This window comes from Enterobacter sp. 18A13 (genome assembly GCF_007035975.1).
Taxonomy (GTDB): Bacteria; Pseudomonadota; Gammaproteobacteria; order Enterobacterales; family Enterobacteriaceae; genus Enterobacter; species Enterobacter vonholyi.
Genome location: NZ_AP019634.1, coordinates 1 through 461,373, shown reverse-complemented (window position 1 = coordinate 461,373; position 461,373 = coordinate 1). Strand labels below are relative to the sequence as shown.

The window sequence follows — 461,373 nt, the reverse complement described above, 5'->3', positions numbered from 1 at the left end:
GGTTCTCTTCCAGATATTTCACACCTTCGGCGGCCATCTCTTCAAAGCGTGCGCGACGCACGGCGTCAGCACGCTCGTGGATTTCACGCAGCGCACGGTGCACAACGTCAACCGGAACGGCAGGCTGTTTGCCTTCCAGTGCGTCAGCGATACCCGCCACCAGCGCTTCTGGTAACAGACCTTCCAGGCCGGATTCGCTCAGCTGCTGTCCTACCTGCAAGCCGATACCGTAACTTGCCTGCGCTTCGATAGTGTCAAAAGTCGGGGTGGTCATGGGTTTTCCTTCCATCACATTTAAAGTAGCGGGCAGCATATCAGCCATGCCCTTATGGGTAAAACTTTGTCTGAAGTTAAGGTGACAAACCGCGACGAAACAGAAACAATAGAGATAACCAGGATTAATCCCGAACTGATGTCACGGATGTCGGGTTTGCTACGCCGTTCAGGCAGTTAGCAAACTATACTTCGGAACACAGGATAAAAAAGACGCGGAGCAGGAGGAGTGCCATGCCCGGGCGATTTGAACTGAAACCTACCCTGGCGAAAATCTGGCAGGCGCCGGACAATTTTCGCATCATGGACCCGCTGCCTCCTCTGCATCGCAGAGGGATTATCATTGGCGCGCTGATGGTGATCGTGGGCTTCCTGCTTCCTTCCGGGAGCGATGATGTCGATACCGTACCCGTTACCCGGAATGCCCAACTGGACATTCAGTCGCAGACGCGACCGCAGCCTGACGCACAGCCGATGCAAACGCAGCTTGTCACCCCGTCTAACGATCCGGGTCAGGTTGCACCGGTTGAGCCAGAGCCCATTCAGGATGAACAACCACAGGATCAAGCCGCCGCCCCGTCTCAGCCTCAGACGCAACAGCCTACCGGCATTGAGCAACAGTGGCGTTCCTATCGCGTGGAGCCGGGAAAAACCCTGGCACAGCTGTTCCGCGACCATAACCTGCCGCCAACCGACGTGTATGCCATGGCGAAGGTGGAAGGTGCAGGTAAGCCGCTCAGTAACCTGCAGAATGGACAGATGGTGCAGGTTCGTCAGAATGCCAGCGGTGTGGTGACAGGATTAACGATTGATACAGGAAACGGACAACAGGTACTGTTTACCCGCCAGCCAGACGGCAGTTTTATCAGGGCGCGTTAAGGGCCCGGAGCTGTAAAAAGCAAAACGCCGGCACAAGGCCGGCGTTTCAACGTGAGCAGAGTAAAAAATTACTCAGCTACAACGTTAACAACCAGTTTAGCGAACACTTCGCTGTGAACCTGGAAGTCAACTTCGTGCTCACCAGTGGTACGCAGAACGCCGTTCGGCAGACGAACTTCGCTCTTAGCCACTTTAACGCCTGCAGCAGTTACTGCATCAGCGATATCGCGGGTACCGATGGAACCGAACAGTTTACCTTCGTCGCCTGATTTAGACGCGATGGTAACGGTGCCCAGTGCGTTGATTGCTTCAGCGCGAGCGTTAGCAGCCGCCAGAACGTCAGCCAGTTTGGCTTCCAGTTCAGCGCGACGTGCTTCGAAAAACTCTACGTTTTTCTTGGTAGCTGGAACAGCTTTACCCTGTGGAACCAGGAAGTTACGTGCGTAACCCGCTTTAACGTTAACCTGATCACCCAGGCTGCCCAGGTTTGCTACTTTATCAAGCAGAATAACTTGCATTACCTTATCCTCTTAAAGTCGTATTAATGGACCGTGCCCGATTACTGATGACGATCAGTGTACGGCAGCAGGGACAGGTAGCGAGCGCGTTTGATAGCGCGAGCCAGCTGACGCTGGTATTTTGCACGAGTACCGGTGATACGGCTTGGGACAATCTTACCGCTTTCGGTGATGTAGTTTTTCAGCGTTGCGATATCTTTATAGTCGATCTCTTGAACGCCTTCCGCGGTGAAACGGCAGAACTTGCGACGACGGAAATAACGTGCCATATGGCTAGTCTCCAGAATCTATCAAATCAATCTGCTCGGCATGCAGAACCATTTTGCTCAGGCCGTTCTTTGCCTTGTGGCAAGAGATGAACCCCTGAACGATTACTGCGCTACCGACCGTTAAACTGTGAGTAATGGCCTGGTTTTCGTGTCCGCTAATAATAACGGGCATTTGGCACCACGCCTGCCGGTGAAACCCGGCTTCCTCTTGCACAGAACGATGCTCAAGCACGAACTGGCAATGCGGAATTCCTGATGGACTGACCTTTCGAAGGGGAGCCCTGCATACGATGCCGGACAACGCCAGACGGTTGGTCATCAGAAATTACTCTTCAGAATCCCCAGCATCAGAATCATCTGCGGTTTCGTTTGCGAAATCATCGCGACGCTCACGGCGCTCGTCTTTCGCTTTAACCATCGGAGATGCTTCGGTAACTGCGTTTTTGGTACGCATAACCATGCTGCGGATAACGGCATCGTTGAAGCGGAAGGTAGTTTCCAGCTCATCGATAACTTCCTGCGGCGCTTCAACGTTCATCAGAACGTAGTGTGCTTTGTGCAGTTTGTTGATCGGGTAAGCCAGCTGACGGCGGCCCCAGTCTTCCAGACGGTGGATCGTACCTTCTGCACCAGTGATGGCAGCAGAGTAACGCTCGATCATACCCGGAACCTGTTCGCTCTGGTCAGGATGGACCATAAAAACGATTTCGTAATGACGCATCGAATTGCTCCTTACGGATTATTCAGCCTCCTGTCTGGGTCAGCCGAGGCCCGGGGAGGCAAGGAACGTGTTAAAGGTCGGCTGAAAAATTGACGCGTCATAATACTTGCGCGCCCCTGGAAACTCAAGCTGATTGCACAAATAATTCGCACAAAGCGCGAAGCGGGTCTAAGTAGGTGATTTAAAATTGGTCACACCCGGAAGCGTTGTTTTTTTGAACAACTGCATCAGAAATGGTCACGCATCCCCGCCGGATGAGTGATTACACTTTAATCAGAGATCGCCTGAATTAAAGAAGGAGCATCCCCCCTCTCGCAGCACGTAGTCGTGGAGCGCATATCATGAATAAAATCGCATTAGCCATAATGGCGGCGCTTTTGCTCAGTGCAAACGCGATGGCAGCCATCAAGATAGACAGCCGACAGGCCAGAAACATGGATGATGTGCAAAGCTTGGGCGTAATTTACATCAATCATAATTTCGCCACGGAAAGTGAAGCAGATCAGGCCCTAAACGAAGAAACCGATGCGCAGGGCGCAACCTATTACCACGTGATGTTAACCCGTGAGCCCGGCAGCAACGGCAACATGCACGCCAGTGCAGATATTTACCGATAACGCTTTAACGCTAGCACCAGGAAAGCCAACAACGAGAACATAGCCATAGTTGACGTTGCCCCCTGCCCGGGGGCTTTTTTTTGAGAAAGGCTCCGGAATACCATCGGTAAAAGACCCCCTGAGATCCTCCAGAAACTGGAAGATCGGGAGTTAAGGTGCTGCACATTTAAAGGTACTGGCGGAAAAATGCCACCGTGGCGTCCAGCGCCGTTGGCGTGATGCGGTGGCGGACGCCAGGTTCCCACAGGCAGGTCAGATTACCGTCCAGTCCTTCATTTATTAACGCCTGCTGCAGACGGAAGGTTCCCTCGGGCGGGACCACATCATCCGCATCACCGTGCCATAGCAGCAGTGGGCGATCGGCCACGCGCGGCAATGACTGGGTCACATCCCACTCTGCAAGCGACACGGTGATTTCCGCTGAATCCTGAGGGGGAAAGAGCGTCTTCGCCAGCGACGTAAAATAACCCGAGCCCATCAGGCAGGCGACCGACTTCACTTCCGGATGATGCGTCATAATCCCCAGCGCCGTCATACCGCCCATCGACGCGCCGGCGACAGCCAGACGATTGTCTGCAACCAGGCCGGACTCATAAAGCGCATCGCGCACCCCGGCAAACTCGGTCAGACTCCCGTGCAGAATGTGCCAGAACTGCCCAAGCCGCGCCTGTTCATTGCCCTTAAAGCGGGCGCCGTGGTCAGGCGCATCCGGCATCACCACGCGAAAACCCGCCTGCGCCAGCGCAACCGCAAAATAACTGTAAACCAGCTTCGATGAGGTGAACCCGTGATAAAAAACCACAACAGGCAGCGGTTTATCACGTTTACCCGCAGGCATCGCGTGTAAAATTTCATGGTCGCCGAGGTGGCGTATTTCAATTTCAATCATTGTCGACCCTGTGCGAATGTATGATTCATAATGTTGAGAACTGGGTTACGCTTTCACGTCATTTTCATTCGAAATTTACGTCCCAGATAACACTTCGGGAACATTCCCCCAAAACTAAATTCACAGACAACTACACTATGGCTATCAGGAAACGAGATATGGTTATGCGCAGGTTTGCTGCTTTAGTGCTGGTGTTTCTGCTTAGTGGCTGTAGCGCGCTGCAGGGAACGCCGCAACCCGCTCCACCGGTCGCCGATCATCCACAGGAGATTCGTCGTAATCAGACGGAAGGATTACAACGAATGGGCACGATTTCCGCGCTGGTACGCGGCTCCCCCGATGACGCAGAAGCGGCAATAAAAGCACAGGCCGTCGCCGCCAAAGCAGATTATTACGTCATCATTATGATCGACGAAACCATCATAACGGGACAGTGGTATTCACAGGCCATTTTGTACCGTAAATAATGGTTTTCCTTTGAACGAGATTTACACTGCTTTGCGTCCATAGACATTTTCCTGTCCACAATAAACTCCATGCCCGCGTCAATGGAAGGGAGTTTATTCGCGAAGGATTGCCCGGCGGATACCGGAGATATGTGAAATGGAGCTGACGATGAAACGAACTCTTGCTTTGACCTCTCTGTTGCTCTCAGCAGGCCTGGTGAGCACCACCGCGCAGTCAGCAGAATTCGCCAGTGCTGACTGTGTGACTGGCCTGAATGAAATTGGCCAGATCTCCGTGAATAATATCTCGGGGAGCCCGCAGGACGTTGAACGCGTTGTGGCATTAAAGGCCGATGAGCAGGGTGCTTCATGGTATCGCATCATCCAGATGCAGGAAGATCACCACATCGACCACTGGCGAGTACAGGCCATTCTTTACGTGTAATATCCCTCCTGATAAAAGCCACTTATTTTTAGTGGCTTTTCGTTTTTGCAAATCTTTTATCTTATGAAAAACCAATCAATAACAAGAAAATAACATTTTGTTACATTAATTCAGTAAACGTAATCCCCGCTCTGCCGTTGAAGAACCATACCTTTTCAATGATGAGCAATTTATGATCAACGTTTTTCGCCGTGCAGGCCTGGGGGCAAAGCTGTCGCTGCTTACGGGCATCAGTGTCGCCACGCTGTTTCTGCTTTTCACTTTTCTGCTCAGTCAAAAAGCCAGCCAGCAGCTTGAAGCCCTCGCCGTCGAAGATCTGCATAATCAGTCCACAGGCATGGTCGACATGGTGCAGATGTTTAATACCAGCCTGAGCGAAGAAGTCGAAAGCTACACCAAACTGTTTACGACATTTCTGCCCCAGCCTTTTAGCGTCGATACTCAGCAGCCCCGGACCATTAACGGGCTCACCGTTCCCCTACTGAAAGGGGGAGAAGCTGAACTCCATGAAAATACCTCTTTTTCCGATGATTTTCTGAGCCGTACGGGAGCAATCTCCACGCTGTTTGTACGCAGCGGTAACGACTTTGTTCGCGTCGCCACCTCCCTGCGCAAAGAGAACGGCGAGCGGGCGATGGGCACCTTGCTGGATACCGCCAGCCCGGCCTTTGCCGCAGTCAACAGAGGGGAAGTCTACCGTGGCCTGGCGCTGCTGTTTGGCAAACGCTATATCACCCAGTATCAGCCGGTTAAAAACGCCGAAGGCCAGGTCATTGCGATCGTCTTTGTTGGCGTGGACATTACGCATTCCTGGAACGTCATGCGCGAGAAAATCCTCACCCGTCGCCTGGGCGAGAGCGGCCACTTCTTCGTGCTGGATCGCAGCAACGGCAAAACGCGCGGGCAATACCTGTTCCATGCCGGTGAAGAGGGACAGCTGCCAAAGTGGGACGGCGCGACGCAGCAACAGCTTTTGAGTGACAAGCCCGGCACGCTGGAACGCGTAAGCGACGACGGCCGCACGCTGAAAATGGCCTATACCCCGCTGCCAGGCTGGAACTGGACTATCGTCGGCGAAGTGGATAAATCGGTGCTGCTCTCAAGCGTTACCGCCATGCGCGATCGCTTCCTGCTGGCCGGCGTGGTCTTATCCATCCTGTTTGCTGGCCTGTTCGTGATTCTTATTCGCCGCGTGCTGACCCGACCGCTGCGCAAAGTGATCCATCTTGCCCGGCAATATGCCGCAGGGGATCTCCGTTCCAGCCTGCCCGTGACGCGCCAGGACGAAGTCGGCCAGCTGATCGACGCCATCAACGGCATCGGCGGCGGCCTGCAAAAAATTGTCCTGCAGGTCCGCGAGGCCGCTGGCGAGATCCATTTGGGCACCAACGCGCTGGCCGCCGACACCGGCGAGATTTCAGAGCAGATCAACAAGCAGGCGAGCAGCGTGGAAGAGACCTCCGCCAGCATGGAGCAGCTGGCCGCCACCGTGCAGCAAAATGCCGCCAACATGGAGCAAACGCAGCAGCTGGTCGGTGAAACCTCGCTCGCGGTCCATCAGGGCGGTGAGACGGTCACCCACGCGGTGTCGACCATGGACGATATTCGCGAAGCGTCAAAACGCATCGAAGACATCACGCGCGTGATCGAATCCATCGCTTTCCAGACCAATATTCTGGCGCTGAATGCGGCAGTGGAAGCGGCCCGCGCGGGCGAGCACGGAAAAGGGTTTGCGGTAGTCGCGCAGGAAGTTCGCGCCCTGGCGGGACGCAGCGCTAACGCGGTGAAGGAGATTGAACAGCTGATTGGCGATACGCTCAGAAAAGTGAGTGAGGGCCATGCGCTGTCTGAAAAGACCCGCCTGGCGATGGATGACATCATCATTCACATCGATAACATCAGCCAGCTGGTCACCGAGATTAATCATGCCTCACGCGAGCAGTCCGCAGGGATTGGCCAGGTTAATCTCGCCATGACCCACATTGGCGAAGCGTCGCATATCAATGCGGATCGCATCTCACGCAGCGAACAAACGGCTCAAACGCTGCGCGAGAAGGGATCACATCTGGCCCAGCTGGTGAGTCTGTTCCAGCTAAAAGGCTAGCCAACTCTGCCCGTCGCACGCAGCAGCAGGTCGCTTTGCACCTGCTCGCTCATCAGCGTGCCGCCACGGGTATCGAGCATCATGCGGCACCACGCCTGCGCCACCGGAGGCGACGCGTGCCGCAGCATTTCGCTCCCGGCACCCAGCAGGAAAAGCTGCTGCGCGATCTCCCGCCCCTGCGCCTCCTGCGGTTTACGCAGTTTTTGCTGAAGCTGTCGCCAGCTGCGGTCGAAGTGTCTGTCCTGCCCTTTTACCTGTGCAAACTCATCGGCAAGCAGATCGTGAATCCCCGGCTGCTTCGCCAGCACGCGCAGCACGTCCAGGCACATGATGTTGCCGGACCCTTCCCAGATGCTGTTCACCGGCATCTCGCGATACAGGCGGGGAAGTTCGCTCTCCTCGCAGTACCCGACTCCGCCCAGCACTTCCATCGCTTCAGCGACAAACGGGATGCCCGCTTTGCACACGCTAAACTTCGCGGCCGGGGTAAACAGCCGCGCCCATGCCGCCTCCTGCGGATCCGTGCGTTTATCCCACGCCCGCGCCAGGCGAAACAGCAGCGCCGTTTGCCCCTCCAGCACCAGCGCCATCCGGCTTAGCACTTCGCGCATGAGCGGCTGATCGATAAGATTTTTGCCGAAGGTCTGGCGCTGATGCGCATGGTACAGCGCCACGGACAGCGCCCGACGCATCAGTCCGTGGCTGCCCAGCGCGCAGTCAAAGCGCGTCAGACCGCCCATTTTGAGGATCTGCCGTACCCCTTCGCCCTCTTCCCCCAGAAGCCAGCCGGAGGCATCGAGGAACTCCGCCTCGCTGCTGGCGTTGGAGCGGTTCCCGAGCTTGTCCTTGAGGCGCTCGAGCCGGACGGCGTTGCGCTGTCCGTCAGGCAAAAAGCGCGGCACAAAAAAGCAGGACAGCCCGCCCTTCGCCTGGGCCAGCACCAGATGCGCATCGCTTTGCGGGACGGAGAAAAACCATTTATGCCCCACCAGCCTGTAGCTGCCGTCGCTGCATTTTTCCGCTTTGGTGGTGTTGCTCAGCACGTCCGAGCCGCCCTGCTTTTCCGTCATCCCCATACCAATCAGCAGGCCGCGCTTTTGCGCGCCGGGGGCCAGATGCGGATCGTAGCGATCGCTGAGCAGCGGCGTCAGCCAGTCGTGAAATATTTTGGGAAGCGCCTGCTGCAGGAGCGGCGTGGCGGCAAACGTCATGGTGACCGGACAAAGCGTGCCCGCTTCCACCTGAGCATGAAGCACAAAGCGTGCGGCCCGCGCGACAAACGTCCCTTTACGCGCCTCCTCTTCCCACGCCAGGTTATGCACCCGATTGGCACACAGCCCCTGCATCAGCAGGTGCCACGCCGGGTGAAAGCGAACGTCATCCAGGCGCTCTCCGGTGGCGTCATAGCGAAGCAACTCCGGCGGATTCACGTTCGCCAGCCTGCCCAGCTCCAGCGACTCTGCGGTACCTAACTGCTGCCCGATGCTGGCGAGCAGCTCAACATCCCACTCGGCCCCCTCGCGCGAAACTGCGTCACGCAGCGCGCAGTCCGAAAGGAAAAGGTTGCTGTTGGAAAGCGGTGCGGGTTGATTGAAAACGGTATGGGTCTGCCAGTGCATACTGTCTCCCTCCTTCAGTGGCAATGACGATAAGTATGGACAGACCGCGCACACGCTGCATGGGAGGGGAGTCACACGTTCACGATCCCGCTGATATCATTCGTGAAATAGCTCACAGAACATAAGAATAAACTATTTCATGACTTCGCTTTTGTTGAATAATTTATTCTTACCCTTTTCAATGAGGATCGTTATGCAACCGGATGCGCACAAGCGAGCATTAATTGCCGGCTCCATTGGTAACTTTATCGAGTGGTATGAGTTTGCGGTCTACGGTTTTCTGGCGACCGTCATTGCGAAGAACTTCTTCCAGCTTGAAGGGGAAGCTGGGCTTACCAGCCTGATCCTCACCTACGCCTCATTCGCCATCGCCTTCTTCTTCCGTCCGCTGGGTGCGGTGGTGTTTGGCCGCATCGGCGACCGAATTGGCCGAAAGCCGACGCTCATTATTGTGCTGGTACTCATGACGCTGGCCACCGCCGCCATCGGCATTGTGCCGGTCTATGCCAGCATCGGCATTGCCGCACCGCTGATCGTTACGCTGCTTCGCATCCTGCAGGGACTGTTCGCCGGCGGCGAGTACGGCGGTGCGGTCTCGCTGATGACGGAGTTCGCCCCGCGCGGCAGGCGCGGCCTCTATGGCGCGTGGCAGTCCTTTACCGTGGCGCTGGGGCTGCTGGCGGGCGCAGGCATCGTGGCGCTGCTCTCCGCCCTCCTCACGCCTGAAGCCCTGCACGACTGGGGCTGGCGCATTCCTTTCTTCCTGGCGCTGCCCATGGGTGTTGTTGCGCTGTGGCTTCGCGTCAGCATGGAGGAGACGCCCAGCTTTGTGCAGCAGCAGGACAAACCGGCTGTCGCTCAGGCGGATATTGCCGCTACGCTCAGGGCCATCGTGATGGGGATTGGGCGCGTAATGGTCTGGTCTGCGGCGGGTTACACTTACCTGGTGATTATGCCGACCTATCTCCAGTCGGCGCTACACACCGGGTTTAACCAGGCGCTGCTGATCGCGGTGATTTCGAACGTTGGGTTTGCGCTGACCATCATTCCGTCGGGGATCCTGAGCGATAGGATCGGGCGTCGCACGGTGATGATTATCGCCACCGCGCTGCTGCTGATCCTCGCCCTGCCGCTGCTGAAACTTCTGCAGGCGGAGTCCAGCACGCTGGCGGTGAAGGCTGTTGTGGTGTTGATTGCGGGCGGTCTGGTGGGCATGCTGGCGGGGCCGGGCCCGGCGATGCTCTCTGAGATGTTCCCGACGCGCGTGCGCTATACCGGGCTGGGGCTGGCCTACTCGTTATCGAACGCGATTTTCTCGGGATGCGCAGGGTTAATCATTACCGGGCTGATTAAGCAGACGGGTAACCTGGATATTCCGGCGTATTACGTGATGGCAACGGCGGTGGTGAGTATTTTCGCGCTGATGACTCTGAGGAAGGATGACCATTTGCGGTCGTTAGAGGAGTGAGGTTGTTTTGCCGGGTGGCGGCTTCGCCTTACCCGGCCTACAAAACCGTAGGCCCGGTAAGCGAAGCGCCACCGGGCGAAAATCAGCTACGCTGACGCACCGCTTCAAACAGGCAAATACCCGTCGCAACAGACACGTTCAGGGAGGACACGCTGCCCGCCATCGGGATGCTGATCAGCTCATCGCAGTGCTCGCGGGTCAGACGACGCATGCCTTCACCTTCCGCCCCCATCACCAGCGCCAGACGGCCGGTCATTTTGCTCTGGTACAGAGTATGATCCGCTTCACCGGCAGTCCCGACGATCCAGATGTTCTCTTCCTGCAGCAGACGCATGGTGCGCGCCAGGTTGGTCACGCGGATCAGCGGAACGTTTTCCGCCGCGCCGCAGGCCACCTTCTTCGCCGTCGCGTTCAGCTGCGCGGAGCGATCTTTCGGTACGATCACCGCATGCACGCCCGCTGCATCGGCGCTGCGCAGACACGCGCCGAGGTTGTGCGGATCGGTTACGCCATCGAGGATCAGGAAGAATGGGTTATCCAGCTCAGCGATCAGATCCGGCAGATCGTTTTCCTGATACTGACGGCCCGGCTTCACGCGGGCAATGATCCCCTGGTGAACCGCGCCTTCACTTTTTTCATCCAGGAACTGGCGGTTCGCCAGCTGGATCACCACGCCCTGCGCTTCCAGGGCGTGGATCAGCGGCATCAGACGTTTATCTTCACGCCCTTTCAGAATAAACACTTCCTGAAAACGCTCCGGTGCGCGCTCGAGAAGGGCCTGCACCGCGTGGATGCCGTAAATCATTTCACTCATTGATGGTTCTCGTAATAAGTATTTCCCCTCCCCCCGTTGGGGAGAGGGTCAGGATGAGGGGAGATTTTACTCCGCCTGCTTTTTCTTGGCCGCGCGCTTCGCTTTGGTGGCGGCCGCTATTTTCTGTGTCTTCGCGGAAGGTTTCTTCGCTGAACGGGCTTCTTTCTTCGCCGCCTTCGGCTTCTGCTTCTTCTCACCGCGGAACGCGCTGTCCGGCTCGAAGTTCACCTTCTTACCGGCCTGACGGCGCTTGCCGCTCGTTTTGCCGTTTCCGCCTTTTTTCGCTCTTTCGCGTTCGGTTTTACCGACGTTACGCGGGGCGCGCTCGCTGGAGATCAGGCTGAAGTCGATTTTACGGTCGTCCATATTCACGGCCTCAACCTTCACTTCCACACGGTCGCCCAGACGATAGGTCTGGCCGCCAGATTCGCCAATCAGACGCTGGCCGACCTGGTCGAAGCGGTAGTAGTCATTATCCAGGCTGGAGACGTGCACCAGACCGTCGATGAACAGCTCGTCCAGACGAACGAAGAAGCCAAAGCCGGTCACGCTGGCAATCACACCTTTGAAGACGTTACCGACCTGGTCCAGCATAAAGTCACACTTCAGCCAGTCCGCCACGTCGCGGGTGGCTTCATCGGCACGGCGTTCGGTCATGGAGCAGTGCTGACCCAGCTGCAGCATCTCTTCCATCGAATAGTGGTAGCCACCGGTTTCGGTGGTGTTCCCTTTATGTCCCTGCTCCTGCGCCAGCAGATACTTGATCGCACGGTGCAGGGAGAGGTCAGGATAACGACGGATCGGCGACGTAAAGTGGGCGTAAGACTGCAGCGCCAGGCCGAAGTGTCCGCGGTTTTCCGGATCGTAAATCGCCTGCTTCATTGAGCGCAGCAGCATCGTCTGCAGCATTTCTGCATCAGGACGATCGCTAATGGATTCCAGCAGCTCGGCGTAATCGCGCGGCTCTGGCTTGCCGCCGCCCGGCAGCTCCAGGCCCAGTTCAGCCAGCACGGAGCGGAACGCGGTGATGGCTTCCGTCGACGGTTTATCGTGGATACGGAACAGCGCAGGCTCTTTGGCTTTCTCAACGAAGCGTGCCGCCGAGATATTCGCCAGAATCATACATTCTTCGATCAGCTTGTGCGCATCATTACGCTGGGTCTGTTCGATACGCTCAATGCGGCGCTCGGCGTTGAAGATAAATTTCGCTTCTTCACTCTCAAACGAGATCCCGCCGCGCTCTTCGCGCGCCTGATCCAGCGTTTTGTAGAGGTTATGCAGCTCTTCGATGTGTTTGACCAGCGGCGCGTACTGTTCGCGCAGATCCTGGTCGCCCTGCAGCATATGCCAGACCTTGGTATAGGTCAGACGCGCGTGCGAGCTCATCACCGCTTCGTAGAACTTGTAGCCGGTTAAGCGCCCTTTGGTGGAGATGGTCATCTCGCAAACCATACAGAGGCGATCAACCTGCGGGTTCAGGGAACACAGGCCGTTAGAGAGCACTTCCGGCAGCATCGGCACGACCTGGGACGGGAAGTAGACCGAGGTACCGCGGCTGCGCGCTTCGTTATCCAGCGGAGTGTGCGGACGAACATAGTAGCTTACGTCTGCAATAGCGACCCACAGACGCCAGCCGCCGCCGCGTTTTTTCTCGCAGTAGACGGCGTCATCGAAGTCACGGGCGTCTTCACCGTCGATCGTAACCAGCGGCAGGGAGCGGAGATCCACGCGGCCCACTTTGGATTCTTCCGGCACTTCTTCACGCAGGCTTTCGATCTGCTCTTCAACCGCTTTCGGCCAGATGTACGGAATTTCGTGGGTGCGCAGCGCCATATCAACGGCCATGCCGGTGCCCATATTATCGCCCAGCACTTCGACGATTTTACCTACCGCTTTGGTGCGACGGGTTGGGCGCTGGGTAAGTTCCACCACCACCACAAAGCCCATGCGGGCGCCCATCACTTCTTCAGGTGGGATCAGGATGTCGAAGCTCAGACGGCTGTCGTCCGGCACCACGAACCCAACGCCCGCGTCGGTAAAGTAGCGGCCGACAATCTGGCTGGTTTTTGGCACCAGAACGCGCACGACGCGCGCTTCTCGGCGACCTTTACGGTCGGCGCCCAGCGGCTGTGCCAGGATCTGGTCGCCGTGGATGCACATTTTCATCTGTTCAGATGAGAGATACAGATCGTCTTTACGGCCTTCCACGCGCAGGAAGCCGAAGCCATCGCGGTGACCAATGACGGTCCCTTTCAGCAGATCGAGGCGTTCCGGCAGCGCGTAGCACTGGCGGCGGGTAAAGACCAGTTGCCCGTCGCGCTCCATCGCGCGCAGGCGGCGGCGAAGGGCTTCAATCTGCTCTTCACCTTCAATATTTAATTCAACGGCAAGTTCTTCACGATTGGCGGGTTTTTCGCGTTTTGTTAAGTGTTCAATGATGAACTCGCGGCTGGGGATAGGATTCGCGTATTTTTCGGCTTCGCGTTCCTGGAAAGGATCGTGTGACATGTCGGTTCCTCCGTTGTCAGCTCCGGTGGAAATTTTCTTCATTCCACCAGCAATAATTTATAAAGCGGTTGATTCTCTTCAACCAAATCGGCCAGCGTGTAGTTATCCAGTTCCATGAGAAAACTTTGCACGGCCTTAGAAAGCGCCTGTTTCAGGCGGCAAGCGGGCGTGATGTGGCAGAACTCGCTGCTGCAGTTCACCAGAGACAGCGGCTCCAGTTCACGTACCACATCGCCAACACGAATACTCTGTGCCGGTTTACCGAGACGGATCCCACCATTCTTCCCGCGGACGGCAGCAACGTATCCGGCACGACTAAGTTGATTGATTATTTTGACCATATGATTACGGGATACGCCGTAGACCTCTGTCACTTCAGAGATACTGGTCATCTTCCCCTCGGGTAACGACGCCATGTAAATCAGCGCACGTAAGCCGTAATCGGTGAAACTTGTTAACTGCACATCAACCTCAGGAAAAAGGGAAATCGCGGACAAACCGCAGAGATATTCATTAATGATGATAAACCAGCCAGATAGTTAGCGGCTAATTTATTTGACAGACGGGGCGAAAAAGCGGAGATCCAGGAGCGGTCGCCGGATGGCGCTACACTTATCCGGCCTACGGGTCTCCCCGCAGGCCAGCAGTCACGAAGATTATGCGTCGAACGGGTCGCGCAGGATCATCGTTTCAGTACGATCCGGGCCGGTAGAAATAATATCGATCGGCACTTCGGTCAGTTCTTCAATGCGCTTGATGTAATCCAGCGCCGCCTGCGGCAGGCCGCTACGCTCTTTCACACCGAAGGTGGTCTCAGACCAGCCCGGCATGGTTTCGTAGATTGGCTCAATGCCTTCCCAGTCGTCAGCAGCCAGCGGAGTGGTGGTCACTTCGCGGCCATCTGGCATACGGTAGCCGACGCAGATTTTCACTTCTTTCAGGCCGTCCAGTACGTCCAGCTTGGTCAGGCAGAAGCCAGACAGGGAGTTGATCTGCACAGCACGACGCACGGCAACCGCATCCAGCCAGCCGGTACGACGACGACGACCGGTGGTCGCGCCAAACTCGTTACCCTGCTTGCACAGGAACTCGCCGGTTTCATCAAACAGTTCGGTCGGGAATGGACCCGCACCCACGCGAGTGGAGTACGCTTTGATGATGCCCAGGACGTAATCCACATAACGTGGACCCAGGCCAGAGCCGGTCGCCACGCCACCCGCGGTGGTGTTAGAGGAGGTGACGTACGGATAGGTACCGTGGTCGATGTCCAGCAGCGTACCCTGCGCACCTTCGAACATGACGAAATCGCCACGCTTGCGCGCCTGGTCCAGCAGATCGGACACATCAACAACCATACCGGTCAGAATGTCTGCAATCGCCATGACGTCATCCAGCACTTTCTGGTAGTCAACAGCGTCAGCTTTATAGAAGTTCACCAGCTGGAAGTTGTGATATTCCATCACTTCTTTCAGTTTTTCAGCGAAGGTCGCTTTGTCGAAGAGATCGCCCACGCGCAGACCGCGGCGTGCAACTTTATCTTCGTAAGCCGGGCCGATACCACGACCGGTGGTGCCGATCGCTTTCGCGCCACGCGCTTTCTCACGCGCTACGTCCAGCGCCACGTGATAATCCAGGATCAGCGGGCAGGCTTCGGAGAGCAGCAGACGCTCACGAACAGGGATACCACGGTCTTCCAGACCTTTCATCTCTTTCATCAGCGCCGCTGGAGACAGCACAACGCCGTTACCGATGATGCTGGTGACGTTTTCGCGAAGAATGCCTGATGGAATAAGATGGAGGACGGTTTTTTCACCGTTGATTACGAGAGTATGGCCTGCGTTGTGACCGCCCTGGTAGCGCACAACATATTTAGCCCGTTCAGTCAGAAGATCAACAATCTTCCCTTTACCTTCGTCACCCCATTGGGTGCCCAGTACGACGACGTTGTTACCCATTTTTTTCAAAATCACCGTTTGCTTAAAAATGGATTCTACCATCGCTTTTTCAGATATACAGCACTTTTTGACCTCAAAATACGCCGATTGCGCCTACTTTTTGATCAGCCAATCGTTTTCCTCAACATGTAGTAGATCACGATGCCCGCAACCACAAGACCGCCGCCAAAACGACGTAAAATATTATCCGGCAGTTGGCTCATGGTGGCGATCATTCGACGCCAGGCGCGTGGATAGAGCATCGGTCCCAGGCCTTCAAGCACCAGGACCAGGGCCAGCGCGAGCCAGATCGTTGAATTCATTTTTGTTCCTTATAAAAGAAAACCACCGCTCCGTTGAGAGCGGTGGTTTGAATACTCAAACGAGCCTGAGTTTATCGCGTTGCGTTAGTCGGCGTCTTCATATAACGGAAGAAATCGCTGTCCGGGCTAAGCACCATCACATCCTGGCTGCTCTGGAAGCTATTCTCGTAGGCACGCAGGCTACGGATAAAGGCATAGAAGTCAGGATCCTGGCTGAAGGCATCAGCAAACAGCTTCGCGGCTTCCGCATCACCTTCACCGCGCAGGATACGGCCCTGGCGCTCAGATTCCGCCAGCGTCTTGGTGACTTCGTAGTCTGCTGCAGCACGCAGCTTCTCAGCCTCTTCCTGGCCCTGTGAACGGTGACGACGGGCTACCGCTTCACGCTCGGCGCGCATACGGTTGTAAATCGCCTCGGACACTTCCACCGGCAGGTTGATCTGCTTGATACGCACGTCAACGACTTCGATACCCAGTGCAGCCATACTGTTCGGATTGATCACCGGCACTTTACCGTTGGTTTCCGCCTGAACACGTTCAGCCGCTTTGGCAATCGCATCGTCTGCTGCCGGCGTTGAAACTTCATCTTCAGTGCCCGCTGTGCCGGAGTTTAGCGCATCGCGAACTTCCAGGGTCAGACGACCACGGGAGTCGGTCACGATGTCTTTCACATCCAGACGACCAATCTCAGAACGCAGACGGTCAGAGAACTTACGTTTCAGCAGCACTTCTGCCTGAGAAACGTCACCGCCGCCCGTTGCCAGGAAGTAACGGCTGAAATCGCTGATGCGCCATTTGATATAGGAATCAACGATCAGGTCTTTCTTCTCTTTGGTCACAAACCGATCTGCCTGGTTATCCATGGTCTGGATACGCGCATCAAGCGTTTTTACGGACTGAATGAACGGCACCTTGAAGTGCAGACCCGGCTCGTAAATCACCGGGCGTTTGTCGCCATCACGCACGACGCTGCTGAACTGGAACTTGATCCCACGCTCGCCCTCTTTCACCACAAAGATCGAGGTATAAAGCACGACCAGTACGATGACGATGATCGCAATAACTGACTTACGCATCCTTATTCCCCCTGACGCTGGTAGTCGTTACGCTGCGCGTTAGCACGGCGTTGGTCCATAATGTCACCATCGTTCGAAGAAGGCGTTGTGTTCGTGCTGGCGCTGCCTGTTGAGGCTGGCGGCAGACGCAGCAGGTTGTTCGCTCCGCTGGTATCTTTTGCTGCCGGTGCAGAACTGCCCTTCAGCATCTGATCCAGCGGCAGCACCATCAGGTTTCCGCCTTTACTATCGTTAACCAACACTTTGCGGGTGTGGCTCAGCACTTTTTCCATGGTCTCGATATAGAGACGCTCACGGGTAATTTCCGGCGCCGCTTTGTATTCAGGCAGGATCTTCGCAAAGCGAGCCACTTCACCCTGAGCTTCCAGGATGGTCTGGGTCTTATACGCGCGCGCTTCTTCCAGAATACGCTGCGCCTGACCGTTAGCGCGTGGCTGAACTTCGTTGGTGTACGCTTCTGCTTCACGGATGTATTGCTGTTCGTTTTCACGGGCAGCAATCGCATCGTCAAATGCGGCTTTCACCTCTTCCGGCGGACGCGCAGCCTGGAAGTTGACGTCCAGCAGGGTGATACCCATGTTGTACGGACGAATGGTCTCTTCCAGCTCGCGCTGGGTATCGCTACGAATAACGGTACGACCTTCGGTCAGGATACGGTCCATGGTGTATTTTCCGATGACACCACGCAGGGCGCTGTCAGTCGCCTGACGCAGGCTGTCATCGGCGCTGGTCACGCTAAACAGGTAACGCTCAGGATCGGTCACGCGGTACTGCACGTTCATCTCAACGCGCACCACGTTTTCGTCAGAGGTCAGCATCACGCCGGAGGCGGCCAGTTCACGGACAGATTCCACGTTTACCGCGGTCACGTCGTCAATGAAGGTTGGCTTCCAGTTCAGACCCGGCTCAACCAGATGGCTGAACTTACCGAAACGGGTGACTACGCCGCGTTCTGCTTCTTTAATGGTGTAGAACCCGCTGGCTGCCCAGATGATGACTACCGCAGCGGCCACGATGCCCACTACGCGGCCCCCCATTGGCGGGCGCGTACTCTGAGTGGAATTGCCACCCGAGCCAGAACCTTTTCCTCCGCCAAGGCCACCAAGCTTCTTGCTCAGTTTGCGGAAGATATCATCCAGATCCGGCGGCCCCTGCTCGCGACCACCTTTGTTGCCATTTCCCTCAGAGTTGCCGCCAGGTTTGCTGCTTCCCCACGGGTCGCGGTCTTGTCCGTTATTACCGGGCTGATTCCACGCCATGTATATGCTCCATATTTGTTATGCAAGGGCGAATTATTCAGGCATCCCCTTTCTGATCAGACTATATAGTCGACCAGCGCAGGTTCTTGTTTACAGAGGCGACGCCAGTCAACGATCGGCATACGCACCTGCATCCCCACGCTGCCGTCATCCTCCATCCACTCTTTTTCTATCGCCTGAAGCTGATAAAACCGGCTGCGCAGCCTGCCTTCCTGTGGCGGCAGTCGCAGCGTGTGCTGAGCTACCTCACCGGAAAGACGTTCTGTCAAAGCCTGGAAAAGCAGTGGCACACCAATACCGGTCTGGGCAGAAAGCCAGACCCGAATTGGTTTGTTTTCTTCATCTCTGTCGATACGCGGTTCGAAATCGTCCAGCACATCGATCTTGTTCATGACCAACAGCGTTGGGATCTCGTGAGCATCGATTTCTTCGAGCACCACATTCACCGCGTCAATGTTCTCCTGCACGCGCACGTCTGCTGCATCAATCACGTGCAGCAGCAGAGTCGCCTGTCGCGTCTCCTGCAGGGTGGCTTTAAACGCCGCCACAAGGTCATGCGGCAGGTGGCGAATAAAACCTACGGTATCCGCCAGCACCGTTTCACCGACGTCTGCAACGTCAATACGGCGCAGCGTAGGGTCCAGGGTCGCAAACAGCTGGTCTGCGGCATACACCTGGGCCTCAGTTATCTGGTTAAACAGGGTGGATTTACCGGCGTTGGTATAGCCCACCAGCGACACCGTCGGGATGTCGGCTTTGGTGCGCGCCCGACGCCCCTGTTCACGCTGTTTCTCTACACGTTCCAGACGTGAGAGGATCTGGGTAATTCGGCCACGCAGTAAACGACGGTCGGTTTCGAGCTGGGTTTCACCCGGACCGCGCAAACCAATCCCGCCTTTTTGTCTTTCAAGGTGTGTCCAGCCACGCACCAGACGCGTTGCCAGATGGCGCAGCTGCGCCAGCTCAACCTGCAGTTTCCCTTCATGGGTACGTGCACGCTGAGCAAAAATATCTAAAATCAAACCCGTGCGATCGATAACACGGCATTCGCAAAGGGCTTCCAGGTTGCGCTCCTGGGCTGGAGACAGCGCATGATCAAACAACACGACTGACGCGCCGGTTGCTTTTACGGCATCCGCAATTTCGACTGCTTTACCTTCACCAACAAAATACTTTGGGTGCGGCGCTTTACGGCTACCGGTAATCACCTGCATTGCTTCGACACCGGCGGAAGAGACCAGAGATTCAAACTCCTGGAGGTCTTCCATATCTTTGTCTTGCGAAAAATAGATGTGTACCAGCACCGCCTGCTCACCGGCATCATAACGGTCAAACAAGCGTAAACCTCTCTAAAAAGATCAGCGGGGAACGCAGGATCCCTGGCTCCCCGTGTGGATAACAGTGCGAAACCTTATTCGGTCTCGTCGCTGTCCTGCGCCGGCGTTGAAGAACCCTGCGCGCTGCTGCCATGATGGTAGTTACTACCAGTGCCGCCGCCAGCGTTATTGCTGTGATGAGATACCGGACGGGACGGAACAACAGTAGAAATAGCGTGCTTGTAGACCATCTGACTGACCGTGTTTTTCAACAGAATCACAAACTGATCGAAAGACTCAATCTGACCTTGCAGCTTAATACCATTCACCAAATAAATAGAAACTGGAACACGTTCCCGACGCAATGCGTTCAGGAACGGATCTTGTAAAGATTGCCCCTTAGCCATTCTATCTTTTCCTTATATGCTTGTTTTGTACTTAGAACCTTGCGATTCTGAAAAATTGCGCACGATACGCCTCAATTGTACACATTCAGTGAGCGATATCACCAACAACCTCAATCACTTCGTTTAACGCCTGTTGCGGTTTTTCACTGTCTAACCAGTGAACACCCTCCCAACCGCGCAACCAGGTGATCTGGCGCTTCGCTAACTGTCTCGTGGCGCAAACACCTCTATAAACCATTTCATCGTATGAAATCTCACTTTCAAGATACGACCACATCTGGCGGTATCCCACACAACGAATGGAAGGCATGTCCGTATGCAAATCTCCACGGGCAAAAAGCGCCCGCACTTCTGCTTCAAAATCTGAAGCTAACATCTGATGAAAACGCTGCTCAATCCGCTGATGGAGCAGTTCACGGCTCGCCGGGGCGATGGCGAACTGATGCACCTGATACGGCAGAGCGTCTCCTGACGTTTGCGTCAGTTCCGTTAAAGTTTTACCCGAAATGAAAAAAACTTCCAGTGCCCGGGAAAGCCTTTGCGGATCATTTGGATGGATCCGCGCTGCAGCAACCGGGTCAATCTCCGCCAGTTGCTGATGCAAAACGTCCCAACCCTGCTCTGCCGCCTGCTGCTCAATTTTTGCTCTTATTTCCGGATCCGCGGATGGCAGAGGTGACAACCCCTCCAGCAGCGCCTTGAAGTAGAGCATGGTTCCGCCAACCAACAGCGGTATACGCCCCGCCGCCGTTATCTCTGCCATCTCGGCTAAGGCATCCCGGCGAAAATCCGCTGCGGAGTAAGCCTGAGCCGGGTCGAGTATATCCAGCAAACGGTGCGGTGCCGCGCGCAGTTCTTCTGCGTCAGGCTTCGCCGTGCCGATATCCATCCCTCGGTAGATAAGGGCGGAGTCGACGCTAATCAACTCTACAGGCAAAACTTTACGCAACTCAATGGCTAGCGCCGTTTTGCCGGAGGCCGTTGGGCCCATTAAAAAAATTGCCTTAGGCAGGCTCGCCTTACTTGCGTCAATCATGTTTCAGGGCGTTCATCGCCGTTTGTAAATCAACAGGTTGTAATAACCCACCCGGCGGCGCTTTCACCAGATGCGGACAGAGGCGTTCAACCTCCGCCAGCACGCTGATGGCCTGTGCCATGCTCCACGGCGCGTGTTCGCTTGCCAGATGGCGGGCGATCCACTGCGCGGTGTTGGCGGCATCAAACGATGTTTGCTGCGCCAGGTAGCCTATCAGTTCAGGAATCAAGTTTTGTAAATTTTGTTGGCGTAAGGGTAAAGGCACTGCACGAATTGTCACATGTTGTGGTTCGAGCACAGTTTCAATACCCATCTGCGCCAGCTGCGGCTCTGCACGCTGCAATACCCTTGTTTCATCAGGGGATATTTTCAGGCGAACCGGAATCAAGAGCGGCTGCGCACAGGCTGCATTTTCGCCGGGCGTGAGCTGCACCTGCTTAAGCCAGCGTTCGGCGACCGGCAGTGCCATAAGCATCAGTTTGCCGTCACGCTCAAGCAATGCCATGTCGGGCGCGATAATCGTCAGCACCCGGCCAAAACTTTGGCTATGCCCGTCCAGAGAAGGCTGAGCGGCAGGAATGTACTCTTTACGCTCCACGGCTGGCGTTTCCAGCAATTTGCGGTACAACGCTCCCTGCTGCTTCTGATAACCAGGCTGGGCATTCGGGTAGTTCGCGCCCGTTGGACGCGGTGCGCTCCCTGCCGGGGAGAAACGCGGGGTCTCCGGTTCACGCGCGACGGCAGGCTCCGCAAAATGGTTGCGCCCTGCCGCCACACGGTTTTCGGGCAGCGGACGCGGTACAGGAGCGTCGTTCTCCAGCGGCAGCGTTGGCTCTGCCTGCTGCTGCAACACGGTGGCCACGCCCTGATAAATGAAGTCGTGAACCAGACGCGACTGGTGGAACCGCACCTCATGCTTGGCAGGATGAACGTTCACATCCACCTGATGCGGGTCGATGTCCAGATAAAGGACGAAAGCAGGTTGCTGATCGGCCCCAAGCTTGTCTTCGCATGCCTGGCGAATCGCGTGATTGATAAGACGATCGCGCATCATGCGGCCGTTGACGTAGCAATACTGAATTTCCGAGAACGCAGCACTGCTCGCGTTTGGATCGGCAACCCAGCCGCGTAAAGCCAGATCGCCGTGCTGCCATTCTATAGCCAGCGCCTGTTCCAGAAACGGCGTCCCGCAGATAGCGCCCAGGCGACGCTCTTTCTGTCCGCCTTCCGCCACCGCGCGGTACTGGCGCATCACCTTGCCGTTGTGGCTGAGGTTGATGGTGACATCGAAGCGGGCCAGCGCGATACGGCGAATGATCTCGTCAATATGGCCGAACTCGGTCTTCTCGGTACGCATAAACTTGCGTCGGGCGGGAGTGTTGTAGAAGAGATCTAATACTTCAAGCGTCGTCCCGACAGGATGCGCCGCCGGTTTGACCGTCACATCCATGTCGCGCCCTTCGGCGTAAGCCTGCCAGGCTTCCTGCTGTTCAGCGGTACGGGAGGTCAGCGTTAAACGCGAAACCGAGCTGATACTGGCCAGCGCTTCTCCGCGAAAACCGAGGCTAATAATCGCTTCCAGATCGTCCAGAGAGGCGATTTTACTGGTGGCGTGACGAGCCAGCGCCAGCGACAGCTCCTCTTTTTTAATGCCACAGCCGTTGTCCCGAATGCGGATAAGCTTCGCGCCACCGCGTTCGATATCAATATCGATGCGGGTTGCGCCCGCATCAAGGCTGTTTTCCACCAGCTCCTTCACCACCGACGCAGGGCGTTCCACCACCTCACCGGCGGCGATTTGGTTCGCGAGCTGCGGCGGTAGAACCTGAATCGGCATGAATTCTCCTTAGTTGGTCGCGGTCATCTCACCCGGCAGCGCTGCGCTGGCCGTCTGGGCAGCGCCGCTCTGCGGCGCAGACTGCAGAGGATGCGCCTCAAAATATTTGCGTAAACCGTTATAAATCGCTTCGGCAATTTGCTGCTGGTAACTGTCGCTTCCCAACAGACGCTCTTCACCGTTGTTACTGATAAAGCCCGTCTCTACAAGGATGGACGGAATATCCGGCGAGCGCAGAACGCCGAGGCTGGCATGTTCCGGACGACGCTTATGCAGCACGCCAACGCTTTGCAGCTGGTTCAATACGTTAGTGGCGACATCATACCCGACGCGCTGAGAATGACCGAACTGTAAATCCAGCACCGCCTGGCTGAGGTACGGATCGGACTGGCTGTTCGCCAGCACGTCGCCCGCACCGCCTAGCAGTTCAGACTGCTTTTCATGCTCTTCCAGCCAGTTGGCCATTTCGCTGTTAGCGCGACGGTTCGACAGCACCCAAACCGAGGCGCCGGTGGCGCTACGATTCGGTGCGGCGTCCGCATGAATGGAGACCAGGAAGTTTGCGTTTTGCTTACGCGCCACATCCGAGCGCCCCATTACGGAGATAAAGTAATCCCCGTCGCGGGTCAACACGCCTTTAAACATAGGGTCGTCATTAAGTAGCGAACGCAGTTTACGCGCGATAGCGATAGTTACGTTTTTCTCTCGCGTGCCGCCAGGACCAATCGCCCCGGGATCTTCCCCGCCGTGACCCGCATCAATGGCGATAATCACTTTGTCACCGCTGACCGTCGCGCGTCGCGCGCTGGCCGCCGGACGCGTCACCGTATCACTGCTGGTTGCCGCAGTGATGCGATCGTTCTGCGATTTAAACGGATTACGCGCAGGTTCAGCAGGACGCGGCGTATACACCGGTTCTTCCACCCGCTTCGCTACGACCGGCGGCGGCGGCGGTGCGTCGGCATTGATGGTAAAGACCACCGTATAGTTCGCCCCGTTTTGCTGCTTCACCGCCTTCGTTTTGCCCTTTTCGGTCAGATCGACCACCAGGCGTAACGACTGGCTATCCTGCGGCGTACCCGAACGGATACTTTTCACCAGGTTGTTGCCGCTAAACCGCAGCGGTAATCCCTGGATCACGCCTGTCTGCTTGATATCCAGCGCCACGCTGTGGCTGTCTGGCTGTGAAAACGCATACTCAGGATCGCCCATAAAGCTGAACGTGATTCGAGCCTGGCTTTCGCCGTTAGATACCTGAATATCTGAGAGGTTTGCCGCCCCGGCCTGCGCGCACAGCAGCACGGTGGCAGCCAACACCCAACCTTTAACGCGATTTATCATCCCGTCATCCCTACGCTTAACCGGCCAGACGCGCCAGTAAGGAACTGCCTGATGAGGAAACAGCACTGATGCGTGCCTCACGCCCTTGAGCCTGGTAATTTAAGTGAATTTCGACATCCGGGTCAGGCAGCACACCCGCACCTTGTTGCGGCCACTCCACCAGGCAAATGGCGTCGTTGGCAAAATAATCACGGATCCCCATAAATTCCAGCTCCTCAGGATCCGCAAGGCGGTATAAATCGAAGTGGTACACCATGAGATTTTCAAGGGTGTACGGTTCTACCAGCGTGTAGGTTGGGCTTTTCACATTCCCGTTATGCCCTAACGCCTGCAAAAAACCCCGGCTGAAGGTGGTTTTACCCGCACCTAAATCACCATACAGATAAATGACGGTTGCCCCCTGACAGGCCTGCGCCACGCGCTTGCCGAGTTCTAAAGTGGCTTGTTCATCAGGTAAAGGAATCGCTCGATTAGTCATTTTCTACGTCAATCACATCCGGGTTAACAACACGCCGCAGCGTGCAAAAAAGATCCGTGGCCAGCATACCGCGTGTACCGTAACGCGCAGCCAGTTTATCCGCCGCGACACCGTGGGCCACGCAGCCCGCACAGGCTGCATCATAAAGGGGAAGTTTCTGTCCAAGCAATGCGCCAATGATGCCGGAAAGCACATCGCCCATTCCGCCGCTCGCCATGCCCGCATTTCCGGCATCAATAATGCCCAGCATCTCATCACTGGCAACAATGGTTCCTGCCCCTTTTAAAACAGCAACACCTCCGTAACGTTTTACCAGACGCTGAGCAGAAAGTAAGCGATCGTTTTCAATTTCTGCCACGCTGCAGTTAAGCAGGCGCGCGGCTTCGCCGGGGTGTGGTGTCAGAATGCGATTGTGACGCTTATCCGGGTTTATTGCCAGAAGGTTAAGCGCGTCGGCATCCCACAGCATCGGTTTACGAAAATTCTCGACCTTTTGCAGGGCCTGTTTACCCCATGACTGCTGCCCAAGCCCGGGGCCAATCACCACCACATCCGCCCATTCCAGGCATTCTTCAAGCGCCTGGGGCGTAAGCTCATGGACCATCAGTTCCGGCCGAGCGGTGATTATGGGCGCAATATTCTCAATGCGAGTGAGCACTCGCACTAATCCGGCACCGCTGCGCAGAGCCGCTTCACCCGTCATACGAATCGCACCAGCCGTACCGTGGTCTCCTCCCACAATCACCAGCCTGCCGTGATCGCCCTTATGGGACGTTGGTCGGCGCGGCGGGAGCCACGCTGCAAGCTGCGACGCATCAAAACGCGCCAGGTGCGTTTCCTGCCCGGACAGCCAGCTCTCCAGCCCCAGCGCATGGTGGTGCAAAACGCCAACGACGTCTCGTGCTTTACCGGTCAGTAGCCCCGGCTTGAGGGCGATGAAGGTCACCGTATGTGCAGCCTCAATGACCGCTCCCGGCGTCGCGCCGGTTTGTGCAATCAGGCCAGAGGGAATATCCAGGGCGACTACCGGCGCGGAATGTCTGTTAGCGTGTTCAATAAGCGCGGCAATATTTTCGCGCGGCGCGCTATGCAGCCCGGTGCCCAGAAGACCATCAACAATCAGATCCACCTCTTCCGGCCAGACGATATCAGGCGCATGAATTACACCGCCTGCGTTAAGCCATGCCTCCCGCGCCGCGCCAGCCTCTTCCGGCAGCGGTTTATCACTTTCGAGAGCCAGCAAGGTCACGCGGATACCGGCCACAACCGCCAAACGGGCGACGACGTAGCCGTCACCGCCGTTATTGCCGTGCCCGCACAGAATCAGCCAGTGAGCAGCCTGCGGGTACGCGCTGCGGGCAACGTTAAACGCCGCCTCACCCGCACGTAGCATCAGTTCATAGAGGGTAATCCCGAGGCTGTCTGCGGCCTCTTTTTCGGCACGCCGGAGGTCATCCGCATGCCAGATGGAATGTGGTATACTTGCGGGGTTTTTCTTCACCGTATGGTCCGTCATGTCACAGCCCCTCGATTTCAATGAATTAGCGCAAAAAATAAAACAGTGGGGTGCTGAGCTTGGCTTCCAGAAGGTGGGCATTACCGATACCGACCTTTCCGCCAGCGAGCCGAAACTGCAGGCCTGGCTGGACAAACAATACCACGGCGAAATGGAATGGATGGCGCGTCATGGCATGATGCGCGCCCGTCCTCACGAGCTTTTGCCGGGCACATTACGCGTCATCAGCGTGCGCATGAACTATCTACCCGCCAACGCGGCCTTTGCGCGCACGCTAAAAAATCCCTCTTTGGGTTACGTCAGCCGGTACGCTTTGGGTCGTGATTACCATAAGCTCTTGCGTAACCGCTTAAAAAAACTCGGGGAAACCATTCAGCAGCACTGTGTTTCGCTGAATTTTAGACCCTTTGTCGATTCTGCGCCTATTCTTGAGCGCCCGATCGCCGAAAAAGCCGGGCTTGGATGGACAGGTAAGCACTCACTTATCCTCAGCCGTGACGCCGGATCGTTCTTCTTCCTGGGCGAACTGCTGATTGATTTACCGCTGCCGGTAGACGGCCCGGTCGAAGAAGGCTGCGGGCGCTGCGTGGCCTGCATGACCATCTGCCCGACGGGTGCTATCGTCGAGCCTTACACTGTTGATGCACGCCGCTGCATCTCCTACCTCACTATCGAGCTGGAAGGGGCCATTCCAGAGGAATTCCGGCCACTTATTGGCAACCGCATCTACGGTTGCGACGACTGCCAGCTGATCTGCCCGTGGAACCGCTATTCACAGCTCACGGACGAAGAGGATTTCAGCCCGCGTAAGGCGCTGCATGCGCCGCAGCTCATTGAGCTGTTCGCCTGGAGCGAAGCATGGTTCCTGAAAGTGACGGAGGGTTCGGCCATTCGCCGTATTGGTCATTTGCGCTGGCTGCGTAATGTTGCCGTCGCGCTGGGGAATGCCCCGTGGGAGGAAGCGAATATACGGGCGCTTGAAAGCCGTCGAGGTGAGCACCCACTTCTTGATGAGCACATCGAGTGGGCGATTGCGCAGCAAATTGAGAAACGTAATGCCTGCGTTGTCGAGGTGCAGCTGCCGAAGAAACAGCGTCTGGTGAGGGTGATTGAAAAAGGGCTTCCGCGGGATGCCTGAACTATTCACAGCCTGTGAATAAAATTACAAACTCAAGCGCCATCTGGGCTGGAGAAGAGGTCAAGTGATCTCAATAACATTTTGAAATCAAATTTTATGTTTTAAATACAGCGCGTTATGGAGATATTATTCACCCTGCTAAGTTTTAACCCTGTTTCGGTTAAGCGCAGTTTCTGTGGATAACTCTGTTCACAAGATTATTTCAGAGACAATAGAAAACGTCCCCAGCGACGCTTTTCGCTGTGGATATTTTAGAGATGAAGAAGAATTTGGAGCGGGAAACGAGACTCGAACTCGCGACCCCGACCTTGGCAAGGTCGTGCTCTACCAACTGAGCTATTCCCGCTTGGGCAGTCTGTGCTGTGAAAGCACTTTTCAAATTTTGGAGCGGGAAACGAGACTCGAACTCGCGACCCCGACCTTGGCAAGGTCGTGCTCTACCAACTGAGCTATTCCCGCAAATCTGCACTGCTTTTGTTGCTGTCGTAACGTGTAATTCTCTGTCGTTACGGGAGGCGCATTATACGAGAAATCCTTTTAGCTGCAACCCCCCTTAAAGCGATTTTTTCGAAATTAAGTTCAAATGCTTATTAAATCGGCAAGCTGAACAATTTAACGACAAAAACCCGGCCACGCAAGGCGCCGGATCGCAAAATCACAGCTTAATAAAGTTTTCACGGTAGTAAGAAAGCTCCGCCACGGACTCTCGGATATCGTCCATTGCCTGGTGCGTCCCCTGCTTTTTAAAGCCGTCGAGGATTTCAGGCTTCCAGCGACGCGCCAGCTCTTTCAAAGTGCTGACATCCAGATAACGGTAGTGGAAGTAAGATTCCAGCTCCGGCATGTACTTAAACAGGAAACGGCGATCCTGGCCGATGCTATTGCCGCAGATAGGGGATTTGCCTGCCGGAACCCACTGTTTCAGGAACTCAAGCGTCGCCAGCTCCGCCTCACGGTCGCCGAACGTGCTCGCCTTCACGCGCTCCACCAGGCCACTGCCGGTGTGGGTACGCACGTTCCATTCATCCATCAAAGCCAGCTGGTCGTCGGACTGATGCACCGCAATCGTTGGCCCTTCAGCCAGGATATTCAGGTTGGCGTCCGTCACCAGAGTTGCAATTTCAATGATGCGATCGCGCTCGGGATCCAGCCCGGTCATTTCGAGATCGATCCAAATCAGGTTGTTTTCATCCGCGCTCATGTTATTTTCCACCCTTCTCGCATAACCGGCAGTAGCAGGTTAACTAGTATTAATTAGAGTGTATCATAGAGGTTTTGCCCCTTACGGGCGACCAGGAGCCAGCGCGATTGAGTAAAAATAAACTCTCCAAAGGGCAGCAGCGCCGCGTAAACGCCAACCACCAGCGCCGTCTTAAAACCACTTCGGAGAAGCCGGATTATGACGACAACCTGTTTGGTGAAGCGACAGAAGGCGTAGTCATCAGCCGTTTCGGTATGCATGCCGATGTCGAATCCGCCGACGGTGACATTCACCGTTGCAATATCCGCCGGACCATTCGTTCCCTGGTGACCGGCGATCGCGTGGTCTGGCGTCCGGGTAAAGAGGCAGCTGAAGGTGTCACGGTTAAGGGCATCGTTGAAGCCGTGCATGAACGCACGTCGGTGCTCACCCGCCCGGATTTCTACGATGGCGTAAAACCAATTGCCGCCAACATTAACCAGATCGTCATTGTTTCGGCGATTTTACCCGAACTTTCGCTCAACATTATCGACCGATACCTTGTCGCCTGCGAAACGCTGCAGGTTGAACCGATCATCGTGTTGAATAAAATCGATCTGCTGGATGACGACGGCATGGCCTTCGTGAATGAGCAGATGGATATCTACCGTAAGATCGGGTATCGCGTGCTGATGGTCTCCAGCCATACCAAAGATGGCCTTAAGCCGTTAGAAGAGGCGCTGACCGACCGTATCAGCATCTTTGCGGGCCAGTCCGGCGTAGGTAAATCGAGCCTGCTGAACAACCTGCTTGGCCTCCAGCAAGAGATCCTGACCAACGATGTGTCCAACGTCTCTGGACTGGGCCAGCACACCACCACCGCCTCGCGTCTGTATCATTTCCCGCACGGCGGCGACGTGATCGACTCCCCGGGCGTGCGTGAGTTCGGTTTGTGGCACCTTGAGCCGGAACAAATCTTTAACGGATTTGTCGAATTCCATGATTATTTAGGCGCTTGTAAATACCGCGATTGTAAACACGATAACGACCCTGGCTGCGCTATCCGTGAAGCGGTTGAGAAAGGCGAGATCGCGGAAACCCGCTTCGAGAATTACCACCGTATTCTTGAGAGCATGGAAGACGTAAAAACGCGTAAAAACTTTTCTGATTCTGATAACTGACAACTAAGCTAAGCATCGCTAAAATCGTCCCCCTTTTTCAGGTTCCGGCGGCTTAACGCCGGATCAGGAACGACAAAACAATGGCCTGGAGGCTACCTTGTTAAACGCATTTAAACTTTCGCTTCAATACATTCTGCCAAAACTGTGGCTCACTCGCCTGGCGGGCTGGGGCGCAAGCAAACGCGCGGGCTGGCTGACCAAACTGGTCATCGACCTTTTCGTAAAATATTACAAGGTCGATATGAAAGAGGCGCAAAAGCCGGATACCGCCAGCTACCGCACCTTCAACGAGTTCTTCGTGCGCCCGCTGCGTGACGAAGTGCGCCCGCTGAACACCGACCCTAACGTCCTGGTGATGCCCGCAGACGGCGTCATTAGCCAGTTGGGTAACATCGAAGACGACAAAATCCTGCAGGCGAAGGGCCATAACTACAGTCTGGAAGCGCTGCTGGCAGGTAACTACCTGATGGCGGATCTGTTCCGCAACGGTACGTTTGCCACCACCTATCTGTCACCGCGCGACTATCACCGCGTGCACATGCCGTGTAACGGTATCCTGCGTGAAATGATTTATGTCCCGGGCGACCTTTTCTCCGTCAACCACCTGACCGCGCAGAACGTGCCGAACCTGTTTGCCCGTAACGAGCGCGTCATCTGTCTGTTCGATACTGAATTTGGCCCTATGGCACAGATTCTGGTGGGTGCAACCATCGTAGGCAGCATTGAAACCGTCTGGGCCGGCACCATCACCCCACCGCGCGAAGGCGTGATCAAACGCTGGACCTGGCCTGCCGGTGAAGCGGAAGGCTCTGTGGCCCTGCTCAAAGGTCAGGAGATGGGTCGCTTTAAGCTGGGCTCCACCGTGATCAACCTGTTTGCACCTGGCAAAGTGAAACTGGCTGAACAGCTCGAAAGCCTGTCGGTCACCAAGCTGGGTCAGCCGCTGGCGGTCTCAACCGAAACCTTCGTGACGCCGGAAGCAGAACCAGCACCGCTGTCACAGGAAGAGATTAACGCCGAGCACGACGCCAGCCCGCTGGTTGACGACAAAAAAGACGAAGGCTAACAATAGAAGGATCGCTGACGTGCGCCCGATTATCGTTCTACTGATGGCCTGGTGCCTCAGCATGGGGGCGTACGCAGCGACAGCCCCCGACGCCAAACAGATAACCCAGGAACTGGAGCAGGCAAAAGCGGCCAAACCCGCTCAGCCAGAGACCGTCGAGTCGCTCCAGGCTGCCCTGAACGCGCTTGAGGAGCGGAAAGGCTCTCTTGAGCGCGCTCAGCAGTATCAGCAGGTTATCGACAACTTCCCCAAACTCTCGCAGACGCTGCGCGCGCAGCTCAATAATCTGCGTGACGAACCGCGCGATGTTCCCGCAGGGATGACCTCCGACGCGCTGAACCAGGAGATCCTGCAGGTCAGCAGCCAGCTTCTGGAAAAGAGCCGCCTTGCTCAGCAGGAGCAGGAGCGCGCGCGCGAAATTGCCGACTCCCTCAGCCAGCTTCCGCAGCAGCAAACCGACGCCCGTCGCCAGCTAAATGAAGTTGAGCGCCGCGTGGGCACGCAAAGCGGCAATACGCCACAGGCTCAGGCCCAAAATCTGGGCCTGCAGGCAGAATCTGCTCGCCTGAAGGCCCTTGTCGATGAGCTTGAGCTGGCGCAGCTTTCCGCCAATAACCGCCAGGAGCTGTCGCGGATGCGCTCTGAACTCGCTCAGAAGCAGAGCGAGCAACTGGATGCGTATCTCCAGGCCCTGCGCAATCAGCTCAACAGTCAGCGTCAACGCGAGGCGGAGCGCGCGCTGGAAAGTACCGAACTGCTGGCAGAAAACAGCGATAACTTGCCTGCCGGAATCGTCGAACAGTTTAAGGTCAACCGCGAGCTTTCTGCCGCGCTGAATCAGCAGGCGCAGCGTATGGATCTGGTTGCCTCGCAGCAGCGTCAGGCCACCAATCAAACCCTTCAGGTTCGCCAGGCGCTCAACACCCTGCGCGAGCAGTCCCAGTGGCTCGGGTCATCAAACCTGCTGGGTGAAGCGCTACGTGCCCAGGTCGCGCGCCTGCCGGAAATGCCGAAGCCGCAACAGCTGGATACCGAGATGGCCCAGCTGCGCGTTCAGCGACTGCACTTTGAAGATCTCCTTAATAAACAGCCGCAAATCCGCCAGATCCGTCAGGCTGACGGACAGCCCCTGACCAGCGAGCAAAACCGTATTCTGGAAGCCCAGCTGCGTACCCAGCGTGAACTGCTGAACTCTTTGCTCCAGGGTGGGGATACGCTGATTCTGGAGCTGACCAAGCTAAAAGTCTCCAATAGCCAGCTGGAAGATGCGCTGAAAGAGGTGAACGAGGCGACGCACCGTTATCTCTTCTGGACGTCCGACGTGCGTCCGATGACCTTCTCGTGGCCGATTGAAATTGTCCAGGACCTGCGCCGCCTGATTTCGCTGGACACCTTCAGCCAGCTGGGACAGGCCAGCGTGATGATGTTCACCAGCAAAGAGACCATTTTCCCGCTGCTGGGGGCGTTGATTCTGGTGGGCTTCAGCATTTACTCGCGCAGACATTTCACTCGCTTCCTGGAGCGTTCCAGCTCCAGGGTCGGGAAAGTCACCCAGGATCACTTCTGGCTAACGTTGCGCACCGTATTCTGGTCGATTCTTGTCGCCTCCCCGCTGCCGGTGCTGTGGATGACGCTGGGGTATGGCCTGCGGGAAGCCTGGCCCTATCCGCTCGCGGTCGCGATTGGCGATGGCGTCACCGCCACGGTGCCGCTGCTGTGGGTAGTCATGATTTGCGCCACCTTCGCGCGCCCCAATGGCCTGTTTATCACCCACTTTGGCTGGCCGCGTAATCGCGTTGCGCGCGCCATGCGTTACTACCTGATGAGCATCGGGCTGATTGTGCCGCTGATTATGGCGCTGATCATGTTCGACAATCTCAACGATCGGGAATTCTCAGGCTCGCTGGGCCGTCTCTGCTTTATGCTGATATGCGGGGCGCTGGCCATCGTCACGCTCAGCCTGAAACGCGCGGGTATTCCGCTCTATCTCGATAAATCCGGCAGCGGCGAAAACATGTTCAACCGGCTGCTCTGGAACCTGCTGCTTAGCGCGCCGCTGTTTGCGATGCTGGCGGCCGCGGTGGGCTATCTGGCAACCGCGCAGGCGCTGCTGGCAAGGCTGGAAACCTCGGTGGCCATCTGGTTCCTGCTGCTGGTGGTGTACCACGTGATCCGCCGCTGGATGCTGATCCAGCGCCGCCGTCTGGCCTTTGACCGAGCCAAGCATCGCCGGGCAGAGATCCTCGCCCAGCGCGCGCGAGGTGAGGAAGAGCCAAACCACGTCAACAGTACGGAAGGCACGACGGAGGCGGACGAGGTCGAACTGGATCTGGATGCCATCAGCACCCAGTCCCTGCGTCTGGTTCGTTCCATACTGATGCTGATTGCCCTCCTGTCGGTGATCTTCCTGTGGTCAGAGATCCACTCCGCATTCGGCTTCCTGGAGAACATCTCTCTCTGGGACGTGACGTCCACGGTGCAGGGTGTTGAAAGCCTGGAGCCGATCACCTTAGGGGCGGTGCTGATTGCCATTCTGGTGCTGATCATTACCACGCAGCTGGTGCGCAACTTCCCGGCGCTGCTGGAGCTGGCGCTGCTGCAGCATCTGGATTTAACGCCGGGGACGGGTTATGCGATTACGACCATAACCAAATATCTGATCATGCTGTTTGGCGGACTGGTTGGCTTCTCGATGATCGGTATTGAGTGGTCGAAGCTGCAGTGGCTGGTGGCGGCCCTTGGTGTAGGGTTAGGTTTTGGTTTACAGGAGATTTTCGCCAACTTCATCTCTGGCCTGATCATTCTGTTCGAAAAACCGATCCGTATTGGCGATACCGTCACGATCCGCGATCTGACCGGCAGCATCACGAAGATCAACACACGTGCGACAACGATCAGCGACTGGGATCGCAAAGAGATCATCGTACCGAATAAGGCGTTTATTACCGAGCAGTTCATCAACTGGTCGCTGTCAGACTCCGTTACCCGTGTGGTGCTGACGGTACCGGCGCCGTCGGACGCCAACAGCGAAGAGGTCACCCAGATCCTCTACACAGCCGCAGAGCGCTGCTCGCTGGTGATCGATAACCCGGCACCGGAAGTGTTCCTGGTGGATTTACAGCAGGGGATCCAGATTTTCGAGCTGCGTATCTACGCCGCCGAAATGGGCCACCGTATGCCGCTGCGCCATGAGATCCACCAGCTGATTCTGGCAGGCTTCCGCGAGCACGGTATTGATATGCCGTTCCCACCGTTCCAGATGCGTCTGGAAAGCCTGGACGGGCGTAAAACGGGAAGAACGTTGACGTCAGCGGCGCGTACGCGCCCGGCGGGGAGTTTGTAAGATAAGCAGGGCGACCCTCTCCCACGGGAGAGGGTTAACTGCCGTCAGGCGCGATCTACGGTAAACGCAATCACATCGCCAAGCTGCTCTGCGCCCAGGGCCAGCATCACCAGACGATCCACACCCAGCGCCACGCCGGAGCAATCCGGCAGACCCGCTTTTAAGGCTTCAAGCAAATTAACATCAATAGGCTGCTGCGGCAGACCGCGCGCGGCGCGCTTGCGGTTATCCTGCTCGAAGCGCTGCTGCTGCTCGCGGGCATCAGTCAGTTCGTGGAAGCCGTTCGCCAGTTCGATGCCTTTGTAATAGACCTCAAAACGCTCTGCGACACGATGATCTTCGGTACTGATCTGCGCCAGTGAAGCCTGGCTTGCCGGGAAGTGATAGACAAACGTCGGACGGTCTTTGCCAATCTGCGGTTCTACGCCGAAGGTGAACAGCAGCTGCAGCAGCGTGTCGCGATCATCTTCGTTATCCGCCACGTTGCTCAGATCCAGCTTTGCCGCTACTTCACGCAGCTGGGTTTTATCCGCCGACAGCGGATCGATTTCCAGATGGCGTTGGAAAGCCTGCTGATAGGAGAGCGTTTCGGCTTCTGAACAGTCCAGCACCTGCTGGAGCAGATCGTCCACCTCATTCATCAGGCGGTACATATCATAATGCGGGCGGTACCACTCCAGCATGGTGAATTCCGGGTTGTGGTGACGACCCATCTCTTCATTACGGAAACTGCGGCACAGCTGATAGACCGGACCACACCCCGCCGCCAGCAGGCGTTTCATGTGATATTCCGGGCTGGTCATCAGGTACAAATTCATCCCCTGAGAGTGGCCGGGGCCAACAAAACGGGTTTCAAACGGGACCAGATGAATATCCGTTACCGTTGCCTGACTCATGCACGGCGTTTCCACCTCAAGGACTCCGCGGTCGGCAAAGAAACGGCGGATCTCCGCCATAATTGCAGCGCGTTTTAACAGATTAGGGATGGATGCGCTCGGCTGCCAGGTGGCCGTTTCGCTCATGAGTTGTTCTCCGATTTCAGACAAGGGCACGAAGTCTACTCGTTAGCAGGGGCAGAGACAAATTTTGCGCAGTAAAAAAGCGCATTTCATTTAGGTGAACTTTTTCGTGACGTATTTCATCAATCTTCATGATAAATCGCCGTACAGAACAGCAAAAAAATCGAACACGTCAAATTTCCCTGACATCTACACGGTTATACTGTTTTACCCATAAAGGAGCAGTGGAAACGCTTTCGCAATCGTCCTTTTGGACGGGTGAACTACCTTTAGTTTGTCGCGTTGCGAAATAACAAAAATCTGGAGGAATGTCGTGCAAACTTTTCAAGCCGATCTTGCCGTAATAGGCGCTGGCGGGGCTGGATTACGTGCTGCGATTGCTGCAGCACAAGCTAATCCCAACGCTAAAATCGCATTGATTTCAAAAGTCTATCCAATGCGTAGCCACACTGTGGCAGCAGAAGGAGGATCCGCCGCCGTTGCGCAGGATCATGACAGCTTTGAATACCATTTCCACGACACGGTTGCAGGGGGCGACTGGCTTTGCGAACAGGATGTCGTTGACTACTTTGTGCATCATTGTCCAACGGAAATGACCCAGCTTGAACAGTGGGGATGTCCGTGGAGCCGCCGTCCGGACGGCAGCGTCAACGTTCGCCGCTTTGGCGGAATGAAGATTGAACGCACCTGGTTCGCCGCTGATAAAACCGGCTTCCACATGCTGCACACCCTGTTCCAGACCTCCCTTCAGTTCCCACAAATTCAGCGCTTCGATGAACATTTCGTCCTCGACATTCTGGTTGATGACGGACACGCGCGCGGCCTGGTGGCGATGAATATGATGGAAGGCACGCTTGTCCAGATCCGCGCCAACGCGGTAGTGATGGCGACGGGCGGTGCGGGTCGCGTTTATCGTTATAACACCAACGGCGGCATCGTCACCGGTGACGGCATGGGCATGGCGCTCAGCCATGGCGTACCCCTGCGCGATATGGAGTTCGTCCAGTATCACCCAACCGGCCTGCCAGGCTCCGGCATTCTGATGACGGAAGGCTGCCGCGGTGAAGGCGGTATTCTGGTCAACAAAAACGGCTACCGCTATCTGCAGGATTACGGCATGGGCCCGGAAACCCCGCTCGGCGAGCCGAAGAACAAATACATGGAACTTGGCCCGCGCGACAAAGTCTCTCAGGCCTTCTGGCACGAGTGGCGCAAAGGCAACACTATCTCCACGCCGCGCGGCGACGTCGTTCACCTCGACCTGCGTCATCTGGGCGAGAAGAAGCTGCTGGAACGTCTTCCGTTCATCTGCGAACTGGCAAAAGCCTACGTTGGCGTCGACCCGGTGAAAGAGCCGATTCCGGTACGTCCAACGGCGCACTACACCATGGGCGGGATCGAAACCGACCAGCAGTGCGAAACCCGAATTAAAGGCCTGTTCGCCGTCGGCGAGTGTTCCTCTGTGGGCCTGCACGGCGCCAACCGTCTTGGGTCTAACTCGCTGGCAGAGCTGGTCGTCTTTGGCCGCATGGCGGGCGAGCGCGCGATGGAGCGGGCGGCTACCGCAGGCGAAGCCAACGGTGCCGCACTGGATGCGCAGGTTACAGACGTTGAAAAACGCCTGAAAGATCTGGTGAACCAGGAGGGTAACGAGAACTGGTCTAAGATCCGCGACGAGATGGGCCTGTCGATGGAAGAAGGCTGCGGTATCTACCGTACGCCAGAGCTGATGCAAAAAACCGTCGACAAGCTGGCGGAACTGCAGGAGCGCTTCAAGCGCGTGCGCATCACCGATACCTCCAGCGTATTCAACACCGACCTGCTCTACACTATCGAGCTGGGCCACGGTCTGAACGTAGCGGAATGTATGGCGCACTCTGCGCTGGCGCGTAAAGAGTCGCGTGGAGCCCACCAGCGTCTGGACGAAGGCTGCACCGAACGTGACGACGTCAATTTCCTGAAACACACTCTCGCCTGGCGCGATGCGGATGGCACCACACGTCTGGACTACAGCGACGTGAAAATCACCACGCTGCCGCCGGCTAAGCGCGTGTACGGTGCAGAAGCAGAAGCCGCCGAGAAGAAGGAGAAGGCGAATGGCTGAGATGCAAAAAATGAAGGTTGAAGTGGTGCGCTACAATCCGGAAGTGGACGCCGCACCGCACAGCGCTTTCTATGAAGTCCCTTATGATGAGCAAACCTCCCTGCTGGATGCGCTCGGCTATATCAAAGACAACCTGGCGCCAGACCTGAGCTACCGCTGGTCCTGCCGCATGGCAATCTGCGGATCCTGCGGCATGATGGTCAACAAAGTGCCGAAGCTGGCCTGTAAGACCTTCCTGCGCGAATACACCAAGGGCATTAAGGTCGAAGCGCTGGGCAACTTCCCGATTGAACGCGATCTGGTGGTCGATATGACCCACTTTATCGAAAGCCTGGAAGCCATTAAGCCATACATCATTGGTAACCCGCGCACGCCGGATCAGGGGCCAAACACCCAGACGCCGGCGCAGATGGCGAAATACCATCAGTTCTCAGGCTGCATCAACTGCGGTCTTTGCTACGCCGCCTGTCCACAGTTTGGCCTGAACAAGGAGTTCATCGGCCCGGCCGCCATTACCCTGGCGCACCGCTATAACGAGGACAGCCGCGATCACGGTAAAAAAGAACGTATGGCGCAGCTCAATAGCCAGAACGGCGTCTGGAGCTGTACCTTTGTGGGTTATTGCTCCGAAGTCTGTCCGAAGCACGTCGACCCGGCCGCCGCAATTCAGCAGGGTAAAGTGGAAAGCTCGAAAGACTTTCTTATCGCTACCCTGAAACCACGCTAAGGAGTGCATGATGACGACTAAACGCAAAGCCTACGTGCGGCCTGTGCCGTCAACCTGGTGGAAAAATCTGCCGTTTTATCGCTTCTACATGCTGCGTGAAGGCACGGCGGTACCGGCGGTCTGGTTCAGCCTTGAGCTGATGTACGGCGTTTTTGCCCTCAAGCATGGCCCGGAAGCCTGGGCCAGCTTCGTCGGTTTCCTGCAAAACCCGATCATTGTTGTTCTGAACCTGATCGTGCTCGCGGCCGCGCTGCTTCATACCAAAACCTGGTTTGAGCTGGCGCCAAAAGCGGCGAACATCATCGTAAAAGACGAGAAAATGGGGCCAGAGCCGGTGATTAAAGGGCTCTGGGCAGTGACGATTCTGGTCACTGTGGTCATTCTGTTTGTCGCACTGTACTGGTAAGGAGACTACTGTGATCAATCCAAATCCAAAACGTTCTGACGAGCCGGTCTTCTGGGGTCTGTTTGGCGCAGGCGGCATGTGGAGTGCCATCATCGCCCCCGTCATCATACTGCTGGTCGGCATTATGCTACCGCTGGGGCTCTTCCCGGGAGATGCGCTGGGCTACGAACGCGTACTGGCGTTCGCGAGCAGCTTTATCGGCCGCGTGTTCATCTTCCTGATGATCGTCCTGCCGCTGTGGTGTGGCCTGCACCGTATTCACCATGCGATGCATGACCTGAAAATCCATGTCCCGAGCGGGAAATGGGTTTTCTACGGTCTGGCAACCATCCTGACCGTAGTAACGCTGATTGCCGTGGTCACCATCTGACGCTTCAGGCCCGCCATCAGGCGGGCCTTTTATTTCTGCATCTTCCCCACCAGCCACTGGGCAAACTCGCGCATTGCGGGCGTTTCTGCCCGTGACTGCAGCCTCGTGAGCCAGTAGCTGCCGAGGTCAATCTGCGTTGCAAATGGCTGCACGATGCGCTCGCTGTTCAGCAGATGGGTGAACATATCGACAGGGGCAATCGCGATGCCCGTACCTGCCTGCGCGGCTTCCAGCATGGTGATGGACGAATCAAATACCATTACCCGGTGCGTCGGTGAAGGCGGATTTTCACCCGCAGCCTGCATCCAGGCTGTCCACTCGTCGCGCCGGTAAGAGCGCAGGAGGGTAAACTTCAGGATATCGGCAGGGGTGTGCAACGCGGCAGCAATGTCAGGTGTGCAAAGCGGCGCAAGCGGTGCGGGGCAAAGAAACGTCGCTTCCGTGCCGTGCCACGCCCCGCCGCCATAACGAATGGCGTAATCAAGTCCTTCAGCCGCCGGATCGACACGGTTGTTATGGGTGGAAAGCTGAAGATCAATATGCGGATAGCAGCGGCGGAAGTCCGCGAGCTGCGAGAATAACACCCCCGTCGCAAATGTCCCGACCACGCCAATTTTGAGCTTCTCCTGCGCGCGCTGGCTGGCAAAGCGATCCAGCATTCCGGCGATACGATCGAACGAGTCATTCAGCACCGGCAGCAAATTCTCGCCTTCGGTAGTCAACATCAGCCCTCGCGAAACGCGAACGAAAAGCTGGCAGTTAAGGTGCTGCTCCAGCGTCTTGACGTGCTGGCTAATCGCGGAATGGGTGACATTCAGCTCAATAGCGGCATGCGTAAAACTGAGGTGCCTGGCGGCTGCTTCAAACGCCCGCAGGGAGTTCAGAGGAAGATAGCTGCGCGTCATGGTCTCGTCCGTTAGAAAAATTAACAGCTAATGCTAAATTTAACCGTTTGTCAGCCATAGTCAAATCCAACAGACTACAGCGGTCTGACGGGCCCGGACACTCCCTTGAACTGCTATTACGGAAGATAACTGATGATGACAAAATCCCTAAGCTGTGCCCTGCTGCTCAGCGTTGCCAGCTCTGCATTCGCCGCACCGATGTCCGAAAAACAGCTGGCTGAGGTGGTGGAACGTACCGTTACGCCGCTGATGAAAGCGCAGGCCATTCCGGGCATGGCGGTGGCGGTGATTTATCAGGGTCAGCCGCACTACTTTACCTTCGGTAAAGCCGATGTTGCGGCAAACAAACCCGTCACCCCACAAACCTTGTTCGAACTGGGTTCTATAAGTAAAACCTTCACCGGCGTACTGGGTGGCGATGCCATTGCTCGCGGTGAAATATCGCTCGGCGATCCGGTGACAAAATACTGGCCTGAACTGACGGGCAAGCAGTGGCAGGGCATTCACATGCTGGAGCTGGCAACCTATACCGCAGGCGGTCTGCCGTTACAGGTACCGGATGAGGTCACGGATAACGCCTCTCTGCTGCGCTTTTATCAAAACTGGCAGCCGCAGTGGAAGCCGGGCACCACGCGTCTTTACGCCAATGCCAGCATCGGTCTTTTTGGCGCGCTGGCGGTTAAACCTTCCGGCATGAGCTATGAGCAGGCCATGACGACGCGAATCTTTAAGCCGCTCAATCTGAACCATACCTGGATTAACGTTCCGAAAACGGAAGAGGCGCATTACGCCTGGGGATACCGCGACGGTAAAGCGGTCCACGTTTCGCCAGGAATGCTGGATGCAGAAGCCTATGGCGTAAAAACCAACGTGCAGGATATGGCAAGCTGGGTGATGGTCAACATGAAGCCGGACTCGCTTCAGGATAGTTCACTCAGGAAAGGCATTGCCCTGGCGCAGTCTCGCTACTGGCGCGTGGGGGCCATGTATCAAGGGTTAGGTTGGGAAATGCTTAACTGGCCGGTCGATGCCAAAACCGTGGTTGAAGGCAGCGACAATAAGGTGGCGCTGGCACCGCTGCCTGCGAGAGAAGTGAATCCACCGGCACCGCTGGTCAACGCGTCCTGGGTCCATAAAACAGGCTCAACCGGCGGGTTTGGCAGCTACGTGGCATTTATTCCTGAAAAACAGCTCGGCATTGTGATGCTGGCGAATAAAAGCTATCCGAACCCTGCCCGCGTTGAGGCGGCATACCGTATCCTCGACGCGCTGCAGTAAAACATTGCCGGGTGGCGCTGCGCTTACCCGGCGAAACACACCGCACAAAAACCACATTTTCCTTGCCGTCATCTACACTTAACAAAAAACAGTAAGGAAACTCCTATGCGCATTCTGCCTGTTATCGCCGCGGTGACAGCCGCGTTTTTAGTGGTTGCCTGCAGTTCCCCTACCCCACCGCCTGGCGTTACCGTCGTCACGCCTTTTGATGCACAACGCTTCCTTGGAACATGGTATGAAATCGCGCGCCTCGACCATCGGTTTGAGCAGGGCTTAGAGAAGGTCACTGCAAATTACAGCCCGATGGATGATGGCGGTATTCAGGTGATCAACCGGGGCTATAATCCCGATCGGGAGATGTGGCAGCAGTCGATTGGGAAAGCGTACTTCACGGGCGACCCGCGACGGGCCGCGCTAAAAGTCTCTTTCTTTGGCCCGTTTTATGGTGGCTATAACGTGATCGCGCTCGACAGAGAGTACCGTCACGCGCTGGTCTGCGGGCCGGATCGCGACTATCTGTGGATACTTTCCCGCACGCCAACTATTTCGTCAGAAATGAAACAGCAGATGCTGGACGTCGCGACCCGGCAAGGGTTTGATGTGTCAAAACTGATCTGGGTAAAACAACCCCATTAATGGGTGCTGAGCTTAAGCCCAATGATCCCCGCTACAATCAAGGCGAGGCTGGCGATACGCGCCAGACTCGCTGACTCTCCCAGTAGCAGAATGCCGGTGATGGCGGCCCCCACCGCACCAATGCCCGTCCAGACGGCATAAGCCGTTCCCACAGGTAGCGAGCGCATCGCCCAGGATAACAGGACAATACTCACGATCATCGCGGTTACGGTAATAACGCTGGGCGTCAGGCGGGTAAATCCGTGGGTGTACTTGAGACCAATCGCCCAAACCACTTCGAGCAGACCGGCAATAAAAAGAATGATCCAGGACATTTCAGGCTCCTTAACTTAATAGAAGTTGGGGCCGTCCCCGGTGAAAGAAACGCTTACGGGTCGTCCCGTAAGGCAGAGATTACGCCCCATATTTTGGTTAGCGTGCTATTTTTTTTCAATCTTTTTTTGCTGAACACGTTAAGGCAAGAAATAGCCGCAGTATGGCGCGTAGTTCCGGCATTTAGCACTCATCCGACTTCTCTATGATGATGTGCTTTCTGATGGCAGGAAGCCAAACCACTAGCCGACTGCGAATAAAATATGTTCAAAATTCTCTTGATTGACCGTTGTCACTTTACCCGCACGGGGTTTGAAGCATGGCTCAATCATTCCGGTTTGTTCCCGGGACACTACGTTGTGACCGGGCTGAATAATCTGTTCCTTGCCAGGGAGCACATTCTGCAATGGAAACCCACGCTGGTTATCGCCGATTTGTACGGCTTCAGGCAGGATATTCATCATTTTCAGCAGCTCTCGTCTTTGCTCAACGCCAGTGAACGCTTACCGTTTATTTTGCTGCAATCGGGAGAGGACAACGGCATGACAGACTGGCTCGGACACTTCCCGGTGTGGTCGTCGCTGTTGAAAAACGCCAGTCTCGAAGAAGTGGCAACGACTATAAATGATGCATTAACCTCGCGCTCATGCGCTGAAAGGCCCACGGCAGCCGCCCCCTTGCTGACCCGGCAGGAAGAGAAAGTGCTTACATTATGGATGGACGGCGCGAGCAATCAAAAGATTGCTGCCCACCTGAGTATCAACGGAAAAACGGTCTATACCTATAAACGCAATATCCGCATGAAATTGCATATGGATACGCGTTTTTCTCCGTTCTTATCCCTGCAGGAATCAAAAAGCTGACGGTACGAAACGGCTGGTCTCGTACCGTGGGTTAATTACTGCTGAGCTTTAGTTGCCGCACCAGAGATTGCGCTACCACCTTCAGAAATATCCTGACCAACGCCACGCGTGGTATTACAGGCTGTTAATACTGAAGAAAGTACCAGGACTGAAAAGATCGCTGCAATTGTCTTCTTAACCATAATATCTTCCTTTTATAGCCAAAGTTGTTTTGTGTATAGCAACTTAAGGATAGACAAGATCCCGCCGGATGACGGAAAAGGAAGCATTTTTAGGAAAATTAGACGAACTTAGCTGGCGGCGTGAGAAATGATATGACCGAGATCCTGGATATCTTGTCCCATTCCACGGGTGGTGTTACAGCCGGAAAGCAATGCACTGGAAAGCGCTAACAGAAGCAGAATTTTAACGGTACGTTTCATCATCCCTGCCTGCAAAAATCAGGCGCAGCGGGCGCTGCGCCTTCAATCATGACGTAAATTACTTCACGCGGGACACGTATTCGCCGGAGCGGGTATCCACTTTGATCACTTCGCCAGTCTGTACGAACAGTGGAACTTTAACCACTGCGCCGGTAGACAGTTTGGCTGGTTTACCGCCGGTACCTGCGGTATCACCTTTCAGACCTGGATCGGTTTCAACGATTTCCAGTTCTACGAAGTTTGGTGGGGTCACAGCGATAGGCTGACCGTTCCACAGGGTTACGATGCACTCAGCCTGGTCCAGCAGCCATTTAGCGCTATCACCTACCGCTTTCTCATCAGCAGACAGCTGTTCGAAAGTGGAGTTGTTCATGAAATGCCAGAACTCGCCATCGTTGTACAGATAGGTCAGGTTCATATCAACAACATCAGCGCCTTCAGCGGAGTCAGTAGACTTGAAGGTTTTCTCAACACGGGTACCGGTCAGCAGACGGCGCAGCTTAACGCGTGCGAATGCCTGGCCTTTACCTGGTTTAACGAATTCGCTGGCTTCAACCGCGTACGGTTCGCCGTCCATCATGATTTTAAGACCAGCACGAAAATCGTTGCTATAGTACGTTGCCATAAGGCCCTCTAAATTTGTTAACTGGTAGCTAAGCCACAAAATGGCGCATATTGTAACCCTAAACACCCCGTCCAGAGAAGATTGGTTATCGCAACTTGCCGATGTAATCACCAGTCCTGATGAATTGCTGCGTCTTTTAGACCTCGATCAGCACCCAGAGTTGCTTGCTGGCCGCGAGGCAAAGCGCCTTTTCGCCCTGCGCGTTCCCCGTGCGTTTGTGGCGCGGATGGAGAAAGGCAACCCCGACGATCCGCTATTAAAACAAACGCTTACTTCGCAGGATGAGTTTATCACCGCGCCGGGATACAGCACCGATCCGCTGGAAGAGCAGAACAGCGTGGTGCCTGGTTTACTGCACAAATATCTCAACCGTGCCCTGCTGCTGGTAAAGGGCGGCTGCGCGGTAAATTGTCGTTATTGCTTCCGTCGGCACTTCCCATATGCCGAAAACCAGGGCAATAAACGCAACTGGCAGGTCGCGCTGGACTATATTGCCGCCCACTCAGAGCTGGATGAGATTATTTTTTCCGGAGGCGATCCGCTGATGGCAAAAGATCACGAGCTGGACTGGCTGCTGACACAGCTGGAAGCCATCCCGCACATTAAACGTCTGCGCATTCATAGCCGTTTGCCGATTGTTATTCCCGCGCGGATCACCGACGGACTGGTGTCACGCCTGGAGCAGTCAAGATTGCAGGTGCTGCTGGTGAACCATATCAACCACGGGAACGAAATTGACGATGATTTTCGCGCGGCGATGGCGCGTCTGCGTAAAGCGGGCGTAACGCTGCTGAACCAGAGCGTGCTGCTGCGCGGCGTGAATGACAGCGCCCGCGTGCTGGCTGACCTGAGCAATGCCCTGTTTGATGCGGGCGTGATGCCCTATTACCTGCACGTGCTGGATCGCGTTCAGGGCGCGGCCCATTTCATGGTAACGGATGAAGAAGCCCGGCAGATTATGCGCGAACTGTTAACGCTAGTTTCAGGCTATATGGTGCCGAAGCTGGCACGGGAGATTGGCGGAGAGCCGAGCAAGACGCCGCTGGATTTGCAGCTGCGACAGCACTAGTTTCCCCTCACCCTAACCCTCTCCCACAGGGAGAGGGGAAAAGGCAATCAGTTCGTGCACTTGTAGACCTGGCCGTTCATCTGGCTGGCGGTCGGCACGAAGCTGGACAGCATACTCTGCGTTGGGCTGCTCACGCCGTAAATGACGTTACCGCCCATTGCCGCAGCCTGGTTACGCAGGGCATTCGCCGCACCGCGCATCGAGCCACCTTCTTCGCCATGCTGACCTGACATCCAGTTGCTTTGCTCACCGGTTGCCGTGCCTAACAGCTGGCATTCACTGCCAGGCTTATCTTCCACAAAGCGAACGCCCTGGCCCGCTGCCGACAGCTCATTGCTGGAGCTACAACCCGCCAGCAGCAATGCTGCCCCTACAATCCCTGCACAGACTTTTACGCGCATGTTATTCCTCGTTTTCAATAAGCTGGACAGTAGTTGTCCGTGTGTAAATCTTATACCTAAAAGATGACCAAAAGAAAAACCCCCGAGCATTTCTGCCCGGGGGTTTTTCACATTCTACGACGTAGAGCGCACGATTACATCATGCCGCCCATACCGCCCATGCCGCCCATACCAGCAGCACCTAAATCAGGCGCATCGCCTTTAGGCAGGTCGGTCACCATGCACTCGGTGGTAATCATCAGACCAGCAACAGAGGCCGCATACTGCAGAGCAGAACGGGTCACTTTAGTTGGATCCAAGATACCGAAGTCGATCATGTTGCCGTATTCTTCAGTTGCTGCGTTGTAACCGTAGTTACCTTCGCCCGCTTTCACGTTGTTCGCAACCACAGATGGCTCTTCACCGGCGTTAGAAACGATCTGACGCAGAGGGGCTTCCATTGCGCGCAGCGCAACTTTGATACCTACGTTCTGGTCTTCGTTCTGAGCGGTCAGGCCAGCCAGTTTAGCGGCAACACGCACCAGCGCGACACCACCACCAGCAACCACGCCTTCTTCTACCGCAGCACGGGTCGCGTGCAGAGCATCGTCAACGCGTGCTTTTTTCTCTTTCATTTCAACTTCGGTAGCAGCACCGACTTTGATTACCGCAACGCCGCCTGCCAGTTTCGCTACGCGCTCCTGCAGTTTTTCACGGTCGTAATCAGAAGTCGCTTCTTCGATCTGCTTACGGATCTGACCAACGCGGCCCTGAATAGCGGCTTCTTCACCCACGCCATCGATGATGGTGGTGGTGTCTTTGTTGATCACAACGCGTTTCGCCTGGCCCAGGTCTTCCAGGGTCGCTTTTTCCAGCTCCATACCGATCTCTTCAGAGATCACGGTACCGCCAGTCAGGGTAGCGATATCCTGCAGCATCGCTTTACGGCGATCGCCGAAGCCAGGTGCTTTAACCGCAGCCACTTTCACGATACCGCGCATGGTGTTAACCACCAGGGTCGCCAGCGCTTCGCCTTCAACGTCTTCAGCGATGATAACCAGAGGCTTGCCTGCTTTCGCAACGGCTTCCAGTACTGGCAGCATTTCGCGGATGTTGGAGATTTTCTTATCAGCCAGCAGGATGAACGGGCTTTCCAGCTCAACAGCGCCAGTTTCTGGCTTGTTGATGAAGTATGGGGACAGGTAACCGCGGTCGAACTGCATACCTTCTACCACGTCCAGTTCGTCTTCCAGACCGGTACCGTCTTCAACGGTGATTACGCCTTCTTTACCGACTTTGTCCATCGCTTCAGCGATCAGTTTACCTACGGTTTCGTCGGAGTTAGCGGAGATAGTACCAACCTGAGCAATGGCTTTAGAGTCAGAGCACGGCACGGACAGCGCCTTCAGTTCTTCAACAGCGGAGGCGACAGCTTTGTCGATACCACGTTTCAGATCCATTGGGTTCATGCCCGCAGCAACGGCTTTCAGACCTTCGGTGATGATCGCCTGCGCCAGAACGGTCGCGGTGGTGGTACCGTCACCTGCAGCGTCGTTCGCTTTAGAGGCAACTTCTTTCACCATCTGAGCACCCATGTTTTCGAACTTGTCTTCCAGCTCGATTTCACGTGCTACAGAAACACCATCTTTGGTGATGGTTGGCGCGCCGAAGGATTTATCCAGCACTACGTTGCGGCCTTTCGGGCCCAGAGTCACTTTAACTGCATCTGCCAGTACGTTTACGCCGCGGAGCATTTTTACACGAGCGTCGTTACCGAATTTTACGTCTTTAGCTGCCATGTTCTTATTTCCTCAAATTCTCGTGCGTAAATTACGCTTCAACAATTGCCAGAATGTCGCTCTCGGACATGATCAACACTTCTTCATTGTCGATCTTCTCGGATTTCACGCCGTAGCCATCGTTGAAAATTACGATGTCACCAACTTTAACGTCCAGCGGCTGCACAGTTCCGTTTTCCAGGATGCGGCCCTTACCGACAGCGATGATTTCGCCACGCGTTGATTTGGCTGCTGCAGAACCGGTCAGAACGATGCCGCCAGCAGACTTGGTTTCAACTTCTTTACGTTTGACGATCACACGATCATGTAACGGACGAATACTCATTGATAGCTCTCCTTTGAGAAAGTCATTATCAGTTATGGATGACGCCGGCCCGCATGCGGTTTTCCGACTAGTGCCCTGAGAGATGGGGATAGCTTTTTCCCCCTTCAAGGGGGAGTTGAAAAAAAAATTTGCGAAAGTGTTACCATCGCCTCTCTTTTGGTACTGGCAGGGCGATGTCAATGAGTGGACTCAAGCAGGAGTTGGGACTGGCGCAGGGCGTCGGACTGCTCTCAACCTCCTTGTTAGGTACGGGCGTGTTTGCCGTACCCGCACTGGCGGCGCTGGTGGCTGGAAATAACAGCCTGTGGGCGTGGCCGGCGCTGATTGTATTGGTTTTCCCGATAGCCATTGTGTTTGCCATCCTGGGGCGGCATTTCCCCAGCGCGGGCGGCGTGGCGCACTTTGTCGGACTGGCCTTTGGCCCGCGGCTGCAGCGTGTAACCGGCTGGCTGTTTCTCTCCGTCATTCCGGTTGGCCTTCCTGCGGCGTTGCATATTGCGACCGGATTTGGTCAGGCGCTGTTTGGCTGGCATAACGAGCAGTTATTGCTGGCCGAGCTGGGTACGCTGGCAATCGTATGGTGGGTGGGCTCTCGCGGCGCCAGCTCGAGCGCCAACCTGCAGACGCTGGTTGCGGTGCTGATTGTCGCGCTCGTTGTCGCTATCTGGTGGGCGGGCGATATCACCATCAAGGAAATTCCCTTCCCTGCGCTGACAGACGTCGACCATTCACAGCTTTTCGCCGCGCTCTCCGTCATGTTCTGGTGTTTTGTCGGCCTGGAAGCCTTTGCCCATCTGGCGTCTGAATTTAAGCAGCCTGAACGTGATTTCCCCCGCGCCCTGATGATAGGCCTGCTGCTGGCTGGCACGGTCTATTGGGCGTGTACCGTGCTGGTCTTACACTTCCACGCGTTCGGAGCGGATCTCGCCGCCGCGGCATCGCTGCCGGGTATCGTGGTTGATCTGTTTGGCGTGAAGGCGCTGTGGATAGCCTGCGTCATCGGCTATCTGGCCTGTTTTGCCAGCCTCAACATTTATATCCAGAGCTTTGCCCGTCTGGTGTGGTCGCAGGCGCTCGACAAACCTGAGAATCTCCTCGCGCGCCTGTCTAAACGCCAGCTTCCGCTGAATGCCCTGAATGCCGTACTGGGCTGCTGCGTGGTGAGCACGCTCTGTATTTACGCACTGAAGATTAATCTGGACGCGCTGATCGTCTACGCCAACGGCATTTTCATCATGATCTACCTGTTGTGCATGCTGGCGGGATGCCGTTTGCTAAAAGGTCGCTATAAAGCTCTGGCGGTCGTCGGGGGTGTGCTTTGCCTGCTGCTGCTGGCGATGGTGGGCTGGAAGAGTTTGTACGCAATTGTCATGCTGGCAGGGCTGTGGGTGTTTTTGCCGAGGCGCGGTGCGCTCCCGGAGGCCCGGTAAGCGAAGCGCCACCGGGCAAAAACATTACCGATCGTCTTTATGGTCTAAACGGTCGTGCTGTTCATCCTTACGCTGATACTCCCCTTCGAAGGTATCGCCCGGTCCGGTGCTAAATCCGCCCCCCGGCATTCGGCTAAAGCGCAGATGCGGCAGCAGCTTCATGGTCAGGTGTTTTTGCACCGGCGGCAGAAGCAGCAGCAGGCCGAGGAAGTCAGTGAAGAACCCCGGCAGGATCAGCAGCAGCCCCGCAATAATCAACGACACGCTTTTGATCATCTCTTCCGCCGGGCTTTCCCCTGCGGCCATCTTCTGCTGCATTATCAGGAAATTTTTGAAACCCTGATTACGCACCAGCGACATGCCGATGACGGAGGTGAAAATCACGAGAATCAGCGTCAGCAGGACGCCCAGCACATGGGCAACCTGAATAAAAATGGAAATCTCAATGTAAACATAGAGGAAGAAAGCAATAAACGGTATCCAGCGCACTGGCATCTCCTGTATGGCAAGGGCCATCGGCCCCTGTCTGAATGTGTTCGCGACGCGCGTTTGTATGAAATGGTGACGGTTAGCGAAAATTCAATCAGTTTGCACGGATATTTTTTTTGGAAATTTTAAAGCGGTGACCCATTTCACAGATTAATAATTATCATGGAATCGGCTCGATAATAAGTGATCCAGCTTACGGCAATTCGCTATCATCAGCATATGATCTCGAGCATCTGGCTGATTGAGGGAATAATCGTCGGCCAGAAAATATTCAAAACCACATAAATACTGTGTGTTTAGTACAATCCATCGGCAGCTTGAAAAGAAGGTTCACATGTTAAACAACATTCGTATCGAAGAAGACTTGTTGGGTACCAGGGAAGTTCCAGCGGATGCCTACTACGGTGTCCACACTCTGAGAGCGATTGAAAACTTCTACATCAGCAACAGCAAAATCAGCGACATCCCTGAGTTTGTCCGTGGCATGGTGATGGTGAAGAAAGCCGCAGCACTGGCCAACAAAGAGCTGCAAACCATTCCTAAAAGCGCGGCAAATGCGATTATCGCAGCCTGCGATGAAGTGCTGAACAACGGCAAATGCATGGACCAGTTCCCGGTTGACGTCTATCAGGGCGGCGCGGGCACCTCCGTCAACATGAATACTAACGAAGTACTGGCAAACATTGGCCTGGAGCTGATGGGTCACCAGAAAGGTGAATACCAGTACCTGAACCCGAACGACCACGTCAACAAATGCCAGTCCACCAACGACGCCTACCCAACCGGCTTCCGAATTGCGGTGTATGCCTCCGTGGTGAAACTGGTGGATGCGATTAACCAGCTGGGCGATGGCTTCCAGCGTAAAGCGGTTGAGTTCCAGGACATTCTGAAAATGGGTCGTACCCAGCTGCAGGATGCGGTGCCGATGACCCTCGGTCAGGAATTCCACGCGTTTAACGTACTGCTGAACGAAGAGACCAAAAACCTGCTGCGTACCTCCGAGCTGCTGCTGGAAGTGAACCTGGGCGCCACCGCTATCGGTACGCGTCTGAACACCCCGGATGGCTATCAGCAACTGGCGGTACAGAAGCTGGCTGAAGTGTCCAACCTGCCGGTTGTGCCTGCAGAAGACCTGATTGAAGCGACCTCCGACTGCGGCGCCTACGTCATGGTACACAGCGCGCTGAAACGTCTGGCGGTGAAACTGTCCAAAATCTGTAACGACCTGCGCCTGCTCTCTTCCGGTCCGCGCGCTGGCCTGAATGAAATCAACCTGCCAGAACTGCAGGCGGGTTCATCCATCATGCCGGCCAAAGTGAACCCGGTCGTGCCAGAAGTGGTGAATCAGGTTTGCTTTAAAGTCATCGGTAACGATACGACCGTGACCATGGCCTCTGAAGCGGGTCAGCTGCAGCTGAACGTGATGGAGCCGGTAATTGGCCAGGCGATGTTTGAATCTATCCACATTCTGACCAACGCCTGCTACAACCTGCTGGAAAAATGCATTAACGGCATCACGGCGAATAAAGAAGTTTGTGAAGGTTATGTCTATAACTCCATCGGGATCGTCACCTACCTCAACCCGTTCATCGGCCACCACAACGGCGACATCGTCGGTAAGATTTGTGCCGAAACCGGTAAGAGCGTGCGTGAAGTGGTGCTGGAGCGCGGGCTGTTGACCGAAGCCGAGCTGGACGATATCTTCTCGGCCCAAAACCTGATGCACCCGGCATATAAAGCGAAACGATATACCGATGAAAGCGAACAGTAACCGTTCAGGCTAGGCTTCTTAAGGCACGTCACTTGTGACGTGCCTTTTTTCTTTTTAGGTGTTACCAAAATACAACAATTCAATATCAACTTGTTAATAAGCAAGGCAGGTCCTTATGTTTGGAGCAGAACTCGTCATCGTCTTGTTGGCGATTTATTTGGGAGCACGACTCGGGGGTATCGGCATCGGTTTTGCCGGCGGTCTTGGAGTGCTCGTTCTTACCCTTATCTTTCAGATTAAACCCGGCGCTATACCGTTCGACGTTATCGAAATCATCATGGCTGTTATTGCCGCTATTGCCGCCATGCAGGTGGCAGGCGGTATGGACTACCTGGTAAGCCTGGCGGAGCGTATGCTACGCCGCCATCCAAAATACATTACCTTCCTTGCTCCGCTGGTGACATGGTTTATGACCATTCTCGCCGGTACTGGCCACACCGCTTTCTCCACGTTACCGGTGATTACCGAAGTGGCGAAAGAACAGGGTATTCGTCCGTCGCGTCCGCTCTCCATTGCGGTCGTCGCGTCCCAGATCGCCATTACCGCCTCACCGATTTCCGCGGCGGTGGTCTTCTTCGCCGGTATCCTTGAGCCAATGGGCGTGAGCTACCTGACGCTGCTGGCGATCTGTATTCCGGTCACGCTGATTGCGGTGATGATTACCGCCGTGCTGTGTAACTTCCTCGGCGCCGAGTTGAAAGACGATCCGGTCTATCAGGAACGCCTTGCCAAGGGTGAAGTGAGCCTGCGCGGCAGTCAGGTCTTCGAACTGAAGCCACACGCGAAACGCTCCGTGCTGCTGTTCCTGATTGGTATCGTTGCCGTCATGTTCTACGCGACCGCCATCAGCGATACCGTAGGTCTGATCCAGAACCCGGTTCTGCCGCGTAACGAAGCGATTGTCGTGTTTATGCTGACCATCGCCACGCTGATTAGCATCACCTGTAAAATTGATACCAGCGAAGTGCTGAACGCCAGCACCTTTAAATCCGGTATGAGCGCCTGCGTGTGCGTGCTGGGTGTGGCGTGGCTCGGTGATACTTTCGTGAAAGCGCACATCAGCGACATTCAGACCGTGGCCGGGGACCTGCTGCACAACTATCCATGGCTGCTGGCGGTCGTGCTGTTCTTTGCTGCGACCCTGCTTTACTCTCAGGCCGCGACCACCAAAGCGCTGATGCCTGCGGCACTTATGCTGGGCGTAACGCCGTTGACCGCCATCGCCTCGTTTGCTGCCGTCTCCGCCCTGTTCGTGCTGCCTACCTACCCAACCCTGCTGGCGGCGGTAGAGATGGATGACACCGGCTCAACCCGTATCGGTAAGTATGTGTTTAACCATGCGTTCCTGATCCCGGGCGTTGTCGCCATTTCACTTTGCGTGATCCTCGGCTTTATCATCGGTGGCGTGGTGCTGTAAACCGCTCCCGGTTGTAAAAATAGTTAAAATCGGGCCGCTCTGCGGCCCGTTTCATTAATGACCAACCGCCTTGCGTGATATAGTTAAACCTTTCGTGATGAGGAGGTCGACTTGTGAACACGCCTGATGCTGTTGTCGTACTTTGTACCGCCCCTGATGAAGCCTCTGCCCAGGATCTCGCCGCTAAAGTGCTGGCCGAAAAACTGGCAGCCTGCGTTACGCTTCTCCCCGGTGCCACCTCTCTTTACTATTGGGAAGGTAAGCTGGAGCAAGAGTACGAGGTCCAGATGTTGCTCAAAACCAATCTGGCAAATCAGCAGGCACTCCTGGACTGCCTCAAATCTCATCATCCTTACCAAACCCCAGAACTGCTGGTGGTGCCAGTGGTTCATGGCGATAACGACTATCTCTCATGGCTCAACGCTTCCTTACGCTGATCCTGCTGCTGTGCAGCACATCAGTATTTGCCGGGTTATTTGACGCGCCCGGCCGTTCGAACTTCATTCCTGCCGACCAGGCGTTTGTTTTCGATTTTCAGCAAAACCAGCATGACCTTACGCTCAACTGGCAGGTGAAAGAGGGCTATTACCTCTATCGCAAGCAGGTGAGCATTACGCCTGCTCAGGCCAGCGTGGCCGCATTACAGATGCCCGCTGGCGAGTGGCATGAAGATGAGTTTTACGGCAAAAGCGAGATCTATCGCCAGCGCCTGATCGTGCCTGTTACGGTGAATCAGGCGGATAAAGGCGCGACGCTGACGGTGACCTATCAGGGGTGCGCGGATGCCGGATTCTGCTATCCGCCGGAAACGAAGGTTGTTCCGCTCAGCGAAGTGAAAGCGGCTGCTGCCGTTTCCCCTCTCCCCTCGGACGAGAAGAGCGAAGACCACGCAGACCTTCCATTCTCGGCGCTCTGGGCCTTCCTGATTGGGATTGGCATTGCCTTTACACCCTGCGTGCTGCCCATGTATCCGCTCATCTCTGGCATCGTGCTGGGCGGCAAACAGCGCCTTTCCACAGCCCGCGCGCTGCTGCTGGCCTTAATTTACGTGCAGGGTATGGCATTGACCTACACGGCCCTTGGACTTGTGGTTGCCGCTGCCGGGTTACAGTTCCAGGCCACACTGCAGCATCCTTATGTGCTGATTGGCCTGTCGGCGATATTTATCCTGCTGGCGCTGTCGATGTTTGGCCTGTTCACGCTGCAGTTGCCCTCCTCGCTGCAAACCCGCTTAACGCTGATGAGTAATCGCCAGCAGGGTGGTTCGGCAGGCGGCGTGTTCGCAATGGGTGCCATTGCCGGGCTGGTTTGTTCCCCTTGCACCACCGCGCCGCTTAGCGCCATCCTGCTCTATATCGCCCAGAGCGGAAACATGTGGCTCGGCGGCGGAACGTTGTACCTGTATGCCCTGGGCATGGGTCTGCCGCTGATTCTGGTCACGGTTTTCGGCAATCGACTGCTGCCGAAGAGCGGCCCGTGGATGGAAACGGTGAAAACCGCATTTGGCTTTGTCATTCTGGCGCTGCCGGTGTTCCTGCTGGAGCGTATCATCGGTGACGTCTGGGGTATGCGCCTGTGGGCAATGCTCGGGGTAGCGTTCTTTACCTGGGCGTTTATCGTCAGCCTGGGGGGGAAAAAAGCGTGGATGCGTCTGGTACAAATCCTGCTGCTGGCTGCCGCGCTGGTAAGCGTGCGTCCTCTTCAGGACTGGGCGTTCGGCTCGCCGGTCGGCCAGACGCAGGCGCATTTGAACTTCATCCAGATTAAGAACGTTGATGAGCTCAACAGCGCGCTCTTACAGGCAAAAGGCAAACCGGTGATGCTCGATCTCTATGCCGACTGGTGCGTCGCCTGCAAAGAGTTTGAAAAATACACCTTTAGCGATCCACAGGTGCAAAATGCCCTGAAAGAGACTGTTCTGCTCCAGGCAAACGTGACAGCCAACAATGCACAGGATAAGGCTCTGCTGAAGCAGCTTAATGTCCTCGGACTGCCAACCATTCTTTTCTTCAATCAACAGGGCGAGGAGCAGCCAGAAAAGCGTGTAACCGGGTTTATGGATGCAGCGGCATTTAGCGCGCATTTGCGCAATCGCCAACCGTAAACAACACTTTAAACGGGACAAACCGTTGGGAATAGCGGAGGAGATAACCGTGCAACGTGAAGACGTACTGGGACAAGCCCTGCAATTACTTGAGATTCAAGGGATCGCCAGCACCACGCTTGAGATGGTAGCCGACCGTATCGATTACCCCCTGGATGAACTTAAGCGCTTCTGGCCGGATAAAGAAGCGCTACTCTATGATGCCCTGCGCTATCTCAGCCAGCAGGTTGATATCTGGCGCAGGCAGCTTATGCTGAATGAAGAACTGACTGCGGAGCAGAAGCTGCTGGCGCGCTATACCGCCCTGACGGAATGTGTCAGCAACAACCGGTACCCGGGTTGTCTGTTTATCGCCGCCTGCACTTATTTTCCCGACCCTGGGCATCCTATCCACCAGTTAGCAGATCAGCAAAAACGGGCGGCTCATGACTTCACCCATGAGCTGTTGACCACCCTGGAAGTCGACGATCCGGCGATGGTGGCGAAGCAGATGGAACTGGTGCTGGAAGGTTGCCTCAGCCGCATGCTGATAAACCGTAGCCAGGCCGATGTGGATACAGCGCACCGCCTGGCGGAAGATATTCTGCGATTTGCTCAGTGCCGTATGGGCGGGGCGCTGACCTAAGCCAGCATGCCAGCCCAGGCAGAGACGATAAGACACAGCGCCATCAGGCGTTGAAACCGCACCATCGCTACGGTGGTGCGAAAAATTCGGTTCACCGCTTTACCCAGCCACGCCCAGCACATCAAACAGGCTATTGAGATCAGCAGAAACCATAGCGCCATTAGCGAAATATCCCGCAATGCATGATCGCCAGCAGGCGCAAACAGACTGACGACGGCCAGCGCCATCATCCAGGTTTTAGGGTTCACGATCTGCAGCAGTGCAGCCGCCTTAGCGGTAAATTGGATATGGTTCTCAGCGCTGAGACGAGCGGCCGGGGCGCGAAACAGCTGCCAGCTCATCCAGCTTAGCCACAGCACGCCTGTCCAGCTCATGAGCTGACGTATTAGAGGATACTGACGCAGCACTTCCCCTGCGCCGGCGCCTGATATCAGCACAATCGCACTGGCCGCGATACACCCGCCCAGAATAGCTGGTACGGTATTTTTAACGCCAAAGCGCTGGCTGTTCGTCAGCACCAGAATATTGGTTGGCCCCGGCGTAATGGAGGCGACAAAGGCGAACAACAGAAAGGGTATCAAACTCACAGGTGACTCCTTTTTATTAGAGCCATGAATGTGCCGCTATTTTTTGGAAACGTCTGGAAGGTTTGTGCACAACCGGCGGTAGTGTGCAGGAGAGATACGGTAAGCCCGCTGAAACCAGCGCCCCAGATGGCTTTGATCGGCAAATCCCACTGCCGCAGCCACATCAACAGGCTGGTCGCCACACGCAAGCAGCTGTCGGGCCTTTGCCAGACGCAGTTGAATAAGCCATGCGTGAGGCGCCAGGTTGAACTCGCGCTTAAAACAGCGCGTCAGGGTGAAGCGATCGGTGCCCGTCTCGCGCGCAAGATCTGACAGCCCCACGTTCTCATCGATATGGGCATAGAGATAGTCGCGCGCACGGTACGCCACGGCAGCACTTTGTAACTGCGACGGCAGCTTTTTACGCCAGTGGCAATGGGCGGTGATCCGGGAGAGCAGATTATCCATTGCGCTCTGCTGAACGATCTTCAACTCATTATTATGCAGGGTGGAAAATGTCTCGCCGATAGCGCGCACCAGCTGCGGCTCCCGCGTCAACGTTTGGGCAAAGTGGAGTGAATAACTCCCGGGAGTAGATTCGTAAAGCCCCTGTAGCGCACGGATAAGCCAGCGCTCATCAAGATAGAAGGTCAGATAGGTAAAACCACCCTCTACAGGCGCATCTCCGTCGTGGATTTCACCAGGCTCGAGGAGGAAAGCGTCGCCCCGCTGGCTGCGATGACGCTCACGGCGGCAGTGAAACTGCTGCGTGCCGGAGAGGGTTATCCCTACAAGGTAGCTATCGTGCCAGTGCGGATCAAATGCATGCCCTTCGAAATGCGCTTTAATCGTCTCAATACCCGTATCTGCATGCTGACGCAGTTCAAGCCAGTCATTCACCATTACTGCCCTCCTCTTACTATCAGCATTGCCGTATTACACTGGTTCTGTCTGGAAGATTTGTGCATTTTCGCGGCGAAAGCGGACAGATTGCCGTAAACTTAAGCAGTTGAACAGCTTTTCCCGAAATAATGTTGACGATAGCGCGTGATTGCGGTTTAATGCGCTCCGTTGCCCGGATAGCTCAGTCGGTAGAGCAGGGGATTGAAAATCCCCGTGTCCTTGGTTCGATTCCGAGTCCGGGCACCACTATTTAAAGAACCCAGCCTATGGCTGGGTTTTTGCTTTTCTGCGTTTATAAATCCTTTCTTTGTATTCTTGTTTCTCTTTGTCGTGGGATCGTGCGGTCTGTATTGCCAATTTGCAGCTTTGCCTTATCGGGCCTACTAAACCCGTAGATCCGGCAAGCGCAGCGACACCGGTTTTTTCTGAGCACAAAGCAAAAAACCCCGCACCTTTCGGTACGGGGTTCTTCTATTTTGATGCCTGGCAGTTCCCTACTCTCACATGGGGAGACCCCACACTACCATCGGCGCTACGGCGTTTCACTTCTGAGTTCGGCATGGGGTCAGGTGGGACCACCGCGCTAAAGCCGCCAGGCAAATTCTGTTAAATCTGTATCAGGCTGAAATTGATTGTTCTGTCTCTTCGCCAAAACACCTTCGGCGTTGTAAGGTTAAGCCTCACGGTTCATTAGTATCGGTTAGCTCAACGCATCGCTGCGCTTACACACCCGACCTATCAACGTCGTCGTCTTCAACGTTCCTTCAGGAGACTTAAAGTCTCAGGGAGAACTCATCTCGGGGCAAGTTTCGTGCTTAGATGCTTTCAGCACTTATCTTTTCCGCATTTAGCTACCGGGCAGTGCCATTGGCATGACAACCCGAACACCAGTGATGCGTCCACTCCGGTCCTCTCGTACTAGGAGCAGCCCCCCTCAATTCTCCAGCGCCCACGGCAGATAGGGACCGAACTGTCTCACGACGTTCTAAACCCAGCTCGCGTACCACTTTAAATGGCGAACAGCCATACCCTTGGGACCTACTTCAGCCCCAGGATGTGATGAGCCGACATCGAGGTGCCAAACACCGCCGTCGATATGAACTCTTGGGCGGTATCAGCCTGTTATCCCCGGAGTACCTTTTATCCGTTGAGCGATGGCCCTTCCATTCAGAACCACCGGATCACTATGACCTGCTTTCGCACCTGCTCGAGCCGTCACTCTCGCAGTCAAGCTAGCTTATGCCATTGCACTAACCTCCTGATGTCCGACCAGGATTAGCTAACCTTCGTGCTCCTCCGTTACTCTTTGGGAGGAGACCGCCCCAGTCAAACTACCCACCAGACACTGTCCGCAACCCGGATTACGGGTCTACGTTAGAACACCAGCCATTAAAGGGTGGTATTTCAAGGACGGCTCCACGCAGACTGGCGTCCACGCTTCAAAGCCTCCCACCTATCCTACACATCAAGGACCAGTGTTCAGTGTCAAGCTATAGTAAAGGTTCACGGGGTCTTTCCGTCTTGCCGCGGGTACACTGCATCTTCACAGCGAGTTCAATTTCACTGAGTCTCGGGTGGAGACAGCCTGGCCATCATTACGCCATTCGTGCAGGTCGGAACTTACCCGACAAGGAATTTCGCTACCTTAGGACCGTTATAGTTACGGCCGCCGTTTACCGGGGCTTCGATCAAGAGCTTCGCGTTGCCGCTAACCCCATCAATTAACCTTCCGGCACCGGGCAGGCGTCACACCGTATACGTCCACTTTCGTGTTTGCACAGTGCTGTGTTTTTAATAAACAGTTGCAGCCAGCTGGTATCTTCGACTGATTTCAGCTCCACCCGCAGGGGCTTCACCTACATATCAGCGTGCCTTCTCCCGAAGTTACGGCACCATTTTGCCTAGTTCCTTCACCCGAGTTCTCTCAAGCGCCTTGGTATTCTCTACCTGACCACCTGTGTCGGTTTGGGGTACGATTTGATGTTACCTGATGCTTAGAGGCTTTTCCTGGAAGCAGGGCATTTGTTACTTCAGCACCGTAGTGCCTCGTCATCACACCTCAGCGTTAATAAGGTACCGGATTTACCTGGAACCTCCGCCTACATGCTTAAACCGGGACAACCGTCGCCCGGCTAACATAGCCTTCTCCGTCCCCCCTTCGCAGTAACACCAAGTACAGGAATATTAACCTGTTTCCCATCGACTACGCCTTTCGGCCTCGCCTTAGGGGTCGACTCACCCTGCCCCGATTAACGTTGGACAGGAACCCTTGGTCTTCCGGCGAGCGGGCTTTTCACCCGCTTTATCGTTACTTATGTCAGCATTCGCACTTCTGATACCTCCAGCAACCCTCACAGGCCACCTTCAACGGCTTACAGAACGCTCCCCTACCCAACAACGCATAAGCGTCGCTGCCGCAGCTTCGGTGCATGGTTTAGCCCCGTTACATCTTCCGCGCAGGCCGACTCGACCAGTGAGCTATTACGCTTTCTTTAAATGATGGCTGCTTCTAAGCCAACATCCTGGCTGTCTGTGCCTTCCCACATCGTTTCCCACTTAACCATGACTTTGGGACCTTAGCTGGCGGTCTGGGTTGTTTCCCTCTTCACGACGGACGTTAGCACCCGCCGTGTGTCTCCCGTGATAACATTCTTCGGTATTCGTAGTTTGCATCGGGTTGGTAAGCCGGGATGGCCCCCTAGCCGAAACAGTGCTCTACCCCCGAAGATGAATTCACGAGGCGCTACCTAAATAGCTTTCGGGGAGAACCAGCTATCTCCCGGTTTGATTGGCCTTTCACCCCCAGCCACAAGTCATCCGCTAATTTTTCAACATTAGTCGGTTCGGTCCTCCAGTTAGTGTTACCCAACCTTCAACCTGCCCATGGCTAGATCACCGGGTTTCGGGTCTATACCCTGCAACTTAACGCCCAGTTAAGACTCGGTTTCCCTTCGGCTCCCCTATACGGTTAACCTTGCTACAGAATATAAGTCGCTGACCCATTATACAAAAGGTACGCAGTCACACCACGAAGGTGCTCCCACTGCTTGTACGTACACGGTTTCAGGTTCTTTTTCACTCCCCTCGCCGGGGTTCTTTTCGCCTTTCCCTCACGGTACTGGTTCACTATCGGTCAGTCAGGAGTATTTAGCCTTGGAGGATGGTCCCCCCATATTCAGACAGGATACCACGTGTCCCGCCCTACTCTTCGAGTTCACAGCCTGTGTGCTTTCGTGTACGGGACTGTCACCCTGTACCGTGCGACTTTCCAGACGCTTCCACTAACACACAAGCTGATTCAGACTCTGGGCTGCTCCCCGTTCGCTCGCCGCTACTGGGGGAATCTCGGTTGATTTCTTTTCCTCGGGGTACTTAGATGTTTCAGTTCCCCCGGTTCGCCTCGTTAACCTATGTATTCAGTTAACGATAGTGTGACGAATCACACTGGGTTTCCCCATTCGGACATCGCCGGGTCAAAGGTTCATATCACCTCGCCGGCGCTTTTCGCAGATTAGCACGTCCTTCATCGCCTCTGACTGCCAGGGCATCCACCGTGTACGCTTAGTCGCTTAACCTCACAACCCGAAGATGTTTCACTTCATGATTGCGAAAATTTGAGAGACTCGAACACACCATTAAAGATGTGTCGTTTCAATTTTCAGCTTGATCCAGATTTTTAAAGAGCAAAACTTCGCAGTGAACCTTTTCAGGTTCACTCTGAAGTTTTCTTGTGTTTGCAGTAAAAGATGGTGGAGCTATGCGGGATCGAACCGCAGACCTCCTGCGTGCAAAGCAGGCGCTCTCCCAGCTGAGCTATAGCCCCATCGTTTTGCAATCTCTGTACCGGTAATTTTTCCTGAGACAAGGCGTGGTAACGCGAAGCATACATCAGTATGTGAGCGTTGCCGCAACGCAGTATCAGGGAAAATTTGGTAGGCCTGAGTGGACTTGAACCACCGACCTCACCCTTATCAGGGGTGCGCTCTAACCACCTGAGCTACAAGCCTGCAGAGATTTTTACTGCTGTTTTTCATCAGACAATCTGTGTGAGCACTACAAAGGCAGGTTCTTTAAGGTAAGGAGGTGATCCAACCGCAGGTTCCCCTACGGTTACCTTGTTACGACTTCACCCCAGTCATGAATCACAAAGTGGTAAGCGCCCTCCCGAAGGTTAAGCTACCTACTTCTTTTGCAACCCACTCCCATGGTGTGACGGGCGGTGTGTACAAGGCCCGGGAACGTATTCACCGTAGCATTCTGATCTACGATTACTAGCGATTCCGACTTCATGGAGTCGAGTTGCAGACTCCAATCCGGACTACGACGCACTTTATGAGGTCCGCTTGCTCTCGCGAGGTCGCTTCTCTTTGTATGCGCCATTGTAGCACGTGTGTAGCCCTACTCGTAAGGGCCATGATGACTTGACGTCATCCCCACCTTCCTCCAGTTTATCACTGGCAGTCTCCTTTGAGTTCCCGGCCGGACCGCTGGCAACAAAGGATAAGGGTTGCGCTCGTTGCGGGACTTAACCCAACATTTCACAACACGAGCTGACGACAGCCATGCAGCACCTGTCTCAGAGTTCCCGAAGGCACCAATCCATCTCTGGAAAGTTCTCTGGATGTCAAGAGTAGGTAAGGTTCTTCGCGTTGCATCGAATTAAACCACATGCTCCACCGCTTGTGCGGGCCCCCGTCAATTCATTTGAGTTTTAACCTTGCGGCCGTACTCCCCAGGCGGTCGACTTAACGCGTTAGCTCCGGAAGCCACGCCTCAAGGGCACAACCTCCAAGTCGACATCGTTTACGGCGTGGACTACCAGGGTATCTAATCCTGTTTGCTCCCCACGCTTTCGCACCTGAGCGTCAGTCTTTGTCCAGGGGGCCGCCTTCGCCACCGGTATTCCTCCAGATCTCTACGCATTTCACCGCTACACCTGGAATTCTACCCCCCTCTACAAGACTCTAGCCTGCCAGTTTCGAATGCAGTTCCCAGGTTGAGCCCGGGGATTTCACATCCGACTTGACAGACCGCCTGCGTGCGCTTTACGCCCAGTAATTCCGATTAACGCTTGCACCCTCCGTATTACCGCGGCTGCTGGCACGGAGTTAGCCGGTGCTTCTTCTGCGGGTAACGTCAATCGCTGAGGTTATTAACCTCAACGCCTTCCTCCCCGCTGAAAGTACTTTACAACCCGAAGGCCTTCTTCATACACGCGGCATGGCTGCATCAGGCTTGCGCCCATTGTGCAATATTCCCCACTGCTGCCTCCCGTAGGAGTCTGGACCGTGTCTCAGTTCCAGTGTGGCTGGTCATCCTCTCAGACCAGCTAGGGATCGTCGCCTAGGTGAGCCATTACCCCACCTACTAGCTAATCCCATCTGGGCACATCTGATGGCAAGAGGCCCGAAGGTCCCCCTCTTTGGTCTTGCGACGTTATGCGGTATTAGCTACCGTTTCCAGTAGTTATCCCCCTCCATCAGGCAGTTTCCCAGACATTACTCACCCGTCCGCCGCTCGTCACCCAGGAGCAAGCTCCCTGTGTTACCGCTCGACTTGCATGTGTTAGGCCTGCCGCCAGCGTTCAATCTGAGCCATGATCAAACTCTTCAATTTAAGTTTGATGCTCGTGAATTAAACTTCGTAATGAATTACGCATGTTCACTCAGAGACTTGGTATTCATTTTTCGTCTTGCGACGTTAAGAATCCATGTCACTTTGAGTGCCCACACAGATTGTCTGATAAATTGTTAAAGAGCAGTGCAACGCGGCTTTCGCTCACCGTTGCGAGGTGGCGTATATTACGCTTTCCTCTTTCAGAGTCAACCCGTTATTTCAGGATTTTTTCTCTTCAACCGACCGGGCTGTTTGTGAAGTGATTCACATCCGCCGTGTCGATGGAGGCGCATTATAGGGAGTTCCCGAACGACCGCAACCGAAAAGTTGCAAAAAAATGACTGACTGCTGCATTCCCCAGCAAAACCCCGCCTTATACCCTTTTATGCACAAAGTTATCCACAATCATGCACGGTTCCCGACGCGATCCCACGAATTGAGCGGTAAGATCAACTATACTAGCGGCAAATACTCTCCTCTGTGCAGGCCGCATCATGAGCACACAACGCCTCACCCGTGACTGGCGTCTCCCTACCGCTGGGTTGATGCTTCTGGTAATTCTCTTTGCCGGTTTTACCCTGCATACGCACTGGAACGCCTTTATCCAGTGGTGTCTTGCCACACAAATTACCCTGCACCGTTATCTGGTGATGTATCTGCTGCAGCTTAATAATCACCAGTACAGCGGAGGATTATGGCTGTTAACGGGGGCTTTCCTTTATGGTGTCCTTCACGCCATCGGACCCGGGCACGGAAAATTCATTGTGACAACCTATCTGACTACCAATAAGGAAAGCGAGCTGGCCACCCGGGTCGTTCCCTTCCTGGGCAGCCTGATGCAGGGCGTCAGCGCCATTCTGTTTGTCTTTATTCTGGCGGTAGGATTTAACCTCGCCTCAGGGGATATTAGTACCAGCCGCTGGTATGTGGAGAAGATCAGCGCAGTGCTTATTGGCGCATTCGGCGCATTTGTCATTTACCAGGCGCTGAAAAGTCTGCGTCCGCGCAGAATGTCTGTCTCTGCCATTAAGCCACTTCATCAGCACGGCGAACACTGTGGCTGCGGCCATCACGGCGTAGGTACAGACCTGACGCAGGGCGACTGGAAAACCCGTCTGGGCGTGATTCTGGCGATTGGCGCACGCCCGTGCAGCGGGGCGATCATGATTCTGATGTTTTCGAACGCGCTGGGCATTGTCACCTGGGGGGTGGCCGCAGTCATGACCATGTCTCTGGGAACCGCCCTCTCTATTGTGGGGCTGTCCCTTGCTGTAAGGTACGCCCGCGAACGCACGGTGACCTGGTTCGGAGAAAGCGCCTCATTAAGATGGCTGGTACCGGCAGTCAAAATAGCCGGAGGGATAGTCCTGATCCTATTCGCGACAGTGCTGTTCCTGACGGTGATCCCCATCAGTGCCAATGGCGACTACATCGCCGCCGGATGCTAATAAAAGAAAACCCGCCGTTGGCGGGTTTCTTTATTACTCGTTGATGCGTGGATGCTGATCCACCAGTCGGGAGCGTTTTTTCTGCAGCTCTTCAATCTCGGCGTCAATATCCTCAATCTTCTGCTCTACATTATCGTAGTGCTCACGCAGGATCTCTTTCGCTTCCTGGATATCCGATGCCGCAGGCGTTGCGCCTTTCAGAGGACGATTTGCCGTCTCCTTCATGGTAATACCGGTAATCAAACCAATCACCGCGATCACCATCAGGTAATAAGCAGGCATCATCAGGTTCTGTGTGCTCTCCACCAGCGAGGCGGCAAGCGTTGGGGTCAGACCGGCAATCAGCACCGAGATGTTAAAGGCTGCGGCCAGCGCGCTGTAGCGAATGTGGGTCGGGAACATTGCGGGCAGCGTTGAGGCCATCACCCCGATAAAGCAGTTAAGGATCACCGCCAGCATCAGCAGACCGGCAAAAATCAGCCCCAGCACATCACTGTTAATAAGAATAAATGCCGGGATTGCCAGAGCAAACAGCGCAACGCTTCCCAGAATAATGAACGGTCGACGACCAAAACGGTCACTCAACAGGCCCATAATCGGCTGCACAAACAGCATACCCACCATGATGGCGATAATAATCAGCACACCGTGATCTTCCGAATAGTGCAGGTTATGCGACAGATAGCTCGGCATGTAGGTCAACAGCATGTAGTAGGTCACGTTGGTCGAAATCACCAGACCAATACAGGTCAGCAGGCTGCGCCAGTGCTTAGTGGCAATCTCTTTGAACGATACCTTAGGACCATCCTGCAGCCCTTCGCGGTCACCCTGCTCCAGTTTATCGACGTGCTGCTGGAAGGCAGGCGTCTCTTCCAGCGCATGACGCAGGTAGAGGCCAATAATCCCCAGCGGCAATGCCAGGAAGAACGGAATACGCCAGCCCCAGTCGAGGAAGTTATCTTCACCCACCACGGTTGAAATCAACACCACGACGCCCGCCCCCAGGACAAACCCGGCAATCGAGCCGAAGTCCAGCCAGCTTCCCATAAAACCGCGCTTACGGTCCGGGGAATACTCGGCAACGAAGATCGAGGCACCGGTATATTCACCGCCTACGGAGAAGCCCTGGGCCATCTTACAAATCAGCAGGAGAATGGGTGCCCAAATGCCGATGGTGGCGTAAGACGGTATAAGGCCGATACAGAATGTACTGATCGACATAATAACGATGGTGATAGCAAGGATCTTCTGGCGACCATATTTATCGCCGAGCATACCGAAGAACAGACCACCCAGCGGGCGAATCAGGAAGGGAACGGAGAACGTACCCAGTGCGGCAATCATCTGCAGGCTGGGATCGGCCCCGGGGAAAAACACTTTACCTAACGCATAGGCCACAAAACCGTAGACACCAAAATCGAACCATTCCATCGCATTACCGAGCGAGGCTGCGGTAATCGCTTTACGCAGCTTTGCGTCATCAATAATGGTGACGTCGCGAAGCGTGATGGGTTTAATCTTTTTCCTTCTCAGCATAGCTATCCTCGTTGACTCGGCCCTGTCTGTTTCACAGTCCAGTATGCGTTCTGTGAACCATGGGATCCGCTCCATGCGAATCGCCTTATTCAAGCGTAGCAGGTTTACTTACATTGACGTTTTACATCGATACAACCGAACCTGTTGACGCCTGCCTGGGCAGTTAATGACCTTTTTACCCTACCAGCGTTTATATTTGTGATCAACTTCACATATATTTTTGCGTCTGGTCAACTCAGTCCAATTTTTGTCAAGGAATGCCAATAAGCACTTCCTTACCCTCCCCAAAAGAACATCCTCACGCGCGTTTTTATTTCTTTCGTAACAGAAAAACAAACCACGTTAATTCACATCAACTTTACATAAATTTTCATCAACAGGATCCGGCCTCAAGCTTTACATTGAATATGTGACAAAGATAACTAAAACGATGTTTTATTTTCATTGAATCAATATTCCAATGATCGCATGATAAATCCGAATACAACGTTTTATGTGTTTTCAAAAGAGGCTAATCGCGAGCACACATTTAATTATGTTGCTGGGCCATCGAAAAAAGACGGCAAGCAATAAGAGCAATCAATTGAATTTATTGACTAATTTTTAACACCTATCCCCCGTGCTGCGGGATCCGATGTGAGGTTTGTCTATGAAGATTAAAGCCACGATAGAACGCATTCCTGGCGGTATGATGCTGGTTCCGCTGGTGCTGGGCGCGATCCTGAATACCCTTGCTCCCAATACCGGAGCTTATTTTGGCGGTTTCACTAAAGGCATGATAACGGGCACGGTTCCGATTCTTGCCGTCTGGTTTTTTTGTATCGGCGCGTCCATTAATTTGCGGGCAACGGGTACCGTATTACGGAAATCCGGAACGCTGGTGATAACCAAAATAGCGGTAGCCTGGGCGGCGGCAATGATATGCGCAATGTTCATTCCGGAGAATGGAATTCAGACCGGGTTCTTCGCGGGATTAACGGTCCTGGCAATTGTCTCGGCGATGGACATGACCAACGGCGGATTATACGCCAGCCTGATGAACCAGTACGGAACGAAAGAAGAGTCCGGCGCATTTGTGTTGATGTCACTGGAGTCCGGCCCATTAATGACGATGCTGATCCTGGGGTCTGCTGGCCTGGCCTCGTTTGAACCCCACCACTTTGTCGGCGCGATCCTGCCCTTCCTGGTCGGTTTCGCCCTTGGCAATCTCGATCGCGATCTGCGTGATTTCTTCAGCAAAGCCACGCCGGTGCTGATCCCTTTCTTCGGTTTCGCACTGGGGAACACCATCAACCTGAAGGTCATTCTCGATACAGGCCTGCTGGGGATTGTGCTGGGTGTCGCCGTGATCGTCATCACCGGCATTCCGCTGATTATTGCTGACCGCGTAATCGGAGGAGGAAACGGCACGGCGGGCGTCGCCGCCTCTTCAGCCGCAGGTGCTGCTGTCGCAAACCCGATGATTATTGCTCAGATTAACCCGGCCTTCGAACCGGTCGCTGCTTCAGCGACAGCACTGGTTGCCGCGAGCGTGATTGTCACCGCGATTCTGGTGCCCATCATCACGGCGCTGTATGCGAAGCGCTACGGGAATATGCATGAGACCCAGCCTGAACCGGAGCCAATAGAAGCGAATCATTAACACACCGCACCAGATCATCCCCTCTCCCCTTGGGGAGAGGATCGGGGTGATAAGGGATTCATCCAAAAATTTCTTCCACCATCCCGTCCACCAGCCGTTTTGCCGAACAAAGCCTCGGCATGCCCAGCGCGACGGTCTGCCAGTTTTGCGTCACTGACCAGCTCACCGGATGTTGATCCGCCTGACACCAGTCCCCCAGCCAGCCCAGCATATCTTTATGATCGATTAAGCCCGGAGAGGCCGGCGTTGTAAGCCACTGGTGATAGAAATGGCGGGTCGTGGGTGACGCATTGATACCCTGCGCCAGATAGTTAGCCGCCATGCTGCGCAGGTTATCCTTAAGCATTGCCGCCACATCTTCATTCGCGAGGCGGCATGCGTCACCAAATGCCCCCCAGCGCAGCTCTTCGAGGACGATAAAACAGCGCCCGGCCAGCGACCAGCCATCATAATGTCCGGCCCGCCAGCGGGTAAAAATCTGCTCGCTGTGCTCGCCCGCCTGCACCGTCAGCCCGCGCTGGGTTAGCGCCTTCTCTTTCCAGGCGGCGCGTTGGGTAAAATGAGAAGAGAGTTCAGCGTACTGCTGCATCAGTCCGGGGGACTGCTGGGCGCGCGGGTGCGTCTGCTGGCGCAAAGCAATCAGTTTCTCTGCCATCAGCGTCAGCGCGAGATGACCCGGGTCAAGCATGCCGGCCAGTTTTTCCGCCAGCCCCAGGCGCAGCGCCGCATTTTCATTGAGCATACCCGCCATCGCCCAGGGGCGTAGCCGGGTATGCGTCATGATTTCCTGAGTCAAACGCTCACGAAACTGAAGCTGTTGAGGTCCCAGGTGAGGATGACGCGCCGCGTCCACTCCCTGAACCAGATCGACCATAAATTTTGGATTAATACACTCCAGCGTTCGCCCGGGGCCATCCAGTAGTGGTGTTGTCATGGTTGCTCTGCCGCGAATAGAGTTTGAATATCATCGCGTAACAGTCGGGTATCTTCCTGTATCCACGTCGCAGTAGTAATACTTTGCTTCAACAACTGGCAGAGCGCTCGGGTTGAATGCTCATTCTGTTGACGCACTGCGAGGCTATCACGCAAGCTTTCCTGTAACCCGGTCAGGCACAACGAAAATTCTGCAAAGAACGTTGCCATTCCTGCCGTAACAGAGACATCGACCTGCGCGGACAAAGCTTTACGTATTTGTTCACAAAACTGATCAATATGTTGCTTAAATTTGTCATGTAGCTGCGCAATGTCGATAACATAGCGCGTGCGCGTTTCCACATACTCATCCCAGCCCCAGCCCGGATTATTGAGCCAACGAGAGACCGTTTCACGCATGCTGCTCCCACCGGAGGGAGGGGCGGCCTGGCTGTCGTCCTGTGCAATCGCATCGTTGAACAGCGCTCGCGTATTGAAGTTAAGCTGGCTTGCCTGAAACGCGGGGAAACTTATCCGCGCCCGAAAACCCGCATGGCTCAGATGCTCTTTAATACGCGTTTCGATGGGGCGCATGGCTTCGTTCAGGGAACGCGCCAGCGTAGATTCAAGCTGGTCGAAGCGTAACGCCAGCTCCCGGCAAATCTTCGTCTGTGCATCCAGCATCACCAGCTCGCAGGAGGAGCGGATTTTACTCAGCGCGATCTGCGCCTGCCCTTCATCTTCCAGAACCAGCTGTTTCAGCTCGTGCGCCTCGTCACCGCGAAGGTTCTGCCGATCGATACCTGCCAAATCAAGAATATGCTGAGCGCTGAACACCTCACCAATCGCCTGGTGAAGCGCAGTTTTTTGGGCTCCCATAAAGTCCGTAGTGGCGTTCAGAGCCTCTTCAACCTCATGTTTCACCTCATCGCTCACCACGCTCTGACGCGTCTGCAGAAGCGCCATGTCCTCTTCCAGACGTGCGATGTTCAGTTCCAGCGCCTCAAAGGCAACCGTCAGCCCCTGATAGCGGAAGTCGAGGTACTCCCGGGCATTTTGTGCATAGTTGAGCAGTTTATGCGAAGCAGAACGCAGCGCGTAAAGTGAAGCATTGGCATAGGCGGCGTAAATCAGTTTGCGTATCGGTTGTTCGAATAGCGAATCTTCCCAGAGCAAATCGGCAGAATGACGAATATGGTCGATATCGTCCAGGTCCGCCGTACGCCAGCGACGTCCAAGCGCAGCTTCAGCAAAATCCTGCACCCAGGGTTGCTCCTGATGATCCGGCAGTTGTCCGTGGGTACTCATCTCGTAGCGAGCGCGGTTCGCCAGATAGGCCCACATGGACGAAACGGGGTAGATCTGGCCAGGCGAAATATTGCCTTTCATTAAGGTGCCGGAGATCATCGCCCGGATCTGCTCTTCATCGTCGCTATTGCGATCTTTCTGATCGAATTTATTGACCAGCGCATACAGCGGCACGGATTTTCCCGCCGCAGAAATGGCCTGGCGGACTTCTTCATCAGAGATGGATTTAAGCTGGGTATAATCCATCACGGCCAGCACCGCCGACGCGCGGGACAACTGCTCGCTGAGCATTTTTTGCAGGTGCGGCTGTCCGGCCTCATTCGGCCCGGGCGTATCGAGCAGCGTCAGCTGTCCGAGGTGAGCATCCAGACCCGCAAGATGCACGAACTCCACTTCAATTACCGGGATATGTTCGATAGCCGCATACTCAGAGAACGGAAACTCTACACCTAATGCCTGGGAAAGCCTCACCAGGTCGTTGAGACTTTTCAGACAGTGAAATATCGGCTGTGCGCCCAGGTGATGCTTCTCAAACGCTTCCCCTTTTTCAATGCGCTCCAGCAGCGTATTCATGTCTTTATCAATTTCCAGACGCTGAGCCAGCTTCCCGCGGTCGTAATCGCATAGCTTTTTCTGGAGCAGTTGGATCAATTCATCAATGGGCGAGGCATGCGAGAAATGCAGCACCGGCTCCTTCTGACCCGGCGTGTGGCGAATCAGAGTAGGAAGTGCCGTCATCGGACGATTGCGATTCGGCAACACTTCGGTCCCCACAATCGCATTAATGGTGGTTGATTTTCCCGCCTTCATGGTGCCCACAATGGCCAGGACCATTTCCAGCCGGGTTATTTTTCGTAATTCATTATTCAGCATCGCCTGCTGCGCTTCGACGCCGCGCGCGCTAAAATGCAAAGGTAAAACGTTGTTCTTTTCACCCGTAATAGCAGCCGCGGTGCTCTCCAGCATCGCAGTCGGCATTGATTTCAACGTATCAAGGTTTTGCAGGGCGAGCTGTAGCAAACGCTCAGCTTCCTGGCTTAATTCAAAAATGGTCTGTGTGTGCATGATAAAAGCCTTTCCTTAACGCAAATTTATTACTTTTATTAAGCCACTGGTATTAATTATGTTGTTCAGGCTTATATGATTACGTGTGGAAAACATGTTCGCCGAAATATAACTGATTGATGATAATCAGAAATAATTCACTATCCTTGCATGGCGTGTATAGCTTCCCTCCTGGCCTGACAGCCAAAAGAAAAAAAGCGTAGCCCATTTTTAAGAAACTTCAGGATATATCATCATTATTTCCCCCCTAAAAAGAGAGGTAATACCCCACTGCCATAAGATATGTAGAGCAGCGAAGTCCAGAGATAAATAACAATGTGTCGCTTCACCTTATCCGAAATGAAGGAACGTAGCAATTTGCCGCAATAAAATATTCGATATATTTAGCGTCATTTCTTCCCACCGTGTTAATGAGGTAAGCATCGCTTAACTGACTGACAGGAAGTGTCACTCCCGATACGTTTTTTGCATTTTTTTAATTCACAATGTCACCGACAAACGTGTGGATTTGCGCTATACTTGCCGCCTTTTTCGGCACGCTGCCGTCATTTAGCTGGCACTTTCCAGCGCGTTTACACTTTTTGAGGATACCGATATGTCACTCCCACACTGCCCAAAATGCAATTCTGAATACACCTATGAAGATAATGGCATGTTCATCTGCCCGGAATGCGCTCATGAATGGAATGATGCCGAACCATCAAACGATGCTGATGCACTTGTCGTCAAAGATGCGAACGGCAATCTGCTGGCGGACGGCGACAGCGTCACCGTGATTAAAGATCTGAAAGTGAAAGGCAGCTCTTCCATGCTGAAGATCGGCACCAAAGTGAAGAATATCCGTCTGGTTGAAGGCGATCATAATATCGACTGCAAAATTGACGGCTTCGGTCCGATGAAGCTGAAATCAGAGTTTGTGAAAAAGAACTGATTTACCCGCCCGGTGGCGCTTCGCTTACCGGGCTTTCGGGCACTACACTTAACGGGCTTATCTTACGTGAGGTAAAGATTATGCCGTTAAGTCCCTACATCTCTTTTGCCGGCAACTGCGCTGAGGCCACCGTCTTTTACCAGCAAGCCGTCGGCGCAGAACTTCTCTATAAAATCACCTTCGGTGAAATGCCAAAAAGCGATAACAGCGAAGAAGGCTGTCCGTCCGGTATGCAATTTCCGGATTCGGCTATCGCCCACTCCAACGTCCGCATTGCGGGCAGCGATATCATGATGAGCGACGGGATGCCGCCCGGCAGCAACGCGCAGTACGCGGGTTTTACGCTGGTGCTTGACACCCAGGACGTCCACGAAGGCAAACGCTGGTTCGACAACCTTGCCGCGGGCGGGAACATCGACATGGCCTGGCAGGAAACCTTCTGGGCACATGGTTTTGGTAGAGTCACCGATAAGTACGGCGTGCCGTGGATGATTAACGTCGTTAAGCAACAAACGTCGTAGGCAGGACACGCGCAGCGCAGCCAGCAAAAGCGCGCGGTGGCGCTGCGCTTACCGGGCCTACAGTAACTGTCATCGCTTTCACTTCAACTCTTCAAACTCCCGCAACCTGCACTTAACCCAAATGTCATATTGATGCGCCAGCATGAGGCCACATTTATCGTGAGGCCCAGCACATGCAAACCGTCATCCGCGTCGAGAAACTGAGCAAGACCTTCAATCACAACAAGGCTCTGCATGCCGTTGATCTGACCGTCCGGCAGGGCGACATGGTGGCGCTTCTCGGGCCTTCTGGCTCGGGTAAATCTACCCTTCTGCGCCATTTGAGCGGGCTTATCACCGGCGATAAAACGCCGGAAAGCCACGTCGAGCTGCTGGGTAATACCGTACAGCGCGCCGGGCGTCTGGCGAGCGATATCCGCAAGAGCCGCGCCCAGACGGGCTACATCTTCCAGCAGTTCAACCTGGTAAACCGCCTGACGGTGCTGGAGAACGTGCTGATTGGCGCGCTCGGCAGCACCCCGTTCTGGCGCACCTGTCTGCGCTGGTTCTCCCCTTCCCAGAAGCAGGAAGCCTTACAGGCGCTGACCCGCGTCGGTATGGCGCATTTCGCCCACCAGCGCGTCTCCACCCTGTCCGGCGGGCAGCAGCAGCGCGTGGCGATTGCGCGCGCGCTGATGCAGAAAGCGCAAATCATTCTTGCTGACGAACCCATCGCCTCGCTGGACCCGGAGTCCGCCCGCATCGTGATGGAGACCCTGCGCGACATTAACCAGAACGACGGCATTACCGTGGTGGTCACGCTCCATCAGGTGGATTACGCCCTGCGCTACTGCGAACGCATCGTCGCCCTGCGTCAGGGGCACGTGTTCTTTGATGGCGCGAGCCATCAGTTTGATAACGAACGTTTTGACCATCTCTACCGCAGCATTAACCGCGTCGAAGAAAACGCGCAGGCTGCTTAAATAAACCCGATCCGAGGAAAGTACATGAGCTACAAAGCCGTTGCCGCGCTGGCCTTTACCAGCATGTTCAGCCTCAGCACCCTGTTAAGCCCGGCGTATGCGGAAGAGCAGGAAAAAGCGCTGAACTTTGGCATTATTTCGACGGAATCACAGCAGAACCTGAAACCTCAGTGGGAACCGTTCCTGAAAGATATGGAAACCAAACTGGGGATCAAAGTGAACGCCTTCTTCGCCCCGGACTACGCGGGCATCATCCAGGGGATGCGCTTTAATAAAGTGGACATCGCCTGGTACGGCAACCTCTCCGCCATGGAAGCGGTGGACCGCGCGAACGGCCAGGTCTTTGCCCAGACCGTCGCGGCAGATGGCTCCCCGGGCTACTGGAGCGTGCTGATCGTCAACAAAGACAGCCCGATCAACAACCTCAACGACATGCTCGCCAAACGCAAAGAGCTGACCTTCGGCAACGGCGATCCGAACTCTACCTCGGGTTACCTTGTCCCTGGCTACTACGTCTTCGCCAAAAACAACGCCTCCGCCAGCGACTTTAAGCGCACGGTAAACGCCAGCCATGAAACCAACGCTCTGGCCGTGGCCAACAAGCAGGTGGACGTTGCCACCAACAACACCGAGAACCTCGACAAGCTGAAAACCTCAGCGCCGGACAAGCTTAAAGAGATCAAGGTTATCTGGAAATCGCCGCTGATCCCGGGCGACCCAATCGTGTGGCGTAAAAACCTGTCCGAAAGCACCAAGGACAAGGTGTACGACTTCTTTATGACCTATGGCAAAACGCCGGAAGAGAAAGCGGTTCTCGAACGTCTGGGCTGGGCACCGTTCCGCCCGTCAAGCGACCTGCAGCTGGTTCCGATTCGCCAGCTGGCGCTGTTTAAAGAGATGCAGGGCGTCAAGGACAGCAAGGGACTGAAGGACGAGGAAAAGACCAGCAAAGTGGCCGAGATTCAGGCCCAGCTTGAAGACCTCGACCGCCTGACCGCCGCGCTCGGCGCGATGACCAGCGTGAATAAAGCGGTGCAGTAACTTTCTCCCCTCTCCCTTGAGGGAGAGGGAGAACAGATTAAGGAGCCAACATGCAAACCATCACTCTCCCGCCGCCAAAGCGCGGCTGGTTCTCGCTCATAAGCTGGGCCATCCTGCTGGCGGTGCTGGTTATCTCCTGGAAGGGCGCGGAAATGGATCCGCTGCTGCTCTTCAAAGACGCGGGCAATATGGCGACCTTCGCCGCCGACTTCTTCCCGCCGGACTTCAGCCAGTGGCAGGACTACCTCAGTGAAATGGCGGTCACCCTGCAAATCGCCGTCTGGGGCACCGCGCTTGCCGTCATTCTCTCCGTTCCGTTTGGCCTGATGAGCGCTGAAAACATCGTGCCGTGGTGGATATACCAGCCCATGCGCCGCCTGATGGACGCCTGTCGCGCCATCAACGAAATGGTCTTTTCGATGCTGTTCGTGGTCGCCGTTGGCCTGGGTCCGTTCGCGGGCGTGATGGCGCTGTTCATCCACACCACCGGCGTGCTCTCCAAGCTGCTCTCGGAAGCGGTCGAAGCCATCGAACCCGGCCCGGTGGAAGGCATCCGCGCCACGGGTGCCAATAAAATCGAAGAGATCCTCTACGGCGTTCTGCCTCAGGTGATGCCGCTACTGATCTCCTACTCGCTGTACCGCTTCGAGTCCAACGTTCGCTCCGCCACCGTGGTCGGTATGGTGGGCGCAGGCGGGATTGGCGTCACCCTGTGGGAAGCGATTCGCGGTTTCCAGTTCCAGCAAACCTGCGCCCTGATGGTGCTCATCATCGTCACCGTCAGCCTGCTGGATTTCCTCTCTCAACGTTTGCGTAAGCACTTCATCTGAGAAGCGAGGCTTTGTTTTCTATGCACTTATCCAGACATCCGACCAGTTACCCCACCCGATGGCAAGAGATCGCGGCAAAGCTCGAAGTGGAGCTGCGCACGCACTACCGCTGCGGGGACTACCTCCCTGCCGAGCAGCAGCTTGCTGACCGCTATGAAGTGAACCGCCACACCCTGCGTCGCGCCATTGACCAGCTGGTCGAGCGCGGCTGGGTGCAGCGCCGTCAGGGCGTGGGCGTGCTGGTGCTGATGCGCCCGTTCGACTACCCGCTGAACGCCCAGGCGCGCTTTAGCCAGAACCTGCTGGATCAGGGCAGCCATCCGACCAGCGAAAAGCTGCTCTCGGTATTAAGACCGGCCTCCAGCCACGTGGCGGACGCGCTGGGCATTAAGGAGGGCGACAACGTCATCCACCTGCGCACGCTGCGCCGCGTCAACGGCGTGGCGGTGTGCCAGATCGATCACTACTTCGCGGACCTCACCCTCTGGCCGGTGCTGCAGAATTTCTCCAGCGGATCGCTGCATGATTTTCTCCAGAATGCAACAGGCATCGCGCTGAAACGCACCCAGACGCGCATCAGCGCCCGCCGCGCGCAGGCGAAAGAGAGCAAAGTACTCGAAATTCCCAATATGGCCCCGCTGCTCTGCGTGCGCACCCTCAACCACCGTGACGGCGAGATCGACGCGACGGAATACTCCGTCAGCCTGACCCGCGCCGACATGATCGAATTCACCATGGAGCACTGAATGCACTTCGACACCGCCACCCGACAACGCTGGATGCGCGTGCTGGCCCACAGCCAGCCTGCTGCGCTGGCTGCCCGCATGAACGCGCTCAGCCTGACGCCAGACTACGACACCCTTCGCGCACCGGAGATCGGCCTCGTTCAGATCCAGGCGCGCATGGGCGGCACCGGAGAACGCTTTTTCGCCGGAGATGCCACCCTCACCCGCGCAGCGATCCGCCTGCACAGCGGCACGCTGGGCTACGGCTACGTGCTGGGGCGTGATAAAGCGCACGCCGAGCGCTGCGCGGTCATCGACGCGCTTTTACAGGAACAACCCCATTTCCAGACGCTGATGGAAACCCTTATTTCCCCGCTGGAGGCCGACCGCGCCGCACGTCTTGCCGCGCGTCAGGCCGAAGTGAATACCAGCCGGGTCGACTTCTTTACGCTCGTTCGCGGAGACAACGCATGACGCTTCAACCCGCTTTTACCCTGGCCGTCCAGGATGCCCAACACAGTTTTCGTCGCCTGCTGAAAGCCATGAGCGAGCCGGGCGTGATTGTCTCGCTGCACCAGCTCTCTCAGGGCTGGCTGCCGCTGAACCTGGCGACCACCAGCGTGCTGCTGACCCTGGCCGACAACGATACCCCGGTATGGCTTTCGGGCGCCCTGTCTAACGATATCGCCAGCCAGAACCTGCGTTTTCACACCGGCGCCCCGCTGGTTGAACAGCCGCAGCAGGCAATCTTTGCCGTGGCCGACGAACAAATCAGCCATGAACAGCTGAATGCCCTGAGCGAAGGCTCCGCCGTCGCCCCGGAAACCAGCGCCACGCTGATTTTGCAGGTCACCAGCCTGAGCGGTGGCCGCATGCTGCGCCTGACGGGGGCAGGCATCGCCGATGAGCGCATGGTTGCGCCGCAGCTGCCGGAGTGCATCATTCACGAGCTGACCGAGCGCCCGCACCCGTTCCCGCTGGGCATTGACCTGATCCTGACCTGCGGTGAGCGCCTGCTGGCCATCCCGCGGACCACCCACGTGGAGGTGTGCTGATGTACGTTGCCGTCAAAGGGGGCGAGAAGGCTATCGCCGCCGCCCATGCGCTGCAGGCGCACAGACGACGGGGTGATGAACAGCTCCCTGAGCTAAGCGTCGCCCAGATTGAACAGCAGCTCAATCTCGCCGTCGACCGGGTGATGACCGAAGGCGGCATCGCTGACCGCGAGCTGGCGGCGCTGGCCCTGAAGCAGGCCAGCGGCGATAACGTGGAAGCGATCTTCCTGCTGCGCGCTTACCGCACTACGCTTGCCAAACTGGCGGTGAGCGAGCCGGTCAATACCGCGGAGATGCGCCTGGAGCGCCGCATTTCTGCCGTTTATAAAGACATCCCCGGCGGCCAGCTGCTTGGCCCCACGTACGACTACACCCACCGCCTGCTGGATTTTACCCTGCTGGCGAACGGCGAAGCGCCGACGCTCAGCACCTCCGATGCCGAACAGGAACCGTCTCCGCACGTCTTCAGCCTGCTGGCAAAACAGGGCCTGGCGAAGGCGGAAGAAGATTCTGGCGCGCAGCCGGATGACATCACCCGCACGCCGCCGGTTTACCCGTGCTCGCGCTCGTCCCGCCTGCAGCAGCTGATGCGCGGCGACGAAGGCTATCTGCTGGCGCTAGCCTACTCCACCCAGCGCGGCTACGGGCGCAACCACCCGTTTGCCGCCGAAATTCGCAGCGGCTATATCGACGTCGAAATCGTGCCGGAAGAGCTGGGTTTCGCGGTGAACGTCGGCGAACTGCTGATGACCGAGTGTGAAATGGTCAACGGTTTCGTCGCCCCGGAAGACGAAGACCCGCACTTTACCCGCGGCTACGGGCTGGTATTCGGCCTCGGCGAGCGCAAGGCCATGGCCATGGCGCTGGTCGACCGCGCCCTGCAGGCACCTGACTACGGCGAGCACGTTGCAGGCCCGGCGCAGGACGAAGAGTTCGTGCTGGCCCACGCGGACAACGTTGAGGCCGCCGGTTTTGTCTCGCACCTCAAGCTGCCGCACTACGTCGATTTCCAGGCCGAACTGGAACTGCTGAAACGCCTGCAACGGGAGCGCAAACATGGCTAACTTAAGCGGCTACAACTTTGCCTATCTGGATGAGCAAACCAAACGCATGATCCGCCGAGCGATACTTAAAGCGGTGGCGATTCCGGGCTATCAGGTGCCCTTCGGCGGCCGCGAAATGCCGATGCCCTACGGCTGGGGCACGGGCGGCATCCAGATTACCGCCAGCGTGATCGGAGAGGCGGACGTGCTGAAGGTCATCGACCAGGGCGCCGACGACACCACCAACGCCGTGTCGATCCGCAGCTTCTTTCAGCGGGTAACGGGCGTCGCGACCACCGAAAAAACCGAAGACGCGACGCTGATCCAGACCCGCCACCGCATTCCGGAAACCCCGCTGACTGAAGATCAGATTCTGATTTTCCAGGTGCCGATTCCGGAGCCGCTGCGCTTTATCGAGCCGCGCGAAACGGAAACCCGCACCATGCACGCGCTGGAAGAGTACGGTGTCATGCAGGTGAAGCTGTATGAGGATATCGCCCGCTTCGGCCATATCGCCACCACCTACGCCTACCCGGTGAAGGTCAACGGGCGCTACGTCATGGACCCGTCGCCAATCCCAAAATTCGATAACCCGAAGATGGACATGATGCCGGCCCTGCAGCTTTTCGGCGCCGGGCGCGAAAAACGCATCTACGCCGTTCCACCTTACACCCGCGTGGAAAGCCTGGATTTCGACGATCACCCGTTTACGGTGCAGGAGTGGGACGAGCCGTGCGCCATCTGCGGATCCAAACACAGCTATCTGGATGAAGTGGTGCTGGATGACACTGGCAAACGGATGTTTGTCTGCTCCGACACCGATTTTTGCCGCCAACAGAGCGAGGCGAACGGCCAATGAAACCGCTGCTTTCGGTTAATAACCTGACCCACCTGTATGCTCCGGGCAAAGGCTTTAGCGACGTGTCGTTCGAGCTGTGGCCGGGTGAGGTGCTGGGGATCGTCGGCGAGTCCGGCTCCGGCAAAACCACCCTGTTGAAGTCCATCTCCGCGCGCCTTACGCCGCAACACGGCGAGATACTCTATCAGGGACACTCCCTCTATGGCATGAGCGAGGCCGAGCGCCGCCGCCTGCTGCGCACGGAGTGGGGCGTGGTGCATCAGCACCCGATGGACGGCCTGCGCCGTCAGGTCTCTGCGGGGGGCAATATTGGCGAACGCCTGATGGCCACCGGCGCGCGCCACTACGGCAATATCCGCGCCACCGCCCAGCACTGGCTTGAAGAGGTGGAAATCCCCGCCTCGCGCATCGACGACCTGCCGACGACCTTCTCCGGTGGGATGCAGCAGCGCCTCCAGATCGCCCGCAACCTGGTCACCCATCCGAAGCTGGTGTTTATGGATGAACCCACCGGCGGGCTGGACGTCTCGGTGCAGGCGCGCCTGCTCGACCTGCTGCGCGGCCTGGTGGTGGAACTGAACCTTGCGGTGGTGATTGTCACCCACGATTTAGGTGTTGCGCGCCTGCTGGCGGACCGTCTGCTGGTGATGAAGCAGGGTCAGGTGGTGGAAAGTGGGTTAACTGACCGCGTGCTCGACGATCCCCACCATCCCTATACCCAGCTGCTGGTGTCATCCGTGTTGCAGAACTAAGAGGCCAACATGATCCACGTACAAAACGTAAGTAAGACCTTTGTGCTCCACCAGCAAAACGGCGTGCGCCTGTCAGTGCTGCAAAATGCCTCTCTGGAGGTTAATCGCGGCGAATGCGTGGTGCTGCACGGCCACTCCGGCAGCGGAAAATCGACCCTGCTGCGCTCCCTGTACGCCAACTATCTGCCCGACGAAGGCCATATTCATATTCGCCACGGCGAAGAATGGGTCGACCTGGTTCAGGCCCCCGCGCGTAAGGTGCTGGAGGTGCGCCGCTCAACGATCGGCTGGGTGAGCCAGTTTCTGCGGGTGATCCCGCGGATCTCCGCCCTGGACGTGGTCATGCAGCCGCTGCTGGATCTTGGCGTGCCGCGCGAAACCTGTGCCGCCAAAGCCGCCAGCCTGCTGACGCGCCTCAACGTGCCCGAGCGCCTGTGGCACCTTGCCCCGTCGACCTTTTCCGGCGGCGAGCAGCAGCGCGTCAATATCGCCCGCGGCTTTATTGTCGACTACCCGATTTTACTTCTGGATGAACCCACCGCCTCGCTCGACGCTAAAAACAGCGCGGCCGTGGTGGAACTGATCGAGCAGGCCAAAGCGCGCGGGGCGGCGATCGTCGGGATCTTCCACGATGAGAGCGTTCGCACCCGCGTCGCGGACAGAATGCACCCGATGGGGACAAACGTATGATTATCAATAACGTCAAGCTGGTGCTGGATAATGAGGTGGTTGACGGCTCGATTGAGATCCAGGACGGAACAATCCGCGCGTTTGCTGAAACCCAGAGCCGCTCGCCCGAGGCGATGGACGGTGAAGGCGGCTGGCTGCTGCCGGGGCTGATTGAACTGCATACCGATAATCTGGACAAGTTCTTCACGCCACGGCCGAAGGTGGACTGGCCCGCGCATTCTGCGATGAGCAGCCACGACGCGCTGATGGTCGCCAGCGGCATCACCACCGTACTGGACGCGGTGGCGATTGGCGACGTGCGCGACGGCGGGGACCGTCTGGAGAACCTGGAGAAGATGATCAACGCCGTGGAAGAGACGCAAAAGCGGGGCCTCAACCGCGCCGAGCACCGCCTGCACCTGCGCTGCGAGCTGCCGCACCACACCACCCTGCCGCTGTTTGAGAAGCTGGTAGGCCGCGAGCCGGTCTCGCTGGTCTCCCTGATGGACCACTCGCCGGGGCAGCGCCAGTTCGCCAACATTGAAAAGTATCGCGAATACTATCAGGGCAAATATTCTCTCAGCGATGCGGAGATGGCGCGTTACGAAGAAGAGCAGCTGGCGCTTGCGGCACGGTGGTCGCAACCTAACCGTCTCAGGATTGCGGCGATGTGCCGGGACCGCAATATCGCGCTGGCCAGCCATGACGATGCCACGCACGATCACGTGCTCGAATCCCACCAGCTTGGCAGCGTGATCGCCGAATTTCCCACCACGTTCGAGGCGGCTGAAGCCTCCCGCAAGCACGGCATGAACGTGCTGATGGGCGCACCGAACATCGTGCGCGGCGGTTCACACTCCGGCAACGTCGCGGCAAGCAAGCTCGCGTCCCTTGGCCTGCTGGATATCCTCTCGTCCGACTACTACCCCGCCAGCCTGCTCGACGCGGCGTTCCGGGTGGCCGACGACGAGGGCAATCGCTTTACGCTGCCGCAGGCGATTCGCCTGGTGACGAAAAACCCGGCCTCGGCGCTTAATCTGCAGGATCGCGGCGAGATAGCCGAAGGCAAGCGGGCGGATCTGGTCCTGGCCCACCGCAAGGGCGAGCACGTTCATATCGACCACGTCTGGGGTCAGGGAAAGAGGGTGTTCTGATGGGAAGACTTATCTGGCTAATGGGGCCGTCCGGCTCCGGTAAGGACAGCCTGCTGTCCGCCTTACGGCAGCAGGAGCATCCCCAGCTGCTGGTGGCGCACCGTTACATTACCCGGGCGGCCAATGCGGGGAGTGAAAACCATATCGCCCTGAGCGAGCAGGAGTTTTTTACCCGTGCCGGGCAAAATCTGCTGGCGCTGAGCTGGCACGCCAATGGCTATTACTACGGAATCGGCATCGAGACCGATCTGTGGCTGCATGCGGGGTTCGACGTGCTGGTCAACGGCTCGCGGGCGCATCTTTCGCAGGCGCGCGCCCGCTATGGGGCAGCCCTGCTGCCGGTCTGCCTGCAGGTTTCACCGGAGGTTCTGCGCAGCCGGTTGCAGAGACGGGGTCGTGAATCCGCCCGCGAGATCGACCAGCGGCTGGAACGTGCGGCGCGCTACACCCCGTCCGAGTGCCATATCCTTAATAACGACGGAAGTTTGCTACAGTCAGTCGAGACCTTTTTATCGCTTATCCGTCAGAAGGAGAAACAGCATGCCTGACTGCAGGCTTCGTCCCGCCACCGCCGACGATACGCAAATCGTCTATGCGTTAATCTGCGAATTGAAACAGGCGGAATTCGATCGCCAGGCGTTTCACGCGGGCTATCTTGCCAATCTGCAGGATCACAATATGCGCTACCAGCTTGCCGAGCTGGACGGGCAGGTCATCGGCATGATCGGCCTGCACCTGCAGTTTCACCTCCATCACGCGCGCTGGATCGGCGAGATCCAGGAGCTGGTGGTGATGCCGCAGGCGCGCGGGCTAAAGGTGGGCAGCCAGCTGCTGGCCTGGGCGGAAGGGGTGGCACGAGAGGCGGGCGCGGAGCTGACCGAGCTCTCCACCAGCGTGAAGCGCACCGACGCCCACCGTTTTTACGTCCGTGAAGGATATACGCAGAGCCATTTCCGATTCACCAAACCGCTGTAGAGGTGCGTTATGAGTCTGACGATCGCGTTAACAGGAACCGGAAGCGCCCAGCTCGTACCGGTCTTTGGCTGCGACTGCGCGGCGTGCCGCCGGGCGCGCCTGCAGGAGACCTATCGCCGTCGCCCCTGTAGCGCGGTGGTCAAATTCAACGATGCGGTGACCCTGCTGGACGCGGGTATTCCGCACCTGATGGACGACTGGGCTGCAGGCAGCTTTAAGCAGTTTTTGCTGACCCATTACCATATGGATCACGTTCAGGGGCTGTTCCCCCTGCGCTGGGGCGTGGGCGCGACGATCCCCGTTTACGGTCCGCCGGATGAAGCGGGCTGTGACGACCTGTTTAAACATCCGGGGATTCTGGATTTCAGCCATACGGTCGAACCGTTTGTGATGTTTGAACTTCAGGGAATGCGGGTTACGCCGCTGCCGCTCAACCATTCGAAACTGACCTTCGGGTATTTGCTGGAGTCGGCCCACAGCCGCGTAGCCTGGCTTTCCGATACCGCCGGGCTGCCGGAAAAAACGGTGAAGTTCCTGCTCAACAATCAGCCGCAGGCGATGATTATCGACTGCAGCCATGCACCGCGCGACGAAACGCCGCGAAACCATTGCGATTTAAATACCGTAATTGCGCTAAACGAGGTGATTGGCTGTCCGCAGGTGATCCTGACCCACATCAGCCATCAGTTTGACGTGTGGATGATGGATAACCCGCTGCCCGACGGCATTGAAGCAGGGTATGACGGGATGGTGCTGGTCCTGGATTAGTTTTCTCCCTCTCCCGTGGGAGAGGGTTGGGGTGAGGGCAAGAGGCCGCACTTAGCCTCGATCGTAATCGTCTTCCAACCTGCGCTCGTCCTCTTCCAGACGACGTCTGTCGTCATCCAGCTGGCGCTGGCGCTCGTCTAAACGGCAGCGCCTGTCTTCGAGCTGCCGACGACGATCGTCGTACTGTCGACTGTCGATTTGACGGCTGCGGTCATAACGATCGTCGTCGTCATTGCTGCGGCTGCTGCTGGGGTTGTAGGCATCGTTGATCGCCTGCTGAATGTTGCCAATAGCATCATCAACAATGTCGGCATGAGCCAGTTGGCTGGTGAGAGACAGCAGACCAAATAACAGAGCAGTTGAGTAACGTTTCATAAGGCCAGACTCGCAGGTGAACTGGCTTTACGATAATCAACGGCAGGAAACGGGGGTAGCGGAGGAATCTCAAATTACCATTACCTTACGCAGCGCCTGCGCCAGCTGCACCCGCGTAAACGGCTTACGCAGTAACGGAACGTCCGGCAGCTGAGGATTATGCGCAGGCCGTAAATCCTGGCCGCTGATCAGCAGCACCGGAAGCTGCGGATAGTGGCTGCGCACATGGCTAATCACCTCGGCTCCGCTCAGGCTTCCCGGCAACATCAGGTCGCTGATAAACATGCCAATATCCGGCGACGCCGCCAGCATGTTCAGCGCCTGCTCGCCGTTTTCCGCTTCGAGCGTCAGATAGCCAAGCTGGTGCAGCTGCTCGCACAGGGTCTGACGGACATCCGCCTCATCTTCCAGCACCAGCACCAGCCGCTCGCTATCGACGGAGGCGGTGGCAGATAATGCTTCATCAACTGCAGCAGCGGGCAGCGTCGAGCGCGGGAGGTGAAGCCGCACGGTCGTTCCCTGCCCCGGCGCGCTCTCGATCTCCACGCGACCGCCGGACTGGCGGACAAAGCCGTAGACCATCGACAGGCCTAATCCGCTTCCGCTCCCGGTCTGCTTGGTGGTGAAGAACGGCTCAAAGACCTGGGATTTCACCTCCTGCGACATGCCGCTGCCGCGGTCAATGACCTCCAGCGCCACCATATCCTGCCTGCGCCCGTCGCTGCGGGTGACGCGCTGATTCCAGGTCCGAATTTTAATCACTCCGCTTTGCCCTTCCATCGCATCGCGCGCGTTCATCACCAGGTTGATGATGGCGTTTTCCAGCTGGCTGACGTCTATCCAGGCGGGCCATGCAGGGGATTGCGCTTCAATCTCCAGGGTCAGGGTAGCAGGCAGGGAGTGGCGCAGCAGTTCCCGGAGGTTCTCCAGCAGCGGCAGCATCTCTACAGCATGCGGGGTCAGGGATTGCTTGCGGGAAAACGCCAGCAGTCGCTGGGTCAGCAAGGCGCCACGCTCGGCCGCCTTTAGCGCCCGGGTAATGCGCGGCGCGTCTTTTGATTCAGGGTCGGTGAGCTCAAGACTGCCGATGATCACCGCCAGCAGGTTATTAAAATCATGCGCCAGCCCGCCCGTCAGCTGTCCGACGGCCTTCATCTTCTGGCTGTGCAGGAGCGCCTCTTCAAGCCCCTGACGCTCAATGCGGTCGATCTCCATCTGCGTTGTTTTTTCTTTCAGCAGACGCGTGGTGTGTTCAAGCGAGGCGGTGTTGCGGGCAAAAACGTTGAACGCGCGCGCCAGCTCGCCCAGCTCATCGCGCCGCTGCAGGGCGGGAACGGAGACATCCTGTTCGCCGTGAGCAAGACGCGACATCGCCCGGGAAATGGCCGTCAGGTTTGAGGCCAGATGGCGGTAGATATACCAGCAGGCACACCCGGTGATGATCAACGCCAGCACGGCGAAGATGCTGATAAACACGCTGATGGATTGCAGTTCGTGATGGCTCTGGGCGGTGCGAAGCCGGGAGGCCTGCGCCACCTGCTCCACGTACTGATTGATGTCGCTGTTGAGGATTGCCACCAGCGCCTTGATGTGGAACATATACCAGCTTATCGCCAGATCGCTCTCCTCCAGCTGCTTCGACAGCGGGCCTAGCTTACCTAGCTCGGCATTAAAATCAGGCAGAACTTCCTTCACAACCGGCTGTGCGGCACTCCGGAGCAGCGTTGCGGCAACTGCGTCCAGCTGCTGAACGGTCGCGCGCGGCGAAGGGGTGTCAATGGCGGCGGCGATCAGCCGGTCCATCTCCATCAGTTGCTGCGCATTCGGTACGTTGCTGTCATAACGGCTGTTGATGTCCTGCAGATGGCGCAGGTAGCTCTGGCTTTGATACAGCGAGCTCAGCAGCGCGTTACGCTCCAGATGGCGTCGCTGTCCTCGCTCCAGCATCTCCGTCACGCTCTGCTGTAACTCATTGCTTCGTTGAATAATACGCGCCACCAGGGCCGGCTCCTGCTGCGCCAGCGGCGCCTCCGCAAGCTGCTCCAGCGAATGGCGCAGGGCCATTTGCGTCTGCTTCAGGCGCTCGGCTTCCCCTTTGTACTCGAGCGCCCCCACCACCTGCGAGAGCCGCACCGCCGCCGTCGCCACGTTGGCGGTATCGCGGGCCAGGTTCATGCTGCCGGTCATATCGTCCAGCGTTTGCTGCTGCACCTGCTCCTGGATTTGACTGGCGTGACGGAAGCCGAGCACCGCCACGCCGCTCACCATCAGCGTCACGGCGACCACCAGCAGATTGAAAATCAGCAGGCGACCGCGGGCGCTGGCGAAGAACGGGGGGCGGCGTGATGGCATGGATTGAGGCTCCTTTGCGGTTTGCTACCCTCACCCTGCCCCTCTCCCACAGGGAGAGGGAAAAGGAAAATGTGATGGCGATTAGCTATTCATAACTATGACAAATATGAACAGCTTCTGACATTTTGCATTTACGCACCTGTGATGAAGTGCAGAAATCGGCATTCACAGGAGATCCGCCATGAGCAGAACCCCGGTATTAGAGATGCGCAGCATTGCCAAAACGTTTGGCAGTTTCCACGCGCTCAAGGGCGTGGATTTGACGGTGTTTTCCGGTGAGATCCACGCCCTGATGGGCGAAAACGGCGCGGGAAAAAGCACGCTGATGAAAATCCTCGCGGGGGCCTATACCGCGACCGGCGGCGAGATCCTGATCGACGGCAAGCCGTTTCACATTAAAGGGCCGAAAGATGCGCTGGCCGCAGGCATCACTCTGATTTATCAGGAGATGCAGCTCGCGCCCAATCTGACCGTAGCCGAAAATATCTTCCTCGGCAGCGAGCTGTCGCGCGGCGGGCTGGTCCAGCGCAAGGAGATGGCAGCCCAGGCGCAGGCGGTGATTGACCGCCTCGGCGCACAGTTCAGCGCCACCGATCGGGTGATGAAGCTGACCATTGCCGAACAGCAGCAGGTGGAAATTGCCCGCGCGCTGCACCGCAACAGCCGTATTCTGGTGATGGATGAACCCACCGCCGCCCTCTCCTCACGGGAAACGCATCGCCTGTTTGAACTGATTTTGCGCCTGCGCGATGAAGGGATGGCGATCATCTATATCAGCCACCGCATGGCGGAGGTCTATGAACTCTCTGACCGCGTCAGCGTTCTGCGCGACGGGCAGTACGTCGGCAGCCTGACGCGCGACAAGCTGAACGCGTCGGAACTGGTGAAGATGATGGTGGGCCGCCCGCTAAGCGACCTGTTCAACAAGGAGCGTGATATTCCCCTCGGCAGCCCGCGTCTCAACGTCCACCACCTCACCGACGGTAAAAAAGTACAGCCGTGCAGCCTGCAGGTGCGTTCCGGCGAAATCGTCGGGCTGGCGGGCCTGGTGGGGGCCGGACGTTCCGAGCTGGCGCAGCTCATCTTCGGCGTGCGTAAAGCCACCGGCGGCATGATTGAGGTCGACGGCGAGCCGGTAGTGATCCACTCCCCGCGCGCGGCCATCGAAAACGGCATCGGTTTTCTCACCGAGAACCGCAAGGAGCAGGGGCTGTTTCTGGAGCTGGCGGCGCAGGAGAACATCACTATGGCGACGCTGGAGCGCGACGCGACCTTCGGTATGTTAAACCGCAAAAAAGCCCAGTCGATTTCCGATGACGCCATCGCCCTGCTCAACATCCGCGTGCCCCATTCGCAGGTGCGCGCGGGCGGGCTGTCCGGCGGAAATCAGCAGAAGCTGCTCATCTCCCGCTGGGTGGCGATTGGCCCACGCATTCTGATTCTGGACGAACCCACGCGCGGCGTGGACGTCGGGGCGAAAAGCGAGATCTACCGCATCATGAACCAGATGGCGCGCAAAGGGGTGGCGATTTTGATGATCTCCAGCGAGCTGCCGGAAGTGGTGGGGATGAGCGACCGTGTTTACGTGATGCGGGAAGGCAGCATCGCGGGCGAGCTTCACGGGCGCGACATCTCTCAGGAAAACATCATGACGCTGGCAACCGGCGTAAACGACACTCATCATCAGGCGGTGTAACCATGACACATTCAACCAGTCCGCAGCAGGTGGCGAAATCCGCCTCCGCCAAAAAAATGCTGATGAGCGATCTGATGCAAACGGTCGGTATCCTGCCGATTCTTATCCTGATTGTGGCGGTATTTGGCTTTATCGCCCCGAACTTCTTTACCGAGAGCAACCTGCTCAACATCACCCGTCAGGCGTCGATCAACATCGTGCTCGCGGCGGGAATGACCTTCATTATCCTGACCGGCGGGATTGACCTCTCGGTGGGGTCGATTCTCGGCACCACGGCGGTGGCGGCGATGGTGGTGTCGCTCATTCCCGAATTCGCCGGGCTGTCCATTCCGGCCGCGCTAATGCTCGGCATGGTGCTGGGCCTGTTCAACGGCGCGCTGGTGGCCTTTGCCGGGCTGCCGCCCTTTATCGTCACGCTCGGCACCTACACGGCGCTGCGCGGCGCGGCCTATCTGCTGGCCGACGGTACGACGGTCATTAACTCCAACATCAACTTCGAGTGGATCGGCAATAACTACCTCGGCCCGATCCCCTGGCTGGTGGTGATCGCCCTGGCGGTAATTGCGGTGTGCTGGTTCATCCTGCGACGCACCACGCTCGGCGTTCACATCTACGCCGTGGGCGGCAACATGCAGGCGGCGCGCTTAACGGGCATCAAGGTCTGGCTGGTGCTGCTGTTTGTCTACGGCATGAGCGGCCTGCTCTCCGGCCTCGGCGGCGTCATGAGCGCCTCACGCCTGTACAGCGCTAACGGCAACCTCGGCACGGGTTACGAGCTGGATGCAATTGCAGCGGTGATCCTCGGCGGCACCAGCTTTGTCGGCGGGATCGGCACGATCACCGGCACGCTGGTCGGCGCATTGATCATCGCCACCCTCAATAACGGCATGACGCTGATGGGCGTCTCCTACTTCTGGCAGCTGGTGATCAAAGGGGCGGTGATCATCATTGCGGTGCTGATCGACAAATACCGTACCCGACATCATCAAAGTGCATAACAACAATACCCTACGAGTGAGGAAGACAAGATGCGTTTGAAACCGTTAGTAACCGCGCTCTGTGCTGGCGCGCTGCTTGCCGCAACGCCGTTTGCGCAGGCGAAAGATCTGAAGTCCATTGGCGTGACGGTGGGTGACCTGGCTAACCCGTTCTTCGTGCAGATCACCAAAGGTGCCGAGCTGGAAGCGCGCAAGCTGGCGGGGGATAACGTCAAGGTGACGCTGGTCTCCAGCGGGTACGATCTGGGCCAGCAGGTGGCGCAGATCGACAACTTCATCGCCGCGAAGGTGGACATGATCATCCTCAATGCCGCGGACTCCAAAGGGATCGGCCCGGCGGTGAAGCGCGCGAAGGACGCCGGGATCGTGGTCGTGGCGGTTGACGTCGCGGCGGAAGGGGCTGATGCCACCATCACCTCCGATAACACCCAGGCGGGTGAGATGGCCTGTAAGTACATTACTGACCGCCTGAAAGGGAAAGGCAACGTGGTGATCATCAACGGACCGCCGGTCTCAGCGGTGCAAAACCGCGTGGAAGGGTGCCAGACGGAGTTCAAAAAACATCCGGATATCAAGGTGCTCTCGGATAACCAGAACGCCAAAGGCAGTCGTGAAGGCGGCCTGGAAGTCATGACCTCCCTGCTGGCGGCCAATCCGAAGATCGACGGCGTGTTTGCGATTAACGATCCGACCGCGATCGGCGCCGATCTGGCCGCGAAGCAGGCGCAGCGCAATGAGTTCTTTATTGTCGGCGTGGATGGCAGCCCGGATGGTGAGGAAGCGCTGAAGCGCGAAAACTCCCTGTTTGTCGCGACCCCGGCGCAAGATCCGCAGGTTATGGCAGCAAAAGCGGTGGAGATCGGCTATGACATTCTTCAGGGCAAACCTGCGCCGAAAGCGCCCGTGCTGATCCCGGTGACGATGATCGATAAAAAGAACGTCGGCACGTATAAGGGGTGGACGGTTAAATGATCCTTTTCCCTCTCCCACAGGGAGAGGGAACTGTTTTCAAGGAGTCCCCATGAAACGCTCCGACATCAATGAAATTCTCGGCCACACGCGACAGTTCTTTTCCATGCACGACGTGCATCTCCCGCCTTTTGCCAGCTTTCCGCCAACAAAATGGCAGCAGCTTGACCAGACCGCGTGGCAGGAAGTGTTCGATCTCAGGCTCGGCTGGGACGTGACGGCGTTCGGCGGCAACAGCTTTGCCGCAGAGGGCCTGACGCTGTTTACCCTGCGCAACGGCTCGCCCAACGGCGTACCTTATGAAAAATGCTATGCCGAAAAAATCATGCACGTGCGCGACGGCCAGGTGACGCCGATGCATTTTCACTGGCGTAAGCGAGAAGACATTATCAACCGGGGCGGCGGGAACCTGATTTTAGAATTGTGGAATGCCGGGGCGCATGAAGAGACGGAAAACACCGACGTGACGGTCACCGTCGACGGCTGCCGTCAGACCCACGCGCCCGGCAGCCAGCTACGCCTCACACCAGGGGAAAGCATCTGCCTGACGCCCGGTCTTTACCACAGTTTCTGGGGCGAACGCGGCTTCGGTGACGTGCTGGTCGGGGAAGTGTCCTCGGTCAATGACGATGAACACGACAACCACTTTTTGCAGCCCGTTGCCCGCTATAACAACATCGAAGAAGACGAACCGGCGCTGCTGGTGCTGTGCAACGAGTACAACCTGTTTCGGATATAAGGGGTAAATAATGCCATTAATTTCTCTTGCCGACGGTCTTGCGCACGCCAGACAGCACCGCTACGCGCTGGGCGCGTTTAACGTGCTCGACTCCCACTTCCTGCGCGCGCTGTTCGCCGCCGCAAAACAGGAACGCTCGCCGTTTATCATCAACATCGCCGAAGTGCATTTTAAGTACGTGTCGCTGGATTCTCTTGTCGAAGCGGTTAAGTTCGAAGCCGCCCGTCACGATATTCCCGTGGTGCTCAACCTCGACCACGGCCTGCATTTTGACGCCGTCGTGCGCGCCCTGCGCTTAGGGTTCAGCTCGGTGATGTTCGACGGCTCTACGCTGAGCTACGAGGAAAACATCCGCCAGACGCGGGAAGTGGTGAAAATGTGCCACGCGGTCGGCGTGTCGGTGGAGGCGGAGCTGGGCGCGGTCGGTGGCGATGAAGGCGGCTCGCTTTACGGACATGCGGATGAAGCCTTCTTCACCGATCCGCAGCTGGCGCGCGAATTTGTTGATTCAACCGGCATCGACGCGCTGGCCGTCGCCATCGGCAACGCGCACGGCAAGTATAAAGGCGAGCCGAAGCTCGATTTCCCGCGCCTGGACGCCATTCGCCAGCAGACGGGGCTGCCGCTGGTTTTACACGGCGGCTCCGGGATTAGCGATGCTGACTTCCGCCGCGCCATCGAGCTGGGCATTCATAAAATCAATTTCTATACCGGGATGTCGCAGGCCGCGCTCGCCGCCGTGGAGCAGCGCATGGCTAACCGCCAGCCGCTGTACGACGAGTTTGCCGAGCTGCTGCTGGGGATAGAAGAGGCGATTACGGATACGGTCGCCGAACAGATGCGCATCTTCGGCAGCGCGGGGCAGGCATAATGGAACGTAAAGGCATCATCGCCGCAGGCAATATGCTGGTGGACCACGTCCACCAGATCGTGCAGTGGCCAGAGCGCGGCTGGCTGGCGGAAATCACCCACAGCGAACGCTCAACCGGCGGCGCGCCGCTCAACGTCCTGCTGACGCTGGCGAAAATGCACGTTGGCCTGCCGCTGCAGGCGGTGGGGCTGATTGGCGAAGACGGCGACGGGGACTACATTCTGGCAATGCTCGACCAGTACCACGTCAACCGCCAGCGCGTTCAGCGCACCACATTTGCGCCAACCTCCATGTCGCAGGTGATGACCGATCCCAGCGGACAGCGCACCTTTTTCCACTCGCCGGGGGCCAACCGCCTGCTGGATCTACCCGCCTTCGATCGCTTAGACGGATCGATGAAGATCTTCCATCTCGGCTATCTCCTGCTGCTCGACAGCCTGGATATGCCCGATGACGAATTCGGCACCCGCAGCGCGCGGCTGCTGGCACAAATGCGTGACCAGGGGTATGAAACCTCGCTCGACCTGGTTTCCCGCAAGGGCGACCCGCGCTATCAGCCGCTGGTGCTCCCTGCCCTGCGCCATCTCGACTATCTGGTCATTAACGAGCTGGAGGCCGGTGAGTTTAGCGGCCTGACAATGCGTGACGAAAACGACGCCCCGCACGTTGCCCATATCGCCGACGCCGCGGCGCAGCTGCTGGCGGCCGGGGTACGCCAGCGGGTGGTGATCCACTGTCCGGAAGGAGCATGGGGAGAAGCACATGGTGAAGAGGGTCGCTGGATCCCGTCATGGATGCTGGAGCAGGAAGAGATTATCGGCAGCGTCGGCGCGGGCGATGCCTTTTGCGCAGGCTTTTTATACGGCTGCCATGAATCGCTGCCGCTAACAGAGAGTATTTATCTGGCACACGCCTGCGCGCGAGCAAGCCTGCTGGCCGCCAATGCGATTGATGGCGCAAAAACGCTGGCCGAGCTGCAGGCGTTTATTCGCGAGAGTGTTTAATTTAACAATAATTGCGATTTTTCATTACAGATCTATGAATTTTACATCTCCGAACTACACTCTCTCCATCTGGCATATTCGGCGTGGGCAGCACTTTGTCCGCACGCTTTTCCGAAATGAGATAGAAAGAGGACAAGGGAAAAATGTTCGCAGCCATCATCATCGGTATTTTCATTATCAGCGTTATTTATGCGCATTCACGCGGCAAAGAAAAACAGACGCTTTCTCGTCAGCTCTTCGACCATTCGACGTTCATGGCGCCCATCAATATGTTTATGACGGCTTTTTCTTCCCTGCCCGCCAGGCAGCCTTTCTTTAAAACAGAGCGCTTCCCGGAATTAAATAAGCTGACGGAAAACTGGCTGATTATTCGCGAAGAGGCGCTGCGTTTGCAGCACCATATTAAGGCGGCGGAAAATAATAACGACGCTGGCTTTAACACCTTTTTTAAACGCGGCTGGAAACGGTTTTACCTGAAATGGTATGCCGATGCCCATCCCTCCGCGCAGTCTTTATGCCCGGTGACGACCCGGCTGGTGAGTGAAATCCCCTCGGTGAAGGCGGCCATGTTTGCCGAGCTGCCGGCGGGTGCAAAGCTTGGCAAGCATCGTGATCCCTATGCGGGCTCGGTTCGTTACCATCTGGGGTTATTCACACCGAATGACGACCGATGCTTTATTGAAGTCGACGGGCAGCGCCACAGCTGGCGGGATGGTGAAGCCGTTATTTTTGATGAGACCTACGTCCACTGGGCAGAGAATAAATCGGATCAAACGCGCATTATTCTCTTCTGCGATATTGAGCGTCCGATGAAATGGCGCTGGGCGCAGGCGGTTAACCATTGGGTGGGGACCACGCTGATGTCTGCAGCCAGCTCACCGAATGACGAAAATGACAGCACCGGCGGCATAAACCGCATTTTTAAATACGTTCATGCGGGCCGCGAGCGGGGGCAGCGTCTGAAAAAAAGAAACCGTAAGGCTTATTACGCCCTCAAGTATCTGTGCATCATCGCAATTTTTGCCGCCATCATTGTTCCGGCAATAACGTAAGCCTTATGCCGCCTGCTCGGGCCGGCTCACGTCGGTGGCAAACACGTAACCCAACCCGCGGATGGTTTTGATGAGCGCAGGCTGATGCGGGTTAGCCTCTATTTTCCGGCGCAGGCGCATGATCAGCACGTCAATCGTGCGGTCGAACACGTCGGCGCTTTCGCTGTGGGTCAGCTCAAGCAGCCTGTCACGGCTTAGCACCCGACGGGCATTCTGCGTGAGCGCCAGCAGCAGGCCATACTCGCCCTGGGTTAAGGGGACGGGATTACGCTGCGGATCGCTCAGCTCGCAGCGGGTGGTATCAAGCGTCCATCCGTTAAACGCAATGCCCGCAACGGGCGCTGCGGAGGGTTCCGCAGCCAGCACGCCCGTACGGCGCAGTACCGCTTTTACGCGGGCGACCACCACGCGCGGGTTGAACGGCTTGCCAATATAATCGTCGGCCCCCATCTCCAGCCCCACCACCACGTCTGACTCGCTGCCCAGGCCGGTTAACATCACAACCGGTAGCGCCGGACGCTGCTTTTGCAGCTGCAGCAGAACCTGCAGTCCATTAATATCCGGCAGCATCATATCCAGCAGTACCAGCGCGATATTTGGCTCCTGTTGCACCTGCCGCAGTGCATCCTGGCCGTTATGGCAGACAAGCACGCTAAAGACGTGCTCGCTCAGCACATCCTGAAGCAGTTCGCAGACTGCCGTATCGTCATCAACCACCAGAATCGCCGGTTTCATCGTATGCTTCCGTCAGGGGATTATGTTAAGTCTGAACTATTCTGCCGTCGGCTCCAGTCAAAAGGTTTTTTCAGTGACGGAAATTCAACCCATGTCACATCCGCCGCCCCGTCGACACGTCAATTTTGACGATTGACTGCTTTTTGTCAGGGTTTTCACCCCGGATGGGCCGTAAAGTCAGGGGATACCCATACAAAAAACATGGCATAGAAGCTGCATAGTGGGTGCGAACGATTCGATTAACTGGAGCAGACTGATGAAAAAAGTCGTCACGGTTTGCCCTTATTGTGCCTCAGGTTGCAAGATCCACCTGGTGGTCGATAACGGCAAAATCGTCCGGGCGGAGGCCGCACAGGGGAAAACCAATCAGGGCACGCTGTGCCTGAAAGGTTACTACGGCTGGGATTTTATTAACGATACCCAAATCCTTACCCCGCGCCTGAAAACCCCTATGATCCGCCGCGAGCGCGGCGGCAAGCTGGAAGCCGTCTCCTGGAACGAGGCGCTGGATTACGTCGCCGCGCGCCTGAGCGCCATCAAGGCCAAGTATGGCCCGGATGCCATCCAGACTACCGGCTCTTCCCGCGGGACGGGAAATGAAACCAACTATGTGATGCAAAAATTCGCGCGCGCCGTTATTGGTACTAATAACGTCGACTGCTGCGCTCGCGTCTGACACGGCCCATCGGTTGCAGGTCTGCACCAGTCGGTCGGTAACGGCGCAATGAGTAACGCCATCAACGAGATAGATAATACCGATCTCGTCTTCATCTTTGGTTATAACCCGGCGGATTCTCACCCTATCGTCGCGAACCACGTTATTCGCGCTAAACAGAATGGGGCGAAAATCATCGTCTGCGATCCGCGCAAAATTGAAACCGCGCGCATTGCGGATATGCACATTGCATTGAAAAACGGCTCAAACATCGCGCTGTTGAACGCAATGGGGCACGTCATTATTGAGGAGAACCTGTACGACCAGGCGTTTGTCGCGACCCGTACAGAAGGCTTTGAAGAGTATAAGAAAATAGTCGAGGGCTATACGCCTGAATCCGTCGAAGCGATAACCGGTGTCAGCGCGCAGGAGATTCGTCAGGCGGCCAGAATGTATGCCGGGGCAAAAACCGCCGCCATTCTCTGGGGTATGGGCGTAACCCAGTTCTACCAGGGCGTGGAAACCGTGCGCTCGCTCACCAGCCTCGCGATGCTGACCGGTAATCTGGGTAAAGCCCACGTTGGCGTGAACCCGGTGCGTGGTCAGAATAACGTGCAGGGCGCCTGCGATATGGGCGCGCTGCCGGATACTTATCCGGGCTACCAGTACGTGAAGTTTCCGGAAAACCGCGCCAAGTTCGCGAAGGCCTGGGGCGTGGAAAGCCTGCCGGAACACACCGGGTATCGCATCAGCGAGCTGCCGCACCGCGCGGCGCATGGCGAAGTGCGTGCGGCCTACATCATGGGTGAAGATCCGCTTCAGACCGACGCCGAGCTTTCTGCAGTGCGTAAAGGGTTTGAGGATCTGGAGCTGGTGATTGTCCAGGATATCTTCATGACCAAAACTGCGGCGGCGGCGGATGTGATTTTACCGTCGACCTCCTGGGGCGAGCATGAAGGCGTCTATACGGCGGCGGACCGCGGCTTCCAGCGCTTCTTTAAGGCGGTCGAGACGAAGTGGGATCTGAAAACGGACTGGCAGATCATCAGCGAAATCGCCACCCGCATGGGCTACCCGATGCACTACAACAACACCCAGGAGATCTGGGACGAGTTGCGCAGCCTGTGTCCGGACTTCTACGGCGCCACCTATGAAAAAATGGGTGAGCTGGGGTACATCCAGTGGCCGTGCAGGGATGAGTCAGAGGCCGATCAAGGCACGTCCTATCTCTTTAAGGAGAAATTCGACACCCCGAACGGGCTGGCGCAGTTCTTCACCTGCGACTGGGTCGCGCCGATCGATAAACTCACCGACGAGTATCCGATGGTGCTCTCCACCGTACGTGAAGTGGGCCATTACTCCTGCCGCTCAATGACCGGTAACTGCGCCGCGCTGGCCGCGCTGGCGGACGAACCGGGCTATGCGCAAATCAACACCGCAGATGCTGAACGCCTTGGTATTGAGGACGAAGCCCTGGTGTGGGTGAACTCGCGCAAAGGGCGGATCATCACCCGCGCGCAGGTCAGCGATCGCCCGAACAAAGGGGCGGTCTATATGACCTACCAGTGGTGGATTGGTGCCTGCAACGAGCTGGTGACGGAGAACTTAAGCCCGATAACCAAAACGCCGGAGTATAAATACTGCGCCGTTAACGTTGAGCCGATTGCGGATCAGCACGCGGCGGAACAATACGTGATAGAGGAATATAACAAGCTAAAAGCCCGACTGCGCGAAAGCGCAATGGGTTAAAGCCGTTAATTGAACGTTGAATAAAGGGAGTGATATATTCACTCCCTTTTTATTTCCAATTAATTCATAAGAAATAGAAATTATTATTCTGTAAAGCGGCTCGCAGAAATAATGTAATTTACGCAGAATAAAATTACATCTTTGCATTTTAATTCAGAGAGATAAGATATGCGGCGGGTGCTTAAGACTTTCTGTCTTGAGCATTGTTGAGGGACAGAAAGTGGAAAGCCCCGGGAAATTTTCATTTACCCGAGGCTACTCCCTCAACTCCCAACAGGTTGAGAGTAGCCTCTTATTCTTTTTTTGACAAGGAGTAAAAGGCATGACGCCATTAAAAACTGCGTTAGGCATCGTCTTTATTGTTTGCCTGACGATAGTGATTTTTACCTTTATTACTCGCGGTAAGCTCTGCGAGTTCTCAATAAAGAGTGAGCATCAGGAGGTGGCGGCAAAATTAGCCTGCAACGCAGGCTAATCTCTACGGGCGGAACAACGGTTCCGCCCGGCTTGTAGGATGCTGGGGTCTTAATGCACCCGTTTTTTTCTTTTGCGCCCGCGATTATACTGCGCGGCGTGTACCCAGATGATAAGAGTCCATGAAAGCCATTTTTCTGTTGTTATTGTTTTTAACGTCCTTTGCCCGCGCGGATGAGATAGGCAGCCAGTATCGGAAACAGGCGGAAGCCGGCGATGCCCGCGCCCAGTATTATCTTGCCGATACGTACTTCAGCTCCGGCGACAGCAAGCAGGCCGCGCTGTGGGCCGAGAAAGCCGCGAAAGGCGGCGATGTCGACGCCATGGGGTTGCTCTCGCAAATCCTCTTTACGCAAGGTGATTACGCACAGGCCAAAGCCCTGGCCCAACAGGCAAACATTGCTGGCAGCAAACGCGGTGCGATCATGCTGGCGCGCATTCTGGTGAATACTCAGGCGGGGAAAACTGACTATCCCCAGGCCATCAGACTGCTGCAAACGGCGACCGAAGATATCGACAGCGACTCTGCGGTCGATGCCCAACTGCTCCTGGGTCTGATTTATGCCAACGGCGTCGAGGTAGCGCAGGATGACGTGCAGGCCGCCTCGTGGTTCAAGCGGAGTTCAGCCCTTTCGCGTACCGGCTATGCCGAGTATTGGGCTGGGATGCTGTTCAGGCAGGGTGAGAAAGGCTTTATCACGCCCAATAAACAGAAAGCACTGTACTGGTTGAACCTGAGCTGTACGGAAGGGTTTGATACGGGGTGCGAAGAGTTTGATGCGTTGAGCGGGGAATAAAATCCCCTCACCCTAACCCTCTCCCCAAAGGGGAGAGGGAAGACAACGTTACATTACTGGTCAGCAGTCTTATCAAAACGACCCAGCACCTCGCGTTCATACGCCAGCGCCTTTTTACGATCGAATTTGTGTTCCCATTTGGCTATAACCAGCACCGCCAGCGCATTACCCACCACGTTCAGTGCCGTACGCGCCATGTCGAGGATACGGTCCACACCGGCGATAAAGGCCAGACCTTCCAGCGGAATGCCTACGCTGCCCAGCGTCGCCAGCAGCACCACGAACGAAACGCCCGGTACGCCTGCGATACCTTTAGACGTCACCATCAGCGTCAGTACCAGGACGATCTCCTGCCACAGCGACAGGTCAATGCCGTACAGCTGGGCAATAAAGATAGCGGCGATACTCTGGTACAGCGTGGAACCATCCAGGTTAAAGGAGTAACCGGTTGGTACCACGAAGCTGGTAATAGAGGCAGGCGCGCCGTAGGCTTCCATCTTCTCAATAATACGCGGCAGTACGCTCTCAGAGCTTGCCGTGGAGTAGGCCAGAATCAGCTCATCTTTCAGGATACGGATCAGAATCCAGATGCTCAGCCCGCACAGACGCGCCACGATGCCCAGCACCACCAGTGCGAAGAACAGGATGGCGAAGTGCACCAGGATCACCAGCTTCGCCAGCGGCCACAGGGAGGCAAAACCGAAGTTCGCCACGGTGACGGCGATAAGCGCAAACACCCCTACCGGCGCGTAACGCATCACCATGTGGGTCACTTTAAACATGGTCTCGGAGATAGAGCGGAACACGGTCACCAGCGGTTCACGGTGCGTCGCGGGCAGAGAAGAGAGCCCCAGACCAAACAGTACCGAGAAGAAGATGATCGGCAGCATTTCGCCCTTCGCCATCGACGCCACGATGTTGGTCGGCACCAGCGACAGGATTGTGCCCATCAGGCCATGCGCATGGCTCTGCACGTCAGCGGTCGTACTTTGGTATTTCGAAATATCCACCGTTGCCAGCTGCGACATATCGATCCCGGAACCCGGCTGGAACACGTTCGCCAAAGTGATACCAAGAATGATCGCAACCGTAGTGATCACTTCGAAATAGATAATGGTTTTTGCACCAATACGACCTAACTGCTTCGCATCGCCGACGCCCGCAATACCGACCACCAGCGTCGAGATCACAATCGGAACCACAATCATCTTGATCAGATGAATGAAGATATCCCCTGCCGGTGAGAGCAGGTTCGCAATCAGCCATTCGCGGCTGTCGCTGTGATAGTGAAGGTAACTGCCCAGCAAGATGCCCAGCACAAGGGCGATTAAGATCTGCCAGGCAAGGCTGACTTTAACGTTTTTCATAGAAACTGACTTCCTCAATGAAGCGCCTTATTCACTCAAACTGCATGAATATGGAGACATACTGAAAGGGTATGAATTGTGTTGCGTTGGTTTATGGGATTTTTTAACGCGGCGTATGAGTATCATTTGCGCGACCTGTTGCGCAAGCCTTAAAGAACGACGCGTTTCACTCACAAAAGCGACGATGACGGCAGTTTGTTCTAATTCTGATAAATAACCTTTTGTTATAAAAACGCTTTTTTAAACATAAATGTGAATAATCGTCAGCATAAATTATTTTCCTTCAAAGATTCATTCGCTCAATTTTCATACTCTTCAAACAATGCGTGATCTGTAGCCCAAATAATAAACAAAGCTTGTAAAGCCCCTACAATTAACGTTTTTGCGACATATTATTAACATCTTACAAGGAGAAAAAAAGCCATGAGCCAAATACACAAACATGACATTCCCGCAAATATTGCGGACCGTTGCCTGATCACCCCGGAGCAGTACCACGAGAAATATCAGCAATCTATCACCGCCCCGGACACCTTCTGGGGTGAGCAGGGTCATATCCTTGACTGGATCAAACCTTACCAGAAGGTGAAGAACACCTCCTTTGCGCCCGGCAATGTCTCCATTAAATGGTATGAAGATGGCACCCTGAACCTGGCGGCGAACTGCCTTGATCGTCACCTTGCCGAGCGCGGAAACGAGACGGCGATTATCTGGGAAGGCGATGATGCCTCCCAGAGCAAACACATTACCTATAAAGAACTGCACCGCGACGTGTGCCGCTTCGCCAACGTCCTGCTGGAAAAAGGCATTAAAAAAGGCGATGTGGTCGCTATCTATATGCCGATGGTGCCGGAAGCGGCGGTAGCCATGCTGGCCTGCGCGCGTATTGGTGCGATCCACTCCGTTATCTTTGGCGGTTTCTCACCAGAAGCGGTTGCGGGCCGTATTGTCGATTCCAGTTCAAAACTGGTGATCACCGCCGATGAAGGCGTGCGCGCCGGACGCGGAATCCCCCTGAAGAAAAACGTCGACGAAGCGCTGAAAAACCCGAACGTCAAAACGGTCAGCAACGTCATCGTCCTTAAGCGTACCGGCGGCAAAATCGACTGGAACGAGGGGCGTGACCTGTGGTGGAGCGACCTGATTGAAAAGGCGAGCGACCAGCATCAGCCCGAAGAGATGAACGCAGAAGATCCGCTCTTCATTCTTTACACCTCCGGCTCGACCGGTAAGCCGAAAGGCGTGCTGCACACCACCGGCGGCTATCTGGTCTACGCGGCCACCACCTTCAAATACGTCTTTGATTACCATCCGGGCGACATCTACTGGTGTACAGCCGACGTGGGCTGGGTTACCGGACACAGCTACCTGCTGTACGGCCCGCTGGCCTGTGGCGCAACGACGCTGATGTTTGAGGGCGTACCGAACTGGCCGACTCCGGCGCGGATGTGTCAGGTGGTCGACAAGCATCAGGTCAATATTCTCTACACCGCGCCAACGGCGATCCGCGCATTAATGGCGGAAGGCGATAAAGCCATCGAAGGCACTGACCGCTCTTCATTGCGCATCCTCGGTTCCGTGGGTGAGCCCATCAACCCGGAAGCCTGGGAGTGGTACTGGAAGAAAATCGGCAACGAGAAATGCCCGGTCATGGACACCTGGTGGCAGACCGAAACCGGCGGCTTTATGATCACCCCAATGCCGGGCGCCACGCAGCTGAAAGCAGGCTCGGCAACCCGTCCGTTCTTCGGCGTGCAGCCTGCGCTGGTGGATAACGAAGGCAACCCTCTGGAAGGCGCCACCGAAGGCAACCTGGTGATCACGGACTCGTGGCCGGGTCAGGCGCGTACCCTGTTCGGCGATCACGATCGCTTCGAGCAGACCTACTTCTCGACCTTTAAAAACATGTACTTCAGCGGCGACGGCGCGCGCCGTGATGAAGATGGCTATTACTGGATTACCGGACGCGTGGACGACGTGCTGAACGTCTCCGGCCACCGTCTGGGCACCGCGGAGATTGAATCTGCGCTGGTGTCGCATCCGAAGATTGCCGAAGCGGCTGTTGTGGGCATTCCGCACAACATTAAAGGCCAGGCGATTTACGCGTACGTCACCCTGAACCACGGGGAAGAGCCGTCGCCAGAGCTGTATACCGAAGTGCGCAACTGGGTGCGTAAAGAGATTGGCCCGCTGGCCACGCCGGACGTGTTGCACTGGACCGACTCTCTGCCGAAAACCCGCTCCGGCAAAATTATGCGTCGTATCTTGCGCAAAATCGCGGCAGGGGACACCAGCAACCTCGGTGATACCTCAACGCTCGCGGATCCTGGCGTGGTGGAAAAACTGCTCGAAGAGAAGCAGGCCATCGCAATGCCTTCCTAGTGTTTTCTCCCTCTCCCCTCACCCTCTCCCCATAGGGGAGAGGGGATAAAAACAAACCAACCTTACCTTTGGAGACTCTGTGATGAATGACCATATTTGTCAGCAGATAGAGAATAGTGCGCACTACAGGGAGCTCGTCGATAAGCGGCAACGGTTTGCCTTCACCCTTTCCATCATCATGCTGATTATCTATGTCGGCTTTATTCTGCTGATTGCCTTTGCGCCGCACTGGCTGGGCACCCCGTTACACGAGGGCACCAGCGTGACGCGCGGTATCCCCATTGGCATTGGCGTGATCGTGATTTCATTTGTGCTGACCGGCGTCTACGTCTGGCGCGCGAACGGTGAATTCGATCGTCTTAATAAAGCGGTACTGCAAGAGGTAAAAGCATCATGAAGCGAGTCCTGACGGCGCTAGCCGCCACACTTCCCTTTGCCGCCCACGCGGCGGATGCCATTACCGGCGAGGTACAGCGCCAGCCAACCAACTGGCAGGCGATTGTGATGTTCCTGATTTTCGTGGTGCTGACGCTGTACATCACCTACTGGGCGTCGAAACGCGTGCGCTCCCGTAACGATTACTACACCGCAGGCGGCAATATTACCGGCTTCCAGAACGGGCTGGCGATTGCGGGTGACTTTATGTCCGCCGCCTCGTTCCTCGGGATCTCCGCGCTGGTGTACACCTCCGGCTATGACGGCCTGATCTACTCTCTCGGCTTCCTCGTCGGCTGGCCGATCATTCTGTTCCTGATTGCCGAGCGCCTGCGCAATCTGGGCCGCTATACCTTCGCCGACGTGGCCTCGTATCGCCTGAAGCAGGGGCCGATTCGCACCCTCTCCGCCTGCGGCTCGCTGGTGGTGGTGGCGCTGTACCTGATTGCGCAGATGGTCGGCGCGGGTAAATTGATCGAACTGCTGTTCGGCCTGAACTACCACATCGCGGTAGTGCTGGTGGGCGTGCTGATGGTGATGTACGTTCTGTTCGGCGGCATGCTCGCCACCACCTGGGTGCAGATCATCAAAGCCGTTCTGCTGCTGTTCGGCGCCAGCTTTATGGCCTTTATGGTGATGAAGCACGTTGGCTTCAGCTTCAATAACCTGTTCACCGAAGCGATGGCGGTCCACCCGAAAGGGGAAGCCATCATGAGCCCGGGCGGGCTGGTGAAAGACCCGATATCGGCCCTGTCGCTCGGTCTGGGCCTGATGTTTGGCACGGCGGGTCTGCCGCATATCCTGATGCGCTTCTTCACCGTGAGCGATGCGCGTGAAGCGCGCAAGAGCGTCTTCTACGCTACCGGCTTCATGGGTTACTTCTATATCCTGACCTTTATCATCGGCTTTGGCGCGATCATGCTGGTGGGGGCGAACCCGGCGTTTAAAGACGCGGCGGGCGCGCTGATTGGCGGTAACAACATGGCGGCGGTGCATCTGGCGGACGCGGTGGGCGGCAACCTGTTCCTCGGCTTTATCTCCGCCGTGGCCTTCGCCACCATTCTTGCGGTAGTTGCGGGTTTAACGCTGGCCGGCGCGTCGGCGGTTTCGCATGACCTCTACGCCAACGTCTTCCGCAAAGGCGCAAGCGAGCGCGATGAGCTGAAGGTCTCGAAAATTACCGTGCTGGTGCTGGGCGTCGTGGCGATTCTGTTGGGCATTCTGTTCGAGAAGCAAAACATCGCCTTTATGGTGGGGCTAGCCTTCTCGATTGCGGCCAGCTGTAACTTCCCGATCATCCTGCTCTCCATGTACTGGTCAAAACTGACCACCCGTGGGGCGATGATTGGCGGCTGGCTGGGGCTGCTGACGGCGGTGATCCTGATGATTCTGGGACCAACCATTTGGGTGCAGATCCTCGGTCACGCAAGCGCCATCTTCCCGTATGAATACCCGGCGCTGTTCTCTATTGCCGTGGCGTTTATCGGTATCTGGGTCTTCTCGTCCACCGACAATTCGCCGGAGGGTAACCTGGAGCGTGAGAAATTCCGCGCCCAGTTTATCCGTTCACAAACCGGTCTCGGCGTTGAGCAGGGCCGCGCGCACTAAGCCTTTCTCCCCGGTCATTCTGGCCGGGGAGCTTAAAACATCACCCACGCCACCAGCGGCGCAACCAGCACCATTACCACGCCCGACAGCATCATGACCAGGCTCGCGACAACGCCCTCCTGCTGGCCCAGCTCATAGGAACGTGCCGTGCCCGCGCCGTGCGACGCCGCGCCAAACCCCGCGCCTTTGGCCATCCCTTCCCGAATAGAAAGCCGCAGAAAGAGCATATCGCCCACCGCCATCCCAAAGACGCCCGTCACCACCACAAACAGCGCCACCAGGTCCGGCTGTCCGCCGAGGGGTTTAGCCGCCGCCAGCGCGAACGGCGTGGTCACCGAGCGTACGGCCAGGCTGCGCTGAATTTCGTCGGGCAGCGTAAACAGCCGCGCCAGCCAGACGGAGCTACAGACCGCGACCACCGTGGCGGTAATCACGCCTGCGCTGAGCGACATCCAGTGGCGTTTGATAATCGCCAGGTTGTCGTAAACGGGCACGGCAAAGGCGATGGTCGCCGGGCCGAGCAGCCACAGCAGCCAGTGGGATTCACCAATATAGTTTTGCCAGGAGATATGGCCGAAGACCAGCATCAGCACCAGCAGGATCGGCGTGAAGACCAGCGGCATCAGCGGCAGGGCATGAAAACGGCGATACAGCCGCTTGTTGGCAAAGTAGATCCCGAGCGTCGCAATCAGGCACAGGACGCTTATCTGAAAGTTAGTCATGTTTGTGCCTGCTGATTTCAAACCGGTAGACTTTATCCACGACCCAGGCGGTCGCCCCCAGCACCATCAGCGTACTCAGCGCGATGACCGCAAAGATTCGCCAGCCGTCCACCATCAGCAGCTGCGCATAGTTCACCACCGCCACCACGGCAGGGACAAAGAACAGCAGCATCTCCGCCAGCAGCCAGCGCGCCCCGGCGCGCACCCAGTTAAGGGGGATCACGCGACAGAGGATGAGCGTCAGCATCAGCAGCATCCCCACCAGGTTGGCAGGCAGCGGCAGGTGGAGCCAGCCGACAAGATATTCGGCGAAAACAAACAGTCCCGCGTAGAGCAGTACCTGAACCGGGACCTGGAGTCGTTGTACAACGGCAGGCGTAACACGGCTTAACGCCACGGCCATGGGGGTTTTCCTCAAAAATGAGACGAGGCGCCAGTATAGTGAGCGCACGGTGTGGACTGAAATGAATTAAAATCATCACAGGTATAGTTTCGAGGAATAATCATGGACATAAGAACGCTGCGCTATTTTGTCGAAGTGGTTCGCCAGCAAAGTTTTACTCGCGCAGCGGAGAAGTTGTTTGTTACCCAGCCCACCATCAGCAAGATGCTGAAAAACCTCGAAGATGAACTGAACTGTACCCTGCTGATCCGCGACGGGCGCAAGCTGCTGCTGACCGACACCGGACGCGTGGTGTTCGAGCGCGGGCTGGCTATTCTGGCGGAGTTCCGCCAGCTGAAAGCAGAGCTGGACGATATTAATCATCTGACCAAAGGGGTGCTTCGCCTCGGCATTCCACCGATGGTGGGGATGATGATGGCCGGGCCGATTAGCCTGTTTCGCCAGCGCTATCCCGGCGTAGAGCTGAAGATTTCGGAGTTTGGTGGGTTAACCGTCCAGCAGGCCGTCACTAACGGCGAGCTCGACGTTGCCATGACTGCCCTCCCCGTTGAGGAAGAGAGCGGCCTTGCGACGCTTCCGCTCTTTAGCCACCCGCTGTGCGTGCTGGTGCCCCGCTCCGGCGACTGGCTAAAGAGGGAGTCGGTGAAGCCTGAACTGCTCGGCGAGCACCCTCTGCTGATCTACAACGAAGACTTCGCCCTCAGCCGCCAGCTTATGACGCTGTTTAACCAGCATAACGTCAAGCCACGCATTGCGGTACGCAGCGGACAGTGGGATTTCCTGGCGGCGATGGTGCAGGCCGGCGTGGGGATTGCCATTCTGCCGCAGCCGATTTGCGAGCGTCTGGATAAAAACACGCTGCGCTGGATCCCACTGGAGAGCGATCTGCACTGGCAACTGGGCATGATCTGGCGTGAAGGGGTCTATTTGTCGCAGAGCGCGCAGGCGTGGCTGCAGTGTTGTGAGGGGTTTTGGGTGCCCACACCCTAACCCCTGGGCTCGATCGGTTCCCTCTCCCCTAAGGGGAGAGGGCCAGGGTGAGGGGCACAAACAGCGCTACTGATTCTCTATCAACAGCGCTTCCAGCAGGTCCAGATCGTGCAGCAGCTTTTGCAGCGTCTCGTTGCTGATCTGGCGCGTGGCGCGCAGGTGGTACAGTTCGGCACGCTCTGAGCGCAGCGCTGCCAGACGGAACCGGCGTTCCAGGTTCTCCTCCTGCAGCGAGCTTTCCACATCGTTACGCCCGTCCGCGCGGCGGCGAAGGTTACCAATTACGCGGGAACTCACTTCCGTCAGCAGCTGATTATCGATGTTCTCTTCCGCATCCGCGGCCAGACGCTCTTCCATTTTCTGGATGGCGACAATCGCCACTTCGGCGGTGGCGGCACGCGCAATGCGCTCTTCCTTGTGCTGCTGGGTCGAATCGCCGACATCAATATGCTGCAGCAGGATCGGCAGCATAATCACGCCGACAAACAGTGAGAAGAGAATCACGCCCGCCGCCAGGAAGACCAGCTCGTAGCGCGCCGGGAAGACATCGCCTGTCGGCAGCAGCAGCGGAATGGAGAGCACACCGGCAAGGGTGATCGCCCCGCGTACGCCCGCAAAAGAGGCAATCAGCAGTTCACGCGTTGTCCACGAGCCGAACTCCATCGGTTTTTTCTTCAGGAAGCGGACGCTGAAGTTTTTCATCGTCCACAGCCAGCCGAAACGAACCAGCATCAGCGCCAGGTAGATCAGCACGATGTCGGTAAACAGCATCCAGACCTCAACGTTCGGGTCGGCCTCCGCCGCCACCAGCGAGGACTCCATAATGCCAGGCAGCTGCAGGCCCAGGAGCAGGAACACCATGCCGTTAAAGACAAACTCCAGCATGGCCCAGGTGCTGTTTGCACGCAGGCGCATGGCCAGCGGCGCGCGGCGCATTACGCCGGAACGGGTAATGGTCATCCCTGCCGCAACCGCTGCCAGAATGCCCGACACGCCGATATGTTCGGCAATCAGATAAGAGGCAAACGGCAGCAGGAACAGCAGTACGATCTGCGTAGCGGGTTCATCGCCGCCCCAGCGGCTGAGGAAGCGCAGCGAGCGGCCGTACAGCCAGCTCACCACGAAGCCTGCGAGAATACCGCCAATCGCCACCTTGAAGAATTCCAGCGTTGCGCCGCCGACGGTAAAGACCATCGTACCCATCGCTACGGCCACGGCAAACTTCAGGGCGACCAGGCCGGAGGCGTCGTTCATCAGCGCCTCACCCTGTAAAATCCCCATGATTTTCTTCGGAATACGGCCTTCACCCACAATGCCGGACAGCGCCACGGCATCGGTTGGCGACAGCACGGCGGCCAGCGCAAAAGCCGGTATTAACGGAATGCCCGGCACCGTCCAGTAGATCAGGAAACCAATCCCGACGACGGTGACCACCACCAGCGCAAGCGCCAGGCCGAAGATCTCTCGCCCGTGCTCAAGGAATTCGCGCGTGGGCGTTTTCCAGCCATCGGCAAACAGCAGTGGCGGAATAAACAGCACGAGGAACAGTTCGGGGTCAAATTCCACGTGCAGGCCAAACGTCGGCCACGCCAGCAGCGCGCCGATGGCAATTTGCATTAATGGCAGGGGGACCTGAAAGGGCAGTACGCGTGTAACCACCCCGGATAGCGAGACCACAAGGGTCATGATGAGTATTGTGAAGAAGATTTCCATGCGTTCCCTGTTTGCTGTGTTGCTTATGTACTCCGGAAGGCGTCGTGCCTTTTATTCTATCTTCCCCAGAGTAACGCAAAAGGCAACAGGATGAGTCCTGAAAATAAAAACGGGCGGCCTGAGCCACCCGTTTTCGCATCAAAGGACAACTTAGATTGCCCAGCCGCCCGCGTAGAACGCCACCAGCGCAACGGCGATAACAACGGTGCCAACGTTCAGCTTGCGCCATTCACCGGAGACTAGACGACCGATCACCAGCGACGCGAAGCCGATCATAATGCCGGTCACGATGTTACAGGTCAGTACGATGAAGACCGCAGTAATCAGGCCAGACATCGCGTCCACAAAATCCGCAAAGTCGATTTTCGCCACGTTGCTCAGCATCAGCAGGCCAACGTACATCAGCGCTGGCGCGGTCGCGTACGCCGGAACCAGGTACGAGAGTGGAGAGAGAAACAGGATCAGCATGAACAGCACGCCGACGGTGATCGCCGTCAGGCCAGTTTTACCGCCTGCCGCCGTACCCGCCGCGGACTCGATGTATACCGCCGCAGGCGCCGCACCCACCAGACCAGAGAAGACGCTGCTCAGGGAGTCAGTGGTCAGCGCTTTGCCGCCGTCAATAATCTGACCGTCTTTATCCAGCAGGTTCGCCTGACCGGCCACCGCACGAATAGTACCGGTCGCGTCAAACACGGCGGTCATCACCAGCGCCAGCACGCTTGGGAGGATCACCGGGTTCAGCGCGCCAACGATATCCAGGCTGCCAATCAGGGAGTTGCCTTTGTCATCGCTCAGCGACGGCATGGCGAAAATGCCGGAGAAGTGGACGTTCGGATCGAAAATCAGGCCCACAATCGACACGCCGATAATGGTCAGCAGGATGCCGCCCGGGACTTTCAGTTTTTCCAGACCGATAATCACCGCCAGGCCGATCAGCGACATGATCACCGGGAAGCTGGCGAAATGGCCGAGCGCCACCGGCAGGCCGTCCAGCGGGTTCTTGATGACCAGACCGACGCCGTTGGCGGCGATCAGCAGCAGGAACAGGCCGATGCCGATGCCGGTACCGTGCGCCACGCCCTGCGGCAGGTTGCGCAAGATCCAGCTACGGATGCCGGTCGCTGAAATAATGGTAAACAGCACACCCATCAGGAACACGGCGCCCAGCGCAACCGGTACGCTGATGTGCTGACCCAGCACCAGGCTGAACGCGGTAAACGCGGTCAGGGAGATGGCGCAACCAATCGCCAGCGGCAGGTTCGCCCACAGGCCCATCACGATAGAGCCCACGCCGGCCACAAGACAGGTCGCTACAAAGACAGCCGCTGGCGGGAAGCCCGCTTTGCCCAGCATGCCCGGCACAACGATGACGGAATAAACCATCGCCAGAAACGTTGTCAAACCAGCAACGATTTCCTGACGCACGGTGCTGCCGCGGGCCGAAATTTTAAACATGGCGTCAAGTGAACCGCCAGTACGCGCAGATGGCGTAGACATAGAAAACATCCCCTGAGAGTTTTTTAGGAAGTCCGTAAGCGAGGTGGAGACGCCACTGCCAGCTAAACGTCAAATCCTTGTGTTGCGTTTGCGACGAAAGGGCGTCACAAAAAAAGCAAACGTTTAGCTCCGCGCTTACAAACGGGTGGTCAAATTAAGGCAAACGATTATCCAGCCTAATCCCCGCCCTTTTCAACTGAACTTTATCGTTTTTCGCTAAAATTCACTTATGACGCTGAAGAAATAAACAGAGGATGCGCAAACGTTATCGTCAATGCGCAATTTGTTTACATTTAATCCTCACCCGGGATGGATAACGGCCCCCCTTGCTCCAGAGTTCTTTGCCAGCCAGGGCTGTTCTCAACCTTACTTTTCCATGCCTGAATATGCGGCAGGTTGTTAATACCGCCGCGCGCCAGCAGGGCAAAAATCGGAAAGCTCATCTGGATGTCGGCCATGCTGAGCGTATCCCCGGCAAACCAGCTGTTTTTAGCCAGATGTGATTCAATAAAGCGCGCATGGGTTTCCAGCTGGCGGTTGAGGTACGCTTTCTGCACCCCCTGCCCCAGCGCTTTCCCCAGGGTTCGGATACCAAACGGCACCGGCGGTTTTCCGAGGCTGCTGAAGACCAGCTTCATTAACAACAGCGGCATCAGCGATCCTTCCGCGTAGTGCAGCCAGAAGCGGTACTGCACCTTATGCGCCGGATCTAAAGGCTTAAGCCGCGACTCGGGATCGTAAGTTTCCTGCAGGTACTCCAGAATGGCGCCAGACTCCGCAAGGATCAGCCCGTTATCTTCGATAACCGGTGATTTACCCAACGGATGTACCTTTTTGAGAGCCTCCGGCGCCAGCATGTTTTTTTGGCGCTGATAGTGAACGATCTCATAAGGCAGGCCGAGTTCTTCCAGCGCCCAGATCGCGCGGTGCGAGCGCGACTGGTTAAGGTGGTGTACCGTGAGCATGGCTTTCTCCTGTTATTCATACTTTTTAACTATAGAAAATTGAACAACACCGCGAAAAAAATTCGGCTAAAAACCGGTCAGCGACGCTGGCGAAAAAACGGGTCTTGCATAGAATTAAAGTGTCAGCACAATCCGGAACCTCCCCAACCAGCTCGACACTGAGGGGTGCTGACGTCGGGGGAAACCCTCCCGTGAACCAGCGGGATAGAGTGAAAGACAAAGACCGGGAAAAACTAAAGCGCCCTTATGTGGCGCTTTAGTTCTTTATGTGCTTTTTGCCGCGCAATCTCAATCCTCTTCCAGCAGCCGCGCCCCCGTCCCCTGCTCGCCCAGTTTGTCGCCGGGGTTACGCAGCGGGCAGTCGCTGCGCGACAGGCAGCCGCAGCCGATGCAGCCATCCAGTTCGTCACGCAGCGCGACCAGCGTATGAATACGCCTGTCCAGCTCTTCACGCCACTGGGACGACAGCTCTTTCCACTCTTTGGGGCTCAGCGTATGCCCTTCCGGCAGTACCCCAAAGGCCTCACCGATCGTGGCCAGGGGAATTCCGATTCGTTGCGCAATTTTGATTATCGCCACGTAGCGGAGCACGTCGCGAGTATAGCGACGCTGGTTACCCCCGTTACGGATGCTCTTGATTAAACCTTTGCTTTCATAGAAGTGGAGCGCCGATACCGCAACGCCGCTTCGCTTCGCCACTTCACCGGGAGTTAAAAGCACTTTAATTCGCGGCAATCTCTTTTCCATAAAACCTCTTTACCTCAAGTTAACTTGAGGAATTATACTCCCCCGCAGAGAAAACGACGAATTAACCGAGATAGTTGTATCTACAGAGGGGCAACCTTATGTCGCATCAGCAGATTATTCAGACGCTTATTGAATGGATTGATGACCATATCGACCAACCGTTGAACATTGATGTGGTCGCGAAAAAGTCGGGCTATTCGAAATGGTATTTACAGAGAATGTTCCGCACGGTCATGCATCAGACGCTGGGTGAGTACATTCGCCAGCGCAGACTTCTGCTGGCAGCGCAGGCGCTACGCTCAACGCAGCGGCCCATTTTTGATATCGCGATGGACCTTGGCTATGTGTCGCAACAAACCTTTTCCCGCGTGTTTCGCCGCGAGTTTGACCGTACGCCGAGCGACTATCGCCACCAGTTGAATTAATCACTCTCAGTGCAAAGGCTGCTGCTGCCAGGTCATAAATTCCTGGGGCGGCATCGCTTTCGCGAAGTGCCATCCCTGACAAAACTGGACGCCGCGCTTCAACAGCCAGCTCACCTGCTCTGCCGTCTCTACCCCTTCCGCAATGGTTTTCAGGCGCAGGCTCTGCGCCATCTCGATAATATGCTCGGCGATCAGGTGGCTGGTACTGTTGGTCGTTAAGGTATCGATAAACGATTTATCGATCTTCAGGATATCCACGTTCAGCGAGTAGAGGTTGTGCAGGTTCGAGTAGCCGGTACCGAAGTCATCGATCGCGACTTCATAACCCGCCTGACGGAAAGCCTGAATCACCGGCGTGGTTTTTGGCACATCGATAAAACCACGTTCCGTCACTTCAATTTTGATTTGCTGCGCGCGGACGGCGTAGTGGCGAGCCTTGTCGGAAATCATGGCGATCAGCCGCGAGGAGTGGAAATCCGTGGCCGACAGGTTAATCGAAATATAGAGATGCGGATGCTCCGCCAGGAAATGGCCCAGATCGTTGAACACCTCCTCAACGACATAGTCCGTAATCCGCTCGCTCATTCCCTCATTTTCCGCCAGCGGAATAAACTCAGCCGGGCTCATCACCTGCCCGTTAAAACCCGGCCAGCGTAACAACGCTTCCGCACCGACACACTGGTTGTTCTTGATATCAATAATCGGCTGATAGTGGACGCAAAGCTGTCGCTTGTTCAGCGCCCGGTGCAGTAAGCGCCCCGGCGAATTAAGCTCACGATGGGTACGGGACCATACCAGCAAAATAATAATGCTGCAGATCATGCCCAGCGGTAGCGTCAACGTCGCCTGGTGATAAAGCGTTTCATAAAAGCGTTTATTCGATGTCGACACAATGGCCGCAATAGGTCTTTTGGGGGACGTTACGATCGTATAAAAGCGGTTATCTTTTTGAAATACCGATTCCTTATCTCGAATCATCGAATTTAATAAAGAAACATTGGCTTTCTGGCTAACCGAAAAGAAAGCATTGGTTACCGTGTCGTACACACCCCACGAGAGAGAATGATCCGCTGACATGACTTCGCTGTATGAAAGCGGATTGACGACCACCACATAATTTCCGCGCTGCATATATGTCATTTTATAGCCAGTATAAAATGGGGTATCGCGATAATAATAGATAGCGACGTCAGGTTTACGCGTGTAATTAGCGACAGGAATGGCGTAGGGATGATCCGGTGTAAAAACGGTCGAACAAAGAAAATTCTGACCTTCAGCGTAAATTAAATCGGCGACAAACAGGCGGCCACGAACAACGTTCAGCATATATTGACGGTGTCCCGGCGTGCAAAGCTCACCCTGATATTTTTCAGCCTCGTCCCGGGCCAGCTCAACCTGTTGAATAACCAGCTCTGTTTTGTCTAAAGCCAGTTCAGCAAATGTGCGTAGCTGTGCGCTTGTTTCAGACACGGCGCGTAGCTGGGCAAACCATAGGGCAAGCATCACCGGCAGCATAACTACCATGATGATCCCTACCACCCTGAGCATTTTGCGCCGCGCGCTACGATTCATTTCCCGCCCTATATCCCTGCATGTTGTACGCCTGTAGTAATGAAGGCCGGATGCTTTGTTAAACAGGTGATTACGTTGCATGAATCATGCAAAGTTAGCAACTGACTTTTAGTATTAAAAATCTTAAATTTCGTTATGACGATAATATTTTCCCGTAAGTTAAACTGTAAGTATTCGTTCCGTTTCAATTAAGGGAAATAATTATCCAGCCCGCCGGGGCCGACGGAAAGATAACACAACAGACGATCGTTGATTAAGCCAAACGTCTAACAGCATGAAAAAAGTACAACATCGTCATGACGTTTTATGCTATTTGCTCCAGGTACTGTGTTTGTTGATTTATAAATAATCGGTCTTTACCACACTATTTTCAGTAATGGCGGAGAATAACGCCCCTGTTATAAAAACCGAATTTGCGGTATCCCCACTTGCCCGACTGGCGTTTCCGGCACGTTGTGGGTTCATCTCCTCATGCGCCGAGGCTGGTCCTGCCTACAGAATCGCTTTTCCTGGGGAATAAAATCCTCTTTTTTGATCGCACAGGCACTGGCGAATAAATCATCAATTGTGATATAGTTCACACATATTTTGTAACGAGAAACACTGTTTCATGCAGTTCGTCTGATTTGTAGAGGATGGGTTTTATGGCAACCATTACTACCAGCATGGTTCTCATGCGCTGGCCTTTGTTAAGTGCGGTACTGATGTTTTTAGCCAGCACGCTGAACATTCAGTTTCGTAAATCTGACTATGCGGGTCTTGCTGTCATCAGCACCCTGCTGGGGCTGGGTGCGGCCTGCTGGTTTGCAACGGGTCTGCTTGGTATCACCCTGTTGGATATCGCTGCCGTCTGGGAAAACATTAAAGTGGTGATGGTTGAGGCGATGAGCCACACGCCGCCAGACTGGCCGATGGTGATTACCTGATCCCTTACGGAATAAAAAAACCCAGACGATGGTCTGGGTTTTTTGTTTTTAGCACGCGGAAATCAGAACGGAATGTCGTCGTCGAAATCCATTGGCGGTTCGTTAGACGGCGCCGGAGCAGACTGCTGCTGCGGACGAGACTGTGCGCCGCCGCTGAACTGGTTGCCACCCTGCGGCTGCTGAGGCTGACCCCAACCGCCCTGCTGCTGGCTCTGACCGCCACCTGCAGGTGCGCCACCGCCCTGACGGCCACCCAGCATCTGCATGGTGCCGCCCACGTTGACCACTACTTCAGTCGTGTACTTCTCAGCACCGGACTGATCGGTCCATTTGCGGGTACGCAGCTGGCCTTCGATATAGACCTGAGAACCTTTACGCAGATATTCTCCGGCCACTTCGGCCAGTTTGCCAAACAGCACAACACGGTGCCATTCGGTCTGCTCTTTCATCTCACCGGTCGCTTTATCACGCCAGGATTCGGAAGTAGCCAGCGTAATGTTGGCAACTGCGCCACCACTCGGCATGTAGCGTACTTCCGGGTCCTGGCCCAGATTACCGACGAGAATCACCTTGTTTACGCCTCTGCTGGCCATGTTCGTGTCTCCTGAATACGTTTCTTAATAGTGTAAACGCGCGAGTGTACCATTTCCATGCTGCACTTTGATAGTTGCGTAGCACGTTCCAGAGTTCTCCCGCAACTCAACATTGTTACACAGCGAATCAGAAAATGCATTCCAATACTGTATATTCAAACAGGTCAAATTGTGTCATAATTAGCCGTTTCTGACAGCCGTTTGTCCTTCAAACAAACCAGGCAATCCGTGTTCCAACCGGGAAAGGTGAATGGATAAGATCGAAGTTCGGGGCGCCCGCACCCACAATCTCAAGAATATCAACCTGATAATCCCTCGCGACAAACTCATTGTCGTGACCGGGCTTTCGGGGTCTGGCAAATCCTCACTGGCTTTCGACACTCTGTATGCCGAAGGACAGCGTCGTTACGTTGAATCGCTCTCGGCGTACGCTCGTCAGTTCCTGTCGCTGATGGAAAAACCGGATGTCGACCATATTGAAGGGTTGTCACCTGCTATCTCTATTGAGCAGAAGTCCACGTCGCATAACCCGCGCTCAACGGTCGGTACCATTACCGAAATTCATGACTACCTGCGTCTGCTGTATGCCCGCGTGGGCGAGCCGCGCTGCCCGGACCACGACGTCCCGCTGGCGGCGCAAACCGTGAGCCAGATGGTCGATAACGTGCTGTCGCAGCCGGAAGGCAAACGCCTGATGCTCCTTGCGCCAATCATCAAAGAGCGTAAGGGCGAACACACCAAAACGCTGGAAAATCTGGCAAGCCAGGGCTATATCCGCGCCCGTATCGACGGCGAAGTGTGTGACCTGTCCGATCCACCAAAGCTGGAGCTGCAGAAGAAGCACACCATCGAAGTGGTGATTGACCGCTTTAAGGTGCGCGACGATCTCGCCACGCGCCTGGCGGAATCCTTTGAAACGGCGCTGGAACTCTCTGGCGGCACGGCCGTGGTCTCCGACATGGACGATCCAGAAGCGGAAGAGCTGCTCTTCTCCGCCAACTTTGCCTGCCCGATTTGCGGCTACAGCATGCGCGAGCTGGAACCGCGCCTGTTCTCCTTTAACAACCCGGCGGGCGCGTGCCCGACGTGTGACGGCCTGGGCGTGCAGCAGTATTTCGATCCGGATCGCGTGATCCAGAACCCGGAGCTGTCGCTGGCGGGCGGGGCCATTCGCGGCTGGGACAAGCGTAACTTCTACTACTTCCAGATGCTGAAATCGCTGGCAGAACACTACAAGTTCGACGTTGAAGCGCCGTGGGCCAGCCTGAGCCCGAACGTGCACAAAGTGATCCTGTTCGGTTCCGGTAAAGAGCACATCGAGTTCAAATACATGAACGATCGCGGCGATACCTCCGTGCGTCGCCACCCGTTCGAAGGGGTGCTGCACAACATGGAGCGCCGCTACAAAGAGACTGAATCCAGCGCGGTGCGCGAGGAGCTGGCGAAGTTCATCAGCAACCGCTCCTGTGCCACCTGTGAAGGAACGCGCCTGCGCCGCGAAGCGCGCCACGTGTTTGTGGAAAACACAGCGCTGCCGACCATCTCAGACATGAGCATCGGCCACGCGATGGACTTCTTCAATAACCTGAAGCTCTCCGGCCAGCGCGCGAAAATAGCCGAAAAAGTGCTGAAAGAGATTGGCGATCGCCTGAAATTCCTGGTGAACGTCGGCCTGAACTACCTGACGTTATCCCGCTCGGCAGAAACGCTCTCCGGCGGTGAAGCGCAGCGTATACGTCTGGCGAGCCAGATTGGCGCGGGTCTGGTAGGCGTGATGTACGTACTGGATGAGCCGTCCATCGGCTTGCACCAGCGCGACAACGAGCGTCTGCTCGGCACGCTGGTCCACCTGCGCAATCTCGGCAACACGGTAATCGTGGTCGAGCACGATGAAGATGCGATCCGCGCGGCTGATCACGTGATCGATATTGGTCCGGGCGCAGGCGTACACGGCGGGCAGGTGGTTGCAGAAGGGACGCTGAAGGACATCATGGCGGTGCCCGAATCGCTGACCGGCCAGTACATGAGCGGCAAGCGTAAGATTGAGGTGCCAAAACAGCGCGTAGCGGCAGATCCAGAAAAAGTGCTGAAGCTGACCGGCGCGCGCGGCAACAACCTCAAAGACGTCACCCTGACGCTGCCTGTTGGCCTGTTTACCTGTATCACCGGCGTATCCGGTTCCGGTAAATCGACGCTGATCAACGATACGCTGTTCCCGATTGCGCAGACGGCGCTGAACGGCGCGACGCTGGCCGAGCCGGCGCCGTACCGTGACATCCAGGGGCTGGAGCATTTCGATAAAGTTATCGACATTGACCAGAGCCCGATTGGCCGTACCCCGCGCTCTAACCCGGCAACCTATACCGGCGTCTTCACGCCCGTACGTGAACTGTTTGCCGGTGTGCCGGAAGCACGCTCCCGCGGCTATACGCCAGGACGTTTCAGCTTTAACGTACGCGGTGGCCGCTGCGAAGCGTGCCAGGGCGACGGTGTGATCAAGGTTGAGATGCACTTCCTGCCGGATATCTACGTGCCGTGCGACCAGTGCAAAGGCAAGCGCTATAACCGAGAAACGCTGGAGATTAAGTACAAAGGCAAGACCATCCACGAAGTGCTGGACATGACCATCGAAGAGGCGCGCGAATTCTTTGATGCCGTTCCTGCGCTGGCGCGTAAGCTGCAGACGCTGATGGACGTGGGCCTGACCTACATTCGTCTGGGGCAGTCAGCAACCACGCTGTCCGGCGGCGAAGCGCAGCGCGTGAAGCTGGCGCGCGAGCTGTCAAAACGCGGCACCGGTCAGACGCTCTACATTCTGGACGAGCCGACCACCGGCCTGCACTTTGCCGATATCCAGCAGCTGCTCGACGTGCTGCATCAGCTGCGCGATCAGGGCAACACTATCGTGGTCATCGAACATAACCTGGACGTGATTAAAACCGCAGACTGGATTGTCGATCTCGGCCCGGAAGGCGGCAGCGGCGGCGGTGAAATCCTCGTCTCAGGTACGCCAGAGACGGTTGCAGAGTGCGAAGCCTCGCACACCGCGCGCTTCCTTAAACCGTTGCTGTAATTGTCACACGGAGAGCTGCTGTCGGGTCGTTTCCGGCAGCAGCTCAACCGCCTGCTGATAGGACGCGTCCACCAGGTAGTAAATTTGCGAGCCTGGAATCGATCCATCCAGATAGACGGTGCTCCAGTGCGCCTTATTGAGGTGCTTGCTCGGCCTCACGTCATCATGCTGTTGACGTAGCAAATCCGCCAGTTCAGGGCTGGTTTTCAGCGACGCCGCCGGACGGCCTTCCACCTCTTTCACCATCGCGAACAGCACATCCCCCACCTTAACCTGCGTGGCTTTCCAGTCGCTATGGACGCTCTGCTCCGCGCCGGGCTTGCTCATGCAGTACTGAAGTATCTCCGAAATTGTCATCTTTATTCCCCTTGTAGCGTGGCGATAATTTTACGCGAACCACCGTGAATGCGATGCTCTCCCAGCCAGATCCCCTGCCACGTTCCCAACAGCAGCCGCCCGTTGTGAACCGGCAGCATAAGCGATACGCCCAACAGGGAGGATTTAATATGCGAAGGCATATCGTCTGCCCCCTCATAGTCATGCTCATAAGGAGCGTTGTCCGGGACGCTCTTCAGAAAATGGTGCTCCATGTCTGACCGGACGGTGGGATCGCAATTTTCATTAAGCGTGAGAGAGGCAGACGTGTGCTGAAGGAGCAGATGCAGCAAACCCGTTTTGACCCGCGGCAGGTCGCGGATTTGCCCGATGACTTCGTCCGTCACCAGATGAAATCCGCGTGGTTTAGCGCTTAAGGTCAGGGTCTGTTGATACCACATGTGCTGCTCCGTAATGAAAGATGAATCTTTCTAAGTGTGCAGCAAGAAGGCGAAAGGTAAAACCCGCAGCGACGAGATTTGCTTAAAAAAGAGTCAAACTCGTCGCCTGCGGTTTAATACTCAGAGTTCACAATGACCTCTTCGCCAAACTTTCCGGCCATCGGCAGCGGTCGATAGGTCGAGTTAGAGGCACGCAATACCCTGATCCCTCTGGCACCCACGTCATGCGCGGCGGTGATGTCGTTATCCGAATCGCCGTAGAATACTTTGATATTTTTCTTTTCCAGCCACTGGGTTTTGGTGTTTTGCCCTTCTTTGTCACCGGCAAAAATCACCGGATTCATGCTGGCTACCGGGATCTGAAAATCATCCTGCAGGGTTTTGGAGACGGTTTCCGTTTTGGTCTGACTGCGGCCGGTCACAAAGTAAATGCTGTCCCCGCGCTTCACGTGCATGGCAATAAGCGCACGGGCAACCTCTTTCGGGATGCTGAATTCGTCCCAGCCGTTATTCATTTTTTCCCAGAATTCCGGGTTCTTCAGATACGCTTCGCTGTCGGGCGAATACATTTTTTTTCCGCGCCAGAAGCCCGGGCTGGAGAAGAGAACGGTATCGTCAATGTCAAAACCCACGGCCATTGGCGCACGGCCCATCAGGCTGTTTTCGATTTGAGCCACGGAAACCCAGTGAATGGGCGCCTGCTCGGCAAGCATGGCGGCAGTGGTACCGGTGTAAAGCGGCGTCGGGGCAGAAGCTCGCGCGACGACGGCGCTATTAAGCGAGAACAATAAGCAGGCGGCGCTGAGCGCCAGTGTGATCTTGCGCATTTTTTCCCCTGAAAATTCAGTTTGTTATCGTTTTAATTTGAGCGAACGGTCAAAAAACTATCCGACCATAACCCCAGCGGGAGGTGAAGGGAAGGAGTTTTTACTTATGAAGATGAATAAAAAGAAGACGATCACAAAGCGCAGATGTGACGTGTAGGCCCGGTAAGCGAAGCGCCACCGGGCAAGATTCTTGTACGGCCTGATGTCCTCACCCCAACCCTCTCCCACAGGGAGAGGGGGAAATGAATAGTGAGTACTTACATTACAGCGGCAAACGCCTGCGCCACGCGATGAACGTTGCTGGAATTCAGACCCGCCACGCACATACGGCCGCTGGCAATGAGATAAACGCCGAACTCTTCGCGCAGGCGATCGACCTGCGCCGCGCTCAGTCCGGTATAGCTGAACATCCCGCGCTGCTTGAGCAGATAGTCGAAGTTATGTCCCGGCACCGCCTCTTTCAGGACGTTAACCAGTTCCTGACGCATCGACAGAATGCGCTTACGCATCGCTTCCACTTCGCCAAGCCAGGACGCTTTCAGCTGCTCGTCACCGAGAACCGTCGCCACCACCTGCGCACCAAAGTTTGGCGGGCTGGAGTAGATACGGCGTACCGTCGCTTTCAGCTGGCCGAGCACGCGGCTGGCTGCTTCGGCATCCTCACAGACTACGGACAGACCGCCAACGCGTTCACCGTACAGGGAGAAGATTTTAGAGAAGGAGTTACTAACCAGAGCAGGCAGCCCGGCGCTGGCTACGGCGCGGATGGCGTAAGCATCTTCTTCCATGCCCGCGCCAAAGCCCTGGTAGGCAATGTCGAGGAACGGGATCAGGTCACGGGCCTTCAGTACCTCAATCACCGTATCCCACTGGGCGTTAGTGAGATCTGCACCGGTCGGGTTATGGCAGCATGGGTGCAGCAGCACAATACTGCGCGCCGGCAGCGTGTTCAGTTTTTCCAGCAGCGCTTCAACGCGCACGCCGTTAGTTTTGCTGTCGAACCACGGATAGGTCTCGACCTTGAAGCCTGCGCCCTCGAAAATCGCAACGTGGTTTTCCCACGTCGGGTCACTGACCCACACGCCTGAATCCGGGAAGTATTTTTTCAGGAAGTCTGCACCCACTTTCAGCGCACCCGAGCCGCCCAGCGTCTGGATGGTCGCCACGCGTTTTTGCGCGAGCACCGCGTGATCGGCGCCGAACAGCAGCGGTGCAATGGTGTTGCGATAAGCGTTTAGCCCTTCCATTGGCAGATAAAGAGAAGCGCCGTGTGGAACAGCGTTCAGACGCGCTTCGGCTTCGGCAACGGCTTTTAATTGAGGAATGATGCTATCCTCGTTGTAATACAGACCGATGCTGAGGTTCACTTTGTCGCTGCGAGGATCTTCTTTGAAACGCTCCATTAAGGAGAGGATAGGGTCGCCGGCATAGGCGTCAACTTTCTGAAACACGCGATGGTTCTCCGGAATTGGATGAGGCAGGGATTTCAACAATAAACCGGAATATCACGCAACACCACCCCTTAGGATTATCCTGCGATCGGCATAGGTTTTTTGCGTCCTTTAGCCATGACATTTACCCAATATTTTCCCCTTCTCGCTTTCCGTAATGTGACTCCTGCGCAACCGCGCATTCACTGATTCAAGGAGTTCACATCATGGATTCACAATTTATTGGTTCAGTTATTAACGCCCTGCCGCTGGAGCATATGATCGGCGGTCCGCTGCAGGCGATGATCAAAGCACAGGTTCAGGCGAGCAAGTCCTATACCGACTTCCTGCTCTCTGTCTGCATTAAAGACGGCAAAGCCGTCGCGATCGAGTTCGACTACGACGAAACCGTGGTAGACGAACAAGGCGTGAACAAAGGCAGCGTGACCCGCAAGATGAGCATTCCGCTGCTGGCGGCGATCACGCACCCTATCATCTGTATCGAAGACGGCACCATCGACTTTGAGCTGGAAGTGAGCCAGAGCGAAGCCAGTTCCAGCAGTACCGAAGCGGAGGCCTCCGTGGAAGCGTCCGTCGGCTGGGGTGTCTTTAAAGCCAAAATGACCGGCAAAGTCTCCCATAAATCGGAGCAGACCCGTTCGACCGATACACGCGCGAAATATTCCATTCATACCCAGATTAAACGCCAGGAACCACCTGAAGCTCTGCAGCGCGTGATTGACTACCTGACCAACGCCAAAACCAAGCCTGTCGCCGCGCAATAATCTTCCACGCCGCGATATACGTGCGATTCCGTAACGCAGGGGCTACCCGGGTAGCCCTTTTTCCAGGAGCGAAATATGTCTTTTAAAAAATGGCTGCGCGGCGGCAAGGATGAAGAGCCGGAAAACAGGATGGGCAAAGAGGATGAAGGCACGCCGCCTGTACAGGAAAACACGCCCCCTACGCCGCCAGCCGATATTCCCGGCGTGCCGATCTCGCTTGAAGATATTACGCGCGGGATGCAGTACGCGGCCACGGCGGCCAACGAACTGATTGCTCAGCAGTATATGAAAGCGCTGGATCCCTTTTTCGAACCTGCTGAGGACGGTTCGTTGGTTCCACGCACGGTCCAGCTGGCACTGGATGAAAAGCACTACTTTGACCTGCCCTTGGTCGCACTTTCAACGCCGCGCGGGCTGATGCTGGAGAAAATGAAGGTCAACCTGACGATCCGTACGGAAGGCATGCAGGCACCTTCCCGCCAGTCCGGTGAAAACGAATTTGGTCGCTTTCACGTCAGCCTTTCGCCTTCCAGCGATAACAAAGGCGGGCGTGACAGCCGCCACGTCGATGTGGAGATGCAGTTTACCGCGCTTGAGCCACCGGAAAGCGTTATGCGCTTGATTGACGAATACACCAACAAGGTGATTCCCCGTCCGAAAGCAGAGGAGACTCCGTAATGCACACACAACCAGAACGTACAGGTGACAAGGGTATTCAGCTGATTTGCCAGTTTGAAGGACTGAAGCTGGAGCGTTATCGCGATGCCGTAGGTTTATGGACCATCGGCTATGGCCATTTGATCCTCAAAGAGGAGATGGAAAAGCTCACCAAAATTACTACCGGCGAAGCCAAAGAACTGCTGCGCAAAGATCTGAAACGCACCGAGGACGGCGTAAAAAAGCTGCTGAACCAGCCAGCAACGCAGGCGCAATTCGACGCGCTGGTTTCCTTCGCCTTCAACCTCGGCGTTGGCAATTTAAAGAAATCAACGCTGCTCAAAAAATTCAACGCGGGCGATGCTCAGGGCGCCGCACTGCAGTTCAAAAGCTGGAATAAGGCAGGCGGGAAGGTATTGGCTGGTCTGACGCGTCGCCGCGAGGCGGAAATGAAGTTATTTCTCAGTTAACTCGACAGGAAAAACACATGAAATCATTATCCATAGTGCAAATGGCCGTTCTTTCTGCTTCCTTATTCGCCGTTTTACAGGCTACTGCCGCCATGCCAACCTGCGAAGATGAAATAAAGGAAGTTAACGCCTTTTTATCTTCTCAGGGTGTACCGCCCGTCAATAATGTGACCGAGCTGGCGACAACCCTTCGCCATATAAAAAATTTTGGCCGCCTGCCCGACCGCTATATCACGTCTGAAGAAGCCAAACGCCTCGGCTGGTCGGGAAGTGAAAGCGAATCACTTTGGGGGCTGAAACTCACTCATCAAAAATGGATCGGAGGCGACAAATACAGCCATAGCGCTCTTCCTGCCGGTCAGTCCTGGCTTAGCGCGGATGTGGATGTCGTAAAGGGGTATCGCTCTCCTGAACGTTTGATTTACAGCCTGTCAGGGCAACAGCGCTTTATCACTACCGATAAGTATCAGCATATTGTTGAGCTGGATCCCTGCCAATAATAAGCGTCCGTTACGATAATAAATCCCCTTTTTCGAGGGGGTTTATCCTTGCAGAGGATGAATGTATGTCTGACATCTATCTCCCGACCCTCATCAGCGAAGCCTTGCTGGCATTTTCAGGCTTATTTGGCGGCGTCAGTATTTCGTTTTTCTGGCAACCGCAGCGGCTGCATCAGCACAGCCGATTTATGGCAGGCATTATTTTTGGCGGAATCAGCATGGGTGCGGCCGTCGCATTAGGTGGCTTATCAGCCCGCTGGTTAAAGATAGACCTTAACCAGGCCGATATCACGCTTGGTTTAGGTTATATCCTCGGGGCAATGAGTAATGGTCTGATCGTCTGGCTGGCAAACTTTTTCCGCCGGCACGAACAGCGCGATATTTTTGATGTCGCCAGCGTCATCAAAAGCAAAGTCAGGCACGAGTCACTTTCTCCGCCTGATTTAACCCATAACAAGCCTGATGGAGAGTAAATGCTTAACATAATGAATGGCTGGGTTCTTCCCTTTATTATCCTCGTCGACCTTGTCACCTCGCTGCTCATTTTGTTTGCAGCCTATAGTCGAAGAGTCCATGCTCTGCCGGTAATGTGTAAAGTCGGCTTAGCTGCCCTCGCCTTTGGCTTTTTTGGTGAGAGCAGTTTAAACATGAAATTTATCCTTACTGGGGCTGATATACTGAGTGACAGTTTTCCCTTCTGGCTATTGCAGGACTTTGGAACTCTGGTGGTCGTGATATACTATTTCAAATCTCAGTATCATTAAAAAAAGCGCGACAGTATTCTGCCTGTCGCGCTTTTCACTAAACATAGTTTGATACCAATCCTGCGTCTTACAAAAACGGCCTAATTGCCCATATATTTAAAATAGAGCATTGCAGCCTGTGTTCGATTGTTGACCTGCAATCGGTGAAAAATGGATTCCAGATGTACTTTGACCGTACCAGCACTGATATTCAGTTGTCTGCTGATCTGCTTATTTGTTCCTCCATTCGCCAGCAGCTTGAGCACTTCCTTCTGCCGACGACTCAGAGTATGAATCGGTAAACCGCCGATGGGTTGTTCTCGCTGAATCACGGCCTGCTCCGGAAAGCAGACCACACCCGAGGAAACCATGCTAAGTATCTGGCTGATTTTCTCGGCGGGAAGATCCTTAGTAAAAATGCCCTTAATGCTTTGACGAATGTAGAAGTTGAATATCTTATCCGTCGTTTTTCGTAACATTACCACGATCGGTAGCTCAGGCCAGTTTGACATCAAATTTGTGATAAAATCACGGCATTTCATTTCACCATCCAGCAAAATAATGCTGACTGGCATAGAGGTTAAAATTGCGTGTGCATCTTCAAAGTTGTTCGCTGAAAAAACAGTGCATTCCGGCATTACGCGTTCCAGCTCTGTTTTCATACCGTGAATGAAGATCGGTAATTCATCGATCATTAATATGTTCATTGTAGCATAACCCCGTGTGAAATCTATTTTCTTAGATTATTCAACTAACTTATTCCGAAATTAAGTATGCGTGCTATTGCAGAACTGTAAAAACAGCATTCGGCATAAGGCAAATGTCATATGCCTAAGCAAAACGTTAAGCAGTGCTACACATTAAACATAGCCATATTTAATTAAGAACGAACTTATCGCTATCAAAAATACCCTGGGCTTAATAGCATATTTCTCGAAATATTGCCGACACGTATTATTTAACCGCACGCGTGCCATCCACCTACATATTAATATTTCAATGAGGTCATTTATGACAATACTAACAGTGTATTTCTGTGGTACTGGTTCTAATAAGTTTGATGAGTCTCATGCTAATTACTGGAACGGCGAGCTCATTTCTTCTCTGGCCGCCAATAACAAGGGTAAAGAGTTCGCCGAATGGGTCATTCTTGATGGCCCGGGAAGCGGTAATCTTCAAAGCGATGAACTTTGGGTCAAAAGCGGAGAATATTCTCAGCTTCGGGCCCAGCTTCTGGGCAGCGGCTGGAATGAGAATGTTCAGCACGCGATCAATATTATTAAAGGGCACGTTGACTGGCAGCGAGAAAAGCTCACAAAAGAGAACTATGAGCAGCTCAAAAAGGCGGGCGTGCCGATTCAGGACGTTGAGGTTACCGGATCGTTTTGGTGGCGCAAGTATGATTATGGTGACCGTAAAGTGACCCAGCAGGCGCTGCAGCAGCAAATTATTAAAACCTTCCGTCAGGGCCAGATTCTGCCCACTCAGGTGAACCTTGTGGGATGGAGCCGGGGCGGAATTAGCTGCCATATGCTTGCGAATGCGATGCTGGCCGATCCCCTTTTGACGACTATTCCGGTGAATACTTTTGCTGTCGATCCGGTTCCGGGAATGGGTAATTTCCAGCCGGAAAAAGTCACTCTGGGCAGCAACGTGAAGGAGTATGTGGCTTTCTATGCCCGACACGAGCGTTCAAAAGGTTTCTCGTGCGTCATTCCACAGACCGATAGCACGACAAAGGTACATATTTATCCTATGTCTGGTCGTCATGCTACGCTGGTGGGAAATGCGTCGGCTAATGGGAATAGCGGGGAAAAAGTGGTACATGAACCGGGCACGATCGTGCGTCATTTTGCCGAAGTTTGCCTGCAAAGATGGGGGGTCACGCTGGATAAAAAGCTCAATCTTGATGGTGTGCAGCTGCTGGAATTGCATCAGGTCATTCAGCGTAACGCTCCGCTGTTCGCCGAAATGCAGAAAACGGTGTACACCATTTCGGAAAACGATGGGGGAGAACGCTATGTCTCACTGGGCAACACAGGAAAACGCTTCTCATCCATCCAGGGCGCGCGCTTCAGTCCAGAGTCAGGGCTGGCGTCAGATTATTTAACGAATCAGGCGATTTATAACGTGTTGAAATAAGCGTTACTTGTCCAACGGCAGCGTATGCCGTTGGACTGTTATGTACACGTTTCAGTCGACGTACTTCATCGCCACCCGAGACGTCAGGCGGGTAATAAGTTCGTAAACACTCACTTTAGTGATTTCAGCAATACGTTCAACGGGTAAACCTTCCCCCCACATCACCACATCGTCGCCGGGTTTATCCTGCGCTTCTGGCCCCAGATCGACGCAAATCATGTCCATCGCCACGCGACCAACGATCTTCACCTCGCGACCGTTGACGAGAACCGGCGTACCCGACGGCGCGGCACGGGGATAACCGTCGCCATAGCCCATCGCCACCACGCCAAGGCGGGTATCACGCTCGCTGGTCCAGGTACCGCCGTAGCCCACCGGCTCACCCGCTTTATGGTCACGCACGGCAATCAGGTTAGAGACCAGCGACATGACCGGCTGGAAGCCAAAATCCGGCCCCCAGGGCTTGTTCTCCAGCGGTGATACGCCGTAAAGAATGATGCCCGGTCGCGCCCAGTCGAAGTGCGACTGCGGCCACAGCAGGATCCCGCCGGAAGCTGCGATCGAGCGCATCCCCGGCTTGCCTTCGCAGAAGGTATTAAAGATATCCAGCTGCCGCTCGGTTGCACCGCACTCGGGCTCATCGGCACGGGCGAAGTGGCTGACAATATTCACCGGCTGGCGCACGTTTTTGCACCGGCATAGACGCTGGTAAAACGCTTCCGCGCTTTCCGGACGCACGCCCAGACGGTGCATGCCCGTGTCTAGCTTCATCCAGACGGTCACCGGCTCGCTCAGCTCGGCGGTTTCAAGTGCGGCCAGCTGTTCTTCATTGTGTACCGCCGTGTGCAGATGCTGGTCAGCAATGGTTGGCAGATCGCTGGCTTCGAAAAAACCTTCGAGGAGAAGAATCGGTTGGGTAATCCCCCCCGCGCGCAGGCGGAGGGCTTCTTCAAGACGGGCGACGCCAAAGGCATCGGCATCGGGGAGCGTTCGCGCGGTCTCAAGAAGACCGTGTCCGTAAGCGTTCGCTTTCACGACTGCAACGAGCTTGCTGGCAGGCGCCAGTTGACGCAGACGTTGCAGGTTGTGTCGCAGAGCGCGGCGGTTAATAACAACAGTTGCCGCTTGCATTTGAATTCCTTAGAAATTACTCATCATCATATTGAGGACCGGCATAGTTGTCGAAACGCGACCACTGTCCGTTAAAGGTCAGACGCACCGTTCCGATTGGGCCGTTACGTTGTTTACCAATAATAATTTCGGCGATCCCTTTCAGGTCGCTGTTCTCGTGATAAACCTCATCACGGTAGATAAACATGATTAAGTCGGCATCCTGCTCGATGGAGCCGGATTCACGCAGGTCGGAGTTGACCGGGCGCTTGTCGGCGCGTTGTTCCAGGGAGCGGTTCAGCTGCGACAGCGCGACCACCGGCACGTGCAGCTCTTTGGCTAACGCCTTGAGCGAGCGGGAAATCTCCGCAATCTCCAGCGTACGGTTGTCTGAAAGCGACGGAACGCGCATCAGCTGAAGGTAGTCGATCATGATGAGGCCGATGCCGCCGTGTTCACGGGCGATACGGCGCGCGCGGGAGCGCACTTCCGTCGGCGTCAGGCCGGAAGAGTCATCGATATAGATGTTACGTTTTTCCAGCAGAATGCCCATGGTGCCGGAGATGCGCGCCCAGTCCTCATCGTCAAGCTGGCCGGTACGAATGCGGGTCTGATCCACACGCGACAGCGACGCCAGAGAACGCATCATAATCTGCTCGGAGGGCATCTCAAGACTGAAGATAAGCACCGGCTTATCCTGCAACATCGCCGCATTTTCGACGAGGTTCATCGCAAAAGTGGTTTTACCCATCGACGGACGCGCGGCGACGATAATCAAATCCGACGGCTGAAGGCCGGCGGTTTTCTTGTTCAAATCATCATAGCCGGTATTCACTCCGGTGACGCCATCGTGCGGCTGCTGGAACAGCTGTTCGATACGGGCGACGGTGGCGTCGAGCACATCGGCGATATTTTTTGGGCCTTCGTCTTTGTTGGCGCGGCTTTCGGCGATTTTGAAGACGCGGGACTCGGCAAGGTCGAGCAGGTCTTCACTGGTGCGACCCTGCGGATCAAAACCCGCTTCGGCGATCTCGTTCGCCACCGAGATCATCTCGCGGACGACGGCACGTTCGCGCACGATATCGGCATAAGCGCTGATGTTCGCCGCACTAGGCGTGTTTTTTGACAGTTCTGCCAGATAGGCAAACCCACCGCAGCTGTCGAGCTGACCAAGACGCTCCAGTGATTCTGCGAGCGTGATCAGATCAATCGGGCTGCCCGACTCCTGCAGACGCGCCATTTCAGTAAAGATGTGGCGGTGCGGGCGGGTGTAGAAATCTTCCGCCACGACGCGCTCGGCGACGTCGTCCCAGCGCTCGTTATCCAGCATTAAACCGCCCAACACCGACTGTTCCGCTTCAATCGAGTGCGGCGGGACCTTTAACCCTGCGACCTGGAAATCACGCTCGCGAGGTTCAGTCTGTTTGTTGAAGGGTTTGTTTCCTGCCATAGTGAATGGAGTTACCGAGATAAAGAGTGGGTCGAAAGATTACCATATTTTTCTTATGGAGGGAGCATGGCAACGCGCATTGAATTCCAGAAACACGGTGGGCCAGACGTACTCAAAGCGGTGGAGTTCACCCCCACCGCGCCTGGCGAAAACGAAGTGCAGGTTGAAAACAAAGCCATAGGCATAAACTACATCGACACCTATATTCGCGGCGGGCTCTACCCGCCTCCGTCAATGCCGAGCGGCCTCGGCACCGAGGCAGCCGGCGTCGTCGTCAAAGTGGGCAGCGCGGTTAAGCATATTAAAGAGGGCGACCGCGTGGTATATGCGCAGTCTGCGCTGGGCGCTTACAGCTCCGTCCACAACGTTCCGGCGGATAAAGCCGCCCTGCTGCCTAACGCTATCTCCTTCGAACAGGCGGCGGCCTCGTTCCTGAAAGGCTTAACCGTTTACTACCTGCTGCGTAAAACCTATGAAATTAAACCCGACGAGCAGTTCCTGTTTCATGCCGCGGCGGGCGGCGTCGGGCTCATCGCCTGTCAGTGGGCAAAAGCCCTGGGCGCAAAACTGATCGGCACCGTGGGCAATGCCCAAAAAGCGCAGCGCGCGCTGCAGGCGGGCGCCTGGCAGGTGATTAACTATCGTGAAGAGAGCATTGTCGAACGGCTGAAGGAGATCACCAGCGGCAAAAAGGTGCGCGTCGTGTATGACTCGGTTGGGAAAGACACCTGGGAAGCGTCGCTGGACTGTCTGCAGCGTCGTGGGCTGATGGTGAGCTTCGGCAATGCGTCAGGCGCTGTCACCGGCGTGAATCTCGGTATTCTGAATCAGAAAGGTTCGCTATACGTCACGCGCCCTTCCCTGCAGGGCTACATCACCAACCGGGAAGAACTTGAGGAAGCCAGCAACGAGCTGTTCTCGCTGATCGCCAGCGGTGTCATCAAAGTGGACGTGGCAGATGCGCAGAAATTCGCGCTGACCGATGCGCAGCGCGCGCATGAGGTGCTGGAGAGCCGGGCGACGCAGGGGTCGAGCCTGTTGATTCCCTGAGCCCCAAAAAGAAATTGGGCTTCCCGTGGGAAGCCCTTTCTTTTTTTAGTTCGGCTGTATGTAGGGTACAGCACGATGAATTCTTTAACGGCAGTCATAGTGACAGATTCGATAAGTAAATCCTATTCTGTTCTAAGCCATGCTGCCGGAAAAGTTACAACTATGTGACGAACCCCTCAATACCTTAGTAACGGAAGCGGTTATTGCGCTGATAACCGGGCACTTTTGGCGATTTAATCGACCGAATCACCCACACCACAGCAACGGCCAGCAGTAACCACGGCAGCAGTTTGATCGTCAGCGCAAACAGTCCGCCAATAAACATGACCACCGTCGCCACCACGATAGCCGCCAGAATGCCGAGCAACGAAACGCCTGTCGCTAACAGCATGACAAAAAAGCCAATCACAAAAAGTAGTTCCAGCATGGTGCTCTCCCACGAGTTCCCGAGTAATGCATTAAGCATTACAAGATCCATGCCAAAGCTAACGTTTTGTTCTTAAAGCAAAACGCCCCGCGAGAACTCGCAGGGCGTGGTGAATTTGACGAACTTTTAGCGAAAGTTATCGCTTGTCTGCCACCAGTCGCAGCGCATGTTCCAGCACCTCAATATCGGCTCCGGCTTTATGCGCATTCTCGCTCAGGTAGCGGCGCCACTGACGCGCGCCCGGTATACCCTGGAACAGACCCAGCATATGGCGGGTGATATGGCCGAGATACGTACCGTTGCTCAGCTCGCGCTCAATATAAGGATACATCGCCCGCACGACGGCAACCGGATCGGTGTCTGCGCCTTCAATGCCAAAGATTTCGCGATCGACCGTCGCCAGAATGCCTGGGTTCTGGTACGCCTCGCGGCCGACCATCACGCCATCCATATGCGCCAGATGCGCTTTGGCCTCTTCCAGCGACTTAATGCCGCCGTTGATCGACATCGTCAGGTGCGGGAAGTCACGCTTCAGTTGATACACGCGCGGGTAGTCCAGCGGCGGGATCTCACGGTTCTCTTTCGGGCTCAGGCCGGAGAGCCAGGCTTTTCGCGCGTGGATGATGAACATCTCGCATTCGCCCTTTCCGGAGACCGTATCGATGAAGTTGCACAGGAATTCGTAGCTGTCCTGGTCGTCAATCCCGATACGGGTTTTGACCGTCACCGGAATGGAAACGACGTCGCGCATCGCCTTGATACAGTCCGCTACCAGCTGCGCGTTCCCCATCAGGCAGGCACCGAACATACCGTTTTGCACACGGTCGGACGGGCAGCCAACGTTCAGGTTGATCTCGTCGTAGCCGCGCGCTTCCGCCAGCTTCGCACACTGCGCCAGCGCGGCCGGATCGCTGCCGCCCAGCTGCAGGGCAACCGGATGCTCTTCCTCACTGTAGGCCAGATAGTCGCCCTTCCCGTGAATAATTGCGCCCGTGGTCACCATTTCGGTGTACAGCAGCGTATGGCGGGAGAGCTGGCGCAGGAAATAGCGGCAGTGTCTGTCCGTCCAGTCGAGCATCGGCGCAATGGAGAAACGGTGTGCGGGGAAAGCGGTCTGTGATTCTGACGACATGGCGAAGTTTTAAGCATCTGGTGGAAAAGGGGCGCTACTATAGCACAAAGAAAAGCCGGAGGCGCAGCGCCTCCGGTTGACTTTAGAACGTCATGCTCAGCTGAGCCCCTGCGCCCCAGGTTTCATCTTCACCGTACAGGCCCATCAGGTCAACATGCACGGTGCTAAACGGCGCGAAACCGACACCGCCGGTAAAGACATTGCTGTCGTTACCCTTCACGTCTGCACGATAACCCGCACGGACCGCCAGCCAGCTCAGCGGCGTCACCTCGGCACCGACACCCACGTACTGCGACGTATCTTCGCTCTTGAAGCCTTTGGTTTCGGTCAGATCGCCATCGGCGGTCAGCGTCACCAGGTCGTTGTGCCAGGCGGCACCGGCGGTTACCAGCGGGCGGATCTGATAGGTGTCTTTATAGCTCACCACTTCTCCCGTACGGCCATTGCGGATACGGATATCTTTGGTGTCGATATCGCGCGACATCAGGTTTTGTCCGCTCACGCCAACGGTCCAGTGTTCGCCGAAATCGGCCGCAATACCGGCATCCACGTTGAAGCCCGTATCGTCAGTACGGTAGCGGCTGTCGTTCCACTTGTTACTGTCGTAATCGTAGATTGACGTGGTGTAGTTATAGACCCAGGTTTTTTGCAGCTTTGGCGTCACGCCCACGGAAACAGGGACGCCGCCGAGGTCAAACTGGCGGGCAACGGCAACACCATAGTCGGAGACAATCGCTGCCCGGCCAGACGCGGTTGAGTTGAGGTTTTTAGTGATCTGATCCGTGCCGTTCAGCGCAGCGTCCAGGGCAACACCGGCAGCCACCACATTACTGCGTTGAATACCGCGCAGATAATCAATATCCTGCTGATCGATAGACGAGCTCACCCGGCCATGGGCATAGCCTTTCGCCATGAAGGCTACCGAAAGGACATCGTTAGGGATACTCACCGCAAGCCCTGCACCAGCCGTTGCGCGTGCGGTTTTGCCTTTGAGATAGTCCAGCTCATCGGCCAGATCTTTGGCCGCGCCCTGGAATTGATTAATGGAACCTAATGGATTGGTGATAATTTCTCTTGGCGTGAGATTATCAACCACATCCTTGTAGTGATTGATTTTGTCGTTGATGGTATCAATCTCGTCCTGAAGATTGTCCTCATCCGTTACCTGTACGCCAACGGACGGCAAAATGACCGTCACATCATCGTCAGGTTTTGCCTTTGCCAGCAGCGCGGGGTTGATTAATGCCCCACTGCCATAGCTCCCGGAGGCAACGCCAGTGCCACCCATTGCGTCGCTTCGTGATTCTGTCCAGGTATTGGCTGCTCCCGCCTGATTTGCCATAAACAAGGAAACAGCGATACTAACCACCGAAAATTTAAAATTTTTTTTCACAGTATGCCCGTTATAGTCTGTTATGAAATAACCCCTGTCTGTTATCACCCAAACAGGAACGAACTATTGCTGTGAATAAGTAGTAAAAGACCCGCTATTTCTATCCCTAAGTAAAACTCCCTTACGGCCTGTTATATTTTGTGACGGCCCTCAATATTTATAGAAGAGGAAATTATTTTTTCCCAGGTTTTCCATCATGCGGTCCAAAAAACTGGGGCGGGTGGTCTACCCAGCGATCCTCTCGGGTAGCGGCATAAACCGGGTTAAGCGGATAGTATATGCGGTTATGCTTCTTGTTGGCCTCGCCAACGACCAGGAGCCGAACCTCGTCGTCCGTGTTGTTGATAAAGGTATGACAGATGCCGGTACCGGCGGGAAAACCTACGCTGTCGCCAGGCTCCAGCTTCCACAAGTAGCCATTAATCCAGGCGTCAGGGTGGCCTTCAAGCACGTAAATAAACTCTTCTTCGTCGCTCTCCGCATGCGGATAGGACGTCCTGCGCCCAGGCGGCAGGCGCTCATGATGGATACCAATACGCCCGAGCCCAAGCTTTCGAGCCAACGGGGCGCCGATAGAAAAAAGCTCATCGCTATCTGGATAGGTCGAATCATCCGCGACTTCTACGTCGCGCCAGTGCCGAATACAGTCAGGTTTTTTCATTGTTTATTTCCCGGTTTGTAATGGGTCAGGTATAGCACAGACTGGTGGATCTCGGCGTTTTTACCAGAACATGATAAAGTGAGGGTTTTCCGTCCTATAACATCCGGGGTGCTACATGGATAAGTCCACAAAAGAGCTGTTAGCGCAGGCCGAAAAGCTGTGTGCGCAACGCAATGTGCGCCTGACTCCGCAGCGCCTTGAAGTATTACGCCTGATGAGCCTGCAGCAGGGTGCCATCAGCGCCTACGATCTGCTCGACCTGCTCCGCGAAAGCGAGCCGCAGGCAAAGCCGCCGACGGTCTATCGCGCTCTGGATTTCCTGCTTGAACAAGGGTTCGTGCACAAGGTGGAATCCACCAACAGCTATGTGCTGTGCCATCTGTTCGATCAGCCCACCCACACATCGGCTATGTTTATCTGTGACCGCTGCGGCGTGGTGAAAGAAGAGGCTGCGGAAGGCGTGGAAGACATTATGCATACGCTGGCAGCGAAAATGGGGTTTGCCCTGCGTCATAACGTGATTGAGGCGCACGGGCTCTGTTCCGCGTGCGTGGAGGTGGAAGCCTGTCGCCATCAGGACGCGTGTCAGCACGACCACTCTATCCTGGTGAAGAAAAAGCCGCGTTAGCGGCAAAAGAAAAGGCGGCCTGGAGCCGCCCTGTGGGTTATTCAGCGTTACCAGCGGTAGTCGTTACGGGTTTCCCAGTCTTTGACTTCGTTTTCCGCCTGATCTTTCGCGTAGCCGTAACGTTCCTGAATTTTACCGACAAGCTGATCGCGTTTACCTTCAATGACGGTCATATCGTCATCAGTCAGCTTACCCCACTTTTCTTTCGCTTTACCTTTGAACTGCTTCCAGTTGCCGCCGATTTCGTCTTTATTCATCATCGTGTCCTCTTAGTTAAGCGTCGGGTCGTAACGTCCGTTACGTTCTTTTCTGCTGGACGTGATAATTATTGTAGTTAAGGATTCCGTAGTTAATTTCATATTCGGAATCTTTAACCGTCACGATATATCGTGGCGCGAAGAGAACCAGGTATCGTTTTGCCAGTGGCGGTGCCAGATAAACGCCAGCGATAACCCGCGCAGCGAGAGGAAGACGGCCAGGGCCAGCCACAAACCGTGATTACCCAGCCAGGGAAGCGTTAGCAGCGTCAGACCAAACCCTGCCGCCGCGACCGCCATGCTGTTGCGCATTTCCGCTCCGCGCGTCGCACCAATAAACATGCCGTCCAGCAGATAACACCAGACGCCGACCACCGGTAAGATGACTTGCCAGAGGAGATAGTGACTCGCCAACTCGCGCAGAGCAGGTATAGACGTCAGCAATGCAACGATCTGCTCACCAAAGCAGGCGTAAACCAGACCAAAGGCCAGCGCCACCAGTCCCGACTGACGGCAGGCTGCCCGCCAGACATCCCGAAGCTGCCCGCTTTCTCGCGCACCGTACGCCTGCCCGGAATGCGCTTCAACCGCGTAGGCAAATCCGTCCAGCGCATAGGCGGTAAAGGTCAGAAGCGTCATCAATATCGCGTTGACCGCCACGATTTCTGGCCCCAGTCGAGCCCCGAAAACCGTCAGCGCGCCGAAGCAGAGCTGAAGAAGCAGCGAGCGCAGCATGATGTCACGGTTGAGGGCCAGCAGCTTACGGATATTGCCGCGCCATGCGGTTTTGAGCAGCGCCAGTGAGATCCCGCGCATCGACAGCACGCGCCAGACCATCCACAAGCCAATGATAAAGGTCCCGTATTCGGCAATCGCCGTCGCTAGCGCCGCGCCCCGCACGTTCATATGCAGGCCCATCACCAGCCAGATATCCAGCACAATGTTGAGAAGGTTGCCCACCACCAGCAAAATCACTGGCGCCCGGGCATACTGAACGCCCAGTAGCCACCCCAGCAGAACCAGGTTAGCCAGCGACGCTGGCGCGCTGAGCCACCGGATTTCAAGGAAACGTCGCGCCTGATCCAGTACCGCCTCGCTGCCGCCAACGATATGAAGCGCAAGATCGATCAGGGGTGTCCGCAATACAACGATTAATGCACCCGCGCCAAGCGCGAGTATCAGCGGCTGCACCAGCGCGCGCGCCAGACGCAGCGGATCTTTCGCACCATAAGCCTGTGCGGTAAGACCGGTGGTGCTCATGCGTAAAAAGAGCAACAGCATAAACAGGAAGCTGGTTGCCGTCGCGCCAATCGCCACGCCGCCAAGATAAACTGATGAATCAAGATGGCCTATAACGGCAGTATCAACCAGTCCCAGTAAAGGCACGGTAATATTGGAGAAAATCATCGGCAGGGCAAGACGCCACAATGCCTTATCTGATGCCGTCAGTAGTGACATGCGAAATACCGGGAAAGGTAGATGAACAGGCTACAGCGGAAGCGTAGCCTGTCAGGAAGAGATTACAGCCATTCACCGTTACGAATCACGCCTACTGCCAGACCTTCGATAGAGAAGTTCTGTTCGCGGAGATCGACCACAATTGGGGTGAACTCGTTGTTTTCAGGCAGCAACTGAACGGTGTTACCCTGTTTTTTCAGACGTTTGACGGTGACTTCATCGTCAATGCGCGCGACAACCACCTGGCCGTTACGCACATCCTGCGTTTTATGTACCGCAAGCAGATCGCCGTCAAGAATACCGATGTCTTTCATCGACATGCCGCTAACGCGCAGCAGAAAATCAGCGCTCGGCTTGAACATGGCTGGATCGACCTGGTAATGACCTTCAATATGCTGCTGTGCCAGTAAAGGCTCACCGGCAGCAACACGACCTACCAGCGGAATGCCCGTCTCTTCTTCTACTAGCAGTCGGATACCGCGTGACGCGCCTGATACAATCTCAATCACGCCTTTACGCGCCAGCGCTTTCAGGTGTTCTTCGGCAGCATTCGGAGAACGGAAACCCAGACGCTGCGCGATTTCCGCACGCGTAGGTGGCATACCCGTCTGGCCGATATGATCCCGGATGAGATCAAACACCTCTTGCTGCCTGGTCGTTAACGCTTTCATTCCGCCCCCTGGGTGTATATACAGTTATGCTGTGAGTATATACAGTCAAAGGCGATTTTGGAACCAAAAACTGCACAAAAAACCAGGGACTTAATTATTCCTCGAGGCTCATCGGAAATGTGACCAAAGCAGCGTGACCCAGGTGATAACGGCAGTGATAATCGCCAGTAACACGGCAGCAGATCCCATGTCTTTTGCGCGGCCAGAAAGCTCATGGAAATCGGAACCGATGCGATCCACAACGGCCTCAATAGCGCTATTAAGAATTTCCACTATCATCACCAGAAGTACGGAACCGATAAGAAGTACGCGGGTAATAGCATCAACATCAAGGAAACAGGCGACGATCACCGCGATGATAGCGGCGACGCCCTCCTGGCGAAACGCGGCCTCGTTGGCCCATGCGGCACGGAAACCTTTCCATGAATAGCCGGCGGCTTTGATGATACGTGTTAACCCAGTGGTATTATTGGCCATTAAAAGAACCTTTTTTAAAAAAGAGCGTCAGTAACAGGAGCCGTAGCGCGTTTCGCTACAGCCTGAAGTATGACGGGTAACAACAGAAATTTTGCGCGCTTTCTGTTATCCTTGCGCCGCAATTGCATTATTAACCAGAGGCTTTACATCGTTTATGTCCGGCTGGCCACGAATTTACTACAAATTACTTAATTTACCATTAAGCATCCTGGTAAAAAGCAAGTCTATCCCAGCAGAACCCGCGCTGGAACTGGGGCTCGATACGTCGCGTCCCATTATGTACGTTTTGCCTTATAACTCGAAGGCTGACTTACTGACGCTTCGCGCCCAGTGTCTGGCGCATGACTTACCAGATCCGCTTGAACCGCTGGAAGTTGACGGTACGCTGCTGCCGCGCTACGTGTTCATCCACGGCGGGCCGCGCGTGTTTACCTATTACACGCCGAAAGAAGAGTCCATCAAGCTGTTCCATGACTATCTCGACCTGCACCGCAGCAACCCCGATCTGGATGTGCAGATGGTGCCGGTATCGGTGATGTTTGGTCGTCGTCCGGGCCGCGAAAAAGGTGAAGAGAACCCGCCGCTGCGCATGCTTAACGGCATCCAGAAGTTCTTTGCGGTCTCCTGGCTGGGACGCGACAGCTTTGTACGTTTCTCCCCTTCCGTTTCGCTGCGTCGCATGGCGGACGAGCACGGCACCGACAAGATCATCGCGCAAAAACTGGCGCGCGTAGCGCGTATGCACTTCGCTCGTCAGCGCCTCGCTGCCGTAGGGCCACGCCTCCCGGCGCGTCAGGATCTGTTCAACAAGCTGCTGGCTTCCAAAGCGATTGCCCGCGCCGTTGAAGATGAAGCGCGCAGCAAGAAAATTTCGCATGAGAAAGCTCAGCAGAACGCCATTGCGCTGATGGAAGAGATTGCAGCGAACTTCTCTTACGAGATGATTCGCCTTTCCGATCGTATCCTCGGCTTTACGTGGAACCGCCTCTATCAGGGCATCAACGTCCATAACGCCGAGCGCGTGCGTCAGCTGGCGCATGATGGCCATGAGATTGTCTATGTCCCCTGCCACCGCAGCCACATGGACTACCTGCTCCTTTCCTACGTGCTCTATCATCAGGGGCTGGTACCGCCGCACATTGCTGCCGGTATCAACCTGAATTTCTGGCCAGCAGGTCCGATTTTCCGCCGCCTGGGCGCGTTCTTTATTCGTCGTACCTTCAAGGGTAACAAGCTCTACTCCACCGTGTTCCGCGAGTATCTGGGCGAGCTGTTCAGCCGCGGCTATTCCGTGGAGTACTTCGTGGAGGGCGGGCGTTCCCGTACCGGTCGTCTGCTCGATCCGAAGACCGGCACGCTGTCGATGACCATCCAGGCCATGCTGCGCGGAGGTACCCGTCCGATCACGCTGGTGCCTATCTACATCGGCTACGAGCACGTGATGGAAGTGGGCACGTACGCGAAAGAGCTGCGTGGCGCGACCAAAGAGAAAGAGAGCCTGCCGCAGATGCTGCGCGGCTTGAGCAAGTTGCGCAATCTTGGTCAGGGCTACGTGAACTTCGGCGAGCCGATGCCGCTGATGACGTACCTGAACCATCACGTTCCGGAGTGGCGCGAGTCCATCGATCCTATCGAAGCGGTGCGTCCGGCCTGGCTGACGCCAACGGTTAACGGCATCGCGTCCGAGCTGATGGTGCGCATTAACAACGCCGGTGCGGCTAACGCCATGAACCTGTGCTGTACGGCGCTTCTGGCTTCGCGCCAGCGCTCGCTGACCCGTGAACAGCTCACAGAGCAGCTGGATTGCTATCTGGATATGATGCGTAACGTGCCGTATTCGGTTGATTCGACCGTACCTTCTGCGACCGCCAGTGAGCTTATCGATCACGCGCTTCAGATGAACAAGTTTGAAGTCGAAAAGGACACGATCGGCGACATCATCATTCTGCCGCGCGAGCAGGCGGTGCTGATGACCTACTACCGCAACAACATCACGCATATGCTGATGCTGCCGTCGCTCATGGCCGCCATTATTACCCAGCATCGTCATATCTCCCGTCAGGAGCTATTGCGCCATCTTGAGACCATCTATCCGATGCTGAAAGCGGAGCTGTTCCTGCGCTGGAGTAAGGATGAGCTGGCGACAGAACTGGATAAGATGACGGAAGAGATGCGTCGCCAGGGGCTGATCGCCGTTTCAAACGACGAGCTGCACATCAATCCGTCACGCTCCCGTACCCTGCAGCTGCTGGCGGCCGGTGCGCGTGAAACGCTGCAGCGCTACGCCATTACGTTCTGGCTGCTGAGTGCGAACCCGTCCATCAACCGCGGTACGCTGGAGAAAGAAAGCCGGACGCTGGCCCAGCGCCTGTCCGTTCTGCACGGCATTAACGCCCCTGAATTCTTCGACAAAGCAGTCTTTAGTTCTCTGGTACTGACGCTGCGTGATGAAGGCTTCATCAGCGATACAGGCGATGCCGAGCCGGAAGAGACGCTGAAGGTTTACCAGATGCTCGCAGAGCTGATTACCTCGGACGTGCGCTTGACGATTGAGAGCGCCACGCAGGGCGAGTGATGTTAAAAAGCCGGGTGATGGTTTCACCTGACCCGGCCTGACGTTCTGCATAATAAAAGGCCCGGTAAGCGTTAACGCTACCGGGCCTTTTTTTCTGCCTTGTTAAATCATTGCATTTAGCTGAGCAGCGTAAAGGCAATCATCCCGACAATCGCACCCGTCGTGCCGAGTATGGTTTCCATCAGCGTCCAGGTTTTCAGGGTTTGCGCTTCGGTGGCGCCGGTAAACTTACCGAACAGCCAGAAGCCGGCGTCGTTAACGTGAGAGACCACAATCGAACCGCCCGCGATACAGATAGAGAGCGCGGCCATCTGGGCACCGGAGTAGTTCAGCTGTTCAATCACCGGCATCACCAGACCCACGGCGGTTAAACACGCCACGGTGGCGGAACCCTGAATGATACGAACCGCCGCAGCCAACACAAAACAGGTTACCGCAATCGGCAGGCCCATCCCGGTCAGCGCTTCACCCAGAGCCGGGCCCACGCCGGAATCCACCAGCACCTGCTTGAACACGCCGCCGGCACCGATCACCAGCAGGATAATGCCTGCAGGCTGCAGCGCCGCACCGCAGATCTCCATCACCCGATCTTTTGGCATCCCCTGACGCATCGCCAGGCCGTAAATCGCCACCAGGCACGCCACCAGAATCGCCGTGAACGGGTGACCGATGAACTCAAACCATTCGTAGGCAGTGGACCCCACCGGCACAAAGCGCGCGGCGATGGTTTTTAGACCCACCAGCACCAGCGGCAGCAGGATCAGCGACAGGCTGAAGCCGAAGGACGGCATTTTGCCCTCGCCCAGGTGCGGCTCGGTGACGTCATCCGGAATATGCAGCTCAACGTAACGGCTGATGAAGTTGCCCCACAGCGGACCGGCGATAATCATCCCCGGGATTGCCGCGCACAGGCCAATCAGGATCATCCAGCCAAAGTCGGCGTGCATCTGGGAGGCAAGCAGCATCGGCGCAGGCCCCGGCAGCAGAAACGCCGCAGCCGCCGCCACCCCCGCAAACAGCGGAATGACCAGCTTCACGAGGTTAGTACCAGTATGGCGCGCCATGGAGAATGCGACGCTTATCAGCAGCACAACGGCCACTTCGAAGAACAGCGGCAGCGCGCAAATCAGCCCTGCCAGGCCAATCGCGTAGTGCGCACGGCTGTGGCCAAAGGATTTCAGCATCTTCACTGCAATCTGGTCGACCGCGCCCGTCTCGTGCAAAATCTTGCCAAACATCGCGCCCAGCGCGACCACAATCGCCAGGAAGCCCAGCGTACCGCCCATCCCTTTTTCCATCGTCGCGGCGATCTTGTCGAGCGGCATACCGGAAAAGAGACCAGCACCAATAGAAACCACCATCAAAGCAACAAAGGCGTGCATGCGCGCCTTCATCACTAAAAACAGCAGCAGCAATACCGAACCCACTGCTGTCAAAACTAGCGTTAATGTACTCAAAACTTACTGCCTTTTATTAATGACCTCGATGGTGCTGGCAACAACACCCTCCAGTGACTGATCGATATCAACCACTAAGACGTCTTTTTCGTCTTCACCCGGCTCCTGCAGCGCTTCAAACTGCGTCACCAGCATCTGGGTTTTGAAGAAGTGACCTTTACGCGCCTTCAGGCGGCTTTCAATCACTTCGAAATCCCCTTTCAGGTAGATGAAAGAGAGATTCGGGTTGCCGTCACGCAGCAGGTCGCGGTAGGTTTTTTTCAGCGCGGAGCAGACGATCAGGGAGACTTTATTGGTACGCTGCATCGCGAACGCGGCGTCATTCAGCGCCTGCAACCACGGTTTGCGGTCGTCATCGTTCAGCGGCTCGCCGGAGGCCATTTTCATGATGTTGCTGCGCGGATGGAGGAAGTCGCCATCAAGAAACGCAGCCTGGAGTTGATGCGCCACTTCGCTGGCCACGGCTGATTTCCCGCTACCGGAAACGCCCATCAGGACGTAGACGTGGTGATCGTGATTAGTCGTGCTCAAAGGGTGTCCCTCAGTCAATTGTTACGGGTAACAGTTATCGGTAACATTGTCCTGCTGGGGCAAAAGAGAAGCAATATCCAAACGTGCGCGAAGTGAATAAGTGTGAGCTACTTCAAATTTGTCAGTTCAAATAGATCCACCCGGTGACAAGGTGAAACCTAAATCTAACATTTTCGGGGTCACCGTCTCGCCACGAATGCGCGCCAGCAGGCGTTCTGCGCCAATGCGGCCCATACGTTCACGCGGGGTCAGGACGCTCGCCAGACGCGGCTCCATCACCTGGCCAATGTCGTGGCCGTGGAAACCGGCGATCGCCATATCATCAGGGATCTTCAGCCCCAGACGCTGACACTCAAATGCTGCGCCGACCGCAAGGTCATCGTTGGTACAGAAAATACCGTCCAGTTGCGGATACTCACGTCGTGCCTGACGCATCAGCTCAATACCCGACGTATAGGAAGAGGACTGCTCCACCATCACGCTGTAGGGGGTTAAGTTCGCGTCAAGCATCGCCTGCTCGTATCCCTTCTGTTTGATGATAGTACGTTCATCAAGACGCGCACCCAGATAGGCGATATGACGGTGCCCGCGGGCGATAATGGCCGCCGTCATCTGACGCGCCGCTTCGAAGTTATCAAACCCCACGGCGATGTCGAGGCACGGCGACTGGCTGTCCATCAGCTCCACGACCGGAATACCGGCCACTTCAATCATTTTGAGCGTGCGGGCAGTGTGGGTACGTTCGGTTAAAATCAGGCCGTCAATGTTCCAGGAAAGCATCGATTCCAGACGTTCCTCTTCGAGTTCCGGCTTGTACCCGTAGTGGGCGAGCATGGTCTGGTAGCCAAACGCATCGGTGACGCTTTCGATTCCACGTAATACTTCGGCAAATACCTGGTTGGTCAGAGAAGGAAGCAGGACGCCCACCGCGCGGCTGGTCGCATTGGAGAGGATATCGGGCGCGCGGTTGGGGATATAACCCAGTTCATCAAGGGCAGCGGCAATCTTACCACGTAACGCTACGGAAACCTGTTCCGGGTTACGTAAAAAACGGCTGACCGTCATTTTGGTCACACCGACGCGATCGGCGACATCCTGAAGTACGGGGCGTTTCTTTTTCATCGTCCTGAGAAATCTTGAAGTGAGAGATTTGCTCAGTTTACCACGGACAAAGCCCATCCTTCCCCTGTCAAAGGGAAGGATGGGGATTTATTTATGTTTTATTACACCGGCGGCAGGTCAAACAGCAGAATTTCGCTTTCGCTGTCGGCGTGCACGGAGATCGCCTGCTCGTCCCAGATGGCCAGACCATCGGCGGTTGTCGCTTTGGTCCCGTTGATGGACACGTCACCTTTCACCACCTGGATCCAGACGCGGCGGTTAGCGGCAATCTGATGCACGGACTGTTCATCTTTCGCCAGCGCCCAGCGGTACAGCTCCATATCCTGATGCACTTTCAGGGAACCTTCACGCGCATCCGGGGACAGCACCAGCTGTTTGCCTTGTTTCGCGTCGAAGCGGCGCTGCTCGTAGCGCGGCGTGATGCCGGTCTCTTCTGGAATGATCCAGATTTGATACAGGTGCAGTTTTTCCGTTTTGCTCGGGTTGTACTCGGAGTGACGCACCCCGGTACCCGCGCTCATAATCTGGAACTCGCCCGCCGGAACCTGCTCTTTGTTGCCCATGCTGTCCTGGTGCTCAACCGCGCCTTCCAGCACATAGGTAAGGATTTCCATGTCTTTGTGCGGGTGGGTACCGAAGCCCTGGCCTGCATCAATCACGTCGTCGTTAATCACGCGCAGCGCGGAGAAGCCCATGAAGTTCGGGTCGTAGTAGTCGGCAAACGAGAATGAATGCCATGAGTCCAGCCAGCCATGATTCGCGTGACCACGTTCGTTTGCTTTGCGTAAGTAGATCATTGTTTTCACCCTCAGTTCGTTTCGATGGAGTAAGTGTGGACGCAAACGGCCTGGGATCATAGAGGGTGAAAATTGACTCCTCTGTTCAAAAATTGTGAACAAGTTCAGAGGAGCCGTTTTTGCTTATTTCGCGAGGGTTATCGTGGCAGGAGAAGCCTGTTCGAAGGCCCGCTCAAGGATTTCGAGGTTGATCAGAACGTCAGATTCCTTGACGTAATTCGCCGTGCCGTTTGTGAGGGTCTCAAACAGCGCATCGTAGACGCGGCCATAGTCGCCGGTTTCCGGCTTCAGCGTTTCTTTGACCGTCATGCCCTCGTCGTTCACATACTCCAGCACGCCCACGGAATCGTCTGCGGCAAATCCCGGCTCGCCCGGCATGATATTGGCCTTCAGGCTGGTCTCCTGCTGGTCAATGCCGTACTTAATGAACGAACCCCGGGTACCGTGAACGATAAATTTCGGGTAGTCGATCTTCACCAGGTGGCTGGTTTTGACGATGGCCTTCAGGTCGCCGTAGAACAGCTGGGCTTCGAAGGTATCGTCCGGGTTGGCTTTGTTGCGCAGGCTGCGAATGTCATACGCCACGTGGTCCGGGCGGCCAAACAGGGAGATGATCTGGTCCATGGTGTGCACGCCCAGACCATAGAACGAACCATCCTGAGGCAGTCCGGGCTGCGTTTCCGCCACCGGACGGTAGTAATCGAAGTGACTTTCGATTTCCACGATGTTGCCGAGCTTGCCGCTTTCAATCGCTTTTTTCGCCGTCAGGAAGCAGCTGTCAAAGCGACGGTTCTGATACGGCGTGACGGTCAGGCCTTTGCTTTTCGCCAGCGCGAACAGCTCTTTCGCTTCGGCAATAGTCGGGGTGAACGGCTTTTCTACCAGCACGTTTTTACCCGCATTGAGCGCGCGTTTGGCATAGTCAAAATGGCTGTCGGCGTGGGTGCAGACAATCACCAGCTTCACCTGCGGGTCGTTAAGCACCTCATCGAGATCGCTGGTGAAGTGGATGCGGGAGTACTGCGGAGACTGCTCTTCCGGCTTCGCGCGGCGGCGGTAGATATGGGCCACATGCCAGGTATCTTTACGGTTGAGGACATACGGCAGGTGGTAGCGGGTGGTGCTTTTACCAAATCCAATAAATGCGCAATGTAGTGTCATGGCTCAGTCCTTTTGGAAGGTTACTGAGTCTAACCATAACAAAAAAAAAGCCAGCTAAAAGCTGGCTAAAGTAATACTGGAAGCAATGTGAGCAATGTCGTGCTTTCAGGTTCCCGTAGCGGTCTTCCTGAATGCAGAGCAATAATAATCATTCTCATTCGCACTTGTCCAATACTTTTTGCAAAAAATAGCGGTTGACTCAAATTTTAAAGTCATTGATGTTGGAAGGGACTTTTAACTGACTGAGGAACAAGGAATGAGTGAGATAGTGATACGCCATATCGAACCCAGCGATGCAGAAGCTTTACGTGACATCATGTCGCATCCTGATGTGTATCACGACACGCTACAACTCCCTCATCCTTCTATGGAAATGTGGCACGAACGCGTTGCGACAAAACCAGGCCGGCGCCATCTCGTTGCCTGTCTGGACCAGCGCGTTATTGGACATATGGCGCTGGACGTAATGGAAAACCCGCGTCGCAGCCATGTTGCCACATTCGGCATCAGCGTGGCTGCGGATATGCAGGGACGCGGCGTAGGCCGCAGGCTCATGAGCGAGATGATCAACCTGTGTGACAACTGGTTGCGCATTGAACGTATCGAACTGACGGTCTTTGCCGATAACCCCGCGGCAGTTGCCCTCTATAAAAATTTTGGTTTTGAAATCGAAGGGACCGGCAAGAAATTTGCCCTGCGCAACGGCGAGTATGTGGATGCGTATTATATGGCGAGAATGAAGTAGTGATTTGCCGGGTGGCGGCTTCGCCTTACCCGGACTACGTTCGTGCAGTTGTAGGCCCGGTAAGCGCAGCGCCACCGGGCAATACATCAATACCCCGCCGTCAAATCATCCACCGAACGCGGATCTGATGCGCCAAACAGCGCTCCGTCCGGCCCTACCATAATGCTCTGGGTGCTGCCCATCGCCTCTTTCACCGCCACCTTCTGCCCACGCTGCTCCAGCAGTTTAATGGTGTCCGGGCTAAAGCCCTTCTCGACGCGCAGCTCGTCCGGCAGCCACTGATGATGGAAGCGCGGGGCGTTGGTGGCTTCGGCGACGTTCATCCCAAAGTCGATGCTGTTCACCACCATCTGCAATACTGTGGTGATAATTCGGCTGCCGCCCGGGCTGCCGGTTACCAGCCAGGTTTTGCCCTCTTTCACCACGATTGTGGGCGACATGGACGACAGCGGACGTTTCTTCGGTCCTACCGCATTCGCATCGCCGCCGACCAGCCCGTAGACGTTCGGCACGCCCGGCTTGGCGGAGAAGTCATCCATCTCGTTGTTCAGCAGAATGCCGCTGTTGCCCGCCACAATCCCGGTGCCAAACGTGGTGTTGAGCGTATAGGTCACCGCCACCGCGTTACCGTCTTTATCCACCACCGAGAAGTGGGTGGTCTGGTTGCTTTCATACGGCGCCAGCTTGCCGGGGCGGATCTCGCTCGACGGCTTAGCCTTGTTGATGTCGATCTGATCGGCAATGGATTTGGCGTACGCCTTGTTGGTCAGCGCCTGCCACGGCACCTTCACGAAGTCCGGATCGCCGAGATATTCCGAGCGGTCGGCGTAGGCGCGTTTTTCCGCTTCCGCCATTATTTGCATGGCATCCGCGCTGCCAAAGCCGAACTTGTGCATATCGAAGTTTTCAAGAATGTTGAGGATCTGCACGATGTGAATGCCCCCGGAAGACGGCGGCGGCATGGAGAACACCTCGTAGCCGCGGTAGGTGCCGCTAATCGGCTCGCGCTCCACCGCCCTGTAGTCCGCCAGATCCGCTTTGGTGATGAGCCCGCCGTTCTTCTGCATCTCTTCCGCAATCTGGTCGGCAATCGCCCCTTTGTAGAAGGCGTCCGGACCGTGCTCCGCAATCAGCTCCAGGCTTTTAGCGAGGTTTTTTTGCACCAGCTTATCGCCCTTCTTCAGCGGTTCACCGTCTTTCCAGAAGATGGCCTTGCTGTTTTCGTGATTCGGAATGACTTCGCTACCGTAAGTTTTGAGGTCGTCTGCCAGCGCGTCATTCACCACAAAGCCCTCCCGCGCCAGCTTGATGGCAGGCTGAACCACCTTGTTCAGCGGCATCGTGCCGTATTTTTCCAGCGCCAGCGAGAAGCCCGCAACGGTGCCCGGCGTGCCGGACGCGAGATGCGAGGTCAGGGATTTTTTACTGTCCGGGTTGCCCTGGTCATCGAGGAACATGTCCCGTGACGCCTGAGAAGGCGCCATTTCACGGAAGTCGATGGCGGTGGTTTTCCCGTCTTTGGTGCGCAGCATCATAAAGCCGCCGCCGCCCAGGTTCCCCGCCTGCGGGTGCGTCACCGCCAGCGCATAGCCGACGGCGACCGCCGCATCCACCGCGTTACCGCCCTGCCTGAGAATATCGACACCCACGCGGGTCGCCAGCGCATCCACCGACGCCACCATGCCGTGGGTTGCCCGCACGGGATGAAAGACATCTTCCTCCACGCCGTAAGAGACCGGAGGCGCCGCGGGCGGGTTGGCCGCCACGCTAAATGTACCGCCTGCCATAAGCGCGGCGAGGGCGACCCAGCGCAAAAACGTTGGTTTCATCATTATTGTTCTCCAGGTGAAGGGATCCATATTCCCCGCTTAAGCCTGGTTCACAACTCCTAAAAAATCATCGTCATGGTGAAATCAGGGTAAACTTAAGAGAGACCTCAAAAGGAGGAAATGACAATGAAACGCTTATTGATTCTTACGGCGCTGATCCCCTTTGCCGCGCTCGCACAGCCACTCAACACCATGAATAACCCGAACCAGCAGGGTTACGTCATCCCGAGCCAGCAGCGTATGCAGACCGAGATGATGAACCAGCAACAGCAGCAAAAAGGGATGCTTAACCAGCAGTTGAGAACGCAGACCCAGATGCAGCAGCAGAGCCTGCAAAATCAGATGAACGCCAACACCCAGCGGGTGCAGCAGGGTCAGGTGCGCGAGCAGCCGCTGCCGAACAGAAACGGCGGAATGTTAGGCGGGATGACCTCGTCAGGCAGCGGACAGCAGCATATGCTGCCGCCGCAGTCGAATGGCAGTATGCTTAATCCGCAGAACTAAAGTCCGGGCCGATCAGGTCGATTGCATCGGTACAGATGCTGTCCACGCCCCAGCGCAGCAGTTCGGCTGCACGCTGGGGTTTGTTAACGGTGTAAACCAGAATATGCAGTCCCGCATCTTTCAGCATCTTCACCCGCGCCTCATCCAGCAGCTTGTGATTAAGATGAATAGAGACACACGCTAAGCGCGTCGTCAGCTCGCGCCAGTCTTCGCGCCACTCGTCCAACAATAGCCCGCGCGGCAGCTCCGGCGCGGCAGCCTGCGCCGCCTCCAGCGCGTCAATTTCAAACGAGGAGAGCAGCGGCGCGGTCATCCCTTCCCACAGCTCGCGCGCGGCAAGGGCAATCACTTTGCCCGTCAGCGGCCCGGTGCCGGTGGTCGGTTTGATTTCGATATTGGCCATCATGCCGTGCTGGCGACAGCGATCGGCTACTTCCGTCAGCAGCGGCAGCGGTTCGCCTTTGAATTCGCCGCTGTACCAGCATCCGGCGTCGACTTTCAGCAGATCGCGCCACGGCAGCTCGCCCGCCACGCCCCAGCCGTTGCTGGTGCGTTCGAGGTTATCGTCATGCAGCAGGAAAATTTCGCCGTCTTTCGACAGCTTGGCGTCGAACTCGATCATCGTGTGACCGTAGCGAGCGCCGACGTCAATCGCCGCCAGCGTGTTTTCCGGCGCCAGCTTACCGCCGCCGCGGTGGGCGACGACGTGGGGATAAGGCCAGTTGCTCATACTCGTTGTCCTGTTTCACCGTCAAAAAGGTGCAGATGATTTTCCGGCAGGTGCAGCCACAGCGTGCTGCCTGCTTTAGGGCGCTCCTGATGCGCCAGACGCACCACCATCTTTTGCTCGCCCCAGCGCCCGTGCGCCAGGTTATCTGCACCTAGCATCTCCAGCGTGTCCATCACCAGCGGCACGCCGCCTTCCGCCTGAGAGGTTAAACCGATATGTTCCGGGCGGATACCGAGCGTCATCTTACGCCCGGCGTAGCCACGATAGTACCAGTTGATCGGCAATGCCATCCCGCTTTCCAGCTCAAAGTGCGTGCCCGTGCTGCTGATGCGCCCTTCGAGCAGGTTCATCGCCGGGCTGCCGATAAAGCTCGCCACAAAGCGGGTGGCCGGTTTCTCGTAGACTTCCACGGGGGTACCAATCTGCTCGGCAACGCCTTTGTTCATCACCATCACGCGCTGGGCGAGGGTCATGGCTTCGACCTGATCGTGGGTAACGTACAGCGAGGTGGTTTTCAGACGACGGTGCAATTGCTGCAGCTCAAGACGCATCTGCACGCGCAGCTTGGCATCGAGGTTAGAGAGCGGCTCGTCGAACAGGAATACCGCCGGATCGCGCACGATGGCGCGCCCCATCGCTACGCGCTGGCGCTGGCCGCCTGAGAGCTCGCGCGGGCGGCGCTTGAGCAGGCCGTCCAGCTCCAGAATGCGGGCGGCTTCTTTCACGCGCTCCTCGATATGGCCTTTGCCCATGCCGCGGATTTTCAGCCCCCAGGCCATGTTCTCCTCCACGCTCATGTGCGGGTAGAGAGCGTAGTTCTGGAAGACCATCGCGATACCTCTGTCTTTCGGCTCCATCTCGGTGACGCGCTGGCGGTCAATCCAGATGTCCCCGGACGTCACGCGCTCCAGCCCCGCCACCATGCGCAGCAGGGTGGATTTGCCACAGCCGGACGGGCCGACCATCACGATAAACTCCCCGTCTGCCACGTCGAGCGTGAGCGGCTGAATGACCTGGGTTTTACCGTCCCAGCTTTTGGTAACTGCCTGAAGTTTTAAACCTGCCATCTTATTTCTCGCTATCGACCAGGCCGCGGACAAACGCGCGCTGCATGGCTAAAACAATGACTACGGGTGGGATAAGGGTGAGCAGCATCGCCGCCATCACCTGGTTCCAGAGGGTGGTGCCTTCACCGGTGGCAATCATGCCTTTGATGCCCGCCACGGCGGTGCCGAGGTTGACGTCCTGAATAATCAGCAGCGGCCACAGGTACTGGTTCCAGCCGTAGATAAAGGTGATCACAAACAGCGCCGCAAGGTTGGTTTTCGACAGCGGCAGCACGATGTCGCGGAAGAAGCGCATCGGCGAGGCGCCGTCGATGCGCGCGGCTTCAATCAGCTCGTCCGGCAGGGTCATAAAGAACTGGCGGAACAGGAAGGTGGCGGTTGCCGAGGCCATCAGCGGCAGGGTTAAGCCCGCGTAGCTATCGAGCATCTTCAGGTTGGCGATCACTTCCACCGTCGGGAAGATACGTACCTCTACCGGCAGCATCAGGGTGATGAAAATCATCCAGAAAAACAGGTTACGCAGCGGAAAGCGGAACCAGACGATGGCGAAGGCCGAGAGCATCGACACCGTAATTTTGCCGACCGTAATGCCGAACGCCATGATGAAGCTGTTGAGCATCATCAGCCAGAACGGCGCGCTGTTGGCGCCCACGCCCTGGGTCCAGATGGTCTTCATGTTATCGAAGAGGTGGCCGCCGGGGATCAGCGTCATCGGCGTATCGAACACCGCTTTGGTGTCCAGCGTGGCGGCGACAAAGGCCACGTACAGCGGGAAGAGGATGACGATGATCCCTAAAATCAGCATGGTATGGCTGAAAATCGTCAGCCCGCGACGGTTCTCAATCATTGATAGCGCACCTTACTTTCGACATAGCGGAACTGCACCACCGTGAGGATGATGACGAGGAACATCAGCACAACCGACTGCGCGGCAGAGGCGGAGAGATCCAGCCCGGCGAAGCCTTCGCGATAGATTTTGTAAATCAGCGTGGTGGTCGCCTGCACCGGGCCGCCTGCGGTGGCCGCATCGATTACCGGGAAGGTGTCGAAGAAGGCGTAAACGAGGTTAACCACCAGCAGGAAGAAGCTTACCGGGGCGATCAGCGGCAGCGACAGCCTGAAGAAGCGACGAATCGGCCCTGCGCCGTCAATCGCGGCGGCTTCCACCAGCGAACGCGGAATGGACTGCAGCGCGGCAAAGAAGAACAGGAAGTTATAGCTAATCTGCTTCCACACCGAGGCGAACACCACCAGGAACATGGCCTGGCCGCTGTTCTGGGCGTGGTTCCAGTCGTAGCCGAACTCTGCCAGGAAATGGGTAATCAACCCTCGCCCCGGGTTAAACAGGAAAATCCACAGTACGGCAGCGACGGCGGGCGCCACGGCGTATGGCAGCAGCATCAGGGTCTGATAAATACGACTTCCGCGCACCACGTAGTCCACCAGCGCGGCGAAAAACAGCGAGGCAACAAGGCCGCTGACGGTGACCAGCGCGCTGAACTTCATCGTCGTCCAGAAGGACTCCAGGTAGTAGCTGTCATTGAACAGCGCGGTAAAGTTGTCCAGCCCGACAAACTGGCTGGAAAGCCCAAACGGATCGACGCTTTGTACCGAGTACCACAGCGCTTCGCCCGCAGGCCAGATAAAGAAGATAACGGTGATGACCAGCTGAGGCGCGACCAGCAGGTACGGCAGCCAGCGGGAACGGAACACCGGACGGGATGATGACATAGGTTAGCTCTGTAGGTATTCACCCCTCACCCTAGCCCTCTCCCCAGAAGGGAGAGGGGACTGCACGGAGCCGTCTTTTCTCCCTCGCCCCTTTGGGGAGAGGGCCGGGGTGAGGGGCAGGTTTGAATTACGATTTCGTCGACTGCTCAAAGCGGCGCAGCAGCTGATTCCCGCGCTCTACCGCGGAATCCAGCGCCTGCTGTGGCGTTTTCTTCCCGGTCCAGACGCTTTCCAGCTCTTCATCCACAATGGTGCGGATCTGCGGCATGTTGCCCAGGCGCAGGCCTTTGGTGAACGGCAACGGCGGCTTGTTCAGCATCTGGCGCGTCGCGATGTCCGCCCCTGGGTTCTTGCTGTAGAAGCCCTGCTCGCGGGTCAGGTCATACGCGGCTTTGGTGATCGGCAGGTAGCCGGTCTTCTGGTGCCATTCGGCGGCGTTTTCCGGCTTCGCCAGGAAGTCGAGGAACTCGGCCACGCCTTTATAGGTGCCCTTGTCTTTACCCTGCATCACCCACAGGCTCGCCCCGCCGATGATGGCGTTCTGCGGCGCGCCCTTCACGTCAGCGTCATACGGCATCATGCCCACGCCGTAGTTAAATTTGGCGTAGTGGCGGATATCCGCCAGAGAGCCGGACGAGGCGGTGGTAATGGCGCAGTCGCCGTTGTAGAACTTCTCGGTGGATTCGTCTTTACGCCCGAAGTAGCTGAAGTCGCCCTTCTTGTTCAGATCGGCAAGCAGCGCAATGTGCTTCACCTGCTCCGGCTTGTTGAACTCCAGTACCGCATCGGTGCCGTCGAAGCCGTTGTTTTTGGTCGCAACCGGCAGGCCGTGCCAGGCGCTGAAGTTTTCAATCTGGATCCAGCCCTGCCAGCCGCTGGCGTAGCCGCACTTCATTCCCGCCGCTTTCAGCTTCGCGGTGTATTCGGCCAGGTCCTGCCAGGTTTTTGGCGGCTGCTCCGGGTCTAAACCGGCTTTTTTGAATGCGTCTTTGTTGTAGTACAGCACCGGCGTAGAGCTGTTAAACGGCTGGGACAGCAGATGGCCGGTTTTGGAATCGGTGTAGTAACCCGCTACGGTCGGTACAAACTGGGATTCATCGAAGTTGATACCCGCTTCTTTGAATACTTCATAGACCGGCTTGATGGCTTTGGAGGCCATCATCGTAGCGGTGCCCACTTCATAAACCTGTAACAGTGCAGGCGCGTTGCCTGTACGGAAGGCGGCGATGCCCGCGCTCAGGCTCTGCTCGTAGTTGCCTTTGTACACCGGCACAATTTTGTAATCCGGGTGGGTGTCGTTGAAACGCTGCGCCAGGGAGTCAACTTCTTTACCCAACTCCCCTTCCATGGAATGCCAGAACGGAATGGTCGTCACAGCCATTGCGTTCGTCGCAAAAGCCAGACCCAGTGCCAGACCCAAAGCTGTGTGTCGTAACGATGTCATTGTCATCTCTCTTATTGTGCCGGATGCGCGATATCACGCGTTTTATGCTCGCGAGGTAACATGACATGCTCGAATGACAGAAAAATAACTGTTTGTTTACAGATAAGTGACAGTAAAGGGTCAGGGGGATGATGGTTATGTGAAGGGGGTTGGATGGTTGGGTGCGGTCTGGTGCCCTCACCCCGGCCCTCTCCCACAGGGAGAGGGAGAAAACACTAAAAAAGGCAACTTGCGTTGCCTTTTTGCTTTTACCTATCCGCCCAGATACGCGCTCCGCACCGCTTCGTTCGCCAGCAGCGCGTCGCCGGTGTCTTCCAGCACCACGCGGCCGTTCTCCAGCACGTAGCCACGGTCGGCGAGCTTCAGCGCCTGGTTGGCGTTCTGCTCGACGAGGAAGATGGTCATCCCCTCTTTGCGCAGCTGCTCGATGGTGTCGAATATCTGCTGGATGATGATTGGCGCCAGGCCGAGCGACGGCTCATCCAGCAGCAGCAGGCGTGGCTGGCTCATCAGCGCGCGGCCGATCGCCAGCATCTGCTGCTCACCGCCGGACATGGTGCCCGCACGCTGAATGCGGCGCTCCCACAGGCGCGGGAAGAGTTCGTACACCCACTTGATGCGGGTCTGGTATTCATCGCGGTGGGCGAAGAACCCGCCCATCGCCAGGTTCTCTTCCACCGTCATACGCGAGAACACGCGGCGCCCTTCCGGAACAATCGCCACCGCCTCGCGCATGATTCTGGCGGTCTGCCAGTCGGTAATGTCTTTGCCATCAAACACAATCCGCCCGCTGGTGGCGCGCGGGTCGCCGCACAGGGTGCCGAGCAGCGTGGTTTTGCCCGCGCCGTTGGCGCCAATCAGGGTCACGATTTCACCCTGATTGATATGCAGGCTGACGTCGTGCAGCGCCTGGATCTTGCCATAGTGCGCGTTGACCTTGTCGAACGTTAACATCGCTTTTTCCATCTTATGCCTCACCCAGGTATGCGCGGATCACGTCCGGGTTGTTGCGGATCTCTTCCGGCGTGCCGTTTGCCAGCGGCGTACCCTGGTTAACCACGTAGATACGGTCGGAAATGCCCATTACCAGCTTCATGTCGTGCTCAATCAGCAGAATGGTGGTGTCGTGGTGATCGCGCAGCTCAGCAATCAGCTCGTCCAGCTCTTTGGTCTCTTTCGGGTTGAGGCCCGCCGCCGGTTCGTCGAGCATCAGGATTTCCGGCTGGGTGACCATGCAGCGCACAATCTCCAGACGACGCTGGTCGCCGTAGGCCAGATTGCTCGCCTGGCGGTTAGCGTGCTGCAGCAGGCCAATTCGGTCGAGCCAGGTGGCGGCGCGATCGAGCGCTTCATCCTGGGCGCGGCGGAAGGCCGGGGTTTTCAGCAGACCGGAGAACAGCCCGGTTTTCAGCTGCTGATGCTGCGCAACCAGCAGGTTCTCAATCACCGTCATCTCGCGGAACAGACGCACGTGCTGGAAGGTACGCACCACGCCCATGCGGGCAATCTGCTGGCCCGGCAGCCCTTCAAGGTGCTTGTCGCGCAGCATGATGGTGCCGCCCGTCGGCTTGTAGAAGCCGGTCAGGCAGTTAAAGACCGTGGTTTTCCCCGCGCCGTTCGGGCCAATCAGGGAGACAATCTCTTTCTTGTGCAGATCCAGTGACACATTGTTGACCGCCAGCAGGCCGCCAAAACGCATCATCAGACCGTTAACGGATAATAATGGCTGACTCATGCCTGCTCTCCTTTCGCTTGCCCGTTCTTCAGCTTCAGCTGTGGACGGGTCATCGGCAGCAAGCCCTGCGGACGCCAGATCATCATCAGCACCATCAAACCACCCAGCATTAACATGCTGTATTCGTTAAAGTCGCGCATCAGCTCGCGCGAAACCACCAGCAGGATGGCCGCGAGGATAACGGCGAACTGCGAGCCCATCCCGCCGAGCACCACAATCGCCAGCACAAAAGCGGATTCGGCAAAGGTGAACGATTCCGGGCTGACGAAGCCCTGACGCGCGGCAAACAGCGTCCCGGCGAAACCGGCAAACGCGGCGCTGATGGTGAACGCGGTCAGCTTGATGCGGGTCGGGTTCAGGCCCAGGGAGCGGCAGGCGATCTCATCTTCACGCAGCGCTTCCCACGCGCGGCCCAGCGGCATGCGCAGCAGGCGGTTAATCACGAACAGGGTGATCACCACCAGCAGCAGCGCCACCAGATAGAGCCAGATCACGCGGTCGGACGGGTCATACTTCACGCCGAAGAAGTTACTGAAGGTATCCCAGCCGCCTTCGCGGGCGGTACGGCTGAACTCCAGACCGAAGAAGGTCGGTTTCGGGATCTGGCTGATGCCGTTCGGGCCGCCGGTCACTTCGGTGTTGTTCAGCAGCAGGATACGGACGATTTCACCGAAGCCTAAGGTCACGATCGCCAGGTAGTCACCGCGCAGGCGCAGCACCGGGAAGCCAAGCAGGAAACCGGCTGCGGCGGAGACCAGCCCCGCCAGCGGCAGACAGGTCCAGAAGCCGAGGCCGTAATAGTGGTTCAGCAGCGCGAAGGTGTAGGCGCCGATGGCGTAGAAGCCGCCGTAGCCAAGCACCAGCAGGCCAGATAGCCCCACCACCACATTCAGACCAAGACCAAGAATCACGTAGATCATGGTCAGGGTAGCGATATCTACGGTTCCACGAGAGACCACAAACGGCCACGCCACGGCGGCCACCAGCAGCGCCACGAGGAACAGCTTCTGCTTAACGGTTGACCCGTCGATGGCCGGCAGAACGAATTTCGGCCCGGAGACGTTTTTCAGCGACTTCTGGAACAGCGGACGCAGCAGCTGGAACAGGAACACCACGGCAGTGCCGATAAATACCCACTGCCAGCGGATGTCGGGGGCGGCGTCTACCACCAGCTTCGTCCCGTCCAGACCTAACTGGACGCCCATAAAGACGCCCGCCAGCACGAAGAACATGGCGGCAGAGAGCAGCGCCATTGCAAAATGCATCGGTTTCATACTTTCTCTACCTCCGGACGGCCCAGAATACCGGTAGGCATCACCAGCAGAACCAGAATCAGCAGGGCAAACGACACCACATCTTTATACTCAGTGCTCAGATACGCCGAGGAGAGCGCTTCCGCCACACCCAGGATCAGGCCGCCGATCATCGCCCCCGGAATACTGCCGATACCGCCCAGAACCGCCGCGGTAAACGCTTTCATCCCGGCCATAAAGCCGATGTACGGGTTGATCACGCCGTAGAACTGGCCGAGCAGCACGCCTGCGACGGCCGCCATCGCGGCGCCAATCACGAAGGTCAGGGCAATCACGCGGTCGGTGTTGATGCCGAGCAGGCTCGCCATCTTCAGGTCTTCTGCGCAGGCGCGGCAGGCGCGTCCCATCCGCGAGTAGCGGATGAACAGCGTCAGGGCCAGCATCGCAATAAAGGTCACGACCCAGATAACCAGCTGCATGGTGGTGATTGAGGCCGAGAAGTTTTCACTGGCCCCCACAATCCACTGGCCGTTAAACAGGCTTGGCAGCGCCACGTCGCGCGAGCCTTCGGTCAGGCTGACGTAGTTTTGCAGGAAGATCGACATCCCGATCGCGGAAATCAACGCAATCAGACGCTTGGAGCTGCGCACCGGCCGGTAGGCCACGCGCTCGATGCTCCAGCCGTAGGTGCTGGCAATCACAATCGCGCCAACAAACCCGGCGGCGACCAGCAGCCAGCTGCTGTCGATGCCCATCATCATCAGCGCGGCGATGATCATAAAGGAGACATAGCTACCGATCATGTAGACCTCGCCGTGGGCGAAGTTGATCATGCCGATAATGCCGTAAACCATCGTATAGCCGATGGCGATCAGCGCGTAGGTGCTTCCCAGCGTAACGCCGTTAAACATCTGCTGCAGGAAATAGAGAAACTGCTCGGACATATGCAAACCTTTTTATACCCGCCCGTCAGTCCGGGCGGTGGGATAATTATTTGGCGGCCGAAGATGAACCGTCGGCGTGCCACTTAAAGACACCAAACTCAAATCCCTTCAGATCGCCTTTCTCATCCCAGTTCAGCGGCCCAATCACGGTGTTCGCCCCGTGTGCTTTTAAATCTTTCACCAGATCCAGCGGTTCTTTGCTGCCGGAGCGTTCCAGCGCGGTGGCCAGAGACTGTACGGCGGCGTAGGTGATCCAGACGTACGGACCACTCGGATCTTTCTTCTGCGCCTTGAGCGCATCCACGATAGCCTTGTTGGCCGGATCCTGGTCATAGCGTTTTGGCATCGTCACCAGCATGCCTTCAGCAGAATCCCCGGCGATGTTTGACAGAGAGGCATTGCCCACGCCCTCTGGCCCCATAAACTGGGTCTTCAGACCGGTGGCGCGCGCCTGACGCAGCATCTGGCCCATCTCCGGGTAGTAGCCGCCGTAGTAAACGAAGTCGATATTCTCTTTTTGCAGGCGGGCGATCAGCGCGGAAAAGTCTTTCTCACCGGCGGTAATCCCGTCGAAAAAGACGATGTTTGCGCCGCCTTTTTTCAGGCCGTCCTGAACGGAGCGCGCCAGGCCTTCGCCGTACTGCTGCTTGTCATGAATAATGGCGATACGCTGCGGCTTGACGGTTTCAAGGATGTATTTGGCGGCGGTTGGCCCCTGAGAGGAGTCCAGCCCCGCGGTACGCATGATGTGCTGGTATCCGCGCTGGGTCAGCTCAGGGTTAGTGGCGCCAGGGGTGATCATCAGAATGCCTTCGTCTTCGTAGATGTCAGAAGCGGGCTGGGTGGACGACGAGCACAGGTGGCCGATAACATACTGGATGCCGTCGTTAACGATTTTGTTGGCGACCGCGACGGCCTGTTTCGGATCGCAGGCGTCGTCATATTCTACGCCCACCAGCTTGTCGCCTTTGATGCCGCCCTTAGCGTTGATGTCTTTGATGGCCTGGCGCGCACCGTTGAACTCCATATCACCCCACTGGGCAACAGGGCCGGACATCGCGCCCACTACCGCAACTTTAATGTCCTCCGCCATGGCGGCATGCGAGATCGACAGTGCGACCATCCCCGCGATTAACGTCTTCGCGTTCCTTTTCATCTCTGAATCCCCATTCGTGATGTCGTGTTTATATTTTGTTTTATTATGGTTAAAAAGCATTCTGTACTTTTAATGAACAACGCTATTTTTACCAGTGCCTTTAATGGTTTAGCGCAGGTTTTTGTCAAAAACCAGACTAAAATCTCTATTTTTCAGGCGATTAAGCAAAGATAATATTCTGAAATCAGGCAGAGATAAACAAATAAAAGTGCAGTTTGCAGCATAAAATAACGGTACAAAGCGCCGAATAAATCACTACCACTCAGGTTAAAATTCTGCTTATTTTTCGATCCATGTGTTTTCAAACTGCCCATCGCGTTGCCAAAAAACTAATCACCTGGTTAATGAGAATAAAAAGAGGAAGCCGCTGAGTGAATAAATTGAGTACACTGCCTCTACTCAATTTGATTTGGACAAGTAGCTAATGAAACTGACTATCGTGCGTCTGGTGACCTTTAGCGACCAGGATCATATCGACCTGGGCAAGATCTGGCCGGAATATTCCCCTTCGTCGCTGCGCGTTGATGAGACCCACCGCATTTATGCCGCGCGTTTTAACGAGCGCCTGCTGGCTGCGGTTCGCGTCACCCTGAGCGGTACAGAAGGAGCGCTGGACTCACTGCGCGTTCGTGACGTCACCCGTCGTCGCGGCGTGGGACAGTATTTAATTGAAGAAGTGATCCGCGAAAACCCAAGCGTGACCTCATGGTGGATGGCCGACGTGGGCGTGGAAGACCGCGGCGTGATGGCAGCGTTTATGCAGGCGTTAGGCTTTACGGCGCAGGAGAGCGGGTGGGAGAAGCGCTAAAAGAAAGCCGGGTGGCGGCTGCGCCTTACCCGGCCTACATTCTCCACTGTATTTTCCCAAGCATTTCGTGTTGCAGGAAGGCGGCAAGTTATGAAATCCCCGGGAGCTTACATAAGTAAGTGACCGGGGTTGAATAACGCAGCCAACGCACCTGCGGCGCGAAAGGAGACGGGAAAATTATTTTGCGTCTGTCGCCGTGCCATTGGCATGCCAGTCAAACACGCCGAACTCGAAGCCCTTCAGGTCGCCCTTCTCGTCCCAGGAGAGTGGCCCCATAACGGTCTGAACCGTATTCGCTTTCAGCCAGGTGGCAATTTCAGCCGGATCGGCTGACTGGTTCAGACCTGCCTGCAGAGACTGCAGCGCCGCGTAGGTGGTCCAGACGAACGCGCCGCTTGGATCCTGTTTCTTCGCCTTGATGGCATCTACGATAGGTTTGTTCGCAGGGACCTGGTCGTAGTTCTTCGGTTTGGTCACCAGCAGACCTTCGGCTGATTCACCCGCAATGTTAGACAGAGAAACGTTCGCCACGCCTTCCGGGCCCATAAACTGGGTTTTCAGGCCCGCAGCGCGCGCCTGACGCAGGATCTGGCCCATTTCCGGATGGTAGCCGCCGTAGTATACGAAGTCGATATTCTCTTTCTTCAGACGCGCCACCAGGGTGGAGAAGTCTTTCTCACCGGCGGTGATCCCGTCGAAGAACACCACGTCGGCATTGGCTTTCTTGAGGTTGTCCTGCACTGAACGCGCCAGACCTTCACCGTACTGCTGCTTGTCATGAACGATAGCAATGCGCTTCGGCTTCACTTTTTCAACGATGTATTTCGCCGCGGTTGGGCCCTGGTCTGAGTCCAGGCCGGTGGTGCGCAGGGTCAGCTTGTAGCCACGCGCAGTCAGCTCCGGTGCGGTCGCTGCCGGAGTGATCATCAGAATACCTTCGTCTTCGTAGATGTCAGACGCGGGCTGAGTAGAGGAAGAGCACAGGTGACCGATAACGTATTTGATCCCGTCGTTCACCACTTTGTTCGCGACCGCGACCGCTTGTTTCGGGTCACAGGCATCATCATATTTTACGATCTGCAGTTTTTCGCCTTTGATACCGCCCTTAGCATTAATGTCTGCAACCGCCTGTTCAGCGCCGGTAAATTCCTGGTCGCCGTACTGTGCTACCGGACCGGACATCGCGCCAACCACAGCCACCTTGATGTCTGCCTGTGCCATGGTGCTGAATGCCAACGCGATACATCCTGCCAGTAACGCTTTACCCTTCATGTTCATCCTGAGATTCCCCATTATTATGGTTATTACGATTGTTGTGATGTTGTTGTGCAGCGCTTTATGTCAGTTATAGGTGTGCTGTCCGCGCTTTTTCAGCATACTCTGCTAAAACATACCCGATTTTTATGATTTTGGAATAGCTAATTTGAAATGAATATATGATAAGCCCGGCAGGATTTACCGCCGGGCTTGCGGCTTTAACGTGTCAGCGACGCGGAGATTATATCCAGCGCTTTCCGGAACTGCGCTTCAGGGATAGTCAGCGGATAGAGGAAACGAATGACGTTGCCGTAGACGCCGCAGCTCAGCAGAAGCAGCCCTTGGTTCAACGCACGTTCCTGCACCTGGCGGGTAAATTCCGGAGAAGGCTGGCCCGTTTGCGGGTCGTTAAACTCTACCGCCACCATCGAGCCCTGCCCGCGAATGTCAGCGATATACGGGCAGTGTTCCTTGGCTTTGTTGAGCACTTCCACCAGGTGATGGCCGAGATGCGCCGAGCGCGTGCAGAGATCTTCCTCGTCAATCACGTCCAGCACCGCGTGCGCTGCGGCAATCGCCAGCGGATTACCCGCGTAGGTGCCGCCCAGCCCGCCCGGCGCAGGCGCGTCCATCACGTCGGCACGGCCCGATACCGCCGAGAGCGGCATCCCGCCCGCCAGGCTTTTTGCCATGGTGATCAGGTCCGGCTTCACGCAGTGGTGTTCCATCGAGAAAAGCTTGCCGGTGCGGGCGAAGCCGCTTTGCACCTCGTCGGCAATCAGCAAAATACCGTGGGTATCGCACAGGGCGCGAAGAGCCTGCATAAAATCAGCAGGCGCAATGTTGAAGCCGCCCTCCCCCTGAACCGGTTCGAGAATAATCGCCGCGACCTGGTCAGGAGCAATATCCGCTTTAAAGATACGTTCCAGGCTTTTTAACGCCTCAGCGGTGCTGACGCCGTGTAGGTCATTCGGATACTGCGCGTGGTAAACCGAGCCGGGGAAGGGTCCGAAGCCGATCTTGTACGGCGCAACTTTGCCGGTCAGCGCCATAGTCATAAAGGTGCGGCCGTGGAACGCGCCGCCGAAGGTGATAAGGCCAGGACGTTTGGTATAGGCGCGCGCAATTTTGACCGCGTTTTCGACCGCCTCAGCCCCCGTGGAGAAGAACGCCGTTTTGGCAGGACCTTCTACGGGCACGCGTGCGTTGATACGCTCGGCAAGCGCCACGTAGCCTTCGTACGGCACAATCTGGTAGGCCGTGTGGGTAAACGCGTGAAGTTGTTTTTCGATGGCGGAAATGACTTTGGGATGCCGATGGCCGGTATTCAGCACCGCGATCCCGGCGGCGAAGTCGATATACTCATTGCCTTCCACGTCCCACACCGTGGCGTTTTCGGCTTTACCGGCATAGAAGTTACACATCACGCCGATGCCGCGCGGCGTCGCCTGTAAACGCCGGTCGTTCAGTTCGTTGTTTTTCACCCTGTCCCCCTGAGAAAGTCGCCTGCTTAGCGCATCAGTAAGTGTTTGCCAGGGGGAGGGAATTCGCCAGAGCGGGCGCTAAAAAAACAAAACCCCCAGACTCTCATCCAGGGGTTCTCGGTGTACTTCGCAGAAATTACGCTTCGATAGCGGCGCGAAGTTTTTTCATGGCGTTCTTTTCAAGCTGACGCACACGTTCTGCAGAGACGCCGTAGCGGTCGGCCAGCTCCTGCAGCGTGGACTTGTTGTCTTCGTCCAGCCAGCGGGCGCGGATAATATCCTGGCTACGTTCGTCGAGGCCTTCCATCGCATGGGTCAGCTTGTTCGCGGCCTGATCTTCCCAGTTGTCCTCTTCGATGCCGTCAGCAAAGTTAGAGGTTTTATCCTGCAGATACAGAACCGGTGCCATCGGCTGGCTGTCGGATGCGTCGTCGTCGGAGGACATATCAAAGGTCATGTCCTGCGCGGCCATACGGGATTCCATCTCACGCACGTCTTTGCTGGTTACGCCCAGCTCGCGCGCCACCATTTCCACTTCATCCTGGTTGAACCAGCCCAGACGCTGCTTGGTTTTACGCAGGTTAAAGAACAGTTTGCGTTGCGCTTTTGTCGTGGCGACTTTCACGATACGCCAGTTGCGCAGCACGTATTCATGAATTTCTGCCTTGATCCAGTGTACGGCGAAGGAGACGAGTCGCACACCCACTTCCGGGTTGAAGCGACGCACAGCCTTCATCAGGCCGATGTTACCTTCCTGAATCAAGTCCGCCTGCGGCAGGCCATAGCCCGCATAATTACGAGCAATGTGAACAACAAAGCGCAGGTGAGACAGGATCAGCTTTTTCGCTGCTTCCAGATCGCCCTGGTAATGCAGCTTTTCAGCAAGCTCCTTTTCTTCCTCGGCCGTTAACATCGGCCAGGTGTTCGCAGCCCGGATATAAGATTCCAGGTTACCAACAGGGGCTAAAGCTAAAGTTTGCATTTCTTTGGTCATTCATTCCTCTCAGTATTTCTTCTGGTCCAGGCTGTCCCCGTCAGGCAACAACCATGCCAAAGCGTTTGAGCAACGAGATTAGCATTCACTCTTTTATCAGACAGTGATTTTATCCACAAGTTCCAGGTGCAACGGTGAATAAATTACGCACAAAATGTGACATGGAGATGATAACAGGGGAAGAGACAACAGGGACGCTTTCCCTGCAGAGCGAACATCTCGGTGCAGGGAAAGATTATATCACGCTTTTATTAGTCGGGAGTAAAGTGACGTAAATGTTGAACGGTTGCCAGCCACGCTGCCACCCACCCAATCATCGAACACACCAGCAGCAGTAACAGGCACTCATCGAACCCTAAGCCACTGATATCAAACTTCGTTCCGAAAACCTGCGCCACTTCAGTCACGGCAGACGAAAGCCGCATCACCAAAATTTCTGACAATATCAGTGAAAGAAATGCGCCGGAAAAACCGAGCAGTGCGCCACCGTAAAGGAACGGTCGGAGGATGAAGCCATCCGTCGCACCAATCAGTTTCTGCACGTTGATGGTATCGCGACGGGCAAAGATGCTCAGGCGCACGCTGTTGCCGATGACGAGGAAGACCGCCGCCACCATCAACACGCCAATCATCGCCGCGACGCGGCCTACCAGCCCGGTGAGAGCAGAAAGGCGCGCAAACCAGCTGTCATCCATGCGCACTTCATCAATGCCCTTAATGCGCGTGATGCGATCGCGCAGGGTGTTAAGCGAATCGGTCCCCTGGAAATCCAGCTTAGGGATCACCACCGCCACGGCGGGCAGCGGGTTCTCTTCGAGCATATCCAGCGCGCCGCCAAATCCAGACCAGTTACGAAACTCGCCCAGCGCGTCTTCACGTGAGAGATAGTTGACCTTCTCTACGCCCTGCTCGGCCTGAATTTGCCCAACCACCTGGGCCGCCGCGTTATCGTCGAGCGCTTTATCCAGATAGACCGTGATCTGCGGGGACGGATAATACTGGGAGGCCGCCTGGTTGACGTTTTTATAGACCATATAGCAGACGCTTGGAAGCGTGAGGGAGATGGCGATCACCATCACCGTCAGGAACGTCGCCAGCGGTTTGCTTTTCAGGTCCTGCAGCGCGCCGTGGAACGCGTAGCGCACCTGCTCGTTAAACACGTTGGTTTTACGGGAGGCCGGTTTTGGCGCGGCCTTCTGGCGCTTCGGCGCATTACGATTGCCGTCACCCCCGCCCTGCGGCTTACGGAAACGGTCAAACCGGTTCCCGAACTGCCGAATCTGGTTTATTGCATCACGCTTATTCACCGTGGCCTCCGTGCAAATGACCGTCGCTCAGGGTCAGCATGCGGTACGAACGACGGGAAATCAGCCCGATGTCGTGCGTTGCCATCAATACGGTAACCCCTACGCGGTTAAATTCCTCAAACAGACGCAAAATCCCTTCTGACAGAGCATCGTCCAGGTTACCGGTCGGTTCATCCGCCAGCAGCACCGCAGGCTTGTTCACCACCGCGCGGGCGATACCCACGCGCTGCTGTTCACCGCCGGAGAGCTGGATCGGGAAGTTCTTCGCTTTGTCCAGTAGCCCGACCTTATCCAGCGCCGCAGAGACGCGGCGGCGGATATCGTCATAGCTGGCGCCGGCAATAATCAGCGGAATGGCCACGTTATCGAAAACGGTGCGATCCATCAGCAGGTGGTGATCCTGGAAAATCATGCCGATCTGGCGACGCAGGAACGGCACCTCACGGTTTTTCAGGCGGCTGATCTCATGGCCGCTGAAAAAGATCTTCCCGGCGCTTGGCCGCTCGATCCCACAGATAAGCTTGAGCAGGGTACTTTTCCCCGCGCCGGAATGGCCGGTCAGGAATGCCATCTCGCCCGGCTGCAGGTGGAATGTGACCCCCTGCAGCGCTTGTCTCCCACCGAGATAGGCCTTGCTGACGTGTTCAAAGCGAATCATTGTTAGTCCTCTCGGGCAAATAATGCCTCAATAAAGTCGTCCGCCTTAAACGGACGTAAATCCTCAATACGCTCGCCCACACCGATGTAACGGATAGGAATGCCGAACTGGTCAGCCACGGAGAAAATCACCCCGCCTTTCGCGGTGCCGTCCAGTTTGGTCAGCGTGATCCCCGTCAGTCCTACCGCTTCATGGAACAGTTTTGCCTGGCTGATGGCGTTCTGTCCGGTGCTGGCATCAATGGTCAGCATAATTTCATGCGGTGCGTCTTCGTCCAGCTTCTTCATGACGCGAACGATTTTCTTCAATTCTTCCATCAGGTGCGATTTGTTCTGCAAACGCCCTGCGGTATCGGCAATCAGCACGTCCACGTTGCGCGCCTTCGCCGCCTGGATGGCGTCAAAGATCACGGACGCGGAATCCGCGCCGGTATGCTGGGCAATCACCGGAATGTTGTTGCGCTGGCCCCACACCTGCAGCTGCTCAACCGCCGCTGCACGGAAGGTATCGCCCGCCGCCAGCATCACCGATTTGCCCTGCTGCTCGAACTGGCGCGCCAGCTTGCCGATGGTGGTAGTTTTACCCACGCCGTTCACGCCGACCATCAGAATAACAAATGGCGTTTTGCCTTCAATATTAAGCGGTTCATCAACTTTTGCGAGAATTTCACCCATCTCGTCTTTCAGCAGACCGTACAGCGCTTCGGCGTCGCGCAGCTGTTTGCGGCTCGCCCCTTCGGTCAGATTGGCGATGATCTTACGGGTAGTTTCTACCCCAACGTCAGCAATCAGCAGTTGTTCTTCCAGCTCTTCAAACAGATCGTCGTCGATCTTCTTGCCGCGGAACAGACTGATAAATCCGGAACCTAAGTTTTCTTTGGTTTTAAGCAGGCTGCGCTTCAGGCGCGCGAAGAAACCTTCTTTGGTCGGTTTTTCCTGCTCCTGAACGATCTCGTCTTCGGCCTGCTCTTCTACCGGCACAACGATGACCGCTTCTTCAGCTGCCTCCGCCGCCAGCGCCTGGGCTTCCAGCTCGTCGTCGGTCAGCTCCGGCTCGAGCGCCGCTTCTTCTTCCACCGCCTCAACGATTTCAACGGTTTCCGCTTCGGCCTGCCACTCTTCGGCAGACACCGCTTCGTCTTTGACCTCTTCCGGCAGCGGCAGCTCTTCATGCTCGATAACGGCCTGTGGCGCTTCGGTAACGGCTTCGACGATAATCGGTTCTGGCTTCTCGTTCTCCTGAACCTGTTCAGTGACTTCAATCACCTCTTGTGCAAAGGATTCAATTTCTTCTTTGCTGGGCGCCGTTTCTTCCGCTTCGACAACCGCGGCGGTTTCTACAGGCGTTTCAGGCTGCGACTGCTCTTCAACGGCTTGTTGCTCTTCGGTTTTCTGTTCTGTTTCTTGCTCTTTTTCACCGAAGCCCAGCCAGGAAAAGAAGCCACGTTTTTTTTGTTTTGCCATCTGCGACTACACTCCTCGCGGCGCTATATACATGGAAGCTAAAAAAATGATGAAATAGTCTAACACTTTACTTAATTGACATCACCGCCCGCAATCGCAGGCCAATTGTTAACAGAGCTTTCCTGAGATGAAGAAACCCAACCGCGCCCCGGCCGGTCAAATTCGTATTATCGGCGGTCAGTGGCGAGGCCGGAAATTACCGGTGCCGGACAGCCCCGGTTTACGCCCAACTACCGACCGCGTGCGCGAGACGCTGTTTAACTGGCTGGCTCCGTCTATGGTAGACGCCCACTGTCTGGACTGCTTCGCCGGAAGCGGCGCCCTCGGGCTGGAAGCGCTGTCGCGCTATGCCGCCAGCGCCACGCTGCTGGAGATGGAGCGCGGCGTTGCGCAGACGCTGCAGCAAAATCTGGCGACGCTGAAGGCGAGCAACGCCAAAGTGGTGAACACCAACACGCTGAGCTTCCTCGCGCAAAAGGGCACGCCGCATAACGTGGTGTTTGTCGACCCGCCGTTCCGCAAGGGGCTGCTGGAGGAGACGTTATCCCTGCTGGAGCAAAACGGCTGGCTGGCGAATGACGCGCTAATTTATGTTGAAAGCGAAGTGGAAAACGGTTTACCGCCGGTTCCCGCCCACTGGGATCTGCACCGTGAAAAAGTGGCAGGTCAGGTTGCTTATCGTCTTTATCACCGTCAGGCACAAGGAGGATCCGATGCCGGTACTGATTAACCTGGGACGCTTGCTGATGCTGGGCGTCTGGGCGTTCTTGATTCTGAATCTGGTGCACCCGTTCCCGCGCCCGATGAACATTTTCGTTAACGTGGCGCTGATTTTCACGTCGTTTATGCACGCCCTGCAGATGGTGATGCTGAAAAACGGCCTGCCGAAAGACGGCCCGCAGATGACGGGCTGGCAGCAGCTGCGCGTCTTTATTTTCGGCGTGTTTGAACTGCTGGTGTGGATGAAGGAGTTTAAGGCGCAGGTGAAGAAGTAAGGTGCGGCCTGATGCCCTCACCCTAACCCTCTCCCACAGGGAGAGGGAAACGATCGCGCATTACTCAGCCCTAAAATCTTCAAACCGCGACCCTTTGTAACTCAGCGTTCCTTTCTCTTCCACCGTCAGCTGGTGGTACTGTTGCGCCTCCAGGCGGAAGGTCATCTCAAGGCCGCCCGTTTCCGGCTTAAAGCTCGCTTCATAGCGCATGCTGGTTCCTGCAGGCGTCACCTGCTGCTGGCGCGAGCGGCGGTCGTTGAGCGGCTTCTCACGCTTGTTCGTCACCACCACGCGCTTTTGCATCAGCGGTGCGGCATCGTTATCCGCCTTCTCGCGGCGCTGCTGCACGAAACGAAACGAGGCGGCAATGACGATAATCGCCACCACGATAATGAAAAAAAGCGGCATCTTGCTCATTGAAAAATCCCATCAGATTATGCGGAATTCAGGATACCTTGCCTTCCCCACCATTGCCAAACGCCCGCCCGCGTCACTACACTGGATCAGAAACTGATTATTCAGGCTTAACAGATACAGGGAGTTAATATGCTTTGGTCATTTATCGCTGTCTGTTTTTCCGCATGGCTTTATGTCGATGCGTCGTACCGTGGTCCCACCTGGCAGCGCTGGTTGTTTAAACCGGTCACGCTGCTGCTCCTGCTGCTGCTGGCCTGGCAAGCGCCAATGTTTAATGCCGTCAGCTATCTGGTGCTCGCCGGGCTGTGCGCCTCTCTGATTGGCGATGCCCTGACCCTGCTGCCGCGCCAGCGCCTGCTGTATGCCGTAGGGGCATTTTTCCTGTCGCATCTGCTGTATACCATCTACTTCGCCAGCCAGATGACGCTCTCTTTCTTCTGGCCGCTGCCGCTGGTCCTGCTGGTGATTGGCGCCCTGCTGATCGCGGTGATCTGGTCGCGTCTGGAAGAGATGCGTTTGCCGGTTTGTACATTTATCGCCATGACGCTGGTAATGGTATGGCTGGCAGGTGAACTGTGGTTCTTCCGTCCGACCGCTCCGGCGATGTCAGCGTTCTTCGGCGCCGCACTGCTGCTGATCGGTAACGTCGTCTGGCTGGGCAGCCACTATCGCCGCCGCTTCCGGGCGGATAACGCGATTGCCGCCGCCTGTTACTTTGCCGGGCATTTCCTGATTGTGCGTTCGCTGTATATCTAAATAGCGCTTGACTCTGGAGTCGACTCCAGAGTGTATGCTGCGGTTAATGAGAAAATTATCATTGCCGGAGACTGCCATGTCGACTCCAGAAATACCTAAAAAAGTTCCTCAATTCTCGGCACTTAAGCTCAGCCCGGTTCCGTCGAAAGACGACTGCTGCTGCGAAGGCGCGTGCGAAACGCAAACTCAACCCCTTCCTGAAAGCGGCAACTGCTACAGCTGGGTCGTCAACGGCATGGACTGCGCCGCCTGCGTGCGCAAAGTGGAAAACGCCGTCAAACAGGTGCCGGGCGTGAGTCACGTTCAGGTGCTGTTCGCCACCGAAAAGCTGCTGGTTAGCGCCGATAACGACGTCAGCAAGCAGGTTGAAGCCGCCGTCAGCAAGGCAGGTTATACCCTGCGCAGCGAAACGGCGCCCGTTGAAAAAGTCTCCTCCCTGAAAGAAAATCTGCCGCTCATTACCCTCATCATCATGATGTCCCTGAGCTGGGGTCTGGAGCAGATTAACCACCCGTTCGGCAATCTGGCGTTTATCGCCACCACCCTGGTCGGTCTGTTCCCGATTGCCCGTCAGGCGCTGCGCCTGATGAAAAGCGGCAGCTGGTTTGCCATCGAAACGCTGATGAGCGTGGCGGCCATCGGCGCGCTGTTCATTGGCGCGACGGCAGAAGCGGCGATGGTGCTGCTGCTGTTCTTAATCGGCGAACGTCTTGAGGGCTGGGCGGCGAGCCGGGCGCGTAAAGGGGTCAGCGCGCTGATGGCGCTGAAGCCGGAAACCGCCACGCGCGTGGTAAACGGTACGCGTGAAACGGTCGCCATCACTACGCTGCGTCCGGGCGACGTGATAGAAGTCGCGGCAGGCGGACGCCTGCCTGCAGACGGCGCGCTGCTTACCGCCACCGCAAGCTTTGATGAAAGCGCCCTGACCGGCGAGTCCATTCCGGTTGAACGTGAGGAGGGTGAAAAAGTGCCTGCAGGCGCCACCAGCGTCGATCGTCTGGTGCAGCTTAAGGTTCTTTCCGAGCCAGGCGACAGCGCCATCGACCGTATCCTGAAGCTGATTGAAGAGGCTGAGGAGCGCCGCGCGCCGGTCGAACGCTTTATCGACCGCTTCAGCCGGATCTACACGCCCGCCATTATGCTGGTGGCTCTGCTGGTTACCGTCGTCCCACCGCTGTTCTTTGGCGCGCCGTGGGAGGGCTGGATTTATAAAGGGCTGACGCTGCTTCTGATCGGCTGCCCATGCGCGCTGGTGATTTCCACCCCGGCGGCGATTACGTCCGGTCTGGCGGCTGCGGCACGTCGCGGGGCGCTGATTAAGGGCGGCGCGGCGCTGGAGCAGCTCAGCCAGGTCCAGCATATCGCTTTTGATAAAACCGGTACGCTGACCGTGGGCAAGCCGCAGGTGACCGGCGTGTATCCGCAGGATATCAGTGAGGATGAACTGCTGGCCCTGGCCGCCGCCGTTGAACAGGGCTCCACCCATCCGCTGGCGCAGGCGATTGTGCGTGAAGCGCAGTCGCGCGGACTAAACATACCTCCGGCAACCGCCCAGCGGGCGCTGGTAGGGTCAGGGATTGAGGCCACCGTTGACGGTAAAAAGGTGCTGATTGTCGCGGCGGGTAAGTCTTCTACTCGAGAGGTGGAGACGTTAGAACAGACCGGACAGACTGTCGTGACCGTCATGCAGGACGGCACCGCAAAAGGGATGCTGGCGCTACGCGACACCCTGCGCGATGACGCAAAAGAGGCCGTGGCGGCGCTGCATCAGCTGGGCGTGAAGGGCGTGATTCTCACCGGTGATAACCCTCGCGCGGCGGCAGCGATTGCCGGTGAGCTGGGGCTGGCGTTTAAAGCCGGATTGCTGCCTGCGGATAAGGTCAGCGCGGTGACGGAGCTGAACGCTCAGGCTCCGCTGGCGATGGTCGGTGACGGGATCAACGATGCCCCGGCGATGAAAGCGTCCACCATTGGTATTGCGATGGGTAGCGGTACTGACGTGGCGCTGGAGACCGCCGACGCGGCGCTGACCCACAACCGCCTGACCGGGCTGGCCCAGATGATCGATCTTGCGCGCGCGACGCGGGCCAATATCCGTCAGAACATCGGCATCGCGCTCGGGCTGAAGGGGATTTTCCTGGTGACGACCCTGCTCGGCATGACCGGACTGTGGCTGGCGGTGCTGGCGGATACCGGGGCAACGGTGCTGGTGACGGCGAACGCGCTTCGGCTGCTGCGTCGCCGGTAAAAAAACGCCCGGTGGCGCTAACGCTACCGGGCCTACATTTCCTGCCAGATCGTGGATCGGGTAAGACGAAGCCGCCACCCGACTTTTTTATAAGAAATAGCTCATCGCCAGGCCTAAAAACAGCACCAGACCGACGTAGTTATTGTTCATAAACGCCTTGAAGCAGGCATCACGTTCACGCTTCGCAATCAGCTTCTGCTGATAAGCAAACAGCAGCCCCGCCACCAGCACGGACCAGTAAAACTCCCAGTTCAGCCCGTTCAGGCGGCCAATCGCCACCATCAGCGCCAATACCGCGACCTGCAGGATACCGATAATCAGCTTGTCGTGACGACCAAAGAGGATGGCGGTGGATTTGATGCCGATTTTCAGGTCATCGTCGCGGTCTACCATTGCATATTGCGTGTCGTAAGCCACCGCCCAGAGAATGTTCGCCAGGAACATCAGCCAGCAGCTGAGCGGTAAGGACTCACTAACCGCCGCAAACGCCATCGGAATCGACCAGCCAAACGCCGCGCCCAACACCACCTGAGGCAGGTGGGTATAGCGCTTCATAAACGGATAAACCCAGGCCAGGGCCAGCGCCGCAATGGAAAGCAGAATGGTCATGGTGTTCAGGGTTAACACCAGCAGGAAAGAGAGCAGCACCAGAACAATAAACAGCACGCGGGCTTCTTTCCCGGTGACCTGCCCGCTGGGTAACGGACGACCGGCAGTACGCTTAACATGACCGTCGAATTTACGATCGGCATAGTCATTCACCACGCAGCCCGCCGCGCGCATCAGCCAGACGCCGGCAACGAACACGCCCAGGATCCACAGCGGCGGCACGCCCGGCGTGGCAAGCCACAGCGCCCAGAGGGTCGGCCACAGCAGCAGCAACGCGCCAATGGGTTTATCGGTACGCATTAAGCGGTGATACGCCAACAGCTTATTCTGCGTCAGGCTCCACTCCATTTTTTCTTCCTCTTAGTACAACGGTGATGCCGGTAAAAAAAGCTCCGTCAGTATTAACGGTTTACCGCTCAGGCGAAGGCGGGAACGACGCCCCCACAGTTCAGCATCACGACCAATCTCAATAAAATCCCGGGTAAGCTCAGACGAGGTGAAAAGGTAACGCCCCAGAGGCGTTTTCCCCAGACGTTGCAGTGCCAGTTCTGGCCCGGAAAGGGTGGACTCGGGCACTACCGTCCGTCCGGCAAGCCACGGCTCGCCATCGGCACAGAGCAAAATTTCGCGCAGCCAGTAACGTGGCTCGTGCGGCAGCAGCGGCAGCTCGTTGGCGATCTCATCGCCAGAGACAAACCCTTCCTGAATCAGGGTCACCGTGACCGTTTTACCCTGTTGCTCAAAACGTTTCGTCATGGAATCTTCCAGCAGCAACCAGTCCAGCTGCTGCGGATCAAGCGCAGGTATTTGGTCGAAATAGCGCAGCGCACGCAGTTGCGTTAGCGCAGGGTGTGACATGCCAGACTCTCCGATACATAACGTAATGGCATTGTATCGCAGAAACACGGATTGAGGGGGGCCAAACGTTATTTAACGATCACGATCGCAACATGGGCGCAACAGCCTGGCCGATACGAAAAAAAGTGCGCCCACTCAGGCGCACCAAACTACTAACAAATCAGCACTGTGGGGAAACGGTTACCCCTTGCCTTTTACACTGCTGATAAAGGTGGAACGGGCAGTGGTTGAACCTAAACGTTCGGCTTCATCAAGCAGCTTCAGCGCTTTATCGACATCGCCGCGCTTCACCGCCTGCTTAATGGCGTTGTTGAAGTACTCTTCGGTGTCGTTCAGTACCGGCTCGGCTTTCTTCGCCGGGGCAGGCGCTGCAGTCGCTACCGGTGCGGCTGCCGTGGCAGCGGGTGCGGTATAGGCAGGTGCAGGTGCCGCAGTGTTGCCAACGGTGACAGCAGCAGGGCCAGAGGATCCGAATAACGGCCCGACCAGAATACTGGAGCTGGTGTTTGTTTGAACTTTGAGTTTTAGCGTACCGTTCGTCACGTGGCGTGCGACCGGATCAGGAATATCAGGAATAGCGTTACCCGCCCCCTGAGCATAGGATTTTGCCGGATCAATCATTTTGGTGGTGCGCTGCAGATCTTCGGGCGTAGTAAACGCGAGGATATAAATCTTTTGCTGGCCTAAAGCGGGTGTCAGTTTCAGTATGCCCTCAAGGCGGTCAGCCGACATGACGCCGGGTTTCTGATAGGTAAAATAACTGCTTGGGAAAAAAGCTGAAGGCGACATGTTTTGATCAAGCACTAACACGTTTGGTGCAAATACAGAGGGTGTTTTGTCGGCTTCACTGACAAGCGTTAACGTTAACTCACCCACATTTGCAGGGACACTCCATGCAGCAACCGGTCCTGAAATTCCCGGTACATTCAGGGTCTGTCCTGTATTCCCCAACTCGATGGTCTGGGTTTGTGCCACATTCACGGGCACCCAGTTCAGACTTTGCAGTGTGGCAGAGGGGATCGCAGGCGCAGCAGTCGTGTTCTGCGGAACGATATTGACATCAGCCAAGCTCACTGCTGGTAATGCAGCAAACATGCCCGCCGTCAGACAGAGTGCTAAGAGACTTTTTTTCATCGTTATGACCTCATTATTCGAAAGCATGGTAGCCAGGCAATAGCGCATACTTTCCGAGAAATGCGTTATGAGTTAGAGGGGCCTAAGCCCCTCTTTTAAATACATTAACGTCTAAAATTACCACCAGATTTCCATCTGAGCACCGAAGGTCCACTCATCGCTGTCACCACGGCTGGTCGTACCGAACGGAGTTACAGTGCTGTTGCTTGCAGCAGTGGAAGAGAAGTTACCCTCAGAGTCGGTCTTCACGTAACCCCATTTCTCATCCCACTTGGCGTAGGTAGCGAACACGCGAATCGCTGGACGGGACCAGATGCTGTCACCCGCCTGCCACTGTTGTGCCAGAGTGATTTTGTATTGGTCGTTACGATCGCCGGTTTGCTGAGATTTGACGTTGTCATATCCCACTTCCAGCAAGGTGCTCATGATAGGCGTCCATTTGTACATTGGACGCACGCCCACGGTGTACCAGGTGGTACCTTGATTGTTGTCACGATCGATATCCTGATACATACCGACGTACATCAGGTCCCATTTATCCGCCAGCGTGATCGCACCGTGGTCGAGGATACGGATCAGGCTGCCGTCATTATCAACAGCACCCCCACGCGCCTGACCTTTACCCTGAGAAATCATGGAGTCGGTGGCGTACTGCACCACAAACTTGTTGAAGCCTTTCATCATGCTCTGGGTGTGTTCTGCAGTGAACATCCAGCCATCTTTCGATGCACCAGGCTGCAGGTAGTAATCGTCAGGAATGTTGGTATGGCCGTAGTCAACACCCAGTTCCAGAGTACCGCCCGGGTTAATTTCCATACCGGCTAAACGCGCATCAAACACGTCGTTTGGCACTTTGTTGTTATAGGTACGCAGACCGGTATTCGGATCGCGATCGCCAAAAGCCGAGGAGCCGCCGGATTCAGAAGAACGAGTTGCTGCGAGAGAGAGTTTACCTATACCGACATCAACGTTTTCCAGACCTGCACCAGGACCAGAAATATCCCAGTAGTAGAAGTCGATCATGTGAACGTCATGACGTTGATAGAAACGCTTACCTGCCCAAATATTTGCCCCTGGCAGTGAATCAATCAGGTTTTTACCTACGACGTTAAACTCACGCACTGCTGGCGTGTTACTGTCTTCCCAGTCGTTAAGCTGAGCAGTTTTATAGGCGATGTTGGAATCGAAATAGAAGCTCTTGTCCGCTTCTTTCCACACTTCCTGGCCTAATTTAACTTCCGCATAGGTTTCACACTCGTTACCAAGACGATATTTAGAATCCGCACCGGTGGTCTGGAAACATTGTTGTTCACCACCACTCCCGGTCCAGCCGATGCCAGAACGAGCATAACCTTTAAAATCTACAGCACCCGCCTGGGCAGACAGGATGCCTGCCGCAATGGCGATTGCCAGAGGGACTTGTTTGCGCAGAGTAATCATCATTCTATCTCCTGAGATCATTGCTTTTCTTTGAACACTTCACCTGTCGGTTTCGTGTCTTCTTTTGGGATTGCTTAAACGCCTGGCTCTTTATGCAACCGACGACATGCAGTGCCATCCTCACGGAACAGATGGCAACGCTCTGGCGGCAAGCCGATAGCGAATGTGGCACCCTCTTCTACCAACACCACGTCATTCTGGCGGTAGACCAGGTTCTGACGGATGGCGGGGATCTGGATATGAATCTGTGTTTCGTGACCAAGCTGTTCGACGACCTGAACGTCACCTTCCAGGGTCACATCAGCGATGTGGCTCGGCAGCAGATGCTCAGGGCGAATACCGAGGGACATGTTTGCCCCGACCTGTACGTTGGCGCTGTCGACCGGCAGCCAGACCTGCTGGCGGTTTGGCAGCTCCACCTGTACCTGTTCAATGGCTGTCGCGGTCACTTTGACGGGCAGGAAGTTCATCTTTGGCGAGCCAATGAAGCCCGCAACAAAGCGGTCTGCCGGGTAGTGATACAGCTCCAGCGGTTTACCCACCTGCGCCACGCGACCGGCATCCAGCACCACGATTTTGTCGGCGAGGGTCATCGCTTCGACCTGATCGTGGGTGACGTAAATCATCGTGCGGCCAAGACGCTTGTGCAGACGGGAGATTTCGATACGCATCTGGACGCGCAGGGCGGCATCCAGGTTGGAAAGCGGTTCGTCGAGCAGGAAGACGCGCGGCTCGGCGACCAGGGTACGGCCAATCGCCACGCGCTGACGCTGACCGCCGGAAAGCGCTTTCGGCTTACGCTCCAGCAGGTGCGCCAGCTGTAATACTTCAGCTACCTGCGTCACGCGCTGGTTAATGACCTCTTTCTTCGCGCCGGCCAGCTTCAGGCCAAAGGACATGTTCTCGGCAACGGAAAGATGGGGATAGAGTGCATAAGACTGGAACACCATGCCTACGCCACGTTCGGCAGGCGGGATGTCATTCATTCGGGTATCACCAATCAGCAGGTCGCCGCTGGTGATGGTTTCAAGACCGGCAATCATACGCAGCAGAGTAGATTTACCACAGCCTGATGGGCCAACAAACACCACGAATTCGCCTTCGTTGATGTCCAGATTGATGTCTTTCGACACCACAACGTCACCCCAGGCTTTCGTTACATTACGCAGCTGTACGCTCGCCATGCCCTTCTCCCTTCGTTACAACCTGTCACCGACAGAAACATTCAAGATAAGTTCACTATGGGGTATCCATTACTTTCCCGAATCCTCCACCCCCCGCCTTTTTTATGGGGGAGGAGGCGGGAGGATGAGAGAGCAGGCTCTGCGACCGCCGTGGGAGGGCTGAGGCAAAATTCGTGAAGCCGCCTGCAAAATTCGGTGGGTTTTTATGTGCGCCAGCACTCATAACTTAAATTTATGCAACGGAGATCACACAAACGGGGGGTGGGGCGTAGGGGTTGGGAGGATGGAAAGAGGATGTCAAATAAGGAGACTGAGACACGTTGAACCACTGAAGTCATACCACGAGACATCACCAAAAAGGATGGCAGCTATGAATATCAAGACTGGCGCACGCGTTTTCGCATTGTCCGCCCTCGCAGCAATGATGATTTCCGCACCGGCGCTCGCCAAAATTGAAGAAGGCAAACTGGTTATCTGGATTAACGGCGACAAAGGCTATAACGGCCTGGCCGAAGTGGGCAAAAAATTCGAGAAAGACACCGGCATCAAAGTTACCGTAGAACACCCGGACAAACTGGAAGAGAAATTCCCGCAGGTTGCGGCAACCGGCGACGGCCCGGACATCATCTTCTGGGCGCATGACCGTTTCGGTGGTTACGCGCAGTCTGGCCTGCTGGCTGAAGTCACCCCGGACAAAGCTTTCCAGGACAAGCTGTTCCCGTTCACCTGGGACGCTGTTCGCTATAACGGCAAGCTGATCGCTTATCCTGTCGCGGTTGAAGCCCTGTCTCTGATTTATAACAAAGACCTGGTGCCTAACCCACCGAAAACCTGGGAAGAGATCCCGAAACTGGATAAAGAGCTGAAGGCGAAAGGTAAATCTGCCCTGATGTTCAACCTGCAAGAGCCGTACTTCACCTGGCCGCTGATTGCTGCCGACGGCGGTTACGCGTTCAAGTTTGAAAACGGCAAATACGACGTAAAAGACGTGGGCGTCGACAGCGCAGGTGCGAAAGCGGGCCTGACCTTCCTGGTTGACCTGATCAAGAACAAACAGATGAACGCGGATACCGATTACTCCATCGCGGAAGCGGCGTTCAACAAAGGCGAAACCGCGATGACCATCAACGGTCCGTGGGCCTGGACCAACATCGATAAGAGCAAAATCAACTACGGCGTGACGCTGCTGCCAACCTTCAAAGGCAAGCCGTCTAAACCGTTCGTTGGCGTGCTGAGCGCGGGTATCAACGCCGCCAGCCCGAACAAAGAGCTGGCGAAAGAGTTCCTGGAAAACTACCTGCTGACCGATCAGGGTCTGGATGAAGTGAACAAGGACAAACCGCTGGGCGCCGTTGCGCTGAAATCCTTCCAGGATCAGCTGGCGAAAGACCCACGTATCGCGGCTACCATGGATAACGCCCAGAAAGGCGAAATCATGCCGAACATCCCGCAGATGGCTGCGTTCTGGTACGCCACCCGTACCGCGGTCATCAACGCTGCAAGCGGTCGCCAGACCGTTGATGCCGCGCTGAAAGATGCTCAGGGTCGTATTACTAAGTAATGACGTAGTCCCCTCTTCCTTTGGGAGAGGGTTAGGGTGAGGGTTGTCGCTATTCGCACGCCCTCACCCCGGCCCTCTCCCCCAGGAGAGGGAGAAAAGATCAAACGTTGTAGAGGAAAAACCCCATGGATGTCATTAAAAAGAAACGCTGGTGGCAAAGCGACGCGCTGAAGTGGTCAGCGATAGGTCTGCTGTGTCTGCTGGTGGGTTACCTTGTTGTTTTAATGTACGTACAAGGGGAATATCTGTTCGCCATCATGACGCTGATTTTAAGCTCTGCTGGCCTGTATATTTTCGCCAACCGTAAAGCCTATGCCTGGCGTTATGTCTACCCGGGCGTGGCCGGGATGGGGCTGTTTGTCCTGTTCCCGCTGATTTGCACCATCGCCATTGCGTTTACCAACTACAGCAGCACCAACCAGCTTGCGCAGGAACGCGCCCAGCAGGTCCTGCTGGATCGCTCATATCAGGCAGGCAAGACCTTTAACTTCGGCCTCTATCCTGCGGGGAACGAGTGGAAGTTAGCGCTTACTGACGAAGCAAGCGGCAAATACTACGTTTCCGACGCGTTCAAATTTGGCGGCGAGCAGAAGCTGGCCTTAAAAGAGGCCGAGGCCCTGCCGGAAGGTGAACGTGCCAACCTGCGCGTCATTACCCAGAACCGCCAGGCGCTGACCCAGCTCACCGCCGTGCTGCCAGATGAAAGCAAAGTGACCATGAGCTCGCTGCGCCAGTTCTCAGGCACCCAACCGCTCTATACCCTGGCGGATGACGGCACGCTGACCAACAACCAGAGCGGCGTGAAGTACCGTCCGAATAACGACATTGGTTTCTATCAGTCCATTACTGCCGACGGCAAATGGGGTGATGACAAGCTCAGCCCGGGCTACACAGTCACCATCGGCTGGGACAACTTTACCCGCGTGTTTACCGACGAAGGCATTCAGAAACCCTTCTTCGCCATCTTTGTCTGGACGGTGGTCTTCTCGGTGCTGACGGTGATACTGACCGTTGCCGTGGGCATGGTTCTGGCCTGTCTGGTCCAGTGGGAATCCCTGAAGGGCAAAGCAATCTACCGCGTGCTGCTGATTCTGCCGTATGCCGTGCCGTCGTTTATCTCGATTCTGATTTTCAAAGGGCTGTTTAACCAGAGCTTCGGTGAAATCAACATGATGCTGAGCGCCCTGTTCGGCATCAAACCGGCCTGGTTCAGCGACCCAACCACCGCCCGCTCGATGATCATCATCGTGAATACCTGGCTGGGTTATCCGTACATGATGATCCTGTGCATGGGGCTGCTGAAGGCCATCCCGGATGACCTGTACGAAGCTTCGGCGATGGACGGTGCGGGTCCGTTCCAGAACTTCTTTAAGATTACGCTGCCGCTGCTCATCAAGCCGCTCACCCCGCTGATGATTGCCAGCTTCGCCTTTAACTTTAACAACTTCGTGCTGATTCAGCTGTTGACCAACGGCGGCCCGGACCGCCTCGGCACTACGACGCCGGCAGGCTATACCGACCTGCTCGTGAGCTACACCTACCGTATCGCCTTCGAAGGCGGCGGCGGCCAGGACTTCGGTCTGGCGGCAGCGATTGCCACCCTGATCTTCCTGCTGGTAGGCGCACTGGCGATTGTGAACCTGAAAGCTACACGTATGAAATTTGACTAAGGAGGGCATCGATCATGGCAATGGTACAACCCAAATCTCAGAAGTTGCGCCTCCTGGCGACGCACTTAGGCCTGCTGATTTTCATCGCGGCGATCATGTTCCCGCTGCTGATGGTTATCGCCATCTCCCTGCGTTCGGGTAACTTCGCGACAGGAAGCCTGATCCCGGACGAAATCTCCTGGGAGCACTGGAAGCTCGCGCTGGGCTTTAGCGTGGAACACGCGGATGGCCGCGTCACGCCGCCGCCGTTCCCGGTGCTGCTGTGGCTGTGGAACTCGGTGAAAATCGCAGGCATTACCGCCATTGGTATCGTGGCACTTTCCACCACCTGCGCCTACGCCTTTGCCCGTATGCGTTTCCCGGGCAAAGCGACGCTGCTGAAAGGGATGCTGATTTTCCAGATGTTCCCGGCGGTGCTGTCGCTGGTGGCGCTGTATGCCCTGTTTGACCGCCTGGGCCAGTACGTCCCGTTTATCGGCCTGAACACCCACGGCGGCGTGATCTTCGCCTACCTTGGCGGTATCGCACTGCATGTGTGGACCATTAAAGGCTATTTCGAAACTATCGACGGCTCGCTGGAAGAAGCCGCCGCGCTGGATGGGGCTACCCCGTGGCAGGCGTTCCGCCTGGTGCTGCTGCCGCTGTCGGTGCCGATTCTGGCGGTGGTGTTTATCCTGTCGTTTATCGCTGCGATCACTGAAGTACCGGTTGCCTCACTGTTACTGCGTGATGTGAACAGCTACACCCTGGCCGTGGGTATGCAGCAATACCTCAACCCGCAAAACTACCTGTGGGGCGACTTTGCCGCGGCGGCCGTACTCTCTGCCATCCCGATTACCGTGGTGTTCCTGCTGGCGCAGCGCTGGCTGGTGAACGGCCTGACGGCGGGCGGTGTGAAAGGTTAAGTTTCATTTTGTTATGCCACTGCAACCCTCAACTTTAGACGTATTGTATTGACCCAACTTGTGACTGTTGTTAGGCGCTCTTCGGAGCGCCATTTTTTTATTCCCGTTTCAGCCGCTTCGAATTGCACAGCCAGAGGGTGATCACCAGCAGCAGGATCGCCGCCGAGTAGATCAGCACGTCGAGCGGGGATTTATGATCGACGATGATCAGCCGCACAATGGCGGTGATCCCAATGTAGACAAAATAACGTAGTGGGAAGTGAAAGCCGGACTGAAAATACTTCACAATCAGGGCGATAAATTCAAAGTAGAGAAAGTAGACCACCAGGCCTTCCACCAGCGCATATTTGCTGGTTTGTTCAGGGGCAAACAGCACATCCGCCAGATGCACCGTCTCTTTACCCAAAAAGACGACCAGTATCAGGCCAAGGCTCAACAGACCGAGGTTCAGCACGGTCTGGAGGATAGTTGAGATAAACTCAACGCGCGGGCGAGTCAGGGATGTCATACAGCACCTCATTCTCCAGGGCGAGGTTTCTGTATAACGCAAAAATGTGACGGAGATCTATATTTTTTGTTTATGTTTAGCGCACCGGAGAGGATTCCCCTCACCCCGGCCCTCTCCCCAAAGGGGCGAGGGGGAAAAGACAGAACCGAGCGATCCCCTCTCCCCTTTGGGGAGAGGGTTAGGGTGAGGGGCATCAGCGGAAGTTAATGTTCTTATCGCTGGTCATGTCGTACAGCTGGAACTTACGTCCAAGCTGCTGGCCGCCGTCGCGCGTCAGCGGCGTCCAGCCAACCGCTGCGCGGCTGCGGGTTGGGCCTGACGAGAAGAGATCCAGCGGAATCGACACATAGACTCCCTTGGTGAAGTCCCCTTCCCCGTATTCGTCCGGCGAGACGTTCGTAATGGTGGCGTAGCCGCCCACCACGACGCCGCTATCGAAGTGTTTGGAGATGTCCAGCGTACCGCCCTTATCGCCCGCCAGGTACTGGCCTACGCTGGCTTTCACCAGCACGTCAGGCGCGAACGACGGCGTCCAGTAGGCGGTCAGGTGACCGGTTTTGACGCTGTAGTCGGTGAACTTCATCATGTCCTGCGCGCTGCGCCAGTCACGCTGTTTAACATAGTTAGCATCAATCCCGAACGCCCAGTTGCTGTCGACAGGACGATAAAGCACTTCCGCCCCCGCGCCGCCGTACATGGTTTCCAGATACCCGCCGTACACCTGGCCGTAGAAGCCGTTGCCGAAGTACTGGAAGTAGTTGGCCTGCAGGTTGTTCACGTAAGCATCGTTCTGCACGTACTCACGCACGCGGGTACGCACGCGCGGCAGCGACGAGTCTTTTGGCGGGTTGGTGTAGTTGAACTTGTCATAGTTATTGGCGATGTTGCCGAACAGGCTGCCGGTGGTCAGCAGATGGTCGGTCAGCCACAGATCCGCCGTCGCCATGACGCCCAGCTGATACATGTAGAAGTTTTCCGGCCCACCGACGGACTGGTTCAGCACCGGATCGATATGGAAATCGAAGCGCGACCTGTCGATATACCAGCCCTGCTCTGTGGTTTCTGGGACGATCGGCTCAACGCGTTTTTGCACCAGCTCGGTTTCATGTCCCAGCGGCTCGCCTTCGAGGTGGCGCTTAAGGCTGGCAACATCCGTTTCCGTCGTCACCTGCGGCAGGTTGAGACGATTCTCGGTCACGCGGATCGTGCGGATCCCCTCTGGCAGATCGTTCATGATGATCCGGTTGGCGCGCTCGATCCCTTCCCGCGAGTCGCGGTATTTCACCTGCTCGCCGGTGACGTAAAGCGTATCGCCTTTCACCTGAATTTTCGGATCCGCCAGGCCGGCATTGTATTTCAGCAGCGTCAGCTGGTTTGCCACCACTGAGTGCTGCAGAATCGCATCCTGCGGTTCCGGCTGGTATGCAGGCCGCGCGTTGTCGTTGTAGTGCGGCCGCATGTCGTTAAAGTTGGTGCGCAGCGTGAAGCCGAACATCACCGTATTGCCGCGCTCGTAGCTGAGGTTAACGTCGGCCCAGTCGGTGACGCGATAAATTGCGCCGACGTTAAACTTGCTCTTCTGCTCAATCTTCCCGGCGAAGTCCTGCGAGTAATCATTCCCCTCGTACTCCAGCTTCAGGCGTAACGGCTGCCATGGGGTTTGATACTCCACACCGCCAAACAGCGATGCTGGACCGTGGAACATCTGATCCCCGTTGATGGAGCCCGCTTTCTTATAGCTGTTATCGCGGTAGCAGTATTTATCGCTGTAGGAGCAAAACGGGTTTTTCACGTTTCCGCTGGTGCCGAGATAGCCCCATCCCAGGCCAAGCGAGAAGTCGAACGGCCCCCAGGCCTTGCTGGCCACGATGTATTCCGCATCAAACAGGCCGGTACCGCCGATATCTTTGGCGCCCACGGAGACCTGCGGCATCCAGTAGCTCTCTTCCCACAGGCGCAGCTTGACGTCGAAGGCTTTATCTTTGTAGGTCTGATCGCCTGAGAACGCCTCGACGCTGCTGTATTGTTTCGTCCGCACGTCGGTATAGCGCAGCGTGGTTTCAAGCCACGGGAACAGCTGCACTGACCCCGAGTAGTAGCGATACTGGTCGTTATCACGGTAGTTAAGGCTAATTTCCCCTTCGCGCGCCATACGCGCGGTGGGCGTTTGCAGTAAACCGACGCCGCCGAAGTCTGACTGAGACGGGCCAATGGGTGCCGGATACGTTTCTGCATGGCAGGCGGCACTCACGCAGAGCGCCAGCATGCTGTAGAGATAGGTTCTTTTCATTATTCCGGTATCCGCTGAATCAGGGAGTGAAGGATATCGGCGTTAAGCCCGTCATACGCCTTCGTCCAGAAATGGTCGGCAAAACCGACAAAAATAATGCTGCCCGGCATGGGTTCGATATGACGTTTATTCCAGTAAGCAACGGGGGCTTTTTGCGTGTGGCCGTCGGGGTAAATCACCCAGGCGTAGCTGTTATCCGCGCCGCTCAGCCGACTCTGCTCGTCGAGATAACTCGCCACGTCACGACCGGGGGTAAAGGGCTTGTTACCCGGGCTGCCGATCAGCCCCATCACGGTCACCGTCGTCGGCTTCGCCGGAAGCCAGAGCGTATAGTCCCCTTCCAGGGTCGGGTTGCCGTTTTCCGTGACGCGCACGTCATCCGGGTCAAGATTGACGTTCTGTCGGCCCGTCACCTTCAGCGCCTGCAGCTGCTGGCGAACGCTATTAATCGCCGCCGCGTCGTCGCCGTCTTCCTGCTCCGCTAATCCCGTTAGCCTGGCAAGGAGCGCCTTGTGCTGCTGTTCCGCTTCAGCGGTCTTCTGCCGTTCAGCGATGACCGCGCCTGGCCACCAGCTGTTGGCGAGCCTTGGCTGTCCGACGAGATCGAGAAGATGCTCGGCGTGGGTTAAGGTTTTGGGTTTTTCACTGTCCGGCGTGTAGACCTTCACAGTCCCGGCGGACCATGCCAGCGGCGCGGCAAAACTGGCGATAAGCGCAGCGTGGATGAGCATTTTCATGATTTCGCCGCCTTGATCAGGGTGGTTTTGACCGGAAAGAATCCGGCACCAAGATACTGTAATGACTGGCGGATCTGCCCTTCCTCGTCAATCCAGAAGCGGTTGTGCCAGGTGGCCTGGTAGGTGATGACCTCTTCATCCAGCACGCGAACCTGCGTTTCGTCGCTGCCGACCTTCACGCTGTCGGTGCCGTCCCAGCGGAAGGTCGAGCGTGCCGTGGCGTAACGCACCTGCTTGTGTTCAGTCCAGCCCATCGTGCGCGTCCAGCCTGCGCCGTCGACGATCTGGTTCGGCTTGATCAGCGGGTCGTCGGCGAGATTATTCACCTCCAGCAGGTTGTCGCCGCCCAGCAGGGTTTTCACGATACGGCCATGCTGCGTCACGATGGTGGCCTGATCCTGCGTCACCCATTTCTGCTGCCCGTTTTCATCGAAAGCGAGCACCACAAAAAGCTGCGGGCCATCGTTAAGCTGCATGTACTGACTGGCATAAGGCATGTTCTGAAGTTCGTCATCGGTCAGATGCACGCCCGGCGTGCCGAACATGCTTTCCCACAGTGAATTTCCCAGCCCTTTAGTGGTGGCCGAGCACGCCTGCAGCAGCAGGCAAATCAGAATGATTGCAGGTCGCTTCACGACTCTTCTCCGAAGGGGCGAAATAACCACACCGAAGTGTGGTTATGATTAAAACACCCGCTATTACTGGGTGCTGGTTGTCGTGGTGGTCGTGGTTCCGGTGTTGGAGCCATCACCGCCACCGGTTGCCGCCAGCGCGACACCCACGGCTGAACTTACGGTGCTGGCGCTGGCTGCGGTAGAACTTCCCGCAGACGCAGACGTCGCAGCCGACCCTGCCGCTTCCCCGACCTGAACCGGAGCTGCATAAACAGATGTCGCCGCAAGCGCAGATATGGCAAAAATGCCATACAGTACTTTCTTCATAACAATTTCCCTTCAATGAATGAATGGAGATTTGCCCGAAAAGAATTTCAGGCGGAATCGAGTATACACAACTCATGCCGTGGGTTTGCCGTAAGGGGAAATAGGGAGCGGGTTTTCGGAATAATGGTTAAAATGGAAATGAAGGACAAATCCAAAAAATACAAAAGAAATACAAAACAAATACTTATAATATATTTACATTATCTGATTTCTGCGTATTTTCTTAAAATAAACCGCAGCAATTAACGGGTTAAGCGTCTTTTTCGGATTAAACTCAGATCCAGAATTTGAGTTAACTAACAGACATCAGGAATTATCCGATAAAAAAATGCCGGCATTAAGCCGGCACGTTTTCATGTCGTTTTAATTACGCACGCCATGCTTTATAACGGTTGATCAAACCATTTGTCGAGCTATCATGGCTGGTAATCGCTTTATCGTCACCCAGCTCTGGCAGAATACGGTTTGCCAGCTGTTTGCCCAGCTCAACGCCCCACTGGTCAAAGGTGAAGATGTTCAGGATCGCGCCCTGCGTGAAGATTTTGTGCTCGTACAGGGCAATCAGCGCGCCCAGGCTGAACGGCGTGATTTCGCGCAGCAGGATGGAGTTGGTTGGACGGTTGCCTTCAAACACTTTGAACGGTACCACGTGCTCCAGCGTGGCAGGATCTTTACCCTGGTCACGGTATTCCTGCTCAACCACCTCGCGGGATTTACCGAACGCCAGCGCTTCGGTCTGGGCGAAGAAGTTGGACAGCAGCTTCGGATGGTGGTCGGACAGCGGGTTATGGGTGATAGCCGGAGCGATGAAATCGCACGGTACCATTTTGGTGCCCTGGTGAATCAGCTGGTAGAAAGCATGCTGACCGTTAGTGCCCGGCTCGCCCCAGATAATTGGGCCAGTCTGGTAGTCCACCGCGTTGCCGTTACGGTCAACGTACTTACCGTTGGATTCCATGTTGCCCTGCTGGAAGTAAGCCGCAAAGCGGTGCATATACTGGTCGTACGGCAGGATCGCTTCGGTTTCAGCGCCGAAGAAGTTGTTGTACCAGATCCCGATCAGCGCCAGCAGTACCGGCAGGTTTTTCTCAGGCGCGGTAGTGGAGAAGTGTTTGTCCATCGCGTGCGCGCCGGAGAGCAGCTCGACGAAGTTGTCGAAGCCCACGGACAGGATGATGGACAGGCCAATCGCAGACCACAGGGAGTAGCGGCCACCAACCCAGTCCCAGAACTCGAACATGTTCGCGGTGTCGATACCGAACTCGCTGACGGCTTTACCGTTGGTAGAAAGCGCCGCGAAGTGTTTCGCCACGTGCTTGTTGTCGCCAGCGGTTTTCAGGAACCAGTCGCGCGCGCTGTGGGCGTTGGTCATGGTTTCCTGAGTGGTGAAGGTTTTGGACGCAACCAGGAACAGGGTAGTTTCCGGGTTCACGTTCTTCAGCACTTCGGCGATGTGGGTACCATCGACGTTAGACACAAAGTGCATATTGAGGTGGTTTTTATACGGACGCAGCGCTTCGGTCACCATGAACGGGCCGAGGTCAGAACCGCCGATACCGATGTTAACCACGTCGGTGATCGGTTTGCCGGTGTAGCCTTTCCAGCTACCGGAGATAATCGCTTCGGAGAACGCTTTCATCTTTTCCAGCACCGCGTTCACTTCCGGCATGACGTCTTTGCCGTCAACGATGATTGGCGTATTGCTACGGTTACGCAGGGCCACGTGCAGCACGGCACGGTCTTCGGTGCGGTTGATCTTCTCGCCGGAGAACATGGATTTGATGGCGTCTGCAAGCTCAGTCTCTTTCGCCAGATCCTGCAGTTTTGCCAGCGTCTCTTCGGTAATGCGGTTTTTGGAGAAATCCACCAGCATCAGGTCGTCGAAGGTCGCGGAGAACTTGTTGAAACGATCGGCATCTTTCGCGAAAAGATCCGCGATGGTGACGTCTTTCATTTCATCATAATGTTTCTGGAGTGCCTGCCAGGCAGCGGTCTGCGTTGGGTTGATGTTTTTCATTAGCAATACTCTTCTGATTTGAGAATTGTGACTGCGGTCGATTGTAGCGCCTGCAAATAAAAATTGTGATGGTTTTTATGCCATTGCCCTGGCCTGCATCAAACACAGGTGAAAAGACCCGAAAAGTATAGCTGCTGAAGCGCCCTCCCGGAGCGGAGAAATGTCGGTCAAAATGCCCTAAAACGGAGCATAAAATCTGGCCCTGTTATAAGTCCTGTTTCTCAGGGGTACCCCCCCATAAAAAATCCGCATAATCCCAGCATTGACAGGACCTCCCCCGCATTTTATTTATAGGGCCGTATTTTGCGCCTGCACCTGTTTTCGTTTCACTCTTGTGCCAAGGTCGCTTATTCATTCCCTGACACGAGGTTGTTATGACGAGTTTTGTGGTCGCCAAGTTTGGCGGCACCAGTGTGGCCGATTACGATGCCATGAACCGCAGCGCCGATGTGGTGCTGGCCGATCCGAATACCCGCCTGGTGGTGCTGTCTGCATCAGCCGGCGTGACGAACCTGCTGGTTTCTCTGTCTGAAGGACTGGAAGCGACAGAACGTTTCGTGAAGCTGGATGCACTGCGCAAAATTCAGTTCGACATTCTTGAACGTCTGCAGAACCCTAACGTCATCCGCGAGGAAGTGGAACGTCTGCTGGAAAATATCACCACCCTGGCAGAAGCGGCTTCTCTGGCAACCTCCACCGCCCTGACCGACGAGCTGGTCAGCCACGGTGAGCTGATGTCCACCCTGCTGTTTGTTGAAATCATGCGCGAGCGTAACGTTCAGGCGCAGTGGTTTGACGTGCGTAAAGTGATGCGCACCAGCGACCGCTTTGGCCGCGCCGAGCCAGACGTTGAAGCACTGGCCGAGCTGACCAATCAGCAGTTGGCCCCGCGTCTGGCAGACGGCATCGTGATCACCCAGGGCTTTATCGGCAGTGAAGCGAAGGGCCGCACCACCACGCTTGGCCGTGGCGGCAGCGACTACACCGCCGCGCTGCTGGGCGAGGCCCTGCATGCCACGCGCGTGGATATCTGGACTGACGTTCCGGGTATTTACACCACCGACCCGCGCGTCGTTTCTGCGGCGAAACGTATTGATGTGATCGCGTTTGAAGAAGCGGCGGAAATGGCCACCTTCGGCGCGAAAGTGCTGCACCCGGCCACGCTGCTGCCAGCCGTACGCAGCGATATTCCGGTCTTTGTCGGCTCCAGTAAAGATCCGAAAGCGGGCGGGACGCTGGTCTGCAAGAAAACGGAAAACCCGCCGCTGTTCCGCGCCCTGGCCCTGCGCCGTCGCCAGACGCTGGTCACCCTGCACAGCCACAATATGCTGCACTCCCGCGGTTTCCTGGCGGAAGTGTTTGGCATTCTGGCACGCCACAACATCTCCGTGGATCTGATCACCACCTCGGAAGTGAGCATTGCGCTGACGCTGGACACCACCGGTTCAACCTCAACGGGTGACACCCTGCTGACGCAGTCGCTGCTGATTGAGCTGTCTGAGCTGTGCCGCGTGGAAGTGGAAGAAGACCTGGCGCTGGTTGCCATCATTGGCAACAAGCTGTCGCGCGCCTGCGGCGTGGGCAAAGAGGTATTTGGCGTGCTCGACCCGTTCAACATCCGCATGATTTGCTACGGTGCGTCCAGCTATAACCTCTGCTTCCTGGTGCCAGCCGATCAGGCCGAGCAGGTCGTGCAGAAACTTCATCAGAATTTGTTTGAATAAGCGCAAGAGTGGCCCGGGCGTTTTCACTACCGGGCCATTCTTTAGCTTTTCATTACTGTTCTCATCAGCAGCGAATCCAGATCTTTTAAATTTCCTTCTCTGCTGTCGGGTAGTACCGGCGGCACTTCTCCTCTCACCAGCTCACTTTGCAAAAAAGCGTGGAGTAAGGGCCGTTTAGGACCATATTCCGCTTCACCTGCGCGCTGTTTTATTTCCAGCAATGCATCGATTTCCGCACGTAACGGCGCACACAGTTCGCTCCCGGCAAGCAGTTCGGCAAAACGCATCGGTGGAACGCCTTTCCCCGCTTCTACCCACCGCGCCGCCAGCAAAGGTCGCAGAACATAAAAGTACTTTTTCAGCCGAACCGTTTCCCCCTGTAAATATCCACGGAAGTTTTTTCGGGCCATTGAGTAATAATGCCAGCGGGCGCGCAATGGCGAAAACCACGCAGGTATCAGCGCACGCAACTCGGCCACTACCGTCTCATCCTCCTGATAAACAACAGGGGAATCCAGCCACTCGATAAGCGTCGGGTTTGCCCCCTTCAGCAGGCCCAGTGCCTTGCGCCATTCCCAGCCACAAACGTCCAGTTCATCATCTATCGGCAGCTCGATCACATCCCGCTGGGATTCGACGCGCAGATACCATTCTGGGTGGTGAACGTACAAAAACCGCACATCATAATCGCTATCCGGTGAGGCAAATCCCCATCCCCGGCTGCCCGATTCACAGGCGTAGAGCACGCGCACGTTATAGCGCTGCTCTATATCGCGAAGTTGCGCGCAGACACGTGCGCGCATCGCGCTATCAACATCGTTGTTGCTCATTTTTTTATCCTTTTACACACACTACCTGACGCAGGGTGTGAACGATCTCCACCAGCGACGATTGCGCGGCCATCACGGCGTCAATGTCTTTATAGGCCATCGGCGTTTCATCGATCACCTCATTGTCTTTGCGACACTCTACGTGAGAGGTCGCCTGAATATGGTCGCTAAGGGTATAGCGTTTTTTTGCCGCCGTTCGGCTCATCACTCGCCCGGCGCCGTGGCTGCAGGAACAGAAGCTTTGCTCGTTGCCGAGGCCACGCACGATGAAGCTCTTTGCGCCCATTGAGCCCGGAATAATCCCCATCTGCCCTTTCTGCGCCGACACCGCACCTTTGCGCGTGATCAGTACCTCTTCCCCAAAGTGATGCTCTTTCTGCACATAGTTGTGATGGCAGTTAACCGCCTCCTGCTGCGTAATAAAGGGCTTTGTCACTTCGCGAGAGAGCGCCGCCAGCACGCGCGACATCATCACTTCCCGATTGTGGCGGGCAAAATCCTGCGCCCACTCCACCGCCTCAATGTAGTCCTCATAGTGACGACTCCCCTCCTGAAAATAGGCCAGATTTTTATCCGGCAGATGTCCCAGGTGATGCTGCATATCCTGCTGTGCCAGGGCGATAAACAAATTACCGATGGCGTTTCCTACGCCGCGCGAGCCGCTGTGCAACATCACCCAGACGCGCTGCTGCTCATCGAGGCAAATTTCAATAAAGTGGTTTCCGGTACCCAGCGTGCCCAGATGCTGGTAGTTGTTGGTTTTCCGCAACTGCGGGTATTTATCCGTGAGTTGTTTAAAACGTGGGGCCAACACCAACCAGCGATCGTCCACTTCTTTCGGTGGCGTTTCCCACGCGCCTTTATCCCGTCGAGAACGCGTATTGGTTCTCCCATGCGGTACTGCCTGTTCAATGGCGCTACGTAAACCGCTGAGATTATCCGGCAAATCACCGGCCACCAGCGACGTGCGAACGGCAATCATCCCGCAGCCAATATCCACGCCAACCGCCGCAGGAATAATTGCCCCTTTGGTCGGAATCACGCTGCCGATGGTTGAGCCTTTACCGAGATGAACGTCGGGCATCACCGCAAGGTGTTTGAAAATAAACGGCATCTTTGCAGTATTCAGTAACTGCGCCTGTGCCTCTGGCTCCACGGGAACGCCGTGAGTCCACATTTTGATCGGGGCGCCGTTTGACGCCGTCAGTAATTCAAAATCATTCTGTTGCATTGCGTTATCCTTTCAGGTTAACAAGGCCGTGTAATACCTGGTCCAGGCCACCAAATACTGAAATTTTGTCGATACGCTCCGCGACCCTTTCCAGGGTTTCCAGCTCTTTTAAACGCAGCGCCACCGGGTTGTTCTCCATCACCTTTGCGGTGTTTAACAGCGATCGTGTCGCCGCCGTTTCTTCACGTCGGCGAATAACATTCGCCTGGGCCGATTTTTCGGCCTCTACCAGACGGGATAAAATTGTTTTCATATCACCAGGTAAAACAATATCTTTTACCCCAAGCGACGCAATTTCCATTCCAAAGGATGACAGGCGGCCTTGCACCTGTTTGCTGACCACCTCATCAATGATCTGCTTATCTTCCAGTAACTCATCGAGCGTGCGGGTGCCGACCGCCTCACGCAGTGCGAACTGGAGTTCGCGGTACAAATGTTCCAGCGGTTTCGTAAGCTGTCCGCAGGCCTGCAGCACGTCGCTGTAGCGCCAGTTAGCCGCCAGGTTCAGGCGCAGGTTAACTTTGTCCTTCGTCAGGATCTCCTGCCCGCTCACTTCCACCACCTGAAGGCGCGTATCCACTACCTCTGCCTCAACCAGATGGTTAATTTTCCAGTAAGCCGTCAGTCCCGGCGGTAACAGTGCCTGAATTTCTCCGTCGATTTTCACCACCCCGACGTGCCAGGCAGGTACCTGTACGACCAGCATCGCGTCGCGCCCCTTTAGCGCGCCATTACGACGCGGTTGCAGAGCAGCATTCATCACGTCCACCGGCACCCGCACGTCGCGGGTATCGATTCTTTGCAGGCTCAACGCCGCATCCTGCTGCCAGTACAGACGACGAGTCGAAGGCGGCACAATTTCCTGCAATACGCCGTTGTTCGATAACACCCCGATTTCATCTGCAGTAAGGTCAACCGCCAGGCAGTAACGTACCACCCAGTCAGGCTGAAAGCGGCGCAGATAATCCGCCAGCGCACCCGGCACCTCGCTGCCATCCTGGCTCACCACCAGCACGTCGTCAGTATTGAACCAACCCAGACGGTGTTCACCCGCCTCCAGTACCCGGTAATAATCGCCAGCTTTTGCTACCAGTCCTAACTGACCTTTTTTTATCGTGATTTTTTTAGCCATTTTATATTCCTTAAAGTCAGGCGCGGGTGCAGGCACGAAATCACAGGGGAATGCCTTTTCGCCTGCGATCCGGCGCCATTACCGGCGACCTTCATTGGGATTACTGACTGCGCAATACCCGTTTTTACTTTGATGTTTACAACCAGTTTTCATTGGGAGAATGAATCGGGAATCGAACCCTTCTATCTGTCATTGGTTGACGGAACGCCCCCGGAAAACAGCCTTGCCGTTCCTGGTGCGCCGACGGGGCCTTAACCCCAGTGTGCTCAACGTCGTGACGTTATCTTTATTGCCAGAAGCGTGCCAAAAACAAAAATCGCTGTTTTATTTTTTTATTTTATTGATAATTAATGATTTTTATTTATCGCGCTTTTCATGCATTGCCGTTCGGCTCAACATTTCTTATCCTGCTATATCGACAATTATCTTTCTGGATAAACATGAAGAAGCGGAAGGTGGTGATCGGGGTGCTTGGCACCGTGATGGATAAACGGGGAAAGCGGGCTAATCGCTTTCGCAAATGGCGACCGACCGTCGGGCTGTGCCAACAGCCGGATTTCCCGGTCGACAGGCTGGAGCTGCTACATCAACCGCGAGATCTCGGCATGGCTCAGCAACTGGCGGAAGATATTGTGCTGGTTTCCCCCCACACCGAGGTGCGTCCCAGCACGGTAATCATTGAAGACCCGTGGGATTTCGAAGAGGTTTATGCCGCGTTTCTCGATTTCGCCACCCAGTACACTTTTGATACCGATCGCGAAGAGTATTTCGTCCACATCACCACCGGCACGCATGTGGCGCAGATCTGCTGGTTCCTGCTGACGGAAGCCCGCTATCTTCCCGCCAGCCTTTTGCAGACTGGCCCTGCCAGAAAAGAAGCCTCTGCTGAGGAGACTGCAGCCGGAACTTACTCAATTATCGACCTGGATTTAAGCCGCTACACGACCCTTACCAACCGTTTTCAGCGCGAGCAGCAGCAGTCAATCTCATTTCTGAAAGCGGGTATTGAGACGCGAAATGCCACCTTTAACAGTCTGATCGACAAGATTGAACGCGTGGCGCTACGTTCAACAGCCCCGATCCTGCTGACCGGCCCCACCGGCGCGGGCAAGTCGTTCCTCGCGAACCGCATTTATCAGCTTAAGCAGTCACGCCATCAGGTTTCCGGCAAACTGGTTTCCGTCAACTGCGCGACCCTGCGCGGTGATAACGCCATGTCCACGCTGTTCGGCCATGTGAAAGGGGCCTTTACCGGCGCACTGTCGGCGCGCAGCGGCCTGCTGCGTGAAGCCGATGGCGGTGTCCTTTTCCTCGACGAGATTGCCGAACTAGGCCTGGATGAACAGGCGATGCTGCTCAAAGCCATTGAAGAGAAAACTTTTTTCCCGTTTGGCTCCGATAAAGAAGTTCACAGCGATTTTCAACTTATCGCCGGAACCCACCGTGATATGCGCCAGTGGGTGGCAGAAGGACGTTTTCGTGAAGATCTCTATGCCCGTATTAATATGTGGAGCTTTGCATTACCCGGCCTTGCCCAACGGAAAGAAGACATCACGCCGAATGTTGACTACGAACTTCAACGTTTCTCTCGCGCAAGCCAGACGCAAATCCGCTTCGATAAAGAGGCACGCGAAGGCTATCTGGCCTTTGCCTGTTCCAGCAGAGCGCTGTGGCGGGGCAACTTTCGCGAACTGAGCGCCAGCGTCGCACGCATGGCGACGCTGGCGGAACGAGGGCGTATTACTCAGGATCTGGTGCTGGAGGAGATCTCACGTCTTCAGACCGACTGGCAAACTGACGTGACGCAGCCTGCAACTGACATGGAGATTGACCTCTTTGACCAGCGGCAACTGGAAACGGTGCTGGAGGTATGTCGCCGCAGCGCATCGTTGTCTGAAGCCGGACGTGAGCTGTTTGCCGTTTCACGGCTCAAAAAAGCCAATCCTAACGACGCCGACCGACTGCGTAAATATCTGGCTCGCTTTAGTCTGAGCTGGGAAAGCATCCGGTCATAATTCATTTGAATATTACTTCCTTACGCGATAAACAATAACTATAGCCGGGCTCGATCCCGGCTTTTTATAACAAACACACGCAACATTCATCGCAAGGAAATCATTATGTTATCCGCTATTACGCGGCTGTTCCCGTTATGGGCGCTGCTGCTCTCCGTACTCGCGTATTACACGCCCACCACGTTCACCGGTATTGGTCCGTGGGTCGCCACGCTGCTGATGCTGATCATGTTCGGTATGGGTGTGCATCTGAAAGTAGACGATTTTAAGCGCGTGCTGTCTCGCCCTGCGCCCGTCGCGGCAGGGATATTTCTGCACTACCTGGTGATGCCGCTCGCGGCGTGGCTGCTGGCGATGGCTTTTAAGATGCCGCCCGATCTCTCCGCCGGGATGGTGCTGGTGGGCAGCGTGGCCAGCGGCACGGCGTCCAACGTCATGATCTATCTGGCGAAAGGCGACGTGGCGCTCTCCGTCACTATCTCGTCCGTCTCCACGCTGGTGGGCGTGATTGCCACGCCGCTGTTAACCCGCCTGTACGTGGATGCGCATATTCAGGTGGACGTGATGGGGATGCTGCTGAGCATTCTGCAAATCGTGGTGATCCCGATTGCGCTTGGGCTGGTCATTCACCACCTGTTCCCTCGCGTGGTGAAGGCCGTTGAGCCGTATCTGCCCGCGTTTTCGATGATCTGCATTCTGGCCATCATCAGCGCCGTGGTGGCGGGCTCCGCCTCGCACATTGCTTCCGTAGGCTTTGTGGTGATCGTCGCGGTTGTGCTGCATAACACCATCGGCCTGCTGGGCGGCTACTGGGGCGGGAAACTGTTTGGCTTCGACGAATCGACCTGCCGCACGCTGGCAATCGAGGTAGGGATGCAGAACTCCGGCCTGGCGGCGGCGCTCGGTAAAATCTACTTCTCGCCGCTGGCGGCCCTGCCGGGTGCGCTGTTCTCCGTCTGGCACAATCTCTCCGGCTCTCTGCTGGCGGGCTACTGGTCCGGCAAACCGATTGATGAACAAACGAAAAAAGATGCGGTGAAGCAGGGTTAATTTACGCTGCTTGCTTTACACTGAAGCCTCCACATCAGGAGGCTTCAGCAATGGCTACACCACGTTTGACCCAGAAAGACATGACGGAAGCCGAGCAGCGCGAGCTGAAAACGCTTCTCGACCGCGCTCGTATCGCACATGGCCGCACGCTGACGAACGCCGAAACCAATCAGGTGAAAAAAGAGTACATCGATAAGCTGATGGCGCAACGTGACGCCGCGGCGAAAAAGGCCCGCAAGCTGAAAAAAGAGCAGGCTTATAAACCTGATGCAGAAGCGACCTTTTCCTGGTCCGCCACCACATCAACCCGTGGAAGGCGCTAATCAGCGCCCTTTCTTTTTACGCCCCGGCTGGGTAAAGCGTTTTCCGTTGCCCGGCTTGCCTCGCCCTTTCTCTTCCGCCTGCGGCGCCTTCACGACCGGGCGCTTAATCGCCTGAGCTTTCGGTTTTGCTTTGGCCTTCGGCTTCGCTTCGGACGAGGAGTTCTCGATAAGCTTGAACAGCTCGATCAGCTCGTCGTCCGTTAAGTCGCGCCACTCACCCAGCGGGATGCCGGACAGGCTAACGTTCATGATGCGCGTGCGCTCCAGCTTCGTCACTTCATAACCGAAGTACTCGCACATGCGGCGGATCTGGCGGTTTAAGCCCTGCACCAGGGTAATGCGGAACGCGAACGGCGCTTCTTTCTTCACCTTACACTTTTTCGTGACGGTACCGAGGATCGGCACACCGGCGCCCATGCCGCGAATAAAGTCGTCCGTGACCGGCTTATTCACCGTCACAATGTACTCTTTTTCGTGATCGTTACCGGCACGCAGGATCTTGTTGACCAGATCGCCGTGGTTGGTGAGGAAAATCAGCCCCTGAGAGTCTTTATCCAGACGGCCGATCGGGAAGATACGGCTGCTGTGGTTCACGAAATCAACGATGTTGTCCCGCTCGCCGTCTTCCGTGGTGCTGACAATCCCAACCGGTTTGTTCAACGCGATAAACACCAGGTCTTCAGCATCACGCGGTTCGATGACCTGACCATTCACTTTAACCACATCGCCAGGGACCACCTGGTCGCCGATGGTGGCGCGTTTGCCGTTAAGAAACACGTTACCTTGTTCAATGTAACGGTCAGCCTCGCGACGTGAGCAGATTCCGCTCTCGCTAATGTATTTGTTTAATCGGGTTGATTGAGTTGGCAGCATAGTTTCTCCTGTGAAGGGCGAAATATACCTTACCTTGCGGCTGACAAAAAAGTGTTAGTAACCGTTGATCAAAAAATCGAGTGCATCCCGCAATGAAGCACTGTTTTGCGTAAGATCGGCGACACGCTCGCCTAACTCTTTTGGCGATATGCCTGCCTATTGATCCATCAGAATGACCTCTGAAAGTCACTAAAGGAGCCGTTTTCATCAACCCACTGGTTAATGGCCTCGATAGAAACTTTATTTTCTGCTAACCACTCTGCGCGCTGATGCGCACGAAACTGCTCCTGCAGTGCAGCCATGAGTAGTGCGCATGAGCCCCCCATCGGAATGCGCATGAATTGGCGAAGTGTAGTGTGTAAATGGCGCATGATAAGGTGTCACGCCTCGCAAAAAAGTTTTGCGAGGCGCTTTCAGAGATTAATACTCATCCCGCTCGTCATCTTCATCCGGCTGTTCCATCACGCTGTAGGCCACCGCGCAGAACAACGAGTTGAGACGCTTCATATCCCCCAGCAGCCCCAGATGAAGCGAGCTGGTTTCGATGCTCTGCACGTTCTGCTGGTGAAGACGCTCAACGTGGGCGTGCGAATAGCGGCGGTTCAGGATACGGAAACGATGCTTGTTGCGGCGCAGGCGGCGCGCGCTCGGCACGTCGCTGGAAAAGAAGACCAGCATCGCCAGCTTGAGGTTGCTGACCAGCTGTTCGTGCAGCGCTTCAAGCTCTTTTAAGCCTTCAACGGAGAACGCCCGGCGTGCGGCCAGCGATTTATCGGCTATCTCGCTGCCCATGCGCTCAACAATATCGGAGGCCTGCTCAAGGTTAAGCGACATCTCAATGATTTCCGCCCAGCGGCGGGACTCCTCTTCCGCCAGTTCGTCCTGCGGCATGCGCGCCAGGTAAAGCTTAATGGCGGTATAGAGCACGTTGATATCGTCCGCCAGTCTGCGCAGCTCTTTCTCCTCTCGCGGCTCGCCGTGCATCACCTTTTGCAGGCCTTCGAGCATGGTTTCCATCGCGTCGCCCATGCGCAGCGTCTCGCGCGCGGCATTCGCCAGCGCCAGTGCCGGGGTATCCAGCGCGGACGTATCCAGGTGCTTCGGCTTCAGGCGCGCATCCAGCTCCGGTTCGTCCTGAATGAGACGTTCGCAGAAGCGGGCCATCGGCCCGGCAAAAGGCACCATCGCCAGGCAGCGCACCAGGTTGTAGAACACGTGGAAGTAGATCACCAGCTCCGCCTTCGGCAGCGGGAGGTTGTCCATCAGGTTCGCCAGCGGATGGATAAAGGGCAGGATAATCAGGCTGCCCACCAGCTTAAACAGCAGGCTACCGAGCGCCACGCGGCGGGCGGCAGCGTTGGCCGCGCTGTTATTGAGCATCGCCAGCAGGCCAGAGCCGAGGTTGGCACCTATCACCAGACACAGCGCCACCGGGAAGGAGATCGCCCCGGCGGCAGTAAGCGTGGCCGTCAGCAGCACGGCGGCCAGGCTGGAGTAGCTGACGATGGCAAACACCGCGCCAATCAGCGCGTCGAGCATGATGTCCCCGGTCAGGGAAGCGAAGATGACCTGAACGCCGTTGGCCTCGGTAATAGGGGTGACCGCCTGCACAATCAGCTCCAGCGCCAGCAGAATCAGCCCCAGGCCAATGCCCACGCGTCCAAGCTGGCCGGCGCGCGTCTGTTTGCGGCCGAGGAAGAAGATGACGCCGACAAAAATCAGCAGCGGCGACAGCCAGGAGAGATCGAAGGTCAGGATACGCGCCATCAGCGCGGTCCCCACGTCGGCCCCCAGCACAATGACCAGCGCCGGAGCCAGCGCCACCAGATCCTGCGCCACAAAGGAGGTGACAAGCAGGGTTGTGGCGTTACTGCTCTGCACCAGTGCCGTTACGCCAATACCCGCGCAGAAGGCGAGCGGCTTCTTCTCAACGCTGCTGCTGAGAACGGTACGCAAGCGCGCGCCAAAGACGCGCATCACGCCGGTACGAACGATATGGGTGCCCCATACGAGCAGTGCGACTGCAGAAAGCAGGTGTAACAAGGTCAGCACGAAAGGTTTTCCTCCTTATCGTTATTCGTTTTCCATAGGTTCAGTATAAGGGTTTAAGCGTAAGAAAGAGACAAGGCACCCTTGAGGTGCCCTGTTTGTTGTAAGGAAAAATGACGTTAGTCTGCGTCGTAGCCTAAATTGGGTGCCAGCCAGCGCTCGACTTCTGATACGCTCATGCCTTTGCGCAGGGCGTAATCTTCAATCTGATCGCGCTGCAGCTGCGCCACGGCAAAGTACTTGCTGTCCGGGTGGCTGAAGTACCAGCCGGAGACGGACGCACCCGGCCACATGGCGAACGACTCGGTGAGCTTCATTCCGGTATGGGCTTCGACGTCCAGCAGTTGCCAGATAGTGCCCTTTTCGGTGTGTTCCGGACAGGCCGGATATCCCGGTGCCGGACGAATACCCTGGTAGTTTTCGCGGATCAGCTCCTCGTTGCTGAGGTTTTCGTTCGCCGCGTAGCCCCAGTGCACCTTGCGCACGCGCTCGTGCAGGTACTCGGCGAAGGCTTCCGCCAGGCGGTCGGCTATCGCTTTCACCATGATTTTATTGTAATCGTCGTGCTGCGCTTCGAATGCGTCCGCCAGCGCATCTTCTTCCAGACCGCCGGTCACCGCAAAGGCGCCGATATAGTCGGCTTTACCGCTCAGCTTCGGCGCGACAAAATCGGCCAGGCAGTAGTTGGCAAAGCCCACTTTCTCGGTTTGCTGACGCAGATGGCGGCTGACCGCCAGCACGTGGGTGCGGGTTTCATCGCGATAAATTTCGATGTCGTCTCCCACGCGGTTGGCCGGGAGCAGCCCCACCACGCCGCGCGGATTGAGGGTTTTCTCAGCACTCAGCGTGTCGAGCATATCGTTGGCATCTTTAAACAGGCGTTTCGCTTCTTCACCTACGACCTCATCTTCCAGGATGCGCGGATATTTGCCCGCCAGCGACCAGGTCATAAAGAACGGCGTCCAGTCGATGTAGTTGCGCAGCGTTTCTATGCTGGCGCTGACCTCCTGAACGCCCAGTCGATGCGCGACCGGCGGCGTATAGCTCGACCAGTCAAACGCCAGATCGTTATCGCGCGCCGCCTGGAGTGAAACTGGCGGGGTGCGCGGTTTCTTGCGCCCGTGCTGGATGCGAACGGTTTCGTACTCTTTGCGGGTGCGCTCAACAAACTCGTCGCGCTGGGTGTCAGAGAGCAGTGCGGAGACCACGCCCACCGTGCGCGAGGCGTTTTGCACGTACACCGTCGGGCCGCTGTAGTTCTGCTCGATTTTCACCGCCGTGTGCGCTTTGGAGGTGGTCGCCCCACCAATCAGCAGAGGAATGGTGAAGCCCTGGCGCTCCATCTCCTTCGCCACGTTAACCATCTCGTCCAGCGACGGGGTGATCAGCCCGGAGAGGCCAATCAGGTCGGCATTCACTTCGCGCGCGGTCTTGAGGATTTTATCCGCCGGGACCATGACGCCAAGGTCGATAATCTCGTAGTTATTGCACTGCAGCACCACACCGACAATGTTCTTGCCGATGTCGTGCACGTCGCCCTTGACGGTGGCAATGACCATTTTGCCGTTGCTGGAGCCTTTCTCTTTGCTGGCCTCGATAAACGGCTCCAGGTACGCCACGGCCTGCTTCATCACGCGGGCAGATTTCACCACCTGCGGCAGGAACATTTTGCCCTCACCGAACAGATCGCCTACCACGTTCATGCCGTCCATCAGCGGCCCTTCGATCACCTCGATCGGGCGGGCTGACTGCTGACGCGCCTCTTCGGTATCCTGCTCGATAAACTCGGTGATGCCTTTTACCAGCGAATATTCCAGACGCTTTTTCACGTCCCAGGCGCGCCACTCGGCCTGCTGAACGTTGGCAGATTCATCCGATTTGCTGCCGCGGTATTTTTCCGCCAGGTCCAGCATGCGCTCGGTGGCGTCGTCGCGACGGTTAAGAATTACGTCTTCTACCGCGTCGCGCAGCTCTGCGGGCAGGTCGTCGTAAATCGCCAGCTGGCCGGCGTTGACGATCCCCATGTCCATCCCGTTACGGATGGCGTAGTAGAGGAACACGGCGTGGATCGCTTCGCGCACCGGGTCGTTACCGCGGAACGAGAACGACACGTTCGACACGCCGCCGGAGATCAGCGCATGCGGCAGCTCGCGCTTAATGTCCTCGCACGCGCCGATAAAGTCCTGGGCGTAGTTATTGTGCTCTTCGATACCGGTCGCCACGGCGAAGATGTTCGGGTCAAAGATGATGTCTTCCGGCGGGAAGCCCACCTCTTCGGTCAGTATTTTGTACGCGCGGCGGCAAATCTCAATTTTACGCGCGCGGGTATCGGCCTGGCCCACTTCGTCAAAGGCCATCACCACCACGGCGGCACCGTAGCGGCGCACCATTTTCGCGTGGTGGATAAAGATCTCCACGCCCTCTTTCATCGAGATGGAGTTGACGATGCCTTTACCCTGAATGCACTTCAGCCCCTTCTCGATCACGTCCCATTTGGAGGAGTCGATCATGATCGGCACGCGGGCGATGTCCGGCTCACCGGCAATCAGGTTGAGGAAACGCACCATCGCCGCTTCGGCGTCGAGCATCCCCTCATCCATGTTGATATCAATAATCTGCGCGCCGTTTTCCACCTGCTGACGCGCGACGTCCAGCGCTTCGCTGTACTTCTCTTCTTTGATCAGGCGTTTGAACTTCGCGGAACCGGTAACGTTCGTACGCTCGCCCACGTTCACAAACAGGCTGTCTTCGCCGATGGTCAACGGCTCAAGGCCGGAGAGACGACAGGCAACCGGAAGCTCGGGCAGCTTGCGCGGCGGCAGCCCCGCCACGGCGTTGCTCATAGCAGCGATATGTTCAGGCGTGGTGCCGCAGCAGCCGCCGACGATGTTCAGAAACCCAGACTCGGCCCACTCGCGGATTTGCGCCGCCATGGTATCGGCATCAAGATCGTATTCGCCGAAGGCGTTCGGCAGACCGGCGTTCGGGTGGGCGGTGACGTAGCATTCCGCAATGCGCGAAAGCTCCTGCACGTACTGGCGCAGTTCATCCGGCCCCAGCGCGCAGTTCAGGCCGAAGGAGAGCGCGTCGGCGTGACGCAGGGAGTTATAAAACGCTTCGGTGGTCTGGCCGGACAGAGTGCGCCCGGAAGCGTCGGTGATGGTACCGGAAATCATGATCGGCAGGTCAACGCCCAGCGCCTCAAACTCCTCTTTTACCGCGTAAATCGCGGCCTTGGCGTTGAGGGTGTCGAATACCGTTTCAATCAGGATCAGATCGGAACCGCCTTCCACCAGCGCTTTGGTCGATTCACGGTAGGCAGCAACCAGCTGGTCAAAGGTGATATTACGAAACGCCGGGTCGTTGACGTCCGGTGAAATCGACGCGGTGCGGTTGGTTGGGCCAAGCACCCCGGCAACGTAGCGAGGCTTGTCCGGCGTGCGGGCCGTCCACTCGTCGGCGCAGGCGCGCGCCAGCTTCGCGGCTTCCAGGTTGATTTCCGCCGACAGGGATTCCATCTGGTAATCCGCCATGGCGATGGTTGTCGAGTTAAAGGTGTTGGTTTCAACGATATCCGCACCCGCTTCGAAGTAGGCGTTGTGGATATCCTTAATGACGGACGGCTTGCTGAGCACCAGCAGGTCGTTGTTCCCTTTCAGGTCGCAGGGCCAGTCGGCAAAGCGTTCGCCGCGGAAATCGCCTTCACTCAGACGATACCCCTGGATCATGGTGCCCATGCCGCCGTCCAGCACCAGAATTCGTTCATTTAACTGCGCACGCAGTTGCTCTACTTTGCTGCTCACACTTGCTCCCGACAACGCTCAACAAGGCCAAAAGGCTGCGTTCCATACTGGCACAATCTCGCAGGGTGGAAAAGCCGCTCAGCGGTAACATGAGACATGTTCACCATCACTCCTCCGATCAGTCAGGAGAACGGTTGCAAATTCACCAAATAAAACGAAAATGATTTCCACGATACAGAAAAAGGAGATCGTCATGGTCGCGACCGTTCCCGCTAAACGCGGCAGAAAACCTGCTGCTGCCACCACCGCACAACAGGTCGGACAGGTTCAATCGCTCACGCGCGGTTTGAAGCTGCTGGAGTGGATAGCCGAGTCGCACAGCAGCGTGGCCCTGACGGAGCTTGCCCAGCAGGCTGGCCTGCCGAACTCCACGACGCACCGTCTTCTGACCACCATGCAGCAGCTGGGCTTTGTCCGCCAGGTGGGCGAGCTGGGGCACTGGGCGGTGGGCGCGCATGCATTTATTGTTGGCAGCAGCTTCCTGCAGAGCCGCAACCTGCTGGCGATTGTTCACCCGATTCTGCGCAAGTTGATGGAGGACTCCGGCGAGACCGTAAACCTGGCGGTGCTGGACCAGAGCGACCATCAGGCGATTATCATCGACCAGGTGCAGTGCACGCAGCTGATGCGCATGTCCGCGCCGATTGGCGGCAAGCTGCCGATGCACGCCTCCGGCGCGGGAAAGGCATTTCTCTCGCAGCTGAGCGAGGAGCAGGTGACGGGGCTGCTGCACCGTAAAGGGCTGCACGCCTATACCCACGCCACGCTGGTGTCACCCGTCCATCTGAAAGAAGATCTGGCCCTGACCCGCAAGCGCGGCTATTCGTTTGACGACGAGGAGCACGCCCTCGGCCTGCGCTGTATCGCAGCCTGTATTTTTGACGAGCACCGCGAGCCGTTTGCCGCCATCTCCATCTCCGGACCGATTTCGCGCATGACCGATGACCGGGTTACCGAGCTGGGCGCGCTGGTAATTAAGGCGGCGAAAGAGGTGACGCTGGCGTACGGTGGGATTCGTTAAGCATGCATTGCCGGGTGGCGGCTTCGCCATACCCGGCCTACATGATGCCCTCTGAAAACCTGATGCAAAACCGCTGCTTGCGCCGATATGCATACACATCTTCCACGTGCCCATTTTTGATCCGCGTTTGCAGCCCGCGCCAGTAGCTGGCGCGGAACAGATCGTCATGCATCTCTTCGAATAGCGGCCCGATGCGCGGGTCGGCGCACAGCCAGTGGCGAAACTCTTCGGGAAAAACATCGCCCGGCGAGACGCTGTACCACGGCTCGCTGGAAAGCTCATCTTCCGGGTAGCGGGGCGGTGGGATATCGCGGAAATTCACTTCAGTCATGTAGCAAATTTCGTCGTAATCGTAGAACACCACCCGCCCGTGACGGGTAACGCCGAAGTTTTTGAACAGCATATCGCCCGGGAAGATATTGGCGGCGGCAAGCTGGCGAATCGCGTTGCCGTACTCTTCAATCGCATCTCTTAAAGCCTGACCTTCGGACTGCTCCAGCCAGATATTCAGCGGCACCATACGGCGTTCAATATAGAGATGGCTAATCACGATTTTATCACCCAGATCGGTGATTTTCGCGGGAGCTTCCTGCATTAACAGCGCCATGAGCGCCGGGTCGATCTGCTGTTTATCCAGCACAAAGTTTTCGAATTCCTGGGTATCCGCCATGCGACCGACGCGATCGTGTTCCTTAACCAGCTGGTAGCAGGCGCGGACGTGCGCGGCGGTCATCTCTTTCTGCGGCGCGAATCTGTCTTTGATCACCTTAAATACCCGGTCGAAACCCGGCAGCGTAAACACCAGCATCACCATGCCGCGAATGCCGGGCGCTTCGATAAACTGCTCATCGGCCGTGGTGACATAGCGCAGGTACTCCCGGTAGCTTTCCGTTTTAGCGTGCTTCTGGCAACCGATGGCCATATACAGCTCGGCGGTGGTTTTGCCCGGCAGGATCTCGCGCAGCCACTCCACCAGCGCGGCAGGTAACGGTGCATAGACCATAAAATAGGAGCGTGCGAAGCCAAACACGATGCTGGCCTCGGCGCCGGTGGTCAGACAGGTATCGACAAACAGTTCCCCACCGTCGGTGCGGTGAATGGGCAGCAGAAACGGCACAATGGCCGTAGGGGTAACCAGTTTACCCACCAGCCAGGCGGCTTTATTGCGGTAGAAAAGCTCGTTGGCAACCTGCAAATGGCTGTGGCTGAGCAACTCCGCGCCGAAGGTTTCGTTGAGATGCGCGTGGATATAACCAATATCCCGGGTTTTATTCTCCCAGGGCAGGCGCAGCGGCAAATCCGTTAGCACGCGGTGCAGGAGCTTTTCCCATCCGCGATCGGGAAAGAAATCTTTCGCCAGCGGACGCGGAATGGTACGAAAGCGCCGCTCGGGCTGGGAGCTGAAGATAAATAACCGCTCAGGAGATAATGAGCGGTGGTCAAATAACCGGCAATAGACGGAGTTGAAAAAGCTCTCCGCAATCTCGAAGCGCGGGTAGTCGGGTAACAGATGGGTGTAGTGCTCCTTCACGCGCAGTAAAAATTCCGCGTCCGGACTTTTACCGTCGGTAATACAGCGCAGCTGCTCCACCACCAGACCCACGTGGTGATCGTAGAGATGGATACGCTGCTTCATGGCCTGCTGAACCGCATGCCAGTCTGCATGTTCGAAGCGCTGCTGCGCGCCGGAGGTCACTTCAAGAAAACGACCATACTGGGCATCGAAGCCCTGCAAAATAGTTTGGGCAATCAGTAATTCCAGGCCACGCGACATATATTCCCCCTCACCACCAGCCCTCTCCCCAGGGGGGAGAGGGGGAAAGATTAGAACTGTGCTTCTTCCGTTGAACCCGTCAAGGCGGTGACGGAGGAGGTGCCGCCCTGAATGATCGTGGTCACGTTATCGAAGTAGCCGGTTCCCACTTCCTGCTGGTGAGAGACGAAGGTATAACCATCTTTGCCCGCCGCAAATTCCGGCTGCTGCACCTTCTCAACGTAGTGCTTCATGCCCTCACCCTGCGCATAGGCGTGCGCCAGGTCGAACATGTTGAACCACATGCTGTGGATGCCTGCCAGAGTAATGAACTGGTATTTGTAGCCCATGTCGGACAGCTGCTGCTGGAAGCTGGCGATCGTTTTGTCATCCAGCTTTTTCTGCCAGTTGAAGGACGGCGAGCAGTTGTAGGCCAGCAGTTTGCCCGGGTACTTCGCATGAATAGCATCAGCAAAGCGTTTTGCCAGCGCCAGATCCGGCGTGGACGTTTCACACCAGACCAGATCCGCGTACGGCGCGTACGCCAGACCGCGGCTGATCGCCTGCTCGATACCCGCGTGGGTACGATAGAAACCTTCACTGGTACGCTCGCCGGTGATGAACTCGCTGTCGTACGGATCGCAGTCAGAGGTGATCAGGTCAGCCGCGTCCGCATCGGTACGGGCAATGACCAGCGTCGGCACGCCGAGCACGTCAGCAGCCAGACGCGCGGCAACCAGCTTCTGAACCGCTTCCTGTGTGGGAACCAGCACCTTACCGCCCATATGTCCGCACTTCTTCACTGACGCCAGCTGGTCTTCGAAGTGAACGGCCGCTGCACCGGCCTCAATCATCGATTTCATCAGCTCAAAGGCGTTCAGCACGCCGCCGAAGCCCGCTTCCGCATCCGCGACGATCGGCAGGAAGTAGTCAATAAAGCGCGGATCGTTGGGTTCGATGCCCGCCGCCCACTGGATCTGATCCGCACGGCGGAAGGTGTTGTTGATCCGATCCACAACCGCCGGCACGGAGTTAGCCGGATAGAGCGACTGATCCGGGTACATGCTGGAGGCCAGGTTGGCGTCCGCCGCAACCTGCCAGCCGGAGAGGTAAATCGCCTCAATACCGGCCTTCGCCTGCTGCAGCGCCTGACCGCCGGTCAGCGCGCCGAGGCTGTTGATGTAGCCTTTTTTAGAGCCACCGTGCAGCAGCTTCCACATTTTCGCCGCGCCATTTTGCGCCAGCGTGCATTCCGGATTGACCGAGCCGCGTAATTTCACCACTTCCTCAGCGCTGTAAGGACGGCGGATGCCTTCCCAGCGAGGTTGTGTCCACTCTTTCTTCAATTCTTCGATTTGTTGGGTACGGGTTTTCATGTGCAGATGCTCCATATTGTTATGTGGTGGATTACGCCAGGAAGCGGTAGCCCGGCAGGGTCAGGAAGTCGATTAAGTCATCTGATGTCGTGATTTGCTCCATCAGGCGCGCGGCGTCGTCAAAGCGTCCGCTGCTGAAGCGGTGTTCGCCCAGCTCGTCCTGGATCACCCGCATCTCTTCGGCCAGCATCTGGCGGAACAGGGATTTGGTCACCGGCTTGCCGTTGCTGAGCGTTTTTTGATGGTGGATCCACTGCCAGATAGAGGTACGTGAGATCTCCGCCGTCGCGGCATCTTCCATCAGGCCGTAGATCGGTACGCAGCCGTTGCCGGAGATCCACGCTTCGATGTACTGCACCGCAACGCGAATATTGGCCCGCATCCCCTCTTCCGTCCGTTCGCCCGCGCACGGGGCCAGCAGCTGTTCTTCAGCCGTTGGGGCATCGTCTTCACGCGTGACAAACAGCTGGTTTTTGTTGTCACCGAGGACGCGGTTGAAGACCTCCATTGCCGTATCGGCCAGGCCGGGATGCGCAATCCACGTGCCGTCGTGACCGTTACGGGCTTCAAGCTCTTTATCGGCTTTCACCTTGTTGAGCACCTGATTGTTGCGCTCTGCGTCTTTGCTCGGGATAAAAGCCGCCATGCCGCCCATCGCAAAGGCGCCGCGCTTGTGGCAGGTTTTGATCAGCAGACGCGAGTAGGCGCTCAGGAACGGTTTATCCATGGTCACGACCTGGCGATCCGGCAGTACGCGATCGGGATAGTTTTTTAGGGTTTTGATGTAGCTGAAAATATAGTCCCAGCGTCCGCAGTTCAGACCGACAATGTGGTCACGCAGGGCGTGCAGAATTTCATTCATCTGGAATACGGCAGGCAGCGTTTCAATCAGCAGCGTGGCTTTGATGGTGCCGCGCGGCAGGTTGAAACGATCTTCCGCGTAGCTGAAGACCTCGCTCCACCAGGCTGCTTCCTGCCAGGCCTGCGTTTTAGGCAGATAGAAATACGGGCCGCTGCCCTTCGCCAGCAGGGCTTTATAGTTGTGGAAGAAATAGAGCGCGAAATCAAACAGGCTGCCCGGAATGGCTTCCCCACGCCAGGTGACATGTTTTTCAGGCAGGTGCAGGCCGCGCACGCGGCAGATCAGCACCGCCGGGTTCGGTTTGAGCTGGTAAATTTTACCGGCTTCGTTGGTATAGCTGATGGTGCCGTTCACGGCGTCGCGCAGGTTGATCTGCCCCTCGATGACCTTACGCCAGTCCGGCGCCAGGGAATCTTCAAAATCGGCCATGAAGACCTTAACGTTCGCGTTCATGGCGTTGATCACCATTTTGCGCTCTACCGGACCGGTGATCTCAACGCGGCGATCCTGTAAATCTTCAGGGATACCGCGGATTTTCCACTCGCCACGGCGAATGGAAGCGGTTTCCGAAATAAAACCAGGCAACTTGCCGTTATCAATTTCCTGCTGCTGATGAATGCGTGCCGCCAGCAGCTTATTACGCTGCGGCGTAAAGCGGGTCACCAGTTCAGTCAGAAATTCTACCGCTTCTGCCGTCAATACCTGCTGTTCTTGCTCACCATACGGCTGGGTAAAGGCCAGTTCATCGACCGTCGTTGCCTGTTGAGTCATTACTCTGCTCCTCATCAAAGATCCAAAATCACGCTCCCGATGCGAACGAAAGATCGTTGGGTAGTTTTCGCTCAGCAGAATTAAGACTATCTCTATTTCTTCTAAAATCAAAAACAATTTCCATTTTAATTATAAATTGAATTTAAATGATTGATTTTATTTAAATTAAAGTTTTAAAGAATGATGAGTGAAATTTCGGAAATAAAAAAGACACCCGAAGGTGCCTGATTTGAATAGCTGAAACGCTTTAGGATCGTTTAGTGCAGACGATTACTCCAGCGTTGGATTCATATGACGCAGATCGTATGGTGTGATCTGGTAGACGTAATAGTTGAGCCAGTTAGTAAAAAGCAAATTCCCGTGGCTGCGCCAGGTCGCTCTCGGTTTGTTTTGTGGATCGTCCTTCGGGAAATAGTTGTACGGGACATCCGGGTTAAGACCCGCTTCGACATCACGGAAATATTCTGCCGCAAGGGTGTGCGGATCGTACTCAGGATGTCCGGTCACAAAGGCAATGCGCTTATCTTTACTGGCAAACAGGTAAGCGTCCCCATCTTCCGTTTCGGCCAGAATCTCCAGATCGGTGTAATCACGAATCAGCTGGGCCGGGAAATCGGCGTAGCGAGAATGCGGGGCCAGGAAAGAATCATCGAAACCACGCGTCAGCAACGCATGTGGATGGAGAATGTGGTGTTCGTATACGCCGGAGAGCTTTTCAGTGCGGGTTTGCTTGGGGATGCCATAAAGAATATTCAGTGCGGCTTGTACCGCCCAACAGACAAACAGCGTGGACGTGACGTGATCTTTTGCCCACTCCAGAACCTGTTTGATCTGCGGCCAGTAAGCGACATCGTTAAATTCCACCAGGCCCAGCGGCGCGCCGGTCACAATCAGTCCGTCGAAATTTTCACCCTGAATGTCATCGAAGTTACAGTAGAAGTTGTTCAGATGCTCGGAAGGCGTGTTACGTGACTCACGGGCATCGATTCGCAGCAGCTGAATATCGACCTGCAGCGGGGAGTTCGACAGAAGACGCAGGAACTGGTTTTCTGTTTCGATCTTTTTTGGCATCAGATTGAGAATAAGCACCTTCAGCGGGCGAATTTCCTGACCTGTCGCACGTGTAGTCGTCATGACAAAGACATTTTCTTCACGCAAGAAATTGACGGCTGGTAGCTCGTCCTGCACCCGAATCGGCATAGCTTTATATCCTCACAGCATACGTATAAACGTTTAGACATCCAGATAGCTAACGATACCCAGAAACGGTTTGAATGTCGAGTCTGCAAGCGGAAGGTGAGAAAGTTTCAAGGAGAGAATGGTACGGTTTGATGCCCTCACCCCGTCTCTCTCCCACAGGGAGAGGGTGAAAAACAAAAGCAAAAAACCCCGCACCTTTCGGTACGGGGTTCTTCTATTTTGATGCCTGGCAGTTCCCTACTCTCACATGGGGAGACCCCACACTACCATCGGCGCTACGGCGTTTCACTTCTGAGTTCGGCATGGGGTCAGGTGGGACCACCGCGCTAAAGCCGCCAGGCAAATTCTGTTAAATCTGTATCAGGCTGAAATTTGATTGTTCTGTCTCTTCGCCAAAACATCTTCGGCGTTGTAAGGTTAAGCCTCACGGTTCATTAGTATCGGTTAGCTCAACGCATCGCTGCGCTTACACACCCGACCTATCAACGTCATAGTCTTTAACGTTCCTTCAGGAGACTTAAAGTCTCAGGGAGAACTCATCTCGGGGCAAGTTTCGTGCTTAGATGCTTTCAGCACTTATCTTTTCCGCATTTAGCTACCGGGCAGTGCCATTGGCATGACAACCCGAACACCAGTGATGCGTCCACTCCGGTCCTCTCGTACTAGGAGCAGCCCCCCTCAATTCTCCAGCGCCCACGGCAGATAGGGACCGAACTGTCTCACGACGTTCTAAACCCAGCTCGCGTACCACTTTAAATGGCGAACAGCCATACCCTTGGGACCTACTTCAGCCCCAGGATGTGATGAGCCGACATCGAGGTGCCAAACACCGCCGTCGATATGAACTCTTGGGCGGTATCAGCCTGTTATCCCCGGAGTACCTTTTATCCGTTGAGCGATGGCCCTTCCATTCAGAACCACCGGATCACTATGACCTGCTTTCGCACCTGCTCGAGCCGTCACTCTCGCAGTCAAGCTAGCTTATGCCATTGCACTAACCTCCTGATGTCCGACCAGGATTAGCTAACCTTCGTGCTCCTCCGTTACTCTTTGGGAGGAGACCGCCCCAGTCAAACTACCCACCAGACACTGTCCGCAACCCGGATTACGGGTCTACGTTAGAACACCAGCCATTAAAGGGTGGTATTTCAAGGACGGCTCCACGCAGACTGGCGTCCACGCTTCAAAGCCTCCCACCTATCCTACACATCAAGGACCAGTGTTCAGTGTCAAGCTATAGTAAAGGTTCACGGGGTCTTTCCGTCTTGCCGCGGGTACACTGCATCTTCACAGCGAGTTCAATTTCACTGAGTCTCGGGTGGAGACAGCCTGGCCATCATTACGCCATTCGTGCAGGTCGGAACTTACCCGACAAGGAATTTCGCTACCTTAGGACCGTTATAGTTACGGCCGCCGTTTACCGGGGCTTCGATCAAGAGCTTCGCGTTGCCGCTAACCCCATCAATTAACCTTCCGGCACCGGGCAGGCGTCACACCGTATACGTCCACTTTCGTGTTTGCACAGTGCTGTGTTTTTAATAAACAGTTGCAGCCAGCTGGTATCTTCGACTGATTTCAGCTCCACCCGCAGGGGCTTCACCTACATATCAGCGTGCCTTCTCCCGAAGTTACGGCACCATTTTGCCTAGTTCCTTCACCCGAGTTCTCTCAAGCGCCTTGGTATTCTCTACCTGACCACCTGTGTCGGTTTGGGGTACGATTTGATGTTACCTGATGCTTAGAGGCTTTTCCTGGAAGCAGGGCATTTGTTACTTCAGCACCGTAGTGCCTCGTCATCACACCTCAGCGTTAATAAGGTACCGGATTTACCTGGAACCTCCGCCTACATGCTTAAACCGGGACAACCGTCGCCCGGCTAACATAGCCTTCTCCGTCCCCCCTTCGCAGTAACACCAAGTACAGGAATATTAACCTGTTTCCCATCGACTACGCCTTTCGGCCTCGCCTTAGGGGTCGACTCACCCTGCCCCGATTAACGTTGGACAGGAACCCTTGGTCTTCCGGCGAGCGGGCTTTTCACCCGCTTTATCGTTACTTATGTCAGCATTCGCACTTCTGATACCTCCAGCAACCCTCACAGGCCACCTTCAACGGCTTACAGAACGCTCCCCTACCCAACAACGCATAAGCGTCGCTGCCGCAGCTTCGGTGCATGGTTTAGCCCCGTTACATCTTCCGCGCAGGCCGACTCGACCAGTGAGCTATTACGCTTTCTTTAAATGATGGCTGCTTCTAAGCCAACATCCTGGCTGTCTGTGCCTTCCCACATCGTTTCCCACTTAACCATGACTTTGGGACCTTAGCTGGCGGTCTGGGTTGTTTCCCTCTTCACGACGGACGTTAGCACCCGCCGTGTGTCTCCCGTGATAACATTCTTCGGTATTCGTAGTTTGCATCGGGTTGGTAAGCCGGGATGGCCCCCTAGCCGAAACAGTGCTCTACCCCCGAAGATGAGTTCACGAGGCGCTACCTAAATAGCTTTCGGGGAGAACCAGCTATCTCCCGGTTTGATTGGCCTTTCACCCCCAGCCACAAGTCATCCGCTAATTTTTCAACATTAGTCGGTTCGGTCCTCCAGTTAGTGTTACCCAACCTTCAACCTGCCCATGGCTAGATCACCGGGTTTCGGGTCTATACCCTGCAACTTAACGCCCAGTTAAGACTCGGTTTCCCTTCGGCTCCCCTATACGGTTAACCTTGCTACAGAATATAAGTCGCTGACCCATTATACAAAAGGTACGCAGTCACACCACGAAGGTGCTCCCACTGCTTGTACGTACACGGTTTCAGGTTCTTTTTCACTCCCCTCGCCGGGGTTCTTTTCGCCTTTCCCTCACGGTACTGGTTCACTATCGGTCAGTCAGGAGTATTTAGCCTTGGAGGATGGTCCCCCCATATTCAGACAGGATACCACGTGTCCCGCCCTACTCTTCGAGTTCACAACCTGTGTGCTTTCGTGTACGGGACTGTCACCCTGTACCGTGCGACTTTCCAGACGCTTCCACTAACACACAAGCTGATTCAGACTCTGGGCTGCTCCCCGTTCGCTCGCCGCTACTGGGGGAATCTCGGTTGATTTCTTTTCCTCGGGGTACTTAGATGTTTCAGTTCCCCCGGTTCGCCTCGTTAACCTATGTATTCAGTTAACGATAGTGCAACGAATTGCACTGGGTTTCCCCATTCGGACATCGCCGGGTCAAAGGTTCATATCACCTCGCCGGCGCTTTTCGCAGATTAGCACGTCCTTCATCGCCTCTGACTGCCAGGGCATCCACCGTGTACGCTTAGTCGCTTAACCTCACAACCCGAAGATGTTTCACTTCTGATTGCGAAAATTTGAGAGACTCAAACACACCATTAAAGATGTGTCGTTTCAATTTTCAGCTTGATCCAGATTTTTAAAGAGCAAATATCTCAAACGTGACTCGTAAGTCAGTTTTGAGATATGACGGCAGGTGACTTTCACTCACGAACCAGCAAGTGGCGTCCCCTAGGGGATTCGAACCCCTGTTACCGCCGTGAAAGGGCGGTGTCCTGGGCCTCTAGACGAAGGGGACGTGTAGTCTCAATCGCAAGACGCCTTGCTATTTACTTTTCATCAGACAATCTGTGTGAGCACTACAAAGGCAGGTTCTTTAAGGTAAGGAGGTGATCCAACCGCAGGTTCCCCTACGGTTACCTTGTTACGACTTCACCCCAGTCATGAATCACAAAGTGGTAAGCGCCCTCCCGAAGGTTAAGCTACCTACTTCTTTTGCAACCCACTCCCATGGTGTGACGGGCGGTGTGTACAAGGCCCGGGAACGTATTCACCGTAGCATTCTGATCTACGATTACTAGCGATTCCGACTTCATGGAGTCGAGTTGCAGACTCCAATCCGGACTACGACGCACTTTATGAGGTCCGCTTGCTCTCGCGAGGTCGCTTCTCTTTGTATGCGCCATTGTAGCACGTGTGTAGCCCTACTCGTAAGGGCCATGATGACTTGACGTCATCCCCACCTTCCTCCAGTTTATCACTGGCAGTCTCCTTTGAGTTCCCGGCCTAACCGCTGGCAACAAAGGATAAGGGTTGCGCTCGTTGCGGGACTTAACCCAACATTTCACAACACGAGCTGACGACAGCCATGCAGCACCTGTCTCAGAGTTCCCGAAGGCACCAATCCATCTCTGGAAAGTTCTCTGGATGTCAAGAGTAGGTAAGGTTCTTCGCGTTGCATCGAATTAAACCACATGCTCCACCGCTTGTGCGGGCCCCCGTCAATTCATTTGAGTTTTAACCTTGCGGCCGTACTCCCCAGGCGGTCGACTTAACGCGTTAGCTCCGGAAGCCACGCCTCAAGGGCACAACCTCCAAGTCGACATCGTTTACGGCGTGGACTACCAGGGTATCTAATCCTGTTTGCTCCCCACGCTTTCGCACCTGAGCGTCAGTCTTTGTCCAGGGGGCCGCCTTCGCCACCGGTATTCCTCCAGATCTCTACGCATTTCACCGCTACACCTGGAATTCTACCCCCCTCTACAAGACTCTAGCCTGCCAGTTTCGAATGCAGTTCCCAGGTTGAGCCCGGGGATTTCACATCCGACTTGACAGACCGCCTGCGTGCGCTTTACGCCCAGTAATTCCGATTAACGCTTGCACCCTCCGTATTACCGCGGCTGCTGGCACGGAGTTAGCCGGTGCTTCTTCTGCGGGTAACGTCAATCGCTGAGGTTATTAACCTCAACGCCTTCCTCCCCGCTGAAAGTACTTTACAACCCGAAGGCCTTCTTCATACACGCGGCATGGCTGCATCAGGCTTGCGCCCATTGTGCAATATTCCCCACTGCTGCCTCCCGTAGGAGTCTGGACCGTGTCTCAGTTCCAGTGTGGCTGGTCATCCTCTCAGACCAGCTAGGGATCGTCGCCTAGGTGAGCCATTACCCCACCTACTAGCTAATCCCATCTGGGCACATCTGATGGCAAGAGGCCCGAAGGTCCCCCTCTTTGGTCTTGCGACGTTATGCGGTATTAGCTACCGTTTCCAGTAGTTATCCCCCTCCATCAGGCAGTTTCCCAGACATTACTCACCCGTCCGCCGCTCGTCACCCAGGAGCAAGCTCCCTGTGTTACCGCTCGACTTGCATGTGTTAGGCCTGCCGCCAGCGTTCAATCTGAGCCATGATCAAACTCTTCAATTTAAGTTTGATGCTCGTGAATTAAACTTCGTAATGAATTACGCATGTTCACTCAGAGACTTGGTATTCATTTTTCGTCTTGCGACGTTAAGAATCCATGTCACTTTGAGTGCCCACACAGATTGTCTGATAAATTGTTAAAGAGCAGTGCAACGCGGCTTTCGCTCACCGTTGCGAGGTGGCGTATATTACGCTTTCCTCTTTCAGAGTCAACCCGTTATTGCAGGATTTTTTCTCTTCAACCGACCGGGCTGTTTGTGAAGTGATTCACATCCGCCGTGTCGATGGAGGCGCATTATAGGGAGTTCGCGAACGACCGCAACCGAAAAGTTGCAAAAAAATGACTGACTGCTGCATTCCCCAGCAAAACCCCGCCTTATACCCTTTTATGCACAAAGTTATCCACAGTGATGCGAAAAAGTGAAAATGTGCGAGCGTTGCGCAAACGTTTTCGTTAAAATGCTCGCGCTTAACAAGGATGCCTCGTCAGGTGTGTTAGATGAGTTTTTCGCAGGAAAATTCATCTAACGCTCTCTGTAATCGTGAAATCCAGGGGATTTACCATGCAACAACGTCGTCCAGTCCGCCGCGCTCTGCTCAGTGTTTCTGATAAAGCCGGTATCGTTGAATTCGCTCAGGCACTTTCTGCACGCGGTGTAGAACTGCTTTCTACAGGCGGTACCGCTCGCCTGTTAGCAGATAAAGGTCTGCCGGTAACCGAAGTGTCCGATTACACCGGTTTCCCGGAAATGATGGATGGACGCGTCAAAACCCTGCATCCGAAAGTCCACGGCGGTATTCTTGGCCGTCGCGACCAGGACGACGCCATTATGGAACAGCACGACATCGCGCCGATCGACATGGTTGTCGTTAACCTCTACCCGTTTGCCCAGACCGTTGCCCGCGAAGGCTGTTCTCTGGAGGATGCCGTAGAGAATATTGATATTGGCGGCCCAACCATGGTGCGCTCAGCAGCCAAGAACCATAAAGATGTGGCTATCGTGGTGAAGAGCAGCGATTACGAGACCATTATTAATGAGATGGATGCCAACGAAGGGTCGCTGACTCTGGATACCCGTTTCGACCTCGCCATTAAAGCTTTCGAGCACACCGCAGCGTATGACAGCATGATCGCCAACTACTTCGGTAGCCTGGTGCCGGCTTACCACGGTGAAAGCAAAGATCCTTCTGGCCGCTTCCCGCGTACCCTGAATCTGAACTTCATTAAGAAACAAGATATGCGTTACGGTGAGAACAGCCACCAGCAGGCTGCCTTCTATATAGAAGAAGAGGTAAAAGAAGCCTCTGTTGCGACCGCTCAGCAGGTTCAGGGCAAAGCGCTCTCCTATAACAACATTGCCGACACCGACGCGGCGCTGGAATGCGTGAAAGAGTTCAGCGAGCCGGCCTGCGTTATCGTCAAGCACGCCAACCCATGCGGCGTGGCGGTAAGCACCTCTATTCTGGATGCCTACGATCGCGCCTACAAAACCGACCCGACCTCCGCGTTCGGCGGCATTATCGCCTTCAACCGCGAACTGGATGCTGAAACCGCACAGGCCATTATCTCCCGCCAGTTTGTCGAAGTGATTATCGCGCCATCGGCCTCCGAAGAAGCGCTGAAAATCACCGCGGCAAAACAGAACGTGCGCGTACTGATTTGCGGCCAGTGGGCAGAACGCGTGCCGGGCCTGGACTTCAAACGCGTAAACGGCGGCCTGCTGGTTCAGGACCGCGATCTGGGCATGGTGACAAAAGCCGACCTGCGCGTGGTGACCAAACGCCAGCCGACCGAACAGGAACTGCGTGACGCGCTGTTCTGCTGGAAAGTGGCGAAGTTCGTAAAATCCAACGCCATCGTCTATGCGAAAGAGAACATGACTATCGGGATAGGCGCAGGCCAGATGAGCCGCGTTTACTCTGCGAAAATCGCGGGTATTAAAGCAGGTGACGAAGGTCTGGAAGTCAAAGGCTCCGCCATGGCCTCTGACGCCTTCTTCCCGTTCCGTGACGGTATCGACGCCGCAGCCGCTGTGGGCATCACCTGCGTGATCCAGCCAGGCGGTTCAATCCGCGACGACGAAGTGATTGCCGCTGCCGACGAACACGGCATCGCGATGATCTTCACCGACATGCGCCACTTCCGCCATTAATTCCCGGAGCTGAAAATGAAAGTATTAGTGATTGGTAACGGCGGACGCGAGCACGCGCTGGCGTGGAAAGCGGCGCAGTCTCCGCTGGTGACAACGGTCTTCGTGGCACCGGGCAACGCCGGTACCGCACTGGAACCCGCGCTGCAGAACGTGGCTATCGGCGTGACCGACATTCCGGCGCTGCTGAGTTTTGCCCAGAGCGAGAAAATCGACCTGACCATCGTCGGCCCGGAAGCGCCGCTGGTGATTGGCGTGGTGGATGCGTTCCGCGCAGCGGGCCTGAAAATTTTCGGCCCAACGGAAGGCGCCGCGCAGCTGGAAGGCTCCAAAGCCTTCACCAAAGATTTCCTCGCGCGTCATAACATCCCGACGGCGGAATATCAGAATTTCACTGAAGTGGAGCCTGCTCTGGCCTACTTACGTGAGAAGGGCGCGCCGATTGTTATCAAGGCCGACGGTCTGGCCGCCGGTAAAGGCGTGATCGTCGCGATGACGCTCGACGAAGCCGAAGCCGCAGTTCAGGATATGCTGGCGGGCAATGCTTTCGGTGATGCGGGCCACCGCATCGTGATCGAAGAGTTCCTCGACGGTGAAGAAGCAAGCTTCATCGTGATGGTCGACGGTGAGCACGTTCTGCCGATGGCCACCAGCCAGGACCACAAGCGTGTGGGCAATGGCGATACCGGCCCGAATACCGGTGGAATGGGGGCTTACTCCCCCGCTCCGGTAGTGACTGACGAAGTTCACCAGCGCACCATGGATCGCATCATCTGGCCTACCGTGAAGGGAATGGCGGCAGAAGGTAATACCTACACCGGTTTCCTTTACGCAGGTCTGATGATCGACAAGCAGGGTAACCCTAAGGTCATCGAATTCAACTGCCGTTTTGGCGATCCGGAAACGCAGCCAATCATGCTGCGCATGAAATCCGATCTGGTGGATCTGTGCCTGGCAGCCTGCGATGGCAAGCTGGACGAGAAAACCTCCGAGTGGGACGAGCGTGCGTCTCTCGGCGTGGTGATTGCTGCGGGTGGTTATCCGGGCAACTACAGCACCGGTGATGAAATCCACGGCCTGCCGCTGGAAGAGATTGAAGGTGCGAAGGTGTTCCACGCCGGTACGAAGCTGGCTGGCGACGATCGCGTCCTCACCAACGGCGGCCGCGTGCTGTGTGCAACCGCGCTGGGCCATACCGTGGCAGAAGCGCAGAAGCGCGCCTATGCGCTGATGGCAGATATTCACTGGAACGGTAGCTTTAGCCGTCAGGATATCGGCTATCGCGCGATTGCACGCGAGCAGGGGGAGTAACGGAACCGTCTGTTCCCCCTCACCCTGACCCTCTCCCTCAAGGGAGAGGGGATTTACCTCAGAAACTCTTCTCTGTCGGCTGCCAGGTGCAGAAGTCTTCGTTCGCCACCAGCAGCAGCTGAGAGCCTTCCGGCGCCTCAAGCCACGCCACGCTCACTTCCATTGATGAATGACGCTGACGGCGTTGAATGTGTTCGGTTGCCCAGGATTCGAGCTCAGGCTTGACCGTCTGCCCTTCGCAGGTTGTCACCGACCCATCGGCATGCCAGCGCCCCTGGCGCAGCACAACGCGTCCCAGACGAAGCGCATCGCTGGTCTGGCGGATTTGTTCGGCACGATAACGGTAGAGGGCGATTTGATCGCTGGAAAGCTGCTGTTTTTGACCGCTGACTTCGCGCTGCATAAAGCTCAGCTCGCCATGGTCGTCAAAACGCACTTTCACATGTTCGGGGGTTTTGCTGTAGACGTTCAGTTCAATCAGCGACAGGTCATCTCCCTGCCAGCGATATTCCGCAGTCGACGTATTGCCGTTATGCCACGGGCTGAAGGCAGAAAGCAGATGAACTTCGCCGCCGGAATCTTTGCGCCAGACCCTAACCGCGCCCTGGTTGTCCGCGTAACCGCTGGCGGTAAACGGCGGCAGGGAGGTGTCGTGGCTACAGGCTGACAGCAGCAGCATGCCTGCCAGCGCGAGCGTTCCACGCCAGAAAGACAAAAGGGGCGTTACCGCCCCTTCGCTAAAACTGTTCACTGCCACGCGTCTTACTTAACAGCGTCTTTCAGTGCTTTACCAGAAACAAATGCCGGCACGTTAGCTGCGGCGATTTTGATTTCTTTACCGGTCTGCGGGTTGCGGCCAGTACGCTCAGCGCGGTGGTTCACTTTGAAGGTACCGAAACCAACCAGTTGTACAGCATCACCTTCTTTCAGAGACTCAGTAATAGCAGCCAGGGTAGATTCCAGAGCAGCTTTAGCCTGCACTTTAGACAGATCAGCCTTGTCCGCAATTACATCAATCAGTTGAGTCTTGTTCATAAGTTATCCTTTCAATGTGTTTATCGCTTGCTAAGCATCGAGTGCGACGAAAATGCCAAAAAAGCACTCTCCTGCATACACGCACCGATAGCCACTTTTTTTCGCCCCCCAAATGTAGACCAGACAAGGGGCGAAAGGGAAGAGTCGAGGAGCGACAAAACGGGCGTTATCTCAAGATTTATTGTCTCATTGGTTAAAAATTATACCAACATTGCTCTCGCCAGCCTCTCGTAAGTCCGCGCGCAGCCCTTTTATCAGCTCAATATCGCGTTCTTCACACTCTGCTAACAGGCGGAAAATTTCCCACTGAATGTCCCATTCTTGCTCAACCGCCGGGTTCGCACGCAGCTCTTCGTCGGTCATTTCCCGACCTTCCTGGGTCATTTCCAGCATCGCGACGGTCGTAATAGATGCCTTACTGACTTCAATAGCGTGCTCCAGCGTTTCACCGCTCAGTCGGGAGTGCAGCAGTTCGCTTAACGCCACGCAGGCATCAATTGCCGGGTAGACGCCGTACAGGTCAAAATCATCCGCCACCGGAATCGCCTCTTCCAGCTTTTCGAGCTGAGAGTCGAAATTCACCTTCGCGTCTTTCACCGTCAGCGTTTCCCAGATCAGATCCAGAATGCGGCGGTAGATATGGCCATCACCAAAACCCGTCTGCTTGCAGAACGCGGCATAGTTGGGATACATGCGCTCGCACAGGCAAGCCATAAAGGTGACGTGCTGCCAGCTTTCCAGCTTTTCAAGGCGCAGGTGAATTGGGTTTTGTAGCATGATGATCTCTCGAATCGAAAATTAGGCGCAGTTTACCTGAATCATCGCTGAATTTCCTGCCAACGAACAAAAGCCGGACGTGAAGACGCCACGGCGTCTGCCCAGCGCGTCGGCTCCGGCAAGCGGTAGCCCTTCATGCAGCGCTGCACCCACGCGAGGGCGCTGTCCATGCTCACACGGTGCCCGGTAGCGATAAAGAGCGGGTTACAGCGTGCCTTGCTGCGCCAGACCCACGCCAGCTGCTCGCCTTTATGGATGAGCGGCGCCAGCGCACCCGGCTCGGATGAAAGAGGTTCAAACGCGCCGCACAGGCGTTTCTTGGCGACGCCAATGGTCGGCACATCCACCAGCAGCCCAAAATGACTGGCAACGCCTAAACGACGCGGGTGTGAGATCCCGTGCCCATCGACAAACAGCAGGTCAGGTTTTTGCGAAAGCTGCTCCCACGCTGCCAGCAGCGCGGGATATTCGCGGAAGGAGAGAAAGCCCGGAATGTACGGCATGGTGGTCGCGATACGCGCGACCTTGTACTCCACCAGCTCAAGCGAAGGGTATTTCAGTACCACCATCGCCGCTCGCGTCACGTCCCCACCCTGCTCGAATCCGACGTCTGCTCCGCCAATGTACTGCGGAGGGTCCTTATCCAGACGATCCTCGCGGATCACCGATGAGGCCAGTTCGATTTGTTGAGCGCGTAGCGACGCGAGATCCATAACGACTCCTTACTTGTGATACTGGGCAGAAAGCCGATGCACCGCCTCCACAAATACGCCTGCGTGTTCTGGCGGCACATCCTGATGAATGCCGTGGCCGAGGTTAAAGACGTGGCCTTCCCCCTGGCCGAAACCAGACAGTATAGTCGACACTTCTTCTTCAATGCGGGCTGGCGGCGCATAAAGCATGGACGGGTCCATATTGCCCTGCAGCGCTACTTTGTCGCCCACGCGACGACGCGCATCGGCAATATCGGTGGTCCAGTCGAGACCCAGCGCGTCGCAGCCGGTTGCCGCCATCGCTTCCAGCCACTGGCCGCCACCTTTGGTGAACAGCGTCACCGGCACGCGGCGACCTTCGTTTTCACGCAGCAGGCCATCAACGATTTTATGCATGTAATACAGGGAGAACTGCTGATAATCGCGCCCGGTCAGCACGCCGCCCCAGGTATCGAAAATCATCACCGACTGCGCGCCCGCCTTAATCTGCGCGTTCAGATAGAGCGTAACGCTCTTCGCCAGCTTGTCGAGCAGCGCATGCAGGGCCAGCGGCTCGGCGTACATCATCTTTTTAATCATGGTGAAGGCTTTGCTGCTGCCCCCTTCCACCATATAGGTCGCCAGCGTCCACGGGCTGCCTGAGAAGCCAATCAGCGGCACTTCACCTTTCAGCTCGCGGCGAATGGTGCGCACGGCGTTCATCACGTAGCCCAGTTCGCCTTCCGGATCGGGGATCGGCAGCTTGTCCACGTCGGCTTTGCTTTTGATCGGAGAGGTGAAACGCGGACCTTCACCGGTTTCGAAGTACAGGCCAAGGCCCATCGCATCCGGAATGGTCAGAATATCCGAGAAGAGGATCGCCGCATCCAGCGGGAAGCGGCGCAGCGGCTGGAGCGTCACTTCACAGGCCAGCTCGGCGTTTTTGCAAAGCGACATAAAATCGCCCGCCTGCGCGCGCGTGGCTTTGTACTCTGGCAGATAGCGTCCCGCCTGGCGCATCATCCACACCGGGGTGACATCAACGGGCTGGCGCAGCAGCGCACGCAGATAACGATCGTTCTTCAGTTCGGTCATTTTTGCAGTTCCTTAAGCGTCATGGCCTCAGTGTAACACTACTCATACTCGGCCCGACACATCGCCACGGTATCTTCTATCAGCCGACGCGCCACGGTGCCCGGCGGAGGTAACAGGGGTAAATCGTCGTAGCGATACCAGTTCGCGTCCAGCAGCTCTTTCTGATCGATAACGATCTCGCCGCTGTCATAGTCGGCCATAAAGGCCGTCATCAGCGACTGCGGGAACGGCCACGGCTGGGAGGTGACGTAGCGCAAGTTCTTCACTTTGATCCCGCTCTCTTCCATCACCTCGCGCGCCACTGCCTGCTCCAGCGTTTCGCCCACCTCGACGAACCCGGCCAGCACGGTATGAATGCCGTTGCGATGGCGGGTATGCTGTGCAAGCAAAATAGAGTCATCCCGACGGATAGCGACGATAATGCACGGCGCAATTTGTGGGTAATAACGTTCGCGGCAGTGGCTGCAGAGCATCGCCCACTCGGTTTTACTCGGGTGCATGGTATGGCCGCAATAGCCGCAGTATTTGTGCGAGCGGTAAAACTCCGCCAGCTGCACGCCCCGCCCCGCCAGCTGGAACAGGCCTACGTCCAGATCCAACACCTGGCGAACGGATCCCATATCCTGACGACGCGCTTGCTGGATCAACCACACGGGCTCACCCTGCCACTCGCCGATCTCTAGCGCAGGCTGGCCCACGAGATCGAACGTTTCCGCCGCACCGTAGGGCAGTTCTCCACCGGGCAACCATAATTTTTGTTCGTGGCTGACGATCCACCAACCCAGATCTGATTTTTCAATAATACGATCCATATCTATTGCACTACCTTCGCTTCACTGACATGTTGTTAGCATTGTGGTTACATTCTGGATGAGCAGATTCAATCCTACACTTTGCGGAGTCGACCATGTTAAACCAGCTAGAAAGCCTGACTGAGCGCGTTAGAGGAAGTAACAAACTGGTGGATCGCTGGCTGCATGTGCGCAAGCATCTACTCGTGGCTTATTACAATCTGGTCGGCATTAAGCCTGGCAAAGAATCGTTTATGCGACTGAACGAAAAAGCGCTGGATGATTTTTGTCAGGGCCTGGTCGACTATCTGTCCGACGGCCATTTCAATATTTATGAACGCATTATCCGCGAAATGGAAGGGACAACGCCGTATTTAGCGGCCAGCAAGCTCTATCCGCTGCTGGAAGCCAATACCCAGCAGATCATGGATTACTACGATTCCACGCTTGAGAACGCCATCGATCACGATAACTATCTTGAGTTCCAGCAGGCGCTATCCGACCTCGGCGAAGCGCTGGAGGAGCGATTCACGCTGGAAGACAAGCTGATCTCTCTCGCCCTGGACAATGATTTGAACATCAGTAACGAAGAGAACGTCGCGCGCCCTGCTTGAGTTCTTAATCGTTAACGAGTAATTTACAACCATTCGCCCCTCTCACGAGGGGGATTTTTCTTGTCGGAGTGCCCAGAGCGAAAGCCGGGCTGAGACCGTTAATTCGGGATCCGCGGAACCTGATCAGGCTAATACCTGCGAAGGGAACAAGAGTCACACTGCTGTTGTATCGCCCCCCGGGCGATCCTCTCTTGCTTCATCCGTCGTCTGACAAGCCATGTCCTTCACTTTTGGAATGAGCTATGTCTACTGCAAAACTGACCCGCCGCGAACAGCGCGCACAGGCCCAACACTTCATCGACACCCTGGAAGGCACCGCTTTCCCGAACTCGAAACGCATCTACATTTCCGGCTCGCAGGACGATATTCGCGTTCCGATGCGCGAAATCCACCTCAGCCCGACGCTTATCGGCGGCAGCAAAGAGAATCCGCAGTATGAAGACAACGAAGCCGTGCCGGTGTATGACACCTCCGGCCCATACGGCGATCCTGATGTTGCCATCAACGTCCAGCAGGGGCTGGCAAAGCTGCGCCAGCCGTGGATTGACGCGCGTAACGACTGCGAAGAGCTGAGCGTGCTCAGCTCTGCGTACACCAAAGAGCGCCTGGCCGACGACGGTCTGGACGAGCTGCGCTTTACCGGCCTGCTGACGCCAAAACGTGCTAAAGCAGGTAAATGCGTGACCCAGCTGCACTACGCCCGCCAGGGTATCGTCACGCCGGAGATGGAGTTCATCGCCATCCGTGAAAACATGGGTCGCGAGCGTATCCGCAGCGAAGTGCTGCGCTATCAGCATCCTGGTGAAGGCTTTGGCGCTCGCCTGCCGGAGAACATCACGCCGGAGTTTGTGCGTGACGAAGTGGCCGCCGGCCGCGCGATTATCCCCGCCAACATTAACCACCCGGAGTCCGAGCCGATGATTATCGGCCGCAACTTCCTGGTGAAGGTCAACGCTAACATCGGTAACTCGGCCGTCACCTCCTCCATCGAAGAAGAGGTGGAAAAGCTGGTCTGGTCCACGCGCTGGGGTGCGGACACGGTAATGGATCTCTCCACCGGCCGCTATATCCATGAAACCCGCGAATGGATCCTGCGTAACAGCCCGGTACCGATTGGCACCGTCCCGATTTATCAGGCGCTGGAGAAGGTCAACGGCATTGCCGAAGACCTCACCTGGGAAGCGTTCCGCGACACCCTGCTGGAGCAGGCGGAGCAGGGCGTGGACTACTTCACCATTCACGCGGGCGTGCTGCTGCGCTACGTGCCAATGACCGCGAAGCGTCTGACCGGCATCGTCTCGCGTGGCGGCTCCATCATGGCGAAGTGGTGCCTCTCCCATCACCGGGAAAACTTCCTCTATGAACACTTCCGCGAAATTTGCGAGATCTGCGCCGCCTATGACGTCTCTCTGTCACTGGGCGACGGCCTGCGCCCGGGCTCCATCCGTGACGCCAACGACGAAGCGCAGTTTGCCGAGCTGCACACGCTGGGCGAACTGACCAAAATCGCCTGGGAGTATGACGTGCAGGTGATGATTGAAGGCCCGGGACACGTGCCGATGCAGATGATCCGCCGCAACATGACCGAGGAGCTGGAGCACTGCCACGAAGCGCCGTTCTACACGCTGGGGCCACTGACCACCGACATCGCGCCGGGCTATGACCACTTCACGTCAGGCATTGGCGCGGCGATGATCGGCTGGTTCGGCTGCGCCATGCTGTGCTACGTGACGCCGAAAGAGCACCTCGGGCTGCCAAACAAAGAGGACGTGAAGCAGGGGCTGATCACCTACAAGATTGCCGCCCACGCGGCGGATCTGGCCAAAGGCCATCCGGGCGCGCAAATCCGTGATAACGCCATGTCGAAGGCGCGCTTTGAATTCCGCTGGGAAGACCAGTTCAACCTGGCGCTGGATCCGTTCACCGCCCGCGCCTACCACGACGAAACCCTGCCGCAGGAATCGGGCAAAGTCGCGCACTTCTGCTCCATGTGTGGGCCGAAGTTCTGCTCGATGAAAATCAGCCAGGAGGTGCGCGACTACGCCGCCACGCAAACCATTGAAGTGGGTATGGCGGACATGTCCGAAACCTTCCGCGCCAAAGGCGGCGAAATCTACCTCAAAAAAGAGGAGGCGTAATGTACCAGCCCGATTTCCCACCCGTTCCCTACCGTTTAGGGCTCTATCTGGTGGTGGACAGCGTGGCGTGGATAGAGCGCCTGCTGGAGACAGGCGTTCGAACGATCCAGCTGCGCATCAAGGATAAACGCGATGACGAGGTGGAAGCCGATGTGGTTGCCGCCATCGCGCTGGGGCGCCGGTATAACGCCCGTCTGTTTATCAACGACTACTGGCGGCTGGCCGTTAAGCACCGGGCGTACGGCGTGCATCTGGGTCAGGAGGATTTGGAAACAACGGATCTGAGCGCAATCCGTGAAGCCGGGTTGCGTCTGGGCGTGTCAACGCACGATGACATGGAGATTGACGTGGCCCTGGCGGCCCGTCCCTCTTACATCGCGCTTGGTCACGTCTTCCCGACGCAAACCAAGCAGATGCCCTCCGCTCCGCAGGGTCTGACGCAGCTGGCAAGTCACGTTAAACGCCTTGCCGATTACCCCACCGTCGCCATCGGCGGAATCAGCCTTGAACGTGCCCCGGCGGTGCTGGAGACCGGCGTCGGCAGTATCGCCGTCGTCAGTGCCATCACCCAGGCCGCAGACTGGCGGTCCGCCACCGAACAGCTGTTACAGCTGGCAGGAGCAGGCGATGAACGATCGTGACTTTATGCGCTACAGCCGTCAGATCCTGCTGGAGGATATCGCCATCGACGGCCAGCAAAAGCTGCTCGCCAGCCGGGTGCTGATTGTCGGTCTGGGCGGATTAGGCGCACCCGCCGCGCTTTATCTGGCAGGCGCAGGTATCGGTACGCTGGTGCTGGCCGACGACGACGAGGTTCACCTCAGCAACCTGCAGCGACAAATCCTCTTTACCACCGAGGATATCAACCAGCCGAAAGCGCAAATCACCCGGCAGCGCCTGAACCAGCTCAACCCGGATATCGCGCTGATTGCCCTGCAGGAACGGCTCAGCGGTGACAACCTCAGCCGTGAAGTCGCCCTTGCTGACGTGGTGCTGGACTGTACCGACAACATGGCGACGCGCCAGGCGATTAACGCCGCCTGCGTGGCAAATAATACGCCGCTTATCACCGCCAGCGCGGTGGGGTTCGGCGGGCAAATGATGGTCCTGACCCCGCCGTGGTCGCAGGGTTGCTATCGCTGCCTGTGGCCGGAAGATGCCGAACCGACGCGCAACTGCCGTACGGCGGGCATTCTTGGCCCGGTGGTCGGGGTGATGGGCACCATGCAGGCGCTGGAGGCTATCAAGCTGCTCAGCGGCATGGAGACGGAACGCAATACGCTGCGGCTGTTTGATGCCCGCTCCAGCAGCTGGCGCCAGCTGGCGTTACGCCGCGCCAGCCGCTGCCCGGTATGTGGAGACCGCGATGCGCATTCTGTTTAACGATGAGCCGATGAGATGCGACGACGGGCTTACCGTTGCCGCACTGCTCGACAAGCTGCGTCAGCTCAAGCCGGGAACGGCGCTGGCGCTCAATCAACAGATCCTGCCGCGCGAGCAGTGGGAACATCAGCAGGTCAATGAAGGCGACCAGATCCTGCTGTTTCAGGTTATCGCAGGGGGCTGAGATGTTACGTATTGCCGATAAGGTTTTTGATTCGCATCTGTTTACCGGAACCGGAAAATTCGCCTCGCCGCAGCTGATGGTGGATGCCATTCGCGAAAGCGGCAGCCAGCTGGTGACGCTGGCGCTCAAGCGCGTGGATCTGCGCCACCACAGCGATGCCATTCTGGCTCCGTTGCTGGAAGCAGGCGTCACGCTGTTGCCCAACACCTCCGGCGCCAAAACGGCCGAAGAGGCGATTTTTGCCGCGCAGCTGGCCCGCGAGGCGCTCGGCACCCGCTGGCTAAAGCTGGAAATCCATCCGGATGCCCGCTGGCTGCTGCCCGACCCGATTGAAACGCTGAAAGCGGCTGAAAAGCTGGTGCAGCAAGGGTTTACCGTTCTGCCTTACTGCGGCGCTGACCCTGTTCTGTGCAAACGTCTCGAAGAGGTCGGATGCGCTGCCGTCATGCCGCTGGGGGCCCCCATTGGCTCCAACCAGGGGCTGGAAACCCGCGCGATGCTGGAGATCATCATCGAGCAGGCCACCGTGCCGGTGGTCGTTGATGCGGGCATTGGCGTGCCCAGCCATGCCGCGCAAGCGCTGGAGATGGGCGCCGACGCGGTGCTGGTCAACACGGCCATCGCGGTTGCCGACGACCCGGTCATGATGGCGCGTGCATTCCGCATGGCCGTAGAGGCTGGCCTGCTGGCAAGGGGAGCCGGCCCCGGCTCGCGCAGTTTCCAGGCGCAGGCCACCAGCCCGCTGACCGGTTTTCTGGAGGCGATCTCATGAGCACGTTTACCGAGCGCTGGCGGCAGCTTAACTGGGACGACATTGCCCTGCGCATCAACAGCAAAACGGCGGCTGACGTGGAGCGCGCGCTGCATGCCCGCCATCTGACCCGCGAGGATCTGATGGCCCTGCTCTCCCCCGCGGCGAGCGCGTACCTCGAACCGATGGCCCAGCGAGCACAGCGACTCACCCGCCAGCGTTTTGGCAACACGGTGAGCTTCTACGTGCCGCTCTATCTCTCCAACCTGTGCGCCAATGACTGCACCTACTGCGGTTTTTCCATGAGCAACCGCATCAAGCGTAAAACGCTCGATGAAGATGAGATTTCCCGGGAGTGTGCGGCCATTCGTGAAATGGGCTTTGAACATCTTCTGCTGGTCACGGGCGAACATCAGGGAAAAGTGGGAATGGACTATTTCCGTCAGCACCTTCCCGCCATTCGTCGTCAGTTTGCGTCGTTGCAGATGGAAGTGCAGCCCCTGTCGCAGGAGGAGTACGCAGAGCTCAAAAACCTCGGGCTGGACGGGGTCATGGTCTACCAGGAAACATATCATGAGGCGACGTACGCCCGGCACCACCTGAAGGGTAAGAAACAGGATTTCTTTTTCCGGCTGGAAACGCCGGACAGGCTCGGCCGCGCGGGTATCGACAAAATCGGTCTGGGTGCGCTGATCGGGCTCTCCGACAGCTGGCGGGTGGATTGTTATATGGTGGCGGAACATTTGCTGTGGCTCCAGCAGCACTACTGGCAGAGCCGTTATTCCATCTCCTTCCCGCGCCTGCGCCCCTGTGCGGGAGGGATCGAACCGGCTTCGCTAATGGATGAACGCCAGCTGGTGCAGACGATCTGCGCGTTTCGCCTGCTCGCCCCGGAAGTTGAATTATCGCTCTCAACGCGTGAGTCCCCGGCGTTTCGCGATCGCGTTATCCCGCTTGCAATTAACAACGTCAGCGCGTTTTCCAAAACGCAGCCTGGCGGCTACGCCGACGATCGTCCGGAGCTGGAGCAGTTTGTGCCGCATGACGGGCGACGTCCGGAAGCGGTCGCCGCAGCCCTGACGGCGCAGGGCCTTCAGCCTGTCTGGAAAGACTGGGACAGCTGGCTGGGAAGAGCCTCGCAATGACGTTGAAACGCACAGCAACATCATAGAAATTTGTCGAGACGCTACGAAAAGGCAAAACCGGATGATTGTCATCGATCGTCCGGTTTTTTATTGTCACAAGGTCAGCAACGGATGCTGACCGGGGCGAAAAGCTTCTTCCTCGTTTCGCCCTGCCTCTGATTCATTTCACAAACTGCCCCCGGCAAATGAATAAGTGTTTTCTTAATGATTCTTAAGATAAATCATCTCGTCAGAAATCGTGCGCCGTATAATTCACCGCTAACCGCAGGACAGCGACTATGCTGAGAGGATATCGGCAGACGAAAAATATTCACCATCAGGAACGATGTACAGCTCATGGCACTTCACAGCAAAAAGCTCTCTTTTACACGGCCAATCATGCTCAGCTTTGCGGGGATCCTCTGCAGTTTTGCGGTGATCGCGATCGCGGTAACGCTTTCGCAACGAAAGGATTTTCTTGAGGATTATCATAAGATCAATAGCAACTTCACGCATAACCTGGCGGTGAACTACACCGAATCTATCCTGCGTGAAAATGACTATATCCTGGGCCGTTCCGCGATGTACTTTGCCCGCGACGACAGGCTAAACGAGACGCTCAATGTCAACCCGACGCAAGGGCTGCAGATGATGATGCATTTGCAGAACCTGATGCCGACCGTCTCCTCCATCTCGCTGGCGGACACGCAGGGGCATTATCTTCGCGCACCAGAGGTGCTCCCCACGGAGACGAGTAAAACCTTCGATCCCCGGACACGCCCGTGGTTCGTCGCTCAGGCAGAAGCCAGTATCTTCAGTCACTATACCCGTCCCTACATGGACTACTTCACTGGCCATCCGACGGTAACACTCTATAAGCCTTTGATTTCGCCTGAAGGGAGACTGAAGGGAACGCTCGCTTTCCATCTCGATTTGACGTCTATGGGCTTCACCCTGCGCCAGATGGTGGCGCCCGTTCAGGGGGAATTCTTCGTCGTCGAACGCGATGGTGCCGTGGTGCTGCATCCGGATACCGGCGCGCTGTTCAAACAGTACGTGAGCGAAGCGCTGATGGACAAAATGACCAGCGGCGAAGGTCATCTTTACGACAAGAAAAGCAACGCCTGGTATTACTACTACTCGTTTACCAACCCGGACTGGTTTGTCATCTACCGGGTCTCTGGCGAGACGCTCACAGATATTACCCGTCACGAAACAACAATCGTTGGCTGGGGGTTTGCGCTGGCCGCCATCATCATCATCCTCTTCGGCTTATACCTCCGCCACGCCTCGCGTTCAGTGCTGATGCACATTATCAATGCCATCAAAACTGGCGATGTTAGCGAGGCGCCGCGCCTGGAAGCGATGCTGAGCCACACGATTCAGTCCAACAAAGAGCGTGAAATGGCGTATGTTCGCCAGGCCACTCACGATGCGCTGACGGGCTGTAAAAACCGCCGCGCGTTCGACAGCGATGTCGCGGAGCTGCTGAATGCCCAGCAGCCTTTCGCGATGGCGCTGGTAGACATTGATAACTTCAAGTCAATTAACGACACGCTGGGCCACCTGACCGGCGATATTGTTCTGCGTAACGTGGCTCGCGAAGGGATTCAGATCATGCAGCCACATCACGTATCGATTTACCGTTATGGTGGAGAAGAGTTCGCGGTAATCTTCCAGGCGGAGCAGATGTCTTCCGCGCTCTCATTGCTGGAAGCGTGGCGTACCGCCGTTGAAAAGCGCGTCTGGCGGGAAGAAAACCTGCGGGTTACGTTCAGCGGCGGTCTTGGAGAGTGGCATTTTGAACCGCTGGAGCAATTTGTCGGGAGCGTTGATAACGCCCTCTACAGCGCCAAACAGCAGGGCAAAAACCGCATTAACCGAACGTCCATCAGCTAATCCTGCCTCTTTCACCCTGCCCGTTTCCACGGGCCGGGTGTCCGACAATGCAAAATTGTAACCGGTTTCAGAAAATCACCGGTTTCTTTGTGATGCCTGACACACAATCGCGGTAAAGCGGTTGTTGAAGCGGTCTGCACGGGATAATTATCAATAAACACATGTAGATCGAGGCTGATTATGAAGAACATCGTTTTATGCTGTGCAGCGGGAATGTCAACCAGCATGCTGGTTCAACGTATGAAAGATGCCGCACAGAAAAAAGGGGTTGAAGTCACCATTAAAGCCGTTCCGGTTGCGGAGTTTAAAGACAACATCGCGACGGCCGACATCGTATTGCTGGGGCCACAGGTTAAATACGAGCAGGCTAAACTCCAGGCGCAGGCCGACCCGTTGGGTAAAAAGGTCGCGGTGATCGACATGATGGATTACGGCATGATGAAAGGTGATGCCGTACTGGAAAAAGCGCTCAAACTTCTGGAGTCATAATGGAAGACTTAGAAACCACGATTATGGAACTGCTGGTCAACGCGGGCGCGGCGCGCAGTGCGGCCCTGACGGCGTTACAGATGGCGCGTAAAGGTGAGTTTGACGAAGCTGAAAAAGCGATGGAAGAGTCGCGTGAATATGTGAAGCATGCGCACACGATCCAGACGCAGCTTATCGGTCTTGATGAGGGAACCGGGAAGCTCCCGGTTAACCTGATCACCGTTCACTCGCAGGATCACCTGATGAACGCCATGGTCATTCAGGATCTGGCGGGCGATATGATTGAGCTTTATCGTCGGATCCCGTTGGTGAATTGAAAACATGCAGATGTAAAAAAACCCGCCGAGGCGGGTTTTTTATTGTCAGGTGGCGCTACGCTTACCCGACCTGCGATTCATATGCCCGGTAATTTCCACTACCGGGCATCAACGATTACTCGTTGTCGGAACCGCCCAGACCTGCGTTCAGCAGTTCTGCCAGGCTTGCGGATGCATCTTCAGCAGTGACCTGCGGTGCAGCTGGCAGTTCGCCCGCAGCACGACGACGCATACGATCCTGATGGTACGCATAACCGGTACCAGCCGGAATCAGACGACCCACGATGACGTTCTCTTTCAGACCGCGCAGTTCATCACGTTTACCTGCAACAGCGGCTTCGGTCAGGACACGAGTCGTTTCCTGGAACGATGCTGCAGAGATGAAGGACTCGGTTGCCAGAGACGCTTTGGTGATACCCAGCAGATCGCGCGAGAAGGTCGCACCGATTTTGCCGTTCGCTTCCAGTTCGCGGTTAGCGATCTTGACGCGTGAGTATTCAACCTGCTCGCCTTCCAGGAACTCGGAGCTGCCTGCGTTTTCGATGGTTGCTTTACGCAGCATCTGACGAACGATAACTTCAATGTGCTTATCGTTAATCTTAACGCCCTGCAGACGGTAAACGTCCTGTACTTCGTTGGTGATGTAACGCGTTACCGCGTGTACGCCACGAAGACGCAGAATGTCGTGCGGAGCTTCTGGACCATCGGAAACCACGTCACCACGTTCTACACGTTCACCTTCGAACACGTTGAGCTGACGCCACTTAGGAATCATCTCTTCGTACGGTTCGCTGCCATCTACTGGAGTGATAACCAGACGGCGCTTCCCTTTGGTCTCTTTACCGAAGGAGATGATACCGCTGATTTCAGCCAGGATTGCAGGCTCTTTCGGACGACGTGCTTCGAACAGGTCCGCAACGCGTGGCAGACCACCGGTGATGTCCTTGGTACCGCTGGATTCCTGTGGAATACGCGCCAGAGCATCACCCGCACCGATCTGAATGCCATCTTCCAGCTGAACGATCGCTTTACCCGGCAGGAAGTACTGCGCAGGCATGTCGGTACCCGGGATCAGAACGTCGTTACCCTGAGCATCAACGATTTTCAGTGCAGGACGCAGATCTTTACCACCGGTAGTACGTTCAGCAGAATCCAGAACCACCAGAGAAGACAGACCGGTCAGCTCGTCCGTCTGACGAGTGATGGTCTGGCCGTCGATCATGTCAGTGAAGCGGATGAAACCACTTACTTCGGTGATAACCGGCATGGTGTGTGGATCCCAGTTTGCAACGGTTTCACCGCCGGCAACCTGCTCGCCATCACCTTTCGCCATAACCGCACCGTAAGGCACTTTATAGCTCTCTTTGGTACGACCGAATTCGTCGATCAGCTTCAGCTCGGTGTTACGAGAGGTCACAACCAGCTTGCCAGCGGAGTTAACAACAGACTTCGCGTTGCTGAGCTTGATGCTACCTTTGTTTTTCACCTGGATGCTGGATTCAGCAGCCGCACGAGATGCCGCACCACCGATGTGGAACGTACGCATCGTCAGCTGTGTACCCGGCTCACCGATGGACTGTGCCGCGATAACGCCGATTGCTTCACCTTTGTTGATGATGTGGCCACGCGCCAGGTCACGACCGTAGCAGTGCGCACATACACCAAAGTCGGTGTCACAGGATACAACGGAACGTACTTTCACGGAGTCAACAGAGTTCGCTTCCAGCAGGTCACACCAGTGCTCGTGCAGCAGCGTGTTGCGTGGAACCAGAATGTCTGCAGTACCCGGCTTCAGAATGTCTTCCGCGGTTACACGACCCAGAACGCGATCGCGCAGTGGCTCTTTAACATCACCGCCCTCGATAACCGGGGTCATGGTGATACCTTCGAGGGTGCCACAATCGTCTTCGGTCACAACCAGGTCCTGCGCAACGTCAACCAGACGACGCGTCAGATAACCGGAGTTCGCAGTTTTCAGTGCGGTATCCGCCAGACCCTTACGAGCACCGTGCGTGGAGATGAAGTACTGGAGTACGTTCAGACCTTCACGGAAGTTCGCGGTGATTGGCGTTTCGATGATGGAGCCATCTGGCTTCGCCATCAGACCACGCATACCTGCCAGCTGACGAATCTGTGCTGCGGAACCACGCGCACCGGAGTCGGCCATCATGTAGATGCTGTTGAAGGAAACCTGCTGCTCTTCTACGCCGTCACGGTTAATCACGGTTTCGGTCTGCAGGTTATCCATCATCGCTTTGGATACACGATCGTTCGCCGCTGCCCAGATATCGATAACTTTGTTATAGCGTTCGCCCGCGGTAACCAGACCAGACTGGAACTGCTCCTGGATCTCAGCAACTTCGGCTTCCGCTTCAGAGATGATCTCGTGTTTCTTCTCTGGGATGACCATGTCATCGATACCAACAGATGCACCTGAACGCGCTGCGTAAGCAAAGCCGGTATACATTGTCTGGTCAGCGAAGATAACGGTCGGCTTCAGACCCAGAATGCGGTAACAGGTGTTCAGCATTTTGGAGATCGCTTTCTTGCCCAGCGCCTGGTTGACGATGGAGAAAGGCAGACCTTTCGGTACGATCATCCACAGAATGGCACGGCCAACGGTCGTGTCTTTCAGGCTGGTTTTCGCAACGAATTCGCCGTTTTCATCTTTTTCGTATTCGGTGATACGCACTTTAACGCGCGCATGCAGAGAGGCCAGGCCAGCGCGATAAATACGCTCAGCTTCTTTCGGGCCAGTCAGCACCATGCCTTCGCCTTTGGCGTTAACACAGTCACGGGTCATGTAGTACAGACCCAGTACAACGTCCTGAGAAGGAACGATAATTGGTTCACCGTTCGCTGGGGACAGGATGTTGTTGGTAGACATCATCAGCGCACGCGCTTCGAGCTGGGCTTCCAGCGTCAGCGGTACGTGAACAGCCATCTGGTCACCATCGAAGTCGGCGTTATAGGCCGCACAAACCAGCGGGTGCAGCTGGATAGCTTTACCTTCGATCAGGACTGGCTCAAATGCCTGGATACCCAAACGGTGCAGAGTTGGTGCACGGTTCAGCAGTACCGGGTGTTCGCGGATAACTTCGTCCAGGATATCCCAAACGACAGCTTCTTCACGCTCAACCATTTTCTTAGCGGCTTTGATGGTGGTGGCGAGGCCACGCAGTTCCAGCTTGCCGTAGATGAACGGTTTGAACAGCTCCAGTGCCATTTTCTTCGGCAGACCGCACTGATGCAGACGCAGGTATGGACCTACGGTGATTACAGAACGACCGGAGTAGTCAACACGCTTACCGAGCAGGTTCTGACGGAAACGACCCTGTTTACCTTTGATCATGTCGGCCAAAGATTTCAGAGGACGTTTGTTAGAACCGGTGATCGCACGACCGCGACGACCGTTATCCAGCAGGGCATCTACCGCTTCCTGCAGCATACGTTTTTCGTTGCGTACGATGATGTCCGGCGCAGCCAGATCCAGCAGACGTTTCAGACGGTTGTTACGGTTGATAACGCGACGATACAGATCGTTCAGATCGGACGTTGCGAAACGACCACCATCCAGCGGAACCAGTGGACGCAGATCTGGCGGCAGAACCGGCAGAACAGTCAGGATCATCCACTCTGGTTTGTTGCCAGACTGAACGAACGCTTCCAGCAGTTTGATACGCTTGGTCAGCTTTTTACGTTTGGTTTCGGAGTTGGTTTCGTTCAGCTCTTCACGCAGCTGCTCGCACTCTTGCTCCAGATCCATGCTCTTCAGCAGGGCCTGAATAGCTTCCGCACCCATCTTCGCGTCGAATTCGTCACCGAACTCTTCCAGCGCGTCCAGATACTGCTCTTCAGTCAGGATCTGATGACGTTCCAGGTTCGTCATCCCGCCTTCGATAACCACATAAGATTCGAAGTACAGAACACGTTCGATATCGCGCAGCGGCATATCCAGCAGCAGACCGATACGGGACGGCAGAGATTTCAGGAACCAGATGTGAGCGGTCGGAGACGCCAGCTCGATGTGGCCCATGCGCTCACGACGCACTTTGGTCTGGGTCACTTCAACGCCGCACTTCTCACAGATCACACCACGGTGTTTCAGGCGCTTGTACTTACCGCACAGGCACTCGTAATCTTTTACTGGCCCGAAAATACGCGCACAGAAAAGGCCGTCACGCTCAGGTTTGAACGTACGGTAGTTGATGGTTTCCGGCTTTTTAACTTCACCGAAAGACCATGAACGGATCATGTCTGGCGAAGCCAGAGCAATTTTGATCGCATCAAACTCTTCGGTTTTAGTCTGCGCTTTCAGAAACTTTAATAAATCTTTCACGGATTTGCTCCCGTCGGAGTTAGCACAATCTGGTGCCGGGGGTTAACCCGGCACCAGTGACCTGTTTGAGCGAGAATTACTCGTCTTCCAGTTCGATGTTGATACCCAGCGAACGAATCTCTTTCAACAGTACGTTGAAGGATTCTGGCATGCCCGGCTCCATCTGATGGTTGCCGTCCACGATGTTTTTATACATCTTGGTACGACCGTTCACGTCATCAGACTTAACGGTGAGCATTTCCTGCAGGGTGTATGCCGCGCCGTATGCTTCCAGCGCCCACACTTCCATCTCCCCGAAGCGCTGACCACCGAACTGTGCCTTACCACCCAGCGGCTGCTGAGTAACCAGGCTGTAAGAACCGGTAGAACGAGCGTGCATCTTGTCGTCGACCAGGTGGTTCAGTTTCAGCATGTACATGTAACCTACGGTTACCGGACGTTCGAACTGTTCACCAGTACGGCCGTCAAACAGCGTAATCTGACCAGACGTTGGCAGACCACCCAGTTGCAGCAGCTCTTTAATTTCAGCTTCTTTTGCACCGTCGAATACCGGCGTTGCAATTGGCATACCTTTGCGCAGGTTCTCTGCCAGACGCAGCACTTCTTCATCGCTGAAGGTGTTCAGGTCGACTTTCTGACGCACGTCGGTACCCAGATCGTAGGCACGCTGGATGAATTCGCGCAGTTTCGCGACTTCCTGCTGCTGTTTCAGCATGGCGTTAATTTTATCGCCGATGCCTTTTGCAGCCATACCCAGGTGAGTTTCCAGGATCTGACCAATGTTCATACGAGACGGTACGCCCAGCGGGTTCAGTACGATATCTACCGGCGTACCGTTAGCATCGTGCGGCATATCTTCGATCGGGTTGATCTTAGAGATAACACCCTTGTTACCGTGACGACCTGCCATCTTATCACCAGGCTGGATCTGACGTTTAACAGCCAGATACACCTTAACAATCTTCAGCACGCCTGGTGCCAGATCGTCGCCCTGAGTGATTTTGCGGCGTTTCGCTTCGAGTTTTTTCTCGAACTCGTGTTTCAGTTCGTCATACTGCTCAGCCAGCTGTTCCAGCTGATTCTGTTTCTCTTCGTCGGTCAGGCCCAGTTCCAGCCAGCGATCGCGTGGCAGTTTGTCGAGCTTCTCAGCTTCAACGCCACCGGCAACCAGCACCGCATAGATACGGCTGAACAGACCCGCTTCGAGGATCTGCAGTTCTTCAGACAGGTCTTTCTTAGCCTGTTTGAGCTGCATCTCTTCGATTTCCAGCGCACGCTTATCTTTCTCAACGCCGTCACGGGTGAAGACCTGAACGTCGATTACCGTACCGGAAACACCGTTTGGTACGCGCAGAGAAGAGTCTTTAACGTCAGAAGCTTTCTCACCGAAGATTGCACGCAGCAGTTTCTCTTCTGGCGTCAGCTGGGTTTCACCTTTAGGCGTAACCTTACCAACCAGAATGTCGCCGCCGGTCACTTCCGCACCGATGTAAACGATACCGGATTCATCCAGTTTGGAGAGCGCAGCTTCACCCACGTTAGGGATGTCAGCGGTGATCTCTTCTGGCCCCAGCTTGGTGTCACGTGACACACATGCCAGTTCCTGAATATGGATGGTGGTGAAACGATCTTCCTGAACCACACGCTCGGAGACGAGGATGGAGTCTTCGAAGTTGTAACCGTTCCACGGCATGAACGCTACGCGCATGTTCTGACCGAGCGCCAGTTCACCGAGGTCGGTTGACGGACCGTCTGCCAGCACGTCGCCGCGCTCAACTGGCTCACCCAGAGACACGCAAGGCATCTGGTTGATACAGGTGTTCTGGTTAGAACGGGTGTATTTGGTCAGGTTATAAATGTCGATACCTGCTTCGCCCGGATACATCTCGTCTTCGTTAACTTTGATAACGATACGGGATGCATCGACGTACTGAACAGTACCGCCACGTTTAGCAACTGCAGTAACACCGGAGTCAACGGCAACAGCACGCTCCATACCGGTACCAACCAGCGGCTTATCAGCGCGCAGAGTTGGAACGGCCTGACGTTGCATGTTCGCACCCATCAATGCACGGTTGGCGTCATCGTGTTCCAGGAACGGGATCAGGGACGCACCGACGGATACCACCTGCTGGGTGGATACGTCCATGTAGTCAACCTGATCGCGGCTGAACAAGCTGGATTCGCCTTTGCTACGGCAGGTAACCAGATCTTCTACAAAGTGGCCTTCGTCATCCAGGTTGGAGTTCGCCTGAGCGATAACGTAGTTACCTTCTTCAATAGCAGACAGGTAATGAATTTCATCGGTTACAACACCGTCGGTCACTTTACGGTACGGGGTCTCAAGGAAACCGTATTCGTTAGTCTGTGCGTACACGGACAGGGAGTTGATCAGACCGATGTTTGGACCTTCAGGCGTTTCGATTGGACATACGCGACCGTAGTGCGTCGGGTGTACGTCTCGAACTTCAAAGCCTGCACGTTCACGGGTCAGACCGCCTGGGCCGAGTGCAGAGATACGACGTTTGTGCGTAATCTCAGACAGTGGGTTGTTCTGGTCCATGAACTGAGACAGCTGGCTTGAACCGAAGAACTCTTTCACTGCTGCAGAAATCGGCTTGGCGTTAATCATATCCTGAGGCATCAGGGTATCCAGATCGCCCAGAGACAGACGCTCTTTCACCGCACGCTCTACACGTACCAGGCCAACGCGGAACTGGTTTTCCGCCATTTCGCCTACGGAACGGATACGACGGTTGCCGAGGTGGTCGATATCGTCCACTTCGCCTTTACCGTTACGGATATCAATGAGCTTCTTCATCACTTCGATGATGTCGTCTTTGCTCAGGATACCGGAACCTTCGATTTCGTCGCGCAGCAGAGAACGGTTGAACTTCATACGACCAACCGCAGACAGATCGTAGCGGTCTTCGGAGAAGAACAGGTTCTCGAACAGGCTTTCCGCCGCTTCGCGAGTTGGTGGCTCACCAGGACGCATCATGCGGTAGATTTCTACCAGCGCGCTCAGACGATCGGTGGTTGGGTCGACGCGAATAGTCTCAGAGATATACGCACCGTGGTCCAGATCGTTGGTGAACAGCGTTTCAATACGTTTGTGGCCAGACTGGCTCAGCTTAGCCAGCAGATCCAGGCTCAGCTCCATGTTCGCCGGGCAGATCAGCTCGCCAGTTGATTCATCAACGTAATCTTTCGCGGCTACTTTTCCTGCAATGTATTCAACTGGAACTTCGATGTGTTTGATATCATCTTTTTCCAGCTGGCGGATGTGGCGCGCGGTGATACGGCGACCTTTTTCCACATACACTTTGCCGTCGGCTTCGATGTCGAACGACGCGGTCTCACCACGCAGACGTTCCGGCACCAGCTCCATCTGCAGCTTGTTGTCGCGGATTTCAAAGATCACTTTCTCAAAGAACAGGTCCAGGATCTGCTCAGTGGTATAGTTCAGTGCACGCAGAATGATGGTTGCAGGCAGCTTACGACGACGGTCGATACGGACAAACAGGTTGTCTTTCGGATCGAACTCAAAGTCCAGCCATGAACCACGGTAAGGAATGATGCGTGCGTTATACAGTACTTTACCGGAAGAGTGTGTTTTACCTTTATCGCTGTCGAAGAAGACGCCCGGGCTACGATGCAGCTGGGAAACGATAACACGCTCAGTACCGTTGATTACGAAAGTACCGTTGTCTGTCATGAGTGGAATTTCACCCATGTAGACTTCTTGTTCTTTAATGTCTTTTACGGTGCCTTCCGGAGCTTCGCGCTCGTAGATCACCAGACGCAGTTTTACGCGCAGCGGTGCGGAATAGGTCACGCCACGGATCTGACATTCCTGAACGTCAAACACCGGTTCGCCAAGGCGGTAGCTGACGTACTGCAGCTCGGAGTTACCGCTATAGCTCTGAATCGGGAACACGGAGCGGAAGGCTGCTTCCAGACCGTACTGCCCTTCAGGATCTTGCTCGATAAACTTCTGGAACGAGTCAAGCTGGATAGAAAGGAGATATGGAATGTCCAGAACTTGTGGACGTTTACCAAAATCCTTACGAATACGTTTTTTCTCGGTATAGGAGTAAACCATAGGGTTCCTCAGCTCGCTGACAAGTCGACCCATCTGTCCGACGAAGGGACAGTTTGTGCAACACCATTTTGTGGACCGGAAAATTGAATACTTTCCGCAATACCTGTTGCTATCACGCTTAAATCATTTCGTCGCGATTTACACAGAGCGAGCACCCTGTCGCAATATATTAAGTCGTCGATAGAAACATGCATTGTCAGGACAATCAGCAGTCAAACAGTGTGAAATGCTACTGATGCCTTACAGCGCAAAAAGGCTGGTGACTAAAAAGTCACCAGCCATCAGCCTAATTACTCAGGCTGCAACCAGAAAAGTTGGCTTATTTAACTTCAACTTCAGCGCCAGCTTCTTCCAGAGATTTTTTCAGTGCTTCTGCGTCGTCTTTGCTCACGCCTTCTTTCAGCGCAGCTGGAGCAGATTCTACCAGGTCTTTAGCTTCTTTCAGACCCAGGCCAGTTGCACCACGTACTGCTTTGATAACAGCAACTTTGTTAGCGCCAGCAGCTTTCAGAATTACGTCGAATTCAGTTTTTTCTTCAGCAGCTTCAGCCGGGCCCGCAGCTACAGCTACAGCAGCAGCAGCAGAAACACCGAATTTTTCTTCCATTGCAGAAACCAGCTCTACAACGTCCATTACGGACATAGCTGCTACTGCTTCAATGATTTGATCTTTAGTGATAGACATTTAAATTGTTCCTGAAAATCAGAATAAGTTTATACGTAAGCAAATGCTTTATAAAGATAACTGCGATTAAGCAGCTTCTTTCGCATCGCGTACAGCAGCCAGAGTGCGAACCAGTTTGCCAGCCGCAGCTTCTTTCATGGTTGCCATCAGGCGTGCAATTGCTTCTTCGTAGGTCGGCAGGGTTGCCAGGCGATCGATTTGCGATGCCGGGATCAACTCACCTTCAAAGGCTGCAGCTTTGACCTCAAATTTTGCATTCGCTTTCGCGAACTCTTTGAACAGACGAGCAGCAGCGCCCGGGTGTTCCATAGAGTATGCAATCAGGGTCGGACCAACAAACGTGTCTTTCAGGCACTCGAACTGAGTACCTTCAACTACGCGGCGCAGCAGGGTGTTACGAACAACACGCATGTATACGCCAGCTTCACGACCTGCTTTACGCAGTTCAGTCATTTTGTCTACAGTAACGCCACGGGAATCCGCAACTACTGCAGACAGCGCGCCTTTGGCTACTTCGCTGACTTCAGCAACAATCGCTTGTTTGTCTTGAAGATTTAAAGCCATTAGCTTTGCTCCTGGATGTTTGCCGGAACTCATGTTCCGGAACTCACTTCACTCTCCCCAACGGAAAGAGCGTCTTAATACGGTGAGCAGAAACAAGCCAGAGTATCCAAAAATAATCTTAGCGTTCTGTCACCGTCTACGCAGGGGATTAAGTCTCTTGCGAAACACCTGCGGTCTTCGACGGAGGCCTGGATTAGGCCAGGCTCCAACGAACAAATCTTTTAGCCGCTAACTTTTGTTAGCAAACGTGGGGGTAAGATTGTAGACAAAATCACCGCCCACGTAAAGGCATTAGTTTGCAGCAGCGCTCAGGCCAGCCTGGTCAACTGCAACACCTGCACCCATAGTGGTGGAGATGCTAACTTTCTTGATGTACACGCCTTTCGCCTGAGTTGGTTTCGCTTTTTTCAGCGCAACCAGCAGAGCTTCCAGGTTTTCTTTCAGTTTGTCAGCGTCAAAGTCCACTTTACCGATGGTGGTGTGGATGATGCCGTTTTTGTCGTTACGATAACGAACCTGACCTGCTTTAGCGTTCTTAACCGCTTCAGCAACGTTAGGGGTTACAGTACCAACTTTCGGGTTTGGCATCAGGCCGCGTGGACCCAGAACCTGGCCCAGCTGGCCAACAACGCGCATTGCATCTGGAGAAGCAATAACAACGTCAAAGTTCATTTCGCCTTTCTTGATCTGATCAGCCAGATCTTCCATACCTACCAGTTCAGCGCCGGCAGCTTTAGCAGCTTCAGCGTTCGCACCCTGAGCAAATACAGCTACGCGAACGGAACGGCCAGTACCGTGTGGCAGTACAGTTGCGCCACGAACGTTCTGATCGGATTTACGCGCGTCGATGCCGAGGTTAACGGCAACGTCAACGCTTTCAACGAACTTAGCAGTTGCCAGTTCTTTCAGCAGAGCGATAGCTTCGTTGATGTCGTACTGTTTGGTCGCATCAACTTTGTCACGGATCACGGACATGCGCTTGGTCAGTTTAGCCATTTCTTAGTCCTCCACTACCAGGCCCATGGAACGTGCAGTACCTTCGATTGAGCGAGTCATCGCTTCAATGTCGGCACCAGTCATGTCGGCAGCTTTGGTCTGCGCGATTTCCTGCAGCTGAGCGCGGGAAATTTTACCCACTTTGTCTTTGTTCGGTTTACCGGAACCAGACTTGATACCAGCCGCTTTCTTCAGCAGAACAGCTGCTGGAGGGGTTTTGGTAACGAAAGTGAAAGAACGGTCAGCGTAAACAGTGATTACGACTGGGATTGGCAGACCTTTTTCCAGGGATTCAGTTTTTGCGTTGAACGCTTTACAGAATTCCATGATGTTCACACCCTGCTGACCCAGAGCTGGACCAACTGGTGGACTTGGGTTCGCCATACCAGCTGCAACCTGCAGCTTGACGTAGGCTTGTACTTTCTTAGCCATTCTAAAATCCTCTGATTGGGTGATAGCGCCTCAGGGAGGCTCCCCGTGAATAAAATTCGTTTTACGGGCCGGGGCCCATAAAAACAAAAGGCGCGAAATTGTATTCCAATCTCGCGCCCTGTGCAACGATTAAATCGCCGCTTTTTTGATCGCTGCTTAGGCTTTTTCGACCTGCGCAAAGTCCAGTTCTACCGGGGTCGCACGACCGAAGATAGAAACAGAAACTTTCAGGCGGGACTTCTCGTAGTCCACTTCTTCAACGACGCCATTAAAGTCAGCAAACGGACCGTCGCTAACACGAACCATTTCACCCGGTTCAAACAGCGTTTTCGGACGCGGCTTATCACCCACCTGCTGCAGGCGGTTCATAATCGCATCAACTTCTTTATCGCTGATTGGCGCCGGACGGTCAGACGTGCCGCCGATAAAGCCCATCACGCGCGGTACGCTGCGCACCAGGTGCCAGCTCGCATCGTTCATCACCATCTGAACCAGCACGTAACCCGGGAAGAATTTACGCTCGCTTTTGCGACGTTGGCCGCCACGGATCTCAACCACTTCTTCGGTCGGAACCATAACTTCGCCAAATAACTCTTCCATGTTGTGTAATTTGATATGCTCACGCAGCGACGTTGCTACGCGGCCTTCAAAACCGGAAAACGCCTGAACGACGTACCAACGCTTTTTAGGGGCTTCAGACATCTTAGAACCTCAGGCCAGTAATAAAGGAAACCAGGCGAACCAGAATACCATCCAGTCCCCACAGGATCAGTGACATTACCGCAGTCACTGCAGCCACGATCAGCGTGGTGTGCAATGTTTCCTGGCGAGTCGGCCAAATGACCTTGCGGACTTCGGTACGTGCTTCACGAGCGAAAGCAACGGTCGCTTTACCCTTAGTCGTCAACAGCGCGACACCGCCCGCTGCAGCAATCAGAATCACCACTGCCAGCGCGCGGAGCGGCAGCATCATGTCACGATAAAGATAGTTGCCAACGATTGCCACAATCAGCAGCACGGCAACAGCGACCCACTTCATCGCTTCCAGGCCGCGCCCGCTCCCTTGAGCTTCGGTATTCGCACTCATAAACCAACCTGTCAGAAGAATTCTACAAATAATTTCACCCCGCGATTGCGAGGCGAGCCAAATCGAAACGCTAATCCCTTTATGGATTATACGCTCTCTGCAGAGCCTGTCTCAGCAATGATTATGACAAAAATAATCACTGATGAGCCAGGTTCTGATGTGAAAGCGTGCAAAAAGGGCATCAAATGATGCCCTTTTCATGCGCATTGCGTCAAATGTTATCAGCGATTAGCCGAGAACTTTAGCAACCACGCCCGCGCCAACGGTACGGCCACCTTCACGGATTGCGAAACGCAGACCGTCGTCCATCGCGATTGGGTGGATCAGCGTCACAACCATCTTGATGTTGTCGCCTGGCATTACCATCTCAACGCCTTCTGGCAGTTCGATGGTACCGGTCACGTCAGTTGTACGGAAGTAGAACTGTGGACGGTAGCCTTTGAAGAACGGAGTATGACGGCCGCCTTCGTCTTTGGACAGGATATACACTTCAGATTCGAACTTGGTGTGTGGCTTGATTGAGCCTGGCTTCGCCAGAACCTGACCACGTTCGATTTCTTCACGTTTGATACCACGCAGCAGAACACCAACGTTCTCACCAGCACGGCCTTCGTCCAGCAGTTTGCGGAACATTTCAACGCCAGTACAGGTAGACTTCGCAGTCTCTTTGATACCAACGATTTCAACTTCTTCACCAACTTTGATGATACCGCGCTCTACACGACCGGTAACAACGGTACCACGACCGGAGATGGAGAATACGTCTTCGATTGGCAGCAGGAATGGCTTGTCAATCGCACGCTCTGGTTCTGGGATGTAAGAATCCAGGAAGCCAGCCAGTTCGATGATTTTCGCTTCCCACTCTGCGTCGCCTTCCAGCGCTTTCAGAGCAGAACCACGAACGATTGGAGTATCGTCGCCTGGGAAATCGTACTGAGACAGCAGTTCACGAACTTCCATCTCTACCAGTTCCAGCAGCTCTTCGTCATCAACCATGTCGCACTTGTTCAGGAACACGATGATGAAAGGAACGCCTACCTGACGACCCAGCAGGATGTGCTCACGAGTCTGAGGCATTGGGCCGTCAGTCGCAGCAACAACCAGGATCGCGCCGTCCATCTGCGCAGCACCGGTGATCATGTTTTTAACATAGTCGGCGTGGCCTGGGCAGTCTACGTGTGCGTAGTGGCGAGTCGGGGTGTCGTACTCAACGTGAGAGGTGTTGATGGTGATACCACGAGCTTTTTCTTCTGGTGCGTTATCGATCTGGTCGAAAGCACGAGCAGAACCACCGTAGGTTTTTGCCAGAACGGTAGTGATTGCAGCGGTCAGCGTTGTTTTACCATGGTCAACGTGGCCGATAGTACCGACGTTAACGTGCGGTTTTGTACGTTCAAACTTTTCTTTAGACATCGATTGTCCCTCTAAGACACGGATAAATCGGTGATATCACCACATCAACCAGGCGAAATGCCTGAATTGTTGAATACAGTAAAATTGAAACAGAGAGAAACGGGAAGGAGAAGTGAAGTGGTGCTGATACCCAGAGTCGAACTGGGGACCTCACCCTTACCAAGGGTGCGCTCTACCAACTGAGCCATATCAGCACGTATTGGAGCGGGCAGCGGGAATCGAACCCGCATCATCAGCTTGGAAGGCTGAGGTAATAGCCATTATACGATGCCCGCATCCTGAAACTCGGCTACCCAGTTCTTTCTGTAACAAAAAAAGAGATTTCTCTCTTTTTCAGTTTGAGCTGGCTAATTTTTCCAACCAGCTCCGGCGGCATTTACGCTGCCAGAAAGTGGTGGTGGGGGAAGGATTCGAACCTTCGAAGTCTGTGACGGCAGATTTACAGTCTGCTCCCTTTGGCCGCTCGGGAACCCCACCGGACTTGATGGTGCCGACTACCGGAATCGAACTGGTGACCTACTGATTACAAGTCAGTTGCTCTACCTACTGAGCTAAGTCGGCATCAAGTAGCGCGCATTCTATGGATACCTGAGCGGTCATGCAACTAAAAATTTGCATAAAACGTTCTTTCGCTCACATTTTATGCGAACAGCGTATCGGACGCTGTAAAAGTAGCCATTTGAGGTCAAATATTCAACATATCATCGTGATTTGCACCGTATTCACCGTAGCGTGACGGCTTCCGCGTAACGCAGCGCTTTCCATCTTTTTTCTTATTATTCCCGTCATCTGGTGTTAACCTCCTGCCCATTGTCCAAAATTAACTGTGTGATGAGCCACGATCCGGCAGTGTGGTGCTGGCTCGCTGAAGCATGCTTATGAGCAAAAAAGAGCAAACGTTAATGACGCCTTATCTTCACTTTAACCGCAGCCAGTGGGCTGCCCTGCGTGATTCCGTCCCTATGACGCTGACGGAAGGTGAAATCGCACGGTTAAAAGGGATAAACGAAGATCTGTCCCTGGAAGAGGTGGCAGAAATTTATCTCCCCCTCTCTCGCTTGCTTAACTTCTATATCAGCTCGAACCTGCGCCGTCAGGCCGTGCTGGAGCAGTTTCTCGGGACGAACGGTCAACGCATTCCTTATATCATCAGTATCGCAGGCAGCGTGGCCGTGGGTAAAAGTACCACCGCGCGCGTCCTGCAGGCGCTGTTGAGCCGCTGGCCGGAACACCGCAGCGTGGAGCTGATCACCACCGACGGTTTTCTGCACCCGAACGAGGTATTAAAAGAACGTGGGCTGATGAAGAAGAAGGGCTTCCCGCTCTCTTACGATATGCACCGTCTGGTGAAATTTGTCTCTGACCTGAAATCCGGCGTGCCGCACGTGACTGCGCCAGTCTATTCGCACCTGATCTACGATCGCATCCCGGGTGGGGATAAAACGGTGGTTCAGCCGGATATTCTCATTCTGGAAGGTCTGAACGTGCTGCAAAGCGGGATGGACTATCCTCACGACCCGCATCACGTATTCGTCTCGGATTTCGTCGATTTCTCTATTTATGTCGATGCGCCGGAAGATCTGCTGCAAAACTGGTACATCAACCGCTTCCTGAAGTTCCGCGAAGGGGCGTTCACCGATCCGGATTCCTATTTCCACCACTATGCTCAGCTTTCTGAAGAAGAAGCGATCAACGTGGCCACGGGACTGTGGAATGAGATCAACTACGTCAACCTCAAAGAGAACATCCTGCCGACGCGCGAACGAGCAAGCCTGATCCTCACCAAGAGCGAGAAGCACGCCGTCGACCAGATTCGCCTGCGGAAATAATCAATCAGACATAAAAAAACCGGCTTAGCGCCGGTTTTTTTCGTTATGCGTGTGGCTTCTCGCCATTTTCATCCTGATCGACCGCGAAGCAGGCAACCAGCTGGCCGCCATAATCCTTCAGCTGCGGCTGGAGCTGGGTGCACGGGCCAAAGCGGCGGCTGCAGCGGGCGTTGAATGCACATCCCGGAGGCGGATTCAGCGGACTTGGCAGTTCACCCGTCAGCTTAATACGCTCGCGACGATCGTCCGGGTTCAGACGCGGCGTCGCAGACAGCAGCGCCTGGGTATACGGGTGACGAGGATTATTAAAGATCTGGTCTTTGGTCCCCTTCTCCACGCAGCGTCCCAGGTACATCACCATCACCTCATCAGCAATATGCTCCACCACCGACAGGTCGTGGGAGATGAAAACGTAAGACAGCCCCAGCTCCTGCTGCAGATCCATCATCAGGTTCAGCACCTGCGCACGCACGGATACGTCGAGCGCGGAGACCGGCTCATCGGCAATCACCACGTCCGGATCGAGCATCAGCCCGCGCGCGATAGCAATACGCTGACGCTGGCCACCGGAGAACATGTGCGGATAGCGATCGTAATGCTCGGTTTTGAGGCCGACCTTCGCCATCATCGCCAGCGCTTTTTCACGGCGCTGCTCTTTGCTCAGATTACTGTTGATCAGCAGCGGCTCTTCCAGAATCTGTCCCACTTTTTTACGCGGGTTCAGCGAACCATACGGGTTCTGGAACACAATCTGGATTTTCTGGCGACGCAGCTTCTGCGCCTGCGGATCGTGCTTGAGTAGATCTTGCCCCTGATAATAGAGCTCACCGCCGGTCGGCACTTCAATCATCGTCAGCAGACGGCCCAGCGTGGATTTCCCGCAGCCTGACTCTCCCACCACCGCCAGCGTTTTACCGCGTTCGAGGTTAAAGGAGACGCCGTCCAGCGCTTTCACCAGGCGTTCAGGGGCAAACAGTCCCTTCTTCACCGGGTAGTATTTTTTCAGGTCGATGGCCTGCAACAGCGGCTGTTGCGTGGTGGCCTGTTGCGTACTCATAGTGTTGGCCTCCCGGCATCATCGAGTGGGTAGTGGCATTTCGACTGACGACCATCAGCCAGCTGGTTCAGATCTGGCTCCTCCGCCCGGCATTTGTCCGTCGCATATGGACAGCGCGGATTAAGCAGACAGCCCTGCGGACGGTCATATTTACCCGGCACCACACCCGGCAGCGACGCCAGACGCGCTTTGTCCTGAGCAAACTCCGGCAGCGCGCGTAAAAGCGCCTGGGTATACGGGTGACGCGGCGCGCGGAAAATAGCGTGAGAATTTCCGGTCTCAACCACCTGGCCCGCATACATCACGATGATTTTGTGCGCGGCTTCGGCTACCAGCGCCAGATCGTGCGTAATCAGCACCAGCGCCATATTCTCTTTCTGCTGCAGCTCCAGCAGCAGTTCGATGATTTGTGCCTGAATGGTCACATCCAGCGCCGTCGTCGGTTCATCCGCAATCAGCAGCTTTGGCCGACAGGCAATCGCCATCGCGATCATCACGCGCTGGCTCATCCCACCGGAGAGCTGATGCGGGTAAACGTCCAGGCGCGATGCCGGGTCAGGAATACCTACCTGGTTCAGCAGATCGATCGCGCGCTGGCGACGGGTTTTCTTATTCCCACCCTGATGCACCTTAATCGCTTCCATAATCTGGAAACCAACGGTGTAGCAGGGGTTAAGGCTGGTCATGGGATCCTGGAAAATCATCGCCACTTCGGCGCCCACCAGCTGGCGGCGCTGTTTTTCAGAAATGCGCTTCAGATCCTGACCGTTGAACTGTAGGTTTTCCGCCATCACGCGGCCCGGGTAATCAATCAGCCCCATGATCGCCAGTGAACTCACCGACTTACCGGAACCGGATTCCCCGACAATGCCTACCACTTCGCCCTGATTTACGCTGTAGCTGATGCGGTCCACGGCGCGAAACGGGGTGCCTTCGTCGCCGAAGTGCACCGATAATTTATCTACATTTAATAACGCCATCTCGTGCCTCTTACTGCTTCAGTTTGGGATCAAGCGCATCACGCAGGCCATCACCCATCAGGTTAAATGCCAGCACCGTCAGCAGGATTGCCAGACCCGGGAAGGTGACAACCCACCAGGCGCTTTGTGCGAACTGCAACACGTCGGAGAGCATGGTGCCCCACTCCGGTGTTGGCGGCTGCGCACCCATGCCCAGGAAGCCAAGAGCGGCCATATCAAGAATGGCGTTAGAGAAACCGAGCGACGCCTGAACGATCAGCGGCGCAAGGCAGTTAGGGAAGATATTCACGAACATCTGGCGCATCGCACCGGCACCCGCCACACGAGAGGCGGTAACGTAATCGCGGTTCACTTCCACCAGCACCGCCGCACGGGTTAAACGCACGTAGTGAGGAAGCGCGACGAACGTCAGCGCCAGGGCGGCGTTACCGATCGACGGACCGAAGATCGCCACCAGCACCAGGGCCAGCAGCAGGCTTGGCAGCGCCAGCATGATGTCGACGATACGCATGATGATGTTATCAACGATGCCGCCGAAGTAACCGGCAACCAGGCCGAGAACGATCCCCATAATCAGGGAGAGCACCACCACCAGGCAGCCGACCAGCAGCGACAGGCGCGCGCCGTACATCAGACGCGACAGCACATCGCGGCCCACGTCATCGGTACCGAGCAGGTGCGCCAGGCTACCGCCGTCCTGCCACGCAGGTGGCGCGAGCAGCGCATCGCGGAACTGGTCCGCCGGATTATACGGTGCGAGGAAGTTCGCAAACACCGCAATCAGGATCATGATAGCAACATACACCAGACCTACTACCGCACCTTTATTGCGCTTGAAGTAGTGCCAGAATTCCTGCAGCGGCGTCATAGGAACCGGTGCAGCGACCACTTTATTTTGAGTGACTTGTGACATGATGGCCCCTTACTTCTTATGACGAATACGCGGGTTCACCACGCCGTACAGCAAATCGACCAGCAGGTTGACGAGGATAATCATCGTCGCGACCAGCAGTACACCGCCCTGCACAACCGGATAGTCACGGCGTTGCAGCGCGTCAATCAGCCAGCGGCCCAGGCCCGGCCAGGAGAAGATGGTTTCGGTCAGAATCGCCCCCGCCAGCAACGTCCCCACCTGGAGACCGATAACGGTCACCACCGGCAGCATGGCGTTACGCAGCGCATGGACGATAATGACGCGCATGCGCGTCAGGCCCTTGGCGCGCGCGGTGCGGATGTAATCCTCACCCAGCACTTCCAGCATCGATGAACGGGTCATACGCACGATCACCGCCAGAGGAATGGTCCCCAGCACCATGGCAGGCAGGATCATGTGCGCGACGGCATCCATGAAGTTGCCCTCCTCGCCCCAGATAGCCGTATCAATCAGCATAAAGCCGGTGAGCGGGTTGGAGTCATCCAGGAAGACCATATCGCTAACGCGCCCGGAGACCGGGGTCAGGTTAAGCTGCACCGAGACCAGCATGATCAGCATCATGCCCCACCAGAAGATAGGCATGGAGTAGCCGGTCAGCGCCAGGCCCACGGCGGTATGGTCAAAAATAGAGCCACGCTTAACGGCTGCCAGCACCCCAACCGGGATACCTACCGCAGTGGCGAAAATCATGGCGCAGACGCCAAGCTCCAGCGTCGCTTTAAAACGCGGCACGAACTCGTCCCACACCGGAAGGCGGCTTTTCAGCGAAATCCCTAAATCACCGTGCAGCACGCCCCAGATATAGTGGAGATACTGCTGCCACATCGGCTTATCGAGACCGAGTTCAGCCAGCAGCTGTGCATGGCGCTCAGGGGAAATACCACGCTCGCCCGCCATAATCATTACCGGGTCGCCGGGGATCATATGGACGAAGGCAAAAGTGAGAAGGGTGATACCGATAAACGTGGGGATAACAAGTCCCAGACGTCGGAGGATGAACTGCAACATAACCCGGATTCTCTCTGATGACGCACGACCAGTGGCGTGACGTCTGTATTGCTCACAAATGTAAATTTCTTCTCCCTTGAGAGAAGATGAGGGTGAGGGGATGCATGCACGACCCTCACCCCTGCCCTCTCCCGGAGGGAGAGGGAAAACACCCTACTTATTATTCAACAGATACGTTCTCGAAGTGGTGTTTGCCCAGTGGATCAACCACGTAGCCCTTCACTTCTTTACGCACTGGCTCGTACACGGTGGAGTGAGCAACAATCAGCGCCGGAGCCTGATCGTGCATAACAACCTGAGCCTGCTTGTACAGTTCAATACGTTTGTTGTGATCGTCGGTCGCACGCGCCGGCTGGATCAGGTCTTCAAACGGCTTGTAGCACCAGCGAGAGTAGTTAGAACCGTCTTTCGCCGCCGCGCAGCTGAATAGGGTAGCGAAGAAGTTGTCCGGATCCCCGTTATCACCGGTCCAGCCCATCATTACCGCCTGGTGCTCACCCGCTTTAGCGCGCTTCAGGTACTCGCCCCACTCGTAGGTCACAATCTTGGCCTGAACGCCAATCTTAGCCCAGTCAGCCTGAACCATTTCTGCCATGCGGCGTGCGTTCGGGTTGTACGGACGCTGTACCGGCATCGCCCACAGCTCGACGGTGAAGCCTTTATCCTGGCCCGCTTCTTTCAGCAGCGCTTTCGCTTTCTCAGGATCGTAGCTGTAGTCTTTAACGTCGTCGTTATAGCCCCACATGGTTGGTGGGATCAGGTTTTTGGCTGCAACGCCAGCGCCCTGGTAAACGGCCTTGATGATCGCTTCTTTGTTCACCGCGTAGGTCAGCGCCTGACGCACTTTCACGTCATCAAACGGTTTCTTCTCGGTGTTGAAGGAGAGATAGCCCACGTTCAGGCCAGCCTGCTCCAGCAGGTTGATGTTCTTGTCCTGCTTCATGCGGGCAATGTCAGCCGGGTTCGGGTATGGCATAACCTGGCATTCGTTTTTCTGCAGTTTTGCATAACGCACGGAAGCGTCAGGCGTAATGGAGAAGACCAGACGGTCGATCTGCGGCTTGGTGCCCCAGTAGCCTTCGAACGCTTTGTACAGAATGCGGGAGTCTTTCTGGTACTGCAGCAGCTGGAATGGACCGGTACCGATTGGGTTCAGGTCGACTTTTTCCGGCGTACCGGCTTTCAGCATGTTGTCCGCGTACTCTTTGGACAGAATTGAAGCAAAGTCCATAGCCAGGTCAGCCAGGAATGGCGCTTCCGGACGCGTCAGCACGAACTGAACGGTATTGTCGTCCACTTTTTTCACTTCAGAAATCAGATCCGGCAGGCCCATCCCTTCGAAGTATTCATAGCTGCCGCCAGACACTTTGTGGTACGGGTTCTGCGCGTTTTTCTGACGATCGAAGGAGAACACAACGTCGTCGGCGTTAAAGTCGCGCGTTGGTTTGAATTCTTTGCTGTCCTGCCACTTCACGCCTTTGCGCAGGTGGAAGGTATAGGTTTTGCCGTCTTCGCTGACGTCCCACTTCTCTGCCAGCCCCGGAATCACTTCCGTGGTACCGGTTTTGAATTCAACCAGACGGTTATAGATCGGTACAGAGCTTGCGTCGTAAGTCGTACCAGAGGTAAAGAGCTGTGGGTTAAAGCCTTCCGGCGAGCCTTCAGAACAGTAAACCAGGGTTTTTGCCTGTACGCTTGCTGCCACGGTCATAGCCACCAGGCTCAGACCAAGTTTCAGCATCCCTGACTTCTTCAAGGAAATACTCATTATTCTGCTCCAATGTGATGTTTTGCTTTGTTGTGTTACGCCGCCAGACCTTTATTTATTTTTTACCCGGTCCGGTCGGAGGTGCCCGAAGGCGTTAAAGGGATGGAGAATCCTTTCAGAAGAGCGTTTGAGTTGCAGCGCAGATCGTCCCTGAAATGCCCCTCATGCCCTACAATCTGTCAACAGAATGTGAAAACGTCAATACAGGTGGCGGGGATTTACGCTGAGTGTGAGAAACCGCAAACAAAGATTAAAAAAACTATGTATGCCAGTTTTCAGCAGGGAAATTTATGCTACTCGCTATCCTGCAGCACAAGTCTCTTCATATTTCGCAACAATCAGTGATTAACTTTTATTCAGAATGGGTAAATTTTCTTGCAGAATGGTGATTATCTGAGCACTAAATTCCATGAACGCTAAAACGCACAGCGAAAAATGCTGAGGTTATCCATAAGCAACGCGAAAAAAGATCAATCTATATATAAAAAAATACAATGGATTATGTCACAAAATCGTTAACAGGCAGGAAGAAGCGGACCTAAGGGGCGTTTTGGATACTCTGACGGGATAAGGTCATAATGCAAAAAGGGCTAACCTTGCGGTTAGCCCTTTTCAGAATGTGGTCGGCGAGAGAGGATTCGAACCTCCGACCCACTGGTCCCAAACCAGTTGCGCTACCAAGCTGCGCTACTCGCCGAATGCGGAGCGCATCTTACTGCTGAGGTGCGCCCCCGTCAATCCCTTATTTTCAAAAAGCCATTCAACTGGCGATATTCTCGCCAGAGCAGCTACTGCGCGGCTTTTACGCTGTTAGCAGGGAGTTTACACCAGTTGTTGTTTTCGTTAATCCCACCGTTCGGTGAGGTATAGCCGAGACAACCCATAATGGTGTCGTACAGCTCAACGTGACGACGCGGCACCTTCATCTCCGCCTCTTTCTTCAGCTGAGCAAACATCTTCGCCTTCTCCGGGTTTTCCAGGTACTTATCCGACATCCACATGATCATCGGCACGCGGAACTGTTCAGGCGGTGCCAGCTTGCGCGGCGTACCGTGCAGATGCTCTTTCTCGTTGATGGATTCACCGTGGTCTGCCGCATAAATCACAATCGCTTTCTTATCGCGCAGCTGGTCGATCACCCGGCTCAGGAAGGTATCCACATACAGCACCGAGTTATCATAGGCATTGATCAGCTCCTGCTTGCTGCAGTCTTTATTAATGCCCACGCACTCAGGCTGCCACTTCGCGAAATCACGCGTGTAGCGCTGGTAATAGCTGTAATGCGATCCTTTGGTATGCAGAATGACAAGATGCTTGCCCTGCGGATGATTCTTGAGGGATTGCGACATCTCTTCCAGCAGCAGCATGTCGTCGACGTTTTTACCGCGGTTACGCGGTTCGGCGCCAATCTGCTCACGGTACGCGATGTTATCTGCCAGGGTATTGGTGTAGAACCACATCTCACTTTGCATGGCGAACAGGTCTGAGCTAAATCCAAGCTGCTTCAGCACGGCAAAGACGTTTTGCTCTTTCAGCGTGCGCTGCGGGTTATCGCTTGCACCGCCTTCGCGAACAAACATACAGCGCAGCGAAAGCTTGGTCGCGGTATCGCAGGAGTAACCCCGGTAAGCCACCAGGTTCTTCTCCTGCGCCAGCTTTGGCGTGGTATCCCGGTTATAGCCGAGAATGCCCATATGATCCCAGCGCGTCGTTTCGCCAATGACAAAAACGACGTACGTATCATCAAGCCCGTCGGCTGGTGGCTGGTAGGTGAATTTTTTCAGTGGATTGATCAGCGACTTAACATCACCGGATTCATCCGCCTGCGCCCAGGCATACAGACCTAACGCTGACAGCCAGTTAGACGGCAAATAGGAGTTTGCCACCACGCCGCCATAGCTTGGCATATCCACGCCCGTCGCTTTTTCGACGCGTTTTTGCTGCGTTTCCATCAGGCGGATAGGCGCCCATACCAGCAGACCGGCCAGCAGAACGACGACGATATTGCGGATCCGCTGTCCACGCGTGCGCAGCTGGCGTAACAGCGTATAGCGGCACGTATTGTTCCAGATAAAGAACAGCGGTATCAGACAGGTTAAAACCGTCCAGACGATGAAGCCTTTCCCTACCACCTCTTTCGAGAGATCGATATCCGTGGTCATCACCGAGGCAACGATACCGTACCCAATGACCACGTTCATAAAGGTCATGTAATAGCTTGCGGCGGCAGAAATAATCACCACCAGCGAGGCCAAAATTTGCCAGGTACGTCGGCCAAAAAGGGACAGCAGGCGTAAGAGGAAGAAGGTAGCGAGGACGGAGCCGAACACTTCAATTGCGGCAAAAATACAATTACTTACGGTAAGGTTTTCGAAATAACCTTCCACTCTTCTGAACAGTACCGCGCCATTCAGAAATAATCCGATATAGACAGCCAGCATCAGACACAATCTTTGCTGGGTAAGAGACCTAATGTATTTCATGCAAACAACCCTGGGGGAAGGGGTATAAAGACCCGTCGAATCTCAAAGAGAAAGCGGACAGAGTAAGTAAATGCGTAAGGAAGCGTTATGAGAAACGTCTACAAGCGCGGTAAGTAGACCACAGCGGGAGAGAAAAGTGGCAGCAGAGAGTGTGATCGGTGTAAATTTTTACAAAATATCGAGACGGGAAGCGTCTCGCATAAAGACAAAAGAGGCCACAGAGGCCTCTTTCATACCGCTTACGCATGCGCTTCTTTGAATACTTCGCGCTGCGGCTGGCGAATCGTGGTTGAGAGCGCCAGCGAGATAATCAGCAAGGCAAATATTACGCAGAAGGTCACGTAGAACCCGCCGAACAGGGAGGCAATTAGCGAGCCGCAGATACTGCCGATCCCGAAGCCCAGATAGATAACGCCGTAGTTTTTCGCCAGATTGTTCAAGCCAAAGAACTCGCTCACCAGTGACGGGAAGACGGTAATGGTGCCACCGAAGTTAAAGGCCACGCAGGCAATCGCCGCAAAGAAGGTGGCTTCATTCAGCGGAGCGAACAGCAGCGCCGCCATACCGACCAGCGAGACCACCTGCCCAATCGTAATCACGCGGATGCGGGCAATTTTGTCAGACAGAATACCGAGCACCAGACGACCGGAGAGGTTGGCAATGGAGATGACCGTCACCGCGTTCGCCGCCGTGGCCGCATCCAGCTTCACCATGCCCTGCGCGATATCCTTCGCCACGCCGATAACATACAGACCGCTCATGCAGGCAGTCAGGAACATTACCGCCAGCATCCAGTACTGTGGCTTACGCATAGACTGCGCGAGGGTGAAGTCGTTCTCCACCACGCCGTTCACGGATTTAACCTCCTGCTGCGGCGCATCTTTCATCAGCGTGGCGCCGAACAGAATCATCACCAGCACGATTGCGCCCCAGATCATAAAGGTATTTTCGAGGCCAACGGACGCCAGCAGGTGGGAGTCGATAAATTTGAACCCGAGGCTGCCCAGGCCATAAGAGCCGATGGCAAACGCGGAGATTAAACCTTTACGCTCCGGGAACCACTTCACGCAGTTTGACAGGGTCAGCAGGTAACCTGCGCCATCGGCCAGACCCACCAGCACGCCGGCGCTCAGCCACAGCATCATCAGATTGCTGGAGTGCGCCGTCAGGAAAAAGCCCAGACCCAGCAGGATGCCGGACGCCATGGTCACGCGCTTCACGCCAAAACGCTCCTGCAGCTTACCCGCGACTGAAGACGAAATCGCCAGACCCAGGCTCAGCAAACCAAAGGAGAACGCGACCTGGCTGACCGGTGCGCCGAGTTTATCGGAAAGCGCGCTGTTGAACAGGCTCCAGGTATAGACCGATCCCAGCGCAAACTGGGTGACGATGGTGCCAAAGAGCGTGAGCCAGCGCGTGCGGTTATAGGTTGATGTGTTCATGGCAGTTGTCCTGCAAGAGAAATTAAGGAAGTTCGCTGAGGACAACGATAAACAAAACCTTAAAACGCATGGGGTAAAATGGCATGAAATGCAGGCGGAACGGAATGAAATGCCTGGAATCGGGAATGAATGACCTGGCAAGGGAATAAAGCGATAGCATGTTAGTATCTGCTATCGCTGTAAAGCCCGTGGTTATTGTTTTCGAGATGTTACCGTAACGTTTAAAAAAGTAACAACTCTAGAAATTTGCGCTGACGCCGAGTGTGTATAAAAACTCCTCACCGGTGGTGGTGTGCTCCCCCTGAGCCAGCGACGCATAGGCCGCCATGTGCGTGTTAAAGGGAATATCCGTTCCCACGGTGACATCCATCCAGCTACCGTTTTGGGCAGGGGCTGGCGTTTGCGGCATGCCAAACTGCGATTTCCACTGGTTTTCACCAAACTGCTGGTTATAGCTAATCTGCGCCCACGGACGGAGATCGCCATACTGGGTATTCACGCGCCACCCCAGCGTGCTGACGCTGGCATGCCAGAGCGGGTCGGTGATTGCTTGCGTCGACGCGCTATCACCAAACTCGTTGATCATCATGGGAGTCGTGCCGTCGTACCGCCATGCCACCACCGGGCCGGTGGTGATGCGTGCTGAAACGGGAAAATTCCAGCCCACGCTCATTGCCCCCTCCGTCGTTCTGCCAGACGGTATATTCAGGGCAAGTCCCGGCGCGTTCTGCGAAGACTGAATACGCTCAGCCAGAATATCCTCATAACGCGGTTGGTGATCCGCGTCCCATGTATAGCGTTCCGCCGTATTATTCTGGGCGTCTGAAACGATATATTCCTGTTGCCAGGCAGACGCTGTATTACAAAAGAACAGGCAGGCTGAAATTCCCACCAGGCCAGAAGCAGCATGGCGACCACTGATTTTTTTTATCATCATCAACGCGACCCCAGAGAGAGCCGAATTCGGCGATATTTGTCGTTATTCAGGAAGAGCTTAGAGAGCATATGGCCCTGTATTAACTATTGTCTTTATAGTAAACACGTCAAGCCAGTCAGAACGAAATTTTTGCGAAATCAGTATCAATAAGGGAGATGACGGATGGAACGTTGCGGTTGGGTAAGCCAGGATCAGCTTTATATCGACTATCACGATCGGGAATGGGGCGTGCCGGAAAGGGATGGCAAAAAGCTCTTCGAGATGATCTGCCTGGAGGGCCAGCAGGCGGGGTTATCATGGATTACGGTACTGAAAAAACGTGAAAATTACCGCAATGCTTTCCATCAGTTCGATCCTGTCGCCGTCGCTGCGATGACCGATGAGGACGTGGAGCGGCTGGTGCAGGACGCCGGCATCATCCGCCATCGCGGTAAGATCCAGGCCATCATCGGCAACGCACGCGCTTACCTGGCGATGGAGCAAAACGGCGAATCATTTTCAGATTTTGTCTGGACGTTTGTGAACAACAAACCGCAACTCACTCAGGCCGCCACGCTCGCGGAAATCCCGGCCTCCACCCCGGCCTCGGATGCGCTCTCGAAAGCACTGAAAAAACGCGGCTTTAAGTTTGTCGGCTCCACCATCTGCTACGCCTTTATGCAGGCCTGTGGCCTGGTCAATGACCACGTTACCGGCTGCTTCTGTCATCCGGGAGGCCATCATGATCCGCAAATGGCAAAATGAAAATACCGCGCCGCTTTTGAGCCTGTGGCTTGAAAGCACCACGGAAGCGCATCCGTTTATCGAGCCGGGTTACTGGAAAGAGAACGAGGCCATGGTGCGGGACGTTTACCTGCCGTCGGCGGAAACCTGGGTTTGGGAACAGGATGGCGAACCTTACGGATTTATCAGCGTGATGCAGTCTCAGTTTGTCGGCGCCCTGTTTGTGGCGCCGTCATGCATCGGGAAAGGCATCGGGCGCGCGCTGCTGAACCATGTTCAACAGCGCTTCCCGCACTTAACTCTGGAGGTGTACCAGAAAAATGTCCGGGCGGTGAATTTCTATCATGCTCATGGCTTTCGCATTGAAGACAGCGCCTGGCAGGATGATACTCAGCACCCGACATGGATCATGAGCTGGCAGGCGGATCAAACGCCGTTAAGGTAAGCTCGGGCCCCTCATATTTCTCGACCCAGGCCAGCGCCGTGTTCCCTGCGCAACCATTCCCCAGCTTCGAGCTGGGGAGATCTTTGGTCAGCACGTTAACCGCCCCGTTTTTACAGATACCGCCCTCGGCGGGCTCAAGGTCGGGCCATGCGCCCTGATGAATACAGATCACGCCCGGTTTAATTCCGTCGCTCACCACCGCCCCTGCCAGCACCTGCCCGCGCGAGTTCCAGACGCGCACCACGTCACCGTCGGCAATCCCGCGCGCTTTCGCATCATGGGTATTCAGCGTGATGGGCTCTCGCCCGGCGACCGCATACCGCTCGCGCAGGGACGTATAGTTAAGCTGGCTGTGCAGACGGTGCGCGGGATGCGCAGACAACACCTGTAGCTGTTCCGGCTGGGCGTTGCCGTGCCACTCATCCGGCTCGAGCCAGGTAGGGTGCGGCGGGCAGTCGGCATAGCCAAAGCTGGCGATGCGCTCGCTGTAAATCACGATCTTTCCGCTCTCTGTTTTCAGCGGGTGGTTCTCGGGGTCGCGACGGAAATCGGCAAAACGGACAAACTTCGCGTTCTGCTCGCTCTCCGGCATCTCGACAATCTGGTTCGCCTCCCAAAACTCAGCGAATGGCGGAAGCGTCACGCCCTGCGCTGCGCCGCGCTGTCCGGCAATCTGATAGAAGGTCTCCAGCCATTGCAGATCGCTTTTCCCTTCGGTAAAACGCTCGCGGCCGCCCGTTTCCCACAGTTCGCTCAGTTCAGCAAACACCTCAAAATCATCACGTGCTTCATCTCGCGGGGACACTACGCGCTTCATCGGAACCATATGCTGGTTGCTGTAGTCACCGGTCATGGTGAGATCGTTACGCTCAAACGAGGTGGTCGCCGGCAGCACGATATCTGCATGCTTAGCCGAACCGGTCCAGAAGCACTCGGAAATCACCACCAGCTCCGGCTTTTGCCAGGCGCGGATCAGGCGGTTGGTATCCTGATGGTGCGTGAAGTTCGACCCGCCAGCCCACCAGACAAATTTAATGTCCGGGAAATGGCGGTCCAGACCGTTGTGCTGATAAAAACCACCGGGGTTTTCAAGGGCTTCAACAATACGCGCCACCGGGATTTTATCCACGGCATCCACGCCGCCCTGCACCGAGCCCTGCAGAGACGCCAGCACCGCCGCTTTACGCGTGGGGTTGCCGCCGTTAGCAAAGTGATAGGAGAGACCAAAACCACCGCCCGGCGTGCCGATCTGCCCAAGCATCGCGGCAAGGGTCACCAGCATCCAGTGTTTTTGCTCGCCAAACTGCTGGCGCTGCATTCCCCAGCCGGACATTAACATCGTGGTATTTTTATGGAACAACGCCGCCAGTTCGCGGATTTTCTCCGCAGGAACGCCACAAATATTTGCCGCCCACTCTGCCGTTTTCGCAATCCCATCGGATTGACCCGTCAGGTAGTCGGCGAATTTATCGAAACCGGTGGTACAGCGCGTCAGGAATTCAACATCGTGCCAGCCGTTCTCCACCAGCGTATGGGCGATACCCAGCATCATTGCCACGTCGGTGCCCATATGCGGGGCAACCCACTCGGCGCTGTCGCCAAAGAAATCCATGGTTTCAGAACGCATCGGGTCAATGCAGATGATGCGCTTGCCGCTTTTACGCAGCGCGTCGAAATACCCAATGCCCTGCTCGTCGCTGGCATTCCAGGCAATTTTCAGCGTGTTAAGGGGGTTAGCGCTCCACAGCACGACCACATCGGTATGCTCCAGCACCAGCGGCCAGCTGGTCTGCTGCTGGTACACTTCGTTCCCGCCCACGACGTACGGCATGATCGCCTGCGCCGCGCCGGTGGAGTAATCCCCCAGATGACCGGTATAGCCTCCCGCCAGGCTCATGTAGCGCTGCAGCAGCGTCGAGGCTTTGTGCAGCACGCCGTTTGAACGCCAGCCGTAGGACCCGGCGAAAATGGACGACGGACCGTAGCTGTTGCGGATACGCTTGTGCTGGGCGTGGATCAGCGCCAGCGCGTCATCCCAGCTCACGCGAACAAACTCATCCTGACCGCGAATACCCTGCGGCTTGTCCGGCGAGGCCAGAAAACCTTTACGCACCATCGGCCAGAGCACGCGCGTTTTGCTGTGCACCTGATCGCGAACGACGGTCTGTAACGAGTTGGGATGTTGGGTTGGCAGTGCCCCGCGGGACGACAGAACATTTTCGCCATCGGTTTCGACCAGCATCGGACCCCAGTGGGCGGCGGTCAGAATGGTTTTCGTTGAGGTGCTCAAGCGTGCGCTCCTGGTTGCGTGCAGGTTTTACGGCCTTCTTTGCTGAGGCAGTTTATGGTTTGTCACAAATTTCAGAGTTATACCCGGAATTTTCTTCGTATCTGGACGTCATAATCAACTGCCACGCTCGCCGTGGCAAAGAATAAAAAGGATTAAGGAAAGAAGATGAAAAAACGCGTACTCGTTATTGCCGCTCTGGTGAGCGGTGCCCTGGCTGTTTCTGGCTGCACAACCAACCCTTACACCGGTGAACGCGAAGCGGGTAAATCCGGCATTGGCGCGGGTATCGGCTCGCTGGTCGGCGCAGGCGTTGGGGCGCTCTCCTCCTCGAAGAAAGACCGCGGCAAAGGCGCTCTGATTGGCGCAGCGGCGGGCGCGGCGCTGGGCGGCGGCGTTGGTTATTACATGGACGTGCAGGAAGCGAAGCTGCGCGACAAAATGAAGGGAACCGGCGTGAGCGTGACGCGCAGCGGCGATAACATCATCCTGAACATGCCGAACAACGTGACCTTCGACAGCAGCAGCGCAACGCTGAAACCAGCAGGTGCGAACACGCTCACCGGCGTGGCAATGGTGCTGAAAGAGTACAACAAGACTGCCGTGAACGTGATGGGCTATACCGATAGCACCGGCAGCCAGGATCTGAACATGCGTCTGTCCCAGCAGCGCGCCGACGCCGTGGCCAGCTCGCTCATCACTCAGGGCGTTGAAGCAAACCGCATCCGCACCAGCGGCATGGGCCCTGCCAACCCTATCGCCAGCAACAGCACGGCGGAAGGCAAAGCGCAGAACCGCCGCGTTGAGATTACGTTGAGCCCGATTCAGTAATTGCATTTCCTCCTCTCCCAGTGGGAGAGGGTCGGGGTGAGGGCATCAAACCCCACACCCCGGCATGAACCACTTGCCATCGTTGATTTTCCCGCTAAGGTATTCTCACTAAATTCAGGGAAATCAGCGATGAGCAAACCAGCCCGGGCCACCATCAGCGACGTGGCGAAAGCCGCCAAAACCGGTAAAACCAGTATTTCGCGCTACCTTAACGGTGAGAAACACCTGCTGTCCGATGCGTTGCTGGCGCGAATTGAACAGGCCATTGCCGATCTCGACTACCGTCCCAGCCTCATGGCGCGCGGGCTAAAACGCGGTCGCACCCGTCTTATCGGACTTATCATCGCCGATATCACTAATCCCTACTCCGTTAACGTGCTCAGCGGTATCGAAGCCGCCTGTCGCGAGAAGGGGTTCACGCCGCTGGTCTGTAATACCAATAATGAAGTCGACCAGGAGCTGCACTATCTCGACCTGCTGCGCAGCTATCAGGTGGAAGGGATTGTGGTCAACGCGGTAGGCATGCGTGAAGAGGGGTTAAACCGCCTGCAGCAGTCCTCTCTGCCTATGGTCCTCATCGACCGTAAAATCCCTGAATTTGCCTGCGATGTCGTCGGGCTGGATAACACCCAGGCCGCCACGACCGCTACCGAACATCTCATTGAACAGGGCTTCGAGGCTATTCTGTTTCTGAGTGAACCGCTGGGGATGGTCAATACCCGTCGCGAGCGCCTGAGTGCATTTCGCGCCACGCTGGAGCGATATCCCGGCGTGATCGCCGAAAATGCCGAAACGCCGCTTCACGAAGCCGGGCAGCTCGACAACACCCTGCGTCAGTTCCACACGCGCCATCGCGGGATGCGCAAAGCCGTTATTTCGGCCAACGGGGCGCTGACGCTTCAGGTCGCCCGCTCGCTCAAGCGCATTGGCCTTCACTGGGGCAGCGACATCGGTCTGCTGGGGTTTGATGAACTGGAGTGGGCGGAACTGGCTGGCGTAGGCATTACCACCCTCAAGCAGCCCACCTGGCAAATTGGCTATGCTGCTGTTGAACAAGTGGTTCGTCGTATTGAAGGCACCAGCGATGCCGTTCGCGAGCAGGTCTTCTCCGGCGAGCTGATCGTTCGTGGCTCCACCGCGCGTTAAATTTCCCTTGTGATAGCGATCATAAATTCAACATCCTGACCTTTTCTTTGGAACCGGTTCCATCTAGCGTAATAGTATTGATATGTTGCGATGGAGTCCGAAGATGGGCAGGAAAATTATGGTGGTCACCGCCGCGTACGGTGCGGAACAGGTGCGACAGGCAGGCGGTCAGCGGGCGATGCTTCCCGTTATTGCAGGCGCAGGGGCAGACGGCGTGGAGATCCGCCGGGAACTGTTCAACAGCGAAGAGCTGCTGGCACTGCCTGCGCTGGGTGAATCCATTGAGCTGCTGGGCCTGCTTGCGTGCTACTCCGCACCCGCCGCCCTGTTTATGCCCGACGGCAACCTCAACCCGGACCTGCCCCGCTATCTTTCTGAAGCCAACACCCTGAACGCCCTGTGGCTGAAGGTTTCCCTGGGCCATTTCCGCGACGCGCAGCCTCTTGACGACTTGCGTAGCCTGCTTAATGCAAGCGGTATGGCGCTGGTCGTGGAGAACGATCAGACCGACTGCGGGCAGCTCGCCCCCATGCAGCGCTTCCAGGCCGCCTGTCGGGAAATGGCTTTACCCGTCACGCTAACCTTCGACATGGGCAACTGGTTATGGGTCGGTGATTCCCCCGAAGAGGCCGCGCGTCATCTGGCCCCTGCGGTGAGCTATATCCACGTGAAGGCCGCCGTGCCGCACAAAGATAACTTCCGCGCCGTGGCGCCGGATCGCGCCGATGCGCGCTGGCTGGATCTGCTCGGCCAGTTGCCTGCCGATGCCCCGCGCGGTATCGAGTTCCCGCTGGAAGGGGCGGATTTAACCGCCGTTACCCGCCATTACGTCAACCTGCTGCGCGAGGAGTAAACCATGCACAAGACGCTGGATGTCATCACGATCGGCGAGGCCATGGCGATGTTTGTCGCCACCGAAACGGGCGAGCTGAGCGCGGTAGAGCACTTTATCAAACGCGTCGCAGGCGCTGAACTCAACGTCGCAACCGGCCTGGCGCGTCTTGGCCTGAACGTGGGCTGGGTCAGCCGCGTGGGGGATGACAGCTTTGGCCATTTCGTTCTCGATTCGCTGAAAAAAGAGGGGATTGATGCCGCAGGCGTCACCCTCGACGGACGCTTCCCTACCGGCTTTCAGCTTAAATCTAAGGTCGAAAATGGAACCGATCCCATCGTGGAGTATTTCCGAAAAGGATCGGCCGCAAGCCACCTGTCTGTCGCGGATTACCACACAGATTACTTTGCCTCCGCGCGCCATCTGCACCTGAGCGGCGTGGCGGCCGCGCTGTCTGCCAGCTCGTATGAGCTGCTGGATCATGCGGCAGCCACCCTGAAAGCCCAGGGGAAAACCATATCGTTCGACCCCAACCTGCGCCCGGTGCTGTGGAAAAGCGAAGCGGAAATGGTGGAGAAACTGAACCGTCTGGCGTTCAGGGCGGACTGGGTTCTGCCAGGCCTGAAAGAAGGGATGATCCTGACCGGCAAAAGCACGCCGGAAGGCATTGCCGATTTCTATCTGAATAAAGGGGTAAAAGCGGTGGTGCTGAAAACCGGTGCTGATGGCGCATGGTTTAAAACGGCCGACGGCGAACAGGGCGCGGTCGCGGCAGTGAAGGTCGAGAACGTAGTCGACACCGTCGGCGCGGGCGACGGCTTTGCTGTGGGCGTGATTAGCGCCCTGCTGGAAGGCAAAACGCTGCCGCAGGCCGTCGCTCGAGGCAACAAGATTGGCTCGCTGGCCATTCAGGTGCAGGGCGACAGCGAAGGATTACCAACGCGAGCACAGCTCGGCGTTTAAATTCCCTCTCCCTGTGGGAGAGGGCCAGGGTGAGGGCAGCAAGCCGCACCAAATAATTAAGCCACCGTGTACCCTACAGACAACGGCGGTAACAACCTCAACAACAGAGGCAAGCCTATGAACAGTTCGACCAATGCAGTAAAACGCTGGTGGTACATCATGCCAATCGTGTTTATCACGTACAGCCTGGCGTACCTTGACCGTGCCAACTTCAGCTTCGCGTCCGCAGCAGGGATCACCGAGGACCTCGGGATCACCAAAGGTATCTCTTCCCTGCTGGGTGCCCTTTTCTTCCTGGGTTACTTCTTCTTCCAGATCCCCGGCGCGATTTATGCGGAACGCCGCAGCGTGCGTAAGCTGATCTTCATCTGTCTGATCCTGTGGGGCGCCTGCGCGTCACTGACCGGCATGGTGAACAATATTCCTGCCCTGGCCGCCATTCGCTTTATCCTCGGCGTCGTTGAGGCGGCGGTTATGCCCGCGATGCTGATCTACATCAGCAACTGGTTTACCAAATCTGAACGCTCGCGCGCGAATACCTTCCTTATCCTCGGTAACCCGGTAACGGTACTGTGGATGTCAGTGGTGTCCGGCTACCTGATCCAGTCCTTCGGCTGGCGCGAAATGTTTATCATTGAAGGGGTGCCGGCGATTATCTGGGCCTTCTGCTGGTGGGTGCTGGTGAAAGATAAACCAGCCCAGGCGAAATGGCTTTCTGAAGATGAGAAAGCGGCGCTGCAGGCGCAGCTGGACAAAGAACAGCAGGGCCTGAAGGCGGTACGTAACTACGGCGAAGCCTTCCGCTCGCGTAACGTGCTCCTGCTCTGCGCGCAGTATTTTACCTGGAGCATTGGCGTGTACGGCTTTGTGCTGTGGCTGCCGTCCATTATCCGCAGCGGCGGCGAGAACCTCGGCATGGTCGAAGTAGGCTGGCTGTCATCCGTACCATATCTGGCGGCAACCATCGCCATGATTGTCGTCTCCTGGGCATCGGACAAGCTGCAGAACCGTAAATTGTTTGTCTGGCCGCTGCTGCTGATTGCTGCCTTCGCCTTTATTGGCTCCTGGGCCGTGGGCGCAAACCATTTCTGGGCCTCTTACACCCTGCTGGTGATTGCCGGTGCGGCCATGTACGCCCCTTACGGACCGTTCTTTGCCATTATCCCGGAGATGCTCCCGCGTAACGTTGCGGGTGGCGCAATGGCGTTAATTAACAGCATGGGTGCGCTGGGCTCGTTCTGCGGCTCCTGGTTCGTCGGCTACCTGAACGGTGCCACCGGCAGCCCGTCCGCATCGTACATATTTATGGGGGTGGCGCTTTTCGCCTCCGTGTGGCTTACTCTGATTGTTAAGCCTGCTAATAATCAACAACACCCTGTCGGCGCTCGCCACGCCTGAATCCTTAAAAATCAACGGAGATTAGCATGAAGCCGTCCGTCATTTTGTATAAAGCACTGCCGGAAGATCTGCAGAAACGCCTTGAAGAACACTTCACCGTCACGCAGGTGAAGAACCTGAGCCCGGAAACCGTGGCACAGCACGCCGACGCGTTCGCCAGCGCCGAGGGCCTGCTGGGTTCAAGCGAGAAAGTGGATGTCGCCCTGCTGGAAAAAATGCCGAAGCTTCGTGCTACCTCAACCGTTTCCGTGGGTTACGACAACTTCGACGTGGATGCCCTTAACGCCCGCAAGATCCTGCTGATGCATACTCCACATGCCCTGACGGAAACCGTGGCCGATACGCTGATGGCGCTGATGCTCACCACGGCCCGTCGCGTGGTGGAAGTGGCTGAGCGTGTCAAAGCGGGCGAATGGACAAAAAGCATTGGTCCGGACTGGTTCGGCGTGGACGTTCACGGCAAGACGCTGGGCATTGTCGGTATGGGTCGTATCGGGCTGGCGCTGGCGCAGCGCGCGCATTTTGGTTTTAACATGCCGATTCTGTATAACGCGCGTCGCCATCACGGTGAAGCCGAAGAACGCTTCAACGCCCGTTACTGCGAGCTGGATACCCTGCTGCAGGAAGCCGATTTTGTCTGCCTGGTTCTGCCGCTCACGAACGAAACTCGTCATCTGATTGGCAAAGAGGCGTTTGAAAAAATGAAGACGTCAGCCATTTTCATCAACGCGGGTCGTGGCCCGGTGGTGGATGAGAAGGCGCTGATTGAGGCCCTTAAAAACGGTCAGATCCATGCAGCAGGTCTGGACGTGTTTGAGCAGGAGCCGCTGCCGGTGGATTCGCCGCTGCTTTCGCTGCCTAACGTGGTTGCCCTGCCCCACATCGGTTCAGCCACCCATGAGACGCGCTACAATATGGCGGCCACGGCGGTCGATAATCTAATTGCCGCCCTTAGCGGAAAGGTGGAGATAAACTGCGTGAACCCGCAGGTGCAACGGTAGAAACGAAAAAACCCGCCAGAAGGCGGGTTTTTTAATTCTTTGCTACTGGGTTGGAAGCTTACAGGCTTACAACGTTACCAGCTGCTGGGCCTTTAGCGCCGCTTTCGATGGTGAAGGACACTTTCTGACCTTCGTCCAGAGATTTGTAGCCATCGTTCTGGATAGCAGAGAAGTGTACGAACACGTCTTTAGAGCCATCGTCAGGAGTGATGAAGCCGAAACCTTTATCAGCGTTGAACCATTTTACCAGACCAGTCATTTTAGCAGACATAGAAATTACCTTATTAACAAATATATTTTGCCTTCCGGCTTGATGGATTGCTTTACAGATTTTTAAGCGATGAAGGAAGGGTCACTACGAAGGGTATCTATGGATAACAATCTGGACTGCTTTACTAAACTGCTTTAGGTCTGTGTAACAAACCGACGGGAATAGTTATACCGATGTGGTAGAGGAATGACAAGCGTTATTTTCGACAGGCATAAAAAAACCCCGCCAGAAGCGGGGGTTTTTCGGTTTATTCTGTGGCAGTGACTGCCGCACTCCAGGCCTGGCTAAAGGCCTGATGCTGGGAGGCCAGCGGCCCAATCAGCGTATTATACTGGCTTGCCTGCTGCGAGGTTGGGAACTGAATACCGTTGGCAACAAAGCTCACCTGCGTATCCTGCTGGGCGATAAAGTCACCCACCTGAACCAGTTGCTGCGTGAAGATTTGCGCAGCCGGAATCAGCGGTTGCAGTGCTTCAGACGGTTTGGTCACCACTTTCTCATACACTTTGTCGAAGACCGGTTTAAGATCGTCACCTTGCTTGAGCGCAGAACGTGATGCGTCAGCCTGCATTTTCGCATTTTGCAACTGCTGGCTCAACACGCCAAGTGCACCGTTGGACTGGCGCAGCGGTTCACGCTGCGTCACATAATCCTGTGGAACGCGGATGGCGTTCACGCTATCCACTACCGGGCGGATACCGGAATCCATCGCCTGGCTCACCTGCTGTGAATAACCATAAAGAATGGCGTAATCGGACACGAAGGGACCAAACTGTTTTTTCTGATCCGCAGTCAGCGTCGGCAACCGCTCGCCGCTGCGCATCACTGTATTCTGCAGAAAATCGATAAACGCTTTGCGCTGATCGCCTTCTTTATCAAAACACCCACTCAGGCTAACAACCATCAACAACGCCGCAATAGGCGCAAACCAGCGAGAGCAGGACTTTCCTGTCGCCATTTTATTACTCCTTTCACCCAAAAAAGCGCACACCGGCACACGCGTGCCCGACGCTGACAAGGATAGTCCAGGTCAGCCTTGCAAGATACTCTTTTCATGCAAAACGGCTATTGCCGATTTATTTCTTATCATTTACAAAAAAATACCTGGCGAAGCCGACCTATGACTAATCAGGGAATTAGCATAACTATCCATATTGCTGAATCGGATACAGCGATCGTTACCGCACAATTAATCACACCCGTGACGATCCTGGGTTGGTATTAGGGACTATTCTTAACTGGCTCTCTGATGTTCTTGATCACGATGTGAGATTTAAGAGGAGTCCTCAATGGAATATAAAGATCCTGAGTTTGAACTGCTGAGCAGTCTGGAACAGATCATTTTTAAAGATGTACCGCAGATGATCACCCTGCAACAAAAATCCAATCCCTTTACAGAATATGAGCAATTGCGCAAAGGGACAGGACTGAAAACCGAAGAATTCGCCAGAGCGATGGGTGTCAGCGTGGCTATGGTGCAGGAGTGGGAGTCAAAACGTGAGAAACCCACCCCAACCGAGTTACGGCTGATGCGCCTGATTCAGGCCAACCCTGCACTCAGCAAACAGATAGCGTAGTGAAGATTGAATGCCCCCGCCTTTGCGGGGGCTTGTGTTTTACAGGCTATCACAACGCCAACCCGCCTCTTCCCATACCAGCTCATGCGTTAACGCCAGGCCTCTTAAAAAAAGCTCATCGTGTGATACCACCAGCAGAGCCCCAGGGAAACCGGCCAGCGCCGCTTCAATGGCCTGGACTGAAGCCAGATCCAGATGGTTGGTCGGTTCATCCAGCAGAAGAAGCTGCGTGGCCTCCGCACGCCACAGCACGCAGGCCAGGGCAGCCTTAAGACGCTCGCCGCCGCTGAGCTCCGCCAATGGGAGCTTCACTTTGTCGGCCCCCAGTTGAAGCTGTGCTAAACGGGTTCGCAATACCCCCTCTTCCAGAGGGGTATGACTCAAATTGAGATGCGTCATGACCGACTGCGTGAGATCGAGTTGCGACAGATGCTGGTCGAGATAAGCACAGCTGACGGATACCTTACAGGCACCCGAACGGGGAGTAACCTCGCCGAGGATGGTTTTTAACAACGTCGATTTCCCACAGCCGTTCGGTCCCTTTAACGCCACGCGCATCGGTCCGTCCATACGCCATGTGATGGGTGGGACAGGCACATGCGGCAACACCAGATCCTCCAGAACCAGTACCTGTTTCCCTTCCGGGACCTGACTTCCCGGCAGGGTGAACATGACCGGGTTATCTTCTTCAACGCGTTCACGCGCCTTGTTTACCGCGGCGTTCAGGGCTTCATTTTGCTCGCTGTGCTGTTTTTTCCATGAGCCGATCCGCTCCTTTGCCGCGCCTTTGTATTTGACACGCTCAAACGATGCGATATTCAGGGTATCGACGGTGCGTAACGTCTTTGCCGACCGCCGCTGGCTGTCATCATGCTCTTTTTGCATGCGCGCGCGGGTGCGTTTGCGCTCGGTTGCCGCATGTTCGAGCGCCGCGCGGGCAGCCTGCTGTTCGGCATCGCGCTGGGCTTGATAATCCGCATAATTTCCGCCGTAGCTGCGCAGACCCGAGGCGCTCAGCTCAAGAATACGCGGCACCTGCTCCAGAAGTTCGCGGTCATGAGAGGCCACCAGCACGCCGCCCTGATAGCGACTCAACTGGTCGTAGAACCACGCCCGACCTTGTCGATCCAGATGGTTAGTCGGTTCGTCCAGCAGCATGAAATCCGCTTCAGCCGTAAACGCGCCGCACAGCAGGGCGCGGATGCGCTCGCCGCCGCTGAGTTCCAGGGCAGGCTTATCCGGATCAAACGCCGGGAGCTTCGCATTGATAAACGCCTCGCTCAGTCGCTCGGCTACATCCCAGTAGCCGTCGAGCAACGCCAGATCGTCAGGCTGGTAATCACCGCTGTCGATGCGCTTACGCGCAGTAAAAATCGCGTCATATCCGAGAAGTTCAGCCAGCGTCGTCTGCGAAGAAATGACGTGCTGCTGCGCCACAAAGACATGCGAGCCAAAGCGTTCAATATGACCGGTAGCCGGTTCGTCCAGCGCCGCCAGCAGACGCAGCAGACGCGTTTTTCCGCTGCCGTTGCGGCCAACCAGCGCGCACAGAGAGGGTTCCAGCGTGAGATTCAGCGGGCCAAAAAGGGTATCGCCCGTCGGAAACTGACAGGTGACCTGATGCAAAATAAAAGAAGGGGGCTGCGCAAAATGAGCCATAAGCACTCCTGAATGAAATCAAAACATCCCCTGCCGACGCGGTGGCGTTTAGCAAGGATCGAAATTCATCAGTCGTGTTTGTTCATTTTTGGGGGGCTCTCCAGCGCGAGAAAGTTAACGTGGATAAGGATAGCGGTAATGTGTTGACGGTTTCAAGGTTAAATTTTCAGCAACACATCATAAAAAAACCCGCCGAAGCGGGTTTTTAGCATTTGTATCAACGGGCACATTACTGCAGCAGCGAAATATCCGCTACGCGCAGGAACAGCTCACGCAGTTTTTCGAGCATAGAGAGACGGTTAATACGCAGCTCTTTATCTTCTACGTTCACCATCACTTTCTCGAAGAAGGCGTCAATGACGTCACGCAGCTCGGCCAGCTCCACCAGCGCTTCCTGGTAGCGACCTTCCGCGAAGACCGGCTCGAGCTTGTCGCGCAGCACCACAACCTGCATCGCCAGGGCGATCTCTTCCGGCTCTTTCAGCGTCGCGGCGTTCACACGCTCGTTCAGCGTCTCGTCGGATTTCGCCAGAATGTTGGATACACGCTTGTTGGCCGCCGCCAGAGCAGATGCCGCTTCCAGCGTACGGAAGTGGGAAACCGCCTTCATACGCGCATCGAAATCAGCCGGACGGGTCGGACGACGCGCCAGCACCGCCTGAATGGTGTCGACGGTGTAACCTTCATCCTGATACCAGGCGCGGAAACGACCGAGCATAAAGTCGATCACATCATCCACCACGTTCGCGTTAGTCAGCTTATCACCGTACAAACGCACCGCTTCTTCGGTCAGGGTCTGCAGATCCAGGTTCAGGTTCTTCTCAACGATGATACGCAGCACGCCCAGCGCGGCACGACGCAGCGCAAACGGGTCTTTGTCGCCTTTTGGATGCTGACCGATACCGAAGATACCCGCAAGGGTGTCCATCTTATCGGCGATCGCCACGGCACAGGCAACCGGGTTGGACGGCAGTTCGTCACCCGCAAAGCGCGGCTGATACTGCTCGTTCAGGGCCACGGCCACGTCTTCCGCTTCGCCATCGTGACGCGCGTAATGCATACCCATCACGCCCTGGGTGTCGGTAAATTCGAACACCATGTTGGTCATCAGGTCACACTTGGACAGCAGGCCAGCACGCGTTGCGTGGTTGACGTCCGCACCGATTTCACGGGCAATCCAGCCGGACAGCTCCGCGATACGGTCGGTCTTGTCGCGCAGCGTACCCAGTTGCTGCTGGAACAACACGGTCTGCAGGCGTGGAAGATGATCTTCCAGACGCTTTTTACGGTCGGTATTGAAGAAGAACTCGGCATCGGCCAGACGTGGACGCACGACCTTCTCGTTACCAGAGATAATCTGGATCGGATCTTTCGATTCGATGTTTGCCACGAAGATGAAGTTTGGCAGCAGTTTGCCGTCGTTGGCATAGACCGGGAAGTACTTCTGGTCACCCTTCATGGTGTACACCAGCGCTTCAGCCGGAACGGCCAGGAATTTCTCTTCAAACTTCGCGGTCAGCACAACCGGCCATTCCACCAGCGAGGTCACTTCTTCCAGCAGGCTGTCGCTCAGATCGGCTTTACCGCCAATCTTGCGCGCCGCGTCTTCCGCGTCCGCTTTGATTTTGGCTTTACGCTGTTCGTAGTCAGCAATGACCTTGCCGCGCTCCAGCAGGATCTGCGGGTACTGGTCGGCATTGTCGATGGTGAACTCTGGCTCGCCCATAAAGCGGTGGCCGCGGATCACGCGATCGGACGCCACGCCCAGAATGGTAGCCGGAATAACGGTGTCGCCCAGCAGCAGGGTCACGGTGTGAACCGGACGCACAAAGTGCACATCAGACGCGCCCCAGCGCATCAGCTTAGGAATAGGCAGCTTCGCCAGAGACGTGGCAATCATGTCCGGCAGCAGCGCTTCTGCGCTTTCACCTTTCACATGCGCACGGTACAACAGCCATTCGCCTTTATCCGTGGTCAGACGCTCGGCCTGATCGACGGTGATGCCGCAGCCGCGCGCCCAGCCTTCCGCCGCTTTGCTCGGCTTGCCTTCAGCGTCAAACGCCTGGGCAATCGCCGGGCCACGTTTTTCGACTTCGCGATCCGGCTGAGACGCAGCCAGATTTGCCACTTTCAGCGCCAGACGGCGCGGTGCAGCAAACCACTCAATTTTACCGTGCGCCAGGCCAGCGTTATCCAGCTCGGCGGTCACGTTCGCAGCAAAAGATTCAGCCAGGCTGCGCAGGGCTTTTGGTGGCAGCTCTTCGGTGCCGATTTCCACCAGGAAAGTTTTCTCAGACATGGCCGCCTCTTATTTGTTTCGGTTGCACATCGGGAAGCCAAGGGCTTCACGGGACGCATAGTAAGCTTCTGCAACGGCTTTGGTCAGGGTACGAATACGAAGAATGTAGCGCTGACGTTCAGTCACGGAGATGGCTTTGCGGGCATCCAGCAGGTTGAAGCTGTGGGCGGCCTTCAGAATACGCTCGTAGGCAGGCAGCGGCAGCGGAGTCTCCAGCGCCAGCAGCTGCTGCGCTTCTTTCTCGTACTGCTCGAAGCAGGTGAACAGGAAGTCCACGTCCGCGTATTCGAAGTTATAGGTGGATTGCTCCACTTCGTTCTGATGGAACACGTCGCCGTAGGTGGTTTTACCCAGCGGGCCGTCGCTCCAGACCAGGTCGTAAACGCTGTCTACGCCCTGAATGTACATCGCCAGACGTTCCAGACCGTAGGTGATTTCACCGGTGATCGGCTTACATTCCAGACCACCCACCTGCTGGAAGTAAGTGAACTGGGTCACTTCCATACCGTTAAGCCACACTTCCCAACCCAGACCCCAGGCACCCAGCGTTGGGTTCTCCCAGTTATCTTCCACGAAACGGATGTCGTGGATGGTTGGATCCATACCCAGCTCTTTTAGCGACCCGAGGTACAGTTCCTGAATGTTGTCGGGTGATGGCTTAATCACCACCTGGAACTGATAGTAATGCTGCAGACGGTTCGGGTTCTCACCGTAACGACCATCGGTCGGACGACGGGAAGGCTGCACATACGCGGTCGCCATTGGCTCTGGCCCCAACGCACGCAGACTGGTCATCGGGTGTGAAGTGCCGGCGCCGACTTCCATGTCCAAAGGTTGAACAATGGTACAGCCCTGACGAGCCCAGTAATCCTGTAAGGTCAGGATCAGGCCCTGGAAGGTCTTGGTATCAAACTTTTGCATAGTATTTCGTGCTGGATACGTGTGGTTTTAAATGGAAGCGACCAGTATACCCGCTGGCTGCAAGATATACAGTACGAAACGGGGTTGTTTAGGGAAAATTGGGAAATAAGCCTTCCGGCCAGAACGCTGACGGCGTCTGGCTGTTGATTATGCGAGCAGGCTAGCGCATGGAGAGGTGTAAAAACTGACCGTCCGCATCAAACGAGCAGACAAAGCCCTCTTTGCGCGACGTATGGCCCTTGAGCTCATAGCTGCCCTGAAAGCGCTCAAACCCGGTGACGTTGATTTTCTGCACGTCCGAGTTATAGCGGCGTGCGGCCTGGTCCTTGCAGAGCGACTCCATATTCAGCGAACGTTCCGGGCTCATTTTGCCCTGCTGGGCTTTTTGCACTGGTGCTTCTTGTGGCGCACTGCATCCTGCCAGGATCAACAGCAGAAAGAGTGACGCCACACGCTTCATCATCATTTTTATTACCGTCCCGGTCAGCGGCTGTTATTTTTAGTATCAACACTTTTATAGATTAAGGACTGCCATTCTGCGAATCTCGCGGTCTCCCGGCAAGCCTGCGCATAAAACTCAGAATTTTCCAAACGAAGACTTTTGGACAATGGGAGTCACACTCAATTTACAGGGAATACGAGGAACTGATGCCGTCAAAAATTAACTGGATTGATAACCTGCGAGGAATAGCGTGTCTGATGGTGGTCATGATCCACACGACGACCTGGTACGTCACGAATGCCCACAGCATCAGCCCCGTTAACTGGGATATCGCCAATATTCTCAACTCTGCGTCGCGCGTCAGCGTGCCGCTGTTCTTTATGATTTCCGGCTTTCTCTTTTTTGGCGATCGCAGCGCTCAGCCGCGGCACTTCATCCGCATTGCGGCCTGCCTGGGGTTTTACAGCGCCGTTGCCCTGCTCTATATCACCCTGTTTACCTCAATAAACGCCGGACTATCGCTGAAATACGTGCTGCAAAAACCGGTGTTCTACCACCTGTGGTTCTTCTTCGCCATTATCGTTATCTATCTGGTCTCCCCGCTCATTCAGGTGAAAAACGTCAGCGGGAAAATGCTCCTGGCCTTGATGGTGGTGATTGGCATCATCGCCAACCCGAATACGGTTTCGCAGAAAATCGACGGGTTTGAGTGGCTGCCGGTGAACCTCTATATCAACGGCGATACCTTTTACTACGTGCTTTACGGCATGCTGGGGCGCGCCATCGGGATGATGGACACGCAAAAACGCGGTCTGAGCTGGCTCTGCGGGGCGCTGTTTATCGCTGGCGTGGCGGTGATTTCACGCGGGACGCTGCATGAGCTGCAGTGGCGTGGTAATTTTGCCGATACCTGGTATCTCTACTGCGGGCCGATGGTCTTTATCTGTGCCGTATCGCTGCTCACGCTCGCCAAAAACACCCTGAATGCGCGTCCCCTTCCCGTACTGAGCGTCATTTCACGACACTCTCTCGGGATTTACGGTTTTCACGCGCTGGTTATCCACGCGCTTAGGACAAGAGGCGTTGAGCTAAAAAGCTGGCCGGTGCTGGATATGGTCTGGATTTTTGCCGCCACGCTGGCGATCAGCCTGCTGCTGTCGATGCTGCTGCAAAAAATAGACGTTCGCCGCTTCGTCAGTTAACGCTGCGCTGCCGCGCGCGATGGTACTGGCGCGGGGAGGAAAACCCTGCCGCCAGCGAAGCCTGCTCCACGCCGCGCCCCTGCAATAGCCACTGTTCCGCCACCGCCAGACGCAGCTGCTCCAGATAATCACGAACGCTAATGCCTAAATGTGACTGGAAAAGCCGGGTAAGATGGCGCGGGCTGACGTGCGCCAGCGCGGCGATGTCAGGCAAGCTCCACGCTTTTTGCGGCTCGGCGGTGAGCGCATCCTGCGCCCGATGGATCGCCGGATGAAGATGATTGCGGTAGCGCAGCCACGGGGAGAGCTGGGGATCGTCACCGGAACGGCGGAACCAGACCACCATCTCACGCGCCACGGCCAGCGCCTTTTCGGGGCCGCACAGGCGGTTAATCATATGCAGCGCCAGATCGATGCCCGACGTGATCCCCGCGCTGGTCCAGATGTTCTCGTCCTGCACAAAGATGCGGTTTTCTTTAATTGTCGCCGTGGGGGCTGCGGTGCGTAAACGGCTGATAACGTCATGGTGGGTTGTACACTGCCGGTTGTTCAGCAGACCCGATTTCGCCGCCAGCAGCGCCCCTGAACAGACGCACATCACCGTGATATCCCGGCGCTGAATGGCCGGCTGCAGGCGCATCAGCCAGTGCTGTATCTGTAACGCCTGTGGCGTCGAAAACTGAGCGCGGGAGTCACTCACGCCGGGCAATACCAGCAGACTTCCCTCTGGAAGACGCTCCGGCAGCGGCTGAATGCCGCTCATCGTCAGGCCTATCGACGTCTGAACGTCCGGTTGCGGCCCAATGTAATGCAGACGAAACGCGTCGCCAGCCAGCACAAAGGTCTCTGCCGGGCCCGTCATATCTAATGACAGCACCCCGGGCAACATGACGAACCAGACGTCGATGCTCATTACAGTGACTCCAGCGTCTCCGCTACCGTTTTAATTTCGGCAAAACGCCCGGACAGTACCGTTTCGGTACGGTGGCGAATTTCCGCTGCGCTAAGGGTTATCCCTTTGTACGTCATGGGAAACGTCAGCGTCGCCTCGCTTACAAAGGTCACAGCATAACCCAGATCGGATGCCACCCGGGCGGTGGTTTCGCAGCATTGTTCAGTGCGAATGCCGCAGATAATCACACTGTTGATATCACGCTCGCGCAGCCAGCGGTCAAGCCCGGTATCCGTAAAAGCATTATGGACGTGTTTCTGGAAAACCACATCCGGCTGATGACGCAAAAAGGCCATCGGTTTGACATAGCCGCTTTCCAGGGTGAAAGGACCGTCTTCATCCACGTGAAAAATATCAACGACCGGGATATTACGTGCCTGGCAGCCATCAATCAGCCCCAGCATCGCCTGCTGAAAGGCAGGGATCTCGCTTTCCTGCCAGTAATTGCGGTGATGGAAGGACTGCTGAGTATCAATATTGATGAGTGCAATGCGTGACATGGTGGATCTCCTCGCCGGTGGGTGTAACACCATACTGGCAAGGAAAGGAAGGCACGCACAGACCAAAAAAGGACATCCTCGTGCTTCTCCCGGACAAGCGTATTTACGACATCAGCGGCAGCAGCTGCTGGTAGATTTTACGGAATACCGTGCGCCTTTCCGCGTACCGCGCATGGTTTACCGCGTTCGGGAAATGCGCCTGCTCAAGGGTAAGCTGCGGCAGCAGTTGTGAAAGCGGTTGTTCCGGATGAATGGCTATCTGCGCCAGACGCGCGGCGCCGAGCGCGGGGCCAACATCCCCTCCCGTGCGGAAATCCAGCTGCAACCCGCTGATATCCGACAGCATTTGTCGCCAGTAAGGGCTTCGCGCACCGCCGCCAATCAGGGTGACGCTAGTCGGTTTCAGGCCGCAGTCGTGCACCACGTCCATCCCGTCGGCCAGCGCATAGCCCACCCCTTCCAGAACTGCACGCGCCAGTTCTGCCGGACCATGCTGATGGGTTAAGCCAAAAAACACCCCTTTCGCTTCCGGGTTGTTGTGCGGCGTACGTTCGCCGGAAAGATACGGTAAAAACCAGACGGTACCGGCATTTTCATCCGCCTGCTGTGCTGCGGCAATCAACGCAGGAACATCAGCCATCCCGGTCAATTTCGCCGCCCAGTCCAGGCACGACGCTGCACTCAGCATCACCGACATCAAATGCCATTTCCCAGGAAGCGCGTGACAGAAACTGTGCACCGCGCTTTCGGGATTGCTGCGATAGCCGTCACTGACGGCAAAATAGACGCCAGACGTTCCCAGCGACAGCATCGCCTGACCCGCCTCAACCATGCCGACGCCCACGGCACCCGCGGCATTGTCACCGCCCCCGGCAACCACCGGTACGGCAGGCATATTCCAGCGTTCCGCAACGTCCGGCAGCAACGTGCCTGTGACCTCGCTACCTTCGAACAGCGCGGGCATGTGTTCCCGGGTTAGATGGCAAGCATCCAGCATCGCCTCGCTCCAGTCGCGTTTCGCCACGTCGAGCCACATCGTGCCTGCGGCATCGGACATGTCGGAAGCAAAATCGCCCGTCATACGAAAGCGCAGATAGTCTTTCGGCAACAGAACTTTCGCCACCTGACGGAAAATCTCCGGCTCGTGTCGCTGCACCCACAGCAGTTTGGGCGCAGTAAAGCCGGGCATCATCAGGTTGCCGGTAATTTCACGAGACGTGGGTACATGCGCCTCAAGAAGCGCGCACTCTTCCGCACAGCGGCCATCGTTCCAGAGAATGGCGGGTCGCAACACGCGATGCTCGCTATCCAGCAAGGTTGCACCGTGCATTTGCCCGGCAATCCCCAGCGCTTTCACGTCACGCAGAGAATGCTGTTCACCTAACCCCTTGATTGCACGATCCGTTGCCTGCCACCACTGCTCCGGGTCCTGTTCCGACCACAGCGGATGCGGACGTGAAACCTGCAGCTTTTCTGTCTGCGTTGCTAACACCTCGCCCTGCTCGCTTAACAGGATGGCTTTCACACCCGATGTGCCCAGATCGATCCCGATATACATTGCGGTGACTCCTTTGACAGAAATGCCCGGTGGCGCTTCCGCGTACCGGGCCTGGATACTGTTATTTATCGAACAGGTAGTGGTTGACCAGATTTTCCAGCAGTTCCTGGTGCCCGCTCTGGTGCTGCGGCGCCAGCTGATGTTGTTCAGCGTACTTCGCGATGTCCGCAAGCGATAACTGCCCTTTCAAAATTTGCTGGCCCAGCTCACTGTTCCAGCCGCTGTAGCGCTTCGCCACGCGTTTATCGAGCTCGCCGTCTTCAATCATACGTGCCGCCACCTTCAGCGCCAGCGCCATGGTGTCCATCGCGCCAATGTGGCCGTAGAACAGATCGTATTTGTCGGTGCTCTGGCGACGCACCTTGGCGTCAAAGTTCAGGCCACCGGTGGTGAAACCGCCCGCTTTGACGATCTCGTACATCACCAGCGCATTCTCTTCCACGCTGTTCGGGAACTGATCGGTGTCCCAGCCCAGCTGCGCGTCGCCACGGTTCGCATCGACCGAGCCGAAGATGCCCAGCGCAATCGCAGACGCGATCTCGTGGTGGAAAGAGTGGCCCGCCAGCGTGGCGTGATTGGCCTCAATGTTCACTTTGATCTCTTTTTCCAGACCAAACTGCTTCAGGAAGCCATACACCGTCGCCACGTCGTAGTCATACTGATGCTTCGTTGGTTCCTGCGGCTTCGGCTCAATCAACAGCGTGCCGCGGAAGCCAATTTTGTGCTTGTGGTCGACAACCATCTGCATAAAGCGGCCAATCTGCTCGCGCTCCTGACGCAGATCGGTGTTGAGCAGGGTTTCATAGCCTTCACGTCCGCCCCACAGGACATAGTTTTCGCCGCCCAGCTGATGCGTGGCGTTCATTGCCGTCACCACCTGCGTGGCCGCCCAGCTAAACACTTCCGGATCCGGGTTGGTTGCCGCACCCGCGCCGTAGCGTGGGTTAGTGAAGCAGTTTGCCGTGCCCCAGAGCAGCTTCACGCCGCTTTGCTGCTGTTTTGCTGCCAGTACATCCACCATCTGTGCAAAGTTGTTCAGATACTCTTTCAGCGATGCGCCTTCCGGCGACACGTCGACGTCATGGAAGCAGTAGTACGGCACGTTCAGCTTGTGGAAGAACTCAAACGCAACGTCGGCTTTGCGCTTTGCCAGTTCGATGGCCTCACCCGGCTGCTGCCATGGGCGATCAAAGGAGCCCACGCCGAACATATCGGCGCCATTCCAGCAGAAGGTATGCCAGTAACAGGCGGCAAAGCGCAGATGATCTTCCATGCGCTTACCCAGCACCAGCTCATCCGGGTTGTAGTGACGAAATGCTAAAGGATTGGTCGTTTTCGGGCCTTCGTAACGAACACGATCGAGTTGGTCGAAATAAGCTTGCATATTGAGCTCCATAATCAGGGTATGCGGCGAGTCGTTGATACAGGAGTAATAGTGAATAGACATTTTGGGTTGCTCAATTACGTTATTTCACACTGCTATTGAGAGAATGCACAACTGTGCGCTGGCTCGCAAAATAATGCGCAGACAAACTATTTTTCGGCGCATATTCCAGAATCAAATGTAATTAAGACGTTACGTATTTTAAAATCCGATCGCGGTCATAAATTCAGAAATAAACCAAATATCATAATGCGAAGATAAAAATCTGTAATTGCCAGCCCGCCTTTCCGCGTTAAAAATTTGCTGCGTCCCAGCAGTGAATGTTTCTTTTATCTCAGCAACACATACCCCTACAAAAAGGCCTAATAATTATGAAGATAAAGAACCTGACTCTAACGCTCTGCGCTACGCTCCTCCTTGCAAGCTTTGCAGGACATGCCAAAGAGGTCAAAATTGGCATGGCGATTGACGACCTGCGCCTGGAGCGCTGGCAAAAAGATCGCGATATTTTTGTTAAAAAAGCAGAATCCCTCGGCGCCAGCGTGTTTGTTCAGTCGGCTAACGGCAACGAAGAAACACAAATGTCGCAGATTGAGAATATGATTAACCGTGGCGTCGATGTGCTGGTCATTATCCCCTATAACGGCCAGGTATTAAGTAACGTGGTGAAAGAAGCCAAACAGGAAGGCATTAAAGTCCTGGCCTATGACCGCATGATTAATAATGCGGACATTGATTATTATATTTCGTTCGACAATGAAAAAGTCGGGGAATTACAGGCGCAAAGCCTGATCGACAAAGTGCCTCAGGGCAATTATTTCCTGATGGGCGGCTCTCCGGTGGATAACAACGCCAAGCTGTTCCGCGAAGGGCAAATGAAAGTCCTTAAACCGTACATCGACAACGGGAAAATTAAAGTGGTCGGCGATCAGTGGGCCGACGGCTGGCTGCCAGAAAACGCGCTGAAGATTATGGAAAACGCGCTGACGGCCAACAACAACAAAATTGATGCGGTTGTGGCCTCCAACGATGCCACCGCAGGCGGTGCTATCCAGGCCCTGAGTGCACAGGGGCTGGCCGGTAAAGTCGCCATTTCAGGACAGGATGCCGATCTGGCTGGCGTAAAACGCATCATCGCAGGCACCCAAACCATGACGGTCTACAAACCGATTACCGAGCTTGCCAATACGGCGGCGGAAATCGCCGTGGAACTGGGCAATGGCAAGCAGCCTAAAGCAGACGCAACGCTAAATAACGGACTGAAAGACGTTCCGGCTCGCCTGCTCACCCCTATTGAAGTCAATAAAGAGAACATTGACGCCACCGTCATTAAAGACGGCTTCCACAAGAAGAGCGAACTGTAATCCGGCGCGGCCCCTGCTCTGCGGGGGCGCATCACGTTGTACTGTTCTTCCCTCGGGTTATGTGGAGCAGTTATGCCTTATTTACTTGAAATGAAAAGCATCACCAAGCGCTTCGGCACGGTGAAAGCCGTCGATAACGTCAGCCTCCGGTTGAACCCCGGCGAAGTGGTTTCGCTGTGTGGCGAGAACGGCTCGGGCAAGTCGACGCTGATGAAAGTGCTGTGCGGGATCTACCCGCACGGCAGCTACGAAGGCGAAATCGTCTTTGCCGGTGAAGTTATCCAGGCGACTCACATTCGTGATACCGAACGTAAAGGCATCGCCATCATCCATCAGGAACTGGCGCTGGTGAAGCATCTCACCGTGCTGGAGAACATTTTCCTCGGGGCCGAAATTTCCCGCCACGGCGTGCTGGATTACGACACCATGACGCTCCGCTGTGAAAAGCTGCTGGCGCAGGTGAGCCTCAGCATTTCACCGGATACCCGCGTGGGCGACCTGGGCCTTGGGCAACAGCAGCTGGTCGAAATAGCGAAAGCGCTCAATAAACAGGTCAGGCTGCTGATCCTTGATGAGCCTACAGCCTCGCTCACCGAACAGGAAACCGCGGTTCTGCTCAATATCATCCGCGATCTGCAAAACCACGGCATCGCCTGCATCTACATTTCACACAAGCTGAACGAGGTTAAAGCCATTTCGGATACCATCTGCGTGATCCGCGACGGGCAGCACATCGGCACGCGTGAAGCCGCCGGGATGAGCGAAGATGACATCATCACCATGATGGTAGGGCGCGAGCTGACGGCGCTCTACCCGAATGAGCCTCACACCAAAGGTGATGAAGTGCTGCGCGTGGAAAACCTGACCGCGTGGCACCCCGTTAACCGCCACATCAGGCGCGTCAATAACGTCTCGTTTTCTCTGCACAGCGGCGAAATTCTCGGTATTGCCGGGTTAGTCGGCGCCGGGCGCACGGAGGCCGTACAGTGTCTTTTTGGCGTGTGGCCGGGGCGCTGGGAGGGCACGATTTATATCGACGGCCAGCCGGTGAAAATCGACAACTGCCAGCAGGCGATCGCCCGCGGCATTGCCATGGTGCCGGAAGATCGTAAAAAAGACGGCATCGTGCCGGTCATGGCGGTGGGGAAAAACATTACGCTGGCGGCGCTCGATCGCTTCTCCGGCGCGCTGAGCAGCCTGGACGATGCCGCAGAGCAACAGTGCATCCTCCAGTCACTCGCCCGTCTCAAGGTCAAAACCTCCTCTCCGGAACTGGCGATTGGTCGCCTGAGCGGCGGCAACCAGCAAAAAGCCATTCTGGCGCGCTGCCTGCTGCTTAATCCACGCATATTAATCCTTGATGAACCGACGCGCGGGATTGATATCGGTGCCAAATATGAAATCTACAAACTGATTAATCAGCTTGTACAGCAAGGGATTGCCGTCATTGTCATTTCGTCTGAGTTACCCGAAGTGCTCGGCCTGAGCGACCGCGTGCTGGTCATGCATGAGGGGAAACTGAAAGCCAACCTGATTAACCAGAACCTGACGCAGGAGCAGGTGATGGAAGCCGCTTTAAGGAGCGAACGTCATGTCGAAAAGCAATCCGTCTGAGATCAAAGTCGCCGTTCCGACGCCCGGTGCGTTCGCAGGGCTAAAAGCGCTGAACCTGCAGGTCTTCGTGATGATCGCGGCCATTATCGTCATCATGCTGTTCTTTACCTGGATGACCGATGGCTCGTACTTAAGCGCGCGAAACGTCTCCAACCTGCTCCGCCAGACCGCCATCACCGGCATCCTGGCCGTGGGCATGGTGTTCGTGATTATCTCCGCGGAGATCGATCTGTCGGTCGGGTCGATGATGGGACTTCTCGGCGGCGTGGCGGCGATTTTTGACGTATGGCTCGGCTGGCCTCTGCCGCTGACCGTAGCGGTCACGCTGGTGCTGGGTCTGGTTCTGGGGGCCTGGAACGGCTGGTGGGTAGCCTATCGTAAAGTGCCGTCGTTCATTGTCACCCTGGCGGGGATGCTGGCCTTCCGCGGGATCTTAATCGGCATCACTAACGGCACCACCGTCTCCCCGACCAGTGCAGCCATGTCGCAGATTGGCCAGAGTTACCTCTCAGATAGCGTGGGCTTTTCCATCGGCGTGGTGGGATTGCTGGCGTTTGTCGCATGGCAGTGGCGTGGACGCATGCGCCGTCAGGCGTTGGGGCTCGCTTCTCCGGCGTCAACGTCGGTGGTGGGGCGTCAGGCGCTCACGGCGGTCATTGTGCTGGGCGCCATCTGGCTTTTAAACGACTACCGCGGTGTCCCGACACCCGTCCTGCTGCTGGCACTTTTACTGTTGGGCGGTATGTTTATGGCGACGCGCACCGCGTTTGGCCGCCGTATTTATGCCATTGGCGGCAACCTTGAGGCTGCTCGGCTTTCGGGTATTAACGTCGAACGCACCAAACTCGCGGTCTTCGCCATTAACGGCCTGATGGTCGCTATCGCCGGGCTGATCCTCAGCTCAAGACTGGGCGCCGGCTCTCCCTCCGCCGGTAACATCGCCGAGCTGGATGCTATCGCCGCCTGCGTCATTGGCGGTACCAGCCTCGCAGGGGGTATCGGTAGCGTGGCGGGCGCGGTGATGGGCGCATTTATCATGGCGTCGCTGGATAACGGGATGAGTATGATGGACGTCCCGACGTTTTGGCAGTATATCGTCAAGGGGGCAATTCTTTTACTGGCAGTCTGGATGGATTCGGCCACCAAGCGACGGGCCTGATAACGGTATTGTGACTTAATTAGGAAGTGAGCCATGTTTGAAAAGCGTCACCGCATTACGTTGTTATTCAATGCCAACAAAGCCTACGACCGTCAGGTGGTGGAAGGTGTGGGTGAATATTTGCAGGCGTCGCAATCCGAATGGGATATTTTTATTGAAGAAGATTTCCGCACCCGTCTGGAGAACATCAAAGACTGGCTGGGCGATGGCGTTATCGCCGACTATGACGATCCCGTCATCGAACAGTTGCTGACCGACGTCGACGTTCCGATTGTGGGCGTCGGCGGCTCCTACCATTCGCCCGAACACTATCCTCCGGTTCACTATATTGCCACCGATAACCATGCCCTGGTCGAGGCCGCGTTTCTCCATTTAAAAGAGAAAGGCGTCCACCGCTTTGCGTTTTACGGCCTACCCGCCACCAGCGGCAAGCGCTGGGCCGTTGAGCGTGAACACGCGTTTTGCCAGCTGGTCGCGCAGGAGAAGTATCGCGGCGTGGTCTATCAGGGGCTGGAAACCGCGCCGGAAAACTGGCAGCACGCGCAAAACCGCCTCGCTGACTGGCTGCAAACGCTGCCGCCGCAAACCGGTATCATTGCCGTAACGGACGCGCGTGCGCGCCACGTGCTGCAGGTCTGCGAACACTTACATATTCCGGTGCCCGAAAAGCTGTGCGTGATTGGCATTGATAATGAAGAACTGACCCGCTATCTGTCCCGCGTGGCGCTTTCCTCCGTTGCCCAGGGCACTCGTCAGATGGGCTATCAGGCGGCGAAGCTGCTGCATCGCCTGCTCGATAAAGAATCTCTGCCGCTTCAGCGCCTGCTGGTGCCTCCTGTTCGCGTCGTAGAACGTCGTTCAACCGATTATCGCTCCTTAAGCGACCCGGCCGTCATTCAGGCCATGCACTATATTCGCAACCACGCATGCAAAGGGATTAAGGTCGATCAGGTGCTGGATTCGGTGGGTATTTCGCGTTCGAATCTGGAGAAGCGTTTTAAAGAAGAGGTGGGCGAAACTATTCATGCCGTCATCCATGCTGAAAAGCTGGAGAAAGCACGCAGCCTGCTCATCTCCACATCGCTGTCGATCAACGAAATCTCGCAGATGTGCGGTTACCCGTCGCTGCAATATTTTTATTCGGTGTTTCGCAAAGAGTATGACACCACGCCGAAAGAGTATCGGGATCGCCACAGCGAGGTGCTGATCTAGAAAAGAAAACGCCTTCCGGTGGAAGGCGTTTTTTTGAGATTACATATGGGCGGCGATTAAGCGCTGGTTATCCTGGTACATAGCAAACAGATAGTTGTTATAGCTCTGTCCCTTCGTCGAATACCCTTTCAGCTTGTGGATCATCGTACTGGCCGTCACTTCCTGGTCCGCTTTACGCAGCTGAGCGCGTGATTTACGGAACGATGAGTAGGCCGGGTGCGTGTTCAGATTCACCACATAGGCGCTAACGGAATCTTTCACGGATTCAAACTGCGAATAGCCTTTCACTTTGCCCGGCGCATTAGTACAACGGCCTTTCACGCATTTCATGCCGAAAAGGTTGTTGTTGCTACGCGCAAGCTTAGAAGTCCCCCAGCCGCTTTCGGCAGCAGCCATGGTCGCAACCATGCTGCCCGGGATGATATCCACACGCTCAAGGAGAGCATTCCACGGCACACGACGCGTGTTACCGTTCCAGCTCAGCTTGTAGCGCTTCGTGATATCCTTCAGACGCGCGCGCTCGGATGGCGACCAGCGGCTATCGTACTGTTTGGAAATCAGCCAGTTACGATCCGCAGTAATCGCGGCATTTTGACTCGTGATGTAAGGCATTACCGTCCGGAGAAACGCTTTTTTCCTTGGTGTTCCGGAAGGGTATTTTCGCAAATCAGGAAGTGAACTACTCTTTGCACTATTGCGAGAATACTCTTGTTTACTGCTAACCTTACTACTTGTCGTCTTTATTACGTGGGCTTTCTTACTCGTTGTATCCGTGTGCGTCTTCGCAAGCACCTCACCCGAAAATGCCGTGGTGAGTAACATGAGTATCGCAGCCCCATATCGTCGAATGGGAGTCGATATCATTAGGTCTCCTGGTCGGATGTAATCATCCTAACACCTTATTTTTTTCACAAATTTGAGAGCGGAATCTCAAATCATATCAAAAATAGACTTCAAGAGCACGTATAGAAATAGTCCAATTCCGAAACTATGTCACCTGAAACTTGCTCATAAAATCATCATTCCACAAAAACTGTGTGCGCTATCGCAGATAACTGCCTAATTTTGCGCGAGATCACTCATCCTCACGCATCCTCCTGGCAGAAACCGACAGGGGATGAGTTTTTGCCCCTCGCCTGATGGCACACTGGTCAAAAATGCCGCGACAGGAAAAAGGAATGAAACGTACCGCATTAGCCTTTCTGATGTTACCCGCACTGGCGCATGCCGACTGGTCATCGCCAGGGTTTAGCGCATTTAGCGCCGAAGGCACCGGGGTCTTCACCAGCCAGGCAAAGCTTGCGAAGGGTACGCGTCCTCTTACGCTGAGTTTTGACAAGACGTGCTGGCGGCCTACAGGTGCGATAAAACTCAATGAGATGCTGTCGCTCAAGCCCTGTGACGGCACGCCGCCGCAGTGGCGCCTTTTCCGCGACGGTGAATACCAGATGCGGATTGATACCCGCTCCGGCACGCCCACCCTGCTGCTGACGATTCAGAGCGCCGCAGAACAGCCGGTTGCAAACGTCATCCGTCAGTGTCCGAAGTGGGACGGTAAGCCGCTGACGCTGGACGTCAGCCATACCTTCCCGGAAGGCTCCGTCGTGCGCGACTACTACAGTAAACAGACGGCGACGGTGCAAAATGGAAACATCACTCTGCAGCCAGCCGTCAACAGTAACGGTCTGCTGCTGCTTGAGCGCGCCGAAACCGACAGGCCTGCGCCGTTTAGCTGGCAAAATGCCACCGTCTATTTTGTGCTGACCGACCGCTATGCGAATGGTGACCCGGGTAACGACAACAGCTACGGTCGTCATAAAGACGGCATGCAGGAAATTGGCACTTTCCACGGTGGCGATCTCAAAGGACTTGCCGGCAAGCTCGATTATTTACAGCAGCTGGGAGTGAACGCGCTCTGGATAAGCTCCCCGCTTGAGCAGATCCACGGCTGGGTCGGCGGTGGCACCAAAGGAGATTTTCCTCACTACGCCTATCACGGCTACTACACCCAGGACTGGACAAAACTCGACGCCAACATGGGCACCGAAGATGATTTACGCCATCTTGTCGACGAAGCGCACAAGCGCGGGATCCGCATTCTGTTCGATATCGTTATGAACCACGCTGGCTATGCCACGCTTGCAGACATGCAGGAGTATCTGTTTGGAGCCCTGTACCTGCAGGGTGATGAACTGAAAAAGACGCTGGGAGAACGCTGGACGGACTGGAAGCCGGGCGCGGGACAAAGCTGGCACAGCTTTAACGACTACATCAACTTCGGCGATAAAGCCGCATGGGAAAAATGGTGGGGTAAAAAGTGGATCCGCACCGACATTGGCGATTACGACAACCCCGGTTTTGATGATTTAACAATGTCGCTGGCGTTTTTACCCGATCTGAAAACGGAATCCACCGTCCCTTCCGGGTTGCCCAATTTCTATCAATACAAGCCCGATACCCACGCGAAAGCGATTCCGGGCTATACCCCGCGCGACTACCTGACCCACTGGCTCAGCCAGTGGGTACGTGACTACGGCATCGACGGTTTTCGGGTGGATACCGCAAAACACGTTGAGCTTGCGGCCTGGCAACAGCTGAAAGACCAGGCAAGCCAGGCGCTGGCTGCCTGGAAAAGCGCTCACGCGGACAAAAAGATCGACAACGCACCGTTCTGGATGACCGGGGAATCCTGGGGCCACGGGGTGATGCAGAGCGATTATTACCGCCACGGCTTCGATGCGATGATCAACTTTGACTATCAGGAGCAGGCGGCAAAAGCGGTGGATTGCCTGGCCGATATGGATCTCACCTGGCAGCAGATGGCGGAAAAGCTGCAAAACTTCAACGTGCTGAGCTATCTCTCATCACACGATACGCGTCTGTTCCGCGAAGGGGGCCAGCGCGCGGCGGAGCTGCTCCTGCTGGCGCCGGGCAGCGTGCAAATCTATTACGGGGATGAGTCTGAGCGTCCATTCGGGCCAACAGGCTCCGACCCGCTGCAGGGCACCCGTTCGGATATGAACTGGCAGGACGTTACGGGCAAGCAGGCCTTAACCGTCGCCCACTGGCAAACGCTGGGTCAGTTCCGCGCCCGCCACCCGGCGATAGGTGAAGGCAAACAAACCACGCTGTCGCTTAAAGAAGGGTATGGCTTCGTGCGCGAGCACAACGGCGATAAGGTGATGGTGGTATGGGCGGGTAATCAGTAGATCATACCCCTCACCCTAACCCTCTTCCCTCTGGGGAGAGGGCCGGGGTGAGGGGAATTCCACCAGAACTATTCACTACACAAACCCACTCCCGCCCTATAAAACAACAAATCCGACCACACCACCCGATTTGCACCAGCACGGTGCTAGCGTTATGGTTACCCACTTTCAAAATAAGCTCGACAGATCACCTGCTATGACGTTTTCACTTTTCGGCGACAAATTTACCCGCCATTCAGGCATTACTCGCCTGATGGAGGACCTCAACGACGGGCTGCGCACACCGGGCGCAATCATGCTCGGCGGCGGAAACCCGGCTCAAATTCCGGAGATGACGACCTATTTCCAGACGCTGCTCGCTCAGATGCTGGAAAGCGGCAAAGCAACCGATGCGCTTTGCAATTACGACGGCCCGCAGGGTAAAACCGAACTGCTGGCACTCCTCGCCGAAATGCTGCGTGACGAGCTGGGCTGGGATATCGAACCACAGAATATTGCACTGACAAACGGCAGCCAGAGCGCATTTTTCTACTTGTTTAACCTGTTCGCAGGGCGTCGCGCCGACGGCACCACCAAAAAAGTGCTGTTCCCGCTGGCGCCGGAGTATATCGGCTATGCCGATTCCGGCCTGGAAGAGGATCTGTTCGTCTCCGCGCGCCCGAACATCGAACTGCTGCCGGAAGGCCAGTTCAAATATCACGTCGATTTTGAACACCTGCATATTGGTGAAGAGACGGGCATGATCTGCGTATCGCGCCCGACTAACCCAACGGGCAATGTGATCACCGATGACGAACTGATGAAGCTGGATGCACTGGCAAATCAGCACGGCATTCCGCTGGTAATCGATAACGCCTACGGCGTACCGTTCCCGGGCATTATCTTCAGCGAAGCACGTCCGCTGTGGAACCCGAACATTGTCCTATGCATGAGCCTCTCAAAGCTGGGCCTGCCGGGCAGCCGCTGCGGCATCATCATCGCTAACGAGAAAATCATCACCGCCATTACCAATATGAACGGCATTATCAGCCTCTCACCGGGCGGCATTGGCCCGGCGATGATGTGCGAGATGATCAAACGCAAGGACCTGCTGCGTCTGTCGAATGACGTGATTAAGCCTTTCTATTACCAGCGCGTTCAGGAAACAATCGCTACAATTCGCCGCTATTTGCCGGAAGAACGCTGCCTGATCCACAAGCCTGAAGGAGCGATTTTCCTGTGGCTGTGGTTTAAGGATTTGCCTATCACTACCGAACTGCTCTACCAGCGCCTTAAAAAGCGCGGGGTGCTGATGGTTCCGGGCGATTATTTCTTCCCGGGACTGGATAAGCCATGGCCACATACCCATCAGTGCATGCGCATGAACTACGTCCCCGACCCGGAAAAAATCGAAGCGGGGGTTAAAATTCTCGCCGAAGAAATCGAAAAAGCCTGGCTCGAAGGCAATTGTTAAATAATAAGGCTCTTCAAATGAAGAGCCTTATTTTTCCGCGATCTGAATCTTACAATAAGGATATATCCTGTAGCGTTTCATTTATCATCCCCATTGAGTTTTCTTAGGAATACTCCTTTAATTTACGCCCACTAACTACTCACTCAATAATTAAGCATCGATTAAATAGCCTAACTTATTGTTATTTTGAATAACCACCTACACCGAAGAAAAATATCTTCCTCAGCCACTTTCATGCATATTTAAAAATACTGCATATACTCACTAATACGCCGCTCGGCGTTCTTTTGCGTGGAGTATTCATATGCTACCTAATAATGTTAGTCGCATCAGCGCTATTGCTGTTGCGGTACTGCTCGCGTTCTCTCTTTCTGCCTGTAGTGGAAGCGGTGGCGGATCTCACTCAACAGCCAAAAATAACCCTGCAACGGGAAGCAGCAGCGGCTCAGATGATGGAAGTGGCACAACCGCGAGCAATGGCGGTTCGGGCAGCAACGGATCGGGCACCGGAACGGGTTCAGGTACCGGGACAGGCGCTGGTGGCGGAACGGGTTCTGGTTCAGGATCGGGCTCAGGCTCAGGCTCAGGCTCAGGCTCAGGCTCAGGCTCAGGCTCAGGCTCAGGGGGCAGTGGAGGAACAACTACCTCAGGCGTAAATACGATACTGGGTGATGCAGGTAAAACCGTGACCAGCGTCGGATCCACTGTGGATGGCCTCGGAAGCCAGCTTCCAACAAATAATCCCGTCACATCAACCGTTTCAACCACCGTCAGCGGTGTTGGCAGTGCCGTGTCCACCGTGGGGACAGGCGTCACGACTGGCGTTGGCGATCCAAACAACCCGAACGGTGTGGGTACAACGGTTAAAGGCGTGACCACGTCGGTCACCTCCCTCGGCAATACCGTTTCAACGGTAGGTACGGGCCTGGCGAGTTCCACTTCCGGAACATCGGTCAGCGGCGTAACGGGCCTGACGGGTAGCGTGGTAAACAGTACCGGGCAACTGGTCAGTAACACCGGCACGGGTCTCACCAACACGGTAAGCAGCCCTGCAGTCACTCAGGTAACTACCGATACCACGACCCTGGCTAACAAGACGCTGGGCGGAGTACAAGGCGTGACGCAAACCGTAGGCACCACAACGGGTCTCGGCACACCGGTCAACGGTCTGCTGACCCAGGTGGGTGGCACCGTCAGCGGCGTGGGGACCAACATTAGCAGCAGCAATAGCGGGCTTAGCGGTGTCGGTCAGGTCGTTCAAAATGTCGGCCAGACGGTCACGGATAGCGGTACGCTAGTGAAACCCACATCAACCACCGGAGGCAGCGGCACAGGATCTCTGACGGCCGATGCCAATGTGACAGCCACAAACAATAGCCTGAGCACAACGGTCAATACCACCCTCAATACGCTGACGGCGGGTGTAACGGCCAATGCAGGCACAACCCAAAATACATCTACGACAAACCCGATTAATGGGCTCAACACGTTAACCACGAGTCTACTGACGTCAAAACAGTAATCCTTTTATTGCCTGTCTGCGCCCCTGGTTCAGGGGCGCTTTATTCAGCGACACTTACCCCAACCGGGGATGACGAACAGGGATTGCGCGATGAAACACCACTTCCTTTTTTCGCTGACGGGGCTGGTTGTGCTGAGCATGGCCCGCGCCGATACTCTGCCCTCTATTATTAACCCCGATAACCCGGCACAAGTTTCTCGTAACGTTGCCCCCGAACAGACTGAAGCCGTTCAACAGCCGACCGTCAAAATAGAAAAACCGAAGTCAACGCTGACGCCTGAAACGCCCATTACCATTAATCACATTCAGTTTATTGGCGGCACGCGTTATCCCTTGAAGGAATTACTTCAGCCCTTCAGACCTTACGCCGGAAAAACCGTGCCGCTAAAAACGCTCACGGGGCTGGTAAACGATATTACGGCGCGCTACAAGGCTGACGGTTTTCCGCTCTCTTATGCCTGGCTGCCCGATAATAATTTCCAGCAGGGCAATATTAAAATTGTTCTGGTTGAAGGCTATGTCGCTCATAGCGACATCACCAGTAATAACCCCCACATCGCTGAACGTCTTAAACGTCTGTCCGAAAAAATCATGGCGAAAAAACCGCTTTCACAGGATACGTTCGATCGCTACAGCCAGCTGATGACGCGCACCCCGAACGTTCCGGTTACGGCTAACGCGCAGTTGCCAACCAATATCTATGGCGCGGCGGCGATGCAAATAACCGGCAACCAGGAGCGGAGCTGGAATATCGCCTCGACGATCGATACCCGTAAAGGGCAAGATTTAATGATGCTGAACGGCACGCTCAGCAACATGACAAGCTATGGCGATCAGCTTGGCGTGGCCACGCTTGTGCCGTTAGATAGCAACACGCGAAAAAACTATGTCGGGCTCAACTGGCAGCAGTTTTTAAACGATGAAGGGCTGACGATGCAGCTCAAAGGCAGCTATTACCATGAAGAGCCGCGAGATTTTTCTCCCCTGCTCTCTTTGCCGAATAATATCAGCGTCGATTCGAAGCAAAAAACAACGCAATACAACGGCGGCGTGACGTTTGGCTATCCCCTGCTGCTGACGCAAAAATCACAAATTAATCTGACCAGCGGTTTTGATTACACCGACCGCCAGGATGATTATGCTCTGCAGGCCAGACTGCAGGGCAAAACCTATAGCCTTGACTCCGTCAATCAGCACGCGCGTTATCCCGCCCTGGAAGTCGGCATCAACGGTGCACATCAATTCACAACCGCCAGCATCAGCGGCCGACTCAACGTTCGTCAGGGTATTGATGCGATGGGTGCCGATATCGTCTCGGCCCCCAGGCCCGATATTAATTTTACGCTCACGAAAAGCTATCTGGACGCAGCCTGGCTGTTTGCCGATAAATGGCGGCTATCAACCTCCTGGGAGGGAGACTGGTCAAACAACACGCTGCCCGAGCCCGAACGCGTTAGCTTCGGTGCCCAGCGCTTTGGACGAGGATATCAGGACAGTGAAGCAAGCGGTGACTACGGCTACGGCGGGCAGGTAGAACTGCGCTATATCCAGATGCGAAAAGAGAGCACCTGGCTTGCCACTATCCAGCCCTACATCCTGGCCGATACCGCGCAAACCTGGTTTAACACCTCCGGCTTGCCTCATCAGCGGCTCGGGTCAGTGGCGGCAGGCGTGATGGTAGGCGATACCCGCCACTATAGCATCACGGTTGAGGCGGCAAGACCCGTCGGGGATGTTCCGACAGACAGTCGCAACAGAGACTGGCGCTACAGCCTGACGTTTACCTGGAATTTCAATAAAATGCAGTAAGCTTTTCAGCCCGAAGACTGGCAGGATCAACACAGCGCAGCGCGTGGGTTGGACAGGCCTCCACGCAGGCCGGTCCGCCTTCGCGATGCAGGCACAAATCACATTTCAGCGCTTGTGCCTTACCCCCATCCAGACGCACCTGCATCGCCCCAAACGGACAGGCAACCATACAGCTCTTGCAGCCAATACAGCGCGTCTGCTCAACAAGCCAGGCGCCCGCCATAAGGCAAATAGCATGGGTTGGGCAGACATTGGCACAGGGTGCGTCCTCGCACTGATGGCAACCCACCGCCGTAGTATTTGTATCCCCCTTCACAACCCGCAGGCGAGAGGTAAAAGCCTGTGCGGTGAAGTTGTCCTGATGCGCAACCGCACAGGCCACTTCACAGGTGCGGCACCCGATGCATTTTTCCGCATCCGCCATGATACATCGGTTCATCTGTTACGCCTCTCGTACGTTAAAACCCAGCTCTTTTGAGATCGCATACGGAACGCGGCCGTGGATATCAAACACCAGCTCATCATACATGGCGCTCAGTTCAGTGATGGTGTTCCGCGTCAAAGGTTGGATCTCAACGCCATGTAGATCTTGCCCATTGCGGAGCAGTAGAGAGGCATATGCTGGCCGATTCAGATCCCGGATATGCAGCAGGAACTGCGCGACAGGCAAGATCGTAGGCCGGGTAGGGCGAACCTGCCCCCCGGCTTTACCGCATCAGAAACGCCAGGTCAGGCCGGTCATCAGCGCGAAGCTGTCATCGCGGTCGATCATCGGGCTGTTCTTCACGTCGTCAGGCAACACGGTGTAAACCGCGCTGGCGTTGAGGTACAGATTCTGGGTTAACTGATATTTAGCCGCCAGGCCAACGTATGGCGTCCAACTGTCGCCAGCGGTGTATTTATCCAGTCCGGAGCGGCGAGACTCGCTGCCGGATACGCCGTAGTAATAGTCGTTATAGCTTTCGTCGCTGTAGAAAACACCAACAGAAGGTGTCAGGGTCAGGCGCTCCATTTTGATCGGACGGAAGTACGATACCTCGCCCACCACGCCGCCGCTTTCATCCATCGCATCGCCAGAAACGGCCACTTTCAGCGACCCCCAGCTTTCGTGACGGTAGTACGCCCCACCGAGGAACGCAGATGCTTTACGCTCATCAAGCTGCTTCATCTGATGATCGTCGTTGTCATCAGGATCGAAATGCAGCGGCATCCACGTTGCGGTCAGGCTGAGTTCATTTTTTGCGTCTTTCCAGAGGATCCATCCACCCGTGGTCTGGCGAACATAAAAGCGATCGCCTTCGTAGCTAATTAACGGTACTGCGGTAGTATTTTCGTTATAGCCTTTGTAAGGAGACTCATTAAATACAGCCCCCGCTCCAAGTGAAAAATCACCAGCCATGGCAGACGTTGATGCAAATAACGTGGCCGCGATGAGTAAATTGTATTTAATAGTCATTCTATGTAATCCATTTAAATGCCAAACAAGCGAGGCGCATAATAATGGTTACAAAATTGCCAATGCAACGCTGCGGTTTATATAATATTATATATAAAATCATATAGATGGGTGTGCATGATGAGTACATTACAGCTAAAACCACGCGAATTAAAAATTATCTCCGTCATTGCAGCCACCCACAGCATTGGTGATGCCGCCGCCCTGCTGGGCATGGCGCAGGCCAACGTCAGTAAATATCTGTCTGATTTTGAAACGCGGGTTGGACTCAAGGTTTTTGAGCGCACCACGCGCCAGCTTGCCCTGACCCAGTTTGGTGAAGCGTTGCTCCCTTACGTTAATGCAACACTGGATAAGAACAGCCAGCTTGTGAATTTCATTGCGGATTATAAGCACGAAAAGCGCGGAAAAGTGACGATCTATGCCCCAACCGGCATCGTGACCTACCTCGCGCGACACGTGATTCATCAGATAGAAGACATCGGTGACATTCGCATCTCTTTGAAAACCTACAATCTGGACCGGAATGAATTTTCAGAAGGCGTTTCCTTTCCGGATGACTGCGACATTTTAATTACTTATGCGCAGCCTAAAGACGAAAGTCTGGTTGCCAGCGTTCTGACACAATATTCCGTTACGGCCTTCGCAACCGTGGAGTATTTAAATAAACACCCCTTAACGGGACCGGAAGATTTAATTAATCACTCCTGTATTCTCATTGACTCCATGCTGGTTGATGATGCCAACATCTGGCGTTTCCGAGTGCACGGCAGCGATGACGTGCATGACTACCGGGTGACCGGTAATTATATTTGCGACAATACGCAGACGGCTCTGGAGCTGGCAAGAAATAATCTTGGGATTGTTTTTGCACCAAAAGAAAGTCTGAAAAAAGAATTAACGCAAGGGATGCTGGTCCCCTGCTTCCCGCATCAGGAAGAGTGGTGGCTCGATCTGACGGCCATCTTCCGCAAACGCGAATACCAGCCCTGGCGCGTGCAATACGTACTGGATGGCGTTCTGAACTGCCTGCGCCAGCAAATTGCTCAGGCCGTGCATGGACGGCCTGAGCTGGGTGATTAGAACAGCCCCAGCGGCTTATCGGAGTAGCTGACCAGCAAACATTTCGTCTGCTGATAATGCTCCAGCATCATCTTGTGGGTTTCACGCCCGATGCCCGATTGCTTATAACCGCCAAATGCCGCGTGCGCCGGATAGGCGTGGTAGCAGTTGGTCCAGACGCGCCCGGCCTGAATGCCTCTTCCCATTTTATAGGCCAGATTACCGTTGCGGCTCCAGACGCCTGCTCCCAGACCATACGGCGTGTCGTTGGCAATCTCCAGCGCCTCCTCCATCGTTTTGAAGGTGGTCACGGCCAGTACCGGTCCGAAAATTTCTTCCTGGAAGACGCGCATGTTGTTTTGACCGAACAGGATCGTCGGCTCCAGATAATACCCGTCCTGCAGATCCCCACCGAGTACCTTACGACGCCCGCCGGTGAGAATATCCGCCCCCTCTTTCTTGCCGATGTCGATGTAGTTGAGGATAGTTTCCAGCTGTCCATGCGAGACCTGCGCCCCCATCTGCGTGGCGTTATCGAGCGGGTTACCGCTGCGGATAGACTCGACGCGGCGAATGGCCCGCTCCATAAAGCGCTCATAGATGGACTCCTGCACCAGCGCGCGGCTTGGGCAAGTGCAGACTTCGCCCTGGTTAAACGCAAACAGCGCAAACCCTTCCAGTACTTTATCGAAGAAGGCATCCTCTTCCTCCATTACGTCTGCGAAGAAGATGTTCGGGGATTTCCCGCCCAGCTCGAGGGTCACCGGGATAATGTTCTGCGTGGCGTACTGCATGATCTGCTGGCCCACCTCCGTCGACCCGGTAAACGCCACTTTGGCGATCCGTTTTGAGGTGGCCAGATATTCCCCTATCTCCCCGCCCGCACCGTTGACCACGTTAATCACGCCCGGCGGCAGAAGATCGCCAACGATTTCCATCAGCAGCAGCACTGAGAGCGGAGTCAGACGCGCCGGTTTGAGCACAATGCAGTTTCCCGCCGCCAGCGCGGGCGCCATTTTCCAGCTCGCCATCAGCAGCGGGAAGTTCCACGGAATGATTTGCCCGACGACGCCCAGCGGTTCGTGGAAGTGATACGCCACGGTATCGCTGTCTACCTCGCTTATTCCTCCCTCCTGAGCGCGAATGCAGGAAGCAAAATAGCGGAAGTGGTCAATGGCCAGCGGCACGTCTGCCGCCATCGTTTCCCGTATCGGCTTGCCGTTATCCCAGGTTTCCGCCGTCGCCAGCAGCTCCAGATTCTGCTCCATCCGGTCGGCGATTTTGAACAGGATCGCCGCCCGGTCCTGCACGGAGGTGTGAGCCCATTTTTCTTTCGCTTTGTGCGCCGCATCCAGCGCCAGGTCTATATCACGCTTGCCGGAGCTGGCAATTTCGCACAGCGGCTGGCCGGTAACGGGAGTCAGGTTGGAATAGTATTCGCCGTCGACGGGAGCTACCCAGTCGCCGCCAATAAAGTTGTCATAACGAGGCTTCAGCTTGAGGGGAAAACCATACTCGCCGGGCTGGATACGCGATGAGGGAGGATTGTTTGTCATGACCGTCTCCTTGCTGTTGGTGTACAACAAGGGTAGTTCCGGCTGGCGATTTTCTCGCCAACCGGTAACGGCGTTTACGACGGAGGTCACGGAGTTTCAGGAAATAATAACGAATCGCGCAACAGATGATCGTTACCGCGACGGCGGGTAAAGCCGATGCGGTTGAAATACTCCAGGATCTGGATCGCCAGCTTGCGCCCCACGTTCAGCCGATCGCGGAAATCCGCTGCGCAGGTCGAGCCGCGCGCCTGATCCAGCTCGCGGATCAGGTTGGCAAATGCCACAATACGATCGTTACGGTAATAACGATCTTTCACGATCGCGACTATTAGCCCCTGCTGCGCCGCATGGCGCAATACCTGACGCATCACCTGTTCGTCGGTGTTGGTTTCGCGAGCCAGATCGCGAACCCACCACGGCTCATCGCCAAACAGCGGGGCTGCTTTTTGCCATATCGCCTCCTGCTCTGCGGTGAATCCGGCCTTGTGATCCGGCAGATGCAGCCAACCGTGGTGGCTTTTAATCGCCCCGCTTTCGCGCATGTTTTCAATCAGCAGCAGCACCAGCGCATCGTCTTCCATCGGCAGCGCCATGCGCCGCAGACGCTCGCGCCCCGGGCCAGGCTCATCCTGATGCTGTTCGTGGTAAGTCGCAAGCGTGTTCAGTATCTTACGCTGCCATTGCGCAGCAACCGGGGCATTGAGTAGGCTGTCTCCGGCCTGAATAAAGCCCGGCTCCTGGGTCAGCTGGCGTAAGCCTTCCCCGCTCAGCTGGCGTGCCCATGCAAAATCACGCAGGCTCACCGCTCCGCGATCGAGGTGCACCCGCAGCGCGGCGTTATCATCGCTGGCCTGCGCCAGCGCGGCCAACCACTGCAGATATTCAGGTTTACGCTTGCCGCGTCGAGGTGGATTCAGCGCGACGACCCGCGCCCCGGCCAGCGTTTCCCGCGCGGAAATATCACGCAGTACCAGACGATCGTTTTCTGCCAGCCAGAGCGGGGAATCGAATACCAGTTCGGCAAGGTCGTTTTCCAGCAGCGACACGCGCCCGGTGATATGGCTGGCCGCGTGGTGAATATGCAGCGGCTGCCATTGGGTCAGGGGCACGTTTGCCTGCAGGGAGACGATGACGCGTTCAGACGGTTCAGGTGGGGCATCGGCCAGCAGCCAGTCGCCGCGATTAAGCTGCTCTTTTTCCGCATCCCCGGCAATGTTCAGCGCGATCCGCTGCCCGGCGTGGGCGCGGTCTGCGGGCTGGTTTTGTGCGTGCAGCCCGCGCACGCGCATCGGTTTGTTCACGCCCGTCAGCCAGAGCGTATCACCGACGTTCACTTCGCCGCTCAGCGCCGTACCAGTCACCACAAGCCCCGCACCTTTTACGGTAAACGCCCGATCAATGGCCAGGCGGAAACGATGATGGCTGGCGTGGTCGCGTGATGAAAGCTGCTGTAAGTGGTGGCGAAGTTCGTCGATACCGCGCCCTTCCGTCGCCACGGTGACAAATAGCGACGCGTCGGCAAAACCATACTCCCGCAAGGTCGCCTGTACCGTTTCGCGCACCTCGCTGACGCGTGCGTCATCCACGCGATCGGCTTTGGTCAGCGCCACGGTCAGCTGCGGGTTACCGGTCAGCTGGAGGATCGCCAGGTGCTCGCGGGTTTGCGCCATCACGCCGTCATCGCAGGCCACCACCAGCAGGGCATGATCGATGCCGCCCACGCCCGCCAGCATGTTGGACAGAAACTTTTCATGCCCCGGCACATCAATAAAGCCCAGCACGCGGCCATCAGGCTGGGGCCAGTAGGCATAGCCCAGATCGATGGTCATGCCGCGCTTTTTCTCTTCCGGCAGGCGGTCGGCGTTTACGCCGGTAATGGCCTGCAGTAACGTGGTTTTTCCGTGGTCAACGTGACCGGCGGTGGCAATAATCATTTCAACAACATCTCCAGAAATCGCTCTTCATCTTCAAGGCAGCGCAAATCCAGCCACATTCGGCCATCGTAAATCCGCCCGATAACCGGCGTCGAGAGACCGCGCCAGCGCGACGACAGGGCTTCCAGATGGCCGCCGCGCCCGTCACGCGGCGTGAACGTCAGCGCTTCACTCGGCAGCCTGTCCACCGGCAGCGAACCGCTGCCAATCTGCGACTGGCAGGGCTCAATGCGAACGTCAAAATCGGGGTAGTGCGCGGCGACGCGCGGCAGCAGAAGTTCAGCCTGGGCGCGAATCGAGGCGGCATCGCGGCTTAACAGTCGCAGCGTGGGCAGGCGGTCGGCCAGTTTCTCCGGGTGGAGATAGAGCCGCAGCGTAGCGTCCAGGGCGGCAAGCGTCATTTTATCGGCGCGCAGGGCGCGCTTGAGCGGATGCTGCTGCAGCTGCGCAATCAGCTCGCGCTTGCCGACGATAATCCCGGCCTGCGGCCCGCCCAGCAGTTTGTCGCCGGAAAAGCTGACCAGGCTAACGCCCGCCGCAATCATCTCCTGCGGCATCGGCTCTTTTGGCAGCCCGTACAGGCTCAGATCCACCAGCGAGCCGCTGCCGAGATCGGCAATCACCGGTATGTTCAGTTCGCGCCCAATCGCCGCCAGCTCCGCCTCTTCAACCGTTTTGGTGAAGCCTTCAATATGATAATTGCTGGTGTGGACCTTCATCAGCAGGGCAGTATTTTCATTCACTGCCGCGCGATAGTCTTTCGCATGGGTACGGTTGGTGGTGCCCACTTCATGCAGCGTACAGCCCGCCTGGCGCATCACGTCCGGAATACGAAATGCCCCGCCAATCTCCACCAGCTCGCCGCGGGACACCACTACCTCTTTGCCGCTGGCGGTGGACGCCAGCATCAGCAGCACCGCTGCGGCGTTGTTATTCACAATGCAGGCATCTTCCGCGCCGGTCAGCTGGCACAGCAGCTCCGCCAGCGCGTGGTCGCGATGCCCGCGTCCGGCGCCGTCCAGATCGTACTCCAGCGTTACAGGCGCTTGCATGGCCTGCACGACGGCGGCAACGGCCTCTTCCGCCTGCTGGGCTCGCCCGAGGTTGGTATGCAGTACGGTACCGGTCAGGTTAATCACCGGGCGTAACGCGCTTTGCGCCTTCTCATCCAGCCGCTGTTCAACTTCCTGCTCCCACGCACTGCACCAGTCGGGCAAGGCGTTTTCTGCCTGAATCGCGCAGCGGGCTTCGTCCTGAAGCAGGCGTAACATTTCCACCGTCGCGGTATGGCCGAAGCGCTCAACAACAGCATAAATGCGGGGCTCGCGTAGGAGACGGTCGGTAGCGGGGATCTGGCTGTACAGCGAACGATGAGTAGTCATGAAAGCGCCTGGCGAGTAAATATCTTCCCCCCTCCCGACGGGAGAGGGAGTTAACATGTAGAGGGATTGTACCGCCTCCGACGCCGAAGTGTTATAACCCGCGTCAAGCCTTTGGCGGTTCGGTACGGGCAAAGCTCTCGCGGCTAAAAAGCGTGTCTGCAAGCTTCACCAGCAGCGGACGGTCGACGCACCAGCCAGGGGAAACCCGGCGGAAGTTGAGATAGCCGATGGCGCAGGCGATGGCGATAGTTGCCAGGTTCAGGCTGTCGGTGTCGATCTTTCCCTCCCGGATAAGCTGTTCGCACCTGTCCAGGCTGCGGCTGATTTTTTCCCGCTGGCGTAACAGTTCCGTTTCCGACTGCTGGGCAACGGGCCTGGCCTGTTCACGCACGGAGGTTAACGCCGCATCCATAATGCCATCGGCCAGGGCTTCAATTTGCTTCACCGCCAGCGCCGCTTTTGGGTCAGCCGGCAGCATTGCCGGGGCAACGCCCAGCAGCTCGATATACTCCGCAATAATCGGGGAATCAAACCAGTATTCGCCCTCGTCCGTGACCAGCGCTGGCACTTTTCCCAGCGGGTTGTACTGCGCGACGCCGTTTTCCGCGTTGTAGGGCTGTTCATTCACGAATTCAAATTCAATCCCCTTCTCCAGCAGGAGAATCGAGATTTTTCGCACGAAGGGACTGGTATAGCTGCCGATGAGTTTCATTGCCTGATCCTTGATGCCGGAAAAAAGTCAGTATGGATCAAGCGATGAAAAAAGGGCAGGTCTGCATGTCGCATTCCTGCCCTGGAAGGATTAGTGATCGAGGTAGAGGTAGTGCATCCAGCTGGTCATACGCAGCAGTACTTTACGCATGACCGAGACGTGGGCGAAGTGGTCCGAATAGACCGCCACCTGGGCATAGATACCGTCCGGCAGGGCATCGACTTCGGCGTTGGGTTCCAGCTCAATAAGTGCCTGAACACCGTCCGTTCCCGGCACCACCGTCAGCGACTGCAGCGCGCCCTGCGCCTGATAGGTTCCCCCCGGCACCACCGGCAGAATACTGGTGAGCTTCCCGGAGAACACCTGGCCCGGCAGCGCGTTAAACACTACTTCCGCTTCATCGCCCGGCTTCAGACGCAGCAGCGAGTTCTGGCGGAACTGGGCCACAATCTGACGCTTCTGTTCAGGGATAAAGACCATCACCGGACGCAGAGGCAGCGCGGCGGCATAGGTCCCCGGACGTATCAGCACCTGGGTGATGTAACCATCGCTCGGCGCACGCACCACGGTCTGATCCAGGTTGTATTTGGCTTCGGCAAGCTGGGCGCGTAACGACGCAATCTGCGACTGCTCGCCGTTCACCATGCTGTCTAACTGGCTTTGGATCTGCACCTGTTCAGCCACGGAGCCTTTCACCAGCGCATCCTGCGCCAGATAGTTCTGCCGCGCGTTGTCGATATCGCTTTCAGAGAACGGATTCACCTTCGCCTGGCTGCCTTTCAGGTAGCGCTGATAATCTTTATAGAGGCGATCGCGTTCAGCGGAGACGCGCGTGGTATTGGCAACGGCTTCCGCCAGCTGCGCCTTCAGATTATCGATATTGTGCGTCGCGGTCACCAGGTCGGCCTGAAGCCTGTCGACCCGCGCCTGATAGCGGCCTGGATCCAGTTTAAATAACACTTCGCCTTTTTTAATTAGCTGGTTATTTTTATCGGTCACTTCGCTGACCACACCGGTCACCTGCGGCGTGATTGGAATAGAAATAACCGCTTTTTGCGCCGTAAAGGTATACGGGTGGTTATAGTTCATTAACAGAATAAGTCCGGCAACAATAAATACGCCGCCTAATGTTGCGGTGGCAAGCGTCCACTGATTGACCGGAATTCGGAATATTTTAAAGATGGCCCAGGCAAATGCCACGTAGGTCAAAATAATCAACAGATCCATGATTAGCGCTCCAGCGTGGTCTTATCAGCAGCGGGCTTTACCGCGGCCAGCTTTTGTTCGAGTTCCGCCACGCGTTTGGCGAGCGCATCCATGCCCGGGACCTCATCAGGTTTTGTGATGTGGTTTTGCATGCCCCAGCCGCGATCCTCGCGGTACAGCGTGGCCCAAATCCACAGGAATGGCCAGATGGCATGAAGCGTAAACAGGCTAATCCAACCAGCCGTATGAATGGCATCGGCATGCGGATGGTTACGCTTTTTAGCCATATTATAAGGAATATCATGGATGGCGATGATTCCATAAAAGAGAACCAGAAATACAAAAATCAATACGCCCAGCGCAAAATAGTTGAGAAACATATTCTCCTCACTTAAACAACGTCAACTCATTAAATTAATAAAACGGTACGCAACCTAATTAATTTTTTATAAACACGGGGTTGTGCTTATTATTTCCGAGCAGGGGAGTATGGGTTTTTATAATATCTCCATGCAAGTTTATAAGCGTGTCAAAATATATCCTGAATAATAATAGACTTAACCTTACAATATGAGCGTAATCCACCTTTTAACTTTTCGCCATACCACACATCAAAAGTGGTTTTTTGGCTTATCGTGTCGTGCCATATCATCCTGGCGCTGAAACGCGAAGCAGAGTTTGCCGTCGATCACAGCCGGAGAAATCTGCATAAAAATATTTTGTGAAATCAGTCACAATCCAGAAACAAACACGCCAGAACAAAACGTGACAACAATCACACAAAAGGGTGTGTTTTGCTTTTTTTCTCGCCATCGTATTTTTTTTGCCCATCGTTTTTGTGATTCAGATCACCTCATAGATATCCTCACCCCCCACATTTACGTGACATGAATCACATAAATTTTCACTGTCTGGACAGTTGAACGATTCAGTGCCAGATTTCACAGCATCAGAACAGGGCCCGGCTACCTCTGCCGCCTCATTAACAATAAACCTCGGGCCATAAGCCTTAGCGTAAACAGAAGAAGGGGTGTTTTATGTCATCCGATTTCAAGATCAAAGTTCAAAGCTTTGGTCGTTTCCTCAGCAACATGGTGATGCCAAATATCGGCGCGTTTATCGCGTGGGGTATCATCACCGCATTGTTCATTCCGACAGGGTGGTTGCCTAACGAAACGCTGGCGAAACTTGTTGGCCCAATGATTACCTATCTCCTGCCGCTGCTCATCGGTTTCACCGGGGGTCGTCTGGTGGGCGGTGATCGTGGTGGCGTAGTGGGTGCCATCACAACCATGGGTGTTATCGTCGGTGCGGATATGCCGATGTTCCTCGGTGCGATGATTGCCGGCCCTCTGGGCGGCTGGGCGATTAAGAAATTCGACGTCTGGGTTGATGGTAAGATCAAATCCGGCTTCGAAATGCTGGTGAACAACTTCTCTGCGGGCATCATCGGGATGATCCTCGCCATTCTGGCGTTCCTCGGCATTGGCCCTGCGGTTGAAGTGCTGTCTAAAATTCTCGCGGCAGGCGTTAACTTCATGGTGGCGCACGAAATGCTGCCGCTGGCGTCTATCTTCGTTGAACCGGCGAAAATCCTGTTCCTTAACAACGCCATCAACCACGGTATCTTCTCGCCGCTGGGTATTCAGCAGTCTCACGATCTCGGCAAGTCTATCTTCTTCCTGATTGAAGCCAACCCGGGTCCGGGTATGGGCGTTCTGCTGGCGTACATCTTCTTCGGCCGTGGTAGCGCAAAACAGTCTGCTGGCGGTGCGGCGATCATCCACTTCCTGGGCGGTATCCACGAAATTTACTTCCCGTACGTGCTGATGAACCCACGTCTGATCCTGGCCGTTATCCTCGGCGGTATGACCGGCGTATTCACCCTGAGCGTGCTGGGCGGCGGTCTGGTTTCTCCAGCTTCTCCGGGTTCTATCCTGGCGGTACTGGCGATGACGCCAAAAGGCGCTTATTTCGCGAACCTCGCAGCTATCTTTGCGGCAATGGCCGTCTCCTTCGTGGTCTCTTCTATCCTGCTGAAAACCAGCAAAGTGAAAGAAGATGATGACATCGAAGCCGCAACCCGTCGTATGCACGACATGAAAGCCGAATCCAAAGGCGCGACGCCACTGGCAGCCGGTGATGTCTCTAACGACCTGAGCCACGTGCGTAAAATCATCGTTGCCTGCGACGCCGGTATGGGTTCCAGCGCGATGGGTGCAGGCGTGCTGCGTAAGAAAGTGCAGGATGCGGGCCTGACCAACATCTCCGTGACCAACAGCGCCATTAACAGCCTGCCGCCGGATGTTGACCTGGTCATCACGCACCGCGATCTGACCGAACGCGCCATGCGCCAGGTGCCGCAGGCACAGCACATTTCGCTGACCAACTTCCTCGACAGCGGCCTGTACACCAGCCTGACCGAACGTCTGGTGGCCGCGCAGCGTCACGAAGACAACGAAGTGAAAGTGCGCTCCAGCCTGCAGGACAGCTTTGACGAGAGCAATGCACACCTGTTTAAGCTGGGTGCGGAAAACATCTTCCTCGGTCGTACCGCGGCCACCAAAGAAGACGCGATTCGCTTTGCCGGTGAGCAGCTGGTGAAAGGCGGCTACGTTCAGCCTGAATATGTCGACGCGATGCTGGAACGTGAAAAACTGACGCCAACCTACCTGGGCGAATCCATCGCGGTGCCGCACGGAACGGTTGAAGCGAAAGATCGCGTCCTGAAAACCGGCGTCGTATTCTGTCAGTATCCGCAGGGCGTGCGCTTCGGTGAAGAAGAAGACGACATCGCCCGTCTGGTAATTGGTATCGCCGCTCGCAACAACGAGCACATTCAGGTGATTACCAGCCTGACCAACGCGCTGGACGATGAGTCCGTCATTGAGCGTCTGGCCAATACCACCAGCGTGGAAGAAGTGCTGGCTCTGCTGAACAAATAAGTTCTCTTCCCTCTCCCTCCGGGGAGAGGGCTAGGGTGAGGGGATAAACGTTCCTCACCCCAGCCCTCTCGGGTAAAAACATTGATGAAGGTTAACACTATGAAAGCATTACATTTTGGCGCAGGTAATATCGGTCGTGGTTTTATCGGTAAACTGCTGGCAGACGCGGGCATTACCCTGACATTCGCCGATGTGAATCAGGTCGTCCTGGATGCCCTGAATGCCCGTCATAGCTATCAGGTCCATGTGGTGGGCGAAAACGAGCAGGTTGAGACAGTATCTGGCGTCAACGCGGTCAGCAGCATCGGTGAAGACGTTATTGACCTGATCGCCAGCGTCGATCTGGTCACCACCGCCGTGGGTCCGGTCGTCCTTGAGCGCATCGCCCCTGCGGTTGCAAAAGGCCTGGCAAAACGTAAAGCGCAGGGCATCGACACCCCGCTGAACATCATCGCCTGTGAAAACATGGTGCGCGGCACTACGCAGCTGAAAGGCCACGTTCTTAACGCGGTGGCAGACGAAGACAAAGCCTGGGTTGAAGCGCACGTGGGTTTTGTGGATTCCGCCGTGGATCGCATCGTTCCGCCTTCCGAATCCGCGACCAACGACCCGCTGGAAGTGACCGTGGAAACCTTCAGCGAGTGGATCGTCGATAAAACCCAGTTTAAAGGTGACCTGCCGACCATTCCGGGAATGGAATTAACCGATAACCTGATGGCATTTGTCGAACGCAAGCTCTTCACGCTGAACACCGGGCATGCTATAACCGCGTACCTCGGAAAATTGGCCGGTCATCAGACCATTCGTGACGCGATCCTCGATGAGAAGATCCGCGCGGTGGTAAAAGGGGCAATGGAAGAGAGCGGCGCGGTGCTGATCAAACGCTACGGTTTTGATGCTGAGAAACACGCAGCATACATCCAGAAAATCCTCGGTCGCTTTGAAAACCCGTATCTGAAAGATGACGTTGAGCGCGTGGGCCGCCAGCCGCTGCGCAAGCTGAGCGCGGGCGATCGCCTGATTAAGCCGCTGCTGGGCACGCTGGAATACGGCCTGCCGCATGCCAACCTGGTGAAAGGGATTGCCGCAGCGATGCACTACCGCAGCGAGCAGGACCCACAGGCGATTGAGCTGGCTCAGCTGATTGATGATAAAGGCGCGCAGGCTGCGCTGGCGCAGATCTCCGGTCTGGACGCCAACAGCGACGTGGTTGCGGAGGCGGTCAACGCATACAACGCAACCAAATGATGCAGAATGCGGCGCAGGTAATCCTGCGCCCTGATTACAGATTGTCAGATATGCAGGCAATAATGGAACAAACCCAGGCCTTTGAAAATCGTGTGCTTGAGCGTCTGAATGCTGGCAAAACCGTACGAAGTTTCCTGATTGCCGCCGTCGAGCTGTTAACCGAGGCGGTGAATATCCTGGTGCTTCAGGTGTTTCGCAAAGACGACTACGCGGTAAAATATGCTGTAGAACCGTTACTGGACGGAGACGGACCGCTGGGCGATCTATCCGTGCGTCTGAAGCTGATTTATGGTCTTGGGGTGCTGAACCGACAAGAGTATGAAGATGCGGAGCTGTTAATGGCGCTGCGAGAAGAGCTCAATCATGACGGTAACGAGTATACCTTTACCGACGATGAGATTCTGGGGCCCTTCGGCGAGCTGCACTGCGTTACCGCGCTGCCCCCTGCTCCCCATTTTGATAACAGCGACCCTGAGCTCTACGCGATGCAAAAGCTGCGTTATCAACAGGTTGTCCGTTCCACGATGGTTCTCTCCCTGACTGAGCTGATTTCCCGAATCAGCTTAAAAAAAGCGTTTCAGAAGTAAGCCTGCTCACATTGGTGTATCCTTCCCTGTAAATTCCCCGTTTTCAGAGTCATTTGTTATGAAAGAAGTCGAAAAGAACGAAATTAAACGCCTGAGCGACCGCCTGGATCTCATCCGCCACCAGATGGCTGGCCTGTCGCTGGTCGATTCCGCCGAGAAATACGCCGAGCTTGAGAAAGAGACCGCGAAGCTGGAAGCGGAAATCGAGCGCCTGCGCGAAGTCAAAGGCCAGAAGCTGAGCAAAGAAGCGCAGAAGCTGATGAACATGCCGCACCGCCGCGCGATCACCAAAAAAGAACAGGCCGACATGGGCAAGCTGAAGAAAAGCGTCCGCGGTCTGGTGGTGGTACACCCGATGACCGAGCTTGGCCGCGAAATGGGCCTGAAAGAGATGACGGGCTTTTGTAAGACCGCGTTCTGATTTCATGCCGGGTGGCGCTGCGCTTACCCGGCCTACTCTTTTCCCCTTCGCGTGAATTGGTCCAACCAATAGCGCAATCAATCCTTCCCCGGTTCACAATTCCATTATTTCCGCTCACAAAACCATTGCTAGCTCATAACATCTGGTTAACCATTCATTGTCATTAACCCTACAACACAACATTGGCAGGACCACTTTTACACAACCTGTGACGCAGAGTTGAGCGGAGACTCACCCGCAGCGCAGGCTGTCTGGTCCCCAGGAGACCTGCATGAGCCTCTGGCAACAAAACTACGACCCGGCTGGAAATATCTGGCTGTCGAGCCTGATCGCATCGCTTCCGATCCTGTTCTTCTTCTTTGCGCTGATTAAGCTAAAGCTGAAGGGCTACCTCGCCGCGACGTATACCGTTGCCATCGCCCTGATGGTGGCGTTGTTCTTCTACAAAATGCCGGTCGATCGCGCGCTGGCCTCCGTCGTCTACGGTTTCTTCTACGGCCTGTGGCCGATTGCGTGGATCATCATCGCGGCGGTCTTTGTCTATAAAATCTCGGTGAAAACCGGGCAGTTCGACATTATCCGCTCGTCGATTCTCTCCATCACGCCGGACCAGCGCCTGCAGATGCTGATTGTTGGCTTCTCCTTCGGGGCGTTTCTGGAAGGCGCGGCAGGTTTTGGCGCTCCGGTGGCGATTACCGCCGCGCTGCTGGTGGGTCTGGGCTTTAACCCGCTCTATGCCGCAGGTCTGTGCCTGATTGTGAACACCGCTCCGGTTGCGTTTGGCGCGATGGGTATTCCGATTCTGGTAGCCGGGCAGGTCACCGGGCTGGACAGCTTCGAGATCGGCCAGATGGTTGGCCGCCAGCTGCCCTTCCTGACCATTATCGTCCTGTTCTGGATCATGGCGATTATGGACGGCTGGCGCGGCGTGAAGGAGACCTGGCCTGCGGTGATGGTGGCGGGCGGTTCGTTCGCTATCGCCCAGTACCTCAGCTCGAACTTCCTTGGCCCGGAGCTGCCGGACATCATCTCTTCGCTGGTTTCTCTGGTCTGCCTGACGCTGTTCCTGAAACGCTGGCAGCCGGTCCGTATTTTCCGCTTCGCCGACATGGGCGCCTCGCAGGTCGATCAAACGCTGGCCCGCACCGGCTACACCGCAGGACAGGTGATCCGCGCCTGGTCACCGTTTCTGTTCCTGACCGCCACGGTCACGCTGTGGAGCATCCCGCCGTTTAAAGCCCTATTCGCCCCTGGCGGCGCGCTGTACGACATGGTGATTAATATCTCCGTGCCGTTCCTCGACAAGATGGTCGCCCGTATGCCGCCGGTAGTGCACGCCGCCACGCCGTATGCCGCGGTCTATAAATTCGACTGGTTCTCCGCCACCGGGACCGCCATCCTGTTTGCCGCTATTCTTTCCGTGGTGTGGCTGCGCATGAAGCCTGCAGCTGCGGTACAGACCTTTGCGGCGACCGTTAAAGAGCTGATGCTGCCGATTTACTCCATCGGCATGGTGCTGGCGTTCGCGTTTATCTCGAACTACTCCGGACTGTCATCGACGCTGGCGCTCGCGCTGGCCCATACCAGCCACGCCTTCACCTTCTTCTCGCCGTTCCTCGGCTGGCTGGGGGTGTTCCTGACCGGGTCCGATACCTCGTCTAACGCTCTGTTTGCCGCGCTGCAGGCCACGGCGGCCCAGCAGATTGGCGTGTCGGACGTCCTGCTGGTGGCCGCGAACACTACGGGCGGCGTGACCGGGAAAATGATCTCCCCGCAATCCATCGCCATTGCCTGTGCGGCGGTGGGACTGGTCGGTAAAGAGTCGGATCTGTTCCGCTTTACCGTGAAACACAGCCTGATATTTACCTGCATGGTCGGGGTGATCACCACCCTGCAGGCCTATGTCTTAACCTGGATGATCCCATGATAGTGATGCCCAGACGCCTGTCCGACGAGATTGCCTCTCGCGTGCGGGCGCTGATTGAAGAACAGCAGCTGGAAGCGGGCATGAAGTTGCCCGCCGAACGCCAGCTCGCCGCCCAGCTTGGCGTGTCGCGCAATTCTCTGCGCGAAGCGCTGGCGACGCTGGTCAGCGAAGGCGTGCTGGTGAGCCGTCGCGGCGGCGGCACCTTTGTGCGCTGGCAGCATGACGACTGGTCCGAGCAAAACATCGTGCAGCCCCTGAAAACGCTGATGGAGAACGACCCGGACTACAGCTTCGACATCCTTGAAGCGCGTCACGCCATCGAAACCAGTACCGCCTGGCACGCGGCCATGCGGGCAACCGACGCCGACAAAGAGAAACTCATCGCCTGCTTTGAAGCCACGCAAAGCAGCGACCCGGATATCGCCTCCCAGGCGGACGTCCGTTTTCACCTGGCGATTGCCGAGGCGTCGCACAATGTGGTGCTGCTCCAGACCATGCGCGGGTTCTTCGACCTGCTGCAATCCTCCGTGAAGCAGAGCCGCCAGCGCATGTATCTGGTTCCGCCGGTGTTTGCCCAGCTGACCGAACAACACGAGGCGGTGCTCAACGCCATTCTGGCCGGTGATGCCGAGGCCGCGCGCAAAGCGATGATGGCGCATCTCGGTTTCGTGCACACCACCATTAAACGATTCGATGAAGACCTGGCCCGACAGGCGCGTATTACCCGTCTGCCTGGCGACAGTGATATTTCCAGGGAGAACAAAGCATGATCATTTCAGCAGCCAGTGACTATCGCGCCGCGGCGCAGCGCATTTTGCCCCCGTTCCTGTTCCACTACATCGACGGCGGGGCGTATGCCGAATACACCCTGCGCCGCAACGTGGAAGATCTGTCGGAGGTGGCTCTGCGCCAGCGCGTGCTGAAGAATATGTCTGACCTGAGCCTTGAGACAAAGCTGTTCAACGAAACGCTCTCCATGCCCGTGGCGCTCGCGCCTGTAGGCTTATGCGGCATGTATGCCCGCCGTGGCGAAGTGCAGGCGGCAGCGGCAGCGGATGCCAAAGGCATTCCGTTTACCCTTTCCACCGTGTCCGTCTGCCCGATTGAAGAGGTCGCCCCGACCATCAAGCGCCCGATGTGGTTCCAGCTGTACGTCCTGCGCGATCGCGGCTTTATGCGCAACGCGCTGGAGCGCGCCAAAGCGGCGGGCTGCTCCACGCTGGTCTTTACCGTCGATATGCCGACGCCCGGCGCGCGCTACCGTGATGCCCACTCCGGCATGAGCGGCCCGAATGCTGCGCTCCGCCGCTACTGGCAGGCGGTTACGCATCCGCAGTGGGCGTGGGATGTCGGCCTGCACGGTCGTCCGCACGATCTGGGCAATATCTCGGCATACCTCGGTAAACCGACCGGACTGGAGGATTACATTGGCTGGCTGGCGAACAACTTCGATCCGTCGATCTCGTGGAAAGACCTGGAGTGGATCCGCGAGTTCTGGGACGGCCCGATGGTGATCAAAGGGATCCTCGACCCGGAAGATGCCCGCGACGCGGTGCGCTTTGGCGCAGACGGGATTGTGGTCTCTAACCACGGCGGACGCCAGCTTGACGGGGTGCTCTCCTCCGCACGCGCCCTGCCGGCCATCGCCGATGCGGTGAAAGGCGATATTGCGATCCTGGCCGACAGCGGCATCCGCAACGGGCTGGACGTGGTGCGCATGATTGCGCTGGGCGCCGACAGCGTGCTGCTGGGGCGCGCGTATCTGTATGCGCTGGCGACGGCGGGCCAGGCAGGGGTGGCGAATCTGCTCAACCTGATCGAAAAAGAGATGAAGGTGGCGATGACGCTGACAGGTGCAAGAACGATTAGCGAAATCAGTAAGGATTCTCTGGTGCAGGAGTTAAGCAAATTACCGGCGGCGCTGGCGCCACTTGCTCAGGGAAACGCGGCCTAAATTCTCCTCCGTTAATACACCTTTTTCTCGCGCCCGATTTCCCCCTCGGGCGCTTTTTTACGCCAAAAATAACATCCAGATAACATATTGGATAAGAAAATTTGACATCCACCTGCCGTCCGCAATTGTATAGACAAGCAAATACAAGAACACAAAAACAACATCAGATCGGAGTGGAGCGTATGGCATATTCAGGTAAGGTGGATATTCAGCAGGTGATCGATGAGAGTCCCTTTTCAGGGTTTCACTGGCTGCTCATTGTGCTGGGCTTTCTGGTTCTGGCGATCGATGGTTTTGATACGGCGGCGATGGGCTACATTGCGCCCACGCTGTCGGCAGAATGGGGGATCCATAAACAGGATCTGGGGCCGGTGCTGAGCGCGGCGCTGCTGGGGCTGTCGTTGGGCGCGCTGATTGCCGGTCCGGTATCGGACCGGATGGGGCGCAAGCGCGTGCTGGTCTTTTCGTGTCTGTTCTTCGGCCTGGCGAGCCTGGGGACGGCCTGGGCGCAAAGTCTGAATACGCTCACGCTGTGGCGCTTTCTGACGGGCCTCGGGCTCGGCGCAGCAATGCCTAACGCCATCACGCTGATCTCCGAGTTTGCCCCCCAGCGCTGCCGCGCCATGGCGATTAACACCATGTACTGCGGCTTCCCTCTGGGCGCGGCGGGCGGCGGCGCGATCTCTTCCTGGCTTATCCCCCACCACGGCTGGCGAAGCGTGCTGCTGACCGGCGCGATTGCGCCGCTGATTTTAACGCTGCTGCTGGCGCTGTTTTTACCGGAGTCCGTGAAGTTTCTGGTGCAGCGCGGGAAAGACGTCATGCAGGTCCGCCGTATCGCCAGCCGGTTCGCCCGCAGCACGCTGGATAGCGTCACGGGCTTCTTCCTGGCGGAGGAGAAGCTCGCCTCTAAAAAAGGGAGCGTGTCGCAGCTCTTTTCCATGCCCTGGCTGCCCGGCACCCTGATGCTGTGGGTGACCTATTTTATGGGGCTGGTGATTTACTACGTCCTGCTTAGCTGGATGCCAACGCTGATGCAGGGGATGGGCTATGCTCTGGCGGAATCCGCCTGGCTCACCTCGCTGTTCACCTTCGGCGGCACCGCAGGCATTCTGCTCGCGGGCTGGATGATGGACCGCTGGGAAGCGCATAAAGTGGTCGCGTGTGGTTTCGTGCTGACAATGGGCCTCATTCTTTTGCTTGGCATTGAGCATAACCATATCGCCCTGTTTGGCGGGCTGATTTTCCTGATGGGGATCGCGATGAACGGCGCGCAATCGGGCATGCAAACCCTGGCCGCCACCTTTTACCCTACCGAGTGCCGCGCGACGGGCATCGCCTGGATGCAGGGGATCGGCCGCTTTGGCGGCGTGGCGGGAACCATGACCAGCGCCCAGCTTCTCGCTATGCAGTGGCAGGCAGACAGTATTTTAATGATCCTCAGCGTGCCCGCTCTGGTGGCCGCGGCGGCAACCGTCTACAAAATGCTGTACAGCCGCTCGCAGGAACCCGGCGTCGCGTAGTTCCTCTCTTTTCTGCTATCCTGCCCCCGCAATTAAGGGGGCAGCATGCTTAACATCGTTTTATTCGAACCAGAAATTCCGCCGAATACCGGCAATATTATCCGCCTGTGCGCCAACACCGGTTTTCGTCTGCATATCATTGAGCCGATGGGCTTTACGTGGGACGACAAACGCCTGCGTCGCGCAGGGCTGGATTATCATGAATTTACCGCCGTCGTTCGCCATCACGATTACGCCGCGTTTCTGGAAGCAGAGAAGCCGCAGCGCATGTTCGCCCTGACCACCAAAGGCACGCCGGCGCACAGCGCCGTGAGCTATCAGGCAGGTGACTATCTGATGTTTGGCCCGGAAACCCGCGGCCTGCCGGCCACGATTCTGGATGCCCTGCCCGCCGAGCAGAAAATCCGTATTCCGATGATGCCGGACAGCCGCAGCATGAACCTGTCGAACGCGGTGTCGGTGGTGGTGTATGAAGCATGGCGCCAGCTGGGATATCCGGGCGCCATTCTCAAAAGTTAAATGCCGTCGCCATACTCGAAGGTATGGTGAATGCCGTTGAAGTGCTGATCCATGTCCATGGACGGCTTGTCGCTGTCTGGTTTACCGACGATGCGCGCCGGTACGCCAGCGGCGGTAGTATGCGGCGGCACAGGCTGGAGCACCACGGAACCTGCGCCGATCTTCGCGCCGCGTCCGACTTCGATATTGCCAAGAATTTTGGCACCCGCGCCTATCATCACCCCTTCACGAATTTTCGGATGGCGATCGCCGCTGGTTTTACCGGTACCGCCCAGGGTAACCGACTGCAGGATCGAGACGTCGTCTTCAATCACTGCCGTTTCCCCGACAACGATCCCGGTGGCGTGGTCGAGCATGATCCCACGGCCAATCTTAGCCGCCGGGTGAATATCAACCTGGAACGTCACGGAAACCTGGTTTTGCAGGAAGATCGCCAGCGCGCGGCGGCCTTCATTCCACAGCCAGTGGCCGATGCGGTAAGCCTGCAGGGCGTGGAAGCCTTTCAGGTACAGCAGCGGCGTAGAATATTTATCGACCGCCGGGTCACGCGTGCGCACGGCCTGAATATCGCAGGCGGCAGAGGCGATCATTTCCGGGTCTGCAGCGTAAGCCTCTTCCACCACTTCACGAATAGCGATAGCGGGCATGATCGAGGAAGCCAGCTTGTTGGCGAGCATATAGCTCAGCGCGCTGCCGAGATTTTCGTGCTTAAGTAGCGTTGCGTGGTAGAAACTGGCCAGCATAGGCTCACAGTCGGCCAGCGCCCGGGCTTCGGCTTTAATATTGTTCCAGACGATATCCAGTTCTTCACACGGCATTGCTTACTCCAGACGATAGTTAATGACCAGCCAGTTCTGCGCTGGCTGGGTCATTCAGGTGACAACGTTTCCGACTAGTTACTGCTGCGCTCGTCCTTGCGCGCACGACCTAATAAGGTCAATGCTGCCTCGCGCGCATTTTTTCCGCAATACAATACCTGATAAATTTCCTCGGTTATTGGCATTTCGACACCGAAACGGTGCGCCAACTCGCGGACTTCCTTGGTATTGCGGTAGCCTTCAACCACCTGACCAATCTTCTCCTGCGCGCCTTTCACATCGCTGCCCTGTCCGAGCATCATGCCAAAGCGGCGGTTACGAGACTGGTTGTCGGTACAGGTCAGCACCAGATCGCCCAGGCCAGCCATCCCCATAAAGGTGGCCGGATCGGCACCCAGCGCTTCGCCCAGGCGGGACATCTCGGTCAGCCCTCGGGTGATCAGCGCCGTACGCGCATTCGCACCAAAACCAATGCCGTCGGACATCCCGGCACCAATCGCAATCACGTTCTTCACCGCACCGCCCAACTGCACGCCGATAAAATCGGGGTTGCTGTAGACGCGGAAGCTCTTACCGCAGTGCAGCAGCTGTTGAAGATCGTCGGAGAAGGCCCGATCGGTGGAGGCCAGCGAAATCGCCGTCGGCAGGCCAGCGGCCAGCTCTTTGGCAAAGGTCGGGCCGGAGATGACCGCCAGCGGGATCTCATCACCCAGCGCTTCACGGGCAACGTCCTGCAGCAGGCGTCCGGTTTCGGCTTCCAGTCCTTTAGTCGCCCAGACAATGCGCGCATCCGGGCGCATCAGCGGCTTAATCTGACGCAGCACGTCGCCAAAGACATGGCTCGGAACCACAATCAGAATGTTGCGGCTGGCCGCCAGCGCGGTCGCAAGGTCGCTTTCAAGGTGCAGGGAGTCAGGGAACGGAACGTCCGGGAGAAACGCGACGTTACAACGATCGCGCTGCAGCGTTGCGATATGTTTTGGGTCGTGGCCCCAGAGGACCACATCGTGACCATTTCTTGCCAGCGTGATGGCAAGAGCGGTGCCGTATGAGCCGGCACCGATCACAGTCATTGACGCATTAACAGTGCTCATCAGGCATCCTGATGTTGTTCAGCACCTTCGCCAGCCTGCTGCTGCAGATAGTTCATGAACAGCGCATCAAAGTTAACTGGCGCAAGGTTCAGTTGCGGGAATGTACCGCGAGAAACCAGGCTGGTGATGCATTCACGCGCATACGGGAACAGAATGTTCGGGCAGTACGCACCCAGGCAATGTGCCATCTGGTTGCCTTCGATACCGCCGATAGAGAAGATGCCGCCCTGCTGTACTTCACACAGGAATGCAGTTTCTTCACCCAGGGATGCGGTAACGGTCACACGCAGCACGACTTCATACACGTCATCTGCCAGTTGGGTAGATGCGGTATCCAGATCAAGTTTAACCTCTGGCTGCCAATCTTTCTGGAAAACGTGTGGCGCATTTGGCGCTTCGAAAGAGACGTCCTTGGTGTAGATACGCTGGATCTGGAAAGTCATTTCGGTGTTGTTTTGTTCTGACATGGAAATACCCTTTTTAATTGTCCTAAAGTCTCTTAGCTCAGCAGCGGATCGAGTCCACCACGGGCGTCGAGCGCATACAAGTCATCACAGCCGCCAATGTGCTGCGCATCAATAAAAATCTGCGGAACCGTCGTGCGACCACTACGTTTGATCATCTCTTCGCGTTTAATCGCGTCACCGTCGATCGGCAGTTCCTGGAACGTGACGCCCTTGCTGTTCAGCAGCGCTTTCGCACGATGGCAGAACGGACACGTCGCTTTGGTATAGATCTCAATATTGGCCATGACTGAACTCCTTATTTACCGCGCACCAAAGGAAGATTTTCCCCGCTCCAGCCGGAAATGCCTTCTTTCAGCACAGTTACGTTTTCGAAGCCTGCTTTATGAAGCGCGCTGGCAGATTCTTGTGCCTGCATGCCGGTCGCATCGACAACGATAATCGGCTGGGCTTTGTGTTTTTCAAGCTCACCGACGTTGTTCGCTTTGATTTCAGCTGGCAACAGGTTGATTGCGCCCGCAATGTGACCTTTACGGAAATCGTCACGCTGACGCAGATCGACAACGACGGCATCTTCTTTGTTAATCAGACGCGTCGCTTCACCACGGGTGATAACCTTAATCTTAGACGTCAGGCTCTTAAATGTGGTGAACAGCACAGCAGCCAGCAGGCCAATCCACGCGATGCTCAGAACCGGATGGCGGCTAACGAATTGCATAATTTCTTGCATGGAGGGTAACTACTCCCGACTAATTGATAAAAAAACCAGGACAGGAGTATACCTGTGCGTTCTGGCAAATACAGCCAGCGACCATAACCTAATCCATTTTCTGCGGCATGCCACCTAAAAAAATGCCTCAAAATGGTCTGGAGGGCACCTTGCCACTGCGCTTTCTTTGATCTTCTGCGGCTATTTGATCGATTCAGCTGTAGTAAAATTACGCAAATTTTGACTCTTGAGCATGAGGTTGTCGCAATGTCGGTTTCTAAAAAACCTATGGTACTGGTGATTCTGGATGGTTATGGCTACCGTGAAGATAGCCAGGATAACGCTATTTTCAACGCCAAAACCCCGGTCATGGATGCCCTGTGGGCAAAACGTCCACATACGCTGATTGACGCGTCTGGCCTGGAAGTGGGCCTGCCGGACCGACAGATGGGCAACTCCGAAGTCGGTCACGTAAACCTGGGCGCCGGGCGTATTGTGTATCAGGACCTGACGCGTCTGGACGTTGAAATCAAAGAACGCACCTTCTTCTCCAACCCAACGCTGTCTGGCGCGGTCGATAAAGCCGTTGCCGCTGGCAAGGCTGTACACATTATGGGCCTGCTCTCTGCTGGCGGCGTTCACAGCCACGAAGATCACATCATGGCGATGGTTGAACTGGCCGCTGAACGCGGTGCAGAAAAAATCTATCTGCACGCCTTCCTGGACGGTCGCGATACGCCACCACGCAGCGCAAAAGGCTCTCTGCAAGCCTTCGAAGACAAATTCGCCGCGCTGGGTAAAGGCCGCGTAGCATCCATTATTGGCCGTTACTACGCCATGGACCGCGACAACCGCTGGGATCGCGTTGAACAGGCCTATGACCTTTTGACCCTGGCAAAAGGTGAGTTCCAGTTCGCGACCGCCGTTGAAGCGCTGGAAGCAGCTTATGCTCGTGATGAAAACGACGAATTCGTCAAAGCGTCCGTCATTCGCGCTGAAGGTCAGGCCGACGCCGCCATGGAAGATGGCGACGCGCTGATCTTCATGAACTTCCGCGCTGACCGCGCGCGCGAAATCACCCGTGCTTTCGTCAACAGCGACTTCGACGGTTTTGCCCGCAAGAAAGTGGTAAACATCGACTTCATCCAGCTGACCGAATACGCGGCAGACATCAAAGCGCCGTGCGCGTACCCACCGGCCTCGCTGGCAAACACCTTCGGTGAGTGGATGGCGAAGAACGACAAAACGCAGTTGCGTATTTCCGAAACGGAAAAATACGCGCACGTGACCTTCTTCTTTAACGGCGGCGTTGAAGAGCCGTTCAAAGGCGAAGACCGCATTCTGATCAACTCACCGAAAGTCGCGACCTACGATCTGCAGCCAGAAATGAGCTCTGCAGAATTGACGGAAAAACTGGTTGCGGCCATCGAGAGCGGTAAATACGACACCATCATTTGTAACTACCCGAACGGCGACATGGTGGGTCATACCGGGGTGATGGAAGCGGCAGTGAAAGCGGTTGAAGCACTGGATCACTGCGTTGATCAGGTTGCGAAAGCTGTTGAATCCGTTGGCGGCCAGCTGCTGATCACCGCAGATCACGGTAACGCTGAACAGATGCGCGACCCGGCGACTGGCCAGGCGCATACCGCCCACACCAACCTGCCCGTTCCGCTGATTTATGTGGGTGATAAATCACTGAAAGCAGTGGAGGGTGGCAAGCTTTCTGACATCGCGCCAACCATGCTGTCGCTGATGGGGATGCCGATCCCTGAAGAGATGACTGGTAAGCCGCTGTTCATCGTGGAATAATCGCTCCCCATGAGGGGAAAGGCGATTTTTTCAATCACATGGGTCGTGAAGCCGCTTAGGTTATCAGTCAGACCTCTGTTTTACGCCAGCGCACTCAGCGCTGGCGTATTGCTGTGCGCCGCATCCGCCCACGCGGATGACCGCGACCAGCTGAAATCCATTCAGGCCGATATCGCCGCCAAAGAGCGTGCGGTACGCCAGCAGCAACAGCAGCGATCCGCACTTCTTGCCCAGCTAAAGCAACAGGAAGAGGCGATTTCCGCCGCCGCGCGTAAACTCCGTGAAACGCAAAACACCCTTGCCCAGTTGAACAAGCAGATCGACGAGATGAACGCGTCGATTGCCAAACTGGAACGCCAGCGCGATGCGCAGGAGCGCAACCTTGCCGCACAGCTTGATGCCGCATTCCGCCAGGGTGAACATACCGGACTCCAGCTGATCCTCAGCGGCGAAGAGAGCCAGCGCGGCCAGCGCCTGCAGGCCTACTTTGGCTATCTCAACCAGGCGCGTCAGGAGACTATCGCGCAACTGAAGCAGACGCGCGAAGAGGTCACCACGCAAAAAGCCGAGCTGGAAGAGAAGCAGACCCAGCAGCAGACGCTGCTCTACGATCAGCAGGCCCAGCAGGCGAAGCTCGAGCAGGCGCGCAACGAGCGTAAGAAAACCCTTTCCGGCCTTGAATCCTCTATTCAGGAAGGACAGAGCCAGCTCAGCGAAATGCGCGCCAACGAATCAAAACTGCGTAACAGCATCGCCCGTGCGGAAGCCGCGGCGAAAGCGCGTGCCGAAAAAGAAGCGCGCGAGGCGCAGGCCGTTCGCGACAAGCAGCAGGAAGCGTCCCGCAAAGGCACCACCTACAAGCCAAGCGAGAGCGAACGTTCCCTGATGTCGCGTACCGGCGGTTTGGGTTCTCCTCGCGGCCAGGCTTTCTGGCCCGTTCGCGGTTCAATTCTGCATCGCTATGGCGAACAGCTGCAGGGTGAGCTACGTTGGAAAGGGATCGTTATCGGTGCATCTGAAGGTAGCGAAGTGAAAGCCATCGCCGATGGCCGCGTGATTCTGGCCGACTGGCTGCAGGGTTACGGACTGGTCGTGGTGGTCGAACACGGTAAAGGTGATATGAGCCTTTACGGCTACAACCAGAGCGCGCTGGTCAGCGTCGGCACGCAGGTGCGCGCCGGCCAACCCATCGCCCTTGTGGGCAGCAGTGGCGGTCAGGGCCGCCCGTCACTTTATTTCGAAATTCGTCGCCAGGGTCAGGCGGTCAATCCACAGCCGTGGTTGGGAAGATAAGTTTTGCTTCAATTTCGTCGAATGGTTTTCTCCGTCGTCAGCGCGCTGGCGCTGGCTGCACCGGTATACGCAGGTAAACTCGCTATCGTGATTGATGACTTCGGTTATCGTCCGCACTATGAAAATCAGGTGCTGGCGATGCCGTCGGCCATCTCTGTCGCCGTCCTTCCGAATGCTCCCCACGCGCGTGAGATGGCGACCAAAGCACACAGCAGCGGCCATCAGGTGCTGATCCACCTGCCAATGGCCCCGCTCAGCAAGCAGCCGCTGGAAAAAGATACCCTGCGCCCGGACATGAGCAGCGAGGAAATCGAGCGCATCATCCGTGACGCCTACAACAAAGTGCCGTATGCCGTAGGGCTGAACAACCATATGGGCAGCGCGATGACGTCAAGCCTGTACGGGATGCTCAAAGTGATGCAGGCGCTGGAGCGTTACAACCTCTACTTCCTCGACAGCATGACCATCGGCAACAGCCAGGCGATGCGTGCCGCTCAGGGAACGGGCGTAAAGGTAATTAAGCGCAAGGTGTTCCTGGATGATACCCAGAACGAAGCCGATATCCGCATGCAGTTTAATCGCGCGGTACAGCTGGCCCGCCGCAATGGCTCAGCCATCGCCATCGGTCACCCGCACCCGTCTACCGTTCGCGTCCTGCAGCAGATGCTGCCGACCTTGCCTTCCGATATCACGCTGGTACGGCCGAGCGATCTACTGAACGAGCCGCAGGTGGATACCTCTACACCGAATTCTGCGCAGCCCGTCCCGACAGCGCCGCGTAATCCGTTCCGCGGCGTGAAGCGCTGTGTACCGAAGCAGCCGCTTGAACCGGTCTATGCGACCCGCTTCTTCTCCGTCATCGGAGACAGCATCAGTAACAGTACGCTGGTGAAATACGTCCAGCAGCAGTGGCAGGGATGGGGTAAGAAAGCCTGACGCCTATTTCGCAATCTGTGAGTCCGTCTGCTCGTTAGCAACGGACTCTTTTTTTTCCTGATGCTGATACCAGGATTTGAAATACTTCAAAAAACTATAGGCTGTGGCATACAGTCCCGTTGCCACCCCCACTTTGCCCTTACGCCAGGCGCCGCTAAAAAGATACCATTTGAAAAAAGCACCGATGGCGCTGATTACGCCGCGCCCAACAGAGGGCCGTATTTTTTGATGTTGAACCAGGCGGGTTGTATAACAATTTAATTTATTAAAAAGCTCGTGCAGCGTGGGAAACGTATCATGTTTTACATAGCCCTGAATACGTTCACAACGGAGAAAACCTTCGACCTGATCGTCTACCGGTCGGTTATTAAACCGGGACTGTTTACGATTAAAAAGACGCACAGGATAATCAGGGGATGAAACGGGATAAATCGTCCGGACTTCTTCACCCAGAACAAACCAGTGGCGGCATATTCGCCATGCCGTTCCGGGGTCAGGCTCATCACCTGCCTTTAACCTTAAAATGGCATTAACCGTTTCCTGGTCAAGAATTTCGTCGCTATCGATGCACAGGACCCAGTCATTGCTGGCTAAGGATATGGCATGGTTCATCTGCTCGCCATGCCAGCCAAATTTTTTATAGACCGGGAGCAGTCCAAAGCTTTCACAAATATATCGTGTTTTGTCCGTACTCCCTGAATCAACCACGACGACTTCATCCGCTATTTTTAAAAGAGGCGGAATAACATCATGCAACAATCTCTCAGAATTAAACGTTAATAAGCAGACCGTTATTTTAAACATTTTCCCACTCTCAATAGCAGCCTAAATTAATATTATTAATACTATATAAATGAGTAGAGATGGTTAAAGTCCTGAATCACACTTTTAAAATAAACGCGCTTGAAATTTTCTCTAATCCTGAAGCGCAATAAAATAGAAAACTCTATTTTATTTCAACAGATTCTTTATAATGCTGTCAGATGAAGGGTAGCACACGGATTCAGACATGCCGCACAAAAGTAAAATTCTCCTCCTGGATACGGGTAAAGAATGGGGGGGAGGCACCAACAGTATGCTTGAGCTCCTGAAGCGAATCAATCGCGATAAATTCGATATTACCTGTTGTTTTTACAGTGATTATAGTCGTGCCGAAGGTGAGAAGATTGGCCAGGTGCTCAACGGCATCGGGATCCCGCTCATCGTGATTCCTCAACGTCCGCAGCCAGTCTGGGCCAAATTGTTGAAGGAAGCTGGACGTAGCCTGCTGTTTTTCTCGCGCAGCGCCCGCAAGGCATTAACGCGTCACGTGGATATTATGTGGCGCATCAGGCCTAACGTCAGCAAGATCGAAACTCTTTTCTCGCAGGGCGGTTTCGATACGCTCTATATGAATAACCAGCCTGGCTCAAATGAAGAAGGCTATCTGGCGGCGGCGAACCTGCAGGTGCGGGTGATCCAACACTGCCGCATTGAACCTGTTTTGACCCCACCTCTGGTAAAGCTGGTTAATGCCCATGCCACAAAAATCATCGCCGTCTCGCACGGCGTTGAACGCGTGTTACTTCAGCATGGCGTCCGGCCCGAACTGTGTACGACGGTCAATAATGCCATCGACATCCACCAGCCTTTACCTGACCGGCGTGCGATGCGCCAGCGCCTGAATATTGATGACGACACGTTTGTGTTCGGCAGTATCGGGTCGTTAATCCCTCGCAAAGCCAACCACCACACGCTGGAGGCGCTGGCACAGTTCAGCGAGAAGCATCCGCAGGCGAAATGGAAAATGGTGCTGGTCGGCGAAGGTGCCGAACGCCGCGCTTTAGCGGAACAGGCCCGAGCGCTGGGCATTGAACATCACGTCATCTTCACCGGTTTTCAGAACACCCCGTTTGATTACCTCGCTACGTTTGACGCCTTTATCCTCGCCTCAAAAAGCGAAGGGCTACCGCGCGTGGTGCTGGAAGCGATGCTTCTCAATATCCCCGTGATTGGCTCTCAGGTGACCGGCACGGCAGAATTGATTGACCATGATTCGACAGGTCTGCTCTTCCCCTGGAGCGATGTTCCACAACTTGCACAGCATCTGGACAATATCTGGGCAGACGCGGAACTGCGGGCTCGACTGGCGGCAGCTGCTTACCAGAAAGTCTGTCATAACTACGCCATTGAAAACTACGTCAGCGGTGTCGAAGCCGTGCTTGGCGCGCGCTGACCAAACGAGATAACTATGTTTAAATTTCTTAATGCTCGCTATCGTCATATCACCGGGCGACACAACATTCCTTACAGCTCTCTTCCCATGACGGGCGCGCTTGCTGCGGTGGACTCTATTGTGATTCCGTGTACCGGCGCAGATTTCGTCGAAGAAGCATTACTCTCTGCCACCTTCGCGGAACGTTATGCCACCGGGGTGAGCGAAATCGTCATCGTCAGCGATCAACCCGAATCTGCCTTTGGGATACTGCCGCCTAAAACCCGCGTAGTGACGCTTAACCTTCCCGTTCGTGAGGAAAGTTACCGCTATAAGCAGATCTACCTCAGCCGTCTGGTGAAGCTTAACGCCCCGCTACAGGCTCGCGGTGAAGGGATATTGATGATCGATTCCGATCTCAATTTGCTGAAGATGCCAGAGATCAACATGGCCGATATGCACATCTACTCCAGCTTCCGTCAGGGTAAAATGATTGCCAAGCTGGACGGTGCGCCTGCGGAGAAAGTGCCGGCGTATTACAAGGAGACGGTGCGCCCTTATCTGGTCGATCACGTTAACGGCGCGTTTCTTGCGGCAACTAAAAAAACCTGGCGCCGTATCTGCCCGCTGTGGCTGACGCTGTTCCAGGATACCTGGGAACTGATGGACGACACGCAGCCGCCGACCGATCAGCTGCCGCTCGCCGCGCTGCTGGACATGCTGGATTTAAAAACGGTTAACCTGGGTGACTGGATGAACTGGCCGGTCTCCAAGAAGATCGGCGGGCAGGAAGCCGTAGTTCCGAAAGAGGTGATTGGCGCGCACGGCGGTTTCCCTCTCTCAGAATGGCAAAAATATCTTGAGTCACCGGATAACAAACTGCTGTTCAAAGGTCAGGACTACACCCGCAAGGTGCGCTACCTGACGGACGAAGAGAAAAAGAATCAATAAAAAAAGGGGCCTCAGGCCCCTTTTTGATTACTTATCCCAGCTCAGAATCACTTTCCCTGACTGGCCGGAACGCATCGCGTCAAAGCCCTGCTGGAACTCATCGATGGAGAAACGGTGAGTGATAATCGGGGACAGATCCAGACCGGACTGGATCAGCGCCGCCATCTTGTACCAGGTCTCGAACATTTCGCGGCCATAGATGCCCTTAATGAACAGCCCCTTGAAGATGACCTTGTTCCAGTCGATAGACATATCCGACGGCGGAATACCCAGCATCGCAATACGACCGCCGTGGTTCATGGTGTCGAGCATGGTGCGAAACGCCGGTGGCGCGCCGGACATCTCCAGACCCACGTCAAAGCCTTCGGTCATGCCCAGCTCTTCCATCACGTCGCTCAGGCTCTCTTTCGAGACATCCACCGCACGGGTGACGCCCATTTTGCGCGCCAGCGACAGACGGTATTCGTTCACGTCGGTGATCACAACGTTGCGCGCACCCACGTGCTTCGCCACGGCTGCCGCCATAATGCCAATTGGGCCCGCGCCGGAGACCAGCACGTCTTCACCAACCAGGTCGAAAGAGAGCGCCGTGTGCACCGCATTGCCGAACGGGTCGAATATAGAGGCCAGATCGTCAGAAATATTGTCCGGGATTTTGAACGCGTTAAAGGCCGGGATCACCAGATATTCCGCGAAGCAGCCCGGACGGTTCACGCCCACGCCGATGGTATTACGGCACAGGTGAGTACGCCCGCCGCGGCAGTTACGGCAGTGGCCGCAGGTAATATGGCCTTCACCGGAGACGCGGTCGCCAATTTTGAAGCCTTTTACTTCCTGGCCGATACCCACCACTTCGCCGACATATTCGTGACCGACAACCATCGGTACCGGGATGGTTTTCTGCGACCACTGGTCCCAGTTATAGATGTGAACGTCAGTACCACAGATGGCCGTTTTACGAATTTTGATCAGCAGATCGTTATGACCGACTTCCGGCTCCGGCACGTCGGTCATCCAAATCCCTTCTTCCGCTTTCAGTTTGGATAACGCTTTCATCACACGTCCTCAGGCAATTACGCCCAGCTGTTTACCAATGCGGGTAAAGGCTTCTACCGCACGTTCAATTTGTTCAGGCGTATGCGCCGCAGACATCTGGGTGCGGATACGCGCCTGACCTTTTGGCACCACCGGGAAGAAGAACCCGGTGACGTAAATCCCTTCTTTCTGCAGTTCGCGGGCAAATTGCTGCGCGACGACCGCATCGCCGAGCATCACCGGAATGATCGCATGGTCGGCACCGGCCAGGGTAAACCCTGCGGCGCTCATTTTTTCACGGAACAGACGGGCGTTGGACCACAGGCGGTCGCGCAGCTCAGCGCCGGACTCCACCATCTCCAGCACTTTAATGGAGGCGGCAACAATCGCCGGCGCCAGGGAGTTGGAGAACAGATACGGACGGGAGCGCTGACGCAGCCACTCAACCACCTCTTTACGCGCGGCGGTATAGCCGCCGGACGCGCCGCCGAGCGCTTTGCCCAGCGTGCCGGTGATGATGTCCACGCGGCCCATCACGTCACAGTATTCGTGGGAGCCGCGGCCGTTTTCGCCGACAAAACCGACCGCGTGAGAGTCATCGACCATCACCAGCGCGTCGTATTTATCCGCCAGGTCGCACACGCCCTTCAGGTTGGCGATCACGCCGTCCATGGAGAATACGCCGTCGGTGGCGATCAGCACGTGGCGAGCACCCGCTTCACGAGCCTCTTTCAGGCGCGCTTCCAGCTCAACCATATCGTTGTTGGCGTAGCGGAAACGCTTCGCTTTACACAGGCGTACGCCGTCGATGATGGAAGCGTGGTTCAGGGCGTCGGAGATAATCGCATCTTCTGCACCGAGCAGGGTCTCAAACAGACCGCCGTTAGCGTCAAAGCAGGAGGAGTACAGGATCGCGTCTTCCATTCCGAGGAAGCTCGCCAGCTTTTGCTCAAGCTGTTTGTGGCTGTCCTGCGTACCGCAGATAAAGCGTACGGAGGCCATGCCGAAACCGTGGGTGTCCATGCCGTTTTTTGCAGCGGCAATCAGCTCAGGGTGATTTGCGAGACCTAAATAGTTGTTCGCACAAAAGTTGATCACATGGCTGCCGCCGGCAACGGTGATGTCCGCCTGCTGGGCAGACGTGATAATACGCTCTTCCTTGAACAACCCTTCCGCACGTGCGGTGTCGAGGTCGCTGTTTAACTGTTTGTAAAAATCACCACGCATTGCAATTCTCCAGACTCGGCAAATTTCGGGACATATTACCCAAACCTATAGTTCATGACGAGATGACACGTCATCTCTTGTCGTTTTTGCAGCATAAATCACGCGTACCCCTGCGCTGTGAAGGTGAATGGCTGAAGGGCAGCCATACTAATGATATGATAGAGACATTAGCGTCCGGGATTGTCCCCGGGCTCCACACTTCAAAGGTTACAGTTATGATCATCGTTACCGGCGGCGCGGGCTTTATCGGCAGCAATATTGTTAAGGCCCTCAATGACAAAGGCATCACCGACATCCTGGTGGTTGACAACCTGAAAGACGGCACCAAGTTCGTCAACCTGGTGGATCTGAACATCGCTGACTACATGGATAAAGAAGACTTCCTTATCCAGATTATGGCAGGCGAAGAGTTCGGCGAGATCGAAGCCATCTTCCACGAAGGTGCATGTTCTTCCACCACCGAGTGGGACGGTAAGTACATGATGGACAACAACTATCAGTACTCCAAAGAGATCCTGCACTACTGCCTGGAGCGTGAAATTCCGTTCCTGTACGCCTCCTCTGCTGCAACCTACGGCGGCCGCACCTCGGACTTCATCGAGTCCCGCGAGTATGAACAGCCGCTGAACGTCTACGGTTATTCTAAGTTTCTGTTCGACGAGTACGTGCGTCAGGTTCTGCCAGAAGCGAACTCGCAGATCGTCGGCTTCCGTTACTTCAACGTCTACGGACCGCGCGAAGGCCACAAAGGCAGTATGGCAAGCGTAGCGTTCCACCTGAACACCCAGCTGAATAACGGCGAAAGTCCGAAACTGTTCGAAGGCAGTGACGGCTTTAAGCGTGATTTCGTCTACGTAGGCGACGTTGCCGCAGTGAACCTGTGGTTCTGGGAAAACGGCGTATCCGGCATCTTCAACCTGGGGACCGGCCGCGCGGAGTCCTTCCAGGCAGTGGCTGACGCCACGCTGGCGTATCACAAAAAAGGCAGCATTGAGTACATTCCGTTCCCTGACAAGCTGAAAGGCCGTTATCAGGCATTCACGCAGGCCGATCTGACTAACCTGCGCGCAGCGGGTTATGACAAGCCGTTCAAGACCGTTGCCGAAGGCGTAACGGAATATATGGCCTGGCTGAACCGCGACGCGTAAGTATGAAGATTCTGGTGATCGGCCCGTCATGGGTGGGCGACATGATGATGTCGCAAAGTCTCTATCGCACGCTCAAGGCGCGCTATCCCCAGGCGATAATCGACGTGATGGCACCTGCATGGTGCCGTCCTCTGTTGTCGCGTATGCCGGAAGTGAATGAAGCCATCCCGATGCCGCTTGGCCACGGGGCGCTGGAAATCGGCGAACGCCGCAAACTCGGTCATAGACTTCGCGAGAAGCGCTACGATCGGGCGTATGTCCTGCCAAACTCCTTTAAATCCGCCCTGGTGCCCTTTTTTGCGGGGATACCGCACCGTACCGGCTGGCGCGGCGAAATGCGCTACGGCCTGCTGAACGATGCACGGGTGCTGGATAAAGAGGCCTGGCCGCTGATGGTGGAACGCTACGTGGCTTTGGCCTATGACAAAGGCGTGATGCGCAGTGCGAAAGACCTGCCGCAGCCGCTGCTCTGGCCACAGCTTCAGGTTAACGACGGTGAAAAATCCCAGACCTGTAACGCGTTTGGTCTTTCGTCTGAACGCCCGATGATTGGCTTTTGCCCTGGCGCCGAGTTCGGCCCGGCAAAACGCTGGCCGCACTATCATTATGCGGAGCTGGCGAAACAGCTGATTGACGAAGGCTACCAGATTGTCCTGTTCGGCTCGGCAAAGGACCACGAGGCAGGCAACGAAATTCTCGCGACGCTGAGTAATGAACAGCAGGCCTGGTGCCGCAACCTGGCGGGAGAAACGCAGCTTGAACAGGCGGTTATTCTGATTGCCGCCTGTAAGGCTGTAGTAAGTAACGATTCTGGCCTGATGCACGTCGCTGCCGCGCTCAACCGCCCGCTTGTGGCGCTGTATGGCCCAAGTAGCCCGGACTTCACGCCCCCGCTTTCTCATAAAGCGCGCGTCATTCGCCTGATCACCGGCTACCACAAAGTGCGCAAAGGCGATGCCGCAGAAGGCTATCATCAGAGCCTGATCGACATTACCCCAGAGCGCGTTCTCGAAGAACTTAACGAACTGCTGCTGAGCGAAGAAGGATAACGAATGCGGGTACTGATCGTTAAAACCTCTTCGATGGGCGATGTTCTGCATACGCTGCCGTCACTGACGGACGCCATGCGGGCCATTCCCGGCATTCGTTTTGACTGGGTAGTGGAAGAAGGTTTCGCGCAGATCCCCACCTGGCATGAAGCGGTTGACCGCGTGATCCCGGTGGCGATTCGCCGCTGGCGCAAAGCGTGGTTCTCCGCGCCAATTAAAGCCGAACGCAAAGCCTTCCGTGAGGCGGTACAGGCACAACATTACGACGCTATCATCGACGCCCAGGGGCTGGTGAAAAGCGCTGCGCTGGTGACGCGTCTGGCACATGGCGTAAAGCACGGCATGGACTGGCATACCGCCCGCGAACCGCTGGCGAGCATGTTCTATAACCGCCGCCACTACATCGCAAAGCAACAGCATGCCGTCGAACGTACACGCGAGCTGTTTGCAAAAAGTCTGGGCTATGCCAAACCGGAAACCCAAGGCGACTACGCCATTGCACAGCACTTTTTGCGCAATACAGATCCCTGTGCTCAGCCTTATCTTGTGTTCCTGCATGCCACAACTCGCGACGATAAACACTGGCCGGAAACGCACTGGCGAAGCCTGATTGAACTAATGCAACCTACCGGCATCCATATTAAACTGCCCTGGGGCGCTGAACATGAGCGGCAGCGTGCAGAGCGTCTGGCTGCAGGATTTTCGCACGTCGAGGTATTGCCGAAACTCACGCTGGCGCAGGTTGCTGCACAGCTGGCGGGGGCGAATGCTGTTGTTTCCGTTGATACCGGTTTAAGCCATTTAACCGCGGCGCTGGATCGTCCGAATATTACGATTTTTGGTCCGACCGATCCCGGATTGATCGGGGGTTACGGTAAGAACCAGCATCAGATGGTCAGCCCGACCCAGCAAACGAAGGATATCAGCGCAGATGCTATTTTTTCATTTTTACAGGGCAGCCGTTGGCTTTCCAACAGGGATATCTAACGCATGAGTTACGTATTTCTGCTGATTTTACTTTTTCCGGTAAAGCTTATCCGGAAGCTGTTCCGCAAAGAGACAGGTAAAAACCTGGTCATTCAGACAGCTAAAATCGGCGATTTTGTTAATGCAACGCCCCTTCTGGCATACCTTCAAAAAAGCGACGTACTCATCAGTCGTAGCGTGGGTGCGCTGGCGAAGCATGATGAGACGATCGATGAGATTTTTTTTATCGAGCAGCATAAGCGTAACCTGTGGCGAAAACTGGTCTTTGCCTGCCGGATCATGAATCGCTATGACAATGTCTATCTCCTGCAACCTAACAGCGTAAATCTCTTTTTCGCCTCCGTGTGTAATGCTAAAAACAAACAGTTTTTAAGCACTTACACGCACAGATGGTATCACGGTATTTTCTATGCCACGGCAGACGGTATTGTTGAACATGGTAAGAAGACTCTTTCGGTCACGAACTATCTCAAACTGGCCGATCGCACCTTAACCTGGCAAGACTCGCCAAAGCACGCCACAAAGCCACTTTTCAAACCCGCAACCTATCCGGCAATCCTTGATAAACCCGGTGTGATCCGCATTGGCATCAGCGTAGCCGCCGGAAATAAAGCGAAAACCGTTCCGCCGGTCATCTGGAAGCAAATTGCCGATCGTCTCGCTGACCTGCCTTGCGAATTTTATGTTTTTGGCGCCCCAAATGAACAATCGTGGATGGACGATATCACCCGCGCTTATGGTGAACTACCCAACTTTATTAATCTGATTGGCAAAATCTCGCTTGAAGAGCTGCCGTGGGCCATTTCTAAAATGGATTGTTATATCGCCTCTGACTCGGGGAACGTTTACATCGCCGATGCCGTCGGAGTGCCAGTTATCCTATTGTTCGGGCCTTGTTGCCACTATGAACAGCGTCCGCTGGGCAACGTGTTACTAATTGGAAATGATGACAACATTTGCTCATACGTTTTTGAAACACGGTATTACTTCTCACAGAGCAGAGAAGAACTCTTCGCTGTAACTGAAGAATCGCTACGTGACCTCAAACATTTTATTTGCGAGTTATCAACAACTAACGCAACCGCATACTCCTTTGATGCTCAGGGAAAATAATTACTATGGCTTTTCTAAGCATCATTATTGCCGCGCATAACGCTAAAGATACGCTTCACGCAACCCTGGAAAGCCTGCAAAACGCAATTGATGGTGCGGGCAACGATGTAGAGATCATTATCTTTAACGACAGCTCCAATGACTCAACGCAGGATATTATTGAAGCCTGGCTGCCAGCGTTTCCAAATGCCCAGTCCCGATACGTTGAGTACCGTAACGTAGGTCATGTTCGAAACAGTGCCCTCTCGCTGGCCTCAGGTGAATATATTACCATGCTGGATAGCGATGACCGATTGAAACCAGGCAGCATCAGGGACGCAGTGGCCTTTCTCAAAAAAGAACGCCCTGATATGCTACTGACGCGCCTGCTGGAAATTCGCGACACTAAGAAAATCACCGCCGACTGGCAGGATTTCTCTCCTGTTGCTTTGTCACAGCATGAAGCAATAAAGCGGTTCCTGCAGCACAAAGATTTTCAGGCACATCTCATCGGGCAATTCATGCATCGAAAATTGTATGCAAACAACCCGATTCCTTCGATGATCTGCTATGAAGATTTCGCCGTATTTCCCGGCATGCTGATGCAATCGAGTAAAATAGTTTATCAGCGTCAGGGACACTATTATTACATTAAACGTGGCGACAGTTTGTCGAGTCGACTCGACGCCAGTAAAATCGCTATGCTGGTTGAATGCACACTACAGATGGAAAAAACATTTCCGCCATCATTTAGACACCTTGTGAATTGTCACTGGTTTGATATTTACAGTAACCACCGCAAGCATCTGACTGACCAGCAACTCAAACTGGTTAAGCAGCGGGTAAACGCTCTTTATTCTTTCTCTTTTTTCTTCTCCAGAGATGTACGTTTCAGCTACAAAAAAAGGGTCATTGAGGCATTATGGAAAAAGTAAAACTGCGGCTTTATCAGCTTACGCTGATTTTGAGCCTTATTTCGCTTGCGCTGGCGCTGCTGAGTTCAGGTAAGCAGCGCGAGTTTTTCTATATTGCAATTTATGCCAGCATCATCGGTTTAGCTTGCGAATATAAAAAGATCACAGTGCGCCCTTTTACTATCGCATTGCCGATTTTATTAATCGGGTTGCTTAATCTTATCTGGTATATGGTGTATGAATATCATAGCGAGGGTTTGAACGTTTATAGCGATTATCTCGGTGCAAGTAAAAAATTGATTCTGGCGAGTATCCTTATATTCTATCTTGACCGGTTTAAGTCTTACATTGATCAAGCATCCTTCCAGAAATATTTCTTATACGCTTCTGGTGCTGGGTTTATGCTTGCTACTGGCTATGGCTTATGGCAAGCATCGCAGGGTATGGGGCGTATCGAGATGGCCATAAACCGTGCAACCGTGTCGGCCTATGTTTACTCTGTACTGTCACTGGCGTTTGTATATAGCCTTTATCTACAGAAAAATATAAAACTGTATGTAGCCGCAGGACTCATCATCTTAATCTCTTACTTTGTCATTCTTCTAACGGGCACGCGTGCCGCAATGGGATTATATTTACTCCTGGCGATTATACTCACGCTCTACCACTTCAGAAGAATACACCTTAAATCAACGTTGATTTTCTTATGCATTGTGGCGGGCATTGTTGTCGTTAGCTACAAGCCATTAATTTTACCAAAGATACAACAAACACAAATTGAAGTTGAAAATTACCAAAAAGGTAATGATGCAACCTCGCTCGGCGCACGTTTCTCTATGTGGAGTGTGGGTATTCAAAACGGACTTGCCCATCCTTTAGGGCAATCAGTTGAAGACCGCGAAGTATGGACACAGCAATATGTGAAAAATGGGCATCCACATCTCGCAACCGCACTCGATTATATCAAAGTGCATCTGCATAATGAGTTTATTGAAAAATACTCACTGCAAGGGATCCCCGGGCTAGCGATATTATTCTTTGCCTATATATCGATGTTCGCTTACGCACTAAAAAACAAAAATGGCCTGCTGCTGACGACCCTGCTTCTTTTATTACTCTACGGCATGACGGACGTCATACTATTGAGTTCAGAGGCCTTAATTTTCTTTGTCACTGTGTTTGCGCTGAGTACACCTTTTTCGCAAACCAGGCAACGTTAATGATAGTGCCCGCCTTGCGGGCATTATTTTTTCTTGTATTGATAAAACTCCGCCAGCGTCATCCCTACCGTCTTATCGGATAACCAGCCAAAGAGCGTTTCTAAATCCTGATACAACCCTTCTATCGCTGCCTCATCTTTAAACGTAGGACTTCCGCCTGGCATAAATTCCGACGAATGAAGCATAAACTCCACGTACTCATTTCCCTGCGACAGACATTGCTGTGCGACCTGAATCATTTGCGCCGCATTCCCACCGGACGGTCTTAGCCAGTTGACGGACGGGGAACGGTATTTACCCCGAAGCCGATCGTAACCCTGTTTGATCGTGTTCAACCACGCCGGGTGCTTATACTGAATGCTCATCGGCACTTCAAGTAATGGGCTATTACCTGCCCGGGAAATATTGTCTAAGTCCATGAAATAGGCGTGGTCGGGGAAATGCTGGTAATCCGTTCCGCCATTGCCCTGCGGGGCGCCTTTCGCATTGCGCCAGTTCACGCGTGGCGTCACGGAGCAATCAACCTGGTAACCCAGTTCAACGAGCAATTTTGCATAGCGACTGTCAAATGCCCAACGTCCGGCACGGTGGCTTAACATTTTGGTCTGGAAGGTCTCTTCCAGCAGTCGGGTCATGAACAGCACTTTCTCGCGCATCATCTCATCCGAAAATTCAATCAGATAAGGCTGCCAGCACCAGTCATCTCCCGTGAGATCGTGTTCCGGCGGGCTATTCCATGCGTGGAGGTGCATTCCCACCTCCCCCTGACCGCGGGCGATCGCGTCCCTTGCGAATTCGATGAAAACGGGCTCGATCGCCATCTCATAATTGGTCAGCCACACGGGCTTAAAGCCGAAACGCTCGCAAAGCGTCTGGAAACGCGCCAGATAGCGCGCATTTTCCGTTTTAATGACGCGGTGATTTTGCCAGAGATTATCGCCCTCAGTATCAATTGTGATGATAAACGCTGGTTTGTTCATAATGAGTCCGCAAGACAGGAAAGTTAGCGCTATGTTACGCACTCTCCAAAGCATGAGTAAACCCTTCCAGGGAAATTACTGAGATTATGGAGAAAGAGTGCAAGTCGCTAACAGGTCTATTAGAATTGCCATCAGTACAACGCCGATAAGATGATGATGAATAACTTACCTGACACACCTGATTTGCGCATTTTACTTATCAAACTCCGCCATCATGGCGACATGTTGCTGACCACTCCCGTCATTGATTCGTTACGTCAAAAATGGCCGCAGGCGCAGATTGATGTCCTGCTGTATGAAGAAACCCGCGATATGCTCGCCGCGCATCCAGCGATCGGTACAATTTATGGAATCGATCGCAAATGGAAACAGCTGGGCACGCTGAAGCATCTTCAAAAAGAGTGGCAGTTGTTGTGTGCGTTAAGAAATCAGCATTATCATCTGGTAATTAACCTTGCCGATCAATGGCGTAGCGCGATCGTTACCCGTTTCACCGGTGCCCCCGTTCGCCTCGGATTTGCGTTTAACAAACGCAATAGTGCGTTCTGGCGTTTTTGTCATACCGATCTGGTCTCTGTCGACGGCCATAAATCCCTGCATACGGTCGAACAGAATCTCTCCATTTTGGCACCATTGCCGATCGCGCCACAGCCTGCCGTAACCATGGCCTACACCGAAGAAGACTGGGATCATGCCCGTCAAAGATTGACGCAGAAAGGTGTGGGCGACAGCTATATCGTGATCCAACCGACGTCCCGCTGGTTCTTTAAATGCTGGAGCGAAGACAAGATGGCGCAAACCATGACTGCTCTGCAGCAGGATGGTCATACGATTGTGCTCACCGCGGGGCCGGATAAAAAAGAGCTGGCGATGATCGATCGCATTCTCGCTGCCGCACCCAAAACCGGCGTGGTTTCGCTGGCAGGCCAGTTGACGCTGCGTCAACTGGCATCGCTTATCGATCATGCCTCTCTGTTTATTGGCGTTGACTCCGTTCCAATGCATATGGCCGCCGCGCTGCAAACGCCCTGCGTGGCATTGTTTGGTCCATCAAAACTGACATTCTGGTCACCGTGGCAGGTTAAAGGGGAAGTGATCTGGGCCGGCGATTACGGCCCGCTGCCCGATCCGGATGCCATTGATACTAAAACGAAAGAACGCTATCTCGATGCCATTCCTGTTGATGCAGTCGTCTCCGCTGCAAGGAGATATCTGTCATGAAAAACCATCGTCTGGCCATTGTTCGCCAAAAATATCGCCCTGATGGCGGGGCAGAGCGCTTCGTTTCGCGAGCTCTCACCGCATTGAGCAATCAGAACCTTGAACTCAACGTCATCACGCGTGAGTGGCAGGGAGAGAAGCAAGACGACTGGCATATCCACATTTGCAACCCTCAAAAATGGGGCCGCATCAGTCGAGAACGCGGGTTTGCACAAGCCGCGCGTGCGCTGTGGCAGCAACAGCAGTTTGATATTGTTCAAAGCCATGAGCGCATCCCGGGTTGTGATATCTATCGCGCGGGTGATGGAGTGCATCGTCGCTGGCTGCTTCAGCGCGCGCGCATTTTACCTGCCTGGCGTGCGCAAATGCTGATGTATGACCGCTATCACCGCTACGTGATGCGCGCGGAACGGGACATGTATCAGGCACCTGAGTTAAAAGCCGTAATTTGTAATGCGGAGATGATCAAACGCGAAATCGTTGAAGACTTTGATATTGACGCAAATAAAATCCATGTGATTTATAATTCTATTGATTCCAGCCGATTCGTTCCGGCCCAGGAGACGCAACGTGCGATTTTGCGCCAACAATTTGGTTTGCCGGTCAATGCGGTGGTGTTCTGTTTTGTAGGATCAGGGTTTGAACGAAAAGGGTTGGCGAGCGCCATACGCGCTATTGCTGGAACATCAGCCTGGCTGATTGTGGTTGGACAAGATAAAGCAGAAAATCGTTATCGCGACCTCGCCCGTTCGTTAGGCTGCGAGGGGCAAATCCGTTTCCTGGGGGTGCAAAAAGAAACTCTGCCTTTTTATCAGCTATCCGATGGTTTACTGTTACCAACGCTGTATGATCCCTTTCCTAACGTTATTCTTGAAGCGATGGCCTGCGGCTTGCCCGTCATTACTTCAGAGAGTTGCGGTGGTGCAGAGTTTATTCAACAAGGCCAGAACGGATTTTATTGTGACGCGCTTGATATCAGTACATTGAAGGAAGCGGTAGCCGCTATCCCTTCACTGGAAAAAAATAACAATATGGGACGAGCAGCACGTGAACGTGTAAAAGACGCCACTCCCGAAAAACTGTCAAGTCAGCTTATTACGCTTTATCAAAAATTACTGGATTAAAAATGCGCATCCTAATGATTATTGATGGTTTACCCGGTGGAGGAGCTGAAAAAACGGTTCTTACACTCTCCCGCGGATTAATAGATATGGGGCATCAGGTCTCTCTATTCTCTCTGCGGAAAGTGTGCGACTACGCCATCCCGGAGGGCATCGATTATCAGGTTGTTCAAGACACATGTAAAAAACCGTGGCGAAAGCTGACGGAAATTCCACGCCGCGCCCAATTGCTGGATCAAGCTATTGAGCGGGCTGAACGCAGCGGCAAATTTGATGTGGTGTTCTCTCATCTGCACAAAACAGACCGGATTGTGGCGCACTGCCGCGCCCTTGAACGTAACAAAGTTTGGTTCTGCGTGCATGGCATGTTCTCGTTCTCCTATCTTCGCCATCGCAGCGGGCTTTCGCGCTGGTTTAAACATCTTAAAATTCGTCATACCTACGAAAACCGCAACGTCGTCGCCGTCTCAGGCGCCGTGTTGAACGATCTTTCCGAGACGCTGGCACTCAATCTTCGACGCAAAGCGGTTATCCATAATCCTTTCGATATTCCTGAAATTCAGCGTCTGGCGGATGCGCCCTTCGAGATGCAGGGAAAGGATTACATCATTCATGTTGGCCGCTTCCATGAGCACAAACGCCACGACCGTCTCTTACGCGCGTTCGCCCTGAGTAAAATTGACACAACGCTGGTCATGATGGGCAATGGATCTGACGCTCAAATTCAAAAACTCAAGCAGCTTGCCCGCGATTTGGGCATTGAAAACAAAACGGTTTTCCGCCCGTTCGAGTCCAATCCCTATCCCTGGATTAAAGGGGCACGCCTTTTAGTGTTAAGTTCTGACTGCGAAGGTTTTGGTAATGTGCTGGTCGAAGCCATTATCTGCCAGACGCCACCGGTCAGTACAAATTGCCCAGGAGGCCCTGCCGAAATCCTTACCGGGGCTTTAGCTCGCGGGCTGGCAGAGTTAAATGACGCCTCACTGGCAAAAACGCTGGCGGATATTTATACCGCCCCGCCGGTCGTTGGCGATGCAACTATCGCGTCGTTCGGTATCAATGCCATTTGCCAGCAATATGTTGCTCTGGTCGACAATCAAAAATAATCAGGTTTTTTATGCAAAATTCTGCCCCATTGTTAAGCGTGGTGGTTGCCGTTTATAACGGTGAAGCTTTCCTGGATCAGTTCTTTACCTGCCTTGTCCATCAACGCATCGACAGCATGGAAGTCATCATTGTTAATGACGGCTCTACTGACCGCTCGATGGAGATCGTCGAGAAATGGCGAGAAAAACTGCCGCAGATGCAGGTCATAGAACAGCAAAACCAGGGGGTATCCATCGCGCGTAATACCGGTCTGGCCGTTGCGACGGGTCAATATCTCTCTTTCCCGGATATTGATGATGTCTTTAAACCAGGCATGTACCAGCGTCTGCTGGATATGGCCGTCACGCAGGATCTGGATGTCGCCACCTGTAACGGGAACTACGTCTGGGAGAATAACAAGAAGCCCTCGCGCCCGATTTTTCCTGAAGACAAACTGGCTTCGACAGGGGTCATGGCTGGCCCTGCGTGGTTAAAAATGGCGTTGGATTCTCGCAAATTCCTTCACGTCACCTGGCTGAACATCTATCGCCACGACTTTATCCGTAAACACAGCTTCCATTTTGAACCCGGCCTGCGCCATCAGGATATTCCGTGGACCACCGAAGTGCTGCTCGCGGCAGAGCGGGTTCAGTACACCAGTGAACGTTATTACGACTACTACATTCACTCTGCATCGGTGTCCCATATGCCGGACAATGACGACACGCTGATTCGTTCCGCGCGTCACTACATGAAAATCCTGCAGATGCTCGACGCCATCAATCAGCGTTACCCGGATAAGGTAAAAGGGATCCCTGCCTGCCACTGGCAAATTGCCAAAGAGGGGCTGGGAATTATTCACACCTTTGACAACATGAAGGATGAGAAGAAGAAATCAATGATTATTAAAGAGTTCTTCGAAACAGGCATCTGGAAACTCATCTGGAAAAGTGCAAAAAGTCCGCGTCTGCGCTGGCGGCTGGGTAGACGTTATTTCCGTTTGAAACGGTATCTGGCATAAGAGATAGCTTTACCTGGCCTAAATGCTTAGAATTTGCCCGCCGAAACTAAAAAAACGGATAATCGCTTGGAATTGTTGTATACCGCTCTGCTCTACATCATTCAGCCACTGGTGTGGCTGAGACTGTTGCTTCGTAGCCGGAAAGCGCCTGCGTATCGTAAACGCTGGGCTGAACGCTATGGCTTCTGCCGCAATAAAGTCGTACCGGACGGTATTTTGCTGCATTCCGTTTCTGTTGGTGAAACGCTGGCGGCGATCCCGCTGGTTCGCGCCCTGCGTCACCGCTACCCTTCACTGCCAATCACCGTCACGACGATGACGCCAACCGGCTCGGAGCGCGCGTTATCCGCTTTCGGTAAAGACGTGCAGCATGTTTATCTGCCTTACGATCTGCCCTGCGCCATGAATCGTTTCCTCAACACCGTGCGCCCGAAGCTGGTGATCGTGATGGAAACCGAACTGTGGCCGAACATGATTTCCGCCCTGCATGCTCGTAAAATCCCGCTGGTCATTGCCAACGCGCGTCTCTCAGAGCGCTCGGCGAAAGGTTACGGCAAGCTGGGTAAATTTATGCGCCGCCTGCTCAGTAAGATCACGCTGATTGCCGCGCAGAATGAAGAAGATGCAGCACGCTTTATCTCTCTGGGCCTGAAACGCAACCAGCTTGCGGTAACGGGAAGCCTGAAATTTGATATTTCTGTAACCCCTGAACTCGCAGCTCGCGCCATCACGCTGCGTCGCCAGTGGGCTCCACGTCGTCAGGTCTGGATTGCAACCAGTACCCATGATGGCGAAGAAGAGATCATCCTGCAGGCTCACCGCAAGCTGCTGGAAAAATTCCCTGATTTACTGCTGATCCTCGTGCCTCGCCATCCGGAGCGTTTTAAAGATGCCCGTGAAATGGTCCAGAAAGGCGGCTTCAGCTTCACGCTGCGCAGCAGCGGTGAAATCCCTTCCGGCAGCACCCAGGTGGTGATTGGCGATACGATGGGCGAGCTGATGCTGCTGTACGGCATTGCTGACCTCGCGTTTGTCGGTGGTAGCCTGGTCGAGCGCGGCGGTCATAACCCGCTGGAGCCGGCAGCCCACGCCATTCCGGTGCTGATGGGACCGCACACGTTTAACTTCAAAGACATCTGCGCGAAATTACAGCAGGCCGATGGTTTAATTACCGTGACCGATGCGGATTCGGTGGTCAAAGAGGTATCGACCCTTCTGACTGACGAAGATTATCGCCTGTGGTACGGCCGCCATGCCGTCGAAGTACTGCACCAGAACCAGGGCGCACTGACCCGTCTGCTGCAGCTTCTGCAACCTTATCTGCCTCAGCGGAGCCACTAATGTCAACGCGTCTGTCGGTCGTGATGATCGCCAAAAACGCCGCCGACCTGCTTCCGGACTGCCTGGCGTCGGTTGCCTGGGCTGACGAGATTGTCGTGCTCGACTCCGGAAGTACGGATGATACGGTAGATGTTGCCCGGGCTGCGGGCGCAAAAGTCTTTACCGATACGGACTGGCAAGGCTATGGCATCCAGCGCCAGCGCGCGCAGGGGTATGCCACCGGTGATTATGTATTGATGCTCGACACTGACGAGCGCATCACGCCGGAGCTTCAGCAGGCCATTCAGGCGGTGCTTTCTTCGCCCCAGCCTGGCGCCGTATACAGCATTGCCCGCCGCAACTACTTCCTTGGTCGTTTTATGCGCCACAGCGGCTGGTATCCCGATCGCGTCATGCGCCTGTACGAGCGCGAGCGATATCAGTACAATGACAATCTGGTTCATGAATCCCTGAGCTGCGATAGCGCCCAGGTCATCCCCCTGAGGGGCGATTTGCTGCATCTGACCTGCCGTGATTTCGCGAGCTTCCAGCGTAAACAGCTCAACTATGCCACCGCATGGGCGCAGGAGCGTCACCAGCGCGGCAAGAAAGCCTCGCTGACGGGTATCTTCACCCATACGCTGGGCGCGTTTCTGAAAACGCTGCTGCTGCGTGGTGGCGTGCTGGACGGTAAGCAGGGCTGGTTACTCGCGGTAGTAAATGCCCAGTATACTTTCAACAAATACACCGAGCTGTGGGCGCTCTGCCGCGGCTACTCAGAGAAAACGTGAGCCATGAGCACAAAAGCGATTTATCCGGGTACCTTCGATCCGATCACCAACGGTCATCTTGATATCATCACCCGTGCGGCGAGCATGTTCGATAAGGTGATCCTGGCCATTGCCGCCAGCCCCAGCAAAAAGCCGATGTTTGATCTCAACGAGCGCGTGCAGCTCGCCACCGATGCCATTTCGCACCTACCGAATGTTGAGGTGGTCGGGTTTAGCGATCTGATGGCTAACTTCGCCCGCGCTCAGCAGGCCAATATTCTGATCCGCGGCTTACGCGCGGTGGCAGACTTCGAGTATGAGATGCAGCTGGCGCACATGAATCGCCACCTGATGCCGGAGCTGGAAAGCGTGTTTCTGATGCCCTCCAAAGAGTGGTCGTTTATCTCGTCCACGCTGGTAAAAGAGGTGGCGCGCCATCATGGGGACGTTACCCATTTCCTGCCGGTTAACGTCCACCAGGCGTTGATGGAAAAGCTCAAGTAGCCCTATTTCTGGCACTGACGGCAGTAGAACGTGGCGCGCTGGGCGTGCTTCGTGGCAATAATGGGCGTACCGCAGACTCTGCACGGTTCGCCTTTACGGCCATACACCTGCAGCTCCTGGGCAAAATAGCCCGGCTTGCCGTCACTTTGCAGGAAGTCCTTCAGCGTTGTTCCCCCCTGTTCAATCGAGCGCAGCAATACGGCTTTAATCACCCGGACCAGTAGCTCGCACTCCTCCGCAGACAGCGAAGAGGCCAGCCGATCGGGATGGATCCCGGCGGCAAACAGCGATTCGCTGGCATAGATATTCCCCACGCCGACCACCAGCTTGTTATCCATCAGCCAGGGCTTAATCGGGCTTATCTTCTTCGCACACTTTGCCTTGAGGTATTCCGCGTTAAACGCGTCTGAGAGTGGCTCGGGGCCCAGATGCGCAAGCACGTTATGCCCTTCAAGCTCCTTCGTCCACAGCCACGCGCCAAAGCGCCGTGGGTCGGTGTAACGGAGCACTTTGCCGTTGCTCATCACCAGATCGACATGGTCGTGCTTTTCCGCAGGCAGTTCTTCGGTAAGAATGCGCAGGCTTCCGGACATCCCCAGGTGGATAATGATCCAGCCGTCGGGCAGCTCCAGCAGCAGGTATTTCGCGCGACGCTGTACGCTCAGGACGGGTTTGTCACTTAACGCGTGGATCTCATCGGACACCGGCCAGCGCAGACGTCCATTGCGGATCACCGCGTGAAGAATCGTCGCGCCGACCAGATGGGGCTCAATACCGCGGCGGCTGGTTTCTACCTCAGGTAATTCAGGCATGGTTCCTCCGTTGAGATACAGAATGCAAAAAACCCCGCAGTTGCGGGGTTTTTCGTTACAAGGAGACTAAAATTATTTGATTTTAGCTTCTTTGTACAGTACGTGCTGGCGTACAACTGGATCGAATTTTTTCAGTTCCAGTTTTTCCGGCTTAGTACGTTTGTTCTTCGTGGTGGTGTAGAAGTGACCTGTACCAGCAGAAGAAACCAGCTTGATTTTCTCGCGAATACCTTTAGCCATGATTTATTTCCTCTTTAAGTACTTAGTACTTTTCGCCACGGGCACGCAGTTCAGACAGAACTGTATCGATGCCTTTCTTATCGATTACACGCATACCTTTAGCAGATACGCGCAGGGTGACAAAACGCTTCTCGCTCTCAACCCAGAAACGGTGAGAGTGCAGGTTCGGCAGGAAACGGCGTTTAGTCGCGTTCAGTGCGTGGGAACGGTTGTTACCGGTCACCGGACGCTTGCCAGTAACTTGGCAGACTCGGGACATGTCTATTCTCCAAAAATCAAATTAGCTCGAGCTTCGTATGGGGTATCGGCGCCTCGTCAGGCTTTACAGCCCGGTCATCGCATAGTTCTAAGTGAACTCTCGATTGCCAGGCCCAAATGCCAAACCCGAGATTCTCAAAGGTGGCGTAGTATACGCTGACTCGGCGGTGTGCTCAAGTCCCGAACAGACAAAGATCCCGATGGATCGCGAGAAATAGCCTAAATCCAGCCATGTTCTGCGAAAGAAATGTACTCACCGCGGCCAATTATCAGATGGTCCAGCACACGAATGTCCATGAATTGACAGCATTTGATAATGCGTTCGGTGATTTCTTTGTCAGCTCTGCTCGGTTCTGCACAGCCAGAGGGGTGATTATGCGCGAGGATCACGCCCGCTGCATTCACTTTTATCGCTTCCCGCACAATTTCACGCGGATGCACCTCAACGTGGCTCAATGTGCCCGCAAAGAGACAGCTATGTTTAAGCACTCGATTTCTGTTATCGACAAAGATCACCATAAAGATCTCGCGTTCAATATCGGTTAACTGACTTTGCAGGAATTCACGCGTCATTTCTGGCGTCAGGATCGGATCTTCCTTCTCCATGCGGACATTATAAAAACGGCGGGCAAGTTCAGCTATGCCCCTCAGCTGGGCATACTTCGCCACGCCGATCCCCTCTACGTGCTTAAACTGCGCCAGATCGGCGGTCAGTAAACCGTAGAGCGAACCGAAATGTGCTATCAGCTCTTTTGCCAGCGTAAATACCGTTTTTCCGGGCGTTCCGGTACGTAAAAAGAGCGCCAGCAGTTCATCGTCTTTTAACAGGGTGACGCCATAGCGCAGCAGTTTTTCGCGCGGCAGCAGCTCCTCATCCTTTTCTTCCATGCCCTTTCTCCCTTTTTTAACCTCATGCTGCCACAGGCCAATCCGTCGCTCGACGACCACATTGCGTTCTTGCGTAGCGGCTCGCAAAGTGGCCGAAGGACAAAATCACCCCGCTTTGGGGATTGTGATAAAATGCCTGCTCTCTGGTGAAACCCAACAGGAAAGAATCATGATGAGCCTGGCCGGTAAAAAAATCGTTCTTGGCGTGAGCGGCGGCATTGCTGCTTATAAAGCGCCGGACCTCGTGCGTCGCCTGCGCGAGCGAGGGGCTGATGTGCGGGTCGCGATAACCGAAGGCGGTAAAGCCTTTATCACTCCCCTGAGCCTGCAGGCCGTTTCAGGATACCCGGTTTCTGACAGCCTGCTCGATCCGGCCGCCGAAGCCGCGATGGGCCATATTGAACTGGGTAAATGGGCAGACCTGGTTATCCTCGCCCCCGCCACGGCCGATTTAATCGCTCGGGTGGCGGCCGGTATGGCAAACGACCTGGTTTCCACCATTTGTCTGGCCACGCCTGCGCCTGTTGCCGTCGTTCCTGCTATGAACCAGCAGATGTACCGTAATGCGGCCACCCAGCACAATCTTGAGACGCTGGCCTCACGCGGACTGCTTATCTGGGGACCGGACAGCGGCAGCCAGGCCTGCGGCGACGTTGGCCCGGGTCGCATGCTTGATCCGCTGACGATTGTTGATATGGCCGCCGCCCATTTTTCGCCTGTCAACGATCTGCAACATCTCAACATCATGATTACCGCGGGCCCTACGCGCGAGCCGCTGGACCCGGTGCGCTATATCACCAATCACAGCTCCGGTAAGATGGGTTTTGCCATTGCCGCCGCAGCGGCGAAGCGCGGCGCGAACGTCACGCTGGTGAGCGGCCCGGTATCGCTGCCTACCCCTGCGTTTGTGAAGCGAATTGACGTTACCACCGCGCTGGAGATGGAAGCCGCCGTGCAGGCGCATGCTCAAAGCCAGCAGATTTTTATCGGCTGTGCAGCCGTTGCAGACTATCGTGCCGAGACGATCGCCGAGGCTAAAATTAAAAAGCAAGGCGATGAATTAACAATAAAAATGGTGAAAAACCCGGACATTGTTGCCGGTGTCGCCACACTAAAAAGCCATCGTCCATACGTTGTTGGGTTTGCCGCAGAAACGAATAATGTGGAAGAATATGCCCGGCAAAAACGTACCCGCAAAAACCTCGATTTGATTTGCGCGAACGACGTATCGCTGGCCACACAGGGATTTAACAGCGACAGCAACGCACTGCACCTTTTCTGGCAGGATGGAGATAAAGTCTTACCGCTTGAGCGCAAGGAACTCCTGGGCCAACAATTACTGGACGAGATCGTTACCCGTTATGATGAAAAAAATCGACGTTAAGATTCTGGACCCGCGTGTTGGCGAGCTATTCCCGCTGCCAACCTATGCCACCTCCGGCTCTGCCGGTCTTGACCTGCGCGCCTGTCTCGATGACGCCGTAGAACTGGCTCCGGGTGCCACTACCCTGGTTCCAACTGGCCTGGCGATTCACATTGCTGACCCGTCTCTGGCAGCGGTGATCCTGCCGCGTTCTGGTCTGGGCCATAAGCACGGCGTTGTGCTGGGTAACCTGGTGGGTCTGATTGACTCCGACTATCAGGGTCAACTGATGGTCTCCGTCTGGAACCGTGGTCAGGACAGCTTCACCATTGAACCAGGCGAGCGTATCGCACAGATGGTCTTTGTACCGGTGGTACAGGCAGAATTTAACCTGGTGGCAGACTTTGACGCCACCGACCGTGGCGAAGGCGGCTTCGGCCATTCCGGGCGCAAATAACGGCCCGAAAGACACGTATCTCACAGCGTCATAATGCAATAACAAACCGCAAACGCCAGTTTGCGGTCGCTGTGTGGATGCCAGCCTGGCAAGTGCTTATTTTCAGGGGTATTTTGTAACATGGCAGAAAAACAAACCGCGAAAAGGAATCGTCGCGAAGAAATACTTCAATCTCTGGCTCTGATGCTTGAATCCAGCGATGGCAGTCAACGCATCACCACCGCTAAACTGGCCGCCTCTGTGGGCGTGTCTGAGGCGGCGCTGTACCGTCATTTTCCGAGCAAAACCCGGATGTTCGACAGCCTGATCGAATTCATTGAAGACAGCCTGATCACGCGCATCAACCTGATTCTGAAAGATGAAAAAGACACGACCGCGCGTCTGCGTCTGATTGTGCTGTTAATCCTGGGCTTCGGTGAACGCAATCCGGGCTTAACCCGTATCCTCACCGGCCACGCGCTGATGTTTGAACAGGACAGACTGCAGGGCCGCATTAACCAGCTTTTCGAGCGAATTGAAGCGCAGCTGCGCCAGGTACTGCGCGAAAAGAAAATGCGTGAGGGCGAAGGTTACAGCATTGATGAAACGCTGCTGGCGAGCCAGATTCTGGCGTTTTGTGAAGGCATGCTCTCCCGCTTTGTGCGTAGCGAATTCAAATACCGTCCAACGGACGATTTTGAAGCCCGCTGGCCGTTAGTGGCTGCTCAGCTGCAGTAATCCGTAAGCCCGGTAAGCGTCGCGCCACCGGGCAATTTAACTACACCCCGAACTCTTCCCGGTACGCACGTACCGCCGCCAGATGGTCCGCCATCTCAGGCTTCTCTTCCAGATACGCAATCAGCTCTTTCAGGGTGATAATCGACGTCACTTTACAGCTGTAATCGCGCTCAACTTCCTGAATAGCGGAAATTTCACCGCGACCACGCTCCTGACGATCCAGAGAAATTAGCACGCCAGCAAGCGTCGCACCGTTGGCCTGGATAATCTCCATCGATTCGCGGATCGCCGTACCCGCGGTGATCACGTCATCGACCAGCATGACGCGGCCCTGCAGTGTGCTGCCGACCAGATTTCCGCCTTCACCGTGGGTTTTAGCCTCTTTGCGGTTAAAGCAGTACGGCACGTCGCGGTCATGGTGTTCCGCCAGCGCCACCGCGGTGGTGGTCGCAATCGGAATGCCTTTATAGGCCGGGCCAAAAAGCAGGTCAAAATCAATCCCGGAATCCACCAGCGCTTCGGCATAGAAACGGCCTAACAGTGCCAGATCGCGCCCGGTATTAAACAGCCCGGCGTTGAAGAAATAGGGACTCTTACGCCCGGATTTCAGCGTAAACTCGCCAAACTTAAGTACCTGCTTGTTAAGCGCAAACTCAATAAACTGGCGCTGATACGATTTCATGGATTTGCTCCTTTGGTTTTTCTGTCTTACAGGCAAAAAAAAGGCGACTCATTGGTCGCCTTTTAAATCAATTTTCTAACGCCGCTTTCTGCGTCGTTACAATGGATTCGATTCCCCCTCGGGCCAACGCCAGCAGGGAGAGAAGCTCGTCGTGGGTGAACGGCTCGCCTTCCGCCGTGCCCTGTACTTCAATGATGCGACCGTCTTCGGTCATCACCACGTTCATGTCGGTCTCGGCGGCAGAATCTTCAACGTATTCCAGATCGCAAAGCGCTTCACCGTTAACGATACCCACGGACACCGCCGCAACCATACCTTTCATTGGGTTGGTTTTCAGCTTACCGGCCGCAACCAGCTTGTTGAGGGCATCCGCCAGCGCCACGCATGCGCCAGTAATGGACGCCGTACGCGTACCACCGTCTGCCTGAATAACGTCGCAGTCCAGCGTAATGGTGAATTCGCCGAGGATTTTCAGATCAACGGCTGCACGCAGCGCACGCGCGATCAGACGCTGAATTTCCATGGTACGACCGCCCTGCTTGCCCTTTGCCGCTTCGCGGGCGTTTCGGGTATGGGTCGCACGCGGCAGCATGCCGTACTCTGCGGTGATCCAGCCCTGGCCCTGACCTTTCAGGAAACGCGGAACGCCTTCTTCAATGGACGCGGTGCAGAGAACCTTCGTGTCACCAAACTCAACCAGCACGGAGCCTTCAGCGTGTTTTGTATAGTTACGGGTCAGGGTGACGGGACGCACCTGATTGGCGCTACGACCTGATGGACGCATGATGGATTCTCCGGCTTGAAACGAATGTGGCTGCGCATTATACGGATAAAGGACGCTTATTCCTATCCTGAGAAGCCCCCGAAAGCTATAATCCCCCCATCTCTCCTTTAAAAACGGGAATGTCTATGATCCGCAGTATGACCGCCTACGCCCGGCGTGAAATCAAGGGTAGCTGGGGTAGCGCCACATGGGAAATGCGCTCGGTAAACCAGCGTTACCTGGAAACGTATTTCCGTATGCCGGAGCAGTTCCGCAGCCTTGAGCCTGTCGTACGTGAACGTATCCGTACGCGTCTGACGCGCGGGAAAGTGGAATGTAACCTGCGCTTTGAGCCTGATGCCAGCGCTCAGGGCGAACTGATCCTCAACGAAAAACTGGCGAAACAGCTCGTGAATGCGGCGAACTGGGTCAAAATGCAGAGCGATGAAGGCGAAATCAACCCGGTTGATATTCTGCGCTGGCCTGGCGTCATGGCCGCCGGTGAACAGGACCTGGATGCCATTGCCGCTGAAATCCTGGCAGCCCTCGACGGCACGCTGGACGACTTTATCGTTGCCCGTGAAACCGAAGGCCAGGCGCTGAAAGCGATGATTGAGCAGCGCCTTGAAGGCGTGAGCACCGAAGTAGCCAAAGTCCGCGCCCATATGCCAGAAGTGCTGCAATGGCAGCGCGAGCGTCTTGTCGCCAAACTGGAAGAAGCCGAAGTTCAGCTGGAAAACACCCGTCTGGAACAAGAACTGGTGCTGATGGCGCAGCGTATCGATGTCGCTGAAGAGCTGGACCGTCTGGAAGCGCACGTTAAAGAAACCTACAACATTCTGAAGAAGAAAGAGGCTGTGGGCCGCCGTCTGGACTTTATGATGCAGGAGTTCAACCGCGAGTCGAACACCCTGGCGTCTAAGTCAATCAATGCAGAAGTGACGAATTCAGCGATTGAGCTGAAAGTGCTGATTGAGCAGATGCGCGAGCAGATCCAGAATATCGAGTAATGCATTTCGGGTGGTGTCGATGGTGCCACCCATTACTATTTCTAATCCATCCATGCATCTATTTTTGTCTTTTACCGCCGCTCATCAAGCTTTTTCAACATATCCTGATAAAAATTTATAGGGCAAATCAAGTCGCCTTAGAAAATCTCAATCGTGATCTTGCGCACAAATCGCTAACCTCCCACGCGTTCACACCGGAGGGTATATGCTGCTTCACATCCTTTATCTCATTGGCATCACCGCAGAAGCCATGACCGGCGCACTTGCCGCCGGACGTCGCCGTATGGATACCTTCGGCGTAATCATTATTGCTACAGCAACCGCACTGGGCGGCGGTTCCGTGCGCGATATTCTGCTTGGCCATTACCCGCTCGGCTGGGTTAAACACCCTGAATACGTGATTATCGTGGCGACGGCCGCCGTGTTAACCACCATCGTGGCGCCCGTTATGCCCCATCTTCGCCGCCTGTTCCTGGTGCTTGATGCGCTGGGGCTGATCGTTTTTTCGATCATCGGTGCGCAAATCGCGCTCGATATGGGGGAAGGCCCGGTAATCGCCACCATTGCTGCCGTGGTCACTGGCGTATTCGGCGGCGTGCTGCGAGATATGTTCTGCAAACGCATCCCCCTGGTCTTTCAAAAAGAGCTGTATGCTGGCATTTCCTTTGCGGCAGCGGTGCTTTATATCGCTCTGCAGCATTATGTTTCTAACCATGACGTGGTGGTCATCTCGACGCTGCTGTTTGGCTTTACGGCCCGCATGCTGGCGCTGCGTCTGAAGCTCGGGCTGCCCGTTTTTCATTACAAACACAGCGCACACTAGCTTCAGAACCCATTGATGTGCTGTTCAGCGAGCCATTTCGCCAGCACATCAATTTGAGGCGCGTGCAGCCAGTTAATGATTTGTCGCGCTTTCTCCTCTCCCGTTCCCGGCAGGGTCTGCCAGTCCTTTGCGTTGCGCCCGCTCATCTTCTGCCACGATATGTCTCCCATTGCCTTCAGCGAAGACTGCGACATTGGCACACCCAATGCCATGAGCCAGCGGGTAAAAGGCTTCTCGCGCACCAGATTAAATCGGTGCCAGAGCGCCAGCCCGCGCGCAGAGGAAAATCCCGGTACAGCCTGCAGCTGCGCCTGCGTTAATAACAGCCACGAAAAGAGATGTTCAAAATGATGCGCCTGCCAGAGGGTTCGCCAGCCTGACTCGCCTAATCCATCAATATCAAGTACCTGCTTTGAACTAAGCCAGGTCAGTCGGGCAAAGAACTGTTCCATACACTCCGGTGAAGCATAGAAACAGCTAAGAGAATGATAACGTGGGGCCGGAGGCTCTGGTTTATGTCTGTCACTCCCGCGCCAGAGCACCTTATCAAACCGGGGGATACCTTGCCCGGCCAGGCTGATCTGGATCTGATCCCCCGGGGCAATATCCAGCCCCTGCCAGCGCTCAACCGAGCCCAGACTCACCCGCTGCACCTGTTTATCATCCAGTTGCACGGGTTCCAGCGCTGCTACAACGGAAATTTTGCCCGTTCGTCCCACGGAAAAATGAATATCACTCACCTCGGCGACCTGGGCTGCAGGAGGATATTTCCACGCGACGACCCAGCTGCCTTCTCCCGGTAACCAATCTTCGCCCGCGGGTTCATTCTCCGAACGCACCACAATGCCATCCGTGGCAAAGGGTAATGCGGTTACGTGCCAGGCCGCGCGCTGTTTCTCGACGGCATCAACAGCATCGGCGGGTAACGTATACCGTGCCGACAGCGTAAAACCGGCCTGAGACAGTTCAGCTAGAGATGTATGCATCTCTTTCGGTCCGTCCGGCCAGGCCCAGATGAATACGCCGAGCTTATTCGATAGCGCGTTATCCTTTTGCCGCATCATCGCACCCGCAACTTTTGCGCGAGCATTCATCCCGCCCATCTGCCGCTGAACGTGATTGTCGCTTAACCAGAAAAGCTCGCCCTGTAAGACGCTATTTGCCAACTTGCCGGTGAGCTTTTGCGGAACAGACGGGATTAAACGTACCTTATCGGTCCAGTCTTCCCCTTTCAGGCCATCACCTCGACTGATGGCCTGGGCCAACTTTCCGTCACGATAGACCAGCGTTACCGCCACACCGTCAACTTTGGGCTGCATCCACAGATGTTGCCGAGCGAGCATCCACTGTCTCAGAGCCTCTTTGCTGGCCACTTTATGTACGCCCGTATGGGCGACAGGATGTTTTACGCTCCCCGTCAGATTAGGGAGTTTCTCTTCTGAAGGCTCGCTGCCGAAACAGCGCTGCCACTGCGTTAACCGCCCGTGAAGCTGGTCGTAAACTTCGTCGTTGACCTCGCTCACCCCCTCCTTCCAATAAGCGTTATCCCAGCGTTTGATTTGCGCGCTTAACGACGCCATCTCTTTCTCTGCTTTTGCCTGCGACCACACTGGGCAAACCGCCGCGCCATAGCCACACCACAACAACATTACCCCGCTTATCCATCGCCACATCGCTACCCCTCCTTTGCATTGCAAGAGGTATACCCTGATGCCTGAAACAACGCTAACGGCAACGTTTCACAATGCGAGACGCTATCCGGTATTTCTTTTGGTGGCTGAAAACCCCAGATAAAACCTGAAAACGGCACGCAAAATTCAATAATCCGAGGGAAAAAGTGTGACAAAGACTACGTCACACGGCGGTGACGTGTATAATAAGCCCGTATGTAGGACTTCTTCGTTAACACATACAAAAGACTCTCATGGCTCAAGGCACGCTTTATATTGTTTCTGCCCCTAGCGGCGCGGGTAAATCCAGCCTTATTCAGGCACTGTTAAAAACCCAACCGTTGTACGACACACAGGTTTCTGTTTCTCATACCACGCGAGCGCCGCGTCCGGGTGAAGTGCACGGTGAACACTATTTCTTTGTGGATCACGACGAATTCAGAGCGATGATCGGCAGAGACGCGTTTCTTGAACACGCTGAAGTCTTCGGTAATTACTACGGTACCTCGCGTGAAACCATTGAGCAGGTTCTGGCCACGGGCGTGAATGTGTTCCTGGATATCGACTGGCAGGGTGCGCAGCAAATTCGCAAGAAAATGCCTGACTCCCGCAGTATCTTTATTTTACCACCATCGAAAGATGAGCTGGATCGCCGCCTGCGTGGGCGCGGCCAGGACAGCGAAGAAGTGATCGCAAAGCGTATGGAACAGGCTGTTGCAGAAATGAGCCATTACGCGGAATATGATTACCTAATTGTGAATGATGATTTTGATGCCGCGCTGAGCGATCTCAAAACCATTCTTCGTGCAGAACGTCTGCGTATGAGCCGCCAGAAGCAGCGACATGACGCATTAATCACCAAACTGTTGGCAGACTGAACCCACTTTCAGTATCATGCCCAGTCATTTCTTCACCTGTGGAGCATTTTAAGTATGGCACGCGTAACTGTTCAGGACGCTGTAGAGAAAATTGGTAACCGTTTTGACCTGGTACTGGTCGCCGCGCGTCGCGCTCGTCAGATGCAGGTAGGCGGTAAAGATCCGCTGGTACCGGAAGAAAACGATAAAACCACCGTTATTGCACTTCGCGAAATCGAAGAAGGTCTGATCAACAACCAGATCCTCGACGTGCGTGAGCGCCAGGAGCAGCAAGAGCAGGAAGCCGCAGAACTGCAGGCCGTAACCGCTATTGCTGAAGGTCGTCGTTAATTAAACCTGCGGGTCGCCCTTGTATCTGTTTGAAAGCCTGAATCAACTGATTCAAACCTACCTGCCTGAAGACCAGATTAAGCGTCTTCAGCAGGCGTATCTCGTTGCACGTGACGCTCACGAGGGCCAGACACGTTCAAGCGGTGAACCCTATATCACGCACCCGGTAGCGGTGGCCTGTATTCTGGCCGAGATGAAACTCGACTACGAAACGCTCATGGCCGCTCTGCTGCACGACGTGATCGAAGATACCCCTGCCACTTACCAGGACATGGAACAGCTGTTTGGCAAAAGCGTTGCCGAACTGGTGGAAGGGGTCTCTAAGCTTGATAAGCTGAATTTCCGCGACAAGAAAGAGGCGCAAGCCGAAAACTTCCGCAAGATGATTATGGCGATGGTGCAGGATATCCGCGTCATTCTCATCAAACTCGCTGACCGTACCCACAACATGCGCACGCTGGGCTCACTTCGTCCGGATAAACGTCGCCGTATTGCCCGTGAAACCCTCGAAATTTACAGCCCGCTGGCGCACCGTTTAGGTATTCACCACATTAAAACCGAGCTGGAAGAGCTGGGTTTTGAAGCGTTGTACCCGAACCGTTATCGCGTCATTAAAGAGGTGGTGAAAGCCGCACGCGGTAACCGTAAAGAGATGATTCAAAAAATCCTCTCTGAAATCGAAGGGCGCTTGCAGGAAGCGGGAATTCCGTGCCGCGTTAGCGGTCGCGAGAAACACCTGTACTCCATCTATTGCAAAATGGTGCTCAAAGAGCAACGTTTTCACTCGATCATGGATATCTACGCCTTCCGCGTGATCGTCCATGACTCGGACACCTGTTATCGCGTGCTGGGGCAGATGCACAGCCTCTACAAGCCGCGTCCGGGGCGTATGAAAGATTATATCGCCATTCCAAAAGCGAACGGCTATCAATCTTTGCACACCTCGATGATCGGGCCGCACGGCGTGCCTGTTGAGGTGCAAATTCGCACCGAAGACATGGACCAGATGGCAGAGATGGGTGTAGCCGCACACTGGGCCTATAAAGAGCACGGCGGCGAAAGCAGTACGACCGCACAAATCCGCGCCCAGCGCTGGATGCAGAGCCTGCTGGAACTTCAGCAGAGTGCGGGCAGCTCGTTTGAATTTATCGAGAGCGTTAAATCCGATCTCTTCCCGGATGAGATTTACGTTTTCACCCCAGAAGGTCGCATTGTCGAACTGCCTGCGGGCGCAACGCCGGTCGATTTCGCTTACGCCGTGCATACCGATATCGGGCATGCCTGCGTCGGCGCGCGCGTCGACAGACAGCCTTATCCGCTGTCTCAGCCGCTCTCCAGCGGCCAGACGGTAGAAATTATTACCGCGCCGGGCGCGCGTCCTAACGCGGCCTGGTTGAACTTTGTCGTAAGCTCCAAAGCACGCGCCAAAATTCGCCAGCTGCTGAAAAACCTCAAGCGTGATGATTCCGTCAGTCTGGGACGTCGGCTGCTCAACCACGCGTTGGGCGGTAGCCGTAAGCTGGCTGAGATCCCACCGGAGCATATCCAGCGCGAACTCGACCGAATGAAGCTCACGTCTCTGGACGATCTGCTGGCGGAAATTGGTCTGGGCAACGCCATGAGTGTCGTAGTAGCGAAAAACTTGCAGCAGGGCGAAGCGACACCTTCTGCTCCAGGCGCATCTGGCCATGCTCATTTGCCGATTAAAGGCGCGGACGGGGTACTGATCACCTTCGCAAAATGTTGCCGCCCAATTCCTGGCGACCCGATTATTGCGCACGTCAGCCCGGGCAAAGGGCTGGTTATCCACCATGAATCCTGTCGTAACATTCGCGGCTACCAGAAAGAAGCCGAGAAGTTTATGGCGGTCGAGTGGGATAAAGAGACCGCGCAGGAATTTATCACCGAAATTAAGGTGGATATGTTCAACCACCAGGGTGCCCTGGCGAACCTGACGGCAGCGATCAACACGGCCTCTTCCAACATTCAGAGTCTGAATACGGAAGAAAAAGATGGCCGCGTTTATAGCGCCTTTATTCGTCTGACCGCCCGCGACCGCGTACATCTGGCGAATATTATGCGCAAGATCCGCGTCATGCCGGACGTGATTAAAGTCACCCGAAACCGAAACTAGGTTTATGAATTCACAACGTTATGCACGTATCTGCGAAATGCTCGCCAGGCGTCAGCCTGACCTGACGGTCTGCATGGAGCAGGTGCATAAACCTCATAACGTCTCTGCCATCGTCCGTACCGCAGATGCTGTCGGTGTGCATGAAGTGCACGCCGTCTGGCCGGACGGCCGTATGCGAAATACGGTCTCAGCGGCGGCAGGCAGCAACAGCTGGGTGTCCGTCAAAAATCATCACACCATTGGCGAAGCCGTATCGCACCTGAAAGGGCGCGGGATGCAGATCCTTGCCACTAACCTGTCCGCTAAAGCCGTAGATTTCCGCGAGATCGACTACACCCGCCCGACCTGCATTTTAATGGGTCAGGAGAAAACCGGGATCTCCCAGGAAGCGCTGGATCTGGCGGATCGGGACATCATCATTCCGATGATCGGCATGGTCCAGTCTCTCAACGTCTCCGTGGCGTCCGCGCTCATTCTTTATGAAGCGCAGCGCCAGCGTCAGAACGCGGGGATGTACGAGCGCAGCAACAGCATGCTGCCGGAAGATGAACAGCAGCGCCTGCTGTTTGAAGGTGGTTATCCGGTGCTGGCTCGCGTTGCGAAGCAGAAAAAATTGCCTTACCCCCACGTCAACGCGCAGGGCGAAATTGAAGCCGATGCCGAGTGGTGGGCCACCATGCAGTACGCCGGGTAAGCGATGAAAGGCCGCCTGCTGGATGCCATCCCGCTTAACAGCCTGACGGGCGTGGGCGCGGCGCAAAGCAATAAGCTGGCGAAAATTGGCCTGCACACCGTGCAGGATCTCCTGCTTCACCTCCCCCTGCGTTACGAAGACCGCACCCAGCTCTATAAGATTGGCGATCTCCTTCCCGCCATTTACGCCACCGTTGAAGGCGAAGTACTGAACTGCAATATCACCTTCGGCGGACGCCGGATGATGACCTGCCAGATCAGCGACGGCACCGGCATTCTTACCATGCGTTTTTTCAACTTCAGCGCGGCGATGAAAAACAGCCTGGCGACGGGCCGCAGGGTGCTGGCCTATGGTGAAGCCAAACGCGGGAAATACGGCGCAGAGATGATCCACCCGGAGTACCGCGTGCAGGGCGATCTCAGCACGCCGGAGCTGCAGGAGACGCTCACCCCGGTTTACCCGACGACCGAAGGCATCAAGCAGGCGACGCTGCGTAAGCTCACCGATCAGGCGCTGGAGCTGCTGGATACCTGCGCCATTACCGAGCTGCTGCCGCCCGAGCTGGCGCAGGGCATGATGAGCCTGCCCGAGGCGCTGCGAACCCTGCACCGTCCGCCGCCAACGCTGCAGCTCAGCGATTTAGAAAGCGGCAAACACCCCGCCCAACAGCGTCTTATCCTTGAGGAATTACTGGCGCATAACCTGAGCATGTTGGCGCTTCGTGCGGGCGCGCAGCGCTTCCACGCTCAGCCCTTAAGCCAGAATGATGCGCTCAAAGATAAGCTGCTGGCCTCTCTGCCGTTTAAACCCACCGGCGCGCAGGCGCGCGTCACCGCTGAGATTGAACGCGATATGGCGCTCGACGTGCCGATGATGCGCCTGGTGCAGGGCGATGTAGGGTCCGGTAAAACGCTGGTTGCCGCGCTGGCAGCCCTGCGCGCGATTGCCCACGGTAAACAGGTCGCGCTTATGGCGCCGACCGAGCTGCTGGCTGAACAGCACGCCAACAATTTCCGCGCCTGGTTCGCGCCGCTGGGGATTGAAGTGGGCTGGCTTGCCGGGAAGCAAAAAGGCAAAGCGCGACTTGCGCAGCAGGAAGCCATCGCCAGCGGGCAGGTGCAGATGATTGTCGGCACGCACGCTATCTTCCAGGAGCAGGTGCAGTTCAGCGGCCTTGCGCTGGTGATTATCGATGAACAACACCGCTTTGGCGTCCATCAGCGTCTGGCGATGTGGGAAAAAGGCCTTCAACAGGGCTTCCACCCGCATCAGCTGATCATGACCGCCACGCCGATCCCGCGCACCCTGGCAATGACCGCCTACGCCGATCTGGATACCTCCACCATCGACGAACTGCCGCCGGGGCGGACGCCGGTGACGACGGTCGCGATTCCTGACACGCGTCGCAGCGATATTATTGACCGCGTGCGCAACGCCTGCACCCACGAAGGACGTCAGGCCTACTGGGTCTGTACGCTGATCGAGGAGTCTGAACTGCTGGAAGCGCAGGCTGCCGAAGCCACGTGGGAAGAACTCAAGCTGGCGCTGCCGGAGCTGAACGTGGGTCTGGTTCACGGACGCATGAAGCCCGCTGAAAAACAGTCGGTGATGCAGTCGTTTAAGCAGGGCGAGCTGCATTTGCTGGTCGCCACGACGGTCATTGAAGTGGGCGTGGACGTCCCGAACTCCAGCCTGATGATTATCGAAAACCCGGAGCGCCTGGGTCTTGCCCAGCTCCACCAGCTGCGCGGGCGCGTTGGCCGCGGCGCGGTAGCCTCCCACTGCGTCCTGCTCTACAAAGCCCCGCTCTCGAAAACCGCCCAGATGCGGTTGCAGGTGCTGCGCGACAGCAACGACGGTTTTGTGATTGCGCAAAAAGACCTGGAGATCCGCGGCCCGGGCGAACTGCTGGGCACGCGCCAGACGGGGAACGCGGAATTCAAAGTGGCGGATTTGCTGCGCGATCAGGCTATGATCCCGGAAGTTCAGCGCCTTGCGCGCCACATTCATGAACGCTACCCCGAACAGGCGGCAGCGTTAATTGAGCGCTGGATGCCGGAAACCGAGCGGTATTCCAACGCCTGATTTCAGGCAAACATTGGCAGCATCAGGTATAGCTTGATCACCAGCGCGTTGACGATATCAATAAAGAACGCCCCGACCATCGGGACCACCAGAAACGCCATGTGCGATGGCCCGAACCGTTCTGTGATCGCCTGCATGTTAGCGATAGCCGTTGGGGTTGCCCCCAGACCAAACCCGCAGTGACCCGCCGCCAGCACCGCCGCATCGTAGTTTTTGCCCATCATGCGCCAGGTGACGAACATAGCGTACAGCGCCATAAACAGGGTTTGCACTGCCAGAATCGCCACCATCGGCAGCGCCAGCGAGGCCAGCTCCCACAGCTTGAGGCTCATCAGCGCCATCGCCAGGAACAGCGAGAGGCAGACGTTGCCGAGCACCGACACCGCCCTTTCAAACACGCGGTAGAAGCCCATCAGCGCCAGACCGTTGCTCAGGATCACCCCGATAAACAGCACGCAAACAAACGTCGGCAGCTCAAACGCTGTGCCCGCCAGCCATTGCGCAACCACTTTGCCCACGGTCAGGCAGATGGCGATCATCGCGATGGTTTCAATCAGCACCAGCGAGGTGATACTGCGCCCAACGTCCGGCTTTTCAAAGGCGGTAGGCACCAGCTCATCGTCCGGCCTGCCGTCCGGCGTGGTAGAGTGCTTCACAAGATAACGCGCCACCGGGCCGCCAATCAGGCCACCCAGCACCAGGCCAAAGGTGGCACAGGCCATCGCTACTTCCGTCGCGTTTTCAAAGCCGTAGCGTTCGATGAATAGCTTGCTCCACGCGGCCCCGGTTCCGTGACCGCCCGAAAGGGTAATCGACCCCGCCAGCAGCCCCATCAGCGGATCCAGCCCCAGCAGCGTCGCCATGCCGATGCCAATGGCGTTTTGCATCAGCAGCAGCCCCACCACCACAATCAGGAATACGCCGAGCACCTTACCGCCCGAGCGCAGGCTCGCCAGGTTGGCGTTCAGGCCGATAGTGGCAAAGAAGGCCAGCATCAGAGGGTCTTTCAGGGACATATCAAAATCGATTTCCCAGCCCAGGCTTTTTTTCAGCACCAGCAGGGCCAGCGCTACCAGCAGGCCGCCGGCGACGGGTTCAGGAATGGTGTACTTTTTCAGAAGGGAAACGCTATGTACCAGCTTACGACCAAGCAGTAAGACCAGCGTTGCGGCAACAAGGGTCGACAACGTATCGAGATGAATCATAGAAGGCTCCTTTTTTGCGCGTGTTCCATACACACGCGGCGTTATCCTGGGCCGGTTTGCGCTCTTCATGAGCCCCCGGCGCAAAAAGTGTAATTTTTTTTCCCGATGCGTTGTAGAAAACCTGCTCACAGCGGCAGAATTTCTTGCCTTTTTTTGCTGGCAATCGTTTGCTTTTACCAGGTGGTCAGATAAAATGCCCGCTTTTCCACCGTGGGATTGCCGCCGATGTCCGTTAACACCATAGAGTCGCCTGATGCGCAACCGATTGCGCCGAAGCAAAATAGCGAACTGATTTACCGCCTTGAAGACCGCCCGCCGCTGCCGCAAACGCTTTTCGCTGCCTGCCAGCATCTTCTGGCTATGTTTGTTGCGGTGATCACTCCGGCGCTGCTGATTTGCCAGGCGCTCGGCTTACCGGCGCAGGACACGCAGCACATTATCAGCATGTCTCTTTTCGCCTCCGGCGTGGCCTCAATTATTCAAATTAAAGCGTGGGGTCCGGTGGGGTCGGGTTTGTTGTCGATTCAGGGCACAAGCTTTAACTTCGTGGCACCGCTGATCATGGGCGGTACGGCCCTGAAAACCGGCGGTGCGGATGTTCCGACCATGATGGCGGCGCTGTTCGGCACGCTGATGCTGGCCAGCTGTACGGAGATGGTGATCTCCCGCGTTCTGCATCTGGCTCGCCGCGTTATCACCCCGCTGGTTTCCGGCGTCGTCGTGATGATTATCGGCCTGTCGCTGATTCAGGTGGGCCTTACCTCCATCGGCGGCGGCTATGCCGCGATGAGCGACCATACCTTCGGCGCGCCGAAAAACCTGCTGCTGGCAGGCGTCGTGCTGGCGATCATTATTCTGCTTAACCGTCAGCGTAACCCTTACCTGCGCGTCGCCTCCCTGGTGATCGCCATGGCGGCGGGTTATCTGCTGGCGTGGGCGCTGGGCATGCTGCCGGAGAACACCGCGCCGACCAACAGCGCGCTGATCGTCGTCCCCACGCCTTTGTACTACGGTCTGGGCATTGACTGGGGTCTGCTCCTGCCGCTGATGCTGGTCTTTATGATCACCTCTCTGGAAACCATCGGCGACATCACCGCTACCTCAGACGTCTCCGAGCAGCCGGTGTCCGGCCCGCTGTACATGAAGCGACTGAAAGGCGGCGTTCTGGCGAACGGTCTGAACTCGTTTGTCTCTGCGGTATTCAACACCTTCCCGAACTCCTGCTTCGGTCAAAACAACGGCGTCATCCAGCTGACCGGCGTGGCCAGCCGCTACGTCGGTTTTGTAGTAGCGCTGATGCTGATCGTCCTCGGCCTGTTCCCGGCGGTAAGCGGCTTTGTGCAGCACATCCCTGAGCCAGTGCTGGGCGGCGCAACGCTGGTGATGTTCGGGACTATCGCAGCCTCCGGCGTGCGTATCGTCTCCCGCGAACCACTGAACCGCCGCGCGATCATGATTATCGCGCTGTCGCTGGCCGTTGGTCTGGGCGTTTCCCAGCAGCCGCTGATCCTGCAGTTTGCCCCTGACTGGGTGAAAAACCTGCTCTCTTCCGGCATTGCTGCGGGCGGTATCACCGCTATCGTGCTGAACCTCGTTTTCCCGCCTGAGAAAAATTGATTTCTCTCACGGCAGGCAGTCAATGCCTGCCGTGACATCGAATTACACCATTCCCGCCTTGAGGATTGCGCATAAATCGTGCATAACTCCCTTATGTGCGTTTTGCGGGATGGAAGACCATGAAATTTATTGGAAAGCTCCTCATCTATCTTCTGGTAGCCCTGCTCATTGTGCTGCTGGCGTTCTACATTCTGCTCCAGACCCGCTGGGGCGCGTCTCAGGTCAGCAGCTGGGTAACGGTGAATACCGACTACGAACTCAGTTTCGACAAGATGAATCACCGCTTTTCGTCGCCTTCCCACATTATTCTGGAAAACGTCACCTTCGGTCGGGACGGTAAACCCGCCACGCTGGTAGCCAAAAAAGTCGATATTGGACTGAGCAGCCGTCAGATAACCGATCCGCTGCACATGGACACCATCACCCTCTTCGACGGCACGCTGAATCTCTCGCCGCAGACGGCGCCGCTGCCTTTCCAGGCGGATCGCCTGCAGCTTAACAACATGGCCTTTAACAGCCCGAATACCGAATGGGAACTCAGCGCGCAGAAGGTCACGGGCGGCGTCAGCCCATGGCAGCCGGAAGCCGGCAACGTGCTGGGGCATAATGCGCAGATCCAGATGAGCGCGGGCTCGCTGACCCTGAACGGCGTACCGGCCACCAACGTGCTGATCGAGGGCCAGCTTAACGGCAAGGAGGTGGTGCTGAAAACGATTGGCGCCGACATGGCTCGTGGCTCACTCACCGGCTCCGCCCTGCGCAACGCCGACGGGAGCTGGATTATCGACACCATGCACCTTAACGAGATCCGCCTGCAGAGCGATAAAACGCTGACGGCATTCTTCGCGCCGCTGGGCACCATTCCCTCTTTGCAGATTGGCCGTCTGGACGTGACCGACGCCCGGCTTCAGGGCCCGGACTGGGCTGTGACCGATCTCGACTTAAGCCTGCGCAACCTGACTCTGAGCAAAGGTGACTGGCAGAGCCAGGAAGGTCGTCTGTCCATGAACGCCAGCGAGTTTATCTACGGCTCGCTGCATCTTTTCGACCCGATCCTGAATGCGGAGTTTTCCCCGCAGGGCATGGCGCTGCGTCAGTTCACCTCCCGCTGGGAGGGCGGCATGGTACGCACCTCGGGCAACTGGCTACGCGACGGTAAAGCGCTGGTTCTGGACGATGTTGCCATCGCTGGACTGGAGTACACCCTGCCGCAGAACTGGAAAACATTGTGGATGGAGCCTCTGCCGGAATGGCTGAACAGCGTCACGCTGCAAAAATTCGGCCTGAGCCGTAACCTGGTGATCGACATCGATCCCGCCTTCCCCTGGCAGATCACCTCTCTGGACGGCTATGGCGCAAACCTGCAGCTGGTGAAAGATCGCCAGTGGGGCGTCTGGGGCGGGAGCGCAACCCTGAACGGCGCGGCGGCGACCTTTAACCGCGTCGACGTGCGCCGCCCGTCGCTGGCGCTGAATGCCAACGCCGCCACGGTGAACATTACCGACCTGAGCGCGTTTACCGAAAAAGGCATTCTGGAAGCCACGGCGACCGTTTCACAACTCCCGCAGCGGCAGACTACGGTAAGCCTGAACGGGCGCGGCGTACCGCTCAACGTACTGCAGCAGTGGGGCTGGCCTGCTCTGCCGATTACGGGCGACGGCAATATTCAGCTCACTGCCAGCGGCAGCGTGCAGGCGAATGCCCCGCTGAAGCCGACGGTGAATGGGAAGCTGAGCGCGGTGAATATGGATAAGCAGCAGGTGCAGCAGACGATGACGGGCGGGGTGGTTTCAACACCACCCTCACCCCAGCCCTCTCCCTGAAAGGGAGAGGGAGCAAACCACTCCCTCGCTCCTTTGGGGTGAGGGTTAGGGAGAGGGGAATTAAAGGTGAACCACCACCTCATCGCCCTCCGCTTTCACCACCACGCCCCACTCGCTGCCCGCATGCGAACCGCCCTTCACGCCGCTCACCTTCTGCACGTTGCGCAAGCACACCGACCAGTTTTGCGCGTCTCCCGCGCCGGTAAAGGTCACGATGTCGCCCCGACGTGACGCCTTCAGCGTAAACGCCACGGAGCCGTCCGCCGCAGGGACTTCGCCGACCGCCGTTGCGCCATCGTCCAGGTTAAACAGCTGAAAGGCCGTTCCCTCGTGCCACGCGTAGTCCGGCTTCTGGTTATTGTTGCCTAGCGCAAGCAGCGTGTTGTCGCGCACGTAGACCGGCAGGCTCATGAAACCGTGCTGCTGCTTATGCCAGCGGCTGCCCTGGATTTCGTCGTTGTGCCACAGGTGCGTCCAGCGCCCTTCCGGCAGGTAGAACTGCACGTCGCCCGCCTCGGAGAATACCGGTGCCACCGTTAACGAATCCCCCAGCATGTACTGACGGTCGAGGTAATCGCACGCCGGATCGTCCGGAAATTCCAGCATCATCGCGCGCAGCATCGGCGTGCCGAACTCGCGGGCCAGCGCCGCCTGACGATACAGGTACGGCATCAGTTGGCACTTCAGCTGGGTGAAGTGGCGCACCACGTCGCAGGACTCGTCATCGTATGCCCACGGCACGCGGTAGGATTTGCTGCCGTGCAGGCGGCTGTGGCTGGAGAACAGCCCGAACGCGCACCAGCGCTTGTAGACGTGCGCCGGGGCGGTGTTTTCGAACCCGCCGATATCGTGGCTCCAGAACCCAAAGCCGGACAGACCAATCGACAGCCCGCCGCGCAGGCTTTCGGCCATCGACTCATAGTTGGCGTAGCAGTCGCCGCCCCAGTGAACCGGGAACTGTTGCGCACCCACGGACGCGGAGCGTGCAAACAGCACCGCCTCTTCTTCACCCACCGTCTCTTTCAGCACGTTCCACACCAGTTCGTTGTAGATGTAGGCGTAGTGGTTGTGCATCTTCTGCGGATCGGATCCGTCAAACCACTGGACGTCGGTCGGGATACGCTCGCCAAAGTCGGTCTTGAAACAGTCGACGCCGATATCTACCAGGCCTTTCAGCTTGTCGACATACCACCGGCACGCGTCCGGATTGGTGAAGTCATAAATCGCCAGCCCCGGCTGCCATTTGTCCCACTGCCACAGGGAGCCGTCCGGGCGCCTGAGCAGGTAGCCCTTCTCTTTCAGCTCCCGGAAGATGGGGGATTTCTGGCCGATGTACGGGTTGATCCACACGCAGACCTTCAGCCCTTTCTCTTTCAGGCGGCGGATCATCCCTTCCGGATCCGGGAAGGTCACCGGGTCCCACTCGAAGTCGCACCACTGGAAGGCCTTCATCCAGAAGCAGTCGAAGTGGAACACGTGCAGCGGCAGATCGCGCTCGGCCATGCCGTCGATAAAGCTGTTCACCGTCGCTTCGTCGTAGTTGGTGGTGAACGAGGTGGTCAGCCACAGGCCGAACGACCACGCAGGCGGCAGCGCCGGACGCCCGGTGAACTGCGTATAGCGGTTTAATACCTCTTTTGGCGTCGGGCCGTCGATCACGAAGTACTCGAGATATTCCCCCTCCACGCTGAACTGCACTTTGGAGACCTTCTCGGAGCCAACTTCAAACGAGACGTTCTCGGGATGATTCACCAGCACGCCGTAGCCGCGGTTGGTCAGGTAGAACGGGATATTTTTGTAGGACTGCTCGGTGCTGGTGCCGCCGTCGCGGTTCCAGGTTTCGACCGTCTGGCCGTTGCGCACCAGCGCGGTAAAGCGCTCGCCCAGGCCGTAGACCGTTTCGCCCACGCCCAGATCCAGACGCTCGAACACGTAATTGCGATCGGTGTTGCTGTCCTGCACGTAGCCGTTGTTTTTCAGCTGGCTGCCGGTAATGCGCTGGCCGTTGCGCAGGAAATCCAGCGCCCAGAACTCGCCTTTGGTGACGCGCACGCTGATACTGCCGCTTTTCAGCTCGGCAAAATCGGCGTTGTTTTCAATCTCAACATTCACGTCTTTCAGAACGTTCAGCGGATAGTGCGGGCCGTTGTTAAGTGCGCCCTGGAAATGTTCGATGCGCACCCCGATAATCCCTTCCTGCGGGGCAAACAGGCGCACCGTGAACATCAACGTGTCGAGCTGCCAGGTACGCTCGCGCACGTCGCGCGGCGCAACAAATACCACCAGGTCATTGCCCTGCTGCTCCACGTCGAACACCTGAACCGGATACGTCACGTTCAGGCCCGGTTGAATAAGCCAGTTTCCATCACTGATTTTCATGCTCTCGTCCTCTTAGTTCTGTAATTCTTTGCTGACCGGCAGGTTTTCAAACTCCTGCTGGTTGCGGCGCGCGCCCTGCGCCAGCTCGCCCAGGATTTTGGTCAGGAAGGGGGTTTTCAGCGTGTAGTAGCGTTTGGCGATAATGGCGCTCAGCACGTAGCAGACCGCCGGGGCCAGGGTAAACAGGCCGATAATGATGCTGATGGTCGCGCCGTTCTGGGTTTTGGCTGCCGCGTCGTAGCCGCCGCCAGCCAGCATCCAGCCGATCATCGCTCCGCCCAGCGCCAGGCCGAGCTTCAGCACGAACAGGGTGCCCGCAAAGCTGATGCCGGTCAGGCGTTTGCCGTTGGTCCACTCGCCGTAGTCGACGGTATCGGACATCATCACCCACTGGATCGGCGTCACCAGCTGGTGCAATACGCCAATGACGAAGATGAAACCGAACATCAGCACGGTGGCATGCATTGGCACAAAGAACATCGCCACGCTGACCACCGCCAGCGTGGCGTTGGTCCACCAGAAGATGCTGACCTTGCACTTCCAGTCGGTGAGCGGTTTCGCCAGCGCGGAGCCAATCAGGTTGCCGACGCAGTAGGTGGTAAGGAACGCGACGAACACCTCCGGCGAGCCCATGATCCAGGTGCAGTAGTACATCATCGCGCCGCCGCGCACGCAGACGGCAAGGATGTTGAGGATGGTAAGCACGCCTACGATGCGCCACTGGTCGTTTTGCCAGATATCGCGCAGGTCTTCGCGCATGGAGGTGGTGCTCGGCGGCACCTGGATGCGCTCTTTGGTGGTGAAGAAGCAGAACGCCAGCATCAGGAACGCGACCACCGACAGCACGGCGATCCCGCCCTGGAAGCCGAACGCCTTATCGTCGCCGCCAATCAGCTTCACCAGCGGCATCATCAGCACCGTGGAGAGCATGCCGCCCGCGGTCGCCAGCACAAAGCGCCAGGACTGAAGGGAGATACGCTGCGTCGGGTCGTTGGTGATCACGCCGCCCAGCGCGCAGTACGGGATGTTCACTACGGTATAGAGCAGGGTCAGCAGCGTGTAGGTCACGGCGGCATAAACCATTTTGCCGTTGAGGCTGAGGTCCGGAGTGGTGTAGGCCAGCACGCAGACGATGCCGAACGGGATGGCACCAAACAAAATCCACGGACGGAACTTGCCCCAGCGGCTGCGGGTACGGTCGGCAATCAGCCCCATGCACGGGTCGGAGATCGCATCCAGCGCGCGCGCCAGCAGGAACATGGTGCCGACAAACCCGGCGGGAATGCCGAAAATATCGGTATAGAAAAACATCATGTACAACATGACGTTATCAAAAATGATGTGGCTGGCGGCGTCTCCCATACCGTAGCCAATCTTCTCTTTTACTGACAATACTTCGCTCATCTTTTTTTATCCTTCACGCTGTAGGGGGCGCTGAGACCGGTTACAGAGTTTTAAACCATTGTTTCAGGAGCGGGTATTGCGTTTTCTGGTTAGCAGATTACGTTTCTTGTTTTTTGTGATCGCGATAAATGTTGGAGAGCACAAAAGGCTAACCTGAGGATTTTCTTAGGAATTAGCTGAAACAGGGGGGTACAGGTCAAAAGAGAGGTGAAAAAAGTGGTGTGGGGTATGTGGTAAATGCCTGAAAGTAGCTATAATGCGCCCCGCCTCCATGTAGCAATCGAGGCGCGGAAGATCGTCATCTCCGGTGAGGTGGCTGGACTTCAAATCCAGTTGGGGACGCCAGCGTTCCCGGGCAGGTTCGACTCCTGTGATCTTCCGCCAAAGTTACTCCTCATCCATCCGAGAAAGTCTTAAAAACCCTTTATTTTCAATCATCATCGTGGGCTAATCATCCGTAGCCGTCCGACAAGATCTCCCTGAATCCGTGAAAAATATGTATAGTGATGTGTATAGATCTTTTATACACATTTTTGACTTATACACATGCCACTCACAGACATTCAAATTAAACGAGCAAAGCCCCAAGACAAGCCCTACACATTGAACGATGGACAAGGCCTGTCATTACTAATCAATCCAGACGGCTCCAAGGGCTGGCGCTTCCGCTTTCGTTTTGCCGGTAAAGCACGGCTAATGTCATTTGGCAGCTACGACCTTGTGAGCCTCGCAGAAGCACGTGAGAAACGCGATACCGCTCGTAAGCAGGTAGCAAACGGCATAGACCCAGTGGAAGAACGTAAAGCCCAAAAACTGGCACAGAAACTCTCAACAGAAAACTCATTCGAAGCCATATGTCGGGAGTGGCATTCAAACAAAGCCGATCGCTGGACAGTGGCATACCGCGAAGAAATCATTAAAACATTTGAGCAAGATGTTTTTCCGTTCATTGGTAAGCGCCCCATCAGTGAGATAAAACCACTGGAACTGCTTGAAGTGCTGCGACGAATAGAGAAGCGTGGGGCACTGGAGAAGACCAGAAAAGTACGCCAACGATGCGGTGAGGTTTACCGCTACGCGATTATAACTGGGCGCGCAGAATACAATCCTGCTCCTGATTTGGCTATTGCTTTGGCCGTTCCCAAACAAAAGCACCATCCTTTTTTATCTGCTGAAGAGTTACCTCATTTTATTCGAGATCTTGAAGCGTATACCGGCAGCATCATCACTAAAAATGCTACGAAGATAGTCATGCTGACTGGTGTAAGAACGCAGGAGATGCGCTTTGCTACGTGGGAAGAAGTAGACCTCGAAAAAGGTATATGGGAGATACCAGCGGAACGTATGAAAATGCGTAGGCCTCACATTGTTCCTTTATCTACTCAGGTCGTTGACCTTTTTAAACAGCTTAAACCTATTACCGGCCATTACCCTTACATATTTATTGGCAGGAACAACCGCAGCAAACCGATCTCGAAAGAAAGCATATCGCAAGTGATTGAGTTACTTGGTTACAAAGGACGTGCTACAGGTCACGGTTTTCGCCATACCATGTCGACAATATTGCATGAACAGGGGTTTGATAGTGCTTGGATTGAAATGCAATTGGCGCATATTGATAAAAATAGCATTCGAGGAACTTATAATCATGCACAATATATTGATAAAAGAAAATTAATGTTACAATCGTATGCTGATTTGATATTAGATATTTAAGGATATATCATGGATTTTGAAGATATGCATAGCATAATTAAGAGAAATCAGTTAAAAAATGCTAGATTCGCTAGCTATTTCATCGGTTTCTTTTCTATTTGGAATGCTTTTATAATACCTATTATTTTAGGCGTTGGTATTTCTTATCTATTTCAGTTTCAAGGTGATATAAATACTATTCCAAGATATTACATAGCCTTTTACGTTCTTATTTTTATTATTCACATTCTAATAAGTTTCGCGTTTCTTTATTTGGACAAAAGAGAGGATACGAGCTCCCACCTAGAGTCAACTATTGTGAAATACAATGAACTAGCCAATAACTTCAATAACTTAACATCAAGATCATTCAACCAAATTGAACTTCACCAAACTCAAAAAGCTGTTATTCATTTCACTACGTTATTAATTAAAGATAAACTAAGTGTAATGGCTGAAAAATCGCAAGCCAAAGATTTAACAACTGAAAATGTTACAAATGACGTTGGTACTTTCTTTGACACAGTCTTGGGTTTTTTATCATCCAAAAGGGAGGTCTTATTTGGCTATAAAGGCGAAAGTAAATTTAATATAGCTCTTTATCTTTATGACTCAACTAGTGGATCATTAAATGTAAGAGCTAGGTTATGTGATGATCGATTACAAAAACGCAATCGCTCTTGGAAGAGTGGGTTTGGTCACGTTGGTCTAACTCATTTACATAAAGAAATAAAAATATGCCCAGATATAACTAAGAGTTCAGAATTAAGCAGTAATGATGAAAATGACAATATTAATTACAGATCATTTCTCTCAGTCCCTATAATGTCATCTGATAAAGCATTGACGGATGAGTGCATCGGCGTTTTAGTCCTTACCAGTGCCGATGCGAATCAATTTAAAATTGATAGAGATGGTGATTTCTTATTAACTTTTAGTTATTTACTAACTATATATATCGATAGTATGTACAAGGTATACATGCACGATACCATCGACGTTCAAGACTCAGAGTCGGAAGATTTATAGAAAATCATTATTTTTTGTTAGCATGATATGAATTACATAACATTACATTAATTTTAATTCATAAGTTGACTATTTTTAATACAAAATACTATACTTGATTCATTAGAGAACGAATATGATAGTACAGGCTCTAGGGAGGTTAAAATGAAAAATAATGATAATAAAAACAGGTACTTAGAGATGATGCGCCCTAAAGGCAATCTGAAAGATGGCTATGCCATTAGTAACAATTTTGACAAGGCCTTTTCGCAACAGGTGTCTAACGCTAACAAAGATAGTGTTGCGGAGATGATGGATACTTGGATTGACAAGAATATTGATCGTGATAAAAGGTCAATAGCACAGGGAGTAAGTGCAGCTAAGTTGATTAAATTATAAATTTCAATGCCGTTTAATTACGGCATTTTTATTTTTCACATCTTTCACATCAATACACCTCTCTCACAAAATAACCACCTCCAAGTTGAATTAAGTTCAATTTTAATCACCCCTCATTAATTTCAAAAAATTCTAAAAATGAAATGCTTGAGGTTTAGGCGGCATCTATTGATAACTCTTTTTATTACATATTGGTATTTAATCCTCCACAACCAGACCCCCCTAAGACTCCCCTCAAGGTATTTAAAAATTACTTGCTATAACTTTATTCTGGGTCGGTTGTTTGCAATAAAGATTCATTTACGCGCGACGAAAAAACAAAACACCATGCCAGCGCGCAGTGCTTCCCTTCCTCGCCTGTCCTCTTCGTGGGTCGATTTTCATGCAGGTCCATGGCGAAGCTCAGGCTACCACAGACCCGGATTCGGCAGGGAAAAAGCCGCATTAGAAACGATATAATGAACGCTGAAATAACTAATCTCCCTCATCCTCCGGGCAACCTTTTCTTGCACTTTTCCTGACCGCCTCATAAGCTCGACATGCCATCGAACAGCAACGCCCCATCCACCGACACTCCCACGAACCCGCGCAGTGCAGCGACGCGCTCAGACCGCGAAATTAAATATAATTTAATAAATACTTTACCGCTGGCGAGCAGTGCTCTCCCCGCCCCGCCTGCCCGCTTAAGGGGGCGCATTTAATGCAGGTGCATGACCTGCCTCAGGGCGCGCCAGTGCTGGCGCTGGTGGGGGTTCCAGTATCGGTAAACGCATGCAAAACCATGCACCTTATGCATGCATGGCTTTTTTAGGGGAAAAAGGCGGGATTTTCGTGAATTTTTGAAAGGACTACTGCGCGGCCAGCTCTGCGCGTCGGCGGGTGTAATTCAGGTTCTGTGCGGGTGTGAATTTTTCACGATTATCATCGCGCGAAGCCGCGTCAGGCCTGAATCCGATGGCCGTTAAAATGTCATTATCCTGCGCCGAATAATTAATTTTTTCACCGGTGGCCAGCCAGACCTGCAGTGCCTCACGCAGATAGTCGAGTGAGTGCTGCATGGCGCAACGCTGAATGGCGGAATGCTGCCCGGAATAATTCATCAGCTCCGGGGCAAGGGCGGCGGCCAGCTCTGCGCCGTGCGCCTGCATAAAATCATTCAGACGGTTACGGATGCTGATGCGCTGCACCTCCTCATGCGAGCGGATATAACGCCCGGCAGCCTGATTTATTTCCCACTTTTTCACATCGATAATTTCGCGCAGGGTTTGCAGGCTCCGGCCGCTGTGGCCGTTACCGGCAAGCTGTTCGCGGTATGCCTGTTCGGCCTGCTTCAGTTCATCCCGGCGTTGCAGCCAGGCGGATTTATTTGCCTGACAGGCCTCAAAGGCTTTCTGTAGCGTCAGTGTGGTCACGTATGTCTCTCCTGATGTCTGGCCGTGCTCACGCACCGGCACGGTTAACGGTGGCCGCCGGTGCGGGTACAGGGATAACCGGCTCAGTAACCGGTGAACGGATAATCCCGTCAACGGATTCAAGCGTACGGAAGGTCGCCGAGCACTCGACGTTCACGCACTGGTGATAGCGCTGTTTGACGTTCTCAGACAGATAGCGACTGGTGCGGGCGTGCGCACTGGTTTTGCAGAACGGGCAGTGAAACATGCTTATACCTCCGCTTTTGTCTCGCCATTCTCAGCCAGTTTTCTGGCGAGCATCATTCTCTTCGCCGGGCTGCGTAACAGCTCCATATCCACACCGTTAATCTGCGGCCGGTGCATGCCCGTCACGGACAATACCGGCTCCTGCTTCATATCGAAGTGATACAGGCTGCCCTGACGGCTCAGCGCATCGCGCAGCTCGCCGACGGCCACGGACTGGGGTGCACTGTCACCCTGCATTTCGAGCGCGCGAATGCGCAGCAGGAAAGCACGTATGAGCGCGACGGGGAGCATGTTGACCGCCTGAGCCCATTCCGCACCGGCATAAGTGGTAAAGGCATCATCATGCGCTGACAGGTATTTACTGGCGGTCGAGCAGGCATTCAGCATGGCGCGTGTCCGGTCAGTTTCCAGCTCCGCAATCAGGCCGGTGAACTCGTCGGCCAGCTCACGACTGGCGATACGCCTGCTGTGCTCAGCTTTCATTTCAGGGGTGAGATTGCCGCGCAGGGTGCGGAAGCGACTGCGCCAGTCCTGCTCCGCCTCTGCACTCTCACTGAGAGCGGTCTGCCGCTCCTGCTTACAGCGTTCAATGGACGTATCAATCTCTTTCAGTTCCTGCATGCTGGCCGCGTGCGTGTCTCTGGCCGCAGTGAATGCGCTCAGCTTGTCGGTGATGCGCTGGCTGCTCTCTGCTGACTGTTGAGCGGCTACATTCTGCAGGGCGGTAATGACTGTTTCGGGTTTCATGTTCAGGCTCTCCGTGTGTTCAACCTGAAATGATTCTGCCCTTCATCACACAACATCTCGATTCATTGCAGTTGTGGCAGTTCTGGCACAAACAGCACTCAAAACCCGGCTTGCCAGAGAAAGGTCTCAGCAAAACCTCTGCTTACCGTTTGTTTTTTTTACTGATAACTGTTCACCACTGTTCACCATAAATAAAAATATAATTAATACAGTAAGTTAAAGGGTGAACAGTTGCAGGTCTGACTGTTCACCGTCTGTTCACCACTGTTCACCTGCCGTTCTGGCTTATCTCAGGGCTTTTATATTTTATTCCGGTCAATACAGGAAGTTTTAATCAGTAAAAGTAATCATGGGTTTTCCATCAATTGCCACTGATTGCCAGCAGTTGCCACGGGTTTGCCACATTCGATAAATCAACGGTCTGGATGCAAAATCGTCCGTAAAAGACTTGTTGCCCTGAGGGTAAATATTCACAAAATAGAGAGCTACCCGAAGCCGGACGGACACGACCGGCACAGTATGGACTTTATGAGGTAGCCCGATGCACACCGCTTTTTCTTCCCCGTCTTCTGCCCCTGCCGCCCCGACGATGCAGGTCTCTGATGCCGTTCAGGAACGCTTTATCCGCCTGCCCGAAGTGATGCATCTTTGCGGTCTGTCCCGGTCGACCATTTACGACCTCATCAGCCGGGAGGCTTTCCCGAAACAAATCAGCCTGGGCGGTAAAAACGTGGCGTGGGCGCAGTCTGAAATCACCGCGTGGATGGCAGATCGCATTGCCGAGCGCAACCGGGGCTATGACGCATGATGATGACCGTTCAGCAAACAGCCCCTTTTTCTGGCTTGCTTCCTGTCGCCGTTTCCAGGTATAGTTTTCCCGCTGTCGCAAAATCGGCAGCCGGAATTGGCGTTCCGAATAACTTCAAGGCGACACGACACGCGCCATGCGTGTTTTTTTATGTCGTTGCTCAGGCACACCCATTTTCAGGGCTGTGGTGTTTATTCGTGCACCCGAGTCCTTTTTTGATAATGGTAGTCCGGGCGGGGCAGCCTTCGGGCTGGCCGGTTTCCTTGAAGGCCGGTTACGCCAACCCCGTTCGGGCTGCCACCAGTGAAATTGGCGTTTCCGGTGGTAGTTTTTCAAACTACTTCAAGGAGGCTGCCATCATGGCTACGACCTTCACCCCGTCACATTCGCAGTTTGTCTTTGTGTTTGCTGCCGTTCGTCGCGCAGACCGTAAACCCCGTATCTGTATGCTCCGAACCGTTGCCGGTGATGAACACGCCGCACGCCTGTCCCTCGTTCGTGATTATATTCTGTCGTTCGCTGGCCGCCTGCCGGTTACGGAGGTGCGACCATGAAACAGACCCTTATCACCCCTCATGATATCGAGTGCCTTGAGCATATGCGTAATCTCGGCCAGCTCGTTGACGAACTGATGAAGGTGCAGGACTCAACTTCCGTTTGCCGCGACCCGGCGCAGCAGTTGCAGCTCACCTCCGTGATTTACCTCATGACAGCCCAGCTCGACGGCGTGGTCGAGCGCTGCAAAAAGCGCTGGCTGACCGGGGAGGATAACGTATGAAAAAGCCTCTTTCACCTGTATTACGCGCCGCGCTCTATCGCCGCGCCGTGGCCTGTGCATGGCTGACAGTATGCGAGCGTCAGCACTGCTACGAACACCTCACCCTTGATGCGCTGGAAAAGGCCATTGCCGACGAGCTGGAGGGCTTCTATCTGCGCCAGCACGGTGAGGCAAAAGGCCGCCAGATTGCCTGTGCGCTGCTGGAAGATTTAATGGAAGCCGGACCGCTCAAGGCCACCCCGTCGCTGTCCTTTCTGGGACTCGCCGTGATGGATGAACTCTGTGCCCGTCATATCACATCGCCTGTTATGCACTGAGGGAGAAAATAACGATGAAAATGAACGTAACGGAAACCGTAAAGCAGGCGTGCGGCCACTGGCCGCGCATTCTCCCGGCGCTGGGTGTGAAGGTCATTAAAAATCGCCATCAGGCCTGCCCGGTGTGCGGCGGCTCTGACCGTTTCCGCTTTGATGATAAAGAGGGGCGCGGGACGTGGTACTGCAACAATTGTGGCGCGGGGGATGGCCTGAAACTGGTTGAAAAGGTGTTCGGTGTAAAACCGTCAGAGGCAGCCCAAAAGGTGAACGCCGTGACCGGCAACCTACCGCCGGTTGCCCCGGAAGTGATTGCGGCCGCAGAGGCTGAAACCGATGCTGACCGTAAAGCGGCGGCCGCGCAGGCCGTCAGACTGATGGAAAAAACCCGCACGGCCAGCGGCAACGCCTATCTGACCCGCAAGGGTTTTCCCGGTCATGAATGTCTCATGCTGACGGCCACACACAAAACCGGCGGAGTGACGTTCCGCGCCGGAGATGTGGTTGTCCCACTGTATGACGATTCCGGCGAGCTGGTTAACCTTCAGCTTATCAGTTCTGACGGTTTCAAGCGCACCCTGAAAGGCGGGGCGGTAAAAGGAGCGTGCAATACCATCGAAGGGAAAAAACAGGTCGGAAAACGCCTGTGGATAGCGGAGGGCTATGCAACCGCGCTCACCGTGCATCACCTGACCGGCGAAACCGTCATGGTGGCACTGTCGTCCGTGAACCTCCTTTCTCTGGCGAGCCTTGCCCGTCAGAAACACCCGGCCTGTCAGATTGTGCTCGCCGCCGACCGCGACCTTAACGGCGACGGCCAGAACAAAGCCGCAGCGGCCGCAGAAGCCTGTGAGGGTGTTGTTGCCCTGCCGCCGGTGTTTGGTGACTGGAATGATGCGTTTATGCAGAATGGCGGGGAGGCCACGCGAAAAGCGATTTATGATGCCATCCGGCCACCGGTACAAAGTCCGTTCGACACCATGAGCGAGGCGGAATTTACCGCCATGAGCGCCAGCGACAAGGCTCTGCGGGTGCATGAGCATTACGGCGAAGCGCTGGCGGTGGATGCGAACGGCCAGCTCCTGTCCCGTTATGAAGCAGGGATATGGAAAGTCGTTCAGCCGTCCAGCTTCGAACGCGACGTAGCCGGGCTTTTTCAGCGCCTGCGCGCCCCGTTCTCGTCGGGGAGAATCACCTCAGTGGTGGAGACGCTGAAGCTGATTATTCCTCAGCAGGCCGCACCGGCACGCCGTCTGATTGGTTTTCGCAACGGGGTACTCGATACCCGGAGCGGCCTGTTCAGCCCACACCACAAATCACACTGGCTGCGCACGCTGTGCGACGTGGATTTTACTCCGCCGGTCGAGGGGGAAACGCTGGAAACTCATGCCCCGAATTTCTGGCGCTGGCTCGATCGTGCTGCCGGTAGCAGACCAGAAAAACGCGACGTAATTCTGGCCGCGCTGTTTATGGTGCTGGCGAACCGCTACGACTGGCAGCTCTTTCTCGAAGTCACCGGTCCCGGCGGGAGCGGGAAAAGTATTCTGGCCGAAATTGCGACCCTGCTCGCCGGAGAGGATAACGCCACGTCGGCTGATATCGATACGCTGGAAGACCCGCGCAAACGTGCATCCCTGATTGGCTTCTCGCTGATACGTCTGCCTGACCAGGAAAAATGGAGCGGTGACGGTGCAGGGCTGAAGGCCATCACCGGCGGCGATGCAGTTTCAGTTGACCCGAAATACCAGAATCCGTACTCAACGCATATCCCGGCGGTAATTCTGGCCGTGAACAACAACCCGATGCGCTTTACCGACCGCAGCGGCGGTGTGTCGCGTCGCCGGGTGATTATTCATTTCCCGGAGCAGATTGCCCCGGAGGAACGCGACCCGCAACTCAGGGATAAAATTGCGCGCGAGCTGGCCGTTATCGTGCGCCAGCTTATGCAGAAATTCAGCGACCCGATGGCCGCGCGCGCACTGCTCCAGTCGCAGCAGAACTCCGACGAGGCGCTCAGCATCAAGCGTGATGCTGACCCGACGTTTGATTTTTGCGGCTATCTGGAAATGCTGCCGCAGACCAACGGAATGTTTATGGGTAATGCCAGCATTGTCCCGCGTAATTACCGTAAATATCTTTATCACGCGTATCTGGCCTATATGGATGCTAACGGATACAGGAACGTACTCAGCCTGAAAATGTTCGGGCTGGGGCTGCCCATGATGCTGAAAGAGTACGGCCTGAATTATGAAAAGCGGCACACAAAGCAGGGGATACAGACCAACCTGTCGCTGAAAGAGGAAAGCTACGGCGACTGGCTGCCGAAATGCGATGAACCCGCAGCGACATAACCCACTCCAGACCGGCTACTGCCGGTCTTTTTCTTTCCGGCAATTGCCACAGGGTGAACACTCCACTGTTCACCCTTCACCGTATATTCACCCTGTATCCATATGAAATTATTGATAAAAAAGAAAAGGTGAACAGTGTGAACAGTAAAACCTGAAAAAACTTTATACTCTCCCTACAGCCTGACTGACCGTCTCCATAGCGAGCAGAATTTCATCAATAATGAAGAGTCGACTGTTAACTCTGCGTCAACTCATTACCACTTAACCTAATGATATAAAATGGAAAACTATCGAAATGAATAGCCTACAAAGTTAAATGCAAAAAATATATTCCAGTCAAATTTCGTTACGCACTCTCTCCCAAGAAGGAGATAAATACTTTATACGTCCACCATACTATGTTATTTTTTCAATACGGCTCTGCCTTAAATCTGTGAGGTTGTTTCGCCTCGAAGTATCTTATGTTAGTACATCACGCTACCAATCAGCGGTTAGTTACTTGACGTAACTGTTAATTGGCTAAAGTTTGCATAAAGTGATTGGGCGGAGCCGTAAATTTAGTCCATGAATACAGTGACGAGGTAGAGAGTGTCTTTACATGACAAGCTACTGATGCTTAGTCTCAGTTCAGCAAATAAAGAAGAAAATGAGACAATCCCGGAGTTACCTAAGTTAGAGCCTCAGCCCTATCAAGCTGGAAAAAATTTGAAATGGGATAATAAAGAACTCAAAAATCATCCCATTACTTCAAAGATTGACATTGATGTAATATGCAAAAAAATTGAAAACAAAAGCATTGTAATTACGTCAGCTAACGATGTAGCCAATCTTTTAGAAGTTCCGGTCGGACAATTATTATTTATTTTATATAATAAAAAAGATAACTATAGAACTTTTGAAATAAAAAAGAAAAATGGAAAAAGTAGAATGATAAACGCACCTCAAGGGGGTTTGTCAATTCTGCAGGAGAAATTAAAGCCGATTATTGAGTACTTTTATCGCCCCAAAAAACCAGCGCATGGATTCATTAAGGATAAAAGTATATTAACAAATGCAGAAAAACATACAAAGAAAAAATATGTTGTTAATGTAGATTTAGATAATTATTTTGGTTCAGTCACTTTCGCGAGAGTGTATGGAATATTTAAAAGTAAGCCATTTAATTTCTCTCATCCTGCGGCGAGTATATTAGCCCAATTATGTACTAAAGATGGTAAATTACCTCAAGGAGCCTGCACTTCCCCTATCCTGGCAAATTTAGCATCAGCATCGCTCGATAAACACCTAACTCAACTGGCACGTAGAAAAAACATCACATATACAAGATATGCAGATGATATTACTTTTTCATTTAATCAACAACAAGTCAGAGAAATCATAACGTTAGATAATGAAAATAATTTTGAATTGGGTGAGGCTGTTATCTCTGTGATCGAGAAAAGTGGCTTTAGCATAAACACAAGTAAATTCAGAGTTCAGAAAAGAAATGAACGTCAAAAAGTTACTGGATTAGTGGTAAATGAAAAAGCAAATGTCGATCGTAAATATCTTAGAATTACTCGTTCATTAGTTCATAAATGGAGAGAAGACAAGTTAACATCAGCATTATTATTTGTTAATAAAAAAGGCTTGAAAGCAGCAAATAATGAGCATGCTATATCAATTTTTCGCAATCATATTTATGGCCGATTGAGTTTTATAAAAATGATCCGTGGTGATGACTTTCCATTATATCTTAAATTAATGGCTGAAATGAGTCATCATGATCCTTTAAAAACAAAAGAAGGACTTAGAGCAATGAAAGAAACTGAAACTTATGATGTATTTATTTGTCATGCAAGCGAAGATAAAACATCCATCGCAATTCCAATTTACGAAGAATTAACCAAATTAAACATTTCAACATTCATAGATCATGTCGAAATAAATTGGGGCGATTCATTAATCCAGAAAATTAACTCAGCTCTTGTAAAGTCTAAATATGTAATTGCTATTCTTTCGTCTAATTCTGTAGATAAGCATTGGCCTAAGAAAGAATTGCATTCTGTGCTTGCAAGAGAAATCGCTGAAGGTGAAGTAAAATTACTTACTCTTGTAAAAGAAGCAGATGAAGCAATAGTTGCTGCATCCTTGCCTCTCTTAAGTGATAAGCTTTATATTACCTATAAAGATAATCCGGCAGAGGTTGCGGATAAGGTTCGTGCACTTTTGAACAAGTGACACCTACTGCCTAATGTGTATAGTAGTGTGTATAAAGTCATTGAGATGTTTATTTATACTTAATAAAAATCAATGACTTACAATACACATAAGACTCCTGTGATCTTCCGCCAAAAATTAAGCTTCTTAGTAAGGTATCTTACAAATATATTCGCCCTTCATTTAGCCTTTCTTGGTAAAGATATATTATATAAATTCATTGAATGTGAGTGCAATACAATGTCGCACTGTGTATTATATAATCTGTTCATCATTCAATTTAAGAGGGAATAAGAGTGGAAATCACTAAGTTACAAACAATAAATGACTACCAACTTTTTTTGGAACAAATGTATGGAAATGCGAATGAAAGCAAGGATCCAGACTATATATATTCATTTCTTGTAAGAAAGGTATCCTTTCTTTCACGAGCAATTCTTCGCGATGGTGAGTTTGAAAAAAGCTTCATTCAAAGCTTATCTTGGTTATTCACTTTGGCATCAAAGTTTGATATTAATTTAAATGAAGCATTTTATAAAAAATTTCCTGATGCATGTCCCTATTGCCTTAAATCTACATGTGAGTGCGTCCAAACACATAAACAACCAGCAGGAAATTTAGCAGCATATGCAGCAAGGCACGAATTGAATGAGAAATTCCTTTCACTTCAAAACACTCATACCTTAAACAGAAGATTAATTGATAAAGCAGTAAGTAATATTAACGACATCTACCCCTCAAACGGTGCAGTTTGGAAAATATTTGGCAGTTTCTACCATTTTTCAAGGATTTTTGAAGAATTAGGCGAAACGCAGGAAGCTTATTCTGCAGTTATAAAAAACAGTGGGAATATCTCTAATTTGGCAGAGGAAATTGCAGATGTAGCAGCTTGGATTTTCTCTGCATGGGGAATCAAATGTCCGAAAAGAAGCTTAGGTGATGCATTTAAAGATTACTATTTAGACGGTTGCCCAGTCTGCAAGAAAAATATCTGTGAATGTGAATCCTACTCTGGCAGGTCAGAATCCATGGCTACAGGAAAAGATCTTGAAAACATAAAGAGCCAACTTACCGAATTATCCACACTGCTAGTGGATAAATCTTCAGAAATTAACGAATTAGTAAAATCAATTGACGATGCCATGGAGGCTAACACCACTCTTGATGCCAAGAGAGCAGTTACCCAGGCTGATGGATTTTTGAAGAGGACGCAGTCTGCAATTGAATCAGGCGCAACAACTGCAGAAAATACAGCCAAAATAGCAACAGCACTTACGACAATAATAGGGTTCATTGATAAAATCAAAGACGGATGGCTTAATTAGCACGTCAATAGGCTGATGAATATTGTTCATCAGCCCCCTATTTAATTCAAGCGCTCAAGATTTATAATTTAATTTTTTCATTTAATCTTAGCCAAAATGCCTCTTTCACCCACTTACTAAAATTCCCTTTCCCCGCCGCCTTTTCAATCTTTTCTAAAAGCTCATCCTCGAACCGGATGTTCTTCATCGTGCTTTTGGTACGGTCAAAATTTGGTTTCTTTTTCTCTTGCGTGGTAGGTACCACTTCGGTTGGCTTATCTGCATGTGGTACTTACCACATGGATTTGAAAATCTAGCAACGCCTAGCAGGGTTGAAGCATTAAAGAGCGTCTAACCTCACCAACTATCAAGGAGTTGATTATGGCTGATTCGCATTCTACCCCAGACACCGACCAATCCGGAACCGAGCGTTCGTTAATTGTGGGATACCGCCCGAATGTTTTCGACAAATCCACGCCGAAAATCATCCTTTCCGGCAAGTGGCTACGCGCGGCGGGTTTTGATACCGGACAGCAGGTCACGATAAAAGTCATGAAGGGATGCATCGTTTTGGTGGCGTATAACGAGCAGGAGCAGAGGTTGCAGGATGATTATAAACGGACGAAAGCAAAGCTTATTGAGATAGAGAACGCGCTTGCAGCGATCCAAACTCCACGTCCTGGAAAGCGCCTCGCAAAATCAAATACAAACTACCTGGCTTAGCGGCTGTTTCTGGCATACTAAGTGCCTGGTGCGTTAATCGTTGAGGATGTGGAGGGGAGACATGGCAGATAAAGACGTAATCCAATCTCCAGCAGGCGAATTTATTATGTTTGCCAGCGGTGACGGAAGAGTTCGTGTCGAATGTCGCTTCGAATCAGACACGATCTGGTTATCCCAGGCAGCAATGGCCGATCTGTACGGTAAAGATGTTCGAACTATCAACGAGCATCTGATGAATATATTTTCTGATGGCGAAATTGATCAAAATTCAACTATCCGGAAATTCCGGTTAGTTCGTCAGGAAGGAAAACGTCAGGTTTCCAGAGAGATAGAGCACTACAATCTAGAAGCAATACTAGCTGTCGGCTACCGGGTGCGCTCGTCTCGAGGCATCCAGTTCCGACAATGGGCCACCCAAACGCTGCAGGAATATCTGGTAAAAGGCTTCGTTATGGATGACGAGCGCCTGAAAAACCCGCCTGTCGGATCTTCCGCCGTACCTGACTATTTCGACGAAATGCTGGAACGCATTCGCGATATCCGGGCCAGCGAACGCCGGGTCTATCTTCGCGTGAGGGAGATTTTCGCATTAGCCGCTGACTATCAGCCGTCGCTCAAAGAGACGACGGTATTCTTTCAGACCATCCAGAATAAACTGCATTTTGCCTGCACGGGCCACACCGCTGCTGAGTTGATTCACCATCGCGCCGATGCAACTCAACCGCATATGGGGCTGACAAGCTATAAAGGCGAAGAAGTCCGTAAAAGCGATGTCACCACTGCAAAAAATTATCTGTCTCAGGATGAGGTGAGCGAACTTAATCGCGTCGTTAATATGTGGCTCGATTTTGCCGAAGATCAGGCCAAACGCCGGAAGCAGGTATTTTTACGAGACTGGCAAACCAAGCTCGATCAGTTCCTGCAATTCAATGACCGGGACGTTTTAGAAGGGGCAGGCAAAATCAGCAAGAAAGCGGCTGATGAAAAGGCGTGCTCAGAATACATTGAGTTTGAAAAAAAGCAGCGCCTGCTGAAAGAAGCCGAAGGTGAGAAAGATATCGTCGGCTTATTAAAATGGGATAAACAGGCTAAGCGCTAATTCCGGTATTCCTGCTCAGCTTCATATGCAGCAGCGGAAACGGATTCCCCTGCCCGTCCAGTTCAGAGCGTCCGACCTGCTCAAACCCCATATGGCGATAAAATCCCACGCCCTGCGGATTCTGCTCATTCACGTCCACCTCGTTCGCGCCGAACGCTGCGATGGCGTGCTGTAGCAGCAATTTCCCGACGCCCTTCCCGCGGCTCGCGTCGTCAACAAACAGCATTTCAATGCGGTTTTCATCCACGCCTAAAAAGCCGTGAATAACGCCTGTTTCATCACGGGCAATGAAAACGTTGAGGTTAGGCAGATAGGCGTTAAGCAATAACGGACGCAGCGCCGCAATATCGCTTTCCTGTAAAAAGTGATGGGTGGCGCGGACGGAGGATTCCCAGATCGCGACCAGACGTTCGAAGTGTGAGGGGAGTGCGGTTTCTATTTTCATGGGGCGGATCATGTGCGGTTTAGGACGTTAATTCAAGTCACTCCGTGCGCCCTGTTCCCTCCTCACCCTAACCCTCTCCCTCAGGGAGAGGGAACAGATCGCGCTAACCCCTAATCTCCATCACCGCGTACACCCCATCCTTCGGCACGACCACGGTGACGTTTTCCACCGGCACGCCTGCCGCGAGGTGGATGTCCTGCAGTTGCTGCAGCGTCCTCGGGTGAATATCCTCCCAGCCGATACCCCGCAGCACAAAGTCAATGTGCGGGCTGCTGGTGAGCATGTTCGACACAATCACCGCCCCGCCGGGCTTGACCAGCCGCAGCGCGCGCTGGAGAAAAATCACCGCGTCGGTATCGTTGAAGTATTCAAATATCCCCAGCGCGTCGACCAGTTCGGCCTGATGCTCGCCCAGCTCCAGCAGCAGGTCCTCATTACGCACCAGCGTATGGAGCAGGTTGCGCCTGAGCAGGGTCAGCTGTTCGCCCACCACAATCCCTTCCTGCGCCGCCATGGTTTCGGCCCAGCTGAGCGCCACCGGGTCTTTGTCCACCAGCGTGAGATACACCCGCTGGCCGTCAAGCTTTGCTTCGCGCAGCGCCTCCAGCACCGGGATAGCGGCGCCGCTCGCGAGGCTGACCCAGTTGTTCTCGCTTTCATTATGAATGTGCTTATCCACCAGCGCGGCCAGCACCCGGGCGCGAGAACGCACGCCAACCGCATCGTTAGCGTGGATAAACCACTGGCGGCTGTCGCTGTCCATTTTCGTGCCGTCGGGCAGGCGGTCCTCCAGCGGGTTTTGCACCACAAACAGCGCCAGCGCGGAGGGCACCAGCCGGGTGCGCCACGCGGTGAGCGCCGGGCGGTTGCGAAAGGCCTGTTCGGAATAGCGATTCTGCGGGACAAGCACGGCCAGCCCCCCTTCGTCGTATTCCACCCGCGGCGGCCGAAGTGCCGGCTCCGCTTTCAAGGCGCGGTCAAGGGAGGCGATCTCGCGGGCAGCATCGTCTTTCATCGGCCACTGGTCGCTGACGTCGGGAAATGACGCGCTGAAAATCGTCATATTTTCCGGTGCATCGCCGCGAAAAGGCTGCCAGTTCATGTCGTCATCCCTCCGTTAGGCTTTTAACGGAAGTCTATCCAGGCGAGCCAGTAATACCCTACGAAGAAAGCACGAAATAGGTGCATCAGTTCTGCGACGTGCGCCATACCCCCGGCGTGCAGCCGTACTCGGTCTGAAAATGACGAATAAAGTGGGCGCAGTCGCTAAACCGCATCCGCCGCGCAATATCCGTCACGCTTTGCTGAGAGTTTTTCAGCAGCCAGCAGGCATAGCGCAGCCTGGCGCTGCGAATAAATTCCCGCGCCGTTTTGCCAAACTCGGCGTGAAACAGGCGGTTGAGCTGACGTTCGCTCAGCTTAACGTCCTGCGCGAGCCTGGCGGCGTTCAGCGGGTGAGTAAGATACTGTTCGACGGTCGTCACCGCCCTGCGCAACCGTGAATCAGGTATCATGGCGATATTCGCGGGCCGCGGCGTGGCGGCGTCATGCGGAGGAAGGGACAGCCGCCGGGAGGTGGTGGCCGCAATGTCGTCTCCCCCGTGGGCGCGGATCAGCGCCGTGACCAGGGTGAGCGTTGAGATCCCGCCCGGGCAGGTCAGCACATCGCCTTCGTCGATAAAATCGAGGCCTTGCTCAGCATACACCTGCGGAAAACGCTGCGTGAAAACGTCATGGTGATGAGGATGAATCGAGGCGCGGCGCTCGTTCAGTAAGCCTTCCTCCGCCAGAATAAAGCTACCGGTACCAATACCAATCAGGGGCACGTTGTTGTGATAAGCATCCGTGAGAAACGCTCTGTCGCCACGGTGTCCCCGGTGAAGATGCTCCAGACCTCCACCAATCACCGCAATATAGTCAAAGTCGCCGGGCGGCGCATGGGCGGCCTCGGGCCGCACGCTGAGCCCTGAGCTGCTCACTATCGGTAAGTCGGGATAAGTGCTTATCAGGCTGAGTTTAAAACGTACTTTCTGGCTACGCTTCTGGACGCTGGATGCAATACGTAACGCCTCTATCAATCCTGAATATGCGAAAAGCGAGAAATGGGGCCACAGGAGTAAACCCATATGCAGGGATTTATTCCGTGCAGGCGTCATTCTGACGCTATCATCAATTATATTTTTCATTAACTTGCCGAAGAATAATTACATTATCGCAACATTATTGTTGCTGTTATATTTTCCTAAGATAGGTCCTGGCTGTTAAATCAAACATAAATGATGGTTGCAAAAACTTAAAAACATTTCTCCCTGTCGCTATCCGTTTTTTGACGTGTGGCACACATAGGTCGGCAGCGTTCCCAGAATAAATAAATAATTCTCATTCTGCTGTTTCTTAATACGCATATAAATATTCTTATTCGGATAGATAAAAAATAAGGGCTCGTACTTCTCCAGCCAGCTGTCGCTGATGTTGTCGTCCGGAAATTTCATATTGCGTATGGACGTCAGATTATAGACGCTGTCTTTGCGCTCAATCTGAAAGAAAACTTTGCGATTCAGGGTCTTCGTAGGATCGCTTTTCAACCGGCCATTCATACTGAGTATTCCGCTGTTACCCTCCACGGTGTAATTCAGCCACAGAGAGAGCGTCTCATCACGGTGATGCTGAATAAAGTTCGCCTGGCAGGAAAAGGGCTTGATGTAATGGCGATGCAAGAGGTAATACGTCGCCACGACAGCCCCTATCAGCAGGCACAGGCAGAGCACAACAAGCGTTTGACGGTAGCGAACCATACTAGCGATCCTCTATAAAATAATCGGACATACAGCGGTTGGGTTCCGTCATCGGTCTGTCACAGCGAATGACCGATGCACGGGGCAGCAGGATGTAACCGCTGACGTACACCCAGGGATAGTTCGCGCACTGGTCCTTAAACGGGGCGGCATAGGCCAGGGCTTTATCCCTGTCGCGCTGCGTTTCAATATCGCGAGAAAAATAGAGCTGACACTCGCCCATCTTCATCGCGAAGCGGTACCCGTCTACGAAATAGCTGTCATGCAGCAGGTTATGGCTGATAACGCTCACGCCAGCCAGCATCAGCAATAGCACCAGCGCGCCCGACAGCCAGAAGCGGTTTCTTGAGACCGTCGGGGCGACGGTCTCTTCGTAGACATCCGGAGCAGCACATTCTTCCTCTTCAGCCTGCGGCTGCATCTCTTTAATAGTGATTTGCGTATCGCTTGCGAGCGTCAGCCCTATGCGCGGGATAGTGACAATTGGATCGGTTTCGAAACCCACCTTCTTCAGACCTTTGCGCAGAATAGAAATGTTCTGGTAATAGGTATTAGGCGAAACCAGCATCCCCCGGCGCTGCCAGACAATATCCATGCACTCCTGTTGAGTCACAATACTTCCGACTCTTTCTATTAATAACAACAAACAGCGGCCCGCCGGGGAATTTAATACCACCACCCGGTCAGGATTGTTGAGATCGCGTAATGTGCTGGCGGCTGGGTGAAACTCTACCAGGCCATTAATAATGTAATGCTTATGCATAGAATAGGCTAAATACCTCCGGTCAACGCCTGTTGCTCCAGTAGATTCCCTTCACGGTTAACCTGCGTATCCCTCGCCTGTGTAAGGCTTAATGTGACGGATAATTGCGCAACTGTATATCCTGGCACCTGGCGAAAAATCTTATTTTTCCTTTCTCTTTATCTGACCGGTCTGAAGTTTTCTTAACCGCCATTTAAAGCCGTCTTGACACTGACAAAACTCGACAAAGGCGCCCGTTGAACGCTTTAGCCATTGTTGTCTGAATTATTCAGCGTGCTTAATTTGTTTTTTTGATAAAAAGCAGAGGGGACGCTCTCTGCCAGCGGGTTTCGAAATTACAACCAGTTCGAAAGCTGTCGTCTTAATTAACAATTTCGCCACGAAACTGTTAGCTACCGTCAGTAACTACCCTCATCACATGACGTCAGCAGACTATTTCCTTACAAAACATTTATTAAAGCTAACTTTTCAATAAAAACTACCGGTATGATTATTTACAGGCAGATAAGCAAAAGCCGGTTTAGCGAGGAGAAATTGACGCCACACCTAAACTGTACTTAAAACAAATTAAGATTAATTCAGGTTACCTATTTAACGCCCTGAGTATAGTGGGCTCACACCGTGCAATGCTTAATTGCTTCGAAAATACAGGCATCGCTCTGCCCGACAGAGGAGTCTCATTACAATTATAAATCGAGGGAATGACATGGCGAATAAACTCAACAACACACGTCATTTAAATATCGCGCTATTGGGTGGAGATCACTTTGCGCGTCAGGGGATCGCCGCGTTATTAAAAAATATCACCCCGACCATGCAGATAACAGCATCGTTCGATAATTATGCGGAGATCGAAACAATACTCGCGGCCGCACCGGTAGACTTAATTTTTTTATCCGGTACGGAGAAATATCACGCGGGATATGATTGCCTGAAATATATCAGGAAGATGAAAGTCCTCTATCCCGACGTACTTATTTGCATGTATTCCGCACCGGCAAATTCCTGGCTGTGGATACGCGGTGAAATAGACGCCTATATCTCGCTACAGGACCCGCTTTATCACTGGCGAGCCAGCGTATTAAAAATGGTCGATAGCCGTTATCGCCCAATAAAAAAACCCACGGCGTTATCGCTGACGCCGGGTGAATGGAGGGTATTGAAGGAACTACGAAAGGGTCTGGATATGCGTTACATCGCCGAAACAGAGCAGCTTTCTTACCGTCGTGTCAGCGCGTTAAAAAGCTCAGCGATAAGAAAACTAGGGCTCAGGAACAAGACAGATTTGCTGGTCTTTTTAACCAGTTAGACCTGCTGCTTTCAGAGCAAATCTCGACATAACACCATAATGGAATCAGGACAATGAAAGCTCAATTCAATAATAAAACGCTGCTTGCGATCGCTATTGCGGCAGTACTGCCAGTGGGCTCGGTGCTGGCTGCCGGCACCAGCGGCGGCACGGTGAACTTTAGCGGCAAAGTGGTGACCTCCGCCTGCGCCATCAGCGCAGGAAGCGCCAACATTGACGTGGATATGGGTGAAGTGCGGACCGCAACGCTGAAGACGGCAGGCAGTGAAGCCAGCACGGCAAAAGCGTTTGCCATCACCCTGGAAGATTGTGAAATCGCCGATACCTCAGCCTCAACGGCAGAGAACCCGATTGCTGCGACCACAGTGGCCGTCACCTTCACCGGTACGCCGGACGGTTCCGATGTCAATAGCTTGTCCGTCGGTGCAAACGGCAGCGCCAACTCTGCGCAAAACGTGGCTATTCGCCTTTATGACGAGCAAGGCAACGTGGTGAAGCTGGGTGAACCGGCATCGGCCATCCCTCTGCGTAAGGGTGCCAACACACTGAACTTCAGCGCGAAATATTACTCGCCGAAGGGCGGCGCCACCGCGGGCGATGCCAGCGCCGTCGCGACTTACACCGTGACCTATTCGTAATCTTCAGGCCCGGTCTGCGAGCCGGGCCTGTCTTAGCTTTCAGGAGAAACACTATGCGCGTAAATACATGGATTTGCCTGGCGGGCGCGTTATGTTCATCCGCCGTCTATGCCGGTGGCGTGGGATTGGGCGCAACGCGAATGGTCTACTCCAGCGCCACCAGCCAGGCCATGATGCAGGTGAGAAACACCCATCCCGAGGCCACGTTCCTCATCCAGTCCTGGATGGAGAATGAGAAAGGCGAACGCACCAACGACTTCGTGATCACGCCACCGCTGTACGTCATGAAACCGGCCAGCGAAAGCGCGGTAAAAATCATGTTTAACGGCAAAGCCCTGCCAGAGGATCGGGAGACGCTCTACTGGATGACCGTCAAAGCCATCCCCCAGCAGGCTAAAAGCGGCTCCGGGAACACGCTGCAGTTTGCGTCGGCTAACCGCATCAAGGTCTTTTATCGCCCAGAAGGACTCAGTGAGAGCCCGGCAGAGGCATGGAAAAAACTGGCCGGTGTCTACCGTGCCGGAAAGGTTACGCTCAGCAACCCCACGCCGTACTACCTCACCACCATCAACGTGAAAATTGACGGCATGCCGGTGCAGCCGGTGATGGTGCCCCCGAAAGGCAGCGTGACGCTGGCCGAAACCTTCAGCCATGCGGGCAGCATGAGCTATCAGACCATTAACGATTACGGGGCATGGACTCCCGCCACGCGCGCGTCGTTATCCCAATAAAAAAAGTAAGGCGTGACCACGTGAAAATAAAAATCCTGTGCGCCACGGTGATCTCCCTGGTGATTCGGCAAGCCGTGGCTGCTGAAAGCGAGCTGCAATTTAACCCCGCATTCCTCAACGGCGAGAGCGCGAACAGCGCCGATCTCGCCTGGGTCAACGCCGGGAGCGCGTTGCCGCCGGGTGATTACAACCTCAACGTGTATATCAATACCAACTACGCGTTCACAGGTAACGTCACGTTCCGCCTTGCTGAAGACAGTACGGGTGAAGCACTGCCCTGCCTCACGCCCGAGCAATTCGACGCGCTGGGCATCGATAGCCATCAGGCGAAGGGCGGAGTGCTGCCGCTGGCGCAACGCTGCATCGTCTTAACGAAGGCGTTTGCGGATACGCAGTTTGATCTGGACCAGAAGACGCTCACCCTGAGCTTCACCGTACCGCAAAGTGCGATGCGCAATTTGCCGCGCGGATATGTCAGCCCGGAAAGCTGGGAGGCGGGCATTCCTGCCGCGTGGCTGAATTACGTGGTCAATGGTTCGAATAATGAATATCGCGGCGAGACGCGCACACGGGAACAGCAGCTATTTGCAAGCCTCAACAGCGGCGTCAACCTGGGCGCGTGGCGGCTGCGTGATTTCACCACGTGGACCAAAGACAGCAATGAACTTGCCCACGTGCAGACCTGGCTGCAGCGCGATATTCACGCCCTGCGCGCGCAGGTGTACGCCGGGGAAACGTACACCTCGGCGCAGGTTTTCGACTCCGTGGGCCTGCGCGGTATCGCCCTGAAAACCGATGACAACATGCTGCCCGCCAGCCTCAGCGGCTATGCTCCTGAAGTCCGGGGCATTGCGCGCAGCAACGCCACGGTCACGGTTCGCCAGAACGGCAACATCATCTATCAAACCTCCGTTCCGCCGGGGGCGTTCGTGCTGAAAGATCTCTACCCGACCTCCTCGGGAGGCGATCTGGCGGTCACCATTCAGGAGAACGACGGCAGCAAAACGCAATACACGCTTCCCTTTGCCAGCGTGCCGAACCTGGTGCGTAACGGACAGGTGAAATATGCCCTGGGCGCCGGGAAATACCGTCCGACGGGCAATCAGGACGCGCCCTCTTTCGCGCAGGGCGAGCTGTTCTACGGCTGGCGATACGGCCTGACGTTTTACGGTGGGGCGCAGTTTGCCGATCGCTATAACGGCCTGGCCCTCGGGTTTGGGCAAAACCTCGGCCGCTTTGGCGCCTACTCCATCGACCTGACCCACGCCCGCAGCCAGCTGGCGGACGATCGGCAATATACCGGTGATTCGGTGCGCCTGCGCTACAGCAAGCTGCTGAACGACATTGGCACGCGGGTTAACTTCTTCTCGCTGCGCTACTCCACGAAAGGGTTTTATACCCTCAGCGACACCACGTACAAAGGCATGTCGGGCGGATCGCCAAAGCAGACGGTGGAAGACGATGGCACCGTCACCACCCAATACGACACTGTGTACAACCTGCGCATGTCGCGTAAGGCAAAAAACCAGCTGCTGCTGTCGCAGCCGATGGGAGAATACGGCTCGCTGTCACTGTCGTGGGATCAGCAGACCTACTGGAACACATCAAATACCACGCAAAGCCTGCAGTTTGCGTGGAACGCCACGTTTCGTAACGTGTCCCTTGGCGTCAGCGTCCAGCGAAGCTCGAGCCTGTATGACGACAAGAAAGATAACATCCTGTCGATGTCGATTTCGGTCCCGCTGGGCAACCCGACGCTGTCAACCCGCGCGCGCTTTACCACGACCCATGCGGACTCCACTGGCACCACCACCAGCACGGGCGTGAGCGGCTACCTGCCGGGTGAGGAGAATCTGTTCTATAGCGTCAACCAGCGCTACAGCGCGCAGCAGCACTACGGCGGCGATGCCACCCTGCAGTACGAAGGCGCGTGGGGAGACTACAACCTGGGCTACAGCTACGCCAGCGACTCCCGCAACCTCAGCTACGGCATCAGCGGCGGCGCGGTAGTGCATGAAGATGGCCTGACGCTGAGCCAGCCGCTCGGGAACACCAACATTCTGGTGAAAGCCCCGGGGGCAAGCAACGTCGCCGTGCTTAACCATAAGGGCATCAAAACGGACAGCCGTGGCTACGCGGTGATCCCGTACGCCACGCCGTACCGCGTTAACCAGGTCGCGCTGGACGTGACGACCGCTGGCAACGACGTGGAGCTGGAAAACGCCATCGCCAACAAAACGCCTACCGATGGCGCCCTGGTTCGCGCCACCTTCGCTACGCACCAGGGGGCAAAAGCGATGTTTATCGTGCGTCACGGCAACGACGTACTCCCCTTCGGCACGCTGGTCTCGCTCGATGATGACAAAACCAGCGGCATCGTCGGCGATGGCGGCAGCCTGTATCTCTCCGGTTTGTCAGAGAAGGGCACGCTGAACGCCGTGTGGGGTCGCGGCAACCGCCAGCGCTGCGCCGTTACCTATGCCTTAAACAAGCAGAACTATAGCGCCCGCACCGGTCTTTATTCTCAGGAGGTGGTATGTCAGTAACGCTTCGGATCGGCTGCATTGCGCTGCTGCTGGTTTTCACGCTCCCCGTTCGCGGCTACGACGTGCTGGTCTCCGTCACCGGCAATTTGATCGGCAACACCTGCGTGGTGGCGCAGGACTCCGGGGAGCAGAACGTGCCGCTGGGCACTATTGGTATTAAACAGTTCAGCCGTGCCGGGGCCGTCAGCAATATCAAAACGCCCTTCACGCTCAGGCTTGAAGCGTGCGGGCCAACCTTTGCTGGCGTAAAAATTCGCTTCAGCGGAACGCCGGATGATGCCAACCCGCAGCTGCTGAAAATTGCCGACGGTGGCGCTACCGGCGTGGCGGTGCAAATCCTCGATAAAGAGAGCGTACTCATTCCCCTGAATACAAAGACCACCGCATACGGAACCGCGGGGGATGACAGCGTACAGATGACCTTCTACGCGCAGCTGGTTGCCACCGCTACGCCGGTGAGCGCCGGTGATGTGTCAGCCCTCGCCACCTGGACAACGGAGTATCTATGATGCGTTTAGCGTTTCTTCTCAGCGGATTACTTTTCTGCGCCAGCGTACAGGCGCTGGACTGGAAATCGGATATTACGCTCTCCCCTCAGCCGATGACCTACAGCGGGCCAGCGGACTCCGTGGTGCCGGGCAGCATTATCGGCTCAACCTGGAGCGCCACCGCCAGCGTGCAGCAGGTGTTCTGGTGCGGGCTTATTTTTACCTGCAACAAAGGCACGCTGCAGCCCAGCAGCAGCGCCATCTCAAGCGGTGCGACGGTCACCGTCGACGGCGCGAATTACACCATTTTTGAGACCGGCGTACCGGGCGTGGGATATATCATCGGGCTGAAGGATTTTAAGAGTACACAATATATTCCCCTGCAGACCGGTATCACGCAAAGCTACCCGGCAGAGGGCACCAGTGGGTTTGCCCAGGATCTGGGATGGTCAGCAAAGGTCACCTTTATTAAAACCGGTGCCGCCCTTAAATCCGGCGTCTATCAGATCCCGACCATCAACGCCGCGGTGCTCACCGCCTATAACAACGAGACAAAAACGGCGCAGGTGATTATCAGCCCGACCACCATCACGGTGACCGCCAGCGGGTGTACGGTCGGCAGCAAAAACGCCAGCGTGGCGCTGGGCACCATTGATATTCGCACCCTGCCCACGGTGGGAAGCACGTCGCCATCGGGAACGTTTACCGTCGGCCTGACCTGCGACGCGAACGTGGCGGTTCACGCCGTGATGACCGATCAGACCACGCCGTCGAACACCTCGTCGGTGGTGACGCTGACCGGAGACTCCACGGCGTCCGGCGTTGGGGTGCAGTTTTTCTACAACGGCAGCGGGCCGCTGACGATGGGGCCGGACAGCTCGGCCGCGGGTGCGACCGGACAGTTCTTTATCCAGAGCACCACGGCGGCGCAGACGCTCACGTTACCGTTCCAGGCGCAGTACATCCGAACCGGCGAACTGGTCCCCGGCTCGGCCAACGCGCTGGCCAGCATTACGTTTTCCTACCAGTAGGGACTATTGCTTCACCCACACCAGCTGGTCAACCCGGAAGCCCAGACTGCGCGCGGTGTTCAGGTAATCCTGCTTCACCGCATCCGGGATGGTCGGGGTGCGCGACAGGATCCACAGGTAATCGCGGTTCGGGCCGCTGACCAGCGCGTACTGGTACTTATCGTCCAGCCTGATCACGTTGTAGCCGCCGTAGAACGGGCCGAAGAACGACACCTTCAGCGCGGCCGTGGTTGGCTCGCCGGTGAAGTACGCTTTGCCTTCGCTCTCGTTCCACTTGTTCTTCACCGGATCGTAGCCCCGGTTGAGCACGCTAATGCCGCCGTCGCTGCGCTTGCCGTAGGTAGCGGTTACCTGCTCCAGCCCGCGCTCAAAGCGGTTTTCCAGACGGGCGACTTCGTACCATTTGCCAAGATAGCGGCTGGCTTCGAAGTTGGTGATAGGCTGCACGCCTTTCGGTGGCGTAGGGGATTTACAGGCGACCAGCGTCAGCGCAATGGCAACACCGGTCACAACAGGCCATAGCTTCATGAGAATTCCTTTCATTTGCACGGTTGGATGTTAAGTGTAGTGCACCGTTTCGGCGCTTCATCCCGTTCGGGAAAATTCGTAGTATATTGAGAGTATTCCTCCACTCTGGACACGGACATGGCTTACTCCATCGGCGAATTCGCCAGACTCAGCGGCATCACCGCCACCACCCTGCGGGCGTGGCAGCGTCGCTATGGTTTACTCAAGCCACAGCGCACGGAAGGCGGCCACCGCCAGTACAGCGATGAGGATGTCCAGCAGGCGCTCAAAATCCTCGACTGGGTAAAAAAAGGCGTCCCGATCGGCCAGGTCAAACCGCTGCTGGAACGCCCAACGCCGGGACGGACCAACAACTGGCAAACCCTGCAGCAGAACATGCTGCAACGCCTGCAGGACGGCAAGGTCGAGTCCCTGCGCCAGATGATTTACGACGCCGGACGCGAGTACCCAAGGCCGGAGCTGGTCGCGAACGTGCTGCGCCCGCTGCGCAGCCAGGTCTCGGCCAACGTCGCCGCCGCCATGACCCTGCGCGCGATCCTCGACGGCATCATCATCGCCTACACCTCGTTTTGCCTCGAAGGCGATAAAAAAGCGCCGGGCGATAACATTCTGCTCAGCGGCTGGCACCTGAACGACCCGTGCGAGATCTGGCTCGAAGCCCTAACGCGCACCGGCCAGGGCCACCGCATCGACATCCTGCCGGTTCCGCCTGACGCGCTGGCGCCGGAAATTTTCCCGGAGCGTAAATGGCTTCTGGTCACCAGCGGCAAGCTCACCGCCGCGCGGAAAAAGCAGGTGGAGCAGTGGCAGCAGCAGGTATCGCTTGAAGTAATTATCCTCTGATCATTTTCTCCTGCGGGAATCTTCACGAAAAGTTGAATATTTTCCCGCGCCGCAGATGCTAACGTTTTCCTGTGACGTATAACTCCACAGGAAAATACCATGAAAAAAACTGCCCCTCTGCTGATGCTGGCCGCGATGGCCTTTACCCCTGCCGCCTTTAGCGCCGCCCCGGCCGGCACCCTGAGCGTACACATCCTCGACCAGCAAACCGGCACGCCTCCACCGGGCGTCACCGTCACGCTGGAAAAGCAGCAGCAGGACAAATGGACCCCGATCGCCAGCGGCAAAACCGACCACGACGGCCGCATCAAATCACTCTATCCGCAGGACCAGGACATGCAGCCTGGCGTGTATAAAGTGACCTTCAAAACCGCAGAGTACTTCCACGGCAAAAAACTGGACTCCTTCTTCCCGGAGATCCCGGTGCTGTTTACCGTGACCCGCACCAACGAGAAGCTGCACATCCCGCTTCTGCTGAGCCAGTACGGTTATTCGACCTATAAAGGCAGCTAAGGCGCATTGATTCTAAAGGAATAAAAAAAATAGTTCCGCGAATACTTGGACAAATTAGTCATGTTGTGTAAGTTTTAATTATATGAACGGGAGGACTACACCATGACGACGAAACCAGTGCTGGGTATTAGCGGATGTTTGACCGGATCCGCCGTCCGCTTTGACGGCGGACACAAGCGTATGGGCTTCGTCATGGATGAGCTGGCCCAGTGGGTAAATTTCAGGCCCGTCTGCCCGGAGATGGCCATCGGCCTGCCGACGCCTCGCCCGGCCATACGCCTGACGCTGACGGAAAGCGGCGAAACGCAGCTCCGTTTTAGCAAGCCGCCTCATGATGACCTCACGCAGAAAATGGCCGACTTTACGGCGGACTATCTGCCAAAAATCGGCGATCTGTCGGGATTTATCGTCTGTGCAAAATCCCCAAGCTGCGGCCTGGAACGCGTGCGGCTGTACGATGAAAACGGCAACCGGGGCCGCAAGGAGGGGGTCGGGCTGTTCACCGCCGCCCTCCTTGAAACCTGGCCGTGGCTGCCCGTGGAAGAGGACGGACGCCTGCACGACCCGGTGCTGCGGGAAAATTTCGTCGAACGTGTTTTTGCCCTGCACGAACTGAACACGCTGCGTAAAAATGGCCTCACGCGCCGCGCGCTGCTGGATTTCCACAGCCGCTATAAGCTCCAGCTGCTGGCGCACCATCAGGCGGGTTACAGAGAAATCGGCCCGTTCGTTGCCTCGCTGCACGAGTGGGAAGACCTGGACGCCTTCTTTGTGGCGTACCGGGAAAAGCTGATGACCATCCTGAAAAAACCCGCTTCGCGTAAGAATCACACCAACGTGCTGATGCATATTCAGGGCTATTTTCGTAACCAGCTGAACACCCGCCAGCGCGGCGAGCTGCGCGACGTGATCCTGCACTATCGCAACGGACAGTTGCCAATCCTCGCCCCGATCACGCTGCTGAAGCACTACCTGGCCGAATACCCCGACCGGTATCTGATGACGCAAAACTACTTTGATCCCTATCCTGATGATTTGGGTCTGCGTCTGGCAGTCAAGTGATGAAAAAAATGCGAAGGCCCCATTGACCCATAGAGGCCCAAAGCAGTACCCCGTTTAGACGACATCCTCACTGTCGTCTCTTTTTTGCATTTCATCTCAAAGACTGTGATTATATACAGGCTTATTCTGCGAAAGGGGCCTGCCTGTGATCCACACCCTGCACATTCAAAACTACCGCTCCATCCGCGAGATGTCGCTGGAGCTGGAGCAGCTCAATATCGTCTTCGGGCCGAACGGCACCGGGAAATCCAATATTTACAAGGCGATACATCTGATGCACAGCGCCGCTCAGGGGCAATTTTCCCAGGCGCTTGCGAATGAGGGCGGCATTCTGAAGGTATTCTGGGCAGGCAAAACCCGCAGCGATCAGCTGCGCCGGATGAATCTGGCCGTGGAAACAGAGTCCTACGAATACGAGCTGCAGGTCGGGTTTGTGGAGAAGCTGCCCTATCCCTCGCAGTTTCAGCTCGACCCGGTTATCAAAGAGGAGTCCATCTGGCTGAGCGGCCAGCACCGTCGTCCTTCGTCACAGTTGATGAAGCGTAAGAACCAGGCGGTGTTTCTGAATAACGTGCATCACGAGAAAGTCACCCACAGCGGAACGCTGTACGAGAACGAATCGGTATTCGGACAGCTCGGCGAGCCGCATCTTTACCCGGAAGTGTCGCAGATGCGCGAGTCCCTGCGTAACTGGCGCTTTTATCATGAGTTTTCTGTATCAATAGGCTCGGCGATGCGCGCCCCGCAGGTCGGTTTCCGCTCCCCGGTGCTGGCCAGCGACGGTGCCAACCTGGCGGCCGCGTTTCAGACCATCGTGGAGATCGGCGACGAGCTGCTGCTGATGCGCATTCTTGACCAGGCCTTTCCCGGCTGCGTGTTTTACAGCGACAACACCGGCGGGCATTTTCGCATGATGATGCAGCGCGAGGGGCTGAGCAGACCGCTGGAACCAGCGGAGTTCTCCGACGGCACCCTGCGCTTTCTGTGCCTGGCTGTGGCGCTGCTCAGCCCGCGCCCACCGGCGTTTATCGCGTTGAACGAACCGGAAAATAGCCTGCACCCGCAGATGCTGCCAGCCCTGGCGAGCTTAATCGCCGAGGCCAGCCGCTACTCGCAGATCTGGCTCACCAGCCACTCGCCGGAGCTGGCGACGTTGATTGAGAAGCAGCGATCGTTTTCGCTGTATCAGCTGTCGATGACGGAGGGGGAGACGCGGGTGGAGAGGCTGGGGTAGTCTCAATGGGCACGGAGGCTGTTTTTTCGCATCTCGCTTCAGTGAAGCATGCCAATAAAGAACCCCAGATACCCGGCCCTGCTTAACCATATAAAGGGGCTGGTAAGGCCGGAGCGCCGGATATTAATCAACTCTCTCATGGGGGCCAGGCCATCATTTTTGATAACGACATTTTTTGCACAATAGCGGCAATGCATAATCAGAAATAAAATTCCGGCGATCGCAAAACCAATATAACTTTCGCGACTTCCCCAAAAATGGGTGCTTAATTTTAAATAGGTTAATCCCCAGATACTGACTAGAAAGACGATAAATGAAGATGCTGCGATGTTCATGTCTCGCTTACTACCCAGACCAAAAAAAAGCGCATCAAAGAAAAACATCGTGGTAAGAGGTGACTGAACGCTTCTTCCCGTCATTTTACTAAAACGGACAAACACGACAGTTCCGATGAAAAATGCGAAAAGTGCAACTCCTAATAGCAGATAAATCATTTAATTAGTCCTTTTTGAAGGGCCTGGATATGAGGTCGGGACTGTTAGAGCCGTTAGGTTTAGAGAGAAATGACTCAGCAAATACTGTAAAAACTTTCTTCAATCCTGCTTAGTGCGATATTTTATACTAACCAAAATCAATTAAGCGATTGTTTTTGCTCAGAAGCCGATAAGTAAAAAAAGAAGAAAGGAAAAAAGTATTTTTTTCATTTCAGTTTTCCCCTGGCAAAATCTTCGCCTGCTTTTCCTGCTCTCTCAGATAGATAGCCACCTACTGTAACACCTGCTATTACTGGTAATTGGTTTACGGTACCACACCGCTATCTAGTCCCGAGCCGAAGTGCATCGGTTGGAAATAGTGGTTGCAAAATCATACTTTCATTAAAAATGAATATTTTTGGTGACAATGCCGCGACATCATAAATATTTTCAAGCACTAATCTCAAATTTGTTCTGAATATAGGTATATTTGCATCATCTGCAATGACATAAACATTTTCATTTTTTAGCCAGGATTGACAGAGTAACTCATCACTTGTTTCAAAGTCTCTAAAGCTTATTTCAGACCAAGATATGTTTCCGCTAACAAAGGGATACCCTTCCAGAATAGTAGTTACTCGCTCTTCTTCTTTATCAATGATAGTGAAATCAGCACTAAGAGCCTGTTTACACTCTTCGAATAAACTCATGAGATCTACCTGTTCATTTATTTAAGCCTTAATGGTTTTTCCATTACCTCAAATAGTATTACTTGCTTAACACCATTTCCTGCCCCTTTGTATAATCTCTATTATTCATATGGATACCTTTTACAGGATCATAATCGACTCGCCGCGCTGAGCCCACCGAAAATATTCCAATTATATTTCTCGGACAGAGTTCTTCAGAAGATTCGCGCTAACATTAATATGTAATTTTAGCCGATTATAAGCACTGGATACCGCGACTATCCCTCGCCAGATTCAAGACAGACTGCCATTTCTTTATCGAAAGTTTTTTCTCATTTCAGCTTAAAAACTTACTCTCAGCAACAACTAATATTTTTTAAAAGAAATATACCAGCAACCTACACCAACAATAACCCCACCCAACGATGCGCCCTTAATAATCCTCACTAACTCAAAAAGACTTATCTCAACAGGGATATTACGAATGAAATAGAGATAGGCCTTTGCAAAAAAATAAGTTAGCAAAGCAATAATATCCATTGTTAAGATCAGCGTCAACAAAATCAAAATAATAGATATTAGCCATCTTTTTTCGTTCATTTTGCTGCTCCATTCTTGTTATTAGCAGGAGTAGATGGGTCTACCACCACATTAAATACTTCACCTGCAACGCCGCCGCCTGCAGCTCCAACAATCCCAGGCACTGGACTCAATCGATAAGGCTGAGATATACCATATCCAATATCCTCCCACTGTAAAGATTTCCACATGGGATTAACAACCTCACCCAATATCGGTTCTATTAATTTATTACCTACTCCATAACCAATTGCTCCACCCAAACCACCGATAGTTCCGTAAAGGAATGGATTTTTTCCATCCAGGTAGCTTACGATGGCGCTGCTACCAGCATTGATAAGAACTGTTGATTCAAATCCAGTATAACGGGTTAAAGCACCGCTCCAGTAGGCAGCAATAACGTTTTTAGGATCAACGGAACCATTCATCACATAATCAACACCACACACAGCTCCGGCGCTGATTACACCAGAAATCACTATTGCTTCAGGAAGAATGCCTCCGTACAACACTGTTCCCATAGCCGCCATCGCCATCTGGCAGGATACCGGTGTGCCTCCGCTGCCGGCTTCTTTAATCGCGGCCTGCTGCTCTGCCTGCCATTTTTCTGTCGTTCCCGATTTTACAGCATTTGCAGCTGCCAGAACGCTGGCAAGGTTGTTATTCTCAACAACAACTCTTTCCGGTGCGAACTCAGCCACCGCAACCACTTTTCCCTTTTCTTTCAGTTAGTTACAGCTTCTTATCCCTGTTGTATTTTATGCCCAGGATTTTTGCGCTGTTAAGCGTTTTTGGGGCCACAGACGCTACCGCCCTGCCGTGACACAAGGTCTATCGCGCCACCATCATATAAGCAAACTACAGCATCACTGCGGACGCCGAAATCTTGGATTTATATTTCAATTAAGAAGTTCCTTTGATACATTGCCAGTATCGAAGAACTCCCTAAAGATCCTGACAACAAGATCATAATTTTTTGTAAGCTGACTTGCTGGCCAGTAATCTCCGAAAATTAACACTTTTTCATCTGGTTGTGTTAAATCAGTAATTGACATAACCTCATCATCTTCGTTCAAAAACGTAACCAGATAGAAACCTTTTTCCATTCTTACTTGTACTTCTGAGATTAAATAACCTTCGCAGTCTAATCTGTCGACGGTTACACAACCACTAAAAAAACGAACTTTGGCTAATAAGTTAACAATATCTTCCCAGCAATCAGGCTTCTTCGTACCACCTTTTTGTGTTATCGACCATGAAACAAGCAACCTATTCATCATTAGCTCCTTTTACGCGGAAGCCCTTTGTTCCTGACTGCCAATATAAGGTCCTACCAGTAGTTTCTTCAAATAATGTTAACGACTTAAGCCCTGATCTTTCAGCCATAATTTTTATATCGCTAAGACAGTATGAACAAACTTTCTCCCCACTTACCGACATAAGCATATCTTTGCCGTTAGTCATTCCTTTTTCATAAGCTTGCTGAATTACACCTACCTCTGCATGAGCTGTTCCCATATTCCCATTGGGAAGATTTTTATCCGGCCGCTTGTCTATCTTGGCCTGCACAACATCATTGATAAGCGTCGGTTTATTGAAATCAGCTAACTGTGAAGGTCTTATACCTTGGTTGGTGTCAGAAAACTTCACTCCATCCACATTTCCCCTGGCTACGACTTTTAGATTGGCATCAACAACTTTACTTAATTGTTTTGCCGCAGCAGAACCCAAAATTGGTGTTACCGAAGCCGCAATGATCTCCAGACCCTGCTTCGTTTCGGTGTAGCTTTCTGCGGTCTGACGATCAACCCCTTTGGTGACCATGAAATAGTTAATCATGGCATCTTTCACCTGCTGCTGATTCTGTGCATCAACACTAGTGATATCAAGGAGATTGACTATCTGCCCATACGCATCAGCGTACTGTTGGCTATATTTCGAGTTATAAGGGCCATCTTCATATCCCTCTTTTGTCGCAATGACTTTTAGTCTTGCACCTGCACACGCTGAGCTACCCGCATTACCATTACCGCAGGCATCAATAACGTCTTTATCGCTGGAAATATCTTTTTCAATCAACGCATCATATTTCTGCTGCGCCTTTTCGCGCTCTGCCGGATCTTTACTGTTTTTAAGCGTCTGTTTTGCTATCTCAAGCTCTGTCTTTTCAGACACGCTAAGATAGTTATTCTCCACCGCATTCTTCCCTGCACTGGCCCCAGTCGCCGCACCAGCCGTATTTCCCCCGGCAATCCCGCCAGCTATGCCCGCTGAAACAGATGCCAGCGTACTCACGGTCTGCTTCTGCTCTTCCGTCAGCTTCGACGGGTCTGTGTCCGGATAGAACTGTCTGGCGATAGCTGTCGCAATCAGTTCGCCGGATGCGGCTCCCACAGCGCCCGCTGCGGCACTGTTGCCCTGAAGGGCTGCGGTTACGCCGCCGAGGATGGCATGGGCAATCGCTTTTGCCGCCGTATCGTCATCAATGCCTGCATGATGGCCGATGATGTTCGCCAGCTCCGGTGCTGACGCGCCCGCCAGCGCCCCTCCGATATTGCCGCCCGCCAGTCCCTGCAGTGCTGCTGTGGCCGCCTGGATGCCGCGCTGCATGGCGCTGCCGGTTCCGTAGGTCACCATCACGTTTTTGTATGCCTGGGTATCACGCAGTTTCGCAAGATAGTTCTGGCGCTCTTTTTCTGTCGCATTTGCGGGGAGTGTTGCGCCGGTTTCTTTCTGGGCCGCCTTCAGCCCGTTAAGATCACCCTGCGTCCTGGCAATATCCGCCACCTGACTGCCAATATCGCTGATCATCCCAACTGCGTTCAGACGGTTCTGCTCTTTCTCCTTGTCGAAGATCGGGCTGATGCTGTCGTTGGCATGCTCGGTGTCGCGGCTCAGATCGGCCACGTCCTGCTTCTGGTTTGCCTTGTCGCGGATGGTGAGGGAGCCCTCCGCCACAGCGGCCTGCGTGGTGCCCTCCTTATGGCCTTTATTACCCGCAGCGGAGATCATGCCGCCCGGCAGGTTGCCCTGGAATTTTTCCCCGAAGCTGCCGCCGCCGCTCAGGCTGATACCGGAGTGCGAGGTTTTAAAGTCCGCTTCGTTGTGGATATCGCTGAAGCCCAGCGTCCCGGTATCGAGGCTGTTTTTGTCCGGTGTGGCGGTAGAGGCGATAACCGCGCCATCAAGCTGGGTGTGATGCCCCACGGTGATATCGAAGCCGCCGTCCCCGGCATACAGCCCGGTTTGTTCGGCCACGGAATCAAAGCGGCTCTTCATCTTGTCCTGGCTGGCGTTGATATAGCCTGAACCGGACATGGTGCCGAAGGTGAAGCTGCCCCCCGCAGCAACGCTGGTCTGCTTGCTGTCGTAGTCGCTGTTGTTCTGCTGGCTGCGCATCAGCAGGTCGTGACCAACATCTGCCACGATTTTATTGCCGTTAACCTGAGCGCCATCAAGCACGGTGTCGTGCCCGCTTTTTAGGATGACGTTTTTGCCGCTGTCGATGGTGGTTTCGGTCCAGTCGGTACCGTTGCCTTTATCCTTGCCATGCGCGGCGTTGACGTTGGCAAACACGCTGATACCCGCACCGTTGCCGCCGGCACCGATGCTCACGCCAATGCCTCCACCGCTGCTGCTGTTCTTGCCGCTGGTTTTTTGGGTATTCGCCGCGCCGGACAGCAGAATGTCGTTCTGTGCATCCAGCGTGGTGTCGCCCCCGGCTTTCAGCTGGCTGCCCGCAATCACGATGTCGCCGCTGTTCGCGCCTTTGTTTTTACCGTTCGCGGTGATGGCAAGATTGTTGCCTGCGTTCAGCGTGCTGCCTGCCACCGCATCACTCTCAGCATGCTGCTGTGATTTCGACTTCTGGGTCGTCAGCGAGAGGCTCACACCCATTGCGTTCGGGTCACCGGTGGTTGCCGCCATATCCGCTGCCTGCCCGGCCTGCACGCCGGACAGCACCGTTTTGGTGGCCTGAAGGGCTTTCAGACGGCCATCACTTTGCTCTTTGGTCTCCTGCGCCGCGCTCACGGCATTGTTAATAGCGCTACCGACGGTGCCGGAGAGCGCCACGGTGAGTCCGCTTTTCTTCTGCTCGAAGGTTTCATCCCGGGTGCGCTTGTCGTGCCCCGGCTCGATGATGACGCTGTCGCCGCTGAGGCTTAAATCTTTCCCGGCGATAAGATCCGCGCCGCCGATGTGGGCCTGGTTTCCTGCAGAAATCGCGACGTTACCCCCCGTCGAGCCCACCGTACTGAAGCTCTGACTCTGGGTGGTGCCTTTCTCACGGAGATCGTGCGTGCTTTTGCTGCTGCCGATGGTGAAACCAATCCCGCCCGAGCCCATCAGGCCGGATTTTTTCTCCTCCTTAAAGCGCCAGGAGGTATCGCTGTTCGTGGCCGCCACGATATCGACGTTGTTGCCCGCCTTAAGCTTCACGTCGCCATCGCCCGCCACGGCGGATCCGTTCACCAGCAGGTTATTGCCCGCAACGACCTGCACGTTATCGCCGCTCAACAATGAGCCGGATTCACGCGTCGCGCTGTTCTCCTCGATGGTGTGGGTGGTTTTCTTGCTCAGGAACCCTTTTTTGGTTTTGGTCTGCTCTTTGTAGTGATAATCGCTTTCGGTTGCGGTATTGAGATTGACGTCGCGGCCCGCCGCCACGCCGATATCGCCCTTCGCCGTTACCTGCGCGGCTTCGGTGGTGACATCGCGCCCGGCGAGGATCTGGGTATTCGCCCCGCTGGCGATCTCGGTTCCCTGCTGGCGTACCGATTCGTTGATGACGGTTTTCTTGCCTGACTTATAGCTATCGCCCTGTGTGGTCTCTTCCGCCGCCAGATTCACGTCGCGACCCGCCTGCAGCCCGACGCTTTTCTCCGCCGCCAGCGCGGCGGCCTGAGCGTTGATATCCTGCCCGGCCTTCAGGACCAGGTTATCGCCTGCGGAAATCGTGGTGCGGTCGAGCCCGGTGCTGTGGGACTCGCTTTTCCCTTTCCGGCTGCTTTCGCTGGTTTGCTCTGCGTTCAGGTTCAGGTCGTTGCCCGCGCTCAGCCCCGCGCTGCCGCCCGCCTTCAGGTCGCTGGCGGTCACGTCAAGATTGTGCCCGGCATTCACCAGCAGGTTGCCGCCCGCGGTGACGTTACTTCCCTGATACGTGACGGAGGAACGGCTGGTTTTCTCCCGGCTGGAGCTGAATGCGTCGTTGATCTGATTCGCGTTGACGGCAATATCGCCCCACGCGTTCAGCAGCATATCGCCGCCGGAGGCCAGGTTCGCGCCGGTGACGGTGATGTTTTTCCCCGCCTCAAGGGACAGACCATCCTGCGCGGTAATGGACGCCGTGTTGCCCAGCAGGGTGTCTTTCAGGCCGATGTTGCCGTACTTCCCGCCGGCGTTGATATCAATCTGCTCAACCTGGGTCAGGTTATTGATGCTGCCGTCCAGGCTCTCCAGCGCGACCGTTTTGCCGCTGATGGTGGAGCTGATGTTATTGATATCGCCGATGGCGCTCAGGTTCAGGTCGCCGCCCGCTTTCATCAGGCCGTTGCTGAGGTTGCTGATGCTGTTCTGGCTGTCGAGCGTCAGGCTGTTTTTCGCCAGCAGCGTGCTGCCGCCGTTGGTGATGCTGCCGCCCTTCAGGGTGACGTTGTTGCCCGCGATCACGCTGCCGTTATTGACGGTGACGTCCTTCGGTGACAGGTAGAGTTTCGGCACCATCACCGTTTCGCCGTTGACGGTGGCTTTCTCCCACCACAGCAGGCTGTGGTCGAGCGCGGCAATCTGATCGGCGGTCAGCGAGACGCCAAACTGCAGGCCCAGCGACTGCTGCGCCGCCGCGGCGTTGTCCATCAGGTAGCGCATCTGATCTAGATCGGAGCCGATACCGTTCAGGTAACGGTTACCGGTCTGGTTGAGCACCACGTTGGAAACGTAGCGGGTATCGAACGCCGCATCGCCGAGGAAGCGGTAATCGTAGTCCGGGTTCAGGTTGAGGCGGCCCAGCATGTAAGACGAGCCGAGGAACTGCTTCTCGTCCGTAAACGCCAGCCGCGTCTCCTGCGGCGCCGTGGACGACGGTTTGATCCCGAGCATCGCGTTCAGGTCGGCAAACAGGGCGGGATCAAGCTGTCCGAGACCGTTCAGTTTCGGGTTGATGCCGATCAGGTACGGGCTTTTCGGGTTGTCGGAGAAGACAAAATAGCCGTTGTTACCCGACGGCAGCGGGTAAGCGCTGGTATCGACGCGCTGGCCCTGATAATGCCCGACGGCGCCGCCCTGAGCGGTTCGGAGATCGGCGGTGGTGACCCCGGCGTTCGCCAGTGCGCCCAGCTGGCCGAGGTTCGCGTTGCCTTTCTGCGTGGTGGCAATGTTGCTGAGAAGCGTGCCGGACGCGCCGCCGTTTTCCAGCGCGCCGCCGCCGTTAAGCTGCTGCAGCGCCCCCTGGAGCCGATCGTTCCACTGCGGCGAGTTCACCGCCACGGTGCCGGTAGCGTTCAGCCCCTGTTTTTGCACGCCGCTGCCGATGGTCTGGTTGCTGAGGGTGTTCAGCGACGGGGTGGAGATAACGTTGCTGACGCCGCCCGCGTTAGCGGTGGTATTAGTGTTGCTGATGTTGCTGGTGAAGTTTGCGGTGACGTTGCCGCCCGCCTGGATGACGGCGCGTAAGGTTTCGCCCTCCACAGATTCAGTCGTCAGACCTTGTAACTCATAAATAAAGGTCGAGTTAGCTTTTGGTCCAGGATATCCCGATTCCGAAGATGAACCCCCAGTAGAACTGAGATACTTATAATTATAAAAAGTCCCCATTGTTCCCGATTGATAGCTCTCATTGTTCAGCTGCGAGCCTGAAAGAGATGCGTTACGTTCACTCAGTATTTGACTTGATTTATTTTCCAGAGTACCAGCATTGATAACCAAATCGCGCCCGGAAGCGATGCGCCCCGCGCCACCGCTCGCACTTACATCAAGATGTACCACTGAGCCAGCAAAGCGCATTTGGCTGCTCTCTGCGGTAGGAACAAAAGATGAACTGTAAATATCGTACTCAATTGCACAAGTACAGTTGCGATATCCTTTGGTTTTCGTATTGCTGATTCTGTAAGACGTTGAAGGGAGACTCAGGACAAGCAGTTCAATCGTTGCATCACCGACGTTTTCAGCCAGTTGTGAAGTCTCCGTCCAGCTATTTACCGAAAGTCCATCACGGGTATTCAGCAAATGCCCCGTTCTGATCGCAATATCACCATTCTGCGTCTCAATATTCCCCGACGTGTTCACCACCTGGCTGTTCGCATTCCCCGCTGCATCCCGCTGCATCCACAGGTGATTCCCCGCCATGATGTCGCCGCGCTGGTTAGTGATGCTGTCGGCAAACAGCGCCAGGTTATTCGCCGCGTACAGCAGCGCGGTGTTGACGATGGCGCCCGGCGCGCTGAGGGTCAGCGAGCCGCGCGTGCCGGTGAAGCCGTCGACGGTAATGTTGCTCCGGCTGGCCACGGTGATGTCACCTCCGCCCTGCACCGAGCCCGCGCCGTTCAGCGCCACGCTGCTGCCGGAGAGCGTGCTCGAGCCGCCGCCAGTGGTGATTTGTCCGTTGTTGCTGAGCTGCCCGCCCGCATTCAGGTTGACCGCCTGCCCCTGCAGCACGCTGCGGTTATCGATGTCGCCGCCGCTGCTGATGGTCAGGGTTCGGCCTGCCGCCACGGCGGTCCGGCTGGTAAACGCGTTCGTCAGCTGCAGCGTTAAGTCCCCCAGGGACACCAGCTGGCCGGTCAGGTCCAGCCCACGGCTCTGCAGCCACAGGTTGCCGCCGCTCAGCAGCCTGCCGCCCGCGCTCTGGGTCACCTGGTCGGCATTAATGTTCAGCTGCGCGTTGCCGAGCAGCGTGCCGCTGTTGTTCAGCTGGCCGTAGTTAACCGTCAGCTGCCCCGCCTGGGTGGTGCCCTGGCTGGCAAACGCGGTGCCGGTCAGGGTGGCGCGATCGGCCACCCACGTGCCGCCGTTGGTGGCGTTTGCCGCATTGAGTATCAGGTCGGTGGCCTGCAGCCAGCCGGTGCCGGTGAACTGCGGCGTGCCGAGCGTCAGGCGCGCGCCGGAAAGCAGCCTGCCGTCGTTACGCGCCTGCGAGGAGGCGGTCACCCGCGTCTCGCCGCCGCCCTGGATCAGGCCGTAGTTAAACAGCGCGGGCGTGGTCAGCGTCAGGCCATCGCGGCTGACGATTTCGCCTCCGCTGTTGTTGGTCAGCGTCCCGCTGAGGGCCAGCGTCGCGCCGTTATCGCCCTGCAGACGTCCGCCGTTGGTGAGCGCCCCGGTGGTGATGCCGAGCGTGCTCCCCTGCATTTTGCCGTCGCTGGTGACGGAGGCCGCCGTGACGTTCAGCGCCCCGCCGGACAGCAGGGTGCCGCCAGACTGCTGGCTGACCGCGCCGGTCTGGCTGAGAGTCAGGCCATTCACGCCGCTGATGGCGCCGCTGTTGCTGAGCGTACCGCCCGTCAGCGTCAGGTTTTTCGCCGCCCACTGGCCCTGGTTCGCCAGCGTCGCGGCCTGCAGCGTCGCCGCACCCAGCGCGGTGATCCTGCTGCCCGCGGTTCCGGTGAGCGTGTCGGCCAGCGTCATCTGCAGCGCGTCGGCGCTCTGCACCGCGCCGCTGTTGGTGAGCGAGCGGGCGTTGAGCAGGATATTTTGCGCCTGCCAGCTCCCGGCGTTGGTCACCGCGCCGGACGCAATCGTCAGCGCGCCCTGAGTGAGAAGCCTGCCGCCTGCGCCGTTGATCAGCGCCTGCTGCGGCGCGGCCATCGCCATGCGCGCCATCAGCCGCTGCTGCCCCTGAACGGTCAGGCTCTGCAGACCGGTTAAGGTGCCCTGGTTGTTAATGCTGTTCTGATGCAGCGCGAGGGTGTTCCCCTGCACGGTGCCGCTGTTTTTAAGCGTGCTGCCGCCGAGCGTCACATCGCCCTCGCTGAGGAGCTGCCCGCGGTTATCCAGCGTTTGTGCGGTGATATCCGCCCGGCCCTGGCTCATCAGCGAGCCGGCAGAGGTCAGCGTGCCGCCGGTCGTGGCCGTCAGCGGTCCCTGGCTGAGCAGAGACCCGCCGTGCGTCCAGTCGCTGGCGCGGATGTCCGCGCCGTTCCCCTGCAGCGTGCCCTGCGTGGTCAACTGGCCTGCATCCAGCGTCAGCATGCCGCCGGAGAGGGTGCGCGAGGCCGCGCCCGTGGTCAGCGTGGTCCCGGTGAGCGCCAGGCCGTTCGTTCCCTGCATCAGCCCGCCGTTGTTCATATCGCGGGCGGTGAGGGACAGCGTACCGCCCGTGATGCGCCCCGGGTTCGCCAGGGTATCCGCGGTGAAGGCGGTCGCGCCGCCGCTCTGCAGCAGCCCGGTATTGGTTAACGCCCCGCCGAGCGTGCCGCTGAGTCCCGTCTGCCCGTTCACCGTGCCGCTGTTGGTGAGGGTGGTGCCGGTCGTGCCCAGCGTCGCGCCCTGCAGCGTACCGGCGTTCGTCAGCTCTCCGCCCGTCAGCGTGAAGCCGCCGCCGGAGAGCCATTTGCCGTTCTGCTCGTTGATAAAGCGGTCAGCGGCGGCGTTAACCGCGCTGCTGCCCTGCATCAGGCCGCTGTTGCGCAGCTCCGTCGCGCCAGCTGTCAGCGTTTTGCCCGCCACCGTGCCGCTGCTGGTCAGCGTCGTCGCGTGAAGCGCGGCATCTCCGGTGGCAACGATGTTCCCCGTGCTGGTCAGGGCACTGCTCAGGCCCAAATCCAGGTCCTGCGCCTGAATATCGCCCCGGTTGGTCAGGTCGCTGCCCCGCAGGGTAAACCCGCCGTTCACCAGCAGCAGGCCGGCGTTATCGAGCGTGTCGAGGGACAGGTCCAGAGAACTGCCGCTAATCAGCTGCCCGGTGGCGCCGTTGCTCAGCGCGCGGGTGGTCAGCGCCAGCGTGTCGTTGCCCTGAAGAATCCCGGTGTTGGTCAGCTGCGCGGCCTTCACCGTCAGCGCCTTCCCGGCCAGCTGGCCGTCGCTGAACAGCTGCGCCGCCGTCAGCGTGAACAGGTTCTGGCTGAGCAGGGCGCCCGTGTTATCCAGCCTGCCGGTCGCGGAAAGGGTCAGGGCGTCCAGCGTCTGAACGCTGCCCTGGTTATTCAGGCTCCCGGCGTCAAGCGTCGCGCTGCGCCCCTGCAGGCTGCCCGCGTTGCTCAGCGTTTGTCCGCTGAGCGTCAGGGTCTCGCCGCCCGTCACCTGGCCCTGAGGCTGGTTCGTGAAGGTGTTGCCGGACCAGGCCAGCGTGCTGCTGCCCTGAAGCAGGCCGCTGTTCTGCAGGTCGCCCCGCAGGGTCAGCACTTTCGCCAGCAGCTGGCCCCGGTTATCGGTCCTGCCGGCCTGGACGTCCAGCGCCTGCTGGCTGAGCACCTTGCCGCTGTTGGTCAGCGTGCCGGTCACCGCCGCCGTCACGCCCGCTTCCCCCAGCGCGTTGCCTGTATTCATCCACTCGCCGGTGGCCAGGTTCAGGGTGTTGCCCTGCAGCAGCCCGGCGTTGTTCAGGGTGGTGTGGTGCAGGCCGAGCGCGCCGCCGGAGAGCAGCATGCCCGCCTGCAGGTTGCTGAGCTGTGCCCCGGTCGCCGTGAGGGAGTGTGTCCCCTGCAGCGTGCCGCCGTTGGTCACCGACGCGCTGTTAAACTGCGCGTCGGTACCGGCCATCAGGCCGCCGTTCGTCAGGCTGGCGGCGGTCAGCGTCAGGCCGTCCCGGGCAATTACCCGCCCGTCGGCATCGTTGCTGGCCTGTCGGGTCAAGTTCAGCAGCAGCGCGGTGGCGCTGAGCTCGCCGCTGTTGGCCAGCGTTTCACCGTTAAGCGTCAGCGTTCCGCCGCTGCGCAGCGCGCCCCGGTTAGTGAGGTCTGCCACGCCGAGCGTCAGGGCCGCGTCTCCCCCGACGGTGCCCTGGTTCTGCAGGCTGTCCGCCGTGATGTGCAGGTCGCCGGCCGCAATATTGCCCGCGTTAGTAAACGCAGTGCCGTTCAGGGTGAGCCGGTCGTCCGCCAGCAGGCGTCCGCTGTTGGTCAGGCTGAGGTAGTCGCTGCTCAGGCTGACGCCGTTGATTTCACCCTGGTTTGTCAGTGTGTCGCCTTTAATGCGCAGCGTGCCGTCGGTGGTGATAAGCCCGCCGTTGGCCAGCACCGGAACGTTCAGCGTTAAATCCTGCGCGCTGTAGACCGACCCGCCGGCGAGGTTCGTGAGCGACCCGGTCTTCAGGTCGAGCTGGGTGGTCCCCTGCAGCAGCCCGCCGTTCTCCACCGAGGCACCGTCCAGCGCCAGCGTACCGGCAACCAGCGTACCGCTGCTGGTGATGCGCCCGGGGGCCGTCAGGGTCATGCGGTCCGCTTTTGCGACGCCGGAGTGGAGGATGTTATTTCCGCTGAGGCTGAGGGTACCGGCGGTGAGCTCGCCGCCGCTGGTCAGGTCGCCGGTTGCGTTAAAACTCAGCGCGTTACCGGTGGATTTCCCGGCGTGCGCAAGGGTGCCCGCCGTCACCGACAGGGCTCCTTTCGCCGCCTGCGTGCCGTTCAGCGCGGCATTCTGCGCCTGCAGGGTAAGCCCCTGCCCGCTCTGCAGGTGCGCATCCTGGCCGGTGGTCAGGTCGCCGGTGCTGACGACGGTTAAGGCCCCCGCCGCGTCCGTCTGCCCGTTCAGGCTGGCGCTGCGGGTCGCGGTAATCTGTACGTTACCCTGGCTGGTGGTGCGGGACGCCTGACCGCTGGTCAGGGTGCCGGCCTGCGCCGTCAGCGCCGTCGCGCCGGACAGGGTGCCGTTCTGCTCAAGCGCGTCTGCCGTCACGCTCATCGCCCCGTCAGCCAGCAGGCTGCCGCTGTTACGCAGGGCCTGCTGCGCCGTGACGTTCGCGTTGCCTTTCGCGCTGAGCGTGCCCCGCTGCTCCAGGGTACCGGCGCTCAGCGCCAGGTTGCCGGCGCTCTGCAGGGTACCGCTGTTAGTGACCGTCTGCCCCTTCAGGGTGACGTCGTTACCCTGCGCCGTGCCGCCGTTCGTCAGCTCTTCCGCGTTCACGTCCAGGCGGCCTTTCGCCGCCAGCTGGCCGCTGCTGGACACCCTGTTGCCGGAGAGCGCAATGTCGCGCCCCGCATTCACCTGCCCCTGATTACTGACGGCGCTGCCCGTCAGGCGGACGTCGCCCGCGGCATCGGCCCGGCTCTGGCCGTCCATCATCAGCTGTCCGCCGCTCAGGGCCAGATTCTCTCCTGCCGAGACCGCGCTGGCCGTGGAGGACAGCGTGCCGCCGCTGCTGAGCGTCGCGCGGGTATTGCTTCCGCTGCGGGTATTCGTCAGCGTGATATCCTTCCCGGCCGCCACGCTGAGCGCGCCTTTGCTGGTGACGCTGCCGCCGCGCTGCGTCAGGCTGCCGCCGGTGGACAGCGTGGTGTCGGCCTGGCCCGTCAGCGTCGCATCCGCAAGCGCCACTCCCTGTTTGCTCGTGACGGTCAGCGCCCCGCCCTGTGCCGACACGCCGCCGCCGTTGACGGTCAGGGTAGCTTTACTGTCCAGCGTCGCCGCGCCGCGGGAGACCAGGGAGGTATTGCTGAGCGTCATCCCCTGCCCGCTGCTCACCGCAAGCGCGCCCGCGCTGTTTGTCCCGCCGCCTGTCATCTGCACTTTCCCCGCAGCGGAAAGGCGCATATCGCCCTGGCTGGCGAGCGTGCTGTTATTCAGCTCCACATCCCGCGAGCTGGCCACGCTCAGCGCCCCCCCGGCCTGATGGCTGCCGCTGAGGGCCACCCCCGCGCCGTTCGCGGTAATCGAGCCGCTGGCCAGGCTGTTCGTGACCGTCAGTTTCCCGCCCGCGTCCAGCTGAATATCGCCCTGGCGCGCGGTGAGGTTGCCGAGGTTCACCCCCACGCCCGTCTCGCTGGAGACCAGGCGGATACGGTTGGCATACATCCCGCCGAGCGCGCCGGTATCCACGGCCACCACGGGCGCGGCACCCTCACCGGCAATCGGCCTGACGCTGCCGTCTGCGCCCACGCGGTTCGCTCCTGCCGTCACCGTCAGGTCGTTCGCATGAATCGCGGCGTTCACTTCCGTTGCGCGCGCAATAATCGACAGCGCGTCGCTCTTGCTGGCATCCAGCCCCTGGCCTTCAACCGTGATGGCGCCTTTCGTCACCTCCAGCGCCTGCAGGTTACCGCTGGCGTCGAACTGCGGTTTCCCCGTGGTCAGGGTGACGTTCGGGGTGTTGATAAATCCGCACCCGTTACAGGTAATGCCGTACGGGTTGGCCACCATGACGTTTGCTGCTTTACCGGCGACTTCCGTATAGCCCTGCAGCTGCGAGCGGCTGGCGCCCGTGACTTCGTTGATAATGCCTTTCGCTTCCCGCCCGGCCTGCAGGTTGGGGTTGTTCTGGATAAGCCCGCCCAGCTGGGTCCGGGTTAAACGGTCCGTGCCGTTGTTGAGGATAAGCCCCTCTTTGCCGACGTTATACTCACCGAACTGGTTATGCGAGATACCCGCCCCGTTGGGCGTGGCGATGTTGACGACCGGCACCCCGTTCCCCGCCCGATCGACCGTGGTCTGCCCGGTTGGCGTAAGCGCCGCCGCGACGGCAGGCGCCATCGGCTGCCAGACCATCAGGCCGCAGACAATCCAGCTGATCAGACGCTGTGAGAAACGAACGGGTGGGTGACGGGTATCCATAGTCGTAGAGTCTCTTAAAGCATGAAGGCAATGCGCCAGTTAACGCTCACATGATCCGGGCCGAGCCAGTCGGGGTAGTGCAGGGGCGTACCGACCGAAATCTGGCTGCTGTACCAGCGCCCTGCGCTGCTCAGCCCCACCGAGCCTCCCCATAACGTGCCGGAGGCAAAGCGGTCCTGACGGTCTTTTTCCAGCCAGCCGCCGTCAACGGCGACCGTTGCGCTCACCGCGCCAATCACCGGAAGGGTGAAGAGGGAGTACCCCAGCTCGTTACGCCAGTAGCCGCCGTTATCCCCGGACAGGTACTGCTCTTTAAAACCGCGCACGGAGCTTTCGCCGCCGAGCGTCAGGCGCTCAGAGCCGTACAGCCGGTCGGGCGACCACTGGCCATAGGCGCTGGTCAGCCACCAGGCATTACGGGTAATCGGCCGCTGGAAGCTGGCGTTCAGACTCCATTTGCGGAATTCCGCACGCGGCACATCCCCGGACTTATCTTCGTCGGTTTCGGCACTGAACCACGGCATGCCGTGGCTCCAGGTCGGGTTGAAGGTCGCCACGCCGCCCAGCATTTTTTGCGTGTGCGTAATGCCCAGTACCAGGCTGGAGAGGTTGCGCGTGCTGCTCTGAAGCGGCGCGTCGTTGAGCCAGTTGCGGCTGGATCGCTGAACCACGCCAGCCGCAATGCCGGTTTTCACCTCCCCGTTGCGGAAGACCACCCAGGACGCGTTAACGCGGTGGGTTTTCGTATCGCCCGTGGAGAGCCAGTTGAATCCCTGGTTACTGATGGTGGTCCGGTAGTTACTCCAGGCGTAGCTGTAGTCCAGCAGGCCGTAGCCAAACGGCACGCTGACGCCCGCCTGGAAGTTCTGCGCATCGTACGCGCTGGCAAAATCGCTGCTGCGCCCGCCGCTGACAAACCATTTATCCGCCAGCCCCAGCATATTACTGGCGGTGAGCACGCCATTCAGCTGGTTTTCACCGGTGCTCTTCTGCCCGCTATTATCCAGGCTTACCGATACACTTAAGGGAAATTCCGGTTTTGCCGTGAGATTAACGATGGAATATCCGGCCTGCGTTCCCGGAAGAATTTCAATCTGAACCGGTTCGGCACGCAAACGGTTAATTTGCTCCATGCCCTGTTCGATGTCGCGTAAATTAAGGATGCCGCCCACCCGTCCCGGAAACGCCATTTTCAGCATGTGCGGCGTTTCGCCTTCCAGGCGGATCGCTTCCAGCCGTCCTTCCAGCACCACAATATTCAGCTGGCCGCCGGAGAGATCCTGCTCGGTAAGAAAAGCGCGGCTGGTGATATATCCCCGGCTGATATACCAGTCAGAAATATGGGCGAGAAGCTCCGTTATTTTCGCCATATCCAGACAGCGGCCCTGCCACGGTGCGACAAGGGCCTGCCGGGTTTTCGGGGAAATGAGGGTCGCACCGGAAAGGGTAATGGTATGAATGGTGAAACAGGGCCCGGAGCCGGTAACAGGCAGCGGTCTGGCGGGCGCGGGGCGAGGAATACTCCGCTCCAGCTCCTCACGCTGTTGCTGGTTCTGTAATAAAAGCTGCTGCTGTTGCTGTTGAATGGAATCGCGATCGGCTGGAGACAAGGGGGCAGCGTTAGCGCTCGCTGAAAAAAGCGCAACCGATAAGATAAAAATAATATAATTTGCTAATGAAATTATTCTCTTTTTTATTTTATTGCTATTCATCCATGCCACAAAATTATTCGAAATTAATATTTTCGAAATATAAGAGCATTCTTAATGCGAGTATATCTAATTTGCGTTAGGGCTCATCAAATAAAATATTTTTTTAGAAAAATGAGAGGCCGATTAAGAAAAAATAATAAATTATTTAACTAAGCCTTAAATCTTGAGTTAGCCAAAATAAACTAGCTGTGAAGACGAAAGGTTTTTCTCCATTCCGCAGGGCTCACCCCAAAACGAGCCTTAAACTGCTGTCGCCAGGTGACGGCGGAATTAAATCCCACCAGCTCAGCCACGCGCTCAATCGGCATATTTCCGGCTTCAAGCAGGATCTGGCTGCGCCGCAGGCGTTCGGCGGTCAGCCAGTCGGCGACGCTCATCCCCGTAGCGTTAACAAAATGGCGGGTCAGGGTGCGGCGGCTCATCGAGACGACCTCCGCCAGCGAGTCCAGACTATGTGGTTCGGTGATGTGCTGCTGAAGATAGTCGATCAGGCAGTTAATGCGTCCGTCGCGGGTATCTTTGGGTACCGGCTGGGCGATGAACTGCGCCTGACCGCCCTCGCGGTGGGGCGGTACAATCATCCGGCGGGCAATCTGGTTGGCGACCACGCTGCCAAAGCGCTGGCGAATGATATACAGGCAGCAGTCCAGTGCGGCGGCAGTCCCGGCAGAGGTAATGATATTGCCGTCATCCACATAAAGGGCATTAATATCCAGTCGAACGTTCGGGAAGAGGGACTGAAACTGACGTTCGAACTCCCAGTGGGTGGCCGCACGCTTACCGTCGAGAAGACCCGCCCAGGCCAGCACAAACGACCCCAGACACAGCCCGACGATTTCTGCGCCGTTGTCTCTCGCCTGCACCAGGCTGTCGAGCAGCGACTGCGGCGGGCGTTCAAGAACGTGCTGCCAGTAGGGAACGACAACAATATCGGCCTGCCCAATGGCGGTAAAATCCTGCGTGGCGTTGAGGGCAAATCCGTCTTTTGAGGTGAGGAACCCCGGCGTTTCGGCGCAGATCGTCACGTTAAAGCGCTTTTCTCCGGAGACCGAGTCGCCAAACAGAATGCAGGGAACGGAGTAGTGGAACGGGCTGAACCCGTCTACCGCGACAATCGCGACGTTGACTAGCGGCATTTGTCTCTCCTTTCCCTTTTAGATACTCAGAATATAACGGTTTCGCCATCCTGGGGAATGCTCACTGCGTCACTCACCTGGTTGGCTTCAACGTACTCACGCAGCGCGCTGCGGGTTAACAGGCAGTGGTTAATGGCTTCCATATGGCTCGCCACAATTTTGGCCTGCGGCAGCAGGAAATGGACGTTAAGCACGTCCTCCTGCCCCATAATAATGGGCCCAAAGCCAATGACGTGAGCATAGCCGGCGTTCAGCACCACCACGTCCGGCTGGTGCTTTTGCAGATCGGCCGCCACTTCGTCACGCCAGACGGTATCCCCGGCAATGTAGAGCGTCTTCTCATCAGGATGGCGGAGCACCACGCCACAGGCCTCGCCCAGCCGCTCCGCCAGTTCGGGCACCGCGTATGCGCGATCGGTACCGTGCTGGCCGCCGTGGGTCTTCGCAATTCGAATCTCGCCGAAAGTGGTCTCGTCGGTCATGACCGTCAGGTTGCTAAACCCCTGGCTGCGCAGCAGCGCGGCGTCACGCTCGTTTTGTACGTAAATGGGTTTGTCTTTGGCGATCAGTTCCGCCGCGGCGCGATCCCAGTGATCGTCATGAGTATGGGTGACGATCACCGCGTCGGCGTCCAGCAGCGTGTTGACGTCAACGGGGAGCTCGACAGTCGGATTACGGCGTTCGGCATACGCAGTGCCGAGAAAGCCCGGGTAAGCCCCTTTAGGGGCCAGCATCGGGTCGATTAAAAGACGTTTTCCGGCGTAGGTAATCAGCTGGGTGGCGTTGCGAATGTGGGTAATGTTCATGGGCTATCCTCCGGTTGGTGTGATAAGGAGGATAGCCAGCCGTCTCAGCTGACGCTGTGGGTTAAAGGGCGATTACCGATGGAATCGGGCCAATTTAAGCAACCCTTTTTCCATCAGATTGTTACCAGCCCGGCACCGCCCCGCCGTTAAAGATCGTCTCCGCCGCTTTCGCCACTTCAGGCGACTGATACGACTTGATAAATTCCTTCACGTTCTCCGCGTCTTTGTTCTCTTCGCGCGTCACAACGATGTTCACGTACGGCGAGTTTTTGTCTTCGATAAAGACGCTGTCATGCACCGGCGACAGCCCGGTTTGCTGGATATAGGTAGTGCTGATGATGGCGACATCGACTTTCGGGTCGTCCAGCACGCGCGGCAGCTGCGCCCCTTCGAGCTCCATGATTTTCAGCTGTTTAGGGTTGGCGGTAATATCCAGCGCCGTTGGCAGCAGCCCGGTGTCCGGCTTCAGGGTGATGAGCTTCTCTTTTTGCAACAGCAGCAGCGCGCGGCCCAGGTTTGTAGGGTCGTTTGGAATGGCAATGGTCGCTCCGTCCTTCAGGTCAGAGACGGATTTGATTTTGCGGGAATAGCCGGCCATCGGGAAAACAAAGGTGTTCGCCACGGCCACCAGCTTGTAGCCATGCGCCTTGTTATCCTCTGCAAGGAACGGGCGATGCTGAAAGACGTTGGCATCCAGTTCCCCCTGGTTGGTGGCATCGTTAGGCAACAGCGAGCCGCTGAAGCCTACCAGCTCCACGTCCAGGCCATATTTCTCTTTTGCCACCTTTTTGGCGACTTCCGCCACGTCCTGCTCGGCGCCGTTGATGACGCCGACTTTAATGTGTTTGGCATCGCTGCCACTTTGATCGCACCCTGCCAGCAGCAGGCCAGCCAGTACCAGAGCACCCAATCGACGTTTCACAAGACAGTTCCTTTTGCTGAATGTTGTAGTGACTATATCGACAACGAGGCGGTGAAATAAAAACCGAAAAAGAATCAATAAGAAGGATAAGTTATATGCGGGTATAGCCGGGTGGCGCTGCGCTTACCCGGCCTGCGGATTCAGAGCTTAAAGGGCTTTCGCCAGGTAATGTCGCTGCATGCCCGGATAAGGATAATCCTGCAAAGACATTTGCAGCTGGTACCCCTGTTTTTCATAGAACGGCCGCGCCTGGAAGCTGGCGGTATCGACCAGCGCGTGCTTGCAGCCTTTGCGTCTGGCTTCCTCTTCGGCCGTTCTGATGAGCTGACTGCCAACGCCGGATCCGCGCACGGTCTCGCTCACCCAGAGATAGTCGATATTCAGCCAGTCGCCTTTTCGCACACCGATTAACCCGCCCAGCATGGCGCCATTATCGTCACGCACGTAAACGCCAACGTCGCAGCTAAAGGTCGCCATATCCAAAAATTGCGCGTTGTAGGCACGCAGCCCAACGAATAACTCTTCTTTTTCCTGCTGCGTAACCGTATTGGTAATGCTCAGTTGCATGACGTTCTCCCTGTTTTTGTGTGCTGTTTGACTATCTCACAGATACTTTACGGAGAAAATTCATACTTTCGGCTGGCGTCGCTACACTGAATGTAACGATATATTTCATGGGAAGCCTGTGACGTCAAAAGGGGGTTGTTGATGAAAGCTGCACACCTTGTCTGCCTGCTGGTTTGTCTGCTGTTCGCCGCGTTTGTCCATGCTCAGGAAAAGGACGATCCCGTGAAAGAGGCGCAAATAAAGCAGCAGGTCCTTAAAGATATTAAGAAAACCTGTACGCCACAGAAAAAGCAGAGCGATAAAGCCTGGCAGGAGATGATTTTGTCGTCCGAGGCTAATCAGCTGTTAATCAAAAATGCCATTACCGCCGTGAAGCGCGACAACCTGGATGCCTACTGGGGGGCGATTGGTCAAGTGGATTGTATGGAAGATTATTGAATGCTGCTTGCCGGGTGGCGCTACGCTTACCCGGCCTGGAAAACATGTTTAACGCTTACGCACATCCGGAATAATTAAATCTCCGCGCAGCACATACGAGCCCAGCATCTGCGTTTTCTCCGTCAGCCAGCCCACAATGCGCGCCGCCATGGCATCCATGGAATATTCAATCGCCGGGATCACCGGAATACCCGGCAGGTGCAGCGATCCGGCAAGGCTAAAGACCATGATGTCGTCCGGTACCGATTTATTAAACGCCTGCAGCTGCGGGATCACCCGCTGGGCTTCCTGCTCGTCCGCCACCAGCAGCGCGTTGAAGTTCAGCGTGCTGGCGTTATTAAGCAGCTCCTGCAGCGCAACGGACGAAGACGTCGCGTCCATAAAGACCAGGTTGCGATTAAAGGGCAGGAAATTTTTCTCCAGCGCGTGCTTGTAGCCGAGCAGCACCTGGTCGGCAAAACCGCTGCCGTGGGGGTGGATCAGCGCAATCTGGCGACGCCCCTGGCTGGTGAGATAGTTACAGGCAGTTTCTGCGGCAAAAGCGTGATCGAACTGGATGCTGTTGGAATTATCAGACTCCATGCAGTCCACCAGAATGACGTTGTCCATGTCGACGTCCAGCGGGAAACGGGCGCCGATCACCAGGATGTCATCACAAAGCCCGCAGGAAAGTTCTTCAAGGGCGTTCATCACTTCCGCTTTACCGTGCGCGAAACGCAGCAGCAGGTGTTTTTGATGCTGGCTGAGCTGTTTTTCCAGCGCGTACAGATAACCGGTGGTCTGGTTAATATTCTCCTGCGCGCAAATGACCCCAATGCAGCCCGTCGACTGGCTCAGCAGCGACTGGGCAATCACGTTGGGACGATAGTTCAGCTCATCCACAGCTTTCAGAACGGCCTGACGGCTGGCTTCCTTAACGCCACGCGACCCACTCAACACTCGCGAAACCGTGGCTTTAGACACCCCGGCAAGACGTGATACATCATTGATTGTCGACATCTCTTTCCCCTGGCAGGCTTACCTCGCGCCTGCAAATTCCATCACCGCTTCGGCTCACATTATAGCCAGAACGGAGTATATCCGTTTCCGTTTTTCATGGAAACCGATTTTCCGTTTCCACTCCAAATGATGTCAAAACAGCCAAATTATGTGACGCACATCGGGTTAATTAGCCTCATAAGTAAGGGATATTGATGGTTGTCACACTTCTGTCTTTTATGAATGGAAACCGGTTTCCGTATAATGTCCAATCATCCTCGCAATAACTTTTTACATTTAGAGGATGGTTGTCGATGTTCAAGATTATGCTGTGCTGCTCTGCCGGGATGTCCACCAGCCTGCTGGTCAGCAAAATGGTCGATGTCGCGAAAGAACGTGGTTTGCCGGTGAAGATTGATGCGTACGGTGTTTCCGAATTTGATACGCAGTTTCCGCAATACCAGGTTGTCCTTCTCGGACCGCAAGTGAAATACATGTTACAGACACTCTCAGACAAGGCGGCGACGCATGGCATTCCGGTGCAGCCCATCGATATGATGGACTACGGCATGCAGCGTGGCGATAAAGTACTGGACTATGCTCTGTCGCTCATCGAAGCGGCACACTAAAAGGTGTTCACATGAGTTCGTTATATCAATCCATGGTCGCGGTGATTGAGCAGTCAATTACCCCGCTGGCCGCGAAGCTCGGCCAGCAAAAGTATGTGATTGCCATCCGCGACGGCTTTACCGCCGCGCTGCCGTTCATGATCATCGGCTCGTTTATGCTGGTGTTCATCTTCCCGCCGTTCTCGGCGGATACCACCAACAGCTTCGCCCGCGGCTGGCTGGATTTCTCCCAGACCTACCGCGAGCAGCTGATGCTGCCGTTTAACCTCAGCATGGGCGTGATGACTTTCTTCATCTCGGTGGGGATTGGGGCGAGCCTGGGACGTCAGTTTAACCTCGACCCGGTGATGTCCGGCCTGCTGGCCTTTATGGCCTTCCTGCTGGTCGCCGCGCCGTATGCCGACGGCAAAATCTCGACCCAGTATCTCTCCGGTCAGGGCATCTTCACCGCGCTGATCACCGCGATTTACGCCACCCGCGTTTACGCATGGCTGAAGCAGAACAACGTCACCATTCGTCTGCCGAAGGAAGTGCCAACCGGCGTGGCGCGCTCGTTTGAGATCCTGATCCCGGTGATGGTGGTGATCGGTACGCTGCACCCGCTGAACCTGTTCATTGAAGCGCAGACCGGGATGATTATCCCGCAGGCGATTATGCACCTGCTGGAGCCGCTGGTGTCCGCGTCTGACTCGCTGCCAGCCATTCTGCTCTCCGTGCTGCTGTGCCAGATCTTCTGGTTCGCCGGTATCCACGGTTCGCTGATTGTCACCGGCATCATGAACCCGTTCTGGATGGCCAACCTCTCGGCAAACCAGGCGGCACTGGCAGCAGGCGCGGCGCTGCCGCACGTCTACCTGCAGGGCTTCTGGGATCACTACCTGCTGATTGGCGGCGTCGGCTCCACACTGCCGCTGGCGTTCCTGCTGCTGCGCAGCCGCGTTACCCACCTGCGTACCATCGGCAAAATGGGCGTGGTGCCAAGCTTCTTTAACATCAACGAACCGATTCTGTTCGGCGCGCCGATCATCATGAACCCGATGCTGTTTATCCCGTTCGTGTTCGTTCCGCTGGTCAACGCCTGTCTGGCGTACGCGGCAACCAAGCTCGGCTGGCTGGCACAGGTTGTGTCATTGACCCCATGGACTACCCCTGCACCGATCGGCGCCTCGTGGGCGGCGAACTGGGCGTTGAGCCCGGTGGTGATGTGCCTGGTCTGTATGGTGATGTCCGCGCTGATGTACCTGCCGTTCCTGCGCGCCTATGAGCGTACGCTCATCAAAAACGAAGAGCAGAAGGCCCAGGCAACCGTCGGTGCCGCTGAGACCGCCAGCAATTAAGTCAAAGAGGAAGAGTCATGAAATACGCATTTCCCGATAACTTCTGGTGGGGCAGCGCAAGCTCCGCTCTCCAGACGGAAGGGGCAAGAGAGGGTGAAACCACTTGGGACTACTGGTTTGCCCGCGAGCCGAACCGTTTTCACAACGGCGTGGGGCCACAGCAGACCTCCACGTTTTATCAGCACTGGAAAACGGACATTCAGCTGTTGAAGCAGCTGAACCACAACAGCTTTCGCACCTCGATTAGCTGGGCGCGCCTGATCCCCGACGGTATCGGTGAAGTGAACCCGGACGCGGTCGATTTTTATAATCAGGTCATTGACGAGCTGAACGAACAGGGCATCACGCCGTTTATCACTCTGTTCCATTTCGACATGCCGATGGCGATGCAGGAAATAGGCGGCTGGGAAAACCGCGACGTGGTGGACGCGTACGCACGTTACGCGCAGATTTGCTTCGAGCTGTTCGGCGATCGCGTGCTGCACTGGTTTACCTTCAACGAACCGATCGTGCCGGTGGAAGGCGGTTATCTGTACGACTTCCACTACCCCAACGTAGTGGATTTCCGCCGGGCGGCCACCGTGGCGTATCACACGGTGCTGGCCCATGCGAAGGCGGTGCAGGCCTACCGCGCCGGGCACTACGCGGGGGAGATCGGCATCGTGTTGAACCTGACGCCGTCGTATCCGCGTTCGCAGAACCCGGCAGACGTGAAGGCGGCGCACGTTGCGGATCTGATGTTTAACCGCAGCTTCCTCGACCCGGTCCTACGCGGCGAATACCCGGCGGATCTGGTGGCGCTCCTGAAATCTTACGACCAGCTGCCCGCCTGCAAGCCGGAAGACGGTTTCCTGATTGCAGAAGGGAAAATCGACCTGCTCGGCATTAACTACTATCAGCCGCGTCGCGTGAAGTGTCGCGACAGCGCGGTGAACCCGCAGGCGCCGTTTATGCCGGAGTGGTTCTTTGATAGCTACGAGATGCCGGGCCGCAAGATGAACCCCTACCGCGGCTGGGAAATCTACGAGCCGGGTATCTACGATATTCTGATTAACCTGCGCGACAATTACGGCAACCCTCGCTGCTTTATTTCCGAAAACGGCATGGGCGTCGAAAATGAGCAGCGTTTTATTGAAAATGGTCAGATTAACGATCAATACCGCATCGAGTTTATTTCCGAACATTTAGCCTGGCTGCATAAAGGGATTAGCGAAGGGTGTAATTGTCTTGGCTACCATATGTGGACGTTTATAGATAACTGGTCGTGGTGCAACGCGTATAAAAATCGCTACGGATTTATCCAGCTCGATTTAGAGACGCAGAAACGCACCATTAAGAAAAGCGGGGAGTGGTTTGCCGCCACCGCGTTAAATAATAGTTTTGAAAAAGAGTCATGATTATGATCGCATTAGAAGAAGCCGTAATGGAAATTATCGTCAATGCCGGGCAGTCCCGCAGCCTGTGCTTTGAAGCCCTGCACGCCGCGCGCCAGGGCAACATTGACGAAGCCAAAAGCCTGCTGCGCGAAGCCGACGGCTACGCGCGCCAGGCGCACAAGATGCAGACCAAACTGATCGAGCAGGATGCGGGCGAAGGCCGTCAGCCGATGACGTTAATCATGGTTCACGCGCAGGATCACTTAATGAATTCCTTATTAGCGCGTGAATTGTCCGAAGAAATTATTCATTTATATCAGAGATAGCCTATGTCGAAATAAATTAATGTAACACCTCTGTACCTAAAACTAGAAATCCACTTGTTCTGATGATAGCGACATATTCTGTCAGATCGGAGCGGGATGGTTATTGTCTGAATAAAATTAAACTATATTGAGATAACCATGAATACGATTAAAAAACTTCCATTAACCATGGCGGTTATCGCCGCGCTTTGCCCAATTTCCGTGCTCGCACAGGAATTCACGCAGGAACAAATCGACGCCATTGTGGCGAAAGCGGTGGATAAAGCCCTGGCTGAACGTCAGGCCAAAATGGATGCTGCCGTCGCGAAAAAAGCGGACGTGGTGACCGAGCCGCAAAGCGCGGCGCAATCTCCGGATATGGCGATTCCGTTTGGGGTTAAATTTACCGGCTACGCCCGATACGGCGCGCACTTCCAGGCCGCCGATCAGAAATACGTGGCGGTGGACGGTTCATACAACGGCGCGTCCGCCATTGGTCGTCTGGGCAACGAAGGCAACGGCGGGGAATTCCAGCTTTCCAAGGCCTTTAAAGGCGAAAACGGCGCCATCTGGGACATCAACGTGATGATCGACCACTGGGGCGACGAAGTTAACCTGAAAAAAGCCTACGCCGGGGTGACCAACATTATGGCCTCCAACCCGAACGCCTATTTCTGGGCCGGTCGTGACTTCCACCAGCGTCCGCAGCAGGGCATCAACGATTACTTCTGGATGAACCACGACGGCCAGGGCGCCGGGGTGAAGAACTTCGACATCGGCGGCGTGCAGTTTGACGTCGCCGCCGTGGCGGCGGTGGAATCCTGTAGCCCGGAAGTGATGGAAGATGAAGCCAACCCGTCGCGCATCACCTGTACCGGCGGGTCCGGCACGGGCGACAAAGGCAACTACGCCGCGACCTCAAAAATCCACGGCATGAAGCTCGGACCGATCGACATGGAGCTTTACGCCAACTACGGCTTTGACTCCAAAGCGGTGGAGAGCGACGAACGTCTGAACGCGTGGCAGGGCGGCGTGGTGCTGAGCCACACCAACGACAGCGGCGTGAACAAGGTGATTGCCCGCTACTCCGATAACGCGGACAACAGCGTGTTCAACAAAACCGAGGATCTGACCACGGTCTACGCCAGCTTCGAAGGGCTATACAAATTCACCCAGGCCACGCAGGTGGAGTATATCCTCGCCTTCCACGACTACGACAACAGCCGCGATAAGACCGACAACCGCAAGAACTACAACGCCATCGTGCGTCCGATGCACTGGTGGAACGACGTTCACTCCACCTGGCTGGAAGCAGGCTGGCAGCACGTTGACTACGACAACGGCGGCGACAACAAGGGCTGGAAGCTGACCCTGTCGCAGAACATGTCTATCGCCATGGGGCCAGAGTTCCGTCCGATGCTGCGCTTCTACGTGACCGGCGGCAAAGTGGATAACGCACGCACCGCGCGCGTGAACAACACCAAAGACGAAACGCTCGACGACTTCAACGTCGGCGCGATGTGGGAGGCGTGGTTCTAGTACAGCGCCGTTTGTTTCGCCCGGCGGCGCTGCGCTTGCACGGGCCTACAAGGTTTTGTAGGCCGGGTAAGCGTAGCGCCACCCGGAAAGATCCCATGTTATGCTAGAAAAAAACCAACATAACAGGGGAGAAAATGGGTTCTACACGTAAAGGGATGCTGAACGTCCTGATCGCCGCCGTTTTATGGGGCAGTTCCGGCGTTTGCGCGCAGTACATCATGGAGAAAAGCCACATTTCTTCGCCTTACCTGACCATGGTTCGCCTGCTGTTTACCGGCGTGATCCTGCTGACGCTCTCCTTCGTTCACGGTGACAAGATTTTCTCGGTCATCAAACATCGCATAGACGCCCTCAGCCTGCTGTTTTTCTCGCTGGTCGGCGCGCTCACCGTGCAGCTCACCTTCCTGCTGACGATTGAAAAATCCAACGCCGCGACCGCTACCGTTCTGCAGTTTCTGTCACCAACCATTATCGTGGCGTGGTTCGCGCTGGCGCGGAAAAAGCGCCCCGGCGTGTTTGTTTTATCCGCGATTGTGACCTCGCTTGTCGGGACGTTCCTGCTGGTGACCCACGGCGATCCAACCTCGCTCTCCATCTCGCCAGCCGCGCTGTTCTTCGGCATCGCTTCGGCGTTTGCCGCCGCGTTTTACACTACCTATCCGTCAACGCTGATTGCCCGCTACGGCACATTGCCGATTGTCGGCTGGAGTATGTTGATTGCCGGGTTAATGCTGACGCCGTTCTACGCCGGGCGCGGGACGACCTTCGTCATTGACGGCAGCCTGCTGCTGGCGTTTTTCTACCTGGTCGTGATCGGCACCGCGCTGACGTTCAGCCTGTATCTGAAAGGCGCGCAGACGATCGGCGGGCCGAAAGCGAGCATTCTGAGCTGCGCCGAGCCGCTGAGCAGCGCGCTGCTGTCGGTGGTGTTGCTGGGCGTGGCGTTCACCCTGCCGGACTGGCTGGGGACGCTGCTGATCGTGTCGTCGGTTGTACTGATTTCGATGGATTCAAGAAGACGGGTGAGGACATCGGCGTGATCTACGAATAATAGTGATAGCGGCACATTAAAATAGTAAGAGCGCTATCTGACACCCCGTAAACCAGACGATCGGTATCATTGATTCGACGGGACCAGTATCCGGAAAGGTTACCTTTAAGGGGTTCCGGCTTACCCAGGCCATCGAAAGGTTGACGCTTCGCATCTTCAATCAATTTATTGATTCTGCGAAGCGTTTTCTTGTCCTGCTCCTGCCACCACAGGTAATCATCCCAGCCGTTATCAGTCCAAATCAGTAGCCTGGTCATCAATCAGATCCCTCTGCGTGGTTTTTCCGGTATTTGCCTGTGCGATTGACTCCATCAGTCGGCTGGCGTTAGCAGGCGAACTCATCAGATGGATGGTTTCCATCATCGAGTTGTAGTGCTGCAGAGACATAACCACCGCGTCACCCCCGTTTCGGCGGCTAATGATGGTTGTCTCCACGTTGTCATTCACGTCGTCCAACACATCTTTGAGTCGGCTTCGTGCTTCGGTAAACGTCACAACCTGCATATTCCCTCCTGTACAAGTTACGGTACAAGTATATCGATGAAGTGACTATTTATCAATCAACGTGCTTTAACCTTGCCCGCCACCAGCAGCGCGGTCAAAAGCATCAGCGCGCCTGAAATCACCAGCGGTGACGTCAGCCCCAGGTGGTCGAGCGCCACGCCGCCAATCGCCGCGCCGCAGGTGTTTGCCAGCTGGATCACCGCCACCTGAATCGACCCGGCTTTTTCAGCCTGATCGGCAAGCGAGCGGGTGATCCACGTCGACCAGCCCACCGGCACCAGCGCAAAGGCAAAGCCCCAGATAATCACAATGGCAGACGCGACCCACTTATCGCTGCCCCACAGCACCAGCACCGCGGCGCTTGCAGCCAGCACCAGCGGCGCACCCGCCAGCGCCACTTTCAGGGAGCGCTTCAGGAACTGGGACGAAAGCGAGGTACCGACAAAGCTGGCGATACCGAAGCTCAGCAGCACCAGCGTCAGGCCGTCTACGTCAAAGCCCGCCATGGTCATAAACACCGGGCGGATATAGGTAAAGAAGGCAAACTGCCCGGCAAAGGACATAAAGATCGCGGTCATCCCCGCCAGCACGCCGGGACGCTTCAGCAGGCTAAACATGTTCTGTTTGTGGTGCGCCGCTTCGCCAGGCAGGGACGGCAGCGCCTTCCACACCCAGATAACGCAAAGCACGCCCATAACCGCCGCCGCATTAAAGACGTTACGCCAGCCGATAATCCCGCCCAGGAAGCTGCCCAACGGCGCGGCAATCACCAGCGCGATGGAGACCGCGCCAAATATGACGGACAGCGCTTTCGGCACGGTGCGCGCAGGCACCAGGCGCATGGTGAGCGAGGCGGACATCGCCCAGAAGCCGCCGAGCCCCAGACCAAGACAGGCGCGACCGAGCAGCAGCAGGGTGAAGCTTTCCGCGAAGGAGACCAGCAGGCAGGAGAGCGTCAGCAGCACGCTGAACAGAATGACCACTTTGCGGCGGTCGATGGTGCCAATCACTTGGGTGATAAACAGGCTGGCAAACATCGCCACAAACGCGGTGACGGTAACGGACTGCCCCGCCACGCCTTCGGAAATGCCCAGGTCCTGCGCCATCGGTGTCAGCAGGCTCACCGGCAGAAACTCAACGGTAATCAGGCAGGCGACGCAGAACGCCACGGAGAAAACCGCCGACCAGTTGGGGCGTGAAACCTCTTTGATCTGCGGTCTGGTCGTGGGCTGGATATGTTCTGTCATGGCGTCACCTGAAGATAAAAACGTGCGGAAAAGTCGCGCAGTTTATCATCAAAAGTGTGACGGATTTAACGTTTAGACAACTTTTGTGGTTTTTAGAGGGGATCAGTGCAGATAAAACACACCCTCTTCCGGCAGAAAGAGCTGGTTGTAGCGTAGCTGGAAGGCGTTCAGCTCCTGCGGATCGGGCTCCATCTCGCGCATAAAGCCAAGCGCCAGACGAATTTGCGCATCGGTAATGGGTGCGGCAAGGCGGCCTTTACGCAGCATGCGGTGCCAGGCGTGCAGGTTCTCCTCGCTGCCGTCGACAATGCAGACCTGCCAGATCAGCAGCACCTGCGCGGCGTTTTGCAGATGCGCTTCGTCCGGGCGCTCAAGGTAGCGGATAAACTCATTGCCCGGCATTTTGCCGAACTGATCGATCATCGACTCAACCGGCATCGGGGTGATGCCCAGACGCTCGCTTAAACGTTTGATGGCGCGGCGGGAGTCTGAGGTCAGGACGCGAAATCCCACCACAAACACCACGGCAAGCGTTGCCAGCATTATCCAGACCATGCGTTCTCCTTTGACTAGCCGCTCATCATAGCGGGAAACGCACGGCGTCAACAGCGGGCAGAACCAGAATAGTGCACTGAAAAGACGTTGCGGGACGGGGGATAAGGTATTAATGCCGTCGGCGGAAATAAAAAAGCCCGGCATCACACACCGGGCAAAGACGTTACCTGCACACTCAGGCTGTTTTTAATTTCTGCGCACGATTCTCACGGCGAATTTTACGTTCCTCCAGCACCGCGACCATCGCCATCAGGACGATACAGCCGATCGCTGCCGCATCCAGCGCCGCGAAGGTGCCCGCCCAGCCGGTGAGGCCGAAAATTGGCGTACCGTCAGCGATCATCCCCAGACCCAGCTTGGCGAAGCTGTCGCCAATCAGATAGGCGAAGGTGCCTTTAATCCCATCGGCAGCGCCGATCGCTTTTTTCGGTACGAAGCCCACTGCCGCCACGCCGATCAGCAGCTGCGGACCAAACACCAGGAAGCCAAGCGCGAACAGGGATGCGAGGTAAACGTACTGGTTGCTGGCATGCTGGTAGACGCCAAGTGTGGCGATAATCAGCGCCAGCGCGACGCAGGCCACCAGCGCACGACGGCCGTTGGCGAGGTCAGAGAGCCAGCCCCACAGCAGGGTGCCGACAAGCGCGCCCACTTCGAACAGGGTGAAGCCCTGAATCGCCACTTCTTTAGAGAGCTTCAGCTCCTGGAAGGCGTATACGGTGGACCACTGGTCGATGCCGATGCGCACCACGTAGAGGAATATGTTTGAGAAGCACAGCAGCCAGATCACTTTGTTTTTCAGCACGTACTCAACAAATATCTGCCATTTGGACATCTCATTCTCTTCGGTCTCTTTGTCCTCTTCGCTGATCTCTTCCCCGAACAGCTCTTCGGCTTTGCCGAGGCCGTACGATTCCGGGGAGTCGCTGCCGTAGCGCAGGCCAATAAAGCCGACAATCAGGGCAATAATCGACGGGAAGATAAACATGCCGATCACGTGGCCGTCGAACAGGTAGTTTGCGCCAAACAGCGCCACGCCTGCCGCACCCGCTCCGCCGAGGTTGTGGGAGATGTTCCACATGCCGAGGTACGAACCACGCTTGCGGCGCGGGGTCCACTTGGTGATGGTGGAGTAGCTGCACGACCCGCCGGTACTCTGGAAGAAGCCGCTCAGGGCGTAGAAGGCGATCATCAGGAACAGGCTGACAGACCCTGCGCCCATGCTGGCGCTGAAGCCGAGCATACAGATGGCGGAGAGGATCAGCATAAACGGCAGGAACTGCTTGGTGTTTTTGCCGTCCGCGTAGTAGGACACAACCGTTTTTCCCACGCCGTAGGTGATGGAGAAGCCCAGGCCAATCATCCCCAGCTGCGTCATGCTCAGCCCGTAGGTGGAGATCATGTCGTTCTGCGCGATATTAAAGTTTTTGCGGATCAGGTACATGGTCAGGTAGCCGATAAAGACCACCAGATAGGACTGCATGAACGGTTTGAACCACATTTTGCGCCGCACGTCGAGCGGCAGATCCAGGGTCGGCTTGCGCACCTGGTTGAGGAAGGCCAGCATGGTTTGCTCCTGAGCTGATTTTTACCTGCGAATGGCAGGCATTGTAAAAATCAGCCAGGAGAGATGCCTGAGACAGTGTCCAGGTAAAACCGGGAAAATTTCTTAGTTTTACGCCACTCGGGCCAGAAAGGTGAGGCGCATCACGCTTCACCCATCTCGCGCGGGGCCTGCGCGTGCAGGAAAGGCAGCAGCAGCAGGGCGGAAATTCCCGCCGCGATGGCGATCACCGCGAAGAAACCGCTCCAGTGCCAGATATCGATCACCCGCGCCAGCGGCCAGCCGGAGAGCGATGCGCCAAGGTAGGCAAACAGCCCGACAAAGCCCGTCGCCGCGCCTGCCGCCTCTTTGTGGGAACACTCCGCCGCTGCCATGCCGATGAGCATCTGCGGGCCAAAGACGAAGAAGCCGGTGGTAAAAAAGCACGCCGCCTGCATCACGTAGCTGGCGAACGGCATCAGCCACAGCGAGCCGACGGAGAGCAAAATCCCGGCGGCAAAAATCAGATTCATCGGGCCGCGGTTGCCGTTGAACAGCTTATCCGAACCCCAGCCCGCTACCAGCGCGCCGATAAACCCGCCCAGTTCGAACATCGTCACCGCCGAGTTAGCGGTGACCAGGTCCACGCCGAGCGTCTCGGACATGTACAGATTGCCCCAGTCGTTAATGGCCGCGCGCACCACGTAGACCAGCACGTAGCAGAGCGACAGCAGCCAGATGTACGGGTTTTTCAGCACGTATTTGGTGAGGATCTCCTTACGGGTCAGCCCCGCCCCCTCCTGCTGCTGGGCAATCTCCATTTCGTCGTGCCGCCAGTCGCCCACCGCAGGCAGGCCAACGGTTTGCGGCCTGTCGCGCAGGCGCCAGCAGAGGAACAACCCGGCGAGAATGGCGAGGCCACCGGCAATCATCATCCCCGCGCGCCAGCCGTAGTGCAGCGCCGCGGCGCCGACCACCATCGGGATCAGCGCCCCGCCGACGTTATGCGCGGTGTTCCAGACGGCCCACCAGCCGCCGCGCTCGTTGCGCGAGTACCACGCCGTAAGCAGGCGGGCGCAGACCGGCGCACCCCAGCCCTGGAAGAAGGCGTTAAGCGCCCACAGCAGGGCAAAGGCCCACAGCGAGGTAGAGAAACCAAACAGGATGTTCACCACCCCGGTAGCGATCAGCCCAACGCCCATGAAATAGCGGGCGTTAGAGCGGTCGCTAACAATACCGGAGAAGAACTTCGACAGGCCGTAGGTGATGTAAAACAGCGTCGCCAGCAGGCCGATATCGGTGCGCGTCATCACGCCGCTGGCGAGGATCTCCGGCGCGGCGGCGTTGAAGCTTTTGCGAGTGAAGTAGAACAGCGCGTAGCCGAGCCAGATGGTAATCAGAATATGACGTCGCCAGTAGCGGTAGCGGGCGTCAATTTCCGCTTTGTTGCTTAATGGGGCTGCGCTGGCTGGGGTTTTAAACATGATGCGTCCTTAACGGCAAACTGACGCTGACGCGCGTCCCGTGGGTACAGGAAAGGTTCAGCGTGCCGCCCAGCGCCTTGACGCGCTCGCGCATGCCCGCCAGGCCAAAGCCCTGCTGGCCGGAGCCCGGCGGCAGGCCGCAGCCGTCGTCTTCAATTACCAGCATCAGGCGCTCGTCCTGCTGCCAGCCCTGGATCGTGACCGCGCTGGCACTGGCGTGTTTGACAATATTGTTCAGCCCTTCCTGACAGACGCGGAACAGGGTTACGCGCTGGCCTTCGCTCAGCGCAGGTTCGCTAATGCGCCAGTCGAGATGGCTGACAATGCCGCGGCTTTCCAGCTCCATCTCGCGCATCAGGGAGCGTACCGCCTGCTCCAGCGACAGGTCGTCAAGCTGGCGCGGGCGCAGCCTGCCGAGCAGGCGTCGCACCGAGTCATATACGCCAAGTGAAAGCTGCTCGATATGCGCCCCGCCCTGCTTCACGCCCGCATTTTCCGCCGCAAGACGCTGGACAATGCCCGCCTGAGTGCGGATGGCGGTGATCGTCTGGCCGATATCATCGTGCAGCTCGCGGGCCACCTCCTGCCGCACGCTCTCTTCCGTCTCCAGCAGGCGTTCAGCCAGACGGCGGTTGCGCGCCAGCTCGGTCTGCAGGGACTGGTTCAGCTCGCGCAGGCGCTGAATGCCCGCGCCGAGCAGCAGCCCGGTCAGGCTCTGGGCCAGCAGCGAGAGCAGCAAATCCACCGGATGGTCGTGCCAGGTCTGGCTGGCGATCAGCGCGATGGCGTTCATCAGGGTGGCGATCAGCGCCCCCTGCCAGCCATAGTGCCAGGCCAGAGCAATAATCGGCAGCGCAAGGCAAAACGGCGTGAAGCGTGAAAGCTCGGCGGGCAAACCCAGCTGAAGCCAGAGGCTTACCACGAACAGCAGCAGATACCAGATGAGATGCCGGGCGCGCCAGTTCACCGGTTGGGAAACCAGCCCCGGGCCGAGCGGCTGCCAGACGGTGCTGGTGAGGTAGTGCCAGATCACGAGGCAGGTGGGTGCCAGCGTCAGGCCACCGGTGAGGGTCAGCAGCAGAGCGTTGAGCATCTCCTTGTCGCCAACCCACGGCAGGGACTGCAGCAGTGCGGCGGCAATCAGCGCCGCCCCCTGCCGCAGCAGGGTGCGCCAGTCGCGCTGGTGACGATAGCGGGAAATGAGGGCAACAGGGAGAAGCGTGAGCAGGCTTCCGGTCATCAATAAGGGAAGATGCGCGAGGGCAACCTCCTGAGCCAGCCAGACCAGCATCAGCCACTCTGCCCCGAGCAAAACGGGCCAGTAGCCGCGCGGGCATTGCAGCATCAGCCCCAGACGCAGGCCGAATGGAAACAGCAGCACCGCCAGCTCCGGGCGCTCCACCAGATGCAGACTAATGCTCCACAGGCAGAACCACGCGGCGGAGAAGATAAAAAAGCTGGCGACGACGGCGATCAGCCGTGAAAAAGCGGAACTCATTGCCAGCTGTCGAACATGCGGCGCGCCAGCTCGACGTCGTTGCTGACGTTGAGTTTTTCCATCAGGTTGGCGCGATGGACATGCACGGTTTTTGGCGACAAATCCAGCTCAGCCGCAATCTCTTTCACCGACATCCCCTGCGCGAGCTTCTCAGCCACCTGACGCTCGCGTCTGGTGAGCGGATCCTGCCTGCCGGCCGCCAGCTTGATGGCGATATCCGGCGTCAGGTAGCAGCCGCCGGTGGAGACGGTGCGCACGGCGGCAATCAGCTCGTCCGGGCTACAGCGTTTGGAAAGGAAGCCGCGCGCGCCCGCGTTAAGCGCCTGCTCGACCAGCGCCGGGCTGTCGTGAACCGACAGCATGATCGTCGCCATCCCTTTCGGCAGCTGGCTTAACAGCTCCAGCCCGGAGAGATCCGGCATCGAGATATCGCAGATACAGACCTGCACCCCGCGTCCCGGCAGGCCCGCCAGCGCCTCGCGACCGGAGCCAAACTCGGCCACCACCTGAAAATCCGGTTCGAGGTTCAGAAGCTGGGCAAATCCGGAGCGGACGATAAGGTGGTCGTCGATAAGGGCGATGGTGGTCATGGCGCGTTCCTGGCGGGCGGATAAAAAACGCGCCTACCTTAACGATAAGCGCGCGGGTGTTCAAGCAATGAGCGATCTATTCGAAAAACACCGCAATTTTGTTAAACATGGTGGGATCGGACTGGTTGCGCGCCACGTTGGTGACGTCCTCCAGCTTGTCGATCTGCGCCATCATCTGCTCCAAACGCTGGTCATCGTTGACCAGGAGCCAGATGCGGCTGTGCTCGCTGCCCTGAATCGGCAAACAGAGAATGCCTTCCACGTTAAACGCCCGACGGGCAAACAGCCCACAGACGTGGGTCATGACGCCGGGGTGGTTGCGGACGGTGAGTTCCAGAATGACGTTATCATGTTGTTTCTGCATGGCTTATTCTCCCACCATCTCAGTATTTGCCGCACCCGGCGGCACCATCGGATACACTTTTTGTTCAGGGTCGATACGGACGTGGATCAGCGCCGGGCCCGGACGAGAAATCGCCGCCTGCAGCGCCGCATGGGCATCCTCTTCCGCGTTCAGATCGCAGGTGTGCAGGCCAAAGCCGGCGGCAATCTGCATAAAGTTAATCATCCCCGGATAGGTCGCCGCAAACACGCCCTGCTTGTAGAACAGGCTCTGCTGCTGGTGCACCAGGCCAAGCGCCTCGTTGTTCATCAGGATGATTTTCACGTCTAACTGGTTTTCGGCCGCGGTCGCCATTTCCTGAATGTTCATCATCAGGCTGCCGTCACCGGAGAAGCAGATGACCTTGCGGTCCGGGTTGGCGAGCGCTGCACCGACCGCCGCAGGCAGGCCGAAGCCCATGGTTCCCAGACCGCCGGAGGTCAGCCACTGGCGCGGACGGTTCAGCGGATAGGCCTGGGCGGTCCACATCTGATGCTGGCCGACGTCGGTGGTGATAATCGCGCTGTCGTCGACGCAGGCGGCCACGGCGTTGATCAGCCCGTAGTGGCTCAGCGGGTCGCCTTCGGTTGGGATGGCACCCGGGAACTCGCGCTGCAGATCGGCCACCAGCTGACGCCAGTCGGCGCGGTCGGTTGGGTCGGTTTGCGGGATCAGCTGCGCCAGCACTTCGGCTACGTCCCCCTGAATCGCCACGTGCGGCTGCTTGATTTTGCCGAGCTCGGCGCGATCAATATCCACGTGAATGATTTTTGCATTCGGGCAGAACTGCTCGGTTTTGCCAATCGCCCGGTCATCAAAACGCGCGCCCATAACAATCAATAAATCCGCCTCCTGCAGGATGTAGTTGGTGCTGCGCGCGCCGTGCATCCCCAGCATCCCCAGGGACAGCGGGTGCGCTTTTGGCAGCATGCCGAGCGCCATCAGGGTCATGGTAGTCGGCAGGTTGGCTTTTTCTGCAAACTCGCGGATTTCATCTGCGGCGTTAATCGCCCCGCCACCCAGATAGAGCACTGGGCGTTTGGCGGCGTTAATCATGGCGGCAGCGTCGCACACGCTCTCAGCGCTGAATTCCGGCGCGGGGGCTCGCTCGCCCGGCTCCGGCAGAACGTCGATCTCGATCTCTGCGGTCTGGACATCCTTAGGAATGTCTATCCACACCGGGCCCGGGCGGCCGGACTGCGCAATGCGGAACGCATCGCTGATAACCTGAGGAAGCTCGCTGATATCGCGAACTAAATAGTTATGTTTGGTGATGGGGATAGAGATGCCGTAGGTATCCACTTCCTGGAACGCATCGGTGCCGATCATTGAGGACGGCACCTGGCCGGTAATGCAGATCAGCGGAATGGAGTCGAGGCGCGCGTCGGCGATGGCGGTCACCAGGTTGGTTGCACCCGGCCCGCTGCAGGCCATACAGACCGCCGGTTTACCCTGGGTACGCGCCATGCCCTGAGCGATAAAGCCTGCCCCCTGCTCGTGGCGCGCCAGCACGTGGCGGATCTGCGTGCTTTGGCTTAACGCATCGTACAGCGGCAGCACCGTGCCGCCCGGAATACCCGCAACCGTGGTGATGCCCTGTCGTTCCAGCAGATGAACGATCAGCTGCGCACCGGTAAAACGCGTCTTGGTGGATGTTGTGCCCGAACTTGCCATGCTCCAGTCCTTTTCTTCTGGGCCGACTTTCCGGGGAGGGTCCTAAACGAAAAACCCCGCCCGGTTTGCGCCGGCGGGGTTTTGGATTCGTGTGTTGATCCAGTCCCTACGGCGCATTGCCGACGACCACCACCACACGCACGACGACCACTGCGGCTGGTTGCGCAGTTTTTAGTAGGGTCGAAGTGAAGATGGATGAAGTCATTGGGGACCTGTGTTTGGATTCATTGATTGAATTTATACAAACACAGGTTTTCGGGCGTGACAATGGAAAAATTTTCATCTGCGCAAAAATGCGTCAGGGATCACGTTTCGTTTGTTGGGTGATGAAAACAAAAAACCCCGCCTAAGCGAGGTTTTTATCAGGGTTTTGCGGTTGGTCGCCGCAGAACACACTGTGTTACGTCAACGCAAAAAAGTATACGCGATCGAAGACGAACGCGCAATTCCGGCACGGATTTTGACGTTTTTGAGTATGGATCGCCATCCAGATTTTGTCCACAAAATACTGTTCATACGTACAGTATTTATCTATACTGAGGGTGTTCGCAGTGAGCGAGGGGGCCGCAGTTCTACCGGCGCAACGAAGTCCTGGCTGAAACGGGTGGTGCCGTCAGTGCCTTAACCCTCTGAAGTGAGCACACTGTGTTACGTCAATCCAGGTGCTGGCAACAGGCGGCGGAAAGGTACGCCAGCATCGTGCTCCTTTTAACCAAAAGGAGACGCGTATGAGCGTAGTGGATATGGTGATACTTATCCTCAAACTCATTGTTGCTGTACTGCAACTGCTTGATGCTGTCCTGAAATTCGTTCGGTAATTCAGGTTCAAGTCGCACCTGAGAGGGGCGGGCAACCGCCCCTCTTTAATAACGAGGGAATGCTATGTCGCGTCTGTTAATTGAGCCTGTCACGCCCGATGAGCCGGGGTATATCGCCCTGAAGGCGGAAAGTATTGCACTGAATTTCAATATGCTGCGCAGGCTCGAAGAGAGCTGGCAGCGGGGTGAGAACCGCTTTAACGCGCCGGGCGAAAAGCTGTTAGGCGCGTTTCTCAACGGCAAGCTGGTCGGCGTGTGCGGTCTGAATCGCGATCCGTTCAGCCAGCAGCCGCGCGCCGGACGTATTCGTCATCTCTACGTCAGCGAAAAGTGCCGCGGGCTGGGAATTGGCAAGCAGCTTTTGACCGTGGTGATGGCCGATGCCAGCATCTGGTTTGATTTCCTCAATACCCATGCGCCGGACGCTGCCTACGGGTTTTATCGCCAGGCAGGATTTACGCTGGTCTCGGACGAACCGCGGGTGACGCACCGCCTTTTTTGTGCGGTGTAAGCGGCTGGCAGCTTCAGGGCGTGAATGTTACAGTTGAGTGACAATTCACCACCCGATACGCCATGACCATCACCGTATTCTGCATTTTGCTCTTCGCCGCGCTGCTGCATGCCAGCTGGAACGCCATCGTTAAGGCCGGAACGGACAAGCTCTATTCCGCCATAAGCGTCAGCGGATCCGCCACGCTTATCGCTCTGGTCTTACTGCCGTTTTCCCCACAGCCATCTGCTGCAAGCTGGCCGTTTTTGATTGTCTCCTGCGCCCTACAGGTGGTGTACACCGTGCTGGTTGCGAAGACCTATCAAGTCTCCGATATGAGCCAGACCTACCCGCTGATGCGCGGCACCGCCCCGCTGCTGGTGGCGCTGATCAGCGTGCTGGCGCTCGGCGATCGTCTCTCCTGGCTCGCCTGGTCCGGCATTGGGGTGATCTGCCTGTCGATTCTGGCGATGGCGATGAACGGGCGCATGCAGTCACGCAAAGGGATCTGGCTGGCGCTGCTGAATGCCTGCTTTATTGCCGGGTATACGCTTGTGGACGGCAACGGCGTGCGGCTGTCGGAGACCGCGCTGGGCTATACGCTATGGACCTTCTTTATGAACGGCTTCTGCCTGCTCGGCTGGGCGATGGTGGCGCGTCGGCGCCAGGCGTCCGGCTACCTGCGCCTGCACTGGAAAAAGGGGCTGCTCGGCGGGGTTGGCACCATGGGCTCTTACGGTCTGGCGCTGTGGGCGATGACGCAGGCGCCGCTGGCGGTAGTCGCGGCGCTGCGTGAAACTTCCATACTCTTCGGCGCGCTAATCGCGTTTGTCCTTTTAAAAGAGAAGGTTGCGGGCCTGCGCATCGCGGCGGCGCTGGGTATCGCCGGCGGCGCCATTTTGCTACGTCTGGCGTAAATCACTGGCAACATTAGTTGCCGTTCTTGTTTACAAATCCTGCCTTTCACGTTTTTTTCATTCACCACGACAATGCTTAATTTGTCATCTCTCTGTGGTAGATTCCTCGCGCATTTATGGGAATGCGCAGTCACTTATTCTTCATTTCTCTCTTTTGGCAAAAGTATTCAGCGACATGAAAAAGCAACGGAACGTTAACTTATTGTTGATGCTGGTGTTACTGGTGGCCGTCGGTCAGATGGCGCAAACCATCTATATTCCGGCGATTGCCGACATGGCAAAGGAATTAAACGTCCGCGAGGGCTCGGTACAAAGCGTGATGGCAGCCTACCTGCTGACCTATGGCGTTTCGCAGCTGTTCTATGGACCGCTCTCCGACCGTATCGGACGCCGTCCGGTGATTTTAGTCGGTATGTGCATTTTCATGGTGGCGACCGTGATTGCGATGACCACCCACAGCCTGACCGTACTGATTGCCGCCAGCGCTCTGCAGGGCGTCGGAACCGGCGTTGGCGGCGTGATGGCGCGAACCCTACCGCGCGATATGTATCAGGGCACTCAGCTGCGCCATGCCAATAGCCTGTTGAATATGGGGATTCTGGTGAGCCCACTGCTGGCCCCGCTGATTGGCGGCCTGCTGGACACTATGTGGTCCTGGCGCGCCTGCTACGCCTTCCTGCTGGTGCTGTGCATCATTGTCACCTTCAGCATGGCGCGCTGGATGCCGGAAACGCGTCCGCAGGACGCGCCGCGCACGAAGCTGATCGCCAGCTATAAAACGCTGTTCGGCAACGGCGCGTTCACCTGCTACCTGCTGATGCTGATCGGCGGCCTGGCGGGCATCGCGGTGTTTGAAGCCTGCTCCGGCGTGCTGCTGGGCGCGGGGCTGGGCCTGAGCAGCATGGTGGTGAGCATTCTGTTTATTCTGCCAATCCCGGCGGCGTTCTTCGGCGCGTGGTTTGCCGGGCGTCAGAACAAGCGCTTCTCCACCCTGATGTGGCAGTCGGTGATCAGCTGCCTGCTGGCGGGTCTGATGATGTGGATCCCAGGGCTGTTTGGCGTGATGACCGTCTGGACGCTGCTCATCCCTGCAGCGCTGTTCTTCTTCGGCGCGGGGATGCTGTTCCCGCTCGCCACCAGCGGTGCGATGGAGCCGTTCCCGTTCCTCGCAGGCACGGCGGGCGCGCTGGTGGGCGGTTTGCAGAACATTGGTTCCGGCGCGCTGGCCTGGCTGTCGGCGATGATGCCGCAGACCGGGCAGTCTAGTTTGGGGTTGCTGATGACGCTGATGGGGCTGCTGATTTTACTGTGCTGGCTGCCGCTGGCGTCGCGCGTTCCGCATCACGAGCAGCCGGTTTAAGCGCATGATGGCCCGGCTTCTCGCCGGGCTTTTCACAGGCAGGCGTTATCATCGCCTGCAGTAAGGGCTCTGGCGCAGGCCGCCAGGCCCCCTCTTCCCCGTCGTAAAACTGGAAATCCGCGTTAAGCGCATACGGGATTTTCGCTTTTTGCAGTTCGCAGGCCATAAAGGTGGCGAAGGCCATTTGCGAAGCGGTTGGCGTAAGGTGGTTTGACTCCCCCACGCCCCAGCCCCCGACCCAGCTAACGTGACCGGTTTTTTGCTGCCAGTGCAGGGCGGTATTGATGCGATTATGGATAGCCGCTTTCTCCGCCGCCGTGCCGGACGTCCACGGGTATTTACCACCATTTTTCAGCGGCCCCCACGGGAAAATATGCCACTCCGCCAGCAGGTAGTTTTGGCTGTGCGCAGGCAGCTTCAGGCTGGATAAATCCTCCGGTGCGGCACGCAGGCGCGGCGCAATAAAGATCATGCGCTGGGGGTCGATGTCGTGGATCGCTTTAATAGATTTTTCATACACGCGGTTTAGCGACGCCAGGCTGTGGTTAAGCTTGTCGGCCGGCTCATAGATGAGATCAAAACCCAGCTGCGGATAGCTTTGGCCGAAATAGTGTGCCACGGCAATCCACCAGTTGACCGTCTCTTTCTCGTTATCGGCTTTCGGGTCGTTTTTATATTCATCAGCCTGATAAGCAATTATCGGGATCACGCCATACTGCTCGCAGGCTTCTACCAGCTTGCGAAGGTGAATTAACCGCGCTTCCGTCGGCTCATCGGCCACGCGGATGCGCACGTGGGTAATGCCTTTTGCACGAAAATCGCGGACCACCAGCGGGTCGAATTCACGTATGCCGCGCTCGGTGCGCGCCCAGTCCACATCCATCCCGACGCCCAACTGCTGCGCATAACGGGCAGCCGTCAGCGGCGGCTCAGCGGCCATCGCCCAGCCGGAAGAGATCAGTAATGCAGAGGCAATAAAAGGCTTTAACACGGTTTACCCTGGATAAATCGAAAGCATTACCTGTATTTAGCACGCTTTTTGACATTTGGTGTAGAGCGAAAGCGTAATAATTCTTCAACCTGCCAGTTCTTTCAGCCAGCCGATAAAGGCGTCTATTTTCGGCCACTGACGGCCAGAAAGCGTCGAGACATAGTAGTGCTGATGGCATTTCAGGGTCTTGTCACCAAACGGGGCGATCAGCTCGCCCCGTTCGAGCCTCTTCTGCACCAGCCGCTTTCTGCCCATCGCGACGCCGACGTGGTTGATGGCCGCAATAATCGCTAAATCGGAACGATCGAAACCAATGCCCGACGATGGCGGCATATTCACCGCAAAGTGTTGCGCCCAGCTCAGCCACTCATCCGTCCCGGAATCGTTGCTCCAGGCCTGACGGTCGTGCAGCAGTGTGCAGTGGCTGAGGTTATCGGGGTTTTTCAGCAGTTCATGCTCGCGGGCATACTGCGGTGAGCAGACGGGCAAAATCTCCTCGTCCATCAGGAAGTGATGAGAGAGGTGGTTTGGCGGCGTATCGTCGAAATAGAGCGCCAGATCGACGCCCGTTCGCTGCATATTGACGTAATCATTGCCGGTCAGGATGGTGAGTGAAATCGACGGATAGCGGCGGGTAAAGTCCCCCAGCATGGGCACCAGCCAGCACTGGGCGATCGACGGCCGGGAGTAGACCGTCAGCGTGCCGGACAGCGCCTGGTTTTTGATATCCAGGATCTCCTGATTCAGAGTATCGAGGGACGATTTCAGCGTCCAGTAAACGCGCTTTCCCTCCTGCGTCAGCTCAACTTTACGGTGCGAGCGGACGAACAGCTGAATGCCCAGCTCCTCTTCCAGCAGGTTGATGCGGTGGCTCACCGCGCTGGGGCTGAGCGACAGCTCCTCCGCCGCCAGGGCGAAGGACTCATGCCGGGCGGCCACTTCAAAGGTATACATTTTCGACAGTTGCCAGCCGTTTAACAGGCGGTTTCTGGCTTCATTCGCATCGGTCATAACAATTCTCACGCGGGTTTTCTGCGCTCAGCATACCGCTCAAGGGTGAATTTATGTGAACCTAATACGAATTAAGTGCGCTTTTTAGAGCGCAGTCACTCAGTTGATCCAATCTGGCTCACCTGAACGCCAATTTATATCGTTTGTCAGCCCACGCCGTTTTTTCGTCCAATACCCACAGATGACATAAGGGTGAGGTGAGATATGGGATCTCAGGTCTGGGTTGTGGCAACGCTGCTGGTCAGCATTGTGTTGATTGTTTTAACCATCGTAAAACTGAAGTTTCACCCGTTCCTCGCGCTGCTGCTGGCGAGCTTTTTCGTCGGCGCGATGATGGGGATGAGCCCGCTGGATATGGTGAACGCCATCGAGAGCGGAATTGGCGGTACGCTGGGCTTCCTGGCGGCGGTGATTGGTCTGGGAACCATTCTCGGTAAGATGATGGAAGTCTCCGGCGCGGCAGAGCGCATCGGGATCGCACTGCAGCGCTGCCGCTGGCTGTCGGCGGACGTGATTATGGTGCTGGTAGGCCTTATCTGCGGCATTACGCTGTTTGTGGAAGTGGGCGTGGTACTGCTGATCCCGCTGGCGTTTTCCATCGCCAAAAAGACCAACACGTCGCTGCTCAAGCTGGCCATTCCGCTCTGTACCGCGCTGATGGCGGTGCATTGCGTAGTGCCGCCGCATCCGGCCGCGCTGTTTGTGACCAATAAATTAGGCGCGGACGTCGGAACGGTCATTGTCTACGGTTTGATGGTGGGCCTGATGGCCTCGCTGGTCGGCGGCCCGCTGTTCCTGAAACTGCTCGGCAATCGTCTGCCGTTTAAACCGGTTCCGGCGGAATTTTCAGACCTGAAGGTGCGGGAAGAGCACACCCTGCCGTCGCTGGGCGCCACGCTGTTCACGGTGCTGCTGCCGATTGCCCTGATGCTGTTGAAAACCATCGCCGAGCTGAATACGGCGAAAGAAGGCACGCTGTATACGCTGCTGGAGTTTATCGGCAACCCGATCACCGCGATGTTTATCGCCGTGTTTGTCGCCTACTACCTGCTGGGGATACGCCAGCATATGGGCATGGGCACGATGCTGACGCATACCGAGCACGGCTTCGGCTCTATCGCCAACATTTTGCTGATTATCGGCGCGGGCGGCGCGTTTAACGCCATCCTGAAAACCAGCGGACTGGCGGACTCGCTGGCGCATATTCTCTCGAACCTGCACATGCACCCTATCCTGCTCGCCTGGCTGGTGGCGCTGGTGCTGCATGCCGCCGTAGGCTCCGCGACGGTGGCGATGATGGGCGCCACGGCGATAGTCGCGCCGATGCTGCCGCTCTACCCGAACGTGAGCCCGGAGATCATCACCATTGCCATCGGTTCCGGCGCCATTGGCTGCACGATCGTAACCGATTCCCTCTTCTGGCTGGTGAAGCAATACTGCGGCGCGACCCTGAATGAGACCTTCAAATACTATACGACGGCGACGTTTATCGCCTCGGTGCTTGCACTTGGTGGCACATTCCTGCTTTCTTTCATTATCTGAGCGCGAAGAGACGTATTATGGAAAACGCAACTATCACTACTTTAACCGCACAGTTTCCTCTGGTTGAGGATCTGATTGCCCTGAAAGAAACCACCTGGATTAACCCCCGCACCACGACGCTGGCTGAAGGGCTGCCCCATGTTGGGCTGACCAAAGCCGATGTGGACAACGCCCACGCTCGCCTGAAACGCTTCGCGCCTTATCTGGCGAAAGCCTTCCCGGAGACGGCGGCAACGGGCGGGATTATTGAATCCGAGCTGGTCGCGATTCCGGCAATGCAGGCGCGGCTGGAGAAAGAGTCCGGCAAGGCCATTCCCGGCACCCTGCTGCTGAAAAAAGACAGCCATTTGCCGATCTCCGGCTCGATTAAAGCGCGCGGCGGTATCTATGAGGTGCTGACCCACGCGGAAAAACTGGCGCTGGAAGCCGGGTTGCTGAGCGTTGAAGACGACTACAGCGTTCTGCTGGAGCCGCGCTTTAAGGACTTCTTCAGCCAGTACAGCATCGCCGTGGGCTCAACCGGCAACCTGGGTATGTCCATCGGCATTATGAGCGCCCGCATCGGCTTTAAGGTGACGGTGCATATGTCCGCCGACGCCCGCGAGTGGAAGAAAGCCAAACTGCGCAGCCATGGCGTGATCGTCGTGGAATACGAACAAGATTATGGCGTGGCGGTGGAGCAGGGACGCAAAGCGGCGGAAAGCGATCCGAACTGTTTCTTCATTGACGATGAAAACTCCCGCACCCTGTTCCTGGGTTACGCGGTAGCAGGCGAGCGGCTGAAGGCGCAGTTTGCCGCACAGGGCCGCGTGGTGGATGCGGAGCATCCGCTGTATGTCTACCTGCCGTGCGGCGTCGGCGGCGGCCCCGGCGGCGTGGCGTTTGGCCTGAAGCTGGCCTTTGGCGACAACGTTCACTGCTTCTTCGCGGAGCCCACGCACTCCCCGTGCATGCTGCTGGGCGTCTACACCGGCCTGCACGACGAGATTGCCGTGCAGGACCTGGGCATTGATAACGTGACGGCGGCGGACGGGCTGGCGGTAGGACGTGCCTCCGGCTTCGTGGGCCGCGCGATGGAGCGCCTGCTTGATGGGTTCTATACGCTTTCCGATCAGAGCATGTACGACATGCTCGGCTGGCTGGCGCAGGAGGAAGGCATTCGTCTGGAACCGTCGGCGCTGGCGGGGATGGCCGGGCCGGTGCGCGTCAGTGCCGGTGCGAACGTTACCCACGTTGTGTGGGCGACCGGCGGCGGGATGGTGCCGGAAGACGAGATGGCGAAGTATTTAGCAAAAGGCCGCTAATCGTAGGCCCGGTAAGGCGTAGCTGCCACCGGGCTTTAAAAGCTCACAATTTGCTGAATGTGAGTCACTGCGAAGAGTAAAGACAGAGACAGCACGGCCAGCGCAATCAGGAACTTATCCCGCACCGCCTTCGGCTGCACAAAGTCGTTCTGCGCCACGTCCATCAGGTTACGGCTGCGGGTATAGCGCCATAAAACGATCGCCACCAGCGCCAGCACAACAAGCGAGATCCAGAACGGCACCCCGGTGCGGTGCCAGTTGTGCTTAATCGCCAGGGCAATCAGCGCGCCATACCCCAGCAGCGTACGCAGCCAGGCGAGCGACGTCCGCTCCGGCTGCAGGCCGGGGTCCGCTTCCCGTCGCGCTTTGCGGCTATCCGCCATAGAACACCAGCACCATCACCACGCCCGCCACCGCCAGCAAAACCGCGCTGATGATGAGTAACCCGTGCGTATAGGGCAGATCCTGCTTCAGACGCATCGCCTTCTCATTGCGCAGCCAGCGCAGGTAGCCGTAAACCGCCAGCACGCCCGCGAACAGGCACAGCAGCAGCGCCAGCACCTCGCGAATCAGCGGCGTGGCGAAATCAGGCGCGAGCTGGTCGAGCCCCACCCCGGCGGCAAGGAATCCCAGCGCGGTGCGGATCCACGCTAAAAACGTGCGTTCATTAGCCAGTGAGAAGCGGTAGTCCGGCGCTTCGCCGAGGCGGGAAATTTTCATGAAGGTTCCTTGTCGAGCTACGGGCAGGCTTCAGCATAGCGTAAATCGACAAGGACAAGGAGACCGACATCGGGCGATGTCGGTCAGGACGATCAGTGCAGCTCTGGCCAGTAATCCTTATTGGCCTCGATCAGGTCATCCAGAATCGCTTTCGCGACGGACGCGCTCGGCACGGTTTTCGACAGGGTAATCGCCTGCCAGAGTTTCTGATACGAGCGCTGCTCCCAGGCATCCACTACCAGTTTTTCCACCGCTACCTGCTGGCTCATCAGCCCTTTCTGGAAGTGTGGAATATCGCCCACCGTAAGCGGCTCAGGACCGTTATGGCCCACCAGGCAAGGAATTTCCACCATCGCATCGGCATCGAAGTTATGGATGGCCCCGTTGTTAGGCACAATCAGCAGCATCCGCTCCTGGGTGTTAAAGGCAATTGCCGTCGCCAGATCGACGATATACGACGCATGTTCATCAATTTCCAGCTCACCGGCGGAAGATTTGCCCGCCTCGATAATCGCCCGGCAGGAACTGAACACATGCTTTTCACGGTGATCCATGACCTCATTGGCGCGGGTGCGTTCCGGGTTGGAATGCGCGACCACGTAGTCCGGGAACAGGTAATACTTCAGGTAGGTGTTCGGCATGGTGTCCGGATCCAGCGCCTGCACGTCTTTTGCTTTAGCGAACGTATCGTTCCAGCTCGCTTCGGTGTGCGCATCTTCCGAAGGCGGAACATAGCCGTTTTTCGCCACGTATTCGCGCAGCTTCGGCATCAGATCGTTGCCGTTCAGGTCTTCAATCGACGTCCACCAGCCGAAGTGATTCAGGCCGTAGTAGCGCACGCGCATCTCTTTGCGGTCCTTCAGGCCGACTATCTGCGCCATGCGCCCTTCAATGCCGATCGGCATATCGCAGATGTTGAGGATTTTGGCGTTCGGACGCAGACGGCGCGTGGCTTCCGCGACAATCGCCGCCGGGTTGGAGTAGTTCAGCATCCACGCGTTTGGGGAGTACTGCTCCATGTAATCCACCAGCTCCAGCACGCCGCCGATAGAGCGCATGCCGTAGGAGATGCCGCCCGGGCCGCAGGTTTCCTGGCCCAGCACGCCGTGGCGCAGCGGGATTTTTTCATCTTTTTCACGCATTGGGTATTTGCCCACGCGGATATGCGCCATTACGAAATCGACATCGGTAAACGCCGCTTTCGGATCGGTGGTGTAGCTGAATTCAATCTCCGGAGCCTGCTCCTTAAGGATGATTTTGCACGCTTCGGCGATGGTCTCCTGACGCGCGCCGTCGTTGTCATAAAACTTCAGGGCGCGCAGCGGGAAACGGTCACGGTTGGCTAACAGCATCAGGACGATACCAGGCGTAAAGGTGCTGCCGCCGCCTGCAATGACAACTGAGAATTTTTTCATGATATAGCCTCTGTCAGGGTGGTTTGTTCATTCGTTAAGGGGGTTTTCATCAGCGATTCCAGCTGGTCGCGCACCTGAGGAACGTGCAGGCCGACAATCACCTGAATACCGTTGCCGCGTCGCACCACGCCGTGGGCGCCGAGGGCTTTGAAGACGTCATCGCTTTGCGTTTTCGCCATATCGACCAAGGCGATGCGCAGGCGGGTGGCGCAGTTGTTGATGCTTTCGATGTTGGCCGCGCCGCCAAGCGCCTGCAGGAACCCGGCGGCCTGTCCGACCTGCTGGCTGGCCGCCGCCGGGGCGGTGGTTTGCCCGCGCGCCGCCTTATAGTCGGCCTTGCTGTAGAGTTTGATTTCGCTCTCTTCCCGGCCCGGCGTTTTCAGGTTCAGACGCGCAATCAGCGTTTTGAAGACCACGAAGTAAATTCCGGTGAAGCACACGCCAATGCCGATCTGGGTGAACACCGTCGAGGCGTGGTTGTGGAACATCGGGATCCAGTTTTGCGGCAGGAACTGGTCCAGCAGGCCGCCGCCCATGTTGCCGACCACGCCGAAGGTGTACATCACCGTTGCCATGGTCGCCGCCAGCACGGCGTGAACGGCAAACAGCAGCGGCGAGATAAACAGGAAGGTGAATTCGAGCGGTTCAGTAATGCCCACCAGCACCGCGGTAAGCGTGGCCGGGACCAGCAGCCCCGCGACCTTGACGCGGTTTTCCGGCGACGCGGTGTACCAGATCGCCAGCGCAATCCCGATCGAACCGAACACTTTTGAGTTACCGTGCAGGGCGAAGCCGCCTTCCGGGAAGAGGGTTTTCAGCGGCAGGGTGCTCTGGCTGAATTCCTGCAGGTGCTGTGCCCAGTAGACCTGAATCCCCCCCTCCACCGCCGCCGGGCCGAAGATGAACGGACCGTAGACGAAGTGGTGCAATCCGGTTGGGATCAGAATGCGTTCCAGGAAGGTATACACCCACACGCCCAGCGCCCCGGCAGAGCGCAGGAACGCCTGCAGAGACTCAATGCCCATCTGCACTTTCGGCCAGCCCAGCAGCGTCAGCCAGGCGCAGGGGATCATGACGAAGAACGCGAGGATAACGACAAACGAGCTGCCCTGGAAAATCCCCAGAAACACCGGCAGCGGCTTGTCAAAATAGCGGTTGTGGATGGCGGTGACGATGCCTGAAATCACGATGGCACCGATGATGCTGGTATCGAGCGTTTTGATCCCGGCAATCATCGCCAGCCCGCTACCCGCCGTCGGTTCGGCGGAGAAGTCGACGCCGAAGAAGTGGCCCCAGGTCATCCCCATCGCGTTGATGAAGTAGTTCCAGGTCAGGAAGCTAATCAGCACAGCCAGACAGGCGCGGCCCTGGGCCTGCTTCGCCAGGCCAATCGGCAGGCCGACGGCAAAAATCAGCGGCATATTGCGAAACACCGCCCAGCCGCCCTCTTCAATGATGTGAACAATCTGCGCGAAAAGATGATCGGGGGCCGTTAAGGCTTCGCCGACAAACAGCGGGTTGCGAAGCATGATGGCGATTCCCACCACGATCCCGGCGAACGGAAACAGCAACACCGGGGTAAACATGGCACCGCCAAAACGTTGTATTTGACTGAGCATTTTTAAATCCTCATGAAACAACCTGTAGGGGTAGAGGCCTTTATGGTTTTTTGCTGGCCTGAGGTGAGCATAAGAACTTACTGATGCGCGAACATGGCGTGCCGCTGCGATTCGTGATCGCATTCATGGTTTTATTTTGACCAATCAGGTCTACTTTTTACGGTAAATATGGACATGTCAGGACGCCATCTACGCCCTGATAAGGGCAGAGAGGTCTACTGGTGATCTACAAATCGATTGCTGACAGATTGCGGCTGCGGCTGAATTCGTCGGACTACAACATCGGCAGCCCGCTGCCGGGCGAGAAAGCGCTGGCGCAGGAGTTCGGCGTGGCGCGAATGACCATCCGCAAGGCGCTGGATCTGCTGGTGAGCTGGGGGCTGGTTGAGCGCCGACACGGCAGCGGAACGTTTGTGTCACGCAAAGACGTTCACCACGAAACCACCAACCTGACCGGGCTGGTGGAGGTGTTGCGTCAGCAGGGAAAAGAGGTGCAGAGTAAGGTCTTACAGTTCGAAGTGATGCCCGCCCCGCCCGCCATCGCCAGCCAGCTGCGGATCCAGGTGGATGAGCGGATCTACTTTTCCCGGCGGGTGCGCTACGTGGACGGGAAGCCGCTGATGCTGGAGGACAGTTTTATGCCGGTGAAGCTGTTTCGCAACCTGTCGCTGGCGCATCTTGAAGGGTCAAAGTTTGATTACATCGAGAAGGAGTGCGGGGTCACCATCAGCGGCAACTACGAGAGCCTGACGCCGGTGCTGGCAGATAAAACGCTGGCCGGTTATATGAACCTGCCGGAACAGACGCCGCTGCTGCGAATTACATCTCTCTCCTACAGCGACAGCGGCGAGTTCCTCAACTATTCCGTGATGTTCCGAAATACCAGTGATTACCAGGTGGACTACCATCTGCGGCGCATCCACCCGGAAGATTTACTAGCTCATCCCCCAGAACAGCACCGCCAGTAGCTGCGGGGTGATGATGCGCAGGAACATCACCAGCGGGTAGACGGTGGCATAGGAGAGCGCGGCCGCGCCGCTGGTGGTGTGCAGGTTATTGGCAAAGGCCAGCGCGGGCGGATCGGTCATGGAACCCGCCAGCATGCCGCACAGCGTCAGGTAGTTCATTTTGGCGAACATCCGCGCCAGTATGCCCACCGTCAGCAAAGGAATAGCCGTGATAAATATGCCGTAACCGACCCAGCTCATCCCTTCGCCCTTGATCAGGGTGTCGACGAAATCCCCGCCGGACTTCAGCCCGACCACCGCCAGGAACAGCACGATGCCCAGCTCGCGCAGCGCCAGGTTGGCGCTCGGCGGCATAAACCAGTAGAGCTTACCGATGCAGCCGATACGCCCGAGGATCAGCGCCATAATCAGCGGCCCGCCCGCCAGGCCCAGCCTGAGCGCCACCGGGAAGCCCGGCACGTACAGCGGGATGGAGCCGAGCAGCACGCCAAGCCCAATACCGATGAACACCGGCAGCATCTGCACCTGCTGCAGCTTCTGCTGGGCGTTACCCACCATATCCGCCACGGCGTCGATGGACGAGGGGCGACCCACCAGGTTGAGGATATCCCCGAACTGCAGGCTGGCCTCGGGGCTGGCGACCAGCTCGACACCCGCACGGTTGAGGCGGGAGATCACCACGTCATAGCGCTCTTTTACCTGCAGATCGCGTATTTTTTTACCAAGGACGTGCTCGTTAGTCACCACAACGCGTTCCACCCGCATATCGGTGCCGCGCGTTGAGAGCGAGGTATCCACTTCCTGACCAATCACCAGCCGCGCGTTGTTTAAATCGCCGGGCTGGCCGACCAGATGCAGCAGATCGCCTTGCTGAATGATGGTGCCGGGCGCGGGCACCATCAGCATATCGTCGCGCTTAAGGCGGGAGCAGATGATATTGGCGCTGTTCAGGATCGGCACGTCCTGAATCGCCATATTGTTCAGGTTGGGGTTATCAACCCGAATGTTGATGGTTTTGATCGGCATATGGCCGTTGGTGAGGGTGGTTTCGTGGTCCTTTGCCTCTTTATCGACGTTAATGCGAAACAGGACGCGGACCAGCCACATAGAGAGCAGAATGCCGCAAATGCCAAACGGATAGGCCATGGCGTAGCTCATCCCCATCTGGTCGACGATGCCGGGTTCGATGCCCAAATCGCGGAGGATTTGCTGCCCGGCACCGAGCGCGGGCGTGTTGGTGACCGCTCCGGAGAAAATGCCCAGCACCACGGGCAGCGGGATAGCAAAGATTTTATGCAGAATGGCGGTGACCAGCCCGCCCATCACCACAATGCCGAGGGCAAACAGGTTGAGCCGTAAGCCGGAAACACGAAGAGAGGCGAAAAAACCCGGCCCCACCTGAATCCCGATGGTATAGACGAACAGGATCAGGCCGAACTCCTGAGTAAAGTGAAGCATCTCGGCGCTCAGCACCAGCCCGAGCTGGTCGGCAAAGTGGCCGACAAAAATGCCGCCAAACAGCACCCCGCCTATCCCAAACCCGACGCCGCGGATTTTGATATTCCCTATCCACAGGCCAACAACAGCGACCAGGGCCAACACGCTGACGGTTAACGCGATATCACTCATGATCCACTTCCTTGGCATAACCTTAGTTATGCTAAGGATTCTCTCAGAGCCGTGGGCGGTTGTATGGGCGATGGCGCACAAAAAAGCCCTGCCGGGGCAGGGCCTTGTGCGGTCTGTGAGCGGTGTCGGGTGGCGGCTGCGCCTTACCCGACCTACAGGTTCGGTGGGATTGTTAACTGTTTAACGCCGGCCGGTCGCTAATGGCGATACGCTGTGGCGCGATGGCTTCCGGCACGTTACGGGTCAGGTCAATATGCAGCAGCCCGTTGGTAAACGTTGCGCCGGAGACGTCCATATGGTCTGCCAGAGTAAAGCTCAGGCTAAACGGCTGATTAACCAGCCCCTGATGCAGCCATTTGGTCTCGGTCTCTTGTTTCTCCGGCGTACCTTTCACGGTCAGACGCGTGCCTTCAAGCTGGATATCCAGATCCTCCTGGCGGAAACCGGCCAGCGCAAGGGTAATGCGATAATGGTTATCGTCGCTTTTTTCGATGTTGTAAGGCGGAAACGTCTGTTGTTCAGCGGTGTTTTGCAGGGCGTTAGCCAGTTTGTCAAAACCAATCCACTGACGAAGCAAGGGGGATAAATCGTAGTTACGCATACTAAATCTCCTTCTGAGAAGCGAGTTCGGCACAGTTTAATTTTGTGCACAGTTGTTCCTGCAAATCCTCATGGATTCGCATATGCTCCCGTTACGGCAAGCAAGTCTGGGTGGGCCGCTAGCGCGACCCGCATAATTAGTTAATTTCGATACGACGCGGTTTTTTCTCTTCCGGAATCACACGTTCCAGTTCGATAAACAGCAGGCCGTTGACCAGGTTCGCGCCTTTCACGTGAATGTTCTCGGCTAACTGGAACTTGCGTTCAAAGTTGCGCTCGGCGATGCCCTGATAAAGGTAGGTACGTTCTTTCTGCTCGGCCGTATGGGAACCTTTCACCACCAGCAGGTTGTCCTGAGCGGTGATCTCCAGTTCGTTTTCTGCAAAACCGGCGACGGCAATGGCGATGCGGTAGTGGTTTTCGTCAACCAGCTCAACATTGTATGGAGGGTAGCCGTTGCTCTGGCTTTGGTTATTTTCTAAATGGTTAAACAGGCGGTCAAAACCAATTGCAGAACGGTATAGCGGAGAAAGATCGAAGTTACGCATAAATAAAACTCCTGAAATCAGCGAGAAATTGTAGCCTTCCACCATGGACAGGCCTTTGCGCCCCCGAACACCCATCAGGCGAGTTCGTTATCGGGCTACATGATTAAAATGGGTCTGCAATCGGACTTTTCAAGAACGACACCTGCACTTTTTTTTGCACTTTCCTGCATCTCGCTTAGACTGGGACAACAGCACAAAGGGTTAAATTGCGATGGCTGCCACAGTGCGGGGTTATCGGGCTATCCATTTTGGATAAGGCTCGCTATAACCCTGAGTTGAAGGTCTATGCAGTGCCATTAACGATGACTGAGTGATGATGAAAAATGTTCTGATAAAGCTGACGACGTTCAGCGGGGTTGTTTTACTTTGCGGGTGTTCGAGCGTGATGTCTCACACCGGCGGTAAAGAAGGAACATATCCGGGGACGCGAGCCAGCGCGACGATGCTCTCCGATGACGATACAAACTGGGGCACCAAATCCCTGGTAATCCTCGATATGCCGTTTACGGCCGTGGCGGATACGCTTCTGCTGCCGTGGGATATGTTTCGTAAGGACAACTCCGTACGCTCACGGGTAGAAAAAAGCGAGCAGGAGAATCTGGCGACAAACGCCGTCATCCCGCCCGCTGACATGCCTCCACGCTAGCGCTGCGCGGTTTCCGTTACCCAAAGCTGACGGAAACCGGCTGTCTCTTCCATCCATGCAATAACGCGCCCGTCCGGAGAAAACACGACCGCATCAGCAGATGGCGGATTGCCGTGATCGGACGTCAAAAACGTCACCTCTCCGGTCTGTGCGTCGCAGCACGCGATCCTATTTTCGAGCACAAACCCCAAACGATCGCCGGAAGGATGCCAGTTAAATGCAGACTGAATATCGCTTCCGTTTCGCGTCAACTGGCGCGGCTCGCCGCCCTCCGGCGAGATCAGCCACAGCTGCACAATGCCGTTATCATCCCGCATCAGAAACGCAATCTGTGTCCCCTGCGGATTACTGCGAACCCAGTGACGCGGCACGTTTACCAGACCCGGATACGCCCTCTGATGCGTAAAGGTTAAACGACGCTGCTCTACTCCCGCTGGCGGAGCTGGCAGGGTATCCGTCGTGCCCTGTAGCGGCGCATCGCCCGCACGCTTCCAGCCCTGCTCGTCTTCGGGCAGATTAACAATAAAAAGTTCAGGCACTTTCTCGCCGGTTGCAGACAGGGTATCGCCGATAAACGCCAGCCTGTCGTTGCCCACCCAGCCCTCTTCGTAAGCGCGGTTAATCTCGCCGCTGCCCGGCTGCGGATTGGGCGTCGTGCGGCTGACCAGCACGCTCCAGTAAGCGCCCGGGTATTCACGGGGATGGTTCCCCTGCGGGTTTACCGGACCGAAAGGCGCCGCCACGCCGACGTTGCGTAAATCAAGTTTGGGATCGCGCTCGTGGAGCACGTGGTCGTTATAGGTAAAGCTGACGAGCAGGCCGTTCGGGCTGAAGACATGGACGTGGCTTCCGCCGCGCAGCGCGCCAGGAGTGTACGGCGAAGTGATATCCATCGCGTCCAGGTTGCTCAACTGGCCGTGATGCGCAATCACCCCCTGACGATGATGAAAATCGTAGTGCCAGTCTGCATCCGGGTTTCTCGGACCGTGGATAAAGACGTATTTGTCCTGTGCCGGATGAACGGTCACCACGCCGACGTGCGCGCCGTCAGTGGCGCGATAAACCACCTCCACCTCACCCGTGCCGACGTTGACCCGCTCGATGGTTTCACCGGTGAACGACGCACCTGACGGGCGCACGTCATAGACCAGCCACTGGCTGTCCGGCGTCCAGGTATTGATGTTGGTCAGCTGGTGGTTGCGGGAAGCGAAGGTGATTTGTTTCATGAGGATACCCTGATGCACGGTGAGTGCATCAGGGTAAAACATCCGCAGGGATTAGCCTACTCGTTTCACATCACCCACCAGCAGGATGTAGGAGAGTGCCCCGATCAGCGCCACGGCAGAAATATAGACCAGAGCCGGGCCGAAGCCGGAGTCCTGCGCCAGGTAGCCGATGACCAGCGGTACAGTGATCCCCCCCAGCCCGCCGACAAAGTTGAACACGCCGCCGGTCAGACCAATCAGCCGCATCGGCGCAAGGGATGAGACCAGTGACCAGGTGATAGAGGCGAAACCGTTACCGAAGAACGCCACCGCCATCAGGGTCATAATCCACACCGGATCGTTGGTGTAGTTGGCACCCATGATGCAGGTTGAGATCAGCAAGCCGCAGATGATCGGCGTTTTACGCGCCACGCCCAGCGAGTAGCCTTTTTTCACCAGCTTATCGGCCAGCCAGCCGGAGAGCAGCACGCCGAAGAATGCCGCGAGAAACGGCACGGTGGTCATAAAGCCCGCCTTCAGCGCCGCGATCCCCTTCTCTTGGGTCAGGTAGTTCGGAAACCAGGTGAGGAAGAACCACAGCGTTGAGGTCACCGCGAACTGGCCCAGATAAACGCCCACCAGCTTACGATGGAAGACCAGCTTCCAGTCCGCTTTGGTCAGCGGCTGACGCGCCTCTTTTTTCACCGGCGCATCGCCGTCCACCAGGCCACCGCCGTCGCGGATGTAGTCCAGCTCGGCTTTGGTGATGCTTTTGGTCAGACGCGGCGGCTGGTAAACCTTGAACCAAATCAGCGACCAGATAATGCCAATCCCACCCGTAACGATGAATACCCAGTGCCAGCTCAGCAGCTCCTGGATCCAGATCAGCAGCGGCGTCAGGAACGCCAGGCCGACAAACTGCCCGGAGGTGTAAAAGCCAACGGCGGAAGCGCGCTCGTGTTCCGGGAACCAGCTGGTCACCATGCGGTTGTTGGTAGGAAACGCGGGCGCTTCGAACACCCCAGTGATCGCGCGCAGGCCAATCAGCGACATCAGCCCGGTCGCGAAGCCCTGGAACAGGGTCGCCACGGACCAGCCGAAAATGGCGATAAAGTAGGTCAAACGTGAGCCCACGCGGTCAAGGAACCAGCCGCCCGGGATCTGACAGAGCGTATACAGCCAGGCAAACGCAGAAAAGACGTAGCCCATTTCAGCTTTGGTGATGCCAAACTCTTCCTGGATATGGGCCGATGCCACGGCAAGGTTGGCGCGGTCTACATAGCAAATGACCACGGTAATAAAGATCATAATCAGCGTCAGGTAGCGGCGACGCCCGGTTTTTGTAGCGGTAACTGGAATATCCATCGCAATCTGTCTCCAGATTTTGGGCATAGCGAAGCCGCTCACCATGCCCTGTAATTTACAGAGGGTTATATTTTTGTATGTATGATTTTTGCCCGGAGGCTTATCGGGTCTACGGGATGGCGATTACCATTCCGCTACGCTGCCGTCCTCATGACGCCACAGCGGGTTGCGCCAGTCCGGCGCATTTTTACTCAGCTCAATGACTTTGGCTTCGTCAATTTCCACTCCAAGGCCCGGCTTCGTTAACGGTTTAAAGAAACCGCCTTCCATGCAGAAGTCTTCTTTATTTTTCACAAAATCGAGCAGTTCCGCGCCCTTGTTATAGTGAATCCCCATGCTCTGTTCCTGGAACACCGCATTGCGGGAGACAAAGTCGACGTGCAAACAGGCAGCCAGCGCGATCGGGCCAAGCGGGCAGTGCGGCGCCAGCGCCACATCGTAAGCTTCGGCCATCCCGGCAATTTTATAGCATTCGGTGATGCCGCCCGCGTGAGAGAGGTCCGGCTGCAGGATGGCAATGCCTCCCGCTTCAAGCACGCGTTTAAACTCGAAGCGCGAGAACATACGTTCACCCGCCGCGATAGGAATGTGGGTCTGTTCAGCCAGCTTCGGGTAGTACTCGGCCTGCTCGGCCAGCACCGGCTCTTCGATAAACAGCGGACGATACGGCTCCAGTTCTTTAATTAGCACTTTGGCCATCGGCGCGCTGACGCGGCCGTGGAAATCCAGGCCAAACTCAATCTCGTTGCCGAAGGCTTCACGGATTTGCGCCACGGTATTCACCGCCCGGTCTACCGCGCGCGAGTTGTCGATAATGCCCATCTCTTCGCAGCCGTTGAGCTTGAAAGTGTCGAAGCCGATGTTGCGCAGCTGCGTGATGCCATCAATCACATCCGCAGGACGGTCACCGCCGACCCAGCTGTAGGCTTTGATTTTGTCGCGCACCAGGCCGCCCATCAATTGCCATACCGGCGCGTTCAGCACTTTGCCTTTGATATCCCACAGCGCCTGGTCGATGCCGGCGATGGCGCTCATCAGGATCGGCCCCCCGCGGTAGAAGCCCGCGCGGTACATTACCTGCCAAAGGTCGTTAATGCGCGCCGGATCCTGACCAATCAGGTATTCACCCAGCTCGTGCACCGCCGCTTCTACGGTACGCGCCCGCCCTTCAATCACCGGTTCGCCCCAGCCCACAACCCCTTCATCGGTTTCGATTTTCAGGAACATCCAGCGCGGGGGTAAACGGTACGTGGTGAGTTTGGTTATTTTCATTTCACTGCCTCTCGATACGCTTTCACAAATGCTGCCGCCTGCTGTGCGGTACGCTCCACGGACTGTCCGGCACGATAAAGATCGCTGCCCAGCCCCGCGCCCACACAGCCAGCGCTCATCCACTGGCCCAGGTTTTCTGGCGTTACGCCGCCCACGGCAAAGACCGGCACGCTGGCGGGCAATACCGCTTTCAGCGCTTTGATGTAGTCCGGACCAAAAGCCGATGACGGGAAAATTTTGAGCGACTGTGCGCCTGCTTCGAGAGCAGTAAAGGCCTCCGTGGCGGTGGCGCAGCCCGGGCAGACGGTCATGCCGTGCCCTACCGCGCGGCGGATCACCTCTGGCTGAATGTTGGGCGTGACGATAAGCTTGCAGCCCATTTTCGCCAGTTCATCCACCTGCTCAGGCCGTAACACTGTGCCTGCGCCAATCAGCGCCCTATCGCCGAAGGCCTCCACCACGGCCGGAATGCTTTTTTCCCACTTCGGAGAGTTAAGCGGGATTTCCACCGCGTCGAACCCGGCGTCAATAACCGCGCCGACGTGGGCTAACGCCTCATCGGGCGTGATGCCGCGCAAAATTGCGATAAGGGGAAGATCAGTTTGCCACTGCATGAGCGATGCTCCTTATTCCTGCCTGAAATGCCGTGTCGCCGGATAGCGTTGAAACGTTACGCCCAACGGTGCGAAACGCCTGCTCGTAGCGCGACGTCAGCGATGCGCCTGCGACAATGGTGATGGCCTGCTCGTGCGCGATGAAATCACGCATGCTGGCAACCTCAGCGCCAATCAGCAGGCCGGAAAGAAACTCGCTGACCTGCTCGCGCGGGAGATTTCCCAGCACGTGCGAGGCGCGAACCTCAAAAAGGTGCGGCAAGACATCAGGAGAAGCGATCCCACGTTCAAGCCCGGCAGCAAACGCCTCTGCCGAGTCTTCCTGCTCAGGTAAACCGGCCCCGACCAGCGAATGGTTGAGCAGCAAATGGTGCAGCTCGCCGGTCATCACGGTGCGAAAGTCGTGGATTTGCTCAGCGTCAGCCTGGACCCACTTGCAGTGCGTTCCGGGCATGACGTAGACAGAAGAAGGAGAAAGCACGCGCGCGCCAAGCAGCTGCGTCTCTTCGCCGCGCATCACGTTATGGTTGTCGTCGCGAGAAACGCGCAAGCCGGGAATAATCCAGATATTGTCGCCAACGGACGTTAACTGCTCGCCAATCGCGGAGAAATGGGCGGGAACCGGCAGATAAGGCGCAACTTTCCAGCCTACATTGCTGCCTACCATTCCCGCCATTACCACCGGCGTGGCGCTGTCGCGCCAGTTTTGTGTGACCTCTGCTAACACCGCCTCGGGGGATTTACCGTTCAGGCGCGTCACGCCTGCATCTGATTGCCTGCTCTCCAGGCACTGCTCGCCCTGATACAGCCAGGCGCGCAGATTGGTCGATCCCCAGTCAATTGCGATGTAGCGAGATGTCATGTGATTTCCTTCAGCCTTCGTGTCGAGCTGGCAATCATAGTAAGTGCCGCCTGCTCTGCCGCATCGCCGTCCTGATGCCGTATCGCATCGAACAGCGCTTTATGTTCCTGGAGCGTTTTCGGCATGTTGGCCTCATCGCCCATCCAGGTACGTTCAAATACTGCTCGCTGTAGCGAGCTGATCGCTACGCTAAGCTGCTGTAATACCGGGTTATGCACCGACTGCAGCACCGCTTCGTGGTAGCGAATATCTGCCTCGTTAAACGCCTCCCGGTTCTGGTTATTGGCGATCATGTCGTTTAAAGCCGACTCGATCTGGGCCAAATCGCCGGAAGTTGCGCGTTCCGCCGCCCAGCGGGCGATGGCCGGTTCAACCAGGTTTCGGACTTCGCTCATCGCGCCGATAAGCCGCGGGTCGTAGTCGTTTTCCAGCACCCACTGCAGCACGTCGGTATCGAGATAGTTCCACTGGTTACGCGGGGCAACAAACGCGCCGCGATAGCGCTTCATTTCAATCAGCCGCTTCGCCATCAGCGAGCGGAATACTTCCCGGATGATGTTGCGCGAGGTTTCAAACTCCTCACACAGTTCGGCCTCTGCCGGCAGCGGCGAACCGGGAACGTATTTGCCACCCACAATCTGTGTGCCCAGCGTGATGACGATGCGATCGGTTTTATTGAGTGTCATGGAGAGTCCTTGTGCTCTGTATGTCCATCACTACTTTACCGCGACCGCTGAATTTCACCTCACTTTTGCAGTACAAACGTGAGGGAGTTCGTCTTTGTCATGGCTGCAATGTAGTACAATCATTTAATGTTGTACTACAATCAAGATCACAAAAAGAACAATTCAATAAATTCAGCGCAAAAAAAAGCCCCGGGTGATAACCGAGGCAGATGATTAAAAATAAGCGTTATTGCAGCACAAACTTCTCGATCGCGTAGGCCACGCCGTCTTCGAGGTTGGATTTGGTGACAAAATTAGCCACTTCTTTCACCGACGGAATAGCGTTATCCATCGCCACGCCCATGCCCGCGAATTCAATCATCGCGATGTCGTTTTCCTGATCGCCCAGCGCCATGATTTCATCCGGCTTGATGCCCAGCGCGTCAGCCAGCGATTTAACGCCGGTGCCTTTATTGACGCGTTTATCGAGTATTTCGAGGAAGTACGGCGCACTTTTCAGCACGGTGTATTTCTCTTTCACCTCGGCCGGAATGCGTGCAATCGCCTTATCCAGGATCTCCGGCTCGTCGATCATCATCACTTTCAGGAACTGGGTCGCCGGGTCCATTTTCTCGGCTTCACAGAACACCAGCGGAATGGTCGCAACGTAGGATTCATGTACCGTGTAGTAGCTGATATCACGGTTGGCGGTGTAAAGCGTATTGCGATCGAGAGCGTGGAAGTGGGAACCCACCTCACGGGACAGTTTTTCCAGGAACCGGTAGTCATCGTAGCTTAGCGCGGTTTGCGCAACCGTACTGCCATCCGCGGCTTTCTGCACCAGCGCGCCGTTATAGGTGATGCAGTAGTCGCCAGGCTGATTCATGTGCAGCTCTTTCAGGTAGCTGTGCACGCCCGCATACGGACGCCCCGTGGTCAGAACCACATTCACGCCCTTTGCGCGCGCCGCAGCGATCGCGTTTTTAACAGCTGGAGATATGGTGTGGTCCGGCAACAGCAGCGTGCCGTCCATATCGATTGCAATGAGTTTGATAGCCATGAGTTCCCCGGAATAAATGAGTGCTGCCTCATGCTAACGCGATTAAGCACACAAAAATAGAGCTACATTGCGCAACAGGAACACCCCTTTTACGTTTATTCCGGGGAACAAAGGCTTACTCGCGGGTGAGAACGATTTTACCGAACGCGCCGCGATCCAGATGTTCAAGTGCCTGTTCAAGCTCGTTAAAGCGGTAGCGATGCTCAATCACCGGCTTCAGTCCCGTGACGTCAACAGCGCGAACGAAATCTTCCAGCGCCCTGCGGTGGCCTACGCCGATCCCCTGAATGACGGGAGATTTCAGCAACAGTTCGCCAGCAGAGAGCGAAATGTCAGACCCGGCCAGCACGCCAATGACCGATATGCGTCCATGAACGGCAACGGCGCGCAGGGAGTGCTTCAGGTTCTCCCCGCCCACGGTTTCAATAATATGGTCGATGCCGCGATCCTGAGTCAGCGCCAGCGTATTTTCAGCCCAGTCGCCTTTCAGACGGTTGATGCCCTGGCTGGCCCCCAGCGTTTTGGCCAGCGCCAGTTTTTCATCGCTCCCCGAGGTGACAAACACCTCCGCGCCGTGCGCTTTTGCAATTTGCAGGGCGAAAATCGCCACGCCGCCCGTTCCCTGTACCAGCACCGATTGCCCGGCGCGCAGCTGGCCGCGTTCCACCAGCGCGAACCAGGCGGTAAGCCCTGCGCAGGGTAAGGTGCTGGCCTCGGCGTCATCCAGGGTCTCCGGGGAAGCCGCCAGCGCGTCTTCCTTCACAATCACGTACTCGGCCAGCATTCCCTGGAAGTATCCGCCGGACGTTTTATAGGGCAAATTGCGCGCATCAGCCTGCGGTTTACCGTCGATCCACTCCGGGAAGAAGGTTGAGATGACGCGGGCGCCTGGCTGGAAATGCGTGACGCCTTCACCAATGCTGTCGACGACGCCCGCCATGTCAGACGCCGGGGTAAACGGGAAGGAGAGCGGAATCGGCATCGTGCCTTCAATCACCATTTTGTCGCGATAGTTGAGCGCGACGGCATTCACCCTTACGCGCACTTCACCCGGACCGGGCTGTGGAATGGGCTCCTGAATAAGCGTAAGGCTCTCGCGCCCGAGGGCGCTCATCGTCCAGCGTTGCATTGTCTCGGTCATTTTTTTCTCCGGCCATCAAGTAAGCTTTAGTACCGACAGTCTAGCGTTGACTCTTCGTCACCAGTGGCGATAAGTTTTCTCTTTATTGATGCCTGAATGGATACAATCCATGACCGATACGCTGAAAGATATTCCTGTTTTTGTCGCGGCCGTGGAGGCAGGAAGCTTTGCACAGGCCGCAGTTCGCCTGCACCTGTCGCGCTCGGCGGTGGGAAAAAGCATTGCTCGCCTTGAGGAACGCCTGGGAGTACGGCTCTTTCAGCGCACCACCCGCAGCCAGAGGCTGACCGATAACGGCGCCCTTTTTTATGAACGGTGTCTGCGCGCGCTGGAGGAAATTCGGGGCGCAGAGTCGCTGCTTGAAACGGGGAAACAGCAGGTCAGCGGCCGTCTGCGCGTTGCCATGCCGGTACTGTTTGGCCGCCAGTGCGTCGCGCCGCTGCTGATTGAACTGGCGCAGGAACACCCCGGGCTTGAGCTTGAAATGTCGTTCAGCGACCGCGTGGTGGATCTGGTGGAGGAAGGGTTTGATATGGCGGTGCGTAATGGCACGCTTCAGGACAGCAGCGTGCTGGTCGCCAGAAAGCTGGGAGAACACCGCATGGTGCTGTGCGCCACGCCGGAGTATCTGCTGAAGAAAGGCCAGCCACAAAGCGTTAATGATTTATCCCAGCATACGGCCATCAACTATTTGAGCGCAGGCAGAGTGTTGTCCTGGCAGCTGATGGATAACGAAGGAACGTCGCACACCTTTACACCCCGGTCATCACTCAATATGGATGATTTGCAGGCGATCTGCGACGCTGCGCTGGCCGGACACGGCATTGCATGGCTGCCCTGCTGGATGGTCGTCAAAGATATCCACCAGGGTAAACTCGTCCCGCTCCTGAAGCAGGCACCGGATGTGCATTTCAACGTTCATGCCGTGTGGCAGCAGACGCCGCATCTGCCGCTGAGGGTAAGAATAGCGATAGATACGCTGGCGAGCCGTTTACCATCCGTGATGTCGTTGGATATGCCTGCGCCCATAAAAAAGCCGCGCTAAACGCGCGGCCAGTTATCGTGCGGTATAACGTCGATTAAATATCGATATTTGCCGCTTTCAGGGCGTTCTCTTCGATGAAGGCACGACGTGGTTCAACCGCATCGCCCATCAGGGTGGTGAACAGCTGGTCTGCAGCAATCGCGTCCTTAACGGTAACGCGCAGCATGCGGCGGCTTTCCGGATCCATGGTGGTTTCCCACAGCTGCTCCGGGTTCATTTCGCCCAGACCTTTATAGCGCTGGATCGCGAGGCCGCGACGGGACTCTTTCACCAGCCAGTCCAGCGCCTGCTCGAAGCTGGCTACCGGCTGACGACGTTCGCCACGTTCGATGAACGCATCGTCTTCGATCAGGCCGCGCAGCTTCTCGCCGAGCGTGCAGATACGACGGTATTCCGGACCGGTCACAAATTCGTGCTCCAGCGGGTAGTCGGTGTCGACGCCGTGGGTACGCACGCGAACGATCGGCTCGAACTGCTGATCGGCATTCTGCTGAATATCGCATTTCCACTGGCTGCCGTGCTGCTCTTTTTCGTTGAGATCGGTCACCAGGGCGTTCACCCAGCGGGTGACGGTCTGCTCGTCGCTCAGATCTGCTTCGGTCAGGGTTGGCTGATAAACCAGTTCCTTCAGCAGCGTTTTCGGATAACGGCGTTCCATACGCGTGATCATTTTCTGCGTGGCGTTGAACTCGGATACCAGACGCTCCAGCGGCTCACCGGCCAGTGCAGGGGCGTGCGAGTTCGCGTGCAGGGTCGCGCCATCAAGGGCGATCGCGATTTGGTACTGATCCATCGCTTCGTCATCTTTGATGTACTGTTCCTGCTTGCCTTTCTTCACTTTGTACAGCGGCGGCTGGGCAATGTAGACGTGGCCACGTTCAACGATTTCAGGCATCTGACGATAGAAGAAGGTCAACAGCAGCGTACGAATGTGCGAGCCGTCGACGTCCGCATCGGTCATGATGATGATGCTGTGGTAGCGCAGTTTGTCCGGGTTGTACTCGTCACGGCCGATACCGCAGCCCAGCGCGGTGATGAGCGTCGCCACTTCCTGAGAAGAGAGCATCTTGTCGAAGCGCGCCTTCTCAACGTTGAGGATTTTACCCTTCAGCGGCAGGATAGCCTGGTTCTTACGGTTACGACCCTGCTTCGCAGAGCCGCCCGCGGAGTCCCCTTCCACGAGGTACAGTTCGGACAATGCCGGGTCGCGTTCCTGACAGTCAGCCAGTTTGCCCGGCAGGCCTGCCAGGTCCAGCGCGCCTTTACGACGGGTCATTTCACGGGCTTTACGCGCCGCTTCACGGGCACGCGCCGCATCGATAATTTTGCCCACCACGATTTTCGCGTCGGACGGGTTTTCCAGCAGGTATTCGCTCAGCAGTTCGTTCATCTGCTGCTCAACCGCCGATTTCACCTCAGAAGAGACAAGCTTGTCTTTGGTCTGTGAGGAGAACTTCGGATCCGGCACCTTCACGGAAACCACGGCAATCAGGCCTTCACGGGCATCGTCACCGGTGGCGCTGACTTTCGCTTTCTTGCTGTAGCCTTCTTTGTCCATGTAGGCGTTCAGGGTACGGGTCATCGCCGCACGGAAGCCGGCAAGGTGAGTACCACCGTCACGCTGTGGAATGTTGTTGGTAAAGCAGTAGATGTTTTCCTGGAAACCGTCGTTCCACTGCAGCGCCACTTCCACGCCGATGCCGTCTTTTTCGGTGGAGAAGTAGAAGATATTTGGGTGAATAGGCGTTTTGTTCTTGTTCAGATACTCAACGAACGCCTTGATACCGCCTTCGTAGTGGAAGTGGTCTTCTTTGTTGTCACGCTTGTCGCGCAGGCGAATCGAGACGCCGGAGTTCAGGAACGACAGTTCACGCAGGCGTTTCGCCAGGATGTCGTACTCGAACTCGGTGACGTTGGTAAAGGTTTCGAGGCTCGGCCAGAAACGCACCATGGTACCGGTTTTATCGGTGTCGCCAGTGACGGCCAGCGGTGCCTGCGGCACGCCGTGCGTATAAAGCTGACGGTGGATTTTACCTTCGCGCTGGATAACCAGCTCCAGCTTCTGCGACAGGGCGTTTACTACCGAAACACCTACGCCGTGCAGGCCGCCGGAAACTTTATAGGAGTTATCGTCGAACTTACCGCCTGCGTGCAGGACGGTCATGATCACTTCCGCCGCAGAGACGCCCTCTTCCGGGTGAATACCGGTTGGGATGCCACGACCGTCATCGGTGACGGAGACGGAGTTATCCGCATGGATGGTGACCACGATGTCTTTACAGTGACCCGCGAGCGCTTCGTCGATAGCGTTATCTACCACCTCGAATACCATGTGGTGCAGACCGGTGCCGTCATCCGTGTCGCCGATATACATACCCGGGCGCTTACGCACCGCATCCAGCCCTTTCAGGACTTTGATACTGGAGGAGTCATAAGAATTCGACATCAACGTTTCTCGCTCATTTCAACTTGGGTTAATCCGTTATTTTACCCTTTTCCACGGTAAACATCTTCGAATTTTCGTCCGACATGTCTATAACGTGTTCAGCGCTAATGGCGCTGACGAAAACCTGCGACTGCGTGGCTTTTAAGCGGCTGGCAAGCAGCCCGCGCCGCGCGTCGTCAAGTTCCGAGGCAAAATCATCTATCAGGTACAGGCAGCGTCTTCCGCTCTCGCGGGTCAGAAACTCTCCCTGTGCCAGGCGCAGCGCACACATCAGGAGCTTGAGCTGCCCGCGCGACAGCGTGTCTTCCACTGGCGCACCGTCAGCACGAATGCGGAAATCCGCCTTGTGCGGGCCGTGCGCGGTATAGGTCAACATGCGGTCGCGCTCGAAGCTTCTCTCTAACACCTCGGCATAGTCCGTCTCTTTCTCCCAGCCGCGCTGGAAGGAGAAGGTGAGAGAGAATTCAGGTAAAAACTGTTTGCAGGTGTCGGCCATGTCTTCGGCGATACCAGCGCTGTATTCGGCACGCCAGCGGCTAATCTGTTCCGCAAGAGGGATTAACTCCATGTCCCACGGACGCAGCTGGGCGTAGCGCGTCACCTGGCGCAGCGCGGCGTTACGCTGCTTGAGCAGACGCTTCAGGTTGCTCCAGGCGTTAAAGAAACCGGCTTCGTTGTGAAAGCATCCCCAGTCGAGGAACGCTCTTCTGTATTTGGGGCCGCCGTTGAGTAAAGTAAACCCCTCGGGCGTTATCAGCTGCATCGGCATCAGCAGCGCCAGCTCCGCCACTTTGTGGCCGTCGGTGCCGTCGATGCGCACCTTGCTGTCGCCCTGCTTATCTTTGGTCAGGCCGATGGCGGTCTCCCGCTCCTCGCCCTGCAAACGCCCGTGCAGAACAAAGGATTCCTGCTCATGGCGAATGACGCGACCAATCTGCAAACTGCGAAACGCCCGACCGTGGCCGAGCGTATAGATGGCCTCAAGCACGCTGGTTTTGCCGCTGCCGTTTGCGCCAACCAGGAAGTTAAAGCCAGGGGATAAAGCGAGATCCGCGCTTTCGATATTGCGAAAGTCGCGGATCAACAGACGGGTGAGCGACATTACAGTCTCATTGGCATAACAACATAGGCAGCCGACTGTGATGCGGCATCTTCAATCTGTACGCTTGAAACGGAGTCGGTCAGCAGAATGCGCACGTTTTCGCATTTCAGCGCATTCAGCACATCCAGTACGTAGCTGACGTTAAAGCCGATTTCCATCTCAGCCCCGGCGTATGTGACGTCCAGAATCTCTTCTGCCTCTTCCTGCTCCGGGTTGTTAGCGGTGATTTTGATCTGGTTTTCACTCACGTACAGGCGCACGCCGCGGAATTTCTCGTTAGAGAGGATGGCGGCACGGGCAAAGGCCTGCTTGAGGCTGTCGCAGCCTGCTTCCAGCGTTTTGTCCGGATTCTTCGGCAATACGCGGCGATAATCCGGGAAACGGCCGTCAACCAGCTTCGATGTGAAGACAAAGTCGCCCACGTGTGCGCGGATGTTGTTGCTGCCGATCTGCACGCGCAGCGGCGTGTCGCCACCGTCGAGCATACGCATCAGCTCAATCACCCCTTTACGCGGCACGATCACCGAATGGTTTGGCAGTGAGTCGCCAATCGGCATAGAACAGACCGCCAGACGGTGGCCGTCGGTTGCCACGGTACGCAGCTCTTCACCTTCGGTTTCGAACAGCATGCCGTTTAAGTAGTAACGAACGTCCTGATGCGCCATGGAAAACTGCGTGGCTTCAATCAGACGCTTCATCGTCGCCTGAGGCAGGGTGAATTCAACTTCGCTCTGCCAGTCGTCCAGGTTCGGGAAGTCCGCTGCTGGCAGCGTGGAGAGCGAGAAACGGCTGCGACCAGAACGCACCAGCATACGGTCGCCTTCCAGCTGCACGGCGATTTCAGCGCCTTCCGGCAGCCCGCGGCAGATATCAAAGAATTTACGTGCCGGAACCGTGGTCGCGCCCGCGTCGTGCGGCTGCGTCAGCGTAACGCGCGCGATCATTTCCATTTCCAGATCTGTACCGGTCAGCGACAGCGTACCGTCCGCGACCTGAAGCAGCAGGTTTCCGAGAATAGGCAGCGTTGGGCGGCCGCCTAATGGGCCACTCACCTGTTGCAGCGGTTTTAATAAATGTTCACGTTCAACGGTAAATTTCATAGCGTCACGATGATAATGTTCTGATTAGATTGGAAAAATCTTCTTTTATGTCGTGGCTTTCTTCGCGTAACTGCTCAATCTTGCGACAAGCGTGCAGCACGGTCGTATGGTCACGGCCACCAAACGCATCCCCGATTTCCGGCAGACTGTGGTTGGTTAACTCCTTTGCCAGCGCCATCGCCATCTGACGCGGACGCGCCACCGAGCGGGAACGACGTTTAGACAGTAAATCTGCCACTTTGATCTTGTAGTACTCAGCCACCGTCTTTTGAATATTGTCGATAGTGACCAGTTTTTCCTGCAATGCCAGCAAATCGCGCAGCGCTTCACGCACAAAATCGATGGTGATCGCACGACCGGTGAAGTTGGCATTGGCGATAACGCGGTTCAGTGCCCCCTCCAGCTCACGGACGTTGGAGCGCAGACGCTTGGCAATGAAGAACGCCACTTCGCCCGGCAGGCGAATGTCATTTTCATCGGCTTTCTTCATCAGGATCGCGACGCGGGTTTCCAGCTCCGGTGGCTCGATCGCCACGGTCAGGCCCCAGCCGAAGCGGGATTTCAGACGATCTTCAACGCCGTTGATCTCTTTTGGGTAACGATCCGAGGTCAAAATGATCTGCTGATTGCCTTCCAGCAGGGCATTGAAGGTGTGGAAAAATTCTTCCTGCGATCGTTCTTTATTGGCAAAGAACTGGATGTCATCGATCAGCAGCGCGTCAACGGAACGATAGTAGCGTTTAAACTCTTCGATCGCATTGTTTTGCAGGGCTTTTACCATGTCCTGAACGAAGCGTTCGGAGTGCATATACACCACTTTGGCATTGGGCTTGCGCGCCATGATGCCGTTGCCCACCGCATGCAGCAGGTGCGTTTTACCCAGACCCGTGCCGCCATAAAGGAACAGCGGGTTGTAGGCTCCACCGGGATTATCAGCAACCTGACGAGCCGCCGCGCGCGCCAGCTGGTTCGATTTACCTTCAACGAAGTTATCGAACGTGTGTTTCACGTTAACGTTAGAGCGGTAGGTTGGCTCAGCCGGTGCAGGGACATTATCCCAGCCCTGACGAGCGGCTGCGACGCGAGGGGCCGGAGCTGGAGCGGCCTGAGCAGGCGCTGCGACGTTCACGGTTTCACGTACGGTTTGGGTGACCGGCTTTGTGCCCACTTCAAAACGCAGCTGCGGGGCATCTGACCCACAGAAATCGTTCAGCAATCCATTGATGTTATTAAGGTACTTGTCCCTTACCCAATCGAGCACAAAACGGTTTGGCGCATACAAAGCCAGCGTGTTATCGCTCAGTTCCGCCTGCAACGGGCGGATCCACATACTGAATTCTGTGGCTGGTAACTCATCCTGCAATCGGGCAAGACACTGCTGCCAAAGCGAAAGTGACACGGCGGACTCCACTCGAACAATAAAAGAAAACTATTGAATATTCATGATTGTTGGCGCACATCGACATGACCCTGTGTAAAGGGGGACGTGCGAATTGCTA

The 461,373-nt window shown here is 55.9% G+C and carries 419 protein-coding genes, 12 tRNA genes, 6 rRNA genes, 1 pseudogene, 1 riboswitch and 1 other annotated feature (1 of these 440 only partly in view); of the genes and pseudogenes, 196 read left to right on the top strand and 242 right to left on the bottom strand.

Features of this window, described 5'->3' with window-relative positions; genetic code table 11:
• On the bottom strand, nt 1-274 hold the 5' portion of the coding sequence (gene bamJ / locus FOY93_RS02215; protein WP_008502892.1) for a BamJ family beta-barrel-assembly machinery protein. It extends 347 nt beyond the left edge of the window; 274 of the gene's 621 nt are visible here — the first part of the coding sequence; its start codon is at nt 272-274; its stop codon lies beyond the left edge, outside the window.
• A gap of 233 nt (nt 275-507) precedes the next feature.
• Here bamJ and FOY93_RS02210 point away from each other — a divergent pair, with 233 nt between their 5' ends.
• Nucleotides 508-1,152 (top strand): OapA family protein, encoded by a 645-nt coding sequence (locus FOY93_RS02210; protein WP_111965383.1) that lies wholly within the window; start codon nt 508-510, stop codon nt 1,150-1,152.
• Between the two features lie 68 nt (nt 1,153-1,220).
• Here the strand turns inward: FOY93_RS02210 and rplI are convergent, their stop codons facing one another.
• Genes rplI through rpsF form a run of 4 tightly spaced genes read right to left on the bottom strand, consistent with a single transcriptional unit; the run spans nt 1,221 to nt 2,660 of the window.
• Nucleotides 1,221-1,670: a 50S ribosomal protein L9 gene (gene rplI / locus FOY93_RS02205; protein WP_024907318.1), complete on the bottom strand. Its 450-nt coding sequence runs from the start codon at nt 1,668-1,670 to the stop codon at nt 1,221-1,223.
• Between the two features lie 41 nt (nt 1,671-1,711).
• Nucleotides 1,712-1,939: a 30S ribosomal protein S18 gene (gene rpsR, locus FOY93_RS02200; RefSeq protein WP_000135199.1), complete on the bottom strand. Its 228-nt coding sequence runs from the start codon at nt 1,937-1,939 to the stop codon at nt 1,712-1,714.
• A 4-nt stretch (nt 1,940-1,943) separates the two neighbouring features.
• Nucleotides 1,944-2,258, bottom strand: a complete 315-nt coding sequence (gene priB / locus FOY93_RS02195; RefSeq protein WP_008502895.1) for a primosomal replication protein N — start codon at nt 2,256-2,258, stop codon at nt 1,944-1,946.
• A gap of 6 nt (nt 2,259-2,264) precedes the next feature.
• A complete protein-coding gene (rpsF, locus tag FOY93_RS02190) occupies nt 2,265-2,660 on the bottom strand; it encodes a 30S ribosomal protein S6 (protein WP_014068637.1) in 396 nt (131 codons plus the stop codon).
• A 341-nt stretch (nt 2,661-3,001) separates the two neighbouring features.
• On the opposite strand from rpsF, the gene yjfY reads away from it, so the two are divergent.
• Entirely contained in the window at nt 3,002-3,277 is a 276-nt protein-coding gene (yjfY, locus tag FOY93_RS02185; protein ID WP_133293633.1) for a DUF1471 family protein YjfY, read from the top strand.
• Nucleotides 3,278-3,443: 166 nt separating this feature from the next.
• Here the strand turns inward: yjfY and yjfP are convergent, their stop codons facing one another.
• Nucleotides 3,444-4,166: an esterase gene (gene yjfP / locus FOY93_RS02180; RefSeq protein WP_133293632.1), complete on the bottom strand. Its 723-nt coding sequence runs from the start codon at nt 4,164-4,166 to the stop codon at nt 3,444-3,446.
• A gap of 137 nt (nt 4,167-4,303) precedes the next feature.
• Here yjfP and bsmA point away from each other — a divergent pair, with 137 nt between their 5' ends.
• The 3 genes from bsmA to FOY93_RS02165 all read left to right on the top strand — a co-directional run bounded on the left by bsmA (nt 4,304) and on the right by FOY93_RS02165 (nt 7,161).
• The gene (gene bsmA / locus FOY93_RS02175) at nt 4,304-4,633 is read left to right on the top strand and encodes a biofilm peroxide resistance protein BsmA (protein ID WP_111965385.1); all 330 of its coding nucleotides are present in this window, start codon (nt 4,304-4,306) and stop codon (nt 4,631-4,633) included.
• A gap of 136 nt (nt 4,634-4,769) precedes the next feature.
• Nucleotides 4,770-5,057, top strand: coding sequence for a DUF1471 family protease activator YjfN (yjfN, locus tag FOY93_RS02170; protein ID WP_111965386.1), 288 nt, complete (start codon nt 4,770-4,772; stop codon nt 5,055-5,057).
• A 172-nt stretch (nt 5,058-5,229) separates the two neighbouring features.
• Complete coding sequence (locus tag FOY93_RS02165; RefSeq protein WP_143344564.1) at nt 5,230-7,161, top strand: methyl-accepting chemotaxis protein; 1,932 nt, start codon at nt 5,230-5,232, stop codon at nt 7,159-7,161.
• On the opposite strand, the gene FOY93_RS02160 is transcribed toward FOY93_RS02165, so the two are convergent.
• The gene (locus FOY93_RS02160) at nt 7,158-8,780 is read right to left on the bottom strand and encodes an isovaleryl-CoA dehydrogenase (protein ID WP_127729353.1); all 1,623 of its coding nucleotides are present in this window, start codon (nt 8,778-8,780) and stop codon (nt 7,158-7,160) included. The genes FOY93_RS02165 and FOY93_RS02160 overlap by 4 nt on opposite strands.
• A gap of 193 nt (nt 8,781-8,973) precedes the next feature.
• On the opposite strand from FOY93_RS02160, the gene FOY93_RS02155 reads away from it, so the two are divergent.
• On the top strand, nt 8,974-10,248 hold the full coding sequence (locus FOY93_RS02155; RefSeq protein ID WP_133293629.1) for an MFS transporter: 1,275 nt from the start codon (nt 8,974-8,976) through the stop codon (nt 10,246-10,248).
• 82 nt (nt 10,249-10,330) lie between these two features.
• On the opposite strand, the gene rlmB is transcribed toward FOY93_RS02155, so the two are convergent.
• The 14 genes from rlmB to nnr all read right to left on the bottom strand — a co-directional run bounded on the left by rlmB (nt 10,331) and on the right by nnr (nt 26,093).
• Nucleotides 10,331-11,062 (bottom strand): 23S rRNA (guanosine(2251)-2'-O)-methyltransferase RlmB, encoded by a 732-nt coding sequence (gene rlmB / locus FOY93_RS02150; protein WP_058840431.1) that lies wholly within the window; start codon nt 11,060-11,062, stop codon nt 10,331-10,333.
• A gap of 66 nt (nt 11,063-11,128) precedes the next feature.
• Nucleotides 11,129-13,570: a ribonuclease R gene (gene rnr, locus FOY93_RS02145; RefSeq protein ID WP_143344563.1), complete on the bottom strand. Its 2,442-nt coding sequence runs from the start codon at nt 13,568-13,570 to the stop codon at nt 11,129-11,131.
• 38 nt (nt 13,571-13,608) lie between these two features.
• A complete protein-coding gene (nsrR, locus tag FOY93_RS02140) occupies nt 13,609-14,034 on the bottom strand; it encodes a nitric oxide-sensing transcriptional repressor NsrR (protein WP_111965420.1) in 426 nt (141 codons plus the stop codon).
• 192 nt (nt 14,035-14,226) lie between these two features.
• Nucleotides 14,227-15,525: an adenylosuccinate synthase gene (locus FOY93_RS02135; protein WP_006178975.1), complete on the bottom strand. Its 1,299-nt coding sequence runs from the start codon at nt 15,523-15,525 to the stop codon at nt 14,227-14,229.
• Nucleotides 15,526-15,629: 104 nt separating this feature from the next.
• A complete protein-coding gene (locus tag FOY93_RS02130) occupies nt 15,630-15,827 on the bottom strand; it encodes a DUF2065 domain-containing protein (RefSeq protein ID WP_003855996.1) in 198 nt (65 codons plus the stop codon).
• A gap of 71 nt (nt 15,828-15,898) precedes the next feature.
• Nucleotides 15,899-16,903 (bottom strand): protease modulator HflC, encoded by a 1,005-nt coding sequence (gene hflC / locus FOY93_RS02125; RefSeq protein ID WP_111965392.1) that lies wholly within the window; start codon nt 16,901-16,903, stop codon nt 15,899-15,901.
• 2 nt (nt 16,904-16,905) lie between these two features.
• Nucleotides 16,906-18,162: an FtsH protease activity modulator HflK gene (gene hflK / locus FOY93_RS02120; RefSeq protein ID WP_133293628.1), complete on the bottom strand. Its 1,257-nt coding sequence runs from the start codon at nt 18,160-18,162 to the stop codon at nt 16,906-16,908.
• A 56-nt stretch (nt 18,163-18,218) separates the two neighbouring features.
• A complete protein-coding gene (gene hflX / locus FOY93_RS02115; RefSeq protein ID WP_133293627.1) occupies nt 18,219-19,499 on the bottom strand; it encodes a ribosome rescue GTPase HflX in 1,281 nt (426 codons plus the stop codon).
• Between the two features lie 74 nt (nt 19,500-19,573).
• On the bottom strand, nt 19,574-19,885 hold the full coding sequence (gene hfq, locus FOY93_RS02110; protein WP_023334248.1) for an RNA chaperone Hfq: 312 nt from the start codon (nt 19,883-19,885) through the stop codon (nt 19,574-19,576).
• An 85-nt stretch (nt 19,886-19,970) separates the two neighbouring features.
• Nucleotides 19,971-20,921 (bottom strand): tRNA (adenosine(37)-N6)-dimethylallyltransferase MiaA, encoded by a 951-nt coding sequence (gene miaA, locus FOY93_RS02105; RefSeq protein WP_143344562.1) that lies wholly within the window; start codon nt 20,919-20,921, stop codon nt 19,971-19,973.
• Complete coding sequence (gene mutL, locus FOY93_RS02100; RefSeq protein ID WP_143344561.1) at nt 20,914-22,758, bottom strand: DNA mismatch repair endonuclease MutL; 1,845 nt, start codon at nt 22,756-22,758, stop codon at nt 20,914-20,916. Before mutL ends, miaA begins: the two co-directional genes overlap by 8 nt.
• Nucleotides 22,759-22,767: 9 nt before the next feature.
• A complete protein-coding gene (amiB, locus tag FOY93_RS02095) occupies nt 22,768-24,099 on the bottom strand; it encodes an N-acetylmuramoyl-L-alanine amidase AmiB (protein ID WP_143344560.1) in 1,332 nt (443 codons plus the stop codon).
• Nucleotides 24,100-24,115: 16 nt separating this feature from the next.
• Nucleotides 24,116-24,577 (bottom strand): tRNA (adenosine(37)-N6)-threonylcarbamoyltransferase complex ATPase subunit type 1 TsaE, encoded by a 462-nt coding sequence (gene tsaE, locus FOY93_RS02090; protein WP_143344559.1) that lies wholly within the window; start codon nt 24,575-24,577, stop codon nt 24,116-24,118.
• Nucleotides 24,570-26,093 (bottom strand): bifunctional ADP-dependent NAD(P)H-hydrate dehydratase/NAD(P)H-hydrate epimerase, encoded by a 1,524-nt coding sequence (gene nnr / locus FOY93_RS02085; protein WP_143344558.1) that lies wholly within the window; start codon nt 26,091-26,093, stop codon nt 24,570-24,572. The genes tsaE and nnr overlap by 8 nt, the downstream gene beginning before the upstream one ends.
• Between nnr and queG the strand changes: the two genes are divergently transcribed.
• Nucleotides 26,092-27,231 carry a tRNA epoxyqueuosine(34) reductase QueG gene (gene queG / locus FOY93_RS02080; RefSeq protein ID WP_136195722.1) on the top strand — a complete coding sequence of 380 codons (1,140 nt, stop codon included), beginning with the start codon at nt 26,092-26,094 and terminating at the stop codon, nt 27,229-27,231. The genes nnr and queG overlap by 2 nt on opposite strands.
• Before the next feature lie 270 nt (nt 27,232-27,501).
• On the opposite strand, the gene FOY93_RS02075 is transcribed toward queG, so the two are convergent.
• The 3 genes from FOY93_RS02075 to orn form a co-directional block, all read right to left on the bottom strand.
• A tRNA-Gly gene (locus FOY93_RS02075) sits at nt 27,502-27,577 on the bottom strand.
• A gap of 37 nt (nt 27,578-27,614) precedes the next feature.
• A tRNA-Gly gene (locus tag FOY93_RS02070) sits at nt 27,615-27,690 on the bottom strand.
• Nucleotides 27,691-27,886: 196 nt separating this feature from the next.
• The gene (gene orn / locus FOY93_RS02065) at nt 27,887-28,432 is read right to left on the bottom strand and encodes an oligoribonuclease (protein WP_023310130.1); all 546 of its coding nucleotides are present in this window, start codon (nt 28,430-28,432) and stop codon (nt 27,887-27,889) included.
• A gap of 107 nt (nt 28,433-28,539) precedes the next feature.
• Here orn and rsgA point away from each other — a divergent pair, with 107 nt between their 5' ends.
• The 3 genes from rsgA (at nt 28,540) to mscM (ending at nt 34,001) form a co-directional block, all read left to right on the top strand.
• Nucleotides 28,540-29,592 carry a small ribosomal subunit biogenesis GTPase RsgA gene (gene rsgA, locus FOY93_RS02060; protein ID WP_023334242.1) on the top strand — a complete coding sequence of 351 codons (1,053 nt, stop codon included), beginning with the start codon at nt 28,540-28,542 and terminating at the stop codon, nt 29,590-29,592.
• 97 nt (nt 29,593-29,689) lie between these two features.
• Nucleotides 29,690-30,658: an archaetidylserine decarboxylase gene (gene asd / locus FOY93_RS02055; RefSeq protein WP_115876634.1), complete on the top strand. Its 969-nt coding sequence runs from the start codon at nt 29,690-29,692 to the stop codon at nt 30,656-30,658.
• A gap of 19 nt (nt 30,659-30,677) precedes the next feature.
• On the top strand, nt 30,678-34,001 hold the full coding sequence (mscM, locus tag FOY93_RS02050) for a miniconductance mechanosensitive channel MscM (RefSeq protein WP_115876635.1): 3,324 nt from the start codon (nt 30,678-30,680) through the stop codon (nt 33,999-34,001).
• Between the two features lie 44 nt (nt 34,002-34,045).
• Here mscM and epmA read toward each other — a convergent pair whose 3' ends face one another.
• Nucleotides 34,046-35,023 (bottom strand): elongation factor P--(R)-beta-lysine ligase, encoded by a 978-nt coding sequence (epmA, locus tag FOY93_RS02045; protein ID WP_133293621.1) that lies wholly within the window; start codon nt 35,021-35,023, stop codon nt 34,046-34,048.
• Nucleotides 35,024-35,333: 310 nt separating this feature from the next.
• Between epmA and frdA the strand changes: the two genes are divergently transcribed.
• Genes frdA through frdD form a run of 4 tightly spaced genes read left to right on the top strand, consistent with a single transcriptional unit; the run spans nt 35,334 to nt 38,627 of the window.
• The gene (gene frdA, locus FOY93_RS02040; RefSeq protein ID WP_133293620.1) at nt 35,334-37,124 is read left to right on the top strand and encodes a fumarate reductase (quinol) flavoprotein subunit; all 1,791 of its coding nucleotides are present in this window, start codon (nt 35,334-35,336) and stop codon (nt 37,122-37,124) included.
• Nucleotides 37,117-37,851 (top strand): succinate dehydrogenase/fumarate reductase iron-sulfur subunit, encoded by a 735-nt coding sequence (locus tag FOY93_RS02035; protein WP_023310124.1) that lies wholly within the window; start codon nt 37,117-37,119, stop codon nt 37,849-37,851. Before frdA ends, FOY93_RS02035 begins: the two co-directional genes overlap by 8 nt.
• A 10-nt stretch (nt 37,852-37,861) precedes the next feature.
• On the top strand, nt 37,862-38,257 hold the full coding sequence (frdC, locus tag FOY93_RS02030; protein WP_133295394.1) for a fumarate reductase subunit FrdC: 396 nt from the start codon (nt 37,862-37,864) through the stop codon (nt 38,255-38,257).
• Nucleotides 38,258-38,267: 10 nt separating this feature from the next.
• Nucleotides 38,268-38,627, top strand: coding sequence for a fumarate reductase subunit FrdD (gene frdD / locus FOY93_RS02025; RefSeq protein WP_020882959.1), 360 nt, complete (start codon nt 38,268-38,270; stop codon nt 38,625-38,627).
• A gap of 29 nt (nt 38,628-38,656) precedes the next feature.
• On the opposite strand, the gene ampR is transcribed toward frdD, so the two are convergent.
• Nucleotides 38,657-39,532, bottom strand: a complete 876-nt coding sequence (ampR, locus tag FOY93_RS02020; protein ID WP_143344557.1) for a LysR family transcriptional regulator AmpR — start codon at nt 39,530-39,532, stop codon at nt 38,657-38,659.
• Nucleotides 39,533-39,664: 132 nt separating this feature from the next.
• Between ampR and FOY93_RS02015 the strand changes: the two genes are divergently transcribed.
• Entirely contained in the window at nt 39,665-40,810 is a 1,146-nt protein-coding gene (locus FOY93_RS02015; RefSeq protein WP_063860838.1) for a cephalosporin-hydrolyzing class C beta-lactamase MIR-14, read from the top strand.
• 105 nt (nt 40,811-40,915) lie between these two features.
• Entirely contained in the window at nt 40,916-41,446 is a 531-nt protein-coding gene (locus FOY93_RS02010; RefSeq protein WP_045888999.1) for a lipocalin family protein, read from the top strand.
• Here FOY93_RS02010 and sugE read toward each other — a convergent pair.
• Nucleotides 41,443-41,760 (bottom strand): quaternary ammonium compound efflux SMR transporter SugE, encoded by a 318-nt coding sequence (gene sugE, locus FOY93_RS02005; protein ID WP_006178944.1) that lies wholly within the window; start codon nt 41,758-41,760, stop codon nt 41,443-41,445. The genes FOY93_RS02010 and sugE overlap by 4 nt on opposite strands.
• Before the next feature lie 261 nt (nt 41,761-42,021).
• Here sugE and FOY93_RS02000 point away from each other — a divergent pair, with 261 nt between their 5' ends.
• Nucleotides 42,022-42,621: a helix-turn-helix transcriptional regulator gene (locus tag FOY93_RS02000; RefSeq protein WP_115876639.1), complete on the top strand. Its 600-nt coding sequence runs from the start codon at nt 42,022-42,024 to the stop codon at nt 42,619-42,621.
• Between the two features lie 35 nt (nt 42,622-42,656).
• Here FOY93_RS02000 and ecnB read toward each other — a convergent pair whose 3' ends face one another.
• The 3 genes from ecnB to efp form a co-directional block, all read right to left on the bottom strand.
• Nucleotides 42,657-42,803, bottom strand: coding sequence for a lipoprotein toxin entericidin B (gene ecnB / locus FOY93_RS01995; protein WP_003025482.1), 147 nt, complete (start codon nt 42,801-42,803; stop codon nt 42,657-42,659).
• Between the two features lie 108 nt (nt 42,804-42,911).
• Entirely contained in the window at nt 42,912-43,043 is a 132-nt protein-coding gene (locus FOY93_RS01990; protein ID WP_024907352.1) for an entericidin A/B family lipoprotein, read from the bottom strand.
• Between the two features lie 58 nt (nt 43,044-43,101).
• On the bottom strand, nt 43,102-43,668 hold the full coding sequence (gene efp / locus FOY93_RS01985; protein WP_008502940.1) for an elongation factor P: 567 nt from the start codon (nt 43,666-43,668) through the stop codon (nt 43,102-43,104).
• A gap of 40 nt (nt 43,669-43,708) precedes the next feature.
• On the opposite strand from efp, the gene epmB reads away from it, so the two are divergent.
• Complete coding sequence (epmB, locus tag FOY93_RS01980) at nt 43,709-44,737, top strand: EF-P beta-lysylation protein EpmB (RefSeq protein WP_111965409.1); 1,029 nt, start codon at nt 43,709-43,711, stop codon at nt 44,735-44,737.
• Nucleotides 44,738-44,784: 47 nt separating this feature from the next.
• On the opposite strand, the gene FOY93_RS01975 is transcribed toward epmB, so the two are convergent.
• The 3 genes from FOY93_RS01975 to FOY93_RS01965 form a co-directional block, all read right to left on the bottom strand.
• Nucleotides 44,785-45,138 carry a DUF4156 domain-containing protein gene (locus tag FOY93_RS01975; protein ID WP_143344556.1) on the bottom strand — a complete coding sequence of 118 codons (354 nt, stop codon included), beginning with the start codon at nt 45,136-45,138 and terminating at the stop codon, nt 44,785-44,787.
• Between the two features lie 134 nt (nt 45,139-45,272).
• Nucleotides 45,273-46,916, bottom strand: coding sequence for a chaperonin GroEL (groL, locus tag FOY93_RS01970; RefSeq protein WP_023310114.1), 1,644 nt, complete (start codon nt 46,914-46,916; stop codon nt 45,273-45,275).
• A 31-nt stretch (nt 46,917-46,947) separates the two neighbouring features.
• Nucleotides 46,948-47,241: a co-chaperone GroES gene (locus FOY93_RS01965; protein ID WP_003855929.1), complete on the bottom strand. Its 294-nt coding sequence runs from the start codon at nt 47,239-47,241 to the stop codon at nt 46,948-46,950.
• A gap of 179 nt (nt 47,242-47,420) precedes the next feature.
• On the opposite strand from FOY93_RS01965, the gene yjeH reads away from it, so the two are divergent.
• Nucleotides 47,421-48,671 (top strand): L-methionine/branched-chain amino acid transporter, encoded by a 1,251-nt coding sequence (gene yjeH / locus FOY93_RS01960; RefSeq protein WP_143344555.1) that lies wholly within the window; start codon nt 47,421-47,423, stop codon nt 48,669-48,671.
• A gap of 24 nt (nt 48,672-48,695) precedes the next feature.
• On the opposite strand, the gene FOY93_RS01955 is transcribed toward yjeH, so the two are convergent.
• Nucleotides 48,696-49,160 (bottom strand): FxsA family protein, encoded by a 465-nt coding sequence (locus FOY93_RS01955; RefSeq protein ID WP_023616652.1) that lies wholly within the window; start codon nt 49,158-49,160, stop codon nt 48,696-48,698.
• A 334-nt stretch (nt 49,161-49,494) separates the two neighbouring features.
• On the opposite strand from FOY93_RS01955, the gene aspA reads away from it, so the two are divergent.
• The 5 genes from aspA to FOY93_RS01930 all read left to right on the top strand — a co-directional run bounded on the left by aspA (nt 49,495) and on the right by FOY93_RS01930 (nt 55,077).
• A complete protein-coding gene (gene aspA, locus FOY93_RS01950) occupies nt 49,495-50,931 on the top strand; it encodes an aspartate ammonia-lyase (protein WP_003855923.1) in 1,437 nt (478 codons plus the stop codon).
• 115 nt (nt 50,932-51,046) lie between these two features.
• Nucleotides 51,047-52,348, top strand: coding sequence for an anaerobic C4-dicarboxylate transporter (locus FOY93_RS01945; protein WP_024907357.1), 1,302 nt, complete (start codon nt 51,047-51,049; stop codon nt 52,346-52,348).
• Between the two features lie 113 nt (nt 52,349-52,461).
• Nucleotides 52,462-52,785, top strand: coding sequence for a divalent cation tolerance protein CutA (gene cutA, locus FOY93_RS01940; protein ID WP_111965412.1), 324 nt, complete (start codon nt 52,462-52,464; stop codon nt 52,783-52,785).
• On the top strand, nt 52,761-54,452 hold the full coding sequence (locus tag FOY93_RS01935; protein ID WP_143344554.1) for a protein-disulfide reductase DsbD: 1,692 nt from the start codon (nt 52,761-52,763) through the stop codon (nt 54,450-54,452). The genes cutA and FOY93_RS01935 overlap by 25 nt, the downstream gene beginning before the upstream one ends.
• 49 nt (nt 54,453-54,501) lie before the next feature.
• Nucleotides 54,502-55,077 (top strand): transcriptional regulator, encoded by a 576-nt coding sequence (locus FOY93_RS01930; RefSeq protein ID WP_143344553.1) that lies wholly within the window; start codon nt 54,502-54,504, stop codon nt 55,075-55,077.
• Here the strand turns inward: FOY93_RS01930 and FOY93_RS01925 are convergent.
• Together FOY93_RS01925 and FOY93_RS01920 are read right to left on the bottom strand one after the other, a co-directional pair.
• Complete coding sequence (locus tag FOY93_RS01925; protein ID WP_143344552.1) at nt 55,074-55,664, bottom strand: LysE family translocator; 591 nt, start codon at nt 55,662-55,664, stop codon at nt 55,074-55,076. The genes FOY93_RS01930 and FOY93_RS01925 overlap by 4 nt on opposite strands.
• Nucleotides 55,665-55,700: 36 nt before the next feature.
• A complete protein-coding gene (locus tag FOY93_RS01920; protein ID WP_143344551.1) occupies nt 55,701-56,546 on the bottom strand; it encodes an AraC family transcriptional regulator in 846 nt (281 codons plus the stop codon).
• Nucleotides 56,547-56,716: 170 nt separating this feature from the next.
• Here FOY93_RS01920 and FOY93_RS01915 point away from each other — a divergent pair.
• Nucleotides 56,717-56,792, top strand: a tRNA-Phe gene (locus FOY93_RS01915).
• Between the two features lie 235 nt (nt 56,793-57,027).
• Here the strand turns inward: FOY93_RS01915 and rrf (FOY93_RS01910) are convergent.
• The 5 genes from rrf (FOY93_RS01910) to FOY93_RS01890 form a co-directional block, all read right to left on the bottom strand.
• Nucleotides 57,028-57,143: ribosomal RNA gene (rrf, locus tag FOY93_RS01910) — 5S ribosomal RNA — on the bottom strand.
• A 72-nt stretch (nt 57,144-57,215) separates the two neighbouring features.
• Nucleotides 57,216-60,121, bottom strand: a 23S ribosomal RNA gene (locus FOY93_RS01905).
• Between the two features lie 172 nt (nt 60,122-60,293).
• Nucleotides 60,294-60,369, bottom strand: a tRNA-Ala gene (locus tag FOY93_RS01900).
• Nucleotides 60,370-60,476: 107 nt separating this feature from the next.
• A tRNA-Ile gene (locus FOY93_RS01895) sits at nt 60,477-60,553 on the bottom strand.
• A 69-nt stretch (nt 60,554-60,622) separates the two neighbouring features.
• Nucleotides 60,623-62,162, bottom strand: a 16S ribosomal RNA gene (locus tag FOY93_RS01890).
• Together the 16S, 23S and 5S rRNA genes with 2 tRNA genes alongside form the textbook arrangement of a ribosomal RNA operon.
• Nucleotides 62,163-62,656: 494 nt before the next feature.
• Here FOY93_RS01890 and FOY93_RS01885 point away from each other — a divergent pair.
• Nucleotides 62,657-63,610, top strand: coding sequence for a nickel/cobalt transporter (locus FOY93_RS01885; protein WP_143344550.1), 954 nt, complete (start codon nt 62,657-62,659; stop codon nt 63,608-63,610).
• 33 nt (nt 63,611-63,643) lie between these two features.
• On the opposite strand, the gene proP is transcribed toward FOY93_RS01885, so the two are convergent.
• Nucleotides 63,644-65,146 (bottom strand): glycine betaine/L-proline transporter ProP, encoded by a 1,503-nt coding sequence (gene proP / locus FOY93_RS01880; RefSeq protein ID WP_023334221.1) that lies wholly within the window; start codon nt 65,144-65,146, stop codon nt 63,644-63,646.
• Between the two features lie 649 nt (nt 65,147-65,795).
• Here proP and kdgT point away from each other — a divergent pair.
• Nucleotides 65,796-66,788: a 2-keto-3-deoxygluconate transporter gene (gene kdgT / locus FOY93_RS01875; RefSeq protein WP_143344549.1), complete on the top strand. Its 993-nt coding sequence runs from the start codon at nt 65,796-65,798 to the stop codon at nt 66,786-66,788.
• Between the two features lie 58 nt (nt 66,789-66,846).
• Here the strand turns inward: kdgT and FOY93_RS01870 are convergent, their stop codons facing one another.
• Together FOY93_RS01870 and crfC are read right to left on the bottom strand one after the other, a co-directional pair.
• Nucleotides 66,847-67,722, bottom strand: coding sequence for a diguanylate cyclase regulator RdcB family protein (locus FOY93_RS01870; protein ID WP_111964169.1), 876 nt, complete (start codon nt 67,720-67,722; stop codon nt 66,847-66,849).
• Complete coding sequence (gene crfC / locus FOY93_RS01865; protein WP_133293612.1) at nt 67,719-70,073, bottom strand: clamp-binding protein CrfC; 2,355 nt, start codon at nt 70,071-70,073, stop codon at nt 67,719-67,721. Before crfC ends, FOY93_RS01870 begins: the two co-directional genes overlap by 4 nt.
• 595 nt (nt 70,074-70,668) lie before the next feature.
• Between crfC and FOY93_RS01860 the strand changes: the two genes are divergently transcribed.
• From FOY93_RS01860 to phnP, 16 genes are all read left to right on the top strand, one after another.
• Nucleotides 70,669-71,004, top strand: a complete 336-nt coding sequence (locus tag FOY93_RS01860) for a zinc ribbon domain-containing protein YjdM (protein WP_111964171.1) — start codon at nt 70,669-70,671, stop codon at nt 71,002-71,004.
• Between the two features lie 80 nt (nt 71,005-71,084).
• Nucleotides 71,085-71,525 (top strand): VOC family metalloprotein YjdN, encoded by a 441-nt coding sequence (yjdN, locus tag FOY93_RS01855; protein ID WP_136196027.1) that lies wholly within the window; start codon nt 71,085-71,087, stop codon nt 71,523-71,525.
• Nucleotides 71,526-71,698: 173 nt separating this feature from the next.
• Complete coding sequence (gene phnC, locus FOY93_RS01850; RefSeq protein ID WP_136196026.1) at nt 71,699-72,487, top strand: phosphonate ABC transporter ATP-binding protein; 789 nt, start codon at nt 71,699-71,701, stop codon at nt 72,485-72,487.
• A gap of 24 nt (nt 72,488-72,511) precedes the next feature.
• Nucleotides 72,512-73,528 (top strand): phosphonate ABC transporter substrate-binding protein, encoded by a 1,017-nt coding sequence (gene phnD / locus FOY93_RS01845; protein ID WP_133293610.1) that lies wholly within the window; start codon nt 72,512-72,514, stop codon nt 73,526-73,528.
• Nucleotides 73,529-73,578: 50 nt separating this feature from the next.
• The gene (gene phnE / locus FOY93_RS01840) at nt 73,579-74,358 is read left to right on the top strand and encodes a phosphonate ABC transporter, permease protein PhnE (RefSeq protein WP_143344548.1); all 780 of its coding nucleotides are present in this window, start codon (nt 73,579-73,581) and stop codon (nt 74,356-74,358) included.
• Between the two features lie 20 nt (nt 74,359-74,378).
• Nucleotides 74,379-75,104 carry a phosphonate metabolism transcriptional regulator PhnF gene (phnF, locus tag FOY93_RS01835; protein ID WP_133293609.1) on the top strand — a complete coding sequence of 242 codons (726 nt, stop codon included), beginning with the start codon at nt 74,379-74,381 and terminating at the stop codon, nt 75,102-75,104.
• Nucleotides 75,105-75,557 (top strand): phosphonate C-P lyase system protein PhnG, encoded by a 453-nt coding sequence (gene phnG / locus FOY93_RS01830; protein WP_133293608.1) that lies wholly within the window; start codon nt 75,105-75,107, stop codon nt 75,555-75,557.
• Complete coding sequence (gene phnH / locus FOY93_RS01825; RefSeq protein ID WP_127729318.1) at nt 75,554-76,138, top strand: phosphonate C-P lyase system protein PhnH; 585 nt, start codon at nt 75,554-75,556, stop codon at nt 76,136-76,138. Before phnG ends, phnH begins: the two co-directional genes overlap by 4 nt.
• Nucleotides 76,138-77,202: a carbon-phosphorus lyase complex subunit gene (locus FOY93_RS01820; RefSeq protein WP_133293607.1), complete on the top strand. Its 1,065-nt coding sequence runs from the start codon at nt 76,138-76,140 to the stop codon at nt 77,200-77,202. The genes phnH and FOY93_RS01820 overlap by 1 nt, the downstream gene beginning before the upstream one ends.
• The gene (locus tag FOY93_RS01815) at nt 77,195-78,040 is read left to right on the top strand and encodes an alpha-D-ribose 1-methylphosphonate 5-phosphate C-P-lyase PhnJ (protein WP_133293606.1); all 846 of its coding nucleotides are present in this window, start codon (nt 77,195-77,197) and stop codon (nt 78,038-78,040) included. The genes FOY93_RS01820 and FOY93_RS01815 overlap by 8 nt, the downstream gene beginning before the upstream one ends.
• A complete protein-coding gene (gene phnK, locus FOY93_RS01810) occupies nt 78,037-78,792 on the top strand; it encodes a phosphonate C-P lyase system protein PhnK (protein WP_115876891.1) in 756 nt (251 codons plus the stop codon). The genes FOY93_RS01815 and phnK overlap by 4 nt, the downstream gene beginning before the upstream one ends.
• Before the next feature lie 9 nt (nt 78,793-78,801).
• Complete coding sequence (gene phnL, locus FOY93_RS01805; protein WP_143344547.1) at nt 78,802-79,482, top strand: phosphonate C-P lyase system protein PhnL; 681 nt, start codon at nt 78,802-78,804, stop codon at nt 79,480-79,482.
• Entirely contained in the window at nt 79,479-80,615 is a 1,137-nt protein-coding gene (phnM, locus tag FOY93_RS01800) for an alpha-D-ribose 1-methylphosphonate 5-triphosphate diphosphatase (protein WP_143344546.1), read from the top strand. Before phnL ends, phnM begins: the two co-directional genes overlap by 4 nt.
• A complete protein-coding gene (gene phnN / locus FOY93_RS01795; RefSeq protein WP_143344545.1) occupies nt 80,612-81,163 on the top strand; it encodes a ribose 1,5-bisphosphokinase in 552 nt (183 codons plus the stop codon). Before phnM ends, phnN begins: the two co-directional genes overlap by 4 nt.
• On the top strand, nt 81,156-81,590 hold the full coding sequence (gene phnO / locus FOY93_RS01790) for an aminoalkylphosphonate N-acetyltransferase (protein ID WP_143344544.1): 435 nt from the start codon (nt 81,156-81,158) through the stop codon (nt 81,588-81,590). The genes phnN and phnO overlap by 8 nt, the downstream gene beginning before the upstream one ends.
• 9 nt (nt 81,591-81,599) lie before the next feature.
• Complete coding sequence (phnP, locus tag FOY93_RS01785) at nt 81,600-82,358, top strand: phosphonate metabolism protein PhnP (RefSeq protein ID WP_143344543.1); 759 nt, start codon at nt 81,600-81,602, stop codon at nt 82,356-82,358.
• A 51-nt stretch (nt 82,359-82,409) separates the two neighbouring features.
• On the opposite strand, the gene yjdP is transcribed toward phnP, so the two are convergent.
• Entirely contained in the window at nt 82,410-82,733 is a 324-nt protein-coding gene (gene yjdP / locus FOY93_RS01780) for a DDRRRQL repeat protein YjdP (RefSeq protein ID WP_143344542.1), read from the bottom strand.
• Between the two features lie 69 nt (nt 82,734-82,802).
• Nucleotides 82,803-85,085 (bottom strand): ATP-binding protein, encoded by a 2,283-nt coding sequence (locus FOY93_RS01775; protein WP_143344541.1) that lies wholly within the window; start codon nt 85,083-85,085, stop codon nt 82,803-82,805.
• A gap of 181 nt (nt 85,086-85,266) precedes the next feature.
• Here FOY93_RS01775 and FOY93_RS01770 point away from each other — a divergent pair, with 181 nt between their 5' ends.
• From FOY93_RS01770 to lpxO, 7 genes are all read left to right on the top strand, one after another.
• Entirely contained in the window at nt 85,267-86,781 is a 1,515-nt protein-coding gene (locus tag FOY93_RS01770) for a sugar ABC transporter ATP-binding protein (protein WP_133293601.1), read from the top strand.
• A gap of 2 nt (nt 86,782-86,783) precedes the next feature.
• The gene (locus tag FOY93_RS01765) at nt 86,784-87,779 is read left to right on the top strand and encodes an ABC transporter permease subunit (RefSeq protein ID WP_133293600.1); all 996 of its coding nucleotides are present in this window, start codon (nt 86,784-86,786) and stop codon (nt 87,777-87,779) included.
• Between the two features lie 30 nt (nt 87,780-87,809).
• Entirely contained in the window at nt 87,810-88,751 is a 942-nt protein-coding gene (locus FOY93_RS01760; RefSeq protein ID WP_021242935.1) for an ABC transporter substrate-binding protein, read from the top strand.
• A 49-nt stretch (nt 88,752-88,800) separates the two neighbouring features.
• The gene (locus tag FOY93_RS01755) at nt 88,801-89,487 is read left to right on the top strand and encodes a D-lyxose/D-mannose isomerase (RefSeq protein ID WP_143344540.1); all 687 of its coding nucleotides are present in this window, start codon (nt 88,801-88,803) and stop codon (nt 89,485-89,487) included.
• Nucleotides 89,488-89,497: 10 nt separating this feature from the next.
• The gene (locus FOY93_RS01750; RefSeq protein ID WP_136196018.1) at nt 89,498-90,358 is read left to right on the top strand and encodes a ketose 1,6-bisphosphate aldolase; all 861 of its coding nucleotides are present in this window, start codon (nt 89,498-89,500) and stop codon (nt 90,356-90,358) included.
• Nucleotides 90,358-91,362: a carbohydrate kinase family protein gene (locus tag FOY93_RS01745; RefSeq protein WP_111964190.1), complete on the top strand. Its 1,005-nt coding sequence runs from the start codon at nt 90,358-90,360 to the stop codon at nt 91,360-91,362. Before FOY93_RS01750 ends, FOY93_RS01745 begins: the two co-directional genes overlap by 1 nt.
• Nucleotides 91,363-91,505: 143 nt before the next feature.
• Nucleotides 91,506-92,414 (top strand): lipid A hydroxylase LpxO, encoded by a 909-nt coding sequence (lpxO, locus tag FOY93_RS01740; RefSeq protein WP_143344539.1) that lies wholly within the window; start codon nt 91,506-91,508, stop codon nt 92,412-92,414.
• 3 nt (nt 92,415-92,417) lie between these two features.
• On the opposite strand, the gene FOY93_RS01735 is transcribed toward lpxO, so the two are convergent.
• Nucleotides 92,418-93,149 (bottom strand): response regulator, encoded by a 732-nt coding sequence (locus FOY93_RS01735; protein WP_133293597.1) that lies wholly within the window; start codon nt 93,147-93,149, stop codon nt 92,418-92,420.
• 256 nt (nt 93,150-93,405) lie between these two features.
• Here FOY93_RS01735 and fdhF point away from each other — a divergent pair, with 256 nt between their 5' ends.
• From fdhF to FOY93_RS01720, 3 genes are all read left to right on the top strand, one after another.
• A complete protein-coding gene (gene fdhF / locus FOY93_RS01730) occupies nt 93,406-95,553 on the top strand; it encodes a formate dehydrogenase subunit alpha (protein ID WP_143344538.1) in 2,148 nt (715 codons plus the stop codon).
• 322 nt (nt 95,554-95,875) lie between these two features.
• On the top strand, nt 95,876-96,028 hold the full coding sequence (locus tag FOY93_RS01725) for a Hok/Gef family protein (protein WP_059386360.1): 153 nt from the start codon (nt 95,876-95,878) through the stop codon (nt 96,026-96,028).
• Nucleotides 96,029-96,149: 121 nt separating this feature from the next.
• Nucleotides 96,150-96,824, top strand: coding sequence for a tetratricopeptide repeat protein (locus tag FOY93_RS01720; protein ID WP_143344537.1), 675 nt, complete (start codon nt 96,150-96,152; stop codon nt 96,822-96,824).
• 53 nt (nt 96,825-96,877) lie between these two features.
• On the opposite strand, the gene gltP is transcribed toward FOY93_RS01720, so the two are convergent.
• A complete protein-coding gene (gltP, locus tag FOY93_RS01715) occupies nt 96,878-98,191 on the bottom strand; it encodes a glutamate/aspartate:proton symporter GltP (RefSeq protein WP_024906735.1) in 1,314 nt (437 codons plus the stop codon).
• Nucleotides 98,192-98,614: 423 nt separating this feature from the next.
• Here gltP and acs point away from each other — a divergent pair, with 423 nt between their 5' ends.
• The 3 genes from acs to actP all read left to right on the top strand — a co-directional run bounded on the left by acs (nt 98,615) and on the right by actP (nt 102,616).
• Nucleotides 98,615-100,573 carry an acetate--CoA ligase gene (gene acs, locus FOY93_RS01710; RefSeq protein WP_063144971.1) on the top strand — a complete coding sequence of 653 codons (1,959 nt, stop codon included), beginning with the start codon at nt 98,615-98,617 and terminating at the stop codon, nt 100,571-100,573.
• 82 nt (nt 100,574-100,655) lie between these two features.
• Entirely contained in the window at nt 100,656-100,970 is a 315-nt protein-coding gene (locus FOY93_RS01705; protein WP_008503396.1) for a DUF485 domain-containing protein, read from the top strand.
• Nucleotides 100,967-102,616, top strand: a complete 1,650-nt coding sequence (gene actP / locus FOY93_RS01700) for a cation/acetate symporter ActP (protein ID WP_133293594.1) — start codon at nt 100,967-100,969, stop codon at nt 102,614-102,616. The genes FOY93_RS01705 and actP overlap by 4 nt, the downstream gene beginning before the upstream one ends.
• A gap of 32 nt (nt 102,617-102,648) precedes the next feature.
• Here the strand turns inward: actP and FOY93_RS01695 are convergent, their stop codons facing one another.
• Together FOY93_RS01695 and FOY93_RS01690 are read right to left on the bottom strand one after the other, a co-directional pair.
• Nucleotides 102,649-103,338, bottom strand: coding sequence for an LrgB family protein (locus FOY93_RS01695; protein WP_024906731.1), 690 nt, complete (start codon nt 103,336-103,338; stop codon nt 102,649-102,651).
• Nucleotides 103,331-103,741, bottom strand: coding sequence for a CidA/LrgA family protein (locus FOY93_RS01690; RefSeq protein ID WP_021242769.1), 411 nt, complete (start codon nt 103,739-103,741; stop codon nt 103,331-103,333). Before FOY93_RS01690 ends, FOY93_RS01695 begins: the two co-directional genes overlap by 8 nt.
• 102 nt (nt 103,742-103,843) lie before the next feature.
• On the opposite strand from FOY93_RS01690, the gene FOY93_RS01685 reads away from it, so the two are divergent.
• Nucleotides 103,844-104,731: a LysR family transcriptional regulator gene (locus FOY93_RS01685; protein ID WP_115876908.1), complete on the top strand. Its 888-nt coding sequence runs from the start codon at nt 103,844-103,846 to the stop codon at nt 104,729-104,731.
• Nucleotides 104,732-104,797: 66 nt separating this feature from the next.
• Here the strand turns inward: FOY93_RS01685 and FOY93_RS01680 are convergent, their stop codons facing one another.
• The 4 genes from FOY93_RS01680 to soxR form a co-directional block, all read right to left on the bottom strand.
• Entirely contained in the window at nt 104,798-106,444 is a 1,647-nt protein-coding gene (locus tag FOY93_RS01680; protein WP_008503391.1) for a Na+/H+ antiporter, read from the bottom strand.
• Nucleotides 106,445-106,594: 150 nt separating this feature from the next.
• A complete protein-coding gene (gene ghxP / locus FOY93_RS01675; protein WP_115876909.1) occupies nt 106,595-107,944 on the bottom strand; it encodes a guanine/hypoxanthine transporter GhxP in 1,350 nt (449 codons plus the stop codon).
• A 293-nt stretch (nt 107,945-108,237) separates the two neighbouring features.
• On the bottom strand, nt 108,238-108,909 hold the full coding sequence (locus FOY93_RS01670) for a glutathione S-transferase family protein (RefSeq protein ID WP_115876910.1): 672 nt from the start codon (nt 108,907-108,909) through the stop codon (nt 108,238-108,240).
• Nucleotides 108,910-109,197: 288 nt separating this feature from the next.
• A complete protein-coding gene (gene soxR, locus FOY93_RS01665; protein WP_143344536.1) occupies nt 109,198-109,656 on the bottom strand; it encodes a redox-sensitive transcriptional activator SoxR in 459 nt (152 codons plus the stop codon).
• Between the two features lie 98 nt (nt 109,657-109,754).
• Between soxR and soxS the strand changes: the two genes are divergently transcribed.
• Nucleotides 109,755-110,081 carry a superoxide response transcriptional regulator SoxS gene (gene soxS, locus FOY93_RS01660; protein ID WP_008503387.1) on the top strand — a complete coding sequence of 109 codons (327 nt, stop codon included), beginning with the start codon at nt 109,755-109,757 and terminating at the stop codon, nt 110,079-110,081.
• 6 nt (nt 110,082-110,087) lie between these two features.
• Here the strand turns inward: soxS and FOY93_RS01655 are convergent, their stop codons facing one another.
• The gene (locus FOY93_RS01655) at nt 110,088-111,653 is read right to left on the bottom strand and encodes an EAL domain-containing protein (RefSeq protein WP_111964200.1); all 1,566 of its coding nucleotides are present in this window, start codon (nt 111,651-111,653) and stop codon (nt 110,088-110,090) included.
• A gap of 644 nt (nt 111,654-112,297) precedes the next feature.
• Here FOY93_RS01655 and FOY93_RS01650 point away from each other — a divergent pair.
• Nucleotides 112,298-112,579 (top strand): YjcB family protein, encoded by a 282-nt coding sequence (locus FOY93_RS01650; RefSeq protein WP_136196011.1) that lies wholly within the window; start codon nt 112,298-112,300, stop codon nt 112,577-112,579.
• 62 nt (nt 112,580-112,641) lie between these two features.
• Here the strand turns inward: FOY93_RS01650 and ssb1 are convergent, their stop codons facing one another.
• On the bottom strand, nt 112,642-113,172 hold the full coding sequence (gene ssb1, locus FOY93_RS01645; RefSeq protein WP_023310055.1) for a single-stranded DNA-binding protein SSB1: 531 nt from the start codon (nt 113,170-113,172) through the stop codon (nt 112,642-112,644).
• A gap of 250 nt (nt 113,173-113,422) precedes the next feature.
• Between ssb1 and uvrA the strand changes: the two genes are divergently transcribed.
• Nucleotides 113,423-116,245, top strand: coding sequence for an excinuclease ABC subunit UvrA (uvrA, locus tag FOY93_RS01640; RefSeq protein WP_136196010.1), 2,823 nt, complete (start codon nt 113,423-113,425; stop codon nt 116,243-116,245).
• A 3-nt stretch (nt 116,246-116,248) separates the two neighbouring features.
• Here uvrA and FOY93_RS01635 read toward each other — a convergent pair whose 3' ends face one another.
• The 4 genes from FOY93_RS01635 to tyrB all read right to left on the bottom strand — a co-directional run bounded on the left by FOY93_RS01635 (nt 116,249) and on the right by tyrB (nt 119,299).
• The gene (locus tag FOY93_RS01635) at nt 116,249-116,602 is read right to left on the bottom strand and encodes an MmcQ/YjbR family DNA-binding protein (protein WP_111964201.1); all 354 of its coding nucleotides are present in this window, start codon (nt 116,600-116,602) and stop codon (nt 116,249-116,251) included.
• 2 nt (nt 116,603-116,604) lie between these two features.
• Nucleotides 116,605-117,021 (bottom strand): secondary thiamine-phosphate synthase enzyme YjbQ, encoded by a 417-nt coding sequence (locus FOY93_RS01630; RefSeq protein WP_111964202.1) that lies wholly within the window; start codon nt 117,019-117,021, stop codon nt 116,605-116,607.
• A 113-nt stretch (nt 117,022-117,134) separates the two neighbouring features.
• A complete protein-coding gene (gene aphA, locus FOY93_RS01625) occupies nt 117,135-117,848 on the bottom strand; it encodes an acid phosphatase AphA (protein WP_133293590.1) in 714 nt (237 codons plus the stop codon).
• Between the two features lie 257 nt (nt 117,849-118,105).
• Nucleotides 118,106-119,299 carry an aromatic amino acid transaminase gene (gene tyrB, locus FOY93_RS01620; protein ID WP_143344535.1) on the bottom strand — a complete coding sequence of 398 codons (1,194 nt, stop codon included), beginning with the start codon at nt 119,297-119,299 and terminating at the stop codon, nt 118,106-118,108.
• A 206-nt stretch (nt 119,300-119,505) separates the two neighbouring features.
• On the opposite strand from tyrB, the gene FOY93_RS01615 reads away from it, so the two are divergent.
• The 6 genes from FOY93_RS01615 to FOY93_RS01590 all read left to right on the top strand — a co-directional run bounded on the left by FOY93_RS01615 (nt 119,506) and on the right by FOY93_RS01590 (nt 122,454).
• Nucleotides 119,506-120,063, top strand: a complete 558-nt coding sequence (locus FOY93_RS01615) for a DUF2589 domain-containing protein (RefSeq protein ID WP_045335167.1) — start codon at nt 119,506-119,508, stop codon at nt 120,061-120,063.
• A gap of 75 nt (nt 120,064-120,138) precedes the next feature.
• The gene (locus tag FOY93_RS01610) at nt 120,139-120,741 is read left to right on the top strand and encodes a DUF2589 domain-containing protein (protein ID WP_115876915.1); all 603 of its coding nucleotides are present in this window, start codon (nt 120,139-120,141) and stop codon (nt 120,739-120,741) included.
• Entirely contained in the window at nt 120,741-121,190 is a 450-nt protein-coding gene (locus tag FOY93_RS01605; protein WP_133293588.1) for a lysozyme, read from the top strand. The genes FOY93_RS01610 and FOY93_RS01605 overlap by 1 nt, the downstream gene beginning before the upstream one ends.
• A gap of 17 nt (nt 121,191-121,207) precedes the next feature.
• Nucleotides 121,208-121,690 (top strand): ribonuclease domain-containing protein, encoded by a 483-nt coding sequence (locus FOY93_RS01600; RefSeq protein ID WP_133293587.1) that lies wholly within the window; start codon nt 121,208-121,210, stop codon nt 121,688-121,690.
• A 65-nt stretch (nt 121,691-121,755) separates the two neighbouring features.
• Nucleotides 121,756-122,163: a hypothetical protein gene (locus FOY93_RS01595; protein WP_023334172.1), complete on the top strand. Its 408-nt coding sequence runs from the start codon at nt 121,756-121,758 to the stop codon at nt 122,161-122,163.
• Nucleotides 122,164-122,454 (top strand): hypothetical protein, encoded by a 291-nt coding sequence (locus tag FOY93_RS01590; RefSeq protein ID WP_111967849.1) that lies wholly within the window; start codon nt 122,164-122,166, stop codon nt 122,452-122,454.
• A gap of 80 nt (nt 122,455-122,534) precedes the next feature.
• Here FOY93_RS01590 and FOY93_RS01585 read toward each other — a convergent pair whose 3' ends face one another.
• Nucleotides 122,535-123,128 carry a response regulator transcription factor gene (locus FOY93_RS01585; protein WP_232057363.1) on the bottom strand — a complete coding sequence of 198 codons (594 nt, stop codon included), beginning with the start codon at nt 123,126-123,128 and terminating at the stop codon, nt 122,535-122,537.
• Nucleotides 123,129-123,432: 304 nt separating this feature from the next.
• Between FOY93_RS01585 and FOY93_RS01580 the strand changes: the two genes are divergently transcribed.
• Complete coding sequence (locus FOY93_RS01580) at nt 123,433-124,575, top strand: ENY2 family protein (protein WP_232057362.1); 1,143 nt, start codon at nt 123,433-123,435, stop codon at nt 124,573-124,575.
• Nucleotides 124,576-124,626: 51 nt separating this feature from the next.
• Here FOY93_RS01580 and alr read toward each other — a convergent pair whose 3' ends face one another.
• Together alr and dnaB are read right to left on the bottom strand one after the other, a co-directional pair.
• A complete protein-coding gene (gene alr, locus FOY93_RS01575) occupies nt 124,627-125,706 on the bottom strand; it encodes an alanine racemase (RefSeq protein ID WP_143344533.1) in 1,080 nt (359 codons plus the stop codon).
• Between the two features lie 16 nt (nt 125,707-125,722).
• Nucleotides 125,723-127,135: a replicative DNA helicase gene (dnaB, locus tag FOY93_RS01570; RefSeq protein ID WP_023310046.1), complete on the bottom strand. Its 1,413-nt coding sequence runs from the start codon at nt 127,133-127,135 to the stop codon at nt 125,723-125,725.
• Nucleotides 127,136-127,201: 66 nt separating this feature from the next.
• Here dnaB and FOY93_RS01565 point away from each other — a divergent pair, with 66 nt between their 5' ends.
• Nucleotides 127,202-128,185, top strand: coding sequence for a quinone oxidoreductase (locus tag FOY93_RS01565; protein ID WP_133293585.1), 984 nt, complete (start codon nt 127,202-127,204; stop codon nt 128,183-128,185).
• A 184-nt stretch (nt 128,186-128,369) separates the two neighbouring features.
• On the opposite strand, the gene pspG is transcribed toward FOY93_RS01565, so the two are convergent.
• The 4 genes from pspG to FOY93_RS01545 form a co-directional block, all read right to left on the bottom strand.
• Nucleotides 128,370-128,612 (bottom strand): envelope stress response protein PspG, encoded by a 243-nt coding sequence (gene pspG, locus FOY93_RS01560; RefSeq protein ID WP_111964222.1) that lies wholly within the window; start codon nt 128,610-128,612, stop codon nt 128,370-128,372.
• Between the two features lie 136 nt (nt 128,613-128,748).
• On the bottom strand, nt 128,749-129,744 hold the full coding sequence (dusA, locus tag FOY93_RS01555; protein ID WP_136196007.1) for a tRNA dihydrouridine(20/20a) synthase DusA: 996 nt from the start codon (nt 129,742-129,744) through the stop codon (nt 128,749-128,751).
• Between the two features lie 82 nt (nt 129,745-129,826).
• Nucleotides 129,827-131,137 (bottom strand): conjugal transfer protein TraF, encoded by a 1,311-nt coding sequence (locus FOY93_RS01550; protein ID WP_115876924.1) that lies wholly within the window; start codon nt 131,135-131,137, stop codon nt 129,827-129,829.
• A 172-nt stretch (nt 131,138-131,309) separates the two neighbouring features.
• Nucleotides 131,310-131,798: a cupin domain-containing protein gene (locus tag FOY93_RS01545; protein ID WP_115876925.1), complete on the bottom strand. Its 489-nt coding sequence runs from the start codon at nt 131,796-131,798 to the stop codon at nt 131,310-131,312.
• 115 nt (nt 131,799-131,913) lie between these two features.
• On the opposite strand from FOY93_RS01545, the gene zur reads away from it, so the two are divergent.
• Nucleotides 131,914-132,426 carry a zinc uptake transcriptional repressor Zur gene (zur, locus tag FOY93_RS01540; RefSeq protein WP_008503369.1) on the top strand — a complete coding sequence of 171 codons (513 nt, stop codon included), beginning with the start codon at nt 131,914-131,916 and terminating at the stop codon, nt 132,424-132,426.
• A 47-nt stretch (nt 132,427-132,473) separates the two neighbouring features.
• Here the strand turns inward: zur and FOY93_RS01535 are convergent, their stop codons facing one another.
• The 4 genes from FOY93_RS01535 to FOY93_RS01515 form a co-directional block, all read right to left on the bottom strand.
• On the bottom strand, nt 132,474-132,683 hold the full coding sequence (locus FOY93_RS01535; protein WP_024906712.1) for a CsbD family protein: 210 nt from the start codon (nt 132,681-132,683) through the stop codon (nt 132,474-132,476).
• 120 nt (nt 132,684-132,803) lie between these two features.
• Complete coding sequence (dinF, locus tag FOY93_RS01530) at nt 132,804-134,141, bottom strand: MATE family efflux transporter DinF (protein ID WP_143344532.1); 1,338 nt, start codon at nt 134,139-134,141, stop codon at nt 132,804-132,806.
• A gap of 62 nt (nt 134,142-134,203) precedes the next feature.
• Nucleotides 134,204-134,812: a transcriptional repressor LexA gene (lexA, locus tag FOY93_RS01525; protein ID WP_111964211.1), complete on the bottom strand. Its 609-nt coding sequence runs from the start codon at nt 134,810-134,812 to the stop codon at nt 134,204-134,206.
• A 108-nt stretch (nt 134,813-134,920) separates the two neighbouring features.
• Nucleotides 134,921-135,289, bottom strand: coding sequence for a diacylglycerol kinase (locus tag FOY93_RS01515; RefSeq protein ID WP_111964212.1), 369 nt, complete (start codon nt 135,287-135,289; stop codon nt 134,921-134,923).
• A 154-nt stretch (nt 135,290-135,443) separates the two neighbouring features.
• Here FOY93_RS01515 and plsB point away from each other — a divergent pair, with 154 nt between their 5' ends.
• The gene (plsB, locus tag FOY93_RS01510) at nt 135,444-137,864 is read left to right on the top strand and encodes a glycerol-3-phosphate 1-O-acyltransferase PlsB (protein WP_115876928.1); all 2,421 of its coding nucleotides are present in this window, start codon (nt 135,444-135,446) and stop codon (nt 137,862-137,864) included.
• A 116-nt stretch (nt 137,865-137,980) separates the two neighbouring features.
• Here the strand turns inward: plsB and gntU are convergent, their stop codons facing one another.
• From gntU to FOY93_RS01485, 5 genes are all read right to left on the bottom strand, one after another.
• The gene (gntU, locus tag FOY93_RS01505; RefSeq protein ID WP_127729256.1) at nt 137,981-139,321 is read right to left on the bottom strand and encodes a gluconate transporter; all 1,341 of its coding nucleotides are present in this window, start codon (nt 139,319-139,321) and stop codon (nt 137,981-137,983) included.
• Nucleotides 139,322-139,324: 3 nt separating this feature from the next.
• The gene (gntK, locus tag FOY93_RS01500) at nt 139,325-139,852 is read right to left on the bottom strand and encodes a gluconokinase (RefSeq protein ID WP_008503362.1); all 528 of its coding nucleotides are present in this window, start codon (nt 139,850-139,852) and stop codon (nt 139,325-139,327) included.
• A 126-nt stretch (nt 139,853-139,978) separates the two neighbouring features.
• A complete protein-coding gene (gene gntR / locus FOY93_RS01495; protein ID WP_021242747.1) occupies nt 139,979-140,974 on the bottom strand; it encodes a gluconate operon transcriptional repressor GntR in 996 nt (331 codons plus the stop codon).
• Between the two features lie 101 nt (nt 140,975-141,075).
• Entirely contained in the window at nt 141,076-141,771 is a 696-nt protein-coding gene (locus FOY93_RS01490; protein WP_021242746.1) for a pirin family protein, read from the bottom strand.
• 123 nt (nt 141,772-141,894) lie between these two features.
• The gene (locus tag FOY93_RS01485; protein ID WP_143344531.1) at nt 141,895-142,932 is read right to left on the bottom strand and encodes an oxidoreductase; all 1,038 of its coding nucleotides are present in this window, start codon (nt 142,930-142,932) and stop codon (nt 141,895-141,897) included.
• 256 nt (nt 142,933-143,188) lie between these two features.
• Between FOY93_RS01485 and yhhY the strand changes: the two genes are divergently transcribed.
• Nucleotides 143,189-143,677 (top strand): N-acetyltransferase, encoded by a 489-nt coding sequence (gene yhhY / locus FOY93_RS01480; RefSeq protein WP_021242744.1) that lies wholly within the window; start codon nt 143,189-143,191, stop codon nt 143,675-143,677.
• A gap of 86 nt (nt 143,678-143,763) precedes the next feature.
• Here the strand turns inward: yhhY and ggt are convergent, their stop codons facing one another.
• Nucleotides 143,764-145,509 carry a gamma-glutamyltransferase gene (gene ggt / locus FOY93_RS01475; protein ID WP_172621899.1) on the bottom strand — a complete coding sequence of 582 codons (1,746 nt, stop codon included), beginning with the start codon at nt 145,507-145,509 and terminating at the stop codon, nt 143,764-143,766.
• 123 nt (nt 145,510-145,632) lie between these two features.
• On the opposite strand from ggt, the gene FOY93_RS01470 reads away from it, so the two are divergent.
• A complete protein-coding gene (locus FOY93_RS01470; RefSeq protein WP_136196003.1) occupies nt 145,633-146,010 on the top strand; it encodes a DUF2756 family protein in 378 nt (125 codons plus the stop codon).
• Here the strand turns inward: FOY93_RS01470 and ugpQ are convergent.
• The 10 genes from ugpQ to livK all read right to left on the bottom strand — a co-directional run bounded on the left by ugpQ (nt 145,994) and on the right by livK (nt 156,070).
• On the bottom strand, nt 145,994-146,740 hold the full coding sequence (ugpQ, locus tag FOY93_RS01465; protein ID WP_143344530.1) for a glycerophosphodiester phosphodiesterase: 747 nt from the start codon (nt 146,738-146,740) through the stop codon (nt 145,994-145,996). The genes FOY93_RS01470 and ugpQ overlap by 17 nt on opposite strands.
• Complete coding sequence (locus tag FOY93_RS01460; protein WP_008503354.1) at nt 146,737-147,807, bottom strand: sn-glycerol-3-phosphate import ATP-binding protein UgpC; 1,071 nt, start codon at nt 147,805-147,807, stop codon at nt 146,737-146,739. Before FOY93_RS01460 ends, ugpQ begins: the two co-directional genes overlap by 4 nt.
• Nucleotide 147,808: 1 nt before the next feature.
• A complete protein-coding gene (gene ugpE / locus FOY93_RS01455) occupies nt 147,809-148,654 on the bottom strand; it encodes a sn-glycerol-3-phosphate ABC transporter permease UgpE (protein WP_143344529.1) in 846 nt (281 codons plus the stop codon).
• Nucleotides 148,651-149,538, bottom strand: coding sequence for a sn-glycerol-3-phosphate ABC transporter permease UgpA (ugpA, locus tag FOY93_RS01450; protein WP_133293578.1), 888 nt, complete (start codon nt 149,536-149,538; stop codon nt 148,651-148,653). Before ugpA ends, ugpE begins: the two co-directional genes overlap by 4 nt.
• Before the next feature lie 127 nt (nt 149,539-149,665).
• Nucleotides 149,666-150,982 (bottom strand): sn-glycerol-3-phosphate ABC transporter substrate-binding protein UgpB, encoded by a 1,317-nt coding sequence (gene ugpB / locus FOY93_RS01445; protein ID WP_023310025.1) that lies wholly within the window; start codon nt 150,980-150,982, stop codon nt 149,666-149,668.
• A gap of 252 nt (nt 150,983-151,234) precedes the next feature.
• Nucleotides 151,235-151,948: a high-affinity branched-chain amino acid ABC transporter ATP-binding protein LivF gene (gene livF / locus FOY93_RS01440; RefSeq protein ID WP_008500102.1), complete on the bottom strand. Its 714-nt coding sequence runs from the start codon at nt 151,946-151,948 to the stop codon at nt 151,235-151,237.
• Nucleotide 151,949: 1 nt separating this feature from the next.
• Nucleotides 151,950-152,717, bottom strand: coding sequence for a high-affinity branched-chain amino acid ABC transporter ATP-binding protein LivG (gene livG / locus FOY93_RS01435; protein ID WP_024906698.1), 768 nt, complete (start codon nt 152,715-152,717; stop codon nt 151,950-151,952).
• Nucleotides 152,714-153,991, bottom strand: coding sequence for a branched chain amino acid ABC transporter permease LivM (gene livM, locus FOY93_RS01430; RefSeq protein WP_048226437.1), 1,278 nt, complete (start codon nt 153,989-153,991; stop codon nt 152,714-152,716). The genes livG and livM overlap by 4 nt, the downstream gene beginning before the upstream one ends.
• Complete coding sequence (gene livH, locus FOY93_RS01425) at nt 153,988-154,914, bottom strand: high-affinity branched-chain amino acid ABC transporter permease LivH (RefSeq protein ID WP_133293577.1); 927 nt, start codon at nt 154,912-154,914, stop codon at nt 153,988-153,990. The genes livM and livH overlap by 4 nt, the downstream gene beginning before the upstream one ends.
• A 46-nt stretch (nt 154,915-154,960) precedes the next feature.
• Complete coding sequence (livK, locus tag FOY93_RS01420) at nt 154,961-156,070, bottom strand: high-affinity branched-chain amino acid ABC transporter substrate-binding protein LivK (RefSeq protein ID WP_047653117.1); 1,110 nt, start codon at nt 156,068-156,070, stop codon at nt 154,961-154,963.
• 424 nt (nt 156,071-156,494) lie between these two features.
• Here livK and panM point away from each other — a divergent pair, with 424 nt between their 5' ends.
• Entirely contained in the window at nt 156,495-156,878 is a 384-nt protein-coding gene (gene panM / locus FOY93_RS01410) for an aspartate 1-decarboxylase autocleavage activator PanM (protein ID WP_023334145.1), read from the top strand.
• 177 nt (nt 156,879-157,055) lie between these two features.
• Here panM and livJ read toward each other — a convergent pair whose 3' ends face one another.
• The 6 genes from livJ to ftsY all read right to left on the bottom strand — a co-directional run bounded on the left by livJ (nt 157,056) and on the right by ftsY (nt 164,041).
• Complete coding sequence (livJ, locus tag FOY93_RS01405; RefSeq protein ID WP_143344528.1) at nt 157,056-158,156, bottom strand: branched chain amino acid ABC transporter substrate-binding protein LivJ; 1,101 nt, start codon at nt 158,154-158,156, stop codon at nt 157,056-157,058.
• Between the two features lie 197 nt (nt 158,157-158,353).
• Nucleotides 158,354-159,619, bottom strand: a complete 1,266-nt coding sequence (locus tag FOY93_RS01400) for a 4-aminobutyrate--2-oxoglutarate transaminase (RefSeq protein WP_143344527.1) — start codon at nt 159,617-159,619, stop codon at nt 158,354-158,356.
• Between the two features lie 136 nt (nt 159,620-159,755).
• Nucleotides 159,756-160,613 carry an RNA polymerase sigma factor RpoH gene (gene rpoH, locus FOY93_RS01395; protein ID WP_115876938.1) on the bottom strand — a complete coding sequence of 286 codons (858 nt, stop codon included), beginning with the start codon at nt 160,611-160,613 and terminating at the stop codon, nt 159,756-159,758.
• Nucleotides 160,614-160,864: 251 nt separating this feature from the next.
• Nucleotides 160,865-161,920, bottom strand: a complete 1,056-nt coding sequence (gene ftsX / locus FOY93_RS01390) for a permease-like cell division protein FtsX (RefSeq protein WP_045909157.1) — start codon at nt 161,918-161,920, stop codon at nt 160,865-160,867.
• Entirely contained in the window at nt 161,913-162,578 is a 666-nt protein-coding gene (gene ftsE / locus FOY93_RS01385; RefSeq protein ID WP_045402529.1) for a cell division ATP-binding protein FtsE, read from the bottom strand. The genes ftsX and ftsE overlap by 8 nt, the downstream gene beginning before the upstream one ends.
• A 2-nt stretch (nt 162,579-162,580) precedes the next feature.
• Complete coding sequence (ftsY, locus tag FOY93_RS01380; protein ID WP_143344526.1) at nt 162,581-164,041, bottom strand: signal recognition particle-docking protein FtsY; 1,461 nt, start codon at nt 164,039-164,041, stop codon at nt 162,581-162,583.
• A 127-nt stretch (nt 164,042-164,168) separates the two neighbouring features.
• Between ftsY and rsmD the strand changes: the two genes are divergently transcribed.
• Nucleotides 164,169-164,771, top strand: a complete 603-nt coding sequence (rsmD, locus tag FOY93_RS01375; RefSeq protein ID WP_143344525.1) for a 16S rRNA (guanine(966)-N(2))-methyltransferase — start codon at nt 164,169-164,171, stop codon at nt 164,769-164,771.
• Nucleotides 164,755-165,036, top strand: a complete 282-nt coding sequence (locus FOY93_RS01370) for a DUF1145 family protein (RefSeq protein WP_143344524.1) — start codon at nt 164,755-164,757, stop codon at nt 165,034-165,036. Before rsmD ends, FOY93_RS01370 begins: the two co-directional genes overlap by 17 nt.
• A gap of 60 nt (nt 165,037-165,096) precedes the next feature.
• On the opposite strand, the gene FOY93_RS01365 is transcribed toward FOY93_RS01370, so the two are convergent.
• On the bottom strand, nt 165,097-165,453 hold the full coding sequence (locus FOY93_RS01365) for a DUF2500 domain-containing protein (RefSeq protein ID WP_143344523.1): 357 nt from the start codon (nt 165,451-165,453) through the stop codon (nt 165,097-165,099).
• 129 nt (nt 165,454-165,582) lie between these two features.
• Between FOY93_RS01365 and FOY93_RS01360 the strand changes: the two genes are divergently transcribed.
• Both FOY93_RS01360 and zntA read left to right on the top strand, forming a co-directional pair.
• Entirely contained in the window at nt 165,583-166,209 is a 627-nt protein-coding gene (locus FOY93_RS01360; RefSeq protein WP_024906687.1) for a lysoplasmalogenase, read from the top strand.
• A gap of 76 nt (nt 166,210-166,285) precedes the next feature.
• The gene (zntA, locus tag FOY93_RS01355; protein ID WP_143344522.1) at nt 166,286-168,457 is read left to right on the top strand and encodes a Zn(II)/Cd(II)/Pb(II) translocating P-type ATPase ZntA; all 2,172 of its coding nucleotides are present in this window, start codon (nt 166,286-166,288) and stop codon (nt 168,455-168,457) included.
• 87 nt (nt 168,458-168,544) lie between these two features.
• Here the strand turns inward: zntA and ubiA are convergent, their stop codons facing one another.
• The 5 genes from ubiA to malK all read right to left on the bottom strand — a co-directional run bounded on the left by ubiA (nt 168,545) and on the right by malK (nt 173,682).
• Nucleotides 168,545-169,414: a 4-hydroxybenzoate octaprenyltransferase gene (ubiA, locus tag FOY93_RS01350; RefSeq protein ID WP_143344521.1), complete on the bottom strand. Its 870-nt coding sequence runs from the start codon at nt 169,412-169,414 to the stop codon at nt 168,545-168,547.
• A 12-nt stretch (nt 169,415-169,426) separates the two neighbouring features.
• The gene (gene ubiC, locus FOY93_RS01345; protein ID WP_021242729.1) at nt 169,427-169,924 is read right to left on the bottom strand and encodes a chorismate lyase; all 498 of its coding nucleotides are present in this window, start codon (nt 169,922-169,924) and stop codon (nt 169,427-169,429) included.
• Nucleotides 169,925-170,104: 180 nt separating this feature from the next.
• Nucleotides 170,105-171,064 carry a maltose operon protein MalM gene (gene malM, locus FOY93_RS01340; RefSeq protein WP_133295391.1) on the bottom strand — a complete coding sequence of 320 codons (960 nt, stop codon included), beginning with the start codon at nt 171,062-171,064 and terminating at the stop codon, nt 170,105-170,107.
• 111 nt (nt 171,065-171,175) lie between these two features.
• A complete protein-coding gene (locus FOY93_RS01335; RefSeq protein ID WP_047173657.1) occupies nt 171,176-172,501 on the bottom strand; it encodes a maltoporin in 1,326 nt (441 codons plus the stop codon).
• 71 nt (nt 172,502-172,572) lie between these two features.
• Entirely contained in the window at nt 172,573-173,682 is a 1,110-nt protein-coding gene (malK, locus tag FOY93_RS01330) for a maltose/maltodextrin ABC transporter ATP-binding protein MalK (protein ID WP_023310005.1), read from the bottom strand.
• A gap of 370 nt (nt 173,683-174,052) precedes the next feature.
• On the opposite strand from malK, the gene malE reads away from it, so the two are divergent.
• The 3 genes from malE (at nt 174,053) to malG (ending at nt 177,818) form a co-directional block, all read left to right on the top strand.
• Nucleotides 174,053-175,243, top strand: a complete 1,191-nt coding sequence (gene malE / locus FOY93_RS01325; protein ID WP_143344520.1) for a maltose/maltodextrin ABC transporter substrate-binding protein MalE — start codon at nt 174,053-174,055, stop codon at nt 175,241-175,243.
• A gap of 125 nt (nt 175,244-175,368) precedes the next feature.
• Nucleotides 175,369-176,913, top strand: a complete 1,545-nt coding sequence (malF, locus tag FOY93_RS01320; RefSeq protein ID WP_136195996.1) for a maltose ABC transporter permease MalF — start codon at nt 175,369-175,371, stop codon at nt 176,911-176,913.
• 14 nt (nt 176,914-176,927) lie between these two features.
• The gene (malG, locus tag FOY93_RS01315) at nt 176,928-177,818 is read left to right on the top strand and encodes a maltose ABC transporter permease MalG (RefSeq protein WP_023310002.1); all 891 of its coding nucleotides are present in this window, start codon (nt 176,928-176,930) and stop codon (nt 177,816-177,818) included.
• Nucleotides 177,819-177,915: 97 nt separating this feature from the next.
• Here the strand turns inward: malG and psiE are convergent, their stop codons facing one another.
• The 6 genes from psiE to pgi form a co-directional block, all read right to left on the bottom strand.
• Nucleotides 177,916-178,326, bottom strand: coding sequence for a phosphate-starvation-inducible protein PsiE (gene psiE / locus FOY93_RS01310; protein ID WP_000202963.1), 411 nt, complete (start codon nt 178,324-178,326; stop codon nt 177,916-177,918).
• Between the two features lie 193 nt (nt 178,327-178,519).
• Nucleotides 178,520-180,616 (bottom strand): YjbH domain-containing protein, encoded by a 2,097-nt coding sequence (locus FOY93_RS01305; RefSeq protein ID WP_133293571.1) that lies wholly within the window; start codon nt 180,614-180,616, stop codon nt 178,520-178,522.
• Nucleotides 180,616-181,353, bottom strand: coding sequence for a capsule biosynthesis GfcC family protein (locus tag FOY93_RS01300; RefSeq protein ID WP_133293570.1), 738 nt, complete (start codon nt 181,351-181,353; stop codon nt 180,616-180,618). The genes FOY93_RS01305 and FOY93_RS01300 overlap by 1 nt, the downstream gene beginning before the upstream one ends.
• Nucleotides 181,350-181,988, bottom strand: coding sequence for a YjbF family lipoprotein (locus FOY93_RS01295; protein ID WP_143344519.1), 639 nt, complete (start codon nt 181,986-181,988; stop codon nt 181,350-181,352). Before FOY93_RS01295 ends, FOY93_RS01300 begins: the two co-directional genes overlap by 4 nt.
• A 63-nt stretch (nt 181,989-182,051) precedes the next feature.
• Nucleotides 182,052-182,294, bottom strand: a complete 243-nt coding sequence (gene yjbE, locus FOY93_RS01290; protein WP_008503423.1) for an exopolysaccharide production protein YjbE — start codon at nt 182,292-182,294, stop codon at nt 182,052-182,054.
• A 367-nt stretch (nt 182,295-182,661) separates the two neighbouring features.
• The gene (gene pgi, locus FOY93_RS01285; RefSeq protein WP_115876949.1) at nt 182,662-184,311 is read right to left on the bottom strand and encodes a glucose-6-phosphate isomerase; all 1,650 of its coding nucleotides are present in this window, start codon (nt 184,309-184,311) and stop codon (nt 182,662-182,664) included.
• 374 nt (nt 184,312-184,685) lie between these two features.
• On the opposite strand from pgi, the gene lysC reads away from it, so the two are divergent.
• On the top strand, nt 184,686-186,035 hold the full coding sequence (gene lysC, locus FOY93_RS01280; protein ID WP_033144379.1) for a lysine-sensitive aspartokinase 3: 1,350 nt from the start codon (nt 184,686-184,688) through the stop codon (nt 186,033-186,035).
• 41 nt (nt 186,036-186,076) lie between these two features.
• On the opposite strand, the gene FOY93_RS01275 is transcribed toward lysC, so the two are convergent.
• From FOY93_RS01275 to FOY93_RS01265, 3 genes are read right to left on the bottom strand one after another with little or no spacing between them, the layout of a single operon-like run.
• Entirely contained in the window at nt 186,077-186,865 is a 789-nt protein-coding gene (locus FOY93_RS01275) for a nucleotidyltransferase domain-containing protein (protein WP_115876950.1), read from the bottom strand.
• A gap of 4 nt (nt 186,866-186,869) precedes the next feature.
• Nucleotides 186,870-188,096: an RtcB family protein gene (locus FOY93_RS01270; protein ID WP_143344518.1), complete on the bottom strand. Its 1,227-nt coding sequence runs from the start codon at nt 188,094-188,096 to the stop codon at nt 186,870-186,872.
• Nucleotides 188,097-188,100: 4 nt separating this feature from the next.
• Complete coding sequence (locus FOY93_RS01265; protein WP_133293567.1) at nt 188,101-189,228, bottom strand: slipin family protein; 1,128 nt, start codon at nt 189,226-189,228, stop codon at nt 188,101-188,103.
• A gap of 440 nt (nt 189,229-189,668) precedes the next feature.
• Between FOY93_RS01265 and rtcR the strand changes: the two genes are divergently transcribed.
• The 3 genes from rtcR (at nt 189,669) to FOY93_RS01250 (ending at nt 192,616) form a co-directional block, all read left to right on the top strand.
• Nucleotides 189,669-191,243: an RNA repair transcriptional activator RtcR gene (rtcR, locus tag FOY93_RS01260; protein WP_143344517.1), complete on the top strand. Its 1,575-nt coding sequence runs from the start codon at nt 189,669-189,671 to the stop codon at nt 191,241-191,243.
• A gap of 105 nt (nt 191,244-191,348) precedes the next feature.
• Entirely contained in the window at nt 191,349-192,293 is a 945-nt protein-coding gene (gene panS / locus FOY93_RS01255) for a ketopantoate/pantoate/pantothenate transporter PanS (RefSeq protein ID WP_143344516.1), read from the top strand.
• A gap of 50 nt (nt 192,294-192,343) precedes the next feature.
• On the top strand, nt 192,344-192,616 hold the full coding sequence (locus FOY93_RS01250; protein ID WP_023309994.1) for a YjbD family protein: 273 nt from the start codon (nt 192,344-192,346) through the stop codon (nt 192,614-192,616).
• Here the strand turns inward: FOY93_RS01250 and rluF are convergent, their stop codons facing one another.
• From rluF to metH, 4 genes are all read right to left on the bottom strand, one after another.
• Complete coding sequence (rluF, locus tag FOY93_RS01245) at nt 192,617-193,489, bottom strand: 23S rRNA pseudouridine(2604) synthase RluF (RefSeq protein WP_111965811.1); 873 nt, start codon at nt 193,487-193,489, stop codon at nt 192,617-192,619.
• Between the two features lie 167 nt (nt 193,490-193,656).
• Nucleotides 193,657-193,860 carry a type II toxin-antitoxin system CcdA family antitoxin gene (locus FOY93_RS01235; RefSeq protein WP_127729223.1) on the bottom strand — a complete coding sequence of 68 codons (204 nt, stop codon included), beginning with the start codon at nt 193,858-193,860 and terminating at the stop codon, nt 193,657-193,659.
• A 49-nt stretch (nt 193,861-193,909) separates the two neighbouring features.
• Nucleotides 193,910-195,541 carry a Na/Pi cotransporter family protein gene (locus FOY93_RS01230; protein WP_111965810.1) on the bottom strand — a complete coding sequence of 544 codons (1,632 nt, stop codon included), beginning with the start codon at nt 195,539-195,541 and terminating at the stop codon, nt 193,910-193,912.
• 116 nt (nt 195,542-195,657) lie between these two features.
• Nucleotides 195,658-199,341 (bottom strand): methionine synthase, encoded by a 3,684-nt coding sequence (metH, locus tag FOY93_RS01225; RefSeq protein ID WP_143344515.1) that lies wholly within the window; start codon nt 199,339-199,341, stop codon nt 195,658-195,660.
• A 193-nt stretch (nt 199,342-199,534) separates the two neighbouring features.
• On the opposite strand from metH, the gene iclR reads away from it, so the two are divergent.
• Nucleotides 199,535-200,362: a glyoxylate bypass operon transcriptional repressor IclR gene (gene iclR / locus FOY93_RS01220; RefSeq protein ID WP_143344514.1), complete on the top strand. Its 828-nt coding sequence runs from the start codon at nt 199,535-199,537 to the stop codon at nt 200,360-200,362.
• A gap of 37 nt (nt 200,363-200,399) precedes the next feature.
• Here the strand turns inward: iclR and aceK are convergent, their stop codons facing one another.
• From aceK to FOY93_RS01175, 8 genes are all read right to left on the bottom strand, one after another.
• Nucleotides 200,400-202,136 (bottom strand): bifunctional isocitrate dehydrogenase kinase/phosphatase, encoded by a 1,737-nt coding sequence (gene aceK, locus FOY93_RS01210; RefSeq protein ID WP_136195987.1) that lies wholly within the window; start codon nt 202,134-202,136, stop codon nt 200,400-200,402.
• 50 nt (nt 202,137-202,186) lie between these two features.
• Nucleotides 202,187-203,491, bottom strand: coding sequence for an isocitrate lyase (gene aceA, locus FOY93_RS01205; protein WP_143344513.1), 1,305 nt, complete (start codon nt 203,489-203,491; stop codon nt 202,187-202,189).
• Nucleotides 203,492-203,522: 31 nt separating this feature from the next.
• Nucleotides 203,523-205,124, bottom strand: a complete 1,602-nt coding sequence (gene aceB, locus FOY93_RS01200; protein ID WP_115876957.1) for a malate synthase A — start codon at nt 205,122-205,124, stop codon at nt 203,523-203,525.
• Nucleotides 205,125-205,394: 270 nt separating this feature from the next.
• On the bottom strand, nt 205,395-206,324 hold the full coding sequence (gene metA / locus FOY93_RS01195) for a homoserine O-acetyltransferase MetA (protein WP_143344512.1): 930 nt from the start codon (nt 206,322-206,324) through the stop codon (nt 205,395-205,397).
• Nucleotides 206,325-206,548: 224 nt separating this feature from the next.
• Nucleotides 206,549-206,664, bottom strand: a 5S ribosomal RNA gene (rrf, locus tag FOY93_RS01190).
• Between the two features lie 73 nt (nt 206,665-206,737).
• A 23S ribosomal RNA gene (locus FOY93_RS01185) occupies nt 206,738-209,643 on the bottom strand.
• Nucleotides 209,644-209,826: 183 nt separating this feature from the next.
• A tRNA-Glu gene (locus FOY93_RS01180) sits at nt 209,827-209,902 on the bottom strand.
• Between the two features lie 84 nt (nt 209,903-209,986).
• Nucleotides 209,987-211,526, bottom strand: a 16S ribosomal RNA gene (locus tag FOY93_RS01175).
• Between the two features lie 560 nt (nt 211,527-212,086).
• Between FOY93_RS01175 and purH the strand changes: the two genes are divergently transcribed.
• Both purH and purD read left to right on the top strand, forming a co-directional pair.
• Nucleotides 212,087-213,676 carry a bifunctional phosphoribosylaminoimidazolecarboxamide formyltransferase/IMP cyclohydrolase gene (purH, locus tag FOY93_RS01170; protein WP_133293560.1) on the top strand — a complete coding sequence of 530 codons (1,590 nt, stop codon included), beginning with the start codon at nt 212,087-212,089 and terminating at the stop codon, nt 213,674-213,676.
• Between the two features lie 15 nt (nt 213,677-213,691).
• Nucleotides 213,692-214,984 carry a phosphoribosylamine--glycine ligase gene (gene purD, locus FOY93_RS01165; protein ID WP_115877042.1) on the top strand — a complete coding sequence of 431 codons (1,293 nt, stop codon included), beginning with the start codon at nt 213,692-213,694 and terminating at the stop codon, nt 214,982-214,984.
• 58 nt (nt 214,985-215,042) lie between these two features.
• Here the strand turns inward: purD and FOY93_RS01160 are convergent, their stop codons facing one another.
• From FOY93_RS01160 to nudC, 6 genes are all read right to left on the bottom strand, one after another.
• Entirely contained in the window at nt 215,043-215,735 is a 693-nt protein-coding gene (locus FOY93_RS01160; RefSeq protein ID WP_115877041.1) for a DUF1481 domain-containing protein, read from the bottom strand.
• Between the two features lie 11 nt (nt 215,736-215,746).
• The gene (gene hupA / locus FOY93_RS01155) at nt 215,747-216,019 is read right to left on the bottom strand and encodes a nucleoid-associated protein HU-alpha (protein ID WP_002445246.1); all 273 of its coding nucleotides are present in this window, start codon (nt 216,017-216,019) and stop codon (nt 215,747-215,749) included.
• A gap of 186 nt (nt 216,020-216,205) precedes the next feature.
• Nucleotides 216,206-216,796: a YjaG family protein gene (locus FOY93_RS01150; RefSeq protein WP_143344511.1), complete on the bottom strand. Its 591-nt coding sequence runs from the start codon at nt 216,794-216,796 to the stop codon at nt 216,206-216,208.
• 41 nt (nt 216,797-216,837) lie between these two features.
• Entirely contained in the window at nt 216,838-217,509 is a 672-nt protein-coding gene (nfi, locus tag FOY93_RS01145; protein WP_025910411.1) for a deoxyribonuclease V, read from the bottom strand.
• Nucleotides 217,510-217,518: 9 nt separating this feature from the next.
• A complete protein-coding gene (gene hemE / locus FOY93_RS01140) occupies nt 217,519-218,583 on the bottom strand; it encodes a uroporphyrinogen decarboxylase (protein WP_029742041.1) in 1,065 nt (354 codons plus the stop codon).
• 38 nt (nt 218,584-218,621) lie between these two features.
• Nucleotides 218,622-219,395: an NAD(+) diphosphatase gene (gene nudC, locus FOY93_RS01135; RefSeq protein WP_143344510.1), complete on the bottom strand. Its 774-nt coding sequence runs from the start codon at nt 219,393-219,395 to the stop codon at nt 218,622-218,624.
• A gap of 95 nt (nt 219,396-219,490) precedes the next feature.
• Here nudC and rsd point away from each other — a divergent pair, with 95 nt between their 5' ends.
• The 10 genes from rsd to FOY93_RS01085 all read left to right on the top strand — a co-directional run bounded on the left by rsd (nt 219,491) and on the right by FOY93_RS01085 (nt 228,273).
• Complete coding sequence (gene rsd, locus FOY93_RS01130) at nt 219,491-219,988, top strand: sigma D regulator (protein WP_143344509.1); 498 nt, start codon at nt 219,491-219,493, stop codon at nt 219,986-219,988.
• Nucleotides 219,989-220,042: 54 nt separating this feature from the next.
• Nucleotides 220,043-220,151: riboswitch (TPP riboswitch) on the top strand.
• Between the two features lie 79 nt (nt 220,152-220,230).
• Nucleotides 220,231-222,126, top strand: coding sequence for a phosphomethylpyrimidine synthase ThiC (gene thiC, locus FOY93_RS01125; RefSeq protein ID WP_143344508.1), 1,896 nt, complete (start codon nt 220,231-220,233; stop codon nt 222,124-222,126).
• The gene (thiE, locus tag FOY93_RS01120) at nt 222,126-222,767 is read left to right on the top strand and encodes a thiamine phosphate synthase (protein WP_143344507.1); all 642 of its coding nucleotides are present in this window, start codon (nt 222,126-222,128) and stop codon (nt 222,765-222,767) included. Before thiC ends, thiE begins: the two co-directional genes overlap by 1 nt.
• On the top strand, nt 222,754-223,509 hold the full coding sequence (thiF, locus tag FOY93_RS01115) for a thiazole biosynthesis adenylyltransferase ThiF (RefSeq protein ID WP_143344506.1): 756 nt from the start codon (nt 222,754-222,756) through the stop codon (nt 223,507-223,509). Before thiE ends, thiF begins: the two co-directional genes overlap by 14 nt.
• Nucleotides 223,493-223,693: a sulfur carrier protein ThiS gene (gene thiS, locus FOY93_RS01110; protein ID WP_032644502.1), complete on the top strand. Its 201-nt coding sequence runs from the start codon at nt 223,493-223,495 to the stop codon at nt 223,691-223,693. The genes thiF and thiS overlap by 17 nt, the downstream gene beginning before the upstream one ends.
• A 1-nt stretch (nt 223,694) precedes the next feature.
• The gene (gene thiG, locus FOY93_RS01105; RefSeq protein ID WP_111966108.1) at nt 223,695-224,465 is read left to right on the top strand and encodes a thiazole synthase; all 771 of its coding nucleotides are present in this window, start codon (nt 223,695-223,697) and stop codon (nt 224,463-224,465) included.
• Nucleotides 224,462-225,589 carry a 2-iminoacetate synthase ThiH gene (gene thiH / locus FOY93_RS01100; protein ID WP_111966107.1) on the top strand — a complete coding sequence of 376 codons (1,128 nt, stop codon included), beginning with the start codon at nt 224,462-224,464 and terminating at the stop codon, nt 225,587-225,589. Before thiG ends, thiH begins: the two co-directional genes overlap by 4 nt.
• 336 nt (nt 225,590-225,925) lie before the next feature.
• Complete coding sequence (locus FOY93_RS01095; RefSeq protein ID WP_115877033.1) at nt 225,926-227,467, top strand: sensor domain-containing diguanylate cyclase; 1,542 nt, start codon at nt 225,926-225,928, stop codon at nt 227,465-227,467.
• A gap of 180 nt (nt 227,468-227,647) precedes the next feature.
• Nucleotides 227,648-227,956, top strand: a complete 309-nt coding sequence (locus FOY93_RS01090) for a PTS sugar transporter subunit IIB (protein ID WP_010425948.1) — start codon at nt 227,648-227,650, stop codon at nt 227,954-227,956.
• The gene (locus FOY93_RS01085) at nt 227,956-228,273 is read left to right on the top strand and encodes a PTS lactose/cellobiose transporter subunit IIA (protein ID WP_008503455.1); all 318 of its coding nucleotides are present in this window, start codon (nt 227,956-227,958) and stop codon (nt 228,271-228,273) included. Before FOY93_RS01090 ends, FOY93_RS01085 begins: the two co-directional genes overlap by 1 nt.
• A gap of 115 nt (nt 228,274-228,388) precedes the next feature.
• On the opposite strand, the gene rpoC is transcribed toward FOY93_RS01085, so the two are convergent.
• The 13 genes from rpoC to FOY93_RS01020 form a co-directional block, all read right to left on the bottom strand.
• Nucleotides 228,389-232,612 carry a DNA-directed RNA polymerase subunit beta' gene (gene rpoC, locus FOY93_RS01080; protein ID WP_023309968.1) on the bottom strand — a complete coding sequence of 1,408 codons (4,224 nt, stop codon included), beginning with the start codon at nt 232,610-232,612 and terminating at the stop codon, nt 228,389-228,391.
• Nucleotides 232,613-232,688: 76 nt separating this feature from the next.
• Nucleotides 232,689-236,717 (bottom strand): DNA-directed RNA polymerase subunit beta, encoded by a 4,029-nt coding sequence (rpoB, locus tag FOY93_RS01075; RefSeq protein ID WP_032644498.1) that lies wholly within the window; start codon nt 236,715-236,717, stop codon nt 232,689-232,691.
• Nucleotides 236,718-237,036: 319 nt separating this feature from the next.
• Nucleotides 237,037-237,402 carry a 50S ribosomal protein L7/L12 gene (gene rplL / locus FOY93_RS01070; protein WP_002445276.1) on the bottom strand — a complete coding sequence of 122 codons (366 nt, stop codon included), beginning with the start codon at nt 237,400-237,402 and terminating at the stop codon, nt 237,037-237,039.
• Between the two features lie 66 nt (nt 237,403-237,468).
• Complete coding sequence (gene rplJ, locus FOY93_RS01065; protein ID WP_003862338.1) at nt 237,469-237,966, bottom strand: 50S ribosomal protein L10; 498 nt, start codon at nt 237,964-237,966, stop codon at nt 237,469-237,471.
• 291 nt (nt 237,967-238,257) lie between these two features.
• A complete protein-coding gene (gene rplA, locus FOY93_RS01060; RefSeq protein ID WP_006810530.1) occupies nt 238,258-238,962 on the bottom strand; it encodes a 50S ribosomal protein L1 in 705 nt (234 codons plus the stop codon).
• A gap of 3 nt (nt 238,963-238,965) precedes the next feature.
• Nucleotides 238,966-239,394, bottom strand: coding sequence for a 50S ribosomal protein L11 (gene rplK / locus FOY93_RS01055; protein ID WP_008503452.1), 429 nt, complete (start codon nt 239,392-239,394; stop codon nt 238,966-238,968).
• A 156-nt stretch (nt 239,395-239,550) separates the two neighbouring features.
• Complete coding sequence (gene nusG, locus FOY93_RS01050) at nt 239,551-240,096, bottom strand: transcription termination/antitermination protein NusG (RefSeq protein WP_002438628.1); 546 nt, start codon at nt 240,094-240,096, stop codon at nt 239,551-239,553.
• 1 nt (nt 240,097) lies between these two features.
• On the bottom strand, nt 240,098-240,481 hold the full coding sequence (gene secE, locus FOY93_RS01045; RefSeq protein ID WP_014068449.1) for a preprotein translocase subunit SecE: 384 nt from the start codon (nt 240,479-240,481) through the stop codon (nt 240,098-240,100).
• 228 nt (nt 240,482-240,709) lie between these two features.
• Nucleotides 240,710-241,894, bottom strand: a complete 1,185-nt coding sequence (gene tuf, locus FOY93_RS01040; protein WP_023309456.1) for an elongation factor Tu — start codon at nt 241,892-241,894, stop codon at nt 240,710-240,712.
• 118 nt (nt 241,895-242,012) lie between these two features.
• Nucleotides 242,013-242,088: transfer RNA gene (locus tag FOY93_RS01035), tRNA-Thr, on the bottom strand.
• Nucleotides 242,089-242,094: 6 nt separating this feature from the next.
• Nucleotides 242,095-242,169: transfer RNA gene (locus FOY93_RS01030), tRNA-Gly, on the bottom strand.
• A 117-nt stretch (nt 242,170-242,286) separates the two neighbouring features.
• Nucleotides 242,287-242,371: transfer RNA gene (locus FOY93_RS01025), tRNA-Tyr, on the bottom strand.
• An 8-nt stretch (nt 242,372-242,379) separates the two neighbouring features.
• A tRNA-Thr gene (locus tag FOY93_RS01020) sits at nt 242,380-242,455 on the bottom strand.
• 317 nt (nt 242,456-242,772) lie between these two features.
• On the opposite strand from FOY93_RS01020, the gene coaA reads away from it, so the two are divergent.
• Complete coding sequence (gene coaA / locus FOY93_RS01015; protein ID WP_021242480.1) at nt 242,773-243,723, top strand: type I pantothenate kinase; 951 nt, start codon at nt 242,773-242,775, stop codon at nt 243,721-243,723.
• Between the two features lie 43 nt (nt 243,724-243,766).
• On the opposite strand, the gene dppF is transcribed toward coaA, so the two are convergent.
• The 9 genes from dppF to FOY93_RS00970 all read right to left on the bottom strand — a co-directional run bounded on the left by dppF (nt 243,767) and on the right by FOY93_RS00970 (nt 254,332).
• Nucleotides 243,767-244,780 carry a dipeptide ABC transporter ATP-binding subunit DppF gene (gene dppF / locus FOY93_RS01010; protein ID WP_032644494.1) on the bottom strand — a complete coding sequence of 338 codons (1,014 nt, stop codon included), beginning with the start codon at nt 244,778-244,780 and terminating at the stop codon, nt 243,767-243,769.
• Nucleotides 244,777-245,760, bottom strand: coding sequence for a dipeptide ABC transporter ATP-binding protein (dppD, locus tag FOY93_RS01005; RefSeq protein WP_136195916.1), 984 nt, complete (start codon nt 245,758-245,760; stop codon nt 244,777-244,779). The genes dppF and dppD overlap by 4 nt, the downstream gene beginning before the upstream one ends.
• A gap of 10 nt (nt 245,761-245,770) precedes the next feature.
• A complete protein-coding gene (gene dppC, locus FOY93_RS01000) occupies nt 245,771-246,673 on the bottom strand; it encodes a dipeptide ABC transporter permease DppC (RefSeq protein WP_111964354.1) in 903 nt (300 codons plus the stop codon).
• Between the two features lie 9 nt (nt 246,674-246,682).
• The gene (gene dppB, locus FOY93_RS00995) at nt 246,683-247,702 is read right to left on the bottom strand and encodes a dipeptide ABC transporter permease DppB (protein ID WP_008502770.1); all 1,020 of its coding nucleotides are present in this window, start codon (nt 247,700-247,702) and stop codon (nt 246,683-246,685) included.
• Between the two features lie 160 nt (nt 247,703-247,862).
• On the bottom strand, nt 247,863-249,470 hold the full coding sequence (gene dppA, locus FOY93_RS00990; protein ID WP_111964353.1) for a dipeptide ABC transporter periplasmic-binding protein DppA: 1,608 nt from the start codon (nt 249,468-249,470) through the stop codon (nt 247,863-247,865).
• Nucleotides 249,471-250,090: 620 nt separating this feature from the next.
• Nucleotides 250,091-250,167 (bottom strand) — tRNA-Pro (locus tag FOY93_RS00985).
• 91 nt (nt 250,168-250,258) lie between these two features.
• A complete protein-coding gene (gene eptB / locus FOY93_RS00980; protein WP_115876656.1) occupies nt 250,259-251,953 on the bottom strand; it encodes a kdo(2)-lipid A phosphoethanolamine 7''-transferase in 1,695 nt (564 codons plus the stop codon).
• Nucleotides 251,954-252,192: 239 nt separating this feature from the next.
• Nucleotides 252,193-253,395: an L-lactate MFS transporter gene (locus tag FOY93_RS00975; protein WP_143344505.1), complete on the bottom strand. Its 1,203-nt coding sequence runs from the start codon at nt 253,393-253,395 to the stop codon at nt 252,193-252,195.
• A 238-nt stretch (nt 253,396-253,633) separates the two neighbouring features.
• Nucleotides 253,634-254,332, bottom strand: coding sequence for an autotransporter domain-containing protein (locus FOY93_RS00970; RefSeq protein WP_111964350.1), 699 nt, complete (start codon nt 254,330-254,332; stop codon nt 253,634-253,636).
• 162 nt (nt 254,333-254,494) lie between these two features.
• Between FOY93_RS00970 and tag the strand changes: the two genes are divergently transcribed.
• Nucleotides 254,495-255,076, top strand: coding sequence for a DNA-3-methyladenine glycosylase I (gene tag, locus FOY93_RS00965; protein ID WP_111964349.1), 582 nt, complete (start codon nt 254,495-254,497; stop codon nt 255,074-255,076).
• Nucleotides 255,054-255,500, top strand: a complete 447-nt coding sequence (locus FOY93_RS00960; protein ID WP_115876660.1) for an N-acetyltransferase — start codon at nt 255,054-255,056, stop codon at nt 255,498-255,500. The genes tag and FOY93_RS00960 overlap by 23 nt, the downstream gene beginning before the upstream one ends.
• Here FOY93_RS00960 and FOY93_RS00955 read toward each other — a convergent pair.
• Nucleotides 255,463-257,742 (bottom strand): molybdopterin guanine dinucleotide-containing S/N-oxide reductase, encoded by a 2,280-nt coding sequence (locus FOY93_RS00955; RefSeq protein WP_232057402.1) that lies wholly within the window; start codon nt 257,740-257,742, stop codon nt 255,463-255,465. The two genes, FOY93_RS00960 and FOY93_RS00955, sit on opposite strands and share 38 nt — an antisense overlap.
• A gap of 213 nt (nt 257,743-257,955) precedes the next feature.
• Between FOY93_RS00955 and FOY93_RS00950 the strand changes: the two genes are divergently transcribed.
• The 6 genes from FOY93_RS00950 (at nt 257,956) to ghrB (ending at nt 263,958) form a co-directional block, all read left to right on the top strand.
• On the top strand, nt 257,956-258,618 hold the full coding sequence (locus FOY93_RS00950) for an OmpA family lipoprotein (protein ID WP_024909080.1): 663 nt from the start codon (nt 257,956-257,958) through the stop codon (nt 258,616-258,618).
• Between the two features lie 129 nt (nt 258,619-258,747).
• Entirely contained in the window at nt 258,748-259,764 is a 1,017-nt protein-coding gene (locus tag FOY93_RS00945) for a LacI family DNA-binding transcriptional regulator (protein WP_008502761.1), read from the top strand.
• A gap of 103 nt (nt 259,765-259,867) precedes the next feature.
• On the top strand, nt 259,868-260,617 hold the full coding sequence (locus tag FOY93_RS00940; protein WP_127729188.1) for a sugar phosphate isomerase/epimerase family protein: 750 nt from the start codon (nt 259,868-259,870) through the stop codon (nt 260,615-260,617).
• Nucleotides 260,618-260,620: 3 nt separating this feature from the next.
• A complete protein-coding gene (locus tag FOY93_RS00935) occupies nt 260,621-261,559 on the top strand; it encodes a sugar kinase (protein WP_143344503.1) in 939 nt (312 codons plus the stop codon).
• Nucleotides 261,560-261,676: 117 nt separating this feature from the next.
• Entirely contained in the window at nt 261,677-262,957 is a 1,281-nt protein-coding gene (locus FOY93_RS00930) for an MFS transporter (protein ID WP_127729184.1), read from the top strand.
• A gap of 26 nt (nt 262,958-262,983) precedes the next feature.
• Nucleotides 262,984-263,958: a glyoxylate/hydroxypyruvate reductase GhrB gene (gene ghrB, locus FOY93_RS00925; protein WP_115876665.1), complete on the top strand. Its 975-nt coding sequence runs from the start codon at nt 262,984-262,986 to the stop codon at nt 263,956-263,958.
• A 58-nt stretch (nt 263,959-264,016) separates the two neighbouring features.
• Here ghrB and cspE read toward each other — a convergent pair whose 3' ends face one another.
• Nucleotides 264,017-264,229 carry a transcription antiterminator/RNA stability regulator CspE gene (cspE, locus tag FOY93_RS00920; protein WP_003860775.1) on the bottom strand — a complete coding sequence of 71 codons (213 nt, stop codon included), beginning with the start codon at nt 264,227-264,229 and terminating at the stop codon, nt 264,017-264,019.
• Nucleotides 264,230-264,476: 247 nt separating this feature from the next.
• A complete protein-coding gene (locus tag FOY93_RS00915; RefSeq protein ID WP_014882044.1) occupies nt 264,477-265,187 on the bottom strand; it encodes a DUF3053 domain-containing protein in 711 nt (236 codons plus the stop codon).
• Nucleotides 265,188-265,518: 331 nt separating this feature from the next.
• Between FOY93_RS00915 and FOY93_RS00910 the strand changes: the two genes are divergently transcribed.
• Nucleotides 265,519-265,806: an HTH-type transcriptional regulator gene (locus FOY93_RS00910; protein WP_111964342.1), complete on the top strand. Its 288-nt coding sequence runs from the start codon at nt 265,519-265,521 to the stop codon at nt 265,804-265,806.
• A gap of 39 nt (nt 265,807-265,845) precedes the next feature.
• Here the strand turns inward: FOY93_RS00910 and FOY93_RS00905 are convergent, their stop codons facing one another.
• The 4 genes from FOY93_RS00905 to FOY93_RS00890 form a co-directional block, all read right to left on the bottom strand.
• Complete coding sequence (locus FOY93_RS00905; protein ID WP_143344502.1) at nt 265,846-267,465, bottom strand: ABC-F family ATP-binding cassette domain-containing protein; 1,620 nt, start codon at nt 267,463-267,465, stop codon at nt 265,846-265,848.
• A 229-nt stretch (nt 267,466-267,694) separates the two neighbouring features.
• The gene (glyS, locus tag FOY93_RS00900) at nt 267,695-269,764 is read right to left on the bottom strand and encodes a glycine--tRNA ligase subunit beta (RefSeq protein ID WP_045907867.1); all 2,070 of its coding nucleotides are present in this window, start codon (nt 269,762-269,764) and stop codon (nt 267,695-267,697) included.
• Between the two features lie 9 nt (nt 269,765-269,773).
• Nucleotides 269,774-270,685 carry a glycine--tRNA ligase subunit alpha gene (gene glyQ / locus FOY93_RS00895; RefSeq protein ID WP_003860141.1) on the bottom strand — a complete coding sequence of 304 codons (912 nt, stop codon included), beginning with the start codon at nt 270,683-270,685 and terminating at the stop codon, nt 269,774-269,776.
• Between the two features lie 160 nt (nt 270,686-270,845).
• Nucleotides 270,846-271,151, bottom strand: a complete 306-nt coding sequence (locus FOY93_RS00890) for a YsaB family lipoprotein (RefSeq protein ID WP_133293545.1) — start codon at nt 271,149-271,151, stop codon at nt 270,846-270,848.
• Nucleotides 271,152-271,333: 182 nt separating this feature from the next.
• On the opposite strand from FOY93_RS00890, the gene FOY93_RS00885 reads away from it, so the two are divergent.
• Complete coding sequence (locus FOY93_RS00885) at nt 271,334-272,329, top strand: acyltransferase (protein WP_143344501.1); 996 nt, start codon at nt 271,334-271,336, stop codon at nt 272,327-272,329.
• Here the strand turns inward: FOY93_RS00885 and FOY93_RS00880 are convergent.
• The 4 genes from FOY93_RS00880 to xylA form a co-directional block, all read right to left on the bottom strand.
• Entirely contained in the window at nt 272,322-273,242 is a 921-nt protein-coding gene (locus FOY93_RS00880) for a GlxA family transcriptional regulator (RefSeq protein ID WP_143344500.1), read from the bottom strand. The genes FOY93_RS00885 and FOY93_RS00880 overlap by 8 nt on opposite strands.
• A complete protein-coding gene (locus FOY93_RS00875) occupies nt 273,242-273,781 on the bottom strand; it encodes an isochorismatase family protein (RefSeq protein WP_133293542.1) in 540 nt (179 codons plus the stop codon). The genes FOY93_RS00880 and FOY93_RS00875 overlap by 1 nt, the downstream gene beginning before the upstream one ends.
• A 103-nt stretch (nt 273,782-273,884) precedes the next feature.
• A complete protein-coding gene (xylB, locus tag FOY93_RS00870; protein ID WP_143344499.1) occupies nt 273,885-275,339 on the bottom strand; it encodes a xylulokinase in 1,455 nt (484 codons plus the stop codon).
• Nucleotides 275,340-275,400: 61 nt separating this feature from the next.
• Nucleotides 275,401-276,723 (bottom strand): xylose isomerase, encoded by a 1,323-nt coding sequence (gene xylA / locus FOY93_RS00865; RefSeq protein ID WP_127732712.1) that lies wholly within the window; start codon nt 276,721-276,723, stop codon nt 275,401-275,403.
• Nucleotides 276,724-277,094: 371 nt separating this feature from the next.
• On the opposite strand from xylA, the gene xylF reads away from it, so the two are divergent.
• From xylF to xylR, 4 genes are all read left to right on the top strand, one after another.
• A complete protein-coding gene (gene xylF / locus FOY93_RS00860; protein ID WP_133293540.1) occupies nt 277,095-278,087 on the top strand; it encodes a D-xylose ABC transporter substrate-binding protein in 993 nt (330 codons plus the stop codon).
• A gap of 72 nt (nt 278,088-278,159) precedes the next feature.
• Complete coding sequence (locus FOY93_RS00855) at nt 278,160-279,701, top strand: xylose ABC transporter ATP-binding protein (RefSeq protein ID WP_115876672.1); 1,542 nt, start codon at nt 278,160-278,162, stop codon at nt 279,699-279,701.
• On the top strand, nt 279,679-280,860 hold the full coding sequence (gene xylH / locus FOY93_RS00850) for a xylose ABC transporter permease XylH (protein WP_133293538.1): 1,182 nt from the start codon (nt 279,679-279,681) through the stop codon (nt 280,858-280,860). The genes FOY93_RS00855 and xylH overlap by 23 nt, the downstream gene beginning before the upstream one ends.
• A gap of 33 nt (nt 280,861-280,893) precedes the next feature.
• Complete coding sequence (gene xylR / locus FOY93_RS00845) at nt 280,894-282,072, top strand: D-xylose utilization transcriptional activator XylR (protein ID WP_021242460.1); 1,179 nt, start codon at nt 280,894-280,896, stop codon at nt 282,070-282,072.
• A gap of 39 nt (nt 282,073-282,111) precedes the next feature.
• Here the strand turns inward: xylR and FOY93_RS00840 are convergent, their stop codons facing one another.
• The gene (locus FOY93_RS00840) at nt 282,112-282,936 is read right to left on the bottom strand and encodes a protein bax (RefSeq protein WP_111964332.1); all 825 of its coding nucleotides are present in this window, start codon (nt 282,934-282,936) and stop codon (nt 282,112-282,114) included.
• Between the two features lie 314 nt (nt 282,937-283,250).
• Between FOY93_RS00840 and FOY93_RS00835 the strand changes: the two genes are divergently transcribed.
• From FOY93_RS00835 to FOY93_RS00815, 5 genes are all read left to right on the top strand, one after another.
• Nucleotides 283,251-285,281, top strand: coding sequence for an alpha-amylase (locus FOY93_RS00835; protein ID WP_143344498.1), 2,031 nt, complete (start codon nt 283,251-283,253; stop codon nt 285,279-285,281).
• Between the two features lie 196 nt (nt 285,282-285,477).
• Nucleotides 285,478-286,734, top strand: a complete 1,257-nt coding sequence (gene avtA, locus FOY93_RS00830; RefSeq protein WP_111964330.1) for a valine--pyruvate transaminase — start codon at nt 285,478-285,480, stop codon at nt 286,732-286,734.
• Between the two features lie 317 nt (nt 286,735-287,051).
• Nucleotides 287,052-287,390, top strand: coding sequence for a hypothetical protein (locus FOY93_RS23485; protein ID WP_172621898.1), 339 nt, complete (start codon nt 287,052-287,054; stop codon nt 287,388-287,390).
• 29 nt (nt 287,391-287,419) lie between these two features.
• Nucleotides 287,420-288,256, top strand: coding sequence for a collagen-like triple helix repeat-containing protein (locus FOY93_RS00820; RefSeq protein ID WP_232057361.1), 837 nt, complete (start codon nt 287,420-287,422; stop codon nt 288,254-288,256).
• 90 nt (nt 288,257-288,346) lie between these two features.
• Nucleotides 288,347-290,065, top strand: a complete 1,719-nt coding sequence (locus tag FOY93_RS00815) for a ShlB/FhaC/HecB family hemolysin secretion/activation protein (RefSeq protein WP_143344497.1) — start codon at nt 288,347-288,349, stop codon at nt 290,063-290,065.
• On the opposite strand, the gene FOY93_RS00810 is transcribed toward FOY93_RS00815, so the two are convergent.
• From FOY93_RS00810 to FOY93_RS00800, 3 genes and pseudogenes are all read right to left on the bottom strand, one after another.
• Nucleotides 290,049-290,504 (bottom strand): 4Fe-4S dicluster domain-containing protein, encoded by a 456-nt coding sequence (locus tag FOY93_RS00810; protein ID WP_143344496.1) that lies wholly within the window; start codon nt 290,502-290,504, stop codon nt 290,049-290,051. The genes FOY93_RS00815 and FOY93_RS00810 overlap by 17 nt on opposite strands.
• Before the next feature lie 3 nt (nt 290,505-290,507).
• Nucleotides 290,508-290,695: pseudogene (locus FOY93_RS24010) on the bottom strand (IclR family transcriptional regulator domain-containing protein); the annotation flags it as partial.
• Nucleotides 290,696-290,780: 85 nt separating this feature from the next.
• The gene (locus FOY93_RS00800) at nt 290,781-291,521 is read right to left on the bottom strand and encodes a MipA/OmpV family protein (protein WP_133293532.1); all 741 of its coding nucleotides are present in this window, start codon (nt 291,519-291,521) and stop codon (nt 290,781-290,783) included.
• Nucleotides 291,522-291,638: 117 nt separating this feature from the next.
• Here FOY93_RS00800 and FOY93_RS00795 point away from each other — a divergent pair, with 117 nt between their 5' ends.
• Nucleotides 291,639-292,604 carry a LysR family transcriptional regulator gene (locus tag FOY93_RS00795; protein ID WP_111964325.1) on the top strand — a complete coding sequence of 322 codons (966 nt, stop codon included), beginning with the start codon at nt 291,639-291,641 and terminating at the stop codon, nt 292,602-292,604.
• Here FOY93_RS00795 and aldB read toward each other — a convergent pair.
• From aldB to FOY93_RS00765, 6 genes are all read right to left on the bottom strand, one after another.
• Nucleotides 292,601-294,139 carry an aldehyde dehydrogenase AldB gene (aldB, locus tag FOY93_RS00790; RefSeq protein ID WP_127729157.1) on the bottom strand — a complete coding sequence of 513 codons (1,539 nt, stop codon included), beginning with the start codon at nt 294,137-294,139 and terminating at the stop codon, nt 292,601-292,603. The genes FOY93_RS00795 and aldB overlap by 4 nt on opposite strands.
• 86 nt (nt 294,140-294,225) lie before the next feature.
• A complete protein-coding gene (gene selB, locus FOY93_RS00785) occupies nt 294,226-296,073 on the bottom strand; it encodes a selenocysteine-specific translation elongation factor (protein ID WP_143344495.1) in 1,848 nt (615 codons plus the stop codon).
• Nucleotides 296,070-297,455, bottom strand: coding sequence for an L-seryl-tRNA(Sec) selenium transferase (gene selA / locus FOY93_RS00780; protein ID WP_133293529.1), 1,386 nt, complete (start codon nt 297,453-297,455; stop codon nt 296,070-296,072). The genes selB and selA overlap by 4 nt, the downstream gene beginning before the upstream one ends.
• A 103-nt stretch (nt 297,456-297,558) precedes the next feature.
• Nucleotides 297,559-298,167 carry a glutathione S-transferase gene (locus tag FOY93_RS00775; RefSeq protein WP_133293528.1) on the bottom strand — a complete coding sequence of 203 codons (609 nt, stop codon included), beginning with the start codon at nt 298,165-298,167 and terminating at the stop codon, nt 297,559-297,561.
• Between the two features lie 90 nt (nt 298,168-298,257).
• Nucleotides 298,258-299,394 (bottom strand): HlyD family secretion protein, encoded by a 1,137-nt coding sequence (locus FOY93_RS00770; protein ID WP_115876687.1) that lies wholly within the window; start codon nt 299,392-299,394, stop codon nt 298,258-298,260.
• Between the two features lie 2 nt (nt 299,395-299,396).
• Entirely contained in the window at nt 299,397-299,753 is a 357-nt protein-coding gene (locus FOY93_RS00765) for a DUF3302 domain-containing protein (RefSeq protein WP_111964320.1), read from the bottom strand.
• A 657-nt stretch (nt 299,754-300,410) separates the two neighbouring features.
• Between FOY93_RS00765 and FOY93_RS00760 the strand changes: the two genes are divergently transcribed.
• The 9 genes from FOY93_RS00760 to trmL all read left to right on the top strand — a co-directional run bounded on the left by FOY93_RS00760 (nt 300,411) and on the right by trmL (nt 310,497).
• A complete protein-coding gene (locus FOY93_RS00760) occupies nt 300,411-302,318 on the top strand; it encodes a PTS mannitol transporter subunit IICBA (protein ID WP_045337118.1) in 1,908 nt (635 codons plus the stop codon).
• 99 nt (nt 302,319-302,417) lie between these two features.
• Complete coding sequence (gene mtlD / locus FOY93_RS00755; RefSeq protein ID WP_455507565.1) at nt 302,418-303,566, top strand: mannitol-1-phosphate 5-dehydrogenase; 1,149 nt, start codon at nt 302,418-302,420, stop codon at nt 303,564-303,566.
• Nucleotides 303,563-304,153 carry a mannitol operon repressor MtlR gene (gene mtlR / locus FOY93_RS00750; protein WP_115876689.1) on the top strand — a complete coding sequence of 197 codons (591 nt, stop codon included), beginning with the start codon at nt 303,563-303,565 and terminating at the stop codon, nt 304,151-304,153. The genes mtlD and mtlR overlap by 4 nt, the downstream gene beginning before the upstream one ends.
• A 58-nt stretch (nt 304,154-304,211) precedes the next feature.
• Nucleotides 304,212-304,574 (top strand): YibL family ribosome-associated protein, encoded by a 363-nt coding sequence (locus FOY93_RS00745; protein ID WP_008502724.1) that lies wholly within the window; start codon nt 304,212-304,214, stop codon nt 304,572-304,574.
• Between the two features lie 271 nt (nt 304,575-304,845).
• Nucleotides 304,846-306,501 carry an L-lactate permease gene (lldP, locus tag FOY93_RS00740; RefSeq protein ID WP_023309919.1) on the top strand — a complete coding sequence of 552 codons (1,656 nt, stop codon included), beginning with the start codon at nt 304,846-304,848 and terminating at the stop codon, nt 306,499-306,501.
• On the top strand, nt 306,498-307,271 hold the full coding sequence (gene lldR / locus FOY93_RS00735) for a transcriptional regulator LldR (RefSeq protein WP_143344494.1): 774 nt from the start codon (nt 306,498-306,500) through the stop codon (nt 307,269-307,271). The genes lldP and lldR overlap by 4 nt, the downstream gene beginning before the upstream one ends.
• Nucleotides 307,268-308,455: an FMN-dependent L-lactate dehydrogenase LldD gene (gene lldD / locus FOY93_RS00730; protein WP_047651772.1), complete on the top strand. Its 1,188-nt coding sequence runs from the start codon at nt 307,268-307,270 to the stop codon at nt 308,453-308,455. The genes lldR and lldD overlap by 4 nt, the downstream gene beginning before the upstream one ends.
• Nucleotides 308,456-308,637: 182 nt before the next feature.
• Nucleotides 308,638-309,978 carry an MFS transporter gene (locus tag FOY93_RS00725; RefSeq protein WP_126330463.1) on the top strand — a complete coding sequence of 447 codons (1,341 nt, stop codon included), beginning with the start codon at nt 308,638-308,640 and terminating at the stop codon, nt 309,976-309,978.
• 45 nt (nt 309,979-310,023) lie between these two features.
• Nucleotides 310,024-310,497 carry a tRNA (uridine(34)/cytosine(34)/5-carboxymethylaminomethyluridine(34)-2'-O)-methyltransferase TrmL gene (gene trmL / locus FOY93_RS00720; protein WP_143344493.1) on the top strand — a complete coding sequence of 158 codons (474 nt, stop codon included), beginning with the start codon at nt 310,024-310,026 and terminating at the stop codon, nt 310,495-310,497.
• Here the strand turns inward: trmL and cysE are convergent.
• From cysE to FOY93_RS00695, 5 genes are all read right to left on the bottom strand, one after another.
• Entirely contained in the window at nt 310,494-311,315 is an 822-nt protein-coding gene (gene cysE, locus FOY93_RS00715; RefSeq protein ID WP_008502718.1) for a serine O-acetyltransferase, read from the bottom strand. The two genes, trmL and cysE, sit on opposite strands and share 4 nt — an antisense overlap.
• Before the next feature lie 74 nt (nt 311,316-311,389).
• On the bottom strand, nt 311,390-312,409 hold the full coding sequence (gpsA, locus tag FOY93_RS00710) for an NAD(P)H-dependent glycerol-3-phosphate dehydrogenase (protein ID WP_136195898.1): 1,020 nt from the start codon (nt 312,407-312,409) through the stop codon (nt 311,390-311,392).
• On the bottom strand, nt 312,409-312,876 hold the full coding sequence (gene secB / locus FOY93_RS00705) for a protein-export chaperone SecB (protein ID WP_003860835.1): 468 nt from the start codon (nt 312,874-312,876) through the stop codon (nt 312,409-312,411). The genes gpsA and secB overlap by 1 nt, the downstream gene beginning before the upstream one ends.
• Before the next feature lie 32 nt (nt 312,877-312,908).
• Complete coding sequence (gene grxC, locus FOY93_RS00700; protein ID WP_023309914.1) at nt 312,909-313,160, bottom strand: glutaredoxin 3; 252 nt, start codon at nt 313,158-313,160, stop codon at nt 312,909-312,911.
• Nucleotides 313,161-313,171: 11 nt separating this feature from the next.
• On the bottom strand, nt 313,172-313,603 hold the full coding sequence (locus FOY93_RS00695) for a rhodanese-like domain-containing protein (protein ID WP_023309913.1): 432 nt from the start codon (nt 313,601-313,603) through the stop codon (nt 313,172-313,174).
• 246 nt (nt 313,604-313,849) lie between these two features.
• Between FOY93_RS00695 and gpmM the strand changes: the two genes are divergently transcribed.
• Genes gpmM through FOY93_RS00680 form a run of 3 tightly spaced genes read left to right on the top strand, consistent with a single transcriptional unit; the run spans nt 313,850 to nt 317,623 of the window.
• Nucleotides 313,850-315,394, top strand: coding sequence for a 2,3-bisphosphoglycerate-independent phosphoglycerate mutase (gpmM, locus tag FOY93_RS00690; protein ID WP_133293523.1), 1,545 nt, complete (start codon nt 313,850-313,852; stop codon nt 315,392-315,394).
• Between the two features lie 33 nt (nt 315,395-315,427).
• On the top strand, nt 315,428-316,687 hold the full coding sequence (envC, locus tag FOY93_RS00685) for a murein hydrolase activator EnvC (RefSeq protein WP_232057401.1): 1,260 nt from the start codon (nt 315,428-315,430) through the stop codon (nt 316,685-316,687).
• Nucleotides 316,688-316,690: 3 nt separating this feature from the next.
• Nucleotides 316,691-317,623 (top strand): divergent polysaccharide deacetylase family protein, encoded by a 933-nt coding sequence (locus FOY93_RS00680; protein ID WP_115876696.1) that lies wholly within the window; start codon nt 316,691-316,693, stop codon nt 317,621-317,623.
• Between the two features lie 3 nt (nt 317,624-317,626).
• Here FOY93_RS00680 and FOY93_RS00675 read toward each other — a convergent pair whose 3' ends face one another.
• The gene (locus FOY93_RS00675) at nt 317,627-318,427 is read right to left on the bottom strand and encodes a glycosyltransferase family 2 protein (RefSeq protein ID WP_133293520.1); all 801 of its coding nucleotides are present in this window, start codon (nt 318,425-318,427) and stop codon (nt 317,627-317,629) included.
• A gap of 205 nt (nt 318,428-318,632) precedes the next feature.
• On the opposite strand from FOY93_RS00675, the gene FOY93_RS00670 reads away from it, so the two are divergent.
• Together FOY93_RS00670 and FOY93_RS00665 are read left to right on the top strand one after the other, a co-directional pair.
• Complete coding sequence (locus tag FOY93_RS00670) at nt 318,633-319,838, top strand: glycosyltransferase (protein ID WP_143344492.1); 1,206 nt, start codon at nt 318,633-318,635, stop codon at nt 319,836-319,838.
• A gap of 15 nt (nt 319,839-319,853) precedes the next feature.
• A complete protein-coding gene (locus FOY93_RS00665) occupies nt 319,854-320,768 on the top strand; it encodes a hypothetical protein (RefSeq protein ID WP_115876699.1) in 915 nt (304 codons plus the stop codon).
• A gap of 27 nt (nt 320,769-320,795) precedes the next feature.
• Here the strand turns inward: FOY93_RS00665 and tdh are convergent, their stop codons facing one another.
• On the bottom strand, nt 320,796-321,824 hold the full coding sequence (tdh, locus tag FOY93_RS00660; RefSeq protein WP_111964308.1) for an L-threonine 3-dehydrogenase: 1,029 nt from the start codon (nt 321,822-321,824) through the stop codon (nt 320,796-320,798).
• A 9-nt stretch (nt 321,825-321,833) separates the two neighbouring features.
• On the bottom strand, nt 321,834-323,030 hold the full coding sequence (gene kbl / locus FOY93_RS00655) for a glycine C-acetyltransferase (protein WP_133293518.1): 1,197 nt from the start codon (nt 323,028-323,030) through the stop codon (nt 321,834-321,836).
• Between the two features lie 215 nt (nt 323,031-323,245).
• Here kbl and rfaD point away from each other — a divergent pair, with 215 nt between their 5' ends.
• The 6 genes from rfaD to FOY93_RS00625 are packed head-to-tail and all read left to right on the top strand — an operon-like array spanning nt 323,246 to nt 329,440.
• Complete coding sequence (rfaD, locus tag FOY93_RS00650; protein ID WP_008502707.1) at nt 323,246-324,178, top strand: ADP-glyceromanno-heptose 6-epimerase; 933 nt, start codon at nt 323,246-323,248, stop codon at nt 324,176-324,178.
• Between the two features lie 2 nt (nt 324,179-324,180).
• Nucleotides 324,181-325,227: an ADP-heptose--LPS heptosyltransferase RfaF gene (gene rfaF / locus FOY93_RS00645; RefSeq protein WP_133293517.1), complete on the top strand. Its 1,047-nt coding sequence runs from the start codon at nt 324,181-324,183 to the stop codon at nt 325,225-325,227.
• A 3-nt stretch (nt 325,228-325,230) separates the two neighbouring features.
• Nucleotides 325,231-326,214, top strand: coding sequence for a lipopolysaccharide heptosyltransferase RfaC (gene rfaC / locus FOY93_RS00640; RefSeq protein WP_133293516.1), 984 nt, complete (start codon nt 325,231-325,233; stop codon nt 326,212-326,214).
• Between the two features lie 3 nt (nt 326,215-326,217).
• Complete coding sequence (locus FOY93_RS00635; RefSeq protein ID WP_143344491.1) at nt 326,218-327,327, top strand: glycosyltransferase family 9 protein; 1,110 nt, start codon at nt 326,218-326,220, stop codon at nt 327,325-327,327.
• Between the two features lie 5 nt (nt 327,328-327,332).
• Nucleotides 327,333-328,241, top strand: a complete 909-nt coding sequence (locus FOY93_RS00630; protein ID WP_143344490.1) for a glycosyltransferase family 2 protein — start codon at nt 327,333-327,335, stop codon at nt 328,239-328,241.
• Complete coding sequence (locus FOY93_RS00625; RefSeq protein ID WP_143344489.1) at nt 328,229-329,440, top strand: O-antigen ligase family protein; 1,212 nt, start codon at nt 328,229-328,231, stop codon at nt 329,438-329,440. Before FOY93_RS00630 ends, FOY93_RS00625 begins: the two co-directional genes overlap by 13 nt.
• Before the next feature lie 23 nt (nt 329,441-329,463).
• On the opposite strand, the gene FOY93_RS00620 is transcribed toward FOY93_RS00625, so the two are convergent.
• The gene (locus FOY93_RS00620; RefSeq protein WP_136195891.1) at nt 329,464-330,420 is read right to left on the bottom strand and encodes a polysaccharide deacetylase family protein; all 957 of its coding nucleotides are present in this window, start codon (nt 330,418-330,420) and stop codon (nt 329,464-329,466) included.
• Between the two features lie 150 nt (nt 330,421-330,570).
• On the opposite strand from FOY93_RS00620, the gene rfaQ reads away from it, so the two are divergent.
• From rfaQ to coaD, 7 genes are all read left to right on the top strand, one after another.
• Nucleotides 330,571-331,641: a putative lipopolysaccharide heptosyltransferase III gene (gene rfaQ, locus FOY93_RS00615; RefSeq protein ID WP_115876707.1), complete on the top strand. Its 1,071-nt coding sequence runs from the start codon at nt 330,571-330,573 to the stop codon at nt 331,639-331,641.
• Nucleotides 331,638-332,765 carry a glycosyltransferase family 4 protein gene (locus FOY93_RS00610; protein WP_111964301.1) on the top strand — a complete coding sequence of 376 codons (1,128 nt, stop codon included), beginning with the start codon at nt 331,638-331,640 and terminating at the stop codon, nt 332,763-332,765. Before rfaQ ends, FOY93_RS00610 begins: the two co-directional genes overlap by 4 nt.
• 2 nt (nt 332,766-332,767) lie before the next feature.
• Nucleotides 332,768-333,868 (top strand): glycosyltransferase, encoded by a 1,101-nt coding sequence (locus FOY93_RS00605; RefSeq protein WP_143344488.1) that lies wholly within the window; start codon nt 332,768-332,770, stop codon nt 333,866-333,868.
• Between the two features lie 11 nt (nt 333,869-333,879).
• Nucleotides 333,880-334,869 (top strand): glycosyltransferase, encoded by a 990-nt coding sequence (locus FOY93_RS00600; protein WP_143344487.1) that lies wholly within the window; start codon nt 333,880-333,882, stop codon nt 334,867-334,869.
• 66 nt (nt 334,870-334,935) lie between these two features.
• Entirely contained in the window at nt 334,936-336,210 is a 1,275-nt protein-coding gene (gene waaA / locus FOY93_RS00595) for a lipid IV(A) 3-deoxy-D-manno-octulosonic acid transferase (protein WP_029740803.1), read from the top strand.
• On the top strand, nt 336,210-336,980 hold the full coding sequence (locus FOY93_RS00590; RefSeq protein WP_115876711.1) for a glycosyltransferase family 2 protein: 771 nt from the start codon (nt 336,210-336,212) through the stop codon (nt 336,978-336,980). The genes waaA and FOY93_RS00590 overlap by 1 nt, the downstream gene beginning before the upstream one ends.
• A 3-nt stretch (nt 336,981-336,983) precedes the next feature.
• A complete protein-coding gene (coaD, locus tag FOY93_RS00585) occupies nt 336,984-337,463 on the top strand; it encodes a pantetheine-phosphate adenylyltransferase (protein WP_111964298.1) in 480 nt (159 codons plus the stop codon).
• Nucleotides 337,464-337,465: 2 nt separating this feature from the next.
• On the opposite strand, the gene mutM is transcribed toward coaD, so the two are convergent.
• The 4 genes from mutM to radC form a co-directional block, all read right to left on the bottom strand.
• Nucleotides 337,466-338,275, bottom strand: a complete 810-nt coding sequence (gene mutM / locus FOY93_RS00580) for a bifunctional DNA-formamidopyrimidine glycosylase/DNA-(apurinic or apyrimidinic site) lyase (protein ID WP_143344486.1) — start codon at nt 338,273-338,275, stop codon at nt 337,466-337,468.
• A gap of 72 nt (nt 338,276-338,347) precedes the next feature.
• A complete protein-coding gene (gene rpmG / locus FOY93_RS00575; protein WP_003024094.1) occupies nt 338,348-338,515 on the bottom strand; it encodes a 50S ribosomal protein L33 in 168 nt (55 codons plus the stop codon).
• 22 nt (nt 338,516-338,537) lie between these two features.
• The gene (gene rpmB, locus FOY93_RS00570; protein WP_002436699.1) at nt 338,538-338,774 is read right to left on the bottom strand and encodes a 50S ribosomal protein L28; all 237 of its coding nucleotides are present in this window, start codon (nt 338,772-338,774) and stop codon (nt 338,538-338,540) included.
• A gap of 218 nt (nt 338,775-338,992) precedes the next feature.
• The gene (gene radC / locus FOY93_RS00565) at nt 338,993-339,661 is read right to left on the bottom strand and encodes a RadC family protein (protein ID WP_143344485.1); all 669 of its coding nucleotides are present in this window, start codon (nt 339,659-339,661) and stop codon (nt 338,993-338,995) included.
• A gap of 172 nt (nt 339,662-339,833) precedes the next feature.
• Here radC and coaBC point away from each other — a divergent pair, with 172 nt between their 5' ends.
• The 3 genes from coaBC to slmA all read left to right on the top strand — a co-directional run bounded on the left by coaBC (nt 339,834) and on the right by slmA (nt 342,198).
• The gene (gene coaBC, locus FOY93_RS00560) at nt 339,834-341,045 is read left to right on the top strand and encodes a bifunctional phosphopantothenoylcysteine decarboxylase/phosphopantothenate--cysteine ligase CoaBC (protein WP_143345695.1); all 1,212 of its coding nucleotides are present in this window, start codon (nt 339,834-339,836) and stop codon (nt 341,043-341,045) included.
• A complete protein-coding gene (dut, locus tag FOY93_RS00555) occupies nt 341,023-341,481 on the top strand; it encodes a dUTP diphosphatase (RefSeq protein ID WP_133293509.1) in 459 nt (152 codons plus the stop codon). The genes coaBC and dut overlap by 23 nt, the downstream gene beginning before the upstream one ends.
• A gap of 120 nt (nt 341,482-341,601) precedes the next feature.
• Nucleotides 341,602-342,198: a nucleoid occlusion factor SlmA gene (gene slmA / locus FOY93_RS00550; protein WP_133293508.1), complete on the top strand. Its 597-nt coding sequence runs from the start codon at nt 341,602-341,604 to the stop codon at nt 342,196-342,198.
• Nucleotides 342,199-342,238: 40 nt separating this feature from the next.
• On the opposite strand, the gene pyrE is transcribed toward slmA, so the two are convergent.
• A complete protein-coding gene (pyrE, locus tag FOY93_RS00545) occupies nt 342,239-342,880 on the bottom strand; it encodes an orotate phosphoribosyltransferase (protein ID WP_111964296.1) in 642 nt (213 codons plus the stop codon).
• Between the two features lie 67 nt (nt 342,881-342,947).
• Nucleotides 342,948-343,664, bottom strand: a complete 717-nt coding sequence (gene rph, locus FOY93_RS00540; protein WP_048975619.1) for a ribonuclease PH — start codon at nt 343,662-343,664, stop codon at nt 342,948-342,950.
• 125 nt (nt 343,665-343,789) lie between these two features.
• Here rph and FOY93_RS00535 point away from each other — a divergent pair, with 125 nt between their 5' ends.
• Both FOY93_RS00535 and FOY93_RS00530 read left to right on the top strand, forming a co-directional pair.
• Nucleotides 343,790-344,653 (top strand): YicC/YloC family endoribonuclease, encoded by an 864-nt coding sequence (locus FOY93_RS00535; protein WP_090420358.1) that lies wholly within the window; start codon nt 343,790-343,792, stop codon nt 344,651-344,653.
• 205 nt (nt 344,654-344,858) lie between these two features.
• Nucleotides 344,859-345,476, top strand: coding sequence for a trimeric intracellular cation channel family protein (locus FOY93_RS00530; protein WP_023334014.1), 618 nt, complete (start codon nt 344,859-344,861; stop codon nt 345,474-345,476).
• A gap of 2 nt (nt 345,477-345,478) precedes the next feature.
• Here the strand turns inward: FOY93_RS00530 and ligB are convergent, their stop codons facing one another.
• On the bottom strand, nt 345,479-347,149 hold the full coding sequence (ligB, locus tag FOY93_RS00525; protein ID WP_143344484.1) for an NAD-dependent DNA ligase LigB: 1,671 nt from the start codon (nt 347,147-347,149) through the stop codon (nt 345,479-345,481).
• A 251-nt stretch (nt 347,150-347,400) separates the two neighbouring features.
• Here ligB and gmk point away from each other — a divergent pair, with 251 nt between their 5' ends.
• Genes gmk through recG form a run of 5 tightly spaced genes read left to right on the top strand, consistent with a single transcriptional unit; the run spans nt 347,401 to nt 353,267 of the window.
• A complete protein-coding gene (gene gmk, locus FOY93_RS00520) occupies nt 347,401-348,024 on the top strand; it encodes a guanylate kinase (protein ID WP_010426438.1) in 624 nt (207 codons plus the stop codon).
• A 54-nt stretch (nt 348,025-348,078) separates the two neighbouring features.
• Nucleotides 348,079-348,354 carry a DNA-directed RNA polymerase subunit omega gene (rpoZ, locus tag FOY93_RS00515; protein ID WP_000135058.1) on the top strand — a complete coding sequence of 92 codons (276 nt, stop codon included), beginning with the start codon at nt 348,079-348,081 and terminating at the stop codon, nt 348,352-348,354.
• 19 nt (nt 348,355-348,373) lie between these two features.
• Complete coding sequence (gene spoT, locus FOY93_RS00510; protein WP_111964293.1) at nt 348,374-350,488, top strand: bifunctional GTP diphosphokinase/guanosine-3',5'-bis pyrophosphate 3'-pyrophosphohydrolase; 2,115 nt, start codon at nt 348,374-348,376, stop codon at nt 350,486-350,488.
• Between the two features lie 4 nt (nt 350,489-350,492).
• Entirely contained in the window at nt 350,493-351,182 is a 690-nt protein-coding gene (gene trmH / locus FOY93_RS00505) for a tRNA (guanosine(18)-2'-O)-methyltransferase TrmH (RefSeq protein WP_047059694.1), read from the top strand.
• Between the two features lie 3 nt (nt 351,183-351,185).
• Nucleotides 351,186-353,267 carry an ATP-dependent DNA helicase RecG gene (gene recG / locus FOY93_RS00500; RefSeq protein WP_143344483.1) on the top strand — a complete coding sequence of 694 codons (2,082 nt, stop codon included), beginning with the start codon at nt 351,186-351,188 and terminating at the stop codon, nt 353,265-353,267.
• A 2-nt stretch (nt 353,268-353,269) separates the two neighbouring features.
• Here recG and gltS read toward each other — a convergent pair whose 3' ends face one another.
• Nucleotides 353,270-354,472, bottom strand: coding sequence for a sodium/glutamate symporter (gltS, locus tag FOY93_RS00495; RefSeq protein ID WP_111964291.1), 1,203 nt, complete (start codon nt 354,470-354,472; stop codon nt 353,270-353,272).
• A gap of 225 nt (nt 354,473-354,697) precedes the next feature.
• Here gltS and xanP point away from each other — a divergent pair, with 225 nt between their 5' ends.
• Together xanP and FOY93_RS00485 are read left to right on the top strand one after the other, a co-directional pair.
• Nucleotides 354,698-356,089 carry a xanthine/proton symporter XanP gene (gene xanP, locus FOY93_RS00490; protein WP_127729084.1) on the top strand — a complete coding sequence of 464 codons (1,392 nt, stop codon included), beginning with the start codon at nt 354,698-354,700 and terminating at the stop codon, nt 356,087-356,089.
• A gap of 119 nt (nt 356,090-356,208) precedes the next feature.
• Nucleotides 356,209-357,912: an AsmA family protein gene (locus FOY93_RS00485; RefSeq protein WP_143344482.1), complete on the top strand. Its 1,704-nt coding sequence runs from the start codon at nt 356,209-356,211 to the stop codon at nt 357,910-357,912.
• A gap of 60 nt (nt 357,913-357,972) precedes the next feature.
• Here FOY93_RS00485 and yicI read toward each other — a convergent pair whose 3' ends face one another.
• A complete protein-coding gene (gene yicI, locus FOY93_RS00480) occupies nt 357,973-360,291 on the bottom strand; it encodes an alpha-xylosidase (RefSeq protein ID WP_143344481.1) in 2,319 nt (772 codons plus the stop codon).
• Nucleotides 360,292-360,303: 12 nt separating this feature from the next.
• Nucleotides 360,304-361,695 (bottom strand): glycoside-pentoside-hexuronide family transporter, encoded by a 1,392-nt coding sequence (locus FOY93_RS00475; protein ID WP_143344480.1) that lies wholly within the window; start codon nt 361,693-361,695, stop codon nt 360,304-360,306.
• 289 nt (nt 361,696-361,984) lie between these two features.
• Between FOY93_RS00475 and FOY93_RS00470 the strand changes: the two genes are divergently transcribed.
• From FOY93_RS00470 to FOY93_RS00455, 4 genes are all read left to right on the top strand, one after another.
• A tRNA-Sec gene (locus FOY93_RS00470) sits at nt 361,985-362,079 on the top strand.
• Between the two features lie 162 nt (nt 362,080-362,241).
• Nucleotides 362,242-363,411, top strand: coding sequence for a tyrosine-type recombinase/integrase (locus FOY93_RS00465; protein ID WP_143344479.1), 1,170 nt, complete (start codon nt 362,242-362,244; stop codon nt 363,409-363,411).
• 9 nt (nt 363,412-363,420) lie between these two features.
• Entirely contained in the window at nt 363,421-364,419 is a 999-nt protein-coding gene (locus FOY93_RS00460; RefSeq protein WP_143344478.1) for a GAF domain-containing protein, read from the top strand.
• Nucleotides 364,420-364,563: 144 nt separating this feature from the next.
• On the top strand, nt 364,564-364,797 hold the full coding sequence (locus FOY93_RS00455) for a hypothetical protein (protein WP_143344477.1): 234 nt from the start codon (nt 364,564-364,566) through the stop codon (nt 364,795-364,797).
• Between the two features lie 848 nt (nt 364,798-365,645).
• Here FOY93_RS00455 and FOY93_RS00445 read toward each other — a convergent pair.
• From FOY93_RS00445 to FOY93_RS00435, 3 genes are read right to left on the bottom strand one after another with little or no spacing between them, the layout of a single operon-like run.
• Nucleotides 365,646-366,209, bottom strand: coding sequence for a phage polarity suppression protein (locus FOY93_RS00445; protein ID WP_062676834.1), 564 nt, complete (start codon nt 366,207-366,209; stop codon nt 365,646-365,648).
• A 28-nt stretch (nt 366,210-366,237) separates the two neighbouring features.
• Nucleotides 366,238-366,456 carry an ogr/Delta-like zinc finger family protein gene (locus tag FOY93_RS00440; RefSeq protein WP_014830132.1) on the bottom strand — a complete coding sequence of 73 codons (219 nt, stop codon included), beginning with the start codon at nt 366,454-366,456 and terminating at the stop codon, nt 366,238-366,240.
• Nucleotides 366,457-366,458: 2 nt separating this feature from the next.
• Nucleotides 366,459-367,202, bottom strand: coding sequence for a capsid protein (locus tag FOY93_RS00435; RefSeq protein WP_143344476.1), 744 nt, complete (start codon nt 367,200-367,202; stop codon nt 366,459-366,461).
• 541 nt (nt 367,203-367,743) lie between these two features.
• Between FOY93_RS00435 and FOY93_RS00430 the strand changes: the two genes are divergently transcribed.
• The 7 genes from FOY93_RS00430 (at nt 367,744) to FOY93_RS00400 (ending at nt 374,977) form a co-directional block, all read left to right on the top strand.
• Nucleotides 367,744-368,010, top strand: coding sequence for a helix-turn-helix transcriptional regulator (locus tag FOY93_RS00430; RefSeq protein ID WP_172621897.1), 267 nt, complete (start codon nt 367,744-367,746; stop codon nt 368,008-368,010).
• Entirely contained in the window at nt 368,007-368,564 is a 558-nt protein-coding gene (locus FOY93_RS00425) for a host cell division inhibitor Icd-like protein (protein WP_143344475.1), read from the top strand. The genes FOY93_RS00430 and FOY93_RS00425 overlap by 4 nt, the downstream gene beginning before the upstream one ends.
• On the top strand, nt 368,561-368,788 hold the full coding sequence (locus FOY93_RS00420; protein WP_032983269.1) for a hypothetical protein: 228 nt from the start codon (nt 368,561-368,563) through the stop codon (nt 368,786-368,788). The genes FOY93_RS00425 and FOY93_RS00420 overlap by 4 nt, the downstream gene beginning before the upstream one ends.
• Complete coding sequence (locus FOY93_RS00415; protein ID WP_143344474.1) at nt 368,785-369,105, top strand: DUF5375 domain-containing protein; 321 nt, start codon at nt 368,785-368,787, stop codon at nt 369,103-369,105. Before FOY93_RS00420 ends, FOY93_RS00415 begins: the two co-directional genes overlap by 4 nt.
• 14 nt (nt 369,106-369,119) lie before the next feature.
• Nucleotides 369,120-371,453, top strand: a complete 2,334-nt coding sequence (locus FOY93_RS00410) for a primase-helicase zinc-binding domain-containing protein (RefSeq protein ID WP_143344473.1) — start codon at nt 369,120-369,122, stop codon at nt 371,451-371,453.
• Between the two features lie 588 nt (nt 371,454-372,041).
• A complete protein-coding gene (locus FOY93_RS00405; protein ID WP_232057360.1) occupies nt 372,042-373,673 on the top strand; it encodes a TIR domain-containing anti-phage reverse transcriptase in 1,632 nt (543 codons plus the stop codon).
• Nucleotides 373,674-373,948: 275 nt separating this feature from the next.
• Nucleotides 373,949-374,977, top strand: coding sequence for a hypothetical protein (locus FOY93_RS00400; protein ID WP_143344472.1), 1,029 nt, complete (start codon nt 373,949-373,951; stop codon nt 374,975-374,977).
• 61 nt (nt 374,978-375,038) lie between these two features.
• On the opposite strand, the gene FOY93_RS23635 is transcribed toward FOY93_RS00400, so the two are convergent.
• A complete protein-coding gene (locus FOY93_RS23635) occupies nt 375,039-375,221 on the bottom strand; it encodes a YlcI/YnfO family protein (RefSeq protein ID WP_127729074.1) in 183 nt (60 codons plus the stop codon).
• Nucleotides 375,222-375,337: 116 nt separating this feature from the next.
• Here FOY93_RS23635 and FOY93_RS00390 point away from each other — a divergent pair, with 116 nt between their 5' ends.
• Nucleotides 375,338-375,679 carry a SymE family type I addiction module toxin gene (locus FOY93_RS00390; protein WP_143344471.1) on the top strand — a complete coding sequence of 114 codons (342 nt, stop codon included), beginning with the start codon at nt 375,338-375,340 and terminating at the stop codon, nt 375,677-375,679.
• A gap of 61 nt (nt 375,680-375,740) precedes the next feature.
• Nucleotides 375,741-376,778 (top strand): virulence RhuM family protein, encoded by a 1,038-nt coding sequence (locus tag FOY93_RS00385; protein WP_143344470.1) that lies wholly within the window; start codon nt 375,741-375,743, stop codon nt 376,776-376,778.
• Here the strand turns inward: FOY93_RS00385 and FOY93_RS00380 are convergent.
• The 5 genes from FOY93_RS00380 to FOY93_RS00360 all read right to left on the bottom strand — a co-directional run bounded on the left by FOY93_RS00380 (nt 376,768) and on the right by FOY93_RS00360 (nt 380,781).
• Nucleotides 376,768-377,223, bottom strand: a complete 456-nt coding sequence (locus FOY93_RS00380; protein ID WP_143344469.1) for an acetyltransferase — start codon at nt 377,221-377,223, stop codon at nt 376,768-376,770. The genes FOY93_RS00385 and FOY93_RS00380 overlap by 11 nt on opposite strands.
• Before the next feature lie 103 nt (nt 377,224-377,326).
• On the bottom strand, nt 377,327-378,325 hold the full coding sequence (locus FOY93_RS00375) for a class I SAM-dependent methyltransferase (RefSeq protein WP_143344468.1): 999 nt from the start codon (nt 378,323-378,325) through the stop codon (nt 377,327-377,329).
• A gap of 85 nt (nt 378,326-378,410) precedes the next feature.
• The gene (locus FOY93_RS00370; RefSeq protein WP_133295388.1) at nt 378,411-379,349 is read right to left on the bottom strand and encodes a GlxA family transcriptional regulator; all 939 of its coding nucleotides are present in this window, start codon (nt 379,347-379,349) and stop codon (nt 378,411-378,413) included.
• Nucleotides 379,350-379,538: 189 nt separating this feature from the next.
• On the bottom strand, nt 379,539-380,018 hold the full coding sequence (locus tag FOY93_RS00365; RefSeq protein ID WP_127729066.1) for a YqeJ family protein: 480 nt from the start codon (nt 380,016-380,018) through the stop codon (nt 379,539-379,541).
• A gap of 1 nt (nt 380,019) precedes the next feature.
• Nucleotides 380,020-380,781 (bottom strand): winged helix-turn-helix domain-containing protein, encoded by a 762-nt coding sequence (locus FOY93_RS00360; RefSeq protein WP_127729064.1) that lies wholly within the window; start codon nt 380,779-380,781, stop codon nt 380,020-380,022.
• A 706-nt stretch (nt 380,782-381,487) separates the two neighbouring features.
• On the opposite strand from FOY93_RS00360, the gene FOY93_RS00355 reads away from it, so the two are divergent.
• Genes FOY93_RS00355 through FOY93_RS00330 form a run of 6 tightly spaced genes read left to right on the top strand, consistent with a single transcriptional unit; the run spans nt 381,488 to nt 387,524 of the window.
• Complete coding sequence (locus FOY93_RS00355) at nt 381,488-382,090, top strand: helix-turn-helix transcriptional regulator (protein ID WP_143344467.1); 603 nt, start codon at nt 381,488-381,490, stop codon at nt 382,088-382,090.
• A 53-nt stretch (nt 382,091-382,143) separates the two neighbouring features.
• Nucleotides 382,144-382,728 carry a fimbrial protein gene (locus tag FOY93_RS00350; protein WP_115876728.1) on the top strand — a complete coding sequence of 195 codons (585 nt, stop codon included), beginning with the start codon at nt 382,144-382,146 and terminating at the stop codon, nt 382,726-382,728.
• 53 nt (nt 382,729-382,781) lie between these two features.
• Entirely contained in the window at nt 382,782-383,459 is a 678-nt protein-coding gene (locus FOY93_RS00345) for a fimbrial biogenesis chaperone (RefSeq protein WP_115876729.1), read from the top strand.
• Nucleotides 383,460-383,479: 20 nt separating this feature from the next.
• On the top strand, nt 383,480-386,005 hold the full coding sequence (locus FOY93_RS00340; RefSeq protein ID WP_143344466.1) for a fimbria/pilus outer membrane usher protein: 2,526 nt from the start codon (nt 383,480-383,482) through the stop codon (nt 386,003-386,005).
• A complete protein-coding gene (locus FOY93_RS00335; protein WP_111964279.1) occupies nt 385,996-386,514 on the top strand; it encodes a fimbrial protein in 519 nt (172 codons plus the stop codon). The genes FOY93_RS00340 and FOY93_RS00335 overlap by 10 nt, the downstream gene beginning before the upstream one ends.
• Nucleotides 386,514-387,524, top strand: a complete 1,011-nt coding sequence (locus FOY93_RS00330) for a fimbrial protein (protein ID WP_115876789.1) — start codon at nt 386,514-386,516, stop codon at nt 387,522-387,524. The genes FOY93_RS00335 and FOY93_RS00330 overlap by 1 nt, the downstream gene beginning before the upstream one ends.
• 3 nt (nt 387,525-387,527) lie before the next feature.
• On the opposite strand, the gene FOY93_RS00325 is transcribed toward FOY93_RS00330, so the two are convergent.
• Nucleotides 387,528-388,052, bottom strand: coding sequence for a lipocalin family protein (locus tag FOY93_RS00325; protein WP_008500115.1), 525 nt, complete (start codon nt 388,050-388,052; stop codon nt 387,528-387,530).
• Between the two features lie 117 nt (nt 388,053-388,169).
• Here FOY93_RS00325 and FOY93_RS00320 point away from each other — a divergent pair, with 117 nt between their 5' ends.
• The 4 genes from FOY93_RS00320 (at nt 388,170) to FOY93_RS00305 (ending at nt 391,704) form a co-directional block, all read left to right on the top strand.
• Complete coding sequence (locus FOY93_RS00320) at nt 388,170-388,895, top strand: MerR family transcriptional regulator (RefSeq protein WP_133293485.1); 726 nt, start codon at nt 388,170-388,172, stop codon at nt 388,893-388,895.
• A gap of 99 nt (nt 388,896-388,994) precedes the next feature.
• A complete protein-coding gene (gene uraH, locus FOY93_RS00315) occupies nt 388,995-389,408 on the top strand; it encodes a hydroxyisourate hydrolase (protein WP_133293484.1) in 414 nt (137 codons plus the stop codon).
• Between the two features lie 102 nt (nt 389,409-389,510).
• Complete coding sequence (locus tag FOY93_RS00310) at nt 389,511-390,470, top strand: YbgA family protein (protein ID WP_111964276.1); 960 nt, start codon at nt 389,511-389,513, stop codon at nt 390,468-390,470.
• A gap of 145 nt (nt 390,471-390,615) precedes the next feature.
• Nucleotides 390,616-391,704, top strand: coding sequence for an AAA family ATPase (locus FOY93_RS00305; RefSeq protein ID WP_133293483.1), 1,089 nt, complete (start codon nt 390,616-390,618; stop codon nt 391,702-391,704).
• Nucleotides 391,705-391,742: 38 nt separating this feature from the next.
• Here FOY93_RS00305 and FOY93_RS00300 read toward each other — a convergent pair whose 3' ends face one another.
• From FOY93_RS00300 to FOY93_RS00250, 11 genes are all read right to left on the bottom strand, one after another.
• Nucleotides 391,743-392,198 carry a hypothetical protein gene (locus FOY93_RS00300; protein WP_023326413.1) on the bottom strand — a complete coding sequence of 152 codons (456 nt, stop codon included), beginning with the start codon at nt 392,196-392,198 and terminating at the stop codon, nt 391,743-391,745.
• Nucleotides 392,199-392,518: 320 nt separating this feature from the next.
• Nucleotides 392,519-392,887 (bottom strand): CDI toxin immunity protein, encoded by a 369-nt coding sequence (locus tag FOY93_RS00295; RefSeq protein WP_045907936.1) that lies wholly within the window; start codon nt 392,885-392,887, stop codon nt 392,519-392,521.
• Between the two features lie 345 nt (nt 392,888-393,232).
• The gene (locus FOY93_RS00290) at nt 393,233-393,466 is read right to left on the bottom strand and encodes a hypothetical protein (RefSeq protein WP_133293482.1); all 234 of its coding nucleotides are present in this window, start codon (nt 393,464-393,466) and stop codon (nt 393,233-393,235) included.
• On the bottom strand, nt 393,463-394,146 hold the full coding sequence (locus FOY93_RS00285) for a hypothetical protein (protein WP_074168312.1): 684 nt from the start codon (nt 394,144-394,146) through the stop codon (nt 393,463-393,465). The genes FOY93_RS00290 and FOY93_RS00285 overlap by 4 nt, the downstream gene beginning before the upstream one ends.
• 198 nt (nt 394,147-394,344) lie before the next feature.
• Entirely contained in the window at nt 394,345-394,725 is a 381-nt protein-coding gene (locus FOY93_RS00280) for a DUF6911 family protein (RefSeq protein WP_232057359.1), read from the bottom strand.
• A complete protein-coding gene (locus tag FOY93_RS00275) occupies nt 394,715-407,146 on the bottom strand; it encodes a hemagglutinin repeat-containing protein (protein WP_143344465.1) in 12,432 nt (4,143 codons plus the stop codon). Before FOY93_RS00275 ends, FOY93_RS00280 begins: the two co-directional genes overlap by 11 nt.
• Nucleotides 407,147-407,160: 14 nt before the next feature.
• Complete coding sequence (locus tag FOY93_RS00270; protein ID WP_143344464.1) at nt 407,161-408,858, bottom strand: ShlB/FhaC/HecB family hemolysin secretion/activation protein; 1,698 nt, start codon at nt 408,856-408,858, stop codon at nt 407,161-407,163.
• Nucleotides 408,859-409,040: 182 nt separating this feature from the next.
• On the bottom strand, nt 409,041-409,994 hold the full coding sequence (locus FOY93_RS00265; protein WP_127729054.1) for a GlxA family transcriptional regulator: 954 nt from the start codon (nt 409,992-409,994) through the stop codon (nt 409,041-409,043).
• Between the two features lie 26 nt (nt 409,995-410,020).
• Nucleotides 410,021-410,800, bottom strand: coding sequence for an MBL fold metallo-hydrolase (locus tag FOY93_RS00260; RefSeq protein ID WP_136195869.1), 780 nt, complete (start codon nt 410,798-410,800; stop codon nt 410,021-410,023).
• 121 nt (nt 410,801-410,921) lie between these two features.
• On the bottom strand, nt 410,922-411,722 hold the full coding sequence (gene nlpA, locus FOY93_RS00255) for a lipoprotein NlpA (protein WP_136195868.1): 801 nt from the start codon (nt 411,720-411,722) through the stop codon (nt 410,922-410,924).
• A 147-nt stretch (nt 411,723-411,869) separates the two neighbouring features.
• Nucleotides 411,870-412,289 carry a GNAT family N-acetyltransferase gene (locus FOY93_RS00250; protein ID WP_143344463.1) on the bottom strand — a complete coding sequence of 140 codons (420 nt, stop codon included), beginning with the start codon at nt 412,287-412,289 and terminating at the stop codon, nt 411,870-411,872.
• A 141-nt stretch (nt 412,290-412,430) separates the two neighbouring features.
• Between FOY93_RS00250 and FOY93_RS00245 the strand changes: the two genes are divergently transcribed.
• A complete protein-coding gene (locus FOY93_RS00245) occupies nt 412,431-412,727 on the top strand; it encodes a YicS family protein (protein WP_136195867.1) in 297 nt (98 codons plus the stop codon).
• Between the two features lie 48 nt (nt 412,728-412,775).
• On the opposite strand, the gene FOY93_RS00240 is transcribed toward FOY93_RS00245, so the two are convergent.
• The gene (locus FOY93_RS00240) at nt 412,776-413,726 is read right to left on the bottom strand and encodes a LacI family DNA-binding transcriptional regulator (protein WP_115876739.1); all 951 of its coding nucleotides are present in this window, start codon (nt 413,724-413,726) and stop codon (nt 412,776-412,778) included.
• A gap of 293 nt (nt 413,727-414,019) precedes the next feature.
• On the opposite strand from FOY93_RS00240, the gene FOY93_RS00235 reads away from it, so the two are divergent.
• The 6 genes from FOY93_RS00235 (at nt 414,020) to FOY93_RS00210 (ending at nt 419,931) form a co-directional block, all read left to right on the top strand.
• Complete coding sequence (locus FOY93_RS00235; protein WP_032644367.1) at nt 414,020-414,334, top strand: PTS sugar transporter subunit IIB; 315 nt, start codon at nt 414,020-414,022, stop codon at nt 414,332-414,334.
• Between the two features lie 11 nt (nt 414,335-414,345).
• Nucleotides 414,346-415,671 carry a PTS sugar transporter subunit IIC gene (locus FOY93_RS00230; RefSeq protein WP_023309840.1) on the top strand — a complete coding sequence of 442 codons (1,326 nt, stop codon included), beginning with the start codon at nt 414,346-414,348 and terminating at the stop codon, nt 415,669-415,671.
• Between the two features lie 17 nt (nt 415,672-415,688).
• Nucleotides 415,689-417,068 carry a glycoside hydrolase family 1 protein gene (locus FOY93_RS00225; protein WP_143344462.1) on the top strand — a complete coding sequence of 460 codons (1,380 nt, stop codon included), beginning with the start codon at nt 415,689-415,691 and terminating at the stop codon, nt 417,066-417,068.
• A 2-nt stretch (nt 417,069-417,070) separates the two neighbouring features.
• Entirely contained in the window at nt 417,071-417,373 is a 303-nt protein-coding gene (locus FOY93_RS00220; protein WP_029741865.1) for a PTS lactose/cellobiose transporter subunit IIA, read from the top strand.
• A 138-nt stretch (nt 417,374-417,511) separates the two neighbouring features.
• Nucleotides 417,512-418,891, top strand: coding sequence for a carbohydrate porin (locus FOY93_RS00215; protein WP_047649991.1), 1,380 nt, complete (start codon nt 417,512-417,514; stop codon nt 418,889-418,891).
• Between the two features lie 134 nt (nt 418,892-419,025).
• A complete protein-coding gene (locus FOY93_RS00210; protein WP_143344461.1) occupies nt 419,026-419,931 on the top strand; it encodes an EamA family transporter in 906 nt (301 codons plus the stop codon).
• A 1-nt stretch (nt 419,932) separates the two neighbouring features.
• Here the strand turns inward: FOY93_RS00210 and FOY93_RS00205 are convergent, their stop codons facing one another.
• The 11 genes from FOY93_RS00205 to ivbL all read right to left on the bottom strand — a co-directional run bounded on the left by FOY93_RS00205 (nt 419,933) and on the right by ivbL (nt 429,624).
• Nucleotides 419,933-420,199: a Txe/YoeB family addiction module toxin gene (locus FOY93_RS00205; protein ID WP_041911701.1), complete on the bottom strand. Its 267-nt coding sequence runs from the start codon at nt 420,197-420,199 to the stop codon at nt 419,933-419,935.
• The gene (locus tag FOY93_RS00200; protein ID WP_041911702.1) at nt 420,174-420,446 is read right to left on the bottom strand and encodes a type II toxin-antitoxin system Phd/YefM family antitoxin; all 273 of its coding nucleotides are present in this window, start codon (nt 420,444-420,446) and stop codon (nt 420,174-420,176) included. The genes FOY93_RS00205 and FOY93_RS00200 overlap by 26 nt, the downstream gene beginning before the upstream one ends.
• A gap of 56 nt (nt 420,447-420,502) precedes the next feature.
• On the bottom strand, nt 420,503-421,693 hold the full coding sequence (gene nepI / locus FOY93_RS00195) for a purine ribonucleoside efflux pump NepI (protein WP_143344460.1): 1,191 nt from the start codon (nt 421,691-421,693) through the stop codon (nt 420,503-420,505).
• A gap of 102 nt (nt 421,694-421,795) precedes the next feature.
• A complete protein-coding gene (locus FOY93_RS00190; RefSeq protein ID WP_143344459.1) occupies nt 421,796-422,248 on the bottom strand; it encodes a DUF1198 domain-containing protein in 453 nt (150 codons plus the stop codon).
• 175 nt (nt 422,249-422,423) lie between these two features.
• Entirely contained in the window at nt 422,424-423,815 is a 1,392-nt protein-coding gene (gene uhpT / locus FOY93_RS00185; protein WP_023309834.1) for a hexose-6-phosphate:phosphate antiporter UhpT, read from the bottom strand.
• A 140-nt stretch (nt 423,816-423,955) separates the two neighbouring features.
• A complete protein-coding gene (locus FOY93_RS00180) occupies nt 423,956-425,275 on the bottom strand; it encodes an MFS transporter (protein ID WP_111964259.1) in 1,320 nt (439 codons plus the stop codon).
• Nucleotides 425,268-426,773: a signal transduction histidine-protein kinase/phosphatase UhpB gene (gene uhpB, locus FOY93_RS00175; protein WP_143344458.1), complete on the bottom strand. Its 1,506-nt coding sequence runs from the start codon at nt 426,771-426,773 to the stop codon at nt 425,268-425,270. Before uhpB ends, FOY93_RS00180 begins: the two co-directional genes overlap by 8 nt.
• Complete coding sequence (gene uhpA, locus FOY93_RS00170) at nt 426,770-427,363, bottom strand: response regulator transcription factor UhpA (protein ID WP_022646555.1); 594 nt, start codon at nt 427,361-427,363, stop codon at nt 426,770-426,772. Before uhpA ends, uhpB begins: the two co-directional genes overlap by 4 nt.
• Nucleotides 427,364-427,439: 76 nt before the next feature.
• Nucleotides 427,440-427,727: an acetolactate synthase small subunit gene (gene ilvN / locus FOY93_RS00165; protein ID WP_008500144.1), complete on the bottom strand. Its 288-nt coding sequence runs from the start codon at nt 427,725-427,727 to the stop codon at nt 427,440-427,442.
• 3 nt (nt 427,728-427,730) lie between these two features.
• Nucleotides 427,731-429,419 carry an acetolactate synthase large subunit gene (gene ilvB, locus FOY93_RS00160; RefSeq protein ID WP_143344457.1) on the bottom strand — a complete coding sequence of 563 codons (1,689 nt, stop codon included), beginning with the start codon at nt 429,417-429,419 and terminating at the stop codon, nt 427,731-427,733.
• Between the two features lie 106 nt (nt 429,420-429,525).
• Complete coding sequence (gene ivbL / locus FOY93_RS00155) at nt 429,526-429,624, bottom strand: ilvB operon leader peptide IvbL (protein ID WP_057979964.1); 99 nt, start codon at nt 429,622-429,624, stop codon at nt 429,526-429,528.
• 523 nt (nt 429,625-430,147) lie between these two features.
• On the opposite strand from ivbL, the gene tisB reads away from it, so the two are divergent.
• From tisB to emrD, 4 genes are all read left to right on the top strand, one after another.
• Nucleotides 430,148-430,237, top strand: coding sequence for a type I toxin-antitoxin system toxin TisB (gene tisB / locus FOY93_RS24005; RefSeq protein ID WP_008500146.1), 90 nt, complete (start codon nt 430,148-430,150; stop codon nt 430,235-430,237).
• A 64-nt stretch (nt 430,238-430,301) separates the two neighbouring features.
• A complete protein-coding gene (locus FOY93_RS00145) occupies nt 430,302-430,748 on the top strand; it encodes a GNAT family N-acetyltransferase (RefSeq protein ID WP_021242692.1) in 447 nt (148 codons plus the stop codon).
• A gap of 62 nt (nt 430,749-430,810) precedes the next feature.
• Nucleotides 430,811-431,644, top strand: coding sequence for an EamA family transporter (locus tag FOY93_RS00140; RefSeq protein ID WP_143344456.1), 834 nt, complete (start codon nt 430,811-430,813; stop codon nt 431,642-431,644).
• Nucleotides 431,645-431,819: 175 nt separating this feature from the next.
• Nucleotides 431,820-433,004: a multidrug efflux MFS transporter EmrD gene (gene emrD / locus FOY93_RS00135; RefSeq protein ID WP_111964360.1), complete on the top strand. Its 1,185-nt coding sequence runs from the start codon at nt 431,820-431,822 to the stop codon at nt 433,002-433,004.
• On the opposite strand, the gene FOY93_RS00130 is transcribed toward emrD, so the two are convergent.
• Both FOY93_RS00130 and dsdC read right to left on the bottom strand, forming a co-directional pair.
• Nucleotides 432,907-433,995: a cellulase family glycosylhydrolase gene (locus tag FOY93_RS00130; protein WP_133293470.1), complete on the bottom strand. Its 1,089-nt coding sequence runs from the start codon at nt 433,993-433,995 to the stop codon at nt 432,907-432,909. The genes emrD and FOY93_RS00130 overlap by 98 nt on opposite strands.
• An 84-nt stretch (nt 433,996-434,079) precedes the next feature.
• Complete coding sequence (dsdC, locus tag FOY93_RS00125; protein ID WP_023309825.1) at nt 434,080-435,006, bottom strand: DNA-binding transcriptional regulator DsdC; 927 nt, start codon at nt 435,004-435,006, stop codon at nt 434,080-434,082.
• Nucleotides 435,007-435,210: 204 nt separating this feature from the next.
• Between dsdC and dsdX the strand changes: the two genes are divergently transcribed.
• Nucleotides 435,211-436,548: a D-serine transporter DsdX gene (dsdX, locus tag FOY93_RS00120; RefSeq protein WP_143344455.1), complete on the top strand. Its 1,338-nt coding sequence runs from the start codon at nt 435,211-435,213 to the stop codon at nt 436,546-436,548.
• A 17-nt stretch (nt 436,549-436,565) separates the two neighbouring features.
• Complete coding sequence (dsdA, locus tag FOY93_RS00115) at nt 436,566-437,852, top strand: D-serine ammonia-lyase (RefSeq protein WP_136195857.1); 1,287 nt, start codon at nt 436,566-436,568, stop codon at nt 437,850-437,852.
• A gap of 35 nt (nt 437,853-437,887) precedes the next feature.
• Here dsdA and FOY93_RS00110 read toward each other — a convergent pair whose 3' ends face one another.
• The 4 genes from FOY93_RS00110 to FOY93_RS00095 form a co-directional block, all read right to left on the bottom strand.
• Nucleotides 437,888-438,235, bottom strand: a complete 348-nt coding sequence (locus tag FOY93_RS00110) for a DUF202 domain-containing protein (protein ID WP_115876759.1) — start codon at nt 438,233-438,235, stop codon at nt 437,888-437,890.
• Nucleotides 438,225-438,572, bottom strand: a complete 348-nt coding sequence (locus tag FOY93_RS00105) for a YidH family protein (RefSeq protein ID WP_143344454.1) — start codon at nt 438,570-438,572, stop codon at nt 438,225-438,227. Before FOY93_RS00105 ends, FOY93_RS00110 begins: the two co-directional genes overlap by 11 nt.
• Before the next feature lie 92 nt (nt 438,573-438,664).
• Nucleotides 438,665-439,987 carry a 6-phospho-alpha-glucosidase gene (locus tag FOY93_RS00100; RefSeq protein WP_111964251.1) on the bottom strand — a complete coding sequence of 441 codons (1,323 nt, stop codon included), beginning with the start codon at nt 439,985-439,987 and terminating at the stop codon, nt 438,665-438,667.
• Complete coding sequence (locus FOY93_RS00095) at nt 439,984-441,606, bottom strand: alpha-glucoside-specific PTS transporter subunit IIBC (RefSeq protein ID WP_133293466.1); 1,623 nt, start codon at nt 441,604-441,606, stop codon at nt 439,984-439,986. The genes FOY93_RS00100 and FOY93_RS00095 overlap by 4 nt, the downstream gene beginning before the upstream one ends.
• Nucleotides 441,607-441,827: 221 nt before the next feature.
• Between FOY93_RS00095 and FOY93_RS00090 the strand changes: the two genes are divergently transcribed.
• Complete coding sequence (locus FOY93_RS00090) at nt 441,828-442,574, top strand: GntR family transcriptional regulator (protein WP_133293465.1); 747 nt, start codon at nt 441,828-441,830, stop codon at nt 442,572-442,574.
• Here the strand turns inward: FOY93_RS00090 and FOY93_RS00085 are convergent.
• From FOY93_RS00085 to ibpA, 3 genes are all read right to left on the bottom strand, one after another.
• Nucleotides 442,542-444,203, bottom strand: coding sequence for a putative transporter (locus FOY93_RS00085; RefSeq protein ID WP_143344453.1), 1,662 nt, complete (start codon nt 444,201-444,203; stop codon nt 442,542-442,544). The two genes, FOY93_RS00090 and FOY93_RS00085, sit on opposite strands and share 33 nt — an antisense overlap.
• A gap of 172 nt (nt 444,204-444,375) precedes the next feature.
• Nucleotides 444,376-444,804: a small heat shock chaperone IbpB gene (ibpB, locus tag FOY93_RS00080; protein WP_008500161.1), complete on the bottom strand. Its 429-nt coding sequence runs from the start codon at nt 444,802-444,804 to the stop codon at nt 444,376-444,378.
• A 136-nt stretch (nt 444,805-444,940) separates the two neighbouring features.
• Nucleotides 444,941-445,351, bottom strand: a complete 411-nt coding sequence (ibpA, locus tag FOY93_RS00075) for a small heat shock chaperone IbpA (protein WP_008500162.1) — start codon at nt 445,349-445,351, stop codon at nt 444,941-444,943.
• Nucleotides 445,345-445,416 (bottom strand) — a sequence feature (ROSE (Repression Of Heat Shock gene Expression) occurs in the 5'-region of heat shock genes and acts as an RNA thermometer to modulate expression.). It overlaps the preceding gene by 7 nt.
• A 248-nt stretch (nt 445,417-445,664) precedes the next feature.
• On the opposite strand from ibpA, the gene FOY93_RS00070 reads away from it, so the two are divergent.
• Nucleotides 445,665-445,997 carry a YceK/YidQ family lipoprotein gene (locus FOY93_RS00070; RefSeq protein WP_096150942.1) on the top strand — a complete coding sequence of 111 codons (333 nt, stop codon included), beginning with the start codon at nt 445,665-445,667 and terminating at the stop codon, nt 445,995-445,997.
• Here the strand turns inward: FOY93_RS00070 and FOY93_RS00065 are convergent.
• The 8 genes from FOY93_RS00065 to FOY93_RS00030 all read right to left on the bottom strand — a co-directional run bounded on the left by FOY93_RS00065 (nt 445,994) and on the right by FOY93_RS00030 (nt 454,181).
• Nucleotides 445,994-447,223 carry a YidR family protein gene (locus FOY93_RS00065; protein ID WP_172621896.1) on the bottom strand — a complete coding sequence of 410 codons (1,230 nt, stop codon included), beginning with the start codon at nt 447,221-447,223 and terminating at the stop codon, nt 445,994-445,996. The genes FOY93_RS00070 and FOY93_RS00065 overlap by 4 nt on opposite strands.
• 51 nt (nt 447,224-447,274) lie before the next feature.
• Nucleotides 447,275-448,612 carry an MFS transporter gene (locus FOY93_RS00060; protein ID WP_143344451.1) on the bottom strand — a complete coding sequence of 446 codons (1,338 nt, stop codon included), beginning with the start codon at nt 448,610-448,612 and terminating at the stop codon, nt 447,275-447,277.
• Nucleotides 448,613-448,690: 78 nt separating this feature from the next.
• The gene (dgoD, locus tag FOY93_RS00055) at nt 448,691-449,839 is read right to left on the bottom strand and encodes a galactonate dehydratase (RefSeq protein WP_136195852.1); all 1,149 of its coding nucleotides are present in this window, start codon (nt 449,837-449,839) and stop codon (nt 448,691-448,693) included.
• Entirely contained in the window at nt 449,836-450,453 is a 618-nt protein-coding gene (locus FOY93_RS00050) for a 2-dehydro-3-deoxy-6-phosphogalactonate aldolase (RefSeq protein WP_143344450.1), read from the bottom strand. The genes dgoD and FOY93_RS00050 overlap by 4 nt, the downstream gene beginning before the upstream one ends.
• Complete coding sequence (locus tag FOY93_RS00045; protein WP_133293460.1) at nt 450,437-451,315, bottom strand: 2-dehydro-3-deoxygalactonokinase; 879 nt, start codon at nt 451,313-451,315, stop codon at nt 450,437-450,439. The genes FOY93_RS00050 and FOY93_RS00045 overlap by 17 nt, the downstream gene beginning before the upstream one ends.
• Entirely contained in the window at nt 451,312-452,001 is a 690-nt protein-coding gene (gene dgoR, locus FOY93_RS00040; protein ID WP_003861109.1) for a D-galactonate utilization transcriptional regulator DgoR, read from the bottom strand. Before dgoR ends, FOY93_RS00045 begins: the two co-directional genes overlap by 4 nt.
• A gap of 226 nt (nt 452,002-452,227) precedes the next feature.
• Entirely contained in the window at nt 452,228-453,040 is an 813-nt protein-coding gene (gene yidA / locus FOY93_RS00035; protein ID WP_133293459.1) for a sugar-phosphatase, read from the bottom strand.
• 115 nt (nt 453,041-453,155) lie between these two features.
• Nucleotides 453,156-454,181, bottom strand: a complete 1,026-nt coding sequence (locus tag FOY93_RS00030; protein ID WP_136195850.1) for a zinc-dependent alcohol dehydrogenase family protein — start codon at nt 454,179-454,181, stop codon at nt 453,156-453,158.
• Between the two features lie 109 nt (nt 454,182-454,290).
• Here FOY93_RS00030 and FOY93_RS00025 point away from each other — a divergent pair, with 109 nt between their 5' ends.
• Nucleotides 454,291-455,226: a LysR family transcriptional regulator gene (locus FOY93_RS00025; RefSeq protein ID WP_143344449.1), complete on the top strand. Its 936-nt coding sequence runs from the start codon at nt 454,291-454,293 to the stop codon at nt 455,224-455,226.
• Nucleotides 455,227-455,260: 34 nt separating this feature from the next.
• On the opposite strand, the gene gyrB is transcribed toward FOY93_RS00025, so the two are convergent.
• From gyrB to dnaA, 4 genes are read right to left on the bottom strand one after another with little or no spacing between them, the layout of a single operon-like run.
• The gene (gene gyrB, locus FOY93_RS00020) at nt 455,261-457,672 is read right to left on the bottom strand and encodes a DNA topoisomerase (ATP-hydrolyzing) subunit B (RefSeq protein ID WP_143344448.1); all 2,412 of its coding nucleotides are present in this window, start codon (nt 457,670-457,672) and stop codon (nt 455,261-455,263) included.
• Between the two features lie 28 nt (nt 457,673-457,700).
• Entirely contained in the window at nt 457,701-458,774 is a 1,074-nt protein-coding gene (gene recF, locus FOY93_RS00015) for a DNA replication/repair protein RecF (protein ID WP_048030318.1), read from the bottom strand.
• On the bottom strand, nt 458,774-459,874 hold the full coding sequence (gene dnaN / locus FOY93_RS00010; protein ID WP_008500170.1) for a DNA polymerase III subunit beta: 1,101 nt from the start codon (nt 459,872-459,874) through the stop codon (nt 458,774-458,776). Before dnaN ends, recF begins: the two co-directional genes overlap by 1 nt.
• Nucleotides 459,875-459,878: 4 nt before the next feature.
• Nucleotides 459,879-461,273, bottom strand: a complete 1,395-nt coding sequence (gene dnaA / locus FOY93_RS00005) for a chromosomal replication initiator protein DnaA (RefSeq protein WP_143344447.1) — start codon at nt 461,271-461,273, stop codon at nt 459,879-459,881.
• Nucleotides 461,274-461,373: the final 100 nt, after the last annotated feature.

What these genes read in the sequence shown, in the direction of transcription:
- FOY93_RS02210 (WP_111965383.1), top strand. Translation starts at nt 508, where the DNA reads ATGCCCGGGCGATTTGAACTGAAACCTACCCTGGCGAAAATCTGGCAG.
- rplI (WP_024907318.1), bottom strand. Translation starts at nt 1,670, where the DNA reads ATGCAAGTTATTCTGCTTGATAAAGTAGCAAACCTGGGCAGCCTGGGT.
- rpsR (WP_000135199.1), bottom strand. Translation starts at nt 1,939, where the DNA reads ATGGCACGTTATTTCCGTCGTCGCAAGTTCTGCCGTTTCACCGCGGAA.
- priB (WP_008502895.1), bottom strand. Translation starts at nt 2,258, where the DNA reads ATGACCAACCGTCTGGCGTTGTCCGGCATCGTATGCAGGGCTCCCCTT.
- rpsF (WP_014068637.1), bottom strand. Translation starts at nt 2,660, where the DNA reads ATGCGTCATTACGAAATCGTTTTTATGGTCCATCCTGACCAGAGCGAA.
- yjfY (WP_133293633.1), top strand. Translation starts at nt 3,002, where the DNA reads ATGAATAAAATCGCATTAGCCATAATGGCGGCGCTTTTGCTCAGTGCA.
- yjfP (WP_133293632.1), bottom strand. Translation starts at nt 4,166, where the DNA reads ATGATTGAAATTGAAATACGCCACCTCGGCGACCATGAAATTTTACAC.
- bsmA (WP_111965385.1), top strand. Translation starts at nt 4,304, where the DNA reads ATGGCTATCAGGAAACGAGATATGGTTATGCGCAGGTTTGCTGCTTTA.
- yjfN (WP_111965386.1), top strand. Translation starts at nt 4,770, where the DNA reads ATGGAGCTGACGATGAAACGAACTCTTGCTTTGACCTCTCTGTTGCTC.
- FOY93_RS02165 (WP_143344564.1), top strand. Translation starts at nt 5,230, where the DNA reads ATGATCAACGTTTTTCGCCGTGCAGGCCTGGGGGCAAAGCTGTCGCTG.
- FOY93_RS02160 (WP_127729353.1), bottom strand. Translation starts at nt 8,780, where the DNA reads ATGCACTGGCAGACCCATACCGTTTTCAATCAACCCGCACCGCTTTCC.
- FOY93_RS02155 (WP_133293629.1), top strand. Translation starts at nt 8,974, where the DNA reads ATGCAACCGGATGCGCACAAGCGAGCATTAATTGCCGGCTCCATTGGT.
- rlmB (WP_058840431.1), bottom strand. Translation starts at nt 11,062, where the DNA reads ATGAGTGAAATGATTTACGGCATCCACGCGGTGCAGGCCCTTCTCGAG.
- rnr (WP_143344563.1), bottom strand. Translation starts at nt 13,570, where the DNA reads ATGTCACACGATCCTTTCCAGGAACGCGAAGCCGAAAAATACGCGAAT.
- FOY93_RS02135 (WP_006178975.1), bottom strand. Translation starts at nt 15,525, where the DNA reads ATGGGTAACAACGTCGTCGTACTGGGCACCCAATGGGGTGACGAAGGT.
- FOY93_RS02130 (WP_003855996.1), bottom strand. Translation starts at nt 15,827, where the DNA reads ATGAATTCAACGATCTGGCTCGCGCTGGCCCTGGTCCTGGTGCTTGAA.
- hflC (WP_111965392.1), bottom strand. Translation starts at nt 16,903, where the DNA reads ATGCGTAAGTCAGTTATTGCGATCATCGTCATCGTACTGGTCGTGCTT.
- hflK (WP_133293628.1), bottom strand. Translation starts at nt 18,162, where the DNA reads ATGGCGTGGAATCAGCCCGGTAATAACGGACAAGACCGCGACCCGTGG.
- hfq (WP_023334248.1), bottom strand. Translation starts at nt 19,885, where the DNA reads ATGGCTAAGGGGCAATCTTTACAAGATCCGTTCCTGAACGCATTGCGT.
- miaA (WP_143344562.1), bottom strand. Translation starts at nt 20,921, where the DNA reads ATGATTGACGCAAGTAAGGCGAGCCTGCCTAAGGCAATTTTTTTAATG.
- mutL (WP_143344561.1), bottom strand. Translation starts at nt 22,758, where the DNA reads ATGCCGATTCAGGTTCTACCGCCGCAGCTCGCGAACCAAATCGCCGCC.
- amiB (WP_143344560.1), bottom strand. Translation starts at nt 24,099, where the DNA reads ATGATAAATCGCGTTAAAGGTTGGGTGTTGGCTGCCACCGTGCTGCTG.
- tsaE (WP_143344559.1), bottom strand. Translation starts at nt 24,577, where the DNA reads ATGACTAATCGAGCGATTCCTTTACCTGATGAACAAGCCACTTTAGAA.
- queG (WP_136195722.1), top strand. Translation starts at nt 26,092, where the DNA reads ATGTCACAGCCCCTCGATTTCAATGAATTAGCGCAAAAAATAAAACAG.
- nnr (WP_143344558.1), bottom strand. Translation starts at nt 26,093, where the DNA reads ATGACGGACCATACGGTGAAGAAAAACCCCGCAAGTATACCACATTCC.
- orn (WP_023310130.1), bottom strand. Translation starts at nt 28,432, where the DNA reads ATGAGCGCGGATGAAAACAACCTGATTTGGATCGATCTCGAAATGACC.
- epmA (WP_133293621.1), bottom strand. Translation starts at nt 35,023, where the DNA reads ATGAGCGAAACGGCCACCTGGCAGCCGAGCGCATCCATCCCTAATCTG.
- FOY93_RS02035 (WP_023310124.1), top strand. Translation starts at nt 37,117, where the DNA reads ATGGCTGAGATGCAAAAAATGAAGGTTGAAGTGGTGCGCTACAATCCG.
- frdC (WP_133295394.1), top strand. Translation starts at nt 37,862, where the DNA reads ATGACGACTAAACGCAAAGCCTACGTGCGGCCTGTGCCGTCAACCTGG.
- ampR (WP_143344557.1), bottom strand. Translation starts at nt 39,532, where the DNA reads ATGACGCGCAGCTATCTTCCTCTGAACTCCCTGCGGGCGTTTGAAGCA.
- FOY93_RS02015 (WP_063860838.1), top strand. Translation starts at nt 39,665, where the DNA reads ATGATGACAAAATCCCTAAGCTGTGCCCTGCTGCTCAGCGTTGCCAGC.
- FOY93_RS02010 (WP_045888999.1), top strand. Translation starts at nt 40,916, where the DNA reads ATGCGCATTCTGCCTGTTATCGCCGCGGTGACAGCCGCGTTTTTAGTG.
- sugE (WP_006178944.1), bottom strand. Translation starts at nt 41,760, where the DNA reads ATGTCCTGGATCATTCTTTTTATTGCCGGTCTGCTCGAAGTGGTTTGG.
- FOY93_RS02000 (WP_115876639.1), top strand. Translation starts at nt 42,022, where the DNA reads ATGTTCAAAATTCTCTTGATTGACCGTTGTCACTTTACCCGCACGGGG.
- ecnB (WP_003025482.1), bottom strand. Translation starts at nt 42,803, where the DNA reads ATGGTTAAGAAGACAATTGCAGCGATCTTTTCAGTCCTGGTACTTTCT.
- FOY93_RS01990 (WP_024907352.1), bottom strand. Translation starts at nt 43,043, where the DNA reads ATGAAACGTACCGTTAAAATTCTGCTTCTGTTAGCGCTTTCCAGTGCA.
- efp (WP_008502940.1), bottom strand. Translation starts at nt 43,668, where the DNA reads ATGGCAACGTACTATAGCAACGATTTTCGTGCTGGTCTTAAAATCATG.
- epmB (WP_111965409.1), top strand. Translation starts at nt 43,709, where the DNA reads ATGGCGCATATTGTAACCCTAAACACCCCGTCCAGAGAAGATTGGTTA.
- FOY93_RS01975 (WP_143344556.1), bottom strand. Translation starts at nt 45,138, where the DNA reads ATGCGCGTAAAAGTCTGTGCAGGGATTGTAGGGGCAGCATTGCTGCTG.
- groL (WP_023310114.1), bottom strand. Translation starts at nt 46,916, where the DNA reads ATGGCAGCTAAAGACGTAAAATTCGGTAACGACGCTCGTGTAAAAATG.
- FOY93_RS01965 (WP_003855929.1), bottom strand. Translation starts at nt 47,241, where the DNA reads ATGAGTATTCGTCCGTTACATGATCGTGTGATCGTCAAACGTAAAGAA.
- yjeH (WP_143344555.1), top strand. Translation starts at nt 47,421, where the DNA reads ATGAGTGGACTCAAGCAGGAGTTGGGACTGGCGCAGGGCGTCGGACTG.
- aspA (WP_003855923.1), top strand. Translation starts at nt 49,495, where the DNA reads ATGTTAAACAACATTCGTATCGAAGAAGACTTGTTGGGTACCAGGGAA.
- FOY93_RS01945 (WP_024907357.1), top strand. Translation starts at nt 51,047, where the DNA reads ATGTTTGGAGCAGAACTCGTCATCGTCTTGTTGGCGATTTATTTGGGA.
- FOY93_RS01935 (WP_143344554.1), top strand. Translation starts at nt 52,761, where the DNA reads ATGGCTCAACGCTTCCTTACGCTGATCCTGCTGCTGTGCAGCACATCA.
- FOY93_RS01920 (WP_143344551.1), bottom strand. Translation starts at nt 56,546, where the DNA reads ATGGTGAATGACTGGCTTGAACTGCGTCAGCATGCAGATACGGGTATT.
- FOY93_RS01885 (WP_143344550.1), top strand. Translation starts at nt 62,657, where the DNA reads ATGAGCACACAACGCCTCACCCGTGACTGGCGTCTCCCTACCGCTGGG.
- proP (WP_023334221.1), bottom strand. Translation starts at nt 65,146, where the DNA reads ATGCTGAGAAGGAAAAAGATTAAACCCATCACGCTTCGCGACGTCACC.
- kdgT (WP_143344549.1), top strand. Translation starts at nt 65,796, where the DNA reads ATGAAGATTAAAGCCACGATAGAACGCATTCCTGGCGGTATGATGCTG.
- FOY93_RS01870 (WP_111964169.1), bottom strand. Translation starts at nt 67,722, where the DNA reads ATGACAACACCACTACTGGATGGCCCCGGGCGAACGCTGGAGTGTATT.
- crfC (WP_133293612.1), bottom strand. Translation starts at nt 70,073, where the DNA reads ATGCACACACAGACCATTTTTGAATTAAGCCAGGAAGCTGAGCGTTTG.
- FOY93_RS01860 (WP_111964171.1), top strand. Translation starts at nt 70,669, where the DNA reads ATGTCACTCCCACACTGCCCAAAATGCAATTCTGAATACACCTATGAA.
- yjdN (WP_136196027.1), top strand. Translation starts at nt 71,085, where the DNA reads ATGCCGTTAAGTCCCTACATCTCTTTTGCCGGCAACTGCGCTGAGGCC.
- phnC (WP_136196026.1), top strand. Translation starts at nt 71,699, where the DNA reads ATGCAAACCGTCATCCGCGTCGAGAAACTGAGCAAGACCTTCAATCAC.
- phnD (WP_133293610.1), top strand. Translation starts at nt 72,512, where the DNA reads ATGAGCTACAAAGCCGTTGCCGCGCTGGCCTTTACCAGCATGTTCAGC.
- phnE (WP_143344548.1), top strand. Translation starts at nt 73,579, where the DNA reads ATGCAAACCATCACTCTCCCGCCGCCAAAGCGCGGCTGGTTCTCGCTC.
- phnF (WP_133293609.1), top strand. Translation starts at nt 74,379, where the DNA reads ATGCACTTATCCAGACATCCGACCAGTTACCCCACCCGATGGCAAGAG.
- phnG (WP_133293608.1), top strand. Translation starts at nt 75,105, where the DNA reads ATGCACTTCGACACCGCCACCCGACAACGCTGGATGCGCGTGCTGGCC.
- phnH (WP_127729318.1), top strand. Translation starts at nt 75,554, where the DNA reads ATGACGCTTCAACCCGCTTTTACCCTGGCCGTCCAGGATGCCCAACAC.
- FOY93_RS01820 (WP_133293607.1), top strand. Translation starts at nt 76,138, where the DNA reads ATGTACGTTGCCGTCAAAGGGGGCGAGAAGGCTATCGCCGCCGCCCAT.
- FOY93_RS01815 (WP_133293606.1), top strand. Translation starts at nt 77,195, where the DNA reads ATGGCTAACTTAAGCGGCTACAACTTTGCCTATCTGGATGAGCAAACC.
- phnK (WP_115876891.1), top strand. Translation starts at nt 78,037, where the DNA reads ATGAAACCGCTGCTTTCGGTTAATAACCTGACCCACCTGTATGCTCCG.
- phnL (WP_143344547.1), top strand. Translation starts at nt 78,802, where the DNA reads ATGATCCACGTACAAAACGTAAGTAAGACCTTTGTGCTCCACCAGCAA.
- phnM (WP_143344546.1), top strand. Translation starts at nt 79,479, where the DNA reads ATGATTATCAATAACGTCAAGCTGGTGCTGGATAATGAGGTGGTTGAC.
- phnO (WP_143344544.1), top strand. Translation starts at nt 81,156, where the DNA reads ATGCCTGACTGCAGGCTTCGTCCCGCCACCGCCGACGATACGCAAATC.
- phnP (WP_143344543.1), top strand. Translation starts at nt 81,600, where the DNA reads ATGAGTCTGACGATCGCGTTAACAGGAACCGGAAGCGCCCAGCTCGTA.
- yjdP (WP_143344542.1), bottom strand. Translation starts at nt 82,733, where the DNA reads ATGAAACGTTACTCAACTGCTCTGTTATTTGGTCTGCTGTCTCTCACC.
- FOY93_RS01775 (WP_143344541.1), bottom strand. Translation starts at nt 85,085, where the DNA reads ATGCCATCACGCCGCCCCCCGTTCTTCGCCAGCGCCCGCGGTCGCCTG.
- FOY93_RS01770 (WP_133293601.1), top strand. Translation starts at nt 85,267, where the DNA reads ATGAGCAGAACCCCGGTATTAGAGATGCGCAGCATTGCCAAAACGTTT.
- FOY93_RS01765 (WP_133293600.1), top strand. Translation starts at nt 86,784, where the DNA reads ATGACACATTCAACCAGTCCGCAGCAGGTGGCGAAATCCGCCTCCGCC.
- FOY93_RS01760 (WP_021242935.1), top strand. Translation starts at nt 87,810, where the DNA reads ATGCGTTTGAAACCGTTAGTAACCGCGCTCTGTGCTGGCGCGCTGCTT.
- FOY93_RS01755 (WP_143344540.1), top strand. Translation starts at nt 88,801, where the DNA reads ATGAAACGCTCCGACATCAATGAAATTCTCGGCCACACGCGACAGTTC.
- FOY93_RS01750 (WP_136196018.1), top strand. Translation starts at nt 89,498, where the DNA reads ATGCCATTAATTTCTCTTGCCGACGGTCTTGCGCACGCCAGACAGCAC.
- FOY93_RS01745 (WP_111964190.1), top strand. Translation starts at nt 90,358, where the DNA reads ATGGAACGTAAAGGCATCATCGCCGCAGGCAATATGCTGGTGGACCAC.
- lpxO (WP_143344539.1), top strand. Translation starts at nt 91,506, where the DNA reads ATGTTCGCAGCCATCATCATCGGTATTTTCATTATCAGCGTTATTTAT.
- FOY93_RS01735 (WP_133293597.1), bottom strand. Translation starts at nt 93,149, where the DNA reads ATGAAACCGGCGATTCTGGTGGTTGATGACGATACGGCAGTCTGCGAA.
- FOY93_RS01725 (WP_059386360.1), top strand. Translation starts at nt 95,876, where the DNA reads ATGACGCCATTAAAAACTGCGTTAGGCATCGTCTTTATTGTTTGCCTG.
- FOY93_RS01720 (WP_143344537.1), top strand. Translation starts at nt 96,150, where the DNA reads ATGAAAGCCATTTTTCTGTTGTTATTGTTTTTAACGTCCTTTGCCCGC.
- gltP (WP_024906735.1), bottom strand. Translation starts at nt 98,191, where the DNA reads ATGAAAAACGTTAAAGTCAGCCTTGCCTGGCAGATCTTAATCGCCCTT.
- acs (WP_063144971.1), top strand. Translation starts at nt 98,615, where the DNA reads ATGAGCCAAATACACAAACATGACATTCCCGCAAATATTGCGGACCGT.
- FOY93_RS01705 (WP_008503396.1), top strand. Translation starts at nt 100,656, where the DNA reads ATGAATGACCATATTTGTCAGCAGATAGAGAATAGTGCGCACTACAGG.
- actP (WP_133293594.1), top strand. Translation starts at nt 100,967, where the DNA reads ATGAAGCGAGTCCTGACGGCGCTAGCCGCCACACTTCCCTTTGCCGCC.
- FOY93_RS01695 (WP_024906731.1), bottom strand. Translation starts at nt 103,338, where the DNA reads ATGACTAACTTTCAGATAAGCGTCCTGTGCCTGATTGCGACGCTCGGG.
- FOY93_RS01690 (WP_021242769.1), bottom strand. Translation starts at nt 103,741, where the DNA reads ATGGCCGTGGCGTTAAGCCGTGTTACGCCTGCCGTTGTACAACGACTC.
- FOY93_RS01685 (WP_115876908.1), top strand. Translation starts at nt 103,844, where the DNA reads ATGGACATAAGAACGCTGCGCTATTTTGTCGAAGTGGTTCGCCAGCAA.
- FOY93_RS01680 (WP_008503391.1), bottom strand. Translation starts at nt 106,444, where the DNA reads ATGGAAATCTTCTTCACAATACTCATCATGACCCTTGTGGTCTCGCTA.
- ghxP (WP_115876909.1), bottom strand. Translation starts at nt 107,944, where the DNA reads ATGTCTACGCCATCTGCGCGTACTGGCGGTTCACTTGACGCCATGTTT.
- FOY93_RS01670 (WP_115876910.1), bottom strand. Translation starts at nt 108,909, where the DNA reads ATGCTCACGGTACACCACCTTAACCAGTCGCGCTCGCACCGCGCGATC.
- soxR (WP_143344536.1), bottom strand. Translation starts at nt 109,656, where the DNA reads ATGGAAAAGAGATTGCCGCGAATTAAAGTGCTTTTAACTCCCGGTGAA.
- soxS (WP_008503387.1), top strand. Translation starts at nt 109,755, where the DNA reads ATGTCGCATCAGCAGATTATTCAGACGCTTATTGAATGGATTGATGAC.
- FOY93_RS01655 (WP_111964200.1), bottom strand. Translation starts at nt 111,653, where the DNA reads ATGAATCGTAGCGCGCGGCGCAAAATGCTCAGGGTGGTAGGGATCATC.
- FOY93_RS01650 (WP_136196011.1), top strand. Translation starts at nt 112,298, where the DNA reads ATGGCAACCATTACTACCAGCATGGTTCTCATGCGCTGGCCTTTGTTA.
- ssb1 (WP_023310055.1), bottom strand. Translation starts at nt 113,172, where the DNA reads ATGGCCAGCAGAGGCGTAAACAAGGTGATTCTCGTCGGTAATCTGGGC.
- uvrA (WP_136196010.1), top strand. Translation starts at nt 113,423, where the DNA reads ATGGATAAGATCGAAGTTCGGGGCGCCCGCACCCACAATCTCAAGAAT.
- FOY93_RS01635 (WP_111964201.1), bottom strand. Translation starts at nt 116,602, where the DNA reads ATGACAATTTCGGAGATACTTCAGTACTGCATGAGCAAGCCCGGCGCG.
- FOY93_RS01630 (WP_111964202.1), bottom strand. Translation starts at nt 117,021, where the DNA reads ATGTGGTATCAACAGACCCTGACCTTAAGCGCTAAACCACGCGGATTT.
- aphA (WP_133293590.1), bottom strand. Translation starts at nt 117,848, where the DNA reads ATGCGCAAGATCACACTGGCGCTCAGCGCCGCCTGCTTATTGTTCTCG.
- FOY93_RS01615 (WP_045335167.1), top strand. Translation starts at nt 119,506, where the DNA reads ATGGATTCACAATTTATTGGTTCAGTTATTAACGCCCTGCCGCTGGAG.
- FOY93_RS01610 (WP_115876915.1), top strand. Translation starts at nt 120,139, where the DNA reads ATGTCTTTTAAAAAATGGCTGCGCGGCGGCAAGGATGAAGAGCCGGAA.
- FOY93_RS01605 (WP_133293588.1), top strand. Translation starts at nt 120,741, where the DNA reads ATGCACACACAACCAGAACGTACAGGTGACAAGGGTATTCAGCTGATT.
- FOY93_RS01600 (WP_133293587.1), top strand. Translation starts at nt 121,208, where the DNA reads ATGAAATCATTATCCATAGTGCAAATGGCCGTTCTTTCTGCTTCCTTA.
- FOY93_RS01595 (WP_023334172.1), top strand. Translation starts at nt 121,756, where the DNA reads ATGTCTGACATCTATCTCCCGACCCTCATCAGCGAAGCCTTGCTGGCA.
- FOY93_RS01590 (WP_111967849.1), top strand. Translation starts at nt 122,164, where the DNA reads ATGCTTAACATAATGAATGGCTGGGTTCTTCCCTTTATTATCCTCGTC.
- FOY93_RS01585 (WP_232057363.1), bottom strand. Translation starts at nt 123,128, where the DNA reads ATGATCGATGAATTACCGATCTTCATTCACGGTATGAAAACAGAGCTG.
- FOY93_RS01580 (WP_232057362.1), top strand. Translation starts at nt 123,433, where the DNA reads ATGAGGTCATTTATGACAATACTAACAGTGTATTTCTGTGGTACTGGT.
- alr (WP_143344533.1), bottom strand. Translation starts at nt 125,706, where the DNA reads ATGCAAGCGGCAACTGTTGTTATTAACCGCCGCGCTCTGCGACACAAC.
- dnaB (WP_023310046.1), bottom strand. Translation starts at nt 127,135, where the DNA reads ATGGCAGGAAACAAACCCTTCAACAAACAGACTGAACCTCGCGAGCGT.
- FOY93_RS01565 (WP_133293585.1), top strand. Translation starts at nt 127,202, where the DNA reads ATGGCAACGCGCATTGAATTCCAGAAACACGGTGGGCCAGACGTACTC.
- pspG (WP_111964222.1), bottom strand. Translation starts at nt 128,612, where the DNA reads ATGCTGGAACTACTTTTTGTGATTGGCTTTTTTGTCATGCTGTTAGCG.
- dusA (WP_136196007.1), bottom strand. Translation starts at nt 129,744, where the DNA reads ATGTCGTCAGAATCACAGACCGCTTTCCCCGCACACCGTTTCTCCATT.
- FOY93_RS01545 (WP_115876925.1), bottom strand. Translation starts at nt 131,798, where the DNA reads ATGAAAAAACCTGACTGTATTCGGCACTGGCGCGACGTAGAAGTCGCG.
- zur (WP_008503369.1), top strand. Translation starts at nt 131,914, where the DNA reads ATGGATAAGTCCACAAAAGAGCTGTTAGCGCAGGCCGAAAAGCTGTGT.
- FOY93_RS01535 (WP_024906712.1), bottom strand. Translation starts at nt 132,683, where the DNA reads ATGAATAAAGACGAAATCGGCGGCAACTGGAAGCAGTTCAAAGGTAAA.
- dinF (WP_143344532.1), bottom strand. Translation starts at nt 134,141, where the DNA reads ATGTCACTACTGACGGCATCAGATAAGGCATTGTGGCGTCTTGCCCTG.
- lexA (WP_111964211.1), bottom strand. Translation starts at nt 134,812, where the DNA reads ATGAAAGCGTTAACGACCAGGCAGCAAGAGGTGTTTGATCTCATCCGG.
- FOY93_RS01515 (WP_111964212.1), bottom strand. Translation starts at nt 135,289, where the DNA reads ATGGCCAATAATACCACTGGGTTAACACGTATCATCAAAGCCGCCGGC.
- plsB (WP_115876928.1), top strand. Translation starts at nt 135,444, where the DNA reads ATGTCCGGCTGGCCACGAATTTACTACAAATTACTTAATTTACCATTA.
- gntR (WP_021242747.1), bottom strand. Translation starts at nt 140,974, where the DNA reads ATGAAAAAGAAACGCCCCGTACTTCAGGATGTCGCCGATCGCGTCGGT.
- FOY93_RS01490 (WP_021242746.1), bottom strand. Translation starts at nt 141,771, where the DNA reads ATGATCTACTTACGCAAAGCAAACGAACGTGGTCACGCGAATCATGGC.
- FOY93_RS01485 (WP_143344531.1), bottom strand. Translation starts at nt 142,932, where the DNA reads ATGACACTACATTGCGCATTTATTGGATTTGGTAAAAGCACCACCCGC.
- yhhY (WP_021242744.1), top strand. Translation starts at nt 143,189, where the DNA reads ATGAGTGAGATAGTGATACGCCATATCGAACCCAGCGATGCAGAAGCT.
- ggt (WP_172621899.1), bottom strand. Translation starts at nt 145,509, where the DNA reads ATGATGAAACCAACGTTTTTGCGCTGGGTCGCCCTCGCCGCGCTTATG.
- FOY93_RS01470 (WP_136196003.1), top strand. Translation starts at nt 145,633, where the DNA reads ATGAAACGCTTATTGATTCTTACGGCGCTGATCCCCTTTGCCGCGCTC.
- ugpQ (WP_143344530.1), bottom strand. Translation starts at nt 146,740, where the DNA reads ATGAGCAACTGGCCTTATCCCCACGTCGTCGCCCACCGCGGCGGCGGT.
- FOY93_RS01460 (WP_008503354.1), bottom strand. Translation starts at nt 147,807, where the DNA reads ATGGCAGGTTTAAAACTTCAGGCAGTTACCAAAAGCTGGGACGGTAAA.
- ugpE (WP_143344529.1), bottom strand. Translation starts at nt 148,654, where the DNA reads ATGATTGAGAACCGTCGCGGGCTGACGATTTTCAGCCATACCATGCTG.
- ugpA (WP_133293578.1), bottom strand. Translation starts at nt 149,538, where the DNA reads ATGTCATCATCCCGTCCGGTGTTCCGTTCCCGCTGGCTGCCGTACCTG.
- ugpB (WP_023310025.1), bottom strand. Translation starts at nt 150,982, where the DNA reads ATGACATCGTTACGACACACAGCTTTGGGTCTGGCACTGGGTCTGGCT.
- livF (WP_008500102.1), bottom strand. Translation starts at nt 151,948, where the DNA reads ATGGAAAAAGCGATGTTAACGTTCGACAAGGTCAACGCGCACTATGGC.
- livG (WP_024906698.1), bottom strand. Translation starts at nt 152,717, where the DNA reads ATGAGTCAGCCATTATTATCCGTTAACGGTCTGATGATGCGTTTTGGC.
- livM (WP_048226437.1), bottom strand. Translation starts at nt 153,991, where the DNA reads ATGAAACCGATGCATTTTGCAATGGCGCTGCTCTCTGCCGCCATGTTC.
- livH (WP_133293577.1), bottom strand. Translation starts at nt 154,914, where the DNA reads ATGTCCGAGCAGTTTCTCTATTTCCTGCAGCAGATGTTTAACGGCGTT.
- livK (WP_047653117.1), bottom strand. Translation starts at nt 156,070, where the DNA reads ATGAAAAGGAACGCGAAGACGTTAATCGCGGGGATGGTCGCACTGTCG.
- panM (WP_023334145.1), top strand. Translation starts at nt 156,495, where the DNA reads ATGAAACTGACTATCGTGCGTCTGGTGACCTTTAGCGACCAGGATCAT.
- livJ (WP_143344528.1), bottom strand. Translation starts at nt 158,156, where the DNA reads ATGAACATGAAGGGTAAAGCGTTACTGGCAGGATGTATCGCGTTGGCA.
- rpoH (WP_115876938.1), bottom strand. Translation starts at nt 160,613, where the DNA reads ATGACCAAAGAAATGCAAACTTTAGCTTTAGCCCCTGTTGGTAACCTG.
- ftsE (WP_045402529.1), bottom strand. Translation starts at nt 162,578, where the DNA reads ATGATTCGCTTTGAACACGTCAGCAAGGCCTATCTCGGTGGGAGACAA.
- ftsY (WP_143344526.1), bottom strand. Translation starts at nt 164,041, where the DNA reads ATGGCAAAACAAAAAAAACGTGGCTTCTTTTCCTGGCTGGGCTTCGGT.
- rsmD (WP_143344525.1), top strand. Translation starts at nt 164,169, where the DNA reads ATGAAGAAACCCAACCGCGCCCCGGCCGGTCAAATTCGTATTATCGGC.
- FOY93_RS01370 (WP_143344524.1), top strand. Translation starts at nt 164,755, where the DNA reads ATGCCGGTACTGATTAACCTGGGACGCTTGCTGATGCTGGGCGTCTGG.
- FOY93_RS01365 (WP_143344523.1), bottom strand. Translation starts at nt 165,453, where the DNA reads ATGAGCAAGATGCCGCTTTTTTTCATTATCGTGGTGGCGATTATCGTC.
- FOY93_RS01360 (WP_024906687.1), top strand. Translation starts at nt 165,583, where the DNA reads ATGCTTTGGTCATTTATCGCTGTCTGTTTTTCCGCATGGCTTTATGTC.
- zntA (WP_143344522.1), top strand. Translation starts at nt 166,286, where the DNA reads ATGTCGACTCCAGAAATACCTAAAAAAGTTCCTCAATTCTCGGCACTT.
- ubiA (WP_143344521.1), bottom strand. Translation starts at nt 169,414, where the DNA reads ATGGAGTGGAGCCTGACGCAGAATAAGCTGTTGGCGTATCACCGCTTA.
- ubiC (WP_021242729.1), bottom strand. Translation starts at nt 169,924, where the DNA reads ATGTCACACCCTGCGCTAACGCAACTGCGTGCGCTGCGCTATTTCGAC.
- FOY93_RS01335 (WP_047173657.1), bottom strand. Translation starts at nt 172,501, where the DNA reads ATGATGATTACTCTGCGCAAACAAGTCCCTCTGGCAATCGCCATTGCG.
- malK (WP_023310005.1), bottom strand. Translation starts at nt 173,682, where the DNA reads ATGGCGAGCGTACAGCTGCGTAATGTAACGAAAGCCTGGGGTGACGTT.
- malE (WP_143344520.1), top strand. Translation starts at nt 174,053, where the DNA reads ATGAATATCAAGACTGGCGCACGCGTTTTCGCATTGTCCGCCCTCGCA.
- malF (WP_136195996.1), top strand. Translation starts at nt 175,369, where the DNA reads ATGGATGTCATTAAAAAGAAACGCTGGTGGCAAAGCGACGCGCTGAAG.
- malG (WP_023310002.1), top strand. Translation starts at nt 176,928, where the DNA reads ATGGCAATGGTACAACCCAAATCTCAGAAGTTGCGCCTCCTGGCGACG.
- psiE (WP_000202963.1), bottom strand. Translation starts at nt 178,326, where the DNA reads ATGACATCCCTGACTCGCCCGCGCGTTGAGTTTATCTCAACTATCCTC.
- FOY93_RS01305 (WP_133293571.1), bottom strand. Translation starts at nt 180,616, where the DNA reads ATGAAAAGAACCTATCTCTACAGCATGCTGGCGCTCTGCGTGAGTGCC.
- FOY93_RS01300 (WP_133293570.1), bottom strand. Translation starts at nt 181,353, where the DNA reads ATGAAAATGCTCATCCACGCTGCGCTTATCGCCAGTTTTGCCGCGCCG.
- yjbE (WP_008503423.1), bottom strand. Translation starts at nt 182,294, where the DNA reads ATGAAGAAAGTACTGTATGGCATTTTTGCCATATCTGCGCTTGCGGCG.
- pgi (WP_115876949.1), bottom strand. Translation starts at nt 184,311, where the DNA reads ATGAAAAACATCAACCCAACGCAGACCGCTGCCTGGCAGGCACTCCAG.
- lysC (WP_033144379.1), top strand. Translation starts at nt 184,686, where the DNA reads ATGACGAGTTTTGTGGTCGCCAAGTTTGGCGGCACCAGTGTGGCCGAT.
- FOY93_RS01275 (WP_115876950.1), bottom strand. Translation starts at nt 186,865, where the DNA reads ATGAGCAACAACGATGTTGATAGCGCGATGCGCGCACGTGTCTGCGCG.
- FOY93_RS01270 (WP_143344518.1), bottom strand. Translation starts at nt 188,096, where the DNA reads ATGCAACAGAATGATTTTGAATTACTGACGGCGTCAAACGGCGCCCCG.
- FOY93_RS01265 (WP_133293567.1), bottom strand. Translation starts at nt 189,228, where the DNA reads ATGGCTAAAAAAATCACGATAAAAAAAGGTCAGTTAGGACTGGTAGCA.
- rtcR (WP_143344517.1), top strand. Translation starts at nt 189,669, where the DNA reads ATGAAGAAGCGGAAGGTGGTGATCGGGGTGCTTGGCACCGTGATGGAT.
- panS (WP_143344516.1), top strand. Translation starts at nt 191,349, where the DNA reads ATGTTATCCGCTATTACGCGGCTGTTCCCGTTATGGGCGCTGCTGCTC.
- FOY93_RS01250 (WP_023309994.1), top strand. Translation starts at nt 192,344, where the DNA reads ATGGCTACACCACGTTTGACCCAGAAAGACATGACGGAAGCCGAGCAG.
- rluF (WP_111965811.1), bottom strand. Translation starts at nt 193,489, where the DNA reads ATGCTGCCAACTCAATCAACCCGATTAAACAAATACATTAGCGAGAGC.
- FOY93_RS01235 (WP_127729223.1), bottom strand. Translation starts at nt 193,860, where the DNA reads ATGCGCCATTTACACACTACACTTCGCCAATTCATGCGCATTCCGATG.
- iclR (WP_143344514.1), top strand. Translation starts at nt 199,535, where the DNA reads ATGGTCGCGACCGTTCCCGCTAAACGCGGCAGAAAACCTGCTGCTGCC.
- aceK (WP_136195987.1), bottom strand. Translation starts at nt 202,136, where the DNA reads ATGTCGCGTGGCCTGGAATTACTGATTGCCCAAACTATTTTGCAGGGC.
- aceA (WP_143344513.1), bottom strand. Translation starts at nt 203,491, where the DNA reads ATGAAAACCCGTACCCAACAAATCGAAGAATTGAAGAAAGAGTGGACA.
- aceB (WP_115876957.1), bottom strand. Translation starts at nt 205,124, where the DNA reads ATGACTCAACAGGCAACGACGGTCGATGAACTGGCCTTTACCCAGCCG.
- metA (WP_143344512.1), bottom strand. Translation starts at nt 206,324, where the DNA reads ATGCCGATTCGGGTGCAGGACGAGCTACCAGCCGTCAATTTCTTGCGT.
- purH (WP_133293560.1), top strand. Translation starts at nt 212,087, where the DNA reads ATGCAACAACGTCGTCCAGTCCGCCGCGCTCTGCTCAGTGTTTCTGAT.
- purD (WP_115877042.1), top strand. Translation starts at nt 213,692, where the DNA reads ATGAAAGTATTAGTGATTGGTAACGGCGGACGCGAGCACGCGCTGGCG.
- hupA (WP_002445246.1), bottom strand. Translation starts at nt 216,019, where the DNA reads ATGAACAAGACTCAACTGATTGATGTAATTGCGGACAAGGCTGATCTG.
- FOY93_RS01150 (WP_143344511.1), bottom strand. Translation starts at nt 216,796, where the DNA reads ATGCTACAAAACCCAATTCACCTGCGCCTTGAAAAGCTGGAAAGCTGG.
- nfi (WP_025910411.1), bottom strand. Translation starts at nt 217,509, where the DNA reads ATGGATCTCGCGTCGCTACGCGCTCAACAAATCGAACTGGCCTCATCG.
- hemE (WP_029742041.1), bottom strand. Translation starts at nt 218,583, where the DNA reads ATGACCGAACTGAAGAACGATCGTTATCTGCGTGCGCTGCTGCGCCAG.
- nudC (WP_143344510.1), bottom strand. Translation starts at nt 219,395, where the DNA reads ATGGATCGTATTATTGAAAAATCAGATCTGGGTTGGTGGATCGTCAGC.
- rsd (WP_143344509.1), top strand. Translation starts at nt 219,491, where the DNA reads ATGTTAAACCAGCTAGAAAGCCTGACTGAGCGCGTTAGAGGAAGTAAC.
- thiC (WP_143344508.1), top strand. Translation starts at nt 220,231, where the DNA reads ATGTCTACTGCAAAACTGACCCGCCGCGAACAGCGCGCACAGGCCCAA.
- thiE (WP_143344507.1), top strand. Translation starts at nt 222,126, where the DNA reads ATGTACCAGCCCGATTTCCCACCCGTTCCCTACCGTTTAGGGCTCTAT.
- thiF (WP_143344506.1), top strand. Translation starts at nt 222,754, where the DNA reads ATGAACGATCGTGACTTTATGCGCTACAGCCGTCAGATCCTGCTGGAG.
- thiS (WP_032644502.1), top strand. Translation starts at nt 223,493, where the DNA reads ATGCGCATTCTGTTTAACGATGAGCCGATGAGATGCGACGACGGGCTT.
- thiG (WP_111966108.1), top strand. Translation starts at nt 223,695, where the DNA reads ATGTTACGTATTGCCGATAAGGTTTTTGATTCGCATCTGTTTACCGGA.
- thiH (WP_111966107.1), top strand. Translation starts at nt 224,462, where the DNA reads ATGAGCACGTTTACCGAGCGCTGGCGGCAGCTTAACTGGGACGACATT.
- FOY93_RS01095 (WP_115877033.1), top strand. Translation starts at nt 225,926, where the DNA reads ATGGCACTTCACAGCAAAAAGCTCTCTTTTACACGGCCAATCATGCTC.
- FOY93_RS01090 (WP_010425948.1), top strand. Translation starts at nt 227,648, where the DNA reads ATGAAGAACATCGTTTTATGCTGTGCAGCGGGAATGTCAACCAGCATG.
- FOY93_RS01085 (WP_008503455.1), top strand. Translation starts at nt 227,956, where the DNA reads ATGGAAGACTTAGAAACCACGATTATGGAACTGCTGGTCAACGCGGGC.
- rpoB (WP_032644498.1), bottom strand. Translation starts at nt 236,717, where the DNA reads ATGGTTTACTCCTATACCGAGAAAAAACGTATTCGTAAGGATTTTGGT.
- rplL (WP_002445276.1), bottom strand. Translation starts at nt 237,402, where the DNA reads ATGTCTATCACTAAAGATCAAATCATTGAAGCAGTAGCAGCTATGTCC.
- rplJ (WP_003862338.1), bottom strand. Translation starts at nt 237,966, where the DNA reads ATGGCTTTAAATCTTCAAGACAAACAAGCGATTGTTGCTGAAGTCAGC.
- rplA (WP_006810530.1), bottom strand. Translation starts at nt 238,962, where the DNA reads ATGGCTAAACTGACCAAGCGCATGTCCGTGATCCGTGACAAAGTTGAT.
- rplK (WP_008503452.1), bottom strand. Translation starts at nt 239,394, where the DNA reads ATGGCTAAGAAAGTACAAGCCTACGTCAAGCTGCAGGTTGCAGCTGGT.
- nusG (WP_002438628.1), bottom strand. Translation starts at nt 240,096, where the DNA reads ATGTCTGAAGCCCCTAAAAAGCGTTGGTACGTCGTTCAGGCGTTTTCC.
- secE (WP_014068449.1), bottom strand. Translation starts at nt 240,481, where the DNA reads ATGAGTGCGAATACCGAAGCTCAAGGGAGCGGGCGCGGCCTGGAAGCG.
- tuf (WP_023309456.1), bottom strand. Translation starts at nt 241,894, where the DNA reads ATGTCTAAAGAAAAGTTTGAACGTACAAAACCGCACGTTAACGTCGGT.
- coaA (WP_021242480.1), top strand. Translation starts at nt 242,773, where the DNA reads ATGAGCAAAAAAGAGCAAACGTTAATGACGCCTTATCTTCACTTTAAC.
- dppF (WP_032644494.1), bottom strand. Translation starts at nt 244,780, where the DNA reads ATGAGTACGCAACAGGCCACCACGCAACAGCCGCTGTTGCAGGCCATC.
- dppD (WP_136195916.1), bottom strand. Translation starts at nt 245,760, where the DNA reads ATGGCGTTATTAAATGTAGATAAATTATCGGTGCACTTCGGCGACGAA.
- dppC (WP_111964354.1), bottom strand. Translation starts at nt 246,673, where the DNA reads ATGTCACAAGTCACTCAAAATAAAGTGGTCGCTGCACCGGTTCCTATG.
- dppB (WP_008502770.1), bottom strand. Translation starts at nt 247,702, where the DNA reads ATGTTGCAGTTCATCCTCCGACGTCTGGGACTTGTTATCCCCACGTTT.
- dppA (WP_111964353.1), bottom strand. Translation starts at nt 249,470, where the DNA reads ATGAGTATTTCCTTGAAGAAGTCAGGGATGCTGAAACTTGGTCTGAGC.
- eptB (WP_115876656.1), bottom strand. Translation starts at nt 251,953, where the DNA reads ATGAAATACATTAGGTCTCTTACCCAGCAAAGATTGTGTCTGATGCTG.
- FOY93_RS00975 (WP_143344505.1), bottom strand. Translation starts at nt 253,395, where the DNA reads ATGAACACATCAACCTATAACCGCACGCGCTGGCTCACGCTCTTTGGC.
- FOY93_RS00970 (WP_111964350.1), bottom strand. Translation starts at nt 254,332, where the DNA reads ATGATGATAAAAAAAATCAGTGGTCGCCATGCTGCTTCTGGCCTGGTG.
- tag (WP_111964349.1), top strand. Translation starts at nt 254,495, where the DNA reads ATGGAACGTTGCGGTTGGGTAAGCCAGGATCAGCTTTATATCGACTAT.
- FOY93_RS00960 (WP_115876660.1), top strand. Translation starts at nt 255,054, where the DNA reads ATGATCCGCAAATGGCAAAATGAAAATACCGCGCCGCTTTTGAGCCTG.
- FOY93_RS00955 (WP_232057402.1), bottom strand. Translation starts at nt 257,742, where the DNA reads ATGCTGGTCGAAACCGATGGCGAAAATGTTCTGTCGTCCCGCGGGGCA.
- FOY93_RS00950 (WP_024909080.1), top strand. Translation starts at nt 257,956, where the DNA reads ATGAAAAAACGCGTACTCGTTATTGCCGCTCTGGTGAGCGGTGCCCTG.
- FOY93_RS00945 (WP_008502761.1), top strand. Translation starts at nt 258,748, where the DNA reads ATGAGCAAACCAGCCCGGGCCACCATCAGCGACGTGGCGAAAGCCGCC.
- FOY93_RS00940 (WP_127729188.1), top strand. Translation starts at nt 259,868, where the DNA reads ATGGGCAGGAAAATTATGGTGGTCACCGCCGCGTACGGTGCGGAACAG.
- FOY93_RS00935 (WP_143344503.1), top strand. Translation starts at nt 260,621, where the DNA reads ATGCACAAGACGCTGGATGTCATCACGATCGGCGAGGCCATGGCGATG.
- FOY93_RS00930 (WP_127729184.1), top strand. Translation starts at nt 261,677, where the DNA reads ATGAACAGTTCGACCAATGCAGTAAAACGCTGGTGGTACATCATGCCA.
- ghrB (WP_115876665.1), top strand. Translation starts at nt 262,984, where the DNA reads ATGAAGCCGTCCGTCATTTTGTATAAAGCACTGCCGGAAGATCTGCAG.
- cspE (WP_003860775.1), bottom strand. Translation starts at nt 264,229, where the DNA reads ATGTCTGCTAAAATGACTGGTCTGGTAAAATGGTTCAACGCTGATAAA.
- FOY93_RS00915 (WP_014882044.1), bottom strand. Translation starts at nt 265,187, where the DNA reads ATGGCGACAGGAAAGTCCTGCTCTCGCTGGTTTGCGCCTATTGCGGCG.
- FOY93_RS00910 (WP_111964342.1), top strand. Translation starts at nt 265,519, where the DNA reads ATGGAATATAAAGATCCTGAGTTTGAACTGCTGAGCAGTCTGGAACAG.
- FOY93_RS00905 (WP_143344502.1), bottom strand. Translation starts at nt 267,465, where the DNA reads ATGGCTCATTTTGCGCAGCCCCCTTCTTTTATTTTGCATCAGGTCACC.
- glyS (WP_045907867.1), bottom strand. Translation starts at nt 269,764, where the DNA reads ATGTCTGAGAAAACTTTCCTGGTGGAAATCGGCACCGAAGAGCTGCCA.
- glyQ (WP_003860141.1), bottom strand. Translation starts at nt 270,685, where the DNA reads ATGCAAAAGTTTGATACCAAGACCTTCCAGGGCCTGATCCTGACCTTA.
- FOY93_RS00890 (WP_133293545.1), bottom strand. Translation starts at nt 271,151, where the DNA reads ATGATGATGAAGCGTGTGGCGTCACTCTTTCTGCTGTTGATCCTGGCA.
- FOY93_RS00885 (WP_143344501.1), top strand. Translation starts at nt 271,334, where the DNA reads ATGCCGTCAAAAATTAACTGGATTGATAACCTGCGAGGAATAGCGTGT.
- FOY93_RS00880 (WP_143344500.1), bottom strand. Translation starts at nt 273,242, where the DNA reads ATGAGCATCGACGTCTGGTTCGTCATGTTGCCCGGGGTGCTGTCATTA.
- FOY93_RS00875 (WP_133293542.1), bottom strand. Translation starts at nt 273,781, where the DNA reads ATGTCACGCATTGCACTCATCAATATTGATACTCAGCAGTCCTTCCAT.
- xylB (WP_143344499.1), bottom strand. Translation starts at nt 275,339, where the DNA reads ATGTATATCGGGATCGATCTGGGCACATCGGGTGTGAAAGCCATCCTG.
- xylA (WP_127732712.1), bottom strand. Translation starts at nt 276,723, where the DNA reads ATGCAAGCTTATTTCGACCAACTCGATCGTGTTCGTTACGAAGGCCCG.
- xylF (WP_133293540.1), top strand. Translation starts at nt 277,095, where the DNA reads ATGAAGATAAAGAACCTGACTCTAACGCTCTGCGCTACGCTCCTCCTT.
- FOY93_RS00855 (WP_115876672.1), top strand. Translation starts at nt 278,160, where the DNA reads ATGCCTTATTTACTTGAAATGAAAAGCATCACCAAGCGCTTCGGCACG.
- xylH (WP_133293538.1), top strand. Translation starts at nt 279,679, where the DNA reads ATGTCGAAAAGCAATCCGTCTGAGATCAAAGTCGCCGTTCCGACGCCC.
- xylR (WP_021242460.1), top strand. Translation starts at nt 280,894, where the DNA reads ATGTTTGAAAAGCGTCACCGCATTACGTTGTTATTCAATGCCAACAAA.
- FOY93_RS00840 (WP_111964332.1), bottom strand. Translation starts at nt 282,936, where the DNA reads ATGATATCGACTCCCATTCGACGATATGGGGCTGCGATACTCATGTTA.
- FOY93_RS00835 (WP_143344498.1), top strand. Translation starts at nt 283,251, where the DNA reads ATGAAACGTACCGCATTAGCCTTTCTGATGTTACCCGCACTGGCGCAT.
- avtA (WP_111964330.1), top strand. Translation starts at nt 285,478, where the DNA reads ATGACGTTTTCACTTTTCGGCGACAAATTTACCCGCCATTCAGGCATT.
- FOY93_RS23485 (WP_172621898.1), top strand. Translation starts at nt 287,052, where the DNA reads ATGTTAGTCGCATCAGCGCTATTGCTGTTGCGGTACTGCTCGCGTTCT.
- FOY93_RS00815 (WP_143344497.1), top strand. Translation starts at nt 288,347, where the DNA reads ATGAAACACCACTTCCTTTTTTCGCTGACGGGGCTGGTTGTGCTGAGC.
- FOY93_RS00810 (WP_143344496.1), bottom strand. Translation starts at nt 290,504, where the DNA reads ATGAACCGATGTATCATGGCGGATGCGGAAAAATGCATCGGGTGCCGC.
- FOY93_RS00800 (WP_133293532.1), bottom strand. Translation starts at nt 291,521, where the DNA reads ATGACTATTAAATACAATTTACTCATCGCGGCCACGTTATTTGCATCA.
- FOY93_RS00795 (WP_111964325.1), top strand. Translation starts at nt 291,639, where the DNA reads ATGATGAGTACATTACAGCTAAAACCACGCGAATTAAAAATTATCTCC.
- aldB (WP_127729157.1), bottom strand. Translation starts at nt 294,139, where the DNA reads ATGACAAACAATCCTCCCTCATCGCGTATCCAGCCCGGCGAGTATGGT.
- selB (WP_143344495.1), bottom strand. Translation starts at nt 296,073, where the DNA reads ATGATTATTGCCACCGCCGGTCACGTTGACCACGGAAAAACCACGTTA.
- selA (WP_133293529.1), bottom strand. Translation starts at nt 297,455, where the DNA reads ATGACTACTCATCGTTCGCTGTACAGCCAGATCCCCGCTACCGACCGT.
- FOY93_RS00775 (WP_133293528.1), bottom strand. Translation starts at nt 298,167, where the DNA reads ATGAAACTCATCGGCAGCTATACCAGTCCCTTCGTGCGAAAAATCTCG.
- FOY93_RS00770 (WP_115876687.1), bottom strand. Translation starts at nt 299,394, where the DNA reads ATGGATCTGTTGATTATTTTGACCTACGTGGCATTTGCCTGGGCCATC.
- FOY93_RS00765 (WP_111964320.1), bottom strand. Translation starts at nt 299,753, where the DNA reads ATGTTTCTCAACTATTTTGCGCTGGGCGTATTGATTTTTGTATTTCTG.
- FOY93_RS00760 (WP_045337118.1), top strand. Translation starts at nt 300,411, where the DNA reads ATGTCATCCGATTTCAAGATCAAAGTTCAAAGCTTTGGTCGTTTCCTC.
- mtlD (WP_455507565.1), top strand. Translation starts at nt 302,418, where the DNA reads ATGAAAGCATTACATTTTGGCGCAGGTAATATCGGTCGTGGTTTTATC.
- mtlR (WP_115876689.1), top strand. Translation starts at nt 303,563, where the DNA reads ATGATGCAGAATGCGGCGCAGGTAATCCTGCGCCCTGATTACAGATTG.
- FOY93_RS00745 (WP_008502724.1), top strand. Translation starts at nt 304,212, where the DNA reads ATGAAAGAAGTCGAAAAGAACGAAATTAAACGCCTGAGCGACCGCCTG.
- lldP (WP_023309919.1), top strand. Translation starts at nt 304,846, where the DNA reads ATGAGCCTCTGGCAACAAAACTACGACCCGGCTGGAAATATCTGGCTG.
- lldR (WP_143344494.1), top strand. Translation starts at nt 306,498, where the DNA reads ATGATAGTGATGCCCAGACGCCTGTCCGACGAGATTGCCTCTCGCGTG.
- lldD (WP_047651772.1), top strand. Translation starts at nt 307,268, where the DNA reads ATGATCATTTCAGCAGCCAGTGACTATCGCGCCGCGGCGCAGCGCATT.
- FOY93_RS00725 (WP_126330463.1), top strand. Translation starts at nt 308,638, where the DNA reads ATGGCATATTCAGGTAAGGTGGATATTCAGCAGGTGATCGATGAGAGT.
- trmL (WP_143344493.1), top strand. Translation starts at nt 310,024, where the DNA reads ATGCTTAACATCGTTTTATTCGAACCAGAAATTCCGCCGAATACCGGC.
- cysE (WP_008502718.1), bottom strand. Translation starts at nt 311,315, where the DNA reads ATGCCGTGTGAAGAACTGGATATCGTCTGGAACAATATTAAAGCCGAA.
- gpsA (WP_136195898.1), bottom strand. Translation starts at nt 312,409, where the DNA reads ATGAGCACTGTTAATGCGTCAATGACTGTGATCGGTGCCGGCTCATAC.
- secB (WP_003860835.1), bottom strand. Translation starts at nt 312,876, where the DNA reads ATGTCAGAACAAAACAACACCGAAATGACTTTCCAGATCCAGCGTATC.
- grxC (WP_023309914.1), bottom strand. Translation starts at nt 313,160, where the DNA reads ATGGCCAATATTGAGATCTATACCAAAGCGACGTGTCCGTTCTGCCAT.
- FOY93_RS00695 (WP_023309913.1), bottom strand. Translation starts at nt 313,603, where the DNA reads ATGCAAGAAATTATGCAATTCGTTAGCCGCCATCCGGTTCTGAGCATC.
- gpmM (WP_133293523.1), top strand. Translation starts at nt 313,850, where the DNA reads ATGTCGGTTTCTAAAAAACCTATGGTACTGGTGATTCTGGATGGTTAT.
- FOY93_RS00675 (WP_133293520.1), bottom strand. Translation starts at nt 318,427, where the DNA reads ATGTTTAAAATAACGGTCTGCTTATTAACGTTTAATTCTGAGAGATTG.
- FOY93_RS00670 (WP_143344492.1), top strand. Translation starts at nt 318,633, where the DNA reads ATGCCGCACAAAAGTAAAATTCTCCTCCTGGATACGGGTAAAGAATGG.
- FOY93_RS00665 (WP_115876699.1), top strand. Translation starts at nt 319,854, where the DNA reads ATGTTTAAATTTCTTAATGCTCGCTATCGTCATATCACCGGGCGACAC.
- tdh (WP_111964308.1), bottom strand. Translation starts at nt 321,824, where the DNA reads ATGAAAGCGTTATCCAAACTGAAAGCGGAAGAAGGGATTTGGATGACC.
- kbl (WP_133293518.1), bottom strand. Translation starts at nt 323,030, where the DNA reads ATGCGTGGTGATTTTTACAAACAGTTAAACAGCGACCTCGACACCGCA.
- rfaD (WP_008502707.1), top strand. Translation starts at nt 323,246, where the DNA reads ATGATCATCGTTACCGGCGGCGCGGGCTTTATCGGCAGCAATATTGTT.
- rfaF (WP_133293517.1), top strand. Translation starts at nt 324,181, where the DNA reads ATGAAGATTCTGGTGATCGGCCCGTCATGGGTGGGCGACATGATGATG.
- rfaC (WP_133293516.1), top strand. Translation starts at nt 325,231, where the DNA reads ATGCGGGTACTGATCGTTAAAACCTCTTCGATGGGCGATGTTCTGCAT.
- FOY93_RS00635 (WP_143344491.1), top strand. Translation starts at nt 326,218, where the DNA reads ATGAGTTACGTATTTCTGCTGATTTTACTTTTTCCGGTAAAGCTTATC.
- FOY93_RS00630 (WP_143344490.1), top strand. Translation starts at nt 327,333, where the DNA reads ATGGCTTTTCTAAGCATCATTATTGCCGCGCATAACGCTAAAGATACG.
- FOY93_RS00625 (WP_143344489.1), top strand. Translation starts at nt 328,229, where the DNA reads ATGGAAAAAGTAAAACTGCGGCTTTATCAGCTTACGCTGATTTTGAGC.
- FOY93_RS00620 (WP_136195891.1), bottom strand. Translation starts at nt 330,420, where the DNA reads ATGAACAAACCAGCGTTTATCATCACAATTGATACTGAGGGCGATAAT.
- rfaQ (WP_115876707.1), top strand. Translation starts at nt 330,571, where the DNA reads ATGATGATGAATAACTTACCTGACACACCTGATTTGCGCATTTTACTT.
- FOY93_RS00610 (WP_111964301.1), top strand. Translation starts at nt 331,638, where the DNA reads ATGAAAAACCATCGTCTGGCCATTGTTCGCCAAAAATATCGCCCTGAT.
- FOY93_RS00605 (WP_143344488.1), top strand. Translation starts at nt 332,768, where the DNA reads ATGCGCATCCTAATGATTATTGATGGTTTACCCGGTGGAGGAGCTGAA.
- FOY93_RS00600 (WP_143344487.1), top strand. Translation starts at nt 333,880, where the DNA reads ATGCAAAATTCTGCCCCATTGTTAAGCGTGGTGGTTGCCGTTTATAAC.
- FOY93_RS00590 (WP_115876711.1), top strand. Translation starts at nt 336,210, where the DNA reads ATGTCAACGCGTCTGTCGGTCGTGATGATCGCCAAAAACGCCGCCGAC.
- coaD (WP_111964298.1), top strand. Translation starts at nt 336,984, where the DNA reads ATGAGCACAAAAGCGATTTATCCGGGTACCTTCGATCCGATCACCAAC.
- mutM (WP_143344486.1), bottom strand. Translation starts at nt 338,275, where the DNA reads ATGCCTGAATTACCTGAGGTAGAAACCAGCCGCCGCGGTATTGAGCCC.
- rpmG (WP_003024094.1), bottom strand. Translation starts at nt 338,515, where the DNA reads ATGGCTAAAGGTATTCGCGAGAAAATCAAGCTGGTTTCTTCTGCTGGT.
- rpmB (WP_002436699.1), bottom strand. Translation starts at nt 338,774, where the DNA reads ATGTCCCGAGTCTGCCAAGTTACTGGCAAGCGTCCGGTGACCGGTAAC.
- radC (WP_143344485.1), bottom strand. Translation starts at nt 339,661, where the DNA reads ATGGAAGAAAAGGATGAGGAGCTGCTGCCGCGCGAAAAACTGCTGCGC.
- coaBC (WP_143345695.1), top strand. Translation starts at nt 339,834, where the DNA reads ATGAGCCTGGCCGGTAAAAAAATCGTTCTTGGCGTGAGCGGCGGCATT.
- dut (WP_133293509.1), top strand. Translation starts at nt 341,023, where the DNA reads ATGATGAAAAAAATCGACGTTAAGATTCTGGACCCGCGTGTTGGCGAG.
- slmA (WP_133293508.1), top strand. Translation starts at nt 341,602, where the DNA reads ATGGCAGAAAAACAAACCGCGAAAAGGAATCGTCGCGAAGAAATACTT.
- pyrE (WP_111964296.1), bottom strand. Translation starts at nt 342,880, where the DNA reads ATGAAATCGTATCAGCGCCAGTTTATTGAGTTTGCGCTTAACAAGCAG.
- rph (WP_048975619.1), bottom strand. Translation starts at nt 343,664, where the DNA reads ATGCGTCCATCAGGTCGTAGCGCCAATCAGGTGCGTCCCGTCACCCTG.
- FOY93_RS00535 (WP_090420358.1), top strand. Translation starts at nt 343,790, where the DNA reads ATGATCCGCAGTATGACCGCCTACGCCCGGCGTGAAATCAAGGGTAGC.
- FOY93_RS00530 (WP_023334014.1), top strand. Translation starts at nt 344,859, where the DNA reads ATGCTGCTTCACATCCTTTATCTCATTGGCATCACCGCAGAAGCCATG.
- ligB (WP_143344484.1), bottom strand. Translation starts at nt 347,149, where the DNA reads ATGTGGCGATGGATAAGCGGGGTAATGTTGTTGTGGTGTGGCTATGGC.
- gmk (WP_010426438.1), top strand. Translation starts at nt 347,401, where the DNA reads ATGGCTCAAGGCACGCTTTATATTGTTTCTGCCCCTAGCGGCGCGGGT.
- rpoZ (WP_000135058.1), top strand. Translation starts at nt 348,079, where the DNA reads ATGGCACGCGTAACTGTTCAGGACGCTGTAGAGAAAATTGGTAACCGT.
- trmH (WP_047059694.1), top strand. Translation starts at nt 350,493, where the DNA reads ATGAATTCACAACGTTATGCACGTATCTGCGAAATGCTCGCCAGGCGT.
- recG (WP_143344483.1), top strand. Translation starts at nt 351,186, where the DNA reads ATGAAAGGCCGCCTGCTGGATGCCATCCCGCTTAACAGCCTGACGGGC.
- gltS (WP_111964291.1), bottom strand. Translation starts at nt 354,472, where the DNA reads ATGATTCATCTCGATACGTTGTCGACCCTTGTTGCCGCAACGCTGGTC.
- xanP (WP_127729084.1), top strand. Translation starts at nt 354,698, where the DNA reads ATGTCCGTTAACACCATAGAGTCGCCTGATGCGCAACCGATTGCGCCG.
- FOY93_RS00485 (WP_143344482.1), top strand. Translation starts at nt 356,209, where the DNA reads ATGAAATTTATTGGAAAGCTCCTCATCTATCTTCTGGTAGCCCTGCTC.
- yicI (WP_143344481.1), bottom strand. Translation starts at nt 360,291, where the DNA reads ATGAAAATCAGTGATGGAAACTGGCTTATTCAACCGGGCCTGAACGTG.
- FOY93_RS00475 (WP_143344480.1), bottom strand. Translation starts at nt 361,695, where the DNA reads ATGAGCGAAGTATTGTCAGTAAAAGAGAAGATTGGCTACGGTATGGGA.
- FOY93_RS00465 (WP_143344479.1), top strand. Translation starts at nt 362,242, where the DNA reads ATGCCACTCACAGACATTCAAATTAAACGAGCAAAGCCCCAAGACAAG.
- FOY93_RS00460 (WP_143344478.1), top strand. Translation starts at nt 363,421, where the DNA reads ATGGATTTTGAAGATATGCATAGCATAATTAAGAGAAATCAGTTAAAA.
- FOY93_RS00455 (WP_143344477.1), top strand. Translation starts at nt 364,564, where the DNA reads ATGAAAAATAATGATAATAAAAACAGGTACTTAGAGATGATGCGCCCT.
- FOY93_RS00440 (WP_014830132.1), bottom strand. Translation starts at nt 366,456, where the DNA reads ATGTTTCACTGCCCGTTCTGCAAAACCAGTGCGCACGCCCGCACCAGT.
- FOY93_RS00435 (WP_143344476.1), bottom strand. Translation starts at nt 367,202, where the DNA reads ATGAAACCCGAAACAGTCATTACCGCCCTGCAGAATGTAGCCGCTCAA.
- FOY93_RS00430 (WP_172621897.1), top strand. Translation starts at nt 367,744, where the DNA reads ATGCACACCGCTTTTTCTTCCCCGTCTTCTGCCCCTGCCGCCCCGACG.
- FOY93_RS00425 (WP_143344475.1), top strand. Translation starts at nt 368,007, where the DNA reads ATGATGATGACCGTTCAGCAAACAGCCCCTTTTTCTGGCTTGCTTCCT.
- FOY93_RS00420 (WP_032983269.1), top strand. Translation starts at nt 368,561, where the DNA reads ATGAAACAGACCCTTATCACCCCTCATGATATCGAGTGCCTTGAGCAT.
- FOY93_RS00415 (WP_143344474.1), top strand. Translation starts at nt 368,785, where the DNA reads ATGAAAAAGCCTCTTTCACCTGTATTACGCGCCGCGCTCTATCGCCGC.
- FOY93_RS00410 (WP_143344473.1), top strand. Translation starts at nt 369,120, where the DNA reads ATGAAAATGAACGTAACGGAAACCGTAAAGCAGGCGTGCGGCCACTGG.
- FOY93_RS00390 (WP_143344471.1), top strand. Translation starts at nt 375,338, where the DNA reads ATGGCTGATTCGCATTCTACCCCAGACACCGACCAATCCGGAACCGAG.
- FOY93_RS00385 (WP_143344470.1), top strand. Translation starts at nt 375,741, where the DNA reads ATGGCAGATAAAGACGTAATCCAATCTCCAGCAGGCGAATTTATTATG.
- FOY93_RS00380 (WP_143344469.1), bottom strand. Translation starts at nt 377,223, where the DNA reads ATGAAAATAGAAACCGCACTCCCCTCACACTTCGAACGTCTGGTCGCG.
- FOY93_RS00375 (WP_143344468.1), bottom strand. Translation starts at nt 378,325, where the DNA reads ATGAACTGGCAGCCTTTTCGCGGCGATGCACCGGAAAATATGACGATT.
- FOY93_RS00370 (WP_133295388.1), bottom strand. Translation starts at nt 379,349, where the DNA reads ATGGGTTTACTCCTGTGGCCCCATTTCTCGCTTTTCGCATATTCAGGA.
- FOY93_RS00365 (WP_127729066.1), bottom strand. Translation starts at nt 380,018, where the DNA reads ATGGTTCGCTACCGTCAAACGCTTGTTGTGCTCTGCCTGTGCCTGCTG.
- FOY93_RS00360 (WP_127729064.1), bottom strand. Translation starts at nt 380,781, where the DNA reads ATGCATAAGCATTACATTATTAATGGCCTGGTAGAGTTTCACCCAGCC.
- FOY93_RS00355 (WP_143344467.1), top strand. Translation starts at nt 381,488, where the DNA reads ATGGCGAATAAACTCAACAACACACGTCATTTAAATATCGCGCTATTG.
- FOY93_RS00350 (WP_115876728.1), top strand. Translation starts at nt 382,144, where the DNA reads ATGAAAGCTCAATTCAATAATAAAACGCTGCTTGCGATCGCTATTGCG.
- FOY93_RS00345 (WP_115876729.1), top strand. Translation starts at nt 382,782, where the DNA reads ATGCGCGTAAATACATGGATTTGCCTGGCGGGCGCGTTATGTTCATCC.
- FOY93_RS00335 (WP_111964279.1), top strand. Translation starts at nt 385,996, where the DNA reads ATGTCAGTAACGCTTCGGATCGGCTGCATTGCGCTGCTGCTGGTTTTC.
- FOY93_RS00330 (WP_115876789.1), top strand. Translation starts at nt 386,514, where the DNA reads ATGCGTTTAGCGTTTCTTCTCAGCGGATTACTTTTCTGCGCCAGCGTA.
- FOY93_RS00325 (WP_008500115.1), bottom strand. Translation starts at nt 388,052, where the DNA reads ATGAAGCTATGGCCTGTTGTGACCGGTGTTGCCATTGCGCTGACGCTG.
- FOY93_RS00320 (WP_133293485.1), top strand. Translation starts at nt 388,170, where the DNA reads ATGGCTTACTCCATCGGCGAATTCGCCAGACTCAGCGGCATCACCGCC.
- uraH (WP_133293484.1), top strand. Translation starts at nt 388,995, where the DNA reads ATGAAAAAAACTGCCCCTCTGCTGATGCTGGCCGCGATGGCCTTTACC.
- FOY93_RS00310 (WP_111964276.1), top strand. Translation starts at nt 389,511, where the DNA reads ATGACGACGAAACCAGTGCTGGGTATTAGCGGATGTTTGACCGGATCC.
- FOY93_RS00300 (WP_023326413.1), bottom strand. Translation starts at nt 392,198, where the DNA reads ATGATTTATCTGCTATTAGGAGTTGCACTTTTCGCATTTTTCATCGGA.
- FOY93_RS00295 (WP_045907936.1), bottom strand. Translation starts at nt 392,887, where the DNA reads ATGAGTTTATTCGAAGAGTGTAAACAGGCTCTTAGTGCTGATTTCACT.
- FOY93_RS00290 (WP_133293482.1), bottom strand. Translation starts at nt 393,466, where the DNA reads ATGAACGAAAAAAGATGGCTAATATCTATTATTTTGATTTTGTTGACG.
- FOY93_RS00280 (WP_232057359.1), bottom strand. Translation starts at nt 394,725, where the DNA reads ATGATGAATAGGTTGCTTGTTTCATGGTCGATAACACAAAAAGGTGGT.
- FOY93_RS00275 (WP_143344465.1), bottom strand. Translation starts at nt 407,146, where the DNA reads ATGGATACCCGTCACCCACCCGTTCGTTTCTCACAGCGTCTGATCAGC.
- FOY93_RS00270 (WP_143344464.1), bottom strand. Translation starts at nt 408,858, where the DNA reads ATGAATAGCAATAAAATAAAAAAGAGAATAATTTCATTAGCAAATTAT.
- FOY93_RS00265 (WP_127729054.1), bottom strand. Translation starts at nt 409,994, where the DNA reads ATGCCGCTAGTCAACGTCGCGATTGTCGCGGTAGACGGGTTCAGCCCG.
- FOY93_RS00260 (WP_136195869.1), bottom strand. Translation starts at nt 410,800, where the DNA reads ATGAACATTACCCACATTCGCAACGCCACCCAGCTGATTACCTACGCC.
- FOY93_RS00250 (WP_143344463.1), bottom strand. Translation starts at nt 412,289, where the DNA reads ATGCAACTGAGCATTACCAATACGGTTACGCAGCAGGAAAAAGAAGAG.
- FOY93_RS00245 (WP_136195867.1), top strand. Translation starts at nt 412,431, where the DNA reads ATGAAAGCTGCACACCTTGTCTGCCTGCTGGTTTGTCTGCTGTTCGCC.
- FOY93_RS00240 (WP_115876739.1), bottom strand. Translation starts at nt 413,726, where the DNA reads ATGTCGACAATCAATGATGTATCACGTCTTGCCGGGGTGTCTAAAGCC.
- FOY93_RS00235 (WP_032644367.1), top strand. Translation starts at nt 414,020, where the DNA reads ATGTTCAAGATTATGCTGTGCTGCTCTGCCGGGATGTCCACCAGCCTG.
- FOY93_RS00230 (WP_023309840.1), top strand. Translation starts at nt 414,346, where the DNA reads ATGAGTTCGTTATATCAATCCATGGTCGCGGTGATTGAGCAGTCAATT.
- FOY93_RS00225 (WP_143344462.1), top strand. Translation starts at nt 415,689, where the DNA reads ATGAAATACGCATTTCCCGATAACTTCTGGTGGGGCAGCGCAAGCTCC.
- FOY93_RS00220 (WP_029741865.1), top strand. Translation starts at nt 417,071, where the DNA reads ATGATCGCATTAGAAGAAGCCGTAATGGAAATTATCGTCAATGCCGGG.
- FOY93_RS00215 (WP_047649991.1), top strand. Translation starts at nt 417,512, where the DNA reads ATGAATACGATTAAAAAACTTCCATTAACCATGGCGGTTATCGCCGCG.
- FOY93_RS00210 (WP_143344461.1), top strand. Translation starts at nt 419,026, where the DNA reads ATGGGTTCTACACGTAAAGGGATGCTGAACGTCCTGATCGCCGCCGTT.
- FOY93_RS00205 (WP_041911701.1), bottom strand. Translation starts at nt 420,199, where the DNA reads ATGACCAGGCTACTGATTTGGACTGATAACGGCTGGGATGATTACCTG.
- FOY93_RS00200 (WP_041911702.1), bottom strand. Translation starts at nt 420,446, where the DNA reads ATGCAGGTTGTGACGTTTACCGAAGCACGAAGCCGACTCAAAGATGTG.
- nepI (WP_143344460.1), bottom strand. Translation starts at nt 421,693, where the DNA reads ATGACAGAACATATCCAGCCCACGACCAGACCGCAGATCAAAGAGGTT.
- FOY93_RS00190 (WP_143344459.1), bottom strand. Translation starts at nt 422,248, where the DNA reads ATGGTCTGGATAATGCTGGCAACGCTTGCCGTGGTGTTTGTGGTGGGA.
- uhpT (WP_023309834.1), bottom strand. Translation starts at nt 423,815, where the DNA reads ATGCTGGCCTTCCTCAACCAGGTGCGCAAGCCGACCCTGGATCTGCCG.
- FOY93_RS00180 (WP_111964259.1), bottom strand. Translation starts at nt 425,275, where the DNA reads ATGTTTAAAACCCCAGCCAGCGCAGCCCCATTAAGCAACAAAGCGGAA.
- uhpB (WP_143344458.1), bottom strand. Translation starts at nt 426,773, where the DNA reads ATGAGTTCCGCTTTTTCACGGCTGATCGCCGTCGTCGCCAGCTTTTTT.
- uhpA (WP_022646555.1), bottom strand. Translation starts at nt 427,363, where the DNA reads ATGACCACCATCGCCCTTATCGACGACCACCTTATCGTCCGCTCCGGA.
- ilvN (WP_008500144.1), bottom strand. Translation starts at nt 427,727, where the DNA reads ATGCAGAAACAACATGATAACGTCATTCTGGAACTCACCGTCCGCAAC.
- ilvB (WP_143344457.1), bottom strand. Translation starts at nt 429,419, where the DNA reads ATGGCAAGTTCGGGCACAACATCCACCAAGACGCGTTTTACCGGTGCG.
- ivbL (WP_057979964.1), bottom strand. Translation starts at nt 429,624, where the DNA reads ATGACTTCATCCATCTTCACTTCGACCCTACTAAAAACTGCGCAACCA.
- tisB (WP_008500146.1), top strand. Translation starts at nt 430,148, where the DNA reads ATGAGCGTAGTGGATATGGTGATACTTATCCTCAAACTCATTGTTGCT.
- FOY93_RS00145 (WP_021242692.1), top strand. Translation starts at nt 430,302, where the DNA reads ATGTCGCGTCTGTTAATTGAGCCTGTCACGCCCGATGAGCCGGGGTAT.
- FOY93_RS00140 (WP_143344456.1), top strand. Translation starts at nt 430,811, where the DNA reads ATGACCATCACCGTATTCTGCATTTTGCTCTTCGCCGCGCTGCTGCAT.
- emrD (WP_111964360.1), top strand. Translation starts at nt 431,820, where the DNA reads ATGAAAAAGCAACGGAACGTTAACTTATTGTTGATGCTGGTGTTACTG.
- dsdC (WP_023309825.1), bottom strand. Translation starts at nt 435,006, where the DNA reads ATGACCGATGCGAATGAAGCCAGAAACCGCCTGTTAAACGGCTGGCAA.
- dsdX (WP_143344455.1), top strand. Translation starts at nt 435,211, where the DNA reads ATGGGATCTCAGGTCTGGGTTGTGGCAACGCTGCTGGTCAGCATTGTG.
- dsdA (WP_136195857.1), top strand. Translation starts at nt 436,566, where the DNA reads ATGGAAAACGCAACTATCACTACTTTAACCGCACAGTTTCCTCTGGTT.
- FOY93_RS00110 (WP_115876759.1), bottom strand. Translation starts at nt 438,235, where the DNA reads ATGGCGGATAGCCGCAAAGCGCGACGGGAAGCGGACCCCGGCCTGCAG.
- FOY93_RS00105 (WP_143344454.1), bottom strand. Translation starts at nt 438,572, where the DNA reads ATGAAAATTTCCCGCCTCGGCGAAGCGCCGGACTACCGCTTCTCACTG.
- FOY93_RS00100 (WP_111964251.1), bottom strand. Translation starts at nt 439,987, where the DNA reads ATGAAAAAATTCTCAGTTGTCATTGCAGGCGGCGGCAGCACCTTTACG.
- FOY93_RS00095 (WP_133293466.1), bottom strand. Translation starts at nt 441,606, where the DNA reads ATGCTCAGTCAAATACAACGTTTTGGCGGTGCCATGTTTACCCCGGTG.
- FOY93_RS00085 (WP_143344453.1), bottom strand. Translation starts at nt 444,203, where the DNA reads ATGAGTGATATCGCGTTAACCGTCAGCGTGTTGGCCCTGGTCGCTGTT.
- ibpB (WP_008500161.1), bottom strand. Translation starts at nt 444,804, where the DNA reads ATGCGTAACTACGATTTATCCCCCTTGCTTCGTCAGTGGATTGGTTTT.
- ibpA (WP_008500162.1), bottom strand. Translation starts at nt 445,351, where the DNA reads ATGCGTAACTTCGATCTTTCTCCGCTATACCGTTCTGCAATTGGTTTT.
- FOY93_RS00070 (WP_096150942.1), top strand. Translation starts at nt 445,665, where the DNA reads ATGATGAAAAATGTTCTGATAAAGCTGACGACGTTCAGCGGGGTTGTT.
- FOY93_RS00065 (WP_172621896.1), bottom strand. Translation starts at nt 447,223, where the DNA reads ATGAAACAAATCACCTTCGCTTCCCGCAACCACCAGCTGACCAACATC.
- FOY93_RS00060 (WP_143344451.1), bottom strand. Translation starts at nt 448,612, where the DNA reads ATGGTGAGCGGCTTCGCTATGCCCAAAATCTGGAGACAGATTGCGATG.
- dgoD (WP_136195852.1), bottom strand. Translation starts at nt 449,839, where the DNA reads ATGAAAATAACCAAACTCACCACGTACCGTTTACCCCCGCGCTGGATG.
- FOY93_RS00050 (WP_143344450.1), bottom strand. Translation starts at nt 450,453, where the DNA reads ATGCAGTGGCAAACTGATCTTCCCCTTATCGCAATTTTGCGCGGCATC.
- FOY93_RS00045 (WP_133293460.1), bottom strand. Translation starts at nt 451,315, where the DNA reads ATGACATCTCGCTACATCGCAATTGACTGGGGATCGACCAATCTGCGC.
- dgoR (WP_003861109.1), bottom strand. Translation starts at nt 452,001, where the DNA reads ATGACACTCAATAAAACCGATCGCATCGTCATCACGCTGGGCACACAG.
- yidA (WP_133293459.1), bottom strand. Translation starts at nt 453,040, where the DNA reads ATGGCTATCAAACTCATTGCAATCGATATGGACGGCACGCTGCTGTTG.
- FOY93_RS00030 (WP_136195850.1), bottom strand. Translation starts at nt 454,181, where the DNA reads ATGACCGAGACAATGCAACGCTGGACGATGAGCGCCCTCGGGCGCGAG.
- FOY93_RS00025 (WP_143344449.1), top strand. Translation starts at nt 454,291, where the DNA reads ATGACCGATACGCTGAAAGATATTCCTGTTTTTGTCGCGGCCGTGGAG.
- gyrB (WP_143344448.1), bottom strand. Translation starts at nt 457,672, where the DNA reads ATGTCGAATTCTTATGACTCCTCCAGTATCAAAGTCCTGAAAGGGCTG.
- recF (WP_048030318.1), bottom strand. Translation starts at nt 458,774, where the DNA reads ATGTCGCTCACCCGTCTGTTGATCCGCGACTTTCGCAATATCGAAAGC.
- dnaN (WP_008500170.1), bottom strand. Translation starts at nt 459,874, where the DNA reads ATGAAATTTACCGTTGAACGTGAACATTTATTAAAACCGCTGCAACAG.